This window comes from Catellatospora sichuanensis, from assembly GCF_007483665.1.
GTDB classification, from domain to species: domain Bacteria; phylum Actinomycetota; class Actinomycetes; order Mycobacteriales; family Micromonosporaceae; genus Catellatospora; species Catellatospora sichuanensis.
In genome coordinates this window covers 1-460397 of sequence record NZ_VIQO01000001.1, presented here as the reverse complement: position 1 = coordinate 460397, position 460397 = coordinate 1, and the positions used below count along the sequence as shown (strand labels likewise).

Annotated in this window: 419 protein-coding genes, 2 tRNA genes, 4 pseudogenes and 1 riboswitch (1 of these 426 running past the window's edge); of the genes and pseudogenes, 230 read left to right on the top strand and 195 right to left on the bottom strand. The window is 70.8% G+C overall.

What is annotated here, in order from left to right; all coding sequences use genetic code 11:
* From FLL47_RS16940 to dnaE, 7 genes and pseudogenes are all read left to right on the top strand, one after another.
* Positions 1–101, top strand: the 3' portion of a protein-coding gene (locus FLL47_RS16940; RefSeq protein ID WP_425457715.1) for a potassium/proton antiporter. Its footprint begins 1378 nt before the window's first position; the window shows 101 of its 1479 coding nt (coding positions 1379–1479); its start codon lies beyond the left edge, outside the window; it ends in the stop codon at positions 99–101.
* A gap of 586 nt (positions 102–687) precedes the next feature.
* Positions 688–1122 carry a TraR/DksA family transcriptional regulator gene (locus tag FLL47_RS16935; protein WP_144121618.1) on the top strand — a complete coding sequence of 145 codons (435 nt, stop codon included), beginning with the start codon at positions 688–690 and terminating at the stop codon, positions 1120–1122.
* 81 nt (positions 1123–1203) lie between these two features.
* A complete protein-coding gene (gene lspA, locus FLL47_RS16930) occupies positions 1204–1842 on the top strand; it encodes a signal peptidase II (RefSeq protein ID WP_246158041.1) in 639 nt (212 codons plus the stop codon).
* Positions 1836–2771, top strand: coding sequence for an RluA family pseudouridine synthase (locus FLL47_RS16925; protein ID WP_144121460.1), 936 nt, complete (start codon positions 1836–1838; stop codon positions 2769–2771). The genes lspA and FLL47_RS16925 overlap by 7 nt, the downstream gene beginning before the upstream one ends.
* 46 nt (positions 2772–2817) lie before the next feature.
* A complete protein-coding gene (locus FLL47_RS16920) occupies positions 2818–3882 on the top strand; it encodes a hypothetical protein (RefSeq protein ID WP_144121459.1) in 1065 nt (354 codons plus the stop codon).
* Between the two features lie 337 nt (positions 3883–4219).
* Positions 4220–5158, top strand: a pseudogene (locus tag FLL47_RS16915) (MinD/ParA family ATP-binding protein); the annotation flags it as partial.
* Positions 5159–5248: 90 nt separating this feature from the next.
* Positions 5249–8782 (top strand): DNA polymerase III subunit alpha, encoded by a 3534-nt coding sequence (dnaE, locus tag FLL47_RS16910; RefSeq protein ID WP_144121458.1) that lies wholly within the window; start codon positions 5249–5251, stop codon positions 8780–8782.
* A gap of 100 nt (positions 8783–8882) precedes the next feature.
* Here dnaE and FLL47_RS16905 read toward each other — a convergent pair whose 3' ends face one another.
* Positions 8883–9266, bottom strand: a complete 384-nt coding sequence (locus tag FLL47_RS16905) for a hypothetical protein (protein WP_144121457.1) — start codon at positions 9264–9266, stop codon at positions 8883–8885.
* The gene (locus tag FLL47_RS16900) at positions 9256–9687 is read right to left on the bottom strand and encodes a YbaB/EbfC family nucleoid-associated protein (RefSeq protein ID WP_144121456.1); all 432 of its coding nucleotides are present in this window, start codon (positions 9685–9687) and stop codon (positions 9256–9258) included. The genes FLL47_RS16905 and FLL47_RS16900 overlap by 11 nt, the downstream gene beginning before the upstream one ends.
* 196 nt (positions 9688–9883) lie before the next feature.
* Here FLL47_RS16900 and FLL47_RS16895 point away from each other — a divergent pair, with 196 nt between their 5' ends.
* The 3 genes from FLL47_RS16895 (at position 9884) to FLL47_RS16885 (ending at position 20194) form a co-directional block, all read left to right on the top strand.
* Entirely contained in the window at positions 9884–18232 is an 8349-nt protein-coding gene (locus FLL47_RS16895) for a toxin glutamine deamidase domain-containing protein (protein WP_144121455.1), read from the top strand.
* Positions 18229–18798 carry a hypothetical protein gene (locus FLL47_RS16890; RefSeq protein WP_144121454.1) on the top strand — a complete coding sequence of 190 codons (570 nt, stop codon included), beginning with the start codon at positions 18229–18231 and terminating at the stop codon, positions 18796–18798. The genes FLL47_RS16895 and FLL47_RS16890 overlap by 4 nt, the downstream gene beginning before the upstream one ends.
* Before the next feature lie 142 nt (positions 18799–18940).
* The gene (locus tag FLL47_RS16885) at positions 18941–20194 is read left to right on the top strand and encodes an SUKH-3 domain-containing protein (protein WP_144121453.1); all 1254 of its coding nucleotides are present in this window, start codon (positions 18941–18943) and stop codon (positions 20192–20194) included.
* A 97-nt stretch (positions 20195–20291) separates the two neighbouring features.
* Here FLL47_RS16885 and FLL47_RS16880 read toward each other — a convergent pair whose 3' ends face one another.
* On the bottom strand, positions 20292–21668 hold the full coding sequence (locus tag FLL47_RS16880) for an SUKH-3 domain-containing protein (protein WP_186315771.1): 1377 nt from the start codon (positions 21666–21668) through the stop codon (positions 20292–20294).
* A 122-nt stretch (positions 21669–21790) separates the two neighbouring features.
* On the opposite strand from FLL47_RS16880, the gene FLL47_RS42980 reads away from it, so the two are divergent.
* On the top strand, positions 21791–22456 hold the full coding sequence (locus FLL47_RS42980; RefSeq protein WP_186315770.1) for a DUF2567 domain-containing protein: 666 nt from the start codon (positions 21791–21793) through the stop codon (positions 22454–22456).
* Here the strand turns inward: FLL47_RS42980 and FLL47_RS16870 are convergent.
* Positions 22426–23109, bottom strand: coding sequence for an LON peptidase substrate-binding domain-containing protein (locus FLL47_RS16870; RefSeq protein ID WP_144121450.1), 684 nt, complete (start codon positions 23107–23109; stop codon positions 22426–22428). The two genes, FLL47_RS42980 and FLL47_RS16870, sit on opposite strands and share 31 nt — an antisense overlap.
* A 200-nt stretch (positions 23110–23309) precedes the next feature.
* Here FLL47_RS16870 and hisD point away from each other — a divergent pair, with 200 nt between their 5' ends.
* From hisD to priA, 6 genes are all read left to right on the top strand, one after another.
* Complete coding sequence (gene hisD / locus FLL47_RS16865; RefSeq protein WP_144121449.1) at positions 23310–24650, top strand: histidinol dehydrogenase; 1341 nt, start codon at positions 23310–23312, stop codon at positions 24648–24650.
* Entirely contained in the window at positions 24647–25723 is a 1077-nt protein-coding gene (locus tag FLL47_RS16860) for a histidinol-phosphate transaminase (protein ID WP_144121448.1), read from the top strand. The genes hisD and FLL47_RS16860 overlap by 4 nt, the downstream gene beginning before the upstream one ends.
* A gap of 61 nt (positions 25724–25784) precedes the next feature.
* On the top strand, positions 25785–26411 hold the full coding sequence (gene hisB / locus FLL47_RS16855; protein ID WP_144121447.1) for an imidazoleglycerol-phosphate dehydratase HisB: 627 nt from the start codon (positions 25785–25787) through the stop codon (positions 26409–26411).
* 67 nt (positions 26412–26478) lie between these two features.
* On the top strand, positions 26479–27102 hold the full coding sequence (hisH, locus tag FLL47_RS16850) for an imidazole glycerol phosphate synthase subunit HisH (RefSeq protein WP_144121446.1): 624 nt from the start codon (positions 26479–26481) through the stop codon (positions 27100–27102).
* Between the two features lie 49 nt (positions 27103–27151).
* The gene (locus tag FLL47_RS16845) at positions 27152–27484 is read left to right on the top strand and encodes a hypothetical protein (protein WP_144121445.1); all 333 of its coding nucleotides are present in this window, start codon (positions 27152–27154) and stop codon (positions 27482–27484) included.
* Positions 27484–28206: a bifunctional 1-(5-phosphoribosyl)-5-((5-phosphoribosylamino)methylideneamino)imidazole-4-carboxamide isomerase/phosphoribosylanthranilate isomerase PriA gene (priA, locus tag FLL47_RS16840; protein WP_144121444.1), complete on the top strand. Its 723-nt coding sequence runs from the start codon at positions 27484–27486 to the stop codon at positions 28204–28206. The genes FLL47_RS16845 and priA overlap by 1 nt, the downstream gene beginning before the upstream one ends.
* Before the next feature lie 151 nt (positions 28207–28357).
* On the opposite strand, the gene FLL47_RS16835 is transcribed toward priA, so the two are convergent.
* Positions 28358–29266, bottom strand: a complete 909-nt coding sequence (locus FLL47_RS16835) for a LysR family transcriptional regulator (RefSeq protein ID WP_144121443.1) — start codon at positions 29264–29266, stop codon at positions 28358–28360.
* Positions 29267–29337: 71 nt separating this feature from the next.
* Here FLL47_RS16835 and FLL47_RS16830 point away from each other — a divergent pair, with 71 nt between their 5' ends.
* From FLL47_RS16830 to FLL47_RS16805, 6 genes are all read left to right on the top strand, one after another.
* Complete coding sequence (locus FLL47_RS16830; protein WP_144121442.1) at positions 29338–30294, top strand: EamA family transporter; 957 nt, start codon at positions 29338–29340, stop codon at positions 30292–30294.
* A complete protein-coding gene (hisF, locus tag FLL47_RS16825; protein WP_144121441.1) occupies positions 30291–31049 on the top strand; it encodes an imidazole glycerol phosphate synthase subunit HisF in 759 nt (252 codons plus the stop codon). The genes FLL47_RS16830 and hisF overlap by 4 nt, the downstream gene beginning before the upstream one ends.
* Before the next feature lie 480 nt (positions 31050–31529).
* Positions 31530–35201, top strand: coding sequence for an efflux RND transporter permease subunit (locus tag FLL47_RS16820; protein ID WP_186315769.1), 3672 nt, complete (start codon positions 31530–31532; stop codon positions 35199–35201).
* A 30-nt stretch (positions 35202–35231) separates the two neighbouring features.
* Positions 35232–38384: an efflux RND transporter permease subunit gene (locus tag FLL47_RS16815; protein ID WP_144121440.1), complete on the top strand. Its 3153-nt coding sequence runs from the start codon at positions 35232–35234 to the stop codon at positions 38382–38384.
* Between the two features lie 86 nt (positions 38385–38470).
* Complete coding sequence (locus tag FLL47_RS16810) at positions 38471–39145, top strand: phosphatase PAP2 family protein (RefSeq protein WP_144121439.1); 675 nt, start codon at positions 38471–38473, stop codon at positions 39143–39145.
* Positions 39146–39327: 182 nt separating this feature from the next.
* Complete coding sequence (locus FLL47_RS16805) at positions 39328–40611, top strand: alpha/beta hydrolase family protein (RefSeq protein ID WP_144121438.1); 1284 nt, start codon at positions 39328–39330, stop codon at positions 40609–40611.
* Positions 40612–40701: 90 nt separating this feature from the next.
* On the opposite strand, the gene FLL47_RS16800 is transcribed toward FLL47_RS16805, so the two are convergent.
* From FLL47_RS16800 to FLL47_RS16785, 4 genes are all read right to left on the bottom strand, one after another.
* On the bottom strand, positions 40702–42645 hold the full coding sequence (locus tag FLL47_RS16800) for a multicopper oxidase family protein (RefSeq protein ID WP_222106096.1): 1944 nt from the start codon (positions 42643–42645) through the stop codon (positions 40702–40704).
* Between the two features lie 341 nt (positions 42646–42986).
* Positions 42987–44273 carry a ketosynthase chain-length factor gene (locus FLL47_RS16795; protein ID WP_144121437.1) on the bottom strand — a complete coding sequence of 429 codons (1287 nt, stop codon included), beginning with the start codon at positions 44271–44273 and terminating at the stop codon, positions 42987–42989.
* Entirely contained in the window at positions 44270–45538 is a 1269-nt protein-coding gene (locus FLL47_RS16790; RefSeq protein WP_144121436.1) for a beta-ketoacyl-[acyl-carrier-protein] synthase family protein, read from the bottom strand. The genes FLL47_RS16795 and FLL47_RS16790 overlap by 4 nt, the downstream gene beginning before the upstream one ends.
* A 219-nt stretch (positions 45539–45757) precedes the next feature.
* Positions 45758–46570, bottom strand: a complete 813-nt coding sequence (locus tag FLL47_RS16785) for an AfsR/SARP family transcriptional regulator (protein ID WP_222106095.1) — start codon at positions 46568–46570, stop codon at positions 45758–45760.
* A gap of 351 nt (positions 46571–46921) precedes the next feature.
* Between FLL47_RS16785 and FLL47_RS16780 the strand changes: the two genes are divergently transcribed.
* The 9 genes from FLL47_RS16780 to FLL47_RS16740 all read left to right on the top strand — a co-directional run bounded on the left by FLL47_RS16780 (position 46922) and on the right by FLL47_RS16740 (position 56574).
* Entirely contained in the window at positions 46922–47854 is a 933-nt protein-coding gene (locus FLL47_RS16780) for an SRPBCC family protein (RefSeq protein ID WP_144121434.1), read from the top strand.
* On the top strand, positions 47844–49775 hold the full coding sequence (locus tag FLL47_RS16775; RefSeq protein WP_222106094.1) for an AMP-binding protein: 1932 nt from the start codon (positions 47844–47846) through the stop codon (positions 49773–49775). Before FLL47_RS16780 ends, FLL47_RS16775 begins: the two co-directional genes overlap by 11 nt.
* 36 nt (positions 49776–49811) lie before the next feature.
* Complete coding sequence (locus FLL47_RS16770) at positions 49812–50072, top strand: acyl carrier protein (RefSeq protein ID WP_144121433.1); 261 nt, start codon at positions 49812–49814, stop codon at positions 50070–50072.
* A 67-nt stretch (positions 50073–50139) separates the two neighbouring features.
* Entirely contained in the window at positions 50140–51879 is a 1740-nt protein-coding gene (accA, locus tag FLL47_RS16765) for an acetyl-CoA carboxylase carboxyl transferase subunit alpha (protein WP_425457703.1), read from the top strand.
* Complete coding sequence (locus tag FLL47_RS16760) at positions 51876–52475, top strand: acetyl-CoA carboxylase biotin carboxyl carrier protein (protein ID WP_144121432.1); 600 nt, start codon at positions 51876–51878, stop codon at positions 52473–52475. The genes accA and FLL47_RS16760 overlap by 4 nt, the downstream gene beginning before the upstream one ends.
* Positions 52476–52484: 9 nt before the next feature.
* Positions 52485–53870, top strand: a complete 1386-nt coding sequence (locus FLL47_RS16755) for an acetyl-CoA carboxylase biotin carboxylase subunit (RefSeq protein ID WP_144121431.1) — start codon at positions 52485–52487, stop codon at positions 53868–53870.
* Entirely contained in the window at positions 53863–55131 is a 1269-nt protein-coding gene (locus tag FLL47_RS16750; protein ID WP_144121430.1) for an FAD-dependent oxidoreductase, read from the top strand. The genes FLL47_RS16755 and FLL47_RS16750 overlap by 8 nt, the downstream gene beginning before the upstream one ends.
* Before the next feature lie 121 nt (positions 55132–55252).
* Positions 55253–56020, top strand: coding sequence for a cyclase family protein (locus tag FLL47_RS16745; protein ID WP_144121429.1), 768 nt, complete (start codon positions 55253–55255; stop codon positions 56018–56020).
* 89 nt (positions 56021–56109) lie between these two features.
* Positions 56110–56574 (top strand): nuclear transport factor 2 family protein, encoded by a 465-nt coding sequence (locus FLL47_RS16740; RefSeq protein WP_246158038.1) that lies wholly within the window; start codon positions 56110–56112, stop codon positions 56572–56574.
* Between the two features lie 109 nt (positions 56575–56683).
* Here FLL47_RS16740 and FLL47_RS16735 read toward each other — a convergent pair whose 3' ends face one another.
* Together FLL47_RS16735 and yczE are read right to left on the bottom strand one after the other, a co-directional pair.
* Positions 56684–57832, bottom strand: a complete 1149-nt coding sequence (locus FLL47_RS16735; RefSeq protein ID WP_186315768.1) for a ScyD/ScyE family protein — start codon at positions 57830–57832, stop codon at positions 56684–56686.
* Between the two features lie 241 nt (positions 57833–58073).
* Positions 58074–58721 carry a membrane protein YczE gene (yczE, locus tag FLL47_RS16730; protein ID WP_144121611.1) on the bottom strand — a complete coding sequence of 216 codons (648 nt, stop codon included), beginning with the start codon at positions 58719–58721 and terminating at the stop codon, positions 58074–58076.
* A gap of 176 nt (positions 58722–58897) precedes the next feature.
* Here yczE and yczR point away from each other — a divergent pair, with 176 nt between their 5' ends.
* A complete protein-coding gene (gene yczR, locus FLL47_RS16725; RefSeq protein ID WP_144121427.1) occupies positions 58898–60349 on the top strand; it encodes a MocR-like transcription factor YczR in 1452 nt (483 codons plus the stop codon).
* Between the two features lie 36 nt (positions 60350–60385).
* Positions 60386–60988, top strand: a complete 603-nt coding sequence (locus FLL47_RS16720) for a DUF1349 domain-containing protein (protein WP_144121426.1) — start codon at positions 60386–60388, stop codon at positions 60986–60988.
* 75 nt (positions 60989–61063) lie between these two features.
* Here FLL47_RS16720 and FLL47_RS16715 read toward each other — a convergent pair whose 3' ends face one another.
* Together FLL47_RS16715 and FLL47_RS16710 are read right to left on the bottom strand one after the other, a co-directional pair.
* Positions 61064–62887: an AMP-dependent synthetase/ligase gene (locus tag FLL47_RS16715; protein ID WP_144121425.1), complete on the bottom strand. Its 1824-nt coding sequence runs from the start codon at positions 62885–62887 to the stop codon at positions 61064–61066.
* Between the two features lie 164 nt (positions 62888–63051).
* The gene (locus FLL47_RS16710; RefSeq protein WP_144121424.1) at positions 63052–63684 is read right to left on the bottom strand and encodes a TIGR03085 family metal-binding protein; all 633 of its coding nucleotides are present in this window, start codon (positions 63682–63684) and stop codon (positions 63052–63054) included.
* Positions 63685–63896: 212 nt separating this feature from the next.
* Between FLL47_RS16710 and FLL47_RS16705 the strand changes: the two genes are divergently transcribed.
* Together FLL47_RS16705 and FLL47_RS16700 are read left to right on the top strand one after the other, a co-directional pair.
* Positions 63897–65687 (top strand): ABC transporter ATP-binding protein, encoded by a 1791-nt coding sequence (locus tag FLL47_RS16705; RefSeq protein WP_186315782.1) that lies wholly within the window; start codon positions 63897–63899, stop codon positions 65685–65687.
* 138 nt (positions 65688–65825) lie between these two features.
* A complete protein-coding gene (locus FLL47_RS16700; protein WP_144121423.1) occupies positions 65826–67625 on the top strand; it encodes an ABC transporter ATP-binding protein in 1800 nt (599 codons plus the stop codon).
* A gap of 100 nt (positions 67626–67725) precedes the next feature.
* Here the strand turns inward: FLL47_RS16700 and rpsD are convergent, their stop codons facing one another.
* Positions 67726–68334, bottom strand: coding sequence for a 30S ribosomal protein S4 (rpsD, locus tag FLL47_RS16695; RefSeq protein ID WP_144121422.1), 609 nt, complete (start codon positions 68332–68334; stop codon positions 67726–67728).
* A gap of 79 nt (positions 68335–68413) precedes the next feature.
* Here rpsD and FLL47_RS16690 point away from each other — a divergent pair, with 79 nt between their 5' ends.
* Positions 68414–68875, top strand: coding sequence for a hypothetical protein (locus tag FLL47_RS16690; RefSeq protein WP_144121421.1), 462 nt, complete (start codon positions 68414–68416; stop codon positions 68873–68875).
* Positions 68876–68926: 51 nt separating this feature from the next.
* Here FLL47_RS16690 and FLL47_RS16685 read toward each other — a convergent pair whose 3' ends face one another.
* From FLL47_RS16685 to FLL47_RS16670, 4 genes are all read right to left on the bottom strand, one after another.
* Positions 68927–69580 (bottom strand): TetR/AcrR family transcriptional regulator, encoded by a 654-nt coding sequence (locus FLL47_RS16685; protein ID WP_144121420.1) that lies wholly within the window; start codon positions 69578–69580, stop codon positions 68927–68929.
* A gap of 119 nt (positions 69581–69699) precedes the next feature.
* Complete coding sequence (locus FLL47_RS16680; RefSeq protein ID WP_144121419.1) at positions 69700–70428, bottom strand: ABC transporter permease; 729 nt, start codon at positions 70426–70428, stop codon at positions 69700–69702.
* Complete coding sequence (locus FLL47_RS16675; protein WP_144121418.1) at positions 70425–71186, bottom strand: ABC transporter ATP-binding protein; 762 nt, start codon at positions 71184–71186, stop codon at positions 70425–70427. The genes FLL47_RS16680 and FLL47_RS16675 overlap by 4 nt, the downstream gene beginning before the upstream one ends.
* Positions 71187–71308: 122 nt before the next feature.
* The gene (locus FLL47_RS16670; protein WP_144121417.1) at positions 71309–72850 is read right to left on the bottom strand and encodes a hypothetical protein; all 1542 of its coding nucleotides are present in this window, start codon (positions 72848–72850) and stop codon (positions 71309–71311) included.
* A 291-nt stretch (positions 72851–73141) separates the two neighbouring features.
* Here FLL47_RS16670 and hisI point away from each other — a divergent pair, with 291 nt between their 5' ends.
* From hisI to FLL47_RS16625, 9 genes are all read left to right on the top strand, one after another.
* Entirely contained in the window at positions 73142–73522 is a 381-nt protein-coding gene (gene hisI, locus FLL47_RS16665; RefSeq protein WP_246158036.1) for a phosphoribosyl-AMP cyclohydrolase, read from the top strand.
* 61 nt (positions 73523–73583) lie between these two features.
* Positions 73584–75140, top strand: a complete 1557-nt coding sequence (locus FLL47_RS16660) for an anthranilate synthase component I (RefSeq protein ID WP_144121415.1) — start codon at positions 73584–73586, stop codon at positions 75138–75140.
* Positions 75137–75550 (top strand): hypothetical protein, encoded by a 414-nt coding sequence (locus tag FLL47_RS16655; RefSeq protein ID WP_144121414.1) that lies wholly within the window; start codon positions 75137–75139, stop codon positions 75548–75550. Before FLL47_RS16660 ends, FLL47_RS16655 begins: the two co-directional genes overlap by 4 nt.
* Entirely contained in the window at positions 75534–76331 is a 798-nt protein-coding gene (locus FLL47_RS16650) for a spermidine synthase (RefSeq protein ID WP_144121413.1), read from the top strand. Before FLL47_RS16655 ends, FLL47_RS16650 begins: the two co-directional genes overlap by 17 nt.
* Positions 76332–76748: 417 nt before the next feature.
* On the top strand, positions 76749–77552 hold the full coding sequence (gene trpC, locus FLL47_RS16645) for an indole-3-glycerol phosphate synthase TrpC (RefSeq protein ID WP_144121609.1): 804 nt from the start codon (positions 76749–76751) through the stop codon (positions 77550–77552).
* Between the two features lie 59 nt (positions 77553–77611).
* On the top strand, positions 77612–78829 hold the full coding sequence (gene trpB, locus FLL47_RS16640; RefSeq protein WP_186315767.1) for a tryptophan synthase subunit beta: 1218 nt from the start codon (positions 77612–77614) through the stop codon (positions 78827–78829).
* Positions 78826–79605 (top strand): tryptophan synthase subunit alpha, encoded by a 780-nt coding sequence (trpA, locus tag FLL47_RS16635; RefSeq protein ID WP_144121411.1) that lies wholly within the window; start codon positions 78826–78828, stop codon positions 79603–79605. Before trpB ends, trpA begins: the two co-directional genes overlap by 4 nt.
* Before the next feature lie 372 nt (positions 79606–79977).
* Positions 79978–81039 (top strand): prolipoprotein diacylglyceryl transferase, encoded by a 1062-nt coding sequence (gene lgt / locus FLL47_RS16630; RefSeq protein WP_144121410.1) that lies wholly within the window; start codon positions 79978–79980, stop codon positions 81037–81039.
* Positions 81040–81043: 4 nt separating this feature from the next.
* A complete protein-coding gene (locus tag FLL47_RS16625) occupies positions 81044–82246 on the top strand; it encodes an FAD-dependent oxidoreductase (RefSeq protein ID WP_144121409.1) in 1203 nt (400 codons plus the stop codon).
* A gap of 196 nt (positions 82247–82442) precedes the next feature.
* On the opposite strand, the gene FLL47_RS16620 is transcribed toward FLL47_RS16625, so the two are convergent.
* Positions 82443–83297, bottom strand: a complete 855-nt coding sequence (locus tag FLL47_RS16620; RefSeq protein ID WP_186315766.1) for a mechanosensitive ion channel family protein — start codon at positions 83295–83297, stop codon at positions 82443–82445.
* Positions 83298–84016: 719 nt separating this feature from the next.
* On the opposite strand from FLL47_RS16620, the gene gltB reads away from it, so the two are divergent.
* Positions 84017–88606 carry a glutamate synthase large subunit gene (gene gltB / locus FLL47_RS16615; protein WP_144121608.1) on the top strand — a complete coding sequence of 1530 codons (4590 nt, stop codon included), beginning with the start codon at positions 84017–84019 and terminating at the stop codon, positions 88604–88606.
* Complete coding sequence (locus FLL47_RS16610; RefSeq protein ID WP_144121407.1) at positions 88599–90092, top strand: glutamate synthase subunit beta; 1494 nt, start codon at positions 88599–88601, stop codon at positions 90090–90092. Before gltB ends, FLL47_RS16610 begins: the two co-directional genes overlap by 8 nt.
* A 73-nt stretch (positions 90093–90165) precedes the next feature.
* Here FLL47_RS16610 and FLL47_RS16605 read toward each other — a convergent pair whose 3' ends face one another.
* The 6 genes from FLL47_RS16605 to FLL47_RS44080 all read right to left on the bottom strand — a co-directional run bounded on the left by FLL47_RS16605 (position 90166) and on the right by FLL47_RS44080 (position 92973).
* Complete coding sequence (locus tag FLL47_RS16605) at positions 90166–90705, bottom strand: hypothetical protein (RefSeq protein WP_144121406.1); 540 nt, start codon at positions 90703–90705, stop codon at positions 90166–90168.
* Between the two features lie 394 nt (positions 90706–91099).
* The gene (locus FLL47_RS42975) at positions 91100–91243 is read right to left on the bottom strand and encodes a hypothetical protein (RefSeq protein ID WP_186315765.1); all 144 of its coding nucleotides are present in this window, start codon (positions 91241–91243) and stop codon (positions 91100–91102) included.
* Between the two features lie 12 nt (positions 91244–91255).
* A complete protein-coding gene (locus tag FLL47_RS44750) occupies positions 91256–91594 on the bottom strand; it encodes a helix-turn-helix domain-containing protein (RefSeq protein ID WP_281286722.1) in 339 nt (112 codons plus the stop codon).
* Positions 91587–91892, bottom strand: coding sequence for a hypothetical protein (locus tag FLL47_RS16595; RefSeq protein WP_144121405.1), 306 nt, complete (start codon positions 91890–91892; stop codon positions 91587–91589). The genes FLL47_RS44750 and FLL47_RS16595 overlap by 8 nt, the downstream gene beginning before the upstream one ends.
* The gene (locus tag FLL47_RS16590; protein WP_144121404.1) at positions 91892–92347 is read right to left on the bottom strand and encodes a hypothetical protein; all 456 of its coding nucleotides are present in this window, start codon (positions 92345–92347) and stop codon (positions 91892–91894) included. Before FLL47_RS16590 ends, FLL47_RS16595 begins: the two co-directional genes overlap by 1 nt.
* Positions 92344–92973, bottom strand: coding sequence for a sigma-70 family RNA polymerase sigma factor (locus FLL47_RS44080; RefSeq protein ID WP_425457702.1), 630 nt, complete (start codon positions 92971–92973; stop codon positions 92344–92346). The genes FLL47_RS16590 and FLL47_RS44080 overlap by 4 nt, the downstream gene beginning before the upstream one ends.
* Positions 92974–93442: 469 nt before the next feature.
* On the opposite strand from FLL47_RS44080, the gene FLL47_RS16580 reads away from it, so the two are divergent.
* The 6 genes from FLL47_RS16580 (at position 93443) to FLL47_RS16555 (ending at position 98942) form a co-directional block, all read left to right on the top strand.
* Positions 93443–93865, top strand: a complete 423-nt coding sequence (locus FLL47_RS16580; RefSeq protein WP_144121402.1) for a helix-turn-helix domain-containing protein — start codon at positions 93443–93445, stop codon at positions 93863–93865.
* 26 nt (positions 93866–93891) lie between these two features.
* Complete coding sequence (locus FLL47_RS16575; RefSeq protein ID WP_144121401.1) at positions 93892–94782, top strand: LLM class flavin-dependent oxidoreductase; 891 nt, start codon at positions 93892–93894, stop codon at positions 94780–94782.
* Positions 94783–94912: 130 nt separating this feature from the next.
* A complete protein-coding gene (gene pyk / locus FLL47_RS16570; protein WP_144121400.1) occupies positions 94913–96370 on the top strand; it encodes a pyruvate kinase in 1458 nt (485 codons plus the stop codon).
* A gap of 53 nt (positions 96371–96423) precedes the next feature.
* Positions 96424–97302, top strand: a complete 879-nt coding sequence (locus FLL47_RS16565) for an acyl-CoA thioesterase (RefSeq protein WP_144121399.1) — start codon at positions 96424–96426, stop codon at positions 97300–97302.
* A gap of 185 nt (positions 97303–97487) precedes the next feature.
* Complete coding sequence (locus FLL47_RS16560; protein ID WP_144121398.1) at positions 97488–97925, top strand: RrF2 family transcriptional regulator; 438 nt, start codon at positions 97488–97490, stop codon at positions 97923–97925.
* A 114-nt stretch (positions 97926–98039) separates the two neighbouring features.
* Entirely contained in the window at positions 98040–98942 is a 903-nt protein-coding gene (locus tag FLL47_RS16555) for a sulfite exporter TauE/SafE family protein (protein WP_144121397.1), read from the top strand.
* A gap of 127 nt (positions 98943–99069) precedes the next feature.
* On the opposite strand, the gene FLL47_RS16550 is transcribed toward FLL47_RS16555, so the two are convergent.
* Together FLL47_RS16550 and FLL47_RS16545 are read right to left on the bottom strand one after the other, a co-directional pair.
* Entirely contained in the window at positions 99070–99813 is a 744-nt protein-coding gene (locus tag FLL47_RS16550) for a transcriptional regulator (protein WP_144121396.1), read from the bottom strand.
* Between the two features lie 34 nt (positions 99814–99847).
* A tRNA-Leu gene (locus tag FLL47_RS16545) sits at positions 99848–99931 on the bottom strand.
* A 74-nt stretch (positions 99932–100005) separates the two neighbouring features.
* Between FLL47_RS16545 and FLL47_RS16540 the strand changes: the two genes are divergently transcribed.
* The 12 genes from FLL47_RS16540 (at position 100006) to polA (ending at position 113258) form a co-directional block, all read left to right on the top strand.
* Positions 100006–100617 (top strand): ANTAR domain-containing response regulator, encoded by a 612-nt coding sequence (locus FLL47_RS16540; protein WP_120316038.1) that lies wholly within the window; start codon positions 100006–100008, stop codon positions 100615–100617.
* A gap of 66 nt (positions 100618–100683) precedes the next feature.
* Positions 100684–101853 carry a hypothetical protein gene (locus FLL47_RS16535; RefSeq protein ID WP_144121395.1) on the top strand — a complete coding sequence of 390 codons (1170 nt, stop codon included), beginning with the start codon at positions 100684–100686 and terminating at the stop codon, positions 101851–101853.
* 199 nt (positions 101854–102052) lie between these two features.
* Positions 102053–103219: a branched-chain amino acid ABC transporter substrate-binding protein gene (locus FLL47_RS16530; protein ID WP_144121394.1), complete on the top strand. Its 1167-nt coding sequence runs from the start codon at positions 102053–102055 to the stop codon at positions 103217–103219.
* Between the two features lie 103 nt (positions 103220–103322).
* On the top strand, positions 103323–104273 hold the full coding sequence (locus FLL47_RS16525; protein ID WP_144121607.1) for a branched-chain amino acid ABC transporter permease: 951 nt from the start codon (positions 103323–103325) through the stop codon (positions 104271–104273).
* Positions 104270–105475 (top strand): branched-chain amino acid ABC transporter permease, encoded by a 1206-nt coding sequence (locus tag FLL47_RS16520; protein WP_144121393.1) that lies wholly within the window; start codon positions 104270–104272, stop codon positions 105473–105475. Before FLL47_RS16525 ends, FLL47_RS16520 begins: the two co-directional genes overlap by 4 nt.
* Positions 105468–106247 carry an ABC transporter ATP-binding protein gene (locus tag FLL47_RS16515; RefSeq protein ID WP_222106093.1) on the top strand — a complete coding sequence of 260 codons (780 nt, stop codon included), beginning with the start codon at positions 105468–105470 and terminating at the stop codon, positions 106245–106247. Before FLL47_RS16520 ends, FLL47_RS16515 begins: the two co-directional genes overlap by 8 nt.
* A complete protein-coding gene (locus FLL47_RS16510; protein WP_144121391.1) occupies positions 106237–106947 on the top strand; it encodes an ABC transporter ATP-binding protein in 711 nt (236 codons plus the stop codon). Before FLL47_RS16515 ends, FLL47_RS16510 begins: the two co-directional genes overlap by 11 nt.
* A 173-nt stretch (positions 106948–107120) precedes the next feature.
* Complete coding sequence (locus tag FLL47_RS16505; RefSeq protein ID WP_144121390.1) at positions 107121–108005, top strand: ABC transporter substrate-binding protein; 885 nt, start codon at positions 107121–107123, stop codon at positions 108003–108005.
* Positions 108006–108008: 3 nt separating this feature from the next.
* Positions 108009–108983: an amino acid ABC transporter permease gene (locus FLL47_RS16500; protein ID WP_144121389.1), complete on the top strand. Its 975-nt coding sequence runs from the start codon at positions 108009–108011 to the stop codon at positions 108981–108983.
* A gap of 129 nt (positions 108984–109112) precedes the next feature.
* Positions 109113–109913, top strand: a complete 801-nt coding sequence (locus tag FLL47_RS16495) for an amino acid ABC transporter ATP-binding protein (protein ID WP_281286721.1) — start codon at positions 109113–109115, stop codon at positions 109911–109913.
* 147 nt (positions 109914–110060) lie between these two features.
* A complete protein-coding gene (locus tag FLL47_RS16490) occupies positions 110061–110453 on the top strand; it encodes a PPOX class F420-dependent oxidoreductase (RefSeq protein ID WP_144121388.1) in 393 nt (130 codons plus the stop codon).
* 138 nt (positions 110454–110591) lie between these two features.
* Positions 110592–113258 carry a DNA polymerase I gene (gene polA, locus FLL47_RS16485; RefSeq protein ID WP_144121387.1) on the top strand — a complete coding sequence of 889 codons (2667 nt, stop codon included), beginning with the start codon at positions 110592–110594 and terminating at the stop codon, positions 113256–113258.
* A gap of 42 nt (positions 113259–113300) precedes the next feature.
* Here the strand turns inward: polA and FLL47_RS16480 are convergent, their stop codons facing one another.
* From FLL47_RS16480 to FLL47_RS16465, 4 genes are all read right to left on the bottom strand, one after another.
* Positions 113301–113807, bottom strand: coding sequence for a gluconokinase (locus FLL47_RS16480; RefSeq protein ID WP_246158032.1), 507 nt, complete (start codon positions 113805–113807; stop codon positions 113301–113303).
* Positions 113808–113944: 137 nt separating this feature from the next.
* The gene (locus tag FLL47_RS16475) at positions 113945–115153 is read right to left on the bottom strand and encodes a S8 family peptidase (protein ID WP_144121386.1); all 1209 of its coding nucleotides are present in this window, start codon (positions 115151–115153) and stop codon (positions 113945–113947) included.
* Between the two features lie 204 nt (positions 115154–115357).
* Positions 115358–116818, bottom strand: coding sequence for an amino acid permease (locus FLL47_RS16470; RefSeq protein ID WP_246158031.1), 1461 nt, complete (start codon positions 116816–116818; stop codon positions 115358–115360).
* Between the two features lie 180 nt (positions 116819–116998).
* Complete coding sequence (locus FLL47_RS16465) at positions 116999–117790, bottom strand: class I SAM-dependent methyltransferase (protein WP_246158089.1); 792 nt, start codon at positions 117788–117790, stop codon at positions 116999–117001.
* 379 nt (positions 117791–118169) lie between these two features.
* Between FLL47_RS16465 and rpsA the strand changes: the two genes are divergently transcribed.
* Together rpsA and coaE are read left to right on the top strand one after the other, a co-directional pair.
* The gene (rpsA, locus tag FLL47_RS16460) at positions 118170–119651 is read left to right on the top strand and encodes a 30S ribosomal protein S1 (RefSeq protein WP_144121383.1); all 1482 of its coding nucleotides are present in this window, start codon (positions 118170–118172) and stop codon (positions 119649–119651) included.
* A 308-nt stretch (positions 119652–119959) separates the two neighbouring features.
* A pseudogene (gene coaE / locus FLL47_RS16455) lies at positions 119960–120547 on the top strand (dephospho-CoA kinase); the annotation flags it as partial.
* Positions 120548–120653: 106 nt separating this feature from the next.
* On the opposite strand, the gene FLL47_RS42970 reads toward coaE, so the two are convergent.
* Positions 120654–122372, bottom strand: coding sequence for a hypothetical protein (locus FLL47_RS42970; protein ID WP_186315764.1), 1719 nt, complete (start codon positions 122370–122372; stop codon positions 120654–120656).
* A gap of 390 nt (positions 122373–122762) precedes the next feature.
* Between FLL47_RS42970 and uvrB the strand changes: the two genes are divergently transcribed.
* Positions 122763–124919, top strand: coding sequence for an excinuclease ABC subunit UvrB (gene uvrB / locus FLL47_RS16445; protein ID WP_144121381.1), 2157 nt, complete (start codon positions 122763–122765; stop codon positions 124917–124919).
* 94 nt (positions 124920–125013) lie between these two features.
* Here uvrB and FLL47_RS16440 read toward each other — a convergent pair whose 3' ends face one another.
* A complete protein-coding gene (locus FLL47_RS16440; protein WP_144121380.1) occupies positions 125014–125658 on the bottom strand; it encodes a hemerythrin domain-containing protein in 645 nt (214 codons plus the stop codon).
* Between the two features lie 189 nt (positions 125659–125847).
* Here FLL47_RS16440 and FLL47_RS16435 point away from each other — a divergent pair, with 189 nt between their 5' ends.
* On the top strand, positions 125848–127947 hold the full coding sequence (locus tag FLL47_RS16435; protein ID WP_246158029.1) for an endo-1,4-beta-xylanase: 2100 nt from the start codon (positions 125848–125850) through the stop codon (positions 127945–127947).
* 59 nt (positions 127948–128006) lie between these two features.
* On the opposite strand, the gene FLL47_RS16430 is transcribed toward FLL47_RS16435, so the two are convergent.
* Together FLL47_RS16430 and FLL47_RS16425 are read right to left on the bottom strand one after the other, a co-directional pair.
* A complete protein-coding gene (locus FLL47_RS16430) occupies positions 128007–128783 on the bottom strand; it encodes a methyltransferase domain-containing protein (protein WP_144121379.1) in 777 nt (258 codons plus the stop codon).
* 79 nt (positions 128784–128862) lie between these two features.
* Complete coding sequence (locus FLL47_RS16425; RefSeq protein WP_222106092.1) at positions 128863–129549, bottom strand: DUF2238 domain-containing protein; 687 nt, start codon at positions 129547–129549, stop codon at positions 128863–128865.
* 64 nt (positions 129550–129613) lie between these two features.
* On the opposite strand from FLL47_RS16425, the gene FLL47_RS16420 reads away from it, so the two are divergent.
* Together FLL47_RS16420 and FLL47_RS42965 are read left to right on the top strand one after the other, a co-directional pair.
* Positions 129614–130474 (top strand): GNAT family N-acetyltransferase, encoded by an 861-nt coding sequence (locus FLL47_RS16420; RefSeq protein ID WP_186315763.1) that lies wholly within the window; start codon positions 129614–129616, stop codon positions 130472–130474.
* Between the two features lie 245 nt (positions 130475–130719).
* Complete coding sequence (locus FLL47_RS42965; RefSeq protein WP_186315762.1) at positions 130720–130890, top strand: hypothetical protein; 171 nt, start codon at positions 130720–130722, stop codon at positions 130888–130890.
* Positions 130891–130970: 80 nt separating this feature from the next.
* Here the strand turns inward: FLL47_RS42965 and FLL47_RS16415 are convergent, their stop codons facing one another.
* From FLL47_RS16415 to FLL47_RS16405, 3 genes are read right to left on the bottom strand one after another with little or no spacing between them, the layout of a single operon-like run.
* Positions 130971–131612, bottom strand: a complete 642-nt coding sequence (locus FLL47_RS16415) for a tetratricopeptide repeat protein (RefSeq protein WP_144121377.1) — start codon at positions 131610–131612, stop codon at positions 130971–130973.
* 45 nt (positions 131613–131657) lie between these two features.
* Positions 131658–132395, bottom strand: coding sequence for an alpha/beta hydrolase (locus FLL47_RS16410; RefSeq protein ID WP_144121376.1), 738 nt, complete (start codon positions 132393–132395; stop codon positions 131658–131660).
* A gap of 48 nt (positions 132396–132443) precedes the next feature.
* Positions 132444–132743: an antibiotic biosynthesis monooxygenase family protein gene (locus tag FLL47_RS16405; RefSeq protein WP_144121375.1), complete on the bottom strand. Its 300-nt coding sequence runs from the start codon at positions 132741–132743 to the stop codon at positions 132444–132446.
* Between the two features lie 57 nt (positions 132744–132800).
* Between FLL47_RS16405 and pnuC the strand changes: the two genes are divergently transcribed.
* From pnuC to FLL47_RS16390, 3 genes are all read left to right on the top strand, one after another.
* The gene (gene pnuC, locus FLL47_RS16400) at positions 132801–133427 is read left to right on the top strand and encodes a nicotinamide riboside transporter PnuC (RefSeq protein WP_144121374.1); all 627 of its coding nucleotides are present in this window, start codon (positions 132801–132803) and stop codon (positions 133425–133427) included.
* Entirely contained in the window at positions 133424–134503 is a 1080-nt protein-coding gene (locus FLL47_RS16395) for an AAA family ATPase (RefSeq protein WP_246158028.1), read from the top strand. Before pnuC ends, FLL47_RS16395 begins: the two co-directional genes overlap by 4 nt.
* A 250-nt stretch (positions 134504–134753) precedes the next feature.
* Positions 134754–135764, top strand: a complete 1011-nt coding sequence (locus tag FLL47_RS16390; RefSeq protein ID WP_144121373.1) for a TerC family protein — start codon at positions 134754–134756, stop codon at positions 135762–135764.
* 150 nt (positions 135765–135914) lie between these two features.
* Here the strand turns inward: FLL47_RS16390 and FLL47_RS16385 are convergent, their stop codons facing one another.
* The 5 genes from FLL47_RS16385 to typA form a co-directional block, all read right to left on the bottom strand.
* Positions 135915–136625 (bottom strand): C40 family peptidase, encoded by a 711-nt coding sequence (locus FLL47_RS16385; RefSeq protein ID WP_144121372.1) that lies wholly within the window; start codon positions 136623–136625, stop codon positions 135915–135917.
* 14 nt (positions 136626–136639) lie between these two features.
* Positions 136640–137722, bottom strand: coding sequence for a mandelate racemase/muconate lactonizing enzyme family protein (locus FLL47_RS16380; protein ID WP_144121371.1), 1083 nt, complete (start codon positions 137720–137722; stop codon positions 136640–136642).
* 69 nt (positions 137723–137791) lie between these two features.
* Entirely contained in the window at positions 137792–138625 is an 834-nt protein-coding gene (locus tag FLL47_RS16375; RefSeq protein ID WP_425457714.1) for a serine hydrolase, read from the bottom strand.
* Between the two features lie 246 nt (positions 138626–138871).
* The gene (locus FLL47_RS16370; RefSeq protein WP_186315761.1) at positions 138872–139528 is read right to left on the bottom strand and encodes a lysoplasmalogenase; all 657 of its coding nucleotides are present in this window, start codon (positions 139526–139528) and stop codon (positions 138872–138874) included.
* Positions 139529–139726: 198 nt separating this feature from the next.
* Entirely contained in the window at positions 139727–141589 is a 1863-nt protein-coding gene (gene typA / locus FLL47_RS16365; protein WP_144121368.1) for a translational GTPase TypA, read from the bottom strand.
* A 111-nt stretch (positions 141590–141700) separates the two neighbouring features.
* On the opposite strand from typA, the gene FLL47_RS16360 reads away from it, so the two are divergent.
* The 5 genes from FLL47_RS16360 to FLL47_RS16340 all read left to right on the top strand — a co-directional run bounded on the left by FLL47_RS16360 (position 141701) and on the right by FLL47_RS16340 (position 150268).
* Positions 141701–142972: a glucosaminidase domain-containing protein gene (locus FLL47_RS16360; RefSeq protein ID WP_186315760.1), complete on the top strand. Its 1272-nt coding sequence runs from the start codon at positions 141701–141703 to the stop codon at positions 142970–142972.
* A 126-nt stretch (positions 142973–143098) separates the two neighbouring features.
* Entirely contained in the window at positions 143099–146074 is a 2976-nt protein-coding gene (locus FLL47_RS16355) for a hypothetical protein (protein ID WP_144121366.1), read from the top strand.
* Entirely contained in the window at positions 146071–149004 is a 2934-nt protein-coding gene (locus FLL47_RS16350) for an FtsX-like permease family protein (protein WP_144121365.1), read from the top strand. Before FLL47_RS16355 ends, FLL47_RS16350 begins: the two co-directional genes overlap by 4 nt.
* On the top strand, positions 149001–149825 hold the full coding sequence (locus tag FLL47_RS16345; RefSeq protein WP_144121364.1) for an ABC transporter ATP-binding protein: 825 nt from the start codon (positions 149001–149003) through the stop codon (positions 149823–149825). Before FLL47_RS16350 ends, FLL47_RS16345 begins: the two co-directional genes overlap by 4 nt.
* Positions 149826–149875: 50 nt before the next feature.
* Positions 149876–150268 carry a VOC family protein gene (locus FLL47_RS16340; RefSeq protein WP_144121363.1) on the top strand — a complete coding sequence of 131 codons (393 nt, stop codon included), beginning with the start codon at positions 149876–149878 and terminating at the stop codon, positions 150266–150268.
* Positions 150269–150277: 9 nt separating this feature from the next.
* Here FLL47_RS16340 and FLL47_RS16335 read toward each other — a convergent pair whose 3' ends face one another.
* Together FLL47_RS16335 and FLL47_RS16330 are read right to left on the bottom strand one after the other, a co-directional pair.
* Positions 150278–150487 carry a DUF397 domain-containing protein gene (locus FLL47_RS16335; RefSeq protein WP_425457700.1) on the bottom strand — a complete coding sequence of 70 codons (210 nt, stop codon included), beginning with the start codon at positions 150485–150487 and terminating at the stop codon, positions 150278–150280.
* Positions 150488–150511: 24 nt separating this feature from the next.
* A complete protein-coding gene (locus FLL47_RS16330; RefSeq protein ID WP_144121362.1) occupies positions 150512–151372 on the bottom strand; it encodes a helix-turn-helix domain-containing protein in 861 nt (286 codons plus the stop codon).
* Between the two features lie 187 nt (positions 151373–151559).
* Here FLL47_RS16330 and FLL47_RS16325 point away from each other — a divergent pair, with 187 nt between their 5' ends.
* Both FLL47_RS16325 and rsgA read left to right on the top strand, forming a co-directional pair.
* Positions 151560–151757, top strand: coding sequence for a DUF2083 domain-containing protein (locus tag FLL47_RS16325; RefSeq protein ID WP_144121361.1), 198 nt, complete (start codon positions 151560–151562; stop codon positions 151755–151757).
* A 192-nt stretch (positions 151758–151949) separates the two neighbouring features.
* The gene (rsgA, locus tag FLL47_RS16320) at positions 151950–153008 is read left to right on the top strand and encodes a ribosome small subunit-dependent GTPase A (protein WP_144121360.1); all 1059 of its coding nucleotides are present in this window, start codon (positions 151950–151952) and stop codon (positions 153006–153008) included.
* A 93-nt stretch (positions 153009–153101) separates the two neighbouring features.
* Here rsgA and FLL47_RS16315 read toward each other — a convergent pair whose 3' ends face one another.
* A complete protein-coding gene (locus tag FLL47_RS16315; protein WP_144121359.1) occupies positions 153102–153773 on the bottom strand; it encodes a hypothetical protein in 672 nt (223 codons plus the stop codon).
* Positions 153774–154226: 453 nt separating this feature from the next.
* Between FLL47_RS16315 and uvrA the strand changes: the two genes are divergently transcribed.
* The 11 genes from uvrA to secG all read left to right on the top strand — a co-directional run bounded on the left by uvrA (position 154227) and on the right by secG (position 169107).
* Positions 154227–157133: an excinuclease ABC subunit UvrA gene (uvrA, locus tag FLL47_RS16310; RefSeq protein ID WP_144121358.1), complete on the top strand. Its 2907-nt coding sequence runs from the start codon at positions 154227–154229 to the stop codon at positions 157131–157133.
* Between the two features lie 389 nt (positions 157134–157522).
* Positions 157523–157981 (top strand): Rieske (2Fe-2S) protein, encoded by a 459-nt coding sequence (locus FLL47_RS16305; protein WP_144121357.1) that lies wholly within the window; start codon positions 157523–157525, stop codon positions 157979–157981.
* Positions 157982–158080: 99 nt separating this feature from the next.
* The gene (gene uvrC / locus FLL47_RS16300) at positions 158081–160102 is read left to right on the top strand and encodes an excinuclease ABC subunit UvrC (RefSeq protein WP_144121356.1); all 2022 of its coding nucleotides are present in this window, start codon (positions 158081–158083) and stop codon (positions 160100–160102) included.
* Positions 160103–160298: 196 nt separating this feature from the next.
* Complete coding sequence (gene rapZ, locus FLL47_RS16295) at positions 160299–161183, top strand: RNase adapter RapZ (RefSeq protein WP_144121600.1); 885 nt, start codon at positions 160299–160301, stop codon at positions 161181–161183.
* 105 nt (positions 161184–161288) lie between these two features.
* Positions 161289–162254 carry a gluconeogenesis factor YvcK family protein gene (locus FLL47_RS16290; protein WP_144121355.1) on the top strand — a complete coding sequence of 322 codons (966 nt, stop codon included), beginning with the start codon at positions 161289–161291 and terminating at the stop codon, positions 162252–162254.
* A 69-nt stretch (positions 162255–162323) separates the two neighbouring features.
* Positions 162324–163304 (top strand): DNA-binding protein WhiA, encoded by a 981-nt coding sequence (gene whiA / locus FLL47_RS16285; protein WP_120315989.1) that lies wholly within the window; start codon positions 162324–162326, stop codon positions 163302–163304.
* Between the two features lie 429 nt (positions 163305–163733).
* Positions 163734–164738 (top strand): type I glyceraldehyde-3-phosphate dehydrogenase, encoded by a 1005-nt coding sequence (gap, locus tag FLL47_RS16280; protein ID WP_144121354.1) that lies wholly within the window; start codon positions 163734–163736, stop codon positions 164736–164738.
* Positions 164738–165934 carry a phosphoglycerate kinase gene (locus FLL47_RS16275; protein ID WP_144121353.1) on the top strand — a complete coding sequence of 399 codons (1197 nt, stop codon included), beginning with the start codon at positions 164738–164740 and terminating at the stop codon, positions 165932–165934. Before gap ends, FLL47_RS16275 begins: the two co-directional genes overlap by 1 nt.
* A gap of 2 nt (positions 165935–165936) precedes the next feature.
* Positions 165937–166716, top strand: coding sequence for a triose-phosphate isomerase (tpiA, locus tag FLL47_RS16270; RefSeq protein WP_144121352.1), 780 nt, complete (start codon positions 165937–165939; stop codon positions 166714–166716).
* A gap of 269 nt (positions 166717–166985) precedes the next feature.
* Positions 166986–168764 carry an ABC transporter substrate-binding protein gene (locus tag FLL47_RS16265; RefSeq protein ID WP_144121351.1) on the top strand — a complete coding sequence of 593 codons (1779 nt, stop codon included), beginning with the start codon at positions 166986–166988 and terminating at the stop codon, positions 168762–168764.
* Between the two features lie 76 nt (positions 168765–168840).
* Positions 168841–169107 (top strand): preprotein translocase subunit SecG, encoded by a 267-nt coding sequence (gene secG / locus FLL47_RS16260; protein WP_144121350.1) that lies wholly within the window; start codon positions 168841–168843, stop codon positions 169105–169107.
* Between the two features lie 66 nt (positions 169108–169173).
* Here the strand turns inward: secG and pgl are convergent, their stop codons facing one another.
* From pgl to tkt, 6 genes are all read right to left on the bottom strand, one after another.
* Positions 169174–169938, bottom strand: a complete 765-nt coding sequence (gene pgl, locus FLL47_RS16255) for a 6-phosphogluconolactonase (RefSeq protein ID WP_144121349.1) — start codon at positions 169936–169938, stop codon at positions 169174–169176.
* Between the two features lie 55 nt (positions 169939–169993).
* Positions 169994–170989 carry a glucose-6-phosphate dehydrogenase assembly protein OpcA gene (locus FLL47_RS16250; protein WP_144121348.1) on the bottom strand — a complete coding sequence of 332 codons (996 nt, stop codon included), beginning with the start codon at positions 170987–170989 and terminating at the stop codon, positions 169994–169996.
* Between the two features lie 99 nt (positions 170990–171088).
* Positions 171089–172603 (bottom strand): glucose-6-phosphate dehydrogenase, encoded by a 1515-nt coding sequence (zwf, locus tag FLL47_RS16245; protein ID WP_144121599.1) that lies wholly within the window; start codon positions 172601–172603, stop codon positions 171089–171091.
* Between the two features lie 33 nt (positions 172604–172636).
* On the bottom strand, positions 172637–174283 hold the full coding sequence (locus FLL47_RS16240; RefSeq protein WP_144121347.1) for a glucose-6-phosphate isomerase: 1647 nt from the start codon (positions 174281–174283) through the stop codon (positions 172637–172639).
* A complete protein-coding gene (gene tal, locus FLL47_RS16235) occupies positions 174280–175395 on the bottom strand; it encodes a transaldolase (RefSeq protein ID WP_144121346.1) in 1116 nt (371 codons plus the stop codon). The genes FLL47_RS16240 and tal overlap by 4 nt, the downstream gene beginning before the upstream one ends.
* Positions 175396–175397: 2 nt before the next feature.
* Positions 175398–177476 carry a transketolase gene (gene tkt / locus FLL47_RS16230; RefSeq protein WP_281286719.1) on the bottom strand — a complete coding sequence of 693 codons (2079 nt, stop codon included), beginning with the start codon at positions 177474–177476 and terminating at the stop codon, positions 175398–175400.
* Positions 177477–177793: 317 nt separating this feature from the next.
* Here tkt and FLL47_RS16225 point away from each other — a divergent pair, with 317 nt between their 5' ends.
* From FLL47_RS16225 to FLL47_RS16215, 3 genes are all read left to right on the top strand, one after another.
* Positions 177794–178696: a heme o synthase gene (locus tag FLL47_RS16225; protein WP_281286726.1), complete on the top strand. Its 903-nt coding sequence runs from the start codon at positions 177794–177796 to the stop codon at positions 178694–178696.
* A gap of 217 nt (positions 178697–178913) precedes the next feature.
* The gene (locus FLL47_RS16220) at positions 178914–179234 is read left to right on the top strand and encodes a hypothetical protein (RefSeq protein WP_144121344.1); all 321 of its coding nucleotides are present in this window, start codon (positions 178914–178916) and stop codon (positions 179232–179234) included.
* Positions 179235–179316: 82 nt separating this feature from the next.
* Positions 179317–180225 carry an ATP-grasp domain-containing protein gene (locus tag FLL47_RS16215; protein ID WP_144121597.1) on the top strand — a complete coding sequence of 303 codons (909 nt, stop codon included), beginning with the start codon at positions 179317–179319 and terminating at the stop codon, positions 180223–180225.
* Between the two features lie 324 nt (positions 180226–180549).
* Here FLL47_RS16215 and FLL47_RS16210 read toward each other — a convergent pair whose 3' ends face one another.
* Positions 180550–181272 carry a hypothetical protein gene (locus FLL47_RS16210; RefSeq protein WP_144121343.1) on the bottom strand — a complete coding sequence of 241 codons (723 nt, stop codon included), beginning with the start codon at positions 181270–181272 and terminating at the stop codon, positions 180550–180552.
* 76 nt (positions 181273–181348) lie between these two features.
* Positions 181349–182281, bottom strand: a complete 933-nt coding sequence (locus FLL47_RS16205) for a COX15/CtaA family protein (RefSeq protein WP_144121596.1) — start codon at positions 182279–182281, stop codon at positions 181349–181351.
* 193 nt (positions 182282–182474) lie between these two features.
* On the opposite strand from FLL47_RS16205, the gene FLL47_RS16200 reads away from it, so the two are divergent.
* The 11 genes from FLL47_RS16200 (at position 182475) to FLL47_RS16150 (ending at position 191483) form a co-directional block, all read left to right on the top strand.
* Positions 182475–183251, top strand: a complete 777-nt coding sequence (locus FLL47_RS16200) for a helix-turn-helix transcriptional regulator (protein WP_425457699.1) — start codon at positions 182475–182477, stop codon at positions 183249–183251.
* The gene (gene sufB, locus FLL47_RS16195) at positions 183248–184669 is read left to right on the top strand and encodes a Fe-S cluster assembly protein SufB (RefSeq protein ID WP_144121341.1); all 1422 of its coding nucleotides are present in this window, start codon (positions 183248–183250) and stop codon (positions 184667–184669) included. Before FLL47_RS16200 ends, sufB begins: the two co-directional genes overlap by 4 nt.
* Complete coding sequence (gene sufD / locus FLL47_RS16190) at positions 184669–185811, top strand: Fe-S cluster assembly protein SufD (protein WP_144121340.1); 1143 nt, start codon at positions 184669–184671, stop codon at positions 185809–185811. The genes sufB and sufD overlap by 1 nt, the downstream gene beginning before the upstream one ends.
* The gene (locus FLL47_RS16185) at positions 185808–186143 is read left to right on the top strand and encodes a non-heme iron oxygenase ferredoxin subunit (protein WP_144121339.1); all 336 of its coding nucleotides are present in this window, start codon (positions 185808–185810) and stop codon (positions 186141–186143) included. Before sufD ends, FLL47_RS16185 begins: the two co-directional genes overlap by 4 nt.
* Positions 186140–186919, top strand: coding sequence for a Fe-S cluster assembly ATPase SufC (sufC, locus tag FLL47_RS16180; protein WP_144121338.1), 780 nt, complete (start codon positions 186140–186142; stop codon positions 186917–186919). The genes FLL47_RS16185 and sufC overlap by 4 nt, the downstream gene beginning before the upstream one ends.
* Positions 186920–186935: 16 nt before the next feature.
* Positions 186936–188228, top strand: coding sequence for a cysteine desulfurase (locus tag FLL47_RS16175; RefSeq protein ID WP_144121337.1), 1293 nt, complete (start codon positions 186936–186938; stop codon positions 188226–188228).
* A gap of 2 nt (positions 188229–188230) precedes the next feature.
* Positions 188231–188683, top strand: a complete 453-nt coding sequence (gene sufU, locus FLL47_RS16170; protein WP_144121336.1) for a Fe-S cluster assembly sulfur transfer protein SufU — start codon at positions 188231–188233, stop codon at positions 188681–188683.
* Positions 188683–189081: a metal-sulfur cluster assembly factor gene (locus FLL47_RS16165; protein ID WP_144121335.1), complete on the top strand. Its 399-nt coding sequence runs from the start codon at positions 188683–188685 to the stop codon at positions 189079–189081. The genes sufU and FLL47_RS16165 overlap by 1 nt, the downstream gene beginning before the upstream one ends.
* Before the next feature lie 120 nt (positions 189082–189201).
* The gene (locus FLL47_RS16160; protein ID WP_144121334.1) at positions 189202–189942 is read left to right on the top strand and encodes an N-acetyltransferase; all 741 of its coding nucleotides are present in this window, start codon (positions 189202–189204) and stop codon (positions 189940–189942) included.
* 156 nt (positions 189943–190098) lie between these two features.
* Positions 190099–190728 carry a LysE family transporter gene (locus tag FLL47_RS16155; RefSeq protein WP_144121333.1) on the top strand — a complete coding sequence of 210 codons (630 nt, stop codon included), beginning with the start codon at positions 190099–190101 and terminating at the stop codon, positions 190726–190728.
* Positions 190729–190733: 5 nt separating this feature from the next.
* A complete protein-coding gene (locus tag FLL47_RS16150) occupies positions 190734–191483 on the top strand; it encodes an HAD family hydrolase (RefSeq protein WP_144121332.1) in 750 nt (249 codons plus the stop codon).
* 38 nt (positions 191484–191521) lie between these two features.
* On the opposite strand, the gene FLL47_RS16145 is transcribed toward FLL47_RS16150, so the two are convergent.
* A complete protein-coding gene (locus tag FLL47_RS16145; RefSeq protein WP_186315759.1) occupies positions 191522–192145 on the bottom strand; it encodes a TMEM175 family protein in 624 nt (207 codons plus the stop codon).
* Between the two features lie 26 nt (positions 192146–192171).
* On the bottom strand, positions 192172–192930 hold the full coding sequence (locus tag FLL47_RS16140; protein WP_144121330.1) for a DNA alkylation repair protein: 759 nt from the start codon (positions 192928–192930) through the stop codon (positions 192172–192174).
* Positions 192931–192989: 59 nt separating this feature from the next.
* Here FLL47_RS16140 and FLL47_RS16135 point away from each other — a divergent pair, with 59 nt between their 5' ends.
* Positions 192990–194033: an aminotransferase class V-fold PLP-dependent enzyme gene (locus FLL47_RS16135; RefSeq protein ID WP_144121329.1), complete on the top strand. Its 1044-nt coding sequence runs from the start codon at positions 192990–192992 to the stop codon at positions 194031–194033.
* Complete coding sequence (locus tag FLL47_RS16130; RefSeq protein WP_246158081.1) at positions 194030–194662, top strand: acVLRF1 family peptidyl-tRNA hydrolase; 633 nt, start codon at positions 194030–194032, stop codon at positions 194660–194662. Before FLL47_RS16135 ends, FLL47_RS16130 begins: the two co-directional genes overlap by 4 nt.
* A gap of 97 nt (positions 194663–194759) precedes the next feature.
* On the opposite strand, the gene ypfJ is transcribed toward FLL47_RS16130, so the two are convergent.
* The gene (gene ypfJ / locus FLL47_RS16125) at positions 194760–195800 is read right to left on the bottom strand and encodes a KPN_02809 family neutral zinc metallopeptidase (protein WP_144121327.1); all 1041 of its coding nucleotides are present in this window, start codon (positions 195798–195800) and stop codon (positions 194760–194762) included.
* Between the two features lie 152 nt (positions 195801–195952).
* On the opposite strand from ypfJ, the gene FLL47_RS16120 reads away from it, so the two are divergent.
* Entirely contained in the window at positions 195953–197551 is a 1599-nt protein-coding gene (locus tag FLL47_RS16120; RefSeq protein WP_144121326.1) for an ABC-F family ATP-binding cassette domain-containing protein, read from the top strand.
* 130 nt (positions 197552–197681) lie between these two features.
* Here the strand turns inward: FLL47_RS16120 and FLL47_RS16115 are convergent, their stop codons facing one another.
* Entirely contained in the window at positions 197682–198995 is a 1314-nt protein-coding gene (locus tag FLL47_RS16115; RefSeq protein WP_246158023.1) for a hypothetical protein, read from the bottom strand.
* A 137-nt stretch (positions 198996–199132) separates the two neighbouring features.
* On the opposite strand from FLL47_RS16115, the gene FLL47_RS16110 reads away from it, so the two are divergent.
* From FLL47_RS16110 to FLL47_RS16100, 3 genes are all read left to right on the top strand, one after another.
* The gene (locus tag FLL47_RS16110; RefSeq protein ID WP_120315961.1) at positions 199133–199360 is read left to right on the top strand and encodes a helix-turn-helix domain-containing protein; all 228 of its coding nucleotides are present in this window, start codon (positions 199133–199135) and stop codon (positions 199358–199360) included.
* 45 nt (positions 199361–199405) lie between these two features.
* Complete coding sequence (locus FLL47_RS16105; protein WP_144121594.1) at positions 199406–200158, top strand: enoyl-CoA hydratase/isomerase family protein; 753 nt, start codon at positions 199406–199408, stop codon at positions 200156–200158.
* 272 nt (positions 200159–200430) lie between these two features.
* Positions 200431–202335 carry an ABC transporter ATP-binding protein gene (locus FLL47_RS16100; protein ID WP_186315758.1) on the top strand — a complete coding sequence of 635 codons (1905 nt, stop codon included), beginning with the start codon at positions 200431–200433 and terminating at the stop codon, positions 202333–202335.
* 20 nt (positions 202336–202355) lie between these two features.
* Here the strand turns inward: FLL47_RS16100 and FLL47_RS16095 are convergent, their stop codons facing one another.
* The 5 genes from FLL47_RS16095 to FLL47_RS16075 all read right to left on the bottom strand — a co-directional run bounded on the left by FLL47_RS16095 (position 202356) and on the right by FLL47_RS16075 (position 206403).
* Positions 202356–202823 (bottom strand): SCO6045 C-terminal-like domain-containing protein, encoded by a 468-nt coding sequence (locus FLL47_RS16095; protein WP_144121324.1) that lies wholly within the window; start codon positions 202821–202823, stop codon positions 202356–202358.
* Positions 202820–203659 carry an MbnB/TglH/ChrH family RiPP precursor modification enzyme gene (locus tag FLL47_RS16090; protein WP_144121323.1) on the bottom strand — a complete coding sequence of 280 codons (840 nt, stop codon included), beginning with the start codon at positions 203657–203659 and terminating at the stop codon, positions 202820–202822. The genes FLL47_RS16095 and FLL47_RS16090 overlap by 4 nt, the downstream gene beginning before the upstream one ends.
* Positions 203656–204579, bottom strand: a complete 924-nt coding sequence (locus FLL47_RS16085; protein WP_246158021.1) for a TIGR04222 domain-containing membrane protein — start codon at positions 204577–204579, stop codon at positions 203656–203658. Before FLL47_RS16085 ends, FLL47_RS16090 begins: the two co-directional genes overlap by 4 nt.
* 47 nt (positions 204580–204626) lie before the next feature.
* Positions 204627–205385, bottom strand: a complete 759-nt coding sequence (gene ddaH, locus FLL47_RS16080; protein WP_144121322.1) for a dimethylargininase — start codon at positions 205383–205385, stop codon at positions 204627–204629.
* A 445-nt stretch (positions 205386–205830) separates the two neighbouring features.
* Positions 205831–206403 (bottom strand): TetR/AcrR family transcriptional regulator, encoded by a 573-nt coding sequence (locus FLL47_RS16075; protein WP_144121321.1) that lies wholly within the window; start codon positions 206401–206403, stop codon positions 205831–205833.
* A gap of 208 nt (positions 206404–206611) precedes the next feature.
* Here FLL47_RS16075 and FLL47_RS16070 point away from each other — a divergent pair, with 208 nt between their 5' ends.
* From FLL47_RS16070 to FLL47_RS16060, 3 genes are all read left to right on the top strand, one after another.
* Positions 206612–208000 (top strand): DUF2637 domain-containing protein, encoded by a 1389-nt coding sequence (locus FLL47_RS16070; RefSeq protein ID WP_144121320.1) that lies wholly within the window; start codon positions 206612–206614, stop codon positions 207998–208000.
* A gap of 83 nt (positions 208001–208083) precedes the next feature.
* Positions 208084–208752 (top strand): HAD family hydrolase, encoded by a 669-nt coding sequence (locus FLL47_RS16065; RefSeq protein ID WP_144121319.1) that lies wholly within the window; start codon positions 208084–208086, stop codon positions 208750–208752.
* 278 nt (positions 208753–209030) lie between these two features.
* Entirely contained in the window at positions 209031–209960 is a 930-nt protein-coding gene (locus FLL47_RS16060; protein WP_144121318.1) for a serine protein kinase RIO, read from the top strand.
* A 140-nt stretch (positions 209961–210100) separates the two neighbouring features.
* Here the strand turns inward: FLL47_RS16060 and FLL47_RS16055 are convergent, their stop codons facing one another.
* Positions 210101–211060 carry a pirin family protein gene (locus FLL47_RS16055; RefSeq protein WP_144121317.1) on the bottom strand — a complete coding sequence of 320 codons (960 nt, stop codon included), beginning with the start codon at positions 211058–211060 and terminating at the stop codon, positions 210101–210103.
* A gap of 249 nt (positions 211061–211309) precedes the next feature.
* On the bottom strand, positions 211310–214048 hold the full coding sequence (gene acnA / locus FLL47_RS16050) for an aconitate hydratase AcnA (protein ID WP_144121316.1): 2739 nt from the start codon (positions 214046–214048) through the stop codon (positions 211310–211312).
* Between the two features lie 143 nt (positions 214049–214191).
* On the opposite strand from acnA, the gene FLL47_RS16045 reads away from it, so the two are divergent.
* Positions 214192–214551: a VOC family protein gene (locus FLL47_RS16045; RefSeq protein ID WP_144121315.1), complete on the top strand. Its 360-nt coding sequence runs from the start codon at positions 214192–214194 to the stop codon at positions 214549–214551.
* Between the two features lie 33 nt (positions 214552–214584).
* Here FLL47_RS16045 and FLL47_RS16040 read toward each other — a convergent pair.
* Positions 214585–215334, bottom strand: a pseudogene (locus FLL47_RS16040) (class I SAM-dependent methyltransferase); the annotation flags it as partial.
* A 205-nt stretch (positions 215335–215539) separates the two neighbouring features.
* Between FLL47_RS16040 and FLL47_RS16035 the strand changes: the two are divergent.
* On the top strand, positions 215540–216184 hold the full coding sequence (locus FLL47_RS16035) for a LysE family translocator (protein ID WP_144121313.1): 645 nt from the start codon (positions 215540–215542) through the stop codon (positions 216182–216184).
* Between the two features lie 180 nt (positions 216185–216364).
* Positions 216365–217369: a pirin family protein gene (locus FLL47_RS16030; protein ID WP_144121312.1), complete on the top strand. Its 1005-nt coding sequence runs from the start codon at positions 216365–216367 to the stop codon at positions 217367–217369.
* An 80-nt stretch (positions 217370–217449) separates the two neighbouring features.
* Here the strand turns inward: FLL47_RS16030 and FLL47_RS42960 are convergent, their stop codons facing one another.
* A complete protein-coding gene (locus tag FLL47_RS42960; RefSeq protein WP_186315756.1) occupies positions 217450–217623 on the bottom strand; it encodes a hypothetical protein in 174 nt (57 codons plus the stop codon).
* 257 nt (positions 217624–217880) lie between these two features.
* Here FLL47_RS42960 and pulA point away from each other — a divergent pair, with 257 nt between their 5' ends.
* Positions 217881–223625, top strand: a complete 5745-nt coding sequence (gene pulA, locus FLL47_RS16025) for a pullulanase-type alpha-1,6-glucosidase (RefSeq protein ID WP_186315755.1) — start codon at positions 217881–217883, stop codon at positions 223623–223625.
* Positions 223626–223665: 40 nt separating this feature from the next.
* Here the strand turns inward: pulA and FLL47_RS16020 are convergent, their stop codons facing one another.
* The 3 genes from FLL47_RS16020 to FLL47_RS16010 all read right to left on the bottom strand — a co-directional run bounded on the left by FLL47_RS16020 (position 223666) and on the right by FLL47_RS16010 (position 226630).
* Complete coding sequence (locus FLL47_RS16020) at positions 223666–224055, bottom strand: hypothetical protein (protein WP_144121311.1); 390 nt, start codon at positions 224053–224055, stop codon at positions 223666–223668.
* 222 nt (positions 224056–224277) lie between these two features.
* On the bottom strand, positions 224278–224862 hold the full coding sequence (locus FLL47_RS16015; RefSeq protein ID WP_144121310.1) for a calcium-binding protein: 585 nt from the start codon (positions 224860–224862) through the stop codon (positions 224278–224280).
* Between the two features lie 322 nt (positions 224863–225184).
* The gene (locus FLL47_RS16010; RefSeq protein ID WP_144121309.1) at positions 225185–226630 is read right to left on the bottom strand and encodes an aminopeptidase P family protein; all 1446 of its coding nucleotides are present in this window, start codon (positions 226628–226630) and stop codon (positions 225185–225187) included.
* Between the two features lie 72 nt (positions 226631–226702).
* On the opposite strand from FLL47_RS16010, the gene asnB reads away from it, so the two are divergent.
* From asnB to FLL47_RS15990, 4 genes are all read left to right on the top strand, one after another.
* Positions 226703–228718, top strand: coding sequence for an asparagine synthase (glutamine-hydrolyzing) (asnB, locus tag FLL47_RS16005; RefSeq protein ID WP_144121308.1), 2016 nt, complete (start codon positions 226703–226705; stop codon positions 228716–228718).
* A gap of 118 nt (positions 228719–228836) precedes the next feature.
* Entirely contained in the window at positions 228837–229322 is a 486-nt protein-coding gene (locus FLL47_RS16000) for a hypothetical protein (protein WP_144121307.1), read from the top strand.
* 9 nt (positions 229323–229331) lie between these two features.
* On the top strand, positions 229332–229775 hold the full coding sequence (locus tag FLL47_RS15995) for a hypothetical protein (RefSeq protein ID WP_144121306.1): 444 nt from the start codon (positions 229332–229334) through the stop codon (positions 229773–229775).
* Positions 229762–230349 carry a carboxymuconolactone decarboxylase family protein gene (locus FLL47_RS15990; protein ID WP_186315754.1) on the top strand — a complete coding sequence of 196 codons (588 nt, stop codon included), beginning with the start codon at positions 229762–229764 and terminating at the stop codon, positions 230347–230349. Before FLL47_RS15995 ends, FLL47_RS15990 begins: the two co-directional genes overlap by 14 nt.
* Positions 230350–230353: 4 nt before the next feature.
* Here the strand turns inward: FLL47_RS15990 and FLL47_RS15985 are convergent, their stop codons facing one another.
* Positions 230354–231205 (bottom strand): MBL fold metallo-hydrolase, encoded by an 852-nt coding sequence (locus tag FLL47_RS15985; RefSeq protein WP_144121305.1) that lies wholly within the window; start codon positions 231203–231205, stop codon positions 230354–230356.
* Positions 231202–231588, bottom strand: coding sequence for a thioesterase family protein (locus FLL47_RS15980; protein ID WP_144121304.1), 387 nt, complete (start codon positions 231586–231588; stop codon positions 231202–231204). Before FLL47_RS15980 ends, FLL47_RS15985 begins: the two co-directional genes overlap by 4 nt.
* Before the next feature lie 180 nt (positions 231589–231768).
* Here FLL47_RS15980 and FLL47_RS15975 point away from each other — a divergent pair, with 180 nt between their 5' ends.
* The gene (locus FLL47_RS15975) at positions 231769–232395 is read left to right on the top strand and encodes a hypothetical protein (RefSeq protein ID WP_144121303.1); all 627 of its coding nucleotides are present in this window, start codon (positions 231769–231771) and stop codon (positions 232393–232395) included.
* A 5-nt stretch (positions 232396–232400) separates the two neighbouring features.
* Here FLL47_RS15975 and FLL47_RS42955 read toward each other — a convergent pair whose 3' ends face one another.
* Genes FLL47_RS42955 through FLL47_RS15955 form a run of 5 tightly spaced genes read right to left on the bottom strand, consistent with a single transcriptional unit; the run spans position 232401 to position 236346 of the window.
* The gene (locus FLL47_RS42955; RefSeq protein WP_186315753.1) at positions 232401–232565 is read right to left on the bottom strand and encodes a hypothetical protein; all 165 of its coding nucleotides are present in this window, start codon (positions 232563–232565) and stop codon (positions 232401–232403) included.
* Between the two features lie 28 nt (positions 232566–232593).
* Positions 232594–234066 carry an AAA family ATPase gene (locus FLL47_RS15970; RefSeq protein WP_246158018.1) on the bottom strand — a complete coding sequence of 491 codons (1473 nt, stop codon included), beginning with the start codon at positions 234064–234066 and terminating at the stop codon, positions 232594–232596.
* A gap of 35 nt (positions 234067–234101) precedes the next feature.
* Positions 234102–235601, bottom strand: a complete 1500-nt coding sequence (locus tag FLL47_RS15965; protein WP_246158015.1) for a PH domain-containing protein — start codon at positions 235599–235601, stop codon at positions 234102–234104.
* A complete protein-coding gene (locus FLL47_RS15960) occupies positions 235598–236128 on the bottom strand; it encodes a PH domain-containing protein (RefSeq protein WP_246158004.1) in 531 nt (176 codons plus the stop codon). Before FLL47_RS15960 ends, FLL47_RS15965 begins: the two co-directional genes overlap by 4 nt.
* Positions 236129–236145: 17 nt before the next feature.
* Complete coding sequence (locus tag FLL47_RS15955; protein WP_246158002.1) at positions 236146–236346, bottom strand: acetone carboxylase; 201 nt, start codon at positions 236344–236346, stop codon at positions 236146–236148.
* A gap of 284 nt (positions 236347–236630) precedes the next feature.
* Here FLL47_RS15955 and FLL47_RS15950 point away from each other — a divergent pair, with 284 nt between their 5' ends.
* The 7 genes from FLL47_RS15950 (at position 236631) to FLL47_RS15920 (ending at position 244003) form a co-directional block, all read left to right on the top strand.
* Positions 236631–237695 (top strand): AAA family ATPase, encoded by a 1065-nt coding sequence (locus FLL47_RS15950; RefSeq protein ID WP_425457698.1) that lies wholly within the window; start codon positions 236631–236633, stop codon positions 237693–237695.
* Positions 237696–237741: 46 nt separating this feature from the next.
* Positions 237742–238683: a DUF58 domain-containing protein gene (locus FLL47_RS15945; protein ID WP_144121302.1), complete on the top strand. Its 942-nt coding sequence runs from the start codon at positions 237742–237744 to the stop codon at positions 238681–238683.
* Positions 238680–239639 carry a VWA domain-containing protein gene (locus tag FLL47_RS15940; protein ID WP_144121301.1) on the top strand — a complete coding sequence of 320 codons (960 nt, stop codon included), beginning with the start codon at positions 238680–238682 and terminating at the stop codon, positions 239637–239639. Before FLL47_RS15945 ends, FLL47_RS15940 begins: the two co-directional genes overlap by 4 nt.
* Before the next feature lie 737 nt (positions 239640–240376).
* Complete coding sequence (gene fabG, locus FLL47_RS15935) at positions 240377–241090, top strand: 3-oxoacyl-ACP reductase FabG (protein WP_144121300.1); 714 nt, start codon at positions 240377–240379, stop codon at positions 241088–241090.
* A gap of 158 nt (positions 241091–241248) precedes the next feature.
* Entirely contained in the window at positions 241249–242010 is a 762-nt protein-coding gene (gene fabI / locus FLL47_RS15930; RefSeq protein ID WP_144121299.1) for an enoyl-ACP reductase FabI, read from the top strand.
* Between the two features lie 125 nt (positions 242011–242135).
* Positions 242136–243179, top strand: coding sequence for a ferrochelatase (locus tag FLL47_RS15925; RefSeq protein WP_144121298.1), 1044 nt, complete (start codon positions 242136–242138; stop codon positions 243177–243179).
* The gene (locus FLL47_RS15920; RefSeq protein ID WP_144121297.1) at positions 243176–244003 is read left to right on the top strand and encodes an HAD-IIA family hydrolase; all 828 of its coding nucleotides are present in this window, start codon (positions 243176–243178) and stop codon (positions 244001–244003) included. Before FLL47_RS15925 ends, FLL47_RS15920 begins: the two co-directional genes overlap by 4 nt.
* A 113-nt stretch (positions 244004–244116) precedes the next feature.
* Here FLL47_RS15920 and FLL47_RS15915 read toward each other — a convergent pair whose 3' ends face one another.
* Positions 244117–244899 carry a hypothetical protein gene (locus FLL47_RS15915; protein WP_144121296.1) on the bottom strand — a complete coding sequence of 261 codons (783 nt, stop codon included), beginning with the start codon at positions 244897–244899 and terminating at the stop codon, positions 244117–244119.
* Between the two features lie 90 nt (positions 244900–244989).
* On the opposite strand from FLL47_RS15915, the gene FLL47_RS15910 reads away from it, so the two are divergent.
* The gene (locus FLL47_RS15910; protein ID WP_144121295.1) at positions 244990–245802 is read left to right on the top strand and encodes a DUF3097 domain-containing protein; all 813 of its coding nucleotides are present in this window, start codon (positions 244990–244992) and stop codon (positions 245800–245802) included.
* A 5-nt stretch (positions 245803–245807) separates the two neighbouring features.
* Here the strand turns inward: FLL47_RS15910 and FLL47_RS15905 are convergent, their stop codons facing one another.
* Positions 245808–247124: a serine hydrolase domain-containing protein gene (locus FLL47_RS15905; protein ID WP_144121294.1), complete on the bottom strand. Its 1317-nt coding sequence runs from the start codon at positions 247122–247124 to the stop codon at positions 245808–245810.
* Positions 247125–247355: 231 nt separating this feature from the next.
* Between FLL47_RS15905 and FLL47_RS15900 the strand changes: the two genes are divergently transcribed.
* Together FLL47_RS15900 and FLL47_RS15895 are read left to right on the top strand one after the other, a co-directional pair.
* Entirely contained in the window at positions 247356–247754 is a 399-nt protein-coding gene (locus FLL47_RS15900; protein WP_246158000.1) for an NfeD family protein, read from the top strand.
* On the top strand, positions 247754–248761 hold the full coding sequence (locus FLL47_RS15895) for an SPFH domain-containing protein (RefSeq protein WP_144121293.1): 1008 nt from the start codon (positions 247754–247756) through the stop codon (positions 248759–248761). Before FLL47_RS15900 ends, FLL47_RS15895 begins: the two co-directional genes overlap by 1 nt.
* 59 nt (positions 248762–248820) lie before the next feature.
* Here FLL47_RS15895 and FLL47_RS15890 read toward each other — a convergent pair whose 3' ends face one another.
* A complete protein-coding gene (locus FLL47_RS15890) occupies positions 248821–249558 on the bottom strand; it encodes a polyprenol monophosphomannose synthase (protein ID WP_144121292.1) in 738 nt (245 codons plus the stop codon).
* Positions 249559–249614: 56 nt separating this feature from the next.
* On the opposite strand from FLL47_RS15890, the gene FLL47_RS15885 reads away from it, so the two are divergent.
* From FLL47_RS15885 to FLL47_RS15845, 9 genes are all read left to right on the top strand, one after another.
* The gene (locus FLL47_RS15885; protein WP_144121291.1) at positions 249615–250514 is read left to right on the top strand and encodes a TrmH family RNA methyltransferase; all 900 of its coding nucleotides are present in this window, start codon (positions 249615–249617) and stop codon (positions 250512–250514) included.
* 53 nt (positions 250515–250567) lie between these two features.
* A complete protein-coding gene (locus tag FLL47_RS15880) occupies positions 250568–251059 on the top strand; it encodes a hypothetical protein (RefSeq protein ID WP_144121290.1) in 492 nt (163 codons plus the stop codon).
* 146 nt (positions 251060–251205) lie between these two features.
* Positions 251206–253005, top strand: coding sequence for a PucR family transcriptional regulator ligand-binding domain-containing protein (locus FLL47_RS15875; RefSeq protein WP_144121585.1), 1800 nt, complete (start codon positions 251206–251208; stop codon positions 253003–253005).
* 179 nt (positions 253006–253184) lie between these two features.
* Positions 253185–254486, top strand: a complete 1302-nt coding sequence (locus FLL47_RS15870; RefSeq protein ID WP_144121289.1) for an aspartate aminotransferase family protein — start codon at positions 253185–253187, stop codon at positions 254484–254486.
* 11 nt (positions 254487–254497) lie between these two features.
* Complete coding sequence (locus FLL47_RS15865; protein WP_144121288.1) at positions 254498–256000, top strand: CoA-acylating methylmalonate-semialdehyde dehydrogenase; 1503 nt, start codon at positions 254498–254500, stop codon at positions 255998–256000.
* 348 nt (positions 256001–256348) lie between these two features.
* Positions 256349–257779, top strand: coding sequence for an N-acetylglucosamine/diacetylchitobiose ABC transporter substrate-binding protein (gene ngcE, locus FLL47_RS15860; RefSeq protein ID WP_186315752.1), 1431 nt, complete (start codon positions 256349–256351; stop codon positions 257777–257779).
* 77 nt (positions 257780–257856) lie between these two features.
* Complete coding sequence (locus FLL47_RS15855; protein WP_144121287.1) at positions 257857–258768, top strand: carbohydrate ABC transporter permease; 912 nt, start codon at positions 257857–257859, stop codon at positions 258766–258768.
* Entirely contained in the window at positions 258765–259709 is a 945-nt protein-coding gene (locus FLL47_RS15850; RefSeq protein ID WP_246157998.1) for a carbohydrate ABC transporter permease, read from the top strand. The genes FLL47_RS15855 and FLL47_RS15850 overlap by 4 nt, the downstream gene beginning before the upstream one ends.
* Positions 259710–259788: 79 nt before the next feature.
* Positions 259789–260052 carry a PspC domain-containing protein gene (locus tag FLL47_RS15845; RefSeq protein WP_425457697.1) on the top strand — a complete coding sequence of 88 codons (264 nt, stop codon included), beginning with the start codon at positions 259789–259791 and terminating at the stop codon, positions 260050–260052.
* Between the two features lie 125 nt (positions 260053–260177).
* Here the strand turns inward: FLL47_RS15845 and FLL47_RS15840 are convergent, their stop codons facing one another.
* The 4 genes from FLL47_RS15840 to FLL47_RS15825 form a co-directional block, all read right to left on the bottom strand.
* A complete protein-coding gene (locus FLL47_RS15840) occupies positions 260178–261710 on the bottom strand; it encodes an ATP-dependent DNA ligase (RefSeq protein ID WP_144121286.1) in 1533 nt (510 codons plus the stop codon).
* Between the two features lie 164 nt (positions 261711–261874).
* Positions 261875–263107: a GNAT family N-acetyltransferase gene (locus FLL47_RS15835; RefSeq protein ID WP_144121285.1), complete on the bottom strand. Its 1233-nt coding sequence runs from the start codon at positions 263105–263107 to the stop codon at positions 261875–261877.
* 56 nt (positions 263108–263163) lie between these two features.
* Positions 263164–263484, bottom strand: coding sequence for a DUF6300 family protein (locus FLL47_RS15830; protein WP_120315915.1), 321 nt, complete (start codon positions 263482–263484; stop codon positions 263164–263166).
* Positions 263485–263745: 261 nt separating this feature from the next.
* Entirely contained in the window at positions 263746–264723 is a 978-nt protein-coding gene (locus FLL47_RS15825; RefSeq protein WP_144121284.1) for an N-acetylglucosamine kinase, read from the bottom strand.
* 256 nt (positions 264724–264979) lie between these two features.
* Here FLL47_RS15825 and FLL47_RS15820 point away from each other — a divergent pair, with 256 nt between their 5' ends.
* From FLL47_RS15820 to FLL47_RS15805, 4 genes are all read left to right on the top strand, one after another.
* Positions 264980–265924: a MurR/RpiR family transcriptional regulator gene (locus tag FLL47_RS15820; RefSeq protein WP_186315778.1), complete on the top strand. Its 945-nt coding sequence runs from the start codon at positions 264980–264982 to the stop codon at positions 265922–265924.
* A 222-nt stretch (positions 265925–266146) separates the two neighbouring features.
* A complete protein-coding gene (ngcE, locus tag FLL47_RS15815) occupies positions 266147–267565 on the top strand; it encodes an N-acetylglucosamine/diacetylchitobiose ABC transporter substrate-binding protein (RefSeq protein ID WP_144121283.1) in 1419 nt (472 codons plus the stop codon).
* A gap of 26 nt (positions 267566–267591) precedes the next feature.
* The gene (locus tag FLL47_RS15810) at positions 267592–268497 is read left to right on the top strand and encodes a carbohydrate ABC transporter permease (protein ID WP_144121282.1); all 906 of its coding nucleotides are present in this window, start codon (positions 267592–267594) and stop codon (positions 268495–268497) included.
* Between the two features lie 12 nt (positions 268498–268509).
* Positions 268510–269376: a carbohydrate ABC transporter permease gene (locus tag FLL47_RS15805; RefSeq protein ID WP_144121281.1), complete on the top strand. Its 867-nt coding sequence runs from the start codon at positions 268510–268512 to the stop codon at positions 269374–269376.
* Between the two features lie 113 nt (positions 269377–269489).
* Here the strand turns inward: FLL47_RS15805 and FLL47_RS15800 are convergent, their stop codons facing one another.
* Entirely contained in the window at positions 269490–270137 is a 648-nt protein-coding gene (locus tag FLL47_RS15800) for a class I SAM-dependent DNA methyltransferase (protein ID WP_144121280.1), read from the bottom strand.
* Positions 270138–270203: 66 nt separating this feature from the next.
* Between FLL47_RS15800 and FLL47_RS15795 the strand changes: the two genes are divergently transcribed.
* Positions 270204–271865 carry a bifunctional 3'-5' exonuclease/DNA polymerase gene (locus tag FLL47_RS15795; protein WP_425457713.1) on the top strand — a complete coding sequence of 554 codons (1662 nt, stop codon included), beginning with the start codon at positions 270204–270206 and terminating at the stop codon, positions 271863–271865.
* A gap of 55 nt (positions 271866–271920) precedes the next feature.
* On the opposite strand, the gene FLL47_RS15790 is transcribed toward FLL47_RS15795, so the two are convergent.
* The 4 genes from FLL47_RS15790 to FLL47_RS15775 form a co-directional block, all read right to left on the bottom strand.
* Positions 271921–272733 carry a metal-dependent hydrolase gene (locus FLL47_RS15790; protein WP_144121278.1) on the bottom strand — a complete coding sequence of 271 codons (813 nt, stop codon included), beginning with the start codon at positions 272731–272733 and terminating at the stop codon, positions 271921–271923.
* 122 nt (positions 272734–272855) lie between these two features.
* On the bottom strand, positions 272856–274628 hold the full coding sequence (locus FLL47_RS15785; RefSeq protein WP_144121277.1) for a M91 family zinc metallopeptidase: 1773 nt from the start codon (positions 274626–274628) through the stop codon (positions 272856–272858).
* 145 nt (positions 274629–274773) lie between these two features.
* Positions 274774–275085, bottom strand: a complete 312-nt coding sequence (locus FLL47_RS15780; protein ID WP_144121276.1) for a hypothetical protein — start codon at positions 275083–275085, stop codon at positions 274774–274776.
* Between the two features lie 68 nt (positions 275086–275153).
* Complete coding sequence (locus tag FLL47_RS15775; protein WP_144121275.1) at positions 275154–277064, bottom strand: chorismate-binding protein; 1911 nt, start codon at positions 277062–277064, stop codon at positions 275154–275156.
* Positions 277065–277371: 307 nt separating this feature from the next.
* Between FLL47_RS15775 and FLL47_RS15770 the strand changes: the two genes are divergently transcribed.
* Positions 277372–278751: an ATP-binding protein gene (locus FLL47_RS15770; protein ID WP_186315751.1), complete on the top strand. Its 1380-nt coding sequence runs from the start codon at positions 277372–277374 to the stop codon at positions 278749–278751.
* The gene (locus FLL47_RS15765; RefSeq protein WP_144121274.1) at positions 278748–279176 is read left to right on the top strand and encodes a roadblock/LC7 domain-containing protein; all 429 of its coding nucleotides are present in this window, start codon (positions 278748–278750) and stop codon (positions 279174–279176) included. Before FLL47_RS15770 ends, FLL47_RS15765 begins: the two co-directional genes overlap by 4 nt.
* 44 nt (positions 279177–279220) lie before the next feature.
* Here the strand turns inward: FLL47_RS15765 and FLL47_RS15760 are convergent, their stop codons facing one another.
* Positions 279221–280678, bottom strand: a complete 1458-nt coding sequence (locus tag FLL47_RS15760) for a serine/threonine-protein kinase (RefSeq protein WP_144121273.1) — start codon at positions 280676–280678, stop codon at positions 279221–279223.
* An 87-nt stretch (positions 280679–280765) separates the two neighbouring features.
* Here FLL47_RS15760 and FLL47_RS15755 point away from each other — a divergent pair, with 87 nt between their 5' ends.
* From FLL47_RS15755 to FLL47_RS15745, 3 genes are all read left to right on the top strand, one after another.
* Positions 280766–282133 (top strand): mannosyltransferase family protein, encoded by a 1368-nt coding sequence (locus FLL47_RS15755; RefSeq protein ID WP_144121272.1) that lies wholly within the window; start codon positions 280766–280768, stop codon positions 282131–282133.
* Between the two features lie 74 nt (positions 282134–282207).
* The gene (locus tag FLL47_RS15750) at positions 282208–282855 is read left to right on the top strand and encodes an HAD family hydrolase (RefSeq protein ID WP_144121271.1); all 648 of its coding nucleotides are present in this window, start codon (positions 282208–282210) and stop codon (positions 282853–282855) included.
* 307 nt (positions 282856–283162) lie between these two features.
* A complete protein-coding gene (locus tag FLL47_RS15745; RefSeq protein ID WP_144121270.1) occupies positions 283163–285067 on the top strand; it encodes a multicopper oxidase family protein in 1905 nt (634 codons plus the stop codon).
* Positions 285068–285110: 43 nt separating this feature from the next.
* On the opposite strand, the gene FLL47_RS15740 is transcribed toward FLL47_RS15745, so the two are convergent.
* The 5 genes from FLL47_RS15740 to hrpB form a co-directional block, all read right to left on the bottom strand.
* The gene (locus FLL47_RS15740; RefSeq protein ID WP_144121269.1) at positions 285111–286220 is read right to left on the bottom strand and encodes a magnesium and cobalt transport protein CorA; all 1110 of its coding nucleotides are present in this window, start codon (positions 286218–286220) and stop codon (positions 285111–285113) included.
* A 40-nt stretch (positions 286221–286260) separates the two neighbouring features.
* Positions 286261–286785, bottom strand: coding sequence for a GNAT family N-acetyltransferase (locus FLL47_RS15735; RefSeq protein WP_246157985.1), 525 nt, complete (start codon positions 286783–286785; stop codon positions 286261–286263).
* Positions 286782–287693, bottom strand: coding sequence for an NAD(+)/NADH kinase (locus FLL47_RS15730; protein ID WP_222106091.1), 912 nt, complete (start codon positions 287691–287693; stop codon positions 286782–286784). The genes FLL47_RS15735 and FLL47_RS15730 overlap by 4 nt, the downstream gene beginning before the upstream one ends.
* Before the next feature lie 9 nt (positions 287694–287702).
* Positions 287703–288908 carry a hypothetical protein gene (locus FLL47_RS15725; RefSeq protein WP_144121268.1) on the bottom strand — a complete coding sequence of 402 codons (1206 nt, stop codon included), beginning with the start codon at positions 288906–288908 and terminating at the stop codon, positions 287703–287705.
* A gap of 138 nt (positions 288909–289046) precedes the next feature.
* Entirely contained in the window at positions 289047–291560 is a 2514-nt protein-coding gene (gene hrpB / locus FLL47_RS15720; protein WP_144121267.1) for an ATP-dependent helicase HrpB, read from the bottom strand.
* A gap of 86 nt (positions 291561–291646) precedes the next feature.
* Here hrpB and FLL47_RS15715 point away from each other — a divergent pair, with 86 nt between their 5' ends.
* Positions 291647–292120, top strand: coding sequence for an RNA polymerase sigma factor (locus FLL47_RS15715; protein WP_342780322.1), 474 nt, complete (start codon positions 291647–291649; stop codon positions 292118–292120).
* Positions 292110–293537 carry an outer membrane protein assembly factor BamB family protein gene (locus FLL47_RS15710; protein WP_144121265.1) on the top strand — a complete coding sequence of 476 codons (1428 nt, stop codon included), beginning with the start codon at positions 292110–292112 and terminating at the stop codon, positions 293535–293537. The genes FLL47_RS15715 and FLL47_RS15710 overlap by 11 nt, the downstream gene beginning before the upstream one ends.
* A gap of 49 nt (positions 293538–293586) precedes the next feature.
* Here the strand turns inward: FLL47_RS15710 and FLL47_RS15705 are convergent, their stop codons facing one another.
* Positions 293587–295002, bottom strand: a complete 1416-nt coding sequence (locus FLL47_RS15705; protein WP_144121264.1) for a hypothetical protein — start codon at positions 295000–295002, stop codon at positions 293587–293589.
* Positions 295003–295243: 241 nt separating this feature from the next.
* On the opposite strand from FLL47_RS15705, the gene FLL47_RS15700 reads away from it, so the two are divergent.
* The 5 genes from FLL47_RS15700 to FLL47_RS15680 all read left to right on the top strand — a co-directional run bounded on the left by FLL47_RS15700 (position 295244) and on the right by FLL47_RS15680 (position 300006).
* Positions 295244–295651 carry a GntR family transcriptional regulator gene (locus FLL47_RS15700; protein ID WP_144121263.1) on the top strand — a complete coding sequence of 136 codons (408 nt, stop codon included), beginning with the start codon at positions 295244–295246 and terminating at the stop codon, positions 295649–295651.
* A gap of 53 nt (positions 295652–295704) precedes the next feature.
* The gene (locus FLL47_RS15695; protein WP_281286718.1) at positions 295705–297519 is read left to right on the top strand and encodes a glycoside hydrolase family 15 protein; all 1815 of its coding nucleotides are present in this window, start codon (positions 295705–295707) and stop codon (positions 297517–297519) included.
* A 139-nt stretch (positions 297520–297658) separates the two neighbouring features.
* Positions 297659–297749: riboswitch (ZMP/ZTP riboswitch) on the top strand.
* Between the two features lie 19 nt (positions 297750–297768).
* Positions 297769–299211: a glycine hydroxymethyltransferase gene (locus FLL47_RS15690; RefSeq protein WP_144121262.1), complete on the top strand. Its 1443-nt coding sequence runs from the start codon at positions 297769–297771 to the stop codon at positions 299209–299211.
* A 93-nt stretch (positions 299212–299304) separates the two neighbouring features.
* Entirely contained in the window at positions 299305–299574 is a 270-nt protein-coding gene (locus tag FLL47_RS15685; RefSeq protein ID WP_144121261.1) for a hypothetical protein, read from the top strand.
* Between the two features lie 57 nt (positions 299575–299631).
* Positions 299632–300006 (top strand): hypothetical protein, encoded by a 375-nt coding sequence (locus FLL47_RS15680; RefSeq protein WP_144121260.1) that lies wholly within the window; start codon positions 299632–299634, stop codon positions 300004–300006.
* A gap of 64 nt (positions 300007–300070) precedes the next feature.
* Here FLL47_RS15680 and FLL47_RS15675 read toward each other — a convergent pair whose 3' ends face one another.
* The 3 genes from FLL47_RS15675 to FLL47_RS15665 form a co-directional block, all read right to left on the bottom strand.
* Entirely contained in the window at positions 300071–302842 is a 2772-nt protein-coding gene (locus tag FLL47_RS15675) for a PQQ-dependent sugar dehydrogenase (RefSeq protein WP_144121259.1), read from the bottom strand.
* A gap of 279 nt (positions 302843–303121) precedes the next feature.
* Positions 303122–303811 (bottom strand): hypothetical protein, encoded by a 690-nt coding sequence (locus tag FLL47_RS15670; protein ID WP_144121258.1) that lies wholly within the window; start codon positions 303809–303811, stop codon positions 303122–303124.
* Positions 303808–304422 carry an RNA polymerase sigma factor gene (locus tag FLL47_RS15665; RefSeq protein WP_246157978.1) on the bottom strand — a complete coding sequence of 205 codons (615 nt, stop codon included), beginning with the start codon at positions 304420–304422 and terminating at the stop codon, positions 303808–303810. Before FLL47_RS15665 ends, FLL47_RS15670 begins: the two co-directional genes overlap by 4 nt.
* A gap of 202 nt (positions 304423–304624) precedes the next feature.
* On the opposite strand from FLL47_RS15665, the gene FLL47_RS15660 reads away from it, so the two are divergent.
* Both FLL47_RS15660 and FLL47_RS15655 read left to right on the top strand, forming a co-directional pair.
* Entirely contained in the window at positions 304625–305005 is a 381-nt protein-coding gene (locus FLL47_RS15660) for a hypothetical protein (RefSeq protein ID WP_144121257.1), read from the top strand.
* A 2-nt stretch (positions 305006–305007) separates the two neighbouring features.
* Positions 305008–307140, top strand: coding sequence for a bifunctional polysaccharide deacetylase/glycosyltransferase family 2 protein (locus tag FLL47_RS15655; RefSeq protein ID WP_144121256.1), 2133 nt, complete (start codon positions 305008–305010; stop codon positions 307138–307140).
* Between the two features lie 73 nt (positions 307141–307213).
* On the opposite strand, the gene FLL47_RS15650 is transcribed toward FLL47_RS15655, so the two are convergent.
* On the bottom strand, positions 307214–307531 hold the full coding sequence (locus FLL47_RS15650; RefSeq protein WP_144121255.1) for a helix-turn-helix domain-containing protein: 318 nt from the start codon (positions 307529–307531) through the stop codon (positions 307214–307216).
* A complete protein-coding gene (locus FLL47_RS15645) occupies positions 307528–307884 on the bottom strand; it encodes a type II toxin-antitoxin system RelE/ParE family toxin (RefSeq protein WP_144121254.1) in 357 nt (118 codons plus the stop codon). Before FLL47_RS15645 ends, FLL47_RS15650 begins: the two co-directional genes overlap by 4 nt.
* Before the next feature lie 131 nt (positions 307885–308015).
* Here FLL47_RS15645 and FLL47_RS15640 point away from each other — a divergent pair, with 131 nt between their 5' ends.
* The gene (locus FLL47_RS15640) at positions 308016–309113 is read left to right on the top strand and encodes a glycoside hydrolase family 18 protein (RefSeq protein ID WP_246157968.1); all 1098 of its coding nucleotides are present in this window, start codon (positions 308016–308018) and stop codon (positions 309111–309113) included.
* Between the two features lie 90 nt (positions 309114–309203).
* On the opposite strand, the gene FLL47_RS15635 is transcribed toward FLL47_RS15640, so the two are convergent.
* Together FLL47_RS15635 and FLL47_RS15630 are read right to left on the bottom strand one after the other, a co-directional pair.
* The gene (locus FLL47_RS15635) at positions 309204–310148 is read right to left on the bottom strand and encodes a zinc metalloprotease (RefSeq protein ID WP_144121253.1); all 945 of its coding nucleotides are present in this window, start codon (positions 310146–310148) and stop codon (positions 309204–309206) included.
* A 200-nt stretch (positions 310149–310348) separates the two neighbouring features.
* On the bottom strand, positions 310349–310777 hold the full coding sequence (locus FLL47_RS15630) for a hypothetical protein (protein ID WP_144121252.1): 429 nt from the start codon (positions 310775–310777) through the stop codon (positions 310349–310351).
* 169 nt (positions 310778–310946) lie between these two features.
* Here FLL47_RS15630 and ligD point away from each other — a divergent pair, with 169 nt between their 5' ends.
* Positions 310947–312386, top strand: a complete 1440-nt coding sequence (gene ligD, locus FLL47_RS15625) for a non-homologous end-joining DNA ligase (RefSeq protein ID WP_144121251.1) — start codon at positions 310947–310949, stop codon at positions 312384–312386.
* Positions 312387–312398: 12 nt separating this feature from the next.
* Here ligD and FLL47_RS15620 read toward each other — a convergent pair whose 3' ends face one another.
* Positions 312399–312932, bottom strand: a complete 534-nt coding sequence (locus FLL47_RS15620; RefSeq protein WP_144121250.1) for an EF-hand domain-containing protein — start codon at positions 312930–312932, stop codon at positions 312399–312401.
* Between the two features lie 210 nt (positions 312933–313142).
* Between FLL47_RS15620 and FLL47_RS15615 the strand changes: the two genes are divergently transcribed.
* A complete protein-coding gene (locus FLL47_RS15615; protein WP_144121249.1) occupies positions 313143–314525 on the top strand; it encodes an NAD(P)/FAD-dependent oxidoreductase in 1383 nt (460 codons plus the stop codon).
* 140 nt (positions 314526–314665) lie between these two features.
* Here FLL47_RS15615 and FLL47_RS15610 read toward each other — a convergent pair whose 3' ends face one another.
* The 3 genes from FLL47_RS15610 to FLL47_RS15600 form a co-directional block, all read right to left on the bottom strand.
* The gene (locus tag FLL47_RS15610) at positions 314666–316117 is read right to left on the bottom strand and encodes an MFS transporter (protein ID WP_144121248.1); all 1452 of its coding nucleotides are present in this window, start codon (positions 316115–316117) and stop codon (positions 314666–314668) included.
* Between the two features lie 83 nt (positions 316118–316200).
* The gene (locus FLL47_RS15605) at positions 316201–316680 is read right to left on the bottom strand and encodes a MarR family winged helix-turn-helix transcriptional regulator (RefSeq protein ID WP_144121247.1); all 480 of its coding nucleotides are present in this window, start codon (positions 316678–316680) and stop codon (positions 316201–316203) included.
* 71 nt (positions 316681–316751) lie between these two features.
* Positions 316752–317420 carry an adenylate kinase family protein gene (locus tag FLL47_RS15600; RefSeq protein ID WP_144121246.1) on the bottom strand — a complete coding sequence of 223 codons (669 nt, stop codon included), beginning with the start codon at positions 317418–317420 and terminating at the stop codon, positions 316752–316754.
* An 80-nt stretch (positions 317421–317500) separates the two neighbouring features.
* On the opposite strand from FLL47_RS15600, the gene FLL47_RS15595 reads away from it, so the two are divergent.
* Both FLL47_RS15595 and FLL47_RS15590 read left to right on the top strand, forming a co-directional pair.
* On the top strand, positions 317501–318862 hold the full coding sequence (locus tag FLL47_RS15595) for an FAD-binding oxidoreductase (RefSeq protein ID WP_222106090.1): 1362 nt from the start codon (positions 317501–317503) through the stop codon (positions 318860–318862).
* 7 nt (positions 318863–318869) lie between these two features.
* The gene (locus FLL47_RS15590; RefSeq protein ID WP_144121245.1) at positions 318870–320105 is read left to right on the top strand and encodes an SAM-dependent methyltransferase; all 1236 of its coding nucleotides are present in this window, start codon (positions 318870–318872) and stop codon (positions 320103–320105) included.
* Between the two features lies 1 nt (position 320106).
* Here FLL47_RS15590 and FLL47_RS15585 read toward each other — a convergent pair whose 3' ends face one another.
* The 3 genes from FLL47_RS15585 to FLL47_RS15575 all read right to left on the bottom strand — a co-directional run bounded on the left by FLL47_RS15585 (position 320107) and on the right by FLL47_RS15575 (position 323257).
* Positions 320107–320667 carry an ATP-binding protein gene (locus FLL47_RS15585; RefSeq protein WP_144121244.1) on the bottom strand — a complete coding sequence of 187 codons (561 nt, stop codon included), beginning with the start codon at positions 320665–320667 and terminating at the stop codon, positions 320107–320109.
* Between the two features lie 96 nt (positions 320668–320763).
* Entirely contained in the window at positions 320764–321870 is a 1107-nt protein-coding gene (locus FLL47_RS15580; RefSeq protein ID WP_144121243.1) for an amidohydrolase family protein, read from the bottom strand.
* Between the two features lie 25 nt (positions 321871–321895).
* Positions 321896–323257 carry a type I glutamate--ammonia ligase gene (locus FLL47_RS15575; RefSeq protein ID WP_144121242.1) on the bottom strand — a complete coding sequence of 454 codons (1362 nt, stop codon included), beginning with the start codon at positions 323255–323257 and terminating at the stop codon, positions 321896–321898.
* Between the two features lie 314 nt (positions 323258–323571).
* Here FLL47_RS15575 and FLL47_RS15570 point away from each other — a divergent pair, with 314 nt between their 5' ends.
* The 3 genes from FLL47_RS15570 to FLL47_RS15555 all read left to right on the top strand — a co-directional run bounded on the left by FLL47_RS15570 (position 323572) and on the right by FLL47_RS15555 (position 327301).
* Positions 323572–325650 carry a PQQ-dependent sugar dehydrogenase gene (locus FLL47_RS15570; RefSeq protein ID WP_144121241.1) on the top strand — a complete coding sequence of 693 codons (2079 nt, stop codon included), beginning with the start codon at positions 323572–323574 and terminating at the stop codon, positions 325648–325650.
* Between the two features lie 118 nt (positions 325651–325768).
* Entirely contained in the window at positions 325769–326830 is a 1062-nt protein-coding gene (locus FLL47_RS44075; protein WP_246157965.1) for an N-acetylmuramoyl-L-alanine amidase, read from the top strand.
* A 69-nt stretch (positions 326831–326899) separates the two neighbouring features.
* The gene (locus FLL47_RS15555; RefSeq protein ID WP_144121240.1) at positions 326900–327301 is read left to right on the top strand and encodes a PPOX class F420-dependent oxidoreductase; all 402 of its coding nucleotides are present in this window, start codon (positions 326900–326902) and stop codon (positions 327299–327301) included.
* Between the two features lie 64 nt (positions 327302–327365).
* Here FLL47_RS15555 and FLL47_RS15550 read toward each other — a convergent pair whose 3' ends face one another.
* Positions 327366–327758: an ATP-binding protein gene (locus FLL47_RS15550; RefSeq protein ID WP_144121239.1), complete on the bottom strand. Its 393-nt coding sequence runs from the start codon at positions 327756–327758 to the stop codon at positions 327366–327368.
* Between the two features lie 114 nt (positions 327759–327872).
* On the opposite strand from FLL47_RS15550, the gene FLL47_RS15545 reads away from it, so the two are divergent.
* Both FLL47_RS15545 and FLL47_RS15540 read left to right on the top strand, forming a co-directional pair.
* On the top strand, positions 327873–328880 hold the full coding sequence (locus FLL47_RS15545; protein WP_246157962.1) for an alpha/beta hydrolase family protein: 1008 nt from the start codon (positions 327873–327875) through the stop codon (positions 328878–328880).
* Positions 328877–329593 carry a 4'-phosphopantetheinyl transferase family protein gene (locus tag FLL47_RS15540; RefSeq protein WP_222106089.1) on the top strand — a complete coding sequence of 239 codons (717 nt, stop codon included), beginning with the start codon at positions 328877–328879 and terminating at the stop codon, positions 329591–329593. The genes FLL47_RS15545 and FLL47_RS15540 overlap by 4 nt, the downstream gene beginning before the upstream one ends.
* Here FLL47_RS15540 and FLL47_RS15535 read toward each other — a convergent pair.
* From FLL47_RS15535 to FLL47_RS15525, 3 genes are all read right to left on the bottom strand, one after another.
* Entirely contained in the window at positions 329572–331023 is a 1452-nt protein-coding gene (locus FLL47_RS15535; protein ID WP_144121237.1) for an SDR family oxidoreductase, read from the bottom strand. The two genes, FLL47_RS15540 and FLL47_RS15535, sit on opposite strands and share 22 nt — an antisense overlap.
* Positions 331024–331285: 262 nt before the next feature.
* On the bottom strand, positions 331286–331510 hold the full coding sequence (locus tag FLL47_RS15530) for a ferredoxin (RefSeq protein ID WP_144121236.1): 225 nt from the start codon (positions 331508–331510) through the stop codon (positions 331286–331288).
* Entirely contained in the window at positions 331507–332745 is a 1239-nt protein-coding gene (locus FLL47_RS15525) for a cytochrome P450 (RefSeq protein WP_281286716.1), read from the bottom strand. The genes FLL47_RS15530 and FLL47_RS15525 overlap by 4 nt, the downstream gene beginning before the upstream one ends.
* 101 nt (positions 332746–332846) lie before the next feature.
* Here FLL47_RS15525 and FLL47_RS15520 point away from each other — a divergent pair, with 101 nt between their 5' ends.
* Positions 332847–334484: a serine hydrolase gene (locus FLL47_RS15520; protein WP_222106088.1), complete on the top strand. Its 1638-nt coding sequence runs from the start codon at positions 332847–332849 to the stop codon at positions 334482–334484.
* Here FLL47_RS15520 and FLL47_RS15515 read toward each other — a convergent pair.
* The 4 genes from FLL47_RS15515 to FLL47_RS15500 all read right to left on the bottom strand — a co-directional run bounded on the left by FLL47_RS15515 (position 334481) and on the right by FLL47_RS15500 (position 337297).
* A complete protein-coding gene (locus tag FLL47_RS15515; protein ID WP_144121234.1) occupies positions 334481–335581 on the bottom strand; it encodes a serine hydrolase domain-containing protein in 1101 nt (366 codons plus the stop codon). The genes FLL47_RS15520 and FLL47_RS15515 overlap by 4 nt on opposite strands.
* Entirely contained in the window at positions 335578–336189 is a 612-nt protein-coding gene (locus tag FLL47_RS15510; RefSeq protein ID WP_144121233.1) for a TetR/AcrR family transcriptional regulator, read from the bottom strand. The genes FLL47_RS15515 and FLL47_RS15510 overlap by 4 nt, the downstream gene beginning before the upstream one ends.
* Positions 336190–336236: 47 nt before the next feature.
* Positions 336237–336515, bottom strand: coding sequence for a hypothetical protein (locus FLL47_RS15505; protein ID WP_144121232.1), 279 nt, complete (start codon positions 336513–336515; stop codon positions 336237–336239).
* A 212-nt stretch (positions 336516–336727) separates the two neighbouring features.
* Positions 336728–337297, bottom strand: coding sequence for a helix-turn-helix domain-containing protein (locus tag FLL47_RS15500; RefSeq protein ID WP_144121231.1), 570 nt, complete (start codon positions 337295–337297; stop codon positions 336728–336730).
* Between the two features lie 69 nt (positions 337298–337366).
* Between FLL47_RS15500 and FLL47_RS15495 the strand changes: the two genes are divergently transcribed.
* On the top strand, positions 337367–338608 hold the full coding sequence (locus FLL47_RS15495) for a benzoate/H(+) symporter BenE family transporter (RefSeq protein ID WP_144121230.1): 1242 nt from the start codon (positions 337367–337369) through the stop codon (positions 338606–338608).
* On the opposite strand, the gene FLL47_RS15490 is transcribed toward FLL47_RS15495, so the two are convergent.
* The 3 genes from FLL47_RS15490 to FLL47_RS15480 all read right to left on the bottom strand — a co-directional run bounded on the left by FLL47_RS15490 (position 338490) and on the right by FLL47_RS15480 (position 340837).
* Positions 338490–339245: an alpha/beta fold hydrolase gene (locus tag FLL47_RS15490; RefSeq protein WP_342780329.1), complete on the bottom strand. Its 756-nt coding sequence runs from the start codon at positions 339243–339245 to the stop codon at positions 338490–338492. The two genes, FLL47_RS15495 and FLL47_RS15490, sit on opposite strands and share 119 nt — an antisense overlap.
* 189 nt (positions 339246–339434) lie before the next feature.
* Positions 339435–340103 (bottom strand): hypothetical protein, encoded by a 669-nt coding sequence (locus tag FLL47_RS15485; RefSeq protein WP_144121228.1) that lies wholly within the window; start codon positions 340101–340103, stop codon positions 339435–339437.
* Positions 340100–340837: an ATP-binding cassette domain-containing protein gene (locus FLL47_RS15480; protein WP_144121227.1), complete on the bottom strand. Its 738-nt coding sequence runs from the start codon at positions 340835–340837 to the stop codon at positions 340100–340102. Before FLL47_RS15480 ends, FLL47_RS15485 begins: the two co-directional genes overlap by 4 nt.
* A 155-nt stretch (positions 340838–340992) precedes the next feature.
* On the opposite strand from FLL47_RS15480, the gene FLL47_RS15475 reads away from it, so the two are divergent.
* Entirely contained in the window at positions 340993–341886 is an 894-nt protein-coding gene (locus FLL47_RS15475) for an LLM class F420-dependent oxidoreductase (RefSeq protein WP_144121226.1), read from the top strand.
* Between the two features lie 3 nt (positions 341887–341889).
* Here the strand turns inward: FLL47_RS15475 and FLL47_RS15470 are convergent, their stop codons facing one another.
* Positions 341890–342540: an HAD family hydrolase gene (locus FLL47_RS15470; protein WP_246157960.1), complete on the bottom strand. Its 651-nt coding sequence runs from the start codon at positions 342538–342540 to the stop codon at positions 341890–341892.
* A 138-nt stretch (positions 342541–342678) separates the two neighbouring features.
* On the opposite strand from FLL47_RS15470, the gene FLL47_RS15465 reads away from it, so the two are divergent.
* The 3 genes from FLL47_RS15465 (at position 342679) to FLL47_RS42950 (ending at position 346054) form a co-directional block, all read left to right on the top strand.
* Positions 342679–343833, top strand: coding sequence for an ABC transporter substrate-binding protein (locus FLL47_RS15465; protein WP_144121224.1), 1155 nt, complete (start codon positions 342679–342681; stop codon positions 343831–343833).
* A 61-nt stretch (positions 343834–343894) separates the two neighbouring features.
* Complete coding sequence (locus tag FLL47_RS15460; RefSeq protein WP_144121223.1) at positions 343895–344788, top strand: HIT family protein; 894 nt, start codon at positions 343895–343897, stop codon at positions 344786–344788.
* 153 nt (positions 344789–344941) lie between these two features.
* A complete protein-coding gene (locus FLL47_RS42950; RefSeq protein ID WP_186315750.1) occupies positions 344942–346054 on the top strand; it encodes a hypothetical protein in 1113 nt (370 codons plus the stop codon).
* A gap of 91 nt (positions 346055–346145) precedes the next feature.
* Here FLL47_RS42950 and FLL47_RS15450 read toward each other — a convergent pair whose 3' ends face one another.
* The 6 genes from FLL47_RS15450 to FLL47_RS15430 all read right to left on the bottom strand — a co-directional run bounded on the left by FLL47_RS15450 (position 346146) and on the right by FLL47_RS15430 (position 354691).
* On the bottom strand, positions 346146–346484 hold the full coding sequence (locus tag FLL47_RS15450) for a nuclear transport factor 2 family protein (protein WP_144121222.1): 339 nt from the start codon (positions 346482–346484) through the stop codon (positions 346146–346148).
* Between the two features lie 124 nt (positions 346485–346608).
* Entirely contained in the window at positions 346609–347733 is a 1125-nt protein-coding gene (locus tag FLL47_RS15445; protein ID WP_144121221.1) for a YeiH family protein, read from the bottom strand.
* Positions 347733–347891, bottom strand: coding sequence for a hypothetical protein (locus tag FLL47_RS42945; protein WP_186315783.1), 159 nt, complete (start codon positions 347889–347891; stop codon positions 347733–347735). Before FLL47_RS42945 ends, FLL47_RS15445 begins: the two co-directional genes overlap by 1 nt.
* Positions 347892–348043: 152 nt before the next feature.
* Entirely contained in the window at positions 348044–351418 is a 3375-nt protein-coding gene (locus tag FLL47_RS15440) for a 3-keto-alpha-glucoside-1,2-lyase-like domain-containing protein (RefSeq protein WP_144121220.1), read from the bottom strand.
* A 156-nt stretch (positions 351419–351574) separates the two neighbouring features.
* Positions 351575–352345, bottom strand: a complete 771-nt coding sequence (locus FLL47_RS15435) for an adenosylcobinamide amidohydrolase (protein ID WP_222106087.1) — start codon at positions 352343–352345, stop codon at positions 351575–351577.
* Between the two features lie 123 nt (positions 352346–352468).
* Complete coding sequence (locus tag FLL47_RS15430) at positions 352469–354691, bottom strand: MMPL family transporter (RefSeq protein ID WP_186315749.1); 2223 nt, start codon at positions 354689–354691, stop codon at positions 352469–352471.
* 89 nt (positions 354692–354780) lie between these two features.
* On the opposite strand from FLL47_RS15430, the gene FLL47_RS15425 reads away from it, so the two are divergent.
* Positions 354781–355395: a Pr6Pr family membrane protein gene (locus tag FLL47_RS15425; RefSeq protein WP_144121217.1), complete on the top strand. Its 615-nt coding sequence runs from the start codon at positions 354781–354783 to the stop codon at positions 355393–355395.
* Positions 355396–355410: 15 nt separating this feature from the next.
* Here FLL47_RS15425 and FLL47_RS15420 read toward each other — a convergent pair.
* Both FLL47_RS15420 and FLL47_RS15415 read right to left on the bottom strand, forming a co-directional pair.
* Positions 355411–355635, bottom strand: a pseudogene (locus FLL47_RS15420) (nitrilase-related carbon-nitrogen hydrolase); the annotation flags it as partial.
* Between the two features lie 37 nt (positions 355636–355672).
* The gene (locus FLL47_RS15415; protein WP_246157958.1) at positions 355673–356242 is read right to left on the bottom strand and encodes a DUF4190 domain-containing protein; all 570 of its coding nucleotides are present in this window, start codon (positions 356240–356242) and stop codon (positions 355673–355675) included.
* A gap of 478 nt (positions 356243–356720) precedes the next feature.
* On the opposite strand from FLL47_RS15415, the gene FLL47_RS15410 reads away from it, so the two are divergent.
* From FLL47_RS15410 to FLL47_RS15400, 3 genes are all read left to right on the top strand, one after another.
* Positions 356721–358130: a cytochrome ubiquinol oxidase subunit I gene (locus tag FLL47_RS15410; protein WP_144121216.1), complete on the top strand. Its 1410-nt coding sequence runs from the start codon at positions 356721–356723 to the stop codon at positions 358128–358130.
* A 12-nt stretch (positions 358131–358142) separates the two neighbouring features.
* Positions 358143–359165 carry a cytochrome d ubiquinol oxidase subunit II gene (cydB, locus tag FLL47_RS15405; RefSeq protein WP_144121215.1) on the top strand — a complete coding sequence of 341 codons (1023 nt, stop codon included), beginning with the start codon at positions 358143–358145 and terminating at the stop codon, positions 359163–359165.
* Positions 359166–359360: 195 nt separating this feature from the next.
* On the top strand, positions 359361–361592 hold the full coding sequence (locus tag FLL47_RS15400; RefSeq protein WP_144121214.1) for a M4 family metallopeptidase: 2232 nt from the start codon (positions 359361–359363) through the stop codon (positions 361590–361592).
* 78 nt (positions 361593–361670) lie between these two features.
* Here FLL47_RS15400 and FLL47_RS15395 read toward each other — a convergent pair whose 3' ends face one another.
* Together FLL47_RS15395 and FLL47_RS15390 are read right to left on the bottom strand one after the other, a co-directional pair.
* Positions 361671–363263 carry an SDR family oxidoreductase gene (locus FLL47_RS15395; protein ID WP_144121213.1) on the bottom strand — a complete coding sequence of 531 codons (1593 nt, stop codon included), beginning with the start codon at positions 363261–363263 and terminating at the stop codon, positions 361671–361673.
* Positions 363264–363497: 234 nt separating this feature from the next.
* Complete coding sequence (locus FLL47_RS15390; protein WP_144121212.1) at positions 363498–364187, bottom strand: hypothetical protein; 690 nt, start codon at positions 364185–364187, stop codon at positions 363498–363500.
* Positions 364188–364397: 210 nt separating this feature from the next.
* Between FLL47_RS15390 and FLL47_RS15385 the strand changes: the two genes are divergently transcribed.
* The 7 genes from FLL47_RS15385 (at position 364398) to FLL47_RS15355 (ending at position 373642) form a co-directional block, all read left to right on the top strand.
* Entirely contained in the window at positions 364398–366053 is a 1656-nt protein-coding gene (locus FLL47_RS15385; RefSeq protein ID WP_144121211.1) for a WxL domain-containing protein, read from the top strand.
* 73 nt (positions 366054–366126) lie between these two features.
* The gene (locus FLL47_RS15380; RefSeq protein WP_144121210.1) at positions 366127–367071 is read left to right on the top strand and encodes a WxL protein peptidoglycan domain-containing protein; all 945 of its coding nucleotides are present in this window, start codon (positions 366127–366129) and stop codon (positions 367069–367071) included.
* Positions 367072–367118: 47 nt separating this feature from the next.
* Positions 367119–368198, top strand: coding sequence for a COG1361 family protein (locus FLL47_RS15375; RefSeq protein ID WP_144121209.1), 1080 nt, complete (start codon positions 367119–367121; stop codon positions 368196–368198).
* Between the two features lie 3 nt (positions 368199–368201).
* Entirely contained in the window at positions 368202–369536 is a 1335-nt protein-coding gene (locus tag FLL47_RS15370; protein WP_144121208.1) for a type 1 periplasmic-binding domain-containing protein, read from the top strand.
* A complete protein-coding gene (locus tag FLL47_RS15365) occupies positions 369526–370245 on the top strand; it encodes an ABC transporter ATP-binding protein (RefSeq protein WP_144121207.1) in 720 nt (239 codons plus the stop codon). Before FLL47_RS15370 ends, FLL47_RS15365 begins: the two co-directional genes overlap by 11 nt.
* Complete coding sequence (locus FLL47_RS44745; RefSeq protein WP_144121206.1) at positions 370242–373037, top strand: ABC transporter permease subunit; 2796 nt, start codon at positions 370242–370244, stop codon at positions 373035–373037. Before FLL47_RS15365 ends, FLL47_RS44745 begins: the two co-directional genes overlap by 4 nt.
* Before the next feature lie 11 nt (positions 373038–373048).
* Positions 373049–373642 (top strand): neocarzinostatin apoprotein domain-containing protein, encoded by a 594-nt coding sequence (locus FLL47_RS15355; RefSeq protein ID WP_144121205.1) that lies wholly within the window; start codon positions 373049–373051, stop codon positions 373640–373642.
* A 106-nt stretch (positions 373643–373748) separates the two neighbouring features.
* On the opposite strand, the gene FLL47_RS15350 is transcribed toward FLL47_RS15355, so the two are convergent.
* The 7 genes from FLL47_RS15350 to FLL47_RS15320 form a co-directional block, all read right to left on the bottom strand.
* Entirely contained in the window at positions 373749–375338 is a 1590-nt protein-coding gene (locus FLL47_RS15350; protein WP_144121204.1) for a pectate lyase family protein, read from the bottom strand.
* A 583-nt stretch (positions 375339–375921) separates the two neighbouring features.
* Positions 375922–377040, bottom strand: a complete 1119-nt coding sequence (locus FLL47_RS15345) for a cytochrome P450 (protein WP_144121203.1) — start codon at positions 377038–377040, stop codon at positions 375922–375924.
* The gene (locus FLL47_RS15340) at positions 377037–378107 is read right to left on the bottom strand and encodes a glycosyltransferase family 2 protein (protein ID WP_144121202.1); all 1071 of its coding nucleotides are present in this window, start codon (positions 378105–378107) and stop codon (positions 377037–377039) included. The genes FLL47_RS15345 and FLL47_RS15340 overlap by 4 nt, the downstream gene beginning before the upstream one ends.
* On the bottom strand, positions 378095–378760 hold the full coding sequence (locus FLL47_RS15335; protein ID WP_144121201.1) for a lysophospholipid acyltransferase family protein: 666 nt from the start codon (positions 378758–378760) through the stop codon (positions 378095–378097). The genes FLL47_RS15340 and FLL47_RS15335 overlap by 13 nt, the downstream gene beginning before the upstream one ends.
* Positions 378753–379088, bottom strand: a complete 336-nt coding sequence (locus tag FLL47_RS15330; RefSeq protein ID WP_144121200.1) for a lycopene cyclase domain-containing protein — start codon at positions 379086–379088, stop codon at positions 378753–378755. Before FLL47_RS15330 ends, FLL47_RS15335 begins: the two co-directional genes overlap by 8 nt.
* The gene (locus FLL47_RS15325) at positions 379078–379560 is read right to left on the bottom strand and encodes a lycopene cyclase domain-containing protein (protein ID WP_144121199.1); all 483 of its coding nucleotides are present in this window, start codon (positions 379558–379560) and stop codon (positions 379078–379080) included. Before FLL47_RS15325 ends, FLL47_RS15330 begins: the two co-directional genes overlap by 11 nt.
* Positions 379560–380477, bottom strand: coding sequence for a phytoene/squalene synthase family protein (locus FLL47_RS15320; protein ID WP_144121198.1), 918 nt, complete (start codon positions 380475–380477; stop codon positions 379560–379562). Before FLL47_RS15320 ends, FLL47_RS15325 begins: the two co-directional genes overlap by 1 nt.
* Before the next feature lie 68 nt (positions 380478–380545).
* On the opposite strand from FLL47_RS15320, the gene FLL47_RS15315 reads away from it, so the two are divergent.
* The 3 genes from FLL47_RS15315 (at position 380546) to FLL47_RS15305 (ending at position 384138) form a co-directional block, all read left to right on the top strand.
* Positions 380546–381676 carry a polyprenyl synthetase family protein gene (locus FLL47_RS15315; RefSeq protein WP_144121197.1) on the top strand — a complete coding sequence of 377 codons (1131 nt, stop codon included), beginning with the start codon at positions 380546–380548 and terminating at the stop codon, positions 381674–381676.
* 17 nt (positions 381677–381693) lie between these two features.
* On the top strand, positions 381694–383166 hold the full coding sequence (gene crtI / locus FLL47_RS15310; RefSeq protein ID WP_144121196.1) for a phytoene desaturase family protein: 1473 nt from the start codon (positions 381694–381696) through the stop codon (positions 383164–383166).
* 99 nt (positions 383167–383265) lie between these two features.
* Positions 383266–384138 carry a MerR family transcriptional regulator gene (locus tag FLL47_RS15305; protein ID WP_144121195.1) on the top strand — a complete coding sequence of 291 codons (873 nt, stop codon included), beginning with the start codon at positions 383266–383268 and terminating at the stop codon, positions 384136–384138.
* Between the two features lie 111 nt (positions 384139–384249).
* On the opposite strand, the gene FLL47_RS15300 is transcribed toward FLL47_RS15305, so the two are convergent.
* The 9 genes from FLL47_RS15300 to FLL47_RS15260 form a co-directional block, all read right to left on the bottom strand.
* Positions 384250–384993 carry a maleate cis-trans isomerase family protein gene (locus FLL47_RS15300; RefSeq protein WP_144121194.1) on the bottom strand — a complete coding sequence of 248 codons (744 nt, stop codon included), beginning with the start codon at positions 384991–384993 and terminating at the stop codon, positions 384250–384252.
* Between the two features lie 209 nt (positions 384994–385202).
* Positions 385203–385865, bottom strand: coding sequence for a hypothetical protein (locus FLL47_RS15295; protein WP_144121193.1), 663 nt, complete (start codon positions 385863–385865; stop codon positions 385203–385205).
* The gene (locus FLL47_RS15290; protein WP_144121192.1) at positions 385862–386635 is read right to left on the bottom strand and encodes an SDR family oxidoreductase; all 774 of its coding nucleotides are present in this window, start codon (positions 386633–386635) and stop codon (positions 385862–385864) included. The genes FLL47_RS15295 and FLL47_RS15290 overlap by 4 nt, the downstream gene beginning before the upstream one ends.
* 52 nt (positions 386636–386687) lie before the next feature.
* Positions 386688–387638 carry a hypothetical protein gene (locus tag FLL47_RS15285; RefSeq protein ID WP_144121191.1) on the bottom strand — a complete coding sequence of 317 codons (951 nt, stop codon included), beginning with the start codon at positions 387636–387638 and terminating at the stop codon, positions 386688–386690.
* The gene (locus tag FLL47_RS15280; RefSeq protein ID WP_144121190.1) at positions 387631–388344 is read right to left on the bottom strand and encodes a hypothetical protein; all 714 of its coding nucleotides are present in this window, start codon (positions 388342–388344) and stop codon (positions 387631–387633) included. The genes FLL47_RS15285 and FLL47_RS15280 overlap by 8 nt, the downstream gene beginning before the upstream one ends.
* A gap of 2 nt (positions 388345–388346) precedes the next feature.
* Complete coding sequence (locus FLL47_RS15275; protein ID WP_144121189.1) at positions 388347–389549, bottom strand: aromatic ring-hydroxylating dioxygenase subunit alpha; 1203 nt, start codon at positions 389547–389549, stop codon at positions 388347–388349.
* A gap of 3 nt (positions 389550–389552) precedes the next feature.
* A complete protein-coding gene (locus FLL47_RS15270) occupies positions 389553–390521 on the bottom strand; it encodes an alpha/beta hydrolase family protein (RefSeq protein WP_144121188.1) in 969 nt (322 codons plus the stop codon).
* Complete coding sequence (locus FLL47_RS15265; RefSeq protein WP_144121187.1) at positions 390518–391318, bottom strand: oxidoreductase; 801 nt, start codon at positions 391316–391318, stop codon at positions 390518–390520. Before FLL47_RS15265 ends, FLL47_RS15270 begins: the two co-directional genes overlap by 4 nt.
* Positions 391319–391325: 7 nt before the next feature.
* A complete protein-coding gene (locus FLL47_RS15260) occupies positions 391326–393032 on the bottom strand; it encodes a carbon-nitrogen hydrolase family protein (RefSeq protein ID WP_144121186.1) in 1707 nt (568 codons plus the stop codon).
* Positions 393033–393120: 88 nt separating this feature from the next.
* Here FLL47_RS15260 and FLL47_RS15255 point away from each other — a divergent pair, with 88 nt between their 5' ends.
* Entirely contained in the window at positions 393121–393402 is a 282-nt protein-coding gene (locus FLL47_RS15255; RefSeq protein WP_144121185.1) for a Dabb family protein, read from the top strand.
* Positions 393403–393434: 32 nt separating this feature from the next.
* On the opposite strand, the gene FLL47_RS15250 is transcribed toward FLL47_RS15255, so the two are convergent.
* On the bottom strand, positions 393435–394001 hold the full coding sequence (locus tag FLL47_RS15250) for a dienelactone hydrolase family protein (protein ID WP_144121184.1): 567 nt from the start codon (positions 393999–394001) through the stop codon (positions 393435–393437).
* A gap of 110 nt (positions 394002–394111) precedes the next feature.
* Here FLL47_RS15250 and FLL47_RS15245 point away from each other — a divergent pair, with 110 nt between their 5' ends.
* Positions 394112–394594: a TspO/MBR family protein gene (locus FLL47_RS15245; protein WP_144121183.1), complete on the top strand. Its 483-nt coding sequence runs from the start codon at positions 394112–394114 to the stop codon at positions 394592–394594.
* Positions 394595–394707: 113 nt separating this feature from the next.
* Here the strand turns inward: FLL47_RS15245 and FLL47_RS15240 are convergent, their stop codons facing one another.
* The gene (locus FLL47_RS15240) at positions 394708–395319 is read right to left on the bottom strand and encodes a TIGR03086 family metal-binding protein (protein ID WP_144121182.1); all 612 of its coding nucleotides are present in this window, start codon (positions 395317–395319) and stop codon (positions 394708–394710) included.
* Positions 395320–395416: 97 nt separating this feature from the next.
* Here FLL47_RS15240 and FLL47_RS15235 point away from each other — a divergent pair, with 97 nt between their 5' ends.
* Positions 395417–396058 carry a TetR/AcrR family transcriptional regulator gene (locus FLL47_RS15235; RefSeq protein WP_246157956.1) on the top strand — a complete coding sequence of 214 codons (642 nt, stop codon included), beginning with the start codon at positions 395417–395419 and terminating at the stop codon, positions 396056–396058.
* Between the two features lie 194 nt (positions 396059–396252).
* On the opposite strand, the gene FLL47_RS15230 is transcribed toward FLL47_RS15235, so the two are convergent.
* The 7 genes from FLL47_RS15230 to FLL47_RS15200 all read right to left on the bottom strand — a co-directional run bounded on the left by FLL47_RS15230 (position 396253) and on the right by FLL47_RS15200 (position 404313).
* On the bottom strand, positions 396253–396777 hold the full coding sequence (locus tag FLL47_RS15230; RefSeq protein ID WP_222106086.1) for an RBBP9/YdeN family alpha/beta hydrolase: 525 nt from the start codon (positions 396775–396777) through the stop codon (positions 396253–396255).
* A 92-nt stretch (positions 396778–396869) separates the two neighbouring features.
* A complete protein-coding gene (locus FLL47_RS15225; protein ID WP_144121180.1) occupies positions 396870–398318 on the bottom strand; it encodes an aldehyde dehydrogenase family protein in 1449 nt (482 codons plus the stop codon).
* Positions 398319–398382: 64 nt separating this feature from the next.
* A complete protein-coding gene (locus FLL47_RS15220) occupies positions 398383–399531 on the bottom strand; it encodes an FAD-dependent oxidoreductase (protein ID WP_144121179.1) in 1149 nt (382 codons plus the stop codon).
* Between the two features lie 155 nt (positions 399532–399686).
* Entirely contained in the window at positions 399687–400541 is an 855-nt protein-coding gene (locus FLL47_RS15215; RefSeq protein ID WP_144121178.1) for an isocitrate lyase/PEP mutase family protein, read from the bottom strand.
* Positions 400538–402013: an aldehyde dehydrogenase family protein gene (locus tag FLL47_RS15210; protein ID WP_144121177.1), complete on the bottom strand. Its 1476-nt coding sequence runs from the start codon at positions 402011–402013 to the stop codon at positions 400538–400540. The genes FLL47_RS15215 and FLL47_RS15210 overlap by 4 nt, the downstream gene beginning before the upstream one ends.
* Complete coding sequence (locus FLL47_RS15205) at positions 402010–403296, bottom strand: acyl-CoA dehydrogenase family protein (RefSeq protein WP_144121176.1); 1287 nt, start codon at positions 403294–403296, stop codon at positions 402010–402012. The genes FLL47_RS15210 and FLL47_RS15205 overlap by 4 nt, the downstream gene beginning before the upstream one ends.
* Positions 403297–403332: 36 nt before the next feature.
* On the bottom strand, positions 403333–404313 hold the full coding sequence (locus FLL47_RS15200; RefSeq protein WP_144121175.1) for a flavin reductase: 981 nt from the start codon (positions 404311–404313) through the stop codon (positions 403333–403335).
* A gap of 146 nt (positions 404314–404459) precedes the next feature.
* On the opposite strand from FLL47_RS15200, the gene FLL47_RS15195 reads away from it, so the two are divergent.
* On the top strand, positions 404460–405272 hold the full coding sequence (locus FLL47_RS15195; RefSeq protein WP_246157955.1) for an IclR family transcriptional regulator: 813 nt from the start codon (positions 404460–404462) through the stop codon (positions 405270–405272).
* 4 nt (positions 405273–405276) lie between these two features.
* Here FLL47_RS15195 and FLL47_RS15190 read toward each other — a convergent pair whose 3' ends face one another.
* Positions 405277–406056, bottom strand: a complete 780-nt coding sequence (locus tag FLL47_RS15190) for a hypothetical protein (RefSeq protein ID WP_144121174.1) — start codon at positions 406054–406056, stop codon at positions 405277–405279.
* Positions 406057–406314: 258 nt separating this feature from the next.
* Between FLL47_RS15190 and FLL47_RS44060 the strand changes: the two genes are divergently transcribed.
* Positions 406315–407922: an RICIN domain-containing protein gene (locus tag FLL47_RS44060; RefSeq protein WP_246157953.1), complete on the top strand. Its 1608-nt coding sequence runs from the start codon at positions 406315–406317 to the stop codon at positions 407920–407922.
* Positions 407923–408058: 136 nt separating this feature from the next.
* Here the strand turns inward: FLL47_RS44060 and FLL47_RS15180 are convergent, their stop codons facing one another.
* On the bottom strand, positions 408059–408766 hold the full coding sequence (locus tag FLL47_RS15180; RefSeq protein ID WP_144121173.1) for a hypothetical protein: 708 nt from the start codon (positions 408764–408766) through the stop codon (positions 408059–408061).
* A 77-nt stretch (positions 408767–408843) separates the two neighbouring features.
* Here FLL47_RS15180 and FLL47_RS15175 point away from each other — a divergent pair, with 77 nt between their 5' ends.
* The 11 genes from FLL47_RS15175 to FLL47_RS15120 all read left to right on the top strand — a co-directional run bounded on the left by FLL47_RS15175 (position 408844) and on the right by FLL47_RS15120 (position 418734).
* On the top strand, positions 408844–409344 hold the full coding sequence (locus FLL47_RS15175; protein ID WP_222106085.1) for a MaoC family dehydratase: 501 nt from the start codon (positions 408844–408846) through the stop codon (positions 409342–409344).
* Positions 409341–410435: an LLM class flavin-dependent oxidoreductase gene (locus tag FLL47_RS15170; RefSeq protein WP_144121171.1), complete on the top strand. Its 1095-nt coding sequence runs from the start codon at positions 409341–409343 to the stop codon at positions 410433–410435. The genes FLL47_RS15175 and FLL47_RS15170 overlap by 4 nt, the downstream gene beginning before the upstream one ends.
* A complete protein-coding gene (locus tag FLL47_RS15165) occupies positions 410432–411619 on the top strand; it encodes a CaiB/BaiF CoA transferase family protein (protein WP_144121170.1) in 1188 nt (395 codons plus the stop codon). The genes FLL47_RS15170 and FLL47_RS15165 overlap by 4 nt, the downstream gene beginning before the upstream one ends.
* Positions 411612–413072 (top strand): MmgE/PrpD family protein, encoded by a 1461-nt coding sequence (locus tag FLL47_RS15160; RefSeq protein ID WP_144121169.1) that lies wholly within the window; start codon positions 411612–411614, stop codon positions 413070–413072. The genes FLL47_RS15165 and FLL47_RS15160 overlap by 8 nt, the downstream gene beginning before the upstream one ends.
* The gene (locus FLL47_RS15155) at positions 413060–414061 is read left to right on the top strand and encodes a RidA family protein (RefSeq protein ID WP_246157949.1); all 1002 of its coding nucleotides are present in this window, start codon (positions 413060–413062) and stop codon (positions 414059–414061) included. Before FLL47_RS15160 ends, FLL47_RS15155 begins: the two co-directional genes overlap by 13 nt.
* A gap of 37 nt (positions 414062–414098) precedes the next feature.
* Positions 414099–414563, top strand: coding sequence for an FAS1-like dehydratase domain-containing protein (locus FLL47_RS15150; protein WP_144121565.1), 465 nt, complete (start codon positions 414099–414101; stop codon positions 414561–414563).
* A 64-nt stretch (positions 414564–414627) separates the two neighbouring features.
* On the top strand, positions 414628–415026 hold the full coding sequence (locus tag FLL47_RS15145) for a MaoC/PaaZ C-terminal domain-containing protein (RefSeq protein ID WP_144121168.1): 399 nt from the start codon (positions 414628–414630) through the stop codon (positions 415024–415026).
* A complete protein-coding gene (locus tag FLL47_RS15140) occupies positions 415023–416135 on the top strand; it encodes a thiolase C-terminal domain-containing protein (protein ID WP_144121167.1) in 1113 nt (370 codons plus the stop codon). The genes FLL47_RS15145 and FLL47_RS15140 overlap by 4 nt, the downstream gene beginning before the upstream one ends.
* Positions 416136–416205: 70 nt before the next feature.
* Positions 416206–416589 carry a Zn-ribbon domain-containing OB-fold protein gene (locus FLL47_RS15135; RefSeq protein WP_144121166.1) on the top strand — a complete coding sequence of 128 codons (384 nt, stop codon included), beginning with the start codon at positions 416206–416208 and terminating at the stop codon, positions 416587–416589.
* A 4-nt stretch (positions 416590–416593) separates the two neighbouring features.
* On the top strand, positions 416594–417757 hold the full coding sequence (locus FLL47_RS15130; RefSeq protein WP_144121165.1) for an acyl-CoA dehydrogenase family protein: 1164 nt from the start codon (positions 416594–416596) through the stop codon (positions 417755–417757).
* Positions 417754–418734 carry an HpcH/HpaI aldolase/citrate lyase family protein gene (locus tag FLL47_RS15120; RefSeq protein ID WP_246157945.1) on the top strand — a complete coding sequence of 327 codons (981 nt, stop codon included), beginning with the start codon at positions 417754–417756 and terminating at the stop codon, positions 418732–418734. Before FLL47_RS15130 ends, FLL47_RS15120 begins: the two co-directional genes overlap by 4 nt.
* Positions 418735–418891: 157 nt before the next feature.
* Here FLL47_RS15120 and FLL47_RS15115 read toward each other — a convergent pair whose 3' ends face one another.
* The 3 genes from FLL47_RS15115 to FLL47_RS15105 all read right to left on the bottom strand — a co-directional run bounded on the left by FLL47_RS15115 (position 418892) and on the right by FLL47_RS15105 (position 420658).
* Complete coding sequence (locus FLL47_RS15115) at positions 418892–419530, bottom strand: FAD-dependent oxidoreductase (RefSeq protein WP_144121164.1); 639 nt, start codon at positions 419528–419530, stop codon at positions 418892–418894.
* Positions 419531–419607: 77 nt separating this feature from the next.
* Positions 419608–419943: a hypothetical protein gene (locus FLL47_RS15110; RefSeq protein WP_144121163.1), complete on the bottom strand. Its 336-nt coding sequence runs from the start codon at positions 419941–419943 to the stop codon at positions 419608–419610.
* 67 nt (positions 419944–420010) lie between these two features.
* Positions 420011–420658, bottom strand: a complete 648-nt coding sequence (locus FLL47_RS15105; protein ID WP_144121162.1) for a SprT-like domain-containing protein — start codon at positions 420656–420658, stop codon at positions 420011–420013.
* Positions 420659–420875: 217 nt separating this feature from the next.
* Between FLL47_RS15105 and FLL47_RS15100 the strand changes: the two genes are divergently transcribed.
* The 3 genes from FLL47_RS15100 to FLL47_RS15090 all read left to right on the top strand — a co-directional run bounded on the left by FLL47_RS15100 (position 420876) and on the right by FLL47_RS15090 (position 422089).
* On the top strand, positions 420876–421325 hold the full coding sequence (locus FLL47_RS15100; RefSeq protein WP_144121161.1) for a hypothetical protein: 450 nt from the start codon (positions 420876–420878) through the stop codon (positions 421323–421325).
* 97 nt (positions 421326–421422) lie between these two features.
* Positions 421423–421836 (top strand): hypothetical protein, encoded by a 414-nt coding sequence (locus FLL47_RS15095; protein ID WP_144121160.1) that lies wholly within the window; start codon positions 421423–421425, stop codon positions 421834–421836.
* Between the two features lie 55 nt (positions 421837–421891).
* Entirely contained in the window at positions 421892–422089 is a 198-nt protein-coding gene (locus tag FLL47_RS15090) for a hypothetical protein (RefSeq protein WP_144121159.1), read from the top strand.
* Between the two features lie 117 nt (positions 422090–422206).
* Here the strand turns inward: FLL47_RS15090 and FLL47_RS45200 are convergent, their stop codons facing one another.
* From FLL47_RS45200 to FLL47_RS14960, 28 genes are all read right to left on the bottom strand, one after another.
* Positions 422207–422605 carry a deoxycytidylate deaminase gene (locus FLL47_RS45200; RefSeq protein WP_144121158.1) on the bottom strand — a complete coding sequence of 133 codons (399 nt, stop codon included), beginning with the start codon at positions 422603–422605 and terminating at the stop codon, positions 422207–422209.
* On the bottom strand, positions 422605–422832 hold the full coding sequence (locus FLL47_RS15080) for a hypothetical protein (protein ID WP_144121157.1): 228 nt from the start codon (positions 422830–422832) through the stop codon (positions 422605–422607). The genes FLL47_RS45200 and FLL47_RS15080 overlap by 1 nt, the downstream gene beginning before the upstream one ends.
* 408 nt (positions 422833–423240) lie before the next feature.
* Positions 423241–423549: a hypothetical protein gene (locus FLL47_RS15070; RefSeq protein WP_144121155.1), complete on the bottom strand. Its 309-nt coding sequence runs from the start codon at positions 423547–423549 to the stop codon at positions 423241–423243.
* Positions 423550–423625: 76 nt separating this feature from the next.
* Positions 423626–423871, bottom strand: a complete 246-nt coding sequence (locus tag FLL47_RS15065) for a hypothetical protein (protein WP_144121154.1) — start codon at positions 423869–423871, stop codon at positions 423626–423628.
* Positions 423868–424029 carry a hypothetical protein gene (locus tag FLL47_RS42940; RefSeq protein ID WP_186315748.1) on the bottom strand — a complete coding sequence of 54 codons (162 nt, stop codon included), beginning with the start codon at positions 424027–424029 and terminating at the stop codon, positions 423868–423870. The genes FLL47_RS15065 and FLL47_RS42940 overlap by 4 nt, the downstream gene beginning before the upstream one ends.
* A 263-nt stretch (positions 424030–424292) precedes the next feature.
* Positions 424293–424688 carry a hypothetical protein gene (locus FLL47_RS15055; protein ID WP_144121152.1) on the bottom strand — a complete coding sequence of 132 codons (396 nt, stop codon included), beginning with the start codon at positions 424686–424688 and terminating at the stop codon, positions 424293–424295.
* Between the two features lie 161 nt (positions 424689–424849).
* Positions 424850–425053 (bottom strand): hypothetical protein, encoded by a 204-nt coding sequence (locus FLL47_RS15050; protein ID WP_144121151.1) that lies wholly within the window; start codon positions 425051–425053, stop codon positions 424850–424852.
* A 169-nt stretch (positions 425054–425222) separates the two neighbouring features.
* Positions 425223–425939, bottom strand: coding sequence for an FAD-dependent thymidylate synthase (gene thyX, locus FLL47_RS15045; RefSeq protein ID WP_222106084.1), 717 nt, complete (start codon positions 425937–425939; stop codon positions 425223–425225).
* Between the two features lie 107 nt (positions 425940–426046).
* Complete coding sequence (nrdJ, locus tag FLL47_RS15040; RefSeq protein WP_144121150.1) at positions 426047–428104, bottom strand: ribonucleoside-triphosphate reductase, adenosylcobalamin-dependent; 2058 nt, start codon at positions 428102–428104, stop codon at positions 426047–426049.
* A 72-nt stretch (positions 428105–428176) separates the two neighbouring features.
* Positions 428177–428845 carry a hypothetical protein gene (locus tag FLL47_RS15035; RefSeq protein WP_144121149.1) on the bottom strand — a complete coding sequence of 223 codons (669 nt, stop codon included), beginning with the start codon at positions 428843–428845 and terminating at the stop codon, positions 428177–428179.
* Positions 428842–429630, bottom strand: a complete 789-nt coding sequence (locus FLL47_RS15030; RefSeq protein ID WP_144121148.1) for a hypothetical protein — start codon at positions 429628–429630, stop codon at positions 428842–428844. The genes FLL47_RS15035 and FLL47_RS15030 overlap by 4 nt, the downstream gene beginning before the upstream one ends.
* Positions 429627–430292 carry an RNA ligase family protein gene (locus FLL47_RS15025; protein ID WP_144121147.1) on the bottom strand — a complete coding sequence of 222 codons (666 nt, stop codon included), beginning with the start codon at positions 430290–430292 and terminating at the stop codon, positions 429627–429629. Before FLL47_RS15025 ends, FLL47_RS15030 begins: the two co-directional genes overlap by 4 nt.
* Entirely contained in the window at positions 430285–430662 is a 378-nt protein-coding gene (locus tag FLL47_RS15020; protein WP_144121146.1) for a hypothetical protein, read from the bottom strand. The genes FLL47_RS15025 and FLL47_RS15020 overlap by 8 nt, the downstream gene beginning before the upstream one ends.
* Entirely contained in the window at positions 430649–431092 is a 444-nt protein-coding gene (locus FLL47_RS15015; RefSeq protein ID WP_144121145.1) for a hypothetical protein, read from the bottom strand. The genes FLL47_RS15020 and FLL47_RS15015 overlap by 14 nt, the downstream gene beginning before the upstream one ends.
* Positions 431089–431643 carry a toprim domain-containing protein gene (locus FLL47_RS44055; protein WP_246157934.1) on the bottom strand — a complete coding sequence of 185 codons (555 nt, stop codon included), beginning with the start codon at positions 431641–431643 and terminating at the stop codon, positions 431089–431091. Before FLL47_RS44055 ends, FLL47_RS15015 begins: the two co-directional genes overlap by 4 nt.
* Positions 431555–431947 (bottom strand): CHC2 zinc finger domain-containing protein, encoded by a 393-nt coding sequence (locus FLL47_RS45195; RefSeq protein WP_222106082.1) that lies wholly within the window; start codon positions 431945–431947, stop codon positions 431555–431557. Before FLL47_RS45195 ends, FLL47_RS44055 begins: the two co-directional genes overlap by 89 nt.
* A gap of 54 nt (positions 431948–432001) precedes the next feature.
* Positions 432002–432370, bottom strand: coding sequence for an endonuclease domain-containing protein (locus FLL47_RS45190; protein ID WP_425457712.1), 369 nt, complete (start codon positions 432368–432370; stop codon positions 432002–432004).
* 43 nt (positions 432371–432413) lie between these two features.
* Positions 432414–432596, bottom strand: coding sequence for a hypothetical protein (locus FLL47_RS14995; RefSeq protein WP_144121143.1), 183 nt, complete (start codon positions 432594–432596; stop codon positions 432414–432416).
* Positions 432589–433398, bottom strand: a complete 810-nt coding sequence (locus FLL47_RS14990) for a DnaB-like helicase C-terminal domain-containing protein (RefSeq protein ID WP_186315747.1) — start codon at positions 433396–433398, stop codon at positions 432589–432591. Before FLL47_RS14990 ends, FLL47_RS14995 begins: the two co-directional genes overlap by 8 nt.
* Positions 433399–433488: 90 nt before the next feature.
* Complete coding sequence (locus FLL47_RS45360) at positions 433489–433908, bottom strand: hypothetical protein (protein ID WP_484051821.1); 420 nt, start codon at positions 433906–433908, stop codon at positions 433489–433491.
* A gap of 12 nt (positions 433909–433920) precedes the next feature.
* Entirely contained in the window at positions 433921–434703 is a 783-nt protein-coding gene (locus tag FLL47_RS45185) for a PD-(D/E)XK nuclease family protein (protein WP_425457710.1), read from the bottom strand.
* A gap of 114 nt (positions 434704–434817) precedes the next feature.
* A complete protein-coding gene (locus FLL47_RS14980; protein WP_144121140.1) occupies positions 434818–435177 on the bottom strand; it encodes a hypothetical protein in 360 nt (119 codons plus the stop codon).
* 46 nt (positions 435178–435223) lie between these two features.
* Entirely contained in the window at positions 435224–435607 is a 384-nt protein-coding gene (locus tag FLL47_RS45180) for a WhiB family transcriptional regulator (RefSeq protein ID WP_144121139.1), read from the bottom strand.
* A gap of 198 nt (positions 435608–435805) precedes the next feature.
* Positions 435806–436258 (bottom strand): helix-turn-helix domain-containing protein, encoded by a 453-nt coding sequence (locus FLL47_RS14970; protein ID WP_144121138.1) that lies wholly within the window; start codon positions 436256–436258, stop codon positions 435806–435808.
* 488 nt (positions 436259–436746) lie between these two features.
* The gene (locus tag FLL47_RS45175; RefSeq protein WP_425457709.1) at positions 436747–437013 is read right to left on the bottom strand and encodes an FDXHR family putative zinc-binding protein; all 267 of its coding nucleotides are present in this window, start codon (positions 437011–437013) and stop codon (positions 436747–436749) included.
* A gap of 215 nt (positions 437014–437228) precedes the next feature.
* The gene (locus FLL47_RS14965; RefSeq protein WP_144121137.1) at positions 437229–437867 is read right to left on the bottom strand and encodes a hypothetical protein; all 639 of its coding nucleotides are present in this window, start codon (positions 437865–437867) and stop codon (positions 437229–437231) included.
* 252 nt (positions 437868–438119) lie between these two features.
* Positions 438120–438275 carry a hypothetical protein gene (locus FLL47_RS42935; RefSeq protein WP_186315746.1) on the bottom strand — a complete coding sequence of 52 codons (156 nt, stop codon included), beginning with the start codon at positions 438273–438275 and terminating at the stop codon, positions 438120–438122.
* A 147-nt stretch (positions 438276–438422) separates the two neighbouring features.
* The gene (locus tag FLL47_RS14960; RefSeq protein WP_144121136.1) at positions 438423–438620 is read right to left on the bottom strand and encodes a hypothetical protein; all 198 of its coding nucleotides are present in this window, start codon (positions 438618–438620) and stop codon (positions 438423–438425) included.
* A gap of 585 nt (positions 438621–439205) precedes the next feature.
* Between FLL47_RS14960 and FLL47_RS45170 the strand changes: the two genes are divergently transcribed.
* The 3 genes from FLL47_RS45170 (at position 439206) to FLL47_RS14945 (ending at position 440293) form a co-directional block, all read left to right on the top strand.
* Positions 439206–439469, top strand: coding sequence for an HNH endonuclease (locus FLL47_RS45170; protein ID WP_144121135.1), 264 nt, complete (start codon positions 439206–439208; stop codon positions 439467–439469).
* A 240-nt stretch (positions 439470–439709) separates the two neighbouring features.
* Positions 439710–440138 (top strand): phage terminase small subunit P27 family, encoded by a 429-nt coding sequence (locus FLL47_RS14950; protein WP_186315745.1) that lies wholly within the window; start codon positions 439710–439712, stop codon positions 440136–440138.
* An 82-nt stretch (positions 440139–440220) separates the two neighbouring features.
* Positions 440221–440293, top strand: a tRNA-Phe gene (locus FLL47_RS14945).
* Between the two features lie 143 nt (positions 440294–440436).
* Here the strand turns inward: FLL47_RS14945 and FLL47_RS14940 are convergent.
* Complete coding sequence (locus FLL47_RS14940) at positions 440437–441021, bottom strand: DUF2637 domain-containing protein (protein WP_144121133.1); 585 nt, start codon at positions 441019–441021, stop codon at positions 440437–440439.
* Between the two features lie 97 nt (positions 441022–441118).
* On the opposite strand from FLL47_RS14940, the gene FLL47_RS14935 reads away from it, so the two are divergent.
* From FLL47_RS14935 to FLL47_RS45165, 15 genes are all read left to right on the top strand, one after another.
* Positions 441119–442864 (top strand): terminase large subunit, encoded by a 1746-nt coding sequence (locus tag FLL47_RS14935; protein ID WP_144121132.1) that lies wholly within the window; start codon positions 441119–441121, stop codon positions 442862–442864.
* 153 nt (positions 442865–443017) lie between these two features.
* Positions 443018–444274 carry a phage portal protein gene (locus FLL47_RS14930; protein ID WP_144121131.1) on the top strand — a complete coding sequence of 419 codons (1257 nt, stop codon included), beginning with the start codon at positions 443018–443020 and terminating at the stop codon, positions 444272–444274.
* The gene (locus tag FLL47_RS14925) at positions 444258–444869 is read left to right on the top strand and encodes an HK97 family phage prohead protease (RefSeq protein ID WP_186315744.1); all 612 of its coding nucleotides are present in this window, start codon (positions 444258–444260) and stop codon (positions 444867–444869) included. The genes FLL47_RS14930 and FLL47_RS14925 overlap by 17 nt, the downstream gene beginning before the upstream one ends.
* Before the next feature lie 87 nt (positions 444870–444956).
* On the top strand, positions 444957–446177 hold the full coding sequence (locus FLL47_RS14920; protein ID WP_186315743.1) for a phage major capsid protein: 1221 nt from the start codon (positions 444957–444959) through the stop codon (positions 446175–446177).
* 259 nt (positions 446178–446436) lie between these two features.
* Entirely contained in the window at positions 446437–447258 is an 822-nt protein-coding gene (locus FLL47_RS14915; RefSeq protein ID WP_144121128.1) for a hypothetical protein, read from the top strand.
* Positions 447255–447683, top strand: a complete 429-nt coding sequence (locus FLL47_RS14910; protein ID WP_144121127.1) for a hypothetical protein — start codon at positions 447255–447257, stop codon at positions 447681–447683. The genes FLL47_RS14915 and FLL47_RS14910 overlap by 4 nt, the downstream gene beginning before the upstream one ends.
* 137 nt (positions 447684–447820) lie before the next feature.
* Entirely contained in the window at positions 447821–448789 is a 969-nt protein-coding gene (locus FLL47_RS14905; RefSeq protein ID WP_144121126.1) for a phage tail tube protein, read from the top strand.
* 504 nt (positions 448790–449293) lie between these two features.
* On the top strand, positions 449294–449611 hold the full coding sequence (locus tag FLL47_RS14900) for a hypothetical protein (RefSeq protein WP_144121125.1): 318 nt from the start codon (positions 449294–449296) through the stop codon (positions 449609–449611).
* Between the two features lie 135 nt (positions 449612–449746).
* Entirely contained in the window at positions 449747–451816 is a 2070-nt protein-coding gene (locus FLL47_RS14895) for a tape measure protein (RefSeq protein WP_144121124.1), read from the top strand.
* Positions 451813–455487, top strand: a complete 3675-nt coding sequence (locus FLL47_RS14890) for a hypothetical protein (protein ID WP_186315742.1) — start codon at positions 451813–451815, stop codon at positions 455485–455487. The genes FLL47_RS14895 and FLL47_RS14890 overlap by 4 nt, the downstream gene beginning before the upstream one ends.
* A gap of 62 nt (positions 455488–455549) precedes the next feature.
* The gene (locus FLL47_RS14885) at positions 455550–456065 is read left to right on the top strand and encodes a hypothetical protein (RefSeq protein WP_144121122.1); all 516 of its coding nucleotides are present in this window, start codon (positions 455550–455552) and stop codon (positions 456063–456065) included.
* A complete protein-coding gene (locus tag FLL47_RS14880; protein ID WP_144121121.1) occupies positions 456062–456385 on the top strand; it encodes a hypothetical protein in 324 nt (107 codons plus the stop codon). The genes FLL47_RS14885 and FLL47_RS14880 overlap by 4 nt, the downstream gene beginning before the upstream one ends.
* Positions 456385–457176, top strand: coding sequence for a peptidoglycan-binding domain-containing protein (locus tag FLL47_RS44050; protein WP_144121120.1), 792 nt, complete (start codon positions 456385–456387; stop codon positions 457174–457176). Before FLL47_RS14880 ends, FLL47_RS44050 begins: the two co-directional genes overlap by 1 nt.
* Positions 457177–457186: 10 nt before the next feature.
* Positions 457187–457519 carry a hypothetical protein gene (locus FLL47_RS14870; RefSeq protein ID WP_144121119.1) on the top strand — a complete coding sequence of 111 codons (333 nt, stop codon included), beginning with the start codon at positions 457187–457189 and terminating at the stop codon, positions 457517–457519.
* Positions 457516–457767: a thioredoxin family protein gene (locus tag FLL47_RS45165; protein WP_144121118.1), complete on the top strand. Its 252-nt coding sequence runs from the start codon at positions 457516–457518 to the stop codon at positions 457765–457767. Before FLL47_RS14870 ends, FLL47_RS45165 begins: the two co-directional genes overlap by 4 nt.
* A 54-nt stretch (positions 457768–457821) precedes the next feature.
* Here FLL47_RS45165 and FLL47_RS14860 read toward each other — a convergent pair whose 3' ends face one another.
* The 4 genes from FLL47_RS14860 to FLL47_RS14845 all read right to left on the bottom strand — a co-directional run bounded on the left by FLL47_RS14860 (position 457822) and on the right by FLL47_RS14845 (position 460281).
* Positions 457822–458010 carry a hypothetical protein gene (locus FLL47_RS14860; RefSeq protein ID WP_144121117.1) on the bottom strand — a complete coding sequence of 63 codons (189 nt, stop codon included), beginning with the start codon at positions 458008–458010 and terminating at the stop codon, positions 457822–457824.
* A 102-nt stretch (positions 458011–458112) separates the two neighbouring features.
* A complete protein-coding gene (locus FLL47_RS14855; protein ID WP_144121116.1) occupies positions 458113–458385 on the bottom strand; it encodes a hypothetical protein in 273 nt (90 codons plus the stop codon).
* 175 nt (positions 458386–458560) lie between these two features.
* Positions 458561–458989 (bottom strand): hypothetical protein, encoded by a 429-nt coding sequence (locus FLL47_RS14850; RefSeq protein ID WP_144121115.1) that lies wholly within the window; start codon positions 458987–458989, stop codon positions 458561–458563.
* Positions 458990–459522: 533 nt separating this feature from the next.
* A complete protein-coding gene (locus tag FLL47_RS14845; protein WP_186315741.1) occupies positions 459523–460281 on the bottom strand; it encodes a GntR family transcriptional regulator in 759 nt (252 codons plus the stop codon).
* Positions 460282–460397: the final 116 nt, after the last annotated feature.

Genomic DNA, 460397 nt, shown 5'->3' with positions numbered 1-460397 from the left:
AAGCGGTACGCGACGACGCCGAACGTCGGCTGCGGGCCGTGAGCCGGCGGGGCCGGCTGGCCCACTGGTTCGGGGAGGACGGCCGAGAACACGGGGACTAGGTGATATTGTCCTTTTTGCCAAATTCACCAGAAAGGGACGGTCGACGCGGCAATGCCCGTCACGGCCGCGGTGATCCGTGCCTTTCCTGCGGATACTTCGGGTCGATCCGGGGTACTCACAGGAATTCGGCAGGCAGTGCGTGGCATGTTTGTGGACCGTCCATACGTTCCGTATTCTTGCCAGCCTATTGGAGTGCGCGGCGTGAGCCGCGCGCCCGTTTTGCATCTGGGGGACGCCATGGCCGAGAGGGCAGGCGGGAGCAAGACCGGGGCGGCGGCGAAGAAGGCCGTCGCGAAGACCACCGCGGCGCCGAAGCGCTCCGTGAAGACAGTGGCCGCGGGGGCGGCCACGGCGAAGGGGGAGACGGTGACGGCTACCTCAGACAGCACCACCGCCAAGCGCGCCGCCAAGACGGCCGCGCCCGAGCGGAAGACCGCGGCCAAGCCCGCCGCGACGGCCGCGGACGCCAAGAAGTCGGCGCGCACCACCACCACGGCGACCCGGCGGCACGCCGCCGGGACGGAAGAGAATCCCCCCGCCCAGGCAACGCCGAGCGCCGCCACGACCGCGGCCGAGGGAGCGACCATGGTCAAACCTGCCGAGTCCAAGACCGCCAGCCGTACGGCCGCCAAGGCGACCGCGGCGAAGAAGGGCGATCGCAGCGCCGCGGAGACCGAGAAGATCCGCGTCGCGCTGACCGCCCGCCGTGACGAGCTGCAGGAGGAGTACGACCACACGCTCGTCGAGATCGCGGAACTGCAGCGCGACCGGCTCACCGACTCGGCCGGCGACGACCAGGCCGACACCGGCACCAAGACGTTCGAGCGCGAGCAGGAGATCACCCTCGCGAACAACATCCTGGAGCGGATCACGCAGGTGGAGCGCGCACTGGAGCGCCTCGACGAGGGCAGCTACGGGTGGTGCGAGAAGTGCGGCAACCCCATCCCGGTGGAGCGGCTGGCCGCGTTCCCGTCCGCCACACTGTGCGTGACGTGCAAGCAACTGGAAGAGCGCCGCTAGGGCCGGTTTCCGGCCGGGCGGGCCGACCCGGCATGATCGTACGAAGGGCGCGACCGCGCCCGTGACTTGGGGAGTGTGTCGGTGGAGCAGGACAACCAGAGGGAACCGGAGCACTCCCCACGTCGGATCAGCCGGGGCAAGGCTGTGTCGGTCTTCGCGGGGATGGCCGTGTTCGCCCTGGTGCTGGACCTGGTCACCAAGGAGTGGGCGACGAAGCTGGACCCGCACGAGCCGATCAAGCTGCTCGGCGGCGCGGTCTACATGTCGCTGACCCGCAACAGCGGGGCGGCGTTCAGCCTCTTCGCCGACCACACCTACATCTTCCCGATCATCGCCCTGGGCGTGCTCACCTGGATCGGCTTCATGGCCCGCCAGCTGCGCTCGCTGCCGTGGGCGATCGCGCTGGGCATGGTGCTCGGCGGGGTGGTCGGCAACCTGGCCGACCGCATCTTCCGGGCGCCGGCCCCGTTCCACGGGCACGTGGTCGACTTCATCAGCGTGTTCGACCCGCACGGCCAGGCCTTCCCGATCTTCAACGTCGCGGACATGGCACTGGTCGGCGGCGTGAGCCTGGCCATCCTCCTGGAGCTGCTGGGCCGCCAGCGCGACGGCACCCGCATCACGTCCGAGAAGAAGGCCGACGGCGAGCCGGCACCGGACGACCCCCGTGACACCGCCTCCGCGAGCGTCCCCGCCGACCGTGGCTCCCAGGCATGGTGAAGGGCGAGACCCGTTCGCTGCCGGTCCCGGACGGGCTGGACGGAATGCGGCTGGACCAGGCGGTCTCACGGTTGTTCGGGCTGTCGCGCACCGCGGCGGCCACCCTGGTCGAATCCGGTGACGCCACCGTCGACGGCGTGCCCCGCGGCAAGTCGGACAAGGTCCACGGCGGCAGCTGGCTGGAGGTGACCCTGCCCGCCCCGCCCACGGCCCCCGTCGTGGTCGCCGAGCGGGTCGACGGCCTGCAGATCGTGCACAGCGACGACGACATCGTGGTGGTGGACAAGCCGGTCGGCGTCGCGGCCCACCCCAGCCCCGGCTGGACCGGCCCGACCGTCATCGGCGGCCTGGCCGCGATGGGCCAGACGGTCGCCACCAGCGGCGCCGCCGAGCGCCAGGGCGTCGTGCACCGGCTCGACGTGGGCACCACCGGGCTCATGGTCGTCGCCAAGAGCGAGACCGCGTACAGCGCGCTGAAGTGGGCTTTCAAGCACCGGGAGGTGGACAAGCGCTACCACGCGGTGGTGCAGGGCCACCTCGACCCGCTGCGGGGCACGGTCGACGCGCCCATCGACCGGCACCCCACGCACGATTGGAAGTTCGCGGTGATGTCGGGCGGCAAGCCCAGCATCACGCACTACGACACGCTGGAGGCCTTCCCCTCCGCCAGCCTCGTCGACATCAGACTGGAGACCGGGCGCACCCACCAGATCCGGGTGCACTTCTCCGCTCTGCGGCACCCCTGCGTAGGCGACACCACCTACGGCGCCGACCCGACGCTCTCCGCCCGCCTCGGCCTGCACCGGCAGTGGCTGCACGCGCGTGAGCTCAGCTTCATCCACCCCGGCACCGGACAAGAGGTCCGGTTCGTCAGCGAGTACCCGCCAGATCTCGCGCAGGCCCTCACCCTGCTGCAAGAGGCTGGTTGACACGCGCTCGCGCCCGGCGCGCGAGGCCGGATGAGAGGAACGCGGGATGCGCCCGCAAAAGTTCTTGCGGCATCTGGACCAGGTGATAGTGCCACGGCTCGCGGGCGGCTTCGTCCGCGTCGCACGCGGGCGGCTGCGGTTGCGGCTGCTCACCGGGGCCGCGCTGCTCGGGGTCACCGGAGTGCTGCTGGCCGTGGTGTGGACCGCGCACCGCGGGACCACGGCCACCCCGGAGAGCACCCTCGGCGAGACGGTGCAGGTGGGCGTCGTGCAGGGGCAGTCGGTGCCGCTGTACGCCAAGCAGGCCCGCTCGGAGCTGGCCGGCCTGCTCAAGCGCCCGTCGGCCACCCCGGTGGAGACGTACGCGCTGGTCAGCCTCAAGGCGTACCTGGCACCCGAGCGGCTCACGCCGGTGCTCGGCGGCGTCTCGGTGGTCGAGGTCTACGCCCGCGTGCCGCTGGGCAAGACACCGACCGCGTCGGTGCGCATCCCGGCCTTCAAGATCCCTGAAGACGTGGTGGCCGGTATGAAGCAGGTCGCCCTGCGCAAGGACAACGACGCGGCGGACTTCCGGGGCCTGGCCGGCAAGCTGACCACCGCCGATGCGGAGGAGGACCGCCTGCGCGACACGTACCTGGGCGGCTCCGCGGTCGCCGAGGCCGAGGCCGAGGCCTACCGCACGGGCTGCACCTGCGTCTACGCGGCGGTGGTGCGGGCGACCCCGGCGGCGCTGGACCAGATCGCCTCCCGTCCCGAGGTGCGCGCCGTCGACCCGGCGCCCGAGGTGCGGCGGCTGGACCGGGCCGTCTTCCTGCCCCCGCTGCCGGAGCAGGTCGGCCAGCTCGACCCGTCCGCCTCGGCCGCGCCCAGCGCCGCGCCCGGTGCGCAGCCGAGCAGCACGCCCGGCGGCGAGCCGAGTGCCGGGCCGAGCGACCGGCCGGGCGACGAACCGAGCGGGCCCGCGTCGGCCAGGCCCAGCGCCGACCCGGCGTCGCCGCACGCGTCGCCGGTCGCCCAGACGAGCCCGTCCGGTGAGAGCACGGCGTCCGCTCCGGCGTCCCCGGCGCACGCTCCCTCGGCGGCCGCGGCCGACGCCGGGGAGCGGGGCTGAGCGTGCGGGCGTCCCCCGCGGGTGTCCGCACCCTGCATCGAGTGGCTTCGTTGAGCAGGGGGAGACCCGGTTCGCAAGACCTCTTCACCTCTTCTCGGCGGCAATCGGCCGACAGGGTATGGAGGTGTGGGTGCCAGAACACATAGGGTGGTCAAGCTGGTGTCGAGGTGCGTAGCCTGGCACCACATTGATCATTGATGACTCTGGCAGGGCGGGGAGGGCGCACACCGTGGAGCGCAACGGCCAGCGGGGCGACGGCCCCACGGCTTGGGGCCGACCCGGCGAGCTGACGCCCGCCGAGGCGACCTCACGCTGGCGGGTGCTGCTCGACCGGGCCCGCGCCGCGCCACCGCGCGACCCGGCGCCGGTCGATCCCGCGCCCGCCGGCCCGGCCACGGCCTCACCGGCGGGTCCGGCGTACGGCGCGCCCGCCGGGCGGATCGAGTGGCGTCCCGCGGCCCGGGCCGACGACGTCGATCATGCCGTCTCGGTGTTGCGGCGAGAGCTGGGCGGCCCGAAGGTGCTGGCGTTCGCCAATCCCAAGGGCGGGGTGCACAAGACCACCGCCACCGTGCTGGCCGCGGCGACCATCGGCAGCGTGCGCGGTCGCGGCGTGCTGGCCTGGGACGACAACGAGCTGCGCGGCACGCTCGGGCTGCGGGCCGGCAGCGCTCGGCACGCGCGCACCATCCGGCACCTGCTCAGCGACCTGCTGGAGATCGAGAACGCGCCGCTGAACGAGCTCAAGGACCGGCTCGACGACTACCTGCGGCACGCCTCCGACGGGTCGTACGACGTGCTCGCCGGCGAGGAGAACCCGCGCTTCGCCCAGCGCCTGGACCAGCACACCGTGCGCCGGGTGCTGGACCTGCTGTGCCGCACCCACGATGTCGTCTGCGTGGACACCGGCAACAACGTGGAGAGCGCCAACTGGCAGACGGTCATCCGCGCCGCGGACCAGCTCGTGATCACGACGGTGCCGCGCGAGGACGCCGCGTTCACCGCCGACTGGATGATCGACCTGCTGCACGAGGTGGGTCTGGGCAAGCTGGCGGAGAACGCGGTGACGCTGCTCTCGTGCGCCACCCCGGGCACCTCGCCGCTGCTGGAGGACCTGCGCAAGCACTTCGCCACGCGGACCCGCGCGGTGGTCGTGGTGCCCTTCGACCCGGCCCTGGAGACGGGCTCGTCGATCGAGTACGGCGCGCTCCAGCAGACCACGAAGCGGGCCTGGCTTAACGCGGCATCGGTGATGGTGGAACCCTTCGCCCGGTGACGCCCGGCACCCCAGGAGCGGCGGGTGGAACGCGTCGGAGCGCAGGACTAGGCTGAGCGGTACCGTCGACTAGCTGGGGGTGGGTACGCCGTGGGCGACTCTTTTGTGCATCTTCACGTGCACACGGAGTATTCGATGCTCGACGGCGCGGCCCGGTTGAAGGACCTCTTCAAGGAGGCCAACCGCCTCGAGATGCCCGCCCTGGCGATGACCGACCACGGCAACATGTTCGGCGCGTACGACTTCTACAAGCAGGCCACCGCCGCCGGCATCAAGCCGATCATCGGCGTGGAGAGCTACGTGACGCCGAACACGGCCCGGCAGGAGCGCGTGCGCGTGCGCTGGGCCGACGGCGGCGAGAACGACGTCTCCGGCGGTGGCGCGTACACCCACATGACGATGCTGGCCGCGGACGCCGACGGCCTGCGCAACCTGTTCCGGATGCAGTCGAAGGCCAGCCTGGAGGGGTACTTCTACAAGCCCCGCGCCGACCGTGAGCTGCTCAACCTGTACGGCAAGGGTGTCATCGCGACCACCGGCTGCCCGTCCGGTGAGATCCAGACCTGGCTGCGCATCGGCGACTTCGACAAGGCCGTGGCGTCGGCGGGCGAGTTCCAGGACATCTTCGGCAAGGAGAACTTCTACCTGGAGCTGATGGACCACGGCATCAGCATCGAGAAGGCCGCCCGTGAGGGTCTGGACCGGCTGCGCAAGCACCTGAACCTCAAGGCGATCGTCACCAACGACCTGCACTACACCTACGCCGAGGACGCCGACGCGCACGAGGTGCTGCTGTGCGTGCAGTCCGGCTCGACGATGGCCGACCCGAAGCGCTTCAAGTTCGACGCCCGCGACTTCTACCTGAAGTCGGCCGAGGAGATGCGCCGGCAGTGGGACGACCTGGTGCCGGGGGCGTGTGACAACACCCTGGAGATCGCGGAGCGGATCGGCGACTACAAGAGCGTCTTCGCGCACCGCAACCTGATGCCGTCGTTCCCGGTGCCGGAGGGGTTCACGGAGGAGTCGTTCCTGCGCGCCGAGGTGCACCGGGGGCTGCGCGACCGCTTCCCGGGCGGGGTGCCCGAGGACCGGCTGCGCCAGGCCGACTACGAGCTCGACGTTATCTGCAAGATGGGCTTCCCGGGCTACTTCCTGGTGACCGCCGACCTGTGCGAATACGCGCGGCGGGAGAAGATCCGGGTCGGCCCGGGGCGTGGTTCGGCGGCCGGTTCGCTGGTCGCGTACGCGCTGCGGATCACCGAGCTGGACCCGATGTCGCACGGCCTGCTGTTCGAGCGGTTCCTCAACCCCGACCGCATCTCGATGCCCGACATCGACATGGACTTCGACGAGCGCCGGCGCGGCGACATGATCCGCTACTCCACCGAGCGGTGGGGTGAGGAGCGGGTCGCCCAGATCATCACCTACGGCACGATCAAGGCCAAGGCCGCGGTCAAGGACGCGGCCCGGGTGCTGGGCTACCCGTTCGCCGTCGGTGACAAGATCACCAAGGCCATGCCGCCCGCGGTGATGGGCAAGGACATCCCGCTCACCGGCATCTTCGACCCGAACCACCCCCGCTACCCGGAGGCGGCCGAGTTCCGGTCGCTCTACGACACCGACCCGGACACCAAGAAGGTCGTCGACACCGCCAAGGGCATCGAGGGCCTCAAGCGCCAGTGGGGCGTGCACGCGGCCGGCGTGATCCTGTCCGGCGAGCCGCTGATGGACGTGCTGCCGATCCAGAAGCGCGAGCAGGACGGCGCCATCATCACCCAGTGGGACATGGGCGCCTGCGAGTCCATCGGCCTGCTCAAGATGGACTTCCTCGGCCTGCGCAACCTCACCGTGATGGACGACTGCCTGGAGGGCATCAAGCTCAACCGGGGCGTAGAGGTGGTGCTGGAGACGCTGCCGCTGGCGGACAAGCCCACCTACGAGCTGCTGGCCCGCGGCGACACCCTCGGCGTGTTCCAGCTCGACGGCGGGCCCATGCGCGCGCTGCTGCGCTCCATGGTCCCCGACAACTTCGAGGACATCTCCGCGGTGCTGGCCCTCTACCGGCCCGGTCCGATGGGCGCCAACGCGCACAACGACTACGCCGACCGCAAGAACGGCCGCAAGCCGGTGGTGCCGATCCACCCGGAGCTGGCCGAGCCGCTGTCGGAGATCCTCGGCGACACCTACGGCCTGATCGTGTATCAGGAGCAGGTCATGGCCATCGCGCAGAAGCTGGCCGGCTACTCGCTCGGCGCCGCCGACCTGCTGCGCCGTGCCATGGGCAAGAAGAAGAAGGAGATCCTCGACAAGGAGTACGTGCCGTTCTCGGGCGGCATGAAGGAGAACGGCTACTCCGACGCGGCGATCAAGACGCTGTGGGACATCCTGGTCCCCTTCTCCGACTACGCCTTCAACAAGGCGCACACGGCCGGCTACGGGCTGGTCTCCTTCTGGACCGCGTACCTCAAGGCCAACTACCCGGCCGAGTACATGGCGGCGCTGCTCACCTCCGTCGGCGACGACAAGGACAAGTCCGCGGTCTACCTGGCCGAGTGCCGCCGCATGGGCATCAAGGTGCTGCCGCCCGACGTCAACGCCTCCACCGCCCGGTTCACCCCGGTCGGCGACGAGATCCGGTTCGGCCTGGGCGCGGTGCGCAACGTCGGCGGCAACGTGGTCGAGGCGATCGTACGCGGCCGCAAGGAGCAGGGCGCGTTCACCGACTTCTACGACTTCCTGCGCAAGGTCGACGCGGTGGCCTGCAACAAGCGCACCATCGAGTCCCTGATCAAGGCGGGCGCCTTCGACTCGATGGAGCACCCCCGCAAGGGGCTGCTGTCGGTGCACGCCGACGCCATCGACTCGTTCATGAGCGTCAAGAAGAACGAGGCCATCGGCCAGTTCGACCTGTTCGGATCGGCCTTCGCCGACACCGACTCGAGCGGCGCCGGCATGATCGTCACACCGACCATCCCGCCGGGCGAATGGGACAAGACCGACCTGCTGGTGTTCGAGCGCGAGATGCTCGGCCTGTACGTCTCCGACCACCCGCTGTTCGGCCTGCAGCACGTGCTGAGCAAGGCCGCCGACATGTCGATCGCGGCGCTCAACGAGGAGGGCGGCGTCTCCGACGGGCAGATCGTCACCCTGGCCGGCATCCTCTCCGGCGTGCAGCGGCGCATCACCAAGCAGGGCAAGGCCTGGGCCTCGGCGACCCTGGAGGACCTGGACGGCGCCGTCGAGGTGCTGTTCTTCCCCAACACCTACGACCTGGTCGGGCAGTACATCGCCGAGGACGCCATCGTCGTGATCAAGGGCCGCGCGGACCGCCGCGACGACCAGGCCAAGCTGATGGCGATGGACATGTCCATCCCGGACATCAGCGCGCCTGACGACGCCAAGCCCGTGGTGCTCGCGCTGCAGGCCAACCGGTGTACGCCGCCGCTGGTCGAACGGCTGCGGGAGGTGCTGTCCACCCACCCCGGCCCGGCCGAGGTGCACGTGCGCCTCACCAACGGCCAGAAGTCGTCGACCTACCGGCTCGGCCCGATGCGGGTCTCGCCGGTGCCCGCGCTGATGGCTGACCTGAAGGCCCTGCTCGGCCCGTCCGCCCTGGCCAGCTGAGCCAGGCGCGCTCGGGCGTTGATCGCTGTTTGCGGTCAGAAGGTGAGGTCTGACCACACTTCCTGACCGGAAACGGCGATCATCGCAGTGCGTGCGGTGGTCAGACCGGGATGTCGGGGTGGTGGTTGGCGGCCTTGTCGGTGCGTTTGGCCGCGGCGACGTCGGTGTCCGACGTGACGGTGGCCGCTTGGGTGATGTTGCCGCCCATCGACTCCAGTGCCGTGCCGACCTGCCGCCACAGGTTCAGGATGGTCGGCGCGATCTCCGAGTAGCCCTTGTCCAGGGCGTTGCCGACGTCGTCGGTGCCCCACGGCTTGGCCTGCCCGGCCGAGTCGATGCTCGCGCCGGTGCCGTTGCGCAGCGCCGTCACGTCCTTGCCGGCCGCCGTCATCCGGCTGCCGGCGTCGCGGGCCAGGTCGAGGTCGAGGTGGGTGCCGTCGCCCGCGGGCCAGGTCAGCTGCCGGACCGGGATCTCATCGCTCATCGCGCGGCTCCGGCCGGTAGTCCATGATGTCGTCGTGCCGCTTGAGCAGGTCGTTCATGTCATTGGTACGCAGGAACGACATCGCGCCCGAGTCCGCCGGCATCACCTCGGCCATCAGCTCCGACACGCCCGCACCCGCGGCGTCGGAGGCCCGCGCGACCGTCTTGGTGATCTCCTCGGCGAGCCCCGCGGCGCTGTAGGAGCGCAGCGCGGCCGGCTCCAGTTCCAGCTTGACCAGCCGGCCGCGGGCATCGACGGAGGCCTTGATCAGGCCGTCGCGCGACTTCTCGGTCGCCCGGTAGGCCTTGAGCCTGGTCTGCAGGTCGCCCATGCCGTTGCGCAGCCGCGTGTACTGGTCGTGCACCTGTGCGAAGCGTTCCCGCAGCGCCCAGTTGGCATCGCGATCGGAGCGTTGTGCCACGGCGGTTCCTCCCCTGGTACGGCCGGTGACTGCCGACTCTAACCCGGATCGGCACCCCTCGCCGCAACCGGGTTGGCGCGCACTTGTCCGGATCGAGTAACTTACCCAGAGCGCCTGCGCGCCACCGGATGTCCCGTGCCCCTGGCCCGGACCGGACCGGACCGCGCGGGAGAGCCGAACTCTGGGGAGGGTGCGGATGTCGTGGTTGCCGTCGCCGATTCCGCATCCGCTGTCCTACTTCGACGCACCGGGGTGGATGAAGGAATGCCTCGACTGGGTCATCGGCATGGATTGGCCGGAAGGCGACGAACAGGCCACCTGGGACCTCGCCGACGACTGGTACGCGGTCGCCGGTGACCTCGCCGACCCGCTGACCGAGTCGGAGCGGGCCGCGCTCGACGCGGTCGCCGCGTTCGGCGGCACCGAGGGCAAGGTCGCCGCCGCGATCAAGGAAGCGTGGGGGCAGATCGGCAGCGGCGACGAGAAGTCGGCGCTGCAGGCCGCCGCGCACGTCGCAGGCGCGCTCGGCGAGATGCTCGAAGGCGGCGGCTGCGACATCCAGGGCGCCAAGCTCGAGTACTACATCGAGCTGGGCCTGCTACTGATCGAGCTGATCGCGCTGGCCGTCGCCGCGTTCTTCACCTTCGGCGCGTCCACCGCCGCTGCCGGGCCGGTGTGCATGGCGACCCGCTTCGCCATCAAGGAGATCCTCAAGCGCCTGCTCAAGTCCCTGATCGAGCGCGGCATCAAGCGCGCCGTCAAGGACAAGCTCAAGGACCTCGGCAAGGACTTCGGCAAGAAGCTCGGCAAGTGGGCGATCAAGGCCGGCAAAGAGGGCCTGGACGAGATGAAGGAAGAGGTGCTCACCCAGGGCGCCATCCAGACGTACCAGACCGCGACCGGCCGCCGGGACGGGCTCGACCTCGGCGATCTCGCCATGGCCGGCTGGGCGGGCTTCGCCGGCGGCGCGGCCAGCACGCTCGCGGGCGGCCACAACGGCGGCTTCGCCAGCAAGGTCGCCCACGGGGCGCGCGGCGAGGTGCTCGGCGACATCGGCGGCTCGCTCGCCACCGGCCAGATGCCGGACGCGGGCAACCTCGGCATGGCGGCGACCTCGGGCGCGCGCTCCAGCGTCAACAGCCACCTGACCAGCGAACTCAACAACATGACGAACAACATCGTCAGCAACCTCGCCGGCACCGGGCTCGACGGCGACCCGAGTACGAACATCACCGCCGCCGCGGCGGGCACCGCGGCCGCGGGCGGCGGCGGGTCGGGTGGCGGCGGCCCGCACGGCGGGACCGCAGGCTCCGGTGGTTCGGGTGGCGGCTCCGGCGGTTCAGGTGACGGCTCCGGCGGTTCGGGCGGGTACTCGGGAAGCTCCGGCGGGCTCGCCGGCATCGCTCCGCCCGAGGCGGCCCCGGCCCCGGCGGCCCCCGCCGCGCCGGCTCCGGTCGCGAACGTCTCCGCGCAGGCCAACACAGTGATCGCGCCGGCAGTCGCGGCGGCCCCGCAGGGCATGGCCACGCCGGCCACCGCCGCCCCCGCGGCGATGGGCCCGGCGTCGGGCCTGGCCGGCACGTCTGCAGCCCCGTCGGCCCCGTCCGTCGCGCCCTCGGTATCCGCGTCCGCGTCGGCGTCGGTCTCGACCGGGTCGGGCGGCCTGTCCGGCTCTGCCTCCGGCAGCGGCTCCGCGACGACCGGCGGCGGCTCCGCCAACACCGGCTCGGCCACCGGCGGCACCGGCTCGGGCGGACCGTCCGGGGCCACGTCCACCTCGGGTTCGGGCAGCACCTCGACTTCGAGCACCCCCTCCGGGTCGACCACGTCGACCTCGACCAATGCGAACCCGGCCACCGGCGCGCGGCCGGTCGGCGGCATCGCCGGGACCGTCTCGTCGACGCAGGCCGGCTTGGCCGCGCAGAGCAGCACTCCGCCGCAGACTGGTCCGTCAGTCCAGGCCAACGCCTCGACGACCATTCCGTCGGCGCAGACCAGCGCGTCCCTGACGACGCCGTCGACCCAGCCGAACGCGTCCACGACAGCGCCGTCCCCGCAGGCGACGGCGTCCACGAACACGACCGTCCAGACGCCGTCCCCGCAGACCGGGCCCACGGCGCACGCGAACACCAGCGCGCAGACCGGGCCGACGGCGCAGACGAACACCACCGCGCAGACCGGCCCGGCGAGCCAGGCCACCGCCACCGGTCCGCAGGGCACCACGACGCCGTCGACCAGCACGCAGAACCCGGCCACGCAGAACTCCGCCACCACGCAGAACCCGGCGTCGCAGAACCCGGCGGCCCAGCAGGGTCAGGCCACGTCGCCGCAGAGTCCGTCGACGAACCAGCAGGCGGGGCCTCAGGCGACGGCCCCGGCCCAGCAGACGCCGGGCGACCCGGCCCGCCCCCAGCCGCCCGCGGCCCAGCAGACCGACCCGGCGACGCCCGCGGTCGCGATCGTGCCCGGTGCGGACACCCGCCCCGCAGGCCCGGAGGTCAGCCCTCCGGCCGCCGACGGTCGACGGGACGGCGAGCGCAGCCGATCCGAGGCGCGGCGCTGGAGCGACGCGTACCACGGCGGGCTGCGCGCGCAGCGGCGCGAGATCCTGGCCTCGATGGGCCGGCCCGGTGCGCTGGCCGCGGCCGCCTGGGACGCGCTGAACCGCCACGACGGCGCGGACTTCACCCGCGGCGGTGTCACCACCGACGACGTGTCCGCGCTGACCGGCAGCGACCAGCCGCCGTCGGTGGACGCCACCCGCCGCTACGACCAGCGCGGCGGCTACCGGCCGGTGCTCACCCAGCACCAGCTCGACCTGGAGAACGCGGTGCCGCGCGGCGAGGACGGCCGCCCGCTGCAGTTCCCGCCGCTGCGCTCGGGCTGGCTGCGCTTCGCCAACGACGGCGGCCCGCAGGCCGACCCGACCCGCGCGGTGAACTGCGTCGACGTGCTGCTGTCGGTGGCCGACACCTGGCTGCACGGGCGTCCGCGCTGCGCCGCGGCGCGTACCCTCGACGGTTTCGCCTCCGGCAACCCGGACCAGCCGTCCGGCCCGGAGCCGCGCGGGCCGCACCGCATCGAGGACTTCTTCGGCGGCCGGCTGCAGCAGCTGTGCCCGGACACCCGTGGCCTGGACCGCCAGGCGGCCCGGCAGACGGTGGACGCGTCCTACGCCCGCCTGGCCGACCAGCTGCGCCAGGCCGGTCCGGGCGCGATGGCCGTGGTCATCCACCACTCGTCCGACGGCACCGCGCACACCTGGCCGGTCTTCAACGACGGCGGCGTCATCATGTACGCCGACCCGCAGCAGCCGCCCGGCACACCGACCACCACCCCGCCCTACACCGACGGCATCATCCAGATGGACGCCATGGTGATCGGGCCCGACGGGGAGCAGTCCCTGATCGACGGTGCGCCGACCGGGGCCTGGTCGCAGTACCAGGGCCAGCCGGACCCGGCGGCCGCCCCGGCCGGGGTGCACGCGACGCAGCTCGACGCGGACATGCAGCGCCCGCTCACCGACCAGGAACTCGCGGACCTCGGCGTCGGCGAGGCGACCATGGCGGACCTCGGCTATCCGGACCCGTCGGTGCTCGACGACGCCGAGCGGGCGCGGCTGGAGTCGCTGCTGCCGCAGACGGCGCTGGTCAACCCGCAGGACCTGCGGTTCACCCAGCGTTCGGTCAGTCCGAACAGCGGCAACGTGACCATGGACGAGTTCGCCGCGCAGATGGCCGAGACCGGTTGGCGCGGTGGCCCGGCCCACGTCATCGCGTGGGGCGACGGCTCGATGTCCAGCATGGACAACCGCCGGATGCGCGCCGCGCGGGTGGCGGGGCTCACCTCTGTCCCGGTGTGCGTGCACCGGCCGGACGAGCCGCTGAGCAGCATGCCCGAGGCCGAGGATCCGGACCGCGACAAGTACCGCAGGCCGCTCGCGGTCGACATCCGGATGGTCGACGGCCGTCTGGTGGTCGGCGGCGACCGTGGCACAGTGGCGCACCGGGCAGGCACGGTGCCTACGACCTTTGGCGAGGCGGCGCTGTTCCGCGCCGCCGAGCAGCGCAGCCTGCTGCCGGGCCGCCTCTACGGCTCGGACGTCACTCCGGCGACCATCGGCAAGCCGCCTGGCCCGGACCGTCCCCTGGTCGCGCTCAACCCGCACCAGCAGCAGGTGCTGAACGTGCTGCGTACGGCTGCGGCGAGTCGGGCGGAGACGGCGCTTCCGGTGCTGCGCCGTATCGCCATAGACCTCAACGCGGCGCAGAACGTCACCACCGACCGGGTGCTGGACTCCGAGATCCAAGGCGATCCGAACGACCCGGACTTCACGCCGGAGCCCGAGCCGCCGGTGCGGCTTCGCGGCACCGGGCAGATGGTCAAATCGCAGAGCTCGTTGGAACGCAAGTTCTGGACCGAGGGCCGGCGGCACGGTGTCGACCGGTTCGCCGGCGAGGTCAACGATGCGGCTCGGTTCAGCCTGCAGCTGCCCGGCGGCCCGGAGTACATGGGCAGTCTGCGTCAGACGATCGCCGCACTGGAGGACGCCGGTTACGAGCTGACCGATCTCAAGAACTTCTTCAGGCCCGGCAACCGCTACCAAGGTCTGAACGCCACCTTCAAAGCCCCCGACGGCGGCTTGATGGAGATCCAGTTCCCCACGGCCGAGTCGTTCCGCGCGTGGCAGCTGACGCATGACGCCTACGCGGTCTTCCGTCAGAAGAACGAACTGGAGCCTCGCCGGGTGCATGCGCTGCTGAGCATGCTCGCGGTCAATCGTGAGCTCGGCCTCAACGAGTCCGTACCGCCCGGTGTCGACGAGTTCGTGCAGGAGCGCTTCCCGGAACCCGACCCCTCCGACGAGGAGGCCGAGACGGTGCCGCCGGTGATCGACACCAGCCTCACCACCTGGATCTCCAACAAGCCCGAGATCTGGCAGGCCTACCGAGCGTGGTTGGATCAGCAGGGCGTATCCCACGACGGCTTCGCGTCGATCCTCGCCGAGTTCGGTCTGGACAGCCAGGACACGCCCGTCAACCCGGAACTGGCCGCCCGGCTGGAGGACATCGATGATTCGCTACTACCAGAGCTACGTCAGGCGCAAGGGGGACGGCCTGCCCCGGGGGATCTTCGTGACGGGGACGTACCCGGACGCGATGCTGTGGGACTACGACCAGAAGGCCTGGGTCTACGACCCGTGGTCGATCGACGAGTTCACGGACAAGCCGGAGAACGTGGAGAAGTTCGACCAGATCAGTCGGGCCGAAGCGGAAGCCCTGATGCTGGAGATCACGAAGGGGACCGAGGCGCTCCCCGACGAGGAGACGATCCTCTGGATCTTCCAGTGGAAGGGGGCCCCGCCCCAGGACGACGACTGACGGATCCCGCCGATCCGGAGGCCCCGTCGGACCCGGCCGGGCCGGGCGAGCCGCCGTCTCCGCCGGAGCCGGGCGGCCGCTTCTTCGAGCCGCGTCCGGACGCCGAGCTGTCGGCGTACGAGGTCGCCATGCTCGACGACGTCCACGAGCGCGCGCTGGCGGCCTCCGAGACCGCGCTGACCGACCTGCGCCGGGTGACCGCCTCGGTCGAGCAGGCGCTGGGGCTGCCCGAGGGTTCGCTGCCGTTGCGCGACCCCGAGCACCGGGCGAAGAGCCGCGAATCGCTGCAGCGCAAGTACCTGGCCGAGGGCCGGATCGGGGGTCCGGAGCAGTTCGCCGCGACGGTGAACGACTCGGTGCGCTTCTCGGTCCAACTACCTGATGGCGCGGCATACCGGCCAGCGCTGGACGCGGTCATCGCGCAGCTGGCGGCGGCCGGCTACGAGCTGGAGGGTACGCCGAAGAACTTCTGGCGGGCCGGCAACCGGTTCTACGGCACCAACACGACGTTCCGGGCCCCGGACGGCACCCTGGTCGAGGTGCAGTTCCCGACCCAGCTGTCGTACGAACTGTGGCACGCCACGCACGTCGAGTACGAGGTGATGCGCGACGTCGACGCCGAGCCCGAGCAGCGGATCCGGGCCCTGCTGCGCATGCTGGAGGTCAACCGCGCCGCCGGCATGCTGGACGCGATCCCGCCCGGCATGGTCGGCGACGACGCCAAGGATGCGAGCCTCGCTAAGTGGATCAGCGACAACCCGGAGGTCTGGCGCGCGTTCACCCGGCAGCTGGAGGCGCAGGGGCTCACTCCCGGCGACGTGATCGCCGAATACGATCTGACGCCTGACGACTTCCCGATCACCCCGAAGGTCGCCGCCCGCCTGGAGGAGCTCGATGTTGTACTACAAGGCCATCTACCGCAAGGACATCGAGGACTTCCCGAACCAGGAGGCAGTCGGCCTGATCATCTCGGGGGAGGGCTACCGGGAGCACATGATCTGGGACCATCGGGCCCAGAGCTGGCGGTACGACCCGGAGACGGCGGGGTACATCCTGGGTCGGGAGGACTACGACTTCCGACGCAGGCCGATCGGTCGGCCGGAGGCCGAGCAGATAGCGCTGCTGATCACGAAGGGGGTCGACCCGCTGCCGAGCGAGGAGGAGATCCTCGAGGCGTTCCGGGAGTCGCACCGTCGCCGCGCCGCGGGGACGCTGGACTAGACACCGCGGCCGACCCGGCGGGGCCGGACCTGACCTCGGAGGCCGACCCCGCGGCCGATCCCGAGACACCGCCGATGCCGGGAAGCACGCCGCCCGGCCCGGTCGGCATGGACCCGTCCGACCCGAACCACCCGCAGTGGCCGTACCGGGCCGGGTTGCAGACCCGGCGCATGTCGCTGGAGCTGCAGCGGCGTCAGCAGGAGGCGGACGCGCTGGCGGCGGAGGCGGCCAAGCACCTCGCCGAGATGCACAAGTACCGGTCGTGGGCGCAGTTCTACTCCGAGCAGCAGCCCGACGCCGAGCAGGCGAAACTGTGCCAGGAGTGGGCCGACCGGCACCAGCAGTGGGCCGCCGAGTGGGGCAAGGCCTCCAAGGCCGCGTACAACGGGACGTACACGGCCAACCAGACGACGACCGTGGACGACGACACGGCCTGGGTGGCGGTCAACACGGACGACGGCGACCTGCTGGTCGACGTGCCCGCGGCCGACGGGCGGCCCTATCTCCACCGGGGCGGCCTGCGCCCGCCGTTGCAGCAGCACCAGGACGACCTGGTCGCGGCGCTGCCCCGGACCCCCGGCGGGCAGCTGCAGATGACGCCCGACCCGCGGGTGGGCAGCTGGTTCGGCCTGGCCAACGACGGCGGGCCCGAGCTGGACCCGAGCCGCGGCATCAACTGCGTCGACTGCATGATCTCCGCGTGGCGCACGTGGCGGGGCCGCCCGCAGGTGTCCGCGCCGCGGACCTTCGACGGGTACGCCGGAACGGACGTCAACGCGGTCACGGGCGGCGAGGCGGGTGGTATGGCCCGGGTCGCCGCGGCGGTCGGCGGCACCTGGCAGACCGTGTTCCCGAACATGTCGCAGAGCCCGGCCGCGCAGGCGCAGCAGTGGTCCGACTGGGGCTTCGCGTCCGTCACGCACGAGCTGACCGAGGCCGGTCACGGCGCGGCGATGTTCATCGTCACCGAGTGGCAGGCCGGCACGTCGCACGCCTGGCTCGCGGTCAACCAGAACGGCACCATCCTGTTCCTGGACCCGCAGACGCGCCAGATCAGCGAGAACGTGTCGATGTACGGGCACACCGGCGATCCGTCGAACAACGGCAACGTCGTCGGCATGTACGCGATGATGCTGGACTCGCAGGGCGACCCGCAGCCGATGAGCTCCCTCGCGCAGACCTCGTGGGGCAAGGCGGAACTGGCCCAGCAGCAGCCCGCCCCGGAGCCGGACCCGCAGCCCGCGCCGGACCCGCAGCCCATGCCGGAGCAGGATCAGCAGTCCGGTCCGGCCGCCGCCGGTCCCGCACCACTGCCCGATCCGGGCGGGCCGCCGTCGCGGCCGACGTTGCCGAACCCGCCGCCCGGCAGCGAGGGCCACCACATCGGCGGCGACCAGAACGAGGGCGAAGCGGTCGCGCTGTACGCCGACATCCGCCGCCTGACCGACGACGTACAGCGCATCGCCGCCAACCAGGGCATCCCGGAGGACGTGATCGCGCGTGCCCGGCGCAACCTCTTCCTGCAGGTACACCAGGACGTCGCCACCGGGACCGACCAGCTGGAGACCGGCCTGTTCACGGCGATCCTGAACGTCGGTCTCGACTGGCAGGCCGCCTACGAAGGCCCGCTCACGGGGGCTGATCGGGAGCGGTTCCGGCGCACGCTCGCGCACGAGTACATCGAGTCGGTGCTCATGGAGCGCCACGGCATGGCCTACCGGCCGGCGCACTTCGACTACTGGGAGAACAACGAATGGGAGTACCCGACCGCGACGCCGGAGCATTTCGCGGCGCATGACGTGGCTCCCTCGCAGGGGCGGGTCTGGCCGTTCGGCCACTACCATGACATGGGCCTGGAGGAGCCGGACATCGAGATCGCGCCGGACCTGAGCAACCTGGAAGACGTCGTCGACGAGATCATGCGGAGGTTGAGGCAAGAATGAGTGCGGAGGAACGGACACGCGCGCTCGCGGACCGCCTCGCCCGGGTCGAGTGGCTCGACGACGACCAGCGCGCGCCGTCGCGGTCGAGGCTGATGTCGGAGTACCTGCGCCGGGCGGCACTGTGGGCGCAGCGGCTGGACGCCGCGCGGCTCTGGCCGTTCTTCGACGTCGCGCAGCTGATCGATCCCGGCACGCGCGCCGACCCCGAGCTGGTGCGGGAGGTGTGCGCGCAGGCGGCCGAACGCGGCGCGAACCACCTCGACCGGCGACTGTGCGAGTACGCCCTGCACTTCGCGGCGCTGCCCGATCCGCCTGCCGGGCTGCCGGACCCGTTCGCGCCGCTGATCGAGCTGTACGAACGCGGTGGGCAGTTCCACCAGGAAGCCGGTCTGATCTATTTCGGGCCGATGGGGGTGAAGCTCGGCTCGATGGCCGATCACCTTGCCGCGGAGCCGCTCCCCGGCACCGACCCGGCGGCGCTGGACGCGGTGGATGCGGCATGGCAGGCCCGGCGGGAGGAGATGCGGCGGCGGGTGCGGGCCGGTCGCCCGCAGCAGAACGGTTGACGCCGATGACGAGGCGGGCCAGGGTGCGCCATAGGATCACGGGTCTACATTGGACACGTTTTCGGGGATCGCTCCTGGCCGTGGCAGGGTGATACCCGGTCCGCGTCGGGCGCGGGCCGGATCAGGCAGGAAAGGACTGGCGATGACCGTCACCGCTCAGGACGCGCAGCGAGTAGCCGAGCAGCTGGCCCGCGGGGCGGGCGGCACGCACCGGCCGTACGTCGCCGAGTTCCCGGAGTGCTTCATCGTCTGGACGCTGCCCGACAGTGACGGCCCGCCGGAGCCCGGCGCGGGCGCGCGGCTGGTCATCGACCGGCAGGACGCGCGGGTCAGCACGTACCCGTCGGTGCCGCTGGAGCACGTGCGCCGCCTGCACCGGCAGCACCGCGCCGAGCAGGAGCCGGAGGCACCGGTCACCGCGGATCGGGCGGCGGCGCTGCGGCGGCTGGGTGGCGGCTACGCGCCTGGTGTCGCGGTGCGCATGGTGCCCGGTGACGGCCTGCCGCGCGAGGCGACCGGCGCCAAGGGCGACCAGGTCCTCCATCATCACCCGCTGGTGGTCAAGTGGCTGGCGATGCAGTCCCCGGGCTCGCTGGTGCGCGGCACCCGGCGGCACGCCGAGCTGATCGTGCTGTCGGACTGGCTGCACGAGCTGGAGCACGCGGCGGCGTCACGCGGCGCGCCGGGCCTCGGCATCGCGCAGGTGCGGGCCGCCGCGCAGCAGGTACAGGAGCTGCGGCTCACCCTGGTGCGCGACCCGGGCGATCCGCTGGCGGGTACGCCGGCCGGGCCGTGCGACACCTGCCTGGCCGCCTGGATCCATTTCGGGCTCGCGCCCGCCTCCGCCGCGGTCGGGCCGGTCGAACCGGTCGCGCCGCCGACGGGGATCCCGGGGCCGCTGGCGAACCTGTCCCCGGACGTCGCCGCGACGCTGGCCGCGGGCGGCTGGGACGTGCCGCTGAAGCTGGACGGGCGCATCGTGGCGGCGTCCGAATGGGCCGAGCTGTCCGTGCGGGCCCTGGGGGAGTACGGCCATCCGCCGCTGGAGCCGCTGCGGGCGGCGATCGAGAAGTTCCCGTACCTGGTCTCGGTGCGCCGCGGACCGGGGGTGGCGCACTGGGTGCGCCCGTTCGAACTCGGCGGCGACCTGGTCGGCGCGACGGCCGCCTCGCTGGCCGACTTCGGCCAGGTGATCGGCACCGAACTGGCCCCGATCGGCGCCGAGCAGGCCGGCGACGCGATCATCGCCGTGGACGCGAACGGCCAGGTCTGGGTCCTGGACCAGGCCGGCGAGTGGTACGCCGGCCCCGACCTCGACACCGCCTTCGTCGTCCTCCTTCAGGGCCACCCGATGCCCCGCGTCCGCGACGACGGCACCCTCGAACCCCCCGCCTGACCCCACCCCGCCCAGACCAAGTGTTGATCATGAAGTTGGGGCAGTGACACGCCGTCGAGCCGTGCCATAAGTTCATGATCAACTGAACAGAGCGCGCCTACCAGGTGCCGTTGGTGCGGACGCGGGGGGTGGAGCGGCCGATGAGGAGGGTCTGGACGGCATCGTCGAGGGTGGGGCCCAGGTACCAGGTTCCGGCGTGGTCGACGGCGAAGACGCGGTGGCGTTCGTCGACGGCGAGGACGGAATGCAGGCCGCCGGCCTCGCCGCCGATCGGGAACAACGGCGCGCCGAGGCGTTCGGCGAGGTCGCCGAGGGTGTCGGCGGTCTGCTCGCGGGTCCACACGTCGAGCGTGAAGGACTCCACGCGCTGGGCTGCGCCGCTCTGGCTCTGCAGCACCGGATGGAACGGCGCGTACGGCTCCAGCAGGTCGACCAGGAACGGCAGCGTGGGCAGCCGGTGGCGGACGCCGGGCACGGCGATCGTGGCGGCCACCGCCTCGGCGGTGATCGCCCGCAGCGCGGCCCGACCGGCCGGGCCGCGCTGCGGCGGCTCCGGGCGGACCAGGTCGCGGGGCAGCTCGCCGGGCAGGCCCAGGGATACCAGCACGGTGCCGCAGGTGTGGCAGGCGGCGGCGGGCGCGGGGCTGTCCGGCGCGGCGCCCTCGCGCAGCAGGTGCAGCCGCAGCGTCGCCCCGGCGAGCTGACGGGCGGCCCAGGCGGGGTCGGTGTGCTCCGCGCCGCCGAGCTCGAACAGGGCCTTGGAGACGACGATCAGGTCGGGGTGGCGGTGCGCGCCGCGGGTGCGGCTGCCCGGCGGGATCGCGGCCAGCGCCCGCATGACGGCCGGGTGGTGCACCGGCTCGGTGTCGGCGGTATGCCCGAGTGCCTGGAACGTCCGGCCGACCACCTCCAGCGTGGCCACCACCTGCGGCAGGGCGGGCGCGGTCGCGCCGGGGCTGAGCCGGGCCAGCTGCGCCGCGAGGGCGACCGCGCGCCGGTCGAGCTCGTCGGCGGGCAGCCGGGGCGGTCCGAACGGCGACGACGTCACGGTGGCGTTCGGCGGGGGCGGCCCGGGGGTCAGCGAGAGCGGGTCGACCGCGGAGGTCGTGGGCGGCAGCGGGGGCATCGGCGGGGGCATCGTGCTGACCGGCGAGGTCAGGGTGCCGGGCGGCGGCGTGGGTAGCGGCCCGGCGGGGTACCCGGCCCGGGCCGTCGCGCCGGGGCCGGCGTACCGGCTCATCGCGACCTGAGGCGGCAGGCCGGGCACGACGGTCAGCGCGCCGGTCTCCCGATCGATGATCACGGTCTCGCCGCTGCCGGGCTCGGGCACCGGGCCGCCGGCCGGGCGGGGTGACCAGACCACCCAGCCGCCGGGGAACTCGGTGAGCCGGGGCTCGCACTCGTAGCCGCGGCGCAGGGTCTCGGCGACGGCCCAGTGCCGCGCGATCTCCTCCAGCCGTTCCTGTGAAATCATTGCGGCTCCCGCGTTCGGCGATCGGTCTGGACAACTTATCGCAGCAGGGCACGAAGGGAGGTATCCCGCCCATCCGTGCCCGGGCGCGGACCCGGCCACGCTGAGGGGACTACGGTTCGAACATGTTTTCCGACGACACATCCCAGGACCAGGGCCCGATCGAGCCGGGCCGGCCCGCGTCGTCGCCGCGCGGCGGCCTGGGCGCGGACGTGCTCTGGGCGCTCGGGCTGGCGGCCGTGATCGGCGTGCTGGGGCTGGGGCTGGGCCTGCTGTGGCACGCGGTCGCGCCGACCCTGCCGCTGCGTATCGTCGAGGAGGGTGCGGTCTACACGTCCGCCGAGCCGGAGGAGCTGGCCGCCGCGGAGGGCTGGTTCGTACTGCTCGGCCTCGGGTTCGGGATGCTGTGCGCGATCGCGGCCTGGGTGCTGCTGCCCGCGCGCCGCGGGCCGATCCAGCTGGCCGGGTTGCTGCTGGGCACCCTGATCGCGGGTTGGGCGGCCTGGTGGTTGGGCCACAACATCGGGCTGGCCGCATTTGTGGACCAGAAGGACCACGCGCCGGTGGACACGATCCTCCAGCGGCCGGTGGACCTGCGCGCGGTGAAGAAGCTGACCTTCTTCCCGTACGCGATCGGCGGTGTCCTGCTCATCCCGGCGCTCGGCGCGGTGGTGACGTATGCGCTGGCGGCGGCCTGGTCGCGCTGGCCCTCCCTGCGCCGCCACGAGGACGAGCAGGAGTGGGCCGACCACGACGACGATCAGTTCATCGCGGGAGCCGGTCCGAGCTGAGACAGCTGCGCCGGCACCGCCCGGACCTCGCGGAGCAGCGCAGTCTCCCGGGCCAGCATGGTCAGCTCATGGCGCAGCCGGGTCGCCGGGTCCGGCGCGCTGAGCAGCTGCTGGCGGTCGCCGATGGTCAGCGACGCGCTCGCCGCGACCAGGTTCGACAGCACCGTCGGGTCGTCGGGCAGCTGGTCGTCCGGCCCGCCGCGCAGCACGCCCAGGTATTCCCGGAACGCGGCCAGCACCCGGGGCGCGAGCTGGTCGGCCAGGTCGTCGGGGGCGGGCTCGGGCAGCCACTCCACGCCGACCACCGGGTAGGGATGCGGGCTGGGCACGAAGCCGGTGATGCGGAACCGGCGCGCGCCGACGGTGACGATGTCGAACTTGCCGTCGGGCAGCTCGGTGATCTGGCGCAGCTGCGCCACGCAGCCGACCTCGTGCACCACCACCTCGGAGGTGGCGACGCCGTCGTGGGGCGGGGGCATGACCTCCAGGCCGCGTTCGATCGCGACCACGCCGAACTCGCGCGGGGTGCCGTCGGGCAGCTCCATCAGGTTGCGCATCAGCGTGCGCCAGCGCTCCTCGAAGATGTGCAGCGGCAGCACCAGGCCCGGGAAGAGCACCGTGCCCAGCGGGAACAGCGGCAGCGTCCCGGTCATTGGCTGAGCCTAACGCCGGAGTGTGTCAACGGGCACAGCCCGCCCGCGGTAGCGGCCGCCGGTGGCGTCCGCAGCGCAGCGGTGGAGGACATCAAGCAGGGCCGAGACGGTCGGCGGCCATGACCCAGTGGTCCGGGTCACTGTCCCAGTGCCTGGGCGCGTACGCCGGTGCGCGCACGTGCGCCAGTAGACTTTGGGGGGTGTTGACCCGTATCGACCTGCGTGGACGTGACATCGATCCGCGTAACCTGCTGCCCCGTGCCCAGATCGACGTCAGCCAGGCGGTGGAGCAGATCCGCCCGCTGGTCGACGGGGTGCGCGAGCATGGCGTCGAGGCGGTCAAGGAAGCGACCCATCGGCTCGACGGGGTGGACCTGGCCGCGTTGCGGGTGCCGGCGGAAGCGATCAAGGAAGCCGAGCAGGCGCTGGAACCCGAGGTCCGGGCCGCCCTGCTGGAGGCGATCGCGCGCACCCGCAAGGTGCACGCCGACCAGCGTCGCAGCGACCACACCACCCAGGTGGTGCCCGGCGGCACGGTGACCGAGCGCTGGCTGCCGGTGTCCCGGGTCGGCCTCTACGTGCCCGGCGGCCTGGCCGTCTACCCGTCGACCGTGGTCATGAACGTGGTCCCCGCGCAGGCCGCGGGCGTGCCCAGCCTGGTGATCGTCAGCCCGCCGCAGAAGGCGACCGGGCTGCCCGACGCGCGGGTGCTGGCCGCCTGCGCGCTGCTGGGCGTCGACGAGGTGTACGGGGTCGGCGGCGCGCAGGCGGTGGCGATGCTGGCCTACGGCACCCGCGGCACCGCCGACCCGGAGCGCGAGCTGCCGGCCCACGACGACTGCGCGCCCGTCGACCTGATCACCGGTCCCGGCAACCTGTGGGTCACCGCGGCCAAGCGCCTGGTGCGCGGCGTGGTCGGCATCGACGCCGAGGCCGGGCCGACCGAGATCGCGATCCTGGCCGACGACACCGCCGACCCGGCACACGTCGCGGCCGACCTGATCAGCCAGGCCGAGCACGACCCGATGGCGGCCAGCGTGCTGGTCACCGACTCGCCCGCGCTGGCCGACGCGGTCGACGCGGAGCTCGCGGTGCGGGTGGCCCGCACGAAGCACAGCGAGCGGGTGACGATCGCGCTGAGCGGGCAGCAGTCCGGTGTGGTGCTGGTCGACGACCTGGCGCAAGGGCTGCGGGTGGTCGACGCGTACGCCGCCGAGCACCTGGAGATCCAGACCCGCGACGCGCGCGAGTGGGCGATGCGGGTGCGCAACGCCGGGGCGATCTTCGTGGGGGCGTATGCGCCGGTGTCGCTGGGCGACTACTGCGCCGGCTCCAACCACGTGCTGCCCACCGCGGGCTGCGCCCGGCACAGCTCGGGCCTGTCGGTGCAGTCGTTCCTGCGCGGCATCCACGTCGTGGAGTACACACAGGACGCGCTGCGCGACGTGGCACACCACGTCGTGGCCCTGGCCAACGCCGAGGACCTGCCCGCGCACGGCGAGGCCGTCACGGCCCGCTTCGAGAACGGGAGCGCGGCATGAGCGAGTGGGTGCAGGAGCTGCTGCGGGAGGATCTGCGCGGGCTCAGCGCGTACGGTGCGCCGCAGCTGGACGTGCCGGTGCGGCTGAACACGAACGAGAACTCGTACCCGCTGCCCGACGAGGTGGTGCGGGCGGTGAGCCGGGCGATCACCGGGGAGATCGCGGACCTGAACCGCTACCCCGACCGGGACGCCGTGAAGCTGCGCGCCGACCTGGCCGCCTACTGCGGACACGGGCTGACCGCGGAGCAGCTGTGGGCCGCCAACGGCTCCAACGAGGTGCAGCAGCAGCTGTTCCAGGCGTTCGCCGGGCCGGGACGCATCGTGCTGGGCTTCGGCCCGGCGTACTCGATGCATCCGCTGCTGGCCGTCGGCACCGCCACCACCTGGGCGGACGGCCGTCGCGACGCGGACTTCGGGCTGACCGTCGAGCACGCGGTCGAGCAGGTCCGGGAGCACCGGCCCGCGCTGACGCTGCTGTGCTCGCCGAACAACCCGACCGGCACCGCGCTGGACTTCGCCGTGATCGAGGCGGTGCTGGCCGAGACGAGCGGCCTGGTCGTGGTGGACGAGGCGTATGCCGAGTTCCGCCGCCCCGGCACGCCGAGCGCGCTGGAGCTGCTCGACAAGCACCCGCGGCTGGTGGTCAGCCGCACCATGAGCAAGGCGTTCGCCTTCGCCGGGGCCCGGGTCGGCTACCTCGCCGCGCACCCGGCGGTCGTGGAGGCGGTGCAGCTGGTGCGCCTGCCGTACCACCTCTCCGCGCTCACCCAGGCCGCCGCCCGCGCCGCGCTGGCGCACGCGGACGTGCTGCTGGGCACCGTGGAAGCGATCAAGGCGCAGCGCGACCGCATCGTCGCGGACCTGCGCGGGGGCGGCTGGACGGTGGCCGACTCGGACGCCAACTTCGTCCTGTTCGGACGGTTCGCCGACCAGAAGGCGGCCTGGCAGACTCTGCTCGACCAGGGCGTGCTGGTCCGCGACGTGGGCCTGCCCGGATGGCTGCGCGTCACCGCGGGGACCGAGCAGGAGACGACCGCGTTCCTGAACGCGATGAAGGAGCTGCGGCCATGAGCGCGCGGCCGACCGGCAACCCCCGCGCGCAGGCCGGGGACGAGCGAAGCGAGGCAAGGGCATGACCAGGACCGGACGCGTGGAGCGGGTCACCAAGGAGACCAAGGTCCTCGTCGAGATCGACCTCGACGGCACGGGCCGGGGCGAGATCAGCACCGGGGTCGGCTTCTTCGACCACATGCTCAACCAGATCGCCCGGCACGGCGGCTTCGACCTGACCGTGCGCACCGAGGGCGACCTCGAGATCGACGCGCACCACACCATGGAGGACACCGCGCTCGCCCTGGGCGAGGCGTTCGCCCAGGCGCTCGGCGACAAGGCGGGCATCCGCCGCTACGGCGACGCGGTGGTGCCGATGGACGAGGTGCTCGTGCAGGCCGCGGTCGACCTGTCGGGCCGGCCGTACGTGGTGCACGACGAGCCGACGGACATCGCCGACTACATCAACCCGGGCAGCGGGCCCGTCTACCCGACCTCGATGACACGGCACATCTTCGAGTCCTTCGGGCAGACCGCGCGGATCACGCTGCACGTGTCGGTGCTGCGGGCGTCCCGCCCGGGGCAGAAGCCCGACGCGCACCACGTCATCGAGGGGCAGTTCAAGGCGCTGGCCCGCGCGCTGCGTACCGCCGTGGAGATCGACCCCCGCAGCGCCGGTGCGGTCCCGAGCACGAAGGGCGTGCTATGAGCGAGCGCAGCGAGCTCATCGGACGGGCATGGATTCACGCCGCCGACGAGCGCAGCGAGGAGAAGGCATGAGCCCGAAGGTGACGGTGCTCGACTACGGGTCGGGCAACCTGCGCTCGGCGCAGCGGGCGCTGGAGGCGGCGGGCGCCGAGGTGGTCGTCACTACCGACCTGTCCGCCGCCGAGCGGGCCGACGGACTGGTGGTGCCGGGTGTGGGCGCGTTCGCCGCGTGCATGGCGGGCATCGAGGCGGCGCAGGCCGGGCCGGTGATCGCCGACCGGGTCATGGCCGGCCGGCCGGTGCTGGGCATCTGCGTCGGCGCGCAGATCATGTTCGACTCGGGCGACGAGCACGGCGTGGTCACCAAGGGCCTGGGCCTGCTGCCCGGCGCGGTGACCCGGCTGGCCGCGCGCCGGGTGCCGCACATGGGCTGGAACCTGCTCGACGCGCCCTCCGGCTCGACGCTGTTCACCGGCGTCGAGGCCGATGCGCGCTGCTACTTCGTGCACTCGTACGCCGCGCTGCCCAACGCCGAACTGGACGCGGTCGCACTGGTCACCACGTCGACCCACGAGCACGCGACGTTCGTCGCCGCCGCGGAACGGGGGCCGCTGGCGGTCGCCCAGTTCCACCCGGAGAAGTCCGGCGCGGTCGGCGCGCGCGTGCTGCGGAACTGGATCGCCACGTTGTGAGCCCGCTCGTTAGGCTCGCCCCCGACGTCGAGGGCGATGGAGTGGTCACATGAGCAAGGAACGCAAGCTGCGCCGGGAGGCGCGGGAGGCGGCGGCGCGCAAGGCCGTGGCGGTCGAGGAGCGCCGCGCTGCCCGCCGCCTGGCGCGTCGCGCCTGGTGGCGCCGAATCAGCCTGTATGAACTGCGCATACGTCGTACCGGACGGTTGTCGGCGCGGCGCAGCGCGGCCGAGCGGGCCGGGGTCGCCATCGTGGCGGCGCTGGCGCTGTTCGTGATCTGGACGCTGGTGCCGTCGACGGCGCTGGCCCTGGCGCTGTCACTGCTGCTGGCGCTGACCCTGCCCGTGTTCGTGATCGTCGCATTCGATCGAAGGAGTTCCTGATGGCCCTGGATCTGCTGCCCGCCGTGGACGTCGTCGGAGGCCAGGCGGTGCGCCTGGTGCAGGGCGCCGCCGGCAGCGAGACGTCGTACGGCGACCCGCTGGCCGCGGCGCTGGACTTCCAGTCGGCGGGGGCGCAGTGGATCCACGTCGTCGACCTCGACGCCGCCTTCGGCCGGGGCTCCAACGCGGCGCTGCTGGCCGAGCTGGTCGCCCGGGTGGACGTGAACGTGGAGCTGTCCGGCGGCATCCGGGACGACGCCTCACTGGCCGCGGCGCTGGCCACCGGCGCGGCCCGGGTCAACATCGGCACCGCGGCGCTGGAGGACCCGGAGTGGTGCGACCGGGTCGTCGGCGAGTACGGCGACCGGGTCGCGGTCGGCCTCGACGTGCGCGGGCGGGTGCTGTCCGCGCGCGGCTGGACCCGGGACGGCGGTGACCTGTTCGAGGTGCTGGAGCGCCTCGACAAGGCCGGCTGCTCCCGGTACGTGGTCACCGACATCCTCAAGGACGGCATGCTCCAGGGCCCGAACCTGCAGCTGCTGCGCGACGTCTGCGCCGCCACGTCCGCCCCTGTCATCGCGTCCGGGGGCGTGTCCACCCTCGACGACCTCCGCGCCCTGGCCACTCTCGAGCCGATCGGCGTCGAAGGCGTCATCACCGGCAAAGCGGTCTACTCCGGCGCCTTCACCATCCCCGAAGCCCTCGCCGCCCTCGCCGCCTGACCGACCTCGCCCGGCTTTCCATCGACGTTGGCCTATTACATCGAGTTTGATCGCCAAATCGTCGATGTAATGGGCCGGCGTCTATGAAAATCGGGGCGGGAACCGGCGCGCACCGGGGTGAATGGTCCTGCTCGGGTGAGAATGTCGGGCGTCAGGAGCCGGCGCGGGCGGTGGTGCGGGTGGACCAGGCGTTGGTGATGGCGTCGATGACGGCTTTGACGGCGGGGCGCTGGTAGTGCGGGGTACGCCAGGTGACGCTGACGCGGCGGGTGGGGACCGGGTCGACGGGGACCACCACGGTGCCGGGGGCGGTGGACAGGCGGGCCAGGCGGGGGAGCAGGGCGACGCCCAGACCTGCGGCGACCAGCGCCTGCTGGGTTTCGAACTCGCCCACCAGGTATGCCGGGCGCAGCCCGGGCAGTGCGCGGATCAGCCAGTCGTGGCAGATGGTGCCCTCGGGCGAGGCGATCCAGCGCTCGTTCGCGGCCCGGTCGAGCGGCCCGGGACCGGCCGTCGCGAGCGGGTGGTCGGCGGGCACGACCAGGTCGGCGGTGTCCTCGCCGAGCACGGTCGACGAGACGCCCGCGGGCAGGTGCAGGCGCACCTCGCGCCAGTCGTCGATCACGGCGACGTCGACGCGGCCGCGGTCGAGTTCGTGCAGTGCCTCGTACGGGTTGGTCTCGACGAGCCGGGGCCGCAGCCGCGGATATGACGCGGTCAGTGCGGACAGGGCGGGTGGCAGCAGGCCGCGGCAGGCGGTGGCGAAGCAGGCAACGGTGACCTCACCGGCGACTTCGCCGCGGTAGGCGTCCAGCGCGGCCGAGGCGGTGTCGGCGGCGGCGAGCACCAGCGCGGCGTGTTCGGCCAGCAGGCGTCCGGCGTCGGACAGCCGCAGCCCGCGGCCGTCCTTGTGGCACAGCACGGTGCCGGTCTCCCGTTCCAGCTTCGCCAGCTGCTGTGACACCGCGGACGGGGTGCAGTGCAGGGCGGCCGCGGCGGCGTGCACGGTGCCGTGGCGGGAGAGGGCGTCGATGGCGCGCAGGCGCCCCATGTCGAGCATGTAGCGATTCTAAACGAATGCTGAAGAACTATTCGCTGGTGCTGCACGGTTGTCCGGTCGATGCTCGGAGCATGAAACCCAGGGACATCATGCTGGCCGTGGCCGTCGCCGCCGCGTGGGGCTGCAACTTCGTGGCGATCGAGGTCGGCCTCGACCGGATGCCGCCGCTGCTGTTCGGCGCGTCGCGCTTCGCGCTGGCCGCGTTCCCGGCGGTGCTGCTGATCGGCGGTCCGCGTACGCCCTGGCGGTGGGTCCTCGGGATCGGACTGGTGCTGGGCGTGGTCAAGTTCTCGCTGCTGTTCGCGGGCATGGCCGCCGGACTGCCGGCCGGGCTGTCGTCGCTGCTGTTGCAGAGTCAGGCGATATTCACGACGGTTTTCGCGGTCGCGCTGCTGCGCGAGCGGCCGGGGCTGCGCCAGTGGGCCGGGCTCGCGGTCGCCGTGCTGGGCGTCGGGCTGGTCGCCTCCCGGCTCGGCGCGGACCGCCCGGTCGAGGGCTTCGTGCTGGTGCTGGCCGCGGCGGTGGCATGGAGCGTCTCGAACATCATGATGCGCCGGGCCGCCCCGCCCGACATGCTGCGCTTCATGGTCTGGGTGTCGGCCGTGGCCACGCTGCCGCTGTTCGCGCTGTCACTGCTGGTCGAGGGGCCGACCCGGGTCGGTGCGGCACTGTCCGGACTGGACCTGTCGGGGCTGGGCGCACTGGCCTACATCGCGGGCATCTCGACGCTGGCCGGGTTTGCCGGATGGGGCGTGCTGATCAAGCGGTACGGCGCGGCGACGGTGGCCCCGTTCTCGATGCTCGTCCCGTTCTTCGGGATGAGTTCGGCAGCCCTGTTCCTGGGCGAGCCGTTGCAGGCGGGGGACGTGATCGCCGGGGCCCTGGTGATCGGGGGAGTGCTGCTCGGGGCGAGCGGCGGCGGCCGGGCCGCGGCCCCGGCGGTCGGCGAACCGGCGCGCCACGCCGCGTCCCACGAGCCGGACCAGCGCCTCGTCGTGGCGGGCTGCCGGGTAGCGTCGGGCGCATGAGTGTCGCGGTGCGGGTCATCCCCTGTCTGGACGTGGACGCCGGACGGGTGGTGAAGGGGGTCAACTTCGTCGACCTGCGCGACGCCGGGGACCCGGTGGAGCTGGCGGCGGCGTACGACGCGGCCGGGGCCGACGAGATCACCTTCCTCGACGTGTCCGCCTCCGTCGAGGGGCGCGGCACGATGCTCGAGGTGGTGCGGCGCACCGCCGAGACGGTCTTCATCCCGCTGACCGTGGGCGGTGGGGTGCGTTCGGTCGAGGACGTGGACGTGCTGCTGCGCGCGGGGGCGGACAAGGTCGGCGTCAACACCGCGGCGATCCACCGCCCCGAACTGATCACCGAGATCGCCCGCCGCTTCGGCAACCAGGTGCTGGTGCTGTCGCTCGACGTGCGGCGGCTCAAGGACGGCAGCGGGTTCGAGGTGACCACGCACGGCGGCCGCAAGTCGGCCGGGCTGGATGCGATCGAGTGGGCCCGCCGCGTCGCCGACCTGGGCGCGGGGGAGATCCTGCTGAACTCCATGGACGCCGACGGCACCAAGGAGGGCTTCGACCTCGAACTGATCAAGGAGGTCCGGGCCGTGGTCGACATCCCGGTGATCGCCTCCGGCGGCGCGGGCAAGGCCGCGGACTTCCCGCCGGCCGTCGACGCCGGGGCCGACGCCGTGCTGGCGGCGAGCGTCTTCCACTTCGGCGAGGTCGCCATCAGCGAGGTCAAGACCGCCCTGCGCGTCGCCGGCCACCCCGTCCGCTGACGCCGGCTTTTCGTCGGCCGGCGGCCTCATGCCGGTCGTCCCATTCCGCCACACCGCCTCAGGTCAGCCCGGTGGAGCGTTAACAAGGGCACCTTCTACTACGAAAACCGTTAAGAAGGTGCCCTTCCTTTCTGTGGCCGCGGAGGATATGCCGGTAGAGGAAGATCAGATTGTCCTCTTCCGCTGCGGGTGCCTGCGGTTTCATTCTCAACCGGACGCGCGGGCCGGACGGTGGGAAAGCCGGAGTCCGGTGGGATGGCGCGCATGCGGGTGCCCAAGGTGCCGAGCGGCTGTGAACGGCCTGGGTATTCGCTGAGTTGCCCTTCTTTGCGCTTTTTGGATCCTTCCTACTTCGGACCGTAATAGCCTGAGGAAGTCCTACTAAATGGGACAAGATGCCAAGGGCGAAGACGCCATAGCGAGCCCTCAGCGGAACCGCCTTCAGGCGGATACCCGGGTCAAGGCCTTCAGGGGGTCGTGATGCGCTGGATCATCGAATCGAGCCTGCGGTTCCGGCTCGTCATTCTTCCGCTGGCCGCGGCACTGCTGGTGTTCGGTGCGATGCAGCTGCACAAGATGCCGGTCGACGTGCTGCCGGAGTTCACGCCGACGACGGTGGAGGTGCAGACCGAGGCGCTCGGCCTGTCCGCTGAGGAGGTCGAGCAGCTCATCACCGTCCCGCTGGAGCAGAACCTGCTGGTCGGCGTGCCCTTCCTGGACGAGATCGAATCCGCATCGCTGCCGGGCCTGTCGTCGGTGGTGATGACGTTCGAGCCGGGTACGGACATGCTCGATGCCCGGCAGGTGGTGCAGGAGCGGCTGACGCAGGCGCTGGGGGTGGCCGGCCTGCCGCAGGTGGCGAAGCTGCCGCAGATGATCCAGCCGGTCTCGTCCTACCGGCGGGCCGCGATGATCAAGCTCAGTTCGGACACGCTCACCCCGATCGACGTGTCGGTGCTCGCCCGCTGGGTGATCAGCCCGCGTCTGATGGGCGTGCCCGGCGTGGCCAATGTGACCGTGTGGGGCTTCCGGGACAAGCAGTTGCAGGTGCTGGTGGACCCGGCGCGGCTGCGGGCCAACGGCACGACGCTGGACCAGGTGATCGCGACGGCCGGCAACGCGCTGGAGGTGTCGCCGCTGACCTTCCTGGAGGCGTCGAGTCCGGGCACGGGCGGCTTCATCGACACCGTCAACCAGCGGCTGAACATCTTCCACGAGCAGGCCATCAAGACACCCCAGGACCTCGCGCAGGTGCCGCTGGAGGCTGTCCCGGGGGCGCCGCCGGCCACGGGAACGCCGAAGACTCTCGGCGATGTCGCCACGGTGGTGGAGGACCACCAGCCGCTGATCGGCGACGCGGTCTGCGCCGGCGGCGAGCAGTGCCTCTACCTGGTCGTGGAGAAGTTCCCCGAGGCCAACGCGGTAGAGGTGACCCGTGGCGTCGAGGCCGCGATGAACACGATGCGGCCCGGACTGACCGGCGTCGACGTCGACACCTCGCTGTACCGGCCGGCGTCGTTCATCGAGTCGTCGGTCCGGCACGTGTCCTGGCTGCTGCTCGCCGGCCTGGCGCTGATGCTGCTGGTGGCCGGGCTGCTGCTGTGGAGCTGGCGCAAACTCGTGATCATCGCGGTGGCGGTCCCGCTCGCGGCGTCGGTGGCGATGGTGGTGCTCTACCTGCGGCACACGACGGTCAATCCGATGATCGTGGCCGGGCTGGTCCTCGGGCTCACCGCGGTCATCCACGACGTCGTCACCGACACCCAGCAGACCGCCCGCCGCGTCCGGGAGTACCGGCTGAGGGGCGGCTCCGCGGACTCCGCCTGGCCGGTGATCGTGCAAGCCGCGGCCGAGGCGCGTGCCTCGATCGTCTACGCGATCCTCATCGTGGCCGTGGGCACCCTTCCGATCTTCTTCCTCACCGGTGCGGGCAAGGCGTTCCTGGCCCCCATCGTGCTGTCGTACCTGCTCGCCGTCGTCGCGTCGATGGCGGTCGCGCTGACGGTCACGCCGGCGCTGAGCCTGCTGCTGCTGGGCAAGGCCCCGCTGCCGCAACTGGCCTCGCCGGCGGCCCGCCGTCTGCGCGGCGGCTACGACCGGGTCGCGCCGCGGCTGGTCGGCCGCGCCGCTCCCGCGATCGCGGTGGCCGCCGTGCTGGCGCTGGCCGGCCTCCTGGCGCTGCCGTTCCTGCACACGGCGCTGCGGCCGTCGTTCCTGGAACGCGACGTTCTCGTCCACCTGGCGGCGGCGCCGGGCACCTCGCTGCCACGGATGGCGGAGATCACGCAGAAGGCGGTCGCCGATGTCAGCGCCCTGCCCGGGGTGGCCGGAGCCGGTGGGCACGTCGGACGGGCGGTGATGTCCGACCAGATCGTCAACGTCAACGACGGCAAGGTCTGGGTCAAGGTCGCGCCGGGCGCCGACTATGGCGACACCGTCGCCGCCGTACGCCGGACCGTGCAGGACTACCCGGGCGTCTCAGCCGACGTGTCCACGTATTCGCAGGAGCGGGTCGCCGACATCCTCGGCGGAGACCGTGAGGACGTCGAGGTGCGCATCTACGGCGAGAACCGGGACGTGCGCAATGCCAAAGCCGACGAGATCAAGGCGATGATCTCCGGCGTCGAGGGCGTGACCAGCGTCAACGTCGTACGTCCACTGGACGAGCCCACCGTCGAGGTGAGTATCGACCTCGCCAAGGCACAGGCGGCCGGGGTCAAGCCGGGCGACGTCCGGCGCGCCGCGGCCACGCTCGTCGGCGGCCTCACCGTGGGAAACCTGTTCGAGCAGCAGAAGGTGTTCGACGTCGTCGTCTGGGGCGACCCGAAGATCCGGCAGAACGCGGCGGACGTCGAGAACCTGCTGGTGGACGCCCCGAATGGGAAGCAGGTCCGCATCGGCGACGTCGCCGACGTGCGGGTGGCGCCCCACCCGGTGGTGATTTCGCACGAGTCGGTCTCCCCCTACCTGGACGTCACCGCGAACGTGTCCGACCGCGACGTCGGTGCGGTGGCCGATGACGTCAGCGAGCGGATCAAGCAGGTGCAGTTCCCGCTGGAGCACCATGCCGAGGTGCTCGGCGCGTACGACGAGCGCCAGGCCGCGGACGTCCGGGTGCTCTGGGTCGGCGCCGCCGCCGTGATCACGATCTTCCTGCTGCTGCAGGCCGCGTTCCGCAGCTGGCGGCTGGCGCTGCTGTCGCTGGTGGCGCTGGCGCTGTCCATGGTCGGCGGCGTGCTGGCGGCGCTGGCGACCGGCGGGCTGACCCTGGGCGCGGTCGCCGGGCTCATCGGCGTGCTCGGGCTCGCGGCCCGCGCCGTCGTGCTGCTCATCCGGCGCTTCCAGCAGCTCGAACTCGACGAAGGGCTGGCGTTCGGGCACGACCTGGTGGTACGCGGCACCAGGGAGAATGCCGCAGGCACGGTGGTGTCCACGTTGGCGATCGCGGCCATGCTGCTGCCGTTGGCCCTGTTCGGCGCACTCTCCGGCGTGGAGATCCTGCAACCGATGTCCGTCGTGGTGCTGGGCGGCCTGGTCACCCTGCTGCTGGTCGTGCTGCTCCTGGTGCCGGTGCTCTACCTGCGTCTCGGGCGGGCCGGCGATCGCGACACCGCGGCCGACCACCTGTTCGACGAGGCTCCGGCGGCCGGTCCGGCGCACCCCGAGGAGCAGGCCGGGCTGGCGCGCCGCATCCGGTCGGCACTCGTCACCGTCCCGGTCGTGTGCGCATTGGCGCTGGCCTCGTGCGGTGGCGTGATCGAGGACAAGTACAAGATCGAAGGCGAGCCGGCGACGGTGGAGGAGATCGAGGGCAGCGACCACGTCCGGATCACCCTGACCGAGCAGGCCGCGCAACGGCTGGCGATTCAGACCACACCGGTCGTCGCCACCGCGCAGGGCCTCACCGTGCCGTCCGCCGCCGTGTTCGTCGACGCGGACGACGACGAAGAGGAGGACAAGGACGACGTCGACGAGGGCGAATGGTCGGTCTACACCAACCCGGCGCCGCTCGTGTTCGAGCGCCACCGGGTCGTCGTCAAGCAGGAGTCCGGCACGGTCACGCACCTGTCGCTCGGCCCTGCGCCCGGCACCAGGGTGGTGACCGTCGGTGTGCAGGTGCTGGCCGGCATCGAGGACGAGATCGGCCATTGACGGCCGGGCACGGGAGAGAGGCTGCCGCTCATGCGCTGGATCGTCGGATGGAGCCTGAAGTTCCGCTACCTCGTCGTGGCCCTCATGGCGTTCCTGATGTTCTTCGGCGCGCAGCAGCTGGGCGGCATGAAGGTGGACGTCTTCCCCGAGTTCGCGCCGCCCAAGGTGGAGATCCACACGGTCGCGATCGGCCTCGCGCCGACCGAGGTGGAACAGCTGATCACCGTGCCGCTGGAGCAGTCGTTCAACGGCATCCCGGGGGTGAAGACGATCCGGTCGCGCTCGGTCGAGCAGCTGTCGCAGATCGTGCTGCTGTTCGAGCCGGGCACCGATCTGCTCGAGGCCAGGCAGTTGGTGGGCGAACGCATCGCCCTGGTCACCCCGACGCTGCCGAGCTGGGCGGCGCCGCCGGTCATGCTGCAACCCCTCTCGGCGACCAGCCGCGTCCTCAAGATCGGCCTGACCAGCACGGATCCGAAAATCGACATGATCGACCTGTCGATGACCGCGTACTGGAAGATCCGGACGCGGTTGCTGCGGGTGCCGGGTGTGGCCAACGTGCCGATCTGGGGCGAGCGCAAGGAGATGCTGCAGGTGCGGGCCGACCCCGCGCGGCTGGTCGCACAGAAGGTGACCTTGGAGGAGGTCATGACGGCGACCGCCGACGCGGTCGACGCGGGCCTGCAGCAGTACACCCCCGGCCACTACATCGGGCGGGGCGGCTGGGTGGAGAGCGACGGGCAGCGCGTCGCCGTCCAGTACGTGCCGCCGATCGTCTCGGCCGAGGACCTGGCGAACCTGCCGATCAAGACCCAGGACGGGCGCACCGTCAAGCTCGGCGACGTGGCGGACCTGGTACGCGACCACCAGCCGCTGATCGGCGATGCGGTCGTCAACGAGGGCGAAGGCGTCATGCTCATCGTCGAGAAGCTGCCCTGGGCGAACACCCTCGACGTCACCCAGGGCGTCGAGGAGGCGCTCAAGGAGCTGGGGCCGGGCCTCACCGGCATCGCCGTCGACCCGCAGATCTTCCGCCCGGCCACGTTCATCGAGGACGCGATCAGCAACCTGACCAAGGCGCTGGTCCTCGGCGCCATCCTCATGGTCGTCATGCTGTGCCTGTTCCTGTACTCGTGGCGGACCGCGGTGATCAGCGTGGTGGCGATTCCGCTGTCGCTGCTGACCGCAATTTTGATCCTGCACTGGCGCGGGACGACCATCAATACGATGGTGCTGGCGGGGTTCGTCATCGCCTTGGGCGACATTGTCGATGATGCGATCGTGGACATCGAGAACGTCGTCAGACGGCTGCGCCAGGCCCGCGCGGAAGGCAGCACGAAATCGACGGCGCGCGTCATCCTGGACGCCTCGATGGAGGTCCGCGGCGCGATCGTCTACGCGACGATCATCGAGGTGGTCGCCATCCTGCCGATCTTCATGCTGGCCGGCCTGTCCGGCTCGTTCTTCCGGCCGCTGGCTTTGTCGTACGCGCTGGCGCTGCTCGCGTCCATGGTCGTCGCGCTCACCGTCACCCCGGCGCTGAGTCTGATCATGTTCCGCGGCCCGAAGTCGCTGGAACAGCGCGAGTCGCCGCTGGTCCCGCCGCTCAAGCGGGGCTACGAGTGGCTGCTCAGCCGGATCCTCCGCCGGCCGAAGCCGGTCTACGCCACGGTCGCGCTGGCCACGGTCATCGGCGTGGCGCTGCTGCCCCTGCTCGGCCAGTCGCTGCTGCCCAACTTCAAGGAGCGCGACTTCCTGATGCACTGGCTGACCAAGCCCGACACGTCGCTGCAGGAGGAGGTGCGCACCACCAGGCTGGTCAACGGCGAGCTGCTGACGATCCCGGGCGTACGCAACGCGGGCTCGCACATCGGCAACGCGCTGCAGGGCGACGAGCCCTACGGCGTCTACTTCGGGGAGAACTGGATCAGCATCGACCGCGAGGCCGACTACGACAAGACCCTGGACAGCGTCAAGGACGTGGTCGACGGCTATCCCGGCATCTACCGCGACGTGCTGACCTACCTGCGGGAACGGATCAGGGAGGTGCTCACCGGCACCAGCGAGCCGATCACGATCCGTATCTACGGGCAGGACCTGAACCAGTTGCGCGCCAAGGCCGAGGAGGTCAACAAGATCCTCGACGAGACGCCCGGCGTCGGCGAGCACTATGTGGACTTCCAGGACAACATCCCCCAGCTCAAGGTCGAGGTCGACCTGGCCAGGGCCAAGCAGCACGGGGTCAAGCCGGGCGACGTGCGCCGCGCGGCGGCCTGGCTGATGGGCAGCGAGGAGGCCGGCGACGTTTACTTCAACGGCCGGGTCCAGGACGTACGCCTGTGGAGCCCGGCGGCGAGCCGGCAGACCGTGAGCGACCTGCGCAATCTGCCCATCGACAAGCCCGGCGGCGGCACGGTGCGGCTCGACGAGGTGGCCGACGTGAGCATCGTCGCGGTGCCGAACGTCGTGCACCACGAGGACCTGCTGCGCAACATCGACGTCGGGGCGAGCCTCGACGGCACCCGGGACCTCGGGGCGGTGGCGCGTGACATCGAGTCCCGCCTCGACAAGGTGGAGTGGCCGCTGGAGTTCCGGGCCGAGATGCTCGGCGAGTACACCGAACGCCAGGCCGCCCAGCAGCGGCTGCTGCTGGCCGCGATCCTCGCGGGCATCGGCATCCTGCTGCTGCTGCAGCTCGCGTTCCGCAGCTGGCGGCTGGCCGTGCTGTCCTTCCTCGCCCTGCCGATCGCGCTGGTCGGCGGGGTCATCGCCGCCTTCCTCGGCGGAGGGATCGTCTCGCTGGGCTCGCTGGTCGGCTTCCTCACCGTGCTGGGCATCGTGGCCCGCAACGGCATCATGCTGATCAGCCACTGCCAGTACCTCGAACAGGAGGAGGGCGAGCCGTTCGGGCCGCAGCTGGTGATGCGCGCCGCGAAGGAGCGGCTGGTGCCGATCCTCATGACGGTGCTGACCACCGGACTGGCGCTCATCCCGCTGCTGGTCACAGGATCGATCCCCGGTCAGGAGATCGAGCACCCGATGGCTGTGGTGATCATCGGTGGTCTGATCACCGCCACCCTGCTCAATCTGTTCGTGGTGCCCTCGCTGTACCTGCGTTTCGCCAAGAGCAGGCGGGCGCGCCACGCCATGCCCGCCACGCCGGAGCCGGCACCCGGCGGATGACGCGGGGTGCCGCAGGGCGGCCACGGGACGCAGGGCGGGCGTCGGGGATACAGCTGCCGTGGTGACAGGGCAAGGGGGATCGGGTAGTGCCGGACCGGGTGGTGAGAGGCTGGCTGGCCTTCGGTGCGGTGGTCACGATCGTCGCGGTGTGGGTGTTCGCCGGCATCACCGACGACGTGGTCGCGCACGAGGAGCTGACCAGTGGTGATCCGCCGGTCGCGAGCTGGTTGGCGGAGCACCGCACGCCCTGGCTGACCCGGTTTATGCAGGCGGTCACCTGGCTGGGCAGCGGCTGGGTCACCGTGCCCCTGCTGGTGTCCGCGGCCCTGTGGCTGCCGCTGTGGCGCGACCGCAGGCGCACCCTGGCCCTGGTGCTGGTCGTATCGATGGGCAGCGCGCTGCTGGTCACCGTCGGCAAGCTGCTCACGGTGCGGCCCCGGCCCGTCGTCGGCGAGGTGCTGACCACGGCCACCGGTTATGCGTTCCCGTCCGGCCACAGCGCGCAGGCCGCCGCCGCGTACGGGGTGCTCGCGCTGCTGATCAGCCTGCGGGTCGGGCGCGGGGTCAAGCCGCTGGTCTGGCTGGCGGCCACCGCGATGGCGCTGCTGGTCGGCTTCTCCCGCCTGTACCTCGGCGTGCACTGGCTCACCGACGTGCTCGCCGGGTACGCCCTTGGCGCGTGCTGGCTGGCCGTCGTCGTGGCCACCGCGGTGGTGCACGACCGTCGGCGTGCCGCCTCACGCCCTCGGGTGAACGTCTGACCTGGACTGATTCGGTCTCACGGAGCTCCGCGGTGTGCCAGGGTGCTTACGGGGACGGTGCCGCCTGGGCTCACGGCGGAGACCGTTCAGCAGCCCTACGGCGCCGCTGCGCGCCATCGGGACGGTGTGCCGGCGCGGTGGGCGCCGGCCGGCGACGGTGTCGCGCGACAAAGGAGATCGACATGGACCAGCTCAAGTCTCATGCGGACACCCGGCCGACCGCCGCCGCGCCGCCGGACGTCGATCGCCCCGTCCGGAGCACCCGGCGCTGGGTCGCCGAGCGCGACCGGCTGGAGGCGGCGATCGCCGAGACGGGCGTCGACTTCGACCAGCCCCGCTCCATCTACTGGAACGCCGCCTGCGGCGTGGAGGCGGGTGCCGACTTCGCCACGGTGCGTGCCCGGGTGCGCCGGTACGCCGACTTCGCGCCCACCTTCGAAGCGGTCGCCCGCCGCCGCGAGGCACGCGCCGAGGCGGCCGCCGCGGACGGTCACCAGATCACCGCGCGGGACAACTACTACATGGCGGCCGTGCACTGGGGCGCGGCGCAGTGGCCCATCCACAGCGACGACGAGGTCAACCGCTTCTACCACCGTCGCAAGCGGGCCTGCTTCGCGCACTACGCCGACCTGGCCGACCACCGCATCGAGGCGGTCACCATCCCGTTCGCGGGCGGGTCGCTGCCGGCCTGGTTCCACCTGCCGCCCGGCTACCACGGCGGGCGCGTGCCGACGGTCATCGCGGTGCCCGGCATGGACAGCTTCAAGGAGGCCACCGTCGCGCTGCACGGCGACCGCTTCCTGGCACGTGGCTTCGCGGTGCTCGCGATCGAAGGGCCGGGGCAGTACGAGGCGGCCATGATGGGCATCCACACCACCGTGCCCGCCTGGGCGCGTACCGGCACCGCGTGCGTGGACTGGCTGTCCAAGCGGGAAGAGGTCGACGCGCAGCGGATCGTGCTCAGCGGCATCAGCTTCGGCTCGTTCGCCGGGACCATCGCCGCCGCGCACGAGCCACGGCTCAAGGCCTGCGCGGTGATGAACACCTGCCACCAGCCGGGCTGGTCGGCGGCCTTCGAGCAGGCCTGGCCGACGTACAAGATGCGCTTCATGTACATGTCGGGGCACACCGACGAGGAAGCGTTCGACGACTTCGCCCGGACGCTGACCTGGGAGGGCCACGCCGAGCAGCTGTCCATGCCGTACCTGGTGCTGGCCGGGGACCGCGACGAGCTGAGCCCGCTGGAGTGCACCGAGGCGTTGCTGAACAGCGTCGCCGGGCCGAAGCAGCTGGTGGTGTACCAGGACTCGCGGCACTCCATCGGCGGCGTGCCCGCCGCGAACCTGGGCCCGTTCGCGCCGACACTGGCCGCGGACTGGCTCGCCGACCGCTTGCGCGGGGTGCCGCTGACCAGCGAGCGCTGGTACGTCGACCACGGCGGCAAGGTGACGAAGACCCCGCTCTGACACCGCCGCGCCGCAGCTAAGCGGGTGTGGCGCGTCAAGAAGGGCACCTTCTGCATCGCGGAGCGATGTGAAGGTGCCCTTCCTTTCGGTTCAGGCGACGAGGATGGGACGCATCATCTCGTTGTCCTCGTGTTCCAGCATGTGGCAGTGCCAGACGAAGCGGCCGGGGCGGTCGAAGACCGCCTTGACGCGGGTCACCTCGCCGGAGTGGACGAGCACGGTGTCCTTGCGGCCGGACTCCCACGACTCGGCCGGGCGGGGCTTCGGCGGGATGCCGAAGGGCTGGCGGCTGACCACCTCGAACTGCACCTGGTGCAGGTGCACGGTGTGCGAGTGGTCGGTGAAGTTGAGGATCTCCCAGGTCTCGCTGCGGCCCAGCACCGGCTTCTCGGTCGGCGCGTCGTGCCAGCGCAGCGGGGTCTGGGTGCGGTCCGGTGCGACCGTGCCCAGCGTCGCGACGCGGTGGTTCACCCCGGTCAGCGTCGCCGAGGGCAGGTCGTCGAGCAGCACCCGCCAGCTCGCCGCCGAGTCGGGCAGCTTCGGCGCGGCGGGCAGGGTCAGGTGCTCCGGCGGCACGCTGGTGTCCGTGCCCCGCAACGGGATCACCAGCAGCTTCATCACCTGGCCCGTGGTGGCGATGTTCGCCGGCTGGTAGTCGGTGCCGAGCACGCCCGCGGCGTACGGCACGTCCGGCGCCTCGTTGATCACGAACAGTTCGGTGCCCTCGGCCAGCCCGGTCAGGTCGACGATCACGTCGGCCCGCTCGCCCGGTCCGATCAGCAGCTGCTCCAGCCGCACCGGCTCGCGCAGCCAGCCGCCGTCGGAGCCGATCTGCCAGAACGGCACCACCGCGGCGGCCGGGCGCGGCGCGGTCGCGCTGGACGCGATCTTCAGGATCAGGGACCGGGAGTTGCTGCCGTTGAGCAGCCGCAGCCGGTAGCGGCGGGGTTCGACGGTCAGCTGCGGCCAGGTGCGGCCGTTCACCACGATGGTGTCGCCGAGGTACGCCGGGTTCCAGATCGGGGCGATGTCGCTGGCCGGCACGTACGGCCCGGCGAACGCGTCGTGGAACTCGCTGCGGCTGTCCGGGTAGTACAGCGAGCCGTCGGTGCGGAACGAGCGGTCCTGGATGACCAGCGGGATCTCGTAGTACCGGGTGTTCTCCGGGTCGTCGGGGCCGGGCGCCGGGCCGGGCAGCGTGCCCGCGGGCAGGTCCTGGTCGCCGCCACGGATCAGGTAGAAGCCGACCGGACCGGCGTACACGTTGAGCCGGGTGATGCCCAGCGCGTGGTCGTGATACCACAGCGTGCCCGGGGCCTGGTCGTTGTCGTAGCGGAACACGGCCTGGCCGGGCTTCCAGCGCGGGCCGTAGCTCTCCGCCTTCTCCCGCATCGCGGCGAAGTCCGAGCCGGTGGCGGCGAAGCCGCGCGGCAGCGGGGCGTCGGGCAGGTACCAGGCCGTCGGGTAACCGTCGGCTTCCTCGGCCGCGTGCGCGCCGTGCACGTGCGTCACGATCGGCACCGGACCGGTGTAGCGCGCCGGCGGGCCGGTGAAGTGGGCGGGCATGTCCTGGTGCCCGGCGCCGCCGGCCGGGTTGGCCCAGTGCAGGGTCGGGTCCACCGGCAGCAGGTGCGGCCGGGCCCGGCCCCTGGCGTCGATCAGACCGTTGATCCAGGTGACCTCGACCGGGCGGTCGGCGGTGGCCTCGATGGTGCGCGCGGGGTAGCCGAACGTCTTCGGGTGCGCCGCGGAGCCGTACCCCCAGACCGTGGTCTGCGGCATGCCGGGCGGCAGGACCTGCTGACGGAACTGGCGCACCTCCACGGCGTACCGGTCGGCGGTGCCCTTGGTGGAGAACGCGGGCATGGCGGCCGGGATCGGCAGCCGCGCCTTGTACTTGTGGATCTTCGAGGCGTCGAGCCTGCCGGCGGCCATCGCCGCGGCCGCGGCGCGCGCTGCGCTCGCTGGAGCCGGGATCAGCATGGCCGCGCCGGACAGTACGCCGGTGGTGAGAAGTTGTCGTCGGGAAGGCATCGGTCGCCCTTCGGTCGCGATGTCGGAAGACCTGGCGACCGGCTTAAGGTCCTGGTGAAACCAATTTGTCCGAATTGCCAGGAACTCCGCCACCCTAACCACCGACACCCACCAGGCCAAACAGGCTCACCGCACACCCGCCCCCCGGATCCCGCCCGCCCCGCCCTCCGCCTTCCGCGCCGCGCCTGGCCGGCACGCGAAGATCGCCGATTCGGGTCAGAACCTGGGGTGGGACCGAAGGTTCTGACCCGAAACGGCGATCATGGTGGCGATGGCGATGGCGATGGCTATGGCGGTGGCGGGTGGCGGTGCGGCGAGGCCGCGGGACGGCCCTGCGGCCGCTACGGGGCGGTCACGACCACGGCGGCGTTGAAGCCGCCGATGCCGCGGGCCAGCACCAGGGCGCGGCGCAGCGGTGCGGGGCGGGCGGCGTCGACCACCAGGTCGAGGTCGGCGCAGCCGTCGGCGAGCGTGCCGACGTTGATGGTCGGCGGGATGACCTGGTCACGCAGGGACAGCAGGGCGGTGGCGACGTCGAGCCCACCCGCTCCGGCCGCGAGCCGCCCGGTCATCGTCTTGGGCGCGGTTACCGGCACCCGGCCTGCGCCGAACACCCCGACCAGGGCCTTGGCCTCGGCGAGGTCCAGTTCGGGCACTCCGGCCGCGTCGGCGAAGACGACGTCGATCTCCGTCGCGGGGCAACCCGCGTCGGCCAGGGCCAGTTCGATCGCGCGGCGCAGGCCCGGCGGGCGGTTGCGGTCCGGGGCCGGGTCGAAGGTGGCGGCGTAGCCGCTGATCTCGCCGTACACCCGCGGCGCGGCCCGGCGTCGGGCGGCCTCGCGCTGCTCGACGACGAGGATCGCGCCGCCCTCGCCGGGCACGAACCCGTTCGCGTCCCGGTCGAACGGCAGGTATGCCCGCGCCGGGTCGTCGGACTCGCTGATCCGGCCGGTGGCGAGCTGCCCGATCCAGCCCCACGGGCACAGCGAGCCGTCGACGCCGCCGGTGATCGCCAGCGCGGTGCCCGCGCGCAGATGGCGACGGGCCTGCCCGATCGCGTCGAGTCCGCCTGCCTGGTCGGTGACCAGCACTCCGCTGGGACCGCGCAGGCCGTGCCGGATGGAGATCTGCCCCGTGTTGACCGCGTAGAACCAGGCGAACGACTGGTACGCGCTGACGTGGTCACCGCCCTTGGACCACAGCTTCTCCAGCTCCTTCTGCCCGAACTCGAAACCCCCCGCGGAGCTCGCCGTCACCACGCCCATGTCGTAGTCGCCCAGCGCCGCCGGGTCGACCGCCGCGTCGGCAAGGGCCTGCGCGGCGGCGGTCAGCGAGAACCGGGTGACGTGGTCGGTCTGCGCCAGCAGCCGGTCGGGCAGGTGGGCGGCGGGGTCGAAGTCGCGGATCTCGCCGGCCAGCCGGGACGGGTACTGCGCCGGGTCGAAGCGGGCGATGCGGCCGATGCCGCCGCGCCCGTCCAGGACGGCCTTCCAGTACGTCTCGGCGTCCAGCCCGATCGCGGCGACGACGCCGAGGCCGGTGACGACGGGTGCGTCGGCGGCCTTCTCCTCACCTCGCCCGTCGGCGGCATGTCCGGTGCGCCTGATCCGCTCGCTGCGCTCGCTCATCGGGCGTCTCCTTCCGGGCGGGCCAGCAGCATCGCGCTCTGGAAACCGCCGAACCCGCTGCCCACGGACAGCACCGCATCCAGCCGCCGGTCACGGGCTTCCAGCGGCACGTAGTCCAGGTCGCACTCGGGGTCGGGCTCGTGCAGGTTGGCCGTGGGCGGCACCACGCCGTTGGTGATGGCCAGCGCGCAGGCGGCTACCTCGATCGCACCGATGGCGCCGAGCGAGTGCCCGACCATCGACTTGATCGAGCTCATCGGGGTGGCGTACGCGTGCTCGCGCAGGGCCAGCTTCACCGCGGCCGTCTCGTGGCGGTCGTTCTGCTTGGTGCCCGAGCCGTGCGCGTTGACGTAGCCGATCGCGGTCGGGTCCATCCGGGCCGTGTCCAGGGCGTTGCGGATCGCCTCGGCCATCTCGCGGCCGTCGGGGCGCAGCCCGGTCATGTGGAAGGCGTTGCAGCGCGAGGCGAAGCCGACGATCTCGGCGTACACCGGCGCGCCGCGGCGGCGGGCCCGTTCCAGGTCCTCCAGCACGAACATGGCCGAGCCCTCGCCGAGCACGAAACCGTTGCGGCTGTTGTCGAACGGCCGGGAGGCGTGCGCGGGGTCGTCGTTGCGCGGCGTGGTCGCCTTGATCGCGTCGAAGCAGGCCACCGTGATCGGGGAGATGGGGGCGTCGCTGGCCCCACCGACCACCACGTCGGCGCTGCCCTCGCGGATCAGCTCGGCCGCGTACGCCACCGCGTCCAACCCGGACGTGCAGCCGGTGGAGACCACCGCGGCCGGGCCCTCCGCGCCGATCGACCAGGCGACCTCGGCCGCGAACGAGCCGGGCACGTAGTAGTCGTACAGGTGCGGCGAGGTGTGGGCGTCGTCGACCAGCCAGCGCCGCCCCCGGTCGGAGGCGATGACGTACTCGCGCTCCAGGCTCATGGTCGCGCCGACCGCGCTGCCCACCACCGTGCCGACCCGGTACGGGTCCAGCTCGGCGAGCTCCAGGCCGGCATCCTCGACGGCCTCGGCGGCGGCCACGACGGCGAACTGGGCCGCCCGGTCCATCCGGAGGGTCTGCGCGGGGGTGAGGCCGTGCGCGGCCGGGTCGAAGTCGCACTCGGCGGCGACCTGGGACCGGAACGGCGAGGGGTCGAAGAAGCTGATGGTGCGGGTCGCGGTGCGTCCTGAGGTCAACAGCTCCCAGAACGCCTTGGCGCCGATGCCGCCCGGCGCCACCACGCCCAACCCGGTAATGACGACACGTCGATGCATGGACGCCTCCTGCGGGGTCGGTGGACCTTCGTCGAGCGTGCTCCGCGTCCACTTGAGCCCCGCTTGAGAAATCTCGCGGTGGTCGCCTCGCCGCGGGCACGGCGCAGAGATGGGTATACAGCTGATGCGTGCTCGTTTCGGGACGCTTTCGCGTCCCGAAACGAGCACGCACCGGAGCGAACATGTCCGCCGGCGGGCTGAGGCGCCGGTGAACCGTGGTCAGGACAGGCCGCGGCCCGCGGAGACCAGTTCGGCCCCGGCCGAGGCGGACTCCCAGGTCCAGGCGGTGTCCAGAGCGGATGCCGTATCCAGCACCGGGTCTGCGGTGAGGATGGCGTGCTGCACGCGCTGGATGCGCCGGGAGGGCTCCAGGCCCAGCTCGCCGATGAGCACCTCGCGCAGGCGGCGGAAGGCGTCCAGGGCGTCGGTGCGCCGGCCCGCCCGGTACAGCGCGATCATGAACTGGGCCTGCAGGTCCTCGTGCAACGGGTGGCGGGCGGCCAGGCAGCCCAGCTCGCCCAGGATCTCGCGGTGGCGGCCCAGCTCCAGGTCGGCGTCGATGCGCTGTTTCCAGGTGGCCAGCCGGGCCTCCTCCAGGCGCAGCGCCTCGACCCGCAGCACGGGGCCCAGCCGCACGTCGACCAGCGCCGAGCCGCGCCATACGTTCAGTGCCGCGCCGAGCAGGCGCGAGGCGTGCGCGTGGTCGCCGCAGAGCTGGGCCAGCCGGCCCTGGTCGGCGAGGCGCTCGTACTCGTGCAGATCCAGCGTCGCGTCGTGCAGGTGCAGCTGGTAGCCGTCGGCGTGGGTGACCAGCAGCTCGCGGGCCACCCGGGCCGGGTCCATGGCGCAGGTGCGGGCCAGCATCCGCCGGATCTGCAGGATGTAGGTCTGCAGCGTGGTCAGCGCGCTCGCGGGCGGCTCGTCGTCCCAGAGCTCGGTGGTGAGCAGATCGATCGGCACCACCCGGTCGGCGTGGATCAGCAGCAGCGCCAGCACCTTGCGCGGCTTGGGTGCGGTCAGGTCACCCGACACCCCGCCGCAGCGTAGGTCCAGCGGGCCGAGTACTCGACATTGCATGTCCACCCCCGAATGGCTCGTCGCGCTCGCAATGTGCGAAAGCCGCCTCCACCACTATTAGTGCTCGCGAGGGACGATCTGTCCCATTCGCCGGAACTGGTGACGATCTTTCTGGCCTGGCCGTCGAGGCGCCCGTGACCCGGTGCGACGACCCGCGGTGATCGCGGCGTGGTGGCTTGACCTGGCCATTCAAGCCGACTTCCACCGGTCCTCAAGTGGCCGGCTGCGACGGTTCATGGCAGACCGGTTCGCCGCGGATGACCGCGTGCGGCCGAAATCCCCATCCCGGCCCGTAGAGGAGCGCCGATGTCCAAGAACAAGGTGTACACCGAGACCCAGCGCGCGGAGGTCGCCGCGCCGGCCGCGGTCGCCTTCGAGATCATCAACGACCTGCGCCACTGGCCGCAGTTCTTCCCGGACGGCGTGCACGCCGAGCCGGACGCCGACGGCGCGAACGTGCGCTGGTGGGCGCTGGACGGTGACGCCGTACGCCAGTGGAGCACCACCCGCACGGTCGACCGGGCCGGCCTGCGGGTCGTCACCGAGCAGGCCGCCTGCGCCGCGCCCCTGGTGTCGGTGCGCACCGAGTGGACGTTCGCGCCGCAGGGCGAGCAGGCCTGCGAGGCCGAGCTGACGGTGACGGTGACCGCCGCGCCGGGCGCCGAGGGCGCGGACGCCGCCGCCGCGCAACTCGAAGGCGCGCAGGAGATCGTCGCCCGGGTCAAGGGCCTGGCCGAGCGCTGGGACGAGCTGGCGCAGCTCGTCATCTCCTTCGAGGACCCGCTGTTCATCGCCGGGCAGCCGCAGCAGGTCTACGAGTTCCTGTACGCGGCCGACAAGTGGCCCGAGCGGGTCCCGCACGTCACCGCCCTGTCGATGACCGAGGACCAGCCCGGCGTGCAGTTCTTCGACATGGACACGGTCACCCCGGAGGGCCGCGCGCACACCACCCGCTCGGTGCGCGTCTGCCTGCCCCACAAAATCATCTACAAGCAGATCGGCCTGCCCAAGCTGCTGGACGCGCACACCGGGCACTGGCACTTCGTGGAGACGCCCGAGGGTGTCACCGTGCACGCCCGGCACACGGCCACCATCAAGCCGTCGGCGCTGAACCTGCTCGGCGAGGACACCACGGTCGCCGACGCCCGTCGCTACCTGCGCCGGGTGCTCAGCACCAACTCGCTGCAGACGCTGCGCCACGCGCAGGCGTACGCCGAGGAGCCGGCCCGTGCCCAGTAGCACCGACGCCGACGCCGTCGCCGCCGAGCGGGCACTGGCCGACATGCTGGCCCGCTCCGGCGGCACCCTCGACGGGCTGCTGCGCCGGGCGGCGGTGAGCGCCCCGCACCGGATCGCGGTGCAGACCGGGTCGCGGGCGATGACGTTCGCGGAGCTCGACGCGGCCGCCGACGGCTTCGCCGCCAAGCTCACCGGGCTGCTCCCGCGGGACGCCGCGCCGTCGCGGCCGGGCCTGCCGGGCGGCGTCGTCGGCGTCGCCGCCGCGCTGCACCCGGCCTTCGCGGTCGCCTACTACGGCACGGTGCGGGCGGGCCACGTGTGCGCCGTGATCAACCCGCTGCAGGGCGAGGAGGAGCTGGCGTACGCGCTGGAGTCGGCCGGGGTGCAGGTGCTCGTCGGGGTCGCCGACATGGCCGACAAGCTGCAGCGCATCCGGCTCGACCTGCCGCGCCTGGCGCACGTGTTCTACCTGGACCGTCCGGGGGAGCACTGCGTGCCGGCCGCGGGCGCCCCGGCGGGCCGCTCGGCCCGGTTCGACTCGCCGGTCGCCGACCCGGACGCGGTGGCGGTGCTGCAGTTCACCAGCGGCACCACGGGGCGGCCCAAGGCCGTGCTGCTCTCCCATCGCAACCTGGTCTACAACGCGGCCCAGGTGGCGGGGGTGCACGGACTCGGGCCGGACACGGTCACGCTCAACCACCTGCCGACGTACCACCCGATGCACCTGAACTCGGCGGTCTGCGCCGGGGCCACCCAGGTGCTGTGCCCGGACGCCGACCCGACGCAGGCCGTCGCGACGGCGGCCCGCACCGGCGCGACGCACTTCTACAGCCTGCCGGTGCGGCTGGCCCGGATGGCCGCCGACCCGCGGCTGCCCACCTGGCGCATGCCAGGGGTGCGGGCCATCCTCTCCGGAGGGTCCGCGCTGGCCCCGGCCGCGGCAGCCCGGCTCTGCGCCGGGCTGGGGATCCCGGTCATCCAGGGGTACGGCCTGGCCGAGACCGCGCCGCTGACCCACTGCGACCGGATCGACCGGCCGTCGGCGGGTTCGGTGGGCAGGCCGGTCGCCGGCACCGAGTGCCGGGTCGTCGACCTGGACACCCGGCAGCCGCTGCCCGTCGGCACACCCGGCGAGGTGCAGGTGCGCGGGCCGCAGCTGATGGCGGGCTACCTGACCCCGGACGGGGTGCAGCGCCCGTTCGACGCCGAGGGCTGGTTCGACACCGGAGACGTGGGCCGCCTCGACGACGAGGGCACGCTGTTCCTGGTCGACCGGCTCAAGGACGTCTTCAAATGCGACAACTGGCTGGTCTCACCCGTGGAGCTGGAGCGGGTGATCATGCGCCATCCGGCGGTGACCGACTGCATGGTCGTCGACATGCCGCACGAGTACCGCGGCGCGGTCGCGTACGCCCTGGTCGTCACCGACGACGAGGACGCCGACCCGGCCCAGGTCATCGCGTTCGTCAACGCGGGCCTGCCCGAATACCAGCACCTGCACGGCATCGAGCTGGTGCAGGAGATCCCGCGCTCGCCCAACGGCAAAGCCCGCCGCCGGGACGTGCGCACCCACGTACACGAGCGGCACGGTGCCGCCCAAACCCGAAGGAGCGACCACATGGTCACGTTCATCAACAAGATCACCGTCAACGGCGACGTCGCGCAGTTCGAGCAGGTGCTCGACGAGATCTCGGCGTACATGAGCGCCCAGCCGGGCTTCATCGGCCGCCAGCTCTACCGCTCGCGCCGCCAGCCCGAGGTCTTCATCGAGACCGCGCAGTGGGCCGACGCGGCGGCGCACGCCAAGGCGGTGCAGACCCCGGGCTTCCGGGAGCAGGTCATGAAGCTGGCCGGGCTGGCCGTCCCGGAGCACGACCTGTACGACGCGGTCGGCGAGCACGCCCCACTCGCCGCTCGCTGAGTCGTATGCCGATGCCGAAACGGAAGGGAGCGCGTCATGAACGACTTCACCATCGAGGACGTGCGGCGCATCCTGCGCGATGTCGCAGGGGCGGACGAGAGAGTGGACCTGGACGGGGACATCGCCGACACCAGCTTCGCCGACCTGGGGTATGACTCCCTGGCGCTGCTGGAGACCACCGCGCGGCTGCAGCGTGACCTCAGCATCCGGCTGCCCGACGACGCGGTGCTGGCGGTGAGCACGCCTGGACAGCTGATCGACCTGGTCAGCTCGACCCGGTCAGGGGCATTGTCATGAGCGAGCGTAGCGAGCGAATCATGCGGACAGTGCGCCACGGCGCTCGCTCGCGAAGCGAGTGTGCGTCGTGACCGGGGATGTGGCCGGACCGGGCATTGCGCCCGGCCCGGCCGGCCCGGCCGCGTCCTGGGTGTCCTGCGGCCGCTGCCGAGCCGTCGTCTACGGCAAGCGGCTGGCCCGCAGCAGCGGCATCTGTCCACAGTGCGGGCACTGCCGCCCGCTGGCCGCCTGGGATCGGATCGCCCTGCTGGCCGACCCTGGCTCGGTCGAGCCGCTCGACCTCGCTGCCGACGCCGCGGATCCGCTGCGCTTCGTCGACGACAAGCCGTATCCGCAGCGCATCGCCGACGCCCGGCGTGCGACCGGGCTGGCCGAGGCGGTGGTGTGCTGCCGGCTGCGGATGGCCGGCACGCCCGCGATCGCCGCGGTGATGGACTTCCGCTTCATGGGCGGCAGCCTGTCCGGCGCGGTGGGCGAGCTGATCACCTGCGCCGCGGAGACGGCGCTGGCGCAACGGCTGCCGCTGCTGCTGGTCACCGCGTCCGGCGGGGTGCGGATGCAGGAGGGCGTCATCGGCCTGATGCAGATGGCGAAGACCGCGCAGGCGCTGCACCAGCTCGACGAGGCCGGGCTGCCCACGGTCTGCCTGGTCACCGACCCGACCTACGGCGGTGTGGCCGCCTCCTTCGCGATGCTCGGCGACGTCGTGGTCGCCGAACCCGGCGCGCGGCTCGGCTTCGCCGGGCCCCGGGTCATCGCCCAGACCATCAAACAGGAGCTGCCGCCCGGCTTCCAGACGGCGGAGTTCCTGCTGGACCGCGGCTTCCTCGATCTGATCTGCCCGCGCCCGGCGCTGCGTCACCGCATCGGCCGGCTGCTGGCGATCGGCACCCGCCGCGACGCGGTGCCGCCCGCGCCGGTCGAAGGCGGCGCGCACACCGTGGTCCGCGATCCCTCGCTGCTGGCCGAGCGGCGGGCCTGGGAGGCGGTCCGCCGGGCACGCAACGTGGCCCGGCCCACCACCTCCGACTATCTCAGCATGATCCTCGACGACTTCGAGGAGCTGCACGGCGACCGGGTCGGCGGCGACTGCCCGGCGATCATCGGCGGGGTCGGCCGGCTCGGCGGCACGCCGCTGGTCGTGGTCGGCCACCAGAAGGGACACACGACCCGCGAGCTGGCCCTGCGCAACTACGGCATGCCGGGACCGGCGGGCTACCGCAAGGCCGCCCGGCTGCTGCGGCTGGCCGCCAAGTGGGGGCTGCCCGTGGTCACGCTGGTGGACACGCCCGGGGCGCACCCGGGGGTGGAGGCCGAGGAGCAGGGCCAGGCCACCGCGATCGCCGAGAACCTGCGCCTGATGGGCTCGCTGCCCGTGCCGGTGGTCTCGGTGATCACCGGTGAGGGGTGCAGCGGCGGCGCGCTCGGCATCGCCGTCGCGGACCGCGTACTGATCATGGAGAACGCGTTCTACACCGTCATCAGCCCCGAGGGCTGCGCGGCGATCCTGTGGCGCGACGCCGCTGCCGCCCCCGCCGCCGCCCAGGCGCTGCGGGTGGACGCCCGATCCCTGCTCGAACTCGGCGTGGTGGAAGGGGTCATCCCGGAACCGCCCGGTGGCGCCGAGGCCGACCACGTCGCCGCGGCCGCCGCGCTGCGCGCCGCCGTCCATGCCGAGCTGGCCGATCTCGCGGGGCTCGACCAGACCCGCCTCGTCGCGCAGCGGCGTGCCCGCTTCCGGCGCTTCGGCAGCTCGCGCCGGCCCGATGAGGCCGTACTGATCCCGACCGAAGGAGGTTCGTGGTGACCGGTCTGCTGGATCCTTCCCTGCGCGTGCCACCCGTTCCGGTGGACACCGCCGACGTCTGCTCGATGCACGGCTCGCTGCCCGACACCGCCCGTACCGTCGCCGACGACCTCGACGACGTGCGCCGCAGCGCCCAACAACTGCTGTCCGGGGTGGACCGGCAGCCCAGCGCGCTGCGCATCCGGGCCGGCGACGTGCTCGTCGAACTGGAGTGGGCCGACGAGAACGCCGTACTGCCGGCCGAGCCCGCGCCGGTCGCGGCGGCGGCCGTGCGGGCGGGATCGGCGGTCGCGGTCGCCACCGCGGCTCCCGCGCCGGCCCCCGCGCCCGCTCAGGCAGGGGACGGCCACGTCGACATCTGCGCCGGCACGGTGGGCACGTTCTACCGCGCCGCGGAGCCGGGCACGGCCCCGTTCGTCAGCGAGGGCGACCACGTCCGGCGCGGCCAGCAGGTCGCGATCATCGAGGTGATGAAGCTGATGATCCCGGTCGAGGCCGAACGCGACGGACAGGTCGTCGCCGTGCACGTCACGGACGGCACGTCGGTGGAGTACGGCGACCGGCTGCTCACCATCGCCCCGGCGACCGGGCACTAGGGGGCCGCCGTGTTCACCACCGTGCTCATCGCCAACCGGGGCGAGATCGCCCTGCGCGTCGCCCGCACCTGCCGCGAGCTGGGGTTGCGCGTGGTATCCGTCTACTCCACCGAGGACCGCGACGCCGCCGTGGTGGACCTCGCGGACGAGGCCGTCTGCATCGGCCCCGGCCCGGCGCGCGCCAGCTACCTGAACATGTCCGCGATCCTGGAGGCGGCCCGGCGCACCGGCGCGGACGCGGTCCATCCCGGCTACGGCTTCCTCTCCGAGGTGCCGGACTTCGCGGAGGCCTGCGAGGCCTGCGGCATCACCTTCGTCGGCCCGCCGGCGACGGTGATCGAGCGGTTGGGCGACAAGGCCGCCGCCCGGGCCGCGATGGCCGCTGCCGGGCTGCCCATGCTGCCCGGCAGCGACGGGCCGGTGCAGTGCCCGGACCTCGCGGCCGGGGTCGCGTCCCGGATCGGCTACCCGGTCATCGTCAAGGCGGTGGCCGGGGGCGGCGGGCGCGGCATGCAGGTCGTACGTGAGCCGTCGGACCTGGTCCGGCAGTTCCGGGAGGTGAAGTCGGCGGCGCAGTCGCTGTTCGGCGACGACCGGCTCTACCTGGAGCGCTACCTGCCCGCCGCGCGCCACGTCGAGGTGCAGATCCTCTGCGACCAGTACGGCAACGGCGTCTACCTGGGCCTGCGCGACTGTTCGGCGCAGCGGCGGCGACAAAAGATCATTGAGGAGACCCCCGCGCCGGGCCTGCCCGCCGAGCTGGCCAGGCAGATGGGCGAGGCGGCGCTGCGCGGGGCGCTGGCCACCGGCTACGTCGGCGCGGGCACCTTCGAGTTCCTGGTCGACCACGACGGCGGCTTCCACTTCATGGAGGTCAACTGCCGCATCCAGGTCGAGCATCCGGTCACCGAGTTGACCCACGGCATCGACCTGGTACGCGAGCAGCTGCTGATCGCCGCGGGGGAGCGGCTGACCCTGCGCCAGGAGGATCTGGTGCCCCGCGGCGCGGCGATGGAGTGCCGGATCAACGCCGAGGACCCGTCCCGCGACTTCGTGCCCGCACCAGGGCGGCTGGTCGAGCTGCGGCTGCCCGCGGGCCCGTTCGTCCGCGTCGACACCGACGCCTATCCGGGCGGCCGGGTGTCGCCGGCATACGACCCGCTGCTGGCGAAGGTCGTGGTGTGGGCGCCGGACCGGCCGCAGGCGCTGCTGCGCATGCGGCGGGCGCTGGCCGAGTTCCACGCCGCCGGGCCGGGCCTGGCCACCAACCGCGACTTCCTGCTCGCGGTGCTCGACCATCCGCAGTTCATCGAGGGAACCCACGACACCTCGCTGGTCGCCGGCATCAAGTGCCACGGGGCGCGGGGTCTGACCGAGGAGGCATCCATTGGCTGACAGGGACAGTGACGTCCTCACCGATGTCTGCGTGATCGGCGGCGGGCCGGCCGGGTTGGCGCTCGCGCTGCTGCTGGCCCGATCCGGGGTCGACGTCACGGTGGTGGAGAAGTCGTCCAGCTTCGAGCGGGCGTATCGCGGGGAGATCCTGCAGCCCGGCGGGCTGGCGGTGCTGGCGGAGCTGGGTGTGCTGGCCGCGGCCCGCAACCGCGGCAGCCACGTGCACGATCGCTTCCAGCTGGTCAACAAGGGCAAGGCGGTGCTCGGGGTGGACTACCGGGACCTGCCGGGGCCGTACAACTACATGCTCAGCGTGCCGCAGCAGTACATCCTGGAGGAGTTGCTGGCGGCCTGCCGCCGGGAGCCGACCTTCCGCTACCTCGCCGGGACCCGGATCACCGACCTGGTGCGCGACGGCGGCGCGGTGCGCGGCGCGGTCGTCTCCGGTCCGCGCGGCCAGCGCACGATCCGGTCGCGTTGCGTGGTCGGCGCGGACGGGCGGTACTCCAAGACGCGGCAGCTGTCCGGCATCCCGTACGACCGCCGCGACGTGTTCACCTTCGACCTGCTGTGGTTCAAGCTGCCCGCGGCGGGCGAGTCGGTGCGCGACGTGACCATCCGCGGCGGCGGCGGACGCATGCTGCTGAGCTACCGCAGCTTCCCGGAGGGCATCCAGCTGGGCTGGGCGCTGCCGCACGGCGGCTACCGGCAGTTCGCTGCGCGGCCGTTCACCGAGTTCCGGGACGAGCTGTGCCGGGCGGTGCCGGAGTACGCCGGGCGGGTGTACGAGAAGGTGCGCGGCCTGGCCGACCTCAGCCTGCTGGACGTGTTCGCGGGGACCGCCCGCGAGTGGGCGCGGGACGGGCTGCTGCTGATCGGCGATGCGGCGCACACGCACAGCCCGCTCGGCGCGCAGGGCCTCAACCTGGCCCTGCAGGACGCGGTGCTGGCCCATCCGGCGCTGGTCGCGGCGCTGCGCAAGACCGGCCCGGTGGATGCGGCGGCGCTGTCGGGTTACACCACCGCGCGTAACGCCGACATCAACAAGGTGCTGAAGTTCCAGCACCTGCAGGCCAAGGGGATGCTCGGCAGCCGCAGCCGGGCGCTGGAGGTGGGCCGGCAGGCGGTCGCCTCGATCGTGCACCGCACCCCGATCGGTCACAAGCTCACCCGGATGGTCGCCTTCGGCAACCCGCGCTGCCGGGTGCGCACCGACCTGTACGCCACCGCGACCGGCACCAGCCCCGCGCCGCCGGGCTGACCGCCACCGCGACCGGCATCGCTCGCCTCGGCGGGCTGCCACCTGGTCGGAGGTCACCGAGGTTCCTGCGCGCGTGCTGCCCGGCCGTTCCGATCCGCCCTTTCCAGCAAGGAGACTGATCATGCCCATCATCGACCTGTCCACGGCCGTGGACGCCGCGGCCTGGGAACCCGAGCCGGTCATCCACGACGTCATGACGCCGGCGCAGGGCGCGGTGCACATGGCGGAGGAGATGGCGCTGCATTTCGGCGTCGACTTCGACCCGTCCGTGCTGCCCGACGGCGAGCTGCTGTCGGTCGACACGCTCAAGCTCACCACGCACACCGGCACGCACATCGACGCGCCGTCGCACTACGGCAGCAAGGCCAGCTACGGGGTGCCGCGGCACATCGACGAGATGCCGCTGGACTGGTTCCACCGGCCCGCGTTCTGCCTGGACCTGCGCTCGGCGACGGGGCCGACCGTCGATGCGGACTTCCTCGACAAGGAGCTGGCCCGCATCGGCTACCAGCCGCAACCGCTGGACATCGTGCTGCTGCACACGGGCGCGTCGGCCTGGGCGGGCACGCCCCGCTACTTCACCGAGTTCACCGGCCTGGACGCCGGCGCCACGAACTTCCTGCTGGACAAGGGGATCCGGGTCATCGGCACGGACGCGTTCAGCCTGGACGCCCCGTTCGGCGCGATGCTCAAGCGGTTCAACGAGACCGGCGACCGCGGCGTGCTGTGGCCCGCCCACTTCACCGGCCGCGACCGCGAGTTCTGCCAGATCGAGCGACTGGCCAACCTCGACGCACTACCCGAGCCGTACGGCTTCACCGTGTCCTGCCTGCCAATCAAGATCAAGGGAGCCGGCGCCGGCTGGACCCGCGCCGTCGCCATCCTCTGATCCGCCCGGCCCGCGGCCGCCCGGGTGGCGCCCCCGGCCCGTTCACGCGACTTCCCGACCCTTTCCCAGAGACCTGAAGGAGACCGACCATGGCGATGACCGCCCTGCCCGAGATCACTGACACCTCGGCGATGTACCTGTCCGTCCAGCAGTTCTATGCCCGGCACATGCATCTGCTCGACTCCGGCCGCGCCCGCGAGTGGGCCGACACCTTCGCCCCCGACGGCACCTTCACCGCCCCCGGCCTGGACGCCCCGGTACGCGGCCGTGAAGCCCTCGCCGCCGCCGTCGAGCAGACCCACGCGCGCCTGGCCGCCACCGGCGAAACCCACCGCCACTGGCACGGCATGGTCTGGGTGACCCCCGCCGCCGACGGCCGCGCCCACGTCCGCTGCTACGGCATGGTCATCGCCGTCACCGCCGACGGCACCCCCCGCCTACACCGCCACTGCCTCTGCGAAGACACCCTCATCCCGGCCCCCGCCGAACCCGAAGGCTGGCTGGTCCAATCCCGCCACGTAACCCCCGACGCAGCCCCACCCGCCGCCAACTGAAAAGCGACGATCTTGCGCGGACTGTGGGTGCGACACGCCCTTTCCGGGCGTATCCCCAACAGTTCGCGCAAGATCGTCGCGATCTTGCCCGGTGTCCGGGAGAGGAGCGTCAGGCGGGGAGGCGGAGTTTCATGACGGCTCCCGTGGTGGCGCAGACGGAGCAGGTGGTGATGTAGGCGCTGCGGTTGCGGATGGCGATGCCGCCGGGGTGGTCGACCTTGTCGAGGACCAGCTCGGGGGCCTTGCCTTCGCCGCGGATGCGCATGAGGGCGCCGACGCCGCGGCTCGGGCCGAACATCGAGGTGTGCGTGAACTCCAGCGCGTACAGCGAGCCGTCCGGCCCGAACGCGATGTCGACGACCGTGGTCAGGCCCTCGGCGTACACCGTGGGCTCCTGGCCCGGCACGACCTTGAAGATGCGGGCCGACCCGGTGGTGAACGGGCGCCCGGTCAGCTCGGCGACGTAGTAGGCGCCGTCGCGGTAGACCACGCCCATCGGCACCGACTGCATCGGCAGCATGGTGCCCGCCGGCATGTTGAACTCGGGCGGCGCGGGCATCTGCCGCTCGGGGAACACGGCGAGGGTGCTCACCTGGCCCGCCGGCGTGACGAACAGCAGCGCGTTCGCGCCGGCGTCGACGACCGCGGCCCCGCCCGGCCCGAATGCCACCGACTGCGCGTTGGAGTCCAGCTCACCGCCGTCGGAGTTGTTCGCGGCCTCGTGGCCGGCGATGTCGGCGAGGCGCTGGGTGGCCAGCTTCGGCGAGGACCAGTCGCCGGACCGGTCGCGGCGCACCGACAGCAGCCGGCCCATCTGCGCGCCCGGCTCGGGCAGCCCGTCCCGGGTCGCCGGGGCCTCGCTCAGGCCGACGGTGAGCAGGGCGGGGTGGTAGCGGTCGAACGCGATGTCGTCGGGTCCGATCGCCTCGGTGCCGTCGGGACCGGCCAGCGAGGGCAGGCCCGTCAGCACGCGGGTCAGCGTGCCGTCGCGGTTGAGGCGGGCCAGTGCGCCGGTGGCGCCCAGGCAGCCGATGCCCTGCGGCCTCGGCAGGCAGGTCGGGTTGGCGGCGCCGTCGGCGCCCCGCCCGGCCTCGGTGACGTAGAGGGTGCCGTCGCGATCGAAGGCGAGGCCACGCGGGTTGCTCAGCCCGGTGTAGAGGACGGTCACGTCCGGCGCTGCGGCGGCGGGTGCGCCCTGGGCGACGGCGGACAGGATCACGGCCGACGCGATGGCCAGCCGTTTCATGGATACGAACACGAAGTTGCCTCCGGCGGGCAGGGTCAGGTGTCCGTACCAATAAAACCCATATCGCCCCATTTACCCTGCGTGACGCGCCCGCCACGCTGTGCCAACTCGCGCGGCTCCTGTTCGCCGCCCCCACCAAGATCGTCGAATTTGCCCGGCACCTGCGCGAAAGGGTGCTCAAGATACGCACGGGTGCCGGGCAGGCGGGTGGATCAAGCGTCGTGGTGGCGACGGCCGCTGGCGGGCGCGGGTGTCAGCAGGGGGCCGGTTCGGTGACCGGGGCGGGAGCGGCCTGGGCGGTGGCGGCGGTGCGGCTGCGGATGGTGAGCATCGGCAGGAAGAACTGGGCCAGCGGGCCGATCGCCAGGGCGTACAGGATGGTGCCGAGCCCGGCCTTGCCGCCGAGCAGGAAGCCCACGGCGACCACGCCGATCTCCAGTACGGTGCGCCAGCCGCGCAGCGACCAGGTGCGGGCGGCCAGTCCGGTCATCAGCCCGTCGCGCGGGCCGGGCCCCAGATTGGCTCCGATGTAGAGGCCACTGGCGAAGCCGCACAGCACGATGCCACCGATCATGAAGGCCCAGCGCGCGAGCAGGTGCGAGGGCTCGGGCAGCAGCTGGTTCGCCGCGTCCACGACCAGGCCGATGACCACGATGTTGGCGACCGTGCCGATGCCGGGGCGCTGGCGCAGCGGGATCCAGCAGAGCAGCACGGCCGCGCCGACGATGATCAGCACGGTGCCGACGCTGAGTCCGGTCCGCAGGGCGAGGCCCTGGTGGAGCACGTCCCAGGGCTGGTTGCCGAGGTGCGCACGCAGCATCAGGCTGATGCTCACGCCGTACCCGATCAGGCCGGCGAGCAGCTGGAACAGTCGGCGGGGCAGGCGCTCGCGCAGCGGCATGGGAGCGGGGCGGGGGGTGGTCGGGGCGGCGGTGGACGCCCGGCGCTGGGTCGTCCGGAGTGGCATGGTCAGTGGCTTGCGTGCGCCTGTCATGTCTGCCAGTCTGGAGGCCAATCGATAAGCCAGAAAGGGCCAATCCACGGGGACTGGCTCTTCCGGCCGAGGGAGTGCCTGCGATGACCGTCTCCGTGCGCGGTGTGCAGCTGGCCCGGCTGCTCGGGCGCTGGCACGCGCTGCCCGCCCGGCGGCGCAGCCCGGACTACGCGGCTCTCGCCTCGTCCGTGCGCGGCCTGCTCGCCGACGGGCGGCTCGCGCTCGGCGTGCGCCTGCCCGCCGAGCGCGAACTCGCCGAGGCCCTGGAGATCTCCCGCACCACGGTCAGCGCGGCCTACCGGGAGCTGCGGGACTCGGGCCACCTGACCAGCCGCCGCGGCGCGGGCAGCTGGACCACCCTGCCCAGCGGGCACCGGGTCGCGAGCAGCGGCCTGTGGATGCCCGACGACGAACTCGACCTGATCGACCTGAGCTGCGCCGCGCTGCCCGCCCCCGAGCCGCTGATGGCGGCGGCCCGCGAGGCGGTCGAGGAGCTGCCGCACTACCTGGGCGGCGCGGGCTACCACCCGAGCGGCATCACCGAGCTGCGCGAGGCCGTGGCCGACCGGTACACCGAGCGCGGCCTGCCGACCAGCCCCGAGCAGATCATGATCACGAACGGGGTGCTGCACGCGCTCGACCTGATCCTGCGGCTGCAGGTGCCGGTGGGCGCGTCCGTGCTGGTGGAGTCACCGACCTACCCGAACGCGCTGGCCGCGTTGGCGGGCCGCCGGGCCCGGATCAGCACACACGGCCTCGACGAGGGCGGCTGGGACGCCGAGCTGCTGCTCGGCGCGCTGCGCCAGACCCGGCCGAGCCTGGCGTACCTGATCCCGGAGTTCCACAACCCGACCGGCCACGTCATGTCCGCCGCGCTGCGCGAGCAGCTCGTCGCCACCGCCCAGCGCACCGGCACCGACCTGGTGATCGACGAGTCCTTCGTGGACCTGCCGCTGGACGGCCAGCCGATGCCGCCTGCGGTGGCCTCCTTCGACCGGCACGGCCGGGTGCTCACCATCGGCGGCATGAGCAAGCCGTTCTGGGGCGGCCTGCGCGTCGGCTGGATCCGCGCCTCCGCGCCGATCGTGCAGCGGCTGGCCGCGGTCCGGGTCGGCGTGGACACCGCCGGGCCGGTGCTGGACCAGCTCGTCGCGGTCCGCCTGCTGAGCCGCGCGGCCGAGGTCATCCCGCAGCGCCGGGCGCAGCTGGCCGCGCAGCGCGACGCGCTGGTCGCCGCGGTCCGCGAGCACCTGCCCAGCTGGCGGGTGACCGTGCCGTCGGGCGGGGTCACCCTGTGGGCCGAGCTGGACGGGCCGGTGTCCAGCGCGCTGGCGCGCGCGGTGGAGCCGCTGGGCGTACGCCTCGCGCCCGGCCCCCGGTTCGGCGTCGACGGCACGCTGGAGCGCTTCATCCGGCTGCCCTTCACCCAGCCCGTACCCGAGCTGGTCGACGGCGTGCGCCGGATCGCCGCGGCCCGCTACGACCTCGACCGCACCGGCCGTCCGCGGTGGAGCGAGCCTGCGCTGATCGCGTGAGCCACCCGCATCTCCGCGCCGTGGCAGAATGCGCCGATGGACGTGAACCTCGGCGGGCTGAACCTGCGCTGGCAACCGGAACCCGCCTCCTGGCACCTCGCGGGCGGCGTGCTCTCCGTCGCGGCTGGGCCGCAGACCGACATGTTCGTCGACCCGGGCGACCCGGATGCGACGCCGGTGCTCAACGCGCCGCGCGCGCTCGCCCCCGCGCCCGAGGGCGACCTGCAGTTCACGGTGCGGGCGCGGGTGGACTTCGGCGACAGGTACGACGCCGGGGTCCTGCTCGTCTGGGCCGGTGAGCGGCACTGGGCCAAGCTGTGCTTCGAGCGCTCCCCGGCCGGTGAGAACACCATCGTCACGGTGATCACTCGCGGCGACTCCGACGACGCCAACGCGTGGCCGGTCGCCGGGGACACGGTGTGGTTGCGTGCCTCCCGGGTCGGCCCGGCCTGGGCCTTCCACAGCAGCCCCGACGGCCAGGTATGGCAGCTGGTCCGCTACTTCGGCCTCGGTCCCGACGCGGGCCCGCCGATGATCGGCGTCGAGGCGCAGTCCCCGGTCGGCGCGGGCTGCACCGTCGTCTTCGACCGCGCCCGCCTGACCGCCACCCGCCTGTCCGACCTGCGCGACGGCAGCTGACCTGGGCAAAAACGTAGGGGCGGCTTGTGGCCGCCCCTACGTACCTCACTGCGTGGGAAAGAGCCCCCGCGCCGGTCAGATTTCGACGAGGGAACCCTCGTACATTTTCTCGATATCCGACGCGAAATTGGTCTCCACCGTGCGTCGCTTCAGCTTCATCGAGGGGGTGATCTCTCCGTGCTCGATGGTCAGGTCGCGCGGCAGAATGGTGAACTTCTTGATGGTCTCCCAGCGGTTGAGCTTCGCGTTCAGCTCGTCGATGTGGCCCGCGACCATGGCCTTGGCCTCGTCCGAGGTGACGATCTCCTCGTAGGACCTGCCCTCCAGCGGGGTGCCGGCGGCCCAGCCGGTGATCGCCTCGGGGTCGAGGGTCACCAGCATCGAGCAGTAGTTGCGCGAGTTGCCGATCACGAGCACCTGCGAGGTGTACGTGCACAGCGCCTTGAACAGGCCCTCGATGTGGCTCGGCGCGATGTACTTGCCGCCTGAGGTCTTGACCAGGTCCTTCTTGCGGTCCGTGATCTTCAGGAAGCCGTCGCCGTCCAGCTCGCCGATGTCGCCGGTGCGGAAGAAGCCGTCCTCGGTGAACACGGCGGCGGTCTCCGCGGGCAGGTTGTGGTACCCGCGCATGATCGGCGCGCCGCGCAGCAGGATCTCGCCGTCGGCGTCGATCCGAATCTCGAGGTCGCCGAGCGGCTGGCCGACGGTGCCGATCTTCAGCGCGCCGGGGCGGTTGACGAACGCGCCCGCGCAGTTCTCGGTGAGGCCGTAGCCCTCGCTGATGGGCAGGCCCGCGGCGGCGAAGAACTCCGCGATCGGCACCGACAGCGCGGCCGAGCCGGACACCATGTAGCGGATGTTGCCGCCCAGCCGGGCGTGCAGCTTGCTGAAGACCAGCTTGTGCGCGATGCCGTACTTGCGCATCAGGCCGCCGGGGACCGGCTTGCCTGCCTGCTCCAGCGCGACGCGCTCGCGGCCGACCCGCACCGCCCAGCCGAAGATCTTCGCCTTGAGCCCGCCGGCCTCGGTGGCCTGGCCGACGACCCGGTTGTAGACCTTCTCGAAGATGCGCGGCGCGGCGCACATCAGCGTCGGCTTGATCAGGCCCAGGTTGTCGATGATCTTGTCGACCCGGCCGTCCACGTACGTCGGCACGCCGACGTGGATGATGCCGCAGATCAGCGTCTTGCCGAACGAGTGCGACAGCGGCAGCCAGAGGAACTGCACGTCGGTGGGGAGCAGCACGCCGACGTCCGACTGCGCCACGCCCTCCCAGGTCCAGCCGCGGTGCAGCAGCTCGACGCCCTTGGGGCGGCCGGTGGTGCCGGAGGTGTAGATGAGGGTGGCCAGGTTGTCCGGACCGATGCCGGCGATCAGGTCGTCGACCAGCGACGGGTTGGCGGCCAGGGCCTCGGCGCCGCGGCGCTCCAGGTCGGCGAGCGTGAGCTGGGGGAACGCGGAGGCCGGGTCGGCCGCGCCGTCGATCAGCACGATGTGGGTGAGCGCGGGCACTGCGTCCCGGCTCATCTTGGCGGCCTGCGCCGGGTTCTCCGCGATCAGCACCTTGGACCCGGAGTCGGCGACGATGAAGCAGGCCTCCTCCGGCTCGGTGGTCGGGTAGACCGTGGTCGTCGCGGCGCTGGAGCACATGATGCCGAGGTCGGCGACGATCCAGTCGAGCCGGGTGTTGGCGAGGATCGCGACGCGGTCCTCCTTGCCGATGCCGAGCGTGGTCAGACCGGCGGCGATCGCCTTGGCGCGCTCCGCGATCTGGGCCCAGGTGTACCAGACCGGCGCGTTGTCCGCGTCCGGGCCGCCGAAGGCGCGGGCGTCGGGGGACGCCGCGACTCGCTGCAGGAACATGTCCGGAATAGACCGGTAGGGCACGTCAATGGTCATGAGTCGGGGCCGCCTCTGGTAGGCAAGAGTGACGGGGGACACGTTAACTTGGTGTTACCGAAGGGTAATGCTGCGCACGGGCTTGCGGAACCCCTCGGGAAGATCTTTATCCAGGGGTCACCGGGGCCGCCACCGGCCCATCGGTCAGTCGCAGGCGGCCGCATTCAGACGCCCAGCCGCGCGTGGCGCAACCGGTTCGCCTGCTCGGGCGGGCCGTCCACGCTGGCTCGCGCGCGCCCCTGCCGGCCGGACAGGAAAATCAGCAGCTCACTGGGAGTGCCGGTGAGGTTGAGCGGCTGGGTGCCGGGCCGCCCCGTGGTCACCGTGCCATGGCCCGGAGAGATCACCCGTACCTGCACCGGGTAGCGCCGCAGCGCCAGCGACGCACGCCGCCGGGCCTGCCCCCACAGCGCCTCGGACAGCCCCGGCTTCAGCTTGCGAGGCGTCCAGTCCGCGACCGCCCGACGGATGTCCTCGTGATGGATGAACATCTCGGCCAGGTTGACCAGCTCATCCAGTGGCCCGAGCCCCGCGGGGCTCCATCGCGGCGGGTGCCGCAGTTCGGTGAGCAGGGTGTCGAAGTCGCGGGCGGCGATCTGCTGCTGCACGGTCGCAGCGCGCCCGGCCAGGCGCTTGATCAGGATGCCCGCGGCCGCGTCGGGACGCCGTTCCCGCAGCAGCAGGTGCGCCAGGAGATCGCGCACGGTCCAGTCCCCGCAGAGGGTGGGGGCGTCTGGTCCGACCTCGGCCATCAGGTCGGCCAGAGCTAGCCTTTCAGCGAAGGCGTACCGGGTCATGCCGGCGATCCTACGTACCCTGAGAGCGGTGTGACGCCCGGCACAGGCCATATCCGCTCGCCTGGAGGTGCGGCGTCGGTAAGGATAGGAAGCCAAGCTAAATACTTACCGACCTGACGACGGGGATACGAGTGGCAGGGGAGACAGCCGGCACCGAGCCGACGAAACCGGAGATCACCGGGCGCGATGTGCTCGCGCGCGGAGCGCGGGTGATGTGGCGCGGCATCCGGGACGAGCCACGTCTGTTCGCCGTCGCCGTCGTGGGCAGCTGCCTGTTCGGCGCGCTGGTCATCGGGCAGGCGAAGGTGATCGGCTGGCTGGTCGAGGCTCTCGTGGTGCCCTCCACCACCGGCGGTGACGTCACCGCCGGGGTGATGGTGCTCGGCGCCTCGGTGCTGATCGCGATGGGCCTGGGCCGGGTCCTGGCCATCTTCGGCCGCCGGCTGGGCGCGGGCTTCATGCAGTTCGCCCTGCAGGCGAAGTACCGCCACGAGGTGACCCGCCGCTACCTGCAGCTACCGGTCTCCTGGCACCAGCGCCACGCCACCGGCACGCTGCTGTCCAACGCCAACTCCGACGTCGAGGCCGCCTGGTTCCCCGTCGCGCCGCTGCCGTTCGCGGTCGGCACCGTGTTCATGCTGATCGTGTCGGTGACGGTGCTGTTCGCAGTGGACTGGGCGCTGGCGCTGGTCGGCCTCGTGGTCTTCCCGGTGCTGTTCGTGATGAACGTGGTCTTCTCCCGCCGGATGGCCCCACGCCAGGCCCACGCCCAGCACATGCGGGCCGAGGTCGCCGCGATCGCGCACGAGAGCTTCGACGGCGCGCTCGTGGTCAAGACGATGGGCCGCGAGGACCTGGAGACCCGCCGCTTCGCCCAGCGGGCCGGTGAGCTGCGCGACGCGCTGATCAGCGTCGGCCGGCTGCGCGGCCTGTTCGACCCGCTCATGGAGTCGCTGCCGTTCCTCGGCACGCTGCTGGCGCTGCTGGTGGGCGCGTGGCGAATGAAACAGGGCGCGATCGAATTCGAGCAGCTGGTGCAGGTGACCTTCCTGTTCACGGTGCTGGCGTTCCCGGTGCGCGCCATCGGCTGGGTGCTCGGCGACCTGCCGCGCTCGGTCGCGGGCTGGGACCGGGTCGAGCACGTGCTGCAGGCGACCGGGCAGATGCCCTACGGCACGGCGGCCCTGCCCGGGTCCGGCGCGGCCGAGCTGAGCTTCCGCAACGTGGACTTCGCGTACGAGCCGGCGCAGCCGGTGCTGCACGACGTCACCTTCACCGTGCCCGCCGGGCGCACCGTCGCGCTGGTGGGCCCGACCGGCTCCGGCAAGTCGACCATCGCCACCCTCGCGGCCCGGCTGCTCGACCCCGACCAGGGCCAGGTGGCCCTCGACGGCGCCGACGTGCGCGGGCTGAGCTCGGCCTCGCTGGCCGCGACCGCTGCGCTGGTGCCGCAGATCGCCTTCGTCTTCGACGACACGGTGCGCGGCAACGTCGCGCTGGACCGGCCCGGCGTCGACGACGACCGGGTGCACGACGCGCTGGCCACGGCGCAGGCCGACACGTTCGTCGCGCGGCTGCCGGAGCACCTGGACACCCAGCTCGGCGAGCGCGGCACGTCGCTGTCGGGCGGGCAGCGCCAGCGGCTCACCCTGGCCCGGGCGCTGGCCGGGCAGCCGCGGCTGCTCGTGCTCGACGACGCGACCAGCGCCGTCGACCCCCGCGTGGAGGCCCGCATCCTCGCCTCGCTGCGCGGGTCCGTGCAGACCACGACGATCCTCGTCGTCGCCTACCGCCGGGCCACCATCGCGCTGGCTGACGAGGTCGTCTACATCGAGTCCGGCCGCGTGGTCGCGACCGGCACGCACGAGCGCCTGCTGGCCACCGTCAGCGGGTACGCAGACCTGGTCACCGCGTACGAAAAGGCCGAGGAGGAGCGCGAACGCGAGCGCGTCTACGACGCCGACGCCGCCGTCGCCGCAGAGGAAGAGGAGGTCGCCGCGTGAGCGAGCGGAGCGAGCGGAGCGAGTCGCAGTTTTCTCACGCTGTCGACGAGCGCAGCGAGGAGATGGCGTGAGCGAGCGGAGCGAGCGAACCATGTCGCAGTTTTCGCACGCTGTCGACGAGCGCAGCGAGGAGAAGGCGTGAGCGCGTCGGCTGTCACCGATACCGGCCGGTCCGAGTCGGCTTGGGCGACCTTCCGGCGGGGCGTGTCGCTGTCACCCGAGCTCAAGGCGGGGCTGGCCGGCACGCTGGGGCTGGCGCTCATCGCCATGATCGGCCGCGCGGCGGTGCCGGTCGCGGTGCAGCAGGGCATCGACCGCGGGCTGGGCGGGCAGAACGGCCCGGACATGGGCGTGATCGCGACCATCGTCGGCATCACCGCGCTGATCCTGGTGGTCACCACGGCCTGCGGCTACTTCATGATGCGGCGGCTGTTCACGGTCAGCGAGACCGCGCTGGCCAACATCCGGGTGCGCACCTTCCGGCACATCCACGATCTGTCGATGCTGCACCAGCAGTCCGAGCGCCGCGGCACCATGGTGTCCCGGGTGACCAGCGACGTCGACTCGATCACGCAGTTCATCCAGTGGGGCGGCGTGATCCTCATGGTCAACGGCGGCCAGCTGGTGGTCACCACGATCGTGATGGCGTTCTACTCGTGGCAGCTCACGCTGGTGGTGCTGGCCGCGTTCCTGCCCGCGGTGATCGTCATCCGGGCGTTCCAGAAACGCCTGTCCGGGGCGTACGCCGAGAACCGCCGCCGGATCGGCGTCATGCTCGGCGCCATCTCGGAGTCGGTCGTGGGCGCGTCGGTGATCCGGGCGTACGGCGTCTCGCAGCGCAGCGGCGCGAAGCTGTCCGAGACCATCGACGACTACCAGCAGGCCCAGCGCCGCGCCATGCGCATCAGCGTGACCAGCTTCTCCACCGGCGAGATCGCGGCCGCGCTGGCGCTGGCGTCGGTGGTCCTGGTCGGGGTGCGGCTCGGTATCGCGGGCCAGATCACGCTCGGCGAGATGACCGCGTTCCTGTTCCTGGTCACGCTGTTCATCCAGCCTGTCCAGATCGCCACCGAAGTCCTCAACGAGGCGCAGAACGCGGTCGCGGGCTGGCGCCGGCTGCTCGACGTCGTCGACCTCAAGCCCGACGTGGCCGACCCCGCCGAGAACGGCGTGCACCTGCCGGACGGCCCGCTGGACATCAGCTTCGAGCGGGTCAGCTTCAGCTACCCGGTCGACGGCGAGCCCGGCCCCCGCGTGCTGCACGAGGTGCACCTGGACATCCCCGCGAAGACCCGGGTCGCGGTCGTCGGCGAGACCGGCAGCGGCAAGACCACGTTCGCCAAGCTGCTCACCCGCCTGATGGACCCGAGCGAGGGCCGGGTGCTGCTCTCGGGCACCCCGCTGACCGACGTACGTTTCGCCTCACTGCGCAGCCGGGTGGTGATGGTCCCCCAGGACGGTTTCCTGTTCGACGCCACGGTCGCCGAGAACGTGCGCTTCGCCCGCCCCGACCTCACCGACGTCGAACTGGAACAGGCCTTCACCGACCTGGGCCTGCTCGACTGGGTCCAGGGCCTGGCCCACGGCCTGGACACTCCCGTAGGCGAGCGCGGCGAGGCCCTCAGCGTCGGCGAACGCCAACTCGTCGCCCTGGCCCGAGCCTACGTAGCCGACCCCGACCTACTCGTCCTCGACGAAGCCACCAGCGCCGTGGACCCCGCCACCGAGGTCCGCCTCCAGCGCACCCTCGACGCCGTGACCCGGGGCCGCACCACGGTCGCCATCGCCCACCGCCTCTCCACCGCCCAATCCGCCGACGAAGTCATCGTCGTAGACAAGGGCGTGGTAATCCAACGAGGCCCCCACGACCAACTCCTCACCGCCCCCGACTCCACCTACGCCAAGCTCTACGCCTCCTGGCTCGAACAAACCCGCTAACCGAAGATCGCGACGATCTTGCGTGGACTGTGGGGTGCGACACGCCCATACAGGGCGTATCCCCAACAGCTCGCGCAAGATCGTCGCGATCTTGGTGGGATCAGCGGGAGTAGAACTCGACTACGAGTTGCTCGTCGCAGAGGACGGGGATTTCGGTGCGGAGGGGTTCGCGGGTGAGGGTGGCGCGGAGGTCGGACAGGGTGACCTCCAGGTATGGGGCGGTGGGGCCGTCGAGGTGGGCGCCGGCGGCGGCGATCTGGAACGGGGGCTTGGTGCGGCTGCGTTCGCGGACGGTGATGGTCTGCCAGGGCTGCACGCGGTAGGAGGGGCGGTCTACCTTGTGGCCGTCCACGGCGATGTGGCCGTGGCCAACGGCCTGGCGGGCCTGGTAGATGGTGCGGGCGAAGCCGGCGCGCAGGACCAGGGCGTCCAGGCGGCACTCCAGGGCGACGAGCAGGGTTTCGCCGGTCTTGCCCGAGCTGCGGGCGGCCTTGTCGAACTGGTTGCGCAGCTGGGTCTCGCTGATGAAGTACTGGTGGCGCAGGCGCTGCTTCTCCAGCAGGCGGACCTGGTAGTCGGAGGGCTTCTTGCGGGCCCGCCCGTGCACGCCCGGCGGGAACGGCCGGCGCTCGAAGTACTTGACGCACTTGCGGGTCAGCGGGATGCCGAGAGCCCGGGACAGCTTCGCCTTGGGCCGCGCTTGGTTCACGAGGGTGCCTCCAACTTCCGGATGTCATAGGTTAGGCTCGCCTAACGTAGGTAAGCCTAACCGATGTTGGAGGACCGCCGTGCCGCACCCCGCCGAGATCGCCCGCTCCCTGACCGCCGGCCGCCTTCCCGGCATGGCGCAGGTCCCGTTCCACGCCAGCCCGTACCGGGTGCGCCACGCCACCGACCACGAAGGACGCCCGCTGCTGCTGTGCCGGGAGGGCGGGCAGCTCGACAGCGCGCTGCGCCCGCGGGACGGGGAGGGCGACGACACCGCCGTCGTGCTCGCCGTGGGGGAGTCCCGCGGGGCGCGGGTATGGGTGTCGGGCTGGGCCGCCGCGCTGCAGGGCATCGAGGCCCGCGCCGCCGCCCTCGAGTTCGCCGCCGTGAACCCGGTCAGCGACCTGCTCGACGTGGACCGCGGCTTCCGGCTCTACCGGATGGACGTCGCGGAGGTACGGCTGGAGTGCCCGACCGGGCACCTGACCGAGATCGACGTCGAGGACTACGCGGCGGCCGAGCCCGCGGCGTCGGTGGCCTGACGGCACGACTGCGTGACCGGCGAGCTCGCCGCGCGGCCGGGGGTGACCGACCTATCCCCGGCCGGGGTCGCCCGCGCCGGTCGCCTCCGGCGTGGCGGAGTCGGTGAGGGACCCGAGGTCGCCGGTGAGATAACGCTGCAGGTTCGGTGCGACCGCGGCGACGACCTGGTCGGCGGGTAACGAGGCGAGCGGTTCGAGTTTCATGATGTAGCGGATCATGACCAGGCCGCCGATCTGGCTGGCGACCAGCGACGCGCGCAGCGAGGCCTCCGCCGCGTCCAGTTTCAGCTCGGCCTGGACCCGGCGCAGGATCTGGGTGGCCAGGAACTCGCGGAACAGGCGCATGGTCCACTCGTTGCTCATCGCGGAGCGGAACATGGAGACGCCGATCGTGCCGATCGGCGAGTCCCACACCGTCACGAAGATGCGCGCCAGGCGTACGCCCGCCTCCTCCGGCCCGCCTGCCACCACGTCCTCGATCAGCTCCCGGGGGTCCATCGGGAACTGCATGGCGGCGATGAAGAGCTGCTCCTTGGTGCCGAAGTAGTGGTGCACCAGGGCAGGGTCGACCTCGGCCGCGGCGGCGATGGCGCGCATGGTCGCGGCGTCGAAGCCCTTCTCCGCGAACAGCTCCCGTGCCGCGGCCAGGATGGCCTCGCGGGTGTCGGGATTGCCCGGCCGGCGCCCGGTGCGGCTGCGCTTCATCTGGCCCTTCCTCGGTACGCGCGGCGCGTCCCCGGCGCGCTGCCGCTACGGCGGCGTGCCGGGGACGTCCGTGCTCGTCGGTCCATGACGATTCTCCCGGACGGGGCCGGGCGTTGCGGTCAGGGGGTGCGGCGGCGCAACGTGCCCGCCGCGGCGACCAGCGCCACCACCACCGCGCCGGCGACGATGCCGAAGTCGCGCCACATGGTGCCGGTCGGCTCGGCATGCGCGCCGACCTCCTGCAACGCCTCGACGGCGTAGGTCAGCGGCAGCACGTCGCTGATCGCCTGCAGCCAGCCCGCCATCAGGTCGCGCGGCACGAACAGCCCGCACAGCAGCAGCTGCGGCACCGCCAGCACCGGCATGAACTGCACCGCCTGGAACTCCGTTTTGGCGAACGCGCTGGCCAGCAGGCCGAGCGCCATGCCCAGTACGGCGTTCGCCACGGCGATCATGACGACGTAGCCGGCGGCGCCCTGGGTGTCCAGGTCGAGCAGCAGGTAGGCCAGCGCGCTGGCGAAGCCCGCCTGCACCGCCGCGGCCAGCCCGAAGGCGAGGCCGTACCCGAAGAGCAGATCGGTCTTGCGCAGCGGGGTGGTGAGCAGTCGCTCCAGCGTGCCGGTGGTGCGCTCGCGGAGCATGGCGATGCTGGTGATCAGGAACATGATGATGAAGGGGAAGACGCCCAGCATGATCAGTGCGATGTGGTCGAAGACGCCGGGCTGGCTGTCGTACATGAAGTAGAGCAGCGTAAGCAGCAGCGTCGGCACGGCCACCAGCATCGCCACGGTGCGGCGGTCGTGGCGCAGCTGGCGCAGGATGCGACCGGTGGTGTGCAGCAGGATCATGACGGGACCTCGCTCGTCTCGCCGGTGGCGCGCGGGGCGGGGACGCCGGTCCCCTGGCGCCGGATCAGGGTGAGGAAGGCCTGGTCGAGATCGTCCGTGCCGGCGGACGCCTTGACCGCGGCCGGGGTGTCGTCGGCGATCAGCAGACCCTCGCGGATGAGCAGCAGCCGGTCGCAGCGGTTGGCCTCGTCCATCACGTGGCTGGACACGACCAGGGTCGAGCCGCTCTCGGCGAGCCCCCGGAACTGCGCCCACAGCTCGTCGCGCAGCACCGGGTCCTGCCCGACGGTCGGCTCGTCGAGGATCAGCACCTTCGGCTTGCTGACGACGGCGCAGGCCAGCGAGGCCCGGCTGCGCTGCCCGCCGGACAGGTTGCCGACCAGCTGCGACGCGGCCTCGGCCAGGCCGACGTCACGCACCGCGGCATCGGCCTCGGCCTGGCCGAGCCCGTAGAGCGCGGCGAAGTAGCGGGCGTTCTCGCGCACCGTCAGGTCGGCGTACACGCTGGGGGCCTGCGTGAGGTAACCGATCTCCTTGCGCAGTTTCGCATCGCCCGCCGGGCGGCCCAGCACGGTGACCGTGCCCGAGCGCACCACCTGGACGCCCACGATCGCGCGCATCAGCGTGGTCTTGCCGCTGCCGGACGGGCCGAGCAGGCCGGTCACGCTGCCTTCCGGGATGGTGCAGCTCAGGCCGTGCAGCACAGGCCTGGCTCCCCGGTGTACGACGAGGTCGGCGACCTCGATCGCGGATGTCATGGGGGTCCTCCGTAGGAATTCAACACTCGTTGAACTCAACGGTAGGTGAATTGTGTGCGCCTGGCAATGCGCCTGAATGGATCCTGGTGCCGGGAGGGCGGCCCCCGGCACCAGGAAATGGATCAGAGAGCCAGCACCCGGTCGAGGAAGTTCTTGTAACCGCGCATGGCGATGCGCATGGCCTCGGTGTCCGGCGCGGCGCCCTGGCGCGGATCCAGGTCGCCCTGCTCGGCCAGCAGTTGCGCGGCCAGGGCCGACACCGCTTCGCTGACCAGCGCCTGCGCGTCGTTCAGCGCCGACTCCGGCTCGTCCACGAACCGGGTCTGCACCTCCCGCCACGCGTCGCGGAAGCGCTGCGCCTGCTCCGCCTCCCATACGGCGATCGGCGTCTCGGCCACGTCGCCCGGCCGCAGCGCGGTCGCGGTCGGTGCCACCTGCTCCACGTCCAGCTCCTCGTCGTCCACCTCGTCTGCGTCGGCCGCGGCGTCGATCCCCCCGACCGGCGCCACCTCCTCCGCCTCGTCGGCGACCTCGGCCGCGTCCGCCGCGTCGATGATCTCCGCCTCCGGCGCGTCCGCGGAATCGGCGGCAGGCGCCCCCTCGACGTCTGCCTCCGCCACCTCCCCGGCCTGCTCGCCGACGGCCTCCATCTCGGCGTCGACGACATCCGCCTCCGGCTCGTCCTGCTCGATCTCGGCCACCGCCTCGACCTCGGTCGCGGTTTCGTCGTCGGGGGTCGGATCCGCCTCGGCGTCCGGCCCGGACTCGTCGGCTTCCGCCTCCGGGGCATCCACTGCCCCGTCGGACTCCTCGACCACGGCACCCGCGTCCACCTGCGCGTCGGCCTCCGCTTCAGGCTCCTCGGCCTCGGTGTCCCCAGCCTCGGCCGTCTCGTCGGCCGCCGCCTCGACCGCGTCCTCCGCGTCCTCCGCGTCAATCTCGGCGGTCTCGGCAGCCTCGTCCAGGCTCGTCTCCGCGGACTCCTCGGTGTCGGCCTGCCCGTCGATCGCCGCGTCGTCCACATCGTCGGACTCGTCGTCCTCGGTCTGCACCTCGGGCGTCTCGTCGGCTTCCGCCTCAGGCGTCTGGTCGGCCTCCGCCTCGGGCGTCTCGTCGGCTTCGGCGTCGATGTCGTCGTCCGCCTCGTCGGCCTGGTCCGCGGGCTCACCGTCGGTGTCCGCTTCAGCCGCGGCTTCGGCGGTGTCCGCCTCGGCTTCGGGTGATTCGTCGGCGTCGGCTTCCGCCTCGGGCGTCTCGTCGGCGTCGGCTTCCGCGTCCGGCGTCTCGTCGGCGTCGGCTTCCGCCTCGAGCGTCTCGTCGGCGTCGGCTTCCGCGTCCGGCGTCTCGTCCGCGTCGGCTTCCGCGTCGGGCGTCTCGTCGGCGTCGGCTTCCGCTTCCGGCGACTCGTCCGCGTCGGCCTGCGCGTCCGGAGTGTCGTCAGTGGCTTCGGGGTCGTCCGCGTCGTCTGCGTCCCCGTCGGCCTGCGGGGTGGCGAGGGTGGGCAGCTCGCTGGTGTGTTCCAGCAGTGCGGCCTGCTCGTGCGGACTCAGCTGCAGGGTGGGCTCGAGCTCGTCGGCGGCCTCGGCCTCGGGGGCCGGCTGCTGCGCCGGCGGGATGAAGGTCGGGATGTGCGCCGGGAGCGGCGCGAAGTGGGGGTTGGTCATGCGATTCCTCGGCTCTCGCGGTGGGGGAGAGCGCCCGCGGGCGCTGCGCGCAGATGCCCGTCAAGTTACCGCCGGGCTGCCCGTTCTCGCGTCATACCAGCGTCCATACCTGTGACCGGGGCCACCTCGATCGTCCGACTTGCCAGGCAGTCGCGGGTATGGCGGATCAAGATACGCACGGATGCCTGGCACGTCGGACGATCTTGGGTGAGGGCGGCGGCCGACGGCAGCAGGTGAGACGTGGGCCGCACCGGCGCGGCGGTGTGCTCGGCGGTGAGGGAGAATTTCGGTGTGTCAGGGACCGAGCAGCTGGATCCGGGGATCGCCGCCCGCTTGAAGCGTGACCGCGACGGGCTCGTCGCCGCCGTGGTGCGCCAGCACGACACCGGTGAGGTGCTGATGCTGGCCTGGATGGACGACGAGGCGCTGCGCCGCACGCTGTCCACCGGCCGGGCCACCTACTGGTCGCGCAGCCGCGGGGAGTACTGGGTGAAGGGCGCGACCTCGGGCCACCACCAGTTCGTCAAGTCCGTGGCGCTGGACTGCGACGGCGACGCGCTGCTGATCAGCGTCGACCAGGTCGGCCCGGCGTGCCACACCGGCACCCGCACCTGCTTCACCGACGAGCTGCCGGTGCAGACCGGCGAACTGTTCCAGGAGTCGCACCGGTGAGCGGGCCGGTCATGGACGGCGGCACGATCCACGCCGCCGGCAAGCGCCGCGAGGAGATGGCATGAGCAGCAGCGCTGCGAGCAGCGGGGCGGTCAGCCCCGACCTGGCCGGGTTCCGGGCCCGCGCGGCCGCCCGCCGGGTGGTGCCGGTGACCCGCCGGCTGCTGGCCGACGCGGAGACGCCGGTCGGCGTGTACCGCAAGGTGGCCGGCGGCCCGGGGACCTTCCTGCTGGAGTCGGCCGAGCAGGGCGCGGGCGCGGCGGGCACGGCCTGGTCGCGCTACTCCTTCATCGGGGTGCGCAGCCTGGCGACGCTGACCGAGCGCGGCGGGCAGGCGCACTGGCTGGGCAGCCCGCCCGACGGGGTGCCGGTCAAAGGCGATCCGGTCGCCGTGCTGCGGGCCACGGTCGCCGCGCTGACCGGCCCGGACGACGAGGACGAGGGCCTGCCGCCGCTGACCGGCGGCCTGGTCGGCTTCCTGGCGTACGACCTGGTGCGCCGGTTCGAGCGGCTGCCGCAACTGGCCGACGACGACCTGCACGTGCCTGAGCTGGGCCTGTTCCTAGCCACCGACCTGGTGGTGCTGGACCACTACCTGGGCCAGGCGATCGTGGTCGCCAACGCGGTGCTGCCCGAGCAGGCCGACGACGAGCAGATCGCGGCGGCCTACCACCACGCGATCGGCCGCCTGGACGCGATGACGACGGCGCTGTCCCGGCCCACCCCGCCGATGATCTCGACGGTGACCGCGGTGCGTCCCGCGGAGCTGGTGTCGCGCACGCCGTCCGGGGAGTTCGGCAAGGCGGTGGAGGTGGCCAAGGAGGCGATCCGGGCCGGCGACTGCTTCCAGATCGTGGTGTCGCAGCGCTTCGAGACGCGCACCGAGGCCGACCCGCTCGACATCTACCGGGTGCTGCGGGCCACCAACCCCAGCCCGTACATGTACCTGCTGCGCTTCGACGACTTCGACATCGTCGGATCGTCCCCCGAGGCGCACGTGAAGATCACCAAGGGCGACGACGGCGTACGCCGTGCGCTGCTGCACCCGATCGCGGGCACCCGGCCGCGCGGCGAGTCCCCGGAGGCCGACGCCGCGCTGGCCGCGGAGCTGATCGCGGACCCGAAGGAGCGCTCCGAGCACGTCATGCTCGTCGACCTGGGGCGCAACGACCTGGGCCGGGTGTCGCGCGCGGGCACCGTCGAGGTGCCGGAGTTCGCCATGGTCGAGCGCTACAGCCACGTCATGCATATCGTCTCGACCGTCGTCGGCGAGCTGCGCGAGGGCACCTCGCCGCTGGACGCGCTGGCCGCCACGTTCCCGGCGGGCACGCTGTCCGGGGCGCCGAAGGTACGCGCCATGGAGATCATCGAGGAGCTGGAACCGACCCGGCGCGGCCTGTACGGCGGCACGGTCGGCTACTTCGGCTTCGGCGGCGACCTGGACATGGCGATCGCGATCCGCACCGCGCTGCTGCGCGACGGCGTCGCGTACGTGCAGGCCGGGGCCGGGGTGGTGGCCGACTCGGACCCGGCGCTCGAGGAGCTGGAGACGCAGAACAAGGCGATGGCCGTGCTCGCCGCGATCGCCACCGCGCAGACCCTGCAGGCCGCCCGATGAGCGCGCCCGACGGCACGGCCCGGCAGGCGGAGCCCGGCACGGCCGAAGACGGCACAGTGACCGTGGATCCGCAGGCGGGCTCCACCACGACCGGCGGCCCGACTTCCGAAGCGCCCGCACCCGCCGCCGCCGACGACGTGCGGCGCGCCCGCACGCGGCGTACCCGAATGATCGTGATCGGGGTGCTCGCGGCGCTGGCGGTGCTGTGGTTCGTGCCCGGCGGTGCGGTGTCGTGGGTGCGTCCCGCGCTGCTCGCGCTCGCCGCGGGCGTGGTCGCGGTCTGGTACTGGCGGCGTTCCGGAAGCCACGCCCGGCGTACCGCACCGGCGGCGCCGCGCGCCGAGAACACCCGCGACGTGTGGGACGCACTCGACCGGGGCGAGGACCTCACCGATGAAACGCGTGTCTGACCGGGCGCTGATCGTCCGCGTCGACACCGGCACCGCCGAGCTGATCCCCGACCCGGACCTGCCCGACGCCTGGCTGCTGCGCCTCAACGGCACCGCCCAGTCGCACGTCAACCTCAACGATCCGACACTGATCGCGTTCGACTACATCCGCCGCTTCGCCGACGTCATCGACGCGGTCTGCCCACCCGGCGCACTGGACGTGCTGCACCTCGGCGGGGGAGCGATGACCCTGCCGCGCTGCCTGTCCGTGATGCGCCCCGGCAGCGGCCAGCGGGTCGTCGAACTCGACCGTGCGCTCGCCGAGCTGGTCACCACCCGGCTCCCGCTCGACGACGAGGACATCGAACTGATCGTCGCCGACGCCCGCGCCGCCCTGGAGGACGCCGAGCCCGCCTCCGCCGACGTGATCGTCGCCGATATCTTCACCGGCGCGAAAGTTCCCCCGCACGTCAGCACGGTCGAGTTCGCCCAGGCCGCACACCGCGCACTCCGCCCCGGCGGCTGGTACCTCGCCAACATCATGGACGTGGCCCCGCTGACCGTCGCCCGCCGCCAGGCCGCCACCCTGCGCGAGGCCTTCAGCCAGGTCGCCGTGGTCGCCGACGCGGCCCTGTTGCGCGGCCGCGGCACCGGCAACCTGCTCATGGTGGCCGGCGACGACCCCGAAGGCATCCGCAAACTCACCCGCCGCATCGCCGCCGACCCCACCCGCGCCCGCGTAGAACACGGCCCTCGCCTGGCGGACTTCATCCGCACCGCCCAGCCCAAGCGAGACGAGTAGCGGATCTGCGGTTTCGGGGAAACTGCGCGAATCCCGTACGACATTCCCGCAGTTTCCCCGAAACCGCAGACCCTGAGTCGCACATGATCGCGCAGGCACGGCGCGGCCTCGCGGAAGTGACCCCACCCACCGCCCTGCGATCGGCCGCCGGTCGCACCCGTAAAGGAGCGTGGCATCGCGCAGCGATGTAGCGACGCGCGGGTGCGACCGGCTGAGAGGCCGATCGCCGCGTCCGCCGGAGGCGGACGCCAGAAGCAGAGCATTATGCACTAGCCCATCAGGTGAGGCACGCCATACCCCGTTCACCTTGCGCGGCGGGGCAGTGCCTAGAGTCTGGCCATGGCACCCGACGAGCTGAGCAGCACGGAGCCTGGCGAGCCGGCCCCGAGCGCATCGATGCGAGACAGCGGCGGCAGCGTGCTCGACGAGATCATCGCGGGGGTCCGTGAGGACGTCGAGGCGCGCCAGAACCAGGTCTCCATGGACGAGATCAAGAAGCGCGCGGCGGCGGCTGCGCCACCCCTGGACGCGTATGCGGCGTTGCGCCGCTCCGGCGTCGGTGTGATCGCCGAGGTGAAGCGCTCGTCGCCCTCCAAGGGCGCGCTGGCGGAGATCCCGGACCCGGCCGAGCTGGCCGCGGAGTACGAGGCCGGCGGCGCCCGTGCGGTCAGCGTGCTGACCGAGGGCCGCTGGTTCGGCGGCTCGCTGGACGACCTGGCCGCGGTGCGCGCCCGGATCGGCATTCCGGTGCTGCGCAAGGACTTCGTGTGCTCGGCGTATCAGGTGCACGAGGCGCGCGCGTACGGCGCGGACCTGGTGCTGCTGATCGTCGCGGCGCTGGAGCAGAAGGTGCTGACGGGCCTGCTCGACCGCATCGAGTCGCTGGGCATGACCCCGCTGGTCGAGGTGCACACCGAGGAGGAGGCCGACCGTGCCCTGGAGGCCGGCGCCCGCGTCATCGGCGTGAACGCCCGCAACCTGCGCACACTTGAGGTGGACCGGTCGGTGTTCGAGCGGATCGCGCCCGGCCTGCCGAACAGCGTCCTCAAGATCGCCGAGTCGGGTGTGCGGGGGCCGCTCGACCTGATCAAGTACGCCTCGGCGGGCGCCGACGCGGTGCTCGTCGGTGAGGGTCTGGTGACCCAGAAGAGCCCGCGCGACGCCGTCGCCGAACTCGTCAACGCCGGCAACCACCCCGCAACGCCGCGGCCGACCCGCTGACGCTTCCCCCGCGCTGGACCGCCCTCGCCTGAGGGCGGCTTATGCCGAAGGAGGGGCACATGTTGCCCGACGACAGGGGCCACTTCGGCCCGTACGGCGGCCGCTTCGTCCCGGAGGCGCTGATCGCGGCGCTGGACGAGCTGGACGCGCACTACCGCAAGGCGATGGCGGACCCCGAGTTCACCGGTGAATTCGAGCGGATGCTGCGCGAGTACGCGGGCACCCCGTCCCTGCTGTACGACGCCACGCACCTGTCGGCGCACATCGGCGGCGCGCGCATCCTGCTCAAGCGCGAGGACCTGAACCACACCGGCGCGCACAAGGTGCGCAACGTGCTCGGCCAGGCCCTGCTGACCAAGCGCATGGGCAAGGGCCGGGTCATCGCCGAGACCGGCGCGGGCCAGCACGGCGTGGCCAGCGCGACCGCCGCGGCGTACCTGGACCTCGAGTGCGTGGTCTACATGGGCGAGGTCGACACCAAGCGGCAGGCCCTCAACGTGGCCCGGATGAAGATGCTCGGGGCGACGGTCATCCCGGTGACGACCGGCTCGCGCACCCTCAAGGACGCCATCAACGAGGCGCTGCGCGACTGGGTCACCAACGTCGACGACACGCACTACCTGCTGGGCACCGCGGCCGGGCCGCACCCGTTCCCGGCGATGGTGCGCGACTTCGTGCGCGGCATCGGCGTCGAGGCGCGGGCGCAGTGCCTGGCGCTGACCGGCGCGCTGCCCGACGCGGTCGCGGCCTGCGTGGGCGGCGGCTCCAACGCGATCGGCATGTTCCACGCCTTCGTGCCCGACGCCGACGTGCGCCTCTACGGCTTCGAGGCGGGCGGCGACGGCATCGACACCGGCCGGCACGCCGCCAGCATCACCGGCGGCAGCCACGGCGTGCTGCACGGCTCCCGGTCCTACCTGCTGCAGGATGAGGACGGCCAGACCATCGAGTCGCACTCGATCTCGGCGGGCCTGGACTACCCGTCGGTCGGCCCCGAGCACGCCTGGCTGCACGACCAGGGCCGGGCCCGCTACCAGCCGGTCACCGACGCCGAGGCGATGGACGCGTTCGCGCTGCTGTGCCGCACCGAGGGCATCATCCCGGCGATCGAGAGCGCGCACGCGCTGGCCGGGGCGCTGCGGGTGCTCCCGGCGCTGCGCGAGGAGCTGGGCCACGAGCCGACGGTCATCGTGAACCTGTCCGGCCGCGGCGACAAGGACATGCACACCGCGGGCGAGTACTTCGGCCTGTTCGACAGCGGGGAAGTGATCGGATGACGGTGAGCGTCGCTTTCGAGAAGGCGCGGGCCGAAGGGCGGGCGGCGCTGGTCGGTTACCTGCCTGCCGGGTTCCCGTCGGTGGCCGAGGGCATCGCCGCGGTCAAGGCCATGATCGAGTCCGGGGTCGACCTGGTGGAGATCGGCCTGCCGTACTCCGACCCGGTCATGGACGGCCCGGTCATCCAGCGGGCCACCGAGCAGGCGCTGGCCGGTGGCGTACGCACCCGCGACGTGCTGCACACCGTCGAGGCGGTCGCCGGCGCGGGCGTCCCGGTGCTGATCATGAGCTACTGGAACCCCGTCGAGAAGTACGGCGTGGACGCGTTCGCCCGGGACCTGGCCGCGGCCGGCGGCGCCGGTCTGATCACCCCGGACCTGATCCCGGACGAGGCGGAGGAGTGGCTGGCCGCCTCCGACGCGCACAAGCTGGACCGGGTCTTCCTGGTCTCGCCGTCGTCGACGGACGAGCGCATCGCGATGACCGTGGCGCACTGCCGCGGCTTCGTGTACGCCACCGCGGTCATGGGTGTAACCGGCGCCCGCGACAGCACCTCCAGCGCCGCGCCGACGCTGGTCGCCCGGGTCAAGGCGGCCGCGGGCAACCTGCCCGTCGGCGTCGGCCTCGGCGTACGCAGCGGCGCCCAGGCTGCCGAGGTCGGCGCCTACGCCGACGGCGTCATCGTGGGCAGCGCCCTCGTCTCCGCCCTCGCCGACGGCGGCCTCCCCGCCCTGCGCACCCTCACCCAGGACCTCCGCTCCGGCCTCACCCCCTGACCCTCCTGCCAGCGTCGATCATGAACTTGTGGACGTGTTCACCGGCTTGTCCGCACCCCAGCGCGTGATCATCTTCCGCGGCGAGCGTCGTGCGAAGTGATTACGGCGGCAGGGTGGCGACGCTTCGTCGAGCACGTCCACAAGTTCATGATCGACGTTGGGGGAGGCGGGGTGGTGGCAGCCGTAGGACTCCTGGCTTGACGGGTCGTTCGTCCGGCGTCGCCACGGGTGGTTTCGGCTCGGTTTCAGTGGGTGATCACGTGGTCAGGGTGGGACACCTCGCCCATCGCGTCGAGAAGTTCGTGATCAACAGGAAATCCGAGGCGGGCGGGGGTGTGGTGTTGGGGGGTGGGGGCGGTAGTGTTCTGGCCCGTGAACCTCGCCTCCATCCCGTCCCCGTCCACGGCGGTCTGGCAACTCGGACCCGTGCCGCTGCGGGCGTACGCGCTGTGCATCATCGCGGGCATCGTGCTTGCCTGCATCGTCACCGACCGGCGGATGCGCAGCCGGGGAGCCCCGCCGTGGGCCGTGCTCGACATCGCGGTGTGGGCGGTGCCGTTCGGCATCGTCGGCGCCCGCATCTACCACGTGCTCAGCTCGCCCAGCGCCTACTTCGGCGAGGGCGGTGACCTGGTCAAGGCGCTCTACATCTGGGAGGGCGGCCTCGGCATCTGGGGCGGCGTCGCGGGTGGCGCGGTCGGCGCCTGGCTGGCCTGTCGCCAGCTGGGCATGTCGTTCAGCTTCGTGGCCGACTGCATAGCCGTCGGCCTGCCGCTGGCGCAGGCCGTGGGCCGGCTCGGCAACTGGTTCAACAACGAGCTGTACGGCGGCAAGACCGACCTGCCGTGGGGCTTGCAGGTCCACGTCATGTCCGACACCCAGCCCGGCCAGGCCATGCTCGGCGCGGACGGCGAGCCGGAGCTGCACGAGGGTCTCTACCACCCGACGTTCCTCTACGAGCTGCTGTGGAACCTCGGCGTCGCCGGTGTGGTGTACGCGCTGGACAAGCGCTTCAAGTTCGGTCGCGGCCGCGCCTTCGCCCTCTACGTGATGCTGTACACGCTGGGCCGCGGCTGGATCGAGGCGATGCGCACCGACACCGCCACCATGATCGGCGGCATGCGCCTCAACGTCTGGACCTCGATCATCGTCTTCCTGGGCGCGGCGGCGTTCTTCTTCCTCCGCAAGGGCGCGCAGGAGTTCCTGATCCCCAACGTCGACGGCGACGGCGAGCCCGCCAAGGGCTTCCGCACCGTCACCGAGGCGCAGTACCAGGCCTTCCTGGCCGACGGCACCCGCCCGGACGCCGCCTCCGACGGTGACGGCGACACCGACACCGACGACACGCCCAGCGCGTCGTCGGACGAGTTCGACGACCCCGCCGGCGAGGGTTCGGACCTGTCCGCGCAGAAGACCTCCTCGACGAAGGACTGAGGCGATGCGCAGCGCGGTGGTGGTCGGTGCGGGCGTCGGCGGCCTCGCCACGGCGGGCGCGCTCGCGCGCACCGGCTGGCGGGTCACCCTGCTGGAGCGGGCGGACCGGCTGCGTGCCGACCCCGCCGCGCTGCTGCTGTGGCCCAACGCCGTCGCCGCGCTGCGCTCGCTGGGACTCGGCGCGGGCCTGACCGCCATCGGGACCAAGGTGCCGATGGGCGGCCTGCGCCGCGCCGACGGCCAGTGGCTGGCCCAGCCCTCGCCGACCGCGGCCCTGGCCGCGCCGGTCGTGGTGCACGCCGAGGACCTGCACGACACGTTCATCGCCGGGCTCGGCGACCACATCGAGATCCGCACCGGGATCACGGTGCGCAGCATGCACGCGCGGGCCGGTGACCGGCCCGCGGTCGGCGACGGCCGGCACACCTGGGAAGCCGACGTCATCATCGCCGCCGACGGCGCCGACAGCACGCTGCGGGCCCGGCTCGCGCCGCAGTCGATCGCGGTCAGCTCCGGCTACGCCGCCTGGCGCGCGGTCATCCCCTGGTACCGCGCCCCGAAGCTGCCCGACGACCTGGTGCTGGCAGGTGAGACGCTGGGCGGCGGCTACCGCTTCCTGGCCGCCTCGCTCGGTGACCGGGGCAGCTCCGGTGCGTCCAGCCGGGGCGGCATCTACTGGACCGCCACCGTCGCGGGCGCGGCCCGGCCGGAGTCGAAGGCGACCCAGCTGACGCTGCTCAAGCGCTGGTTCGCGGGCTGGCACGCGCCGATCGCGGACCTGCTGGCGGCGACCGAGCCCGACGATCTGGTGCAGCAGGACGGCCGCCAGTTGCGCCCGCTGCCCAACGAGCTGGCCTTCCCGGTCGGCACGGGCGGGTTCGCGCTGGTCGGCGACGCCGCCCACGCGATGCCGCACCACCTGGCCCAGGGTGCCGGGCTGGCTTTGGAGGACGCGGCCACGCTGCGCTCCCTGCTGCTGCCGGCGATCCCCGGGCCGGCCTGCAACGCCGCGCTCGCCGCGTACTCGGCCGCCCGCCGGGCCCGCGCCGCGCAGGTGGTCCGCCAGACGCAGCGCGTCGGCGCGGTGCTGGCCCCGCGCGGCAACCTGGTCACCCGGGCCCGCGACCGCGCCTTCGGCGCGCTGGCCCCCCGCGTCCTGGACCGCGCCGCCACCGTCGCAGCCGACTGGCAGCCTCCCTCCGCCTGACCAACCCCGCCCCGCCCCGCCCCGCGCCGCGCCGGGTTGATCATGAACTTACGGCACGGCTCACCGGCGTGTCACGCCCACAACTTCATGATCATTCGCTCAGCGGCGGCAGGCCGGAATCGATCAAGAGGTTGAGTCTTCGACATGCCGTCGACCCGTGCCATAGGTTCATGATCAACCCGTAGAGGTTGCCGGGTCAGAGTTCCGGGCCGGGTTTCATGTCGTTGCGGAGGGCGGCGGCCTTCTCGGCGAGTTTGTCGGCGGATTCCTTGGCGGACGGCTTGACGTCCGAGGGCGCCTCGCCGGGGTACTTGGCCTGGACCATGGTGTCGCCGCGGTCCTTGGTCAGGCCGACGGCCTCGGCGGCGCGCTGCTCGGCGGCGCGGGTCTTGAGGTGCTCGGAGACCCGGGAGCTCTCCTCCTCGACCTTGTTCAGCGCCCGCTCCCACCGCTCGCGCATGGGGGCGATCAGGCCGCCGCCGACGCCGACGATGAGGATGCCGGCGATGGTGGCGAGGATCGCGACCAGCACCGGCATGGTGATGGTGGTGGCCACGCCGATCTGGTTGAGGGCGGCGATCACGCCGAACGCGATGATCACGACCTGGGCGATGCGCCCGATGGTGCGGCCGTACGAGAAGTGCGACAGCGCGTTGGTGATGACGTCGAACACGGCGTTGGCGATGGCGACCGCGACCACCAGGATCACGCAGGCCACGATCAGCCGCGGCAGCCAGCTGATCACTGTGTCGATCAGGTTGCTGATCGGATTGGGCCCGAACACGCTGAACGCGAGCTGGAACGTGAACAGCAGCAGCGCGTAGTAGACGAGCTTGCCCACCAGCCCGCTGGGCGTGTAGCGGCCGGTCCACCGGTCCATCCCGGTGCGTTGGGCCAGGTGGTTGAACCTGGCCTTGGCCAGACCCTTGTCGACCAGGCTGCCGATCGCCTTGGCGATGATCCAGCCGATGACCAGGATGGCGGCGCAGGCGAGCACCTTGAGGGCGATGTACGCCAGCGCGCTGAGCAGAACCTGCACGGTCGGGTTCACGGTCGTCCACCTTCCGCCTGTGCGGAGCCGGTCGTGCTCGCCCCGCAACCTTCGATGGACGAGGGCCCGTGCCCCGCGTGAGCGGCCCGCTGAAGCGGACCTTCCAGCCGCAGACTAAGCCCGATAACGGCGCTGATCAGCTGAAATGTCGAACAGCTCCGCCCGGATCGCCCGGTCGAGAGGCGGGCGTCGATGGCGGGTATGGCCGGCGTCGATGGACCGACGCGGCGGGCGGGGCAGCGGGGCCGATCCGGCGGCGCGGCGTTAACGTAGGCGACGCGCCCGACACGCGCGGGAAACATGCTCGCCACGGCCGTGAACGGGGGCCGGGCAGCACGCCTGCCGGATTCCCGCGTACTTACTAACTGGGAAGTAGCTTCTCAACATGTGGACGTGTGATCAATCTGTGTCTGGTGGACACCCAGGGCGTTTAACGTAGACTCAACATTCACAGACTCGTCCCCATACTCGTGCGACCGCGCGAGGGAGTCCGTGCACCGATGAACCTTCGGGTTCACTCAGGGCCGACGTCGTCCCGCTCGGATAGGCACCGCTAACGAACCCGGCATAGCCCCCCGCGCCATCGCTGTCGCGGCATCCAGGCATCCCACCCCGTTCGTGGCCGATACCGATGTTCATTCCCCGTGACGACAGGAGGCCCGGTGGCATCGCCGTACCCGCACCCCCTGCAGCCTGGTAACTCGGCCGTTCCGGCCGCGATGCAGCCTGGCAAGACGGCCGAGCCGGCCGTGACGCGGCCCGGCATCTCGGCCGCGCCGGCCGCGGTCGGCCTCTACGATCCTGCCTTCGAGCACGACTCCTGTGGCGTGGCCTTCGTCGCCGACGTGCACGGCCGCCGCAGCCATGACGTGGTGGCCCGCGGCCTGTCCGCGCTGTGCCGCCTGGACCACCGCGGCGCCCGTGGCGCCGAGACGACCACCGGCGACGGCGCGGGCATCCTGCTGCAGGTCCCGGACGCCTTCCTGCGCGAGGTGGTCGACTTCCCGCTGCCGCCCGCCGGCCAGTACGCGACCGGTCTGGTCTTCCTGCCGGTCAACGGCGCCGACGAGGCCCGCGCGCTCACCGTGCTGGAGAAGTACGCCCTGGTGGAGGGCGCGCAGATCCTCGGCTGGCGGGACGTGCCGGTGGATGCCGAAGGGCTGGGCGCGACGGCCGACGCCGCGCGGCCGCGCATCCGCCAGGTGTTCCTCAGCGCGCACAGCATCACCGCGCACCGCTACGGCGAGCCGCTGGTCGGCCTGGAGCTGGAGCGCGTGGCCTACTGCGTGCGCAAGCAGACCGAGCGGGAGACCCGCGAACGCGGCGTGCCGCTGTACTTCCCGTCGCTGTCCGGGCGGACCATCACCTACAAGGGCATGCTGACGCCCGACCAGCTGGCGAGCTTCTTCCCGGACCTGTCCGACGAGCGCGTGGTCAGCGCGATCGCGCTGGTGCACTCGCGGTTCTCCACGAACACCTTCCCGAGCTGGCCGCTGGCCCACCCGTACCGCTTCATCGCGCACAACGGCGAGATCAACACGATCCGCGGCAACAAGAACTGGATGCAGGCCCGCGAGGCGCTGCTGTCCAGCCCGCTGGTGCCGGGCAACCTGCGCCGGCTGTTCCCGATCTGCACGCCGGAGGCGTCCGACTCGGCGAACTTCGACGAGGTGCTGGAGCTGCTGCACCTGACCGGGCGCAGCCTGCCGCACGCGGTGCTGATGATGATCCCCGAGGCGTGGGAGAACGACCCGGTGATGGACCCCGCGAAGCGGGCGTTCTACCAGTTCCACGCCAGCCTGATGGAGCCGTGGGACGGCCCGGCCAGCGTCGCGTTCACCGACGGCACGGTCGTCGGCGCGGTGCTGGACCGCAACGGCCTGCGCCCGGGGCGCTGGTGGCGCACCGAGGATGGCCTGGTCGTGCTGGGCAGCGAGGCGGGCATGCTCGACCTCGACCCGGCGACCGTGGTGGCCAAGGGCCGGCTGGAGCCGGGCCGCATGTTCCTGGTCGACACCGAGCAGGGCCGGGTCATCTCCGACGAGGAGCTCAAGAGCGACCTCGCCGCGTCGGAGCCGTACACGGAGTGGCTGCACAGCGGGCTGATGCACCTGGAGGGTCTGCCCGAGCGCGAGCACATCGTCTACACCCACGACTCGGTGCAGCGCCGCCAGCAGACCTTCGGCTACTCCGAGGAGGAGCTGAAGATCCTGCTCGCGCCGATGGCGCGGGTCGGCGCGGAACCGCTGGGCTCGATGGGCACCGACACGCCGATCTCGCCGCTGTCGAGCCGGCCGCGCCTGCTCTACGACTACTTCCACCAGATCTTCGCGCAGGTCACCAACCCGCCGCTGGACGCGATCCGGGAGGAGATGGTCACCAGCCTGGCGTCGACCATCGGCCCGGAGGGCAACCTGCTGGACCCGGGTCCGACCAGCTGCCGGCAGATCGTGCTGCCGCACCCGATCATCGACAACGACGAGCTGGCGAAGATCCTCTCCATCGACGAGGACGGCAACCTGCCCGGCTTCAAGGCGGTGCGGGTCTCCGGCCTGTACCCGCTGCGCGACGGCGCGACGGGCCTGCGGGCCCGGCTGACCGAGATCTGCCGGCACGTGTCCGAGGCGATCGAGGACGGCGTGCGCATCCTGGTGCTGTCGGACCGCGACTCCACGGCCGACCTGGCGCCGATCCCGTCGCTGCTGCTCACCGCGGCGGTGCACCAGCACCTGGTGCGGGAGCAGACGCGCACCCAGGTCGCGCTGATCGTCGAGTCCGGCGACTGCCGCGAGGTGCACCACGCCGCCGTGCTCGTCGGCTACGGCGCGGCCGCGATCAACCCGTACCTGGCCTTCGAGAGCGTCGAGGACCTGATCACCACCGGCATCCTGCCGAACATCGCGCCCGAGAAGGCCGTGCGCAACGTCGTCAAGGCGCTGGGCAAGGGCATCCAGAAGATCATGTCCAAGATGGGCATCTCGACGGTGTCGTCGTACTGCGGCGCGCAGGTGTTCGAGGCGGTCGGCCTGTCGTCGGATCTGGTGGAGCGTTACTTCACCGGCACGCCCAGCCGCATCCAGGGCATCGGCCTGGCCGAGATCCACGCCGAGGTCGCCGCGCGGCACGCGGTGGCGTACCCGACCAACCCGGCGGAGCAGTCGCACCGGCGGCTGGAGGTCGGCGGCGAGTACCAGTGGCGCCGCGAGGGCGAGGTGCACCTGTTCAACCCGGAGACGGTCTTCCTGCTCCAGCACGCCACCCGCTCCGGCCAGTACGACGTGTTCCAGCGGTACACCGAGAAGGTCGACGGGCTGGCCGCGCAGGCGGGCTCGCTGCGCGGGCTGTTCCGGTTCGCCGAGACCACGCCGATCCCGCTCGAGGAGGTCGAGCCCGCGACGGAGATCGTCAAGCGGTTCGCCACCGGCGCGATGTCGTACGGCTCGATCTCGGCCGAGGCGCACGAGACCCTCGCCATCGCGATGAACCGCATCGGCGGCAAGTCGAACACCGGCGAGGGCGGCGAGGACGTCGACCGGCTCTACGACCCGGCGCGGCGCTCGGCGGTCAAGCAGGTGGCCTCCGGCCGCTTCGGCGTGACCACCGAATACCTGGTGCACGCCGACGACATCCAGATCAAGATGGCGCAGGGCGCGAAGCCCGGCGAGGGCGGCCAGCTGCCCGGCAACAAGGTGTGGCCGTGGATCGCCAAGACCCGGCACGCCACGCCGGGCGTCGGCCTGATCTCGCCGCCGCCGCACCACGACATCTACTCGATCGAGGACCTGGCGCAGCTGGTGTTCGACGTCAAGTGCGTCAACCCGGGCGCGCGGGTGCACGTCAAGCTGGTCAGCGAGGTCGGCGTCGGCACGGTGGCGGCGGGTGTGGCCAAGCTGAAGGCCGACGTCATCCTGATCTCCGGGCACGACGGCGGCACCGGCGCGTCCCCGCTGAACTCGCTCAAGCACGCGGGCACCCCGTGGGAGCTGGGCCTGGCCGAGACGCAGCAGACACTGCTGCTCAACGGGCTGCGCGACCGGGTCACCGTGCAGGTCGACGGCCAGCTCAAGACCGGCCGCGACGTGATCGTGGCGGCGCTGCTGGGCGCGGAGGAGTTCGGCTTCGCCACCGCCCCGCTGATCGTCGAGGGCTGCATCATGATGCGGGTCTGCCACTTGGACACCTGCCCGGTCGGCATCGCCACCCAGAACCCGGTGCTGCGCGAGCGTTTCACCGGCAAGCCGGAGTTCGTGGAGAACTTCTTCTGGTTCCTCGCCGAGCAGGTGCGCGAGCAGCTGGCGGCGCTGGGCCTGCGCAGCATCGACGAGGCCGTGGGCCGCGCCGACCTGCTCGACCTGGCCCCGGCGACCGAGCACTGGAAGGCGCACGGGCTGGACCTGTCGCCGGTGCTGACCGTGCCGAGCTCGCCCTACGGTGACGCGCCCCGCAAGGTGCGCGACCAGGACCACGGTCTGGAGAATTCGCTGGACAACATGCTGCTGCGGCACGCCGAGCCGGCGCTGCTGACCGGCGCGCCGGTGCGGTTCGACGTGTCGGTGCGCAACGAGCACCGCAGTGTGGGCGCGATGCTGGGCGGTGAGGTCGTGCGGCGCGCGGGAGGGGCGGGCCTGCCCGACGGCACCATCGACGTGACCCTGCACGGCACGGCCGGGCAGTCGTTCGGCGCGTTCGTGCCGCGCGGCGTGACGCTGCGGCTGCTGGGCGACGCCAACGACTATGCGGGCAAGGGCCTGTCCGGTGGGCGGCTGATCGTGCGCCCGGACGCGCGCAGCCAGTTCGCCGCCGAGGACCAGATCATCGCAGGCAACACTCTGCTCTACGGGGCGACCTCGGGTGAGGTGTACCTGCGCGGCCGGGTCGGCCAGCGCTTCGCGGTGCGCAACTCCGGCGCGACCGCGGTGGTCGAGGGCGTGGGCGACCACGGCTGCGAGTACATGACCGGCGGCACCGTGGTGGTGCTCGGCCCGACCGGGCGCAACTTCGCCGCGGGCATGTCCGGTGGCGCGGCGTTCGTGCTCGACCTGGACCCGCTGCTGGTCAACCGGGAGCTGGTGGACCTCGGCCCGGTCGGCGAGGTCGAGGCGGAGGGCCTGCTCGAGGTGGTCGAGCGGCACTTCCAGGAGACGGGGTCGGCGGTGGCGGAGAAGCTGCTGGCCGACTGGGCGGGCAGCGTGGAGCGCTTCACCGCCGTGATCCCGCGCGACTACAAGCGCGTGATCGAAGCCATGCGGGCCGCCGAGGCTGCCGGCCGCGACATCGACGCCGCGGTCATGGAGGTGGCACGTGCCTGACCCCAATGGTTTCCTGCGCTTCGGCCGGCGTCTGCCGGCCCGCCGGCCGGTGCCGGTGCGCATCATGGACTGGCGCGAGGTGTACCCCGCCGCCGACGACGAGCTGATCCGCGAGCAGGCGGGCCGCTGCATGGACTGCGGCATCCCGTTCTGCCACGAGGGCTGCCCGCTGGGCAACCGGATCCCGGACTGGAACGACCTGGTCCGCACCGGCAACTGGAACGCCGCGATCCAGTCGCTGCACAGCACGAACAACTTCCCGGAGTTCACCGGGCGGCTGTGCCCGGCGCCGTGCGAGGCGTCGTGCGTGCTGGCCATCGGCGACACTGCGACATCGGCCGGCTCCGGCGGTGCCGTGACCATCAAGCAGGTCGAGGTCGAGATCATCAATCGGGCGTACGAGAACGGCCGGGTCCGCCCGCAGCCGGCCGTCGCCCCGTCGGGCAAGACGGTGGCCGTGGTCGGGTCCGGCCCGGCCGGTCTGGCCGCGGCGCAGCAGCTGGCCCGGGCCGGTCACGCGGTGACCGTGTACGAGCGCGACGACGCCATCGGCGGCCTGCTCCGCTACGGCATCCCGGACTTCAAGCTGGAGAAGCAGCACATCGACGCCCGCGTCGAGCAGCTGCTGGCCGAGGGCGTGGCCTTCCGCACCGGCGTGAACGTCGGCGTGGACGTGTCCGCGGCGCAGCTGCGTGCCGAGCACGACGCGGTGCTGCTGGCCACCGGCGCGCTGGCGGGCCGCGAGACCGACACCCCGGGCCGCGAGCTGTCCGGCATCCACCAGGCGATGGCACACCTGACCCAGGCCAATGTGGCCGTGGCGGGCGGCCCGCAGCCGCAGATCACCGCCGCCGGCAAACACGTGATCATCATCGGCGGCGGCGACACCGGCGCGGACTGCCTGGGCGTGGCCCACCGGCAGGGCGCGGCGTCGGTGACCCAGCTCGACCGCTACCCGCAGCCCCCGGACGCCCGCGACGAGGGCCGCGACCCCTGGCCGACGTGGCCGTGGATCCTGCGCAACTACGCCGCGCACGAGGAGGGCGGCGACCGGGTCTTCTCCGTCGCCGTGCAGCGTTTCGTGGGCGACGAGCAGGGCCGCGTCCGCGCGATCGTGCTGGTCGACGTGATCGTCGAGCGGGTGAACGGCCGCGGCGTGGTCACCGAGGTGGCCGGCACCGCGCGGGAGATCCCGGCCGACCTGGTGCTGCTGGCGATCGGCTTCGAGGGCACGGATGCGGCCGAGGCCCTGACGCAGCTCGGCCTGGCCCGCAGCCCGCGGGGCACCGTCGAGTGCGGCCCGGACTGGCAGACCCCGGCCGACGGCGTCTTCGTGGCCGGCGACGCGCACAAGGGCGCCTCGCTGATCGTGTGGGCGATCGCCGAAGGCCGCAGCGCCGCCGCGGCGATCCACCGCTACCTCGGCGGCGAGGGCAGCCTCCCCGCTCCCGTCGAACCCTCCTCCCGCCCCCTCATCCCCGCCTGACGAAAGGAAGGGCACCTTCACAGCGCCATGCGCTGCAGAAGGTGCCCTTCTTGTCGCTTCAGGACGGCCGGCCTCAGCGGCTGGCGGGTCCGCGGCTTTTCGGGTCGCCGCGGCGGACCGGCAGGACGGTGACGTTGTCGGCCTGCATGCGGGTCACCACTTCGAACAGCTCCTCCTGGTCCTCGCGCAGCAGCTCCACCATCGCGCTGAGCTTGCCGAGGTCCTCGCGCACGTGCAGCTGCGGAGTCTCCACCCCCACGGCCCGTCCGGCCGCCTCCTCCAGCGTCTTGCTGTACTGGGCGAGCTGCTGGACGATGTCGCTCAGCGCGGTGATCACGATGCGCATGTGCTCGCCGCGCTGGTGGTCGCGGGCCAGCTGCCGGGTCTCCGCCTCGTGCAGGCGGTTGACGAGGTGCTCGTTGGACAGCGCCACCGCACCGGCGAGCATGAGCACCACGCCGATCGCCGTCGCGGCTATCACCCTGGCCAGCACGCTCGTCTCTCCACTGACCCCCTGGATCGGCCAGACGACGAGATATGCCGCCAGTACCAAAACCAGGGCGAGGCCGATAATGGAGAGCCAGAACGCCCCGCTCTTGACTTTGACAATCACCTGTCTTCCCTTCCGGGACCGCTGGGCGTCCGGGCGCATACGCCGAATGAACGAACACTCAGCGTGCCTCCAGTGACGCCGATGCGCTAGTAACACAGAGCGAATTCACTTACGACGCCGAATTGTGGACTGCAGGTCAGCACGCCATCATCCGGACGTACTGACTCCGGGCGCTGAGGACATCACCGATTCAAAGAAGACGCATGTTGCAATTCGCACGTGCACGGTACGTCTAAAAATGCCGATATCGCAACGTATGAACGGATGATTCGCGCGTCACCGTGAGTGACTGCGTGAGCGGACATCGATGCACATTAACGAGGTGTTACATCGAATCGGGCAGTTGCCTTCAAAGACAGGCTACACAGAGTAGTACTCGATCACTCTGTGCTGATCAATGAACCAGGGCGAGCATGGTGGTGAACACTCCGAAGGAGACGAACACCCCCAGCCCGAAGATCACACCCTCGGCGAACAGCAGCAGCATCGCCAGCAGCCTGGTGCTGCCGTGCCTGCGGCGGTAGAGCTCCGACGCCATCGACCCACTCCTTCAGCGTGGCACCCAGCCGTGCTTGACCAGCAGAGCGGCGACGTCCTCGCGCAGATACCGGCGGTGCCCGCCGGCGGTGCGGGTGACGCGCAGCAGGCCGCGGTCGGCCCAGCGCTTGACGGTCTTGCGGTCCACCGGCAGCAGTGCCAGCACCTCGGCCGGGGTCATCATGTCGCGGCGGCCGACGCGTACGCCGGCCCCGTCGCGCAGCCCCGCGGCGTAGACGGCGGCCAGCGCCGTCACCAGCCGCGGGGTCAGCTCGTCGCCGTCGCAGGCGCGGACCGCCACCTCGCGCACGTGCGCGGGCAGCCGGGGAACGGGCGTGGGGGACTCAGACACCGGCGTGCTCCCTCGGGTCCGGGGTGGGCAGTCCCCGCTGGTCGGCCGTCCAGAATGGCCACCCGGACGAGTCGCCGGCGATGAGGTCGCGCACCGCGGCCAGCTCGGCGTGCAGCGCCGCCGCCTCGCCGCGGTAGCGGTCGCGTTCCCGGCAGGCCCGGCGGGCCAGTTCCTCGGCCCGCCGGGCGAGCGTGCTCTCGGCCACCAGCGCCGAGCGCAGCGCGCTGACCTCCACCCCGGCCCGCATGGCCTCCCGGTCGCACAACCGGGCCAGCCACCGCCGCCACGCCCGTTTCATCACAGGTACGCCTGCCGGGTCGACGGGACCTGCGGGTAGGCCCCGGTCGCGGTGTGCCTGCCGTGGTAGTCCACGGCCGGGTACGGCGGCACCGCGTCGATGTACGCGGTGACCTCCGGGTCGGCCTCCGGCCGGCGCACCGGCGAGGCCTGCCCGACCGCGGTCGGCAGGTGCGCGGGGTCGCCGGCCGGTCCGGTGGGTCGCCACCGGGATCCATCCGGCCGGCGCCGGTCCAGTGCGCGCCGCCAGAAGGCCACCACCGTGCGCCGACGCGCGGTCTGCGGGCCGTCGTCGGCGCCCCACCACTGCTCGTCGGCCTCGTCGACCCGGTCCAGGATCAGCTTCGCCTCCTCGACCAGCGACAACCGGTCCCGCATCAGGAACAGCGTCGCGGAGAAGCTCACCGCGGCCACCGCCGCCGTGTAGAGGGAGAGGAAGGTGGTGGACAGGGTCATGACCTGCCCTCCTCGAATCCGTCGGGCAGCAGGCGGCCGAGCATCCGTACGGCGCGGCACTGCAGTGCCTTGACCGCGCCCTCGCTCTTGCCCATGGACTGCGCCGTCTCCGCGGTGGACAGTCCCACCAGGAAACGCAGCGCGATGCAGCGCTGCTGCGACGGATTGAGCTTCTTGACCGCGGCGAGCAGCGCGAGGTTGTTCACGTGGTCCATGGCGACCCGGTCCGGAGCGCCGTCGAGGCTGAACTCCTCCTGGTCGAAGTCGAGGACCTCGCCGCTGATCTCGAAGCGGTAGCGGCCCGACTTGTAGTAGTCGGCCACGATGTGGCGCGCGATGGTGATCAGCCAGGCCGCGAAGTCGCGGCCCTGCCAGCGCACGCTGCCGATGCGCTTGAGGGCGCGCAGGAAGGTGTCGGACGTCAGGTCCTCGGCGGTGGGGCTGTGCCGGACCCGGAAGTAGATGAATCGGAAGACCGCGGGGGCGTACTGCGCGTAGATCTTCCCGAACGCCTCGGTGTCGCCCTGCTGCGCTCGTTCGACCAGGTTCCATACGTACGACTGCTCCTCGGGCACCGACCCGGCGTAGGTGGTGCGGGCGTCCGGCGTGACTGCGGTCGGGCTCATCCGCGCGACACCCGGCCCTTGCGTGTCATGAGCACGTAGGTGGCTCCTCTTCTGGCGGGGGGATTCCTCGATTCGAGGGCCCGCCGGACCGGGGTTCACGATCCGGCGGGCCCGGGGTGTGGCCGCCCAGTGCCTTGGGCGGCCACACCGCGAGGGGGGAGCAGCGGAGTACCGCTGCGGCGCCTGCCGGCCGACCCCGAGACGATGACGCGGTCCGGGCGCGGACCACGTTGTTTGCGGGCGACGCACCGTCATCTGGATCTGTCGGTCTGGCGCTGGACGTCACGATAACCGTCGCCCATACACGTCGCAAGTAACGACGTATGGAAACGACGATTACCCCCGAACGGGTGACCGTCAACCGGCCCATCACGCTTCCGACCCCGAGGCCATAACCCGAAGGTGCGTCGCTTGTTAACGACGTGTGGGTGATGGAAACGCATCGGACGTCCCCGGTAACCTGTTAGGTATGGGCGACGTATCAGCGGCAGCGGGCGACAGAGCGCAGCCCGACACCGAGTGGGGCCGGTATCTGCGCCGCATGACACGCCGGCCCGGCTGGTCGGTGGCGAAGCTGGCGCGCGACTCGGGCATCGCCCGGCAGACGATCTTCGACTGGATCCGGGACGGCGGCGAGTCGGTGACCGTCGGCTCGGTGCGCCGCGTCGCTGAAGCGCTCGGCGACGACGTGGTCAACGCCCTGACGGCGGCGGCCAACGTGGCACACCGCGACACCGACGAGGAGATGACGCCGATCCTGCAGTCAGACCTCGATCCGCAAGCCAAGGCCGACCTCGTCGAGTACGTCAACGGCCTGCGGGAGGCCCAGCGCCACGCCCGGCGCACCGAGATCACCGCGATGCTCAACCGCCCGCGCCGAGCGGCTGCGTGACCGGCCCCGCTGCTAGCCTCGGAGCAATGCGAGTCTCCGCGTTGATCCTGCCTGTGTACCCCTGGCGCGAGGGCCGCCACATCTGGCGGGAGGCCGAGGACCTCGGTTTCCATGCCGCCTACACGTACGACCACCTCTCCTGGCGCACGTTCCGCGACGGCCCCTGGTTCGGCGCGGTGCCCACGCTCACCGCCGCGGCCGGGGTCACCACACGGCTACGGCTGGGCACCATGGTCGTCTCGCCGAACTTCCGGCACCCGGTCACCCTGGCCAAGGACGTGATGACCCTCGACGACGTGTCGGACGGGCGGATCACCATCGGCATCGGCGCGGGCGGGATCGGGTTCGACGCCTCCGTGCTGGGCCAGGCACCGTGGCCCACCGCCGAGCGCACCGAGCGTTTCGAGGAGTTCGTGCCGCTGCTCGACCGGCTGCTCACCGACGGCGACACCACCCACCACGGCAAGCACTACTCGGCGTACGAGGCCCGGATGCTGCCCGGCTGCGTCCAGCGGCCCCGGGTGCCGCTCGCCGTGGCCGCCACCGGCCCGCGCGGGCTGGCGCTGGCGGCCCGGCACGGGCAGGCCTGGATCACCACCGGCCCGGCGCGAAAGGGCGACGAGACGGACCCCGAGCTGCTGCCGGGCATCATCGCCGGCCAGCTCGACGGGCTCGCGCGAGCCTGCGCGGCGGAAAACCGTGATGCTGCGGAACTGTCGCATATCCTGCTGACCGGGTTCACCCGGGAGCAGCCGCTGGCGTCCGTGCAGGCGTTCGTCGACTTCGCGGGCCGCTACGCCGCGCTCGGCATCGACGAGATCGTCGTGCACCGGCCCGTTCCGGACACCTGTTTCGACCCTGGCCAGGGCGTTTACGAGAAACTGCCGGCCGCGGTGGCGGCGGCGTTCGGCATCTGAGACAACGCGTCGAACGTCCCGTTTCCGCCCACTGAACGATCGGTCAGTCTCCCCCGTGTATCGGGGATTTGTCGAGACGGTGACGCCCCGTTGCAACCTAGGTCACATCAGAGGACTAGGCTTGCCCGTCGTGACACGCCGCGCAAAGATCGTCTGTACTCTCGGCCCAGCCACCTGGTCCCCCGAGCGCCTCCGCGGGCTCGTCGAGGCCGGGATGGACGTCGCCCGCATGAACTTCAGCCACGGCTCCCACGCCGACCACGAGCAGGCCTACCTGCGGGTCCGTGAGGTGTCGGCCGCCACCGGCAAGGCTGTCGCGACGCTGGCCGACCTACAGGGTCCGAAGATCAGACTTGGCAAGTTCGCGGACGGCCCCCACGAGTGGCGTACCGGTGACAGTGTTGTCATCACCAGCGACGACATCCTTGGCACGGCCGACCGGGTCTCCTGCACCTATCGGAAGCTGCCGGCCGAGGTCAAGGCCGGCGACCGCCTGCTCATCGACGACGGCAAGGTCGCCGTCGAGGTGACCGGCGTCAACGGACCGGACATCCGCTGCCTCGTCATCGAGGGCGGGCCGGTCTCCAACAACAAGGGCGTCTCGCTGCCGAACGTGGCCGTGTCGGTGCCCGCCATGTCCGACAAGGACGCTGAGGACCTGCGCTTCGCGCTCGCGCTCGGGGTCGACCTCATCGCGCTGTCGTTCGTGCGTTCCCCCGAGGACATCAAGCTGGTCCACGCGATCATGCACGAGGTGGGCATCGTCCGCCCCGTCATCGCGAAGATCGAGAAGCCCGAGGCGGTCGACAACCTCGAGGCCATCGTGGACGCCTTCGACGGCCTCATGGTCGCCCGCGGCGACCTCGGCGTCGAGCTCCCCCTCGACCAGGTCCCGCTGGTGCAGAAGCGCGCCGTCCAGCTCGGTCGCGAGTACGCCAAGCCGGTCATCGTGGCCACGCAGATGCTCGACTCCATGATCGAGAACTCGCGGCCCACCCGCGCCGAGGCCTCCGACGTCGCCAACGCCGTGCTCGACGGCGCGGACGCGGTGATGCTCTCGGGCGAGACCAGCGTCGGCAAGTACCCGGTGCTGACCGTGAGCACCATGGCGAAGATCATCACGACGACCGAGGCCGGGCAGATCTCCGTGCCGCGGCTGCAGCACGACCCGCGGACCCGCGGCGGCGCGCTCACCGTGGCCGCCTCCCAGATCGCCCGCGCCGTCGGCGCGAAGGCCCTGGTCGCGTTCACCGTCACCGGTGACACCGTGCACCGGCTCGCCCGGCTGCACTGCGACCTGCCCCTGCTGGCCTTCACCCCCGAGCCCGCGGTCCGCGACCAGCTCGCGCTCGCCTGGGGCGTGGAGACCTTCCTGATGCCGTTCGTGCACCACACCGACGACATGTTCCGCCAGGTCGACGAGCGACTGCTCAGCCTCGGCCGGGCCAGCGTCGGCGACTACGTGGTGGTCGTCGCGGGCAGCCCGCCCGGCACCCCCGGCTCCACCAACACCCTGCGCGTGCACCAGCTCGGCTCGCTGGCCATGCCGCAGACCCTGGCCCAGGCCGCCCCGGCGGCCCAGAGCTAGGGTGAGCGCGACCGGAGCGCGCACCGCGTTCCGCCCGCGCGAACGGAAATGACATGAGCGAGCCCATCACCGGTCAGGCCGCTGTGGACAGCCTGGTCGAGCTGCTGGACCTGGCCCCGGTCGACGATCTCGTCTTCCGGGGCCAGAACCCGCCGATCGGGCCGCCGCGCGTCTACGGCGGCCAGGTCGCCGCGCAGGCCCTGGTGGCCGGCGGTCGCACCGTCGACCCCTCGCGGACCGTGCACTCGCTGCACGGCTACTTCGTGCGCGCCGGCAACATGGCCGAGCCGATCGACTACCACGTGGAGAAGATCCGCGACGGGCGTTCGTTCTCGGTACGCCGCTCGGTGGCCATGCAGCGGGGCAAGCCGATCTTCCTGATGTCGGCCTCGTTCCAGGTGCGCGAGGAAGGCCTGGACCACCACGACCCGGCCCCGGTGGACGTGCCCGGCCCCGACGAGCTGCCGACGATGACCGACCGGCTCACGCCGTACCCGGAGCGGCTGGGCATCTGGAAGATCCTGCCGCGCCCCATGGACGTGCGTTACGTCAACGAGCCCGGTTGGGTACGCCCCGGCAAGCGGGTCGCCAACGACCTGCAGCGGGTGTGGATGCGCCTGGACGGCAAGCTGCCCGACGACCCCCTGCTGCACGCCTGCGCCCTCACCTACCTGTCCGACCTGACCCTGCTCGACGCGGTCCTGTCGGTGCACGGCGAGGTCTGGGGCCCCGGCGGCGTCATCGGCGCCAGCCTCGACCACGCGCTCTGGTTCCACCGCCCGTTCCGCGCCGACGAGTGGTTCCTCTACGACTGCTCCAGCCCCTCCGCCTCCGGCAGCCGCGGCCTGGCCACCGGCCGCATGTTCACCCGCGACGGCCGCCACATAGCCACCGCCTCCCAAGAAGGCCTCCTCCGCCCCGTCGGCGCCTGACCCCCGCCCCGCCCCGCCCCGCCCCGCCCCGCCCCGCGACGATCTTGCGTGAACTGTGGGTGCGACACGCCCAAAAAGGGCAAAAGGCCAACAGTTCGCGCAAGATCATCCTGATCATGGGTGGGGTGGGTCACGGGGTGGGTCTGTTCGGGTGGGGGAGTGATCTGTGCGGGCGATAATGGGTCATGCGACTGTCCGCCCGCGTCGACTACGCGTTGCGCGCCGTGATCGAACTCGCCTCCGGGGGCGACGGCCCGGTCACCTCCGAGCGCATCGCCCGTGCGCAGGAGATCCCGCCGAAGTTCTGCGAGAGCATCCTGCTGCAGCTGCGCCGAGGCGGCATCGTGTTCGCCCAGCGCGGGCCGGAGGGCGGCTACTGGCTGGCCCGGCCGGCCGAACAGATCTCCCTGGTCGAGGTCATCGAGGTCATCGACGGTCCGCTCGGCTCGCCACGGGCCGCACAGGCCGACGCCCCGCTGGGCGCGGCGCAGTCGCTGCAGCAGGTGTGGACCGCGGTGGAGGAGTCGGAGCGGGCAATTCTGACCCAGGTCACCATCGCGCACGTCGTCGCCGGAGCGCTCCCCGAGTCGGTCGCCGCCCGCCTGCCACTCACTGCCTCCTGACGGATTCCTGACAGCCGCTTCGCCAAATTTCAACAACCCGTCTTGCCTTCCCTACCTTTCCTATTAAACTGATCGGAAATACCAAGAAGCTGGGATCGGTAGGAGGCGACGGCCGTGCGAAAACTGCTGGTCATGGCATTGGTGGGACTCGTCGCCCAGCTCGTCGACGGCTCCCTGGGCATGGCATACGGCGTCACCTCCAGCACCCTGCTGCTCATCGCCGGCATCTCCCCGGCCGCCGCCTCCGCCTCCGTGCACCTCGCCGAAGTCGGCACCACCCTCGCCTCGGGCATCTCCCACTGGCGCTTCGGCAACGTCGACTGGCGCGTGGTACGCAACATCGCGCTGCCCGGCGCCGTCGGCGCCTTCGCCGGAGCCACCGTCCTGAGCAGCATCTCCACCGAGTCCGCCATCCCGTGGACCGCCGGCATCCTGCTCGCGCTCGGCGCGTACCTGCTGTTCCGCTTCGCCCGCCCGCTGCGGCCCACCCGGCCCCGCGCGCTGCCCCGCCGTTTCCTCGCCCCGCTCGGCCTGTTCGCCGGCTTCATCGACGCCACCGGCGGGGGAGGGTGGGGCCCTGTCGCCACGCCTACCCTGCTCGCCTCCGGCAGCATGGAGCCGCGCAGGGTCATCGGCTCCGTCGGCACGTCCGAATTCCTCGTCGCCGGCGCCGCCAGCATCGGCTTCCTGCTCGGACTCGGCTCCGAAGGCTTCGTGCTGCCGACCGTCGCCGCGCTGCTCGTCGGCGGCGTCATCGCCGCGCCGATCGCCGCCTGGCTGGTCCGCCACGTGCCCGCGCAGCTGCTCGGCGCGTTCGTGGGCGGGCTCATCATGCTCGTCAATACGCGCAGCCTGCTTCGGGTTTTCAAGGTCGAAGCCCAGCTCGGCCCCTATGCCTACCCGCTCGTGGTGGCGCTCTGGGTGCTCGCCATCGGCTTCTCGGTGAGCGCATGGCGCCGTGCCCGCACCGCACAGCCCGCCGTCACCACCGAGCCGGAGCTCGTGCCCGCCGCCTGACCAGCGCATTCCAGCCCGCAACCGTCCGCTCCGGCGGTTCGGTTACGGGCTGGAATCCTAGGATGGTGTACGCGGAGCGCCGCCCGCCACGTGCGACAGGGGCAGCGCCCGGCCGGATCAGGTGCGGTCAGGACTTCGGGCCGACGTGCTCGTCGAGCAAGGCGACAGCGTCGCGGCGGGCCACGGACAGCGAGTTGCGGCGGTTCAACCGCCAGGCCACGCCGAGCAGATCCAGCGCCCAGCCGCACACGGCCAGGATGTCGGCGGACTCGTTGGCGAAGAGGTAGCGGGGATACTCGTAGGTCTTGCCGTTCTTGGTGATCCGGTTGATGGCCCGGCAGCCGTCCGAGTGGAACAGCCCTCGAAGAAACGCGCCGGGATGATCGAGGACGATCGCTTGCTGCCAGGACTCGAGTTCGATCCTCCGCTCGTGTTTCTTGCCGGCCCCAGCTTGCGGAAAGAGGCAGGGCCAGTGCTTCGAGTAGCTCTGCAGGTTCACAGATCCCTTTTGTCGGATGCGCTGAACCCGATTGGCCAGTGTGGCGAGCATCGCCTTCTCTGCCTGGTCCAGTAGGTCGGTGTACGCGGCTGTGCAGGAGATCCGCAGCACCGGCACCTTCGCGGAGGTCACCAGATGGCCGTCGCCGAGGTAGATGCCCAGGAGGTAGGCATACGGCTCGCGGTCGGCCGACGTGGTCTCACGGCATCGAAAACACCGGGCCTCGGTGAAGCGGCTGTCCGGTGCGCCTTCGTTGCGACACCATGTGCGCACCGTCTGATAGGGGAGGCCGAGGCGGGCTGCGACGGAGCCGATCGATGATCCGTTGCGGTGCTCGAGCCGGGCCTGCCGGCGGATGGCAAGGGGGTGCACAGTAGTCGATTATCGAACTGCTGTACGACAGTTGTGCCGGGAACGGGATTCGAACCCGCATGCCCTTTCGGGCAATCGCTTTTGAGACGATCGCGTCAGCCAGTTGCGCCATCCCGGCGAGCTTGCGTCACTGTACCCGACTAGGCTGCCGGGTAGGCAAACGGCATTCGTGGTGTGGGGGTTGTGGTTCCAGTGACCGAGAAGCAGGCTGGTGTCGTGCGCAAGCGCGTGCTGATCGCGGAGGACGAGGCGCTGATCAGGCTGGACCTGGCCGAGATGCTCGGCGAGGAAGGCTACGACGTGGTCGGCGAGGCCGGTGACGGCGAGACCGCGGTGAAGCTGGCCGAGGAGCTGCACCCCGACCTGTGCATCCTGGACATCAAGATGCCGATCATGGATGGTCTGGCCGCCGCGGAGCGGATCGCCGGCGCGCGCATCGCCCCGGTGATCATCCTGACCGCGTTCAGCCAGCGGGACCTGGTCGAGCGGGCCCGTGCCGCGGGCGCGATGGCATACCTGGTCAAGCCGTTCCAGCAGAGTGACCTGGTGCCGGCGATCGAGATCGCGCTGTCCCGGTTCGCCGAGGTCGCGGCGCTGGAGGCCGAGGTCGCCGGGCTGAACGACCGGCTGGAGACCCGCAAGGCCGTCGAGCGGGCCAAGGGCGCGCTGATGACGCAGTACGGCATGAACGAGCCGCAGGCGTTCAAGTGGATCCAGCGCACCGCGATGGACCACCGCCTGACGATGCGCGAGGTGGCCGAGCGGATCATCGTCGAGGCCGCGGCCGCGGAGTCCGCGGAGTAGGCAGCTCAAGGGCGCACGCCGCCGTCGGGGTCAACGCGATCGCGGCGGCGCGCCTACGATCGGGCGATGCTGTCCGGTCGTGGCACGGTCGCGCTGATGCTCCTGGTCGCTCTGGTCGGCGGATGTACCTCCGCCGCGCCGCTCCCGACGCCCGAACCCGAGCTGCGCCCGTCGTGGCGTGAGCTGACGCTACCCGGGCCGCCCGGTCCGGCGGGTCGCCTCGTGCTGCGCGAGGCGACGGTCTGCGACGGCCGGTGGTATCTGACCGGGGCGCTCGCCGATCCGGCCGGGATGACCCGGCCGGTGGCGTGGACCAGCCCGGACGGGCTGACCTGGCGCTCGCTGGAGTTCCTGGGCACCACCTATTACGGCAAGCGGGCCGTGATCTACGCCGTTGGCTGCCGGGGCGACCGGATCGCGATGCTGGGGGCGCGCAGCGGGGGCGCGCACGGCAATCCGCGGGTGACCCAGTGGTATGGCGGCCCGGACGGCCCGCTGCACGAGGTGATCGCCGGGTTCCAGCTCTACGGCGGCCCGGATGCGGTGAACACGGTCCGGCTCGCGGGCGGCCCCCGGGGCTGGGCGATCGCCGGGAACCGGCTGGCGGGGGCGGCGGTGTGGTTGTCGCCGGACGCGACCGGGTTCGCCATCCGGGAGGGCCTGCCGGAGCTGGCGGGCGACGCCCGGGGGCGGACCACCGCGTACGACGTGGCGCCGGTGGCCGACGGCTGGTTGATGGTGGGCGCGCTGACCCGCGCGGACCGCATCGACCGCGACGCGCTGGCCTGGACCTCGCCGGACGGCGAGCGCTGGACCCGACTGCCCGCGCCGGAGTCGCCGGACTACGAGGAGTTCGACCGGGTGGCCGTGGTGGCCGGGACGCCGTACGCGGTGGGGCTGCGGGGGGACCGGTTCGGGGCGTGGCGGCTGGCGGACGGGCGGTGGGCGGACGCCGGGGCCTTCGGATCGACGCGGCCGGGGCCGGTGGCGTGGGTGGCCGGTGTGGCGGTCACGGACGCGGGTCTGCTGGCCGCTGTCTCAGATGGCGAGATGTACCGGTTGTGGCTCATGTCACCCGATCAGGGCTGGGTGGCGGTGGCTTCGCCGGCCCCGCTGCCGGTGGCCGGGGTGACCGCCGCAGGTGTCGCCGGGTCGGGCTCGCGGGTTCTGGCGCTCGGCGACGCCGGTTCCGGGGCACACGCGTGGATCATGGACTTGCCGCCGAAGCACAGATGATACTCGCAGGTCACCGGGGGGTACGCCCGAATGGTGCTGCTCACGTAACGGTTGGGTCAACCCTTAGGCGAGGTCTTACCGATCCGGGTGTGAGTCGTATAACGTCCCTGGCCAGATCGTGGTTCACGATCTGTTCCGGTCTTGCTGCCCGCACAGTCGCGGCGGCGGTCCGGATCTCGGATGGAGGAGGGTTCAAGCCTTGAGGCAACGACTCGCGCGAGTGCTCGGAGGCGTCGCCATTCTGGCGCTCGTCGCCGGTGGCGCCGCCGCATGCAAGAAGGATGAGGCCCCGAGCACCGGTGGTGGCACCACGGTTTCGGGTCTGAAGATCGGTTTCTTCGGCGCCCTCACCGGTGACAACGCCGGTCTCGTGACGCCGGGCAAGAACGGCGCCGAGCTGGCGATCGCGGAGTACAACGCGGCCAACCCCGGTGCCGACGTCTCCCTGGTGCCCTTCGACTCGCAGGGCTCGCCGGACAAGGCCGCCGCTCTGGCGACCAGCGCGGTTGCCGACGCCAAGATCATCGGCATCGTCGGCCCGGCGTTCTCGGGTGAGTCCGAGGTCGCCAACCCGATCTTCGACCAGGCCGGGATGCCGACCATCACTCAGTCGGCCACCCGCCCGAGCCTGAGCTCCAAGAACTGGAAGATCTTCCACCGTGGCGTCGGCAACGACCTGTCGCAGGGCCCGGCCATCGGCCGCTACCTGAAGGACGTTGCGAAGGCCACCAAGGTCTTCATCGTCGACGACCAGTCCGCGTACGGCACCGGCCTGCGTGACGAGGTCAAGAAGATCCTCGGCCCGGTCGTCATCGGCCAGGACAAGGTCACCGAGAAGCAGCAGGAGTTCGGCCCGGTCGTGACCGCGGTCAAGAGCAGCGGCGCGGACGCGGTGTTCTACGGCGGTTACACCCCGGAGGCGGCCCCGTTCCTGAAGCAGCTGCGTGCCGGCGGCTTCAAGGGCACCTTCATCGGTGGCGACGGCCTGTACGACGCCAACATGCTGAGCGTGACCGGCAAGGCTGACGTCGAGGGCGCGATCGTGACGTGCCCCTGTGGCCCGGCGACCGCGGCCAAGGGCAACTTCGTGGCCGACTTCAAGGCCAAGTTCGGCACCGACCCGGGCGTGTACGCCGACGTGGCGTACGACCTGACCAAGGTGTTCCTGGAGGGCTTCAAGGCCGGGAAGACCACGCGCGCCGACATGCAGGCGTTCCTGGGCACCTACAACGGTGTCGGTTCCGCCACCGGCGTGACCTACAAGTGGGAGGCCAACGGCGAGCTGGACCCGGCGCAGGTCGCGGTCTGGGCGTTCACTGCCAAGGACGGCGCGTGGGCCAACCCCACGCAGATCCCGAAGAGCTGATCATCTCCTGATCGGCAGTTGATTCGCAGTTGATCCGGGTGCGGCCGGAGGTACCCCCTTCCGGCCGCACCCGTTTTTGAAAGAGAACCCTTCGGGAGCCCCCGTGAATTTCGATGACCTGATCCAGGGTTTCCCGGATCTGACCACCACCGGATTGGCCCAAGGGTCGATCTACGCGTTGGTCGCTCTGGGTTACACCCTGGTCTACGGCGTTCTGCGCCTGATCAACTTTGCCCACTCCGAGGTCTTCATGTTCGGCAGCTTCGCCGCGCTGTGGACCTGGGGGATCATGGGCTACGACAGCAACTCCGGCCGGCCCGACCTGGGCATGGCGCTGCTGCTGATTCTGGTGGCCCTCGTGGTCGCCGCCCTGTTCTCCGGCGGCGTCGCGGTTGTGCTCGAGACTGTGGCCTACCGGCCGCTGCGCAAACGCAACGCGCCACCGCTGGCCTTCCTGATCAGCGCCATCGGCGCCTCGTTCGTGCTCGCTGAGGCGATGGGCGCGGTGACCGAGCGCCGCCAGAAGGGCATTCCGAGCATCCTGCCGAACGAGCCGCTGTTCTCCGCCGGTGGCTGGACAATCACGCCGCTGCAGCTGACGACCTTCGTGGTTGCGCTCGGCGTCATGTTCGCACTGGACTGGTTCGTCGCCAAGACCCGCTTCGGCCGGGGCATCCGGGCGGTGGCCCAGGACGCCGACACCGCCGCTCTGATGGGTGTGAACAAGGGCCGCGTGATCGCGCTCGTGTTCCTCCTCGGCGGTCTGCTGGCCGGCGTCGCCGGTGTCTTCTTCAACCTGAAGCAGGGCAACACCCGGTTCAACGTGGGCTTCCTGATCGGTATCAAGGCGTTCTCGGCCGCGGTCCTCGGCGGCATCGGCAACCTGCGCGGCGCGCTGGTCGGCGGCCTGCTGCTGGGCCTCGTCGAGGCGTACGGCGCGGCGCTGTTCGGGTCCAACTGGACCAACGTCATCGCCTTCGTGGTTCTGCTGGTCCTGTTGATGTTCCGCCCCACCGGTCTGCTGGGAGAATCGCTGGGGAGGGCCCGCGCATGACGACCGACACGATCAAGAAGCAGCGTCGAGGGCTGCACCTCGGGAACCGGTTCCGGGCACTGCCCAAGTCGGCCCGGATCGCCGCACTGATCGCTTTCGTGGTGCTGCTGTACGTGCTGCCGGTCAAGGGGTTCTATGAGAACCTGGGCTTGCCGATCCCGGCGGGCGATGGCTACCTGCCCCTGTACACGACCCGCTCCGACATGGCGAACGTGCTGTTCCAGTGCGGGTATTACATCCTGCTCGCGCTGGGCCTGAACGTCGTGCTGGGTTACGCGGGTCTGCTGGACCTCGGCTTCTTCGGCTTCTTCGCGGTGGGCGCCTACACGGTGGCGCTGCTGACCTCGCCGGACAGCAAGCTGATCACTGAGTACAACTGGCTGGAAAGCCCGTGGCCGTGGCTGGTGACGGTGCCGATCGCGGTCGCGCTGGCGATGCTGTCGGGTGTGCTGCTGGGCTGGCCGACGCTGCGGCTACGTGGTGACTACCTGGCGATCGTGACGCTGGGCTTCGCCGAGATCATCCGCATCGTGGCCAAGAACCAGGACTGGATCCTCAACGGCGACCGGGGTATCCCGAGCGTGGCGCACCCCCCGGGCACCTGGTCCGACGGATCGCCGATCTTCGGGATCATCGACTGGTCGCCTTACTACTGGCTCGTGCTGACCGTGATCATCCTGGTCATCTTCCTGATCCGTAACCTGGCCAACAGCCGGGTCGGCCGGGCGTGGGTCGCCATCCGCGAGGACGAGGACGCGGCCGAGCTGATGGGTGTGTCCACGTTCAAGTTCAAGCTGTGGGCGTTCGCGATCGGCGCGGCGATCGGCGGCCTGTCCGGTTCGCTGTGGGCCGGTCAGGCGAACTTCGTCAACTCGGCGACGTTCAGCCTGGAGAACTCGATCCTGGTGCTGGCGGCGGTCGTGCTGGGCGGCGCCGGCAGCATCGGCGGCGCGATCCTGGGCGGCTTCCTGGTCATCTACGTGCCGGAGTGGCTGCGCTCGGTCGGTGACGTGTTCGGCTGGCCGGACTCGGTCGAGGTTTTCGGGGTGCACATCGACGTCAGCCCGACGTCGCTGCGGTTCGTCATCTTCGGAGCCCTGCTCATCGTCGTGATGATCTACCGCCCCCAGGGCCTGTGGCCCAACCGTCGCCGTGCGGCGGAGCTCAAGGACAGGCAGAAGGAGGTGGCCCCCGTTGAGTGAGCGCAAACCTCTGCTGGAGGTCGACAACGTCACGCTGCGTTTCGGCGGCGTGGTCGCCCTGAACCAGGTGAACTTCACCCTCTACGAGGGCGAGATCCTCGGTCTGATCGGTCCGAACGGGGCCGGCAAGACCACCTGCTTCAACGCGATGACGGGCGTGTACCTGCCGACCGAGGGCCAGATCCGGTTCAAGGGCGAGCAGGTCAGCGGCAAGAAGCGCAACAAGATCACGAAGATGGGCATGGCCCGTACGTTCCAGAACATCCGTCTCTTCCCGGAGATGACGGCGCTGGAGAACGTGCTGGTCGGCGCGGACGCGCACAACACCACCAGCGTGCCGACGGCGCTGCTGCGGCTGCCGAAGCACTGGCGCGAGGAGCGTCAGAGCCGGGCGCGAGGGCTGGAGCTGCTGGACTTCGTGGGCATCACCGGTCGCAGCGACGACCAGGCCCGCAACCTGTCCTACGGCGACCAGCGCCGACTGGAGATCGCTCGCGCGCTGGCGACCAACCCCGCCCTGCTCTGCCTGGACGAGCCGGCTGCCGGCTTCAACCCGGCCGAGAAGGTGGCGCTGCTCGAGCTGATCAAGAAGATCCGCGACTCGGGCGTGACCGTGCTGCTCATCGAGCACGACATGCGGCTGGTCATGGGTGTGACGGACCGGATCGTCGTGCTCGAGTTCGGCAAGAAGATCGCCGAGGGCACTCCCGAGGAAGTACGGGACAACCCGAAGGTGGTCGCTGCGTACCTGGGGGTTCCCGATGCTGCTTGAGATCGAAGACATCACGCTGCACTACGGGCGGATCCAGGCTCTGCACGGCATCAGCCTGCACGTCAACGAGGGTGAGATCGTCGCGCTGATCGGCGCCAACGGCGCCGGCAAGTCGACCATCATGCGGGCCATCTCCGGTCTGCGGGCGGTCTCGCGGGGCGCGATCCGCTTCAACGGCGAGGACATCAGCAAGGTCCGGGCGGACCTGCGGGTGGCCCGCGGCATCTGCCAGGCGCCGGAGGGCCGGGGCGTGTTCCCGGGCATGACGGTGCAGGAGAACCTGGAGATGGGCGCGTACATCCGGCGCGACTCCGCGGCGATCGCGCAGGACATGGAGCGGGTGTTCGGCCTGTTCCCGCGCCTGCTCGAGCGGCGCAAGCAGGCCGGCGGCACGCTGTCCGGCGGTGAGCAGCAGATGCTCGCGGTGGGCCGGGCGCTGATGGCGCGGCCGAAGCTGCTGCTGCTCGACGAGCCGTCGATGGGTCTCGCTCCGATGATCATCCAGCAGATCTTCACGATCATCACGGAGATCAACCAGCAGGGCACCACGGTGCTGCTGGTGGAGCAGAACGCCCAGCAGGCCCTGTCCCGGGCGCACCGGGCGTACGTGCTGGAGACCGGCAACATCGTCAAGGAGGGCACCGGCGCGGAGCTGCTGCACGACCCTGCGGTGAAGGCGGCCTACCTCGGCGTGGCCTGATCGCTGAACGGCTGACGGAGCGGCCCGTCGCACGCGTCCCTGTGGGGCGTGGGCGGCGGGCCGCCCGCTTTCGTGCGGGTCCGGCCTCCCGGGTTGTGGCGATATGCCTGGGTTAAGACCAGGACGCGGCTCACCTTGCGTTACCGTGAATCATCACACGGTACGCAAAGGGGATGGATGTGCTCAAGAGACTGATTCCGGTCGGGGCGTTCGCGCTCGCGCTGACCGCGGGCGGTTGCGGCGGCGGCGAGCCTGCCGCGTCCCCGAGCGCCGCGCCCAGCGTGTCGGTCAACCCCACCCTGGCGGCGATGGTTCCCGACGCCATCAAGTCCGACGGCAAGATCCTGGTGGGCGTCGACGCGACCTATGCCCCGAACGAGTTCCTCGCCCCGGACGGCTCCACCGTGGTCGGCTTCGACGTCGACCTGTTCAAGGCCGTCGCGCAGACCCTCGGGCTGACCGCCGAATTCCAGCCGGCCACCTTCGGCGACATCATTCCTGGTGTGGGCTCCGGCAAGTACGAGGTCGGCGTCTCCTCGTTCACCGTCAACGACGAGCGCAAGAAGCAGGCGCAGATGGTGACCTACTACAGCGCCGGCACGCAGTGGGCGGCCAAGACGGGCAACCCGGCCGGGGTCAACCCGGACGACCCGTGCGGCAAGCGCATCGCGGTGCAGAAGGACACGGTGCAGTTCGAGGACATCACCAAGCGCTCGGAGGCGTGCGTCGCCGCGGGCAAGCCGGCCGTGACCATCCAGCCCTACGCGGGCCAGGACCAGGTTGCCAGCTCCGTGGTGTCCGGCAAGGACGACGCCATGCTCGCCGACTCGCCCGTCGCGGCGTACGCGGTCAAGCAGTCCAACGGCCAGCTGGAGCTGCTCGGCGGCATCTACGACTCGGCTCCCTACGGCTACGTGGTCGCCAAGGACCAGGTCGAGATGGCCAAGGCGCTGCAGGCCGCGGTCGACGAGATGATCAAAAATGGCAGCTACGAGCAGATCCTCTCCAACTGGGGCGTGCAGGCGGGCGCCGTGCCCAGCGCGCAGATCAACCCGTAGGCCATGACCATCCCGGATACGTCGGCCACCCCGGTGCCGCGGGACGCCGAACCGATCAAGGCCATCCCGGTCCGGCACCCGGGGCGGTGGGTCGCGATCGCCGTGATCGCGGTGCTGGCGGCGATGTTCGCGCACCTGCTGCTCACGAACAGCGCCTTCCAGTGGAAGTTCATGTTGCAGAACATGTTCAGGCCACCGGTGCTCTGGGGCCTGTTCGGCACCGTCTCGATCACGATCCTGGCGATGATCATCGGCGTGGTGCTGGGCGTCGTGGTCGCGATCGCGCGGCTGTCCAACAACCCGATCCTGCGCGGCACCTCGTGGGCCTACACCTGGTTCTTCCGGGCCGTGCCCCGGTACGTCCTGCTGATCGTCATGGGCAACCTGGGCATCCTGTGGCCGCGCCTGGAGATCGGCGTCCCGTTCGACACCTACCTCGGCGAGCTGTTCGGCGTGCAGGCGCACTGGCGGCTGTTCGGCATCGAGACCCGCGACCTGCTCGTCGGTTTCTGGGTCGGTGTGCTGGGTCTGGCGCTGTCCGAGGCGGCCTACATGGCCGAGATCGTGCGGGCCGGCATGCTGTCGGTCGACCCGGGCCAGGACGAGGCCGCCACCGCGCTGGGCATGAGCCGCGGCCAGGCGCTGCGGCGCGTGGTGCTGCCACAGGCCATGCGCGTGATCATCCCGCCTACCGGCAACGAGACCATCGCGATGCTCAAGGACACCTCGCTGCTCATCGCGGTGCCGGTCACCCGCGAGCTGTTCTTCCAGCTGTCCGCCATCGGCAACCGCACCTTCCAGGTGTTCCCGATGCTGATCGCGGCGATCCTGTGGTACCTGTTCCTGGTCAGCATCCTGCTGGTCGGCCAGTACTTCCTGGAGAAGCGTTTCTCCCGCGGCTACGGGCGCGCCGCCCAGGCGAAGATGAAGCTCGAAGGCCTCGCCGCCGAGCACGGCGCGAACCCGGAGGTGCCATGAGCAAGGGCATCGTCGGACCTTGCTCCCATGGCGGAGCCGGGGGCAGCGGGGTGGTGGCATGAGCGAGCGCAGCAAGCGCTTTACGGGAAACGGCTCTCACGACGGAGCCTGGCGCAGCGGGGTGGCGGCATGAGCGACCAGGCACGGCACCGCGCGCCGGAGGACGCGGCCGGGCCCATGGTCCGGGCCGAGAACGTGCACAAGGCGTTCGGCCACGTCAAGGTGCTGCGCGGCATCGACGTCACGGTGCCGCGCGGCAACGTGTGCGTGGTGCTGGGCCCGTCCGGGTCGGGCAAGTCGACGTTCCTGCGCTGCATCAACCACCTGGAGAAGATCGACGCCGGGCGGATCTGGGTGGACGGCAAGCTCGTCGGCTACCAGCAGAAGGGCGACAAGCTCTACGAACTGCACGACAAGGCGGTCGCCGCGCAGCGCCGCGAGATCGGCATGGTGTTCCAGCGGTTCAACCTGTTCCCGCACATGTGCGCGCTGGAGAACGTGATGGAGGCGCCGACCCAGGTCAAGGGCCAGAGCAAGGCGGAGGCCCGGCGGCGCGGCATCGAGCTGCTCGACCGGGTCGGCCTGGCCGAGAAGGCGCGCAACTACCCGTCGCAGCTGTCCGGCGGTCAGCAGCAGCGCGTGGCCATCGCCCGCGCCCTGGCCATGGATCCCAAGCTGATGCTGTTCGACGAGCCGACCAGCGCGCTGGACCCCGAGCTGGTCGGCGACGTCCTCGACGCGATGAAGGACCTGGCCCGCTCCGGCATGACCATGGTCGTGGTGACCCACGAGATCGGCTTCGCCCGCGAGGTAGGCGACCAGCTCATCTTCATGGACGACGGCGTCGTCGTCGAATCCGGCACCCCCCGCGACGTCCTGGCCAACCCCCAACACCCCCGCACCCGCGACTTCCTCAGCAAAGTCCTCTGACCCACCCCGCTTTCGTGTGTCGATCATGAACTTGTGGCACGGCTCGACGGCGTGTCGTGTCCACAACTTCATGATCGACTCGGTGGGGCGCGGCAGGTGTGCGGGCTGCTGATCGACTGGCGGGGGAGCGGCAATTAGGGTGGGCGCATGCCTACCGTCGCGGATCTCGAGTTCGGGAACTACCTGCTGGTCACCACGTTCCGCAAGGACGGTCGGGCGGTGCCGACGCCGGTCTGGGCGGTGCGCGACGGCGCCGACATCTACGTGTGGACTGTCGCGGACAGCGGCAAGGTGAAGCGGCTGCGCCGCAGCAGCAAGGTCACCATCAGCGACTGCGACCTGCGCGGCAAGGTCACTGGCCCGACCATCCCGGCCCGCGCCAAGCTGCTCGGCGCGGAGGAGACCGCCGCGGTGCGGCACCTGCTGGCCGGGAAGTACGGCATCCTCGGCCGCCTCACCCTCTGGGGCAGCCGCATCCGCCGCGGCGTGCACGGCACCGTCGGCGTGCGCATCACCGAGCCGGCCGCCCCGAAGGCCTGACCACTTCGGTGATGATCATGAAGTTGTGGCCACGGCACGCCGTCGAGCCGTGCCATAAGTTCATGATCAACCTGGTGGGCGGCGGTGGGCGTGGCGGCGCTGGAGAGGGGCGTCGGGGGGAGGGCATAAGCTCTTCGGGTGACTGAGACGCTGTTGCTGCTTGATGGGCATTCGCTGGCTTACCGGGCGTTCTTCGCGCTGCCGGTGGAGAACTTCTCGACGTCGACGGGGCAGCCCACCAACGCCGTGTACGGCTTCACCTCGATGCTGATCAACGTGTTGCGCGACGAGAAGCCCACCCACATCGCCGTCGCCTTCGACGTGTCGCGCCAGTCCTTCCGCACCGAGCAGTACGCCGAGTACAAGGCCGGCCGCTCGGAGACGCCGACGGACTTCAAGGGCCAGGTCAGCCTGGTCCAGGAGGTGCTGGACGCGCTGCAGGTCAAGCACGTGCAGCTGGCCGGCTACGAGGCTGACGACATCATCGCCACGCTCGCCCGGCAGGGCCGCGAGGCCGGCATGCGGGTGCTGATCTGCACCGGCGACCGGGATGCTTACCAGCTGGTCAACTCCGACGTCACGGTGCTGTACCCGCGCAAGGGCGTGTCCGACCTGGCGCGCATGGACCCGGCCGCGGTGCTGGAGAAGTACGGCGTCGGCCCGGAGCGCTACCGCGACCTGGCCGCGCTGGTCGGCGAGTCGAGCGACAACCTGCCCGGCGTGCCGGGCGTGGGACCGAAGACCGCCGCCAAGTGGATCAACCAGTACGACGGACTGGAAGGCGTCATCGCCCGGGTCGACGAGATCAAGGGCAAGGCGGGGGAGAGTCTGCGCGAGCACCTGGCGGGGGTGATGCGCAACCAGCAGATCAACCTGCTGCGCGACGACCTCGACCTGCCGCTGGACATTCCGTCCACGCACTGGACGACCTGGGACCGCGAGGCGGTGCACCAGGTCTTCGACACGCTGCAGTTCCGCGTGCTGCGTGACCGGCTGTACCAGTACCTCGACACCGCCGAGCCGGAGGCCGAGGCCGGCTTCGACATCGACGGCACGGTGCTCACCGAGCCCGGCGCGCTGGCGTCGTGGCTGAGCGAGCAGGCGAGCGGCCCGGTCGGCATCGCCGTGGCCGGCACGTTCGGCCGAGGCACGGGCACGCTGAGCGGGCTGGCGCTGGCCGCCGACCACAACGCCGTGTGGGTCGACCCGACGGAGCTGGACGCCGTCGACGACGCGGCGCTCGCGGCCTGGCTGGCCGACCCGGCGCGGCCCAAGGTGCTGCACGACGCCAAGCCCGCGCTGCTGGCCCTGCAGGCCCGCGGCTGGGAGCTGAACGGACTGACCCACGACACCGCGCTCGCGGCCTACCTGGCCCGCCCCGACCAGCGCTCCTACGACCTGGCCGACCTGGCCGTGCGCTACCTGCACCGGGAGCTGCGGGCGGAGGCCAACGACACCGGCCAGCTCGCGCTGGACTTCGGTGACGGCACCGCCGACCACGCCGCCGAGGAGGCGCTGATGCTGCGCGCCCGCGCGACGCTCGACCTGGTCGGCGCGCTGGGCGGGGAACTGGACCGCGGCGACGGCGAGCGCCTGCTGGCCGACGTGGAGCTGCCGCTGGTGCCGGTGCTGGCCGCGATGGAGCGGGTCGGCATCGCCGCCGACACCGACTACCTGACCGAGCTGGAGGCCCAGTTCGCGGGTGAGGTGAAGGCCGCGGCGCAGGCCGCGTACGGCGACGTGGGCCGCGAGTTCAACCTCGGTTCGCCCAAGCAGCTGCAGGAGATCCTGTTCGGTGAGCTGAACCTGCCCAAGACCAAGAAGATCAAGACGGGGTACACCACCGACGCCGACGCGCTGCAGTGGCTGTTCGCGCAGACCGGGCACCCGGTGCTGGAGCACCTGCTGCGCCACCGCGACGTGGCCAAGCTGAAGTCCACGGTGGACGGCCTGCTCAAGTCGGTCAGCGACGACGGGCGCATCCACACCACGTTCTTCCAGACCGTGGCGGCGACCGGCCGGCTGTCCAGCACCGACCCGAACCTGCAGAACGTGCCGATCCGCACCGAGGAGGGCCGGCGCATCCGCCGCGCCTTCGTGGTCGGGCCGGGCTTCGAGTCGCTGCTGACGGCCGACTACAGCCAAATCGAGATGCGCATCATGGCGCACCTGTCGCAGGACGCGGGCCTGATCGAGGCGTTCGCCACCGGCGAGGACCTGCACACCACGGTCGCGTCGAAGGTCTTCGCCACCGACCAGGTGACCGCCGAGCAGCGGCGCAGGATCAAGGCCATGTCGTACGGCCTGGCGTACGGCCTGTCCGCGTACGGTCTGTCGCAGCAGCTGGGCATCTCCACCGCCGAGGCGACCGGGCTGATGGAGGACTACTTCGCCCGCTTCGGCGGCGTGCGCGACTACCTGCACGCGGTCGTCGACCAGGCACGCAAGGACGGTTACACGGCCACCATCCTGGGCCGCCGCCGTTTCCTGCCCGACCTGGTCAGCGACAACCGGCAGCGGCGCGAGATGGCCGAGCGCATGGCGCTCAACGCCCCGATCCAGGGCTCGGCCGCCGACGTCATCAAGCTGGCCATGCTCCGGGTCGACAACGCCCTGCGCGCCGAGGGCCTGACCTCGCGGATGCTGCTGCAGGTCCACGACGAGCTCGTGTTCGAGGTCGCCGCGGGGGAGCGGGAGACGCTGGAGGCGCTGGTCCGCCGCGAGATGGGCGGCGCGGTCGACCTGTCCGTGCCGCTGGAGGTCTCCGTCGGCGCCGGCCACGACTGGAACGAAGCCGACCACTGACCGCTCGGGCGGGGCCGGACCGACCGGCCCCGCCCGAGGGCGTCAGGCTCGGGCCAGCGCGGCCGCGGCCTGATCGATGATCTCGGACGGGGTCAGCGTGATCGGGATGACGATCGCGGACTCGTCGCCGCCGGGCTTCTCCAGGTCGGCGAGCTGGGAGTCGAGCAGGCGCGGGTTGAAGAAGTGCCCGGGGCGGTTCGACAGGCGTGAGGCCAGCAGCTCGCGGGAGCCGTCCAGGTACACCACGGCCAGGCCGGGCGCGGCCTCGCGCAGCAGGTCGCGATAGGAGCGTTTGAGCGCGGAGCAGGCCAGCACGGCGGGCACGCCCTCGTCCTGCTGCTCGGCCAGCCACTGGGCGCACAGCCGCAGCCAGGGTTCGCGGTCCTCGTCGGTCAGCGGGATGCCTGCCGACATCTTCATGACGTTGGCCTGCGGGTGCAGGTCGTCGCCGTCGGCGAAGATCGCGCCGAGGCGTTTGGCCAGCTGCGTGCCGATGGTGCTCTTGCCGCTGCCGGAGACTCCCATGACGAGTACGGTCGAGGCGCTCACGATCGTGACCTTAGCTCAGCGCGCCGCCGCCGGTCGCGGACACGGGCGAGAGCGCCGCTCCGGCCGCGCGGCGGGACCCACGGCCGGAGCGGCGCGCACCGGGCGCGGTGGAGGCACACCCGGTGCGCGCGGAACCTTTACAGGGTCCGCTTGTTCAGCAGGCGGTTCGGTGTGCCGGAGAGGCTGCCGGTGACGACGCCCGTGGTCGCGTTGTTGACGAGCCAGGCGTGGATGGTCGCCTGGCTCGCGTCGCCGTACGTCGCCTTGTAGAGCACGGCGATGCCGGCGGCGTGCGGGGTGGACATCGAGGTGCCGTTCTTGCTGCCGGTGCCGCCGCCGGGCAGCGTGGACACGATGGCCGAGCCGGGTCCGTACAGGTCGACGCAGGTGCCGATGGATGAGTAGCTGGCCCGGGCGTCGGTCGACGTGGTGGCCGCGACGACGAGCGCCGCGGTCAGGTTGCGCGGCAGCCGGTCGCACGAGTTGCCACCCGTGTTGCCCGCCGAGGTCGCCAGGAATACGCCCGCGTTCATCATGTTCGTCAGCGCCGTGGCCAGCGTCGAGCTGTACGTCATGTTCCACGAGGTGTTGGCCACGGCCGGCTTGACGTGGTTGGTGCGCACCCAGTTGACCGCGGCGACGGCCGCCGAGGTGGTGCCGCTGCCGGCGCAGTTGAGCCATTTCACGCCGTGCAGCGTCGCGGACTTGGCAACACCGTAGGAGGTGGCGCCGATGGTGCCGGCGACGTGCGTGCCGTGGCTGTTGCAGTCGGTGTTGTTGCTGTCGATCGCGTTGTAGTTGAACTGCGCCCGGCCGCCGAAGTTCGGGTGGGACGCGTCGATACCCGAGTCGATGATGTACGCGTGCACGCCCGCGCCGGTCGCGGTGTACGTGTAGCTCGCCGACAGCGGCAGCGCGTTCTGGTCGATGCGGTCGATGCCCCACGCGGGCGGGCTGGTCTGCGTGGTGTCGAGTACGTGGTGGTGCCAGGCGTCGCGCTCGATGGCGAGCACGTCGGCGCTGTGCGACAGCTCGCGCACCTGGGCGGCGGTCAGGTCGGCGGCGAAGCCGTTGACGGTGGCCCCGAAGTCGATGCGGGCCGTGGTCTGCAGCGCCCGCAACGCGACCCCGCGGTCCGCGCCGGTCCGGAAGGTGACGAGGTAGGCGCCGGGGATGACGGTGGTGTCCGCGGAGGCGGCGGGAGCGGTGATCGGGACCGGGATCGCCCGGTAGGGCGCCCCGGCGGCGAGTGCGGGTGACGGCAGGGCCACGACAGTGGTCAGGGTGGTGGCGGTGATCGTGGCGAGTGCCAGTAGGCGGGCACGCCAAAGCCGGTTGGTTGGCACGTCTTCCTCCCCAGAAGCAGGTGCCGCCCTGTTTGGACGGCAACTGGCTCGGAGGATACATAGACGTTGTTACAAGAATCAATGCATGATGCCAGATGTGTTTTCGGTTGCGACGGGGCGGGCGCGGGCAGGTCGGGCGCAAAAGTCAGGTGCCGCCCCGTTCGGGGCGGCACCTGAGGTCCGGGCGCGTGGCGCGGTCCGTATTTATTCGATCTTGGGTGCTTCGTACGTGGTCGCGTGATCCCGGTCGTAGCGGATGCCGGGCCGTTCGCGGCTGTGGTGGTAGCTGTACAGGAAGTAGATCGCGAAGCCGAGCAGCATCCAGATCGCGAAGCGGATCCAGGTGTCGACGGGCAGGTTGAGCATCAGCCACAGGCTCGCCAGGGCGGCGAGGATCGGCAGCAGCGGCACCCACGGCACGCGGAACGGGCGGTGCAGGTCGGGCCGGGTCTTGCGCAGCACGATCACGCCGAGCGCCACCACGAAGAAGGCGAACAGGGTGCCGATGCTGACCAGCTCGGACAGCTTCTCCAGCGGGATGAACGCGGCCATCAGGGCGATGACGACACCGACCCCGATGGTGATCAGGTACGGCGTGCCGTGGCGCGGGTGCACCTTGGCCATGCCGATCGGCAGCAGGCCGTCGCGGGACATCGCGAACAGCACGCGGACCTGGCCGAGCAGCAGCACCAGCACCACGGTGGTGATGCCGCAGATCGCACCGAGCGAGATCAGCTTGGCGACCCAGGGCTGGCCGACCACGTCGAAGGCGTGCGCCAGGGGCGCGTCGACGGCCAGCTCTGTGTAGTGCACCATGCCGGTGATCACCAGGGAGACCGCCACGTAGAGCAGGGTGCAGATGACCAGCGAGCCGATGATGCCGCGGGGCATGTCCCGCTGCGGGTTGCGCACCTCCTCGGCGGTGGTCGCCACGATGTCGAACCCGATGTAGGCGAAGAACACGATCGCGGCGGCGGCCAGGATGCCGGGGATGCCGAAGTGCACCGGTTCGATGCCGAGAATCAGCTGGGAGAGCGGGGTGTGCCACACGCCTTCCCCGGTCTGCGTGGACGGCTCGGTCGGCGGAATGAACGGCTTGTAGTTGGCCGCCTTGATGAAGAAGGCGCCCACGACGATCACCAGCAGCACCACGGCCACCTTGACGGCGACCAGCACGCCGGAGACCCGGCTGGACAGCTTCGTGCCGAGTACGCCCAGGATGGTGCAGACCGCCACGATGAAGATCGCCCCGAAGTCGGGGATCGCCTTCTCTCCGGCCACCCAGGCGGGCAGGCTGAGCAGGTTGGCCAGGTATGCCGACCAGCCGCGCGCCACCACCGCGGCGCCCAGGCCGAGCTCGAGCACGAGGTCCCACCCGATGATCCAGGCGACGATCTCGCCGAGGGTCGCGTAGGAGTAGGTGTACGCCGAGCCGGCGACCGGCACGGTCGAGGCGAACTCGGCATAGCAGAGCGCCGCCAGGGCGCAGACGATGCCGGCCACCACGAACGAGATCACGATCGCGGGACCGGCGTTGACCGCGGCCTGACGGCCGGTCAGCACGAAGATGCCGGTGCCGATGATCACGGCGACGCCGAAGATGATCAGGTCGAGGGTGGTCAGGTTCTTCTTGAGTCTGTGTTCAGGCTCAACCGTCTCGGCCATCTCGGCTTCGATGCGCTTTGTCCTGAATATCCCTATCGCCACGCCCTGATCATCCGCCCGCCGGAACCCGTTGCGCGCGGTTTCGAGAAAAGTGCAATTGCACGCCGCACGGTGCCCCGCGTGGGTGGTCGGCGCGCGAAAACGGAGGTCAGTCGGCGGGTTCGTCGGGCACGCTGAGCTTCAGCTTCGTTCCGGCTTCGCCGCCACGAAGACGGCGGTGCCGGGAAAGAGGCGCCCGCGCAGCGGGGACCACTGGCCCCAGATCTGCTCGTGGCCCTCGGGCCACTCCGGCTCGATCAGGTCGACCAGGGTGAAGCCCGCGCCGAGCAGCTCGCGCAGCCGGTCGCCCATGGTGCGGTGGTGTTCGACGTAGGTCGCCGCGCCGTGCTCGTCGTACTCGACGTAGGGCCTGCGGTCGAAGTAGGAGTGCACCGCCCGCAGCCCGCCCTCGGTGGGGTCGTCGAGGAAGATCCAGCGCATCGGGTGGGTGACCGAGAAGACCCAGCGCCCGCCCGGCTTGAGCACCCGGAACACCTCGCGCATGACCAGCGCCGAGTCGTCGACGAAGGGCACCGCGCCGAACGCGGTGCAGGCTACGTCGAAGGCGCCGTCGGCGAAGGGCAGCGCGCAGGCGTCGGCCTGCACCAGCGGCACCGCGATGCCGGTGCGCGCGGCCGCCTCGGCGGCGTGGCGCAGCATGCCCGCGGACAGGTCCATCGCCACCACGTCGGCGCCCTGCGCGGCCAGCCACCGGGCCGCGGCGGCCGCACCGCAACCCAGCTCCAGCACCCGGCGGCCGGAGACGTCGCCGAGCAGCTTCGCGTCGGCCTCGCGCAGCCCTTCCGGGCACCACACGAAGTCGGCCTCGCCGAGGAACTCGCCGTGCTCGGACTGGTAGTTGTCGGCGTCGGCATCCCACCAGCCACGCGAGGCGCGCAGGTTCTCCGCGGCGGTGACCGGGCGGCGGGTCACGCCGGGCCCGGACTCGACGACCTCGAGGTCGTCGTGCGCGAGGTCGAGGTCGTCGTCACCGGCAGAATGGATCTCCACTCGGACAGCGTACGAGCCGGTCACCCGAGGGCGACTCACCGGGTGTGACGCAGGGAACAATTCGCCCGCAATCGCCGTGGAGTCCCGCGAATCAGGAAGAGGGGAGCGTCACGGGAGGGGTGGGGTTGCGTCGTGTGGTAATGGGCACGGTAAGCTGTTCGATGCACTCGCACGTCCGCGGTTCTCGGCATGGAGCAGACCCGTAGCGCGCCGGAACTCACCGGAGCGTAGGCGAGCGGGAGCGGCAGTGGAACACCCACTGGGTCACACTGAACATCCATCCGACGGAGCAACAGTCCACATGACGAGCAGCATCGAGGCCACCTCGAGCGCCAACAGGGTCACCATCGACGATCTCGGCTCTGAGGAGGCATTCCTCGCCGCGATTGACGAGACCATCAAGTACTTCAACGACGGCGACATTGTCGAAGGCACCGTCGTCAAGGTCGACCGGGACGAGGTCCTGCTCGACATCGGCTACAAGACCGAGGGCGTCATCCCCTCGCGTGAGTTGTCGATCAAGCACGATGTGGACCCTGCTGACGTCGTCACCGTCGGTGATCACATCGAGGCCCTGGTTCTCCAGAAGGAGGACAAGGAGGGGCGTCTGATCCTCTCCAAGAAGCGCGCGCAGTACGAGCGGGCGTGGGGCACCATCGAGAAGATCAAGGAAGACGACGGCGTCGTCCGTGGCTCCGTCATCGAGGTGGTCAAGGGTGGCCTCATCCTCGACATCGGCCTGCGGGGCTTCCTGCCGGCCTCGCTCGTCGAGATGCGCCGCGTCCGCGACCTGCAGCCGTACGTCGGCCGCGAGCTCGAGGCGAAGATCATCGAACTGGACAAGAACCGCAACAACGTGGTCCTGTCCCGCCGGGCCTACCTCGAGCAGACCCAGTCCGAGGTGCGCACCGAGTTCCTGAACAAGCTCCAGAAGGGCCAGGTCCGCAAGGGCGTCGTGTCCTCGATCGTCAACTTCGGCGCCTTCGTGGACCTGGGCGGCGTGGACGGTCTGGTGCACGTGTCCGAGCTGTCCTGGAAGCACATCGACCACCCGTCCGAGGTCGTCGAGGTCGGCACCGAGGTCGAGGTCGAGGTTCTCGACGTGGACCTGGACCGCGAGCGCGTCTCCCTGTCGCTCAAGGCGACCCAGGAGGACCCGTGGCGTCAGTTCGCCCGCACCCACGCGATCACGCAGATCGTGCCGGGTAAGGTCACGAAGCTGGTGCCGTTCGGTGCGTTCGTCCGGGTCGAGGACGGCATCGAGGGCCTGGTGCACATCTCCGAGCTGGCCGAGCGCCACGTGGAGATCCCGGAGCAGGTCGTTCAGGTCGGTTCCGACGTCATGGTCAAGGTCATCGACATCGACCTCGAGCGTCGCCGCATCTCGCTGTCGCTCAAGCAGGCCAACGAGGGCTTCGTCGAGGGCGAGGAGCACTTCGACCCGACCCTCTACGGCATGGCCGCGACGTACGACAACGAGGGCAACTACATCTACCCCGAGGGCTTCGACCCGGAGACGGGCGAGTGGCTCGAGGGCTACGAGAAGCAGCGCGAGGTGTGGGAGGCTCAGTACGCTGACGCCCGCGCGCGCTGGGAGGCGCACACCAAGCAGGTCGTGACCTCGCGGGCGGCCGACGCCGCTGCCGCGTCGGAGGTTCCGTCCGGCAACGTGTCGACCTCGACCCCGGCCCCGGCCAAGGCGGCGGAGGAGCCCAGCGGCACCCTCGCCACCGACGAGGCCCTGGCCGCGCTTCGCGAGAAGCTGGCGGGCGGCAAGGCCTGAGGTCCGCCTCGCGCCTGAGTAAGCCGAAGGGCGGCCCCCGACTCCACGGAGTCGGGGGCCGCCCTCTTTTGCGTACCCCACGCCGGGCCGGGTCCACGCACGGCCCCGCGGCGGCAAGATCGCCCGACTTGCCGGGCATCCGTGCGTATCTTGACCGCGCATTCGCCCATGTGCCTGGCAAGTCCAGCGATCTTGGCCCGCCCGGCGGCGGACGGCTCGCGTGATCTCGGCCCGCCCGCGGCGGCGGCACGCGCGATGTCGGTCCGCCCCGCGGCGGGTCGTGCGGCGGTGGGTGCGAGCATGGGGCGGTGCGATGGGTGGGGCTGACCGGCGGGATCGGATCCGGTAAGAGTGCGGTGGCGGCGCGGCTGACCGAACTGGGCGCAGTGGTGATCGACTCCGATCGGCTGGCCCGAGAGGTCGTGGCGCCTGGCACGGACGGGCTGGCCGAGGTGGTCGCGCGATTCGGGCCGCGGGTGCTCGGGCCGGACGGCGCGCTCGACCGGCCGACGCTGGGCAAGGTCGTCTTCGGTGACGAGGCGGCCCGCCGGGACCTGGAGGCGATCATCCACCCGCGGGTCCGGGCCCGTACCGTGGAGCTGGCCGCTGCCGCGCCGCCCGACGCGGTGGTCGTCAACGACGTGCCGCTGCTGATCGAGGCGGGCCTGGCCGGGCAGTACGAGCTGGTCGTCGTGGTCTTCGCGGACGAGGCGACCCGGCTGGCCAGGCTGCTGCGCGACCGCAACATGACCGAGTCCGAGGCACGCGCCCGCATCGCCGCGCAGGCCACCGACGAGCAGCGCCGTGCCGCCGCCGACGTGGCGATCGTGAACGAGGGCACCCTGGCCGATCTGCGCGCCGCCGTCGACGAGGTCTGGCAGACCCGCCTGCGCCCCTGACCCGGGACGGCGTGCGGGCGGCCGGCGAAGTCCGCCGCGGCTGCGGGAACAGGCGAGGCCCGCGCCGCCGGAGCGGCACGGGCCTCGACGAGCCCGGGGCCGGTTACTTGACCTTCATCGGGAGGGTCGGCGGCCGCTCGCTCAGGTCCAGGTCGAGCTGGGCGAAACCACCCGTGGCGGTACGCAGTTCGAGCCGCTTCAGCACACCCGAGTTGTCCACCCAGTAGCGCATCCGGGCCTGCCCCGCGGGCACGTTGGCCTCGACCGCGTTGGGCAGCTCGAACACGCCCACCGGCACCTTGCCCAGCACGTCGACACGCAGCCGGCGGCCGTGCTTGCGGATGTGCTCGGCGTCGTCCGGCACGTTGGCGGCCAGCGACAGCGCCTCGTAGATCAGGTAGTCCAGGTCGGTGATCTCGCCGGAGCTGCCCAGCACCACCCACTCGGCCCGCTCCCACTTGCCCGTCGGCGCGGGCAGCGGCGGCTGCTCGGGCACGCGCTTGCCCGGCTTGCGGATGGCGATGCCGGCGCGGTCGGCGTGCAGCAGCACGTCGTAGCTCTCGTCGTCGATGTCGCGCACCGCCAGGTACGCCAGCCGCTTCTGCCAGTCCAGCCAGCCCTTGCCGATCCGCAGCGCGCCCGGGTTGACCGGCATGGTCACGGTGACCGCGCCGCCCCGGGCCTTCAGGTTGCGCTGGCGCAGCTGGGACAGCACCTTGGCTTCGGCCTTGGTGATCTCGGTGGGCTTGTTGTCCTGCCCACCGAGCGCCATCGTGCGTACGAACTCCTGCTGCTGGCCGCGCTCCAGGTCGAGCACGGACGGCAGGCCGTCGCCGAGCACCGTCTCCAGGCGCAGCAGCGAGCCCTTGGCGTCGAGCCAGTACCCGACGGCGCCGCCGTTGGCCTCCAGCGACTTCGGGTCGGGGGCGGGCGATGGGCTGCTGCTCACCGTGGCGGACGGAGCGGCCCCGGCGGAGGCGTCGGCCGCGGGGGCGGCGGAGGACGGCACCGTGGTCGCCTCCGTTCGCGGCGCGGTCGCCGCAGACGCGGACACCCCGGCCGAGGCGGCTGCGGAGGCCGACGGCGCGGTGCTGGCGGACGGTGCGGGGCTGGGCGCGGCCTGCGGCGGCAGCGCCGGGCCGAGCAGCACGTCCACCGGGGTGCCCGCCAACGTGTCGCGGCGGACCCACTCGTTGCGCAGCTCGCCGAGTGGCCCGGTCGGGTCGGCCTCCTGCTTGGCCAGCAGGAACAGGAACGCGACCAGGTTGTCGATCGGCCGCTCCTCGTCGGAGGCGAGCTGCAGCGGGCGCACCCGCCAGCCGTCCTCCGGCGGGGCAAGCGGCGGTTTGCCCGCGGGGACCGCGGCCGCGGCGGCGCTCGCTTCGGATGATGGCGAGGCGGCAGGCGAGGCGGATTCACGGGCCGACTCCGGCGCGGGACCCGACGCCGCGGGCAGCGGGCCGGGGCGCATCGCCACCACCCCGGGTGTGGCCTGGATCAGCACCGTCTTGGCGCCGGTCCCGGACACGGACAGGTAGACCAGCTGGCGTTTCCAGTCGACCCAGCCGTCGACCTTGGTCTGGCGGCTGCCCGGCCCGATGGTGCCGTGCAGGCCGACCCGGCCGTCGGCGAAGTTGCGCGCCCGCATGCCTGCCAGGCGATCGAGTTCGGCCTTGTTCAGCGGTCGGCTCTTCTCCACGGCGGGTTTGTCCGCCGAGCAGGAGGCCAGGCCGCCGGTCAGGGTCGCGGTGAGGCCCAGCAGGAGCCCGCCCGCGGCGAGGAGATGGAGGGTCCGGCGTCGTCCGTTGGTCGAGGTTCCCACGGCAAATGCAACGGGTCGGCGGGGGTGAGGTGACGTGCCAAACCGGTCAGGGTCGCCGTCGGGGGTCCGGGCCAGGGCGGATACGTCAAGACCGCCCGCGGCGGCCGGTCGGCGCACACAGTGTGCGCGACCGCAGCGGTGCGCTCATCGATCCTGCGGTGGGGCGGATCGAGGCTGCTACCGGTGCGCCAGAGGTGACGACCGGCCGGTGTGGAGGTCCGGTCTCTCTGGGACGGCCGCCGCGAACGGCCTACCACACGACGGTATCGCGGTGATTGATGACACACAATCGCAATATTGGAGCCGGTCACTCACCTACCGTCACAGTAGCCTCGCTTACCTGCACAGCGGCTCGCGCGAGTGTCACACGCCCGGCGTAGGTTGGGTCACATGAGTGAGACCGTTGCCGCCACGATCCCCCGCCTGGACGGGACGTTCCAGGTCATCAGCGACTATGTGCCGGCCGGTGACCAGCCCGCGGCCATCGAGGAGCTCGCCAAGCGGGTGCGCCGCGGCGACAAGCACTCGGTGCTGCTGGGCGCGACCGGCACGGGCAAGTCGGCGACCACGGCCTGGCTCATCGAGAAGCTGCAGCGCCCGGCGCTGGTGATGGCCCCGAACAAGACCCTGGCCGCGCAGTTGGCCAAGGAGTTCCGCGAGCTGATGCCCAACAACGCGGTGGAGTACTTCGTCAGTTACTACGACTACTACCAGCCCGAGGCGTACATCCCGCAGACGGACACCTACATCGAGAAGGACTCCTCGATCAACGAGGAGGTGGAGCGGCTGCGCCACTCGGCGACGATGTCGCTGCTGACCCGCCGCGACGTGATCGTGGTCGCCACGGTCTCCGCGATCTACGGCCTGGGCACCCCGCAGGAATACCTGGAGCGCGCGGTCAAGGTCAAGGTCGGCGAGGAGATCGACCGGGACAAGCTGCTGCGCCGCCTGGTCGAGATCCAGTACGCGCGCAACGACATGGCGTTCAACCGGGGCACCTTCCGGGTCCGCGGCGACACCCTGGAGATCATCCCGGCGTACGAGGAGCTGGCGCTGCGCATCGAGTTCTTCGGCGACGAGATCGAGCGGCTGTCCTACCTGCACCCGCTCACCGGTGACGTGATCAAGGACGTCGACCAGATGATGATCTTCCCGGCCACGCACTACGCGGCCGGGCCGGAGCGCATGGAGCGCGCGATCGCCGGCATCGAGGCCGAGCTGGAGGAGCGCCTGGCCGAGCTCGACCAGCAGGGCAAGCTGCTGGAGGCGCAGCGGCTGCGCATGCGCACCACCTACGACCTGGAGATGATGCGCCAGGTGGGCTTCTGCAACGGCATCGAGAACTATTCGCGCCACATCGACGGCCGCGAGCAGGGCAGCCCGCCGCACGCGCTGCTGGACTACTTCCCCGACGACTTCGTCACCGTCATCGACGAGTCGCACGTGACCATCCCGCAGATCGGCGGCATGTACGAGGGCGACGCCTCCCGCAAGCGGGTGCTTGTCGAGCACGGCTTCCGGCTGCCCAGCGCGCAGGACAACCGGCCGCTGCGCTTCGACGAGTTCCTGGAGCGGGTGGGCCAGATGGTCTTCCTGTCCGCGACCCCGGGGCCGTGGGAGCTCAAGCAGGCGCAGGGCGAGTTCGTCGAGCAGGTGATCCGCCCGACCGGCCTGGTCGACCCGCAGGTGGTGGTGAAGCCGACCAAGGGCCAGATCGACGACCTGATGCACGAGATCAGGGTGCGCACCGAGCGCGACGAGCGGGTCCTGGTCACCACACTGACCAAGAAGATGTCCGAGGACCTCACCGACTACCTGCTGGAGAACGGCATCCGGGTGCGTTACCTGCACTCCGAGGTCGACACGCTGCGCCGGGTGGAGCTGCTCAAGGAGCTGCGCATCGGCGAGTTCGACGTGCTGGTCGGCATCAACCTGCTGCGCGAGGGCCTGGACCTGCCCGAGGTGTCGCTGGTGGCGATCCTCGACGCGGACAAGGAGGGCTTCCTGCGCAGCGGAACCTCGCTGATCCAGACCATCGGCCGCGCCGCGCGCAACGTGTCCGGCGAGGTCCACATGTACGCCGACAAGATCACTCCGTCGATGGCGTCGGCGATCGACGAGACCAACCGTCGGCGCGCCAAGCAGGTGGCATACAACGAGGCCCACGGAGTGGACCCGCAGCCGCTGCGCAAGCGCATCCACGACATCCTGGACGACATCTACCGCGAGGCCGAGGACACCGAGAACGCGCTGGCCGGGCACGGGCCGGGCGGGCACATCATCGGCGGTTCGGGCCGGCAGATGTCGCGCGGCAAGGCACCGACGCCGGGGACCCGCTCGAAGGCGCGTACCACCTCGGAGAAGCGCGGCGCGGTGGTCGCCGCGACCGAGGGCATGGCCCGCGTCGAGCTGGCCAAGCTGATCACCGAGCTGACCGACCAGATGCTGGCCGCCGCCGCCGAGCTGCAGTTCGAGCTGGCCGCCCGCATCCGCGACGAGATCACCGAGCTGAAGAAGGAACTCCGCCAGATGGACGCCGGCGCCTGACCCGGCCCCAGGCCGCAACTTTGAAGACCCGCGCCTTCCGGGGGGCCGGGAGTGCGCGGGTCTTCAAAAGTTGCGGCAGGAGGTGGGGCGGGGGTCATTTGGGGTCGAGCTGGTCGGGGTAGGTGGGGCGGCCGGTGACGGCGTCGCGGAGCTTGTCGGCGACGCCGAGCATCGGGTCGACGACCTTGTTCCAGGGCGGGGTGCTGGGCGACTTGGGGTGCGGGCGGGTGCCCGCCGCCTCCTCGGCGATCGCGGCCCGGTTGCCCAGGCGGATCAGCTCGTCGTCGTCGGCGAGTTCCTTCAGCCGGCCGTGGATGCGGCGGTCGGCCGTGTGCTTGTGGCGGCGCAGGTGGGCGTCGACCTCCAGCACGAGATCCTGGAAGCCGTCGTCCTCGGCGGGCATGACCGACAGCGTCTGCAGCACCTGGCGGATCGCGCCGTCCTCGGCGAGCTCCCGGGAGACCAGGTCGTCGCCGTCGGGGAACAGGTGCTTCACGGTGGGCAGCAGATACTGCTCCTCGGCCGCCAGGTGCCGGCTGACGACCGCGGTCACCACCTCGGCGACCTGGCGCCGCCGGGCCGGTGAGGCCGTCGCGGCCTCCGTGGCCAGCTCCGCCGACAGGCGGGTGATCTGCCGGTGCTCGTCGGCCAGCATGTCGACGATGCTCTGCCCGGCGGGGGTGTATTGGGCCTCGGCTTCGGGGGACAAGGGCGGTAGTGGTGGCAGCTCAGCGCTCATGCCGCCGTGCTACCCGCAGGCAGGGTGAGGCAAACCTGGCCCGTTTGACGGGGCCTGCCGGACCTCATAGCATCGACGCCGATCGCCTCCGGGCTCGGCGGTCGTCTTCTCGGCGTGGTCGGTCCGACCGCCAAGGGCAGTGGTGTGCGTCCGTTCGCGCATGAATCCTCCCGGAACAGGATCCCCACAGTGCCCACACTCTCCTCCAGAGCCGGACGAGCCACGCTCGGCCTCCTCATGCTGACCCTGTCCGCGCTCGCGGTCGTGGTCGCGAGCACCTCCACCCCCGTCCGCGCCGCCGACCCGGTGACCGTGCTGACCAGCAGCTTCGAGGACGGCACGGTCCAGGGCTGGGCGCGGCGCGGCACCGCCGAGCTCGTCGAGAACAGCACCGCCGTCGCGCACGCGGGCACCCGCAGCCTGCTCACCTCGGGCCGTACGGCGTCCTGGAACGGTCCCAGCCGGGACCTGCTGACCACCGTCACCCGCGGCACCCGCTACACGTACTCGGTCTGGGCGCGCGCCGCCGCGGGCGCGGGCACCGTGCAACTGCGGATGAGCGTGGAACGCCGCTGGCAGGGCACGGCCAACTACGAGCAGGTCGTCAACAGCACCACCGTCACCGACGGCGGCTGGACCCAGCTGACCGGCGGCTACACGCTCGCCAACGACGCGGACTTCTTCGCCGTGTACGTCGAGACGGTCAGCGGCACGGCGTCGTTCCACATCGACGACTTCAGCCTGTCGTACCTGCCCGCCAGTCCGATCCAGACCGACATCCCGTCGCTGAAGTCGGTGTTCGCGAACGACTTCCCGATCGGCGCCGCGGTCGGCCGCCCGCAGCTGCTCGCCGAGCGGGGCCAGCTGCTGGCCAAGCACTTCAACTCGGTGACCGCGGGCAACGCGATGAAGTGGGACGCCACCGAGCCCACCGAGGGCGTGTTCACCTACACCGACGCCGACGCGATCGTCGCGTTCGCGCGGGCCAACGCGATGTTGGTGCGCGGGCACACGTTCGTCTGGCACAACCAGACCCCGGCCTGGGTGTTCAACGACGCCAACGGGCAGCCGATGACCGCGACCGCGGCCAACAAGACGCTGCTGCTGGCGCGGCTGGAGGCGCACATCCGCGCGGTCGGCGGCCGCTATGCGGCCGACGTCTCGGCCTGGGACGTGGTCAACGAGGTCATCGACGAGAACCAGAGCGACGGCCTGCGCCGCAGCACCTGGTACACCATCACCGGGCTGGACTACATCCGCACCGCGTTCCGGGTGGCCCGCCAGGTCGCGCCGAACGCGAAGCTGTTCATCAACGACTACAACACCAACGTGGCTGCCAAGCGCGACAAGCTCTACAACCTGGTCGCGCAGCTCAAGGCCGAGGGTGTGCCGATCGACGGGGTGGGGCACCAGCAGCACGGCAACATCTCCTGGCCGACCGGCGCGGAGACCGACTCGATGATCGCCACGTTCATCCCGCTCGGCGTCGAGCAGCAGATCACCGAGATGGACACCAGCATCTACACCAGCAGCTCGGAGAGCTTCACCACGCCGCCCGCGGACCGGCTCACCAGCCAGGCCGCGCGGTACAAGGCCTGGTTCGACGTGTACCGCAAGTACAAGGCGAACATCACCTCGGTGACGTTCTGGGGCCTGGCCGACGACGAGACCTGGCTGGACAGCTATCCGGTGAGCCGCAAGGACTTCCCGCTGCTGTTCGACGTGCAGCTGCAGGCCAAGCCCGCGTACTGGGCCGTGATCGGCGCGGCCTCGCCGACGGCCTCCGGACCGGCCTCGCCGAGCGCGTCCGCGTCGGCGCCGCCCAGCCCCAGCGCGTCGCCCAGCCGGTCGGCGTCGCCGAGTCCCAGCGTGTCGCCGAGCCCGAGCGCCTCGCCGAGTGCCAGCGTCTCGCCGAGCCCGTCGGCCAGCGCGTCGCCGCCGCCCAGCGGTTCCGGGGTGCCGCCGGTGCCGTGCCGGGTGAAGTACACCGTCACCAACCAGTGGAACACCGGGTTCCAGGGTGACGTGGTGATCACCAATTCCGGCCCGGCGGCGGTCAACGGCTGGGCACTGCGCTGGACCTTCGCCAACGGCCAGGTCGTCAACCAGTCCTGGAGCAGCACGTACGCGCAGAGCGGCGCGAACGTGACGATCACCAACGCGGCCTGGAACGGCGCCATCGTCGCGAACGGGGGCACCGTCTCCTTCGGCTTCCTCAGCAGCTGGAACGGGACCAATGCCAAACCGACGGCGTTCACCCTGAACGGCAACACCTGCGCGCTCGGCTGAGACCGAGCCGGCGCACCCGCCACGGTCACGTCGTGGCGGGTGCGCCGCCGTACGGGCGCTCAGACTTCCGCGGTGACCAGGTAGAACGTGAAACCGGCCAGGAACGGCTCGGTCTCCAGGCGGGCCAGCCACTGCCGCGCCACCTCGTCGGCCATGACCCCGGCCCGGACCGCGCGGGCGGTGTTGCGCCGCAGGCCGAGCACCTGGTCGGCGGCCGGGAAGTCGCGGTAGAGCGCCACCGTCGCCTCCACCGAAACGATGCCGAACCCGGCCCGCGCCGCCAGGCTCACCAGGCGGCGGCCGACGGTTGCGTTGCGGACCCGGCCCGCCGTGAACCGGGCGAAGCAGCGGCTGGTCTCCACGTCCTCGTCGGCGACGGTGAGGGTGTCCCAGTCCGGCTCGGCCATCGCGAACACGCCGCCGCGGCGCAGCACCCGGCGCGCCTCGGCCACCGCCCGGCCCGGGTCGGCCAGATGCTGCAGCACCCGGTCCACTTTGGCCCGGTCGACGCTCGCGTCGGCCAGTGGGAGTTCGTGGGCGTCACCGAGGCGGACCTCGACACCCGGCCGGTGCGCGAGCCGCCGCCGGGCCTCGGCCAGCATGTCCGGGTCATCGTCGACCCCGATGACTGCGCCGGTGCCGGCGACCGCGTCGGCGAGCCGGGGCAGGTCGGTTCCCGGCCCGCAGCCGATGTCGAGCACCGTGTGCCCGGCCTGTGGTCGCAGCAGGTCGAGGAGCCGCTGTTTGTAGTCGAGACCGACGGGGGTGCGCGCCACGGCGTCCAGGTACTGGATCCGGTCCGGTGCCGCTGCCGCGGCGGGCGAGAACGAGTTCATCCACCGAGCCCAGCACAGCGCCGCGGGCGGGATGTGCAGAGTTCGTGCAGGTCTGGTGTGGATCCCCGTGGCCGGGCGGTCAGCGGCGGGTCGCAGACCCGCGGCAGGCGGCGACCGTCGCGCCGACGGCCGCGCCGAGCAGCGCGAGAGCCATGTCCTTGTGGGCGTCCCATGGGTCGCCCTGCTGGCCGTTGTAGGCCTCGGCCGCGTCCGGCGCCAGGGTCAGCGCGATGCCCCACTCGAACAGTTCGTACAGCGCGCCGGTGGACACGATCACCTGCACCGCCTGCAGCCAGGCCCGGCCGCGCCCGGCGCCGCGCTCGCACCACACCCGGACCAGCACCGGAGCCAGCAGCAGTCCGTATCCGAAGTGGACCAGCCGGTCGAAGTGGTTGCGCCCGCCCGACGGGGCGGCCCCGGTCAGCGCGTGCCACCACTGCTCGTACGGCACGTACGAGTAGATCCAGCGGGCCGCCACCGTGTGCAGTGTCAGGAAGACCAGCACCAGCACGAACGAGCTCAGCGGCAGCCGCAGCCGCCACCGCGCCCACAGCAGACCGGCCACGGCCAGCACGGTCAGGCTGTGGTGCAGCGCCTGCTCGGCGGGCCAGAGGGGGCGCCACCACGACCCGGCGACGATGGCGGCGAAGACCAGCAGCGCGACCAGGTGGCCACGGGGCAGGCGGCGGGCCGTGACAGCACCCGGGAGGGCCTGGTCGGCGGTGGCGCCTGCGGATGGGACGTGCTCCAGCGAGGGGGTGCTCACGGCGCCCATGCTGCCAGTGCAAATCCAGTGCCGTCGGCCCCGAACTCGTCTAGGCTCGCGTCCCGTGACCGACGCTGACGCTCTCTTCGCCCCGCTGGCCGCCGACGCCGTGCCGGCCGTGTCCCGCCTGGCCGCCCGGTGCCTGTCCGTCGACGGCGGGCTGCCGCTGGCTGCGGGCGAGGGCTTCACCGCGCGGCGTTACGCCGCCGAGGGCGGGCTCGCCATCGGCGCGTACGACCCCGACGGCACGCTCGTCGCCGCCGCCGCGATCCGGCCCACCGGCAGCACGGTCACCGGCACCGCGCTGGTGGACCCGGCCGCCCGCGGGCGCGGCCTGGGCGCCGCCGCGCTGGACTGGTGCCTGGCCGGGGCCGAGGTCGTCGAGACCGAGTCGCTGACCGACGCCGCTGCGGCCCTGTTCGCCAGCCGCGGCCTGACGTTGTCCTTCGCGGAGGACGTGATGCGCCACGACCTGAAGGAGATCCCCGACGTCGCGCCGCCCGACGGCGTGCGCCTCGTCGGCTGGGCCCCGGAGACGGTGAGCCGTTTCCACGCGGCGTACCGGGCAGCCTTCGCCGAGCGTCCGGGCTTCCCGGACTGGGACCTGGACCAGTGGACCGGCTGGCTGGTCGACGACGACTTCCGCCCGCCGTGGTCGCTGCTCGCGGTCGGCCCGGACGGCACCGACCTCGGCTTCGTGGTCTGCGGCGACGGCTGGCTGGTGCAGGTCGGCACCACCCCCGCGGCGCGCGGCCAGGGTGTCGGCGCGGCCCTCACGGTCGCCGCCCTGCGTGCGGCCGCCGCCGACGGCTCGTCCGAGATGCTGCTCGACGTCAACGTCAACAACCCGGGTGCGGCCGCCCTCTACCACCGGCTCGGCTTCACCGCCCTCGGCCGCCGGGCCCGCTTCGCCCGCCCCTCCTGAGCGCCGCGGCCCGCTCCGCCCGCGTCCGAATCAGGTACGCGGGAAAGGTTTCGGCACCGGCGGTGCGGTCATAGGACAGGCAAGGGGCGGGCCTGTTCCGTGACAGGCGGTCCGGGTGGACCGCCGCTTCCCCAAACGGAACAGGCACGGCGCCCACATGCAGTGGGGCGGTTCGTGAACCGCGTACTCCGGGCTGCTTCGCTGCCGGTGTGTCGACGCCCTCGGCAGGCACCGAGGAGGTCTCGATGATCGAAGCCAGGCACAGGCGCACGCAGTCGCCGGACGAGGCGGCCGCCGCGCCATCGCTGATGGCCGCCGAGCGGCGCATCACCGCCGCGACGGGCTGGAATTCCTCCAACCCGGCTCTGCAGGCCATCCGCAACCATCTGCTCGCCGTCATGGCGGCGACCAGATGACCGGTCCGCGGCGGGCCGCTGTGCCCGCACGCAGCCGTGACCGTCGGCGTGGGAGCTGATCAGGCTTCCGCGCCGACGTGTCAGATCCGGACGCGGGCCGCGTCGATCCAGGCGAGCACGCCGTGGGCGCGGCTGCGGGCGGCCGCCTCGCGGGCCTCCGCCAACAGCGCTGCCGCCTCGTCGTCGCGCCCCTGCTCGAAGGCCAGCTGTGCCAGCGCCAGTTGGGCCGCCGCGAGGCCGGGCAGGAAACCCAGCTCCCGGCGCAGCCGAGCGGACTCCTCGAGCTTCTCGCGGCCCGCTTCGGCATCACCCGCCTCCAGGTCGGCGAAACCGAGGTGCCGGACCGCGTACGACAGCGTCAACGCGTCGCCGGTCTGCCGCGCGATGTCGTACGAGCGTTGCAGCAGTGGCCGGGCGGTGTCCGCGTCGTCGCGGACCACCTGGTGGAAGCAGCCGAGCCAGAACAGTGCCTGGCTCTGCCCGTGCGCGTCGCCGAGGCGCGCGTAGAGCTCGGCGGCGCGCTCGAACGCCGGCAGCTCGGCCGGGTCCTCCTCGCGCCGGTGCAGGAAGTCGGCGTGCAGCAGCCGGCCGCGGGCCAGGGCCAGGTCGGCTTCGAGGCTGTCGAGGTCGTGGTGGCCGGTCTCGGTCGCAGTGGTGTCGCCGCCGAAGACGGCGTTCTCGTACGACTCGCTTGCGCTGATCAGTCGTTCGTCCCCGTTCATCCCACCAACCTAGTTGGACGGATGGCGCCTGCGCAGCCCCGCGGACTAGTGCCCGGCGCGCGCGGTGGCCCAGGCGCCGATGCGTTCCAGCAGCGCGTCGGGGGCGGCGTTCTCGGCGTGGCCGAAGCCCGGCTCCAGCCACAGCTCCTTGGGCTCGGCGGCGTTGCCGTAGAGCTGCTCGGCGTGTTCGACCGGGAAGTACGCGTCCGCGTCGCCGTGCACCACCAGCAGCGGGATGGGGGCGATGAGCCCGGCGACGGCGTACGGCGGATCGGGCACCGGGTCCCAGCCGCCGGACGCGATCCGGGTGCGCAGCGCGACCCGGCCGACCAGCCGTCCCAGCCGCCGCTCCAGCACCCAGTGCACCCGCCGCATGGGCGGGGTGCCCCGGTAGTACCAGCGTGCCGGTCCGCTGACGGCCACCACGGCGTCGACGCCGCGTTGCAGTGCGGCGTGGCGCACCACCACGGATGCGCCCATGGAGAAGCCGACGGTGACGATGCGGCGGTAACCCAGCTCGCGGGCCCAGGCGACGGCCGCCTCGACGTCGTGGATCTCCAGGTCGCCGACCGTGGACAGGCCGCCGGAGCGGCCATGGCCGCGGAAGTCGAAGCTGATCACGCCGCCGGTCCGGCCGAAGATCCCGGCGGCCCGGCGTACGGCGTCGCGCCGCCAGGAGCCGGTGAAGCCGTGCGCGACGACGAACGCCAGCGCGGGGTCGCCCGGGTCGTGGTGGGCGTCGACGGGCACGCCGTCGGACGTGGTGAGGGTGCGGTCGGTCATGTCGGTGCTGCGCTCGCTGCGGGAATCAGGCCGGGCCGGTGTGCGGGCTCAGCCTTCGACGGTCAGGTCGGCGAAGTGCTCCACGAACGGAGGCTTGGCGAAATACGGGCTGAGGATGGTGCGCCACTGGACGAAGCGGTCGGTGGCCCGGAAGTTCTCCTCGTGGGCCTGCACCGACTCCCACTCGACCAGCAGCACGAACCGCGACGGCGATTCGATGCCGCGGGTCATCCGGGTGGTGAGGCAGCCGTCCGTGTCGGCGAGCCAGGGACGGGCCTGCGCGTATGCGGCGGCGAAGCCGTCTTCCTGGCCGGGCAGGACTTCGATCTGGGCGATCTCGAGCACCATGCCGATGATCCTTGCACGGCCGTTCGGCCGTGGTGTGTGTGCCCTAGGGTGTCGCCCATGCTCGACTGGCTGCTCAGCACCGCTTTCACGGTGCGCGACACCCCGATGACCTGGGCCGAGGTGCTCGGCTTCCTGACCGGCGTGCTCAACGTGTGGCTGCTGGTGCGCCAGAACGTCGCCAACTGGGCGGTCGGCATCCTCAACGTGCTCCTGCTGATGGTGGTGTTCGCCACGTCCGGCCTCTACGCCGATGCGAGCCTGCAGGTGCTGTACGTGGTGCTGGGCCTGCTCGGCTGGTGGCAGTGGCTACGCGGCGGGGACCGGGGCCGGCTCGAGGTCTCCCGGACGACCCGTGCCGAGTGGACCGTGCTGGCGGTGGCCGGGGTGGCGGCGACCGCCGGGCTCTGGCTGCTGCTGGACCGGGTCACCAACTCGACGGTGCCGCTGCCGGACGCGTTGACCACGGTGCTCTCGCTCGTCGCGACGTACCTGCAGACCCGCAAGAGGCTGGAGAGCTGGTGGATCTGGATCATCGCGGACCTGATCTACATCCCGCTCTACCTCCACAAGGACCTGCGGCTGACCGCCGCGCTCTACGTCGTGTTCCTGGGCCTGTGCGTGGCAGGGCTGCTGGCCTGGCAGAACGCGCTGCGGGCCCGGGTGCCGGAACCGGTCGCGGCATGAGCCGCGGGCACGCCCACGGCATGGTGGTGGGCAAGTTCTACCCGCCGCACGCCGGGCACCACCATCTGATCCGCGCGGCGGCCGCGGCCTGCGCAGAGGTCACCGTGGTGGTGGCGCCGTCGCGCCGGGAGTCGATCCCGCTGGAGACGCGGCTGGACTGGCTGCGCGAGGAGCACGCGGACACCCCGTGGGTGCGCTTCGTGGGCCGCTACGACGACATGCGGGTGGACTACGACGATCCGGCGGTATGGGACGCGCACTGCACCGTGTTCCGGGAAGCGGTCGGCGGCCGGGCGGTGGACGCCGTGTTCAGCTCGGAGAAGTACGGCGACGAACTCGCCCGCCGGTTCGGGGCGGTGCACGTGGAGGTGGACACGCCCCGCATGGCGTTCCCGGTGTCGGGCACCGCGGTGCGCGCCGATCCGGTGGCGCACTGGGCCATGCTGTCCGCGCCGGTGCGGGCCTGGTTCACCCGCCGGGTGGTGGTGCTCGGGGCGGAGTCGACCGGCACCACCACGCTGGCTGAGGCGCTGTCGGCGCACTTCGCGGCGCGGGGCGGCGTCTGGGCGGCCACGCGCTGGGTGCCCGAGTACGGCCGGGAGCTGACCGGGCGCAAGCTCGCCGCGCTCCGGGCGGCCGACCCGGCGGCGGCGGTGTCCGACGTCGCCTGGGACCGGGGCGACTTCGTCGCGGTGGCGCGGGCCCAGTCCGCGGCCGAGGACGCCGCGGCCCGGGTGGGCTCCCCGCTGCTGGTCTGCGACACGGATGCGCTCGCCACCCAGGTTTGGGAGGAGCGTTACCTGGGCAGTCCGTCACCGGAGGTGCGCGCACTGGCCCGGCGTCCCGATCTGTACCTGTTGACCTCGCATGTCGGGGTCGCCTTCGACGACGACGGGCTGCGCGACGGCGAGCACCTGCGGGGCTGGATGACCGGGCGGTTCCGTGAGGTGCTCGCGGGGTCGCCGGTCCCGGGCGTGGAGTTGTCGGGATCACATGAGGTGCGGCTGCGGACGGCGGTGACGGCGTGCGAACAGGTGCTGAGCACGGGTTGGGAGCTGTCGTCACCACTTGGCTGACCTGGCCGGACGTCCCGAATGACCCGATCGGGCGTCCGTGCGGGCGACCCCGTCTGGGTTTACAGGTTCGCGTGGTAAACAATAGAGAGACGCGGGAGGGGAGTATCCCTCACGACGGTGTCGTCAGCACGGCTCCCCCCGGCCAGAAGAGGCCTGGTGTGATCCCGGCATCGTCGGTCACCGGTGGTTTCACACCGGTGGCAGGAGAGACCTCCGGGGCAAAAATGATGCCGACCGGAGGTCTGTTCATATGAACGTGTCCACTTGGGAATGGGCCGCCACCCTCATCGGGTTGCTGGCGCTGCTGACCTTCGACTTGCTGATCATCGGTCGGCGGCCGCATGAGCCGTCGATGAAGGAGGCGACCGGTTGGGTCGTCTTCTACGTCGCACTGGCCTGCGCGTTCGGCGCCTGGATCTTCTACAACCACGGCACTCAGTACGGCCAGGAGTTCTTCGCCGGCTGGGTCACCGAGTACAGCCTCTCCGTGGACAACCTGTTCGTCTTTGTGATCATCATGAGCCGGTTCGCCGTGCCCCGGATCTACCAGCAGAAGGTGCTGCTCATCGGCATCGTGCTGGCGCTGATCATGCGTGGTGCGTTCATCGCCGCGGGCGCCGCGCTGGTGTCGCGGTTCGTCTGGGTGTTCTACATCTTCGGCGTCTTCCTGATCTACACCGCCTACACGCTCACCAAGCACGGGGAGAGCGACGAGTCGGACTTCAAGGAGAACGTGCTGATCCGGTGGAGCCGCCGCGTGCTGCCGATCAGCAAGGAGTACAACGAAGCGAAGATGACCGTGGTGCAGAACGGCAAGCGGTTCTTCACCCCGATGCTGATCGTGATGATCGCGATCGGCACCACCGACCTGATCTTCGCGCTCGACTCCATCCCGGCCATCTTCGGCCTGACCAAGGAACCGTTCCTGGTCTTCACCGCGAACGTGTTCGCCCTGATGGGCCTGCGCCAGCTTTACTTCCTGCTCGGCGGCCTGCTGGACCGCCTGGTCTACCTCTCGCTGGGCCTGGCCGCGGTCCTCGGCTTCATCGGCGTAAAACTGATCATGGAAGCCCTGGCCGGCAACAACGTCCCGTTCATCAACAACGGCGAGCCCATCACCGCGGTCCCGCACATCAGCATCGGCGTCTCGCTCAGCGTCATCATCGGCATCCTGGCCGTCGCCACGATCGCCAGCCTGATCAAGTCCTCCCGCGAGCAGAAGAACGACCGCGAGGAGAAGTCACCCACTCCCGTCGGCTGACCCACCCCGCCTCGACCTGAAGAGCCCCGCCCTCCCGGGCGGGGCTCTCTCGTATCCCCGCCCACCCATGATCGCGACGATCTTGCGCGAACTATTGCCTATATGACCGCTTTGAGCGTGTCATACCCACAGCCCGCGCAAGATCGTCGGCTACGGGGTGAGGCGGCCTGCGCCGACGAGGGTGGCGAGGCGGGTGGGGCGTAGGGGTTCCTCGACGACGATGAAGGCGTCGCCGCAGGCGTGGAGCATGTGGCGGCGGGTGTCGGGGGTCGGGGGTGTGGTCACGAAGCCGACGTGGTGGATCCTGCCGTTGAGGGCGAAGAAGTACAGGTCGCCTGGGCGCTCGGTGCCGAGCGGCACGTTCGTGGTGGCGGCGTGCTGGTCGTCGGCGTCGCGGGGCATGGTCACGCCGAGCTGGCGGAACGCCAGGTGCACCAGGCCCGAGCAGTCGATGCCGTACGGCGTCAGGCCGCCCCACACGTAGGGCACGCCACGCCAGGCCCGGGCCGCTTCGAGCGCGGCGACGGCGACTTCGGCCGGGCCGGCGTCGCCGGACTCGCGCATGCTGAGCTGGTCCAGCGGCAGCCAGCCGGGGTATCCGCGAGGGTCGAGCTTGGCGGCGGGCTGCTCGATGGCGACCACGCGCGCCCAGCCGTCCCGGACCTCCTCGATCAGCACCTGCTCGCCGTGCAGCAGCTGGGTGAGCACCCCGGTGTACATCCGCCCGGTGTCGTCGAGGCCGGCCACCCAGGACCGGGCGTCGCTGCGCGGGCCGAGCGCCGCGGCGTCGATACCCGGGCGGGGCGCGTCGGGGCGGGACCAGAGCGTCGCCACCGTGGCGGTGACCGTGGCGATCCTCATGTCGGCACCTCGCTTCACCCGGCGGAACCCGGAACCGACATGCCCAGGCCGGGGGCATCGGGTAGGACCACCGTGGCGCCGTCGTAGCGGATGCCGCCGGTGACCGGCGACTCGGACAGCCACCAGGCCGCGTCGAGATCGCTGACGACCGTGGTCGGGTGGGCCGCGACCAGGCTCGCGGCCGCGCCGATGCCGACCGGGCCCTCCATCATGGAGCCGACGCAGGTGCCCAGGCCGTGCGCGGCGGCCAGCTCCAGCAGCGTGCGGGCGGTGGTGAGGCCGCCGCACTTGGCGAGCTTCACGTTGACGAGATCGGCCGCGCGACGCCGGATCACCTCGACCAGGTCGCGCACGCCGAAGACGGACTCGTCCGCCATGATCGGCAGGTCGGCGCGGGCGCTGACCCAGGCCAGGCCGTCCAGGTCGTGCCGGGCGACGGGCTGCTCGACGAGCTCGACCGGCAGCTCCAGGGCGGCGATGCGGTTGATGATGTTCAGCGCGTCCCGCGGGGTCCAGCCCTGGTTGGCGTCCAGGCGCAGTTTCAGGCCGGGCTCCAGGGCGTCGCACACGGCGCGGATCCGGGCCAGGTCGCCCGCGGCGTCCGTGCCGACCTTCAGTTTCAGCACCGTGAAGCCCTCGGCCAGGCGCTGCTTGGCGGTGACGGCCAGCGCGCCCGGCTCGCCCGCGGACAGGGTCACGTCGGTGGGCACCGTCAGGTTCGTGCCGCCGAGCAGGCGTACCAGCGGGATGTCGAGACGGCGCGCGGCCAGGTCGTGCAGTGCGATGTCGACGGCCATCTTGGCGGCCTCGTTGCCGACCACGGCGCGCGCGATGTCGCGGCAGCGCGCGGCCAGATCGTCGGGATCGCGGCCCACCAGCAGCGGCGCCATCATCTCCTCGACGCAGGCCTGCGAACCGGCCAGGCTCGCGCCGGTCACCGCCCAGACCTGAGGGGCCTCGCCGAAGCCGGACCGCCCGTCGGCGTCGATCACCTCCACCAGCAACGTCTCCACGGCGGTGGCCCGGCGCAGCGCGGTCACGAACGGGGTGTGCAGCGGCGCGGAGATGCGGCGCGTGCGAACTGCGGTGATCGACACGCTTTCGACCCTACGTGTGCAGCGGATGCTGCAGAAGCACCGATCGGTAACGACTGACCAGCGCGATGGTCAGTTCATGCCGAGTTGCGCCCAGCTCGCCGCCGCGATCCGGCCCAGCAGCGCACAGGCGTCGGTGTCGGACGCGTCGCCGGTGGTGCAGGCCGCCAGCAGGTACGGCGCGGCGTCCGCCGGGAAGATCAGCGCGCTGCTGTGCCGCTCGCCGGTGACCCAGCCGTTCTTCAGCGCCACCCGGGTGCCCGCGGGCAGGCCCAGGTGCAGGTCGTCGCGGCACTGCTGCGCGGTCAGCACGTCGATCATCGCGGCCGACCCGGCGGGGGAGGCCAGCCGGTTTCCGGCCAGCGCGCCGAACAGCGCGGCCAGGTCGGCGGCGGTGACCTCGTTGCTGATCCCGCTCTCTCGTGCCGGGTAGTCCTCGATGCCCCGGTCGGTGTGCGCCCGGGTCGCGCCGGCCAGCTTCCACACCTCGTTGACCTCTGCGAACGCCTGCTCGTTCGGGCCCAGCGCGCCCAGCACCAGGTTGGTGGCGAGATTGGACGAGCGCACGATCATCCGGTCGATCAGCCAGCGCAGCGGCGCGCTGCCGCCCAGCCGGTCCCAGACCTGCTGATCGCTGTCGTACGCCGGGTCGTTGGTGTAGGCCGGGCCACCGGGGGCGGCGGAGACGTGCTCGTTGTGCACGGGGATCTCGGCGTCCAGGTCGAGCCGGCCGGCCTCGGCGGCCCGCCACGCGGCCGCCATCACCCCGACCTTCATGGTGCTGGCCGCGTAGTGCAGCTCGTGCTCGGCGCGGGCGAACACCGCGCTCCCGTCCAGCAGCCCGCACCAGACCGAGGCGGTGCCGGGGAATGCGTCGAGTTCGGGCGTGAGGCTCTGCAGCGTGATCACGGTTTGGCAGCGTACCGACTCGCGGGCCGGTGGCATGCCCCGGGCTCCACCAGAGTCCCGCGCCGTGCCCGAACCGATCCCCGCTGATGGGGCAGGGCGTCATTCCTCATCACGCCGTTCATCCTGCTCCGCAGTTTCGGGGAAAGTGCACGTTCGACCAGCCCGATTCCTGCAGTTTCCCCGAAACTGCAGGACGTTTCCCTGACAGGGCGGGACACGGCCGGTGCGCTGGGGCCGGTGTGATCAGGGTGTGCGGCGCCCGGCCCAGCCGGAGGCGAGCAGGAACTGGGCGGCGATGTAGGTGACCATCACCCAGACCGGGGGGCCGGGGATGGTGAACGCATCGGCGACGTCCACCGCGATCAGCAGGTCGGAGATCAGGAACAGGCCGCCGCCGAGCGCGGTGCGCCAGCCGAAGGCCGACGCCAGCGCCGCGGTCGACGACAGCAGCGTGCCGTAGACGGCCATCGGCACCGCCAGCCCTGCCTCGGACAGCGCGGGCCACAGCCAGGTCAGCGCGGCGACCAGGAAGATCGCGTATCCGATCGGGACCAGCAGCATCGGCAGCCGGCGCACCCGGTCCAGTGCGCCGTTGCGGATGAAGGTCGTCACGTAGAAGACGTGCGCGGTGCCGAACAGCGCCATGCCGATGATGAACGCGGTGCTGCCGTCGAACTGCAGCGCCACGTCACCGGCCCAGGAGAAGAGCAGCGCGGCCAGGATCCCCGTGGTCGGCCGCACGCCCCGCGCCCGCTGGTTCAGGTAGAACCACAGCGCCAGCAGCGGCAGCAGCAGCGGCTTGCTCGCCCAGTCCAGCGGCCTGCTCCCGATGGCGGCGCCGAGGATGTTGACGACCGAGGCGACACCGAAAAGGCCCAGCACAAGCCGGTCTGCGCGCATAGTGGATCTCCCGAGGGGTAAGGGGTCCGCGCAGCATACCCACCGGTAGCCCCACCGCAACAGCCCGCGCTCACCCCTCGGGTGATCATGAAGTTGTGGCGATGACACGCCGTCGAGCCGTGCCATAGGCTCATGATCAACGCGAGAAGGCCCCCGGCCGCGGGTGCGGGCGGGGGCCTTGGGGTCGTGCGGGTGGTGTCAGGCGTGCTTGCGGCGGGCGGCGAGGCGGCCGCGCTGGGTCTGGTCGAGGATGACCTTGCGGATGCGTACCGCGGCCGGGGTGACCTCGACGCACTCGTCCTCGCGGCAGAACTCCAGCGCCTGCTCGAGCGACAGCTTGCGCGGCGGGATCAGCTTCTCGGTCTCGTCGGAGGTCGACGCCCGCATGTTGGTGAGCTTCTTCTCCTTGGTGATGTTGACGTCCATGTCGTCGGAGCGCGAGTTCTCGCCGACGATCATGCCCTCGTACACCTCGGTGGTCGGCTCGACGAACAGCGTGCCGCGCTCCTGCAGGTTGGTCATCGCGAACGCGGTCACCACACCGGTGCGGTCGGCGACCAGCGAGCCGTTGTTGCGGGTGCGCAGCTCGCCGAACCACGGCTCGTACTTCTCGAAGACGTGGTGCAGGATGCCGGTGCCGCGGGTGTCGGTGAGGAACTCGGTCCGGAAGCCGATCAGGCCACGGGCCGGGACCAGCCACTCCATCCGGATCCAGCCGGTGCCGTGGTTGACCATCTGCTCCATGCGGCCCTTGCGGGTGGCCAGCAGCTGGGTGATCACGCCGAGGTGCTCCTCGGGCGAGTCGATGGTGAGGCGCTCGACCGGCTCGTGCAGCTTGCCGTCGACGGTCTTGGTGACCACCTGCGGCTTGCCGACGGTCAGCTCGTACGACTCGCGGCGCATCTGCTCGACCAGGATGGCCAGCGCCAGCTCGCCGCGGCCCTGCACCTCCCAGGCGTCGGGGCGCTCGGTCGGCAGGATGCGCAGCGACACGTTGCCGACCAGCTCCTTGTCGAGCCGGTCCTTGACCATGCGCGCGGTGACCTTGGCGCCCTTGACCCGGCCGACCAGCGGCGAGGTGTTGGTGCCGATGGTCATCGAGATGGCAGGCTCGTCGACGGTGATCAGCGGCAGCGGGATCGGGTTCTCCGCGTCGGCCAGCGTCTCGCCGATCATGATCTCGGCGATGCCGGCGACGGCGATGATGTCGCCGGGGCCCGCCTCCTCGGCGGGCTTGCGCTCCAGCGCCTCGGTCATCAGCAGCTCGGAGATGCGCACGTTCTGCTGGGTGCCGTCGGTCTTGCACCAGACGACGGACTGGCCCTTGCGGATGCGGCCCTCGCGGACCCGGCACAGCGCGAGGCGGCCCAGGAACGGCGAGGCGTCGAGGTTGGTGACGTGCGCCTGCAGCGGCGCGCCCTCGGTGTAGGTCGGCGCCGGGATGGTGTCGAGCAGCGTCTGGAACAGCGGCTGCAGCGAGTCGCTGTCGGACGGGATCTTGCCGTCCTCCGGCTGGGTCAGCGAGGCGATGCCGTCCCGGGCGCAGGCGTACACGATCGGGAAGTCGATCTGGGCCTCGTCCGCGTCGAGGTCGAGGAAGAGCTCGTAGGTGTCGTCCACGACCTCCTTGATCCGCGCGTCGGGCCGGTCCACCTTGTTGATGACCAGGATGATCGGCATGCGGGCCTTGAGCGCCTTGCGCAGCACGAAGCGGGTCTGCGGCAGCGGGCCCTCGGAGGCGTCCACCAGCAGGATGACGCCGTCGACCATGGTCAGGCCGCGCTCGACCTCACCGCCGAAGTCGGCGTGGCCGGGCGTGTCGATGATGTTGATCGTCACCTGCTCGCCGCTCTCACCGACGTACTTGACGGCGGTGTTCTTGGCGAGGATCGTGATGCCCTTCTCCCGCTCCAGGTCGCCGGAGTCCATGACCCGATCGGCGGCCGCTGCGCGCGCGTGAAAGGCGCCGGCCTGCGTGAGCATGGCATCGACGAGCGTGGTCTTGCCGTGGTCGACGTGCGCGACGATCGCGACGTTACGGAGATCGGGGCGGGTAAGCATGGTTCCATTCTCCGGCAGGCGTGATCGAAAATAGCGGTCGGGGTCGTCCGCGTGGCGGGTATCACCCGGATGAATGGGTGTCTTTCGCGCTTAAATTCCGTTATTGGTGGTATGTCGGCCACGCCGCGTACGGTGCTGCGCACCGCTTTGATCGCGCCATTCCTGCTGTTCACCGCGTTTCCGGCCCCACTCGCGGCGGCCGCGCCGCCCCCGGTCGTGCCCGCCGGGGCGGTGTCCGCGGTGCCCGGCGCGCTCCTGGCGGTAGCGGACCCGACGGCGCCGAGCGCGCGGATCAACACCGACGGCGGTGTGGTGAGCGTGCGGTCCGGCCCCGCCACCGACAAGCGGGCGATGGCCTCGCTCGGCGACGACACCCGGGTCGCGGTGCACTGCAAGGTGTGGGGCGAGCAGGTCGCGGGCACCGAGCGGCGCTCGGCGCACTGGATGCGGGTGGGCGCGGACCGATACCTGCCCGATGCGTTCCTGGCCTGGCCGACGCCTCGGCCCGAGGTGCCGTGGTGCGGCTCGGGTGGCACCGGCCCGGTGACCGCCCGGGTCGCCACCGGCGGTTCCGTGCTCAACCTGCGCCGTGACCCGGGCACCCGGTCCGCACGGCTCGGCACCGTGGACGACGGGCAGCTCCTGGCCGTGCTGTGCCAGGCCACCGGCCAGCAGGCCGCCGGGTCGGCCGGCTGGCTGCGGCTGCCCGGCGGCCGGTACGTCGCCGAGGCGTTCGTGCGCTGGTCGCCGCAGCGCCCCTGGCTGCCCTGGTGCGGGCAGGAGCCGGTGCGGGTGCCGCCCGTGTCGTCACGCGACTTCGTCGAGCAGGCGACCGTCGCGGCGCGCGCTGCGGCCCAGACGTCGGGCGTGCCCGCCTCGGTGCTGGTCGCCCAGGCGGTGCAGGCCTCGGACTGGGGCCGGGCCACGGCGGCCCGCCGCGACCACAACTACTTCGACACGGCCTGCACGCAGCCTGCCGTGGACCCGCCGCCCGCCGCGAGCCCCGACTCGCCGCCTGCCGCGAGCCCCGAAGCCACCCCGGCCGCCCCGCCGGCCGCCGCGAGTCCGCAGAGCTCCGGCGGGCCGCAGGGTGCGGTGAATCCGCGGGCCGACGCTGAGGTGAAACCCATCGCGCTGGGCTGCCGCGGTTACGGCGGCACCTCGCTGCGGGCCTATCGAGACCAGGCGGGGTCGTTCGCCGATCAGGCGGCGCTGCTGGCCAGGGCGCCGCAGCACGCCAGGGCGCTGGCCCACGCGGGCGACCCGGAGCGCTTCGTGCGGGAGTTGCAGGCGGCCGGGTATCCGGGCGGGGCCCGCTACGCCGACCGGATCGTCGAGCTGATGCGCCGCTACGACCTCTACCGGCTCGACGCCGTGCGCTGACCCTTCCCCCGTCCGGCTGACCTGCCGCCCTCCGATCGGCTACAAACGGCGGGCGGGGTCAACCGGCGACCGGGCCTTGATCGCTTATGGCATGGCGGTCACTACGGGTTCGGGCAGAGGTTGGCGATGGTTCGGCTGGTACTGAGCGCGATCCGGGAACGGCTGGGCGAGACGGCGCTGCTGGGCGTGCTGGCTGCGCTCGTGGTGGCGGTGGGGGTGGCCGGTCCGCTGTACGCCGACGCCGCCGCCCGCAACGTCGCCGAGGCCTCTGCCGCTGCGGCCACCCCCGCCGAGCAGAGCCTCACCGTCACCGTCGAGATGACCTCCCGCAACGGGATCGCCGCCGCGTTCGCCGAGCTGCGCGGGTCGATCGCGGTCGTGCCGGCGGGTCCGGGCGTACGCGAGATCCGGGGCGGCTACCGCCGCGGCGCGGTCACCCCCCGCGAACCCGGTGCGCCGCTCGACATCCTGCTCGCCGCCCGCGACGACGCCTGCGCGCACCTTGCGCTGGCCGGTGCCTGCCCGGCGCAGCCCGGTGAGGTGGCGCTGGCCGCCACCACCGCGCGCCGGCTCGGGCTCGCCGCGGGCGACACCTTCGCGTTCCAGGTCCAGCCCACGGCCCCACCGGCGATGTTGCGGGTCACCGGGGTCTACGACGTGGACGGCGCGGGCAGCGCGCTGACCGACCCGTACTGGGCGGGCCGGCGGGAGCTGACCCCGGTGCCGCTGCGGGCTGAGAACCCGGTGTTCACGGTGCCGGACACGCTCCAGATGCTCGGAGCCGACACCTTCCAGGCCACCCTCGACTACGTCGCCGACCTCTCCGCGATGAGTCCCGCCGACGTGGACGCGCTGGCCCGGACGCTGCGTTCGGCCGACGTGCCGGGGCGCGGCATCGCCGTCACGGGCGGGTTGTCGCGGCTGCTCCCGCAGATCATCGCGGACCGGGACACGGTCGCCGTGCCGGTGGTGACCGGAGCCGTGCTGCTGCTCGCCGTCGCCTGGTGGGTGCTGCTGCTCGGGGTCGGTCACGCGGCCGCTGAACGGCGCACCCAGGCCGTGCTCGGCGCGCTGCGCGGCGCGCCGGCCCGGCACCGGGCCGCGCTGACGGCCGGCCCGGGGGTGCTGACCGTGCTGGTCGCCCTGCCGGTCGGCCTGGTCCTGGGCCGGTTGCTCGCGCGACTGCTGGCGTGGGCCACCATGGACGCGGCCGGGCCGGTGCCCCTGTCGGTGACCGCGCTGGCGGTGGCGGGCGGCCTGACCCTGGCGGTGCTCGTCAGCGTGGTGCTCGCGCAGCTCCGGGTACATCGGGGCGGCGTGCTCGACGCGCTGCGGCAGGTGCCCGCGCGGCGCGGCGCGGCAGGCGGCATCGTGGTGGTCGTCGTGGTGGTCCTCGCCGTCGCGGCGGCGTGGCAGCTGCGCAACGGCGATGCCGAGGTGCTGGGCCTCGCCGGGACGGTGCTGCCCGCGGCCGCGCCGGTGCTGATGCTGGTCGCGGCGGGGCTGGTCGCCGCGCGGGCGGTGCGCCCGCTGGCGGGGCTGCTCGGTCGCGCCGCGCTGCGGTGGGGGCGGGCGGGCACGGCGCTCGGCGCCCTGTACGCCTCCCGGCGGCCCGGCATGGACCGGCTGGTCGCCCTGGTGATCATCGTGATGGCGCTGCTCGGCCAGGCCGCGTACGGCTGGCAGGGGCTGCAGGCCGCGGAGCAGGAGCAGGCCCGGCTCGCGCTCGGCGCGGCCGAGGTGGTCCGGGTCCGCGCCCCCTCGCGCGCCGCGCTGCTGCACCTGGTGCGCCAGGCCGATCCGGCCGGTGACTGGGCCATGGCGGCGGCCCGCCAGGAGTCGTCGTCCGGCACGACCGTCGCCGTCGACACCGCCCGCCTGTCCCGCGTCGCGTACTGGCCGGCCGGTGCCGGTGTCACGGCTGAACAGGTGGCCTCCCAGCTGCGCCCGACCGCCAACCCGTCGGTCCGGATCACCGGGGCGACGCTGCTGCTCGACCTCACCCTGCCGGACACGGTGCCGGTCGACCTGCCGCTGACCGCGGTGCTCGACGGTCCCGGCGGCGAGCCGGTGACCGCCACCGCGCCCCTGGTCCCGGGCCGGGGACGGCACACGCTGCGGCTGGAGGTGCCACCGTGTGCCGGCGGCGACGGCTGCCGGCTGGCCTGGCTGAGCTTCCGTTTCGACCCCCGCGGCCTGGTGTTGCACAGCGTGGGCCAGGCGGCCCCGGACGCGGTGGTCGCCGACGCGGCCGCGATGACCGACCCGGCCCGCTGGCGGACCACGGTCGGCGCGGAGGGTCAGGTCAGCCTGACGCCGCTGCCTGCGGGGCTGGCCGTCGACTACGAGCCGGTCGACCCGCGCTTCCCCGACCCGGAGGTGCGGGTGCAGGTCGCCGACGTGCCGCTGCCGATGCCCGCCGCGCTGGCCGGGCAGGCGCGGCTGGCGCATGACCGCACCGTCGTGCGCGGGGAGATGCTCAGCCCGCTGCGCCGCCCGGTCGACGTGGTCGCGGCGGTGCCCGCCCTGCCGGGCGTCGGCACGCAGGGGCTGCTGGTCGACCTGGAGTATGCCGACCGGGCCGGCGACAGCACGGACAACATCGCCGACCTGCAGGTATGGCTCTCGGCGGGCGCGCCCGCCGACGCAGTGGACCGGCTGCGCGCCACCGGCCTGGTGCCCGTGTCGACGGAGACCGCCGCGCAGCGCACCGAGCACCGGCTCGCCGTCGGGCAGGGACCCGGCTCGCGGTTCCGGTTCGGCGCGGCGGTGCTGGCAGTGCTCCTGGTGATGGTGGCGGTGGCCCTGGTGGTGGCCGTCGACGCGCCCCGCCGGGGGGCCGAGCTCGCCGCGCTGCGTACGCAGGGCCTGCCCCAGCACGCGGTGCGCCGGGCCACCCGCAGCGGCTACCTGCTGATCGTCGCCGTGGCGGCCGCCGGGGGCGGGCTGCTCGGCGCGGCGGCCGCGGACGGGTCGGCCGCGGCACCGGAGCTGCCGGTCGCGGTGCTGGTGGCGGCCGGGCTGCTGCTGGCGGCCACGGCGTACGCGGTGGGCACCCGGCTGTCCCGGGTCACCGGACTGGACCTGGCGGAGGGCCGATGACCACGCTGCTATGGGAGATGATCCGCGAGCGCCGTGCCGCCGCACTGATCACGTTCCTGCTCACTCTCGTCGCGGCCGCGGCCGCCGCCGGTGGCCCGGTGTACCACGCCGCGGCGGCGCAGTCGCTGCGGCTCGACCAGGTCGCGCAGGCCCCCGTGACCGAGCGCGTCCTGACGGCGTCGCAGCTGACCAGCGCCGACGAGACGGCCGAGAACCGTCCTACCGCCCTGCCCTACATCGCGCACATGCGCACCGTTTACGGCCTCCAGCTACAGGGCGTGGCCGGCCCCGACCCGGGGACCGACGCCCTGCTCGCGGCGCGCACCGGCGCGTGCCGGGTGCTGGTCGTGACCGCGGGGCGGTGCGCGGTCGCCGACCGGGAGGCGGTGCTGCCCGACGGCGCGCTGGAACTGCTGGACACCCGCCTCGGCGGGGTGCTCGTGTTCAGCACGCCCAACGGGCCGCCCCCGGTGCGGTTCACCGTCGTCGGCACCTACCGGCGGCCGGACGCCGACGACCCGTACTGGGCCGACCGGGTTGCGCTACTGGGTGTCGAGCAGCCGGTGCTGTTCGTCACCGACCGCTCGCTGGAATTCTTCCGCGGCCGGGCGAGCAGGACCGTCGACCTGGTGGCCGAGCCAGCGGCGTTCGCCGACACGGCCGGGCTGGCCGGGCAGATCGAGCAGGCGCAGAAGCAGCTCACCGCAGGCGGGTACGCCGGCAGCACGCTGATGCTCGACCTCGGCAAACGCATCGACGAGGGCGATCGCATGCTGGCCGACACGGTCACCGTCGCCGCCGTGCCGCTCATCCTGATCTGCTGGTTCGTGCTGTTCCTCGCGGTCGCCGCGGGCGTCGACCAGCGGCGCGAGGAACTTGGCCTGGCCGCGCTGCGCGGCACGCCCGCCCGGCTGCGCTGGGCCCTGCCGTTCGCCGAGGTGGCCGTCCCGGTGCTGGCCGCCGCGGTGCCAGGCCTGCTGGCCGGGTACGCGGCCACCGCCGCACTGGTCCGCGTCGTGCTCCCGGGCAGCACCGTGCAGTGGGGCGGCGACTCGCTGCGCTACGCCGCGTTCGCGGTGCTCGGTGCCCTGCTCGCGGGCGCGTTCGCCCAGGTCGGCGCGCTGCGTACATCGGTGCTCGGGCTGCTGCGGCGCAGTGGCTCCCCGCACCGGGGCCGGTACGCGACGGCGCTGGAGGTGGCGGTGGCCAGCCTCGCCGCGGTGGCCGGCTACCAGGCCGCCGCCGCGGGCGACGCGGGTGGCATCGGGCTGCTCGCACCGGTCTGTCTCGGGCTGGCCTGCGGTCTGCTGGGGGCGCGGCTGCTGCCGACGGTGGCCGCGCGGGTGGCAAGGTCCGCGCTGCGGCGGGGACGCTGGCGCACCGCGCTGGCCGGGTTCGCACTGGCCCGGGTGCCGGGCACGGGGCGGCTGGTGGTGCTGGTGGCGGTCGTGTTCGGGCTGCTCGGGTTCGCGGTGACGGCGTACGACACGGCCGGGCGGGCCTGGGACGAGCGGGCGCAGGTGCAGACCGGCGCGGCCCGGGTCGCGGTGGTGCAGAGCGCCTCCGCCGTGCAGCTGCGCGCGGCCGTGCAGGCGGTCGACCCGGACGGGCACTTCGCGATGGCGGTCTCCCGTTACAAGAGCAACCAGATGCAGAACATCCTCGCCGTGGACACCGCCCGGCTGGCCCGGGTGGCGAACTGGCCCGCCGCGGCCGGCCTGGACCCCGCGGCGGCGGCCGGGCTGCTGCGGCCGGCCGAGCCGCAGGCGATCATCGTGCGGGCGCGGAAGCTGATCGTCGAGGTGACCGTCGACAGCCCGGATCCCGAGCTCTCCCTGCAGCTGCGGCTGCTGGTGATCTCGGACCGCGGGCTGCGGCACGACCTGCGCATGCCCGGCCTGCGGCGCGGCTTTCAGCGGGTGGAGGCCGACGCGGTGCTCTGCGCCCTGGAGCCGTGCCGCCTCGACGAGATCCAGCTCCAGCACATGCGAACCGATCAGGGCCGCTTCGACTTGACCATCCACACGATCCGTGACGAGACCGGCAAGGTGGTGCTGGACGCGGCTGCGCTGGGCGACGTGCGGCGCTGGGCACAGCCGCCGGCCAGCGCGGCCCGGCCGGTCCCCGCGCTGCGCGGCACGCCCGAGGGCCTGCAGATCTCGGTCGACTCCGGGGTCGTGCCGGACATGCGATTGTCCGCCGCCGCGCTGCCCGGGCCGCTGCCGATCGCCGTCACCGGGCCGCTGCGCTCGCCCCTGCTCACCGCCACCGGCGGGATGGAGCTGCCGGTGACCGCGGTCGCCACGCTCGGCGCGGTGCCCCGCTTCGGACCGCAGGGCACGCTGCTCGACTTCGACGTCGCTGAATACGTGCTGGGGCGCGGAACCGCGCTGTCGGAGCCGGAGGTGTGGCTGAACGCGGCCGCGCCCGCGGACGCCGTGGACCGGCTGCGCCGGGCCGGGCTCACCGTGTCCGGCGAGTACACCGTGGCGCAGCGGCGAGCCCAGGTCAGCGCCGCGCCCCGGCTCGGGCTGTGGTTCGCGCTGGCCGTCGCCGCGTTCGCGGTGCTGCTGGCCACGGTCGCACTGCCCGCGCTGGCGATGTTCGAGCGGCCGGGCGGCGACAGCGGGCTGTCGGTGCTCGGCGAGCAGGGCGTACGCGTGCGTACCCTGCTGCTGGTCTCGGTCGGCAGCCGGTGCGCGCTGATACTGGCGGCGGCCGTGGCGGGACTCGGTTCGGCGGCGCTGGCCTGGGCGCTGGCGCGTACGGTGCTGCCGGTCTTCGCCGACGGCGACACCACGTTCACCCCGCCCGTGCTGCCGGAGCCCGGCGCGGTCGCGGTACCGGTGGCCGCCGCGGTCGCGGTGCTGCTGGCAGGCTGCTGGTCGGCGGCGCACGTGGTGCGCCGCCGCAGGGAGGAGGAGCAGTGACGGGACTGGCCGTGCGGTGCCGCCGGGTGCTGCACATCTATCGGGCCGACGGCGGCGACGTGGTCGCGCTGTCCGGCGTGGACCTCGACATCGCGGCGGGGGAGAAGCTCGCCCTGGTCGGGCCGTCGGGCTCGGGCAAGTCGACGCTGATCGCGCTGCTGTCGGGCCTGATGCGCCCCAGCGCCGGGCAGGTGCGGATCGGGCCGGTCGACATCGGCCGGGTCAGCGACGCCGAACTGGCCCGGATGCGGGGCACCGACCTGGGCGTGGTGCTGCAGGGGGCGCGGCGCAACCTGCTGCCGTACGCCTCGGTGCTGTCCAACATCTGGCTGGCCCAGCGCCGGGCGGCGCAGGTGCGCCCGGCCGACGTGGAGCGCCCGGAGCGCATCCTGTCCCTGCTCGGGCTGGTCGGCATGGGCCACCGCCGGGTGCGCGACCTGCCGCCGGGCGCCGCCCAGCGGGTCGCCATCGCGGTCGGCGTCGCCGCCTCGCCCGGCCTGCTGCTCATCGACGAGCCCACCAGCCGGCTGGACCGCGAGGCCCGCGACGAGGTGCTCGACGCGCTGGACACCATCAACCGGGAACGGGGGACCACCATCGTGGCGGTCACCCACGACCCGGACGTGGGCGCCCGTCTGGGCCGGGCGGTGACCATCCGCGACGGCCGGGTCGGCGCCGAGGGCCGGGAGGGCCGCGAGTTCGCCGTGGTCGCCTCGGACGGCACCGTGCAACTGCCGCCGGAGGTGCTGGAGAACGTGCCCCCCGGCACCCTCCTGGTCGTCGAACAGAGCGACGGCCGCCTGAGCCTGGTCATCGAATGACCGCCCGCCGATCGCCTGCGGGGAGGTAGCGTCGCAGCTGGGAGGTCGTGATGTCGGGTGCAACGGTGATTCCCACGCTGCGCTACCGCGACGCGGTGGCCGCGATCCGGTTCCTGCGGGACGCCTTCGGGTTCCGGGAACTGCTGGTGGTGCCGGGCGCGGAGGGCACGGTCGCGCACGCCGAGCTGACGCACGGCAACGGCATGGTCATGGTCAGCTCCATCACCGACGGCGAGGACGGCCGGATGCCGTTCGAAGCCGGCCCCGCCTGGCTGTACGTGATCGTCGACGACGTCCAGGCGCACCACGACCGGGCCGTGGCCAACGGCGCGGAGATCGTCTCGCCGCCGAAGAAGGAGGAGTACGGCGGCAGCAGCTACACCGCCGCCGACTCCGACGGCAACCAGTGGACGTTCGGGTCCTACCGGCCCGAGGGCTGGTGACCGGTCCGGTCAGCGGTCGAACTCACCCGCCTTGGTGCCGGCCAGGAAGGTCCCCCAGTCGGCGATGCTGAACAGCAGCACCGGGCCGGTCGGGTCCTTGGAGTCGCGCACCGCGACCGCCCCGGTCAAGGTGGTCGTCTCGACGCAGTCCCCGTTCCCGCCGCTGCGTGTGCTCTTGCGCCATACCGCGTCCGACAGATCGACTTGGTGCAATGACAACTGACTACTCCTCGTGGACTCGGCTCACCCCGTGAGACCCTGCGCGATCTCCAGCATTCTGAGGCTGGACAGCCGCGGGCTCAGCGCCGCCGCGCTGAGATGGTCGAAAACCAGGCTGCAGCGGGTCAGCTCGGAAGCGTCGTCGAGATACAGGTCACCGGCGAAGCCTTCCAGGTAGACGGTGTCCGGGTCTCTGCGGTCGGGGAAGCGCAGGATCCGGAACGCCCCCGCCATCGCCTCGTGGCCCCCGTGGGCGAAGGGGATGATCTGAACGGTGATGTGCGGCAGCTCGTTGGCCGCGGCCAGGGCTCGCAGCTGCTCGGCCATCACCCGGGGACTGCCGACCGTGCGGTGCAGCACGGCCTCGTCGAGCACCGTCCAGAACTCCGGTGGCTTCTCCTGTTTGAGCAGCTCCTGCCGGGTCAGCCGGATCTGCGTCCGGCGTTCGACCTCCTCCGGGCCGTCCTGCGGCCGGGTGGCCCGGATGACGGCGCGGGCGTAGTCCTCGGTCTGCAGCAGCCCCGGCACGAACATCAGCTCCGCGCCCCGGATCGAGTCCGCCTCCGACTCCAGCTGGATGAGCTTCAGGTACGGGCTCGACACCTCGCCGTACTTGAGCCACCAGCCGCCGCGGCGCTTGGACTCGCGGGCCAGCTCGATCAGCTCCTCGCGCTGGCCGGCGTCGTCGAGGCCGTACAGGTCCAGCAGCACCAGCAGGTCGCCGCGGCGCACGCCGACCTCGCCGTTCTCGATCCGGCTCAGTTTCGAGGGCGAGCAGTCGAGGGCGGGGCCGACCTGCTGGTGCGTCATGCCGGCGCGCTCCCGCAGCTCACGCAGCGCCACACCGAGGCGGCGCCGACGTAGCGAGGTGCCCGAGGTGGCCATGACCCTCCTTCGCCCGACCCTCCTTTGCCGACAGTGCGATGACAGTCTGCTGCGGGCTCCACCGGCTCGGCAAGGTGGCGCGGGCGGGTCGCGTCGGGAACTTTGCTCGCGTGCCGAGTTGCAAGTTGCATTTCGCGCGTGCACTGTGGAGGTCGAGCCCTGGTGAACGGTCGTGCCGGGAGGCGACGTGCACACTGGACGCATCACCGACGAGCAGGCGGTGGGATACCGGCGGATGCTGCGTGACCACCTGCCCGACCCCGCGGCGCCCGGCGCCGGCTGCCGGCTGTGCCACCGCCCCGGCTGCGCCGACTACCACTATGCGTACCGCACCCTGCTCGTCGCCGGGCGGTCGACCGCGGTCGACGCCCCGCCCGGCGAGTGACCCCCGGCCGGGTGAGGCCCGAAATCACGTGGCCCGGCCCCGGCGGCCCGCGTACCGTGGTGGCGAAGGCGAGGACGACTCGCCATGATGACTTCGAGGGAGGTGGCGCCATGTCTGTCGAGGTATCCAGCACGCCACCCTCCCGGATGGCGTGACCCCCGTTTCACTCGCGCATCCATGACAAGGAATCCGATGACAGTCTCGCTGTCGTCCCTGGGCTGGGACGACCACTTCGCTTCCGCGTACCCCCTGTTCGACCGGCCGGATCACGTGCCGGGCCGGGTGGTGCGCGCCGACCGCGGCATCTGCACGGTGCTGACCGGCACCGGAACGGCCAGGGCCGGTCTCGGCGGGCCCGCCATGATCGCGGCCGCGGCCGATCCGGTCGCGCTGCCGTGCGCCGGTGACTGGGTGGCGCTGCGCCACTGGCCGGACAACCGCACCACCATCGAAGCGGTACTGCCGCGGCGCAGCGCGATCGTGCGCCGCACCGCCGACAAGGACGCCACCGGCCAGGTGCTGGCCGCCAACATCGACACCGCCGCGGTGATCGCCTCACCGGACCCGCTGCCCGAGCCCTCCACCATCGAGCGCCTGCTCGCGCTCGTCTGGGACTCGGGCGCGCAGCCGCTGCTCGTCATCACCAAAGCCGACCTGGTCGCCGACCCGCAGGCGCTGGCCGACCAGCTGGCTGAGCTGGCCCCGGGCGTGCCCGCGATCGCGGTCAGCGCAGAACACGGCACCGGGATGGAGGCGCTGCGGCCCCTGGTCGCCCACGGCCGCACCCTCGGCCTGGTCGGCGCGTCCGGCGCGGGCAAGTCGACCCTGGTCAACGCGCTGATCGGGGCGACCGTGATGCAGACCCAGGCCATCCGCCGGGTCGACGGCAAGGGCCGGCACACCACCACGTACCGCGCGCTGGTGCCGGTGCCCGGCGGCGGGGCGGTGCTGGACACCCCCGGCATCCGCGCGGTCGGCCTGCTCGACGGCGAGCAGGGCCTCGACCGCACTTTCGCCGACATCGTCGCGCTGATCGAGCGATGCCGCTTCCACGACTGCGCGCACGAGAGTGAGCCCGGCTGTGCGGTGCGGGCCGAGCTGGCCGACGGCCGGCTGACCGCGCGCCGCTGGGACAGCTGGTGCAAGCTGCAACGCGAGCTCGCCTTCGAATCCCGCCGGGCCAGGGCCCGCCGCACCGGCCGGGGCGGCCCCGCCACCCGCCCCGCCCACTGGAACTACCGCTCCCGCTGACCCGGGCCACGTCCGCGCCCCGCGCTCGCGGGGCGCGGGGCTCTGCCGCGGGCGAGCCTTCCGATCGTGCGGTGTGGCTGAAATCGCAGGAGGTCAGCGGGCGTTGGGGAGTGGGGCTGCGCCGTCGACGGCGTCGAGGCAGTAGTAGCGGTAGAGCTGCTCGACGTAGGCGCCGGCGCAGGACTCGTAGCTCGTCTCGATGCTGGTGATCACCGCATCGTGCGGCTCGTCGCAGCGGACGAAGTCGGCGGTGTCGGCCCGCAGGAACGTGTCGATCTCGACGCAGCCGCCCACCACGTTGAGCCTCTCCGCCGACGGGTCGTTCACCAGCGCCGCGACCGCGACCAGGGCCACCAGGAAAGCGGGCGCGAGCCACGACTTGACCCGGCGGAACACCGGCCGCGTCGGCGGCAGCGGGGCGAGGTTGGACGCGGCCTGCCCGGCGCGCGGGACGGGCTTGGCCAAGGCGAGCACGGTGCGCCGACCCCGCAGGTTGCGAATGAACGCCAGTGGCGCGAGCACGACCGACACCGGGCTCCACAGGCCGCTCGTGATCGTCTCGGCGGTGGCGTCGCGCATCCGCGCCAGCCCGCAGTCCCGGCAGAACGGCCCCTGGACCCTGGTGAAGCGTACGTAGACCACCAGGCCGACGTGCCGGTAGAAGCTCACCCCGGCGGCTGGAACGTGACCGCAGACCGCGCAGTCGAGCCGGTCGGGCCCCGTCTCGGGTCGGCCGGTGCGCTGGGAGTCGATCAGATCCGTCACGATCGCGAATGGTATGCGCTGCGGGCACCCACTGCACACTCTCTCGCCGCCCCGCTTCCGAGCCCGGCCCCAGGTCAGCGCGGGTCATCGCTGTTTCGGGTCACGTTGTGCGGCCGGGCCGCAGATCTTGACACGAAACAGCGACCATCGAGCCGCCTCCGCCGGCACCGGTCACCCTGGCGGGTGACCGGTGTAACAGCCGTGGCGGGTGTGGCCGGAGCGGACGAGCGGGTTGTTCCGGGTGGTGTGGGTCGCCGCGAATCGCCGCGTTAGCACGTGTGTTCGTGGCGCGAAACGAGAATGTCGGAGGCCGGGGCTAGAGTTGCCCACGGCACGCGACTGCACTGCGTGCCGAGCGCGTCGTGCTGCTTGACCCATGCCGCTGAGCTGGGGCTTCGCCGTGGCGGACCGCCCTGAAGACATCGCCGAAAGACCGTGTGGGGAGAGCCTGCTGTGAGCGACCGACTGATCATCCGTGGGGCGCGTGAGCACAACCTGCGCGACGTCAGCCTGGACCTGCCGCGCGAGAAGATGATCGTGTTCACCGGGCTGAGCGGCTCGGGCAAGTCGAGCCTCGCCTTCGACACGATCTTCGCGGAGGGGCAGCGGCGTTACGTCGAGTCGCTGTCCTCGTACGCCCGGCAGTTCCTGGGACAGATGGACAAGCCCGACGTCGACTTCATCGAGGGCCTGAGCCCCGCGGTCTCCATCGACCAGAAGTCGACCTCGCGCAACCCGCGCTCGACCGTGGGCACCATCACCGAGGTGTACGACTACCTGCGCCTGCTGTTCGCCCGGGTGGGCCAGCCGCACTGCCCCGTCTGCGGTCACCTGATCAGCCGGCAGAGCCCGCAGCAGATCGTGGACCGGGTCCTCGCCATGGCCGAGGGCACCCGCTTCCAGGTGCTCGCGCCGGTGATCCGCGGCCGCAAGGGCGAATACCTCGACCTCTTCTCCGACCTGCAGAGCAAGGGCTTCGCCCGGGTCCGGGTCGACGGCGTGGTGTATCCGCTCAACGAGGTGCCGAAGCTGGCCAAGCAGAAGAAGCACGACATCGAGGTGGTCGTCGACCGCCTCGCCGTCAAGGAGAGTTCGAAGCAGCGGCTCACCGACTCGGTGGAGACCGCGCTCGGCCTGGCCGGCGGCATTCTGATCATGGACTTCGTCGACCTGCCCGAGGACGACGAGCACCGCGAGCGCAAGTTCTCCGAGAACCTGGCCTGTCCCAACGAGCACCAGCTCGGCATCGAGGACCTGGAGCCGCGGGTCTTCTCCTTCAACTCGCCCTACGGCGCGTGCCCGGAGTGCACCGGCCTGGGCACCAAGAAGGAGGTCGACGCGGAGCTGATCATCCCCGACCCGGAGAAGAGCCTCGGCGAGGGCGCGATCTCGCCCTGGGCGGGCGGCCAGACCATGGAGTACTTCTCCCGCCTGCTGGAGGCGCTCGGCGAGGAGAACGGCTTCGACATGGACACCCCGTGGCGGGCCATCTCGTCGGGGGCGCAGAAGCTGATCCTGCACGGCGCCGAGAACCAGGTGCACGTGCGCTACCGCAACAAGTACGGCCGCGAGCGCTCGTACTACTCCGGCTTCGAGGGTGTCATCCCGTGGCTGGAGCGCCGCCACTCGGACACCGAGAGCGAGTGGTCGCGGGAGAAGTACGAGGGTTACATGCGGGAGGTGCCGTGCTCGGTCTGCGCGGGCACCCGGCTCAAGCCCGAGGTGCTGGCCGTGACCCTGGACGGGCGCAACATCGCCGAGCTGTGCGCGCTGTCGGTGGGCGAGGCCGCGGTCGTGCTGGCCGGCCTGGAGCTCGACGACCGGCAGCGCTTCATCGCCGAGCGGGTGCTCAAGGAGATCAACGCCCGGCTGCGCTTCCTGGTCGACGTGGGCCTGGACTACCTGTCGCTGAACCGCCCCTCGGGCTCGCTGTCCGGCGGTGAGGCCCAGCGCATCCGGCTCGCCACGCAGATCGGCTCCGGCCTGGTCGGCGTGCTGTACGTGCTGGACGAGCCGTCGATCGGCCTGCACCAGCGGGACAACCACCGGCTGATCGAGACCCTGGTGCGGCTGCGCGACCTCGGCAACACCCTGATCGTGGTCGAGCACGACGAGGACACCATCCGCACCGCCGACTGGGTCGTGGACATCGGTCCGGGCGCGGGCGAGCACGGCGGCCGCATCGTGCACAGCGGCACGTACGACAAGCTGCTGGTCAACGAGGAGTCGGTGACGGGGGCGTACCTGTCGGGCCGCAAGCAGATCGCGACGCCGCAGCACCGCCGCCCGGCGACCCCGGGCCGCGAGCTGACCGTGGTCGGCGCGCGCGAGCACAACCTGCGCAACGTGTCCGTGGCGTTCCCGCTGGGGCAGTTCATCGCGGTCACCGGCGTGTCCGGGTCGGGCAAGTCGACCCTGGTCAACGACATCCTGTACACGGTGCTGGCGAACCAGATCAACGGGGCGCGCATGGTGCCCGGCCGGCACACCCGGGTCACCGGCCTGGAGCACGTGGACAAGGTCGTCGGCGTCGACCAGTCGCCGATCGGGCGCACCCCGCGGTCGAACCCCGCCACCTACACCGGCGTGTTCGACAACATCCGCAAGCTGTTCGCGGAGACGACCGAGGCGAAGGTGCGCGGCTACGGGCCGGGGCGCTTCTCGTTCAACGTCAAGGGCGGGCGCTGCGAGAACTGCGCGGGCGACGGCACTATCAAGATCGAGATGAACTTCCTGCCCGACGTGTACGTGCCGTGTGAGGTGTGCAAGGGCGCCCGGTACAACCGGGAGACCCTGGAGGTGCACTACAAGGGCAAGACCATCGCCGAGGTGCTGGAGATGCCGATCGAGGAGGGGGCCGAGTTCTTCGAGGCCATCCCCGCGATCCACCGCCACCTCAAGACGCTGGTCGACGTCGGCCTGGGCTACGTGCGGCTGGGGCAGAGCGCGCCGACCCTGTCCGGCGGTGAGGCGCAGCGCGTGAAGCTCGCCTCCGAGCTGCAGAAGCGCTCCACCGGCCGCACCGTGTACGTGCTCGACGAGCCCACCACGGGCCTGCACTTCGAGGACATCCGCAAGCTGCTGCTGGTGCTGCAGGGCCTGGTCGACAAGGGCAACACCGTGATCGTCATCGAGCACAACCTCGACGTGATCAAGTCCGCGGACCACCTGATCGACATGGGTCCCGAAGGCGGCCACCGCGGCGGCAGCGTGCTCGCGACCGGCACTCCGGAGCAGCTCGCGGTCGTCGCCGAGAGCTACACCGGCCAGTTCCTCAAGCCCATGCTCGCCAAGGCCGCCCCGGCCCCGGTGACCCCGCCGCGCGCCCGCAAGGCCCGCAGCAAGGCCGCGGTGGCCTGACCCCGCCGCCCCGCACGATCCGTCCCGGCGACCACCTCCGCGGTCGCCGGGACTTCTCGTGTCCGCCCCGCCTGTCCGCCACCGACCCGCCCGCCCGCCCGCCCGCCCGCCCGCCCGCCTGTCCGCCCCCGGCCCGCTGTCCGCCCCGCCTGTCCGCCCCGGCCCGCCGCCCCCGGCCCGCCGTCCTCGGCGCGGGTCGCGCCGAGGGGTCCATGATCGCTCGACTTGCCAGGCAGGTGGGCGAATGCGAGTTCAAGGTTCGCCCAGGTGCCGGGCAAGTCGGAAGATCTTGAATGGCGGTGGGTGAAGAAAATGGTTGATCTCGCAGCTAAATTTCAGATCGGGCCGATAGGTTGATCCAGAGAAACCCTCACCTAGGAAGGCCCCCCATGAGTGACGTGACCACGTCCGGCGCGACCTCGCGCCGGGTCCTGCTGACCTCCGCGGGCGCCGTCGGCGCGGGCGCCCTGCTCGCCGCCTGCGGCTCGGAGGCGCCCGCGACCACCGAGCCGACCGGCGCGGCGGCGAGCCAGCCGGCGACCGGCGAGACGGTCGGCGCGGGCATCGTGCTGGGCAAGGCGGCGGACATCCCGGTCGGCGGTGGGGTGATCTTCAAGGAGCAGGGTGTCGTGGTGACCCAGCCGACCGCGGGTCAGTACGTGGGGTTCAGTTCCATCTGTACCCACCAGGCGTGCCCGGTGAGCCAGGTCGAGGCCGGCAAGATCAAGTGTCAGTGCCACTTCAGCGAGTTCTCCATCACCGACGGCTCGGTGCTGAGCCCGCCCGCCCCCCGCGCGCTGGACAAGAAAGAGATCAAGGTCGAGAACGGCGAGATCAAGCTCGCCTGAGCTTCGAGCGGGCCGGGGCCCTGGATCCCATGTGGACCCGGGGCCGGCCGCCGATCGCGGCCCGGAGGACTGTCGGACAGATCGTCTAGGCTTGGCGTCGTGGCTGATCCGTCCCAGTACCGGCCCGCGCCGGGCACGATTCCCGACGCGCCCGGTGTGTACCGGTTCCGCGACGATCAGGGCCGGATCATCTACGTGGGCAAGGCCAAGAGCCTGCGCAGCCGCCTGAACTCCTACTTCGCCGACGTGTGGACGCTGCACCAGCGCACCCAGCAGATGGTCACCACCGCGGCCGGCGTGGACTGGGTCGTCGTCGGGACCGAGGTCGAGGCGCTGCAGCTGGAGTACTCCTGGATCAAGGAGTACGACCCCCGCTTCAACGTGAAGTACCGCGACGACAAGTCGTACCCGTACCTCGCGGTCACCCTGGACGAGGAGTACCCGCGGCTGCTGGTGATGCGCGGGGCCAAGCGCAAGGGCGTGCGCTACTTCGGGCCCTACTCGCACGCCTGGGCCATCCGGGAGACCCTCGACCTGCTGTTGCGCATCTTCCCCGCGCGCACCTGCTCGGCGGGCGTGTTCAAGCGGGCGGGCCAGATCGGCCGGCCGTGCCTGCTCGGCGACATCGGCAAGTGCTCCGCGCCGTGCGTCGGGCGGGTCAGCGCGGCCGAACACCGCGGCATCGTGGAGGACTTCTGCGACTTCATGGCCGGGCGCACCGAGAACATGCAGCGCCGCCTGGAGAAGGAGATGCAGGAGGCGTCGGCCGCGATGGAGTACGAGCGCGCCGCGCGGCTGCGTGACGACCTGGTGGCGCTGCGCCGGGCCATGGAGAAGCAGTCGATCGTGCTGTCCGACGGCACCGACGCCGACGTGGTCGCCTTCGCCGACGACCCCCTGGAAGCCGCGGTGCAGGTCTTCCACGTGCGGGACGGGCGGGTGCGCGGCCAGCGCGGCTGGATCGTGGACAAGACCGAGGAGCTGAGCATCGGCGACCTCGTGCACCACTTCTGCACCCAGATCTACGGCGACGAGACCGGCGAGGCCGACGTGCCCCGTGAGCTGCTCGTGCCGGAGCTGCCCGCCGACGCCGACGCGCTGACCGACTGGCTGTCGCAGCACCGGGGCTCGCGGGTGAGCATGCGGGTGCCGCAGCGCGGCGACAAGAAGACCCTGATGGAGACCGTCGCGCGCAACGCCCTGCAGGCGCTCGCCCAGCACAAGCTGCGCCGGGCCGGCGACCTCACCGCCCGCAGCAAGGCACTGGAGGAGATCGAGGACGCGCTCGGGCTGGCCGCGGCCCCGCTGCGGATCGAGTGCTTCGACATCTCGCAGATCCAGGGCACCGACGTGGTGTCCAGCATGGTGGTCTTCGAGGACGGCGTGCCGAAGAAGGCCGACTACCGGCGGTTCATCATCAAGGGCGCGACCGACGACGTGTCGGCGATCAGCGAGGTGATGCGGCGGCGGTTCGCCCGCCATCTCGCCGAGGGTCCGGTGGACCCGGCCGAGGAGGCTGTCGCGGGGCGGCCCCGGCGCTTCGCGTACCCCCCGCAGCTGGTCGTGGTCGACGGCGGCGCGCCGCAGGTCAATGCGGCGGCCTCGGTGCTCACCGAGCTGGGCGTCACCGACGTGGCGGTGTGCGGGCTGGCCAAGCGGCTGGAGGAGGTCTGGCTGCCCGACGATTCGATGCCGATCATCCTGCCCCGCACCGCCGAGGGCCTCTACCTGCTCCAGCGGGTCCGCGACGAGGCGCACCGCTTCGCCATCCGCTTCCACCGCGAGCGGCGTTCCGCCCGGATGACCGCCTCGGATCTCGACAGCGTGCCCGGCCTGGGCGATATCCGCCGCAAGGCGCTGCTGCGCCACTTCGGCTCGCTGAAACGGCTCTCGGCGGCCAGCGTCGACGAGATCGCCGAGGTGCCCGGCATCGGCCCGCGCACCGCTGTGGCGGTGCTCACCGCCCTTGGCGTGCCCCCGCAGGCGGCACCGGCCGCACCCGTGCCGCAGCCGACGTCCGCCGATCCTGGCGCGCCGCAACCGGCGGACACCCACCCGCAGGCGACGCCCGCGCCGGGTGGGACGCTGGCCACAGCGGAGGAACCCGGCACGCCTGGCTAGGATGTTTTCTCGTTGCCGGCATCCGGCGGCAACGTGCTCGCCTGCCACCCGAGGTTCGCTGAACCCGGTGGCCGTCCGCGGGCGGCCGCCCCGGCAGGCGGCGACGACAGCAGTGGGGGCGCACGTGAGCGTGGATACACCGGCCAGGCGCAGCACGCCGGGCGAACGTGACGAACAGCAGGGCGAGCCCAGGACGATCGCGGAGGAGTCCGGCGAGGGTCCGGCCACCAACCTGGTGGTGGTCACCGGCGTGTCCGGCGGTGGCCGCAGCACCGTGGCCCGGGCTTTGGAGAACGTCGGCTACTACGTGGTCGACAACCTGCCCCAGGCGCTGCTGGTGCAGCTGGCCGAGCTGGCCGCCAAGGCAGGCGGGGCGGCCCGGCACACCGCGATGGTGCTCGACGTGCGCAGCCGGGTCTTCTCCACCGACCTCGCCGGTGCCATCCGCGACCTGCGCGAGAAGGGCTTCTCGCCGCGGGTGGTCTTCGTCGACGCCGACGACGAGGTGTTGATCCGGCGGTTCGAGAGCGTACGCCGCTCGCACCCGCTGCAGGGTGACGGCCGCCTGTCCGACGGCATCGCCGCCGAGCGCTCGCTGCTGGCCGAGGCCCGCGAGCAGGCCGACGTGCTGATCGACACCTCGCATCTGAACGTGAACCAGCTCCGGGCCCGGGTCGAGGAGCTGTTCGCCAGTCCGGAGGCGCTGCGGCTGCGGGTCACCGTGCTGTCCTTCGGCTTCAAGTACGGGCTGCCCCCGGACGCCGACTTCGTGCTCGACGCGCGCTTCCTGCCGAACCCGTACTGGGTGCCCGAGCTGCGCGAGAACACCGGCCGCGACGAGGGCGTGAGCCGGTACGTGCTGGGCCAGCGCGGGGCGAACACGTTCGTGGAGACGTACGCCCGCCTGGTGACCGCGACCGCACCCGGCTTCGAGCGCGAGGGCAAGCGCTACCTGACCGTGGCCGTCGGCTGCACCGGCGGCAAGCACCGCAGTGTCGCCATCGCCGAGGAGCTGGCCCGACGACTGCGCGAGCTGCGCGTGGTCGCCCACGCCCAGCACCGCGACCTGGGGCGCGAATGAGGCCGCCGACGACGCGTGCGCGCCGTGAGGAGCGGGCATGAGCGAGCTCGGCGAGCGGATCATCGGCTCCGCACGTGCCTGTGACGAGCGCAGCGAGGAGCAGGCATGAACATCGGGTTCGCGCCGCAGGCAGGCGGCGACCGGATCCGGGTGGTGGCGTTCGGCGGCGGGCACGGGCTCAGCGCGAGCCTGCGCGCGCTGCGCGCGACCGGGCTGCCCCTGGAGATCACCGCGGTGGTCACCGTGGCCGACGACGGGGGCTCCAGCGGCCGCATCCGCGCCGGCCGGAACGTACTCCCTCCGGGTGACCTGCGTCAGGCGCTGGCCGCCCTGGCGGGTGACGACGACCTCAGCGGCCGTACCGCCCGGCTGCTGCAGTACCGCTTCGGCGGCGCCGACGAGCTGGCCGGGCACCCGGTCGGCAACGTGGTGCTGTGCGGCCTGATGGAGCAGCTCGGCGATCCGGTGGCGGCGCTGGACCAGGTCGGCGCGATGCTGCGCGCGGTGGGCCGGGTGCTGCCCATGTCCAACCACCCGCTGGGCATCGAGGCCGACCTGGTCGTCGACGGCAGGCAGATCACCGTGCGCGGCCAGCACCAGGTCGCGGTCGCCCAGGGGCGGGTGCTCCAGGTGCGGCTGGAGCCGCCGGAGCCGGACGCGTGCCCGCAGGCCCTGGCGGCGATCGCCGACGCGGACTGGCTGGTGTTCGGGCCCGGCAGCTGGTACACCAGCGTCATCCCGCACCTGCTGGTGCCGCAGTTGGCGGCCGCCGTCACGCGGAGCGCGGCGCGGCGGTTGGTCACCCTGAACCTTGCCGCGGACCGGGAGACGGTCGGCCTGTCGCTGCCCGACCACCTGGACGCGCTGGGTCGGTACCTCCCGGACCTCAAGGTCGATATTGTTCTGGTCGACAGGAATGCCGTGGGAGACCCCGAACCGGTCGCGAATGCGGCAGAATCACTCGGTGCTCGCATCGCGATCGCTCCGGTGGCCGTCCAGGACGGCACCGCGCGACACGATCCGGTCCGATTGGGCCGCGCACTGGTGCCACTCTTGGGCACCGCTCGTTAAGCACGTACGACAAAGCGCACGACACAAATAGGCAATCACAGCCGCGACCGGCCCCGAGGTGACGACACGATGGCGATGACCGCTGCGGTCAAAGACGAGCTCAGCCGGGTCGACGTGCCCAAGCCGTGCTGCCGGCGCGCGGAGATGGCGGCCCTGCTGCGCTTCGCGGGCGGGCTGCACATCGTCTCGGGCCGCGTGGTGGTGGAAGCGGAGCTGGACACCGGCGCGGTGGCCCGGCGACTGCGCACCACCATCGCCGACCTGTTCGGATACCCGAGCGAGGTACACATCCTCGCGTCGGGCGGGCTGCGCAAGGGCAGCCACTACATCGTGCGCATCGTCAAGGACGGCGAGGCGCTCGCGCGCCAGACCGGCCTGCTGGACGTGCGCGGGCGGCCGGTGCGGGGCCTGCCGCCGAACGTGGTCTCGGCGAGCGTCTGCTGCGCCGTGGCGGCCTGGCGCGGGGCCTTCCTGGCGCACGGCTCGCTGACCGAGCCGGGCCGCTCCTGCGCCCTGGAGATCACCTGCCCGGGACCGGAGTCGGCGCTGGCACTGGTCGGCGCGGCCCGCCGGCTCGGCATCACCGCCAAGGCGCGGGAGGTGCGCGGCGTCGACCGGGTCGTGGTCAAGGACGGCGACGCGATCGCCGCCCTGCTCACCCGCATAGGCGCACACTCCAGCGTGCTGGCCTGGGAGGAGCGGCGGGTACGCCGCGAGGTCCGCGCCACCGCGAACCGGCTGGCCAACTTCGACGACGCCAACCTGCGCCGCTCGGCGCGGGCGGCGGTCGCCGCCGCGGCCCGGGTCACCCGCGCCCTGGAGATCCTGGCCGACGACGCGCCCGGCCACCTGACCAGCGCGGGCCGCCTGCGCCTGGAGCACCGCCAGGCCTCCCTGGAGGAGCTGGGCGCCCTGGCCGACCCACCGCTGACCAAGGACGCCATCGCCGGCCGCATAAGGCGTCTGCTCGCCCTGGCCGACAAGCGCGCCCGCGACCTCGGCATCCCCGACACGGAAGCCGCCGTCACCGCCGAGATGCTCACCGTCTGACCCGCTCCTCCCGAGATCGCCGCGCCCCGACCCGGGCCGCGGCGATCTCGCTTTCCACCCCACCCGCCCCACCCCCCACCCGCCCGCCGACGCCGCGGCGATCTTGCGCGGGCTGTGGGTACGACACGCCCGAAACGGGCAAAGGGGCAACAGTTCGCGCAAGATCGTGGCGATCATGGGCGGCGCTGGTGATCTGGGTGGGGTTGTTGTCGTTTCGTGTGATGGGGGACACGGGGGTGAAACAAAGACCCCGGCGGGGATGTCCGTCACAGCTCAGCTAGGGTCGGAACCGTACGGCGACGCTGCCGGCAGCTCGGCCGCGACGCCGTCCGCCAGGTGTGCTGGCGGCGTGACCGGGCGAGTGACCTATCGGCCGCCGCACTGGACGTTAAGCCGCCAGTCGGCGCACATGGCGAGGAGATGGGACCTGTGACCATCCGGGTTGGCATCAACGGCTTCGGCCGTATCGGGCGCAACTTCTACCGGGCGCTGCTCGCGTCCGGCGCGGACATCGAGCTGGTGGCCGTGAACGACCTGACCAGCAACGCGACCCTGGCGCACCTGCTCAAGTACGACACCATCCTGGGCCGCCTGCCCTACGAGGTGAAGGCGACCGACACCGACCTCACGGTCAACGGAAAGTCGTTCAAGGCGTTCGCCGAGCGCGACCCGGGCAAGCTCCCCTGGGGCGACCTGGGTGCCGACATCGTGATCGAGTCGACGGGCCTGTTCACCGACGCCGCCAAGGCGAAGGTGCACGCCGACAACGGCGCGAAGAAGGTCATCATCTCGGCTCCGGCCAAGGGTGAGGACATCACGATCGTGCTGGGCGTGAACGGCGACCAGTACGACGCCGCCAAGCACACGATCATCTCGAACGCCTCCTGCACCACGAACTGCCTCGCCCCCATGGCGAAGGTCCTGAACGACACGATCGGGATCGAAAAGGGTCTGATGACCACGATCCACGCGTACACCCAGGACCAGAACCTGCAGGACGGCCCGCACAACGACCTGCGTCGCGCCCGCGCCGCGGCCCTGAACATCGTGCCGACCTCGACCGGCGCCGCCAAGGCGATCGGCCTGGTGCTGCCGGAGCTCAAGGGCAAGCTGGACGGCTTCGCGCTGCGCGTGCCGATCCCGACCGGCTCGGCCACCGACCTGACCTTCACCGCCGCTCGCGAGACGTCGGTCGAGGAGGTCAACGCCGCGATCAAGGCCGCGGCCGAGGGCCCGCTCAAGGGCATCCTGGTGTACACCGAGGACGAGATCGTGTCCTCGGACATCGTGACCGACCCCGCCTCCTGCATCTTCGACGCCGGCCTGACCAAGGTCATCGGCAACCAGGTGAAGGTCGTCGGCTGGTACGACAACGAGTGGGGCTACTCCAACCGCCTGGTGGACCTCACCAAGCTCGTGGGCGCCTCGCTGTAATGCGCGGCCTCGACGATTTGCTCGCCGAGGGCGTCTCGGGTCGGCGCGTGCTCGTACGCGCCGACCTGAACGTGCCCTTCGTCAAGGACAGCCCCGGGACGATCGCCGACGACGGCCGGATCCGGGCGGTGCTGCCGACCATCACGGCCCTGCGCGACGCGGGCGCCTCGGTGATCGTCATGTCGCACCTGGGCCGCCCCAAGGGCGAGCCCGACCCGAAGTACACGCTGGCTCCCGTCGCCACGCGCTTCGCCGAACTCCTCGGCTCGCCGGTCACCTTCGCGGGTGACACCGTCGGCCCGTCGGCGCAGGAGGCCGTGGCGGCGCTGGCTCCCGGCGACGTGGTGCTGCTGGAGAACCTGCGTTTCAACGCGGGGGAGACCAGCAAGGACGACGCCGTGCGCGGCGCGTTCGCCGACCAGCTGGCGGCGTTCGGCGACGTGTACGTCGACGACGCCTTCGGCGCGGTCCACCGCAAGCACGCCAGCGTCCACGACGTCGCGTCCCGGCTCCCGCACTACGCGGGCGGTCTGGTGCTGCGCGAGGTCGAGGTGCTCAAGCGGCTCACCGAGGACCCGGCCACGCCGTACGTGGTGATCCTCGGCGGTTCGAAGGTCTCCGACAAGCTCGCCGTGATCGAGGCGCTGCTGGGCAAGGCCGACAAGCTGCTCATCGGCGGCGGCATGTGCTTCACCTTCCTCAAGGCCCAGGGCCACGAGGTCGGCGCCTCGCTGCTGCAGGAGGAGATGCTCGACACCTGCCGCGACCTGCTGGCCCGCGCGGGCGACCGGATCGTGCTGCCGACCGACGTGGTGGTCGCCGACCGCTTCGCCGCCGACGCGCAGACCGACACCGTCGCCGCGACCGCGATCCCGGCCGGCTGGCTCGGCCTGGACATCGGCCCGCAGTCGGTCGCGCTGTTCACCGAGGCGCTGTCCGGCGCGAAGACGGTTTTCTGGAACGGCCCGATGGGCGTGTTCGAGCTGGCCCCGTTCGCGAACGGCACCCGCGGGGTGGCCGAGGCCATCACCAAGGTCGACGGGTTCACCGTGGTCGGCGGCGGCGACTCGGCCGCGGCCGTGCGCGCGCTCGGCCTGGACGAGGCCGCGTTCGGTCACATCTCCACGGGCGGCGGCGCGTCGCTGGAGTACCTGGAGGGCAAGTCCTTGCCCGGTCTCGAAGCCCTGGAGGCGTGAGCATGGCTGACGTGAAGCGCCGGCCGTTGATGGCCGGCAACTGGAAGATGAACCTCAACCACCTCGAGGCCATCGCGCTCGTGCAGAAGCTGGCCTTCAGCCTGAACGAGAAGCAGCTCGAGGCGGTCGAGGTCGCGGTGCTGCCGCCGTTCACCGACATCCGCAGCGTGCAGACGCTGGTGGACGGCGACCGGCTGCTCATCGAGTACGGCGCGCAGGACGTCTCGGCGCACACCTCCGGCGCGTACACCGGGGAGATCTCGGGCGCGATGCTGGCCAAGCTGGGCTGCTCGTTCGTGACGGTCGGCCACTCGGAGCGCCGGCAGTACCACGCCGAGTCCGACGCGCTGGTCAACGCGAAGGTGAAGGCGGCGCTGGCCAACGGCATCACGCCGATCCTGTGCGTGGGTGAGGGCCTCGACGTCCGCGAGAAGGGCGAGCACGTCGAGTACACGCTCGCGCAGCTCGACGGCGGCCTGGCCGGGCTCACCCCGGCCGAGGTGGAGAAGGTCGTGGTGGCGTACGAGCCGGTCTGGGCGATCGGCACCGGCAAGACCGCCACGCCCGAGGACGCCCAGGAGGTCATCGGGGCGATCCGCGGGCAGCTGGCCAAGACGCAGGGCGAGTCCACCGCGCAGGCGGTGCGGGTGCTCTACGGCGGCTCGGTGAAGGCGGGCAACGTCGCGGCCATCATGGCGCAGCCCGACATCGACGGTGCGCTGGTCGGCGGGGCGAGTCTCGACGCCGACGAGTTCGCCAGGCTCTGCCGCCTCGGCGTCTGACCACCGGTGCCCGCCGTGCGGGTGCGAACACGAAACGGGACCCCGGGCCGACCGCCCGGGGTCCCGTTCGTACCGGTGCTTTCGGGTGCGCAGGGTGATCATGCGAACGCGCTGCGTCCGACCTGCTGGCGCCGCATAACGAATCTCCCCGCCCCACTTCTGGTCGCGCGGTCGGTCCGCCTAGAGTGTGGCGAGCTACCACCCCCGGATCACTCACCCCTGGATTCTTGGCGGACGCGCGAGGGCGCGGGATCGCCGGGAGGACGACCATGCCTGACCTCTCGATGTCGCCGGTCCGCGCGTCTACTCGGGCGACCCGTGTGCGCCGCCGCCTCGTCGCGGCCGCTGCCGCGGTGACCCTGCTCGGCGTCGCCTCCGCCTGCGACTCGGCCGCCGACGCGAATGACACGATCACGCAAGGCGGCACCCTGCGTGTCGTGCTGCCGGCCCTGCCGGACCACCTCGACCCGCAGAAGATCGCGGCGGCGATGGACGCGAACATCAGCCGCCTGATCTCCCGCACGCTGACCACGTACAAGGCAGAACCGGGCACGGCCAGCAGTGAGCTGGTGCCCGACCTCGCCACCGACCTGGGCCGTCCGAGCGAGAACAACACGGTCTGGGAGTTCAAGCTGCGCGAGGGGGTGAAGTGGGAGGACGGCTCCCCCGTCGTCTGCTCGCAGCTGAAGCACGGCGTGGAGCGCAACTTCGCCAAGGTGTTCGACTCGGGCCTGCCCTATGCCGAGCTGATGCTGGCCGACAACGCGACCCCCTACGAGGGCCCGTACGGCGGCAAGGAACTGGACTCGGTCACCTGCGAGGACACCAAGACCATCAAGTTCCGGCTGAAGCAGCCGGCGGGCGACTTCAACTACACGGTCGCGCTGTCGATCTTCTCTCCGGCCAAGCCGGGTGCCGATGGTGAGAAGGACGCGTACGACCTGCGCCCGCAGTCCAACGGCCCGTACCGGGTCGAGCCGCGGGAGAAGGACGCGACCGGCTTCACGCTGGTCCGCAACGAGCACTGGTCGTCGAGCCTGGACTCGGTCCGCAAGGCGCACCCCGACAAGATCGTGTTCGTGGTCGACGCCAACGACCCGGCCGTGACCAATGCGCTGATCCAGGACCAGGGCGCGGACCGCAACACGGTCATGCTGCAGAACAACGTGGCACCGAACTTCCTGCAGCAGGTGATCAACGACCCGAAGCTGTCGCAGCGGGTGGCCCAGGGCCCCTCCGGCTCGGTCCGGTACTTCGCGATCAACACTGAGATGATCAAGAACGTGGACTGCCGCAAGGCTCTGGCGTTCGCGTTCAACAAGCGCAAGTACCGCCAGGCGATGGGCGGCTCGGTGATCGGCGAGCTGGCCACCTCGATGATCCCGCCGAACCTGGCGGCGCATGCCAAGTTCGACCACTACCGGACCCTGACCGACAGCGACGGTGACGAGGAAGAGGCCCTCAAGCTGATCGACAAGGCGAAGAAGGACGGCTCGCCCTGCCCGGACAAGCTCCGGGTGGCGCTGCCGGACAACGACACCATCGCCCGGTACGTCAAGACGATGGTCGACGCCTACGTCCGCATCGGTATCAAGGTCGAGCTGAACCGCCTGCCGGCCAAGCCGTACTGGGGTCTGATCGCCGACATCTCGCACGGCAACCACCTGGTCTACGCCGGCTGGATCCCGGACTGGGCGAACGGCTCCGCGGTCATCCCGCCGCTGTTCGACGGCGCCCTGGTGAAGCCCAGCGGTGAGCAGAGCGGCTCGAACTACTCGTTCCTGAACGACCCGGAGATCAACAAGGCGCTCGCCGACGCGATGGCCGAGGACGACCTGAACCGGCAGTACAAGCTGTGGGGCGAGATCGACAGTCGGCTGTCGGAGATGGCCGCGACCATCCCGGTGCTCTACCCGAACTCGATCCGGATGTACGGTTCCAACGTCGCCGGAGCGTTCATCCACTCGCAGTTCGGCGCGCCGGACCTGGCTTCGCTGGGTCTGAAAGACCCCTCGATCCCGGTGGATGTGACCTCCTCGGCCTCCTAGCCGGTACGATGGACCGCTATTGTTGACCGACACCCAAGGCCGCGCGAGCGGCCACCGAGCCTAAGGACACCTGCTCATGCCGATCGGCTTCGCCTACACGTTGATCGTGTTGCTGATCATCACCAGCGCCCTGCTGACGATGCTGGTCCTGCTGCACCGGGGCAAGGGCGGCGGTCTGTCCAGCATGTTCGGCGGCGGTGTGTCGTCGAGTCTGGCCGGGTCGTCGGTGGCGGAGAAGAACCTCGACCGCTACACCGTCCTGGTGGGTATCGTCTGGTTTGCCTGCATTGTCGGTCTCGGCCTCTGGCTGAAGCTGGAGATGGCCGCCGGCACCGTCGCCTGACCGCAAGCACGCGAAAGGGCGGCTGACCATCGGTCAGCCGCCCTTTCGGCGTCTTCGCCGGGGGGCTCAGCGCGGAGAGCTCTGCGGCACCTGGGCCGCCGCGGCCCGGTCCAGCAGCCAGACGGTACGCGAGGTGCCGTGCACCGCGGCCGCGGGCAGCGGTGCCGCCCCGGACAGGGCCGCGCCGACCGCGTCGGCCTTGTCCGGCCCGGCCGCGATCAGCCAGACCTCCGCCGCGGTGTTGATGGCGGGAAGGGTGAGCGTGGTGCGCACCGGCGGCGGCTTCGGGCTGTCCCGGACCGCGCTGACCGGCCGGGTCTCGGCCGCCACCGGGTGCCCCGGGAACACCGAGGCCACGTGGCCGTCCTCGCCGACGCCGAGCATGAGCACGTCGAAGCGCGGCAGCCCGGTCGAGCCCGGCGCGGTGCGCGCCAGTTCCGCCGCGTAGCGGGCGGCCGCCAGTTCGGGATCAGAGCCGTCCGGGCCGTCCGAGGGTGGCATCGGGTGCACCCGGGCCGGGTCGAGCGGCAGCGCGTCCAGCAGGGCCGCGCGCGCCTGTGTCTCATTGCGGTCCGGGTCCCCGGCGGGCAGGAAGCGCTCGTCGCCCCACCACAGATCCACCCGTGACCAGTCGACCGCGTCCCGCGCCGGGTTGGCCAGCACCGCACGGTACACGGCGGCCGCGACGCGTCCGCCGGTCAGCACGACGTCGGCGCAACCCCGCTCGGCCTGGGCGTCCACCAGCCGCTGGAGCAGCCGCGCCGCCACCGCCTCGGCGAGCAGCGCCGCGTCGGCGTGCACGATCACCGACCGCTCGCTGCGCTCGCTCATGCCTTCTCCTCGCTGCGCTCGTCGGCGGCATGGGGGCAGGACATGATTCGCTCGCTCATGCGGCCACCGGTTCCCATGCCGGGTCCTGCCAGATGTGGGTACGGGTCGACGTGCGGTCGCCGAGGTTCGCGATGCCCGTCGCCGCCGCGAGCGCCGCAGCGTAGGGCTGATCGGCGTCAAGACGCTGCAGCTCCTCCGCCAGCACCTCGCCGAGCCGGCGTTCCACCAGCGGCATCACCTGGTCGAGCGAGCCGCTCTTGCGCAGCAGGGCCATCCCGTCGCCGGTGGCGTGCAGGCTCAGCGAGCCGCCGTCGGCCAGCGCGAAGTCGACCCCGTGCAATGGCCCGGTGACCTCGGCCAGCTGCACCGGGACGCCCATCCGCGCCATGATCCAGCCGCGCAGCAGGGCGCCCAGCGGGTCGCCGGCCGCGGCGTGCACCGTCGCGGACAGCGCACCCGCCGACGCCGTGTCGAAGGCGCCCGCGATGAGCGAGCGCCAGCCGGTCAACCGGGTCCAGGACAGGTCGGTGTCGCCGGGGGCGTAGTCCACCGCCCGCTGGTGCAGCGCCGCGGCGGGGTCGGGGCACTGGGCGATGTCGGTGACCCGGCGCTCCGCGACGACGCCCAGCGGGTCGTACGCGATGTGCTCGGGCGGGCAGCCGTGCCACCAGGTGACCACCGGCACGTCCGGAGCCAGCAGCGGCATGACCACCGACTCGCTGTGCAGGGCGAGCCGGCCGTGCATCCGCATGATCACGGCCTCGCACGGCCCGAGCCGCCCGCCCACGACGATCTCGGCGTCGAGCCGGTTCTTGGCGTTCGCGGTCGCCGCGTCGACGCCCGCGACCGGGCCGCGGCTGACCACGAGCAGGCGGCAGGGGTGCGACGCGGCCGCGATGGTGGCCGCGTCCTCGACCTGGCGCACCCGGCCCTCGTCCACGATGACGACCAGGTTGAGGGCGAGGCCGCTGGCGACGCCGCCCGCGTTGCGCCGCTCCGAGCCGAGCTTGCGCACCACCTCGTTACCGGTGGTGTCCCACAGGGCTAGCATTCCGTCCCTCTTCCGAAGAGCTCTGAGTTCATGCCCGCTCCTCGCTTCGCTCGTCGCAGGCATGCCCTGGGGCCAACATGATTCGCTCGCTGCGCTCGCTCATGCCCGCCGCCAGGTGCGGCCCTCGCGGGCCAGCATCTCGTCGGCCTCACGCGGACCCCACTCGCCCGCCCGGTAGGTCGCGGGCTTGGTGCCCGCCCAGGCGTCCTCCAGCGGGTCGATGATGCGCCAGCCCTCCTCGACCTCGGCCGCGTCCGGGAACAGCGTCCGGTCGCCCAGCAGCACGTCGAGGATGAGCCGCTCGTACGCCTCGGGGCTGGACTCGGTGAACGCCTCGCCGTACGCGAAGTCCATGGTGATGTCGCGCAACTCCATCTGGGTGCCGGGCACCTTGGAGCCGAACTTCAGCATCACGCCCTCGTCCGGCTGGACCCGGATGACCAGCTGGTTGTTGCCCAGCAGCTCCACGTCCTCGGGGTAGAACGGCAGGTGCGGCGCCTTCTTGAACAGCACGGCGACCTCGGTGACCCGGCGCGGCAAGCGCTTGCCCGCGCGGATGTAGAACGGCACGCCCGCCCAGCGCCGGTTCTGGATGGTCAGCCGCACCGCCGCGTACGTCTCGGTGTTCGAGTCCGGCGGGACGTCCGACTCCTCCAGGTAACCGGGCACCCGGGCACCGGCGACCCAGCCGGTCAGGTACTGCCCGCGTACGGTCTCGGTGGTCACGTCCTTGGGCGGCACGGTGGCCCGCAGCACCTTGAGCTTCTCGGCGCGGATCTCGGAGGCGTCGAACGTCGTCGGCTCCTCCATGGCGACCAGCGCCAGCAGCTGCATCAGGTGGTTCTGCATGACGTCGCGGGCCGCGCCGGTGGCGTCGTAGAAGCCGGCCCGGGTGCCGATGCCGACGTCCTCGGCCATGGTGATCTGCACCGAGTCGACGTACTTGGAGTTCCACATGGGCTCGAACAGCGAGTTCGCGAAGCGCAGCGCCAGGATGTTCTGGACCGTCTCCTTGCCCAGGTAGTGGTCGATGCGGAAGACGTCCTCCGCGCTGACCACGTCGTCGACCAGGTCGTTCAGCGCCTTGGCCGACTCCAGGTCCTCGCCGAAGGGCTTCTCCACGACGACCCGCCGCCAGCCGCCGGACTTGGCGTTGTCGGCCAGCCCGGTGCGCTCCAGCTGCTTGAGCACGGTGGGGAAGGCGGCCGGGGGGATGGACAGGTAGAACGCCGCGTTGCCCTGGATGCCGTGCGAGTCGCGCAGCTCGTTCAGGCAGTCGTGCAGCCGGTCGAAGGCGGCGTCGTCGTCGAACGCGCCGCCCACGAAACGGAAGTTGCCCGCGAGCCGGGCCCAGACCTCCTCACGCCACGGGGTGCGCGCGTGCTCCATGGCCGCGGTGCGGGCCACGTTCTCGAAGTCGCCGTCGCCCCAGTCACGCCGGGCGAACCCGGCGATCACGAAGCCGGGCGGCAGCAGGCCCCGGTTGGCCAGGTCGTACACGGCGGGGATGAGCTTCTTGCGGGCGAGGTCGCCGGTGACCCCGAAGATGACTAGCGCGCACGGCTGCGGGATCCGCGGCAGCCGGCGGTCCTGGGGGTCCCGCAGCGGGTTGATCCGCTGCGGGTCGGACGACACGGTCACGTGACGTCACCTCTCCTTGTACGGCTGGAGTCGGGCCGCCGCGTCCAGCAGCTGGGCGATGCCCTTGGCCCGGTCGGTCAGGTGCAGGTGCAGCAGCGGGCGCGTACGCCCGGCCAGCGCCTGCCGGTCGCCCGCGGCCTGTGCCGCCTGCAGCTGACCGAAGGTGTACGGCTTGCCCGGCACGGCCAGGTCCTCGGCGACCTCGCCGGTGATCTGCAGGAACGCCCCGTGCTGCGGGCCGCCCTTGTGGTACTGGCCGGTCGAGTGCAGGAAACGCGGGCCCCAGCCGAACGTCACCGGGCGGCCGCTCGCGGTGGCCAGCAGCTCGCGCAGCTTCGCGGTGTCGGCGTCGGCGAACCGGTCCAGGTAGGCCATGACGGCGACATAACCGTGCTCGCCCGCGCCCCCGAGCAGGGCGCGCAGCGCGTCCTCCACGGAGCTCGCGTCGCCGTACCCGGTGATGGCGCCCTCGGTGAACGACGGCGCCGCCACCGGCAGGCCCGCCTCGAGGATCTTGTTCGTGTTCTGCTTGGACTCGGTGACGTTGGGCTGGTCGAACGGGTCGATGCCGAGCACCCGCCCGGCCACCGCGGTCGCCGCCTCCCAGCACAGGAACTGCGCGCCGAGCGCCCCGTTGACCGACACGTGCGGGACCACGCCGCTGCCGGGCACCGCGCCGACGCCCAGCGCGCCGCCGATGGTGGCGGTGAGCACGTCGGAACCGGTGGCACCGGCGCTGATCGGGGTCTCCACCACGACCGGCAGGATGCCCTTGCCCTCCTTGCCGGTGGACTCGGCGATCAGCTGCTCGGCCCAGTCACCCAGGCCCGTGATGCCGCTGCCGTCGTCCACCAGCGCGAGCTTGTCGCGGCCGGTGCGGGCCGCCGCGCCCAGCACCGCGCCCAGCAGGAACGCCGGGTTGTCGACGTCGCCGGTCAGCGTGGTGGCGAACTCTTCCGCCTGGTCCAGCAGCTCGGCCACGTCCACGCCCGCCAGCGCCGTCGGAACCAGCCCGAACGCGGTGAGCGCGGAGTAGCGGCCGCCCACGTCCGAATCGGCCAGCAGCACGAACGCGCCCATCTCGCGGGCCGTCGCCTCCAGCGGCGAGCCGGGGTCGGTGACGATGACGAAGTGCCGACCGGCCTCGGCCGGGCTGAGCCCCGCATCGAGGAACGCCTGCAGGTAGGCCCGGCGGTGGCTGTCGGTCTCCACGGTGCCGCCGGACTTGCTCGACACCACCACCACGGTGCGGTCGAGCCGGTCGCGCAGCGCGGTGGCGACCTGGCCCGGGTCGGTGGTGTCCAGCACGGTGAGCCGCTTGCCCAGGGTGAGGGAGATCACCTCGGGGGCCAGCGAGGAGCCGCCCATGCCGGCCAGCACCACGTGGTCCAGGTCGCCCAGCTCCGCACTCAGCTCGGCGAGCTGCGGCAGCAGCGCCCGGCTGCGCTGGAAGGTGTCCACCCAGCCCAGCCGCACGGCCGCCTCGGATTCGGCGGCCGGACCCCACAGCGTGGGGTCCTTGGCCGCCAGCTTCGCGGGCACCCCGTCGGCCAGCAGCCGGGCCAGCACCGGCTCGGCCGCGACGGCGACCTCGCGGGACACCCGCACGGTCAGCCCGCCGCCGAACACGACCTCCTGGAAGTCCTCGCTCATGCTTTCGCCAGCTTCGCCTGGACGCCCTCGAGCAGTTCGGTCCAGCTGGCGTCGAACTTGGCGACGCCGTCGCGCTCCAGGAACTCCACCACGTCGTCGTAGTCGACGCCGACCTCACGCAGCGCGTCGAGGGCCATCTCGGCCGACTGCAGGTTGCCGGTGATCGTGTCGCCGGGCACCTTGCCGTGGTCGGCGAAGGCCTGCATGGTCTTCTCCGGCATGGTGTTGACCGTGTTCGGCGCGATCAGCTGCTCGACGTAGAGCGTGTCCGGGTAGGCGGCGTTCTTGGTGCCGGTGGAGGCCCACAGCGGCCGCTGCGGCTTGGCCCCGGCGGCCTTGAGCGCCGCCCAGCGCTGGCCGTTCACGACCTCCAGGTGCGCGCCGTACGCCAGCCGCGCGTTGGCGACCGCGGCCTGCCCGCGCAGGGCGAGCGCGTCCGGGGTGCCGATCTTCTCCAGGCGCTTGTCGATCTCGGTGTCGAAGCGCGACACGAAGAAGGACGCCACGGACTCGATCTTCGAGATGTCGTGCCCGTTGGCCTTGGCCTGCTCCAGGCCGGTCAGCCAGGCGTCCATCACCGCGCGGTAGCGCTCCAGCGAGAAGATCAGCGTCACGTTGACGCTGATGCCCTCGGCCAGCGCCGCGGTGATCGCGGGCAGGCCGGCCAGGGTCGCCGGGATCTTGATGAACAGGTTCGGCCGGTCGACCAGCCACCACAGCTGCTTCGCCTCGGCGATGGTCGGCTCGGTCTTGTCCGCCAGCCGGGGGTCGACCTCGATCGAGACCCGCCCGTCGACGCCGTCGGAGGCGTCGAAAGCCGGGCGCATCACGTCGCAGGCCCAACGGATGTCGTACGTGGTGAGCATGCGCACGGCCTCGTCGACCGAGACGCCGCGCACCTTCAGGTCGTGCAGCTGCGCGTCGTAGTCGTCACTGCCCGCCATCGCGCCCGCGAAGATGGTCGGGTTGCTGGTCACGCCGACGACGTGGAACTCGTCACGCAGCTTCTCCAGCGCGGTGTGCGAGCCGCCCTCGGTGAGCCGCTCGCGGGAGATGTCGTCGAGCCATACCGCCACGCCCGCGGCGGAGAGTTCGCCCAGTGGATCAGTCATAGTCACTCGCCTACCTTGGAGAGGGAGCGGCGGGCCGCCTCCGCGACCGCCTCCGGGGTGAAACCGAACTTCTCGAACAGGGTCGCGGCCGGGGCCGACGCGCCGTAGTGCTCCAGGCTCACCGACTCGCCCGCGTCGCCGACCAGGTCACGCCAGGACATGGCGATACCGGCCTCGACGCTGACCCGGGCCTTCACGTTCGCGGGGAGCACGGACTCCCGGTACCCCGCATCCTGGGCGCGGAACCATTCCTGGCACGGCATCGAAACGACCCGCGTGGGCACGTCCTCGTCCTCCAGCAGCTCCTGGGCCTTCAGGCAGATCGAGACCTCGGAGCCGGTGCCGATGAGGATCACCTGCGGGGTGCCGGTGGAGGCCTCCTCCAGGATGTAGCCGCCGCGCTCGAAGCCGGTGATCTTCTCCGGGTCGAGCGTGGGCACGTTCTGGCGGGTCAGCGCCAGCGCGGTGGGCCGGTCGGTGTGCTTGAGCGCCATCCGCCAGGCGTGCGCGGTCTCGTTGGCGTCGGCGGGCCGCACCACGTCCAGGCCGGGGATGGCCCGCAGCGCGGTGATCTGCTCCACCGGCTGGTGGGTCGGACCGTCCTCGCCCAGGCCGATCGAGTCGTGCGTCCAGACGTACGTCACCGGCAGCTTCATCAGCGCGGCCAGGCGCACCGGCGGCCGCATGTAGTCGGAGAAGACCAGGAACGTGCCGCCGTAGACGCGGGTGCCGCCGTGCAGCGCGATGCCGTTCATGATCGAGCCCATGCCGTGCTCGCGGATGCCGAAGTGCAGCGTGCGGCCGTACTCGTCGCCGGGGAACTCCTTGGTGGCGAACTCGGCCGGGACGAACGACGGCTCGCCCTTCATGGTGGTGTTGTTGCTCTCGGCCAGGTCGGCCGAACCGCCCCACAGCTCCGGCAGCACCGGCGCCAGCGCGTTGAGCACCTGGCCGGACGCGGCGCGGGTGGCCAGGCCCTTCGGGTCGTGCGGGAACGACGGCAGCGCCTGCTCCCAGCCGTCGGGCAGGGTGCGGGTGCTCATCCGGTCGAACAGCGCCAGCCGCTCCGGATTGGTCTTCGCCCAGTCGTGGAACGCCTCCTCCCACTGCTCGTGCAGCAGGCGGCCGCGCTCGGCCACGGCGCGGGTGTGCGCGATGACCTCGTCCTCGACCGGGAACGCGACGGCGGGGTCGAAGCCGAGCAGTTCCTTGACCGCGGCGGCCTCGTTGGGGCCGACCGCCGAGCCGTGGATCTTGCCGGTGTTCTGCTTGGTCGGCGCGGGCCAGCCGATGATGGTGCGCAGCGCGATGAAGCTGGGCCGGTCGGTGACCGCCTTGGCGCGCTGGATCGCCGCCCACAGCGCCGGCACGTCCTCGTGGTAGCCGGTGTTGCCGCCGGTCCAGTCGACCTTCTCGACGTGCCAGCCGTACGCCTCGTAGCGCTTGCAGACGTCCTCGGACTTCGCGATGAGGGTGTTGTCCTCGATCGAGATCTCGTTGTCGTCGTAGAAGACGATCAGGTTGTCCAGCTTCTGGTGCCCGGCGATCGAGGAGACCTCGTGGGTCACGCCCTCCTCGATGTCGCCGTCCGAGCAGATCACAAAGATGTGGTGGTCGAACGGGCTGGTGCCGGGGGCGGCGTCCGGGTCGAACAGGCCGCGCTCGCGGCGCGCCGCCATCGCCATGCCGACGGCGTTGCCCAGGCCCTGGCCCAGCGGCCCGGTGGTGGTCTCCACCCCGCGGGTGTGGCCGTGCTCGGGGTGGCCGGGGGTCAGCGAACCCCACTGGCGCAGTGCCTGCAGGTCCGACAGCTCCAGGCCGTAGCCGGCGAGGAAGAGCTGGACGTACTGGGTGAGGGAGGAGTGGCCGGCGGAGAGCACGAAGCGGTCGCGGCCGGTCCAGTCGGGGTCGTTGGGGTCGAGGCGCATCGCCCGCTGGAACAGCAGATAAGCCAGTGGCGCCAGGCTCATCGCGGTGCCCGGATGGCCGTTGCCGGCCTTCTCGACGGCGTCCATGGCCAGGACGCGGGCGGTGTCCACCGCGCGGCGGTCGATGTCAGACCAGATCAACTGCTCGGTCACAGCTGTGCTACTCCTAGCGACTCGTTTCCGTCGCGCCAGGCCGTGGGAGGTTCGCCACGCCCAGAGGCTCCGGCAGGTATAAAGCATCGTCGTCCGGGCGGCCACGGTGTCGCCGGCGTCGGTGTTGACCCTACTCATACCGCGCACGACGCATGTGTGAACCCGTCCATTCCGAGCGTGGTGGCGCGCCCGCAGGGGTTGACCAGCGTTGCCGTACCCTGTTGCGGGTGAGCACGCTCGCCGCAGAGTCGCCTGAGGCGGCCACCGTAGATCTCCCGTCCCCCCGCACCGCCGTGATCCCGGTCCAGCCGGGCGCGGTGGCCCGTGCCGCGCAGCTGCAGCAGCGCAAGGCCCGATGGGCGATGGTGGGGGCATACGTGTCGCTCACCAAGCCGCGCATCGTCGAGCTGCTGCTCATCACGACGATCCCGGCGATGATGCTGGCCGCCGAGGGGCTGCCCTCGATCTGGCTGATGCTGGTGGTGCTGGTCGGCGGCTCGTTCGCGGCCGGTGCGGCCAACGCCATCAACTGCTACATCGACCGCGACATCGACCCGCTGATGGGCCGCACCTCGCGGCGTCCGCTGGTGACCCACAAGATCTCGCCGAAGTCCGCGCTCGTGTTCGGCCTCACGCTGGCGGTCGCCTCGACCCTGCTGATGGCGGCGTTCACCAACTGGCTGGCCACCGCGCTGACCGTGGCGGCGATCGTCTACTACGACGTGATCTACACCGCCTGGCTGAAGCGCACCACGCCGCACAACACCTTCTGGGGCGGCGTGTGCGGGGCGATGCCGGTGCTCATCGGCTGGGCTGCGGTCACCGGCTCGCTGGCCCCGGCCGCCTGGCTGCTGTTCGGCGTCGTCTTCTTCTGGCAGATGCCGCACTTCTACGCGCTGGCCATCCGCTTCAAGGACGACTACGCCAAGGCCGGCATCCCGATGCTGACGGTGGTGGCGACCCCGCGTCGCGTCGCGATCGAATCCGTGGTCTACTCCTGGCTCACGGTGGCCGTGTCGCTGGCGGTGTGGCCACTGGGCATGTCGTCGGTGTACGGCCTGCCCGCGCTGATCTGCGGTGGCTTCTTCATCCTGGAGGCCCATGGCCTCTACAGCCGCACGGTGAAGGGTGAGGACGTCAAGCCCATGCGGCTGTTCCACTGGTCCACGGCGTACCTCACGATCGTGTTCGTGGCCGCCGCGGTCGACGTGTTCATCTGAGCGGTTTTTACCTGTTTCGGCCGGACACGCCCTTTTTGGGTACGGGGTGTCGGCCAGCTGACTGAAAACTGTCCGTTCTGTGACGCATTGACGATGCTATTTCCGGGCGAACTCGGACACCTGATCTCTGTACACCGGGTTGCGATCACGTAACAGGAATCACAAAAGCTCATCACCATCCCTCCATGGGACACCCGTTCTGCTTATCGTGCTTGGCATGGCAGAAGGTTCAGATACGACGACGACCATCGTCCACCCCGCCGCCAACCTTGTGGCGGTCCTGCGCGCTTTCGCGAGCGAGCACGGGGGAGCGAAGGGAGTCGTCGAGTACGTCGGACGGCGCGGTGCGCGCATCGTGCTGGTGGGCAGTGACGGAACGTGGGGCGACCAGATGGCCGCCAGCACCGACATCGCCCGGGCCGCCTGCGAGAAGGCCGGCATCACCGTGGAGAACGAGTGGGAGCGCGAGCTGATCGAGCTCATGCGCCCCACGAACGACCTCTGGCGTTCCATGTCCAAGCGAGTCCTGGCACGCTGAGGTTCTTTCAGATCCCGCGTTATATTCGGATCTTGTGAGCACATCCCTTGACCACGCGACCCGGGCCCAGGCCCGGGTCGCCCTGGTTTCCGAAGCAGGTTCCGCCCCGTCGCCGCGCGGGGTCCGCCCCCGGGTCGCGATCGTGACCTGCGCCGAGATCCCGCTGCTGGAGGACGACGACCGGCTGGTGCTGCCAGCGCTGGCGGCCCTGGGCGTCGACGCCGAGCCCGTGGTGTGGGACGACCCCTCCGCCGACTGGTCCGCGTACGACCTGGTCGTGCTGCGCTCCCCGTGGGACTACGCGCAGCGCCACGACGAGTTCCTGGCCTGGGCCGGTGGCGTGCCCCGCCTGGTCAACCCGGTCGAGACGGTGGCCTGGAACACGGACAAGCGCTACCTCGCCGAGCTGGCCGCGGCCGGCCTGCCGGTCACCCCGACGACATTCCTCGCTCCCGGCGACGCGTGGACGCCCCCGGCGGGTGACGGCGACTACGTCATCAAGCCCTCCGTGAGCGCCGGCAGCCGCGACACCGGCCGGTACGGCCCCGCCGACGCCGCGCAGGCCGTCGCCCACGTACGCCGCCTCCAAGCCGCCGGCCGGATCACCATGGTCCAGCCGTACCTGCCCGCGGTGGACTCCTACGGCGAGACCGCCCTGCTCTTCTTCGCGGACCCCGCCACCGGCCGCCTGGCCTACAGCCACGCCATCCGCAAGGGTCCGATGCTCACCGGCCCCGACGAGGGCCTGGAGACGCTGTACAAGCCCGAGGAGATCACCCCCCGGGTGCCCACGGCCGCCGAACGTGCGGTGGGCCAGGCCGTCGTGGCGACCCTGCCCGACGGCCTGGTCTACGCCCGCGTCGACCTGATCCCCGATGAGCGCGGCAACCCGCTGCTGGTCGAACTCGAACTCACCGAGCCGTCCGTGTTCATGCTCCACGACGAAAACGCCGCCACCCGCCTCGCCACCGCCATCACCTGGGCCCTCTGACGCCTCCGCCGCTCCGCCCCACCCGCTCCGCTGCCGGGGCGAAGATCGCTGTTGGGTGCCAGAACCTCGGGTCTGACCCCGTGTCCTGACACCAAACAGCGATCTTCGCCGCGCCGCCCCGCGGCAGCCCGCCAAGATCGCGACGATCTTGCGCGAACTGTTGCCGATTCGCCCGAAACACCCGTGTCGTACCCGCAGTTCGTCGCGTCGCGTCGCGTCGCGTCGCGTCGTGCGTCGCGGTGGGGCGCCGTGCGGCGGGGTGCGGTGCGGCGCGCGGTGCGGTGGGGCGCGGTGGGGCGCGGTGGGGCGCGCGGGGCGGGGTGGTTATGGGGTGCGGGAGAGGAAGTCGCGGAGGCCGGCGCCGGGGGGGTCGTCGGGGTGGGCGGTGAGGCCGCGTTCGGCCCAGGAGCGGGCGGCGGCGGGGTCGCCTATGTCGGCCAGGGCTCGGGCCAGGCGGCCGTACTGGGCGGCGTGTTTGAGGTCGCCGCCGATGACCTCGATCAGGGTGGCGGTGTCGCGTTCCCAGCGGGCGAGGCGTTCGACGGCGTCGCGGGCGCTGAGGTCGCCGGGGTCGGCGGCCCAGCGGCGGCGCACGACGGCGCGGTAGTGGTCCAGGCCGCCGGGGCCCAGGGCGGGGCCGTAGGCCCAGATGTCGACGGGGCACCAGCGGCCGGTGTCGAACTGCACGGTGACCAGCCAGTCGGCCAGCTCCACGGGGTCGGGGTCGGGGGCGGCCTGGCGGCAGGCCTCGGCGTGCGTGGCCAGCAGGCGGTTGAGCAGGTTGTCCAGCGCACCGGAGGCGTCGTCGGCGTGGTCGAGGGTGCTCAGCAGCAGCTCGACGGCGTGCGCGAGGGGTTCCCGGGCGACGGCGGCCCGGCCGGTGCGCACCAGGGTGGCCAGCTCCTCGGCGACCTGCGCGGCGCTTTCGGCGTGCCGGACGCTGGCCCAGTAGTCGAGGTCGCCGGTGGTGGTGAAGGTCCGGGTCACCACGCCGGGGAGGGAGTCCTCGGGGTGGGCCTGCGGCGCGCGGCGCAGAGAGGTGGGCACCCCGTCATCATCGCTCTGTCGGGCACTCCGTGAGGGGCTTGCGCGACCGGTTGACGACCGGATCGGAATCTGGCGGTTACCGGACGGTGACCAATGTCCGGTTCGTTTCGTCGCTGGTCAGGCTGGACGCGCTCCCATCGGCTTCGGGAGCGTCGAACCCGGTGGACCAGACCACGGCCAGGGTGGCCACCCATACCGCGCACGCGCCGGCCATGTGCGCACCGACCAGCAGCGCGGGCAGGTGGGTGAAGTACTGCACGAAGCCGATCGCGCCCTGGGCCAGCAGCACCGCCAGCAGGATCGCGCAGGTGCGGGCCATCGGGGCGGCGTTAACGGCGCGGGCGGCGAACCAGCACGCGACGGCCAGGCCCAGCATGAGGAAGACGGCGTCCACGTGCAGCTGGGAGATCATCTCGGGGTTCAGGCCGGTGCGGTGGGCCTTGTCGTCGCCGGCGTGCGGGCCGCTGCCGGTGACCACCACGCCGATCACCACCACGGCGGCCGAGGCGGCGGTCAGCGCCCAGGTGAGCGGGCGGAGCCGAGCCGCCGCGGGTTCCGTGACCGGGCGGGGCATGGTGCGCTGCCAGAGCAGGTACGAGCCGCCGATCATCGCGGCGGACAGCAGGAAGTGCAGGCCCACCACGTACGGATTGAGGTCGGTGAGGACCGTGATGCCGCCCACCACGCCCTGTCCGGGGATGCCCAGCGCGAGGATGACCGCGGGGCGGCGCAGCCGGGCGTGCCGCCAGACGGCCACCACGAGCGCGATCGCGATGGCGGAGAGCACGAAGGTGAGCAGCCGGTTGCCGAACTCGATGGCCCCGTTGATGCCCATCGCCTTCGTGGCGGTGTACGAGTCCTCGGTGCACTTGGGCCAGGTGGGGCAGCCCAGGCCGGAGCCGGTCAGCCGGACCGCGCCACCGGTGATCACGATGCCGATGTTGCCGGCGAGGCCGGCCAGGGCCAGTCGGCGGCGGGTCGCCGCGTCCGAGTTCAGCAGCTGGGGCAGTGGCCACACCGGCACGCGCTCCAGGAGCCGGGTGATCCGGGGGACGAACCCGGCTGCCTTGGCGGTATCGACATCAAGCACGAACCGATGGTAGGCGCGCGTTCCGGGCACGCCGAGTTAGGGCAGGCTGGGTGTCACGAGTCACGCCGCGGGCGGTTTGCGCACGTCGAACTAAATAAGTAACACTGGTGTAGTGAAAAAGGGTGGGGTGATCACAGAGGCATCCGATCGCCGCGTGGGTCATCCTGCCACGCGCGGCCGGGTGATCGAGCTGCTCGCCCAGGGCCCCGCGACCGCGGCGGCGCTGGGGGTGGAGCTGGGACTCAGTCCGGCAGGCGTGCGCCGCCACCTCGACGCGATGTTCGCCGAGGGCCTGGTCAGCGCACGCGAGCAGGTGATCCGCGGCCCGCGCGGCCGGGGACGCCCCGCCAAGGTCTTCTCGCTCACCGACACCGCCCGCGACGGGCTCGGCCGGCACGCCTACGACGGCCTGGCCACGGCCGCGCTGCGTTGGATCGCCGAGCGGGGCGGCGAGCGCGAGGTGGCCGCCTTCGCCGCGGCCCAGATCTCGGTGCTCGAGCAGCGCTGCGAGGCCGCGGTACGCGACTCGGGTGACGATCCTCTCGCCCGCGCGGAGGCGCTCGCGGAGGCGCTGACCGCTCAGGGATACGCTGCGAGCGCGTCCACGATCGCCACCGGCGGGCAGCTGTGCCAGCACCACTGCCCCGTCGCGCACGTCGCCGCCGAGTTTCCGCAGCTGTGCGAGGCCGAGACCGAGGTGATCGGTCGTCTGGTCGGCACGCACGTGCAGCGGCTCGCGACGATCGCGCACGGCGACGGGGTGTGCACCACACACATACCTCCGAAAGTGTTCCGTCCCGGAGCGCCGCCTGGTGGCGCGCCGGCTCCGGCGGGACGAACCGAGCTTGTTCAGATCCACGATGGCGTCACGATGAGGACGGACTCATGACCGAGCAGATCACCACGACCGAGGACCAGCTCGCTGGCCTGGGCAAGTACGAGTACGGCTGGGCCGACCCGGACCTGGCCGGCGTCAACGCGCGGCGCGGTCTGAACGAAGCCGTGGTGCGCGACATCTCGGGCAAGAAGAGCGAAGCCGACTGGATGCTCGAGCTGCGGCTCAAGGGCCTGCGCCTGTTCGGCCGCAAGCCCATGCCGAACTGGGGCGCGGACCTGTCGGGCATCGACTTCGACAACATCAAGTACTTCGTGCGCTCGACCGAGAAGCAGGCGGCGAGCTGGGAAGACCTCCCCGAGGACATCAAGAACACGTACGACAAGCTCGGCATCCCCGAGGCGGAGAAGCAGCGCCTCGTGGCCGGTGTCGCCGCGCAGTACGAGTCCGAGGTCGTCTACCACGCGATCCGTGAGGACCTGGAGCAGCAGGGTGTGCTGTTCCTGGACACCGACACGGCGCTGAAGGAGCACCCGGAGCTGTTCAAGGAGTACTTCGGCACGGTCATCCCGGTGGGCGACAACAAGTTCGCCGCACTGAACACCGCGGTGTGGTCGGGCGGCTCCTTCATCTACGTGCCGCCGGGCGTCAACGTGGAGATCCCGCTGCAGGCCTACTTCCGGATCAACACCGAGAACATGGGCCAGTTCGAGCGGACCCTGATCATCGTCGACGAGGGCGCGTACGTGCACTACGTCGAGGGCTGCACCGCGCCGATCTACTCGTCGGACTCGCTGCACAGCGCGGTCGTCGAGATCATCGTGAAGAAGAACGCGCGCTGCCGGTACACCACGATCCAGAACTGGTCGAACAACGTCTACAACCTGGTCACCAAGCGCGCCGTGTGCCACGAGGGCGCGACCATGGAGTGGGTCGACGGCAACATCGGTTCCAAGGTCACCATGAAGTACCCGGCCGTGTTCATGGTCGGCGAGCACGCCAAGGGCGAGGTGCTCTCGGTGGCCATGGCCGGCGAGGGCCAGCACCAGGACGCGGGCGCCAAGATGGTGCACGCGGCCCCGCACACCTCGAGCACGATCATCAGCAAGTCGATCGCCCGGGGCGGCGGCCGCACCTCGTACCGCGGCCTGGTCCAGGTGCTGGAGGGCTCGCACCACAGCAAGAGCACGGTCAAGTGCGACGCGCTGCTGGTGGACACCATCTCCCGCTCGGACACCTACCCCTACGTGGACATCCGCGAGGACGACGTGTCCATGGGGCACGAGGCGACCGTCTCCAAGGTGAGCGACGACCAGCTCTTCTACCTGATGAGCCGGGGCATGTCCGAGGACGAGGCCATGGCGATGATCGTGCGCGGCTTCATCGAGCCCATCGCCAAGGAGCTCCCCATGGAGTACGCCCTGGAACTGAACCGACTGATCGAACTGCAGATGGAAGGCGCCGTCGGCTGATGAGCACCGAAGTTATCGCACCGCCCAAGACCAAGTCGCAGGCGCTGCGCTCGTTCCACGTCGCCGACTTCCCGGCGCTCACCGGTCGCGAGGAGGAGTGGCGTTTCACGCCGCTCAAGCGGCTGCGGGGCCTGGCGGCCGGCGACCTCGCGGCGTCGGCCGCGCCCAAGCACGAGTACGGCACGCTGCCCGAGGGCGTCACCGTCGCCACGGTGTCGACCTCGGACGCCCGGATCGGCGGGGTGCTGACCCCGTTCGACCGGATCAGCGCCTGGGCCTTCGAGAACGCGGCCGATGCGCTGCTGGTCGAGGTCGCCAAGGAGGCCGTGCTCGCCGAGGCGGTCGTGCTGCGGCTCAACGGCCACGGCGCGGACGGCGCGGCGGCGGCGCACACCTACCTGTCGGTCGGCGCGTTCGCCGAGGCGACCGTGGTGCTGGAGCAGACCGGCAGTGTCACGCTCGCCGACAACGTCGAGATCGCGGTCGCCGACGGCGCGAAGCTGACCCTGGTCACGGTCGCCGACTGGGCCGCCGACGCGGTGCAGGCGCAGCACATCAAGATCCAGCTGGGCCGCGACGCGAAGATCCTGCACGTGCAGGTGTCGCTCGGCGGTGACCTGGTGCGCCAGTTCACCAGCGTCGACTACACCGGCCGCGGCGGCGAGGCCGAGCTCTACGGGCTCTACTTCGCCGACGGCGCGCAGCACATCGAGCACCGCCTGCTGGTGGACCACTCGGTGCCGGACTGCCGCTCGTACGTGGGCTACCGCGGCGCGCTGCAGGGCGAGGGCGCGCACACGGTGTGGGTAGGCGACGTGCTGATCCAGGACGAGGCCACCGGCACCAGCACCTACGAGGTCAACCGCAACCTGCTGCTGTCCGACGGGGCGCGGGCCGACTCGGTGCCGAACCTGGAGATCGAGACCGGCGAGATCGTCGGCGCGGGCCACGCCTCGGCGACCGGCCGCTTCGACGACGAGCAGCTGTTCTACCTGATGGCCCGGGGCATCCCGGAGGCCGAGGCGCGCAAGCTCGTGGTCCGCGGTTTCTTCGCCGAGCTGCTGGGCAAGATCCCGGCCGAGGACCTGCGCGAGCGCCTCGGCGCGGCCATTGAGGAGCGGCTGGAGAAGGCGGGATCGTGACCGACTTCGTTAGGGCTTGTGCCGCCGACGACGTCGCCAAGGGCGCGGCGCTCGCGGTGGACCTCGGCGGCACGCCGGTGGTGGTGGTGCACGCGGAGGACGACGGCTTCTACGCCGCGTACGACGAGTGCTCGCACGCCGCGGTGGCGCTGTCCGAGGGCGAGGTCGACGGCTGCACGCTGGAATGCTGGCTGCACGGCTCGCGTTTCGATCTTCGTACCGGTGCGCCGACCGGCCTGCCCGCCACCGAACCTGTTCCTGTCTTCCCCGTCGACGTCCGTGACGGTGACGTCTACGTCAGCCTGACGCCAAGCAATGGAGTGACCCGATGAGCAAGTTGGAGATCCGCGACCTTCAGGTGTCGGTGAAGCTGCCCGAGGGCGAGCTGAAGCCGATCCTGCACGGGGTCACGCTGACCGTGGAGTCGGGTCAGACGCACGCCATCATGGGCCCGAACGGGTCCGGCAAGTCGACCCTGGCCTACTCGATCGCGGGCCACCCGAAGTACGAGATCACCGGTGGCACGGTGACCCTGGACGGCCAGGACGTGCTCGCGATGACCGTGGACGAGCGCGCCCGCGCGGGCCTGTTCCTGGCCATGCAGTACCCGGTCGAGGTTCCCGGCGTGTCGGTGGCGAACTTCCTGCGCACCGCGAAGACCGCGATCGACGGCGAGGCGCCCAAGCTGCGCACCTGGGCCGGCGAGCTGAAGGGCTCGATGGAGAAGATGGGCATGGACCCCGCCTTCGCCCAGCGCAACGTGAACGAGGGCTTCTCCGGCGGTGAGAAGAAGCGGCACGAGATCGTGCAGCTGGAGCTGCTCAAGCCGAAGATCGCGATCCTCGACGAGACCGACTCCGGCCTCGACGTGGACGCGCTGCGCGTGGTCAGCGAGGGCGTGAACCGGGTCAAGGAGAACAGCGACACCGGCATGCTGCTGATCACCCACTACACCCGGATCCTGCGCTACATCAAGCCCGACTTCGTGCACGTGTTCGTGGCCGGCCGGATCGTCGAAGAGGGCGGCCCGGAGCTGGCGGACAAGCTCGAGGCCGAGGGCTACGAGCGCTACGCGGCCGGCGCCGGCGCGGCCGCCGTGGGCGCCTGAGGGAGCTGAGCAGACGATGACCGCATTGACCATCCCGGCCGGGATGCCGCAGTACGACGACAAGCCGCGCTTCGACGTGGAGCGCGTGCGCGCCGACTTCCCGATCCTGGGCCGGGAGGTCAACGGTCATCCGCTCGTCTACCTGGACAGCGGCAACACCTCGCAGAAGCCGCGCCAGGTCATCGACGCGGTCGCCCGCTACTACGCCGAGCACAACGCCAACGTGGCGCGCTCGGTGCACACGCTGGGCACCGAGTCGACCGAGGCGTACGAGGGCGCGCGGGCCAAGGTCGCCGCGTTCATCGGCGCGCCCAGCGTGGACGAGGTGGTGTTCACCAAGAACGCCACCGAGGCGCTGAACCTGGTCGCGCACGCGTTCGGCCCGCACGCGCAGGACCCGCGCTTCCGGCTGGGCCCCGGCGACGAGATTGTGATCTCGGAGATGGAGCACCACTCCAACATCGTGCCGTGGCAGCTGCTGTGCCAGCGCACCGGCGCGACGCTGCGGTGGTTCGGCCTCACCGAGTCCGGCCGCCTGGACGAGTCGAACCTCGACGAGCTGGTCAACGAGCGGACGAAGATCGTCTCGATCGTGCACATGTCGAACGTGCTCGGCACCGTCAACGCCACCGCGCGCATCACCGCGCGGGTGCGCGAGGTCGGCGCGCTGCTGATGCTCGACTGCTCGCAGTCGGTGCCGCACCTGCCGATGGACGTCGTCGACTACGACGTGGACTTCATCGCGTTCACCGGGCACAAGATGCTGGCGCCGACCGGCATCGGCGTGCTGTGGGGGCGCGGCGAGCTGCTCAACGTCATGCCGCCGTTCCTGGGCGGCGGGTCGATGATCGAGACGGTCAAGATGACCGGCTCGACGTTCGCCCCGGCCCCGGCCCGGTTCGAGGCGGGCACCCCGCCGATCGCGCAGGCGGTCGGGCTGGGCGCCGCGATCGACTACCTGAACGCGGTCGGCATGGACGCGGTCGCCTGGCACGACAAGGAGCTGACGGCGTACGCGCTGGACGCCCTGGACACCGTGCCGGGCCTGCGCATCTACGGCCCGAGGGTGCCGGTCGGGCGCGGTGCGACCATCTCGTTCACACTGGACAAGATCCACCCGCACGACGTGGGTCAGGTGCTCGACTCGCTCGGTGTGCAGGTTCGGGTCGGCCACCACTGCGCCAAGCCGATCTGCGACCGTTTCTCGGTGCCCGCGCTCACCCGGGCCTCGTTCTACCTCTACACGACGACCGACGAGGTCGACGCGCTCGTGCGCGGCCTGGATCAGGTGCGGAAGGTCTTCGCTTAGCCATGCAGCTCGACCAGCTCTACCAGGAGATAATCCTGGACCACTACAAGCGCCCGCAGGGGCGCGGGTTGCGCGAGCCCTTCGCGGCCGGCGTGCACCATGTGAATCCCACCTGCGGCGACGAGATCACCCTCCGGGTCGCCCTGGACGGGGAGACCATCAGCGACATCTCGTACGACGGGCAGGGCTGCTCGATCAGCCAGGCGTCCGCGAGCGTGCTGCACGAGCTGCTGTCCGGCCGCAAGGTCGACGACGCGCTCGCCGTGCACGCCGCGTTCGTCGAGCTGATGGGCGGCAAGGGCCAGGTCGTGCCCGACGAGGAGGTGCTGGGGGACGCGGTCGCGTTCGCCGGCGTCGCCAAGTACCCCGCGCGGGTCAAATGCGCGCTGCTGTCCTGGATGGCGTTGAAGGACGCGGTCGCTCAGGCCGTCGCCCTCGAGAAGGAGGAAGTGTGATGAGCGAGACCGACATCGTCGACAGCACCGTCGAGGCCGCGCCGGTCGAGGCCGCCGCGCCGAAGGCCGCCAAGAAGGCCGAGGTCGACGAGGTACGCGAGGCCATGAAGGACGTCGTGGACCCCGAGCTGGGCATCAACGTGGTCGACCTGGGCCTGGTGTACGGCGTCCACATCGACGACGAGAACGTGGCCACCCTCGACATGACGCTGACCTCGGCGGCCTGCCCGCTGACCGACGTCATCGAGGACCAGACCCGCGCCGCGCTGACCACCGGCCCCGGTGGCGGGCTGGTGAACGACATGCGCATCAACTGGGTGTGGCTGCCGCCGTGGGGTCCCGACAAGATCACCGACGACGGCCGCGACCAGCTGCGCTCCCTCGGCTTCAACGTCTGACCGACGTACGTCCACGAAGGGCGTCCACCCACCGGGTGGACGCCCTTCGTGCGTCCCGCGCCCGGACTCGCGGGATAATCCAGTTGATCAGGTCCAGGTAGCCGTAGGAGGCTCGCGGCCATGCGTATCGCCACCCTCGCGGAGCGTCCCGACCTCGTCGACGCCCTGTGGGACATGCCCACCGCCTGGCCGGAGTTCATGCTCCACGACCCCATCTCGAACCTCTACTACGGCCTGGCCGTCCAGGAGTGGCCGGAATACATCCTGGTCGCCGAGGACCCGGCTGAGCCGGGACGGCTCGTCGCCAAAGGGCACAGCGTGCCGTTCCTGCTGCCCGAGGGCGACGAGCTGCCGACTGACGGCTGGGACGGCGCGCTGCGCCGCGCGCTGCGGGCCCGGGTGGCGGGGGAGCAGCCGAACATCGTCTCCGCGATCGAGATCTCGGTGCGCCCCGACCGGCAGGGCACCGGACTGTCCGCGCTGATGCTGGCCGCGATGCGGGACAACGCGGCCCGGCTGGGCTTCGCCGACCTGGTCGCGCCGGTGCGGCCGAACGGGGCCAAGGACCCGGCCGAGCCGATGACGTCGTACGCGTACCGGACCCGCGCCGACGGCCTGCCCGTGGACCCGTGGCTGCGGGTGCACGTGCGCGCGGGCGGCGTCATCGAGAAGATCGCCCCGCGCTCGATGGTCATCCCGGGCACCTGCGCGGAGTGGCGGACGTGGACCGGGCTGCCGTTCGACACCACCGGCCCCGTGCACGTGCCCAGGGCGCTCACCCCGGTGCACAACGACGCCGAGCACGACTGGGCCGTGTACGTCGAGCCCAACGTGTGGATACGGCACCGCACCGGCGCCTGAGACATCGATCGGAAAATAGGTCGCGGGCGGGTCGGCGGCAACCCAGAATGGCCGCATGACCGCTACCTGCCTGCGCCTCGCGCCCCTGTCCGCCTCGGCGGAAGGACGGCGTCGACAGCAGCGTGGGCCCGTGGCCGGAACGAGCCGCCCGCAGTCGTGATCGCCGCCGGAGTGGCGGGTCTGCTGGCGGGGTACGGCGTAGCCGTGCCCGTCGGCGCGATCGCGCTGTTGCTGATGAGCCTCACCGCCCGCACCTCGCTGCGGATCGGCGCCGCCGCCGCGCTGGGCGTGGCGGCCGCCGACGGGATCTACGCCCTGATCGCCGTGCTGGGCGGGGCCGCCCTGGCCCGCTGGATCGAACCGATCGCCACGCCGCTGCGCTGGGTCGCCGTGGCCGTGCTGCTCTACATCGCGGGACACACCGCGGTGAGCGCGGTGCGCCACTACCGCGACCCGGCGCGGGCCCGCGAGACGAAGCTGCTGGACACCCCGGGCCGGGCCTTCCTGGCGCTGCTGGGCCTGACCCTGCTCAACCCGATGACCGTCGTGTACTTCGGCGCGCTGGTCCTCGGCGGGCGGCAGGCGATGGACGGGCTGACCGGCCCGGAGGGCGCGGTGTTCGTGACCGCCGCCTTCCTCGCCTCGGCCAGCTGGCAGCTGACCGTCGCGGCGGGCGGAGCGCTGGTCGGCCGGGTGCTCGCCACGCCGCGCGGACGCCTGGTCACCGCCCTGGTGTCCAGCCTGGTGATCTCAGTCCTCGCGGTGGCGCTCGTCGTGGCAGAGTAGGCGCCATGCTGCCTACCCCCTCCGCTCTGCTGCTCGACTTCGGCGGGGTGATCGTCGAGTCCGGACGGTCACCCCGGCCGGATGACTCCACCCCTCGGCACGCCGAACTCGTCCAGCGCGTCCACCGGCTCACCGGCGGCGTGGTCGGCGAGGACGAGATCCGCCACGCGCTGGACAGCGCGAAGAAGGCCCGCTCGCGGATGCGCGAGAACACCGAGGAATGCCTGGAGATCAGCCACGAGCAGCTCTGGGGGGAGCTCATCGCCGTCGAGTGGCCGGCGGTGGCGCGGGCCACGGTGCTGGTGCACGCCAGCGACCTGACCCGGCAGTGGGCGCTGCGGCCCGACTGGCGGCTGCGGCCCGGCATCGCCGACCTGCTGGACTTCACGGTGGGCCGGGGCATGCCGGTCGCCGTGGTCAGCAACACCCCCTGCGGCCAGGCCCACCGCGAGGCGCTCGACGGGTTCGGGCTGACCGGAGCGATCGCCGCCCAGATCTACAGCGACGAGCTGGGCGTGTACAAGCCGCATCCGAGCATGATCTGGGCCGCGGCGCGGGACATCGGCGTGGCCGCGGCCGACTGCTGGTACGTCGGCGACCAGCCGCATCGCGACGTCCTCTGCGCCCGGCGGGCCGGGGTGGGCGCCGCCATCCTCATGCCGGAGGGCGAGCCCCGCGAGGTCGGCGAGAACACGCCCGACGCGGTCGTCGCCGACGGCACGGAGCTGCTCGCGCTGCTCCGGCAGGCGCTGTAGGGACGGTCACCGGGCCATCGCGTCCACCGGAGGCCGCGCTAGCGGTGGGCGGCCGGGTGGCCGTGGCGCCGGGCGCGCCGCTCCGCCACCGCCTGCATCACGGGCATCAGCGCCAGGAGCGGCAACGCCAGGTTGGCCAGGAACAAGGCGGCGACAAGGGTGGCCACCATGGCGCTGGTCGCGATCACGCCACGGCGCACCGCCCGCTGCACCGCTTCGGCCCGGCCGGGGCGCTGCAGGGGCACGCGATCGCGGATGCGCAGCGACAGCAGCAGGCCGCTGAACGCGATGAAGACCAGGTTGGCCAGGTACAGCAGGGTCGCGCCGCGCCCCTGGTCGACCTCGTACGTCAGCACCGCCGTCGGCACCGGCAGGAACACCACGCCCAGCAGCCACAGGCTGTTGAGCAGCATGATGCCCTCGCCGACGTCGAGGAGGTTGTCGAAGACCCGGCGGTGCACCATCCAGAACAGCGACACCACCACGAACGACATCACGAACGCGGCGAAGTCACCGGCATGGTCGCGCACGATGTCGCGGACGGTCTCGGTCTGCGCGTCCCGGGCGGTGTCGACCAGCGGCAGGATCAGCAGGGTCAGCGCGATCGCGACGACCCCGTCGGTGTACGCCGTCAGGCGGACCAGCGAGCGGGACTCCTGCACACCTCTGGGTACCACAACCGCCCTGGTCAGCTCAGGTGCTTGAGGGCTTCCCGCCGGGACAGCCCGGACAGTTCGTCGTGGTGCGCGGCGACGAAGGCGCGTACCGCCGCCGGGTCGGTCCTGGCGTATTCGCGCAGCGCCCAGCCGATCGCCTTGCGGATGAAGAAGTCCGGGTGCCCGGCCTGCGCCGCGCAGTAGCGCAGCAGCCGGGGCGCGTCGGTGGCCGCCTTGTACGTCAGCTGGTGCAGGATCGCCGTCCGGACGAGCCACAGGTCGCCGCCGGCGGCCCAGCCGTCCATCGTGGCGGCCAGTTCCGGATGCCGGGCCACCAGCGCGCCGACCACGTGCGCGGCGAGCGCGTCCACCGTGTCCCACCAAGGCTTCGTGGTGATCAGATGCCGGGCGGTGTCGAGGAAGCCGGCGTCCAGCACCCGGGCGTGTCGGCGCAGCAGCACGCAGGCGAGGTACTGGTACTCCCGCTCGGGCCGTTCCCAGCAGGTCAGGGCGACCTCGCGCAGCGTCGCCGCGCCGGGGCGGGGCAGCTCGGCCAGCGCCGCGCGGAGCACCTGCTGCACAGCCGGGCTGGGCACGCCGAGGAACGGGAACTGGTCGCGCATGTACGCCCGCATCGCCGTGGCCCGCACGGGGTCGGCGAGCGCGGCCAGCCGCTCGTCGAGCTGCGCCATGAGCAGGGCGGCGGCGCGGGCCTGCTCCTCGGCCGGGGACGGCATGCCGTGCGCGCCCGACCCCGGCTGCGCGGGGCGGCCCGGAACTGCCGGCGCCATGCCACCTCCTGCGTATTGGCCTGCGGTGATCGCCCACGGCCGGTGGAATACTGCGATCCATGGACAGTATTGCGCCCGACCTCGCCGCGCTGTGGTCCGCGGAGCCCGGCTATCTGAACACGGCCAGCTTCGGGCTGCCCCCGAACCGGGCGTGGGACGCCATGCAGGCGGCGCTGGGGGACTGGCGGGCGGGCCGCACCTCGTGGGAGGGGTGGGGCACCTCGACCGAGCGGGCCCGCCAGGCGTACGCCCGGATCATCGGGGTCGACGCGGCGGACGTCGCGGTCGGCGCGCAGGTGTCGCAGCTGCTGGCCCCGGTCGCCGCGGCCGTGCCCGACGGTGCGACCGTGCTGGTACCCGAGCTGGAGTTCACCTCGGCGGTCTTCCCGTGGGCGGTGCACGCCGACCGTGGCGTGACCGTACGCACCGCGCCCGCCGACCGGCTCGCCGAGCGCATCGACGCGAGCGTGGACGTGGTCTCGTTCGGGCTGGTGCAGTCGTCGGACGGGGCGGTCGTCGACTACGCCGCCGTCGTCGTCGCGGCCCGTGCGGCCGGTGCGCTGATCGTGGTCGACGCCACGCAGGCCTGCGGCTGGCTGCCGTTCGACGGCTCGCTGGCCGACGTGGTGGTGACCGTCGCCTACAAGTGGCTGATGTCGCCGCGCGGCACCGGTTTCGTCTACCTGAACCCGGCGGTGCGCGAGCGTTTCCGGCCGCTGGCGGCCAACTGGTACGCCGGTGAGGACGTGCACAGCTCGTACTACGGCCTGCCGCTGCGACTGGCCAAGGATGCCCGCGCCTTCGACATCTCGCCCGCCTGGCACGCCTGGGTCGGCACCGCGCCCGCGCTGGAGCTCGTCGAGGAGATCGGCGTGCCGGCCATCCACGCGCACGACGTCGGCCTGGCCAACAGCTTCCTGGCGGGCCTGGGGCTGCCGCCGGGCGACAGCGCCATCGTGACCGTGGACGTGCCCGGCGCGGACGCCAAGCTGGCCGCCGCGGGCATCCGAACCGCGGTGCGCAACGGCCGGATCCGGGCGTCGTTCCACGCGTACACCACGCAGGCCGATGTGGACGCCGCGCTCAACGCGCTGGTGGCCTGATGCCTGCCAAGCCCGCCGCGGGCGGGGGCCGCTGGGCCGACGTCGAGCCGCGGCGGCTGCGCCGCTGGCTGGACGGCTTCTACTCGCGCCACGACGGTGCCGAGGAGGAGGGCCTGAAGCTGGTGGCCGCCAACGGTGACACCGCCGAACTGCTGCCGCCGCCGGGGCTGGGCCCGGTCGCCGACGTCGATGCGCTGCTGGCCGCGCTGGCCGTGCCGCGCCGGCTGGGGCTGCTGCTGGCCCGGCGCAACGCGGTCGCGGTCGGGGTCGCCGACGGCGACGAGCTGATCAGCTCCAAGGTGGACACGTTCTACGTGCAGGGGCGCACCGCCGCGGGCGGCTGGTCGCAGCAGCGGTACGCCCGCCGCCGGGAGAACCAGGCGTCCGGCGCGGCCCGCGACGCCGCCGACATCGCCGCGCGCATCCTGCTTCCGTACGCGGACAGCATGGCGGCCCTGGTCTGCGGCGGCGACCGGGGCACGGTCGACGAGATCCTCACCGACCGCCGCCTGGCCCCCCTGCTCCCGCTGCGCCACGACCGCCTGCTCGACGTCCCCGAACCCCGCCACGCCATCCTCGTCGACGCCATCACCGCCGCCCACACCATCCGCATCCACCTCGTCCCCTGACCCGCAAAAGATCATCCGACTTGCCTGGCACCTGTGCGTATCTTGAGCCGTGATACGCCCGATTGCCTGGCAAATCGGATGATCTCTGATGGTGCGGTCAGCTGCCGAAGGTGTTGCACTGGCGGGGGTCGCCGGTGGTGTAGCCCCGGTTGAACCACTGTTGGCGTTGGGCGGAGGAGCCGTGGGTGAAGGCTTCCTGGTTGATGCGGCCGGTGGCCTTCTGCTGGATGGCGTCGTCGCCGACGGCCGCGGCGGCTTCGATGGCCTGGTCGATGTCCTGCTGGGTGATGGACTTGAACAGGGGCTGGCCGGTCGCGTCGGTGGTCTTGGCGGCAGCGTTGGCCCACACCCCGGCGTAGCAGTCGGCCTGCAGTTCCATGGCGACCGAGTACTTGTTGGCGTTGGCCGGATCGCGCTGCTGGGCGCGGCGCACCTGCGCCTCGGTGCCGAGCAGGGTCTGGATGTGGTGGCCGTACTCGTGGGCCAGCACGTACGCCTGGGCGAACTGGCCCTTGGCACCGAAGCGGTTGGCCAGCTCGTCGTAGAAGCTCAGGTCGATGTAGACGTGGTTGTCGCCGGGGCAGTAGAACGGGCCGACACCGGCGGTGGCCGGGCCGCAGGCGGTGTTGACCGAGCCGGTGAAGAACCGGGTGGTCGCCGGCTGGTACGGCTGGCCGAGGTACTGCGGCATGGCGGAGCGCCAGTATGCCTGGATCGAGTTGATGTAGAGCAGGTTGCGGCAGGCCGGGTTGTCGAACCGCTTCGGGTTCGACTTGTCGCACTGCTGCGCCAGCGCGCTGCTGTTGACGTCGTTCGGACCCGGCTGCTGGCCCTGTTGCTGCTCGGGGGTCAGCCCGCCTACGCCGCTGAACAGGCTGGAGCCGCCGCCGGTGCAGATCAGGAAGCCGACGCAGAGCGCGCCGACCAGCAGCACCGCCATACCGATCTTGCTGCGCATGAGCATGGGCAGCAGCCCGGCGAGGCAGCCCGCACCCGCGCCGCCCATCCCGCCGCCGCCTCCGCCACCCCCGCCGCCCATGGGCGGGAAGTTGAAGCCGCCGCCGCCGCGCCCGCCCCCGGCGCCACGCATGTCCTCGACCTGTGACGGGTCGAGTTCGGCGTTCTCGTTGATGCTCACGTTCGCCAGCGTAGGCAGTTTTGTGGCGAATCACACCCAAATCAGGCCGTCTCCGGGGTAAATGCCATGGCAGGGCGGGTCGGGGTGCTCGGTAGACTGGGGGCTCCTTCCCGAAGCCACCCGGTGGCCCACCCCTGACCTGGGAGCAATTCATGATCACGGCCACCGGTCTGGAACTGCGCGCAGGCGCGCGCATCCTGCTGGGTGACACCACCCTGCGCGTGCAGCCCGGCGACCGTATCGGTCTCGTCGGGCGCAACGGGGCTGGCAAGACCACCACGCTCAAGGTCCTCGCCGGCGAGGGCACCCCCTACGCCGGCAAGATCGACGCTCGCGGGCCGGTGGGTTACCTGCCGCAGGACCCGCGCACCGGCGACCTCGGCATCACCGCCAGCGACCGGGTGCTCTCCGCGCGCGGCCTGGACGTGCTGCGCAACGAGATGAAGGAGCTGGAGGGCAAGCTCGCCGACGACGAGCGCTTCATGCGCCGCTACGGCCAGCTCGAGGACCAGTTCTCCGCGCTCGGCGGCTACGGCGCCGAGGCCGAGGCGGCCCGGATCTGCTCGAACCTCGGCCTGCCCGACCGGGTGCTCCAGCAGACCGTGGGCACGCTGTCCGGCGGCCAGCGCCGCCGCGTCGAGCTGGCCCGGATCCTGTTCCGCGACGCCTCGGAGACCGGCGGCGGCATCCTGCTGCTTGACGAGCCGACCAACCACCTCGACGCCGACTCCATCACCTGGCTGCGCGGCTTCCTCGGCGGCCACAAGGGCGGCCTCATCGTCATCTCCCACGACGCCTCCCTGCTGGAGGCCGTCGTCAACAAGGTGTGGTATCTCGACGCCAACCGCTCGGTCGTCGACGCGTACAACATGGGCTGGAAGACGTACCTGGAGGCGCGCGAGACCGACGAGCGCCGCCGCAAGCGGGAGCGGGCCAACGCGGAGAAGAAGGCCGGCGCGCTGATGGCGCAGGCCGACAAGCTGCGGGCCAAGGCCACCAAGACGATCGCGGCGCAGAACATGGCCAAGCGCGCCGAGAAGATGATCGCCGGGCTGGACGAGGTGCGGGCCACCGACCGGGTGGCCAAGGTGCGCTTCCCCACCCCGGTCTCCTGCGGCAAGACCCCGCTGACGGCGGAGGGACTGTCCAAGTCGTACGGTTCGCTGGAGATCTTCACCGACGTCAGCGTCGCCGTGGACCGTGGTTCCCGCGTGGTCATCCTGGGCCTCAACGGCGCGGGCAAGACCACCCTGCTGCGCATGCTCGCGGGCATCCTGGAGCCGGACACCGGCGAGGTCAAGGCGGGCCACGGCCTGCGCCTGGGCTACTACGCCCAGGAGCACGAGACCCTCGACGTCGAGCGCACCATCCTCGACCACATGCGTTCGGCCGCCCCCGACCAGACCGACACCGAGCTGCGCCGCATTCTCGGCGCGTTCCTGTTCAGCGGGGACGATGTGGACAAACCCGCGGGCGTGCTCTCCGGCGGCGAGAAGACCCGCCTGGCCCTGTCCACCCTGGTCTGCTCCGGCGCCAATGTGCTCCTGCTCGACGAGCCCACCAACAACCTCGACCCGGTCAGCCGCGAGCAGGTCCTCGACGCCATTGCCCGCTACCCCGGCGCCATCGTCCTGGTGACCCACGACCCCGGCGCCGTCGCAGCCCTCAAGCCCGACCGGGCCATCCTCCTCCCCGACGGCGACGAGGACGCCTGGTCCGACGACCTCCTCGACCTCGTCGAACTCGCCTGACCGTCCGCTTTCCCCCTTTCGCAACTCTTGAAAAGTCGCGGCCATCGGCACCCGCCGAGGCCGCGACTTTTCAAGAGTTGCCGTGCTTGAGGGGCGCGGGGGAGGGCGGCGCTCGGGTGCGCGGGGTGGGCTACCAGGGGGTTGACAGCACGGCTTCGAGGACCATCGCCGAAAGCGCGCCGATGCCGACGAGCAGCAGCGGTGCGGGGACCGGGTCGCCGCCGGGGCGTTCGGGGGCGACGGCGGCGATGGTGAGCCACGGGAAGTACGGCAGCCACGCGTGCTCGACCCCGCCCCGTGCCAGCCCCGCCCCGACCGAGAACAGCACCGCCCCGGACGCGCCCACCAGGAACGGCCAGCCGGGGGTGTTGCGCACCTTGCGCAGGCTCGCGTAGATGGGCGGACCGACGGCCAGCAGCAGCGCGCACGCGCTGATCAGGCCCCACCACAGGGCGGAGCGGTGCGGCTCGATGCGCTGGGCGAAGTCGGCGTACGCGGTGCCCAGCCCGTCGGTCCAGGTGAAGCCCAGCCGGGCCGCGCCGAGCACCGGCAGCAGCACCCCGAGCCCGGCGAACATGTTCAGGGCGGCCCGGCGGCGGGCGAAGTTGAGGAACACCACGGACAACCCGAGCCACGCCACGGCGTACGAGAACAGCGCCGCCGTGCCGAGCAGCAGCCCGGCCAGCACCGCCCAGGCCGCGGCGCGCCAGCCGTGGCGGCGGGTGGCGCGCACCCCGGCCAGCGTCATGGCCGCGCCGATGGTGGCCACCACGGCGTCCATCGACACCGCGGTCCACACCGCGTACGGCGCGAGCGCCAGCACGGGCGCGTACGGGCGGGCGGCGGCCTCGCCGCCCATGTCGCGCACCGCGGCCAGCACCATCGGCACCGACAGCGCGCCGACGGCGGTCACCAGCAGCGCCAGGGCCAGATGGTCGGTGACACCGAGGCGCTGCACGGCCCAGAGCAGCAGCACCGGCGCGGGCGGGTGCCCCCGCGTTGCGGCGGTGTGCTCGGCCGAGCGGCCGGTGAAGCTGCGCAGGTACGCCAAGGGGTCGTCGCCGACCTCCTGCACGTCGCCGAGGTAGCTGTCCGGGGTCAGCGAGCGGGTCAGCCCGTCGGTGCCGTCGACGAGGGCGAGCGAGACGGCCCAGGCGAAGAACGCCACCGTCGCCCCGCCGCTGACCGCCCACCACGGCAGTCGATGGATCCAGCCGCGCCAGGCGGCGCCGAGCACTGCCGTCGCGACGATCGGCGCCAGCAACGACATCGGTGTCAGTTCGAAGCGGTAGCGGCCCAGGAACGGCGCGCTCGCGGTGCCCAGCCGGGCCCCGGCGCGCACCGCCAGCCAGGTCGCCAGCAGGCCGATGCTCACCAGCACGAACCAGCCGAACAGGTCTCGCCGTTCGCGGTTGCGGGCGCTCAGGGGGTCGACGGTGGTCACGGCGAGACACGCTATCGGGTACCCGACAGCACCGTGCGTGTCGGTTGGCATGGAATTGATATCTAGCGCATGATCGTCGGAGGCGGTCTAATAGGTTGGACCGCAAACCGCATCGTCCGGGACGTGAGGATTTCAACATGGCAGCCACCGGCACAGCTACCACCACCGAGAAGGGTCGCCGGATCGTCGGGACCGAACGCCAGACGCTAGCCAAGGACCTCGTGAAGCGCTACACGTCGGGTGAGTCCATCCGCGCGCTGGCCGCGTCGACTGGCCGTTCGTACGGATTCATCCACCGGGTGCTCACCGAGTCCGGAGTCGCGCTGCGTCAGCGCGGCGGAGCCCGTCGGCGCAAGAAGGCATGATTCGCCCGCGCCACGCCGAGCAAGGGGAGCCGGTTGATGTCTGAGATGGCAGCGGCCGGCTTTCGCATCAGCCAGGACGGTCCGGTCGCGACGGTGACATTGGACCGCCCGGAGGTGCGCAACGCGCAGACCCCCGAGCTCTGGGCAGGTCTGGCCGATGCCGCACGGGGGCTCGCCGGCGATGTGCGCGTCGTGGTCGTACGCGGGGAAGGGCGGTCCTTCTCCGCGGGCCTCGACCTGAAAGTGGTGCAGGGCGGCGAGTTCCAGCAGCTCGCCACCGTCAGCCCGGAGGAGTGCGCGGACCGGATCGCCGGTTTCCAGCAGGCCTTCTCCTGGCTCCGCCGACCCGACCTGGTGACCATCGCCGCCGTGCAGGGCCACGCCATCGGCGCGGGCTTCCAGCTCGCGCTCGCCTGCGATCTCCGGATCGCCGCAGACGACGCCCTTTTCGCAATGGCGGAGGTGACGCTGGGGCTCGTGCCGGACCTCACCGGCACCAAGCGCCTGGTCGAGCTCGTCGGTTATGCCCGCGCGCTGGAGCTGTGCGTGACCGGGCGCCGCGTCGGCGCCGCCGAGGCGGACCGGATCGGCCTGGTCAACCTCGTGGTGGGCCGCGACGAACTGGACTCCGCCGCAGCCGATCTGGCCAACGCGGTGCTGGCAGCCCCGCGCGACGCGGTCGTCGAGATCAAAGCCCTGCTGGCCGCCGCGAGCGGCCGTGGCTTCCCCGAGCAGGAACGCGCGGAGCGCGAGGCGCAGACGCGCCGCATCCGCGACCTGGCCGGCCTGGGCGAGTGACTTTCCGGCGGTATCGGTTCCGCCATCCCTTTCCGGCACCCTGAGCCACTCTTTCGGGCGTCATACCAGTGGCTGATTCGTCATGGTGGAAAGACGGCCGCTCTCTCCTTTCCGGTGAGGGGGTGGTGGCCGGTCGCGTGCCATTGTCTGCCCAGCGGAATAGTTAATAAGCCCGGCTAAGGAATTTTCGTTCGGCAGGGCACGTTGAGCGGCACGTCAGGTCTTTCACAGCGGGAGGTTCACCGGTGAGTTATCCGGGTGCGGGTGGGGGCATGGAGTCGTTGATGCGGTCCATGCGCCGGGGGCAGAGTGTCGAGAACCGCAAGATCGGCAAGCCCACCGCGAAGCGGATCCTCTCCTTCGCCCGGCCGTACCGCCGGGAGATCATCTTCTTCCTGGTGACCATCGTGATCGGCGCGGTCATCGGCGTGGCCACGCCGCTGCTGGCGGGCAAGGTCGTCACCGCGATCACCCCGGAGGACGGGGTCATGGCGCCCGGCGCGGGCCGGACCGTAGTCACGATCGCGGTGGTGATCGCGGCCCTCGCCGTGGTCAGCGCCCTGCTGTCGCTGGCGGAGCGGTTCTACTCGGCGCGCATCGGCGAGGGTCTCATCTTCGACCTGCGCACCCAGGTGTACGACCACGTGCAGCGGATGCCGGTGCAGTTCTTCACCCGGGCGCAGACCGGTGCGCTGGTCAGCCGGCTCAACAACGACGTGCTGGGCGCCCAGCGGGCGTTCACCTCGACGCTGTCCGGCGTCGTCGGCAACATCATCCAGCTGGTGCTGACCGTGCTGGTCATGCTGACCCTGTCGTGGCAGATCACCGTGCTGTCGCTGATCCTGCTGCCGGTGTTCATCCTGCCCGCGCGGCGGGTGGGCCACCGCCTGGCCGAGATCACCAAGGAGTCGTACGACCTCGGCGCGAAGATGAACGCCACCATGACCGAGCGGTTCGGGGTGGCCGGGGCGCTGCTGGTGAAGCTGTTCGGCCGCCCCGACACCGAGTCTGGCCGCTTCGCCGAGCGGGCCGGGCGGGTGCGCGACATCGGCGTGCAGAGCGCCATGTACTCGCGCACCTTCTTCGCCGCCATGATGCTGGTCGCCTCGCTCGCCCAAGCCCTGGTCTACGGACTCGGCGGCTGGTACGCGGTGAAGGGCACGCTCTCACCCGGCGACGTCGTCGCGCTGGCGCTGCTGCTGGTGCGCCTCTACGGCCCGATCACCGCGCTGTCCAACGTGCGCATCGACGTGATGGGCGCGCTGGTCTCCTTCGACCGGGTCTTCGAGGTGCTCGACCTGCCTCCCGCGATCGCGGAGAAGCCGGGCGCGGTCGACGTGCCGCGCGGCTCCTCGAAGATCGAGTTCAGGGACGTGGCCTTCCGGTACCCGACCGCCGCCGAGATCTCCCTCGCGTCCCTGGAGGACGTGGCGACGCTGGAACGCACCGCCACCGCGCCGGTGCTGCGCGGCGTCTCCTTCACCGTGGAACCCGGCCAGATGGTGGCGCTCGTCGGCAGTTCCGGTGCCGGCAAGTCGACCACCTCCATGCTGGTGAGCCGGATGTACGACGTCACCAGCGGCACGGTGTTCGTCGGCGACGTCGACGTACGCGACGCCACGCTGCAGTCGCTGCGCGACACCATCGGCGTGGTCACCCAGGACGCCCACCTGTTCCACGAGACCATCGCGGAGAACCTGCGCTACGCCAAGCCCGACGCCACCGACGACGAGCTGTGGGCCGCGCTGCGGGCCGCGCAGATCGACGCCCTGGTCCGGGCCACCCCCGACGGCCTGGACACCGTGGTGGGCGAGCGGGGCTACCGCTTCTCCGGCGGCGAGAAGCAGCGCATCGCCATCGCCCGGCTGCTGCTGAAGGCGCCGTCGATCGTCATCCTCGACGAGGCCACCGCGCACCTGGACTCCGAGAGCGAGGCGGCCGTGCAGCAGGCGCTGTCCACCGCGCTCGCCGGACGCACCGCACTGGTCATCGCCCACCGCCTGTCCACCGTCCGCGAGGCCGACCAGATCCTCGTCCTCGACGACGGCCGCATCGTCCAGCGCGGCACCCACGAACAACTGCTCGCCTCCGGCGGCCTCTACGCCGACCTCTACCGCACCCAGTTCGCCGCCACAGACTCCCCCCGAACCCGAGGCCTCGCCGACACCTCCGCCTAACCCCCGGAGCGGGGTGGTGGTCAGCGGGTGCGGAAGGTGAGAGCGCGGCCGCGCCAGCGGATCAGCAGCTCGCCACTGTGGAGGCGGGCGGCCGGGCCGCGGCGGGGGCGGGGGGAGTTCTCGCCGTCGTACGTCCAGAGCAGTTCACGGAGGGCGAGTTCGCGGGTCGCCGCCGCGTCGCCCGGCGGGTTGGCCCGGGCGTAGTCCCAGCCGTCGCGCAGGGAACCCAACGGCGCGTGACCGGCGGCCCAGGCGGAGAACACCCGCGGCCACTGTCCGGCGCCCGCTGACGCGGCCAGGCGGGGCCAGGTGCGCGCGACGTCCTCGGCCCGCTTGCGCAGCAGCGCGGTCTGCGTCGCGGCCACCGCCCCGGCGTCGAAGCCCGCCGGCATGGCGGCTCCGGCCACCAGGGCGCGCACGAGTTCCTCCTGCCGCCGGGCGAGCCCACCACCGGTCAGGTCACTGCCGGTCAGGGTGCCGCCGCTCATGTGACCGGCGCTGCCGTGATCACGGGGTAGCCGGTGGCGGCGGACAGGGCGTCCAGCTCGGCGCGCAGCGACGCGGCCGGCGGGTAGTGCCCGTCGCGCTCCAGCAGGATCGCGGGCGGGCGCTGCCGCGCGCACAGCTCGCCCAGCAGCTCCAGGACCTCGCCGGGCACCGGGTCGGTGTGCGTGTCGTGATAGCGGCCCCCGTGGATCCGGCCGCCGGCGACGTGGACGTACGCCATGCGCTCCAGCGGGAGCCGGTTGAGCAGGTCCATCGGGTCCTCGCCGCGGTTGAGCGCGTTGGCGTACACGTTGGCGATGTCGAGCAGCAGCAGCGCGTCGGTGCGTTCCAGGATCTCGGTGAGGAACTCGGCCTCGGTCAGCTCGTCGTCGGGCCACTCGAACAGCGCCGCGATGGGCTCCAGCGCCAGCGGCACGTCAAGCTCGGCGGTGGTCCGTGCCACGTTGGCGACCACCGCGTCGACGGCCTCCCGGCTGCGTGGCAGCGGCAGCAGGTGACCGGCCTCGACGCCACCGGCCCGCACGTACGCGATGTGCTCGCTGACCAGCGGTGCGTTGACGGCCCGCGCGGCCTGGGCCAGGTGCTCCACCCGGTGCGGGTCGACCGGCTCGGCTCCGCCGAGGGACAGTTTGACGCCGTGCGGCACCACCGCCACCCCTGCGGCGAGCAGCCGGGCCAGCGCCTCGGGCGGTTCGCCGGAGTGCGGCAGCGATTCGGCGACGACCTCGACGAAACGCAGGCCGGGCAGCTCGGCGACGAAGCCGGAGATCTCGGGGCGCCAGCCGATGCCGACGCCCCGTCCGGCCAGCGGGGTCATCCGCCGCACCCGCCTCCGCCGCCGCAGCCACCCCCGCCGCCGCACGAGGAGCCGCTGCTGCACGACGAGCCGCCGCCGCTGTCGCCGCCGCTCGATCCGCCGCCGACGTCGTCGACGAAGGGACCGTAGGCGCCGCCGGCGTCGCGTTCCGGGACGCCGGTCTCACCGGCGAAGGCCGGGTCGGCGGCCCACAGCACGGCGGTGCCGAACAGGCCGACGGCCAGCGCGGTCTGTGCCGGTCCGTACGTGTCCCAGGCCGGCCGGGATGCCGGTCGCAAATGGTTGAAGTGGCGCTTGGCCTGCAGCAGCGCGCGTTCGGCGGCCTTGGTGCGCCGCGGTTTGCGCAGGAACAACACCAGGCCGACGATGCCGACCGGGATGGCCGCCAGCACCAGGAACATGACCGGGCGGTCGTTGCCCACCCCGGCGATGATCCGGACCACGGCCAGCACGAACAGGGCCAGCAGCAGCAGCGGGCCGCGCCGGGCGCGGGCCAGCAGGTCGGGGCCGACGGTGAGGCCGCCGCGGCGCAGCTCCTCGCCGATCGCGGACAGCGCCTCGGCCACCGAGCGGTCCGTGTGCAGCTGGTTGGCGCGCAGGCCGTTGCCCACGGCGTGCAGCACCGCGGCGTCCAGCGGGGTCGCGCCCGGGGGCAGCCCACCGGTGCGGGTGAGCCGGCCGGCGTCGTCGGCCGCGGCGACGTGGTGCTGGCGCAGGAAGGCCAGCGACGAGTACACCGCCAGCGCCGCGCCGCCGTTGAGGTACGCGGTGTGCTGGGGCGACAGCTGGTCCACGCGGACCTGGGCGGGGCCGGCGAACAGGCGGGACCGGTGGATGAGCGTGCCCACCAGCACGACGACCGCGGCGACCGCGAACAGCATCAGGAAGGTGGGGCCAGGGATGCCCCAGGTGTCCGCCACGGGAGCTCCTTCGACGAGGGAGCCCTCATGATGGACCATCACCGCCACTAGCGGGAGACCAGGACGCTCAGGCAGGTCACGCAGCCCTCGAGTTTCTCGAACTCGCCGATGTCGACCACGACCGGCGTGTAGCCCAGGTCCGCCAGCAGCTCCGCGGTGCGCGGCGCGGACGCGGCCAGCAGCACCCGGTCGCCGCCCAGCGGCACCACGTGGCAGCCGCCCTCCTCCTCGACCGGCCGCACCGCGGGGAACAGCCCGGTCGGCACCAGGTGCGGCAGGGCCAGGAAGGTGCCGTCGGGCAGCGCGGTCACCGCGGACTTCAGGTGCAGCACCTCGCCCAGCGGCACCGGCACGACGGTGCGCCCCAGCGGCGCGAGCAGCGCCCGCAACTGCCGGATGCCCTCGGCGTTGGTGCGGCCGCCGCGTCCGACGTAGACGGTCGTGCCGACCTGGAGCACGTCGCCGCCCTCCAGGGTGCCCGGCTCCGCGATGCGCGCGGTACGCAGGCCCAGTTCCAGCACGGCCTGCTCGACCCCGGTGATCTCGCCACGACGGGCCGCGGCGCCGGGGTGGGTCAGCACGGCGAGGTCGTCGCAGACCACCACCGCGTCCTCGACGAACACCGAGTCCGGGCAGTCGTCGGCGGCCGGCGCCGGGTAGACCTCCCAGCCGGCCGAGGCCAGCGCGTCGGCGTACGCGACGTGCTGGGCGCGGGCCAGGGACAGGTCGATGTCGCTGCGGCCGATGTGGGTGACGATGCCGTCGGCGAGCCGGGAACTCGGCTCGCGGACCAGGGCGGTTCTCATTTCTTACGTAGTACCAGGAACAGCACCAGTGCGACCACCACCACGGTGGCGCAGCAGACGGTGCCGCCGAGGAGCAGATGCCAAGGTTTGAGGGCGCCCATGGGGCGGCACTGTAGCGCCCGGATGCCCGTTTGAAAATATCTTGTCGATGCGTGGATCTCGTGACTAATGTCGGCGGTACACGGGAAAGGAGGTGGTCCAGCTTTGAGTAGCTACAGGACACGTGAGGTGGCTGCCCGCTAGGCGGCTGTCATCGACTGCACTTCTGTCGATACCTGAAGGTTCGACTGGAGCGTCGAGGCCGTGTGTCAGCGGCCCTGGCGAATCCAAGGGAGCCACCCGATTCCCGGGGGAATGTCCGGTTTGTCCAGCCGGCCCGCGCGCCCGCGCGGTACCCCCGGGTTTCGTCATGTTCAGGCCCGGAAATCCGATTCAACCGGCCCGGTCAGCGGCGGCGCACGGTCTCCTCGATCAGGTCCAGCACCGGGCCGAAGTCGTCGGCCGAGCCGCCCATCGCCAGCCGCTTGACCAGCCCGTCGTACGCCAGCTCCAGAAAGTGCGTCAGCACGTCGAGCGGCACGTCCTCGCGCAGCACGCCCGCGCCCGCCTGGCGTTGCAGGCGCTCGCGGGTCGCGGTGTCGATCGCCTCGCTGTGCTGCGCCCACCGCTTGGCGAACGCCGGGTCGGTGCGCAGCCGACGGGCCACCTCCAGCTGCGTGCCGAGCCAGCCGGCCGCGTCGGGGTCCTGGGCGTGGGCCAGCAGATCCCGCATCACCTGCACCAGGCCGTTCGCGGCGACGGTGGCGGCCATCTCGACCGCGTCGTCCTCGGCGACGGCCAGGAACAGCGAGTCCTTGTCGCGGAAGTGGTGGAAGATCGCGCCCCGCGACAGCCCGGTCGCCTGCTCCAGGCGGCGCACCGTGGCACCCTCGTAGCCATACCGGGCGAAGCAGGCGCGGGCCGCGGCGAGGATCTCGTGGCGGCGCGCATCGAGCTGATCCTGACTCACCCTGGGCACATGCCGATCTTCGCAGGTCGGCGACACACATGCAATCCGTACGTACGGCTTGACGCTGGGTGACAGATCTGCGACGCAATGCGCGCGTGACCGGCGCATGGAAGAATCCTCCGCGGCCGGCGTGCGTTGAGCGTCGGGGACAGTAGGGCGACACCGCGCGAAACGCCTGCAGGCCAACGGTCTGCGGCCGCCGGGGAGGAAACGAGCTGTGGACCTGGAGCTGTTGACCACGACCTACGTGGATACGTGGGTGATGGTGCTGGTGGTGTCGATCCTGACGATCTCCCTGCTGATCGGTGTGCCGCTGGCGCGCTCGGCCGGGCGGCGGCGGGGCATCCGGCTGGCCAACCCGGGGGCGTACGCCACCCGCGCGGAGAAGACCAAGGACACCGGCCTGTTCCTGGCCGCGCTGATCCCGACGCTGCTGGTCTGGCTCGCCGTGATGGGCGTGTCGTTCATCGGCCTCACCGGTTTCGCCAACGACGTCATGGGCTGGAATCACTGGACCAACATCCTGGTCCCGCTGAGCCTCGACGGCATCAGCATCTCCTTCGGCGCGTGGGCGTTCGTGGCGGTCAAGCGCGGGCGGCACCCCGGCCGGGCGTACAAGATCGTGCTCGCCGCCGCGACCGTCTCGGCGACCCTGAACTTCGTGCACGGCCGCGACAAGTGGTCCATCTGGGCGGGCCTCTACCTGGCGTTCCTGTCGTTCGCGGGCATGGCGATGTTCCACGAGCTGCTCGACCAGTTCATGGCCGGCTACGACGACGACGTGGCGCTCAAGACCCGCTACCCGCGCTTCGGCCAGCGCTGGCTCTACGCGCCGATCTCCACGTTCTCGGCCCGGCGGGCCTGGATCGTGCACCCGCCCGCGGAGGGACTGCGGCCCAGCGTGCGCAACGCGCTGACGCACCTGGAGGACACCCGCGAGGCCAAACGCCAGCGCCGCCTGTACGGCGCGCAGCTGGTCCGCGAGGAGCAGCAGGCCAAGCTGGTCGAGGTGCACGCCCGCGCGGAGGTGCGCCGGGCCCGCACGGCTAGCTGGCGTCCAGGAGCGGCGCCGGGCGCCGTGCCGCAGGTGTCCCACCAGCCCATGCCGCACCAGTCCATGCCGCACCACCAGAACGGGCACCAGTCGAACGGGCACCAGCCATACCCGCCGCAGTCGGTGTACCAGCCGACGCCGCAGCCGGAAGCCGTCCCCGAGCCTCCGCCGGCCCCCCTCCAGCCGGAGCCCGCCGCGGTGTCCCAGGACCTCGTTCCCGAGCGTGACGAGCGGGGCACGATCCTGGGCCGGGATCTGCGGGCCACCCTGGAGTCGGTGCTGAGCGCCCCGACCGGGCGGGAGCCGATGGGCCACCGGCCGCTGTCGGACACCAGTGAGATCACCTCGCGCGGCATGCTCAACCACCTCCAGGAGCCGGTCCAGCGGATGATCGGCGAGGCGCTGGCACGCGGCGAGCAGGTCAGCACGGCTTTCGTCCGCGAGTGGACGGCCCGGGAGTACGGGCGCACGCCGAGCGAGAACTGGGCCAAGAACCAGATCAAGGCAGTTCGGCAGCGGGACACCTTCGGCGTGGACGCGGATCTGGTGTGAGCAGGCATCGATTTCGTTTCCGCGAGGTTTCCCGCACAAAGGGGGGCTTCACCAGCGTGTCCTGAGTCACGTAAGGTGCCCGCGTGCCTCTGTTGCTGTTGGACCTCGACAACACACTGGTCGACCGCGAGGGCGCCTTCCGGATGTGGGGTACTCGGTTCCTGTCCGAGATCAGCGCCCCGCCGTACGACATCGACTGGCTGGTGGACGCCGACGCGGACGGCCTGACCTCGCGCTGGGATCTGGCCGACGCGATCCGTGACCGGTATCGACTGCGCAATTCCGTCATCGACCTGGTGGAGGAGTTGCACGAGGGGCAGATCGAGGCCACCCGGCTGGATCCCATGGTGGGCGCCGCGCTGCGTATCGCCGCGGAGGCCGGCTGGGTCCCGGTGATAGTCACCAACGGCGAGACCCGCCAGCAGGAAGCCAAGATCCGGCGTACCGGCCTGGACCGGTTCGTGGCCGACTGGGTGGTCTCGCAGGAGGTCGACTGCCGCAAGCCCAACCCGCGCATCTTCGAGATCGCCGCGGAACGGGCCCGGATGCGGCTGCGCGGCGCCTGGCTGATCGGCGACAGCCCTGAAGCCGACATCGGCGGGGCGACCACGATCGGCATCCCCAGCGTCTGGATCCACCGCGGCCGCCAGTGGACCGAGCGCCGCTTCGGCCCCACCCGCGTCGCCGAGGGCGCCATCCAAGCCGTGGCCGCCGTCCTCGCCGCCGACCCACCCCACCGCATGGCCCGCTGACCCGCCTTTTTGGGCTGATCATGAACTTATGGCACGGTTCGACGGTGTGTCGGGGCCATAACTTCATGATCGTTTCGTGTGGGCGGGTGTGACGCGGGTCGCCGGGGAAAACCGGTTGACAGGGGTCGGGGGTCGAGGGAAGACTCGTCGGCGTTGTGCGAGATCCCGGAAACTGATCCGGGTCGGGAGAGAAGGGGGTTGAGCCGAATGGTTGCCGTCGCTGTGCGCTGCGCGCATTTCGCCTCTTACTTCTTCTCTCCGACCGAGGAGCTTTTCCAGTGCGAGAGCACGACTTTCCGCGCGCCGGCCGCGTCAACCGCCGGAACCGTTTCGACGACGACGAACTGACCTTCGAGAAGTCGTACGCCGGGGAAGTCGAGTGGGACGAAACCCCCGACAAGCCCGAATTCGGTGACCGCTGGTCCACCTGGGACCTGTCGACCCCCACCGAGCGCGGGCCGTTGCCCCACCCCGACTGGCTCGTCACCGAGCTGGCCGCGGTCGACGTGGAACGCGGAGTGCTGAAGACCGGCAAGGAGGCCGACGTCTTCCTGCTCCACCGCCACGTGCCCGGCACCGAACGCGGCTGCCTGCTGGCGGCCAAGCGCTACCGCAGCCACGACCACCGCATGTTCCACCGCGACGCGGGCTACCTCGAGGGTCGCCGGGACAAGGAGTCCCGGGTCAACCGGGCCATGGCCAACCGCAGCGCGTTCGGCAAGGAGGCCATCGCCGGGCAGTGGGCGGCGGCCGAATTCGGCGCGCTGGCGCGGCTCTGGGAGATCGCCCGGCAGCTGGACGTCGCGCCGTTCACGCCGTACCCGGTGCAGATCCTGGGCACCGAGGTGCTGCAGGAGTTCATCGGCGCGCCCGACGGCACCGCCGCGCCGCGGCTGGCACAGGTGCGCACCGACGAGGCGGGGCTGGCCGACCTGTGGGCGCAGCTGATGCTGGGCCTGACGGTGCTGGCCCGGGCCGGGTACGCGCACGGCGACCTGTCGCCGTACAACATCCTCGTGCACGAGGGGCGGCTGGTCATCATCGACCTGCCGCAGATCGTGGACGTGGTGGCCAACCCGCAGGGCAAACGCTTCCTGGCCCGCGACGTGCACAACGTGGCGACCTGGTTCACCGCCCGCGGCCTGTCCGGGTTGGACGAAGCGGCCCTCACGGCCGAACTGATGGCCGAAGCCGGCATGCGCACCTGACGCGCCGGCCATGATCGTTGCACTTGCCTGGCAACCGGGCGGAAGAGCGGGCAGGATACGCCCGTTTGCCAGGCAGGTCGGCGGATCTGGTATGCGACTGCGGTCCGCCGCCTGGGCGGCGGCCCGGCCGGGTCGGGCCGTCAGCGGCGGCGGCCTCGGGGCTTGAGCTGGGCGTTCGGCAGCATGGGGGCGGGCAGCGGAGCGCCGTCGTAGCCGGTGACCTCGCCGAAGCGCGGGTCGGCCGCCATCCACTGCTCGCGCGCGGCGGCGACGTCGTCGTGGCCGCGCCCGACGAAGTTCCACCACATCACGATCTCCTCCGCGAACGGCTCGCCGCCGAGCAGCAGCACCCGCGCCGGTACGGCCGTGGTCAGCTCGAGCGCCGTCCGCTCGCGGCCGAGGTAGAGCAGGGTCCCGGGCTCCAGCGGTACGCCGTCGACGTGCGCCGCGCCGTCGAGCACCAGCGCGGCGTACTCGAAATCGCTGCGCAGCGGCAGCGTGACCTGCACGTCCGCGGCCAGTGCGGCTTCCGCGCCGACCAGCGGGGTGTACGCGGTCGCGGGCGACACCGCACCCGCCAGCTCGCCCATGATCACCGTCACGGTGACGCCGGGCCGCTCGACGACGGGCAGGTCGGCGTGGTGCTCGAAGGCCGGGGCGACCGACCGGGCCGCGTCGGGCAGCGCGACCCACAGCTGCACGCCGTGCAGCGGTTCGGTGCGCGGGACGGGCGACTCCTCGGAGTGCGAGATGCCGTGCCCCGCGGTCATCAGGTTGAGTTGACCAGGGCGGACGAGAGCCTTGCTGCCAACGCTGTCACGGTGCAGCACCTCGCCCTCGACGAGCCAGGTGACGGTCTGCAGCCCGGTGTGCGGGTGGGGCGCGACGCGCATGTCGTGGTCGGCGGGGCCGTACTGGTCGACGAAGCACCACGCGCCGACCATGCGGCGGTCCTTGTGCGGCAGCGTACGGCTGACCGTCATGCCGCGCGGGCCGCCGAGCACGACCTCGCGCCCGGGGAGCAGCTCGTGGGTCGGCCCGTCCGGCACCGGCTCGTGCCCGCAGGCGGTCTCGACGGGCGCCGTCTCAACGTTGCTCATGCAACGACATTAGCTCTGCGCCCTCGCCGCTCCCAAGATCGCCGCTTCGTGTCACTTCCTCGGGCCAGACCGAAGATTTCGACACGAAGCAGCGATCATCCCCGGCGCCCCGGCGCCCCCCGTGCCGCGTTGGGCTTGCCGCAGCCGGGGTGCTCCGGTCCAGGTCCGCGTGGGTGGAGCGTGAAGAAGGGCACCTTCTACATCGCAAAGCGATAAGAAGGTGCCCTTCCTTGCCCTCACGCGGACTGGTCAGCTCGCGAGCATCCGGCGGAGGACGTAGTGGAGGATGCCGCCGTGGCGGTAGTAGTCCGCCTCACCGGGGGTGTCGATGCGGACGACCGCGTCGAAGGTGACACCCGTGTCGGTGGTGACCTTGACCGTCTTCGGGGTGGTGCCCTCGTTGAGGGCCTCGACGCCGGTGAAGGTGAAGGTCTCGGTGCCGGTCAGGCCGAGCGTCTCGGCGGTGTGGCCGGCCGGGTACTGCAACGGCAGCACGCCCATGCCGATGAGGTTCGAGCGGTGGATGCGCTCGTACGACTCGGCGATGACGGCCTTGACGCCCAGCAGCGCCGTGCCCTTGGCGGCCCAGTCCCGCGACGAGCCGGAGCCGTACTCCTTGCCCGCCAGGATGACCAGCGGGATGCCGGCGGCCTGGTAGTTCTGGCTGGCGTCGTAGATCGTGCTGACCGGGGCGTCCGCGACGGTGAAGTCGCGGGTGAAGCCGCCCTCGGTGCCGGGCGCGATCTGGTTGCGCAGGCGGATGTTGGCGAAGGTGCCCCGGATCATCACCTCGTGGTTGCCGCGGCGGGAACCGTACGAGTTGAAGTCCTTGCGGTCCACCCCGTGCTCGGCCAGGTACTTGCCGGCCGGGGAGTCCGCCTTGATGGAGCCGGCCGGGGAGATGTGGTCGGTGGTGACCGAGTCGCCCAGCTTCGCCAGCACCTTGGCGCCCGCGATGTCGCCGACCGGACCCGGCTGCGCCGCCATGCCCTCGAAGTACGGAGGCTTGCGCACGTAGGTCGAGTCACCGGCCCAGGCGAACGTGTCACCGGTCGGCGTCGCCAGGCCCTGCCAGCGCTCGTCGCCCGCGAACACGTCGGCGTAGTCCTTGGTGAACATCTCCGCCGAGATGGACCTGTTGATGGTGTCCTGCACCTCGGCCGGGGTCGGCCAGATGTCGCCCAGGTAGACCGGCTTGCCGTCCGGGTCCACGCCCAGCGGGTCGCGGGCCAGGTCGATGTCCATCGTGCCGGCGATGGCGTACGCCACCACCAGCGGCGGGGACGCCAGGTAGTTCATCTTGACGTCGGGGTTGATCCGGCCCTCGAAGTTGCGGTTGCCGGACAGCACCGACACCACCGCGAGGTCGGCCTCGTTGACCGCGGCGCTGATCTCCTCCGGCAGCGGGCCGGAGTTGCCGATGCAGGTCACGCAGCCGTAGCCGACCAGGTGGAAGCCGAGCTTCTCCAGGTACGGCACGAGCTCGGCCTTGTGGTAGTAGTCCATGACGACCTTGGAACCGGGCGCCAGCGTGGTCTTCACCCACGGCTTGGCACGCAGGCCCCGCTCGACGGCCTTCTTCGCCAGCAGCGCCGCGCCCAGCATGACCTGCGGGTTCGACGTGTTGGTGCAGGAGGTGATCGAGGCGATCACGACCGCACCGTGGTCGAGCTGGTAGGTCGTGCCGTCGGCCGCGGTCACCGGCGTCGGGTTGCTGGCCCGGAACGTGGAGTGCGACGGGGAGTCCGAGGCCGGGAAGCTCTCCTGGCCCGCCTCGTCGGTGTCGTCGTCCTTGACGTAGTCGGGCAGCGCGGCCCGGAACGCGGTCTTGGCGTTGGTCAGCTCGACACGGTCCTGCGGGCGCTTCGGGCCGGCGATGCTCGGCACCACGCTCGACAGGTCCAGCTCGAGGTACTCCGAGTAGGCCGGCTCGACCGACGGGTCGTGCCACAGGCCCTGCGCCTTGGCGTACGCCTCGACCAGCGCGATCTGCTCGGCCGGGCGGCCGGTCAGCTCGAGGTAGGCGATGGTCTCCGCGTCGATCGGGAAGATCGCGCAGGTGGAGCCGAACTCGGGGCTCATGTTGCCGATGGTGGCCCGGTTGGCCAGCGGCACCGTGGTCACGCCGGGGCCGTAGAACTCGACGAACTTGCCGACCACCCCGTGCTTGCGCAGCTGCTGGGTGATGGTGAGCACCAGGTCGGTGGCGGTGGCGCCCGAGGGCAGCTCGCCGAACAGCTTGAAGCCGACGACCTTGGGGATCAGCATGCTGACCGGCTGGCCCAGCATCGCGGCCTCGGCCTCGATGCCGCCGACGCCCCAGCCCAGCACGCCCAGGCCGTTGACCATGGTGGTGTGCGAGTCGGTGCCGACCACGGTGTCCGGGTAGGCCTGGCCGTTGCGCGGCATGATCACGCGGGCCAGGTGCTCGATGTTCACCTGGTGCACGATGCCGGTGCCCGGCGGCACGACCTTGAACTCGTTGAACGCGGTCTGGCCCCAGCGCAGGAACTGGTAGCGCTCCTGGTTGCGGCCGTACTCGATCTCGACGTTGCGCTCGAAGGCGTCCTGGCGGCCGAACACGTCGGCGATGACCGAGTGGTCGATGACCAGCTCGGCCGGGGCCAGCGGGTTGACCTTGGAGGCGTCGCCGCCCAGGTCGCGGACGGCCTCGCGCATGGTGGCCAGGTCGACGACGCAGGGCACGCCGGTGAAGTCCTGCATGAGGACGCGGGCGGGCGTGAACTGGATCTCCACGCTGGGCTCGGCGGTCGGGTCCCAACCACCCAGCGCGCGGATGTGATCGGCGGTGATGTTGGCGCCGTCTTCGGTGCGGAGCAGGTTCTCCAGCAGGATCTTCAAGCTGAAGGGCAGCCGCTCGTGGCCCTCCACCTTGTTGATCTGGAAGATCTCATAGCCCGCGTCACCGACGCGCAGCTCACTCTTCGCACCGAACGTGTCGAGGCTCGCCACGTCGTACTCCTTCACAGCGGGTCTGTTACAACCTGAAGTCTTTCGCAGGGGCTGGCACGTCGGCAGGTAAGGCAAGGCTTACTGGTGACCGGCGGTGCCGTTACTCAAACCGTACGTCCGTCTTGTTAAACGCGCAAGTCCGTGCCAGACTCCGGGATGTGATTCACCACGTACAGGTCGCCTGCCCGCGGGGCAGCGAGGATGTGCTGCGCGGCTTCTATGTCGGCGTCCTCGGCATGACCGAGAAACCCAAACCCCCGGTGCTCGCGGTCCGCGGCGGCTGCTGGTTCATCGACGCGTACGGCAGCGAGCTGCACCTCGGCGTCGAGGACGATTTCCGCCCCGCCCGCAAGGCCCACCCCGCCCTGCTCCGTCCCGACCTCGACGAACTCGCCGCCCGCCTGGTAGCCGCCGGCTACCCGGTGACCTGGGGCGACGACGAGGTCCCCGGCATCCGCCGCTTCCACACCGAGGACCCCCACGCCAACCGCCTCGAATTCGTCCTCGTCGAGGCCTAGCCCGGCGCGAGGTCGGACCCGGAGGCGGCGGGTTCAGGCGATGAGCAGGCGAAGGCCCAGCTCTGCCGCATCGAGGTCGAGGAGGTCGCGGTTGCGTTCCGCCCAGCGGCCCGAGGCGAGGTCGGCGCGGAGGCTGTGCACTGCCCGCTGCTCGGCTTTCGGCCCGACCCTGGTCCAGACCGACAGCCCGCGCCGGACGTTCTCGTCCAGGTAGGCCTCGGGCCGGCGCCAGAAGGCTTCGAAGAAGCCGTCGGCGCAGTCCCACGGGATGGGCACCGGCTCCACGCGGGCTCCGAGCGCGGCGGCCAGCTCGGTCAGCGAAGGCCGGCCGACGACCATGTCCCCGACTTCGGGAAGGTAGTCGCGGGTGAGCCAGAACCGGTGAAGCCATCCGGCGTCAGTGGTGTCGTGCGTCAACACCACCACGCGGCGAGCGACGCGTTGCATCTCGCGCAGGCCCGCGATCGGGTCCTGCCAGTGATGGACGGTGGCGACGGCCATCGCCGCGTCGAAGGACCGGTCCTCGAACGGAAGACTCTCCGCGGCGGCGGCCACGCACGGCGCTGCGCCGGCGGGGCGCTGCGCACGCATGAGCGCCGACGGTTCCACCGCAGTGACATCGCGGTCGGCGGGCTCGTAGGAGCCGGTGCCGGCCCCGACGTTCAACACGGTCCGCGCGTCGCCGAGCGCCGCCCAGATCTGTGCGGAGATCCGCGGCTCGGTGCGCCGCGTCACGGTGTACGTGGCTCCGATGGTGTCGTACAACTGCGCGCCGGACAAACGCCGCCCCCTGGCTGTCGGAGCCCCATGCTGCGCACGGGGCCTGGTGTCACTTCCCGGGACAGTAGGTCACGTGCGCACTGTCTCGCCACATTGGCCGGTCATGGGTTCAGCAGCGGCTGCGTGATGTGGCCGGGCTGTCCGGCGGGGGCCACCGGATGTGGATTGGTGCTCCACTGCCGGCACGGCACGGTGGGACGATCCGGTCATGATCTCTTCGGGCGCGGTTCTCGGGGTGTTCGCGGTGGCGCTGGCCATGGTGCTCACCCCGGGGCCGAACATGATGTACCTGGTGTCGCGCAGCATCACCCAGGGGCGGCGGGCCGGGCTGATCTCGCTGGCCGGTGTCGCGGCAGGATTCCTCGTCTACCTGACGGCCACGAACCTGGGGCTCTCGGCGCTCTTCGTGGCGGTGCCGTCGCTCTACCTCGCGGTCAAGCTCGCCGGTGCGGCGTACCTCGGCTGGCTTGCTTTCAAAGCCCTGCGACCCGGCGGCGTATCGGTGTTCGAGCCGGTGGTGCTGCCGCCGGACTCGAACCGGCGGCTGTTCGCGATGGGGCTGGTCACCAGTCTGCTCAACCCGAAGATCGCCATCATGTACCTGTCGCTGATACCCCAGTTCATCCAGCCGGAGGCCGGGCACGTGCTGGCGCAGGGTTTCCTGCTCGGCGCGGTGCAGATCGTCGTCGCGGTCACCGTCAACGGGCTGATCGCGCTGGCCGCGGGCACGATAGCGGGCTTGCTCTCGGGCCGACCGGTATGGCTGCGCGTCCAGCGCTACCTGATGGGCACGGTGCTCGGCGTGCTCGCCGTCCGGATGGCCACCGACCACACCCGCCCCGCCGCCGCCTGACCCGCACCCCTGCGGCGGCGCCCACCCGCGGCGATCATGAAGTTATGGCAGCGACACGCCGTCGAACCTGCCCATAAGTTCATGATCAACGCGGAACGGCGGGTGGGTGGGGTGGGAATGTTGGAGGATCGTTGACTGTTCAACTATTGTGTCAGGGGAACTAGCACAGAGGAGGGCGTCATGCCTGCCGTTACCGTTGATGACCTGTTGGTGCTGCCTCGGGTGCCGGTGCCGGGTGAGGCCGCGGTGGAGCGGAAGGTCGCGTCGGTGACCGCCGCGCCGTCGGGGTTCGAGGGGGAGGGCTTCCCGGTGCGCCGCGCGTTCGCCGGCGTCGAACTGAAGACCCTGGACCCGTTCATTCACATGGACCAGATGGGCGAGGTCGAGTACGCCCCGGGCGAACCCAAGGGCACCCCGTGGCACCCGCACCGGGGCTTCGAGACCGTCACCTACCTGCTCGACGGCACGTTCCGCCACCAGGACTCGCATGGCGGCGGCGGCCTGATCTCGGACGGCGACACCCAGTGGATGACGGCGGGCAGCGGCCTGCTGCACATCGAGGCCCCGCCGGAGGAGCTGGTCATGTCCGGCGGCCTGTTCCACGGCTTCCAGCTGTGGGTCAACCTGCCCGCGAAGATGAAGATGTCGGCGCCGCGTTACCAGGACATCCGGGCCGGTCAGGTGTCGCTGCTCAGCTCGCCCGACGGCGGGGTGCTGCTGCGCGTCATCGCCGGCGACGTGGCCGGGCACCCGGGACCGGGTGTCACGCACACCCCGATCGCGCTGGTGCACGCCACGCTCGCGCCGGGGGCGCAGCTGCGGCTGCCGTGGCGGCCGGACTTCAATGCGCTGGTGTACACGCTGGCCGGAGCCGGTTCGGTCGGCGCGGAGAGGCGCCCGGTGAAGCTGGGCGACCTGGCCGTGTTCGGGGCCGGTGACGTGATCACCATCGAGGCGGACGCGTCGCAGGAGAGCCGCAACGCGGCCGGGATGGATGTGCTGATCCTCGGCGGGCAGCCGATCCGCGAGCCGGTGATGGCGTACGGACCGTTCGTGATGAACACCAAGGCCGAGCTGATCCAGGCGTTCGAGGACTACCAGGCCGGAAAGCTGGGTGTCATTCCGAGCGAACCGCGCCGGGTCGACGTCGGCAACGCGGACCACCCCGGCCACGACGTCCTCTGAGCAGGGCCTTCGGGCTCAAGAAGTTAAGAAGGGCACCTTCTTTAACGCGGAGCGTTAAGAAGGTGCCCTTCCTTCTGCCCTCAGGGGACGGGGGGCAGGGGCGGGAGGCCGGGGACGGGGAGTTCGGGGAGGCCGGGGATCGGGGGGAGGCTCGGGTCGACGGGCAGGCCGGGTGCGGCGCCGCCGAGCACGATGGAGATCAGGCTGGCCAGCAGGTCGTTGATGCTGGTCAGCAGTTCGGTGATGGCATCCATGGGACCCACCTTCCGTGTGCGGTCGCGGAGGTGTACGACCGATTAGGACCATTTGATAGCTAATACCCGACATGTGGCAAGGGCGGACCCGCTTCCGGAGGACCACGGTCGAGGGAGGGCGTCCGCGGCGATCTTTCAGGTGTCTGCTGCCAACACGTCAAAGATTGCAAGGCCTTGCGGAAACATTTCAGTTACCCGTATGTTGCGGCTGTTGCTCGTGTGACGCCCCCGACACTTCACCCTCCCGGAGAAGGCCCATGGCAGCCCTACGCGCCCTCGTGCGCACGGCACTTCGCAAAGAGTTGAGAAACACCCGGACCCTCCTGATCGGACTGTTGGCCGTGGTGCTGGCCGCGGCCCCGTTCGTGGTGGTCCGTGCGCTGACCGGTGACGGGCCCGCGCAGTGGGTGCAGGCCGGTGACACCTACTGGGCCGACGAGCCCGCGGAGGCGGCGCTCGCCGCGGCCGGTGCGCCGCGACGCAAGGCTGAGCAGTTCTACTTCGTGCTGCCGGACCGCTTCGCCAACGGCGACACCCGCAACGACAAGGGCGGGCTGTCCGGCGACCGGCTCAAGACCGGCCTGGACAAGACCGACAAGGGCTTCTACCACGGCGGCGATCTGGCCGGCCTGATCGACAAGCTGGACTACGTCGAGGGCCTGGGCACCACCGCGATCTGGCTCGCGCCGGTGTTCCAGAACCGCCCGGTGCAGGGCACGGGCGCGGACGCCTCGGCCGGCTACCACGGGTACTGGATCACCGACTTCACCCAGGTCGACCCGCACTTCGGCACCAACGCGGACCTGAAGAAGCTGGTCAAGCTCGCGCACCAGCGCGGCATCAAGATCTACCTCGACGTCATCGTGAACCACACCGCCGACGTCATCGCGTACGAGGAGAACCAGTACTCGTACGTGGACAAGAAGACCAGCCCGTACACCGACGCGGCGGGACGGGCGTTCGAGGACGTCAACTACGCCGACGGGCGCAACGGGTTCCCGAAGACGGATCGCACGTCGATGCCGTACACCCCGGTGTTCAAGACCGCGGCGGACGCGAAGGCCAAGACGCCCGCGTGGCTGAACGACCCGACGATGTACCACAACCGCGGCGACTCCACCTTCTCCGGTGAGAACAGCACCTACGGCGACTTCTTCGGCCTGGACGACCTGTGGACCGAGCGGCCCGAGGTGGTCCGCGGCATGACCCAGGTGTACTCGGACTGGATCGAGTCCACCGGCGTGGACGGGTTCCGCCTGGACACGGCCAAGCACGTGAACATGGAGTTCTGGCCGCAGTTCAGCCAGGGCATCGCGGTGAACGCCCGCAAGGCCGGCAAGCCGGACTTCTTCATGTTCGGTGAGGTCTACTCGGCCGACCCGAACATCATGTCGAGCTACGTGCGGCAGGGCCGCCTGCAGGCGACGCTGGACTTCGGCTTCCAGGCCGCCGCGCAGGGCTTCGTCACCGGCGGCTCCGGCCAGGGCCTGGCCGACCTGTACGCCGCCGACGGCATGTACACCTCGCCCGGCACCGACGCGTCCACCCTGCCGACCTTCCTCGGCAACCACGACATGGGCCGCATCGGCACGTTCATCAGCAACAGCGGCGTCGATGCCGCGACCGCGCTGCAGCGCGACAGGCTCGCGCACGAGCTGATGTTCCTGACCCGCGGCCAGCCGGTCGTCTACTCCGGTGACGAGCAGGGCTTCACCGGCAACGGCGGGGACAAGGACGCCCGGCAGGACATGTTCGCCAGCCAGGTCGCCGACTACCTCGACGACGACCTGCTCGGCACCGACCGCACGCACGCGTCCGACCAGTTCGATACCGCGCACCCGCTCTACCGCGCGATCGCCGGGCTGGGCGCGCTGCGCCAGGAGCACCCGGCGCTGCGCGACGGCGTGCAGGTGACCCGGCACGCGGGCGACGGCGTGTTCGCGTTCTCGCGCATCGACCCGGCGCAGCGTTTCGAGTACCTGGTGGCGTCGAACAGCGGCACCGCACCGAAGTCCGTCACCGTGGACACCGCGACGGCGAACGCCGCGTTCGGACAGCTCTACCCGGCCGCGGGCGATGGCGCGACGGCGGGCGCGGACGGCAAGGTCACGATCACCGTGCCGGCGCTGTCCAGCATCGTGCTGCGCGCCGACCGGGCGCTGCCCGCCGCGGGCAGCCCGCAGATCACGATCACCGCTCCGGCCGCGGGCGCGAAGGTGACCACCCGGGCCGCCGTGACCGCACGCGTCACCGGCGACCCCCTCGCGACGGTCACCTTCGCGGCGCAGGTCGGCGACGGCCCGTGGAAGCTGCTCGGCACGTCGAACGCGGTGGGCGAGCACACCGTGCACCACGACCTGACCGGCCTGGCCGGTGGCACGACCGTCACCTACAAGGCCGTCGCCCGCGACAGCGCGGGCCGCACCGCGTCGACGACCAGCGCCATCACCGTGGCCTCGCCCGCGCAGGCGGCGCAGCGCGAATACGTGCTGGTGCACTACCAGCGCGCCGACGGCGACTACGACCCGTGGGGGCTCTACACCTGGGGCGACGTCGACGGTTCGATGCAGCACCCGTGGCCGCAGGGCCAGCCGTTCGCCGGGGAGGACTCCTACGGGCGCTTCGCCTGGGTGAAGGTCAAACCTGGTGCGGCCAACGTCGGATTTCTCGTCGTCAACGGCTCCGGGGGCAAGGACGTCGAGGCCGACCGCAGTGTCGATCCGAGCCGGGTCGGCGAGATCTGGCTGAAGTCCGGCGACGCGGCCGTGTACCCCTCCCGCGCGGCGGCCACCGGCAAGGTGGACATGCACTACCGCCGCACCGACGCAAATTACGCAGGCTGGGGCCTGCACCTGTGGGGTGACGGCCTGGCCGCCGGGGCGGGCACGGACTGGTCCGCCCCGCGCCAGCCGGACGGCACCGACGCTTTCGGCGCACACTGGAGTGTGCCCGTCGGCGACGCGAGCAAGCCCGTGAACTTCATCGTGCACTCTGGCGATGAGAAGGACCCGAACGCCGACCTCGCCATGGACATGGGCCTGGGCGAGGCGTGGATCGCGTCCGGCGACGGAACCGTGCACCCGAGCCGCGCCGCCGCCGAGCACACCGCGGTGCTGCACTACCGCCGGGCCGACGGCAACTACGACGGCTGGGGCCTGCACCTCTGGGACGGCAACGCCAACCCGGTCGAGTGGGGCAGTCCGATGCTGCCGACCGGCACCGACGCCTTCGGCGCGTACTGGCGGATCCCGCTGGTCGACGGCGCGACCGGGGTGAACTACATCATCCACAAGGGCGACGAGAAGGACCTGCCCACCGACCAGCGGCTCAACTTCGCCACGTTCGGCAACGAGGCCTGGATCCTGTCCGGGCAGCAGGCCTACCTGCGGCCGTCGGTCAAGGGTGCGGCGCTGGACATCGACCTGACCAGGTCGTACGCCCACTGGCTGGACCGCGGCACCATCGCGTGGCACAAGAAGGACCCCGACGGCAAGGTGTACGACCTGGTCGTCGCCCCGAACGGCGGACTGTCCGTGGTGGACGGGGCGCTGGCCGGCGACTTCACGAAGATCCGGCTGTCCGCGTCGGGCGGCCTGTCCGAGGCACAGCGCCAGAAGTTCCCGCACCTGTGGGCGTACGGCGCGTTCGACGTGGACGCCACGCTCGCGAGCATCAAGAACGCGCTGCGCGGGCAGCTCGTGGTCACCGAGAGCGACCACGCGGGCAAGCTGGTGTCGGCGACCGGGGTGCAGATCCCGGGCGCGCTCGACGACGTCTACTCCACCGCGGCCAAGGCGGTGCTCGGTCCGGTGTTCGCGAAGGGGCGGCCGAGCCTGGCGCTGTGGGCCCCGACGGCCAAGGATGTGAAGCTGCAGCTGTTCGACAGCCCGTCGGCGACACCGCAGACCGTGTCCATGAACCGGGACGACGCCTCCGGCGTGTGGAGGGTGACCGGGTCGAGCGACTGGACCGGCAAGTACTACCGCTTCCAGGTCAGCGTGTGGCAGCCCGCCAAGGGCCAGGTCGTCACCGCGTCGGTGACCGACCCGTACGCGGTGGCGCTGTCGGCGAACTCGACGCACAGCCAGCTGATCGACCTGGCGAAGCTGCCCGGCGCGGCGGTCAAGGTCCCGTCCTACACGGGCCGGGCGCAGATCCAGGAACTGTCGGTGCGCGACTTCTCCGTCGCGGACACGACGGTGCCGCAGGACAAGCGCGGTACGTACGCCGCCTTCACCGACCCGCAGACCGCGGGTATGAAGCACCTGAATTCGCTCGCCGACGCCGGGGTCTCCCACCTGCACCTGCTGCCGGTGTTCGACTTCGCGACGATCCCCGAGCAGCGAACCGACCAGCAGCAACCCGCCTGCGACCTGCCCTCGCTGCCCCGGGACTCGGACCGGCAGCAGGCCTGCGTCGCCGGGGTCGCCGCGACCGACGGCTACAACTGGGGCTACGACCCGCTGCACTACACGGTGCCGGAGGGCGGCTACGCCACCGACCCTGAGGGCAAGGCCCGCAACGTCGAGTTCCAGTCCATGGTGGACGGCATCCACCGCGCCGGGCTGCGGGTGGTGCTGGACGTCGTCTACAACCACACCTCGGCCGCGGGCGACGACCCGAAGTCGGTGCTGGACCGGATCGTGCCCGGCTACTACCACCGCCTCCTGGAGGACGGGGCCGTGGCCACCTCCACCTGCTGCGCCAACACCGCGCCGGAAAACGCGATGATGGGCAAACTGGTGGTGGACTCGCTGGTCACCTGGGCGAAGACGTACCGGGTGGACGGGTTCCGGTTCGACCTGATGGGCCACCACCCGAAGCAGAACCTGCTCGACGTGCGGGCGGCGCTGGACCGGCTCACCCTGGCCGAGGACGGGGTCGACGGCAAGGCGATCCTGCTCTACGGCGAGGGCTGGAACTTCGGCGAAGTCGCGAACGACGCCCGGTTCGAGCAGGCCACGCAGGCCAACATGGCCGGGACCGGCATCGCGACGTTCAACGACCGGTTGCGTGACGCCGTACGCGGCGGCGGGCCGTTCGACGACAACCCGCGGGTCCAGGGCTTCGCGTCCGGGCTGTTCACCGACCCCAACGGGGACGCGGTCAACGGCACGGCCGCTACGCAGAAGGCCCGGCTGCTGCACCAGCAGGACCAGATCAAGGTCGGCCTGACCGGCAACCTGGCCGGGTTCACCTTCACGGACTCGGCGGGCAACAAGGTCAGCGGCGCGGAGGTGGACTACAACGGCTCGCCGGCCGGGTACACCAAGGCCCCGGCGGAGGCGGTCACATACGTCGACGCGCACGACAACGAGATCCTGTTCGACGCACTCGCCTACAAGTTGCCCGCGGACACACCGGCGCTGGACCGGGCCAGGGCTCAGGTGCTGGCGCTGTCGACGGTGGTGCTCAGCCAGGGCACCGGGTTCGTCACCGCGGGCTCGGACCTGCTGCGCAGCAAGTCGCTGGACCGCAACTCGTACAACTCCGGCGACTGGTTCAACGCCATCCGCTGGGACTGCGCGAGCGGCAACGGGTTCGGCCTCGGCCTGCCTCCGGCGGCTGACAACGAGAGCAAGTGGGCGTACGCCAAGCCGCTGCTCGCCGACCCGGCGCTGGTGCCGACGTGCGAGGCGATCAACCTCGCCGGGGCGCGGTTCGCGGAACTGCTGCGGGTCCGTGCGTCCAGCCCGCTGTTCTCCCTGCGTACGCAGGCCGAGGTGCAGCAGGCGGTGTCGTTCCCGCTGTCCGGGGCGGCCGAGGCCCCGGGCGTGATCACCATGGTGATCAAGAAGGACGGCAAGACGGTCGTGGTGGTCTTCAACGCCACGACGTCGAGCACCACGCAGACGGTCGCGTCGCTGAAGAACGCGCGGCTGGGCCTGCACCCGGTGCTGGCGGCCTCGGTCGACCCGCTGGTGCGCCAGTCCGCGTACGCCCCGGCCACGGGCGCGTTCACGGTGCCGGGCCGTACCGTGGCGGTGTTCGTCACGAAGTGACACAGGTGGGGGGCGGGCCGCCGTGCGCGGTCCGCCCCGCTCACCGCCCCGGGACGTGGGTCGGGCGGTTGGGCCCCGGGGCCGCGGGCGGGTCCAGGGTGCCGTCCATGAGTACGCGGTCACCGAGCGGCTCGTCGAGTTCCAGCCGGTAGGGCGTCTCCGGGTTCTCCTGGCAGGTGTTCGCCCCGCCGCGCGGGACGGTGCGCATGGTGACGACGATCCGGTCGTCCTCGTAGCTGATCTCCGGGTCCGCGATGCGCCCGTCGGCGGACCGGCCGCCGTTGCAGGCCATCTCCGTGACCAGGATGTCGACGCTCGTCGCGGAGGGGGCCGGCGGTGTGCCCGCCAGGCGCCACGGGGCGAGGCTTCCTTCAGTGCCGCAGCCGCCGGTGGCCAGCGCCGCCGCCAGTGCCAGAACAACCGCTGTCACACGCATCCGACCACGTCCCCAGGCAAGCGGGCGGGCGGCCCCGCAGGGACGCCCGCCCGAATCGTCGATCCCTTGCCGTACAGACGCTCTCCGCAGCGCACGGGATGCATCCACCGGCTGCCGATTTCGGCCACGTCCACCGGTGCGGTGGGCGCCCGCCGCGGCTGAGCCGGGACCGGACCGGGATCCTCGCCGAGGACGCCTCAGCGCGTCAGTCCGGGATCAGGGGCAGCCGGGCCCGGTGGACGGGCGGACGCACGTGTCGGTGCCGGTGCCGCCGTCGTTGGTGTTCGTGCCGTCGCCGCCGTTGAGCAGGTCGTTGTTGGGTCCGCCGAACTGGTTGTCGTTGCCGGTCCCGCCCAGCAGGTAGTCCTCGCCGTTCCCGCCGATCAGGAGGTCGGCGCCGCCATCGCCGCGCAGGTAGTCGTTGCCGTCGGCCCCTTCGAGGGTGTCCGCGCCGTCGCCTCCGACGAGGTAGTCCGCGCCCGCATTGCCGCACAGCAGGTCGCCGCCGCCGCGGCCGTCGATGTAGTCGTTGCCGCCCAGGCCGAAGATCACATCGACGCCCGAGGTGCCGACGATGTAGTCGGCGCCGTTGGTGCCGACCCTGGTCGGCGTGGCCGTCGCGCAGGTCACCAGGGCCGTCGCGGCCTGCTGCCCGGCGTTGGACCCGTCATCGGGGACCAGCGCGCCGGCCGTGGTCGGCCCGGCCAGGCCGCCCGCCAGCATGCCGGTCGCGACGATCAATCCGGCCGCCGCCGCGCGCGCCCATCCACGGCGACTTTGGAACACACTCTTCGCGAGCATCGCTCACCCCCGGGCGGACCGTTCACGCCGGGCGATGACCTGCCCCGTGCAGGTCGGCGTGTGTCTTGGCCGTCCGATGTGCTCCAACGCGAAGCAACTGACCAGGTTACGGCCATGATCCGGAGACCCGTGCAGACCGGTGCCGGTGGCGCAACCGTACGAGGCGGGCGGACGTCCCATGTTGGGACGCCCGCCCTTTGCATCGATCCCTGACCCCTCAGACGCGGCGGAGCGCCCGGACGGATCCCGTCGATCATGAACTTTTGTTCATGACACGCCGTCGAGCCGTGCCACAAGTTCATGATCGGCGGGTGGGGGTGGGTCAGGCGGGGAGGCGGGGGCCCTGCTCGCGCTGGGTGGCGAACCAGGACTCCACGTCGTCGGCGGTGCGGGGCAGGCCGGCGGAGAGGTTGACCGCGCCGTCCTTGGTGACCAGCACGTCGTCCTCGATGCGGATGCCGACGCCGCGCAGCTCGGCGGGGACCAGCTCGTCCTCGGGCTGGAAGTACAGGCCGGGCTCGACGGTGAGCACGTAGCCCTCGTCCAGCTCGCCGTCCTTGTACTTCTCGTGGCGGGCGTGCGCGCAGTCGTGCACGTCGATGCCGAGCATGTGCCCGAAGCCGTGCAGCGTCCACCGGCGGTAGATCGTCGACTCCTTGGACATCGCCTCTTCCACGCTCACCGGCAGGATGCCCAGCTCGTGCAGACCCTCGGCGAGCACCCGCATGCAGGTGGTGTGCACGTCGGCGAACTTCACGCCCGGCTTGATGAAGTCCATGCCGGCCTGCTGCGAGCGGTGCACGATGTCGTACACCTGGCGCTGCAGCGGAGTGAACGTGCCGCTGACCGGCAGGGTCCGGGTGATGTCGGCGGTGTAGAGGTTGCGGTTCTCCACGCCCATGTCCAGCAGCAGCAGCTCGCCGGGGGTGGTGCGGCCGTCGTTGCGGATCCAGTGCAGCACGGTGGCGTGGCTGCCGGCGCCGACGATGGAGCTGTAGCCCACCGTGTTGCCGTCGTGGCGGGCGCGCAGGCCGAACACGCCGTCGATGAGCCGCTCGGAGACCGGCCGGTCGGCCGGGATGATCCGGGCCACGTCCTCGAAGCCGCGGACGGTGGCGTCGATCGCGTCCTGCAGCTGCGCGATCTCCCACTCGTCCTTGACCAGCTTCATCTCGGAGATGGTGTGCGCCAGCTCGCGGTCGCGCTCCGGGGCGGTCGCCCGGACCAGGCCGTCGACGTGCGGGTCGAGGCCGCGCAGCAGCCGGGTGCGGCCGGGCGCGAGGTCGTCGAGCAGCTCGGCCAGCTTGTCCAGGTGCGCGGTCTCGATGCCGAGCTCGGCGGACTTCTCGCGCAGCGTGTGGCGGCGGCCGATCCACAGCTCGCCGTAGCGGCGGTCCTTGAAGAACTCGTCGGTGTCGCGCGGGGAGCGCGGGCGCACGTACAGCACCGCGTCGTGGCCCGAGCCGTTGGGCCGCATGACCAGGACGCTCTCCGGGTCGTGCTCGCCGGTCAGGTAGACGAAATCGCTGCCTGGGCGGTACATGAAGTCGGTGTCGTTGGCCCGCACCATCTCGTGCCCGGACGGGATCACCAGCGTCTCGCCGGGGAACGCGGCCGACAGCGCCGCGCGCCGCTTGGCGTGGTTCGGGGCCTCCGCCCGCAGGGTCACCGGGAGCTCGGTGTCGCTCCATCCGGTGCGCATGAACTGCAGGAACTTCTCCGGGTACGCAGGGTCGTGCGACTCGGTGCCCTTCTTCTCTTCAGTCATATTGCCGCCTCCGAGCATGGTCTTCGTGTGTTCCGAGCCTATCGCCCGCCGTTGGCTGGCATGATTGCCCACGTGTGTGGACTTTTGGCCTTTTTCAGTAGTCAGGGCACGGTTGATGCCTACTCCGGGCCGCTTCGCGAGGCCCTGGAACGGCTGCACCACCGGGGTCCCGACGACACGGGCCTGGACGTCGTGGACACCGACGCGATCTTCGCGCACAAGCGCCTGGCGATCATCGACGTCGAGTTCTCGAAGGAGCCGCTGCCCTGGTCGCCGCCCGGCCCGGACAGCGCCGACTCGGCCGAGGCCCGCTACCTGCTCACCTTCAACGGGGAGATCTACAACTACCTCGAGCTGCGCCAGGAGCTGATCGACGAGCACGGCGCGAAGTTCGCCACGCAGGGTGACGGTGAGGTCATCGTGGCGGGATACCACTACTGGGGTGAGGCGGTGCTGGACCGGCTGCGGGGCATGTTCGCCTTCGTGATCTGGGACCGGCAGGAGCGGCTGGCGTTCGGCGCTCGCGACGGGTTCGGCATCAAGCCGCTGCACTACCTGCAGACCGTGGACGGGCTGTTCCTGGCCAGCGAGAAGAAGGCGCTGCTGCCGTTCGCGCCCAGCGCCGCGGCGGGCAACGCGGGCATCGACCCGGTGCAGTTGTCGCACCTGCTGACGTTCCAGTACGTGCCGGAGCCGCACACGCTGCACTACGGCATCGAGCGCATCGGCTCGGGCGAGTGCCTGACCTGGCGGCCGGGCCAGGCGGGCGAGCGCACCGGCGGGGAGTTGACCAAACGCCGCTGGTTCCGGCCGGTGCTGCGACCGCAGCTGTCGGTCGACGACCCGCGGCGGCTGTTCGCGCAGATACACGAGACGCTGCGCGAGAGCGTACGGCTGCACATGCGCTCGGACGTGCCGGTCGGCGCGTTCCTGTCCAGCGGCATCGACTCCACCGCGGTCGTGGCGCTGGCCCGGGAGTGGAACCCGAACATCCTGACCTTCACCGTCGGCTTCGACGTGCCCGGCTACTCCGAGATCGACGTGGCCCAGGAGTCGGCCCGGCACCTGGACGTCACCACCATCCCCACCAAGATCGGCGCCAAGGAGATGATGGAGGCGCTGCCCCGCATCGTCTGGCACCTCGACGACCCGGTCGCCGACCCGTCGCTGGTCCCGCTCTACCACGTGGCGCAGACCGCCGCGAAGCACGTCACCGTGGTGCTCTCGGGCGAGGGCGCGGACGAGTTCTTCGGCGGCTACGGCATCTACCGCGAGCCGCTGTCACTGGCCCCGCTGACCAGGCTGCCGCACTCGTTCCAGCGCGGCCTGCGGGCGCTCTCCAAGGCGATCCCGCGGGGCATGCGCGGCAAGAGCTACCTGGAGCGGGGCACCACCCCGCTGACCGAGCGGTTCAGCGGCAACTCGCGGATCTTCACCGAGGACGCCGAGATCCGCCGCCTGCTGCGCCGCCGGGAGTCGGTCGAGGCGGCGGCCCGGTTCACCGACGTGACCGCGCCGCTGTACGCCGAAGCGGCCGGTGACGGCCTCGACGACGTGGCCACCATGCAGTACGTCGACATCCACACCTGGCTGCGCGGGGACGTGCTGGTCAAGGCCGACCGGATGTCCATGGCGCACTCGCTGGAGCTGAGGGTGCCGTTCCTGGACCGCGAGGTGTTCGCGGTGGCCTCGAAGATCCCGCTGGAGCTCAAGGTGCCGCCGCGCTCCAACGCGACGAAGTACGCCATGCGCAAGGCCCTCGAACAGGTCGTGCCGCCGGCCATCGTGAACCGGCCGAAGCTGGGCTTCCCGACTCCGACCCGGGTCTGGCTGGCCGGCGAGATGTACGACTGGGCCCGGGAGATCCTGCACACCTCCGGCGCCGACGACCTGCTCGATCTGTCCTATGTCGACGGTCTGCTCAAGGAGCACCGCGCCGGGGGCGCCGACAACTCCCGCAAGATCTGGACGGTGCTGGTCTTCTGTGTCTGGCACTCCATCTTCGTGGCCCGCACCCTGGACCCCGGCGTGGGGCGCAACGAATCCGCGCTGCTGACGAAACCCGTCGTCGGCTCGATGGTTTCCTGACCGTTGACGCCGTGCCATGCTTGCTCTGACAACCGACGCCGCGCTCGCGCCCACGGTGTCACACCGTCCAGGTGGGACACCGGAATCCGCGACCGGCGGAGCCGTCAGGGGAGGCGGGATGGCGCAGCCGGTCCTGGTGGAAGTCTCATCCCTGTTGAGACCCGACGCGCTCGTCTCCGCCCGGGGGCTCTGGCGTGTGCCGGGGCCCCCGCGGCTGCTGCACGCCGACGTCACCGGCATGCCGGACACCGCACTGCCCTGGCTGCGGGAACTCGTGGAGGAGCTGAGCCGGGACGCCGATCTGACCGTGCTGGGCGGCGCCGATGCGACCCGGCTGTTCGGGCCCGTTCCGCCGCTGCGGGCGGCGCGGCGGCTGCGGGCCCTGGGCCGTGGCGCGGTGCTGCTGGCGTGCGGTCCGGCCGTGTCGATCCTCATCTGCGACGATCCGGACGGCAGGCCCCGCGCGGACGGTCCCACCGACATCCTGATCGGACTGTCGGTAACACCGACGTTACCGAACCTGCAGGCCGCGATGGGTTCCAGCGGTGTGCCGTGGGACGCACCGGGCTGGTTGGATCTAGCGGAGAAGGCCGCCGCGGCCTAAGGTGCCTTCGTGCCCCTCGTACCTGACACGGACAACGACGACACCGCGCCCGAAAGCCTCTTCGCCGTGCTGCGCCATGCGGTGCTGGACGGTCCCGGATCGACGCCGTCGCGGGTGCGCCACGTCGTCGCCCACGCCAAACTCGACGAGGTCTCCCACGAGTTGCGCGGTTACGTCGACACCATGCGCGAGCACGCCTGGCGCAGCACCGACGAGCAGGTGCGCGACCTGCTGAGCGTGGGCTGGTCGGAAGACCAGGTCTTCGAACTGACCGTGGCCGTGGCGCTGGGCGCCGGGCAGCGGCGGCTGGACGCCGGGCTGGCCGCGATCGCGCGGGCCGAGGCCCGGCTGGCCGACGGCGACGCCACACCGGTCCGGGTCGTGCCCGCGCAGCCGGCGGCGACCCTGCCGCCCGGCGTTCAGGCGGAGGTCACGCGGCATGCGGCTGCCTAGCCTGAGCCGGTCCTGGCGCTTCAGCGACCGGGTCAAACTGAAGATGATCCGGATCGCCAGCGGACGCCCGCCGGCCGACATCCTGAAGATCCTGCACTACCGGCGGGAGTTCTTCGGCGAGCCGTTCACCACCTGGGTGCACCAGGTGCTGCGCGGCCCGTCCGAATGGAGCATCGGCGAGCGTGAGCTGATGGCCACCTTCGTGTCGAACCTCAACCAGTGCCGCTTCTGCGCGGGCAGCCACGGCGCGATCGTCGACGCGACGCTCGGGCCGGAAGTGACCACCGCGGTGCTGGCAGATTGGCGCACCGCCCCGCTGCGGGCCCCGCTGCGAGCGGCGTTCGCGCTGTTGGAGACGCTGACGCTGCAGCCGGGCGAGGTCGGCCCGGAGCTGGTCGAGGCGGCCTACGCGCATGGCGTCACCGAGCAGGGCGTGCGCGACGTGGTGCACGTCTGCGCGATCTTCTGCACCATCAACCGGATCGCGGACGCGGTCGACTTCGCGATCCCGGACGACAAGGGCTTTCAGGGCGACGCGTATCAGCTGCTCAAGCGCGGCTACGCGATCGGCTAGAACCTCAGCCGATCGTGTTCGGCGTGGCCGCGTCCAGTTGGGCGTAGCCGCGCCGGACCGCGTGCTCGGCCTCACGCAGCCCGGCTCCGCCCCAGCGGGCCAGCGCGCTGGCCGCGGCCACCTTGGCCACGTCGCCGCTGTCGCCGTGCGCCTCGCGGATCAGCCAGTCCAGCGCGGCCAGCTCGTCGTGGGCGATGGTGAGGAACTCGGCGTCGACCAGCTCGCCGTGACCGGGCACCACCACCGTGTCCGGCCCGACCGTCCGGGACAGCGCCAGCAGCGTCTCCGGCCAGTCCAGCGGGTACGAGTCGGCGAACCCCGGCGGGGCGCCCTCCTCGACCAGGTCCCCGGCGACGAGCACATCGTCCACGCGTACCACCAGGTCCCCGGCGGTGTGGCCGCGGCCGTGCCAGGCCAGGCGCACCTGCCGCCCGCCGATGTCGATCAGGTCTTCGCGGTCCACGTCGGCGGTCGGCGGCCGCAGCGTCACCCGACCCACCGCCCGGGCCGTGCGCTCGTCGTCGGGCAGCAGCTCCTGCTCCCAGGCCCGCTGCCACTCCCGGCCGTGCTCGCGCAGCTCGCGGCGGCACTCGCGGTGCCCCCAGATCGGGGTTTCCGGCCCGGCCAGCGTCGCGTTGCCGAAGCAGTGGTCGAAGTGGAAGTGCGTGTTCACGATGCCCAGCGGCTTGGCGGTGACCGCCAGCACGGCCTCCTGCAGCTCACGGGCCTGGGACTCGGTGGACAGCGTATCCACCAGCAGCGCACCGGTCTCGCCGGTGATCAGCGTGCAGTTCACCCGCAGGTACGGGTACACCAGCACGAACACCCCGTCGGCGATCTCGGTGAACTCGGTCATGACGTCGTCGCCTTCTCCACGAAGCGGTGCCGGTCCACCAGGACCCGCTCCACCCGACCCTCCGCCGCGACGGTCTCGCCGTCGCGCAGGATCACCTCGAAGGTGAGCTTGCGGCCGTCGACCTTCGTCAGCAGCGCCTCCGCCACCACGGTACGGCCTACCGGCGTCGCCGACCGGTGATCCAGCTCGACACGCACCCCGACCGTGGTCTGCCCGGACTCCAGGACTCGCGCGGTGGTCGCCACGGTGGCCGCCTCCGCCAGCGCGACCACCCGCGGAGTGCCCAGCACCGGGACGTCGCCCGAGCCCAGCGCCTGCGCCGTGTCCGCGTCACTCACCGTCAACTGCACCTTCGCCGTCAGGCCTGCCGTGAGCTGCTGCATGCGCCACAGCCTAGGCGCTCACCCGGCCGGCCGCATGCAACCGTGACCGCCTGCGCTGCCCGGACGACGTGTGCCGCAGGCGGTGAGCAGGTCACACTCGACCGGTCCCGGACTCCGATGTCATCCGCTCGGGACGGCGGATCCGGCGGTCACCCGGCACAGTGGTGGTACACATTGGAGGTGGCGGTGCTGGTCGACTTCGACGGGGAGCGGCTGGACGTGGTCGCGGCCGAGGGGCTCACCGCGGCGCACGCCGCGCAGATCCGGCAGGCCGTCTACGACGGTCGGCTGCTGCGCTTCCCCGACCCGGCGTGGCGGTGCGCCTACCTGGGCGCGGGCGAGGAGAAGGCCTGCTTCGCCGTACGCGATGCCGACGGCCGGATGTTCGTGCTGGAGGTCATCGACGAACGCACGTACCTCAACGGGCGCTTCGTCGGCGGGGTCTACTTCGGCGACCACCGGGTCCCGGGACTGGCCGGTGTGCCGAAGTCCGCCCGCGCGGCCGTCGGGCTGCGCTTCACCGGCCTGGTCAAGGCCAGGCAGTGGGTGCACGGCCACGAATGGGCGCGCTTCCTGTGGCGGCCGGACCGGCGCAGCCGCCTGGACGCGCTGCTCACCGCGTACCTGCGGCTGGTCCTCGGCGCTCGCTACGACCGCTACCGGCGGCGATACTCCGACGTGCACGAACGCAACGTGATGTTCGAGGTGCGCCCGGCCCGCGCCAGGGGAGTGCCGGTGCTCGCCCGGGACCTGTCCGGCCGGGTCCGCCTCGTGCGGGTCGGCCTGCAGCCGATCGACCTGCGCTGAGCGGGTCAGGCCGCGGCGACCCAGTAGAGCTGCTTGTGGCCGCGGGCCTCCATCTCGGCGGCCAGCGCCTCGGCCTCCTCGCGGGTGCCGCACCGGCGCACCTCGTACCGGTTGCCGTTGTCGTCCTGCCGCCACACGACCCAACGTGGCGGGCTGCTTTCGGCGTTCATCTGTCTCCTCGGCGCAGCTCGTGAACGGTCATTCTCCGTGGTAAAGCCGTTCGAGGTCGACCAGCTCCAAGCCGGGGTCCTCGGCGGCCAGGCGCTGGAGCGCGGGAGTGAACCCGGCGCGGCTGAACAACAGCAGGCGGACCGGATCGGGCGTGGCATTGCTCGGAAGCAGGTCACGCACATGGCGCAAGCGGTGCAGTTCGGTCTCGCCGACCGGTTTGGCGGTGGCCTTCACCTCGCCGATCGCCAGCACCCGGCGCGGCTCGAACGGTTCCTCCCGCATCGCGACGACGTCGATCTCGTGGCCCTGGCCGTGCTCGCGGCAGGCGATGACGGCGGAGCGGACCTGGTTGGGCCAGCCGCCGAGGGTCTGCTCGGCCGCGTGGGCCTGGGTCCACTCCCGCGCGAGCTGCTCCAGGTGCGGGCCGTAGATCTTGGAACTGATCGTGTCCGCCTTGCTCTGCCAGACCCGCTTGCCCTGCCGGAGGGCGAACGCCGCATCGTTGCCGACGATGACCAGTTGGTGGAAGCGGATCAGCGGTTCCCAGATGCGGTAGGAGGGCCGCTGTCGGCGGAACGCGTCGTCGGCCCGTTCGATCAGCCGGACGCTTTCCAGCACCCCCAGCGGGTGGCCGAGTGCGGTGTCGGGCCGGCCGAGGGCATTGGCGATCTCGGAGCGGCGGTGCGCGCCTCGGCTGATCGCGGCGAGTACGGAGAAATACAGGGCGGGGTCGGCGATCTCGGTCTGCTGGCGCAGCAGCACGTCACCCTCGTGGAACATGACCGACGCCGGGTTGAGCAGGCGATCGACCACCCATTCGTCGAACTCGGCGAGCGTGTGCGGTGCCGTTTCCGACATGGCCGGGTAGGCCGGGGTGCCGCCGACCAGCGCGTTTATCCGGAAGGCCAGTTCGGGGTCGCGTGCACCCCAGAACGCGGCGGCGTCGCGGTAGCCGAGCGGGTGTACCAGCAGCTCCAGCGAAGCCCGGCCGCGCAGCGGCGCGGTGCCGCCGAGAACGTTGCGCATGGTGGTCATGGCGCTGCCGCAGAGGATGAGGCGGGCCTGGCTGCTGCCCCCGCGGTGATGCGGCTCCAACGCGATCTGCAGGTGTGACGCGATGCCGTCGACGCTGTCCAGCAGGTAGGAGAACTCGTCGAGTACCACCGTGACGGGTGCGTGCTCGCCGAGGCGCAGCAGGGCGTCGATCGCATCGGGCCAGCCGGCGAACTGTGCCGGCGTCTGCCCGGTGAACTGGTGATAGGTGGCGCTCAGCGCGGCGAGGTTCTGGTCGGCTGCCTGCTGTGCGGCGGTGAACATGAAGCCGCCGGTGGCGCGGGCCAGTTGCGACAGCAGGAACGTCTTGCCCTGCCGGCGGCGGCCGTAGACCAGGCCCAGGGACGCCGCCTGGCGTTCCTGGCTGACGAACCCGCTCAGCGCGTCCCACTCGTGGACACGGTCGAAGAGTTCCTTGGGTTTGGCCACGGCGGGCTTCGCTGCCATGGGGCGAAGTATAACTGGGTTTATAGTAAGTCGAGTTATACCGTTGCGGCGCGGGCCGCGCGGGCGCGGGTGGTCAGCTCGTCGGCCCAGGCGAAGGCCTCGGCCAGCGGGCGGTGCACGGCCGCGGCTGGCGTCGAGCCGGCGACGTCGACGTACACCGTGGCCAGGCCGAGGCGGCGCTGCCAGGGGCCTTCGGTGACCCGCACGCTCTGGATCCGGGCGTACGGCACCACGGTCAGCTGCCGGGTCAGCAGGCCGTCCACGGTGGCGAACGCGTGCTCGGTCAGTCCCGCGGCCAGCACCCGGCGGCGCAGCGGGGCCAGCCAGCGGGCCCGGTCCGGCACCGGTGACAGGGGCAGCGCGGTGATGTCGAGGCCGGGCAGGGCCAGCGGCACCATCGCCCGGGCGGTCTCCACGGTCGCCACCGGCAGCAGCCGGTCGGTCTCGGCCCGGCTCTGCTGGCCGTCGGCGCCGACCGAGTTCTGCCCGGCGACCGCGAGGGTGACCCGCAGCCAGCCCTTGCCGCGCCAGAGCAGCGGCCAGGTCACCGTCAGCGACTGGACGCGCCGCGAGGCGACCACCTGGCTGCGGGTCTCCAGCTTGCCGTGGCGGATGCGCAGGCGCTCGTCGGCCGTCCGCCCGATCCGGAAGTTCCAGAAGTTGAGGATGCGCATCACGGGCGCGCCGATGGTGCCCGCGACGGCGGTGACCATGCTGGCGACGGCGAAGACGCCGAACTCACTGTTGAAGACCAGCTGGCCGACGATGTAGAGCACGGCCAGCGGGGTGAACATGACCGGCGGGGTCAGGAACTGGCTGACCACGACGTCGTTGTTGTCCACCCGGTAGACGTCGGGCTCCTCGGACCGTGCCGCCTCCGGCAGCCCCGTCTCGGCCGGGGCCGTCTCGGCGGCCGGCGCCGGGGTGCGGCTGGCCAGGGCCAGCAGCCGCGCGCGCAGCGCGTCCGCCTCGGCCAGGGGCAGGAACGCCAGCGGGGCCTCGGCCTTGCCCGCCCCGGCCACGTCCAGCCTCAGCTCGGACAGCCCGGCCAGGCGGGCCAGCACCGGCTGCACCACCTCGATCGACTGGAGCCGCTCCAGCGGCACCGCGCGGGTGCGCCGGAACAGCACCCCCTCGTGGATGCGCAGCTCCCGGCCGACCACCTCGTAGCCGGTGAAGCGCCAGGCGACGGCGGAGTAGAGCAGCACCAGCACCAGCAGACCGAGCAGGACCAGGGCGTATCTGTCGGGGCCGAGGTTCTGCAGGCCGCGCCAGGACACGGCGGCGACGATCAGGAACAGCGTGCGCACGCTCTTGAGCACCGGGCTCAGCGGGTGCAGCCGCTGCCGGGCGATCACGGTGTGCGGCTGCGGGCCGGGCTCGGCTGCGGGCGGCGGCACGCGGCCCGGGAGTTGCCCGTCGCGAGCTTGCTGGTCGCGCTGAGCACCAGGCGGCTCGTGGCCGGCGGGCTGTTCCGGCGGCGACGGCGGCGCCGTGGGCACCGGGTGCTCAGGAGGGGTGGCGGATGCGGTCACAGGCCCTCACCGGCGTCCTCGCCGAGCGCCGCGAGCCGGTCGCGCAGGCGGGCGGCCTCGGCGGGCTCCAGGCCCGGAATGGTCGCGTCGGAAGCCGCGGCGGCGGTGTGCAGCTGCACGGTGGCCAGGCCGAAAGCGCGCTCCAGCGGGCCGGCGACGACGTCGACGTACTGCATGCGGGCGTACGGGACGATGGACAGGTGCCGGACCATGCGGCCGTGCCGGACCAGCAGGTCGCGCTCGCGCTCGGCGTAGCCGTAGGAGCGGGCGGCGCGCACCGCCACCACGCCCCGCACGACGGTGAAGACCAGCACCGCGGCGGCCGCGAACAGGGCCCAGGCGGAGCTGGTGAAGAACCAGATCACGGCACAGACGGCGAGCATCACGGCGGTGCTGATCGCGACGCGGGTGAGTTCCAGCGCGACCAGCCGTGGCGACACGGGACGCCACGCCACCTCGCCCGGCCACGGGTCGAGGGCGCTGCGCGTCGCGGTGTGCAGTGGTGAATCCAGGCGCGGGTCGGTCACGTTTCGACGATAGACGATCAGGTCATGGGCAGCGTCTCGCGCAGGAAGCCCCGTGCGGACAGGAAGTCGGCCAGGGTCTGGCGGTGCTCGTCGCAGGCGAGCCAGGTCTTGCGCCGCTGCGGGTCGTGCAGCTTGGGGTTGTTCCAGCGCAGCTCCCAGACGGCCGCGGCGCGGCAGCCCTTGCGCGAGCAGATCAGGGGAGCCTCGGCCTCGATCACGTCGTGGAGCCTACCCGTGCAACAAAAAAGCCCGAGCTGGGCTCGGACTGGTGTTTGGCGTGCCGGGCGGCCACGGGGGAAGCCGCCCGGCAACGCACGAATATTAACCACGCGCCGGGCGCGGAGGGAAGAGTGCCGGGGCATCCGTTCGGATGAAATCAAACGCCGCGTCGAACAGGTTCGCACACCCGAGGGTTTCGCCGGAATAACGGCACTATGCCGCATAAGTCGGCTGTTCATGCGAGGCTGGGGCAGGTCAGGAACCCGTCGGTAACCGAGGAGCCGTGGTGCAGCCCATCACCTACGACAACGCCGCCGGCCCCGCGCTGACCGGCGGCGCCGACGCCGGCCCCGCGACGGTCGCCACCCCCGCGCAGGACGCCACGCTGCTGGAACGCGCCCTGTTCGAGGTCAAGAAGGTGATCGTCGGCCAGGACCGGCTGATCGAGCGCATGTTCGTGGCCCTGCTCGCGCGCGGGCACTGCCTGCTGGAAGGCGTGCCCGGGGTGGCCAAGACGCTGGCCGTGGAGACGCTGGCCACCGTGGTGGGCGGTTCCTTCGCCCGGGTCCAGTTCACGCCGGACCTGGTGCCCGCGGACATCGTCGGCACCCGTATCTACCGCACCGGCAGCGAGACCTTCGACGTCGAGCTGGGTCCGGTGTTCGTCAACTTCCTGCTCACCGACGAGATCAACCGCGCCCCGGCCAAGGTGCAGTCGGCGCTGCTGGAGGTCATGGCCGAGCGGCACGTGTCGCTGGGCGGCATCACCCATGCCGTGCCGGATCCGTTCCTGGTCATGGCGACCCAGAACCCGATCGAGCAGGAGGGTGTGTATCCGCTGCCCGAGGCGCAGCGGGACCGCTTCCTGCTGAAGGTGCTGGTGGGGTATCCGACCGACACCGAGGAACGGGAGATCGTCTACCGGATGGGCGTCGCGCCGCCGCGAGCGGTGCCGATACTCACCACCGAGGCGCTGATCGGCCTGCAGGAACGCGCCGACCAGGTGTTCGTCCACAATGCTCTGATCGACTACTCGGTACGGCTGGTGCTGGCCACCCGCGCCCCGGCCGACCACGGGCTGCCCGACATCGCCCGGCTCATCCAGTACGGCGCCAGCCCGCGCGCCTCGCTGGGTCTGGTGCGGGCCACCCGGGCGCTGGCGCTGCTGCGCGGGCGTGACTACGCGCTGCCGCAGGACGTGCTCGACATCGCCCCGGACATCCTGCGCCACCGGCTCGTGCTCAGCTACGACGCGCTGGCCGACGAGATCCCCGCCGACTATGTCGTCGGCCGGGTGCTGGCCGCGGTGCCGCTGCCCTCCGTCGCGCCGCGGCAGCAGGCGACATGAGCGGGCGGGGCCCCGGTCCCGGTCGCGCCGCGGGCGGGGAGCGGGCATGACCGCGGCCGCGCCGGAGCGGGCCGGCGGCGAGGCGGCGCTGCGGCGGCTGCAGCTGCTGGTCAACCGCCGCCTGGACGGCCTGCTGCAGGGTGACTATCTGGGACTGCTGCCCGGGCCGGGCAGCGAAGCAGGGGAGTCGCGGGAGTATCGGGCGGGCGACGACGTACGGCGGATGGACTGGCCGGTCACCGCCCGCACCACGGTGCCGCACGTGCGGCTGACGGTGGCCGACCGGGAGCTGGAGACCTGGCTGGCCGTGGACCTGTCGCCCAGCCTCGACTTCGGCAGCGCCCGGATGCTCAAGCGCGACCTGGTGCTGGCGGCGACGGCGGCGATGACCCACCTGACCGTGCGCGGCGGCAACCGCGTCGGCGCGGTGGTCAACGCCGGAGGTCCCGACCTGGTCCGCCGACCTGCCCGGCCGGGCCGCCGGGAGGCCCAGGGGCTGCTGCGTACGGTGGCGCGCCTGATCGACGAGGGCGGCGCCGCCCGTGCCCGGCAGCGGCCCGCCGACAGCCTGGCGCCGCTGATCGAGGCGCTGAACAGCCCCCCGCGGCGGCGCGGGCTGGCCGTGGTGATCTCGGACTTCCTCGACCCGCCCGAGCGCTGGGCCTGGCAGCTGCGCAAGCTCGCCACCCGGCACGAGGTGCTCGCCGTCGAGGTGCTGGACCCGTGCGAGCTGGAGCTGCCCGCGGCCGGTGTGCTCGAACTGCGCGACCCGGAGACCGGTGCGCGGCACGAGGTGCAGACCGGCGACCGGGACCTGCGCCGCCGCTACGCGCAGGCCGCCCAGCGGCAGCGCGAGCTGATCGCCGACGCGGTGCGCACCGCCGGGGCGCGCCAGGTGCGCCTGCGCACCGACTCCGACTGGCTGCTCGACCTGGTGCGGTTCGTGGCCGCGCAGCGTCACCGCCGTTCCCGCGGGGGGAGCCGATGATCCGTTTCCTGGATCCGATGTGGCTGCTGGCGCTGATCCCGGTGCTGGCGCTGGCCGGCGCGTACGCCGCCCGGCACCTGCTGCGGCGCTTCCGCCGCGACACGGCGCTGCCGTTCAGCAATCTGGAACTGCTGCGCTCGCTGGTGCCCCGCGGGCTGGGCTGGCGGCGTCACGTGGCCGCCGGGCTCTTCCTGGCCGGGCTGTTCTCGCTGGTGACGGCGCTGGCAAGGCCGTCGGTGGAGGTCGACGAGCCGCTGGAGCGGGCGACCATCATCCTGGCCATCGACGTGTCGCTGTCGATGCAGGCCGACGATGTGGAGCCGACCCGGATGGAGGCGGCGCAGGAGGCCGCCAAGCAGTTCGTGCAGGAGCTGCCCGCCTCGTACAACCTGGGGTTGGTGTCCTTCGCGAAATCGGCGAACGTGCTGGTCTCGCCAGGCAAGGACCGTGCGGCGGTGCACGACGCGATCGACGCGCTGCAGCTGGCCGAGGCCACCGCGACCGGGGAGGCGGTGTTCACCTCGCTGGACGCGATCAAGGCCGTGCCCGACGCCGGGGCCGAGGGGCCGCCGCCGGCCCGGATCGTGCTGCTGTCCGACGGCTACCGCACCTACGGCCGGGCGATCGAGGACGCGGCTGCCGCGGCGGTCGAGGCGAACGTGCCGGTGACCACGATCGCCTTCGGCACCGACGCCGGCATGGTGGACATCGCCGGGCAGCTGCAACGGGTGCCGGTGGACCGGCAGGCCCTCGCCGAGCTGGCCGAGACGACCGGCGGCTTCTTCTACGAGGCGGCGTCGGCGGCCGAGCTGACCCAGGTGTACCAGGACATGGGCTCGTCGATCGGGCACAAGCGGGTGCCCAAGGAGGTCTCGCAGTGGTTCGCCGGGGCGGCGCTGCTGCTGGGCCTCGGCGCGGGCGCGCTCAGCCTGCTGTGGACCTCACGCCTGCCCTGACGGGCGGCGGGACAGGCCGGCGGTTTCGGCGGCGGGGGTGCGGGCCGCGCCTTCGGCCAGGCGGCGGTGTGCTCCCGTCGGCTTTGCTCTGCACCCATTCGCTTGCTCTGCACCCGTCCACGCAACCATCGAGGTGTTGCGTGGGCGGGTGCAGAGCAAAGCCGTGGTACGGGCACGTCGGCGGCGCTGCGGACGTGCGCTGCCGGTGGCGCTCAGCGGGCGCCGACCAGCAGGAAGACGGCTCCGACCCAGGTCGCGGCGAGGGTGAAGCCCAGCGGGGCGAGGTAACGGCTCATGACCTACTCCGGTGACTGTGTTGTACAGGCAACTACAGGGACACTCGGGTGAGTCATGACCAGGTCAGCGCGCAGGCCTCCCAGCCGGCGGAAGACACACCGGCTCGGTTTCGACGGGAGGACGCGCGGGGATGCGAGATTCAGGCGCGGGATCGGCGCGTTGCGGCTCGCAGGACCCGGCCATGACTCGGAGGATCGCTATCTCGCATAGCGATCACCTCCTTAGGCCGAAATCCAGGCTCGCAAACGTGGTGATCATACCGTATGGGCGATCGTGAGCCGCATCAGCCGTACCGGCAGGGTTTCCGTGTCCACCCGGACGGAGTGGTTTGGCGGAACTCCACAAAGATTATAGTCGGATTTAGTCACGGCCCCGTACCCGCCGCCTTCACTGCAGCGCCCTAGGCTCAGGCGGAACAACCTGATCGCGAAGGAGTTACCGTGTCTCGCACCGTCCTGGTCACCGGCGGCAACAGGGGTATCGGCCTGGCGATCGCGCAGGCGTTCGCCAAGCAGGGCGACCGCGTGGCGATCACCCACCGGGGCACCTTCGACCAGGCGCTGGCGCCGGAGATCCTGGGTGTCACCTGCGACGTCACCGACCCGGCAGCGGTCGACGCGGCGTTCACCACCGTCGAGAACGAGCTGGGCCCGGTCGAGGTACTGATCGCCAACGCCGGCATCACCGACGACACACTGCTGATGCGCATGTCGGAGGAGCAGTTCGGCCGGGTGCTCGACACCAACCTGAGCGGCGCCTGGCGCTGTGCCCGACGTGCCTCCACCAAGATGGTCCGCGGACGCTGGGGCCGCATGATCTTCATCTCCTCGGTGGTCGGTCTGTACGGCGGCGCGGGACAGGTCAACTACGCGGCGAGCAAGGCCGGCCTGGTGGGCATGGCCCGCTCCATCACCCGCGAGCTGGGCACCCGCAACATCACCGCGAACGTGGTGGCCCCCGGTTTCATCGAGACCGACATGACCGACAAGCTCACCGACGAGCGCAAGGCCGAGATCCGCAAGGCCATCCCGGCCGGCCGGATCGCCGCGGTGGACGAGATCGCGGGCGTGGTCACCTTTCTCGCGGGCGACGCCGCCGGCTACATCTCCGGCGCGGTCATCCCCGTGGACGGCGGCCTCGGCATGGGCCACTGACGGCTTCCGGGCCGTCGATCATGAACTTGTGGCCGCTGGTGGGGAGTCCACGGCGGTCCGCCGTCCAGGCGGTCGCCGGGACGAGCCACCAGCGGAGTGTCGGGCGGCGTGTCGCCACCCGGGCACCGTGCTCAACAAGAATCGAATGAGGAGTAGACGTGCTGCTCGAAGGTAAGCGGATCCTGGTCACGGGTGTGATCACGGAGCAGTCGATCGCTTTCAACGTCGCGAAGATCGCTCAGGAGCAGGGCGCGACCGTGGTGCTGACCGGATACGGCCGCCTGTCGCTGGTCGAGCGGATCGCCAAGCGGCTGCCCGTCACCGCGCCCGTGATCGAGCTGGACGCGACCAACCCGGAGCAGCTGGCGGCGCTCGCCGACAACGTGCGCGGGTACGTCGACGGCCTCGACGGCGTGGTCCACTCGATCGGCTTCGCGCCGTCCACCGCGCTGGGCGGGACGTTCCTGCAGACGCCGTGGGAGGACGTGGCCACGGCGGTACACGTGTCCACGTACTCGTACAAGGCGCTGGCCATGGCCGCCCTGCCGCTGATGCCGAACGGCGGCTCGATCGTCGGGCTGACCTTCGACGCGACCGTCGCCTGGCCGGTGTACGACTGGATGGGCGTGGCCAAGGCCGGCCTGGAGTCCGCCTCGCGCTACCTCGCCAACTACCTGGGTGACCAGGGCATCCGCAGCAACCTCGTGTCGGCCGGCCCGCTGCGCACGATGGCCGCCAAGTCGATCCCCGGCTTCGAGAAGTTCGAGGAGTCCTGGACCGAGCGGGCGCCGCTGGGCTGGAACCTCACCGACACCGCGCCCACCGCCAAGGCCGTGTGCGCGCTGCTGTCCGACTGGTTCCCGGCCACCACCGGCGAGATCATCCACGTCGACGGCGGCTATCACGCCCTCGGCGCCTGACGAACCGCTGCCCAGGCCGCTTCCCGCGACGGGAGGCGGCCTGAGCCGTCCACGGGCTGTGACGTGTCTGGGACGCCGGGTGGGCGATGTGTGGGCGGTCCGGGCGGGGTTCTAGCCTTTTACGCATGTACGACGCCTTCCTGCTCTTGTCGTTCGGCGGCCCGGAGCACCCGGACGAGGTGCTGCCGTTCCTGCACAACGTGACGCGGGGCCGCGGCGTGCCTCCCGAGCGGCTGGCCGAGGTGGCCGAGCACTACCTGCGCTTCGGCGGGGTGTCGCCGATCAACGAGCAGTGCCGCGAGCTGGTCGCCGCGATCCGGGCCGACTTCGCCGCCAACGCGGTCGACCTGCCGGTGTACTGGGGCAACCGGAACTGGCGGCCGATGCTGGCCGATACGCTGGCGCAGATGCGCGACCACGGCATCGAGCACGCGGTGGCGCTGGCGACCAGCGCCTACGGGTCGTACTCGTCGTGCCGGCAGTATCTGCAGGACATCGCCTCGGCGCGGGCCGCGGTCGGGCCGCGCGCCCCGGCGGTGGACAAGCTGCGCCACTTCCACGACCACCCGGGTTTCGTCGAGCCGTTCGGCGACGCGGTGACCGCGGCGCTGTCGACGCTGGACGTGACGCAGCACGAGAACACCCGGCTGGTGTTCACCGCGCACTCGATCCCGGTGTCCATGGCGGAGTCCAGCGGCCCCTGCGGCGGGCGCTACGAGGCGCAGCTGCGGGAGACCGCGCGGCTGGTCGCCGAGCGGGGCGCGCCTGGCCTGGCCTGGGACCTGGTGTGGCAGAGCCGCTCCGGTGCGCCGCACATCCCGTGGCTGGAGCCCGACGTCAACGACCACCTCGAGGTGCTGGCCAAGGAGGGTGTGACCCAGGTGGTGGTGAGCCCGATCGGGTTCGTCTCCGACCACCTGGAGGTGCTGTGGGACCTCGACGAGGAGGCCGCGGCGACGGCGCGACGGCTGGGCCTGGGGTTCGCGCGGGCGGGCACGCCGGGCGCCGATCCGCGGTTCGTGGCGATGGTGCGCGACCTCGTGCTGGAGCGGATGGCGCCGCCGGGCGACCATGCGCGTGCCGCGCTCGGTAGGCTCGAGCACTGGGATGTCTGTGCGAGCAACTGCTGCCCGCCGCCGGTGCGCAGCAACAGAGAGGGAACCCGATGACCGACCGCAAGCCGATCGCCGCCTGGTTGACCGACATGGACGGCGTACTGGTCCACGAGGGTGAGCCGGTGCCGGGCGCGCCGGAGTTCATCGGCCGGCTGCGGGCCTCGGGCGTGCCGTTCCTGGTGCTCACGAACAACTCCATCTACACCCCGCGCGACCTGCACGCGCGCCTGACCCGGCTGGGCTTCGACCTGCCGGAGTCGGCGATCTGGACGTCGGCGCTGGCCACCGCGCAGTTCCTGGCCGATCAGCGGCCGGGTGGGACGGCGTACGTCATCGGCGAGGCTGGCCTGACCACGGCGCTGCACGCGGCGGGCTACATCATGACCGACTACGAGCCGGACTACGTGGTGCTGGGCGAGACCCGCAACTACAGCTTCGAGGCGATCACCACGGCCATCCGCCTGATCAACAAGGGTGCCCGGTTCATCTGCACCAACCCCGACGCGACCGGACCGTCCAACGAGGGTGCGCTCCCGGCCGCGGGCTCGGTCGCCGCGCTGATCACGAAGGCCACCGGGATCGAGCCGTACTTCGTGGGCAAGCCGAACCCGATGATGATGCGCTCGGCGCTGAACAAGATCGGCGCGCACTCGGTCCAGGCCGCCATGATCGGCGACCGGATGGACACCGACGTGCTGTGCGGCCTGGAGGCCGGCCTGCACACCATCCTCGTGCTCACCGGAATCGCCACCAAGGCCGATGTGGAGCGCTACCCTTACCGGCCCTCGCGTGTGCTCAACTCCGTCGCCGACCTGCTCGACGAGGTCGAGCCGCTGACCCCGGTGCCCGCCGACGCCCCCGAGACTCCCGCCGCCTGACCGTCCCGCCCCCCGCCCTGCATAGACGCTGGCCTATGACGTCGAAGACGATCGCGGATTTTTCGATGTGATAGGCCAACGTCTATGAAAAAGCGGTGGCTCGCGCGCCGGTTTCAGCCCTCGAACGGAGCGTTGCAGGCGGCCATCAGGGCGGCCCGGCAAGCGCCGGCGAGCGGGCGCAGGGCGTCGTCGCGCTGCTGGGCCTCGAAGCTGTTCAGCGCCCCGCCCGGGGCGGCCTGCCCGGCCAGGGTCAGCACCCGGTCCAGCACGCAGGCGCGGGCGTAGAGCCGCCGGGCGCGCGGGTCGTAGCCCGGGGGCAGGTCGGTCTCGGCGTCGGGCTTGCGCAGCGCCTGGAGCGCCCCGGCCAGCTCCGGGCGCCACTGCGCCACGTCCAGGCGGACCAGCCTGGTGGTGGTCTCGGTCAGCGCGAGGCTGAGCGCGCCGTCGGCCTCGCGCACCCCCGGCAGCTGCGCGCTCGGGGCCTCGGGCAGCTCGAACGCCCGCCACAGCACCGTGGTGAAGGTGACCCCCGACCCGGACGTGTGCCGGCGTTCCTCGGGCACCAGGCCGAGCCGGCTGGCGATGACGCCCTCCCCGCTGACCAGAGCGTGGCTCGTGAACGGGCCGGGACCGGGCAGCCCGCGCGGGTCGCCGGGGGCGGGCAGCACCAGCCGGATCTCGTCGGGGTGCAGCTTGGCCAGCGCGGGCAGCGCCTCCCGCAGCTCGACCTCCTCGCGCCACTGGCCGGGCAGGTCGCGCACGTGCTGCTCCTCCTCGGCGGTCAGGTCGTCGAGGATCTCGTCGAAGGACACCAGTCCGGCGCGCCAGGCCCGGGTCCACGCGACGAAGCGGGCGGACCGGCGCGTGGTCAGGGTCACCTGCGCTGCGGGGGACATGCCGACCAGGGTACGTGCTGTTCCTGGGGTTTGTCCCGGACCGGCGCGTCATTGAGCGCGGAACGCGCGCGCGGACTAGGGTGCCGTCGCATGCGCTACAGCGACGATGTGCTCGATTCCTTCGACCGCCGCAAGCCCCGTCGGGTGACCCCCGAACATGACGCTGAGCTGGGCATGGTCGTCGAGGACGCGGGCAGCGGCTTCTGCGGTGAGATCGTGGGCTTCGAGTACGGCGCGGTGACCCTGGAGGACCGCCACGGCCGACGCCGGCACTTCCCACTGGAACCCGCCGCCTTCCTACTGGATGGGACGGTGGTCACGCTGCGCCGTCCGCAGGCCGCCGCGCCCGCGCAACCGCGCCGCACCGCGTCCGGTTCGGTCGCCGCCGCGCCGACCCGCGCGCAGGTCGCGCGGGCGGGCCGGATCTGGGTCGAGGGCCTGCACGACGCCGAGCTGCTGGAGCGGATCTGGGGCGACGACCTGCGCGCCGAGGCGGTCGTGGTGGAGCCGCTGCACGGCGTCGACGACCTGCCCGCCGCGGTGCGCGAGTTCGCGCCGGGACCGGGGCGGCGGCTGGGCGTGCTGGTCGACCACCTGGTCAGCGGCACCAAGGAGGCCCGGCTGGCGAAGGCCGTGGACAGCCCGTACGCCCTGATCGCGGGGCATCCGTACGTCGACGTGTGGCAGGCCGTGAAGCCGTCGCGGCTGGGCATGGAGGAGTGGCCGGTGGTGCCGTACGGGCATCCGTGGAAGGAGGGCATCTGCGCGGCGCTCGGCGTTACGGAGCCCGCGCTGTTCTGGCGGCGGCTGCTGTCGCGGGTGGACAGCTACCACGACCTGGAGACGCCGCTGGTGAACTCCGTGGAGCGCCTCATCGACTTCGTGACCACCCCGTCGGAGTAGCCGCGTCAGGGCTGCCTGGTGTGCACGAACGTGGCGATGTCCAGCTCCACCGGGGTGCGCTCGGTGTCGCGGCGCACCCGCATCACCTCGCCGTCGTTGCTGCCGCTGTGGCAGCGCCACACGTCCGCGCCCTCGGTGGTGAACCGCCACGGGGTGGCGGGCACGGTGACCGGGGTGAAGACCAGCTCGCCCGCGGCGGCGTCGAAGCTGGCGGCGAACTCCCGGCCCATCCACCACCAGGCGCCCTCCAGCTCGTGGGGCTGCCCGGCGGGCTGGGGCTGCCACGGCGCGGGGCGGTCCGGCTCGGCGTCGAGGACCTCGGCCAGCAGCTGCCGGCTGAGGTCGGCCATGCGCCGCCCGTGCAGGGTGTAGGCGTTGGCGAAGGTGACCACGCCGGTCCGGCTGGGCCGGTGCGCCCACAGGTGGGCCAGGTAGCCGGGCATCGAGCCGCCGTGCCCGGCGAAGATGCGCTCGCCGCTGCGGACCAGTTCCAGCCCGAGTCCGTGGCCGGTGGTCCAGGCGTCCAGGTCGGTCATCACGACCGGGGCGCACATCTCGGCCAGCGTCGCCGGGGCGAGCACCGCCGGGTCGGGCTCGGCCAGGAACGCGGCCCACTTGATCAGGTCGTCGGCGGTGGACCAGAGCTGCCCGGCGGGCGCCATCGCGCCGGCGTCGGTACGCGGCTCCTCGTGCAGCGTGCCGTGCCAGGGGTGCACCACGTAACCGCGGGCGAACGGCTCGACCTCGGCATAGCTGGTGCGGGTCATGCCCAGCGGCTCCAGCAGCCGCTTGGTGATCAGATCCGTCCAGTGCAGACCGGTGAGCTTGTGGGCGACCGCGCCGAGCAGCCCGTACGCCAGGTTGGAGTAGTGGTAGGCGCGGTGCGGCGGGTAGGCGAGCTTGTCCGGCGTCAGCGCGGCGAGGAACGTGTCCAGGTCCGGGCCGTCGTGCCGCTCCCACCACAGGCCGTCGGGTTCGCGCTGCAGGCCGGAGATGTGGCCCAGGAGCTGGCGGAGGGTGATCGCGCTGCCGACCGGGGTGCCGGGCAGGTGCCGGTAGAGCAGGTCGTCCAGGGACAGTGCGCCCTCGTCGCGCAGCTGCATCACCAGCACGGCGGTCAGCGTCTTGCTGATCGAGCCGATCCGGAACTGGGTGTCGCCGGTGGGCGCGGTCCCGGTGGCCGGGTCCGTGCCGGCCACGGCCAGGTGGGCCGGTCGCCCGTCGCGCACCACGGCCGCGACCAGGCATGGGGTACGCCCCTGCGCCTGGGCGCCGGCCACCAGCTCGTCGACCCGTGCCGCGGTCTGCGTGTTCAGCGTCATCGTCACTCCACCCTGTACGCACTCGCCGGTGCCGTTCCGCCTCGTGCGCTGCCAACTGCGCTGGACAACCTATGCGGACAACGGCGTCCAGGCCAGGGCGTTACCGCGGCTGGCTCCGCGTACCTCCGGATCTGGCCGAACGGACGAGGAGATCCACACCCCCCACCACTGGCGCGGGCGTGACACGATCAGCTCGTGGAAGATTGGATGTGGTGGCTACTCCTCGCAGCGGTGGCGGTGATCGCGGAGCTCTTCACCGGCACGTTCGTGCTGCTGATGCTGGCTGCCGGCGCGCTGGTCGCCTCGCTGGTGGGTCTGGCGGATGCGCCAGGCTGGATCCAGGGCATCGCGTTCGTCGTGGTGTCGGTCCTCTCGCTGGCGGTGGTGCGCCCCTGGATGAAGCACCGCTGGTTCCGGCAGGATGCCGATGCCGCCTCGATGGGCCTGTCGGTCACCGAGGGCTCGGACGCGCTGGTAGTGGAGCGGGTCGACGCCGACAACGGCCTGGTCAAAATCGGCGGCGAGCTCTGGCGGGCCCGGCCGTACGACGCCACGAAGACATATGTCCCGGGTGACCGGGTCCGGGTAGTGAAAGTGGACGGCGCGACGGCGCTGGTCTGGAGGGATTGATGGAGACTTTTATCACCGCGCTGGTGGCCATCATCGCGCTGATCGTCCTGATCACGCTGATCAAGATGGTGAAGATCGTGCCGCAGCAGCGCAACGACGTGGTCGAGCGCCTCGGCAAGTACAACCGCACGCTGACCCCCGGTCTGAACATCCTGGTGCCGTTCATCGACGCCGTGCGGACCAAGGTCGATCTCCGCGAGCAGGTGGTCAGCTTCCCGCCGCAGCCCGTGATCACGTCGGACAACCTGGTGGTCTCCATCGACACCGTGCTGTACTTCAAGGTCATCGACCCGGTGCGGGCCACCTACGAGATCGCGAACTTCCTGCAGGCGATCGAGCAGCTGACCGTCACCACCCTGCGTAACGTCATCGGCTCGATGGACCTGGAGCGGTCGCTGACCAGCCGCGAAGAGGTCAACCGGCAGCTGTCGGTGGTGCTCGACGAGAACACCGGCCGCTGGGGCGTCAAGGTGACCCGCGTCGAGATCAAGGCGATCGAGCCGCCGCCGAGCATCCGCGACTCCATGGAGAAGCAGATGCGCGCCGAGCGTGACCGCCGTGCCGCGATCCTCAACGCCGAAGGTGTCAAGCAGTCCCAGATCCTCACGGCGGAGGGTGACAAGCAGGCGGCGGTGCTGCGTGCCGACGGTGACCGCCAGGCCCGCATCCTGCAGGCCGAGGGCCAGGCCAAGGCGATCAAGCTGGTCGTCGACGCCATCCACGTGTCCTCGCCTGACAACAAGGTGATGGCCTGGCAGTACCTGCAGGCCCTCCCGCAGATCGCGGCCGGTGCGTCGAACAAGCTGTGGATCGTTCCGGTCGAGCTGACCAAGGCGCTGGACGGCATCGCGTCCACCTTCGGCGGCCTGCGCGGCGACCCGGCGGCGGCGGAGGCCGCCCGCGAGTCGGGTGCCGAGGCCGAGGCCGAGGCGCACCGCGTCGCGGCGGAGGCGGCCGCGGCCGTCAAGGAGATCGAGATCGAGGCCAGCCGCCTCCCCAAGGAGTGACGGACGGGAACGTGAAGGGCCGGCAGCACACGCTGCCGGCCCTTTCTCCGTGAACCCGATCAGCGCGGGTCGCGCCCCACGAGCAGCTTCCAGGGCACGAGAGCCGACTCGATCTGCACCCCGAGGCTCATCTTGGAGACGCCTTCCTCGCGCTCCTCGAACCGGATCGGCACCTCGGCGATGCGCAGGCCCCGGCGTACGACGCGGTGGTTCATCTCCACCTGGAAGGCGTAGCCGTTGCTCTGCACCGACTCGACGTCGATGGCGCGCAGGGTCTCCGCCCGCCAGGCCTTGAAGCCCGCGGTGGCGTCCTTGACCCCCAGCCGCAGGATGGTGTTGACGTAGAAGTTGGCCCAGGCCGACAGGGCCTTGCGGTGCCAGGGCCAGTCGCTGGCGACCGCGCCGCCCGGGACGTAGCGCGAGCCCAGTACGACGGCCGCGTCGGTCTCCGCCAGCGTCTGCAGCATCGCGGGGATCGCGGTGGTCGGGTGGGACAGGTCGGCGTCCATCTGGATCACGATGTCCGCGCCCTCGTCCAGCGCCCGGGTCATGCCCGCGACATAGGCGCGGCCCAGCCCGTCCTTGGCCGTGCGGTGCAGCACGCCGACCGGGATGGGTCCGTCGACGGCCAGCTTGTCGGCCACCTCGCCGGTGCCGTCCGGCGAGTTGTCGTCGACGACCAGCACGTGGACGTTCGGGACCGGCAGTGCCGCCAGCAGGTCGACGATCTTCGGCAGGTTGTCGCGCTCGTTGTACGTGGGCACGACCACGGTGATCTTCGGATCGGTGCTGTTCATCGATACCTCGGGATTGGGGACGTCCGACCGGCTGAGCGGGTCAGGGCAGACGGCCGATGGACAGGCGGCGGTCGCCGATCCTACCCGCCGACGGGGCCGAACGCCCCAAGCGCGGTGTCGCCGCCGTGCCGTGCCGCCCAGGACGGCAGAATCGGGACGTGGAACTGATCACTGATCCGGGTGACGAGCGGATCGCGGACTACCGGGCGCTCACCGACGTCGAGCTGCGTACGCGGTGGGAGCCGCCGCACGGGCTGTTCATCGCCGAGGGTGAGCTGGTGCTGCGGCGCGCGCTGCGAGCCGGTTACCGGCCGCGCTCGTTCCTGGTCGAGGCCAAACGCGCGGGGCAGGTCGCCGACCTCGACGGCGCGCCGGTGTACGGGGCCGACCCGGAGGTGCTGGAGCAGGTGACCGGCTTCCACGTGCACCGGGGCGTGCTGGCCAGCTTCCACCGCCAGCCGGTGCCGCCGGCCTCGGAGGTGCTGGCCGCGGCGCGCCGGGTGGTGATCCTGGAGGACATCAACAACCACACGAACATCGGGGCGATCTTCCGGGGCGTGGCGGCGCTCGGCGTGGACGCCGTGCTGCTGTCGCCGACCTGCGCGGATCCGCTCTACCGGCGCAGCGTGCGGGTGAGCATGGGTGAGGTGTTCGCGATCCCGTACGCCAAGCTCGACCCGTGGCCGCAGGCGCTGTCGGAGGTGCGCGACGCGGGCTACACGATCCTCGCGATGACCCCGGCCGCCGACGCGGTGCCGATGCAGCAGCTCACCGACACCCAGCGGCTGCGCCCGGCGCTGCTGCTGGGCGCCGAGGGGCCGGGCCTGTCCCGGCACGCCCTGGACGCCAGCGACGTACGGGTGCGCCTGCCCATGCGCCGCGGCGTCGACTCCCTCAACGTCGCCGCCGCCACCGCCGTCGCCTGCTGGGAACTGGGCCGCGACGACCTCGCGTGACCCGGCGGCGATCGGGCCCGCGGCGGTGGCGGCCGTCTCGTAGGCTGCCGCGCGTGACAGAACCGGCCACGCCCGAGGGGCGTTTCGGAATCGTGCGGCTGAGACGGCGGCTGGGCTGGTGGAGTGTTCCGGTGGGGGCGCTTGCCACCGCCGGGCTGATGCTGGTGCTCGTGATGGCCCCGCGATGGCTGTTCGGCGCGCCGGGGCCGCGGCCGTTCAGCTGGCGTGGCTTCGCGCTGATGTGGCTCCTGATGGCCCTGTTCGCGGCGCTGCTGGGGTGGTGGGAGCGGCGACGCACGACCGGCGGAGAGACGGGGCAGCAGCCCGGCGTGCCGAGGGTGCTCCGGGTCGCCGGTGCGGTCGCCGACGTCGTCTGGTTGGCGACCGCGGTCGCGGCGTCCGGCATGGCCTTCGAAAGCGAGATGCCCCTGCGTTGGGCAGCCCTGTCGACCGCCCTCGCCTTCGCTCCCATGGGGGTCGTGTGGCATCTCACCGATCGGTATGAGACCGAGCCGGCGGCGGTCGACCCGGAACCGTCGCGCTGACCCCTGGTGACGCCGGTCCCCCGACCGGAGCGTTCGCCGCCCGGGTGCGCGCCTCAGTAGGGTGGTGCTCACAGCTGAGCTGCGAGGGATGGGACCTGCGCCATGTGTACCGCTGACGTGCTCACCGCGGAGCCGTGGTGACGGCGGTGTTCCCGACGGTGCGTGAGGTGATCGCGCTGGATTCGGTGCGGATCGGCGCGCCGCGGCTGGTGGCGGGGGAGTCGGGGCTGGACCGGCCGGTGCGCTGGGTGCACTCGGCGGAGGTGCCCGACATCGCGACCCTGCTGCGCGGCGGCGAGCTGGTGCTGACCACCGGCATCGGGCTGCCCGCCGACGACGCGGGCGTACGCGCGTTCGTCAACGACCTGGCCGAGGTGGGCGTGGCCGGGCTGATCGTGGAGCTGGGACGGCGGTACACGGCGAGCGTGCCGCGGGTGATGGCCGCCGCCGCGCAGAAGGTGGGCATGCCGCTCGTCGAGCTGCGCCGGCCCACCCCGTTCGTGCAGATCACCGAGGCGGTGCACGCGCTGATCGTGGACGCGCAGCTGGCCGAGCTGCGCGCCACCGAGCAGATCCACCAGCGGTTCACCGAGCTGAGCGTGGAGGGGGCCGAGCCCGCCGAGGTGGTGCACCAGGCGGCGCAGCTCGCGGGCTGCCCCGTGGTGCTGGAGAACCTGGCCCGGCAGGTGCTGGCCTACGACGCGGCCGGGGACCGCGCGGAGATGCTGCTGGACGGCTGGGAGCAGCATTCCCGGCGGGTGAAGGCGCAGCCGTCCGGCAGCGGCCGCACCGGCTACGACCCGGACACCGGCTGGCTGGTGACCCCGGTCGGGGCGCGCGGCCAGGACTGGGGCCGCCTGCTGCTGCGCTGGCCCGCGTCGGGTGCCGTGCAGGACCTCACCGGCGGTGGACGCACGGCGGACCCCGGGCTGGGCGCACCGGAACGGCCGGTTCCCGGCAGCGGGGCGGCACCGGCTGCGGCCGGCGGGCCGGACGGCAACGGCGGGCCGGACGGGACCGGGCCGGACGCGGGCGAGCCGGGCAACCTGGGCGGCCATCCGGCGACGCCGCCGACCAGGCTCACCATCCTGCTGGAGCGGGCCGCGTCGACGCTGGCGCTGGGGCGGCTGATCCGGCGTGATGCCGAAGGGCTGGAGCGGCAGCTGCACGGCACGCTGCTGTCGGCGCTGCTGGACCACAGCCTGCCGGTGTCGGAGGTGGCCCTGCGGGCCGCCGCGCTGGGCATCCAGCTGGAGCGGCGCCGCCTGGTCGGGGTGGTCGTGCGGCACCGCGACGAGTCGCTGACCGCGGGCACCGAGGCCGCCCAGGCCGCGCTGCGCGACCTGGCCGATGCGGTGTCACAGGCGGTCCGCGAGGCCAAGCAGGCCGGGCTGACCAGCGCCGTCGACGACCGCGCGGTGGGGGCGCTGCTGGCGGTGCGCGGGGACGAGGAGCCCGCACTGGAGTCGTTCGCCGCCGCGCTGCGCCGAGGACGGCCCGACACGCTGCTGATCGCGGCAGGTTCGGGCGTGGACAGCCTGCGCGAGGCCCGCCGCTCGCTGGTGGAGGCCCGCCAGGTGGCGCAGGCGGCCCGGCACGATCCGAGTGGACCGGCGGTGCACCGGCTGCCCAACGTGGGCCTGCCGGGGCTGCTGCACCTGCTGCGCGACGAACCGCGGCTGCAGACGTTCGTGGAGCGGCAGCTCGGGGCCCTGCTGACCTACGACGCGGAGCATCCGAAGGACGCGCTGCTGCCGACGCTGCGGATGTTCCTGGAGCACGGGCGCAACAAGTCGATCGCCGCGGGCGCGGCGCATCTGTCCCGGCCCGCCTTCTACGAGCGGTTGGCCCGGATCGAGCGCATTCTGGGAGTAGACCTGGACTCGGTGCAGGCATGCCTGTCACTGCACGTGGCTCTGCTGGCGCGGGACGCGTTGCGGGGCTGACCTCAAACCTTCGATTCTTAGGCACGGCGCCCGGCGCGTAGCCCCTCGGCTTGACGACCTGTCAGGCGGACGCGGCGGCGGCTGGCAGGATGTAGCTTGCCCGGGCCTCCCGGAGCTGGGAGCGTCCAGGGTGATCTGACACACAGCCGTATACCGCCCGCCGAAGGACGTGTTAGCCCATGAGCACCGACGAACTGCTCAACCGCCACCGCGCTGTCATGCCCAACTGGATCAACCCGCTGTACGCCGAGCCCATCGAGCTGGTGTCCGGCTCGGGCTGCCGGGTCACCGACGCGGCGGGGCACACGTACCTTGATTTCTTCGGCGGCGTGCTCACCACGATGATCGGGTACGACATCCCGGAGATCTCCGACGCGGTGCGCCGCCAGATCGACAAGGGCATCGCGCACTCCTCGACCCTGTACCTGATCCGCAAGCAGGTCGAGCTCGCCGAGAAGATCGCGGCCGTGTCGGGCATCCCGGACGCGAAGGTGTTCCTGGCCAACTCGGGCACCGAGGCCAACGACACCGCGCTGCTGCTGGCCACGCAGTTCCGGCGCAGCAACCAGATCCTCGCGGTGCGCAACAGCTACCACGGGCGCAGCTTCGCCGCGCTCGCCGTCACCGGCCAGCGCAGCTGGTCGGCGACCTCGCTGTCCCCGGTGAACGTCAGCTACCTGCACTCCGGCGACCGGCTGCGCGGCGTGTTCGCGGGGCTGTCCGACGCCGAGTACATCGCGCGCTCGGTGACCGACCTGCGCGAGGTGCTGGCGACCACCACCGCGGGCGACGTGGCGTGCCTGATCGCCGAGCCGATCCAGGGCGTGGGTGGCTTCGTCGCACCGCCCGACGGCTACTTCAAGGCGATCAAGGAGGTGCTCGACGAGCACGGCATCCTCTGGGTCTCCGACGAGGTGCAGACCGGCTGGGGCCGGACCGGCGAGCACTTCTGGGGTTACCAGGCCCACGACGCGGTGCCGGACATGCTGACCTTCGCCAAGGGCATCGGCAACGGCTTCACCCTCGGCGGCGTGGTGGCGCGGGCCGAGGTGATGGACTGCCTGAGCGCGGTCTCGTTCAACACCTTCGGCGGCAACCCGATCAGCGCCTCGGCCGGCCAGGCGGTGCTCGACTACGTGCTCGACCACGACCTGCAGAGCAACGCGGCCCGGGTGGGCGAGGTGCTGCACGCGGGCGTACGCGGGCTGGACTCGCCGATCGTGGCCGAGGTGCGCGGCAAGGGCCTGATGCTGGCGTTCGAGCTGGTCCGGCCGGGCACCCTGGACCCGGCTCCCGAGCTGGCGCTGCGGGTGCTGGAGGAGACCAAGGCCAACGGGCTGCTGGTGGGCAAGGGCGGCCTCTACGGCAACGTGATCCGGATGGGCCCGCCGCTGACGCTCACCGAGGCCGAGGCCAAGGAAGGCCTGGACATCCTGGCCGCCGCGCTGTCAGCGGCATATCAGCAGGCCGTGCAGGCGTGAGAGGAGAAGGCATGAGCGGCGACATCGGATACATCACCCACTTCGTCGACGGCAAGCCGTGGGAGCACGGGGCGACCCGCCAGGGCGAGGTGTACGACCCGGCCACCGGCGCGGTGGCGGCGCTGGTGGACTTCGCGTCCGCGGCCGACGTCGGCGCGGTGGTGGGCGCCGCCGACCGCGCGGCGCGGGCCTGGCGGGACGCGTCGCTGGCCAAGCGCACCGCGGTGCTGTTCGCCTTCCGCCAGCTCATCCACGAGCGGCGCGAGGAACTTGCCGCGGCGATCACCGCCGAGCACGGCAAGGTGCTCTCGGACGCGGCGGGGGAGGTGCAGCGGGGCCTGGAGGTGGTCGAGTTCGCCTGCGGCATCCCGTCCGCCCAGCGCGGTTTCTTCAGCGAGAACGTCTCCACCGAGGTGGACTCGTACTCGATCCGTCAGCCGCTGGGCGTGGTCGCGGTGATCTCGCCGTTCAACTTCCCGGCGATGGTGCCGCTGTGGTTCGTGCCGATCGCCATCGCCTGCGGCAACGCGGTGGTGCTCAAGCCGAGTGAGAAGGACCCGAGCGCGTCGGTGCTGCTGGCGTCGTGGTTCGCCGAGGCGGGGCTGCCCGACGGCGTGTTCAACGTGGTGCACGGCGACAAGGAGGCCGTGGACGCGCTGCTGACGCACCCGCAGGTGAAGGCGGTGTCGTTCGTCGGCTCGACGCCGATCGCGCGTTACGTGTACGAGACGGGTACCGCGCACGGCAAGCGGGTGCAGGCGCTGGGCGGGGCGAAGAACCACATGGTGGTGCTGCCCGACGCGGACCTGGATCTGGCGGCGGACGCGGCGGTCAACGCGGGCTTCGGCTCGGCGGGCGAGCGGTGCATGGCGATCTCGGTGGTGGTCGCGGTCGACCCGGTCGGCGACGAGCTCGTCGGCAAGATCTCCGAGCGGGTGGCGGGCATCCGCACCGGCGACGGCCGCCGCGGCTGCGACATGGGCCCGCTGGTCACCCGGGTGCACCGGGACAAGGTGATCTCGTACGTCGACGCGGGCGAGCGGGCCGGCGCGAAGCTGGTCGTGGACGGCCGCGGCGTGCGGGCCGACGCCGACGGGAACGGGTTCTTCCTCGGGCCGACGCTGTTCGACGACGTCACGCCGCAGATGTCGATCTACACGGACGAGATCTTCGGGCCGGTGCTGAGCGTGGTCCGGGTCGGCTCGTACGACGAGGCGCTGGCGCTGGTCAACGGCAACCCGTACGGCAACGGCACGGCGATCTTCACCAACGACGGCGGGGCCGCCCGGCGCTTCCAGCATGAGGTGGAGGTCGGCATGATCGGAGTGAACGTGCCGATCCCGGTGCCGATGGCGTACTACTCCTTCGGCGGCTGGAAGGCGTCGCTGTTCGGCGACACCCACGCGCACGGTGCGGAGGGTGTGCACTTTTTCACTCGGGGCAAGGTGGTCACCAGCCGCTGGCTGGACCCGCGCCACGGCGGGATCAACCTGGGCTTCCCGACCCAGCACTGAGTACTCACGCAAGCCCCGTCCATGTGCCCTGAGCTGCATGGACGGGGTTTCGTGTTTGTGAGAGGATCGGCCCCCGCGGCTCCGATCGTGCCGCTCCGGCAACACGGTCGGAGCTTCTGTCATGTCCGCGCGGAGGAGTGGTGAAAACTTTCACCGCGCGGGGGGTGTGTGCGCGGTTGATCACCGGGTCATGAACGCCTGGGGGCGAATTATGGGGGTTCTGTAGAAAGTCTGCGTAACGTTTCTGCGGCGACATCTTGCCTAGTGACGACGGCGGCCGTAAGAATCCTTCAGAACACGGCCGAAACTTGTAGGGAAATAACAGACCGTCTCTGGCAAGGAGTGGTGATGGCACAGTCCGACCTGACCCGGCGTACGGTGCTGCGGCGTGCCGCCGCGGCGGGCGTGCTCGCCGGTCCGGCCGCGGGGCTGCTCAGCAGCTGCGCGCTCGGCGACGACACGTCCGGCGACACGTCCGGCAAATACGAGGGCACCAAGAGCGACAAGAACCCCCTGGGTGTGAAGGAAGACGCCCCGCTCGACATCGTCATCTTCAATGGCGGCTTCGGCGAGGACTACGCCAAGGCGCACCAGGCGATGTACAAGGAGACCTACCCCAAGGCCGAGGTCAAGCACTCGGCCGTGGTGGAGATCAACAAGGAGCTGCAGCCGCGCTTCGTCGACGGCACCCCGCCGGACTTCGTGAACAACTCCGGCGCCGGTCAGATCGACCTGGGCGGCCTGGTCGCCCAGGGCGCGCTGGCCGACCTCACCCCGCTGCTGGACGCGCCGAGCCTGGACGTGCCCGGCAAGAAGGTGCGGGAGACCCTGCTGCCCGGCACCGTGGAGAGCGGCAGCTTCGACGGCAAGACGTACGTGCTGAACTACGCGTACACCGTCTACGGCATCTGGTACTCCAACAAGCTCTTCACCGACAAGGGCTGGGAGTACGCGAAGACCTGGGACGAGCACATCGCGCTGTGCAAGAAGATCAAGGCCGCCGGCATCGCGCCGTGGACCTACCAGGGCAAGCACCCGCGGTACATGTCCTGGCCGGTCATCTCCACGGCGGTCAAGTTCGGCGGGCCGCAGGTCGCGATGGCGATCGACAACCTGGAGCCGGGCGCGTGGACCTCCGACGCGATGAAGGCCGCCGCCGAGGCGTGGTACCAGATCGTCAAGGACAAGTACATCCTCGAGGGCTCCCCGGGTCTGGACCACAAGCAGTCGCAGACCGAATGGTGCAAGGGCAACGCCGCGTTCATCTCCTGCGGCTCCTGGCTGGAGAGCGAGCAGAAGGCGGTCACCCCCGAGGGCTTCAACATGGCCGTCGCCCCGACGCCGAGCCTCGGCTCGGGTGACAAGCTGCCCTTCGCCGCCATCCGCGGCACCGCGGGCGAGCCGTTCGTGGTGCCCGCCAAGGCGAAGAACGAGCGCGGCGGCATGGAGCTCATGCGGCACATGCTGTCCATGAAGGGCGGCAAGGACTTCACGGGTAAGGTCTCCAGCCTGTCCGTGGTGTCCGGGGCGGCCGACGGGGTCACCCTGCCGTTCGGTCTGACCAGCGCGGTCAAGGCGCTGGCCGACTCGGGCAGCAACGGCTTCAACTGGGTCTACAACGTGTACTACCGCAAGCTGGAGCGCGAGCTGGTGGACGCGGCGTGCGGCGAGTTCTTCTCCGGGCGCACCACGCCCGCGGAGTTCCTCGCGGCCTGCCAGAAGGGCGCGGACCTGATCGCGGCCGACACCACGTTCAAGAAGTACAAGCGCAGCGCCTGACGCGCTGACCTCGGCGTCCGCCACGTGCACCACGGGCGTGGCGGACGCCGAACCGCACTCGATGGGGAGGGCAAGACGTGAGACACGGGAAGTATCCGCTGCTGTTGGCGTTCCTACTGCCGCCGTTGGCGCTGTACGGCTACTTCGTGGTGTCCCCGTACGCCCAGTCGTTCCTGATCGCGATGACGAACTGGCAGGGGCTGTCGCCGGCGTACGAGTTCGTCGGGTTCGACAACTTCAAGCGCATGATGGGCGACGAGTACGTCTGGAACGCCCTGCTCAACAACCTGTGGCTGCTGGTGCTGCTGCCGCTGCTGACCATCGCGCTCGGCCTGTTCCTGGCCACCATGCTCAACGTCGGCGGACGGGGCGGGCGCAGCACGGTCACCGGGGTACGCGGCTCAGGGCTTTACAAGGTCATCTACTTCGCGCCGCAGATGCTGTCGGTGTCCATCGTCGGCGTGCTCTGGGCCGAGGTCTACAACCCGCGCAGCGGCCTGCTCAACTCGGCGCTGCGCGCGCTCGGTCTGGACGGGCTGGCCAAGATCTGGCTCGGCGACCCGGCGTACGCCTTCTGGGCCGTGCTCGCCGTGATGGTCTGGGCCAACGTCGGCTTCTACGTGGTGCTGTTCGGCGCGGCCATGCAGTCGGTGCCGCGCGACATCTACGAGGCCGCCGCCCTGGACGGGGCGAGCCGCCTCACCACGCTGGTGCGCATCACCGTGCCGCTGCTCTGGGACACCATCCAGGTCGCCTGGGTCTACCTGGCCATCCTGGCGCTGGACGGCTTCGCGCTGATCCACGTGATGACCCGGGGCGGCCCGAACTTCTCCACCGACGTCGTCGGCCTGCGGCTCTACACGGAGGCGTTCGGCGACTACAAGTGGGGCTACGCGTCGGCCATCGGCGTCGTGATGTTCTTCGTGACCCTCAGCGTCACCGTGCTGTCCCTGCGCCTGACCCGCCGAGAGAGGATCGAGCTTTCATGAGCGAGCAGATCATGGACGCCGCGCCTTCAGCGGTGGACGAGCGCGGCTCTCAGACGACGCAGGCGGGCCGCCCGGCCAAGCCGGCCGCCGGGGAGGCCGGGCGGGGCCGAAAGGCCTTCGACGGCACGCTCAACGTCTTCTCGCACGCCTTCCTGGTGGTGTGGGGCCTGCTCACCGCGCTGCCGCTGCTGTGGGTGGTGCTGAGCTCGTTCAAGGACGACGCGGAGATCCTGGGCGACCCGTGGGGTCTACCCAGCGCACTGCGCTTCGACAACTTCGCCCGCGCCTGGACCCACGGCAACATCGGGCAGTACTTCGTGAACACCGGCATCGTGCTGGCCGGGTCGCTGACGCTGACCATGCTGCTCGGCGCGACCGCCGCGTACGCGCTGGCCCGCTACAAGTTCGTGGGCAGCCGGCTGGTGTACTTCGTCTTCGTCGGCGGCATGATGTTCCCGGTCGTGCTGGCCTTCGTGCCGCTGTTCAAGATCGTCGGCGGGGTCGGCCTGCGGGACACCCTGCCCGGCCTGATGCTGATCTACACGGCGTACTCGCTGCCGTTCACGGTCTTCTTCCTCACCGCGTTCTTCCGCACCCTGCCCGACTCCATCGCCGAGGCCGCCTACATCGACGGCTGCGGGCCGTTCCGGACCTTCTTCAGGGTCATGCTGCCGATGGCCAAACCCGGCCTGATCAGCGTCGGCATCTTCAACTTCCTCGGCCACTGGAACCAGTACCTGCTGCCCGTCGTCCTGATCACCTCGGACGAGAAGCAGGTGCTCGCCCAGGGCCTGGCCAACCTCGCCATCAGCGAGGGCTACCGCGGCGACTACTCGCGGCTGTTCGCCGGCCTCACCCTGGCCATGCTGCCCGTGCTGGTGGTGTACGCGGTCTTCCAGCGCCAGGTGCAGTCCGGCCTGACCGCCGGCCAGATGAAGTGAGTCGTAGCACAGCCACGCCATAGGGGACGCCCGTACGGGCAACGACCAGCGTGTATCCATCTGCGGACCGAGGGCGGGCGTGACTGCGCCCTCTACCGTCGAAGACAGCCGCGGCGAACACGCCGCACCGCTCTTCGGGGAGTTGACCAAGATGGCCTCATCAGGTCGGCGGCTGTACCGGCCGCGTCACGGACGCTGGATCGCGGGCGTCTGCGCCGGTCTGGCGCAGCGCTTCAACATGCCGGCGTGGCTGGTCCGACTGCTGTTCCTGCTGTCGTGCCTGCTGCCAGGACCGCAGTTCATCGTCTACATCGCGATGTGGGTGATCGTCCCCGAGGAGTGAGCGCGGGGCGCCCGCGTGCGATGTTCAACGAGGGCTGTGCCGGGGGCCTCCGGCGCGGCCCTCGTGCCGTGCGGTCCGTCGTGACCCGGTCGGCTCCGGGCGACGGGCGCAGGCAGCCCCGCGGGCTAGGAGTCCTCCCCGGACGGGGCCGCGCCGAGCGCGCGGACCGCGTCCAGCGTGTCGGCTTCGGCGGCGCTCTTGTCCTCGCGGTAACCGAGCACCCGCGCGAAACGCAGGGTCACCCCGCCCGGATAGCGCGTGCTGCGCTGCACCCCGTCGAACGCGATCTCCACGACCAGCTCCGGCCGCACCGTCACCTGGAAGTCGTCGCGCGCCACCGCCAGCTCCAGCAGCCGCTCGGTCTGCCAGGCCAGCATCGCGTCGGTCAGGCCCTTGAACGTCTTGCCCAGCATCACGAAGCCGCCCTGCGGATCCCGGGCTCCCAGGTGCAGGTTGGACAGCCATCCGTGCCGCCGCCCGTGCCCCCACTCGGCGGCCAGGATCACCAGGTCGAGCGTGTGCCGCGGCTTCACCTTCACCCAGCCCCCGCCGCGCCGGCCCACCTCGTACGCCGCCTGCGCCGCCTTCACCACCACGCCCTCGTGTCCGGCCGCCAGCGCCGCGGCGAACGCCTGCCGGGCCTGCTCGGGTGTCTCGGCGATGGTCCGCTCCACACGCATCGCGGCGGGCAGCATCGCGTCCAGCGCGGCCCACCGCGCGGTGCCCGGCTCGTCGATCCAGTCCGTACCGTCCAGATGCAACAGATCGAAGAAGTACGAGGTCAGGGAACCGGAAGCCCGTTGCGCCGCCCGGCCCGACGTCTCCTGGAACGGCCGCGGCCGCCCGCGCTCGTCGACCGCGATCGCCTCCCCGTCGAGCACGGCCGAGCGCACCGGCAGCGCGCGCACCGCGGTCACGATCTCGGGCACCCGGGAGGTGATGTCGTCCAGACTGCGGCTGAACACGGCGATCTCGGCACCGTCCCGGTGCGCCTGGATGCGGATGCCGTCCAGCTTCGCGTCCACCGCGGCCGGCGCGCCGGTCGCGGCGATGGCCTGCTCGGGATCGGGCGCAGACTGGGCCAGCATCGGCGCGAGCGCGGTGCCCACCGACAGGCGCAGCGCGGAAAGCCCCGCCTTGCCGGAGGTCAGCGCGGTGGCGGCCACCGCCTTCAGGTCCCCGGACAGCAGCAGCGCCCTCCGCACCCCCGCCGCGGGCACCCCCGCGGCCAGCGCGACCGCGTCCGCCAGCAGCCCCGCCTGCGCGCCCTGCCGCAGCTCGCCGCCGATCAGCCCGGTGAGCAGCTGCTGCTCGGCCCCGGTGGCCGCGCCGAACAGCGCCGCGACCGCCGCGCGCCGCCGGGCCTGCGAGCCCTGACCGCTGATCAGGCCCATCGACTCCAGCGCCGCGTCGACCGCCCGCACGTCGAGCGTGGCCGCCACGGCGGGCGGGGGCAGCTCGCGCAGCGCCGCCCAGCCCACCCCGATCTGCCGCTGGCGCAGCTCCCCGCTCAGGTAGGCCGCGCCCGCCGCGATCCCGATCGGGTCACCGTCGGCTGCCAGCTCGCGTAACGCCGCGGCCAGCAGCTCCACCTTCGCCTTGCGGCCCGAGGTGGCGGTCACGGCGGCCGACGTCGCGGCGATCCCGGCGAACAGCATGTCCCCATCCTGGCAGCCCACCCCGACACCCCGCCCCGCGAAACGCACCCTGCTCCACGCACCCCGCCTGTCATCGACGTCGGCCTATCACATCGACTATTTTGAGATCGAACTCGATGAGATAGGCCGACGTCTACGTAAAGCGCGAGCGTGGCGGGGGCGGGTCAGAAGATCTCGAGGCCGTGGGGAGCGCGGGTCCAGGTGAAGGCGGGTGCGGTGGCGGCGACGGCGCCGGGGCGCAGCTCGTCGACGCGGCCCGCCGCGGCCAGCGAGCCGAGGCTGTTGCCGCCCAGGAAGACGGCGGCCAGGGTCGCCGTGTCCAGGCGCAGGTCGGGCTCGTCGGTGCTGGCTGCGCAGGTGGCGTGGTCGGGGCCGCCGCGCAGCCGGAACACGCCGCCGCTGCCGGGCAGCAGCTCGTCGACGACCTCCAGCACCACGTCGACCTCGGCGGCGTACCGACGGCCGGACAGTGCGGCGGGCACGTCCAGCAGGCGGCCCCACAGGCCGTCGCCCATCCGCATGCCGAGCCGGCGCGAGTCGTTCACGAGGTACTGCAGGGGCTCGTCGAGTGCGCCGAGCCAGAGCCCGACCTTGCGGGTGAGGTCGACGTTGAGCAGGTAGTCCCACAGCAGGGTGTACGCCGCCGGGGTGGTCGCCACCGACTCCATGACGCCGACCTCGCCGTTCGGCCCGCTGTCGTCCCAGCTGGAGCGGTACCGGTAGAGGGCGTAGCCGACCGGGGTGTCGCCGTCGTGGCATACGACGGCCTGCAACGGGCCGGCCCCGCCGCGATGCCAGGCCTGGTCGGCCAGGCGGTAGTCCCACCAGCGGGAGTCGCGGCTCGCGAAGCCGGGGCGGGACGGGCGTTCCCGTTCGTAGAGCTCGGCGACCTGGGCGCGGTGCGCAGCGGCGGGCCCGGCCTGCAGGCGCAGCCCGTCCAGGCGGGACTTGTCGAAGCGGGAGCCGTCGATGCGCACCTCGCGCCGGTCGATCTCGAAGCTGACGCGGCGGCTGGCCAGGCCGTAGCCGTACCGGCCGTAGATGCCCGCCTCGCTGGCCCACAGCACGGCCAGGGCTTCACCGCGGTCGCGGATCTCGCCGAGCTGGCGGGTGAGCATCGCCGAGGCCAGGCCGCGGCGGCGGTGCGTGCCGGCCACGGCGACGACCGTGACGAACCCGGCCGGCAGCACGCCGCCGGGCACGGTCAGCTCGCGGGTGTACGTGCCGACGTGGCCGACGACCTGGTCGCCGTCCACGGCCAGGACGGACCGGCCGGGCTCGAACAGGGCCCGCTCCTCGTCCCACTCCCGTCCGGCGGTGTCGTTGAGGAAGGCGCGCGCGACCAGTTGGTTGACCCCGTCGTAATCACCCTCGACGCCGGTCCGGAAAGTCACCATAGGTGGTTCTTAGCCCTTGGGCGCGATCACGGCAACCGTATTGCCGGTGTGGCGGCTCAACCCGCCCGGCCGGCCCACCAGGCCTCGACGTCGGCGGCCAGCGAGCTGTCCCGGTCGGCGCGCTCGGTGAGCGCCTCCAGCCAGCGTCCGACCAGCTCGGACACCCGGTGCAGATCCTCAGGACGCACCTGCGGGTGCTCGGCGAAGTAGGCCAGCAGGCCCTGGGTCTCGGGGCGGCCGGCGTCGCACTGCGGGCAGAGCCCGACGGTGCGGGTGCGGCTGGACCGGGGCAGCGGCACCTGGGCGGTCAGGCACAGCGCCTCGGCGCAGCTGCCGCAGCGGGTGCCGCCGGCGGCGCGGACCTTCACGTCCGTCATCGCGGGGCCTCTGAGGCGAACTGGCAGACCTGCACCGGAGCAGGTTACCGGGCGCACCCGTCCGCGTCCCGCCAGCCCCGCACCATCCCATGTCCGCGCCGCCCGCGTCACCCGCGCGGGCGGCCCTTGACCGCCGGACTTGCCAGGCACCTGTGCGTATCTTGACCCGCCTTTCGCCCATGTGCCTGGCAAGTCGAACGATCAAGGCGCGGCGCGGCGCGGCGCGGCGCGCCGCGCGGGGGCGGGTCAGGCGGGGGCGGGTCAGGCGGGGGTGACCAGGCGGGTGTGCAGGGTGCGGGGGTCGGGGGCGGTGGGCAGGGCGGCGAGCCAGGCGGCCGCCGCGGCGGCGTCGCCCGCGGGGCGCAGGGTGGTGGCGGGCCAGCTCACCGCGATCGCGGCGGCCAGTTCGGCGGCCAGCGGGGTGTCGTTGGTGAGCAGGCCGCCGCCGCGGACCAGGACGGTGGTCTCGCCGGGCGCGCGCACCATGGCGACGGTGTCGGCCAGGTGCGCCGCGCCGCGCTGCACGACGTCCACGGCGGCGGGATCGTCGGCGTCGTAGTGGCGCAGCACCATCGGCGCGAGCCGGGCCAGCGCGATCGGGGATTCCGCGACGACGGCCTGCACCAGCGCGGCGGCGGTGTCGCGGCGGCGGGGTGCGACGGCGGCGGAGCCGAGCAGCTCGGTCAGCACGTCCGCGGCGAGCGCGCCGGGCGGGCGCTCCTTGTCCAGGTCGCGCAGGGCGCTGCGGACCGCCTCGCGGCCCAGCCAGTAGCCGGAGCCGAGGTCGCCGAGCAGCCAGCCGTGGCCGTCGGCGACGTGGTCGAGCCGGTGGTCGCGGACCCGCGCGGCGATCGCGCCGGTGCCGGCCACGATCACGGTGCCGTCGGGGTCGGGGGTGCCCGCGGCGTACGCGGCCAGCACGTCGCTGACCAGCTGGGGCTCGCAGCGCAGGCCGAGCCCGGTCCAGGCCTGGTCGAACGCGGCGCGCAGGACGGGGTCGGCGCCGAGCTTGGTGAACCCGGCCATGCCGAGCACCGCCCCGGCGACGGATTCGGGTGCGGTGTCGCCGAGCGCGGCGCGGATCGCCCCGGTCAGCTCGGTCAGCGCGGCGGCCCCGTGGGTGGTGGGGTTGCCGCCGCCGGCCCGCCCGCCCCCGAGCCGCTGCCCGTCCGGCGTGGCGAGCACAGCCCGGGTGCTCGTGCCACCGACGTCCAGCCCCAGTACCAGCTTGTCCGACATGTCAGCGTTTACCTCCCCCGAACGGCCAGCGCAGGTGTGGCCTATGCGGCATTCATGCTCCCCGTAGTGGCCGTCGGGAGCAAGGGCCGGGCAGCATCGCCAGGTAACAGCTTTAAAAAGTTTGCCCGTGGACTTGACAAGAGGGGGTCTTCAGTAAGAACTTTTACCACTAACAGTTAACTTCCTTTCGGTTAACTGTACGGGACCCGGTCAGTAGGAGAAGTCAGTGGTGGAGCGCGTGGAACCGGTCGCGGCGGTGCAGTCCGCCCCGCTGGAGATCCCGCACGCCCGGCTCAGCGGCCTGGACCGGCCGGACAGCGTGCTGGTGCGGGTGCGCGCCCAGCTGCCCGAGTTCACCGGGGCCCTGCAGCGCGTCGCCGAGCAGGTGCTGACCGACCCCGCGGGCGCGGCCCGCGCCACCATCGTCGAGCTGGCCGAGCGCTCCGGCACCTCGCCCGCTTCGATCACCCGCTTCTGCCGCGCCCTGGGCTTCGAGGGCTACGCCGATCTGCGCCTGGCCATCGCCGGCGAGACCGGCCGCGCGGCCCGCTCCGCGGGCTGGGCCGAGGACATCGGCCGGGCCATCGAGCCGGGCGACCCGCTGGAGCGCGTACTCGCACAGATCATGGCGGCCGACACCCAGGCGATGCGCGACACCGCCGCGATGCTCGACCTCGCCGAGGTCGAGCGGGCCGCGGCCGCGATCTCCTCGGCCAACCGCGTCGACATCTACGGGGCGTCCGGTTCCGCGCTGGTCGGCGCCGAGATGCAGTTCTCGCTGCACCGCATCGGCATCGCCGCGTGGACCTGGCCGGACGTGCACAACGGCCTGGCCAGCGCCGCGCTGCTGCGCGAGGGCGACGTCGCGCTGGGCATCTCGCACACCGGGCAGACCCGCGAGACCGTGGAGATGCTGGCCGAGGCCGGTTCGCACGGGGCGGTCACCATCGCGCTGACCGGCTTCCCGCGCTCGCCGCTGGCCGGGCTCGCCGACATCGTGCTGCTCACCGCGAGCCAGGCCACCTCGTTCCGCCCCGACGCGCTGTCGGCGCGCCACCCGCAGCTGGTGGTGCTGGACCTGCTCTACATCGCGGTCGCCCAGCGCACCCACGACCGTTCGCACACCGCGTTCCAGCGCACCGCCCGCGCGGTGGACGCGCACCGTTTCAGCAACGGCCAGAGCAAGGAGGGCGAGCTGTGACCGCCCCCGCCTGCGCCGTGCTGCCACCGACCGTGCTCGACCCGATCGAGCACTGGGCCGACACCACATCGGGCAACGCCGCCCGGTGTGGTGCCGCACTGAAACCCGGTGCGGCCGGGTCCGCCGCGGCTGCGGGTTCGCCCGTGACCGCGACCGCTTCAGGCACCGCCTCACCACACCCTCGAGTAGCTGTCTCAGCAACCCGAATCTGAGGAGACAATGATGTCCAACCACACCGACAGCCCGTCGGCCCTGAGCCGTCGCAGCGTGCTGCGCCGGACCGCGGCAGTCGGCCTGCTGGCCACCCCCGCCGCCGGCCTGCTCTCCGCCTGTGTCGGCGGCGGCACCGACGAGCCCAACACCTCGGCGACCGGCCAGGTCTCCGCCGAGAACCCGCTGGGTGTCTCTGTCGACACTCCGGTCGAGGTTGTGATCTTCGATGGCGGTCTGGGCACCAAGTACGCCACCGACGTGCACGTGCCGTCGTACCAGAAGAAGTTCCCGAACTCGAAGGTGACCTTCTCCTCGACGCAGGAGGTCTCGACCGCCCTGCAGCCGCGGTTCGCCAGCAACACCCCGCCGGACATGGTCAACAACGCCGGCTCGAAGCTGATGGACCAGGGCAAGCTCGTCGAGGCCGGCCAGGTCGCCGACCTGAGCGACCTGTTCGCCGCGCCGTCGCTGGACATCGCGGGCAAGACCGTCGCGGACACCCTGATCCCGGGCACCATCGAGCAGGGCACCTTCAACGGCAAGCCGTACGTGCTGAACTACGCCTACACCGTGTTCGGCCTGTGGTACTCCGGCAAGCTGTTCAAGGACAACGGCTGGACCGCGCCGACCACCTGGGCGGACTTCACCGCGCTGCTCGAGAAGATGAAGGCCAAGGGCATCACCCCGTACTCGTACGCGGGCGCCAACGCGGCCTACTACCAGTACCTGGTCATCCTGACCACCGCCGCGAAGATCGGTGGCCCGGACGTGCTCAAGGCGATCGACAACCTGGAGAAGGGGGCCTGGACGAACGACGCCGTCAAGCAGGCCGCCACCCTCTGGGGCGAGATCGGCGCCAAGTACGGCAACAAGGCGCACCTGGGCCTCAAGCACACCGAGGTGCAGCTGCAGCAGAACCAGTACAAGGTGGGCTTCTACCCGTCGGGTTCCTGGCTGGAGAACGAGCAGTCCAAGGACACCCCGGCCGGCTTCGACTACCAGGTCGCCGCGATCCCCGGCGCGACCGCGTCGGACAAGCTGCCGGCCACGGGCCTCTACGCCGCCGCGGGCGAGATGTACTTCGTCGCCAGCAAGGGCAAGAACGTCCAGGGTGGCAAGGAGTACCTGCGCCACATGCTGTCCAAGGCCGGCGCCAAGGGCTTCACCGAGCTCACCAAGTCGCTGACCGTCGTCACCGGCGCGGCCGAGGGTCTGACCCTCTCGCCCGGTCTGACCTCGGCCAACGCGGCGCTGACCGCGGCCGGTGCGGCCAACTTCAGCTTCCGCTGGGACGCCTGGTACAAGAACCTGGACGACGAGTGCCGCTCCGCCACCAACAAGCTGATGTTCCAGGGTGGCACCGCCGACGAGTTCTGCACCCGTATGCAGGCTGCGGCTGACAAGACCGAGAAGAAGTTCTCCCGCTAATCCCCCCGAAGCCGGAGTAAATGATCATGCGGCAAGGTAAATACCCGTTCGTCATCGGGTTCCTGATCGCCCCACTTGCCCTATACGGCATGTTCGTCCTGCGCCCGATCGCCGCGGCGGTCCAGGTGTCCATGACGAACTGGAGCGGCCTGTCCCCGGATTTCGATTTCGTCGGGCTGGAGAACTTCCAGAAGCTCCTGGACGACGACAAGGTATGGCTGGCGGCGAAGCACCACGTCTTCCTGCTGGTCACCTTGCCGGTGATCACGATCGCCCTCGCCCTGTTCTTCGCGTTCCTGTTGAACATGGGCGGGGGCACCCGCGGCGGCACGATGACCGGGGTCTGGGGGTCGAAGTTCTACCGAGTGGTGTTCTTCCTCCCCCAGGTCCTGGCCGTGGTCATCGTCGGCGTCATCTTCGGCCGGGTGTACGCGCCCGACGACAGCGGCATCCTGAACCGCTTGCTCGCGCTGTTCGGCGTGGACGCGGTGCAGTTCCTGCCCGAGTTCGGGCTGTGGTCCATCCTCGGCGTGCTGGTCTGGCAGGCGGTCGGCTTCTACGTGGTGCTGTTCGCCGCGGGCATGTCGAGCATCCCGGCTGAGATCTATGAGGCGGCCGTCATGGACGGCGCCAGCCGGGTCACCATCTTCTTCCGGGTCACCATCCCGCTGCTGATGGAGACCATCAAGGTCGCCTGGGTGTACCTGGGCATCCTGGCCATGGACGCGTTCGCGCTGGTGATGGTGCTCTCCATCGACGAGGGCGGCCCGGACAGCGCCACCACCGTGCTGCCGGTGCAGATCTACAAGTCCGGCATCCGGGAGTCGGACTACGGCTACGCGTCGGCGCTCGGCGTGGCGCTGGCCGTCTTCACCATCATCTTCGCGGTGCTGTCCCTGCGTGGCGGCAAGCGCAACGCGGTCGAGCACTGAGCGGGGTCTGTCGTGGCAAACAAGTCTGAGAAGCGCAGCAGCGCCGGCGTCCTGAACAAGCTGTCCCACGTCGCGCTGGCCGTCTGGGCCATCCTGATCATCTACCCGCTGATCTTCACGTTCCTGGCCGCGTTCAAGAACAACACCGAGATCTTCATCGGCAACCCGTTCGCGCTGCCGAGCAACTGGGACTTCGGATCGTTCGGCCGGGCCTGGACCGAGGCGAACGTCGGCACGTACTTCCTGAACAGCCTGTTCGTGGTGTCGATCTCGACGTTCGGCACCATGCTGCTGGGCGCGATGGCCGCCTACGTGCTGGCCCGCTACGAGTTCATCGGCAACCGGTTCATCTACTTCCTCTTCATCGCGGGCCTGGCCTTCCCTGTCTACCTGGCCCTCACTCCGCTCTACATCGTGGTGCAGGAACTGGGCCTGCTCGGCACGCACACCGGCCTGATCCTGGTGTACATCGCCTACTCGCTGCCGTTCACCGTCTTCTTCCTGGCCGCCTTCTTCAAAACGCTGCCCAACGCGGTGGCCGAGGCCGCGATGATCGACGGCGCCTCCCACACCAAGCTGTTCTTCCGCGTCATGATGCCGATGGCCAAACCCGGCCTGATCAGCATCACCATCTTCAACATCATCGGCCAGTGGAACCAGTACGTCCTCCCGGTCTCCCTGCTCCCCGGCGGCGCCGAGGGCCAGGAGAAGTGGCTGCTCACCCAGGGCATCGCCAACATCTCCACCGCCGCCGGCTACCAGGCCGACTGGCCTGCCCTCTTCGCCGCCCTGAGCATCGCGATCATCCCGATGATCATCGTCTACACCATCTTCCAGCGCCAGATCCAATCCGGCCTCACCGCCGGCGCCGTGAAGTAACCCCGCACCACCCTCGCTCGTCAAGATCGCGACGATCTTGCGCGGACCGTGGGGATGACACGCCCTTTCCGGGCGTATCCCCAACAGTTCCCGCAAGATCGTCGCGATCTTTTTCAGTACGGGCGGGCGACGGAGCAGTAGGCGTAGAGGTGGGTCTGGGGTTGGGTGTCGACGGTGGGGAGGGCGGGTTCCCAGAGGTCGGTGACGAGGTCCTCGACGGTGAAGCCGTGGCTGTTGAGGAGGTGCTTGAGGTCCTCGCGGGGGTAGGCGGTGAGGGGGACGCGGGTGCCCAGGAAGTCGCGCATGAGGTGGTCGGAGTCGCCTTCGACCATGCCGAGGACGAAGAAGCCGGTGTGGTCGAGGACGTGGTGGATGTCGTCGAGGGCCTTGTCGACGTCGGCGCGGGAGAGCATGAGCAGGGAGAAGAAGGCCACTACAGCGTCGAAGCGCTGCTGGGTGGGGTGCAGGCCGTCGAGGTCGAACAGGTCGCGCTCGACGAAGATGGCCTCCGGGACGGTGTTGCGGGCGAGTTCGAGCATCACCGGTGAGGTGTCGATGCCGACGACGTGGCAGCCGCCGTCGATGAGCTGCCGGGCGGTCGGGGTGCCCGAGCCGCAGCCCACGTCGAGCACCAGCGGGTGCCCGTGGTCCGCCAGCCGGTCCAGCAGCCAGCGCCCGGCCGCGAGCTGGCCCGGCCGATCCGCGAACGCCTCGCTGTAGGTCGCGCCGATCCGGTCGAACACGGGCCTGGATTCGGTCATGACTTCTATATAGCCGCATCCCGCCGGGCCCGGAGCCGATTCGGGATGTCCGCCCCGACCAGCACAATGGGCGGCGTGACGGTGATCGCGGTGGTGGCGGACGGCAGCGGCGGCGGCCGGCTGCGCCCGCTGGACGCCGCGGGCGAGCCCAGCGGGCCCGCCGAGGCGGTGGCCGACCTCGCCGCGGCCGTCGCCTCCGGTGAGCAGGAGGGCGGGCCGCGCTGGCTGTGGGGGGCGACGGAGCAGGTCTACGGGCCGCTGCTGGCCGCCGATGTGCGGGTGCGCCGCTGCCACGACGTCGAACTGGCCGAGGCGCTGCTGCTCGGCCACGCGGGGCGCTACGGCGAACCGCGCTCGGCCGCGGCGGCCTACGCCCGGCTCGTCGGCGCACCGGTGCCCGCCGACCACGCCGCCCGTCCCGCCCAGCCGCCCGGAGACCTGCAGGGCACCCTGTTCGGTGACGCGCCCGCCCCGGTCGCCGTGCCGGACGGCGCGGACCCGCTGGACGCCCTGGCGGCGGTGTACCGCGACCAGCTCGCCCGCACCGCGGCCGCGGAGCACCCGGCGCGGATGCGGCTGCTGATCGCGGCCGAGTCGGCCAGCGCGCTGATCGCGGCCGAGATGGGGCACACCGGTCTGCCCTGGCAGGAGCGCGCCCACGACGAGATCCTGGTCGGGCTGCTGGGCGAGCCGTCCCCGGTGGGCGGTCCGCCGCGGCGGCTGGCCGAGCTGTCGGGCCGGGTCGCCGAGCTGCTGAACGCGCCCGGCCTGCACCCCGACTCGCCCGCCGAGCTGCGCAAGGCGCTGCGCCGGGTCGGGATCGAGGTGCCCAACACCCGGTCCTGGGTGCTGCGCGCGGTCGACCACCCGGTCATCGCGGTGCTGCTGGAGTACAAGGAGCTCTACCGGATCTGGACCGCGCACGGCTGGAGCTGGCGGGAGCAGTGGGTGCAGCAGGGGCGCTTCCGGCCCGCGTACGTGCCGGGCGGGGTGGTTACCGGGCGCTGGGCCACCCGGGGCGGGGGAGCGCTGCAGATCCCCAAGGCGGTGCGCGGCGCGGCCCGCGCCGATCCCGGCTGGCGGCTCGTCGTCGCCGACGCGGGGCAGCTCGAACCGCGCATCCTCGCCGCGGTGTCCGGCGACGCGGGGCTGGCCCGCGCCGCGGCCGCCGGGGACCTCTACGCCGTGCTGGCCGCCGAGGCGTTCAAGGGCGACCGGGCGGCCGCGAAACTGGCCCTGCTCGGCGCGATGTACGGCCAGACCGGCGGCGCGGCCGCACCCGCGATCGCGGCGCTGCGCGGCAGCTACCCGAAAGCCTGGGCGTACGTCGAGGCGGCCGCGCGCACCGGGGAGACCGGCGGCCTGGTGCGCTCCTGGCTGGGCCGCACCTGCCCGCCGTCGGCGCTGGAGTCGTCGTGGGCCGACGAGGGCGCGTCCGGTCGCTCACGGGGCCGGTTCACCCGCAACTTCGTCATCCAGGCCACCGCCGCCGAGTGGGCCGCCTCGCTGCTGGCCACGCTGCGCGCCCGGCTCTGGAACAACCGTGCCGAGCTGGTCTTCTTCCAGCACGACGAGGTCATCGTGCACTGCCCGGCCGACGAGGCCGACCTCGTCGTGGCCGCCCTGGAGGCCGGTGCGAAAGCGACGGGCGAGCTGCTGTTCGGCAGCTCGCCCGTGCGGTTCCCGCTCACCGTCGCCGTGGTCGACTCCTACGGCGACGCGAAGTAGGCCGTGTACCCGGTCGCCATGCCCCGGCCGGGCACGGCGACCACGCATTGCCGGGTCAGACCTCGATGTCGAAGCGCTTGAGCAGCGCCGGGGCCAGCAGGCCGGCACCCGCGACCAGGGAGATGACCGTGAACACGGTGCGCAGCACGGTGGTCTCCACCTTGCTGCCGGCCTCGATGGCGAAGGTGTCCGGCAGGCCGATCATGCGCCACATGCGCCGCCCGGTCGGGATCGGCCACAGGATCGGCACTCCGGCCCGGGTCACGATGTCTCCCATCAGGTGCACGATGCAGCCGACCCCCACCGCCAGGCCGATCATCGGATACCCGCGGTTCTCGCTGGGCAGGAAGTTGAACGCGAAATACGCCGCGCCCGCCGAGGTCAGCGTCACGATGACCCAGCCGGCCCGGTCCGCCCACTTGTCGAACAGGCCGCGCAGCGCGAAGCCGAACATGAAGAACAGGATGCCGATCACCGCCCACCGGCCGTACCTGGTGCACAGCCAGGTCGCGCCGAAGCCCATCAGCGCCGCGAACGGCAGCGTGTGGGTCAGCGTGCGGTGGCCGTTGTGCCGGTCGGGGTCCTTGCTCAACTTGGTGGCCGTGTAGACGCCGACCGATATCTTCTCCACGACCTCGGCGACGAACAGGGAGGCCACGCCGAAGCTGCGGGAAACGGTCGAGCCGCCCTGGCCCTTGGTCACCTTGCCGGACATGTCCAGATCGGGCAGCAGTGCCCCGCCCGCGCACACCGCGGCGCCGACGGCGATGGTCGTGGCCGACTGGGGGTAGTCGAAGAACTGCGCGGCCACCCAGGACCCTGCCAGCCACGTGGCCGCGCCGGACAGCGCGTGCTGTGGACCCATCATGATGTTTGATTCCTCCCCTGACCACCACAACGTCGCGTTGCGATCAACGCGCGCACACTGTGTCAAACTATGGCGTCCGGATGCAATCGGCCGGATCTCCATAGCAGACGGTGGTGGCCGGGTCACGCAGGGCGGCGCGGCGTGCCGTATGTTTGCCGGCCGGATACGCCCAGCTCATCGCGCAGCGCGTTCTCCGTCAGCGGATACGGGTGGTGCGGGTCGAGACGCTCGGGCGTTGTCGGATCCCCGTCATCGTCGATCGGCAGGCCGACCGCCACCCGCTCCCGGTCGGGCACCGGCACCCAGCCGTCGCCGTCCCACATCACGTCGTCGCGGCTGTGCGCACCCGGGTGGTCGTGACCGGCCAGGTCGTCCCACACGTGCGCCAGCTCGTGGTAGAGCACGACGACCGGCGGCGCCTCGCCCGGCAGGCCCTGGTAACCCGGCTCGTACGAGATGACGTGCCGGTCGGCGTCCCCGTCGACGCCCGCGAAGCCGTTGGCCGCGCCGAACGGCAGTTCCCGGACCTCCAGGGTGTCCGGCCCGTCACCGGGCAGCCAGCCGTCACTGCCGGCCAGCGCCGTGTCCAGCTCGGCGAGCATGCGCCGCCCCGCCGGGGAGGCACGCAGCAGGTCCAGATCGGACTCGACGCGCTCGGCGAATTCCGGCGTGCCGGTGACCTCGACCCCGCCACCGGCCGCCACCTGCGGTGCCACGTGCGACGACTCGACCTCGGCGGCGGGATCGGCCAGGTCGCGGTAGGCGCGGTCGAGGCCGACCGCGCCGTCGAGCACGTCCGCGCCCGCGCCGCCGGTCAGCACGTCGTCGCCGTCCCCGCCGGTCACCAGGTCGCCGCCCCGGCCGCCGGACAGGTGGTCGCGGCCCGCACCGCCGCGCAGCGTGTCGTCGCCGCTCAGGCCGTACACGGTGTCGTCGCCGGGCCCGCCGTCGGCCGTGTCGGCACCGGCCCCGGCGTCGAGGTAGTCCCGGCCGTCGCCGCCCAGCAGCAGGTCGTCGCCGTTCCGGCCGAGCAGCGTGTCCCCGCCGCCCGCGCCGTGCAGCAGGCTCCCGCCGTCCACCCGGTCGTCACCCCCGCCGGCCAGCACGCTCACCGCCGCCGCCACGGCCGGGTCGACCCGCACCCGGTCGTCCCCGGCGCCGGTGCGCACCACCAGCCGCCCGTCCGGCACCGCGGCCACCGTCACGCCGCCGACCAGCACCAGTGGCCGCCCGGCGGCGTCCAGGGTGACCAGCACGTCGTCGTCGTTCGCACCGGTGCTCACCAACGTCACGCCGTCGCCGCGCACCACGACGGTCTCCGACGGCTCGGGCGTGGGCGGCTCGACGGCGGGCGGGAACGCCCCGGCCAGCTCGTGCCAGCCCGCGGTGACGGCGGCGAGGTCGGCCTCGGCCTGCCGGGTCGCGGTCGTGAGATCGCCGCGCAGGTCGGCGGCTTCGGCCGCGGCCGCGTGGACCCGGGCGGCATGCGCGGGCCCGAGTGGGAAGAACAGCACGCGGTCCGAGCCGCCCCGGCACGGCACCACGGCGGTGACCCGGGCCAGCGACTCGTCCAGGTGCCGCTGCACGGACGCCAGCCGCCCGGCCAGCGTCTCCAGCGCGAGGGCGGCCCGCCGGGCCAGTTCCGCCGCGAGCGCGACCCCGGTGGCCAGCTGCCTGCGGCGATCCTCGTAAGCCGTCGCGTCGGCGCCAGTCCACGCCGCGCTCGGCGCGGTGGCGGCGGCGAGCCCGTCGGCCGTGTCGACGACCACGGCCGCGCAGGACCGCCAGCGCTGCGCGGCGGCCAGCAACGGCGCCTCCCGCACCGGCAGCGACCACAGCGGCGGCAGTGCCATGACGAGCACCGGCGCGGCATCCGGCAGCGCCTCGGGCTTCACCGGGCACTCCACTGTGCGCCTGGCGTGCCCGACCTCGCCGCGCACCCGCTGGGCGCTCGGCGGTGGACCGTGAGCCGCCGCGCAGCCCGGTGGGCGTGCCTGGGGTGGAGGCCGTGGCGCACGGCACTCGGCGGCGCGACCCGCGTCACCACATGCCCCTCGGGTGGGCCGGCTCGCGGAGGCGGTCGAGGTACGTGGCGGACTGCTCCTCGGCCCGGCGGTGTGCGGCGGCGACGAGGTAGAGCCGGTCGGCGTCGGTGAGCAGGCCGTCGGCGAGGGCGGCGAGCGCGCTCGCCGCCGCCCGCACCGTCGACAGGTGCGCCGAGGCGACCGCGTGGTCCACTCCGGACGGCCGGTCCGGCAGCGGCAGCGGGGCCCGGTGCAGGGCCGCGGCCAGGGATTCCAGATGGGCCGCCAGCCGCAGGGTCTGCGGGGGCTCGCTGGTCAGCTGCGTCACGCCATCGAGAGTGGCATCGCGTGAGGGGCGGCACAACGCCCCTCACGCGATCTGTGGATAACTCTGCCTCAGGCGACCGCCGCCGGGGTGAACACGCCGGTGACCAGCTCCGTGAGCAGCTCCGGCCCGTGCTCGGTGAGCACCGACTCGGGGTGGAACTGCACTCCGGCGAAGCCGGGCCCGCGCAGCGCGTGCACGAATCCCGTGCCGTCCTCACGGGACAGCTGCAGTTCGCCGTATGCGGTGGACAGGGTGTCGGCGGGGGCGACCGCGGTGAAGGTGGAGTAGAAGCCCACCCGGCGGGTCACCCCGAACAGGTCGATGTCGCACGGCAGACCCTGGTAGGGCACGTCGCGGCGGTGCATCGGCAGGCCGAGACGGCGACTGAGCACCTGATGGCCCAGGCACACGCCGAGCAGCGGCGCGCGGCGGGACAGCCGCTCCTCCACCACGCGGCCCAGCGCCGCCACGCGCGGATCGGTGTCGTCGTCCGGGTCGCCGGGCCCCGGTCCGGTGACCACCAGGTCGTACGAGCTGAGCCCGCCCAGCGCCGTGGTGGGCTGGATGGTGACCCGCATGCCCAGCGAGCGCAGCAGGTGCCCGAGCATGCCGGTGAAGGTGTCCTCCGCGTCGACGATCAGCGCGGTGCGGCCCACCAGCGGTCCGGTGACCGGTTCGGGGGCACGCTCGGCCAGCCAGAACCTGGACAGCCGCTCGTTGCGCGACAGCAGCGTGGCGCGCACCGCCGGGTCGGCGGCAAGGTCCTTGATGTCGGCGTCGGGTTGCACGGCCGGCGCGGTGCGCAGGCCGAGCGCGGTGAGCACACCGCCCGCCTTGGCGTGGGTCTCGGCGACCTCGCCGTCCGGGGTGGAGTCGCGTACCAGCGTCGCACCCGCCTTGACCGCGATGGTGCCGTCGGCGGCGATGTCGGCGCAGCGGAACAGGATCGGCGCGTCCAGGCTCTGCCGGCCGGCGGCGTCGCGGCCCAGCAGCGCCAGCACCCCGGCGTAGTAGGCGCGGCCGGAGGTCTCGTAGCGCGCGATGACACGGGCGGCGTTCTCGATCGGGCTGCCGGTCAGCGTCGGGGCGAACATGGTCTCCCGCAGCACGTCGCGGACGTCCAGCTCGGTGCGTCCGGCCAGCAGGTACTCGGTGTGGGTGAGGTGGGTCATGTGCTTGAGGTAGGGGCCCAGCACCTGGCCGCCCTGATGGGCGACCACCGCCATCATCTTGAGCTCCTCGTCGAGCACCATGGACAGCTCGTTGATCTCCTTGCGGTCGCTGAGGAAGCTCAGCAGCGTCTCGCGCCCGTCCGGGCCCGGCGCGAGGTCGCGGTGGCGCAGCGTGCCGGAGATCGGGTTCATCATCACCAGGCCGTCGTCGACGCTGACGTGCCGTTCCGGTGACGCGCCGACCAGCGTGCGGCCCTGCTCGCCGGGGATGTGCACCAGGAACGACCAGTACACGCCGCGCTCACCCGAGATCAGGCGGCGCAGCGCGGCCCCGGCGAGCAGGCGCGGGTCGGCCTCGGTGTGTGCGCGGGCGGTGCGGTGGATGACGAAGTTGGACCCGGCGCCGTGGCCGATCTCGTCGCGCAGCACCGCGGCGACCAGTTCCCGGTAGGCCGCGTCGTCGATGTCGAAGCCGAGGTCGGTCACGTCGGGCACCGTGTCCGGGAGCGCGGCGAGGGCTTCGTCGAGCGGGATGCGGTCGTACGACTCGACGGTCAGGCAGGCCAGCGGGGTGCCGTCGTCGATGCGGTCGAAGCCCCGCTCGGCGAGCTGGCGGTAGGGCACCAGGGCGAGCGTGCGCGGGCCGGCCTCGTCGCCGTCCGCGTGCTCGGGCAGGGGGATGTCGGCCAGCCGTGCCACGGTGGACAGCGGACCTCGCAGCACCTCGAGGTGCTCGGAACCTTCGCGTCGCAACAGCGCGAACGGGCCCGGGTCGGGCGCGCCGAGCAGATCGTGGAGCAGGTTCATCGATGGTCTCCCGGTTCGGGTGGCCGTGCGCCGGGCGACCGAAAAAGCAAAGGCCGCCTCGTCGAGGCGGCCGCGGTGTGGGTATGCCTACCCGCGCGTGTCGATGGCCGCCGGTCGGGCGCGCCACCACAGGTTGCGGGTGGAAGTCATGGCGGTAACCGTACCGGCGACTTGCGCGACTGTCCAGAAACCTCACCGCGTCCGCTGTCACATTCGCGCTCACCTATCCACTTTTCGCTGTGTGACGGGTAACATACCGCGAGTCACCAGTGGTGGCGGTGGTTCAGCCGAGGCAGGGGAGGGGCCGGTGGCGGGCGACGTACGCGAGCAGTGGGGGGCATCCCGGCTCGCAGCCGCGTTCACCCTCCCGCTGGTCGCCTTCGCGCTGGTGGCGTGCGCGCTGCTGGGCTGGGCCGTGGCAGAGGCCCTCCAGATGCGGGAGGCGGCCGCACTCGGGGTCGACGGCGCCGCGTATGCCGCGGACGTGGCCTGGCGATGGGTGGCCGTGATCGCGGTCGGCCCGGTGCTGGCCTTCGGCTTGCTGGTCCGCCTCGTCGCCGCCGTGCGACGGGAGCTGCTGGCCGCCGCCGAGGGTTTGCGTCGCGACGCGCAGGCCCTGGCCGACGAGATTCCGGCGACCTTCGAGCGGCTGCGGGCGGGCAACGGCGAGCCGCCCGCCGAGGAGCCGTCCGTGCTACCGGGCGAGACGACGTCCGCGGCCGACGGGTTCGCCGCGGCCGGTGCGGCGCTGTCAGCGGTCCGCGGCAGCGTGGTCGCGCTCGCGCTGCGCCAGGCGCGCTCCCGGCGTACCGTCAACGGGATCTTCACGAATCTGGCCCGCCGCTCGCAGATCCTGGTGGAGCGGCAGTTGCGCCTGCTGGACGAGATGGAGCGCGACGAGCGCGACCCCGACCGGCTGGCGGCACTGTTCAAACTGGACCATCTGGCCGCCCGGCTGCGCCGCAACGACGAGAACCTGCTGGTGCTCGCCGGGGCCGAGCCGCGCCGGCGGTGGCGCGAGGGCGTGCCGCTCGCGGCGCTGGCGCTGGCCGCGCTCTCCGAGATCGAGCAGTACGAGCGGGTGCGCGCCGACGTCGACGACTCGCTGTACATCGCCGGGCACGCCGCTGCCGACATCGGTCACCTGCTGGCCGAACTGCTGGACAACGCCGCCGCCTTCTCCGCCCCGGACACGGCGGTGCGGGTGAGCGCGCACGCCGGGCCCGACGGCGCGCTGGTCGAGATCGTGGACGAGGGCATCGGCCTGACCGAGCGCGCGCTCGCCGAGGCCAACGCGCTGCTGGCGGTGCCCGCCGAGGTCGACGTGGCGGTCAGCGAGCGGATGGGCCTGGTGGTGGTGAGCCATCTCGCGGCTCGCCACGGCGTGCGGGTGAGCCTGTCGCTGTGCCCGGACCGCGGCGTGCGCGCGGCCGTCGAGCTGCCCGCAGCGCTGCTGGCCGAGCCCGCGGACCCGCCGGAGCGGCCCGCGCCGCCCGTCGCCGTGCCGGCCCGCCCGGCACCGGCCACCGCCGCACCGCCGAGCGTTCCGCAGCGCCGGCGCGAGCCCGACCCGGCGGCTACGGCCGCCACGCTGACCCGGCTGTACGAGGGCGTACGGCGGGGCCAGGCCGGAGACGGCGCGGCGACGCCGCCGGCGGCACCGGACGACATCAAGGGGGAGCCATGACCACTGCGACGCTCAGCAAATCGGCCCAGGATCTGAACTGGCTGGTCGCCGGATTCGCCGACCGGGTGCCGGGCGCGCGCCACGCGATCGTGGCGTCCTCGGACGGCCTGGTGGTCGCGGTCTCCGCGAATCTGGACCGGGCCACCGCCGACCAGCTGGCCGCGGTCACCTCCGGCCTGCTCGGCATCGCGGGCTGTGTGGCGCGGCTGTCCGACGGCGACGAGGTGCGCCAGACCGTGGTGGAGATGGGGCGGGGCTACTTCCTCACCATGGCGATCCGGGACGGCTCGGTGCTGGCGGTGGTCGCCGACGCCGACGCCGACCTGGGCGTGGTGGGCTTCGAGATGGCCCGGCTGGCCAAGCAGACCGGAGAGATCCTCACCCCGGCGCTGCGGGCCGAGCTGCAGCGCGCGCTGCCGCGCTGAGCGCCGCAGGGGTGACGTTCCCGCGTGGCGGCACCCGCGCGGTTTCAGCCGTTGCGCTTGGCCAGCTCGGCCAGTTCGTCGAGCAGCCGCTGCACCGGCTCGTAGGCCTCCTTGGCGTCACCTTCGGCGTCCTCTGCCCAGCCCGTGACCTTCTTCTCCAGGCTCTCGGCCCGGCGGCGCGCCGCCTCCCAGTCGCCCTGGAGCAGCTTGCCGGAGATGTTCTTGAGGCCGTCCTCGAGCTCGGCCCGCTGCTTCGGTGTGATCACCTCGGTCTCGCGCAGTTTCGCCACGGCGTCCTTGAGGTCGGCGAGCAGCTTCACCGCTTCGAACGGGCCGACCTTCTCGGGGGTGGGGCTGGGCTTCGGGGCGGCCTGGCTGGTCCGCGCGGGCCGCTGCGGGGAGCGGGTCGGGGTCGCGTTGGCGGTGTCCAGCGGCTCCCGCAGCGCGGACATGATCATGAGGACGCCGCTGACCAGGATGATCGCCATCACCAGCATGACGGCCAGCAGCGGCCGGCGGCTGCGCTTCACCCGCACCGGGGGCGCGGACCTGGCCTTCGGTGCGGCCTGCACCCGGGTGGCCGGGGCGGGCACCCGGGCCGCTCCGGCGATCGCGCCGCCGGTCGGTGCGAGCAGTGTCGGACTCGGCCCGGCGAGCGCGGGAGCGGGACCGGACACGGCCGGCACCGACAGGCCACCCAAAGCATGAGCCAGGTCCTCGGCGCGCGGGCGGCGCGCGGGGGAGGGGTCGACCGCGGCGGCGAGCAGGGCCACGACGGCCGGTGGCACCCCGGGCAGGGCGGGCAGCGGGCGCGGGCGGGCGTGCTCGGCCTCGAACTGCTCCCAGCTGTCGATGCCGTTGCGCCGCCGGCCGGTCACCATCTCGACGATCAGCACGCCCAGGGCGTACACGTCGGCGGCCGGGTCGGCGGCCTTCTGGCGCAGCCGCTCGGGGGCGGCGTACGCCGGGGTGCCGATGATCAGCGTGCCGGTCCGGTCGGGCAGGCCGGTCATCGCCGCGATGCCGAAGTCGAGCACCTTCGCGCCGGTCGCGGTGATCATGATGTTGCCCGGCTTGATGTCGCGGTGCACCACGTCCCGGGAGTGCGCGGCGGCCAGCGCCCCGGCGACCTGGGCGCCGATCGAGGCGGCGCGCGCCCAGGGCAGCGGTCCACGGGCCATCAGCTCGGCCAGCGACTCGCCGGTGAGCAGCTCCATGACCAGATACGGCTCGACATGGCCGTCGGGGAAGGTGACCTCGCCGAAATCGTGTACCGCGGTGATGTGCGGGTGGGTGAGCTGCGCGGCGGAACGGGCCTCGCGCAGCGCGCCGGCGCGCAGTGCCGGGTCGGCGGCGGTCGGCCCGGCGAGCACCTTCACCGCCACGGGGCGGCCCAGCACGAGGTCGTGGGCCTGCCAGACCTCCGCCATGCCGCCGGAGCCGACGCGGCGGTCCAGCAGGTAGCGGTCGTGCAGCTTGAGACCAGGGGTGAAGGCGGACATGGTGGACAACCGTACCGTGTCCCAGCTGCCGGTGACACCAAGCGCAGGGCAGCGTGAGTTCGGTCGCCCGTGGTTATATTCCTGCCTATGTCTGACTCCCCCGGACCAGGGCTCGTCCCGGTGCGCCGCCGCCCGGCGGACGCACCCGGCGATACGGCCCTCCCTGCCGACGATCTGACCGATTCTTCTGTTTCGTCAACGTACGACGAGGCGGGCGCAGCGGAGCCGGAGAGCGGTGGCCGGGCGGCCTGGCGGCGGTGGCGTCCGTCGGTGGTCACCGGGTTCGCGGCCTGGACCAGCGGCCTGCTGGCGTACTTCCTGGTCACCGCCGTCGCCTGGATGCCCACCGAGGGGCTGGAGAGCAAGGCGGGTCCCGTCCCGTCGACGTTCGGGCAGCTGATCCAGTCGTGGAACCACTGGGACACGGTCTGGTATGTGATCATCGCGGACTCCGGCTACGAGTACGACTCCCGCAGCACCGCGTTCTTCCCGCTCTTCCCGATGGCCATGCGGGCGGCCAACCCGCTGCTGCCCGGGGGCACCTTCGAGGCCGGTCTCATCGTCAGCGCGCTGGCCTGCCTGGCCGCGCTGATCCTGGTGCACCGGCTGGCCACCGAGATGATCGGGGCCGAGGACGCCCGGCGCACCACGATCTACCTGCTCGCCTTCCCTACCGCGTTCTACCTGGTCGCCGCGTACAACGAGTCGCTGTTCGTGGCGCTGGCGCTGGCTTCGCTCTACAACATGCGCCGCGGGCGCTGGTGGTGGGCGGCGATGTTCGCCGCGTACGCAGGCGCCACCCGGATGGCGGGCGTGATGCTCGCCGCCGCCTTCGTCTTCGAGTACCTGCGGCAGCGCGGCTTCTCGCTGCGGACGCAGCGGCGCCTCGGCGGGATACTGCCGTGGCCGGCCGGCTTCAGGCTCGACCGCAACGCCCTCGCGGTGTTCCTGATACCCGCGGGCCTCGGCGCCTACATGCTCTACTGCTACCTGACCTTCGGCAACGCGCTGCAGTTCCTCGATGCGCAGAAGGCCTGGTTCCGGGACGGGTTCACGCCGCCGTGGACCGTCATCGGCAACGTCGTCGACCTGATCACCGGCAGTGACTCGATCTACCACCCCGACGCGATCCGCAACATCGTCAACCTCACCACCGCGCTGGCCGTGCTGGTGCTGCTGGTGCTGGCCCTGGTGGGCCCGTGGAAGCTGGGGGCCGACCACGCGTACCTGGTGGTCTTCGGGGCGATCATCATCCTGATGCCGCTGTCCAACCCGATCCACAGCCACTACCCGCTGAGCTCGACCTGGCGTTACGCGCTGGAATGCACGGTGGCGTTCATGGTGCTGGCCCGCATGGGACGCAACGTGCATTTCGACCGCGTCTACACGACCGTGATGCTGGCACTGCAGGGTGCGATGGTGATCGTCTTCGTGCAGAACAACTTCGTCGCCTGACGTCCGGCGGTCCGGCCGTGGGACCGCGATGTGCTGCCGCGGATCACGGCCGGACCGGGATGTATGGTCCAGCCGTGATCGATTCCGTGGACCTCGTCATCTTCGACTGCGACGGCGTGCTGGTGGACTCCGAGACCATCGCGATCCGGGTCGCGTCGCAGATGCTGGCCGAGCTGGGCTGGCCGCTGACTGACGACGAGATCCTGGAGAACTTCGTGGGCCGCTCGGCGACCTCGATGGTGCCGGTGATCGAACAGAAGCTGGGCCGCCCGCTGCCGCAGTGGCCGGAGATGTTCGTCGCGCGCCAGCTGGCCGCGCACGAGGCCGGCCTGGTGCCGGTGCCCGGCATCGTCGAGGCGCTCAACGCGATCACGCTGCCGACCTGCGTGGCCTCCAGCGGGCGGCACGACAAGATGCGCAACACCCTCGGCATCACCGGGCTCTACGAGCGCTTCGCAGGCCGCATCTTCTCCGCCACCGAGGTGGCCCACGGCAAGCCCGCGCCGGACCTGTTCCTGCACGCCGCCACGCGGATGGGCGCGGACCCGGCGCGCTGCGTGGTGGTCGAGGACAGCCGGCCCGGGGTGCAGGCCGCGCGGGCGGCGGGCATGCGGGTCCTGGCGTACGCCGGGGGAGTGACGCCGGCCGACTGGCTCGAAGGCCCGGACACCGTGGTCTTCCACGACATGCGCAAGCTTCCCGGCCTGCTCGGGATGCGATAGGGCACGGAAATCGCGGCACCGTCGTCCTTTCACGGCGGTGTCGTGCCCGCCGGCGCGACCTCGATGACGGTGAAGTTCCGCTACCACAACGCGAGCAACAACTGGTACTGGGCCATCGACGACCTGCGGGTCAGCTGACGGTGCGGCTGCGCCGCCCGGCCTTGCGGGGTCGGGCGGCCTGCGCGTTTCCCAAGGTCGATTGAGTCGTTCCTCCTGGCAGGCGTCGCGCGGGGGCGGCGTCGCGCGGGGCGCCCGACGCCCCGCGGCATTTCGTCACGCCGCGCGGGGGCGGCGGAAGGTGTGCGACATGGTCGACCGCAGGCGGATTCTTCAGGCGACGGCGGCCGCGGGCGCCGCCACGGTGATCTCCCAACGTGCCGGGTGGGCATGGGCGATGGGACAGGGCCGGGCGGGCACGCTCGACCCGGCGAAGATCCGCAAGTACGTGACGCCGCTGGCGGTGCCGTCGGTGATGCCGCCCGCGTCTCGGGGCGAGGGCGGCCTGGCCCGGTACCTGATCGGGGTGCGCCAGTTCCGCCAGCAGATCCTGCCGTCGAACCTGCCGCAGACCACGGTCTGGGGCTACGGCGACGTGTCGCAGCCGCGCAGCTTCCGCACCCCGTCGGACACCATCGAGGCCCGGGTGGACCGGCCGGTGCGGGTCACCTGGGTCAACGACCTGGTCGACTCGTACGGCGACTTCCGCCCGCACCTGCTGCCCGTGGATCCGACGCTGCACTGGGCGAACCCGCCGGGCGGCGACGCCGGGCGCGACACGCGGCCCACGTTCACCTCGACCCCCGGCCCGTACCGGGGCCCGGTGCCGATCGTCACGCACCTGCACGGCGGCCACACGCACGAGGAGAGCGACGGCTACCCGGAGGCGTGGTACCTGCCGAAGGCGCGCAACATCCCGGGCGGCTACGCGACCGAGGGCACCTTCTACGACGAGTTCGGCGCGGAGTTCGCCGAGCGCAACGGTGTCGCCTGGAAGCCGGGCACGGCGACCTTCCAGTACACCAACGACCAGCGTGCCTCGACCCTGTGGTACCACGACCACACGCTCGGCGTGACCCGCGTCAACGTGTACGCCGGGCTCGCGGGCTTCTACCTGCTGCGCGGCGGCAAGGGCGACCTGCCGCCGGGGGTGCTGCCGGGCCCGGCCCCGCAGTTGGGCGACAAGCCGGGCACGCGCTACTACGAGATCCCGGTGGTGGTGCAGGACCGCTCGTTCAACGCCGACGGCTCCCTGTTCTACCCGGACAGCCGCGCGTTCGCCGACGATGCGGGGCCGTACATCCCCGAGGGCCCGTTCCCGCCGATCTGGAACCCGGAGTTCTTCGCCAACACCATCATGGTCAACGGCAACACCTGGCCGGAGCTGGAGGTCGAGCCGCGCCGCTACCGGCTGCGCTTCCTCAACGGCTGCAACGGCCGGGTGCTGATCATGAAGGTCACCGGCGATCCGCTGGCTCCCCGCCCGGCGCCGGTGGCGCTGCCCATCTGGCAGATCGGCAACGACGGCGGCTTCCTGCCCAAGCCCGCGCAGCTCCAGCAGCTGCTGATGGGCCCGGCGGAGCGGGCCGACGTGATCCTCGACTTCACCGGCCAGCGCGAGGGCACCGAGCTGTACCTCGTCAACGAGGGGCCGGACGAGCCCTACAACGGCACCTTCAACCCGGCCGACCCCGCGACCACCGGCCAGGTGATGCGCTTCGTCGTCGGGCGGCTGACCGGCAAGGACCGCAGCACCCCGCCGGAGGACCTGGACCTGCCCTGGATCAAGCCGATCGGTCCGGCGAGCAACACCCGCAGGCTCAGCCTCGACGAGGAGCTGGGCCACGAGCAGTCCATCGAGCTGCTGCTGGGCACGGTCGACGAGCACGGCCACGCGATGCCGATGCACTGGGACCACCCGATCACGGAGAACCCGGAGCTGAACGCCACCGAGATCTGGGAGCTGCACAACTTCAGCGTCGACGCCCATCCGATCCACCTGCACCTGGTGCAGTTCGAGATCCTCGGCCGGGGCGTGGACGGCAAGCAGCCGCCGGAGCCGGGTGAGCGCGGCACCAAGGACACCGTGATCGCGCTCCCGGGCGAGATCACCCGGGTGAAGGCCACGTTCGACCTGGCCGGCCGTTACGTGTGGCACTGCCACCTGCTGGAGCACGAGGACAACGAGATGATGCGGCCCTACCGGGTCGGCTGATCCGGAACTCGGGGCGGCGCGTTTCGCGTCGCCCCGAGGCCGGTCACAGCCAGCCGGAGCGGCGGAAGGCGCGGTACAGCCCGGCGGCCACGACGAACATCAGCGCCAGCACGCCCGCGTAGCCGTACTTCCAGTGCAGCTCGGGCATGTAGTCGAAGTTCATGCCGTAGACACCGGCGATCGCGGTCTGCGCGGCGGCGATGGCGGCCCAGGCGGCGATCTTGCGCATGTCGTTGTTCTGGTCGACGGACAGCTGCGCCAGCCGCGCCTGCAGGATCGAGTTGAGCAGGTCGTCGTACGTGACGATGCGCTCCACCGTGCGCAGCAGATGGTCGTTGACGTCGCGGAAGTAGCGCCGGATCTCCTTCGGCAGCCCTTCCTTGTCGTCGATCAGCGCCGCGAGCGGGTGCTGCAGCGGGGCGACCGCCCGCTTGAACTCCATCAGCTCGCGCTTGAGCTGGTAGATCTGGGCGGCCCGGTTCTGCGACTGGGGGGCGAAGACGTGGTCCTCCAGCTCGTCGATGTCGTTCTCGAACGCCACCGCGACCTCGAGATACGAGTCGACCAGGCGGTCGGCCACGCCGTGCGCCACCGCCCAGGGGCCCTGCGCCAGCCGGTCGGGCCGCTTCTCCAGGTCGGCGCGCACCGGCCCGAGCTCTCCGGCGGGGCCGTGGCGCACGCTGATCACGTAGGCGTCGCCGATGAACAGGACGACGGAGCCGGTCTCCACCACGTCGCAGGTTTCGGTCAGCGTCGAATGCTCGACGTAGCGCGTGGTGCGCAGCACGAACAGGGCCACGTCCGCGAAGTGCTCGATCTTGGGGCGCTGGCGGCGCGTGGTGGCCGCCTCCACGGCCAGCTCGTCGAGGCCGAAGCGTTTGGCGATGGGGGCGAAGTCCGCCTCGGACGGCTCGTGCAGGCCCAGCCAGAGGAAGGAGCCGGGGGTCTGCCGTACGGTCGCCAGGCCGGAGTCGTAGTCGTACGTGCCCGGCCGGCGTCGCCCGTCGACGTACACCGCGCAGTCGACGATGGACTGGACCGGTTCGTCGTCCTCCGCGGTGGCGGGCCCGGTCGGACGGATCCGGGAGGCGGCCTTGCGCAGCGGTGCGGTCCACGTCCAGGCGAGGCCCGGTTGCTGCTGTTCGTCGCTCACGGTCACCTCCCGGCAGAGCCCTCGTGGCGATCTTAGTCGGCTACAGGCGGCCGAACGGCTCCGCGTAGGTGAACACTCCCCGCACCGCCGGGTCGTACCCGGTCAGCGGCCGCACCTGGAAATGGATCCCCCACTCGGCCGCCGGCGCGAGCACGCCCAGCTCCTGGGCGGGCCCGAAGCCGAACCGGCGGTAGTAGCCGGGGTCGCCCAGCAGGACCACCAGCGGTTCGCCGAGCGCGTCGGCCGCCCCCAGCACCGCGTGCACCAGTGCGCTGCCGACCCCGGCGCGCTGGTGGTCGGGCCGCACGCTGAGCGGGCCGAGGCCCAGCGCCGGGGTGTCGCCGACGCGGCCACGGGTGCACACCACGTGCCCGACGATCTCGCCGTCGACCTCGGCGACCAGCGACAGCGCGGGCAGCCAGCCGGTGTCGGCGCGCAGTTGGTCGACCAGTCCCGGTTCGGGTGCCGGGTCGGGCGCGTACCGCGGCCCGAACGCGGCCTCGGTGACAGTGCGGATGGCGTCGATGTCGGCGGGTGTCTCGCGGCGGATCAGCACGGTGTTCATCGTGCCGTATGCGACACGTGCGCGGCAGCACCGAGGTCGCCGGGGCCGTCCACCTCGGCGCTGCCGCGCACCTGGAGCTTGCGCCGGGCCCGCTCGTAGAAGGTGGTGAGACCGAGCCGCACCACCCGGCCGGCATCGGGGAGCGCGGTGATCGGGAGCCGGTCGCCCGGCCCCACGTAGCCGTCGACGCGCCCGTCGACCTCCACCGCGAGCCGGCCGCTGGTGGGCAGCACCTGCAGCGCCAACTGCTCGTCGGCGGAGAGCACCAGCGCGCGGTTGAAGCTGGAGTGCGCGGCGGCGGCCGTCACCAGCACGGCCCGCACGGTGGGGGAGACGATCGGGCCGCCGCTGGAGAAGGCGTACGCCGTGGATCCGGTGGGCGTGGCCACGATGACGGCGTCGGCGGCGTAGCGCACGAACGCGTGGTCCTCGACGGTGATGGCGACCCCGGCCAGGCCGTCGCCGGGGATACGGCACAGTGCGATGTCGTTGAACGCGGTGACCTCGTGGTCGCCGGGCAGCGTGGTGCGCACCGCCAGCCGCGACTCGATCGAGTAGTGCTGGTTGTCGATCGCGGACAGCGCCGCCGGCAGCCCGTCCACGTCGATCTCGGGTAGGAAGCCGAGCCGGCCGAGGTTGACTCCGAGCACCGGCGTGGTCCGGCCCGCGCCCAGCCGCATGGTGCGCAGCATCGTCCCGTCGCCGCCCAGGCTCACCAGCAGGCTGGACCGCGCGGCGAGTTCCTCCGGGCCGACCGCGATCGCGCCGCAGAAGATGCGGTCGACCTCGTCGGGCAGGCCGAGCACGGTGACGTCGCGGCGGCGCGCCCATTCCATGATGGTGTCGATCGCGGGCACGGAGTCGCGCTGCGGATGCAGCACCAGACCCACCGTGTGTACCAGGCCCACGCTGCCACTCTACGGTCCGGTGCGCGGCCTGGCGGGCGGTATCGACAGCGCGGCGCGCACCAGCGGCACGGCGACCAGGACCGGCAGCACCGGCCCCCACGCGGGCAGATCCGGCAGCGTCAGCCAGGCCAGCCAGCCCGCGCAAAGCACCCCGGCGGCCACCACCGTGACCTGCCGTGCCGAGCGGTATGCCGTGTGGGCCGCGAACGCCAGTGGCAGCACGGCCAGCATCGCGGCGAGCCCGGTGGTGCGGGCCGGCTCGGTCCAGCCGCCGACGGTCCAGCCGTTGCTGTAGACCCCCACCGCGTACGCCGCGACCAGCGTCCCGACCGCCACCAGCCCACCAAGCCCGAACACCCCCCGCCGCAACCCGAGCAGCGCCCCCGCGCCCCCGCACACCCCCGCGGTCGCCAGGACATGCCCCGTCACCGCACCGACCGCCCACCCGAACCCCAGCAACCCCACCCCATACCCCGCCAGCACCCCCGCCGCCACACCCCGCGATGCCGTCCACGATCGCGACGATCTTGCGCGAACTGTTGCCGACATACCGGAAAAGTGCGTGTCGTACCCGCCGCTCGCGCAAGATCGCCGGGAGGTGGTGGTGCGGAGGCGGGACATGGTGAGGAGGACCAGGGTGGTGCCCAGGAGGACCTGGGTGAGGCGGCCGAAGCGGGGGAGGTCGGCGGCGGTGCGCCAGGTGTCGGTGTCGAGGGGGCCGAGCCAGGCGCCGGGCAGGGCGATCAGGAGGGTGGCCCAGAGCCGGGGCCGGGGCGGGTCGCCGTGGCGCACGGCGGTGAGGGTGAGGAGGGCGAGCGCGGCGACGGCGGCTGCCACGACCAGGCCGAGTTGCGCGAACGCGGGTTGGTAGTAGCCGGTGAGCGGGTCGGGCCAGGCGCGGGAGACCAGCTCCGCGCCGCAGGCGACGGCCACCGCGCCGAGCGCCGGCGTTGCCCGCCCCTCCAAGTCGCGCTGCCATGGGCCGGTGCCGGCGAGCGCGATCAGCCCGAACACGGTGAGCGTCATCAGCACCCATACCGGCGGCCGCGACCAGGCCGTGAGCGGCGCGACGGCGGGCAGCGCAAGCGTCAGGGCCAGCGCCGAGGCCAGCGCGGGCCGGGTCCACCGGGAGGGGGCCAGCAGCGCCACGGCGCAGGCCGACAGCCAGGCGGCGTACGCGACCGGGCCGAGCGTGGGCGGTCCCAGCGGTTCCACGCGCCACCACAGGAACGCGGCGGCCCCGCCGAGCAGTGCCAAGGCGACCGGGGCGGCGCGTCGCAGTCCTTCGTCGAGCCCGTCGACGCCGGACCGCCGCGGACGATCAGTCCGAGGTCACCGACGGGCTGCAGCGGCTCAGCGGTTGCGGGGCTGCAACCGGCGCGTCGGCTCGGCCGTCGTCGGGTCCTCCGGCCACGGGTGTCGCGGGTAGCGCCCCCGCAGCTCCGCACGGACCTGCGGATAGCCGTTGCGCCAGAAGGAGACCAGGTCACCGGTGACCGCGGCGGGCCGTCCGGCGGGGGAGAGCAGGTGCAGCACCACGGGCACCCGCCCGCCGGCCAGCCGGGGCGTCTGCGTCCAGCCGAACGCCTCCTGCACCTTCACCGCCAGCACCGGCGCAGCCGGATCGGCGTAGTCGATCCGGACCCGCGACCCGCTGGGCACCTCCAGCCGCTCCGGGGCGAGCTGGTCCAGCTGCGCCGCCTGCGCCCAGGGCAGCAGCCTGCGCAGCGCCCCGGCGACGTCGACCCGCTGCAGGTCGTCGCGGCGGCGCGCGGTGTGCAGCGCCCCGCCCAGCCACTGCCCGGCGTTCGCCAGCAGGGACTCGTCGTCGACCGCGGGCCACGGCTCGCCGAGGGCGAGGGCCAGGAACGCCAGGCGCTCGCGCAGCGCGGTCGCCTCGGGGGTCCAGCGCAGCAGCCGTAGCCCTTCCCGGCGCAGCCCTTCGGCGAGCGCCTGCGCCACGAGTTCCCGGTCGGGCCGGTCCAGCGGGCGCTCCGCCAGCACGATCGCACCCAGCCGGGTCACCTGCCGGGCCACCACGTCCCCGTCGGCCCAGGCGATCTCCGCACCGGTCACCAGCAGCGGTGCCGCGGCCTGCCGCGCGGTCGCCTCGTCGGTGGCCGCGGCCAGCCGGATCCGGGCGGTGCTGCTGCCCGGCTGCCGGTCCGCGGCGGCCACGGCCAGCCAGGGCACGCCGGTCAGCGGCGAGCCCGGCGGCAGCTCGGCGGCGGTGCCCCCGGCCATCAGATACGTCCGGCTGCCCGCACCCCGGATCCGCGCCACCCGCTCCGGGTAGGCCAGCCCGACGACCAGCGCACCGGCCAGGTCGTCGGTCATCCGGCCCTGGGCTCCGGTCTCGGGGTAGCCGCCGGTGCGCAGGCTGCCGGTCAGGCGGCGCACCTCGGTGCGCCAGGCCGCGCTCGCGGCCCCGTCGACGCCGTCGCGCAGCCGCCGCCAGCCCGCGGCCAGGTCGTCGGTCCCGATGGGAGCGTCCGCGCCGAGCAGCGCGACGACCTCGGCGGCCCGGTGTGGGCCGAGTTCACCGGCGGCGTCCAGCAGGGCCCGGGCCAGGCGCGGGTGCGCGCCGACACCCGCGATGGCCCGGCCGCGCCCGGTGACCCGCCCGTCGCCGTCGAGCGCGCCCAGCGCGGTCAGCGTCTCCCGGGCCACCGCCGCGGCGGCCGCCGGTGGCTGGTCGAGCAGGGCCAGCCCCGCGCCGTCCGCACTGGACCAGCAGGCCAGTTGCAGTACGAACGCGGTCAGGTCGGCAGAGGCGATCTCAGGGTCGGGATGCTCGGGCAGGCGGTCGTGCTCGGCCTGCGACCAGCACCGGTACACCACACCTGGCCCCTCGCGCCCGGCGCGTCCGGCCCGCTGGTGCGCCGAGGCCCGCGAGGCCCGCACCGTGACCAGCGAGCCCAGCCCGCGGCCGAGGTCGGTACGCGGCACCCGGGCCAGCCCCGCGTCGACGACGACGCGTACGCCCGGGACGGTCAGGCTGCTCTCGGCGACCGCGGTGGCCAGCACGACGCGGCGGCGCGGTCCCGGCCGCAGCGCGGCGTCCTGGGTGCCCGCGGCCTGACGGCCGTGCAGGGTGAGCAGGTCCACCTGGGCGCGTTGCCCCGACAGCCGCCCGGCGACACCGTCGATCTCGCCCGCACCCGGCAGGAACACCAGCAGGTCCCCGTCGGCCTCGGCCAGCGCCTGCCGGATCACGGCGGCGACGTGGTCGAGCAGGCGCGGGTCGACGCGCAAGCCGTACGGCGCGTTCACCGGGCCGGTGGGCGGCCGCCAGCGGACGTCGATCGGGAACGGCGTGCCGGCCGCGGTGACCACGGGGGTGCCCGCACCGAGCGCGTCGGCGAGGCGTTCGGCCTGCGCGGTCGCGGACGCGGCAACCAGCCGCAGGTCGGGGCGCAGCGCGGCGCGTACGTCGGTGGTGAAGGCCAGGGCCAGGTCGGAGTCCAGCTGGCGCTCGTGCACCTCGTCGAGCAGGATCGCGTCGACCCCGGCCAGCTCGGGGTCGTGCTGCAGGCGCTGCACCAGCAGGCCGGTGGTGACCACCTCGATCCGGGTGGCGGCGCTGGTGCGGCTGTCGCCGCGCACGCTGTAGCCGACGGGGCCGCCCAGCGGCGTGCCGGTGAGCTCGGCCATCCGGCGGGCCGCGGCGCGGGCGGCCACCCGGCGCGGCTCGGCGACGATCACCCGCCCGGTGACCTCGCCCGCCAGCGCCAGCGGCGCGAGCGTGGTCTTGCCCGATCCCGGCGGCGCGACCAGCACCGCCGCACCGTGCCCGGACAGCGCCGCGAGCAGCGCGGGCAGCGCCTCCCGCACCGGGAGGTCGGTTCCAGCCGCGTCACGAAGCACCCGCCCAGTCTGCCGGACGGCCCTGGACGGAAAGCTCGGCGGTGCTGCAACCTGACGGCGGCCCGGCCCGTGTCCTGAGGGTGACAGTGTCAGATTTCGAGGCGTTCTACCGCGGCACCGCCCCGCGGTTGATGCGCTTCGCGTACGGCCTCACGGGTGGCCTGGCCGAGGCGCAGGACTTCACCCAGGAGGCGTACGCCCGTGCCTGGCAGCGCTGGCCCGCCCTGCAGCGCTACGACAACCCCGAGGCGTGGCTGCGGCTGGTGGTGACCCGGCTGGCCACCGACTGGTGGCGGCGGCTGACCGTGCGCCGGGCCGCGGGCCTGGCCGAACCTCCGAACGTGCCGCCACCCGACGAGGAGCTGATGACCGTCGTCGCGGCGCTGAAGAAGCTGCCCATCGACCAGCGTCGCGTGCTGGCGATGCATTACCTGCTCGACCAGTCCGTGGCGGAGATCGCCGTGGAGCTGTCGGTGCCGGTCAACACCGTCAAGTCCTGGCTCGCCCGTGGCCGGGCCGGCCTCGCCGTCGCACTGGGGGAGCGCAGCCATGTCAACTGAGCTGGACCGCCTCTACGCGAGGCTGGCCGATCGCGTGGACGCGGTGCCGCCCCCGGAACTGTCCGCGGTGCGGGTCCGGGCTGCCCAGCGCCGCCGCCGGTCGTTCGGCGGCCTGCTCGCCGCCGGGGCGGCCGTCGTCGCCGCGCTGTTCGGCGCGCAGGCGGTGCTGGCACCCGCGGTCACCCCGGTGCGGCCGGTGCTGCCGGTGCTGCCCGCCACGACGGACTTCATCCCCTTCGACGGCTCCGCCGAGCCGGTCATCCGCTTTGCGGGACCGGTGCGCTTCGGCATGGCCTCGACGTCCGGCGACCGGTCTTTCGCCATGTGGATGGCCGAGGACGGCACCGAGTGGGTCGGCGGGATCGACCTGGCCACGGGCCGGGCGCTGTGGCCGCCGCGGTCGCTGGGCAAGTTCGGCGACACCAACGGCATGGAGGTGTCGGCGGGGGCGATCCTGCTGCTCACCGAGCAGGGCTTCGACAACCCGCTGATCAAGGACGGCAGCGACACGATCATCGCGGTCGATCCGGTCACCGGGAAGATCATGTGGACGCTGCCGTACTCCTTCAACGACACCGACCGGGTCCTCTACGACGACACCCTCGTGATCACCTGGGTGCAGCGCGGTGTGACCGAGGCGCTCGACCTGCGTACCGGCAAGGCGCGGTGGACGGTCACCGAGCGGGTGGCGCAGTCGGGCACCAACGCGATGCGCACCATGGCCGAGCTGTACGCGGTGGGCGGCTTCGCCGACCGGGTGCCCGCGGACCGGCGCGTCGTGCTGCACCTGGCCGACGGTCGGGTGCAGCTGCGGGACGTGGCCAGCGGCCGGGTGGAGCGGGAACTCGCCGCGCCGGTGCTGTCACCTGGCGGGGACCGGCTGCGCCGGGAGTCGGTGGTCGACGGGACGCTGTACCAGTTCGCCGGGGACAAGGCCGGCACGCTGCCGCTCGACGGGTCGGCCGCGGCGAGCGAGGTGCCGTTCCCGGACAGCGTCGGCGGGGCCACGCCATGCGTCACCGGCGGCCTGTTCTGCGCCGTCACCGACGACACCGGCGAGAGCGCCAAGCTGACCGTCGTGGACCCGCGCACCGGCGCGACGGTCTGGCAGCGCGAGCTGAAGGCCATGGTGCGGGGGGTGCTGCCCGCGGCGGCGGGACTTCTCGCCATGGGCGAGCCGTCCTCGGTCTTCGCCGTCGACGGCACGCCGCTGGCCGGCCTGGAAGGTCAGGCCATGTGGATCGAGTCCGGCAACCTGCTGGTCATCGGCCAGGCCGGCATCTCGGGCCACCAGCTGGCCACCGGCGAGAACGTCGCCCTCGGGCAGTTGGCGGTCACCGGGTACTGCTCCGCGAACGCGACGATGCTGACCTGCCCGACCAAGGACGGGATCGGCGTCTACCGGTTTGCCCGCTGAACAGCGCGGCGCCCCGCCCGGACCGGGTGGGGCGCCGCACTCGACCAGCTCAGGGGCGGATGAAGCCGATCATCGGCGTGGTCGTCGCGATCTGCAGCATCAGCGCCGCGGTGACCACGGCGAACGGCCACACCCGGGGCGAGCGGGCGCACACCCAGGCCACCGGGATCATCAGGAACACCGCGAGGAAGATCCAGAGCCGGGTGGTCTCGCCGCGGTTGATCCCGAGCAGGTCGAGGAAGGCCAGCACGGCCAGCCCGGACAGGGTCAGCGCGGCGATCGGGCGCAGCACACCGCGGCGCACCGCGTCCCACGCGGCGTACCCGACCAGCACGGTGGCCGCGAACCCGGCGCAGAGCGCGAAGTCGCCGAGGTTGCGCACCACCCACACGTCGTACGGCCGGTGCGCGCGCTCGTTGAAGTCGGTCGCGTCGGCCAGCACCTCGGCCAGGTTCACGAACAGGTCGTAGCCGAACAGCAGCTTCGTGCCGAGGTACGCCCCGGCGAAAGCGGCAAGCGTCAACGACACCAGCTTGAGCAGCCCCACCCAGTCCAGCTGCCGCCGGTACAGCGCCAGCGCGGCCAGCGCCGCGAACGTCAGCCCCATCACCAGCGGCAGCGGCTCGAAGAAGAACACCAGGTAGAGCGACGCGCCCAGGCCCACCGCCCAGCCCCAGTGCGCGGCGCGCAGGTAACGCGTGAACAGCCACAGCGACAGCAGGATCGGCACCGGCGAGACGGCGTTGAGGATGGGCAGGAAGTACAGCCGACCCGGCACCAGCAGGCAGAGGATCAGGGCGTACAGCGCCACCCGGCGGTCGCCGAGCACCTCGCGCACCACCAGGTAGACCAGCAGCGCGCACAGGCTGGACACCGCGACGACTCCGATGCCGAGCGCGGCCGGGTTCGTGGTGACGGTGGTGAGCAGGTGGTAGAGCAGCGTCTTGCCGGGCATGTTCGAGCGGGCGTGCTGCGGCAGCGCGTGCACGATCTCCTCGAAGCGCGTCAGGTACTCGTACGCGGTGAAGCGCAGCGCCGGTGAATAGAACGAGTTCGCCCGGTCGCTGCCGACGATCGAGCCCAGCGACACCTCGTCGGCGGCGCGCACCACCAGCTGCAGCGGGACGGCGGCGGCCAGCCACATGGCGACCGCCAGCCGCTCCCGGCGCTCGCCGAGGCGGTGGGTCAGCCACAGCAGGGCCAGCACCGCGGCCACGCCGCCCGCGAACGGCAGCAGCATCTCCCAGGAGAACGTGTGGACGTAGCGGTAGCGCCACGCGCCCGCCCGCGAACCCGCGGGCAGCAGTTGCAGCGCGGCGAGCACCGCGGCGACCACGGTGAGGCCCGCACCCGCCAGCACGGCGATCGCGACCGGGCGCGGGGTCCGGCCCGCGGCGGGCACGGGTACCGGCACCGGGGCGGCGGGGCGGGTCCGTTCAGCGGTGAGCAGCGAGCCGTCGTGCACTTTCGATCCCTTCGGTGGCGGGTCGACTTCAAGCCCGCGCACACGTGGGGCGCGGGTCCGGGTTACTGATAAAGAACGGTCCTTTCGTGAGGGGGATACGCGGGCGTACGCCCGGCGGTCAGTCCGTGCGGCCCGGCGGCCCGCAGCGCCGGTGCGCGACGACCGGCGCGGGTTAGGGTGTTCGCCGGAGTGGGCGAGTGACCGGGGAGGCGCCGATGAGCACGGTGCGTGAGGCGTACTGATGAGGCTCGACATCGACACCGCCAGCGCCGTGCCGCCGTACGAGCAGGTGCGGGCGGGTGTCGCCGCGATGATCGCCGACGGGACGCTGGCCCCCGGCGCGCACCTGCCCACGATCCGGCAGCTCGCCGCGGACCTCGGCCTGGCCGTGAACACCGTGGCCCGCTCGTACCGCGAGCTGGAGGCCGCGGGCCTGGTGGTGAGCCGGGTGCGGCACGGCACCACGGTCGCCGAGCGCCGCCCCGATCTGCCGCCCGCCGAGGCGATGGCCAGGCTCGACGAGGCCGCGCGGGCATACCGCACCGCCGCTCGCGCGCTGGGGGTCAGCCTTGACGGCGCGGTCCAGGCGCTGCGCCGGGTCGACGCGGAGCAGGCGGCTCCCGACCGGACCGGTCCCGCCCGCGGCTGACCACCCGGGGGCAAGCCGGGCTGGTTGCCGCATTTCGGTCATATGCTGGGCGGGTGGCGGACGGGGAGGCGGGACGCTACCTGGCGATCGCCGATCATGGGCTGATCGGCGACATGCGCAGCGTGGCACTGGTCGGTGTGAACGGCACCATCGACTGGTACTGCTGCCCGCGGTTCGACTCGCCCAGCGTCTTCGCCTCGCTGCTGGACGCCGACCGCGGTGGGCGGTTCGAGCTCGCTGCGGCCGTCCCGGCGCAGACCAAGCAGTTCTACTTCCCCGACACCAACGTCCTGATCACGCGCTTCTACGCCTACGACGGGGTGGGGGAGATCCAGGACTTCATGCCCATCGTCGGCGACCCCACTGAGGCGGGGCGGCACCGGCTGATCCGCCGGGTGATCTGCGTACGCGGCAAGCTGCCCTTCGCCGCGCTGGTCGCGCCCCGCTTCGACTACGGGCGCCAGGCGCACATGCTGCGCCGCGACGGCGACCGGGTCCTGTTCGAGTGCCCGGTGCTGTCCCTGGCGCTGACCAGCAGCGTCGAGGTCACCGCGGAGGGCGGCGACGTGTGCGCGGCCTTCACCCTCGGCGAGGGCGAGACGGCGGTGTTCGCGCTGGACCGGGTCTCCGACCAGGTACAGCCCCGGTCGTGCCCGCTGGCGGAGGCGGAGGAGCAGTTCAACGACACGGTGCGCTACTGGCGGAGCTGGCTGTCCACGTCGCGGTACCGGGGCCGGTGGCGCGAGATGGTGCACCGCTCGGCGCTCACCCTGAAGCTGATGACGTACGCGCCGACGGGTGCGATCGTCGCGGCCGCCACGACCAGCCTGCCGGAGCAGATCGGCGGCGAGCGCAACTGGGACTACCGCTACGTGTGGATCCGCGACGCCGCGTTCTGCGTGTACGCGCTGCTGCGCCTGGGCTTCACCGGGGAGGCGTCGGCGTTCATGGACTTCCTGGAACGCCACGTGGCGATGCGGGGCGACGGCCCGGACGGCCCGCTGCAGATCATGTACGGCATCGACGGCCGCACCGACCTGCCGGAGCAGGAGTTGACGCATCTGGAGGGCTACCGCGGCTCGGCCCCGGTGCGCGTCGGCAACAACGCGGTGGGCCAGTTGCAGCTGGACATCTACGGCGCGCTCATCGATTCGATCTACCTGTACGACAAGTGGGCCCAGCCGATCTCCAGCGACCGCTGGGAAGAGGTGTCGGAGCTGGTCGAGTGGGTGTGCGGGCACTGGGACCAGCCGGACGAGGGCATCTGGGAGACCCGCGGCGGCCGCAAGAACTTCCTGTACTCGCGGCTCATGTGCTGGGTGGCGATCGAGCGCGCGATCCGCATGGCCAACCGCCGTGGCCTGCCCGCCGACCTGCGTCGCTGGCGGGAGACGCGGGACGCGGTCTACCACCAGATCATGCGCAAGGGCTGGTCGCCGGAGCGCGCGGCGTTCACCCAGCACGAGGACGACGACGTGCTCGACGCCGCGGTGCTGATGATGCCGCTGTCGAAGTTCGTCTCGCCGACCGATCCGAAATGGCTGTCCACGCTGGACGCGCTCGGCCACGACCTGGTCTCGGACTCCCTGGTCTACCGCTACGACCCGAAGGTCAGCCCCGACGGCCTGCGCGGCGCCGAGGGCACCTTCTCCATCTGCTCGTTCTGGTACGTCGAGGCGCTGTCGCGCGCGGGCCGCCTCGACGAGGCCCGGCTCGCGTTCGAGAAGATGCTCACCTACGCCAACCACGTGGGCCTGTTCGCCGAGCAGATCGGCCACACCGGAGAGCAGCTCGGCAACTTCCCCCAGGCCTTCACCCACCTGGCCCTGATCAGCGCCGCCTTCAACCTGGACCGCGCCCTCGGCTGACCCCCTCCCGAGCATTGATCATGAACTTGTGGCACGGTTCGACGGCGTGTCGCCGCCATAACTTCATGATCAACTGCCCGGGATGTGGGCGCGGGGCGGTGCGGCGGCGGGCGGGAGCGGGCGGAGATTGTTAGGCTGGGCGGTGGGCCGTGACTGGCGCGCTGGGATGGGTCACCATCGGGGAGCGGCTCCGTCGTCGTGACGCTGTGCCGAGCGCCTGGGCCTCTTCCGTGTCGTCTTGGAGGTCCGATGTCTGACGCGTCTCTGTCCAGCGAATCCCAGGCCTACCGCCACGCGCTGGACGCCATCCGTGCCGTCGAGCCGGCGGTCGCCGCCGCGATCGGCGCCGAACTCACCGACCAGCGCGAGTCGCTGAAGCTGATCGCCAGTGAGAACTACGCGTCGCCCGCGACGCTGCTGGCCATGGGCAACTGGTTCAGCGACAAGTACGCCGAGGGCACGGTCGGCCGCCGCTTCTATGCCGGCTGCAAGAACGTCGACACCGTCGAGGCGCTGGCCGCGCAGCACGCCCGCGAGCTGTTCGGGGCGCAGCACGCCTACGTGCAGCCGCACTCCGGCATCGACGCGAACCTGGTCGCCTTCTGGGCGGTGCTCGCCCAGCGGGTGGAGAGCCCGGCGCTGGCCAAGGCGCAGGCCCGCCACGTCAACGACCTGAACGAGGCCGACTGGGCGGCGCTGCGCCGCGAGCTCGGCGACCAGCGCATGCTCGGCATGTCGCTGGACGCGGGCGGCCACCTCACGCACGGCTTCCGCCCCAACATCTCCGGCAAGATGTTCGAGCAGCGCAGCTACGGCACCGACCCGGCGACGGGCCTGGTCGACTACGACGCGCTGGCCAAGTCGGCGCGCGAGTTCCGGCCGCTGATCATCGTGGCGGGCTACTCGGCGTACCCGCGGCTGGTGAACTTCCGGATCATGCGCGAGATCGCCGACGAGGTCGGCGCGACCCTGCTGGTCGACATGGCGCACTTCGCGGGCCTCGTCGCGGGCAAGGTGCTGACCGGCGACTTCGACCCGATCCCGAATGCGCAGATCGTCACCACCACCACGCACAAGTCGCTGCGCGGCCCGCGCGGCGGCATGGTGCTGTGCCAGACCGAGCTGGCCGACCAGGTCGACCGCGGCTGCCCGATGGTGCTCGGCGGCCCGCTGCCGCACGTCATGGCAGCCAAGGCGGTCGCGCTGGCCGAGGCCCGGCGGCCGGAGTTCCGCGACTACGCCCAGCGCATCGTCGACAACGCGCACGCACTGGCCCAGGGCCTGCTGCGGCGCGGCGCCAAGCTGGTCACCGGCGGCACCGACAACCACCTGGTGCTGCTCGACGTGTCGTCGTACGGCATCACCGGCCGCCAGGCCGAGTCGGCGCTGCTGGACTCGAACATCGTCACCAACCGCAACGCGGTGCCGCAGGACCGCAACGGCGCCTGGTACACCTCCGGCATCCGGCTGGGCACCCCGGCGCTGACCACGCGCGGTCTGGGCACGGCCGAGATGGACGAGATCGCCGACCTGATCCACACCGTGCTGGCGGGCACCACGCCCGGCACCACCGACGGCAAGCCGTCCAAGGCGGCGTACGTGCTGGCCGACGGCGTCGCCGACCGGGTCGCCGGGCAGACCACCGACCTGCTCAAGGGCTTCCCGCTGTACCCGACGATCGACCTGGGCTGAGCAGGATCCACCGGATCCCGACGAGCCGTGGTCGCCGGAACGACCACGGCTCGTCGGGATCGGTACCTTGTCCCGGCCCTCTACCGTCGGCGTATGGAGACTTGGGTTGTCCTGATCCTGGGCGGGCTGCTGGTGCTGGTGGTCGTGGGGTTCGCCGCCGACCACCGAAGGATCGAGCGGGCGGGCAGGCGCCGGCAGCCGGACCACACCGTCCACTCCGTCAGCGACGGCATGGGCTATTACGGCTCCGGTTCCGACGAGGACCGGCCCGCCCGGGACGGGGACTCCGGCGGGGGCTGGGGTGGCGGCTCAGGTGATTCCGGCGGTGGCGGCGGGGATTCCGGCGGCGGTGGGGGTTCCTGACGGCGGTGGGGTTCCTGACGGCGTGTGCCGATGGCGCGGGACGTCTACATTGGCCCGATGGATTCGATGCTCCTTCTCCTCGCCGGATTGGCGTGCCTGTTCCTCGTCGTCATCGTGGTCGTGGTGGTGAGCGTCGCCGCGTCCCGCGGCACCGCGCGCCAGGGCCCGGGGCCCAAGCGACGCCCCGGTGGGTACGTCGGGCCCGTGCACAGCGGTTCCACCTCCGGTGACCAGGTCTGGACCGAGGAACAGACCTGGGTCCACAACGCGGGCGGCAGTGGCTGGTCGGGCAGCTCGGACTCCGGCGGCTCGTCGGGCGGGAGCGACTCCGGTGGCGGCTGGTCCGGTGGCGGCAGCAGCGACTCCGGCGGCAGCTCGTCCGGTGGCGGCGGCAGCGATTCCGGCAGCAGCAGTTCCAGCAGCAGTTCCTAGGGAGTATGCGAAAGGCCCCGTCCTCGCCGTGCGGCGGGAACGGGGCCTTCGTCGTGCGGATGCGTCAGCGCTTGGCCGGCGTCCCGCCGACCTCGTCGACCGCGATCAGCGAGATCAGGTCGTTGATGTCCTTGCCGACGTACGCGACGTCACCCGCCGCGTAGTAGCGGCAGATGCCCGAGTCGAGCACGACCGGCTTGGTGCCGTGCTCGCAGGCGACCGCGCGGTGTCCCGCGGCGACCTGCAGCGAGCTGATGTCATCGTTGCCCGCCTCGCCGAGCTCGTTGCGTGACGCCTCGAAGATGCCCAGACCCAGCGAAGACTCGCCGCCCTCGAAGTCCTGGTCGGAGTACGCGGTGAGGTTTGCTCCCTTGACCGGGTCACCCGAGACCAGCAGCAGCGAGATGGCGTCGTCGAGGTCGGTGCCGGTCAGCGTGTGCTCCCCGGCCGGGAAGGACCGGCAGCGGCCGAGCGTGGCCACGCCGGCCCCGCTGCTGCCGTCACCGGCACAGGCGACCAGCCGGTAGCCCGGTTCCAGGCGCAGCGAGGTGATCGCGTTGTCGCCGACGCCCGCCAGCTCGCCCCGGGTGCCCTCGTGGACCCCGGCCTCGAAGCTCTGGCTCTTGCCCTTGCCCTTGGCCTCGGAGAACACGGTCACCGGCGGCCCGACGACGCCGATCAGCGAGATCTTGTCGTTGAGCGCGCCGATGGCAGCGTGCTCGCCGCTGCCGAGGATGCGGCAGACGCCGAGGTCGCCACTGGCGGAGCGGTCCTTGTCGCACGCGATCAGCCGGTATCCCGCGCCGATCTTCAGCGAGCTGATCGAGGTGCTCTCGCCGCCGCCGAGCTCGCCCGCGACCGACTCGTGCATGCCCGCGCCCAGCGGCTGCGCGGTGCCCTTGAGGCCGGTCTCGCCGTAGCCCACGACGCCCTTGCCCTCGACCGGTCCGCCGAAGACCGCCAGCGACGAGATCTTGTCGTTGAAGTCGCCGAGCGCGCCGTGCTCGCCGGGCCCGAAGTAGCGGCAGGTGCCGAGATCGGGCGCGGTCGCCGAGCTGTCGCAGGCGACGGCCCGGTAGCCGCCGGCCACCCGCAGGGAGCTGGCGGTGTTGTCCTTGACCTTGCCGAACGCGGCGGTGTCGAAGATCCCGGTGCCCAGGCCCTTCGACTCGCCCTTGAAACCGCTGTCGGAGTACAGCGTCACCGGCGAGCCGGTCTCCTTGCGCACGTACCGCACGCGCAGCACCTTGGCACCGGAGTCGGTGGCGTCACCGCTCTTGGTGTACAGCGTGGTGAAGTAGAGCCCGTCGGGTCCCGGGGCGAGGCCGGCGACGCTGGTCTTGCCGCTGCCGGTGTACTCGATCAGGGTCTTCGGGTCGTCGACCGAGCCGTCGTCGTTGAACGAGAACTCGACGATCTTCTTGCCGCGCCGCTGCGGTCCGCTGGCGTAGGTCGGTCCGCTCAGGGTGACGAAGCCGTTGCCGTACTTCTCCTGCGGGAAGCCGCCCGCGTGGTAGACGTCGGGTTCGGTGAACGCGATGTTGACCGGTCCCTCAGTCTCCTTCCAGTTGTAGAGGGCGTTCTTGGTCAGGCCGCTGGCGCCGCCGGTCCAGTGGTAGCGGCCGCCCTTGGTGATCCGGGCCAGCCGGTCGTTGACCGACGGGCCGTTCTCCACCGAGTAGTGCTGGCCGTCCGTGGCCCGCCACGCGCCCCCGAAGGGGTTGCGCAGCCCGTACGCCCAGATGTAGTCCTTGGCCTGGAACTTGCCGGTGCCCTTGTAGAACGGGTTGTCGCTCGGTGCGGTGCCGTCCAGGTTCATCCGCAGCACCTTGCCGCGGAACGAGTCCATGTCCTCGGCGGTGTCGGCGATGAAACCGTCCCCCATGTGCACGTAGAGCTTGCCGTCCGGGCCGAGGCTCAGGTTCGAGATCTGGTGCGAGGTCGACTGCTCCTCGTCCGGCATCTTGATGATCGTGGTCTTGGTCGCGGCGGTCAGGCCGCCGTCCTCGCTGTGGAAGCGCACGATCTTCGGCAGCAGGTCGCCGTCGTCCTTGTACAGCATGGACACGAACAGGTCGCCGGTCTTGGGCTCGACCACGATGCCGGTCACGCCCATCTCGCCGGTGCCCGGGAACTGCGCGCTCGGGTCGAAGTCGAGCAGGTCGTCGGCGTAGGTGTGCTTCTTGAAGTCGCCGGTCACGACGCGGATGCGGCCGTACAGCTCGGTGACGTAGAACAGCGGCTTGCTCGGGTCACCCGAGTAGCTCGGCACCATCGCGATGTTCACCGGCAGCGCGAGATCGCCGGTGACCTCCTCGACCACGAAACCGGGCTGGTGGATCTTCCAGTCGCCCGCACCGGGCAGCGGCTTGCGCTCGACGTCGGTCTTGAACGGCCGGGTGGAGTACGCGCTCCACGCGCCGCTCGCGTCGCGGTGACGCACCCGCAGCGTGTAGGCCTTGTCTGCGATCAGGTCCTTGCGGCCGACGAAACCGTTCTCGAACACCCCGTCACCCAGGTGCACGTGCACCCGGCCGGTGCCGCTGGCGCAGGAGTCGAACCAGACCCGTTCGCCGGAGCCGGCGTTGCCGGCCCAGATCTCCCAGTCGGTGCACAGGTGGGCGTCGCCGGCGTCGTTGTTCTGCATCGCCCGCGTCTCCATGTGCACGTCGGCGGCGCTGAGCAGTCTGTTGTCCTTCTCCGGCTCGGTGATGACCGGGGCCGCGGGGCCCGCGGCGCGGGCGGCTACCGGGGCCGGGGCGGCCGCGGTGCCGAACATCAGGACAGCGGACAGCAGTGAAGTGCCGAGCGCGCCTGCTCTCAATCCGTTATTCATGCTGGATATGCCTCCTGAAATGTCATCAAATGCGACAAACCAGGTCAGGCTACCTATAGCGCAGAGTGGTAGAAAGCGCACGCGCCGTGCAGACGTGTCTCGGCACGGTCGGCGGTCAACCGGTGCGCGGCACGGGTGCGGGGAGGAGCGCCCACGCGCCGCGCCCGGCCGCCATGGGGAGCAGGCACGCCATGGACGGACGATGGGACCAGCAGGGGTGCGTCCTGCTGGTCCCACTGGGATAGCGCCGGGCGTCGCCCGGGTGTCACACACGTGCCGTCAGCTGGTCCGCGTCTTCCTCGCCGAGGGTGCGGGGTTGGCCTTGCTCGGCTTCGGCGAGGGCCCGTTGCCGGGATTCGTGCTGGGCCGGCCGCCGTTCGGCTCGATCAGCTCGGTGCAGTAGCCGGTCAGATCCTGCCCGGCCGCCGCGGCGACCAGCGCAGCGAACTTCGGGCTGTCCGTCGCCTTCGGCTTGTCCTTGTCCGCGGTGGCCAGGAACGAGCGGCACAGGCCGTGCAGGCTCGGCGCAGCCGAGGCCGAGGTCGAGGGCAGCGCCGTCGGCGAACCGCTCGGCGACGGCGAGGCGTGGTGGCCCGGTGTGGTGCCCGGCCGGGACTTCGACGGCGACACCGGCGACTGCGGGCCGATCGGGAACGGGTTGGGCAGCACGCCCGAGTGGGCCGCGAAGGCGACGCCCCCGACCGCCAGCCCGGCGACGATCGCCCCGACCTTCAGCGCGAGGGCCCGTCGCAGCGTGTGGCGCTTGCGCGCCACCGGCTGCGGGTACGCGGCGCGGAAGGCGGCCAGCACCGTGGCCGCCCCGGCGAGTTCCTCGGGCCGCCCCGGTGCGGCGGCACGGGCCAGCAGGTCGCCGACCGGTCCCTGGTCGGCGGCCTGTGTCCGGGCGCCATCGAGCAGCCGCTCGCTCGTACCGGGTTCGAACCCACCGGTCGTGGAAAAATCGCTCATGTCACCTCGTTGAGCGTCGGGTCCGCGCCGGGTGTCACTGCATCGCCATCGTGACGTGCGCCACCCAGCACCTCGGCCAGCCGCCGCAGCCCCCGGTGCGCGGCCATGCGCACCGCGCCGGGCCGCTTGCCGAGCACATCGGCGGCCGACCGGGCGTCGAGGCCCATCACCGCCCGCAGCAGCACCGCCTCGGCCTGGTCGGCGGGCAGCGAGGCGATGAGCGACAGCGCGCCGTCGGTCGTCATCAGCTGCTCGGCGGAGGCCGCGGTGTCGTCGGCTGCGGGCAGGTCCGCCATCGCCTCGACCGGGAACGGCACCGACGGGCGGCGCTGATGGTGGCGCAGGTGGTCCATGGCCCGGTGCCGGCCCACGGTCGCCGCCCAGCGCCGGAAACCGCCCTCGTCGCCACGGAACGTGTGCAGGTCGCGCACGATCTGCAGCCAGGTCTCGGAGGCGACGTCCTCGGCGTCGGAGCCGACGAGCATCCGCAGATAGCGCAGCAGTCCGGGCTGAACCGCCAGGTAGAGGCTGTTGAACGCCGCCTCGTCGCCGTGCCGGGCCGCATCGATCGCCGCCGTCAGGTCGGCAGCATGGGGCCGCAGCTCGGTCACCGGCAGCTCCCCTCCCCACACGTCCCTGAGCGCATGATTGTGCACACATCCCACCCGCCTGTGCGAACCGGCCGTCCCCCGTCCAGGGATACGCGTCACTCGGTGTGACGTTCGGCGGGCGTGCGGCGCTCTACCGGTGGCGCATCTCGTGCGCGGTGACAGGCCTCCTCAGGAGGCGAGGGCTAGGTCAGGGCAGCAGGGGATGAGCAGAAGAAAAGGCGCGAACCGGCCGGTGTTCGTGGATCGTACGGGCCGCAGGCGGCGCCTGTTCACCGTGCTCGCCGCCGGCGGCGGGGCGGCACTCACCCTGATGCTGGGGATCATGGTGGCCGGTTTCCTCGGGGTGGAGGGAGCGGGCCTGCCCGGCCTGCCCCAGTTGCTGCCCGACCGTCCCGCGGCCGAGGAGTCGCCCGACCCCGCGCCGGCCGCCTCGACGGAGCCGCGGCCACAGCCGGTCCCGGCGCCTTCCGCATCGCCGACGAAGACCACCGGTAAGCCGAGTGCCGCGCCCACGTCCTCGTCGTCCGTACGCGGCAACCGGCCCACTGACCGGCCGCATCCGACCCAGTCGAAAAAGAAGTAGCGATGCCGCGACACGCGAGACGGCGCGAGTCCCCACGCCGGGCGCCCAAGGCGCACTGGCTGCTGCTGGCGCTGTCCCTGGCGCTCGCCCTGGCCGGGCTGTCCCTCAACGGCTACGTCGAGCACATCGGCGCGGAGGGCAGCGGCCCGCACCCGGTCACCGACGAGCGCCCCGCCCCTGACGAGGTGGTCGACGGCGGCCCGGTGCAGCGCCTCGCCGCCGACGGCACGGTGACCACGCGCGCGATGCCGGCCAAGACGATCGCCCTGACCTTCGACGACGGCCCCGACCCGCGCTGGACGCCGGCGATCCTCGACGTGCTGCGCCGCCATGCCGCGGCCGGCACCTTCTTCGCCGTCGGCGCGCAGGTCAACCAGCACCCCGACGTCGCGCGGCAGATCGTCGACAGCGGCAGCGAGGTCGCCGCGCACACGTTCACCCACCTCGACCTGAGCGCCGCGCCGGCCTGGCAGCGCTCGGCGGAGACGACGCTGACCGGCAACGCGATCGCCGCCGCGACCGGCCTGCGCCCGACGCTGATGCGCCCGCCCTACTCGGCGACCCCGGACGCGGTGACCGTGCCCGCGTACGGGGCGATGCGGCAGGCCGCCGACGAGGGTTACCTCACCGTGCTGGCCGACCTCGACACGAAAGACTGGAGCCGGCCCGGCGTCGACGCCATCGTCGCCGCGGCCACGCCCGCCCGCGGCGCGGGCGCGATCGTGATGATGCACGACGCCGGCGGCGACCGCTCGCAGACCGTGGCCGCACTGGAGATCCTCATCCCGAGGCTCCAGCAGCAGGGCTACCGCTTCACCACGGTGTCGCAGGCCATGGAGCTGCCGGCCACGCCCGCCGCGCCCACCGGGCAGCGGGTGCGCGGGCACGCCCTGCGTTACGCGCAACTCGGCGCCGGCTGGCTGGCCGGCGCGATGACCTGGCTCATGCTCGCCGCCGTGGTGCTCGCCGTGCTGCGGCTGATCGTCCAGGTGTGGTGCGCCCGCGTGCACGTGCGCCGGGTGCGCAAGCTGTCCCGCAAGCGCAAGCGGTACGTCGGCGCGGTGTCGGTGATCGTGCCCGCCTACAACGAGTCGGCCAACATCGAGGCGACGGTGCGCTCGCTGATCGCCAGCGACTACCCGAACGTCGAGGTCATCGTCGTCGACGACGGCTCCACCGACGGCACCGCCGAGCTGGTGCGCCGACTGCGGCTGCCGAACGTGTACGTGGTGGAGCAGGAGAACGCGGGCAAGCCGACCGCGCTGAACACCGGCGTCATGTTCGCCCGCGGCGACATCCTGGTGATGGTCGACGGCGACACGGTCTTCGAACCCGATGCGGTCGGCGAGCTGGTGCAGCCGCTGGCCGACCCCGGGGTGGGCGCGGTGTCCGGCAACACCAAGGTGGCCAACCGCGGCGGGCTGCTGGGCCGCTGGCAGCACCTCGAGTACGTGATCGGATTCAACCTGGACCGCCGCATGTTCGACATCCTGCAGTGCATGCCGACCGTGCCCGGCGCGATCGGCGCGTTCCGCCGCGAGGCGGTCGTCGAGGTCGGCGGCGTGTCCACGCAGACCCTCGCGGAGGACACCGACTTCACCATGGCGATCATCCGGGCCGGGTGGCGTGTGGTCTACGCGCCCGAGGCCGTCGCCTGGACCGAGGTGCCGGCCTCGCTGCGGCAGCTGTGGCGGCAGCGCTACCGGTGGTGCTACGGCACGATGCAGGCGATGTGGAAGCACCGCCGGGCGCTCACCGAGGGCGGGGCGTCGGGGCGGCTGGGCCGCCGCGGCCTGTCCTACCTGACGCTGTTCCAGGTGCTGCTGCCGCTGTCCGCGCCGATGGTCGACGTCTACGGCGTGTACGGCGCGATCTTCCTGCCGCCGACGCAGGTGGCGGCGGTGTGGCTGGGCTTCACCATGGTCCAGGCGCTGACCGCGGCGTACGCCCTCAAGCTCGACGGGGAGCGCTACGGCCCGCTGTGGAGCCTGCCCCTGCAGCAGATCGTGTACCGGCAGCTGATGTACCTCGTGGTGATCCAGTCCACGGTCATGGCGCTGGTCGGTGACCGCCTGCGCTGGCACCGGATGGCCCGCACCGGCGCCGCCACCGCCCACGCCCGCACCAGCGCCTGAGTCTGAGCTATCAAGAACCGGAGCTCCGGCCCTGGCCCTTCGCGGTCAGGGCCGGAGCTCCGACAGTCGTCGGTCAGGCGGGCGAGGGGCGTGGCGGCCGGGCAGGGTTGGGCACGAACCGGACGGTGAGCTCGGTGTCGAGGGCCCGTGCGATCCGCTCCAGCACGTTCAGCGTCGGTACGGTTCCGCCGGCTTCGAAACGGGCCACGGCCGACTGCGTCATACCGGCGGCCTTGGCCAGTTCCGACTGGCTCCATCCACGCTGCTCGCGGCGTTCGCGAACCGCCTTTCCCAGTTCATAGGCCAGCTTCGCCGCCGCGTACTCGTCAGCCGCGCCCGGCTCGGCCATGCGCCGGTCACGCAGCGACCGCCAGCTGCCGCTCTCGGTCATCGGGCCACCTCCTCGTCTTCGGCGGTATGGGCTTCGGTAACACAGGCGGTCAGCGCGCGCCGTGCTCGCGATATCTCACGGCTCTCCCGCCATCGGGTCTTGCGGAACACCGTCAACAGGATGATGCGGCGGTCCGAGGCGATCCAATAGGTCACCCGGATCTGGCGGCCATTCAGATGGAACCGCAGTTCCCGCAGCTTGCCATCCAGTTGTCTGGTGTAGGGCTCGTCGAGCAGGGGTCCCTGGTCGCCGAGTAGATCGATGTAGAACGCCGTTCTTGCGAACAGCGCCGTTGGCAGTTCCTCAAGCCAGGTCCGGACTTCCGGCTCCAGCTCCACCGTACCCCAGGTCATAGCATCGATGCTATAAGCGACAAAGATTGATCGCCACTCACGACACGGGAGTGACGTATCGGCATCTTTTGACGCCTTAACGGTGAACCTTGTTTCCGGTTTCTGTCCGGGCATCATCAACGGAGGTCCTCATGAGACGCCTCGCGCTGCTCCTCGCCGTACTGATTGGGCTGGCCGGCCCGCTGCCCGCGGCGGCCGCGCCCCCGCCCGCACCGCAGGCGGCGGCGGTCACGCCGATCCAGATCTACGGCGCCTGGCACTGCAGCAACGACGCCTGCCTGTGGGCGACGCCGCGGTCCGTGGCCGAGTTCGACAGCCAGAACCACTGGCTGGTCGACCGCGGTGACGGCCGGCCGTCGGTCAACCTGGTCGTGCTCAGCTTCGTCAACCCGCTGAAGCTGCTGAACCAGACGACCGACGCGGCCACGCTCGACGGCGTGCCGCGCGGCATGACGCAGGAGATCGTCAATCACTTCACCTCGCGCGGCATCCGGGTGATGCTCTCCATCGGCGGCATCACCTACACCGACGACTGGGACGCCGCGCTCGCGGCGAACGGCACCCTGCTCGGCCAGCGCGCGGCCGCGGTGGCGACCCGGCTCGGGGTCGGCATCGAGATCGACTACGAGCAGAACAGCAGCCCGAACGTCGCAGCCCTGCAGAACTTCATCACCGCGTACCGGGCGATCCACCCCTATGACGCGAGCGGCGCGAACCCGCGGGCCCGGCTGACCATCGACGTGGCCGCGGGCGACCGCTGGCTGATCGCCCTCAACCAGAAGGCGACCGCCGACTGGCTGCGCACCGACAACCCGGTGCTGGACTGGGCCAACGCGATGGTGCCGGCACGGCAGCCGTCGGCGTCGACGGCGCAGGCCAACTGGCAGGAGCACATCGACGGCAAGCCGCAGTACAACCCGCCGGTGCCGCCGCTGGCCCCGGCGAAGTTCACCGGCGGGCTCTACATCGCCGAGGGCAGCAAGGTCCGCCCGGAGTGCACCAACTACGCGAACTCGGTGCAGAAGGCCACGGCCCCGTACGTGCAGTCGGTCGTGCCGAACGGCGCGGGCACCACGGCGGGCATGCTGGGCTTCATGTTCTGGGCCGCGGAGAAGCCGTCGACCCGCGGGATCGGCACCGCCCCGCCGAACACCTGCGAGGGCGGCATGGGCGTCGGCGCGACCAGCCTGAACATCCCCGTGCCGATGCCCCCGCTCCGGCAGAGCTGACCGGCACCGGGCCCCGGCATCCCGCAGCGCGTTGCCGGTACCCGGAGAACAGAGGTGGGCCCGGCTTCTATTCGCCGGGCCCACCTGCCGTCATGCGCGGTACGCGTTCCAGGCGTCGAGCATGCGGGTCGCCTGGCCCGCGGTGAACTCGTCCATGCAGGCGTCGTCGGTGTAGTCCATGAAGTTGCGGATCGGGTCCAGGCCCGGCTTGCTCTTGCAGGTGTCCCGGTTGGCCGGGCAGCCGAAGGCGGCGCTCTTCTCCGCCGGGGTGTCGGCGACCTGGTCGCCCTGGCCGTTACAGCCGCCCTGGAAGGTGTGGTACAGGTTCAGCCAGTGGCCGATCTCGTGCGTGGCGGTGTCGCCCAGGTTGTACGGGCTGGCGTTGCCGCCTGGCAGCGACTCGGCGAGGATCACCGCGCCGTCGTACGAGGAGAGGTTCGACTGGGGGAAGGTGGCCCAGCCGAGCAGGTCCTGGCTGAGCAGGCCGGTGTAGATGTTCAGCGTGCCGGCGTCGCCGACGCGCAGCGCCGCCTTCATCGCCTTCTCCGGGTTGGAGTTGTAGACGATCGGGTACCAGGCGGCGTTGGTCACCCGGTTGATCGACTGCAGCTGGAACGCGAACGCGGTCGCAGCGCCGCCGGTGCCGCCGGAGTACGCCTGGTTGAGCACGCTGATCTGGTTGTTGATCATCGAGTCGGGGATGTTGCCGTTGGCGCGGGTGCCGTCCTCGGAGATCACGTGTACGACCACCGGGATGGTGACCGTGGCCGCCAGTGCGGCCGCACCGGCGCGGGCCTTGCCCTTGGCCTTGAGCGCGGCGTCGAGGGCCTTCTCGTTGGCGGCCACCTGCTCCGTGGTGAGCTCGTTGGGGTCGTGCTTGGCGGAGCCGCCCGGCTTGGCCTTGGCGTTCGCCGCCGGTTCGACGCAGACCGGCGCGGGCGCCGCGGCCACACCGACCGACGCCCCTCCGGTGAGCGTGGCCGCCGCGACGAGCGCGGTCAGTCCGAGTGTGCTGAGGGAGCGCCTCAGGTTCATCGAATCACCTCTCCTGCCCCTGGCGCGGTGGGGTTGTCCGCGCCGTTCCCATGCATGTGGGAGGGACGCTAGAGATGATCGATGGAGATCGAAATCAACTGTATGGATGGCGTGTTTGTCGCGGCCGTGTCACGGAATCGCCGTGATGGTCCGATGAGGTCGGACGACGCCACGTCACGGGGTACCCGGGACGGTTCGGTTCAGCCTCCGGCGCAGGTGTTGGTGCCGCCGCTGCGGGAGTAGCAACCGGTGGGCGTGACGTCGGGAGCCGGGGTGCCGCCGGGGGTGCGCAACCCGATCGTGACCAGCGAGAGCAACACCGTCGCGGCGGCCAGTGCGACACCGGTTCCGCGCTTGCCGCGCTGCGCCAGGAAGAGCAGCGCGCCCGCGCCCTGAATCGCGAGCAGCGCGTTCAGGCAGCCGATGGTCAGCCGCAGTTCCGCCGCGTTCTCCTTTGGCGTGTCCCAGCCGTCGAACAGTTCGAACTTCGACAACACCAGCGCGGCCAATGCGCCGATCCACGCGATGAGAAGGAGGTATCCGACCATCTCCAGCGGTTCTGCGCCGCGACGCGAAGGTCTGCCGACCGGGTCGCCGTCCGGCCGGGGCTGCGATGTCGTCGGCGTCATGCGGGAGAGTGTGCCCGCTGCATGCCGGCTCCGCTGCCCCGCCAACTGCCGGCAGCTGATGGGTCTGACGGTGACTTCGAAGGGGGCGCGGCGTCTTCGTGCCGGAGAAAGACCGACCGCATCGCCAAACCCGGCCCACGCGGCTACGGGGCCGGGGTAGAACTGCACTGTGGCCGACAAGCTCGCGCCGTACCGGGGGAAGCGGTCGGCGGCGCGTACGCCCGAGCCGGTGCCCGCGGCCGGGCCGCTGCCGCGCGGGCACGACGACACCTTCGTCATCCAGGAGCACCACGCCCGCGCGCTGCACTGGGACTTCCGCCTCGAACACGGCGGCGTGCTCGTCTCCTGGGCCGTGCCCAAGGGCCTGCCACTGGACCCGAAGGACAACCGCCTCGCCGTTCACACCGAAGACCACCCACTCGAGTACGCCGACTTCGCCGGTCACATCCCGGCGGGCGAGTACGGCGCGGGCGAGGTGAGCATCTGGGACCGGGGCGCGTACGAGCTGGAGAAGTGGACCGACGACGAGGTAAAGGTCGTCTTGCACGGGCACCGGGTGCAGGGCCGTTACGTGCTCATCCACACCAGGGGCACGCAGTGGCTGATGCACCGCATGGACCCGGCCCCGGCCGACCGGGTGCCGCTGCCCGACCTGATCCGGCCCATGACGGCGACGCTGGGGGAGCTGCCCACCCCGGCACAGGACGGCCGCTACGGCTACGAGCTGAAATGGGACGGCGTGCGGGCGGTCGTCTACGCCGAGGGCGGCCGCGTGCGGGCGATGAGCCGCAACGACCTCGACGTGACCGCGGCGTACCCGGAGCTGCGCGCGTTCGGGGAGGCGCTCGGGGCGACCGCGGCGGTGTTCGACGGGGAACTGGTGGCGTTCGACCGCTCGGGCCGGATCTCGTTCGGCGCGCTGCAGCCTCGTATGCACGTGCAGGACGCGGCGCGGGTGCGCCGGCTGGCCGCGCAGACGCCGGTCACGTACGTCATCTTCGACCTGCTGCACCTGGACGGGCGGGACCTCACGAAGCTGCCCTACCGGCAGCGGCGCGAGCTGCTGGAGGGGCTGGGGCTGTCGGGAGCGCACTGGGACACCCCGCCGTACACCGAGGGCGGCGGGCCGCGGCTGCTGGAGACCTCACGCGAGCAGGGCTTGGAGGGAGTCGTCGCGAAGCTGCTGGACTCGGCGTACGAGGCGGGGCGGCGGTCACGGGCGTGGGTCAAGGTGAAGAACCTGCGTACGCAGGAGGTGGTCGTCGCGGGGTGGCGGCCGGGCCAGGGCAGCCGCGCCGACACGATCGGGGCGCTGCTGCTCGGGATGCCCGGTCCGGACGGGTTGCGCTACGCCGGCTCGGTCGGCACCGGCTTCACCCGGCAGATGCTCGACGACCTGCGCCAGCGACTGTCCAAGATGGAGCGGAGCACGTCGCCGTTCGCGGACACGCTGCCGACCCGCGACGCCAAGGACGCGCACTGGGTCACGCCGAAGCTGGTCGGGGAGGTGCGTTTCACCGAATGGACCCGTGACGGCAGGCTGCGCCATCCGGCCTGGCGGGGCCTGCGCCCGGACAAGTCCCCGTCCGATGTGGTCCCCGAGTCGTGAAGGTGCCCTTCCCTACCTGCCCAGGAGGGGGATGTCGAGGAGGCCGGCGTGGTAGTCGCGGACGGCCTGGGCGAGTTCGTCGATACTGAGCTGGCCGTCGTGGTTCTCGTCGATCTGGTCGAACGCCTCCTCGGCGTGCGGCTTGGTGACGCCGATGGCCTCGATCCAGCGGCGGAACTCGGCCGGGTTGACCTGGCCGTCGCCGTCGGTGTCGCACAGGTCGAGGGTGGCGCTGATGGTCGGGCGCAGCACGGTGCTGAAACCGGTGTTGCCCATCAGGATGATCTCGGTCTGCGCGATGCGGTCGAACTGCTTCGCCGACAGGGTGCCCCCGGGTTCGAGACCCGCCTTGGCGGCCAGGTACTCCCACATCGCCAGGTACGAGTCGAGCACGGCCCGGCCGCGCGGGGACTGCTCGTCCTCGCCGAACGCCGCCACGATGCGCTTTCCCTCGGCCTCGAAGTCCGACCGGTCGACATGGCCGTTGCCGTCGGTGTCCCACAGCCGGAACCGCCGTGCGAGCCGCTCGCTCCGAACGTCCAACATGTGTCGCACCCCCTGGTCTACCGGCGCGAGCGCCGAGCCGAAACCGAAGGCCGGATGGGAACCGGGTGAGCCGCGCGGAACCCGAGGCCTGACAGGACACTACCAAGCGCGACGAACCAGCGGCGGAGCGTTGCGATTCTGTGACAGAGTGTGCGCGAGAGCCGGTGACGGCGCGTTTGCGAAAAGCCGTTCCGGGGAATGGAGACGGCTATGGCCCGGCCTCGCATCGTCATCGTCGGAGCGGGATTCGCGGGCTTCCACGCTGCCCGCAGCCTGTCGCGCTCGTCGCGCGGCCACGCCGACGTCACGCTGGTCAACCCGGCGGACTACCTGCTCTACGTGCCGCTGCTGCCCGAGGTGATGGCCGGCCTGCTGGAGCCGCGCCGGATCGCGGTGTCGCTGGCCGGCACGCTGCGGCACGTGCGTCAGGTGCCCGGCATGGTCACGAACGTCGACCTGGCGAACCGGCGGCTCGCCTACACCGGCCCCGAGGGCGCGGAGAACACGCTCGACTACGACCGGCTCGTGCTCACCCCGGGCAGCGTCAACAGGCTGCTGCCCATCCCGGGCGTCGGCATGTACGCGCACGGCCTGCGCGGCCTGGCCGAGGCGATGTTCCTGCGCGACCACATCACGCTGCAGGTGGAGCTGGCCGCACAGGCCACCGATGCGGATGAGCGCCGCGCGCGTTGCACCTTCGTCGTGGTCGGCGCCGGGTACACCGGCACCGAGGTCGCCGCGCACGGGCAGCTGTTCACCGACGCGCTGGCCAAGTCACTGCCGCGGTTGCGGGAACGGCCCCGCTGGCTGCTGCTGGACACCGCCGAGCGGGTGCTGCCCGAGCTGGACCCGCGGCTGTCCCGCACGGCGGCGCGGGTGCTGGCCCGGCGCGGGGTCGACGTGCGGATGCGCACCTCGGTGCGCCAGGCCGAGGCCGAGGGCGTGCAGCTCACCGACGACTCGTACGTGCCGACGCGCTCGCTGATCTGGTGCGTCGGCGTGCGCCCCGACCCGCTGGTGGACGGGCTCGGCCTGCCGTCCGTGGACGGCCGCCTGATCGTCGACGAATACCTCACCGTGCCCGGCCACCCCGAGGTGTTCGCCTGCGGCGACGCCGCCGCCGTGCCCGACCTGACCCGTCCGGGCCACCACACCCCGATGACCGCCCAGCACGCCGTACGGCAGGGCCGGGTCGCCGCGCACAACGTCGCCGCCTCCTGCGGGGTCGGCAAGCGCAAGGCATACCGGCACCACGACCTGGGTTTCCTCGTCGACCTCGGCGGGCTGGACGCGGCCGCGAACCCGTTCGGCGTGCCCCTGTCCGGCCTGCCCGCGTCGGTGGTGACCCGCGGCTACCACCTGCTCTCGCTACCCGGCAACCGGGCCCGGGTGGCCGCCGACTGGCTGCTCGACGCCGTCCTGCCTACCCCGTCGGTACGTCTCGGCCTGGTCCCGCCCCAGGCCGCCGACCTGCAGATGTCGACCGAACCGGTGGCCGAATCGGGCCGCCACGCCCTGTCCGTGTCCCCCCAGGTCCCCGCCGGCTTCGTCCCCGCCGCCGACGACGGTCGCGCACCACCCCACGAGCGCTGAACAACCGCCTGCCCCCGGCCTGACGTAGACGTTGGCCTATCTCATCGAATTTTCGTGACTCGTAGTCGATGAGATAGGCCAACGTCTGTCAAAAGCGGGGCGGTCGGGTGGCCGGGCGGGTGGGCTCCGGCGGTGGCGGGTCAGGCGATGGCGGGCACGGCCTGGTGCTCCGGCTGCGGCCGGGTGGTCTGCCGCGGTTCGCGCAGGAGGGTGTACGCGACCGCGAAGGCCGCGACCATCAGCCCTGCGCCGACGGTGTACGCGAGCCGGTAGCCGCCGGTCAGCGCCGCGGCCTGGCTCGTCCCCTCGGCCAGCGCGTGCCCGGTGTGCCCCGCGGCCAGGGTGGACAGCACTGCGACGCCGACCGCCATGCCGATCTGCTGCGTGGTGTTGAACAGGCCGGAGGCGAGCCCGGCGTCGTCCGGGCCCGCGCCGGACATGCCGAGTGTGGTCAGCGCGGGCAGGGCGAGCCCGAAACCGGCCGCCAGCAGCATCGCCGGGAGCAGGTCGGTGACGTAGGACGCGTGCACCGGGATGCGGGCCAGCAGTCCGAGCAGCACGATCAGCAGCGCGAGTCCGGTCAGCAGCACCCGGCGCTCGCCGAAGCGGGTGTTGAGGCGGGCCGAGACCCCCAGCGACACCGCGCCGATGATCACGGCCGCCGGCAGCATCGCCAGGCCGGTCTCGCCTGCGCTGTAGCCGAGCACCTGCTGCAGGTAGAGGGCGGTGATGATCTGGAAGGAGAAGAGGGCCGCGACCATGAGCATCTGCACCAGGTTCGCTCCGGTGACGCTGCGCGAGCGCAGGATGCGCGGGGGCATGAGCGGCCGCCGCGCGGTGGCCTGCCGGATCGCGAAAGCGGCCAGCAGGACCGCGGCCACCGCGCCGCCGCCGAGGGTCTGCGCCGACGTCCACCCGTGCTCCTCGACCTTGACCACGGTGTAGATGCCCAGCATCAGCCCGGCCGTGACCAGCAGTGCGCCGATCACGTCGGCTCCGGCGGCCAGCCCCAGGCCGCGGTCGGCGGGCAGCACCGCGACGGCGACCACCAGGGTGGCCACGCCGATGGGCAGGTTGATGAAGAAGATCCAGTGCCAGTCGAGCGCGTCGGTGAGCACGCCGCCGAGCACCTGGCCGAGCGAGGCGCCCGCCGCGCCGGTGAAGCTGAACACCGCGATCGCCTTGGCCCGCTCCGCGGGGGCCGGGAACAGGTTGACCAGGATGCCGAGGCCGACGGCGGCGGCCATGGCGCTGCCGACGCCCTGCAGGAAGCGGGCGGTGATGAGCAGCGCCGGGGTGTCGGCGAGACCGGCCAGCAGTGAGGCGGCGGTGAACACCGCGGTCCCGGCCAGGAACAGGCGGCGGCGGCCGATGAGGTCGCCGAGCCGGCCGGCCAGCAGCAGCAGGCTGCCGAAGGCGATCAGGTAGGCGTTGACCACCCAGCTCAGGCCGGCGGGGGAGAAGCCCAGGTCCTGCTGGATGGCGGGCATCGCGACGGTGACGATGCTGCCGTCGAGGACGGTCATCAGCAGGCCGGTCGCGATCACCCCCAGCGCGATCCAGCGGGAGCGGGACGGAGTTTGCGTGGACATGCGGTCCTCCTATGGACGGTGCCGATAGGAGAGACCGTAGCGGATAGTTCCGTTGCAGACAATATTTTACGGAACCAGATTGCCTACTGGCGCGCCCGCCGCACCTGCTGCGGGGACTCTGCGGGGGCGGCCAGATGCCCGGCGACCAGGCCTTCCAGGGCGCGCAGCAGAGCCTCGCGCTGCGCCGCCGGCAGCGCGGACAGCGCTTCCTCGTGTACCCGGTCGACGATCTCCTGGCTGCGTGCGGCCGCCTTCGCGCCCGCCGGGGTCACCGCGATGATCCGGGCCCGCCGGTCGGTGCTCGACGCACGGCGCTCGGCCAGGCCCGCCTTCTCCAGCGCGTCGACGGTGACCACCATCGTGGTCTTGTCCATGTCCCCGAGCGCGGCGAGCTGGATCTGGGTCCGCTCCTCCTCCAGCGCGTGCACCAGCACGCAGTGCATGCGCGCGGTGAGGCCGATCTCGGCCAGCGCCGCGGCCATCCGGGTGCGCAGCACGTGGCTGGTGTGGTCCAGCAGGAACGACAGGTCGGGGCTGGTGCGGGTGGGCGCCATCGCGGTCATGCCACCAGTGTACGCAAATTCGATCCGTAGCAGATTATCTGCGCTGGTAGCGGTCCGGCCGGACGAAACCGTCAGCCGGCGCTGCGCGCGGGCTTGCGCGCGGGCACGGGCAGGCCGAGCTGCTCGCGGATGGCGCGCTGGACGGCTCCCTTGGCGGGCCGGGCGTCCACGCTGATCACGAGTTCCTTGCCGCGGAACAGGTCCAGCGCCGGATCGGTCTTGGCGTGGTAGTCGGCCAGCCGGGCGGCGAGCGCCTCCTCGGTGTCGTCGGCGCGGCTGGTCAGCTCGCCGCCGCAGGCGTCGCAGCGGCCTTCGCGGGCCGGGCGGTGCTCAATGAGGTTGTAGTCCATGCCGCAGTTCGAGCACAGCCGGCGGGCCAGCACGCGGCGGCGCACCTCGCTGTCTGGCAGGTCGAGGTGGATCACCGCGTCGACGTCGTAGCTCTCCAGGAAGAACTGGGCCTGGCGGCGGTTGCGGGGGAAGCCGTCGAGGATGAAGCCGTAGTTCCAGTCGTGCAGCGCCAGCCGGTCGCGCACCACGGACTCGGTGGTGCTGTCGTCCACCAGGTCACCGGCGTTCATCGCCCGGCGCACCTGCGCGCCGAGTTTGGTGTGGTACTGCACGTGCCAGCGGTAGATGTCGCCCACGCTGATGTGCACCAGGTCGAAGTCGGCGGCCAGCTGCTTGGCCTGGGTGCCCTTGCCGCTGCCCTGGACGCCCATGATCACGTACTTGCGCACACCTGAATCCAACCATGCGCGGGCATCGGTGATGAGTGATTTATGACGCCGAGCACACCTCGCGGCGGTACGTTTCGAGCGTGGGGCCATCCGTTGAGGACCATGCCGGTGCGGTACGCGCGCTGCGGGCGCAGTACCAGGCCCTGCCCCGCACGGAACCGGTGCGGCTGGCCAAGCGCACGTCCAACCTGTTCCGCTTCGGCCGCCCGGAATCCGGGCCCGGCCTGGACGTGAGCGCCTTCGACTCGGTGATCTACGTGGACGAGACCGAGCGCACCGCCCAGGTGCAGGGCATGGTCACCTACGAGCGGCTGGTCGACGAGACCCTGCGCTTCGGGCTGATGCCCCTGGTCGTGCCGCAGCTCAAGACCATCACCATCGGCGGGGCCGTGGCCGGGCTGGGCATCGAGTCGTCGTCGTTCCGCAACGGGCTGCCGCACGAGTCCGTGCTGGAGATGGAGATCCTCACCGGCGACGGGCGGGTGGTCACCGCCCGGCCCGACAACGAGCACGCCGAGCTGTTCCGGTCGTTTCCCAACTCGTACGGCACGCTCGGCTACGCGCTGCGGCTGACCATCGAGCTGGAGCCGGTGCAGCCGTACGTGCGGCTGCGGCACCGCCGGTTCGACAACGCGGCCGCCTGCTTCGCCGCGCTCGACGAGCTGTGCACCAGCGGCCGCGACGGCGACGCGCGGGTCGACTTCCTCGACGGCACCGTCTTCCACGGCCGCCAGATGTACCTGACCATCGGCACGTTCACCGACACCGCGCCGTGGACCAGCGACTACACCGGCCAGGAGATCTACTACCGGTCGCCGGCCCGGCGGCCCATCGACTACCTGACGGTGCGTGACTACCTGTGGCGCTGGGACACCGACTGGTTCTGGTGCTCGCGGGCCTTCGGCGCACAGCATCCCCTGGTACGCAGGCTGTGGCCGAGCCGGTACCGGCGCTCCGACGTCTACCACCGCATCGTCGGGTTCGACCGAAGGCACCGGCTCAGCGCCCGGCTGGACAAGGTGCGCGGCCGCCCGCCGCAGGAGGCGGTCGTGCAGGACGTCGAGGTGCCGGTGCGCCAGGGCCCGGAGTTCCTCGACTTCTTCCTCGGCGACGTCGGCATCACCCCGGTGTGGTTGTGCCCGCTGCGGCTGCGCGATCCCGTGCCGTGGCCGCTCTACCCGCTCAAACCCGACGACCTGTACGTCAACTTCGGGTTCTGGTCCAGCGTCGCGCGGCGGCCGGGCCAGTCCGCGGACTTCCACAACCGGCTCATCGAGGCGCGGGTCGACGCGCTCGGCGGGCACAAGTCCCTCTACTCCACGGTGCACTACCCGCGCGAGGAGTTCTGGGAGCTCTACAACGGCCCCGCGTACGCGGCGGTGAAGGGCGAGTACGACCCGGACGGTCGGCTGCCCGACCTTTACGACAAGTGTGTTCGGTGAGGTCGAAATGAGCATTGCGAAGGTGGTCCAGGGGCTGGTCACGGGCCCGGTTCCGGTGCGGTTCGCCGCCTACGACGGCAGTGTCGCGGGCCCGTCCGACGCCGCCGTCGGTTTCGAGGTGCGCAGCGAGCGCGCGCTGTCCTATCTGGCCACCGGCCGCAACGAGCTGGGCCTGGCCCGCGCCTACGTCTCCGGCGACCTGGAGGTGCACGGCGACATGTACGAGGCGCTCGTCGCCGTCAACGGGCTGAGGCTGGACCAGTCCTGGTTCGGCCGCTATCACGCGCTGCGCGATCTGGGCGGGCTGCGGCTGCTGAACCCGCCGCCCCGGCCGCCCATGGAGGCCCGGCTGCGCGGTCGCCGCCACTCCAAGGAGCGCGACCAGGCCGCGATCGCCCACCACTACGACGTGTCGAACCGGTTCTACGAGTGGCTGCTCGGCCCGTCCATGGCGTACACCTGCGCGGTCTTCCCCGACGAGACGGCGACCCTGGAGCAGGCCCAGTTCGCCAAGCACGACCTGGTCGCCCGCAAGCTCGACCTGGCGCCGGGCAAACGGCTGCTGGACGTCGGCTGCGGCTGGGGCGGCATGGTCATGCACGCCGCCCGCGAATACGGCGTGAAGGCGCTGGGGGTGACCCTGTCCCGGCGGCAGGCCGAGTGGGCGGCCAAGGCGATCGCCGACGCGGGCCTGTCCGACCTGGCCGAGGTGCGGCACATGGACTACCGCGACGTGCCGGTCAACCACTACGACGCGATCAGCTCGATCGGCCTGACCGAACACATCGGCCGCGCCCAGCTGCCCGGCTACTTCCGGTTCCTGCAGCAGCGGCTGCGCTACGGCGGGCGGCTGCTCAACCACTGCATCACCCGGCCCGACAACCGCGACCCGGGCCGCTACCGGCGCACGTTCATCAACCAGTACGTGTTTCCCGACGGCGAGCTGGAAGGCATCGGCCACCTCATCGGCGTCATGAACTCCAACGGCTTCGAGATCCGCCACGAGGAGAACTTCCGCGAGCACTACGCGCTGACGCTGGCCCAGTGGGCGGCGAACCTGGAGCGGCACTGGGACTCCTCGATCGCCGAGATCGGCCCCGGCCGGTCCCGGGTGTGGCGGCTCTACCTGGCCGGCTGCCGCCTGGGCTTCGAACGCGACCAGGTCCAGTTGCACCAGGTGCTCGGCGTACGCCTCGACGCGCGCGGCGGCAGCGGCATGCCGCTGCGCCCGAGCTGGCCCTGAGCTACCGGGGCCCGGACGGCGCCCAGATCTTCGCGGTGATCGTGGTGCCGAGCGCGCTGGAGTCGATGGTCAGCCGTTCGGAGAAGCATCGGGCGATCCACAGGCCCCGACCTGAGGTCTGCGTGCCCGAAGGCGGCTGCCAGCCCGCCGTGTAGGGCCGGCTCACCCCCGGACCGACGTCGCTGACCTGGCAGAACACCCATCCCGGGTATCGCGACAAACGCAGTCGGCCGTGTCCCTCGGCGTGCATGACGACGTTGACGACCAGCTCCGTCGTCACCAGCTCCAGCGCCCAGCCGACCGGCTCCGGCAGCCGCCAGGCTTCGCCCAGCTCGTGGATGCGCTGCCGGATCCCACGCAGGTCCACGCGGGTGAACGGGCCCTCCACCAGGATCTGGTCGTGCGGCGTCATCGGCGTCGGCCCGGTCGGAACGTCGTGCCCGGCCGACTCCTCGTGCTCCGGCACCGGCGGGGCAGGGGGTGGCAGCAGGTTCCGCCGGGTCCTGCGGTACGGGGCGGTACCAGCGGGCGCGCCGTACCGCGTTCTGGCAGCGGGGTTCATGCGTCACCTCGATCCGGTGGGTGCGGCTGACCTCTGGCCCATACCCATTCCCTCACGTTTTGATCGTCTACCCGGCGACGGGTGTGCCGGGCCCGATCAGCCCAGCCGGTAGACGCGGGCCGCGTTGCCCGCGCCGATCTGCTCGGCGAAACGCCGCGCGTCGGCCGGGGCCGCCGCACCGTCGGCGACCATCTCGGCCAGCACCAGCCCCAGGCTGTGCCGCAGCTGCGCGGCGGCGATCAGGTACAGCTCCGGCAGACCGTACGCGTCGGAAGAGTAGAGCAGCTTGCCGAACGGGGCCAGCTCCAGGAACTCGCCGAGCACCGCCGTGGCCCGCGCGCCCAGGTGCGGGACGGTCAACCCCAGATCGGCGTGGACGTGCGGATACACCTGGGCCAGCCAGCCGGCCTGGCGGTGGTACGGGTAGCAGTGCAGCAGCACCAGGGGCACCCCGAACGGCAGCGTGGCCGCGCAGAACGGCTGCAACAGCGCCGGGTCGGCGCGGGCCAGCGCGGCGTCGCGGTCGCCGAAGCCGGTGTGCAACTGGATCGGCAGCCCGGCGTCGACCGCGCTCCACAGCAGGTGGCGCAGCAGCACCGGATCGGTGAGCCGCCCGCCGTCGCGTAACCAGCGCGCCGCCGCCGCGCTCACCTCGTGCGGCTCCGGCCGCGCCGGATCCAGGTCCAGGCCGTGCCGGTACGCCGCGATCGACTTCGTCGCCACCGCCCCGGCCACGGCCTCGTCGAGCGCCTCGGCGAACGCGGCCGCGAACCCGCCCGCGTCGCTTCCCGGCGCGACCTGCTCAGCCAGCAGCTCCAGGCGTACCACCTGATGGGCCGGCGCTTCCGCCAGCGTGCCCAGCACGCTGCGGTCCACCAGGCCGCCCGCGACCGGGCCGGTGTCCACGAGCAGCGCGGACAGGCCCGCCGCCCGCAGCAGTCGCCCCGCGGCCTCCTCCGGGCCAAGCCTGCGCCGCCGCCGCAGGTAATCCTCGACCGGGGCGTGCGCGGGCAGCTCCAGCACCGGCGCGCACCAGCGGCGCAGCGCCAGTCCGACCTGGCTGTCCAGGTAGGAGGTGCCCGGTGGCGCGGGCTCGTCGGCCTCGGTGCACCACATCTCGAAGGCCGCGTCGTCCAGCGGAGCCATCGTGATCGCATGGCAGTGCCCGTCGATCAACGACAGGTCCTCGGTCAGCCCGGCCATCGGATCGCCTTCGGGCGGGTCGAGGTCAGTAGCGCCACCGGACCGCCTCCACCAACTCGACGGTGGTCAGGCGGCCGAGGGTGTCGGCCTCGGCACGGTGCACCGCGCCGAACGCGTCCAGCAGCGGCTCGCCGAGCATGGCGACCAGGCCCGCGTCGGCCCGCAGCCGCTCGGCGGCCAGCGCGGGGGAGTCCGGCAGCCGGGGCGGGCGGCGCGCCTCGGCCAGCGTGAACGGGTCGACCCGCACCTCGTCGGGCAGCCGCATCCCCGCCCCGGCGGCGTCCGTGGCCAGCGCGCAGACCGCCCCCGCCACCAGGTACGGGTTCGCCGAACCGTCCACACACTTGATCTCGGCGTTGGCGGCGGTGTCCCGGTGGCCGGTGGCGCCCGTGACGAAGCGCAGCGCCGCCTCCCGGTTCTCGTGCCCCCAGCACTGGTAGGCCCCGGCCCAGCGCTGCGGAGCCTGGCGCAGCGCGCTGGCCGGGCTCGGCGCGCCCAGCCCGGCCAGCGCGGGCAGCCGCTGCAGCACCCCGGCCAGCACCGACTCTCCGCGGCGCGTCATGCCGTACGGGCCTTCGCCGCCGGAGAACAGGTTCACCCCGCCTGCCCAGGCCGAGAAGTGCAGGTGCATACCGTTGCCGACCTGGTCCGCGACGGACACCGGGGCGAACGAGGCGCGAAACCCGTGACGGAACGCCAGCGCCCGGACCGTCTCCCGGACCAGCACCACCCGGTCCGCAGCGGTGACCGGGTCCGCGTGCGCGACCGACACCTCCAGCTGCCCCGGGCCGTACTCGGGATGGAACTGCTCCACCGCCACCCCCTGCGCGGCCAGCGCCGCCAGCAGGTCCCGGCCGAAGTCCGACAGCTCCGCCAGCCGCGCCATGCCGTACGCCGGCCCCTCGGACGCGGGGCTCCCGTCGGGCTTCGCCAGATACCACTCGATCTCGAAGGCCATACGCAGGTGCAGGCCTGCGGCACGGGCCCGCTCGACCATGCGCTTGGCGAACAGCCGCTGGTCCACCGGGTACGGCTCGCCGTCCTGGGTCCAGCGGTCCACCGGCGCCCAGGCCCAGCCGGGCATCGCCGAGAGCACCGTCAGCGCGTCCAGGTCCGGATGCAGGCGCAGGTCGCCGACCGGGCCGCCGACCAGGTCACCGGCGGTGATGCTGTCATCGACGCAGAACACGTCGTGCACCGGGGACATGCCCACGCCCCAGGCGGCGGCGTGGTCCAGGCGCTCGGTGGGGACGCTCTTGACCCTGGTCACTCCGGCGTTGTCGACCCAGGTCAGGGCGACGGCGTGCACGCCCGCGGATGCCAGTCGGGCGGCGGCGGCCCGTGCTGCGGTACCGCGCGCGTCGCGGTCCAGCACCGGCTCCCACATGCCTGAATTCTCGCTGCCCAGGCCGGACACCGCGCCATTTGATCTGTTTTCGTGGACGATAACTGTCCCTATAGGGGCGTTCCGCGTCCACAGAAACGGATCATCGAGCGCACCGCAGACCTCGTCAGGCGTGGTCGTCCCTAGGCCGCCGTCCGGGTGCAGCCGGTCTGGCCGCGAACCTGGCCGCCCGCTAAACGGACAAATGGGTCATTATTTGTAATAATGGGCGTGTAATACACAACAGGCCCCAAAAGTCTCTGTACCCTCGCCCGAGTTGCGTGAGGTGACGACGACGACCCCGGGGGACTGCCCGCATGAACGCTCGCAAGATCGCGCTCGCCGGCGAGTCCATCCTGGTCGCGATCCTGCTCACCATCATGGGTGTGGTCGCCGCGTGCCAGCACACCGGCGGCCCGGTCCTGCCCGCCACGTCGGCCCCGCTGGGCCCGGTCATCTCCGAGCCTGAGCTCGACGGCCAGCTGCTCAGCGGCGCGGACGTGCACATGGAGACCAGCCCCATGCAGGACGTCGACGCGGGCAGCGAGCACGTCTGCACCGACTGGGAGATCTGGACGGCGCAGCCGCGCGAGCGGGTCTGGTTCGCCGGCTGCATCGGCGGCGTGCAGAAGACGCACACCCACTTCGGCGACGGCGTCTTCGAGAACGCCTTCGCGCAGCGCCGCGACCTGCCCGGCGACCGCGACTACGAGCTGCGGGTGCGGCACAAGGACAGCAGCGGCAACCCGGCGACGGAGTGGAGCCCGTACACGACGCGGCCGTTCCGGACCGACAAGGAGCGCAAGCCGCTGCCCGGTGCGCCGCAGTGGGTGGTGGCCCAGGCGGGGTACAAGGTCGAGGAGGTGGCGTCCGGGTTCGAGCTGCCGGTGAACATCGCCATGGTGCCCTCGCACGCCATCGCGCCCGACAAGCCGATGTTCTACGTCACCGAGCTGTACGGCACGATCAAAGTGGTGCGCGGCGACCTGAAGGTCGGCGTGTACGCCAAGAACCTGCTGAACTGGAACCCGTACGCGGACTTCCCCGGCACCGGCGAGATCGGCCTGACCGGGATCGTGGTCGAGCCGACCACCGGCGACGTGTTCGCCAGCATGCTGTACCAGGCGGGGGCGGAGTTCTTCCCGAAGGTCGTGCGCATCCACAGCGAGGACGGCGGCCTGACCGGCAAGACCGTCACCACCGTCGTGGACCTGAAGGATGATCCGCTGGTCGCCTCGCACCAGATCTCGAACCTGACCATCGGGCCGGACGGCAAGCTGTACATCCACATCGGCGACGGGTTCGTCCCGCAAAGCGCCCGTGATCTCACCGATGCCCGGGGCAAGGTGCTGCGGGTCAACCTGGACGGCACCGCGCCCGAGGACAACCCGTTCTACGATCCGGCGGACAAGAGCAAGACCAAGGACCTGGTCTTTGCCTCCGGGTTCCGCAACCCGTTCGGCGGGGCGTGGCGGGCCGCGGACGGCCAGCACTACTCGGTGGAGAACGGCTCGACCAACAACGACCGGCTGGCCCGGATCGTCAAGGGCGGCGACTACGGCTGGAACTCCCACACCTCCAGCCTGAAGAAGAAGTCGCTCTACAACTGGGCGCCGACGCACGCGCCGGTGGGCATCACCTTCGTGCAGAAGGAGGGCAACCAGACGGCCGGGTTCCCGGAGAGCAAGCTCGGCAACGCTTTCGTATCGGAGAGCGGCCCGACCTACGGCACCGGCCCTCAGCTGCGGGGCAAGCGCATCGTCGAGTTCACCTTCGGTAAGGACGGCTCGGTCTCCAAGCCCAAGACCCTGGTCGAATACAACGGGTACGGCAAGACGACCGTCGCCGGGATCGCGGCCGGCCCGGACGGGCTCTACTTCTCGGGGCTCTACCCCGACCAGGGCTACAACCCGATCCTGCCGACCGCGAAGATCTACCGCGTGCGGTACGCGCCGCAGGCCGCCACGGGCAAGCCCAAACCGGTCGCGGCCAAGGAGTCGTGCACCGACGGCGACCTGCAGGTGATCGCACGGGCGTCGAAGACCGACGTGAAGCCCGGTGCGCCGATCACCTTCACCCTGGTGCTCAAGAATCTGTCGAAGCACACCTGCAATCGCGACATCGGCGCCGACGCGCAGGAGCTGTTCCTGATGCACGGCACCGAGAAGGTCTGGTCCTCGGACCACTGCGGCGCGCCGAAGGGCAAGCAGGTCACCGCACTCGCGGCCGGCCGGGAGATGGTGTTCACCGTGCCCTGGAACGGCAAGTCCAGCAGCACGTGCGCCAAGGGCCAGGTGCGGGTGGCGACCGGCCCGGTGCCGGCGGACGGCTCCTACCAGCTGTTCGCCCGGGTCGGCTCCGACCGGAGCGCACCGGTCTCGATCAAAATCCATTGAGCTCCGTCAGAAGGAAACCTTCAATCTTCCATAAAGTTTCGTAGGCATCTTTCATTGACCTATAGATAATCGTTATAGTGCGCCGACGCATCCCCTCCACCCCTTCTGCGAGGTGCTCATGCTCGGTAACCCCACCGTGCGCCGCCGTACCCTGCTGGCCGCCGCGGCCGGTATCGCGGCCGCCCCGTTCGCCGCTGGTCCCGCCTTCGCCGCCAATCCGAAGGTCTACCTCGACCCCGGCCACGGCGGCACCGACCCCGGCGCGGTCGCCAACGGCCTGCAGGAGAAGGCACTCACCCTGAACATCGCCCTGCAGATCCGCAACATCCTGCAGGCCAACTACGCCGTCGACATTCGCATGTCGCGCACCACCGACGCGACCGTCAGCCTCGCCCAGCGCACCAACGACGCCAACGCCTGGGGCGCGGGCATCTTCGTCAGCGTCCACATCAACTCCGGCGGTGGCACCGGCTTCGAGAGCTACCGCTACCCGACCTCCGACGCGGCCACCGTCAACCTGCACAACGCGCTGCACCCGCGGGTGCTGTCCGGGATGCGCTCGGTCGGCTCGGTCACCGACCGCGGCCTGAAGACGGCCAACTTCCACGTGCTGCGCGAGTCGAACATGCCCGCGGTGCTCACCGAGAACCTGTTCATCGACACGCTCGCCGACGCCAACCTGCTCAAGAACGCGGCCTTCCTCGCCGCCACGGCGCAGGGCCACGCCAACGGCATCGCGGCGTACCTGGGCCTGTCCGCACCGCCGCCCACGTTCAGCACCATCGTGGACAACACCACCGCGGGGCGGTTCACGGCCAGCGCCAACTGGGGCACCTCGACCTTCTCCGGCCAGAAGCACGGCGCCGACTACCGCTTCGCCAACCCGGTGCTGGCCAGCGATTCGGCCTGGTTCAAGGTCAACATTCCGGCCACGGCCAACTACCGGGTGGACGTCTGGCACGCCGCCGACCCGGGTTACAGCAGCTCGGCCCCGCACGTGGTGGTGACCTCGGGCGGCAACCAGACGGTGCACATCGACCAGCGCACCGGCGGCGGCGCCTGGCGCTCGCTGGGCACGTTCAACCTCGCCGCGGGTGACCGCAACCTGGTCGGCGTGAGCCGCTGGACCAGCGCGGCCGGCTACGTCATCGCCGACGCGGTGCGGGTCACCCGCGTGTAGGCGTGCGCGAAGCTCCGTCCATGCTGTTGGATCGGCGTGGACGGAGCTTCGGCACGGCATGGGAGTGCGATGGTCGGCGGCGGACGGAACCTCACCGGGCAGGGGCTGACGTTCCTCGCCGAACGCGGGCTCGCCACCTTCACCACGATCCGGCCCGACGGCACCCCGCACGTGACCCCGGTCGGTTTCACCTACGACCCGGCGACCGGCCTGGCCCGGGTCATCTGCGACGGGGCCAGCCGCAAGGCCGCCAACGCGCGCCGCAACCCGGCCGTGGCGCTGTGCCAGTTCGAGGGCCGGTACTGGCTGACCCTGCAGGGCGAGGCGACCGTGACCGGCGACCCGGACGTGGTCGCCGACGCGGTGGCCCGCTACACCGCCCGCTACCGCGAGCCTCGCGCCAACCCGAACCGGGTCGCGCTCGTGATCACGGTGACCCGCCTGCTGGGGGACTCTTCGCTACTGGCCTGAGCGGTGCGCCGACCGGCCGGCGGCCGGGCGCGTTCTCTCCCGGCAGCGGCCGAACGCGCCCCGGTCAGCTCAGGCGGCACTCCAGCCAGACGACCTTGCCCGTGCGGCCGGGCACCACGCCCCAGCGTGCCGACAGGCCGTCGACGAGGCACAGGCCCAGGCCGCCGTCGACCCCGGCCGGACGTGGTGCCGGCGGCTGCGGGCTGCGGTCGGTGACCTCGATACGCAGCCCTTCGCCGATGCGCGCCAGCCGGATCGCCACCGCCCCGCCGCCGTGCAGCACCGCGTTGCTGACCAGCTCGCAGGCGAGGATGAGCGCATCCCCCGACGGGTCGCGCAGGTTCCACGCGCCGAGCTGCGTGCTGACGAACTGCCGGGCGAGGACGTTGCTGGCCCGGCCGCCCGGCAGCCGGATCGATGCGGCCGTCATGCCCCGGCCCCGCTTGCCTGATTCCATGACCCACCTCCACGTCTCGGCAGGGATTCGGGACCGGGCCGCATCCGGATGGGTGGATTCCCGGTGCAGACGGCGACCCCTCGGCGGCGGCGGTCCGCCGGTAGAGTCGGCGGCGTGCCGGACCGTCGCGCCTGTCTTCTGCTCACCCTCACCCTGGTGCTGAGCGGTGCTGCGTGCTCGTCGCCGCCCGCCGAGCCGCCCGTGTTCACCCAGCCCAGCGGTGCTGCCGCGGCCTCGGGCGCACCGTCGGCGGCCTCTTCGGCGGTCCCGTCGGCGAGCGCGAGCGTGCGCCCGTCCGCGTCGCCGGTGGTGCGGGCCGCGCCGAAGAGCGCACTGGCGGTGGGGGTGCGCACGCTGAAGTTCACCCGCGGCGACCGGGCCCTGCCGACCACCGTCTGGTATCCGGCCGCCGGCAAGGCGGGCGGATCGCCGCGCAAGGACGCCGCGGCCGCCGCCGGCCGGTTCCCGGTGGTGCTGTTCAGCCATGGCCTGCACGGGCTGCCCACGAACTACCAGCAGATCACCACCCGGCTGGCCGCCGCGGGCTTCGTCGTAGCCGCCCCGGCCTACCCGTTCACCAACCGCGACGCCAACCCGTTCAAGCCCGCCGACATGGAGAACCAGCCCGCCGACGGGTCCGCGGTGCTGACGGCGCTGCTGAAGCTGGACGGCAAGTCCGGCGACCTGTTCGCCGGGCACCTCGACGGGGGCCGCCTCGGCGTGGCGGGCCACTCCGCCGGCGGGTTCACCTCGGCGGGCATGCTGGCCAACACCCGCGACACCCGCGTCGACGCGGCGATCGTGATCTCGGGTGGCTCGATGGGGACGTTCCGCGGCACGCGCACCCCCGTGCTGTTCGTGCACGGTGACGCCGATGCCGTGGTGAGCTACCAGACCGGGCGGAACGCGTACAGCGCGACGTCCTGGCCGCGGGCCTTCCTGACGCTGCTCGGCGGCGACCACGGTGCGTTCCTCGGGCCCGGCGCGAAGGGTTTCGACCAGACCATCAAGACGATGACCGACTTCCTGCGCTGGACGCTCTGGGGCGACGCCGCGGCCAAGGCGCGGCTGTCGGCCGACGGCACCCGCGCGGGCGTGGCGAAGTTCGAGGCGAAGCTGTGAACGTCCTGCGACCGGGGGAGTGCCACGTCTACTGGGCGGATCCGGCCGACGAGCAGCCCTGGCACCAGCGGCTGCTGAGCGAGGGCGAGCGGGCTCGCCGCGAGTCGTTGCGCCGCGACGAGGACCGCGCGCGGCAGACCGTGGCCGCGGCGCTGCTGCGGCTGCTCGCCGGTCGGCACCTGGGCGAGAAACCCGCGGCGGTACGCGTGGAGCGCGCCTGCACCACCTGCGCGGTCCCGCACGGCCGCCCGACCGTGCCCGGCGGGCTCGACGTGTCGGTGTCGCACTCCGGTGACCGGATCGCGATCGTGCTCAGCCTGGCCGGCCCGGTCGGCGTCGACGTGGAGCAGGCCCAGCCGCAGCGCGACATCCTCGGCGTGGCCAGGCTGGCGCTGTCCGAGGCGGAGCTGGCCGCCTCCGTGCCGCTGGACCAGGACGGCTTCTACACGTACTGGACGCGCAAGGAGTCGGTGCTCAAGGCCACCGGCGACGGGCTGCGGGTGGCCATGACCAGGATCGAGGTGTCGGCCCCGGTACAGGCGCCGCGCCTGCACCGCTTCGAGGGGCGGCCCGACGTGGTCGAGGCGGCTCGCATGTTCACCCTCGCGCCGGGCGCGGGCTACCAGGCGGCGCTGACGGTGCTCGGCACGCCGACGGCGATCACCGAGCACGACGCGTCAGAGCTGCTGCGTCACCAGGGCGAGGGCTTGTAGTCCTTCAGGAAGCAGCCGAACAGGTCCTCGCCCAGCTCGCCGCGCACGATCGGGTCGTACACCCGGGCGGCGCCGTCGACCAGGTCCAGCGGGGCGTGGAAACCCGCGTCCGCGAGGCGGACCTTGGTCGGGTGCGGGCGCTCGTCGGTGATCCAGCCGGTGTCCACCGCGGTCATCAGGATGCCGTCGTCGAGCATCTCCCCGGCGCTGGTGCGGGTCAGCATGTTCAGGGCGGCCTTGGCCATGTTCGTGTGCGGGTGGCCCGGCCCCTTGTACTTGCGGCTGAACTGCCCCTCCATCGCCGACACGTTCACCACGTACTTGCGCCGCGCCGGGGACGCGGCCATCGCCGCGCGCAGCCGCGCGACCAGCACGAACGGGGCGGTGACGTTGCACAGCTGCACCTCGAGCAGCTCGATCGGGTCGACCTCCTGCACCACCTGCACCCAGCTGTTGCTGGGGTCGAGGTCGGGCACCAGGCCGCCCGCGTCGATCGCGGAACCGTCGGCGATGCGCGCCAGGCTCGCCCCGCCCGTGGTCAGCGCCAGCGAGGTGACCAGCTCCGGGCTCAGCTGCTGGTGCGGCATGGCCTGGATGGCCGCGGCCGCCGGGCTCGACCCGGTGTAGTGGCCAAAGCTGATCAGCTCGGGCAGCGGCCCGTCCGGCAGCGGGGCCGACTCGGCCGCCAGCAGCTGCGCGTACGCCTGCGGCGAGCGGCGCACCGTCTGCGCCGCGTTGTTGATCAGGATGTCGAGCGGGCCCTGCGCCGCGACGGAGTCGGCGAGCGCCACCACCTGGGCCGGGTCGCGCAGGTCGATGCCGACGATGCGCAGCCGGTGCAGCCACTCGGCGCTGTCCGGCATCGCCTGGAAGCGGCGCACCGCGTCGGACGGGAACCGGGTGGTGATCGTGGTGTGCGCGCCGTCGCGCAGCAGCCGCAGCGCGATGTACATGCCGATCTTGGCGCGGCCGCCGGTGAGCAGCGCGCGGCGGCCGGTCAGGTCGGTGCGGGCGTCGCGGCGGGCGTGGTTCAGCTCCGCGCACGGCGGGCACAGCTGGTGGTAGAACGCGTCCACCTGGGTGTAGCGGTCCTTGCAGGTGTAACAGGCCCGCGGCTGGCGCAGGTGCCCGGCGATGTCGCCCTTGGTGGGGGAGGTCAGCCCGAACACGCCCGCGGTCTCGTCGTCGATGCGGCCCGGCGCGCCCGTGGCGGTCGCCGCGGTCACCGCCTCGTCCGCGGCGAGGATCTCCTCGCGCTTGTCCCGGCGGCGCTGCTGCTTGACGGTCTTGAAGAGCCGCCCGACGGCGCGGCGCACCGCGACCGCGTCGGGGTGCTCGACCGGCAGGTTCTCGACCTGGGCCAGCACGCCGAGGCACACCTCAAGGTGCGCAGCGTCGATCCCGGTGCGCTCCTGCTCGCTGATCGTCATCCCAGTGCCCGTTCCCGTGCTCGCCTGCTACCTCGCCCGGAAACTGTACGCAGGCGACCGCGCGATGGCCGAACCAGCCGCCGGGCGCGCCCCCGGACTGTCGTCCATCTCACCCGTCCTGCCTCGCCGCACCCCCTTTGAGTAGACGCCGGCCTATCTCATCGACTTTGATCTCGAAATAGTCGATGTAATAGGCCAGCGTCTATGGAAAACGGGTCGCTGGAGCGGGGCCGTGGCGCGGGGCGGGGCGGGCTTGGGCGGGTCACACCGGGGCGACGGTGTCGCCGGTGGTGGCGTCGGTGACGAGGATGGCTTCGACGGGGCAGCAGTCGGCGGCGTCGCTGACCGCTTCGGCCGGGTCGACCAGTTCCCGCAGTGGCGTGGACTTCTTGTCGACGAGCTCGAAGTGGTCCGGTGCGGTGCCCGCGCACAGGCCCGACCCGATGCATCGGTCCCGGTCGACCGCCACCTTCCACTGCCCGCTCACCAGCGCACCGGCAGTTCCTGGAGACCCCGCACCAGCATGCCCTTCTTCCAGGGAAGTTCCTCTTCGGCGACGGCGAGTTCGAGGTTCGGGAAACGGGTGATCAAGGTCTGTAGCGCGACCTGCAGCTCCATCCGGGCCAGCTGGGCGCCGACGCAGTGGTGCGGGCCGTGCCCGAAACCGAGGTGCGGGTTGCTCTCGCGGTGGAAGTCGAGCTCGTCGGGGTGTTCGAACACCTTGTCGTCGCGGTTGGCGGAGGCGAGCGCGCCGAGCACCGGCTCGCCGGCGCGGACCAGCACATCGCCGACCATGACGTCCTCGGTGGCGTAGCGGGCGAACGCGGCGGCGGTGCCGAGCGGCACGTATCGCATCAGCTCGTCGACGGCGGCGGGGATCAGGGTCGGGTCCGCCCGCAGCTCGGCGAGCTGGTCGGGGTTGGTGAGCAGCACGTACACGAAGTTGGGCAGCTGGGTGACCGTGGTCTCGTGCCCGGCGGCGAGCAGGCCGGCCGACAGCTGCACCAGCTCGGCCTCGGTGAGCCGGTCCTCGTCCTCGTCGCGGGCCTTGACCATGGCGCCGAGCAGGTCGTCGGTCTCCTGGGCGCGGCGCTGGGCGATCAGCCCGGCGATGTAGGCGTGCAGGTTGCCGAGGTACTCCATGATCTGCTGCGGGGTGAGCGAGGTGGTCGAGATGATCGCCTCGGACCACAGCTGGAACCGGTCGCGGTCGGTGAAGGGCACGCCCAGCAGCTCGCAGATGACCGTGACCGGCAGCGGGGTGGCGAAGTGCTCGACCAGGTCGGCGGGGGAGCCGTGCGCCTGCATGCCGTCGAGCAGCTGGTCGGCGATCTCCTGGGTGCGCGGGCGCAGGGTCTCGACGCGGCGGGCGGTGAACGCCTTGGCGATGAGCTTGCGCAGCCGGGTGTGCTCCGGCGGGTCCATCGCGAGCATGCCGGATTCACCCTGGTGCGGGTGGGTGCGCGGCTCGTCGCGCCCGACGCTGGCGGCGCGGCTGAAGCGGGCGTCGCCGAGGATCAGGCGTACGTCGTCGTAGCGGGTGGCGAGCCAGGCCTCCTCGCCGTACGGCAGGCGGACCCGGGTCAGCGGTTCGCTGCGGCGTAACTGCTCGTAGAGCGGGTTCAGGTTGAGCCGGTCGGGGTCACCGAACGGATAGGTGCGGGCCGCCATGATTTCACTGCCGGTCGACATCGTCGCCCCCTCGTGTGCGTACGAATTCAACTCTATGGATGGTAGTGTGGGTCAGTCCCGAAGTCGATGCCCATTCTATGAAAAAGCCGGATATTCAAGACAGTTCCGGCACAGTTGGCTTGACTGGGAACGTGACCGCCAACCGCCGCCGCCGGAGCTCGGCGGTGGCCGTGCTCGCTGCGCTGCTGGCCCTGGCCGCGTCCTCGGCCCGGCCGGAGACGGCCCGGTCCGCGGCAGCCCAGCCCACACCGGCTCCCAGCCCGGCGCCCAGCCCGTCGCTGGCGGCCGGGCCGGTCCCGCAGCAGCCGCGGCTGCTCGACCAGGCCAAGGTGGATCACGCGGTGGCCCAGCTGGACGGCCTGGTGCAGGCGGCGATGAAGCAGACAGGCGTGCCCGGAGTGGCCGTCGGCGTCGTCTACCGGGACAAGGTCGTCTTCGCCGAGGGGTACGGCGTCCGCAAGGTCGGCGCGCCCGGCGCGGTCGCCCCCGACACGGTGTTCCAGCTCGCCTCGCTGTCCAAGCCGCTGGCGTCCACCGTCGTCGCGGGTGTGGTCGGCGGTGGCAAGGTGGCCTGGAACGATGCGGTGATCAAGCACGATCCCGGGTTCGCGCTGAAGGATCCCTGGGTGACCCGCAACGCGACCGTGGCGGACCTGTTCTCGCACCGCAGCGGCCTGCCCGACCATGCCGGGGACCTGCTGGAGGACCTCGGGTTCGACCGGGCCTACATCCTGTCCCGCCTGCGGCTGGAGCCGCTAGCGCCGTTCCGGGCGAGCTACTTCTACACGAACTTCGGGCTGACCGCGGCCGCGCTGGCCGTGGCGAAGGCGGCCGGGCGCAGTTGGGAGGAGCTGTCCGCGCAGACGCTCTACCAGCCGCTGGGCATGACGGACACCAGCTCCGAGTTCGCCGACTACGAGCAGGACCCGGACCGGGCCGTCGGGCACGTCAAGGTCGGCGACGCCTGGCAGGCGAAGTACGTGCGCGACCCGCAGGCGCAGAGTCCGGCCGGCGGGGTCAGTTCGACCGTGAACGACATGGCGAAGTGGATGCGGCTGCAACTCGGCGCGGGCAGGTTCGACGGAAAGCAGCTGATCGACGCGATGGCGCTGCAGGAGACGCACCTGCCGCACAACATCGCCGCGCCGCCACGCGCCCCCGACGGCCCGGTCGGCTTCTACGGGCTGGGCTTCAACGTCGGCTATGACGAGTTCGGGCGGCTGCGGCTGGGCCACTCCGGGGCGTTCGACCTGGGCGCGGCCACCAACGTGACGATGCTGCCCGGCGAGGGGCTCGGCATCGTGGTGCTGACCAACGCGCAGCCGATCGGCGTGGCCGAAGCCATCGCGTACAACTTCATGGACATCGCCTCCTACGGCCGGCAGAAGACCGACTGGTTGCCGTTCATGCTCGGCGTGCTGCAGAAGATGGAGAGCGCGGACACCTCGCGAACCGACTACGCGAAGCCGCCCGCGAACCCGGCGGCCGCCAGGCCGGTGACCGCGTACACGGGCACGTACGCCAACGAGTACTACGGCCCGCTGACCGTCACCGCGCAGGGCGACAGGCTGACCATGACGCTCGGGCCGAAGAAGCAGGCGTTCCCGCTCACGCACTACGACGCGGACACCTTCAGCTACCGGACCACCGGCGAGAACGCGGTCGGCCTGGACGGGGTCACCTTCACCGCGGACGGCTCCGGCCCGGCGAAGCAGCTGCGCGTCGCGCACCTGGACGCCGACGGCTGGGGCACCTTCACCCGCCGCTAGACGCGCCCGTCCCGGACCGCCGCGATGATCATCTCACGTAGCTGCTCCATCGGATCGCCGTCGCCGACGGCCAGCGCGTTCTTCGTCGCCGCCACGGTCAGCCCGAGCTCGGGCAGCGCCCCGGCCAGGCTGCCGCCGATCCCGCCCACGCCGATCATCGGCCCGTCGACCGCGTAGCCGAGCGTCCAGCGCACCGGCATGCCGAACGTCCACTCCGGACCCCGGGTCACCGGCGTGCTCACCTCGCGCAGCCGTTCCGGGGAGATCAGGCGGACCCCGTCCACCTCGCCGAGCAGCGCGGCGAACATGCGGGCCGCCGCGCGGGCCGTGATGGTGCCCACGGCCGGCACGTCCGCGCGCAGGAAGGCCCGGTCGTTGCCCAGGTCGGCGTCGGGTCGCGCGCCGTGCGGCACCGCCCGGTCGAAGTTCGGCAGCTGCGAGCTGAGCTGCTTGAGCGCGTCCGACCAGCTCCGGTCGGCCAGTACGGCGAGGGAGTCCAGGTCCTTTTCGGGTACGCCGAGCAGCAGTTCGCCGGGCATGCCCAGCGGCGCGGCGACGTCGGCGGCCAGCACCTGCGCCACGGTCCGGCCCGTGGCCCGGCGGACCGTCTCGCCGACCAGCCAGCCGTACGTCCACACGTGGTAGCCGTGCGCCGTGCCCGGCTCCCACAGCGGTGTCGCGTCGGCCATGATCGCGCACATGCGGTCCCAGTCGGCGAGGTCCGCGGCGGTCACGTCGGGCGGCAGCGCGGGCAGCCCCGCGGTGTGTGTGAGCGCGTGGCGCAACGTGATGCCGGACTTGCCGTGCCGGGCGAACTCCGGCCACACCTCGGCGATGTGCAGGTCGTAGTCGAGCCTGCCCTGCTCGGCCAGCACGTGCACCACGGTCGAGGTGAGTGCCTTGCCGGTGGAGTAGCTGAAGAACGGGGTGCCCGGGGTGACCGGCCGCCCCGTCGCGGGGTCGGCCAGCCCGGCGACGGCGTCGACGATCGGCACGCCGTGCAGGTACGCGGCGACCTGTACGCCGGTCTCCTGCCCCGAGCCGACGAGGTCGTCGACGCGCTGCTGTACACGCTGCTGAAGGTGGTGCCAGGTCATGGTGCGGGGGTGTCCTCTCGGGCGGATGCCGCCGGGGGTGCGGCGGGCCAGTGTTCGAGCAGCACGTGCAGGGCTTCGACGGCCCGCCGCCACGACTGCTCGACGTCGCGCGGGTGGCCGAAGCCGCCGGTGGCCTCCAGGCTCACGAACCCGTGGAACGCGCCGCGCAGCAGGCGCACCGCGTCGGTGAGGTCGGGTTCGGACAGACCGTAGCCGCGCAGCATGCCGTAGGTCAGCTCGTAGGTGCGCCGGAACGCGACCGGGTCGGCGGTGACGAGCTCGGGCGGCAGCGGGAGCTGGGTGGCCGCGTACCGGCCGGGGTGGGCCAGGGCGTAGGCCCGGTACGCGTCCGCGAAAGCGATCAGCGCGTCCCGGCCCGACCGGCCCGCCACGGCCGCGGCGATGGCGTCGACCAGCTCGCCGCCCGCGAGCAGCGCGATGCGGTGCCGCAGGTCCTGCAGGTTGCGGACGTGGGAGTAGAGGCTCGCGTCCTTCACGCCGAACCCGCGCGCCAGCGCGGAGATCGTGACGTGGTCGAGCCCGGCGGTGTCCGCCAGGTCGGCCGCCGCCAGCGTCACCCGCTGCGCCGTGAGCCCTGCCCGTGCCATAACCTAAGGTTACTAGGCAACAGCCTAGGATGACTAGGGAGTATGGCTCAGTCCACGTACGGCCGGACCAGCCCCGGTGCGGGCAGGTAGGGCTCCCAGTAGACGATCTGCCACGCCGCCTGCAGCGCGTCCTCGCACGGATAGGTGTGCCCGCACCGGTCACAGATGCCCTGCACCTGCATGTGGTGCTCGCTCCAGCGCTGCCGCCCCTCGGCGACCATGGCCAGGGCGCGGCTCTGGATCGCCGTGCGGCCGACGTAGGTCGTGCCGTGGGAGTTGCGCCGGACGTCGTTCGAGGATCTGGGTCGTGGCTGCGGCCTTGACATAAGCCTTCTCCTGCCGTCATCCGGCATAACGCGGTACGGCCCGTTAAGGTGCCGAGCTGTCGTAAACCCGTTGCCCGGGCGCGAGCCCTGCGATGGACCGGCCAGGTGAGATCGTTCGCAGAGTTGCCGGCAGAGGGCACGGACGCGCGCCGACGGCCCCCTTCGTCGCCCACTGCCGGCGCTTCCTGCGCACCGCCTGCAAACCTTGACCGTCAGGGACGCGGGTAGCGGATGAGCAGGCTGGCCCGGACGGGGTGGTCGCCGACGGCCTCGTAGAGGTGGGGCACGTCGGACCGCCAGGAGACGTGCTCGCCGGGGTGGGCGGTGAGCGGGGCGTCGATCGGCCCGGCGCGCAGCACGCCGTCGAAGACGGTGATGTGCTCGGTCACCCCGGCGTGGTGCGCCGGTGAGACCTGGGCGGCGCCGGGCGGGACGACCATCCGGTACAGCTCGTAGGTGACCGCGTCGTCGTCGAACACCTGCAGGAGCGTGGCTTCGACGGCGGTGCCGCGTACCGTGCCGGCCTGCTGGCCGGCCAGCAGCGCGGTGATCGGCACGCCGAGCGCGGCGGTCACCGACCACAGCGTGTCCAGGGTCGGGTTGCGGGTGCCGTTCTCCAGCCCCGACAGCGTCGCCTTGCCCACGTTCGCCCGGCGGGCCAGCTCCGACAGCGAGATCCCCGCCTGCTCGCGCAACCGGCGCAGCCGTGCGCCGACACCTTCGGCCCCGGGCTCCAGGGCCGGGGGCCGGCCGCTGCGGGCGGTTGCCGGACGCGCGCTCATGGGGCTATCGTGCACCACGAGCGACCGTTCCGTTTGCGGAACGCTCGCGCTGGAGCGAGGAGCCGGGGCGTGGGCAGGGGAGTGTTGCAGCCGGTGCTGGCCGGGGTGGTCACGGCGGTGGTCGGGTTCGCGAGCACGTTCGCCGTGGTGCTGGCGGGGTTGCGGGCGGTGGGCGCGGACTCGCGTCAGGCCGCTTCGGGCCTGCTGGCGGTATGCGTGGCCGCCGGCGCGACAGCGATCGTGCTCGGCCTGCGGCACCGCATCCCGATCAGCATCGCCTGGTCGACGCCGGGCGCGGCGCTGCTGGCCGCCACCGGCTCGGTCGACGGCGGGTTCGCCGCGGCGGTGGGCGCGTTCGCGGTCACCGGCGCGCTGATCGTCGCGGCGGGGCTGTTCCCGGCGCTGGGCCGGGCGATCGCGGCGATTCCGCGGCCGATCGCGGCGGCCATGCTCGCGGGTGTGCTGCTCGACCTGTGCATCGCCCCGGTGCGGGCGCTGGTCGACGTGCCGCTGCTCGCTGCGCCGATCGTGTTGGTGTGGCTGGTGTTGAACCGCTTCGCGCGAGCCTGGGCCGTGCCCGCTGCGCTGGCCGCGGCCGTGCTCGTGATCGTGCTGGACTCCCCGGCCGCGTTGCGCGGAGCCGCCGCCGCGCCGGAGGTCGTGCTCACCGCGCCGGTGTTCACCTGGCAGGCGCTGGTGAGCCTGGCGGTGCCGCTGTTCCTGGTCACCATGGCCTCGCAGAACGTGCCGGGCATGGCCGTGCTGCAGGGGTACGGCTACACCCCGCCGCTGCGCGGCGTGCTGCTCGGCACCGGGGCGGCCACGGCGGTCGCCGCGCCGTTCGGCTCGCACGCGGTGAACCTGGCCGCCATCACCGCCGCGCTGGCCGCGGGGCCCGACGCGCACCCTGATCCGCGGCGGCGCTGGATCGCCTCGGTGACCGCGGGCCTCGGCATGATCACTCTCGGGCTCGGCGCGAGCGCGGCGACGGCGTTCGTGCTCAGCTCGCCGCCGCTGCTGATCGAGGCGGTGGCGGGCCTGGCCCTGCTCGGGGCGCTCGGCGCGGCGATCGCCTCGGCGACGGCCGAAGCCGAGGGGCGGGAGGCGGCGGTGGTCACCTTCGTGGTGACCGCGTCGGGCGTGGCGCTGCTCGGGGTCGGCGCGGCCTTCTGGGGGCTGCTGGCCGGCGGCCTCATGCTGCTGCTGCGACCTCGCTCAGGAACGACTCCACCGTCGCCGCGAACGCCTGCGGATCGTCCACCCACGGAAAGTGACCCGACGCCGGCTGCACCGTCAGCCGTGCCGAGCTGAGCCGCTCGGCCAGCGCGCGTACGGCGTGCCGGGTGGGCCAGATGTCGTGCTCGCCGACCACGAACAGGGTCGGCACGGCGAGCCGGGCCAGCCGCTCCGGCAGGGCCGGGTCGGGCTCGTAACCGGCGTAGAAGCCGTCGGTGGCGGGCTTGGCGAACTCGGCCGGCTCGGCGTCGGCCTGCGCCTTGGCGGCGTCGTTCCACTGCCCGTAGAGCAGGGGAGCGGACAGCCGGCGCAGCCGCTCCAGCTCCTCGGCGTCGGCGGCCTCGGCGGTGAGCGCGGCGGCGGCCTCGTCGATCCACGGCTCGTGCGAGCGCTCGGCCAGCACGTGTGCCACGTCCAGATCGGACGGCAGGCCCAGCACGCGCAGGGACGGGTCGACGACGACCAGGCGGCGCAGCCGCTCCGGGTGCTTGTCGGCGTACAGGAAGCACACGCCGCCGCTGGCGGAGTGGCCGAGCAGGTCCATGGTGGGCAGGCCGAGGTGGGCGCGCAGCGCCTCGACGTCGTCGGCGATGCGGTCGACCCGGTAGGTCGCCGGGTCGGCGGGCACGGCGGAGTCGCCGGTACCGCGGTTGTCCAGCAGGATCAGCGTCCGGGTGGCCGACAGCCCACCCAGCTCGCCGAGGTATCGCACGGCCTGGCCCGGCCCGCCCGGCACGCACACCAGCGGTGGCCCGTCGCCGGTGACCCGGTAGGCGAGCTCGGTCCCATCCCATGATCGAAAGCTAGGCACCCAGCCAATTCTGCCAGCCCCTCGCAGGGAACGCCCTCGCTGGCGCGACGTCGCCCGGTGGGGCGCCGGGGCGGCGGGTGGGTGGGGTGATCAGGCGCGGTCGCGGCGGAGGCGGGCATATGCCCACGCCGCGGCGGCGGTCCACAGGGTGGCGTGGGCAGCGAGGGTCAAGGCGGTGAGGGCGGTGCCGCCTGAGGTGGTGAAGCGGGTGGCGGCCATCAGGGGTGGCACCAGCCAGGGGGCGGGGGAGCCCTGCAGGCCGAGCACGATCGCGAGCACGGAGCCGGTGACCAGGACCGCCGCGCCCATGCCCGCGGTGCGGGTGACGGCGCGGCAGGACAGTGCGCCGAGGGCCACGGCCGGTCCCAGGGCCAGCAGGTGCACGCCGAGTCCGATCAGGAGGCTGCTCGGCTCGCCCTTGACGCCGCCGAAGATCCACGGCATGACCAGTGCGACGGCGATGGTGCCGAGCCCGGCGGCCGCGGCGGCCAGCAGCCCGGCGGCGATCTCGCGCCCGGCCGAGCCGAGGGCTACCCGGGCCAGCCGGCGCTGCACGTCCGGCTCGACGTCCAGCAGGATCTTCGTCTGCCAGGCCAGCACGGGGAAGGCGACCAGGGCGGAGACGCCGTACGCCTCACCGGCCTCGGCCTGACCGCCGCCGTAGAGGATCGACAGCACCGCGAGCGCGGCGATCAGGGGCGCGACGGCCCGCCCGGTGCGGACGAAGCCGTGCAGCCGCATCCTGGTCAACGCGATCACGAGCCGACCTCCTCGCGTACCCGCAGCACATGGTGGCCCTGTTCGCGCAGGCGCGCGACGGCGTCGGCCAGGTCGGCGGCGTCGACCGCCACCTCGACGACGCAGCGCGGCCCGGTGTCGGCGGCGGCCGTGGTCACCGTGCCGTCGGCGACGGTCCACGACGCCGCGCCGGGCAGCCGTACGGTCTCCCCGCGGTGGTCGCTGACCAGCACGGATCCGCCTCGCGCGGCGACCTCCAGGACGATCCCGGGGACGAGGTCGCGGGTCGCCGCGTCCAGACCCTCCCACGGCTCGTCCAGGATCAGCAGATCCGGCGGCGCGAGCATGGCCTGCGCCAGGCCGACCTTCTGTGCGGTGCCCTTGGACAGCTCGGGCAGCTTGACGTCGCGGAAGGCGCCGAGCCCGAGCCGCTGCACCCACTCGTCGACGGCCCTTGTGGCGGCGGCGTGGCCGAGCCCGCGTACGGCGGCCATGGCGCGCAGGTAGCCGGTGACGGTGCCGGCCTGGTCGGCGGGGAAGCGCTCCGGGACCCAGCCGACGACAGCGGGGCGGTCGGTCACCCGGCCCCGGGTCGGCCGCAGCACACCGGCGACGAGCTGGAGCAATGTCGACTTGCCGGCGCCGTTGCGGCCCAGCACCACCACGATGCCGCCGGGTTCCACCCGGGCCGTGACGTTGCTCAGGACCCACGGTCCGCCGCGGCGGTAGCGTTGCCACACGTCGTCGAGATGCACGGGGCGATTGTGCCACCGGGCACGGCGTACCGCCTATGGGTGATCTTGGAAGCGGTCCGTGACCGCGCCGCGCGGCGACATAGGATGGTGCTTTCGTGCTTGATCGTCTGATTCCGCGGTGTGGCGGGCCGGGCGGCGACGGCAGGGGGCTTCGTATGGATCTCGGCGTGCACCTCATCAGCTTCACGTTCCCTGGCGGGACGGCGGCGATCGGCCCGACCCTGGCGGCGGCCGGGCGGGCGGCCGAGGACGCCGGGGTGGCCAACCTGTCGGTGATGGACCACTACCTGCAGATGGACGGCATGGACCTGGGCGGCCCGCTCATGCCCATGCTGGAGGGCTACACCACGCTGGGCTTCCTGGCCGCGAACACCAGCACCGTCACGCTGCAGCTGCTGGTCACCGGCGTGACCTACCGGCACCCGGGCCTGCTCGCGAAGATCGTGACCACGCTGGACGTGCTGTCCGGCGGCCGGGCCGTGCTCGGCATCGGCGCGGCCTGGTACGACCGCGAGCACGCCGCCTACGGGGTGCCCTTCCCGCCGGTGGCCGAGCGGTTCGAGCGGCTGGAGGAGACGCTGCGGATCGTCCGCCAGATGTGGAGCGACGACGACGGGCCTTATGAGGGGCGGCACTACCGGCTGGCGGAGACGGTCAACTCGCCGCAGGCGCTGTCCGCCCCGCACCCGCCCATCATGATCGGCGGCGGGGGCGAGAAGAAGACGCTGCGCCTGGTCGCCAAGTATGCCGACGCCTGCAACCTGTTCGCCGGGCCGGACAGCGCGCCGGAGGAGATCGCGGCGAAGCTCGACGTGCTCAAGCGGCACTGCGCGCGCGAGGGCACCGACTACGACCGCATCCGCAAGACGATCGCCTGGTCGGCCCCGGTGACCCCGGACGCGGCCGGCGGGGCGGACTTCGTCGCGTCACTGGAGCCGTACGCGAAACTGGGCGTCACGCAGGTGCACCTGATGCCGTACACGGCCGAGCCGGTGGCGTTCCTGAACGGCCTCGGCGAGCATGTGGTGGGGCGGCTGAAGCAGCTGTGAGCCTCAGCCGAGGCCGAGCAGCGGCGGGACCTGCGCCATCGCGGTGACCACGTGCTCGGCCCCGGCGGCCGCCAGCGTGCCCGCCGAGGCCAGTGCGGCGTAGCCGAGCACGGTCATGCCCGCGGCCCGGCCGCCGCGCACCCCGAACGGGCTGTCCTCGATCAGCGCGCAGTCCGCCGGGTCCACCCCGATGCGGTCGGCGGCCAGCAGGAACAGGTCGGGTGCGGGCTTGCCCCGGGCGACCATCGACGCGCTGTAGCAGTGCGCGCCGAAGTAGCCGCCCAGCCCGGTCACCCGCAACCGGAACGCGATCTCCTGCGGCGTGCCGCTGGACGCCACGCACACCGGCACCGACGCGGCGCGCAGCAGGTCCAGCAGTTCGCGTACGCCGTCGACGGCGACCAGCTCGTCCTGCTGGCGAGCCATGACCTCGCGTTCGTACGCCGCGGGCAGGTCGAAGCCGACGGGGCGGCCCAGCTCGCGCTCGACGTCGGCGACGCATTCGGCGGTGGCGCGGCCCATGTAGCGCTCGATGCTCTGTTCCAGGGTCGTGGGCAGGCCCGCCCGCGTGACCATCTCCGCGAAGACCGCGTTGTTGATGATCTCCGAGTCCACCAGTACGCCGTCGCAGTCGAACACCACCGCTTTGATCACCCGTACAGGCTGCCACGGATGGGTGCGCGGCTGCTCCGTGGGTGTGACCGCGGTGTCGCTAAGTGGACAAATCGGATGTAGCGCTTCCGGTGTCGAGCGGATCATTCGCGGCAACGATCGAGCACGCGGAGGTACGCCATGTCCCGTCAGCTGACCCGCAGATCCGTGATCGCCGCCGGGCTGGGACTGGCCGCGGTGCCGCTGCTGCCCGCCGGCCGGTCGGCCGCCGCCGATCCGCCGCTGCGCGTGGGCGTACTCGTCGCGCGGACCGGCGGCCTCGTCGACTACGGCCGCCAGCAGCTGCTCGGGTTGCAGCGGCGTGCCGACGGGCTCAACGGCTCGGCCGGGCACGGCGGCGCACACCCCGCCGCACAGCTGGAGCTGCTGCTGCAGGACGTCGGCGACACTCCCACGACCGCCCGCGAAGCCGTCTCCCGGCTGCTCGACCGCGGCGTGCACGCCCTCGTCGGGCCGCCCGCAGGCTGGCTCGACGACGCGGTCGTCGGCACCGCCCAGGCCGCCTGCACCCCGCTCGTGCTCCCGGCCACCGGCCCGACCCCGGGCTCGCCGTACGCGTTCCGCAGCGCGCCCACCGACGCGCAGGTCCACCGGGCGCTGCTGGCCGCGATGACGGCGGCCGGGCAGCGCGCCGCCGGGGTGCTGCGACTCGACGTGCGCGACGACCCGGCCCTGCGCGAGTCGCTCGCCGCCGAAGCGGCCGGGCAGGGCGCGCGCATCGTGTCCACCGAAACGGTGCCGCTCGACGGCACGGGCCTCGCGGACAAGGTGAAGGCCCTGATCGCAGCCGCGCCTGAGGCGCTGCTGCTGGACCTGCCCGCGCCCCTGGCGGCCGCGGCGGCCGTCGCCGCGAAGACCGCCGGCTGGACCGGCCCGGTGCTGTCCACACCGGACGCCGCGCAGGCGTCGTTCCACCAGCTCGCGGGCGTGGCCGCGGCGGGCGTACGGGCCGTGAGCCCGTGGCTGCCCGTGGCCGCCGAAGCACCCGAGGCGCTGCCGAACTGGTCGAGCGTGCGCCGCTTCGCCGCCGAGCTGGGCACGGCCCCCGCCCCGTCCGCCGGGTACGCCGCCGACGCGATAACCCTGCTGCACCAGGCATTCCTCGGCCACCGCGACAAGATGGCCGCCCGCGACCAGCTCGAACGCGCCTGCTGCGTCGGCGTCACCGGCGTGTTCAACATGACCGCCGACAACCACGCGGGCCTCGCCCCCGACGCACTCACCGTGCTCACCTCCCGTGCCGGCGCCTGGACGACCCTGCCCCCGGCCCCGTGACCCGTCCGCCGCGAAACCGACGGGGTGATCGGATTGGCGGCGCCGCCGCATACTGTGCCGCGTGACCCGTGACCACAGCACTCGGACCCCGGCGGCCAGCCTGCGGCTGCGTTTCGCGGCTTGGCAGAACAGGCTGCCGGTCACCTGGCAGGTGATCTCGCTACTGGCGCTCCCGGTGGCCATCGGCACCGCGGTGTATCGGCATCACGGTTGGGCGCTCGGCCTGGCAGCGGTGCTGTTCTACGGTTTCCTGTTCACCGTCGGCACGATCCGCGTCCCGGAATACGAGTCCTGGCAGAACGGCAAGGGCACGTGGGACGCGATCATGTCCGTCCCGATGGTGTTCTTCTCACTGGCGATCCTGTTCGACGAGCTGGCGCTGTGGCAGACCGGTGCGATCGCCGTCGGGGTGGGCGCGGTGCTCGCCCCTTTCCTCATTCGACGCCGCCGCGTGCTGCGGGCCCGGGAAGGCGCTCAGGCGGCCCGGTCGGTGCTGCTGGCCCCACTCGACCGGCCGGTGCTGTCCGACGGCGAGTGCCTGCTGTGCCGGCCCGCCGACGCGGACAGGTTCTTCGAACGGCGGCGGGTGTGGGAGGACGAGCACTGGCGGCTGTCGGTGGTGCTGCGTGGCGCGGTGGCGGGATTCGCGCACCTGGAATCACGCAGGCACATCCCGTACCTCGCCGATCTCGACGGGCCGGAGGCGGCGACCCTCGGCCCGGTGCTGGCCAGGGCCACCGCGGCGGTGCGCGAGGCGACCGGGGCGGACAAGGTCTACGTGTACGTATTCGGCGACCGCGTGCCGCACCTGCACTTCAACCTGGCCCCGTACCATCCGGGCGGGCCGCTCGTCGGCGGGGCCGGTCAGGTGCGGCCGGACGCGCCCGCGGCCAGCGCGGCCGCGCATGACGCCGCCGCGAAGGCGGTGCGCCACCTCCTCGGCGGCCTGGCGTGAGCTGGGGAGCCGTTCGGCTGTCAGCTAATGGGGCATTTCGGCAATTTTGCGAATTCCTGTCCGGTTTACCCCGATTCTCGGTAGCGTCAGGGCAACCCGATCATCCCCGAGCAGTGGAGAGAAGCCATGCGCCGCCCAGTGCGACGTGGTCTCTTGTTGCTGACCACGGCTACCGTCCTCGTCCTCGGCTGGCCCGGCGCCAGTGCGCAGGCCGCCGCCTACCTGAGCCACCGCACCACCGTCGACATCTTCCGCGACGCGGGGATCTCGATCTGGTCGAGCGGCAACTGCTCCAACCGGAACAACCCGAACTGCACCTCGTTCGAGCGCATTCGGCGGTCCACCGTCGACGGCCTGCTCACACTGCGCAAGGCCAGCAAGTGCGACCTGCGGGTCACCGGCGGCACCGAGACCGGCCACGGCTCCGGCACGTACACGCACTGGAACGGCTGGAAGATCGACATCAGCAAGTACGACTGCATCGGCCGCTACATCAAGCGGTATTTCCGCTACGTCGGCCACATCAAGGGCTGGGGATACCAGTACAAGGCGCCTTCCGGGAACATCTACACCGACGAGGGCAACCACTGGGACATCCTGTATTACAGCTGCGGAGGCTGCTCCGGCGACGACGATGAGCCGACGCTGAGCCCGTCACCCTCCCCGTCGGCGAAGCCGTCGCCGAGCGCGTCACCGTCGGCCACGCCTTCCGCGAGCACCTACCCGTCGGCCAAGCCGTCGTCGAGCGCGTCAGCGTCGGCCACGCCTTCGGCCGCCCGCCCGTCGGTGTCCTCGTCTCCGTCCATCGACCCGTCTCCGTCCATCGACCCGTCACCGTCGGCGAGCGTGTCGCCGTTCGTGAGTCCGTCGTGGTCGGGGAGCCCGTCACCGTCGGCTGCGCCGGTCGGCTCGTCGGCCTCGCCCGGTCCGTCCGGCTCGGCGCAGATTCCGGCGTCGGCCTCACCTTCGGCCGGGCCGACAGCCGGATCGGCTTCGACCGGACCGTCCAACGCGGCCCCCTCAGGCACGCCGTCGCCGTCCGTCAGCCCGTCGGCGTCGATGACGGTCCAGCCGTTCGGCGCGGCGACGACACCGGACGCGGCTGCCGGGAACCAGGCCCTGGTCGAGCCGCCGACGGCGCTGCCGCCGCCGCCGGTCCGCGAGCCGGTTCCGCAGCCGACGAAGCTGCTGCGATCGGTGGACCCGGAGCCGCGGACGCCACCGGCCACCATGGACCCGGCACAGGTCGACGCGCCACTCGGCTGACCACCGCCCGAGGCCGCCGTGGGTGCCGCGCACCCGCGGCGGCCTCGTGTCATGCCCGCGCGTTCGCGGCTGCGGGGGATGACGGCCCCGCTCAGCCCTTGACGTAGGACAGCTTCTCGGCGATCCGGCCGTCGCGGACCCTGATGACGTCGACGCCGCGGACGTGCCCGGTGCCCCAGTCGTAGCGCCACCGCTGCACGACCAGGTCACCGGCGACGGTCCGCTCTTCGGTGTCGAACCGGCCGGCGAGCTGCTCGAACACCGGCCGCCAGGCCTCGCGCACCTCGTCGCGTCCCTCGTGCCGGCGGCCGTCCGGGGCGGGATTCGTGCTCTCGAACACCACGTCGGCCGTACACAGGTCGAGTGCGGCTGCGAGGTCGTGGTCGTTCCAGGCGTTGTTGAACGCGTCGACCAGTGCGGGTGTGTCCATGCGTCGACGATAGGTCCGGGTGCGGGACGAAGGTGCAAGGGCGAGCCGCGCGCCGGTGCCGGGTTCCGGACATGGGCCGCGCGCCGGTCCGTCGGCCCGGAACCGGCGCGCGGAGTCGGGATCATCAGGCGGTGAAGCCCGCGAACAGGATCGAGGCCAGGCCGAGGCCGATGGCGAGGTTGGCCAGGGTCGCGCCGCCGAACACGGCGACCGGCCGCCAGCCCGCCTCGCGCAGGGCGCTGACCCGCAACTGCAGGCCGATGCTGACGAAGGCGAGGATCAGGAACCAGGTGCGCAGGTCGTTGATGACGCCGATGTGGGCCTTGGCCTCGGCGGCGCTGACGGTCCCGGCGTACCAGGTGCCGATGGCGGAGGCGGCGATGAAGCCGAGCACGAACTTGGGGAAGCGGTCCCACAGCTGACGCAGGCCGGGGCGCTGCGCGTCGGCGTCCTTCTCCACCTTGAACGCGAAGTAGGCGGTGAGCGCGACCGCGACGATGCCGATCAGCGCGTTCTGGGTCGCCTTGACGATGGTGGCGATCTGCAGCGTCTGCTCGCCCGCGATGGCGCCGGCGGCGGTGACCGCAGCGGTGGTGTCGATGTTGCCGCCGATCCAGGCGCCGGCCACGGCGGGGCTGAGCCCGAGTACGTCGGCGAGCCATGGCAGCAGGAAGATCGAGGGCAGCGCGAAGATGATGACCAGGCTGGCCGCGTACGCGAGCTGCTCGCGTTTGGCCCGTACGGCTCCGGCGGCGGCGATGGCGGCGCTGACGCCGCAGATCGAGACCGCGGCCGACAGCAGGGCGCGCAGCTTCTCGTCGAGACCGAGCAGGCCGCCGAGATACCAGGTGATCAGGAAGACGCTGCTGATCAGCAGCACGGCCTGCAGGATCGCGGGTCCGGCGGCCTTGACGATCAGGCTGAGGTTGATCGACGCGCCGAGCAGCACCAGGCCGGTCTTGATGAAGAACTCGGTGCGCACGGCGTCGGCGATGCGCTCGCGCAGGCCCGCGTAGTAGACGATCACGTTGCCGATCAGGCCGAGCGCGATCGCGTAGATCGGGTATTCGACGGCGGCGGCGAACTTCTCCAGGCTGGTGCCCTCGGCCGCGGCCGGGATGGTGTCCTCGAGGAACCGGGCCACCGAACCGAGGACGAGCACGATGAACACGCCGAGGACGAGCCAGGGCCAGGTGCGGACGGGGCGCTCGGCAGTCGCGGGCGCGAGGTCCTCTTCGGTGGCGACCATCAGGGCACCAGGCCCGTCGGGATGACGCCGGTCAGCACGAGCGCGACCAGGAGCAGGCCGACGGCGGTGGCCAGCCAGTCCTCGTTGAGGGCGGCGCGCTGCGCGCGGGTGACGGTGGGGGATTCGGCGGCGGTCGGTGGTGGGGTCAGGTCACTCATGGCGTACGCCTTTCGGGCGGGAGGTGGCGACGCCGTCTATTCTATACAAGACCGGTAGGAGTAGTCGAGATTAGATTTCCTGCCTTGACAGGGCTGCACCCCTGCTGTTGTAGCAGCAGGGGCGCAGCTTTCATCCGATTTGCGCGTAGTGGCTACAGCGGTTCGAGCCATATGTTGCGGAACCGCGGGTTGGCTCCCGCGTCACCGTGGTCCTGCAACCGGATCGGTCCGCCCGCCGCGCCTTCCGGCGCCCCGGCCCCGGTCGACCCGTTGATCGTGATGTCGTTGTGCACCACGAAGCCGTTCCACACGATGGTGACCCGGGCGTCGGCCGTCTTGTTGCCCGAGCCGTCGAAGCGGGCCGCCTTGAACACCACGTCGTAGGACTGCCAGGTCTCCGGCGCACCCGCCGCGTTCACACTGGCGGCCGCCTTGGTGTAGATCGAGCCCGCCTCGGTGTTGTCCAGCGCCGTGTCGCCGTAGGAGTCCAGCACCTGGAGTTCGTAGCGGTCCTGCAGGTAGATCCCGCTGTTGCCGCGCTGCTGCCCGGTGACGTTGGCCGGGTAGAGCGGCTCGTACCACTCCACGTGCAGCTTGAAGTCGCCGAACGCCTGCCTGGTGCGGATGTCGCCGCCCAGCGACTCCAGCGAACCGCCGGAGAACGGCCAGGTCGCAGCGCCGCCGCCCGTGGTCTGCCAGGAGGCCACGTCGTCGCCGTCGAACAGCTGGATGCGCTGCCCGCTGCCGGCCACCGCCCAGCGCTGGCTCAGCACCCCGGCGGCTTGCCAGATGTGCAGCTGGGTGCCGTTGGCGGAGCTGCCGGACAGGGCGTCGAGCACCTTGCCCGACTGCGGGTTGAGCAGCGTGCCGTCGGGCTGCGGCTGCCATACCTGCGAGCCGGAGCCGTTGCAGGTCCACAGCTGCACCTTGGTGCCGTTGGCGGTGCCCGCGTTGTCGACGTCCAGGCACTTGCCCAGCGCCCGGTAGGTGCTGCCGACCCGGCTCCAGCGCTGTGCGTTCGAGCCGTTGCAGGTGTACAGCTGGATCTTCGTGCCGTCGGCGGTGCCCGCGTTGTCGACGTCGACGCACTTGCCGCCGGTGCCGACGATGGCCCCGGCCCCGCCGGACACGGTCAGCGCGTCGAGGTTGACGTGGCCGACGTCGCCGCTGTCGTACTTGATCGCGATGGTGTTCGCCCCGGCGTTGAGCGCCACGCTCTCGGTGAGCGTGGACCAGGTGTCCCAGTTGCCGGTGCTGGCCAGCGTGATCTGCCGCAGCTTGACGCCGTTGACGTACAGGCTGACCGTCTTCGGGCCGGCGGACGGGTTGGGCCCGTTGGAGTAGCGCAGCCCCGCCTGGTAGGTCCCGGCCGAGCCCGCCGTCACGGTGAACGTGGTGCTCGCGCCGAGGGTGCCGTACCCGGCGACGAAGCCGGTGCCGGTGTAACCGGTGTGGTCGGTGGCGACCGTCGCGCCGCCGCTGCGGGCCGCCGACTCGGCCTGGTAGATCCCGTCCGACGGGGGCGGGGTCTGGCCGGGGATGGCGTTGAGGGTGTACCAGGCCTCGGTGCTCCACAGCGACGCGCCGCTGCTGGAGGTGAACGGGCGCGGCGAGCGGATGTGCACGACCCGCCCCGCCTGCCTGCCGCTGACCGCCAGGGTCACCTTCTTGCCGTCTGCGGACAGGGTGGCCGAGGTGACGGTCAGGTTCTGCTCGTCGAGCTTCGGGCCGCCGTAGGCGGCCGTGGCCTCGTAGCGCCACTGCTTGAGCTTGTACGCCGAGGCCAGGCTCGCCGCCGTCGCCGCCGACAGGGGCTGGGTGTACTCGATCTCGAACCCGGCGCCGGTGGCCCGCACGGCGAGGATGTCGAACACCGACGTGCCGTTCGGGGTCAGCTTCTGCAGGCCGTAGGTGAGCTTGCCGGACTGGCCCCAGTTGCCGCCCGCGCCGAGCCCGCCGAGGTAGATCGCCCCGTCCGGGCCGATGTTGACCTCGGAGACGCCCGCCTCCAGGCCCTGCGTCATCCGGAACAGTGCGCCCTGGTACTCCCCGTTGACCTTCTCCACGAACGCCCGCTGCAGACCGCCGTAGGTCACGTCACCGATCACGAACTGCCCGGCGTACGTGCCGCTGGGCAGCAGGATCGGGGTGCTGGGCGAGTTGGCGATCTCGTTCTGCGGCATCCACAGCACCGGCGGGGTCACCGGCGCGGTGTCGAACGGGCCCGCCGGGGTGGTGTAGTGGTTGAAGAAGCGACCCTGCTTGATGTGCAGCAGCTTCGAGGACGGCAGCCAGCCGCCCTGGTTGTCGGTGACGAAGATGCCGTTCTCCGGACCCCAGCCGATGCCGTGCGGCGTGCGCAGGCCGCCCGCCACGTAGGAGATCGCGCCGGTGGTCCGGTTCACCTTGACGGTGGTGCCGCGGTTGGTCGCGGGCTGCGGCACGGTGGTCGCGCCGCCGCTGTTGATCGACACCGACAGGTTCAGGTAGAAGAACCCGTCCTGATACAGCAGCCCGAACGCGAACTCGTGGAAGTTGCCGCCCCACGGCCAGGTCGCGATCGTGTTGTACTGGTCGGCCACCTCGTCGCCGTTGGTGTCCACCAGCTGCGTCAGCCGCTGCTTCTCGGAGACGTAGACCTGTCCGTCGACGACCTTGAGACCCATCGGCTCCTTCAGGTTGCCGCCGATCTTTCTGGTGGTGACGCTGCCGGGCCCGGTGGCCCCGCCGGTGTTGCCGAGGATGTACACCTCACCGGCCTGCGATGTGCCGGACTGGTCCGTGCCGCCCCAGGTGCAGATCACCAGGCGGCCGTCGGGCAGCCAGTCCATGCCGGTGACCTTCGGCTGGAAGGTGCCCGGCCGCAGGTTGGTCAGCGTGTATCCGGGGTGGACGCCGGTCAGCGGCAGGCCGTCGCCGGGAGAGTCGGCCACGCCCTCGCACTCCTTGCGGCCCGGTGCGGTCACCCGCACCACACCCGCGTCGGTGCTCAGCGCCGAGTTCGGCACCAGCACGAACGCCGACGAGCCCGGGGTGCGCCACTCCAGGGTGAGCTGCTGGCCGCCGGTGCGCTCGAAGTAGTCGATGCGCAGCGCGTGGTAGCCCGTGGTGAGGCTGACCGTGCCCTCCATGGCGGTCGCGCCGTGCAGCCCGTCGTGGTTGACCACCATCGCGCCGTCGATCCGCAGTTCGGAGCCGTCGTCGCTGGTGAGCCGGAAGGTGTACGAGCCTGCCTGGGTGATGTTGATGTTGCCGAGCGCCTGCGCGACGAACAGGTCCTCGAACCCGAAGTCGGCGGCGGTGCTCCAGTTGACCGTCGGCATCAGTTTGTCGATGTTGGGCGTCTGCGCGGGCTTGAGCGCGCAGATCTCGTTGAGCGGCACCTGGACGTCGAAGACGCGCAGGGTGACGCCCGGTTCCTGGGCGGGCACCGCGGCGGCGGGCGCGGCCCACACGCCGCCCGCGAGGGCGAGCGCCAGCGAGACCAGCACGGGACCGCGAATTCGGCGTAGCAGTCGTCTGCCCATCGTCACTCCTGGGGAGGGGAGAGGTGGCCGTGCCCGGTGGTCATCGACGCCGACGATTAACACACCAGAAACATCGGAGGGTGGATCGAGACATTAGACGCTTTCGATCGTGCTGTCTATATCTTTCGATCAACACAGCAAAAGTTGTTGCCGTCTCTACGAAAGTCGGCGCGCACGGTAGCTGAGCGACGCTTCCAACGTGGCTGCATGCACCGCTCGGGCCAGGCGTGCGCCCCATGCCGAGCGCGGCCCGGCGAACGGGATCTCCTCGCCCGCCTCCCGCGCGGCCACGCACACCGCGTCGGTGGGTGTGCCCGAGGCGTCGAAACCCGCGTCACGCAGCGCCTGCACCTTCGCCTCGGTGGCGGTGGCCACCGCGTTGACCATCGCGGCGGGCGACAGCGCCACCGGCAACGCCACGATGATGTTGATGGTGCCGGGCACCAGCGCGGCCCGTGCGGTGTCGGCAGCCGGCGTGGCCTGCGCGGCAGCGTCCGTGGCCCGGGCGGCCCCGGGGTCCGAGGCGGCTTCCGCGGCCCGTGCAGCGTGTGCGGCCGCGGCTTCCGCGGCCCAGCCGCACACCCCGATGCCGGCCGTGACCAGGGCCTCGACATCGCCGTCGCGGGCGAAGGCGCCCTCCTCCACGCGGGCGGCGGTCATCAGGCCGACGCCGCGACCGGTCATACCGTGCCGCTGCGCGATCTCGGTCAGGTGCCGATCCGGATCGAGCCGGGTGTACCCGTGCCCGACCTGGGCGTTGAGCACCCACGCGCGCGGCCCGACGCCGCCGCCCAGCACCGCGCTGGAGATCATCTGCCAGCCGGGACCCGCCTGCCACAGCAGCGCCGGACACCTGCCCGACGCGTCCTCATGGTGGACCAGCACGGGGCGGAGCAGGACGGCGTCAGGGTGGGGCGTCGGCAGCACACGGGACTCTAACGCGTCCTGCCACGCGGGGCGCGATCCCTGTCGAACGGCTGTGGCGGGCATGTCATGCCTACTCGCGCTCGTTTCGGGACGCTCAAGCGTCCCGAAACGGGCTGGGCCGGACTAGGACACTTCGGCGGGCCGGGTGCTGCCGCTGCGGCGAGGGCCGGGAACCGCGGCGGTCGGGACGGCCGTGCCGGTGGCGTCAGGAGGGCGTATCCCGGTGCCGGGCCACCAGTTCACGCGGCCGAGCAGGGACATCGCGGCGGGCAGGAGCAGGCCGCGGACCACCGTGACGTCGAGCAGGACCGCGACGGCCATGCCGACGCCGATCTCCTTGACCGCGACCAGCTCGCCTAGCGCGAAGCCGAGGAAGACGATGCCGATCGACACCGCCGCGGCGGTGACCACCGGGCCGGTGGCGGTGATCCCGGCCAGCACGGCGCGGTCGTTGGCGGCGCGGTCGTCGCCGGTGCGGCGGGCCCACTCCTCCCGGATCCGGGCCAGCAGGAACACCTCGTAGTCCATGGACAGGCCGAAGACGAACACGAACAGCAGCAGCGGCGTGGTCAGGTCCAGCGCGCCCCACGGCGTGAAGCCGAGCAGGCCCGAACCCCAGCCCCACTGGAACACCGCGACCAGCACGCCGAGCGTGGCCAGCATGGTCAGCAGGTTCATCAGCAGCGCCTTGACCGGCACCACCAGCGAGCCGGTGAGCAGGAACAGCAGCAGCGCCGTCGCGACCACGACGACGGCGAGCGCGACCGGCAGCCGGTCGGCGGTGGCGTCCTTCGCGTCGACGAGCTGCGCGGCGGGCCCTGCCACCAGCATCGGCACCGAGGTCTCCAGCGCGCGCAGGTCTCGTACGAACTGCTGGGCCGGCTCGTCCGAGGCCGGACCCGGTCGCTCCACCTCGGCGATGACGACCTGCGGCGGCACGTTCTCGCGCAGATCCACATCGGTCACCCCGGGCAGGGCGCGCATCCGCACCAGCAGCGCCTGCACGGCAGGATCGGCGGCGGCGGCCTCGATGATGACGGGAACCGGCTGCGGGTACTTCGCGGCGAAGTGGTGCTCGTACGCCTCGTGCGCCTGCCGCGCCTCGCTGCTCGCGGGCAGCGAGCGGGCGTCGGAGTCGGCGAGGTTCACGTGCAGCAGCGGCACGCTCAAGGTGAGCAGGACCGCGGTCACCGCGAGCGCCACCGCGGCGGGCCGGCGCTGCGCGAACGCCGCCGAGCGGGCCAGCAGGCCCGGGCCGCGCCGCGCGGGACGCCGCCAGACCCAGGTCCGCGTCCCGGGCGCGGGGATGCGCCGGTGCGCGATCGCGATCAGCGCGGGCACCAGGGTCAGGCCGGTCGCCGTGGCCAGCAGGACCACCAGCGCGCCGCCCAGCGCCATCGCTGCCAGCAGCGGGTCGGCGAAGACGAACAGGCCGGACAGCGCGGCGCCCACGGCCAGCCCGGATACGAGCACGGCCCGCCCGGCGGTGGCCACCGTCCGGGCCAGCAGGTCCGGTATCGGCGCGCGGGGGTCGGCGGCGCGTTCCTCGCGGAAGCGGGCCAGGATCAGCAGGCTGTAGTCGACGGCCAGGCCCAGGCCGAGCAGGGTGACCACGTTGACCGTGTAGTCGCTGACGCCGATCGCGCCGGCCAGCCCGGTCAGCGCCAGCAGGGTGCCGGCGACCGTGGCCAGCGCCGCGCCGATCGGCAGGCTGCCCGCGGCCAGCCCGCCCAGCATCACCACCAGCGCGCCGCACAGCACGATCAGCGCGACCGACTCCCCGAGGGCGGCGTCCGCGATCGCCTGGTCGCCGAAGTCGCGCTCGGCCAGCAGTTTCCCGCCGACCAGCACCTGCGGCACGGCCACCCGGTGCAGTGCGGCCCGCACCTGGTCGGCGACGGCGAGGGCTTCGTCGTCGCTCAGCTGCGGCGACAGCTCGACGACGACCAGCGAGTTCTGATTGTCGGCCGTGATCTGCACCGTCCCCGCCGTGTAGGGGTCGGTGACCTTGACGACGCCCGGGATGGCCCGGATCTCGAACATGATCCGGCTGGCCTGGTCGACGAGGTCGGTGGCGAAGAAGTTCCGCCCGGACAGCACCGCGACCAGCTGCTCGCCGGTCGGCGTCAACTCGTCGAGGCGGGCCTGCGCGGCGGTCGACGGCGCGTCCGGGCGCAGGTCGTCCAGCGGCTCCGTCCGGTCGTAGACCGTGCCACCGAAGACCGCCCCGAACAGGGCGATCCCGGCCCAGCCGACGATGACGGCGTACCGTCCCCGGGCGGCGATCCGACCGAGCCGTGCGAGCATCGCGTCCTCCCGGAGCGGCGGCGCCGATCTGGCGATCACCGACGCCATGAAATACCGCCGACCGTCCGAACGCAACAGCCGCAGCCGATCCCTGTTCACCGCTGCCACCCGTTGGTAGGTTCTCGCGCATGCCGATCGCCCGCGCGCTGCGCGCCCTCACCGCCGCCTGCGCCCTCGCGGGCGTGGTGCTGCTGCTGGTGGACACCGGGGGCGGGCCGGGGATCGCCGTCTACTTCACGGTGCAGAGCAACCTGATCGTCGCGGCCGTGTTCGGGCTCGCCGCGTTCGGCCGGGGAGGCGTGCGGCTGCGTGGGGCCGCAACCCTCTACATCGCGATCACCGGGACCGTGTACCACCTCGTGCTGACCAACCCGGCGAGCCCGTTCTTCACCGCCGACCCGGGTGCGGACACGATGCACAACCTGCTCCTGCACACGGCGACCCCGCTGCTGGCGGCGATCGACTGGCTGCTGGTCAACCGGGAGCGGGTGCGCTGGTGGCACGCCGGAGCGTGGCTGGCCTACCCGCTGGCCTACCTGGCGTTCGCGCTGGTGCGCGGGGCGCTCACGGGCAGCTACCCGTACCCCTTCATCGATGTGGCCGCGCTCGGCTACGGCGCGGTCGCGGTGAACGCGGTGGTCTTCTCGGTGCTGTTCTTCCTGCTGGGACTGCTGCTGATCGGGCTGGGCGAGCTGGCCCGGCGGGTCCGGCGCGCTCCGGCCGCAGCACCCGGCGCAGGCTGACCTACCCCGGACCGATCATCGGATCGTGGCCGTGACCATGCCCGTCACACGCGCCCGCTCGGCCCTGATCTGGTGGTGGCGGTCGCGCCATGTGTCGGCGGCGGGTCGTCGCATCATGTTCTGCGCGGGCACCAGCAGCACCCGTGCGCCCTGCCCGGCGACCGCTGCGGCAGCCTCGGGGAATCGGGTGTCGTAGCAGATGTTGATGCCGAACCGGACGCCGTTGCAGCTGCGCGCATCTCCAGGAGCGTAGTGGCGGCGCTGCGGGCCGGTGTGCCTAGGAGAAGGCCGCGGCGAGCGCGCCGGCCTTGATGATGATGATCGCCAGGGGCAGCACCAGGCCGCAGGTGTAGAGGCCGGTCACCGACCAGCCGATGATGACCGCGGCCAGCGCGAAACCGTTGCCGGTCTGGCCGCGCTCGCGGATCTGCCTGCGTGCGACGTGGCCGAGGATCGCGCCGACGGGCGCGCACACGTAGGTGACCACGCCGAGGCAGGCCAGCAGCAGGGCAGGCACGGCCAGCACGTTGTTGCGGCTGACGAACTGCTTGGCATGGCCCACGGCCGCCGCCGTCGCCTTGGACACCGCCACCGCATGTGCGTCGTCGATCCGCATCGGTGCCGGCCCGGCCTGGCGCGGCGACGGTTGCACCGGCAGGGTCGGATGCGGCACGGGTTCCGGCGGCATGGGCGGGTGCGGCGCCGGTGGCATCGGCACCGGCGCGGCCGGAAACGGCGTCGGCTGCATCGGGGCGGGCTCGCGGAGCACGGGCTGTGGTGGTGCGGGCTCGCCCGCCGTCGGCTGCTCGCTCACTGCTGCCCCGTCCCCGTCGTCGTAGGGATCCATCGACCTGGCTGTTAGGTCGAACGGGATGTTACCGAAGCCTCAGTGGACGTGTCACCCGTTCATGCGCCATTGTGGACGGTCGGTCTCCGGGTCTCGGAGGCCCGGGGCCGGGACAGCCGTTACACGGGCCGGTTCAGCCCGCTCAGCGACGCCTCGAACCGGGCCATCGCAGCGGGGTCGGCGGGTGTGCCGCCGAAGCCCGGCTCCGGCGGGTGCGCGGGACTCTGCTGACAGGTGGGCCGGGTGGTGGTGATCGGCCGCCACCCGGCTCTGCTCCGGCCGCAGTTCAGGATTCACCTGTCGCGGGCTTTGGCATAGACGTTTCGAAATGCCATTCGATGGGGCGGGACGACCGCGACAGAGCCGACAGTGACCTACGAGCGTGACACAGCTCCCATTCGGGGGAGACCCCGTCATTCAGCTCATATTCAGGGAGCACGCTGCTGCCAGTAGCCTCGCACAGGCAGGAGTCCCCGGTATGGACGTGACGGAACTGGCCCGCTGGCAGTTCGGCATCACCACCGTGTATCACTTCCTATTCGTGCCGCTCACCATCGGCCTGGTGTTCATGGTGGCCGCCTTCGAGACGGCCTGGGTGCGCACCGGCAACGAGAAGTGGCTGAAGCTCACCAGGTTCTACGGCAAGCTCTTCCTGATCAATTTCGCGATGGGCCTCGTCACAGGCATCGTGCAGGAATTCCAGTTCGGCATGAACTGGAGCGAGTATTCGCGCTTCGTCGGCGACGTGTTCGGCGCGCCGCTGGCCATGGAGGCGCTGGTCGCGTTCTTCCTGGAGTCGACGTTCCTCGGCCTGTGGATCTTCGGCTGGGACCGGCTGCCGAAGAGGATCCATGCGGCCTGCATCTGGGTCGTCGCGGTCGGCACGGTGCTCAGCGCGTACTTCATCCTGGCCGCGAACTCCTGGATGCAGAACCCGGTCGGCTACCGCGTCAACCCGGACACCGGCCGGGCCGAGCTGACCGACATCGTCGCCGTGCTGACCAACAAGGTGGCGCTGATCACGGTGCCGCACACGGTCGCCGGATGTTTCCTGGTCGCGGGCGGCCTGGTCACCGCGGTCGCGGTGTGGCACCTGGTGCGCCGCCCCGGGCAGGACACCGGTGCGTACCGCAGCGCAGTGAAGATCGGCGCGTGGACCACCCTGGTCGCGATGGGCGCGATGCTGCTCACCGGCGACATCCAGGGCAAGATCATGACCGAGGTGCAGCCGATGAAGATGGCCGCCGCCGAGGCGCTGTACGAGTCCGAGCAGCCCGCGCCGTTCTCCGCGTTCACCATCGGCACGCTCGACGGCAGCCGGCCGGTCTGGTCGGTGGAGATTCCCGGCCTGCTGTCGTTCCTCGGCACCGGCAGCTTCGACGGCAAGGTCGAGGGCATCAACGACCTGCAGGCCGAGTACGAGCAGAAGTACGGCCCCGGCAGCTACAAGCCGAACATCCCACTCACCTACTGGACGTTCCGTCTCATGATCGGCCTGGGTGCGGCGGCGGCGCTGCTGGCGCTGTGGGCGCTGTGGGCCATCCGGCGCGGGCGCAGCCCCAGTTCGAAGTGGCTGGTGCGGGCGCTGCCCCTGCTGCCGCTGCTGCCGCTGGTGGCGAACTCGACCGGCTGGATCTTCACCGAGATGGGCCGCCAGCCGTGGGTGGTGTTCGGCGAGATGAAGACGGCCGCGGCCAACTCGCCCAACGTCACCGCGGCCGAGCTGATCACCTCGCTCGCGGTGTTCACGCTGCTCTACGGGGCGCTGGCCTTCATCGAGGTGCGGCTGCTGCTGAAGTACGCCCGCGCCGGGCTGCCCGACGTGACCCCGCCGCCCGTGGACGAATCCGAGTCCGAAGAGGACCGTCCGCTGGCTTTCGCGTACTAGGAGAGGTGCGCCATGGAACTGACCACCCTGTGGTTCCTGCTGATCGCGGGACTGTTCGTCGGGTACTTCGTGCTGGAGGGCTTCGACTTCGGCGTGGGCATGCTGGTGCCCGTGCTCGGCCGCGACGACCGCGAGCGCCGCGTCGTCATCAACACCATCGGCCCGCTGTGGGACGGCAACGAGGTGTGGCTGATCACCGCGGGCGGGGCGATGTTCGCCGCGTTCCCCGAGTGGTACGCGACGCTGTTCTCCGGTTTCTACCTGCCGCTGCTGCTGATCCTGCTGGCCCTGATCCTGCGCGGGGTCGCCTTCGACTTCCGCGGCAAGCGCCCGGAGGCGGCGTGGCGGCGGCGCTGGGACTGGTGCATCGTGTTCGGCTCGGCGGTGCCCGCGTTCGTGTGGGGACTCGTGTTCGCCAACGTGGTGCGCGGGGTGCCGCTGGACGCCGGGCACAACCACGTCGGGAGCGTGCTCGGCCTGCTGAACCCGTACGCGCTGCTGGGCGGGGCGACCATGGTGGCGCTGTTCCTCACCCACGGGGCGATCTTCATCGCGCTGAAGACCAGTGGCGACATCCGGCGGCGGGCGAACCTGCTGGCTGGGCGGGCCGGGTTCGGCGCGGCCGCGCTGGCGGTGCTGTTCCTGGGGCTGACACTGGCTCACCGGGGCGGCTCGGCGGCCGTGGTGCTGTCCGTGCTCGCGGCGCTGTGCCTGGTCGGCGGGCTGGCGGCGAACCGGGTGCGGTCGCGCACGGATCCGGACGGCCGTCGCGAGGGCTGGGCGTTCGCGGGCACCGCGGCGGCGATCGCGCTGGCCGTGGCGTCGTTGTTCGCGGGACTTCACCCGTTTGTGCTGCCGTCGACCGCCGAGCCCGCTGTCAACAGCCTGACCGTGCTCAACGCGGCGTCGTCGGCGTACACCCTGAAGATCATGTCTTGGGTGGCCCTGGTGTTCGCGCCCATCGTGCTGCTCTACCAGGGCTGGACCTACTGGGTGTTCCGCAGGCGCATCGGCACGCAGCACATCCCGGAGTGAAACGGAGGGATGCGATCGGCTCCGACCGGACTGACCGGACGGGTCGAATATGTGACGGCTGTGGCGGGATCGCGCGTGAGTATGTCACACATGAATCTCTATACTCAAGTCTTTCTATGTAAGGGGGTAACGGGGTATCCATAGGGAACTCGTGGCTACCGCCACGAGAACTTTGTGGAGAGTCGGGGAGGACTCGTGAGGAAGATCCTCGCCACTGCCGGCGTGGCCGTCACCGCGGTCGCGTTCGTGGCAGTGTCAGCAACCTCGGGCGCGGCAGCGCCCGACACGGCCGCGGCATCGCGCGCCGCGTCCGTCGGCGCCAATGCCGCGGACATCCGCTCGTCGGCGTCGGACGGTTACGCCGTCGACCGCGTCCGCAAGGACGCCAACGGCGCGACCCACACCAAGTACACCCGCACCTACCAGGGTCTGCGGGTCTACGGCGGCGACTTCGTCGTGCACACCAAGGCCGGCGGCGCCTACGCCGGCGTGTCCAACGGCCTGCTCGCGCCCATCTCCGTGGCGACCACCCCGAAGGTCACCGCGGCGAAGGCGCTGGAGACGGCCAAGGCCAACTTCTCCGGCACGATCACCGCGAGTGCGGGCTCGGAGCTGTTCGTCGACGCCAGCACCGGCCAGGGCCGACTGGCCTGGGAGACCACGCTGCACGGCTGGCTGGCCGACGGCCAGACGCCGTCCAAGCTGCACGTCATCACCGACGCGCAGACCGGCGCACTGATCGGCTCGTTCGACGAGATCGAGACGGTCACCGGCACGGGCAACGGCATCTACACCGGCAACGTGAGCATCGACACGACGTTGTCGGGCTCGACGTACCAGATGATCGACCCGGTCCGCGGCAACGGCCGCACCTGTGACATGAACAACGGCACGTCGACCTGTACGACGTTCACCGACGCGGACAACGCGTGGGGCACCGGGGCCAACTCCAACCGGCAGTCCGCCGGTGTGGACGCGCACTTCGGTGCGGCCAAGACGTTCGACTACTTCAAGAACGTGCACGGCCGCAACGGCATCTTCGGCAACGGCGCGGGCGTGCCCAGCCGGGTCCACTACGGCAACGCGTACGTCAACGCGTTCTGGGACGGCGCGCAGATGACCTACGGCGACGGCTCGGGCAACAGCCGCCCGCTCGTCTCCATCGACGTCGCGGGCCACGAGATGAGCCACGGCGTCACCGAGGCCCTGGCGGGCCTGGTCTACTCCGGTGAGTCCGGCGGTCTGAACGAGGCCACCTCGGACATCTTCGGCAACATGGTCGAGTTCTACGCGGCCGCGCCGTCGGACCCGGGTGACTACCAGGTCGGCGAGAAGATCAATATCAACGGCAACGGGACCCCGCTGCGGTACATGTACAACCCGACCCTGGACGGCAGGTCGCACGGCTGCTGGTCGACCAGCACCAACAGCGTCGACGTGCACTACAGCTCGGGGCCCGGCAACCACTTCTTCTTCAACCTGGCCGAGGGCACCGGCGCCACGTCCTACGGCACCAGCCCGGTCTGCGGCTCGGCTCCGGCCGTGGTCGGCATCGGCCGCGCCAAGGCCGAGAAGATCTGGTACCGCGCGCTGGACGTGTACTTCACCTCCAGCACCCGCTACGTGCTGACCAGCAACCCGGCCAACACCGCCCGCGCCTACACCCTGCGGGCGGCCACGGACCTCTACGGCACCTGCTCGGTCGAGTACAAGACCGTCCAGGCCGCCTGGACCGCGGTCAACGTGGCCGGCAGCGACGCCGCCTGCCCGACGGGCAACGACTTCTCCCTCGCCGCGTCGCCGGCGTCGGGTGCGGTCAACCCGGGCAGCTCCGCGACCACCACCATCGGCGCGACGCTGACCAACGGCAGCGCGCAGACCGTCAGCCTGTCGGCCAGCGGCCTGCCGAGCGGCGCGACCGCGTCGTTCAGCCCGGCATCGATCTCCTCGGCCGGTGGCAGCTCCACGCTGACCATCGCCACCAGCGCGTCGACCCCGGCGGGCACGTACGCGGTGACCGTCACGGGCACGGGCGCCAGCTCGACCCGGACCACCACCTACAGCCTGACCGTGAACGGCGCGCCGGGCTGCACCGGCACCAACCCGACCGACGTGGCCATCCCGGACAACACCACGGTGAACAGCACCATCACCATCTCCGGCTGTGCCCGCAACGCGTCGGCCACCAGCTCGGTCTCGGTGACGATCTACCACACCTACAAGGGTGACCTGGTCGTCGACCTGGTGGCGCCGGACGGCAGCGTCTACAACCTGTCCAACCGGGCCGGCGGCAGCGCCGACAACATCATCCAGACCTTCAGCCGGAACCTCTCGACTGAGGCCGCCAACGGCACCTGGACCCTGCGGGTCCGCGACGCCGCGTCGGCGGACACCGGGCGTATCGACACATGGTCGCTGACCCTCTGACCTGATCCTCCCCGGAAAGGAATGACGGAGGCGCCACCCGCACCCCTGGGTGGCGCCTCCGCACGCTCTCGCGGCCCGCTACGGGCCGGAGCCGGACGGGGCGGGGTCGGCGCGGACCCGGGTGGGCGACAGCGCCCGGACCGGCGGAGGCGTCGGCTCCGCGGGCGAGGCGGCCCGCTCCGCGGCGCGGGCGATGTTGCGGGCCATGCCGCCGAAGATGAAGTGGTGGAACGGTGAGATGCACTGCCAGTACAGGTGCCCGGCCAGCCCTTGCGGGATGAACACGGCCCGCTGGTCGTATCGGCAGACGTGCGCCGGGCTCAGCAGGTCGTGGTCCACCCGCAGCTCCAGCCAGGCGCGGCCGGGCAGCAGCATCTCCGCCCGCAGCCGCAGCAGGCGCCCGTGCTCGATCTCCTCGACCCGCCAGAAGTCCAGCGCCTCCCCGACGTAGATCTCCACCGGGTCGCGCCGTCCCCGGCGCAGCCCGACCCCGCCGATCACCCGGTCGAGCCAGCCGCGCAGCACCCAGGCCAGGGGCGAGGAGTACCAGCCGGTCTCGCCGCCGATGCGGATGATGACGTTCCACAGCGCGTCCGGCGGCGCGTGCACCCGGCGGGTCTTGTGGTCGATGTACACGCTGCCGCCCGACCAGTCCGGGTCGGTGGGCAGCGGTTCGGCCGGCGCGCCCGTCCAGGTGGCGGTCGACCAGCGGGTCTCCACCTCGGCGTCGCGGATCTTCGCCAGCGCCAGCTCCACCGCCTCGTCGAAGCCCTTGAGCCCTTCCGGCGGGTCGGGCACGAACCGCACGATGTCGTGCTCCCGGCAGACCGCCTCGTGGATGAGGCTGGCCACCAGCGGTTTGGCGATCGCGCCGGGCACCGGCGTGACCAGGTTGACCCACTGCGAGCTCAGCCAGGGCGTGAGCACGCCGACCGGCACGATGACACGCGGGCGCAGCCCGGCGATGCGGGCGTACCGGTCCATCATCTGGCGGTAGGTGAGCACGTCGGGGCCGCCGATGTCGAAGGAGCGGCTCACCTCGCCCGGCACGCTCGCCCAGGCGACCAGGTAGTGCAGCACGTCGCGGACGGCGATGGGCTGGATGCGGGTGCCGACCCAGCGCGGGGTGACCATGACCGGCAGCCGCTCGGTGAGGTAGCGCAGCATCTCGAACGAGGCGGAGCCGGAGCCGATGATCACCGCCGCCCGCAGCGTCACGGTGGGCACCCCGGACGCGGCCAGCAGGCTCGCCACCTCGTCACGGGAGCGCAGGTGGGCGGAGGCGGGCTCACCACCGGGGGTGGCATGCGGCTCCGGGCCGCCGAGGTAGACGATGCGCTTCACTCCGGCCTGGCGTGCGGCCTCGGCGAAGGTGTGCGCGGCCCGGCGGTCGACGTCCTCGAACCGCGGCGAGCCGAGCGAGTGGACCAGGTAGTAGGCCGTGTCGATGCCGTCCAGCGCGTCGCGGGTGGCGTCCAGGTCGAGCACGTCCGCCTCGACGATCTCCGCCCCGCGCGCCCACGGCACGTCCCGCAGCCGACCTGCCGACCTGGTCAGACAGCGGACGTGGTGCCCGGCCTCGATCAGCCGCGGCGCGAGCCGCCCGCCGATGTACCCGGTCGCCCCGGTCACCAGAACCCGTGCCCGCCGCCCTGACGCTCGCCGTGACATGCCTGAATTCTACGGACTTCGACCTTTTTGCGGATCCGCGCGGCGAATGCTGCGTCGATTCGTCGCGCTTCGCCCGCGAGAAGAACAGTGCGCCGGAGCGGTGCCCGTTTCGGGACGCAAGAGCGTCCCGAAACGCGACAGCGCGCAGCGGCACATGTCTCGCCGCGACAGCCGCCCCCGGGTGAGACACGCGGGAGCGCGCAGTGCTGCCGCGCGGGCCGGGCGCGGCCGGGATCAGGCGGGTTGCAGTGGCGGCTGCGACGGTTGGGGCAGGGCGGGGTCGGCACCGGCGCGGGCCGCTCGCGCCACCGTGGCGACTACCGCCAGCTGCAGCAGCAGCTCGCCGACGTTGCCGAGCCAGAAGTGGGCGGCCCCGGCCGCCGCGGCGGCGAACATGGCGAGCGCGCCCAGGCACAGCCAGGGGAAGCGGGCGACCCGCCAGACCAGGACGCCGATCACCACGAGCACGACCATGGTGACGATCGCCGGAATGGGCGGGCCGGCCGTGGCGGCGTTGCCGTAGCGCAGGGTGTCGGCATACCCGCGTGGTTCCAGGCGCAGTGCGATGATGTCGTCGGCGACGCCGAGCGCGATCAGCGCGGTGACCAGGACGCCACCGGCTATTCGCACGGCCCGCCGGGCCAGCGCGGTGACGCCGAGCCGGGCGGCCAGGGCCGCGGCGGCCACGATGAGCAGCGGCGTGAACACCGCGTGGATCCAGAAGCGCGGCGCGTTGACGGCCTCCAGGGCCGAGCCGAAGCCGAGCAGCCGTCCGATCGCGACGGCCCCGCTGTCGTAGGCGAGGCCCACGCAGATCACCGCGACGAGCGCCGCAGCGGGTCCCGCCGCGGACCGGCGACGCGCCGCCAGCCCGGCCAGGATCAGCATGCATACCGCGATGGACGCCATCAACGTTGAGATCATCTGGGCCGCCCTGGTGTTTCGTAGGTGGGAACACCGTTTCGTCAGAGGGAAAGTTATTCCTCGCGCCCCTGATGGCGCAAGGGTTTCCCATGACGCTCGTAAACATCTCCGGACGGACGGTTGACAAGCCGGTTCCCCGCTGACTTCATTGACGTATCGCTGGCGAGAACGTTGTTTCGTCTAGCGAAACAGAGGGAGAAGGGAGGTTCCATGCGAAGTAAGTGGGCGGTCGTCACCAGCAGCATCGCTGTCGTCGCCGCGCTGGGTCTGATCGAGGCCCCGGCACAGGCGTACGGACCGACAGCGAATTCGCTGGGCTGCCGGCTCTACTTCGGCGACACGGGCACCGGCTCGTCACCGACCACCTGGAGCGACACGTTCGGACTGACCCTGGCACCGGCCACGCCGGCACCCGGGCAGACCGTGACCGTCACGCTCACGGCCGCCGCCGGACCGCTCAACGGGCCCGCCCCGTTGGCCGCCGGCGACGTACCGGTGGTCGCCACGGTGGCACTCGGCGGCTCGCAGTCGGGCACGGTGACGCTGAACCTGGCGCCGTACCCGACGTCGGCCAAGGATCCGTACACGCCGCTCGGCGCGATCACGGCGAGGGGCACCTTCGTCGCCGGACCGGCCGGCGCGGCCACCGCCACGGTGACGCAGGTCAAGTTCGCCAACACCACCGCGGCGACGTACTGCTCCGCCGCAGGGGATCGCGACCACAGGGCCGCACCCCAGGCCAGCACGATCGTCGAGGCGTTCAGCGTGTTCGACGGTTCGGCCACCGTGACCGCGGTGTCCGGGCAGACCGTCACCACGCACGCCCGCGCCGGTGACACCGCGACCTTCGCGGTGACCGGCCTCGCGCCGAACGCCACGCTCACCGCGTCCCTCCGGGACGGCGTGGGCGCGGGCACGGGCGAGGGCTCCGGCACGGGCAGCACCAACGGGTCGGGCGCCGGGACGGGCACCATCGCCGTGCCGGCCGGCGCCACCACCGGGGTCCGCAGCATCGCGGTCTCCGACGGCGTCAACACCGTCCTCGCGCCGATCACCATCCTGGGCACCCCGACCATCTCCATCAACCCTGGTGGCGGCGGCGCGGGCACCTCGGTCGCGGTGACCGGCACGAACTGGAACCCGGGCAGCACGGTGGCCATCCGCGGCTACCAGGCGCTGGCCGGACCCCCGCCGCCGAATCCGACCGGGGACGCACCCGTGAGCATCACGGCCTCGGCCGCCGGCGGCATCAGCACCACCTACACCGTCGACGACCCCGCGACCGCGTACCTCGGCGCGTCGTCGGGCGTGGGCCGCGGCACTCTCTTCGCCATCGCGAACTGGGCGGTCTCGGCCGACGCCTGCAACGCGAAGACCGGCGCGGCGACCACCGGGTCCTGTTCGCTGACGTACCACCTGTCGCAGACCGTCACCGCGGGCAACCTCGCGATGGCCCGCGCGGCGGGCAGCGGAAACATCACGCTGTCGGGCGTCACGCTCGACGGCACGGTCCACACCAGCACCGGATCGCTGCCGGTCATCACGGTGACGGACTACCGCGGCAGCACCTTCGGCTGGAGCCTGGTCGGCACGCTCACCGACTTCACCGGCACCCCCGGCGGCACCATCCCGAAGGCGAACCTGTCCTGGACCCCCGCCTGCGCCGGCACCGCCGGCGCGACCAACGCCGCCACCGCGGCAGCGGGCTCGGCGGGTCCGGTGGACGGCGCCACGCTGTGCTCGGCTCCGGCCGACGCGGCGGGCACCGGCGGCAGCTTCGACGCCTCCGCGGCGCTCGCCCTGACCGTGCCGGCACACCAGCCGGCCGGCTCGTACACCGCGACGCTCACGATCACGCTGAGCTGAGGCGGGAACCGGTGGGGGCGGGCGCTATCCGTCCCCACCGGCCCCCTGTATCCCACCACCCGGGGAGAGGCTGATGGCCATCTGGTCGCGTACGGCCGCGGTGGCGCTCGCCGCCGCACTGCTCGCCGTCACGGCGCCGGTCCCCGCCCACGCCGCGGGCAACGGGCGCTGGGCGGTCGTGCCCACCCCGCCGGACAAGCCCGGACCCGCCCCACGGCAGTACTTCTTCCTGGAGTCGCCGCCCGGCCGCACCGTCGTCGACTCGGTGCGCGTGGCGAACCTGACCGACCGCCCGATGGCCCTGCGCCTGTACGGCGCGGACGCCTTCAACACCAGCGCCGACGGCGGGTTCGGGCTGCGCCCGCAGGCCGAGCGGCAGCAGGGGATCGGCGCCTGGACGCAACTGGGCCTGGCCGAGGTCGTCGTGCCCGCCAAGCGCCAGGCCGACATCCCGTTCACCATCACCGTCCCGGCCAACGCCCCGCCCGGCGACCACGTCGGCGGCGTCGTCGCGGCCGAGTCCACGCCCAGCGGGCAGCTCGCCGAGGGCGGCATGACCGTCGGCGTCACCCACGCCGTGGCCGCACGGGTCTACCTCCGCGTCAGCGGCCCGACCGTGCCGGGCCTGGCCGTCGAGGACCTGGCAGCCGACTCCGGCGAGCTGACCTACACGCTGGCCAACACCGGCAACATCCACCTGCTGCCCGCCATCACCGTGACGTCGTCCGGCCTGTTCGGACACGCCGTCACCGCGGCCGGGCCCGGCTCGCAGCTCGACCTCGTGCCCGGCGCGCGCACCCGGCTGCGGGCGGCGCTGCGCGGCACGTGGCCGGTCGACGTCGTCACCACCACGGTCACCGTCACCGCCGAGGGTGGCGTGAGCGCCACCGAGTCGACGACCACGGTCACCGGCGTACTGCCCGCGATCGGCGTGCTCAGCCTGCTCATCGCTGCAGCGCTCCTGCCGGCCGCGCGTCGTCGCCGGGCCCGCCGCCTGCGCCCGCGAGGCCTGGCATGAGCCGCCCAGGCGCGACGGCTGCGCCCGCATGGCGGACCGGCTTGCCGGTGATCGCGAGTTCGGGAGCGGGCCGTCGCCTGACTGCCGCCCTGCTCGCGATGCTGGCCCTGCTCGCGATGCCGGTTCCCGCGCACGCCGACGGGTGGAGTGTGACGCTGTCCGCGCCGAAGGCCCGGCCCGGCGATACCCTGCGGGTCACCGGCGCGAACTGGCCCGCTGGCCGGCTGGTGCAACTGGTCACCTGCGGTGAGCTGGCGCTGGCCGGGTCGGCGTCCTGTGACATGCGCGGCGCGCTGGCGACCGCTGTGAAACCGGACGGCACCTTTTCCGTCGTGCTCACCGTCGGCGAGCCGCCCCGGCCCTGCCCGTGCGTGGTGCACGCGGCGGCGGTCGGCACCGGCGAGAGCGGGCACGTGGACACGCCGCTGGAGGTCTCCGGCCACCCGACCGGTCCCGTGCCGGTGCCCGCGCGCACCCAGGCCCGGGTCGACGTGGTCGAGGCCCGGCTCACCGGCGGCGGGTCGGTGTCGGCCTGGTTCGGCGGACCGCAGCACCGCACCCTGGTCTACACGGTGCGCAACGCGGGTGCGCAGACGCTGACCGGCGCGCGGCTGACCGTGCGCGTCGGCAACGGGGCAGACGCCGTGCCCACCCCGGCCGCCGGCGAGCTGCGCCCCGGCCAGACCCGCACGTACGAGGTCGCGGTCACCATCCCGTTCGCGGCGTTCGGGGCCTACCCGGTCACCGCCGAGCTGGGCGGGCTGGGCCGGGCGAAGGCGGTGCACCAGGCGTACCCGTGGGGGTTGGTGCTGCTCAACGTCGTCGGCGTCGCGCTGATCGGGTTCGGGGTGCTGCGGCTGGTGCGCCGTCGCCGGGCCCGTGCCGCCGGTGCGGCGCTCGCCGTGGACGGGCCGATGCTGCTGCCCGCCGTGGTGCGGGTGCCCGACCTCGGGGCGTACCTCGTCTTCGACGACGCGCCCGGCGCGGGCCGGATGCGCCGCTTCGCGGGCGGGCAGCTCGCCCCCGACGAAGTGCGCCGCCTGCTGGAACGCGGGCCGCAGCAGCCGGCCGCGGTCGTCGATCTCGAGGCGCTGGACGCATACCTTGCCACTCGCGAAAGAGGGTGACCCGTGGACAGATCGACGGCGCTGCGCGCCGCGGCCGCGGCGGTGGTGGCGGCGGTGGCGTTCACCGGCTGCTCGGCCGTCATGCCCGGTGCGTTCGACCAGGGGCCGCCGGTGACGCTGACCGGCACCGGACCCGGTGTCACCGACAGCACCGTGAAGGTGGTCTTCGTCGGCGTCGACCTGGGCACCACCGGCAGCACGCTGGGCTTCCGCACGGCCGACGCCGGTGACCTCGCCGCACAGGTCAAGGCCCTGGAGGAGCACGTCAACGCGAACGGCGGCATCGCCGGGCGGCGGCTGCAGGCGGTGTTCCGCTCGTACGAGGCAAGCAACGACTCCCCGGCCGCCGAGGAGAAGCTGTGCAACCAGGTCACCCAGGACGACAAGGCGTTCGCGGTGGTGCTGACCGGGCAGTTCCAGTCCAACGCCCGGCCCTGCTACGCCTCGCGCGGCACGCTGATGCTCGACGCGACCCTGGTCCCCAACGACGAGGCCACGTACGCGCGGCTGTCGCCCTACCTGTGGTCAGCGAGCTATCCGGGCTACGACGAGTTCGTCGAGGCGCTGCTGTCCTCGCTGAACGGTGCGGGCTTCTTCACCGGCACCGACACGGTGGGCGTGGTCGCCGCGGACACCCCGGTCAACCGCGCTGTCTACGAGCGGCTCGCCGAGCCGGAGCTGCGAAAGCTCGGCGTCGCGCCCACCGTCGCCTGGGTCGACACCACCGACCTGGGCACCTTGAACGCCGGGCTCAACCAGGCCGTCGTCGACTTCCGCAGCCGCGGCGTCGCCCGGGTGCTGTTCCTCGGCGGAGCGCGGCTGGCGTCGTTCTTCTTGACCACGGCCGCCGCGCAGAGCTACACCGCGCGCTACGCGGTGTCCAGTTTCGACAACCCGGCGTTCCTGGTGAACAACCCCGGCACGATCCCGGTCGCGGCCCTGGACGGCATGGTCGGCATCGGCTTCAACCCGAGCCAGGACGTGCCCGACAGCAAACTGTCGTTTCCGGGCGGCGACGCCGAGCGGGCCTGCCTGGACATCTTCGCCAAGGGCGGGCAGAGCTTCAAGACCAGGGAGAACGCCCGGGTCGCGTTCACCTACTGCGACGCCGCGCTGCTGCTGCACGCCGCGGCGAAGGACCTGGGCGCGAACCTCAACGCGGCCGCGTTCGCGCAGGCGGCGTCCGCGCTCGGGGACCGGTTCACCCCGGCCGCGGGCACCCGAGGGCTGCTCGGCGGGGACCGGCGCGCGGCGGGCAACGGCTACCGGGTGCTGGCGTACGACACGGGTTGTGCCTGCTTCGGCTATCGCGGCGAGGAGGTGCGCTTTGCCGGCTGACGCGCTCTCGGCCACCGGGATCGACTGCTCCTACGGCCCGGTGCAGGTGCTGTTCGGGGTGGATCTGCGGGTCGCGCCCGGCGAGATGGTGGGCCTGTGCGGCCCCAACGGGGTCGGCAAGTCCACGCTGCTGCGGGTCCTGTCCGGCCTGCACCGGCCGACGGCGGGCCGGGTGGAGCTGTTCGGCGCGGACGTCACCGCTGTCTCGGCCGTGCGGCGGGTGCGGCTGGGTCTGGCGACCGTCGTGGGCCAGGCCGCGTTCGGTTCGCTGTCCGTGCTCGACAACCTGCGCCTGCACGGGTACGCCATGCCGGCTGCCCAGGCCCGCGACGCCGTGGACGCCGCGCTCGCGGTGTTCCCGCGACTGGCACAGCGGGTGCACCAGCCCGCCTCGACGCTGTCCGGCGGCGAACGGCAGATGCTGGTGCTCGCCAAGGCGCTGATCCAGCGCCCGCGCCTGCTGCTCGTCGACGAGCTGTCACTCGGCCTGGCCCCGATCGTGGTCGGCGGCCTGCTGGAGATGCTGCGGCGGCTGAACGGGACCGGCGTGTCCGTACTGGTCGTCGAGCAGTCGGTGAACGTGGCGCTGTCGCTGGTCGACCGGATCTGCTTCATGGAGCGGGGCGCCATCGCCGCCGAGCACCGCCCGCAGGACCTGGCCGCCCGGCCGGAACTGGTGCGCTCGCTGATGCTGGGCGGGCACGCATGATCGACCCGATCGTCCTCGGCCTGTTCACCGGCCTCACCTACGGGCTGCTGGCGGTGGGCCTGGTGCTGGTCTACCGGTCCAGCCGGTTCCTCAACTTCGCCCACGGCTCCGTCGGCGTGTTCGGCGCTGCCGTGCTCAGCCAGCTGGTCACCGGTGCCGGGGTGCCCTACTGGGTGGCGTTCCCGCTGGCCATGGTGGTCGCCGGGGGCGTCTCCGCGCTGATCGAGGTCGGCGTCGTACGCCGCCTGCGCGGCCGCCCCGGGGTCACCGGGATGATCGCCACGCTGGGGCTGTCGCAGTTCGTGCTGATCCTTGCGCTGCTGGTGAGCAGCCAGGGGCTGAACGGCCTGACCTTCCCGAAGCCGCCCGGCCTGCCGTCGTTCACGCTCGGCCGCACCCCGATCGGGCCCGCGTTCACCGCGATGGCGCTGCTGGCCCCGCTGCTGCTGGGCGGGCTGGCGCTGTTCCTGCGGCGCAGCCGGTTCGGCCTGGCGGTGCGCGCCGGGGCGGACGCGCCGGACACCGCACAGCTCAACGGCATCCCCGCGGCGCGGATGACCACGGTCGCCTGGGCGCTCGCCGGTGCCGTCGCGGCGTTCTCCGCGATCCTGGTGACCCCGGCCCAGGGCGCGCAGTCGATCGACACCCTCGGGCCCGAACTGCTGCTGCGCGGCCTCGCCGGGGCGGTGGCGGCACGTATGGCCTCGCTGCCGATCGCGTTCGCGGCCTGCCTCGGGGTCGGCGTCGGCGAGCAGGTGCTGCTGTCGATGGGCGCGGGCCGCGGCGGGGTGTCCCTGGCGCTGGCGCTGTTCATCCTGGTGGCGCTGCTGGTCCAGCCGCAGCTCGGCCGCCGCGACGGCGAGCAGGCACGCTGGCCGCGCTCGGTGCCCGCACCGGCGTCCCTGGCCGGGCGGGTCACCGCGGGAGCGGCCCTGCTGCTGGCCGCCGGAGCGGCGTACGTGGTCACCAACGAGACCGCCTCGGCGCTGACCACCGTGGCCGGGTTCGCCGTCGTGGGCCTGTCGGTGCTGCTGGTGACCGGGCTGGCCGGGGAGCTGTCGCTGGGCCAGTTCGCCTTCGCGGGCATCGGCGCGGCGGTGTCGCTGCACGTGGCCGCGGCGACCGGGAACTTCTTCACCGGGGCGGTGGCCGGGTGCGCGGCGGCAGCCGGGTCGGCCGTGCTGGTGGGTCTGCCCGCGTTGCGCCTGCGCGGCATCGCGCTGGCTGCGACGACGCTGGCGTTCGCGCTGGCCGCCGAGGCGTGGCTGCTGCGGTTGCCGTGGCTGCTCGGCGACGGGGTGAGCGCCCCGAAACCAGTCTGGACCGGATACGCCCTGGTACTGGCCAAGGACTACTACCTGTTCGCGCTGCTGATGCTGATGCTCGCGCTGTGGCTGGCGCACCGGCTGCGGGCGGGCGGCTTCGGCCGGGTGGTGCTGGCGCTGCGCGACAACGAGGACGCGGCCCGCGCGCTGGGCGTGCCCGCGCCACGGCGCAAACTCCAGGTGTACGCCGCCGCGGGCGCGCTGGCCGGGCTCGGCGGCGTCGTGATCGGACACGGCCAGACGCAGGTCACCGTGAACAGCTTCCCGGCGGTCGCCGGGATCGACGTGGTCGCGCTGACCGTGGTCGGCGGCCTCGGTCTGCTCGGCGGCTCGATCCTCGGCGCGCTGCTGCTGGTGGGCCTGCCCGGCCTGGTGGAGTTGGGCATCTTCGGCCAGGCCGCGCTGACCCTGGGCTGGCTGCTCGTGGTCGTCGTGATGCCGGGCGGCCTGGGCGAGCCGCTGGCCCGCCTGGTCGGGCGGCTGCCCGGTGGGCGCGGGCGCCGGGCCGGTCGGCCGCGGGTGTCGCGGGCGGACGTCGATCGCCGTTTGGTGTCGAAAGCTGCGGTCCCACCCGAGGTTCCGACACGAAACAGCGATCATGAGGGCAGGGCGTCAGCGGCCGCAGGGGCGTCGCGTGCCGTGACGCTGCCACGGCGGACGTTGCCGCTGGCGGCGGGGCCGGGGACGCTGCTGGAGGCGCGGGGCGTCACGCGGTCGTTCGGTGGGGTGCAGGCGGTCGCCGGGGTGGATCTCACGGTCGGCTCGGGGGAGGTCGTCGGCATCATCGGGCCCAACGGGGCGGGCAAGACCACGCTGTTCGAGATCCTCGCCGGGTTCACCCGGCCCGACCAGGGGCAGGTCGCCTTCGCCGGGCGCGACGTGACCGCGCTGAGCCCGCAGCGGCGGGCCGGGCTGGGTCTGGTGCGCTCGTTCCAGGACGCCCGGCTGTTCCCGACGCTGACCGTACGCGAGTCGCTGCTCGTCGCGGGGGAGCGGATCGCGCCGACCGGCCTGCTGACCGCCGCGCTCGGCGGCCGCGGCCCGCAGCGGCGGCAGGAGGCGCTGGCCGGAAACCTGCTCGACCTGTTCGGGCTCGCCGCGTACGCCGACCGGCCGGTGGGCGAGCTGTCCACCGGCACCCGCCGCACCGTCGAGCTGGCCTGCCTGCTCGCGCTGGAGCCGTCCCTGTTGCTGCTCGACGAGCCGTCGTCGGGGGTGTCGCAGGCCGACGGGGTGGCGCTGGCGGAGCTGCTGCAGCGCGTCAACCGCGAACTCGGGGTGGCGCTGCTGGTCATCGAGCACGACCTGCCGCTGCTGTCGCGACTCGCGTCGCGGATGGTCGCCATGGACGGGGGCCGGGTCATCGCCGACGGCACACCCGACCAGGTCCGGACCCATCCCGCCGTCGTCGCCGCGTACCTCGGCACCGATGCCGCCGCGGTGCACCGTTCCGGTGCCCCCGTCTGAAGGAGGTTCCCATGTGGAGAGCACGTGCGGTCGCGGTCCTCGCCGTCCTGGCGGTGTCCGTGCCGATGTTCGCGTCACCGGCCGTCGCGAAGCCGGTGCTGACGCTGAGCAAGTCCAGCGGGCTGAGCGACGGCGCCTCGATCACGGTCAACGGCTCGGGGTTCACCGCGAACCTCAAGCAGATCGCGATCGGGCAGTGCATCGCCGAGGTGAAGGGACCGACCGACTGCAATCTCGCGGGCGGGGCGCAGTTCGTCAACGCCGACGCCAGCGGGAAGATCCCGTCGGTGACGCTGCGGGTGGCGAAGAAGTTCGGCTCGTTCGACTGCACCAAGCGCTCGTGCGTGATCGCGGCGCAGATCCTGCCGTCGTCGGCCTCGGACGCGATCGTGAAGGCCAACGCCACCAGTACGAAGATCTCGTTCGGCGGCTCGGGCGGCAGCTCGCCCGCGCCGCAGACGACCTCACCGGGGACCGGCACGCTGGCCAAGACCGGGCCGGGTGACGAGCACTGGGTGATCGTGCTGGCCGGCACCGCGCTGCTCCTGCCCGGCATCGGCTTCCTGCTGCTGATGCCGCGCCGTCGGCGGGCCGTCACGGGCTGAGGCCTGCGGCCTGCTGCGCCGGTGGTTCACCAAAGGCAGAGGGACCTGATGGTCGGACAGGGAAGGGGCGGGAGCCGACGGCTCCCGCCCCTTCTGCAGTGGTGCGTCAGCTGGCGTAGGTCTCGAACTCGGCGACCTTCGGCGTGGCGGTGGAGCTGGTGATCCGGAGGGTGAACTTCGTGGTCGAGGTGGCGGTGAAGGTGATGGTGCCCGCGCCGCTGCCCGACTTCAGCACGGCGCCGGTCGCGCCGTTGAGCAGCTGCCAGGATCCGATGCCGGAGCCCGACGCCTCACGGATGATGATCCGGGACACCGACTTGGCGGAACTCCACTTGACCGAGATGTCACCGGTAGCGCCGGCAGGCGACCAGAACGTGCTCAGGTTGCCGTCCTTCACGTTGCCGTAGCTGGTGCCGCTGGCCTTGCTGGAGCCGTCGGCACCGGCGTCGGAGGCGAGGCTCAGGTTGGTTCCGCTGGGCGGCGGCGGGCTGCTGGTCGGCGAGGCCGACGGCTGCGGCGACGGGCCGGTGCTCGCCGACGCGGACGGGCGCGGCGAGGGGCTGCTGCTCGGGCCCGCCGACGGCGACACCGGCGTACAGCTGCCGTTCGACACCTGCAGGCCCTTGTTGGCGCCCGCCGTCGCGGCGACGACGCTCGGCACGCAGCTCGCCGCGTCCAGGGTGTAGGAGTACGGGATGCTGACGGTGGTGTTGGACTGCACGTTCGGGCCCGCGGGGTTCGTGTCGGTGCCCGGGCTCGACCAGGTCACGTTGTCGAAGATGTTGCCGCTGACCTGCCAGTAGCCGGCCTCGCTGGTGTAGAACGTGCCGAGCACGTCCTTGGAGTTCTTGAAGTAGTTGTTGTCGACCTTGGCACGCGCCCCGGCCCGGGAGTTGATGCCGGACTCGACGAGGCCCACGTAGTTGTTGTTGTAGATGTGGGCGATGCCGCCGCGCAGCAGGGGCGTACGCGAGTCGATGTTGCTGTACAGGTTGTGGTGGAACGAGATGAAGCTGTTGCCGGTGTCGCTCTCGCTGGACCCGATGAGGCCGCCGCGGCCGGAGTTGCGCAGGATGCTGTAGGACAGCGTCACGTACTCGACGTCGTTCTTCATGTCGAAGAGGCCGTCGAAGCCCTCCGACTCGCCGCCCGAGGCCTCCAGGGTGACGTGGTCGACCCAGACGTTGCGGACGGTGCTCTCCATGCCGATGGCGTCGCCGCCGTTGGACAGGGGCGAGCCCGACTTCTTGACGTTCCGGACCGTCACGTTCTGGATGATGATGTTGCTGGAGTCCCGGATGTGGATGCCCAGCTGGTCGAAGGTCGCGCCGCCGCCGACCCCGATGATCGTGACGTTGCTGATCTCCTTGAGCTCGATCACGTCAGCGGCGGTGTTGCAGCTGGAGCCCGACACCTTGGTGGTGTTGCCGTGGTTGATGGTCCCCGAGACCTGGATGATGATCGGGGTGCTGCTGCTCGCCCGGTTGCACAGGGCGGTGTGGATCGCGGTCCCCGTCGAGGCCTGCACCGTCGCGCCGCCCGCGCCGCCGGTGGTCCCGCCGTTCTGGGTGGCGAAGCCGGTGACGCCGCCGGTTGCCGCCGACGCCTGGGGCGCCTGCAGCGCCACGCCGATCGCGGCCACCGCGGCCGTGGTGGCCAGCGCCGCCAGAAGTCGCCGTGTGACTGGTCGTTTCATCTTCGTCTCTCTTTCGTCTTCGTTCGCGAGGACTCGCTGCTCGTACGGAGGGTCGACGCGGCGGACCGGCGAGGCTGCGGGCCTTTCGCCTGTCACCGGGCAGGTCGCGGATCGACCGGGAGGGGGTGCTCTCATCGATGTGGATCTGGTCGGCGGTGCCGCCGTGACCTGGACCGGACCTTCGAGGTCGTCAGCGGCTGCGCCCGCGCCGAATCGTCGGGGCGGTGGGTGCCCGTCTCGAGCCGGAGCCGCCCGATCAGGGACGGTCGGGCGTCAGTACCCACGCACCCCGGTCACGTCCGGCGGGAGGCCCGTTCCGCCGGTGTTTCGGGAAAGCGCATTCCCTAACAAGGTGCAGTCCGAACGAGACGAAGTCAATGGATCACCGTGTGCAGGATTGTTGCAGCGCCTGATACTTGTGGTCGCCGGTGAGCCATTGACAGGCGTTGGCGGGCGGTAATACCTTGTCCTACCTGGAATGCGCTTTCCAGGTGCGGTCGCGAGGCCGCCCGGCATCGGGAGGAGTCGCTGGAGGGGTTGCCGGAATCGGCCGGCCGTCAGGCAATGTGGAGGTGGCAGCGGGTCACCAGCGCCGGTCGAGCCACAGCGTTCCCCGGGGCCGCAGCGCGATGGCGGCGCTCGGCGTCGGGTCGCCCTCCACCTGGACGAGTTTCGCCTCGCACCACGGCACCAGGGCGGTGCGCAGCATGGCCCGGGCCAGGTGCGCGCCGAGGCAGGTGCGCCGTCCGGCGCTGAACGGCAGGAAGCCCCAGGCGGGCCGCCCGCCCTCGAACCGCTGCGGAGCGAAGGTGTGCGGGTCGGGCCACAGCCGCGGGTCGCGGTGGGTGAGCAGCGGGGAGTACAGCACGAGCGTGCCCGCGGGCAGGTCGACGCCGGTGGCGGTGGTGTCGTGGGCGGTGACGCGGCTGCCCAGCCACCCGGCGGGATAGAGGCGCAGGATCTCGTCGAGCACCTGCCCGAGCGTGTCGGCCTGCCGCCATTCGGGCGCACCGGCCAGGTGCCACAGTGCCCAGGCCAGCGTGTGCGCGGTGGTGTCGTAGCCGGCGGCCAGCCCGACCCGGATCTCCGCGACCGCGCCGTCCATCCCGGACATCGCCTCGGCCAGGCTGCCCGGTGGAGGGTCGGCGAGGATCGCGGCGATGGCCGCGTCGAGGCGGCGGAACAGCAGCGGCCGCGGGATCATCGGACCCGGCGCGGGGCGCTGCAGCGGGTGCAGGAAGTCGGCGAGCAGCCGGTCGGACATGGTGTTGGCGAAGAACGCGGCGTTGAGCATCCGGCGCACCACGTCGCTAGCCCAGGCCAGTGCCTCGAACCTGCCGGTGGGCAGGTTCGCGCGCGCCACCAGGTCCAGCCGTTCGAGCAGGTGGTCCAGGGCGCGGGCGTGGAAGTGCGGGTTGAGCTCCCGGCGGCGCGGGTCGTGCTGGGGATTGTCCTGGTAGACCACCCCGGCGGACAGGTACGGGGTGAGGCCGCTGAGGCTGCCGACGCTGCGGAACGTGTCCAGGTCGCCGAGCACGACGCGGTTCCAGTCGGGGGTGTAGCCGACCACGGCGGTGCGCCACAGGCGCAGCCGGAACACGTCGCCGGTGCGCGCCCCGTCGCGCAGCAGCCGCACCGGGTCGGTGGTCCACCGCCACAGGTGGCCCAGCAGCGGCGTGCCCGCGGGGGAGGGGAGGCTCACCGGTACTCCCGTCCCTTCCAGACGGCGGTGCGGCGCAGGGCGGTCAGGTAGACGGGCAGCGCCGCGGGTGCGGTGAACGGCGCCAGCGCGGCTTCGGCGTACGCCCCGCGCCCGGTCTTGGCGTTGGACAGCACGCGCTCGGCGAGCCCGAGCACGGCGGCGACCCGCCAGCCGCCGCCACGCCGCCACAGCAGCCAGGGCACCGTGTACGCGGTCAGATTCCAGGCGAAACTGGCCGCCAGCACCACATCGCTGCCGCCGTGCGCGGCCCGCATGCTCTTGCCGACCCCGCGTACGGCACTGCGGTAGCCGTCGTACATGCGGGTGCTCACCAGGTCGCCGCCGAGCGCCAGGCCCAGCTTGAGGCCCTGGCGGCGGCTGCGCCGGGCCAGTTCCAGGTCCTCGACGATCTCACCGGCCACCGCCGCATGCCCGCCCACCCGCTCGTAGGCGGCGCGCCGAAAGGCCAGCAGCTGGCCGTTGGCCACCGCGGCCGCGGGGATCGGCAGGTCGAGCAGCTGGTGCGGCAGGAAGCCGAGCAGGTTCTCGTCGATCAGCGGGACGAGGAGGCGCTCGCCGAGAGTGCCGGTCTGCTGGCGTGGGAACACCGAGAACACGTCGGCGCGCTGCCGGCGCTGCTGCGCCCACACCGCGTCCAGCGCGCCAGGGCGCAGGGTCACGTCCGCGTCGAGGTACACCAGCAGGTCGCCGCGCGCGGCCAGGGCCAGCTGATGGCAGGCCCAGTTCTTGCCGATCCAGCCCTCGGGCCGGGGCGCGCCCGTGATCAGCTTCAGGCGCGGATCGGCGAAGCCCGCCACGATCTCGGCGGTGCCGTCGGTGGAGCCGTCGTCGAGGACCAGGATCTCCTCGGCGGGCTGGGCGAGCAGGCCGGGCAGGGTGTACGGCAGCCGGTCGGCCTCGTCGCGGGCGGGCACCAGCAGCGAGGTGCGCGGACGGCCCGGCGCCGACCGCCCGCGTGCCAGCACCGGGAAGGAGCGGGCGTTGCTCACCAGCCCGGCGGTCTTGACCAGGTGGAAGCCGACGACGGCCGCGCTCAGGAAGCCCACGGCACGGCCCCCTGTGCGCTGTCGATGCGTTCGTCGACGCTGCGCCGCCCGGCGAGCACCCGGCGGAAGCCGGCCGGCGGCCGCCGTGGGTCGGCGGCGGCGAGCTGGCTGTCCAGGATGGACAGATCGGCGGCGAGGGTGTCGGTGAGCCGCTCGGTGACCTGGTCGTCGCGGCCCCGGCGGGTCACCTCGGTACAGGAGACGTACGCCTCGGGCTTGGTCTGCCCGCGCAGCACCACGCGGACCGCCACCGCGTACAGCGGAACCCGCGCCTGGCGGGCGTACCAGGCCGCGCCGGGGGACAGCGGGCCGGGCGGTCCGGCGGGGCGCAGCTCGCCCTCGGGGTAGATGACCAGGGTGCGGCCGTCGGCCAGATGCCGCAGCCCGGTGCGGGGCTCGGCGGTGCCGAACACGCCCACCCGGCGCACGAACCGGTAGCGGGCCAGATTGTCCTGCTGCATGATCAGGCAGGCCGGATGCCGTGCGCGGTCCAGCACCACGGACGCCACGAACGGGTCCCACCAGCTGTGATGATTCGCGGCCCAGACGAACGGGCCGCGGGGCAGCCCGCCGCGCAGCCACACTCCGCGCAGGTCCCGGCGCACCAGGTAGGCGAAGCCGTGGCGCAGGAACGCCGCCACCGGGTCACGCATCGCGGCCCTCGCCCTCGGCGTCCGTACGGGGTCGCAGCCGCTGCCACAGCAGCAGCGTCAGCGTGATCAGGGCGAGGCCGAATCCGTAGTCCTCGACCGGGATGTGCCACGGCGCGCGTATCCCGCTGATCTGCTGCTCGGCGTAGTGCACCACGGTGGCGTCGGGCCGGGTGAGCCAGCCGTCGACGGGCACCATGAACGCCAGCGAGATCGCCACGGTGACCCAGTACCGGGCGGTCCGCAGCAGCCCGGTGCGCAGCACGGCCAGCTCCAGGGCCACCACGGCGACCGGGGCGGCGACGGCGGCGGCCGTGTACTCAGCGGCCACGTCGTGCCCCGGCGGAGGTGGGCGCCACGGGACGCTGCGGTGCGGTCGGCTCCGTCGGAGCAGCAGAATGCGCGGGTTCCGCGACAGGCCGGTCCCCGCGGAAGCGGCGCAACAGGCCGGGTCCGGCCACTCCGCGTCGGGGCCCCGCGGTCTCGGCGCGGCGCAGCAGCCGCGTGGCGTGGCCCAGCACCTCGAAGGTGAGCAGCGCGCACAGTGGCACGACGAGGAAGAACAGCCACTCTTCCCACGGTAGGCCCGCGACGGTCAGGCCCGTGGTGTACCGCGCGGAGAACCACCAGTGGCCGCGCTCCACGGCGATCAGGTCCCAGAGCACGAACACCGCCACCACCGGGGCGAGGGTGGCCAGCAGCCGTCGCGGCTGCCGGTAGACGCGTGCGCCGAGCGCCAGTTCCAGCGGCAGCGTCACGGCGACGCACGCGGCCAGGATCAGCAGGTAGCGCAGCGCGTCCATCAGCTGGCCCGTTCCGGCGCGCGGGGCATGGCGACGGGGGTGCCGGCGGGGGTGAGCAGGCAGCGTGCCGCGACCTGCAACCGGCGGTGGGTGGGCACGACCGCGCGGCGGGCGAAGACGTCGAGATCAGCTCGTTCGATCTCGTCGAGGATGCCGCCGTACAGGTGGAACGCGGTGCGGATGCAGGCCTGCGAGGTCGGCGCGAGCATGGTGACCCCCGGGGCCGCCGCGGCGTAGTGCTCCCGGGCCCGGACGATCTCGTAGCGGACCAGTTCCCGGATGGCCGTGGTGGCGGTGCCGCGCGCGGCGGACCGGTACAGGTCGGCCGGGCTGACGCCGAAGGTGCGCAGGTCGCGCTGGGGCAGGTAGATCCGTCCCCGCTGCAGGTCCTCGCCGACGTCGCGCAGGAAGTTCGTGAGCTGGAACGCCAGCCCGAGCTGGCGGGCGGGCTCGCGGGCGGCGTCGGCGTCGGCCGGTTCGAGAATGGGCAGCATCATCGTGCCGATGACGGCGGCGGAGCCCTCCATGTAGTCGAGCAGGTCGTCGTAGTCGGCGTATTCGGTGACCTCGAGGTCCATGGCCATGCTGCGCAGGAACGACGCGAAGTCGGCGCGGTCCATGTCGAAGCGCTCGATGGTGTGCAGCACGGCGGGCAGCAGCGGGTCGTCGACCCGGGTCCCGTGCAGGCCCGCCACGAAACGGTCGGACCACTCGCGCAGCCGGGCGGCCCGCACGGCGGGAGGCAGGTCGTCGGTGCTGTCGACGATCTCGTCGGCGTAGCGGGTGAAGCCGTAGAGCGCGTGCACGTGCGGGCGCTTCCAGGCCGGGAGCAGGCGGGTGGCCAGGTAGTACGTGCGGCCGTGGCGGCGGTGCAGCTGCCGGCAGCGCTCGTACGCCGCGGCGAGTTCAGGCTCCACGGGGCTCTCCTGTCAGAAATATCGACTCAACAATCGACGCAACTTCGAGTCTACGTTAATCTGGGCCCGTGGCAAACGACACCTACTCCGTGACCGCTCCTTCCTTTACCCCGGCTGCGGGTCCCGGGCCGGTAGACCACGCCGCCGACCTGCACCATCGCGTCGAGGTAGCGCTCAGCGACTTCGTGCTCACCGAGACGGCCGCGCTGCTGGACGTCGACCACGCGCTCGAACCGCTGCTGGCCGCGGCCCGCGACGCCGTGCTCGGCGGGGGCAAGCGCGTCCGTCCGCTGTTCGCCTACTGGGGCTGGCGCAGCGTGGCCGGGCCGGACGCGCCCGTGCAGCCGGTGCTGCCCGCGCTCGCGGCGCTGGAGCTGCTGCACGCGTTCGCGCTGGTCCACGACGACGTGATGGATCGCTCCGTTACCCGCCGGGGCCGCCCCACCGCGCACCGGGCACTCGCCGCGGCGCACGCCGGGCAGCGGCTGCGCGGCGACGCCGACCGCTTCGGCGACGCGGGTGCGATCCTCGTCGGCGATCTGTGCCTGGTCTGGGCGGACCGGCTGATGGGGCGGGCGAAGGTGCACTCGTCGGCGCTGGCCGGTGCGCGGGCCGCGTACGACCGGATGCGGGTCGAAGCCATCGCCGGGCAGTTCCTGGACGTGCTCGGCGACCACGCGCGGACGTGGTCCCCGGAGCGGGCGCTGCGCACCGCGCGGCTCAAGACGGCCGGTTACACCGCCACCTGGCCCCTGCACTACGGAGCGGCGCTGGCCGGTGCCACGGGCACGACCTTCGCGCGCGGGCCGCTGGGACGCGCCTACACCCGCTACGGGCTGGCCGTCGGCGAGGCCTTCCAGCTGCGCGACGACCTGCTCGGCCTGTACGGCGAACCCGCCGTGACCGGCAAACCGGTCGGCGACGACCTCGGCAAGCCGACCATGCTCCTGCTGCTGGCCCGCGCCCAGGCGAGCGCCAGGCAGCACGCCGAGCTGGATAAACTGCTGGCCGCCGAGCATCCCGACGTGACCCGGCTGGGCGAGGTGGTCCGCGCGACCGGGGCCGCACAGCGGCTCAGCGACATGATCACCGAGCGGGTGGCCGACGCGTCGGCCGCGCTCGCGGACGCGCCCGTCGACCAGCCCGTCCGTGCCGCGCTCGGCGAGCTCGCCGCCGCGGTCGCCTGGCGCGCGGCATGACCGGAAGGAGCGCACGCATGCGGACGGTTCCCGGACGCACCGACCACGTGGTCGTGGTGGGGGCAGGGCTGGGCGGGCTGGCGTGCGCGCTGCACCTGGCCGGCGCGGGGCGGCAGGTGACCGTGCTGGAGCGCGAGGACGTGCCCGGCGGACGCGCCGGGCGGCTGGACCGGGACGGGTACACGTTCGACACCGGCCCGACCGTGCTGACCATGCCGGACCTGATCGCCGAGGGCTTCGCCGCGGTGGGTGAGGAGATGGCCGACTGGCTCACCCTCACCCCGCTGGACCCGGCCTACCGGGCCTGGTTCCCCGACGGTTCGAAGCTCGACGTCATCGCCGACCCGGACCGGATGGCCGAGGAGATCGCGCAGGTGTGCGGGCCGCGGGAGGCCGACGGCTACCGGCGCTTCGTCGCGTACGCCCGCAGGCTCTGGGAGCTGGAGCGCCACGACTTCATCGAGCGCAACTTCGACAGCCCGCGCGACCTGCTCACCGCCAACCTGCTGCGGCTCGTCGCGGCGGGCGCGTTCGGGCGGCTGCAGAACCGCATCGACTCCTTCCTGTCCGACGAGCGCACCCGGCGGGTCTTCTCGTTCCAGGCGATGTACGCGGGCCTGTCCCCGCACAAGGCGCTGGCCGTGTACACCGTCATCGCGTACCTCGACGCGGTCGCCGGGGTCTACTTCCCGCGCGGCGGCATGCACGCGGTGCCCCGGGCGATGGCGGCCGCAGCCGAGAAGCACGGGGTGCGCTTCCGCTACGGCACCGAGGTGCTGCGGGTGGAGACCAGCGGCGGCCGGGCGACCGCAGTGGTGACCACCGACGGCGAGCGCATCCCCGCCGACGCGGTCGTGCTCAACCCGGACACCGCCGCCGCACACGCGTTGCTGCCCGGCTCGCGGCCCCGGCGGCTGCGCTACTCGCCGTCATGCGTGGTGCTGCACGTCGGCTCCGACGCGCGGTATGCGAAGGCGGGGCATCACAACATCCACTTCGGGCGGCAGTGGCGGCGCACCTTCGACGAGGTGATCACCAAGGGGGAGCTGATGAGCGACCCGTCGCTGCTGGTCACCAACCCCAGCCGCACCGATCCGTCGGTCGCCCCGGCCGGGCGGCACACCTACTACGTGCTCGCGCCGGTGCCGAACCTGGTCGCCGGTGACCAGGACTGGCGCGGCGGGCTCGCCGACCGGTACGCCGACGAGCTGATCGACGTACTGGAGGCGCGCGGCTACACCGGTTTCAAGGCGGGCGTGCAGACCCGGACCGTGATCACTCCGGCCGACTGGGCCGAACTCGGCATGGACGCGGGCACGCCGTTCGCAGCCGCGCACACGCTGACCCAGTCGGGCCCGTTCCGGCCGCGCAACCTGCACCCGGCGCTGTCCAACGTGGTCTTCACCGGCTCCGGCACCACTCCGGGCGTCGGCGTGCCGATGGTGCTGATCTCGGGAAAGCTCGCCGCCCAACGCATCACCGGCGGCTGACATGACCCGCCACGGGGGAGCGCCGGGCATGAGAGAGCGCAGCGAGCGAACCATGAGGACCGTGACTCATGCCGGAGCCGAGCGAACTGCGGTGAAGGCATGAGCGAGCAGGGTCGCAGCGCCGGGGACGTCGCGCGGTGGCTCGGCGTCGCGGTGACCACATTGCGCACCTGGCACCAGCGGTACGGGCTCGGGCCCAGCGAGCACGTCGCGCACCGGCACCGCCGGTACACGCCCGACGACGTGGCCCGGCTGGAGGTGATGTGCCGGCTCACCACCGAAGGCGTGCCGGCCCATGAGGCGGCCCGGATCGCGCTGGCCGGGCTGCCCGGCGAACCGGCCGCGAGCCGCCTCTCCCCGGTAGCCGACCCGTCGGCGCGCGGGCTCACCGTCGCCGCGGTGCGCCTGGACATGCCGGCAATGCTGGCGACCATCGCCTCGGCGGTACGCGGCCGCGGGGTCGTCCACGCCTGGGACCACCTGCTGTGCCCGGTGCTGGTCGAGGTGGCCCGGCGGCAGCAGCCGGACGGGCACATGATCGAGGTGGAGCACCTGCTGTCCCGCTGCATCCTGGAGGTGCTGTGGACGGTGCCCCGGCCGTTCGGCACGGCCGCCGCCCGTACCCTGCTGGCCTGCGCCGCCGAGGAGCAGCACACGCTCCCGCTGGAGGCACTGGCCGCCGCCCTGGCCGAGCAGGGCTGCGGCAGCCGCATGCTCGGCGCCCGGGTCCCGCCCCTGGCCCTGGCCGACGCGATCCGCCGCACCGGCCCCGCGGCCGTCTTCATCTGGTCCCAGTTCGCCCCGACCGGCGACCCGGTCCAACTCATCCCCGTGCTCGCCGCCCGCCCCCGGCCCGCCCTCATCGCCGCGGCCGGCCCCGGCTGGACCGATCCGCTGCCTCCCGGGCTGACCCGCCCGAAGGACCTCTCCGACGCGGTCCGCCTAGCCCTCCCCATCACCACCCGCCGCTGACCCACCCCACCCCACCACGCAAGATCGCGACGATCTTGCGGGAACTGTTGATGATTTGCCCGGAAAGGGCGTGTCATCCACACAGTCCGCGCAAGATCGTCGCGATCTTGGTTAGTGGTCCCGGAGGAGGGAGCCTGCGCCGTGGAGTTTGTCGGCGATGCCGTTGTCGCGTAGGGCCATCCACCAGGTGGCGGCGTTGATGGCGATGACGGGTTTGGCGAGCCAGCGTTCGGCCTCGTCGGCGAGGCGGACCATGGAGAGGTTGGTGCCGCACTGGACGATGGCGTCGACGTCGGGGCCGTCGACCTTGCGGATCGCGTCGCGGAGTTCGTCCTCGGTGACGTGGGCGATGGCCACAGCGGTGGGGCACTTCAGGCCCTCGATGGCGGTGACCTCGAAGCCGATCTCGCTGAAGAACTTGACCACGTTCTGGTCGCCGACGGGCTGGTAGGGGGTGACGACGCCGATGCGGCGGGCACCGTAGATCTTCAGTGCGCGTTCGCAGGCCTCGGCGCCGGTGGCGACCTCCAGGCCGGTGATGGCCTTGATCTGGCGGACGAACTCGCGGTTGCCCTCGACCCCGCCCCAGAACGTCTCCGCGGACATGCCCATGACCATGTAGTCGGGTTCGCAGGTCAGCACCCGTTCGCAGGCCGAGCCGATCTCGTCGCGGATCTGCGTGAGCAGGTGCTCGAAGTTCGCGTCGTCGGACAGGTCCTGGTCGCGGATGTGGATGCGGGAGAAGTGCGCGGTCACCCCCGGCACCGTCATCGAGTAGAAGTCCGGCTCGACTATGGTGTTGGTCGATGGCGCGATGACGCCGAACTTGCGCCGCCAGCCCAGTGCGTCGGTCATGCCTCCTCCTCGCTGCGCTCGTCGTCTGCATGACCGCTGGACGACATGATTCCCTCGCGCTGCTCGGTCATGCCTCCTCCTCGCTGCGCTCGTCGTCTGCATGACTGCCGGACGACATGATTCCCTCGCGCTGCTCGGTCATGCCTCCTCCTCGCTGCGCTCGTCGTCTGCATGACCGCCGGACGACATGATTCCCTCGCGCTGCTCGGTCATGCGGTCACCTCCGCCGGGCGGGTCGCGGTCGCTGCGGCCGCGCGGACGGTGAGCACCGCGGCGGTCAGGAAGATGGCCTGGGCGAGGGTGTTGGTGCCCTGCTCCAGCCACTGGAAGCCGAGCGTCTCGTGTTGCGGGTGGCTGCGTAGCGGCACCAGCGAGGTCACCGCGATCACGCCGAGTGCGTACAGCACGACCGCGCCCCAGGCCCGGCGGCGACCGGCGAGCACCGCGCCGAGCACACTGATCGCGGTGACGCCGGTGGTGGCCGCGATGAACGCCGGCTGCACGCTGTTCAGTGCGAGCGCGGCCGCCGCGACACCCGTACCCGCCAGGGCGTACGGCCACCACGGCGCGCGCCGCCCGCGCAGCGTCGTGTGCAGCGACCACAGCACCAGCAGTGCACCGGTCGCCATCAGCGGGAACAGCGACTGCTCCAGCCAGCGCACGTCGGAGCCGAACGCGGACAGGATGAGCTTCCAGGTGGACTTCGCCACCCCGCCCAGGCCGATGAGCACCGCCCCGAAGCGGCCGGCGAAGGCGGCCCGCCGGTCGATCGCGGCGGACGCCCCGCCGAGCAGCCAGAACCCGGCCAGCGCCAGCAGCGTGGGGACGTAGTCCTCCAGCGCCATGATCACCGGGTAGTCGTTGGTGTTCACGCGTCCTCCCCGAACACGTCACGCTTGCGGAACGCGGTCAGGAACCGCCAGAACGCCTTGCCGCGGGTCAGCCACGCCACCCGGCCCCCGTTCGGGGCTCCGGTCAGCACCTTCTCGGCCAGCCACGGCGTTACGGTCTCCACCCGGTCCGCCAGGATGTTGAAGATCTTCTTGGCTTGTGCCAGTTCTTCCGGGGTGTAGTCGTGCGTGAGCAGGTCGGTGACGACCATGCCGGGAGACAGGTGGTGCACGGTCACCCCGGTGCCGTCCACCTCCTTGGCCAGGCTGTCCGTGGTGTAGGTGACGGCTCGCTTGGTCGCGCCGTAGACGGTCAGCCCGGGACGGAGCATGCCGTTGGACCCGAAGCCCTCCATGTTCCACAGCGCGCCCGCGCCCTGGGCCTGCATGCCGGCCAGCACGACGGCACTGGCGTGCAGCAGGCCGCGCAGGTTCAGGTCCACCGTGGCGTCCAGCGCCGACGGGTCGAGTTCCCACAGCTTGCGGCGGGCCGGTGACATGCCCGCGTTGTTGATCCAGATGTCGACGCGCCCGTGCCGCTCGACAGCCGCGTCCCACAGCCGCTGCACGGCCTCCCGGTCGGTGACGTCGGCGACCACGCCGTATGCCTGCGGCACCTGCTCCTCGGCCCGCTTCACCGAATCGACCGACCGACCGCAGTAGACGACCGACGCACCCCTTGCGGCCAGCTCCCGCACCAGACCTAGGCCGATGCCCCGGGTCCCGCCGGTGACCACGACGACCTTGGTCATGCTGTCGCCTCCGGTGTGGTCATGACTGCCGCCGGGCCGACGTGCCGTGCGCTCATGACGCGTCCTCCCACTCCAGCAGGCCGTGCAGGACGGTGTCGAGCACGTTGCCGTTGAATATCTCGTAGACGACGGCCAACCGCTTGCCTGCGGACATGCCCGGCTCGGCGTCGATCATGAACTCGCGGTACTTCACCTTGGTGACGTCGGTGAAGTGCAGCGAGCCGAATGCGGCGCGGCCGAAGGCGACCGCGTTGCCCCAGGCGTCCGGGCCCTCGTGGAACAGCCGGTTGCCGTCGCGCCGGGCGGTGGCCGTGGCGCTGCGGTCCAAGGCCCCGGACCAGGTCAGCGTGCGGCGGGTGTGCAGCAGGTCGAGCGGTTCGAGGCTGATGCGCACGTCGACCGTGCCACGCGGCTTCTGGTCGGCGCCCCACAGCTCGCAGCTGCCCGCGTACGCCCCGGACTGCTTGGTGGGCATGATGTGCGGGACCGGGCCGCGGCGCGTCTCGCCGGCCAGGAACTCGGTGACCCGGGCCTGGGTGGCCGGGTTGTCGTCGTGGTCGGTGCTGCGGGTGTAGACGCCGTTGAAGCAGCCGACGACCGACCAGCCCTGGTAGAGGACGGACGAGTACACCTGGGTCTGCCCATCGGGCAGGATCTGGTTCCAGGTGTTGAGATCGACCTGCCAGCCGGGGCCGTAGTAGTGCGAGTCCACGAACGAGCCGTAGGGCTGCCCGGTGCCGTAGAAGTCCGGGCCGGTGTACACCCGGTCGTCGTCGGCGTCCTGCACCCCGAACGCGAACGGCGCGCCGAGCCGGAACTGCCCGGCCAGCGGCCCGCCCCCGGTCAGCCCGCCGTCCATGTAGTACGTGGTCACCCCGTTCTCGAACACCGACGAGCGCCGGATGTCCTCGTAGCCGCACCAGGTGCCGGTGGCGTCGAACAGCGACGGCCGCCCGTGCCACTCGCCGGTGATGCGCTGCTGCCACTCGCTGGGCTCAGCCATTGGCCACCAGCTCGGCCCGGATCGCGTCGGTGGTCTCGTCGCCGAGCAGCCGGGACACCTGCGCCCAGACCGGGTCGACGTCGCGGCTGAAGATGTTGGCCCGCACCGCCGCGTCCCGGGCGGCCAGGTCGGCCCCGGTCAGGCCGTCGACGGCCACACCCTTCTCGACCAGCGTGGACCAGTGGTCGGCGTACGCGTTCACGTGCTCGTCGATGCCCGCGAACGCCTCCTCGGTGGCCCGGTTGACCAGCATCCACGGCGACATGATGGCGCGCTGGCGCGGGCCGACCGCGGCCGGGGACAGGCCCTCGGCGGCGGAGGCGGCCTCGAACACCGGGGTCAGTGGGTGGAAGGCCGCGTCGAGGTAGGGCAGGTGTGCGGCCAGATCGGCGCGGGGGATCAGGTCGAGGTGGAAGGCGTGGTACGAGCCGCCGTACACCGAGTCGAGGGTGAAGTGGGGGACGGCCGAGTCCTCGGGCGTGAACGCGAAGATCATGTGGCTGTCCAGGTGGATCATCGGGACCACCAGGCCGACGTACACGACCTTGGCCACGGCCTCGCCACGGAAGATGCGCACCGAGCCGACCGGGGCCGGTGACATCGGGCTGGTCAGCTCGGCCAGCGGCGTCTCCTGCGCGACCAGGTCGGGGTGGCGGGCGAGTAGACGTTGCAGGGTGCGCTCGCACAGGTCGGCGGGCAGGCTCACGGTCACTCCTCAGGGGTGGAATCGGACTCGGCCGCGGCGGCCGCGTCCCAGGCGGCCTGGACGGTCGGGTGCTCGCCCCGGGCCTTGTGCACCCAGGCGCGGGCCAGCTCGGGGTTCTCCCGCCGGGCCGGGGAGGCGATCACGGTCGCGGTGCGGCGCGGCACGTCGCCGGTGATGCTGTCCTCCTCGGACAGCAGCCAGCCCTTCTCGGCCAGCTCCTGGCGGCGTCGGCGGTAGTGCACCGCGATCAGGTCGCTCTTGATGTGCAGCTCCGCGCCCAGGTCGAAGGGCAGCAGCTCGGGCCGCACCTTGTTCACGACCTCCGCGTCCTCGTAGAAGATCTTCAAGGTGCGGTTGATCGCGTTCTTGTCGGCCCACTTGCCGGTGAAGAAGGTGCGCAGCGCCACCCACTTGACCAGCGTGGTCGTCTCGTCGATCGGGATGTTGGTGTCGTAGATGATCAGCTCGCCGATCGGCAGCCGCACGTGCAGCTTGATCATGTTGGGCAGCATCCAGCCGGCTGAGGTGCGCACCGGCGGGCGGTTGCTCAGGTCGCCCTTGTTGCGGTTGAGCGCCGCCCAGATGCCCTTCGGCCGCGGCGGGTAGAGGTCCACCGTGGCGAACGCCGACCACTCGTCGGGGGTCTCCAGCTCGTAGTCGGCGACCTCGGGGCGCTCCGGGTTGCCGAACGCGCCCGCGTGCACGAACGGCGCGTGCGCGATGTCGCAGCCGTTCTCCAGGATGCGCTCGTAGTTGGCCTTCCAGAGGAACTCGCCGGTGACCGCCCGGAAGCGGCCGCCGTTCTCCTTGAGGTCGTCGAACTCCGGCCACACCGGGATCGGCGGGCGCTCGGACTCCGGCAGGTCGCCCATGAAAACCCAGACGAAGCCGTACTTCTCCTGCACCGGGTACGAGTCGACGCGGGCCTTCTTCGGGATGCCGCGGCCGGGCAGGTTCGCCGGGATCTTCGTGACCTGGCCTTCGGCGTCGTACTCCCAGCCGTGGTACGGGCAGACGAGGCAGCCGTCCTTGGTCCAGCCGCCGGACAGCGCCGCGCCGCGGTGCACGCACAGGTCGCTCAGCGCGACCGGGCGGCCCTTCGGGGTGCGGTAGAGGGCCAGGTGCTGGCCGAGCACGGTGATCCGGGCCGGCTTGACGGTGACCCGGTCGGAGAACTCGACCGCGTACCAGAAGTTCTTCAACATGGCTTACCTCCGCTGGATCGACGCGACGCCGCCGTGGTCGGCGAGTTTGTCCCATTCGGTATACGACGCCTGATCGCCGGTGAGGTGCATCCGGCAGAACGTGCCGAGCAGGTCGGCCAGCAGGTCGCGGTGCGCGGCCGGGTCGCCGTCCGGGTTCTGGTCGAGGAAGGCGCGGGCGGCGGTGTGGTCGACCGGGTGCACGATCGCGAAGTGGTTCGCCCCGGCGAGCCGCACCAGCGCGTTGTCGCCGCCGCGGTCGGGCAGCGCCTCGTCGAAGGTGCGGGTGATCGGGTCGCGGCGGGTGGCCGCGTCCTCGCCGTAGCGGTCCGCCGAGCCGTTGATGACGCCGTCGTTGGTGCCCGCGACCAGCAGCACCGGGCAGTCGGCCTGGGCCGGCAGCACGGTGCCCGCGGGCCAGCCCAGCATGGTGGCGACCATGGTGTGCGCGCCGTAGGTCGCGACGGCCTTCACCTCGGGCACGAACCGCGCCGACTGCAGGGCCACGGTGCCGCCCGCCGAGTGTCCGATCAGGGCGACCCGTTGCAGGTCGAGCAGCCCGGCGACCGGCCCGGTCATCGCCGCGAGGGCGTCGAGCACCGGTCGCAGCGACGGCGTGGTGGGGCGCTTGCCGTAGCCGTCGGGCCGGGCCGCGTCGAGGTCCACGCCCGGCGTGATGCCGTGCAGGCCGCCGAACAGCGTGCCGACCCAGTCGTAGGTCACCGCGACGATGCCCTGCTCGGCCAGCCGCACGGCCAGCCAGCGGTACGCCTCCTGGCCCACATTCACCCCGGACACGATCACCGCCACCGGGTACGGCGCCCCGGCCGGGTCGGCGGACATCACGCCGGACAGCCGCTCGCGGTCCGAGCCGTCGGGTATGGCCGGGTAGTAGACGCGCAGGTGCGCGGTGTCGAACGGCGTTTCGTGGCCCGGGATCGTCGCGGCCCACCACACGGAGCGGATCACGGTCACGGCCGGGCCAGCTTCCGGTCGCCGCCCCACAGGCCGCGGACCAGCTTGTCCGTGGTCTCCTGCCCGAAGAAGCGCACGCCCATCACATTGGCCGGATCGCGCTCGGCGATGTTGCGCCGCATCCGCAGATCGGTCTCGGCCAGCGCGGCCCGCTCGTGCTCCGGCACCGGCGGGGCCTCGTCGACCCAGCGCAGCCAGCGGTCCACGTGCTCGTGGGTGAGCTTGCGGACGATGTCGATGTTGCGGGTGCTGCGGCCGAAGGAGTAGCAGTACGCCGTCGGGCTGAGGCTGGCGCGGATGAAGCCCGCCCGGCTCACGAAGTACTCGAACTCGGGGTCGGCGCGGTGGGCCAGCCAGTCGGCGTCGAGCGGGGCGTAGTAGCTGTCGTAGTACTCCCCGTCCTCGATCAGGTTCACCCGGGGCACGGAGTCGAGGTAGAACCAGCCCTCCGGCCATACCAGCAGGGCCAGGCCCAGGTGCGGCACCTTGACCTGCGGGCCCAGCCACACGGTCAGGTGCAGGTTGGCGAAGCTCGCGGACGGGTTGCCCAGCCAGGAGTGCACCATCCAGTCGACCTCGGGCCCGCTGTACGCGGCCAGCGAGCCGCCGGGGCCGTCCGGGTACTGCCCGTACGACTCCAGCTCCAGCGTCGACGGATCACGCTGCAGTTCGAACCGGGCGTCGATCTTCGCCTTCAGTTCGGCCAGCAGCTCCTGGTACAGGTGGAACGTCTCGTGCACGTCGACGACGGGGGAGTTGTCCACCATGTCCTCGACGTGCCGCAGGGTCTCGGCCACTGGCGGTCTACCTTTCTGTGAGGGCTTGTACGAGCCGCCAGGGGCGGCCGTCGACGAGATCCGTCTGCCGGGACACCTGCCGGTTGGCGGCCTGTGCCGGCGCGACGTCGGCCCGCCCGGACGCCTGCCCGGCGGGCACGGTGGTGACCACCGGGTGGCTGATCCGCCCGGTGAACGGACCCTGCCACGCGGTCCACAACGTGAAGTCCGGCGACAGCGCGAACACCGCGCTGTCCTGCTCCAGCGGTGCGACCGCAACCACATTGAGCCGATTCTCCGCAGCCCGCTCCGGCAGCCCGAGACTCAGCTCCCACGACTCCGCAGCCGAGAACGGCACCGCCACCACGTCGGCGTCGGCCAGCGCCGCCAGCCGGAACACTTCGGGGAAGATCGAGTCCGTCCCGGCCACCATGGCCAGCCGTCCCCACGCCATCTCGACGACCCGCACCCCGTCGGCTTCTCCGCGATCGTGCTCGGACGACCCCGACGCTCCTGCGGCGGGAGAGGAGGACACAGCTGTCCTCGGCGTCTCGCCCGCGTGCTCCGCCTCGCCGTCGAGCGTGGCGTGACCGGAGCCGGGCTGACCGACAGTGGCTGCCGGATGCAGCACTGACTGGCGAGCGACCTCGCCGTTGGCGTCGATGAGGACCGGGCCGGTGGGGGTTGCTGTCACGGCGTGGGCGTTGGTGCCGTCGAGGGCGGCGGCGAGCAGGGTGGGGTCGGTTTCGGTGGTGACGATGAGGCGGGCGCCGGCGGCGGCGGCGCGGGCCGTCTCGCGGACGACGGTCGCGGTGTCGCCGCGGACCACCGCGACGGGCAGTGTGGCCGCGCCGGGGGAGTGGCGGCGGCCGTGCGGCGGGGCGGCGATGGGCGCGTACAGCTCGGGCCGTCGGGCGGCGAAGATGTCGGTGCCGTCGGGGCGGCGCTTGTCGTCGGCCAGGGACGGGTCGATGTCGGCGACCACGACGGCCTCGCCGGTGCGCGGCCCCTTGGCCACCACCGTGCCGTCGGGCGCGACGATCTGGCTCTCCCCGGCCCCGTGCAGCCACTCGCCCGGCACGCCCAGCGCGGCGCTCAGCCGCGGCAGGTGCTCCTCGGGCAGCAGTGGGCCGACCTTGTTCGCGGCGACGACCCACACCTTGTTCTCGGCCGCGCGGACCGGGATGTGCAGGCCGGCCTCGTCGGTGGCGAACGAGTTGAGGCTGTTGAGCAGCACCTGCGCGCCGCGCAGGGCGAGACCGCGGGCCACCTCGTTGATGACGCCCTCCATGCAGGCGTACATGCCGAGCCGTCCGAGCGGGGTGTCGAGCACCGGCCCGACCTCGTCGGCCGGGTCGAGGTGGTCGTTCTCCGCGCCCATCAGCGTCTGCTTGTCGCACTGGCCGAGCACCGCGCCGTCCGGCCCGAACATGAAGTTGGTGCCGCCGGTGCGTCCGTCCGGGTGCGCGTGCGTGACGTTGATCTTCACGTACGCCCGGTGCTTGCGGGCGCGGTCGGCGACCGCGGTCAGGAACGGGTCACCGGGCCGGGTGGCGATGCGGTGCGCTTGCGCCCGGTCGGCGTAGTAGGACAGGTGGTTGCAGAACTCGGGCAGGACGATCAGCTGCGCGCCCTGGGCCGCGGCCTCGTCGATCAGGCGCAGGCAGGCGGCGAGATTGGCCTCGACGTCCTGCGACGCCGCGAGCTGCACCGCGGCAACCCGTACTGGAGCCATGTGGTGTCTCCGGTTCCCCTAGCGAAACGCTGTTTCCCGAAACTACACTCGCGGGGGCGTTTACAACAGGGGTCGACCGGAGGTCGCGATGCTTTCTCACGTAGTGCTGATGACGTTCACCGACGCAGACGATGCTGCCAAGGCGAAGGATCTTTTGGAAGGGCTGGTCGGGGCTGTTCCGCAGGTCCGAACGCTCCGGGTGTACCTGGACGAGTTGCACACCCCGGTCTCGGCGCACCTGTGCCTGATCACGACCCACGAGGACGAGGCCGACCTGCGCGGATACCAGGAGCACCCGGTGCACCTGGAACTCGCGCAGTGGCTGCGCCCGCGCCTGGCCGCCCGGGTGGTCGTCGACTTCAGCGAGTGAACCGGACGCCGCCCGGCCCCAAGCCTGGCGGCTCAGCTCAGTGCCGCCAGGAAGCGCAGGCAGCGTTCCCAGGTCAGCTCGCTGGAGGTAGCGTCGTAGTCGGGCGAGGCGTCGTCGGTGAACAGGTGCCCGCCCGCGTAGGTGAACACCTCCGGGCGCGCCCCCAGCCGGGCCATCGCCATCTCCCACAACATGATCTCGTCGGCCGACTCGTACTCGTCGCGCGCGGCGACGTGCAGCTGGGCGTCCAGGCCGGACGGCATGCGCCGGGGCGTGCCCGCGGTGCCGTGCAGCAGGAGCAGGCCGCCCACCCGCGGCTCGCGCTCGGCGATGGCCTGCGCGAAGCTCGCGCCCATGGACAGCCCGGCCAGCACGCCGCCCCCGGGCAGGTGCGCCGCCGCCTGCCGGGCGCGCTGCTGCACCACCTCCGGGCCGATCTCGTTGAGCAGCTCGAACCCCTCGTCCACGGTGTCGACGACCACCCCGTCGAACAGGTCGGGTGTCAGCACCGTGTGCCCTGCCGTCCGCAGTCGCTCGGCGGCGGTCAGCAGGGCCGGGCGCAGCCCGATGACGGAGTGGAACAGCAGGACGTGGGCCATCCGCCCATCCTGACAGGCCGGGCTGACGCCGTGCCCGGCACCGATCCGCGAATCGACGCAACTACGCGAAACGGCGTTTCTCTCGCGGCCGGTTCGGCTATAGCGGAGGCATGACGGTTCACCTGGCACGGCGTCCCGCGGCACAGTGGTGGGCGCTGGCCGGCTTCTTCGCGGCGGTGGTCGTGGTGGCGCTGGTCGGCTCGCTGGCCGTGGCGCATCCCGCCGACGACTACGCGGCCCTGGCCCGCCCCGGCTGGGCGCCGCCGTCCTGGCTGTTCGGACCGGTCTGGACGGTGCTCTACGCGATGATCGCGGTCGCGGGCTGGCTGGTCTGGCGGCGGGCCGGCTGGGGACTGGCGATGGCGGCGTACGCCGTGCAGCTGGTCCTCAACGCGATCTGGACGCCGCTGTTCTTCGGCGCGGGCCTGCGCGGCCTGGCGTTCGCCGACATCGTCGCGCTGTGGCTGTCCATCGGCCTCACCGTGCTGCTGTTCCGCCGGATCTCGGCGGTGGCGGCGTGGCTGCTCGTCCCGTACTGGCTCTGGGTCACCTTCGCCTCCGCCCTCAACCTCACCATCTGGCAGCTCAACTAGACGACCACACCAGCCGGAACCACCGGCGGGACCCTTGGCCGCAACTCCTAGAGAGTTGCGGCCATCGGCACGGGCGGAGGCCGCGTGTCTTTGGGAGCTGCGGCAGGTGTGGGTCAGGACTGCGGCGTCCATTCGGGGCGGCGGCCGAGGTAGGCCAGCAGGACGGTGGTCGCGTCGGCGTCGGCGTCGGCGGCCACGGTCAGTTCGGCGGCGTACGCCCCGTAGGCGCGCAGCGGCTCGACGATCTGCTTCGCCACCGCGAGCAGCTGCTCGGCGTCCGGTGCGGTGAGCGGCGAGGGCCGACCGGTGGCGACGGCGATGTCCCACGCGTGCACCGCGGCGTCGAGCGCGCACGCCCCCGCGGCGACCCACAGCGGCAGCGGGCCCTGCGGCAGCGGCACGGGCACCTGCTCGGCGTCGGCGTGCACGGTCGCGAAGGCTGCCGCCGACAAGGCGAGGGCCTGCTCCAGCAGGGCGGCGGCGTCCCCGTCGATCCTGCCGGAGGGCTGGAACGGGTCCTCGCTCGGCCACGGGCCGCCGGTGATGGCCGCCGCGTAGCCGACCTGGTCGCCGGTGGCGTGTTGCAGGACCTGGGTGACCGTCCAGTGCTCGCAGGGTGTCGGCAGATCCCAGCCGTCGGCCGGGATCCCCGCCACGGCCGTCCGCAGTGCGGTGTGCGCCGCGCCGAGCAGGCTGATCGAGTTCGTGCCCGTGATGCTGGTCATGGCTCCGCCCTTCGTCTCGGCATTTCCGGAACGGAATGCCTCGTTCCGTTTTAGATTAGCAGATCGGAACGATCCGTTCCACTGCTAATCTGCAGTGGTGACGAAGACGAGCGCGGCCCCGATGTCGGGCCGCAAGCAGCAGGCGGCCCGCAATGACACGGTGATCCTCGACGCGGCCCGGGAGGTGTTCCTGGGTGACCCGAAGGCGCCCATCGCCGCCGTGGCCGAACGGGCGGGCGTCGGCATCAGCGCGCTCTACCGCCGGTACAGCGGCAAGGAGGAACTGCTGCGCCGGCTGTGCCACGACGGGCTGCTGCTGTTCATGGCGCAGGCGCAGGCGGCGCTGGCCGAACCGGACCCGTGGCGCGGCCTCACCGGTTTCCTGCGGGAGATCGTCGATGCCGACGTGCACTCGCTCACCGTGCACCTGGCCGGGACGTTCACGCCCACGCCCGAGATGGGTGCGACCGCCCGCCGGGCCGGAGAGCTGGTGGCGCGCCTCGTGCAGCGCACCCTCGACGACGGCAGCCTGCGGCCCGACGTCGTACTCGGTGACGTGACGCTACTGCTGGAGAGCTGCGCCGCGGTCCGGGTGCCCGACCCGGCGCGCACCCGGCAGCTGCGGGCCCGCCACCTCGCTCTGCTGCTCGACGGCCTGACTGCCGACCGTGATCGCGCTGACCTCCCCGGCCCCGCACCGACGGCCGCCGAACTCAACTGGCGCTGGCGCACCCCCTGACGCGGTCCGCCCGCACACCAAGGTCGTTCGACTTGCCTGGCACATGTGGGTATCCGCCTTCAAGATACGCACGACTGCCAGGCAAGTCGGCCGATCATCGGCGCCGCGCGCCGCTACGCGGTCCGTGGACCTGCGCCGCACCTCGGTCCGTCCTGCGCCGCACCGCGGTGCCTGGGTTCGGGGCACCGGGTGGGTCAGTGGAGTTCGGCGAGCAGGGACCGGCCCTGAGGCCAGGAGCCGAGGGCGGAGTCGGCGTTGAGGTGGCCGCCGCCGGGGACCACTACCAGGCGGGAGCCCCATGCCCGCGCGAAGGCCTCGCTGCGCGGCAGGGCCGCCCACGGGTCGTCGTCGCCGGCGACGAGGATGCTCGGGAACGGTAGCGGCACGAGCGGCACCGGGCGGAAGTTCACCAGCTCGGGCACCTCCGCGGTGTCCACATCGGCGGGTGCGACCAGCAGTGCGCCGCGCACCCGGGCGGTATCGCCGCCGCGGGCCACCCAGTGCGCCACGGTCACACAGCCCAGGCTGTGCGCCACCAGCGTCACCGGTTCGGGTGCGGCCGCCACCGCGGCGGCCAGCGTGTCGACCCAGTCGCCGACCAGCGGATGGAACCAGTCGGCCTGCTCGACGCGCTGGAACCCCAGCTCCTGCTCCCACCGGGTCTGCCAGTGCGCCGGGCCGGAGTTCTCGAAGCCGGGCAGGATCAGCACGCTCGTCACCACGGCAGCGTAGGCGGCGGGGAGACCGTCCTGCCTGCGCGGGTCACGACGCCCGGTACGCGATCACGGCCGGGCCGTCGGGACGCGACCGGTCACGACGCCGGGTACGCGTTCGCCGCCGCGCCCGCCCCGCCCGCCCGGAACGCGGCCGGTGCGTGTACGACGCAGGTCTGCGCGTACTCGGCGATGCCCTCGTCGCCGTACTCGCGGCCGTAGCCGGACCGTTTCACTCCGCCGAACGGCGCCCGCAGCGACATGCCGGTGCGGTTGTGCGTGTTGACGAAGACGAACCCGGCCTCCAGCCGCCGCGCCACGGCGAACGCCCGCTCCTCGTCGGCCGACCACACCGACGCGCCCAGCCCCAGCTCACCCGCGTTCGCGCGGGTGACGAGATCGTCCTCGTCGCGGTAGGTCAGCACCGGCACGGTGGGCCCGAACTGCTCCTCGGCGACCACGGGGGCGTCCTCGGGCACACCGGTCACCAGCGTCGGCGCGACGAAATGCCCGGCCCGCAGGTCGGTGCCCGGATCGACCCGGCCCACCGGCAGCGCCCGGCCGCCGCGCGACACGGCATCCTCGACCAGCCCGGCGATCCGGGCCGCCGCCTCGGCGGTCACCACCGGGCCCATGCTGACCCCGATGGCGAGCGGATCACCCAGGCACAGCACTTCCGCGGCAGCCTCCTGGTACGCGGCGACGAACTCGTCGTGGCGGGCCGCGGGCACGTAGAGCCGCTTGGCCGCCATGCACACCTGCCCGCTGGTCGCGAACGAGGCCATGACCAGCCGCCGCATCGGCTCCGGTGACAGGTCGGCGTCGTCGAGCAGCAGCACCGGATCGTTGCCGCCCAGCTCCAGCACGGTCGGCGTGGTCTGCGCCGCGGCCGTCGCCGCGACGGCCCGCGCCGTCGCGGCCCCGCCGGTGAACGCGACCTTGCCGACCAGCGGGTGCCCGACCAGCGCGGCACCCGCCTCAGCGTCACCGTGCAGCACCTGCAGCAGCGCGGCGGGCAGCCCCGACGCCAGCAGCCGCACCGTGCGGTCGATTGTCAGCGGGGCGAGTGGGGACGGCTTGACCACGACCGCATTGCCCGCGGCCAGCGCCGGGGCGATCTTCAGGAAGGACAGGATGATCGGGGCGTTCCACGGGGTGATCGCCGCGACCACGCCGTAGGGGCGGCGGCGCAGCAGCAGCCGTCCCGCCGCGTCGTCGATGGCCGTGTCCGCGAGTACCCGGGGGGCCTGCTCGGCCACCCAGCGCAGGAACGTCAGCGCGAAACCGAGCTCGCCGCGGCAGTCGGCCAGCACCTTGCCCGACTCGCGGGCCAGCAGTTCGGCCAGCACCGGCAGGTCCGGCTCGACCGCGTCCGCGGCGGCGCGCAGTGCGGCCACCCGGTCCGTGACGTCGATGCGCGCCCAGCCCCGCTGCGCCGCGCCGGCGGCCCGCACCACGGCGTCGACCCGTGCCGGGTCCGCCGCGGGCACGGTGCCGACCAGCTCGTACACCCGCGCCGGGTTGTAGCGCGCGATCCGCTCGCTCACGACCGCTCCTCGGCGCGTTCGCCGCCGTGCTTCGCCCGGCTCTCGGCATGTTCGCTGCGCGCGCTCACGCGGGCACCGGGCGCAGGGAGGAGATCATGCAGGCGCGCAGCAGGTGGGCGCGGGCGCGGGTCGGGTCGGCCGCGGTGGCGCGGATCTCGTCGAGGTACGCCGCGCGGGCCGCGGGGTCGGTGGCGGTGAGGCGCTGGTAGTTCTGGTGCGAGACGGTCTGCACGTACTCCAGCGCGATGCGCCGCCGCTGCGCCGTGGCGAGCCGGACCGCACCGTCGCCGGTGACCAGCGCGCGGGCGTACGCGACCGCGTCGTGGATGCCCGAGTTCATGCCCAGCCCGCCCAGCGGGTTGTTGACGTGCGCCGCGTCCCCCGCCAGCAGCACCCGTCCCACCTGGAACGTCTCGGCCACCCGCTGGTGCACCCGGTAGATGCTGGCGTGCGCGACCTGCCACGGCCGCCCCGGATCGGCGACCTGCCGCAGCCGCCCGTCGAGCCGGTCCAGCTCGTCGCGGTCCGGCGTGCCGTCGGGCGTCGGCAGCAGCACCCGCCAGTGATCCGGCGTACGCAGCAGCACCGACCAGTCCACCGGGTCGAACACGTAGTTGACCGCGGCCAGGTCGGCGAGCAGGCCGGGCAGGTCCTCATCGGTGGACGCGACCAGGAAACGCTCCGGGTAGGTGATGCCCGCGAAATCCACGCCGAGCGAGCGGCGCACCGCCGAGTGCGCCCCGTCGGCGGCGATCAGCCAGTCGCCGCGCTCGGTCCGGCCGTCGGCGGCGCGGACCACCACGCCGTCGGCGACCTGGTCGACGCCGAGAACCGGCCAGCCGAAACGGATCTCGCCCCCGGCGGCCTCGACCTCGGCCCGCAGGATCGGAGTGAGTTTCGACTGCTCGCACTGCACCCGGTACGGGTACGGCGTGTCCCGGGCCAGCACGGCCAGGTCGAGGGTGGCGATGTGGCCCTGTGCGCGGTCGCGGTAGGCGAACGTCGGCGCGATCAGGCCCCGCGCCAGCAGCGCGTCGACCACGCCCAGCTCGGCGAGCATCTCCAGGGTCGGCGGGTGGAACGTCGACGCCCGCGACTCGGCCGCGAGCTCCTCACCCGCCTCCAGCACGGTCACCGCGACACCCTGCCGCGCCAGCGCCAGCGCGGCGGTCAACCCGACCGGCCCCGCCCCGGCCACGAAGATCCTGGTCATGCCCTCTCCTCCCGCCATCCGGTCAGGCATCGTTGCTCGCGTTCAGCGACGAGCGCAGGTTGACGCCGCCCACCCTTTTATCGACGTTGGCCTATCACGTCGAAAATGTGCAGATCGAATTCGACGTAATAGGCCAACGTCGATGGAGAAAGCGGTCATCGGTCGTGCTTCGCGTCCAGGGCCAGGGCCTCGTCCTGACCGACGAGCCCGGTGAACTCGGTCCAGGCCAGCCGTTCCACGGTCGCCCTGCCCACGGTGGCGATCTCCCGATAGGCGCGGTCGGCGGCGTGCAGTGCGGCCAGCAGCGCGGCGACCGGGTGCAGCACCAGGCGCACCCCGACCGCGGCCAGGTCGGCATCGCTCGCGCGGTCGGCGTGCGCTCCCGCCTCGGAGCGGTTGAGCACCAGCGCGACGCCGGGCAGCGCCGCATGGGCGCGGGCCAGCTCGTCGAGATCGGACACGCCTTCCAGGAAGACGGCGTCCGCCCCGGCCTCGGCGTAGCGCCGGCCCCGGGTGGTCGCGTCGTCCAGCCCGGTCACGGTGTACGCGTCGGTGCGTGCCACCACCACGATCCCGGTGCCGTCGGACACCACCGCCCGGATCTTGCGAGCGGCCGCCTCGGCGTCGATCAGCTCCTTGCCCGCGAGGTGACCGCAGCGCTTCGGCATCACCTGGTCCTCCAGGTGCAGGCCGGACACGCCCGCTGCCGCGTAGCGCCGGGCGGTCCACACCGCCTGGAGCGCGTCGCCGTAGCCGGTGTCGGCGTCGGCCAGCAGCGGCGCGCCGCCCAGCGCGGGCGTGATCCGGGCGGCGCGTTCGGCGATGTGTGTGCCGTGCACGTAGCCCAGGTCGGGCAGGCCCAGGTCGAGCGCGGCGCAGGCGGCTCCGGACAGGTGCGCCGCCCGGTGCCCGGCGCGCACGGCGAGGGCCGCGGTGGGCGGGTCGTACACGCCGGGCAGGTGGGTCACGCCACCGGAGGCGAGCAGGGCCCGCAGCGCCGCGGCGGTCACGGGCGGCCGTGCAGCGCGAAGCCGCCCTCGACGCCGACGACCCGCGGGTTGGTGAAGAAGCGCAACGTCTCGGCCGTGCCCTCCTCCGAGTATCCGGACAGCCCCCAGGCCGGTCGCGGGGTGAACAGGTGCAGGCTCATCACGCTGGACCCGTTCACCTTCACCTCTCCCGCGCGCAGCCGCCGGGCGACCGCGAGCGCGGCGTCCTCGTCGGTCCCGGACACATACGCCTCCAGCCCGTACGGCGTGCCGTTGGCCAGCGCCACGGCTTCGTCGACGGTGCCGTAGGCGTGCACGGCGGCGACCGGCCCGAAGACCTCGTGCGTGGTGTGCACCGGATCGACCCCGGTGACCAGGGTGGGGCTGAGGTAGTTGCCGAGCTCGGGCACGGTCAGCGAGTAGTGTGCGGTGCCGCCGTGCCCGACGAGCGCGTCACGGGCCGCGGCGACCCGGTCGCGGTGTCCGGAGTGGACCAGCGGCCCGAAGTCGGTGTCGGGGTCCAGCGGCGCGCCGACGCGAAGTGCGGCGAGGCGCGCCAGGGTCGCGTCCAGGATCTCCGTGGCCCGGTCGGCGGGCACGATCAGACGGCCCAGCGCCCGGCACCACTGCCCGTTGAGAGTGGTCAGCAGGTCCGCGGCGGCACGGGCGGCCGCGGCGGTGTCCGCGTCGGGCAGCACGAGCAGCGGATTGTTGCCGCCGAGCTCCAGTTGCACGGGCTTGATGTCGTACGCGCAGGCAGCCGCAACGGCCCGGCCGCCGGTCAGCCCGCCGGTGAACGACACGGCCCGCACGCGCGGGTCGCGCACCAGCCGCGCGCCGGTGCCCGCGTCGCCGTGCAGGAGCTGGAACAGCCCGCCGGGGAGTCCCGCCTCGGCCAGCGCCGCGTGCACCGCCCGCGCCAGCAGTTGCGTGCCGTAGGGGGCGTATTCGCTGGGCTTGACGATGGTGGGGCAGCCCGCGGCGAGTGCGTTGGCGGCCTTGTGCGCGGCCATCGGCGCGGGCGCGTTCCACGGCACCAGGCAGGCCGCGGGTCCCCAGGGCAGCCGGTCGACGTGGGCGAGCCGGCCGTCTTCGCGCGGCATCGCGCTGCTCAGCCAACCGTCGCGCAACTGCATCGCGGCCAGCCGGAACGCGCCGCCGAGGATGACCGACAGCGGCATGGTCTGAGAGATCGGCACGCCGGTGGCGAAGGACTCCACGGCGGCGATGTCGGCGCCTGCGGCCTCCACCCGGGCCGCCACCGCGTCGAGCACGTCGGCGCGTTCGGCGGCGGGCAGGCTGGACCAGGCGCCGGAGTCGTGCACCCGGGTCGCCGCGGCGACAGCCGCCTCGACCCGCGCGGGGTCACTGCCCACGGCCGCGCCGACGGGCTCGCCGGTGGCCGGGTTCTGCAGCGTGAAGCCGAGCGGGGCGGCGCAGTCCTGCCAGTTCCCGTCCACCAGGTCGGCGACGGCCTCGGGTCGGGCGCTCACTTGGGCACGCTCGCGAACAGGTCGTTGGCCCGGTCGGCGGTGATCATGGCGGCCGCCTCGAGCCGCCCGCGCTCCGGCGGGAACGTCATGACCAGGCCCATCGACAGGTCGCGCAGCGCGCGGCCCATGGTGCCGTGCAGCGTCGCGCCGGAGGTGCCGGACGCCTTGAACGCGCCGACCGCGACCGCGAACGCGTTCTCGCAGATGGAGCCCTTGGCCAGCCGCCACTGCCGGTAGACGTCGCCCTTCGGCGCGATCGGCGGTTCGGACGTCTCCAGCAGCAGCTGGCGGCGCAGCCACAGGTACGCCGTCTCCAGGTTCTCGGTCATGTCACCGATGATCACCTGGTGCATGGGGGACTCCGCAATCGGCCGCCCGGTGTCGGCGAACGTCTTGCTGGTCAGCCGCTGCAGTGTCTCGTCGTAGACGCCCTGGGCGCAGCCGACGTAGACGGCGGTGATGGCGAGCTGGTTGCCGACGAAGCTGCCCCGGCTGCACTGCAGCATCTTCACGAACGCGCCGGGCACGGTCAGCGCCTCGGTCGCGGGCACCCATACGTCGCGCAGCGTGATGCCGTGGTTGGCCGAGCCCCGCATGCCCAGCCCGTCCCAGGCCGGGCGGGAGGCGACGCCGTCAGCCTCCCGCGGCACCAGGAACAGGGCCAGCCCGGCGGCGGTGTCGGTGCCGTCGAGGCGGGCGGTGACCAGGTACGTGTCGGCGACGCCGGTGGCGCAGCCGAACGACTTCTCTCCGGTGATCAGCCAGCCCTCGACGCCGTCGCGCGTCGCGGGGCGGGCCGTGGTGGAGATGGCGATGTTGGCGCTCGCGCTCTTGACCGACTCGCTGGCGAAGTTGGCCAGCCAGGTGCCGCCGGCCATGCGGCGCAGCACCTGCTCGGCGAAGGCCCGCACCACCGGCACGTCGGCCTCGTCGAACAGCCCGGCGTCGATCGCCTCCAGCGGCAGCAGCCCGCGCGAGGCGCTGGTGTTGTGGAAGAAGAAGGCCAGCGCGGTCGACGGGCAGGCGCTGCCCATGGCGAACGTCGCGGCGGCCAGGTCGCGCAGTCCGCCGCCGAGGCCGCCGTACTCCTCCGGGACGACCAAGCCGAGCAGCCCGGCCTCGCGCAGCAGCGCGACGTGTCCGGCCGGGAACTCCCCGGCGGCGTCGGCCTGTTCGGCCGCGGCGCGCAACGCGGGCAGCACCGCTTCCACGCGTGCCGCGCGGTCGAGTTCGGCGTCGGTCATGTCGTCGACGAGGCGCTGGCCGATGAGCCGGTCTGCCATTTCGTGCACTCCCTTGTGGATGGTCAGGCGAGTTCTTCAGGGACTGAGGCCGGGTAGCGGCGCGCAGGCCACGCCGAGCTGGCGAGCCAGCAGCAGCAGGTCGTGCGCGGGCAGGCCGCCGGAGCCGGGGTCGAGCACGGTGTCGAAGCGGTGCACCCCGCTCTTCATCGCGACCAGCGCGTTGACCAGGCCGAGGCCGTGGTGGGCGAGCAGCCGCACCCGCACCGGCGCGGGGCGGGTGCGCACCACGGCGTCCTGGAGCACCCGGCGCACCTGCAGCGGGGACGCGGGGCTGGTCTCGGCGCAGCCCAGCGTCACGCCGGGCATCCCGGCGAGCGCGTCGATCGCGGCGAGCACGTCGGCCTCGCGTGCGGGGGAGAAGGCGTCGGTGACGTAGGCCAGCACGGGCGCGTGCACCGCGGCGGCGGCCACCTGCGCGACGTCGCCGGGGTCGCGGACCAGCAGCGTGTGCAGTGCGGTGGCGGCGGGGTCGTCGAGCACCGTCATGGTGATCTCCTCGGGCAGCGGGTCGGCCAGTTGGCCCCACGCGCGCGAGTGGAACAGCAGCGGCGCGGTGATCCGCGGCACCGCCGCGTCGACCACCCGGCCGACGAAGATGGTGTGGTCGCCGCCGGGGTACGCGTGTTCGACGGTGCAGTCCAGCCGGCCGGTCGCGTCGGCGAGCATGGGGCACCCGGTCTCGCCGGTCAGCCAGGCCAGCCCGGCGAAGCGGTCCTCGCCCGGGCGTGCGCCCGCGAAGCGGCGGCCGATCTCGGCCTGGTCCTTGCCGAGGAAGCTCAGCGCGAACACCCCCGCCTGCTCGATCATCAGCCGGGTGGGCAGATGATTGCCCAGGCAGACGGAGACCAGTGGCGGATCGAGGCTGACGGAGGAGAATGAGCTGGCGGTCATACCGTGCGGGCGGCGGGTGCCGTCCGGCTCGGTCACCATGGTGGTGACCACGGCGACGCCGCTGGGCCACTGGCTCAGCACCGAACGCAGCAACGTGCCGTCCACCGCCACCGCCCTCCGTTTCGCATTAGGAAACGCTGTTGCCGTGAAGGTAACGACTCGGTCGCGCACCTGTCAACGCCCGTGCGGCCTCTGCGCGCGGAGCACGCCTGGATCTACACTGGCGACCGTCCGCGCTCTCAGGAGGACCCGTGCCCACTGCCGCTGCGAAGTCGACCGTCACCACTGACGACGACAGCCAGTCCCGCTCCATCGCCGCCGTCGAGCGGGCCATGGACGTGCTGCTCTACTTCGGGCGCAGCGGACATCCCGACCTGGGCGTCACCGAGATCGCGACCGCGCTGGGGCTGACCAAGGCCGCGGTGCACCGCATCCTCACCGCGCTGCGCAGCCGGGACCTGATCACGGTCGACCCGGTGACCCGGCGGTATGCCCTCGGCCACGCCGCGGTCTCACTGGGCCGCGCCTACCTGGCCCGCACCGACCTGCGCGCGATGGCCGCGCCCGAGCTGCGCCAGCTCGCGGAGGCGACCGGCGAGACGGCGACCCTGTCGCTGCGCCGCGGCGACACCCGCCTCTACGTGGACCAGGTCGTGCCCGACCAGGAGCTGCGCATGGAGGTGACGCTCGGTATCCCGTACCCGCTGCACGCGGGCGGGTCGTCGAAGGCGTTCCTGGCCTTCCTGCCCGACAGCGAGGTCGACGCCTACCTGGACCGCCACCCGCTGCAGCCGTTGACCGACAAGACAGTCACCGATCCGGCGAAGCTGCGCAAGGAGCTGGCCGCGATCCGCAAGCGCGGCTACGCGACCTCGCTCGGCGAACGGCAGGCCGGCGCCGCGTCGATCGCCGCACCGGTGTTCGACCACGACGGGCACGTGGTGGCCGTGCTGAGCGTCGCCGGTCCGGCCGCGCGCTTCAAGCCGGAGCAGTCCGGCAACGCCCAGGAGCTGGTGGCGGCGGCGGCCCGGATCTCCGAGCAGCTGGGCTACGTGGCACCCTGACCGGTCAGAGCCGCCTGCGGCGGCCGCCCTGTGATTCGTAGCGGTCGCCGCCGCGCTGTGGGTCGTAGCGGCGGGCACCGTCGTATTCGGGCGCGGGCGCCCACTGCCGGGAGACGGTGTCGGCGTCGGAGAAGTCCTTGCCCTTGCCCTTCACCGCGCGGTAGGTGAGCAGCGCGGCGACGAAGAAGATGCCCTGCGCCATGGTGTTCATGCCCTGCTGCACCCACTGGAAGGCCAGCGCGTCGCTGGCCGCGTGGCCGCGCAGCGGCACCAGCACGATCACGGCCAGCACACTGACCGGGAAGAGGCCCGCCGCCAGCGCGTTGCCGTGCTTCCAGGCGCGCACCGTGCCCAGCACGCTGATCCAGATGACGATCACGGTGGCGAGGATGAACGCGGGCTGCACCGAGCGGGACTGCACGGCCAGGGTCGCGACCCCCGCGCCGATCACCAGCAGCGGCCAGCGCCACCACTTCAGCGACTGGTGCAGCGACAGCGCCAGCAGCAGCCCGCCGGCGGCCAGCAGCGGGAAGAGCAGGTCGTCCAGCCAGTTGACGTCGATCGACCAGGCGGCGTGCAGCAGCTTCCAGGTGGACTTCGTCGCACCGCCCGCGCCCATCAGCACGGCGCCGATCCTGCCCAGGGCGGACGGCGCCAGCAGCAGGAACCCGACGAACGCCAGCAGCGTGGGCGCGAAGTCCTCCACCGCCAGCGCCACGCTGAGCGCGGGTGGAGTCTCCCCGGCCGCAGCCAGCACCAGGCCTGGCAACACATCCATGAGCATGCGCGCGAGCCTATGTGTATCCAGGAAGATCGTTCCAGCCTGCGAAGCAGACAAGATCTGACAGTCTACTTTGGATGTTTGGACCTTGCGTGAACGGCGTCCGTGCGCAGTCGGATGACCACCACATGTGATCGACTCGGCTGCACGGGTGAGCAGGCTCTTCGAAGTATCGAAAACCGGCGGTGTTCGGCCGCGCCGTTCGTAGCCTGGCGGCACATCCCGCTCCCCGGGACATTCCCGCACGGAAGGTTTCCCACCGTGAGACGTCCAGTCACCGGCCTGGTCTGCGCCCTGCTCGCCGCAGCCGCCCTGACCGCCGGCGCCGCCCCGGCGACCGCCGCCACCTTCGCGCCCGCGAACGGGCGGCTGCTGTTCATCGGCCAGTCCACGCAGGCCTCCTGGAACGACTACACCTCGTTCGCCGCGCCGCCCGCCGGCGGCTCGGTCTACTACGAGGTCAAGTCGGGCACCTGGGTCGACAACGGCCACCGCGACCATGCCACCTGGCTCGCCCAGCAGGGCAAGATGATCCAGGTCGGCGTGAGCTGGAAGGACAACCCGCCCGGCTTCACCGGCGGCGACGAGAACGCCAAGGCGGCCCGCTCCCGCGCGGTCACCCAGGAGATCGCGAACGGACAGCACGCGAGCCAGTTCACCAACCTGATCAACTTCATGAACGCGTACCCGCAGGCGAAGTTCTTCCTGCGCCTGGACTACGAGGTGTCCAGCTTCTACCACTGCACCGACGCGAGCTGCGCCTCCTACCGCAACGCCTTCGCCCGGCTGCGCACCCTGCTCGACGCGGGCACCGCGCCCGACAACGTCACCTACGTGTTCCACCCGGTGCGGGGCGAGTACGAGAAGCTCTACCCGGGCGACGCCGTCACCGACTGGATCGGCGTCTCCGTGTTCGCGCACGAGCTGTGCATGCCGATCTACGACGGCGGATACCTCTACAACGGCACCCCGCCGCAGAACTACGACACCGCTGCCCTGCAGTGCCGCAACGCCTACATCGGCAAGGACGGCAACGGCAACGACACCGCGATCTGGCGCAACTGGGACCACGACGGCAACGTGCTGAAGATGATGAAGTTCGCCGAGGACCACGGCAAACCGATGATCGTGTCGGAGTCCGGGATGATGAACTTCACCGACAACGGGGGCGACACCGCGGGGCTGGAGGCGGCGCGCGGCGAGACCTGGGTGCGGCGGCTGTTCAGTCTGATGAACTACGTCGGACCGCTGCCCAACACCGCGGGCACGTACGACCTCAGCAACGTGATCAAGGCGGCGGTCTACATCGACCTGGACTTCCGCTACGGCTGGGACGGCGTCGCCGACGGCAGTTTCGACTTCCCGGTCAACTCGACCTGGTTCGTCGACGGCCGCCTGTCGCGATACGGCGGTGCGAAGAACGCCTTCTGCGCCGGGCTGGTCGACCGGGCCTTCACCACGACCTGCGGCGGTGGCGCGGCCGAGCGCACGTTCGTCAACGTCGGGTCCAGCCGCTGCCTGGACGTGTCCGGCGGGCGTACCGCCGACGGCACCAAGGTGCAGCTGTGGGACTGCCTGAACAACCCGGCGCAGAAGTGGCGGGTGGAGTCCAACGGCTCGCTGGTCAATCCGAACTCCGGCAAGTGCCTGGACGTCGCGGACGGCAGCACCGCCGACGGGGCGATCGTGCGGCTGTGGACGTGCCTGGGCAACGGTGCGCAGCGCTGGACGGTCAGCGCCAACGGCACCATCGTGAACCCGCAGTCGGGCAAGTGCCTGGACGCCGACGGGTGGGGCACCGGGAACGGCACCCAGATGATCATCTGGACCTGCGGCAACCCCGTTCAGTCCAACCAGAACTGGCGCTGATCCGAGGCGACCCACCCCGCCCCGCGCTCCGGGCGGGTCACCCGTGAAGATCGCCGTTTCAGGTCGAGAACTGCGGCTGGACCACACATCTCGACCCGAAACGGCGATCATGCGCCGCCGCGGGCCGCGCGGGACGTCAGAGGTCGGCGAAGGGCTTGAGGACGCCGAGCGCGGCGGCGGCCAGCACGCTGCCCCAGATGCCCCACACGTACGGCAGGCAGCCGTCGATCGACCGCTTCAGGGCGCTCTCGACCTCGGGCGTGGAGCCGGTCGTCATCAGCGCGCCGAACGCCGGGCCGAAAGTCCGCAGGGTCAGCCGGATGCCCAGCCCGCAGCCGATGGCCACGGTGTAGAGCAGCAGTTTCGCGCCCAGCCAGCGCGGGTTGGTGTCGACCCCGAACGGCCGGTCCGCGACCAGCGTGTAGACGGCGGTGAGGCCGAGCGCCGCGATCAGGGTCAGCCGGATCGTCCAGTCGGCGCGGCGCACCCAGGGCCGGCGGCCGGGGTGGTGGTGGTCGGTGATGGTCGCGGCCAGCCACGCGGCGGCGAACAGCCACACCGCCACGACCACCGGCCAGCCGAACGGGTTGACGCCGAACACCGTCGCGCCGTGCGGCTCCAGCGCCATCAGCGTGACGCCGCTGGGCAGGAACAGCACGAGACAGATCTTCGGGCCGAGGTCGAGGCCACCCATGATCTTCAGGGCGGTGGCGCGCGCGGCGGGGGTGAGGTCGGGGCGGAGGACGAAGCGGCTCGACCAGAACACGCCCAGGTCGCCGCCGAGCCAGAAGACGAAGAGGATGATGTGGAGCAGAATCCACCAGCCGTGCGTATGCGATCCCACCGCGTAATGGAAACACTGATTCGCTGTGAGAAACAAGCCCTTGACGGGCTGGTCAACGCGTGGCTAGCGTCGGCGCCATGGTCGGCCGTTATTTCGAGGACTTCACCGTGGGTGACGTCTACCAGCACCCGCTCGGCCGCACGATCAGCGAGGCCGACAACACCTGGTTCACCCTGCTCACGATGAACACCAACCAGAACCACTTCAACGAGCACTTCGCCAGCCGCGCCCCGTACGGGCGGCTCATCGTCAACTCCGGGCTGTCGGTGGCGATCGTACTGGGCCTGTCCGTCTCGGACATGAGCCAGAACGCCCTGATGAACCTCGGCTGGGACGGCATCCGGCTCACCCATCCGGTGTTCGTCGGCGACACCCTCTACGCCGAGTCCCTGGTCACGGCGCTGCGCGAGTCGGGCAGCCGCCCGTACGCGGGCATCGTCACCTGCCGCACCCGCGGCCTGAATCAGGACGGCGACGAGGTCATGTCGTGGACCCGCACCGTCATGGTCTACAAGCGCGACGCCCCGCACGACAAGGACCACTTCCCGGTCGCCAAGACCGGTCCGATGACCGCATGATCCGCCTGGACTTCCAGCCCTGGGGCGAGAGCCTGGCCGAGCTGACCGACGCGGCCCGCCGCGCCGAGGACGCCGGAGCCGGCGTGCTGTGGGCCCCGGAGCTGCACCGCAGCGCCCCGGTGACCGCTGCCGCGCTGTCCGCCGCGACCACCCGGGCGGGCGTCGGCACCGGCATCGCGCTGGCGTTCGCCCGCAGCCCGATGCTCACCGCGCTGTCCGCGCTCGACCTCGACGAGCTGTCCGGCGGCCGGTTCCGGCTCGGGCTGGGCACGGGGGTGCGCCGCCTGATCGGCGACTGGCACGGCATGCCGTTCGACCCGCCCGTGGCCCGGCTGCGCGACACCGTCGCGATCATCCGCGCCGTGGTCGCGGGCGCGTACACCGGCGAGCCGATCGAGCACACCGGCGAGGCCTCGATCAACGTGCGCGGCTGGCGGCGGCCCTACCGCCCGGTCCGTGAGCGCATCCCGGTGTACCTGGCCGCGATGGGCCCGGCGATGACGGCGCTGGCCGGGGAGATCGGCGACGGCTGGCTGTCGCACGAGCTGTGCCCGCCCGCGCACCTGGCCGAGGCGATCCTGCCCATGCTGCGCAAAGGCTCCACTCGCAGAGACAAAACTGCGGGTGCGGGCACGGCACAGCCTCCGGCTGACACCGCAGCGGCAACGCAGGCGACGGGCGGCAGCGCGGCGACGCCCCTGGGCGACCTTCCCGAGGTCGTGGTGTCGGCCTGCTGCTCGGTCGACGCCGACGCGGCCGTGGCCCGGGACCGGGCGCGCGGTGTGGTCGGCTTCTACGCCAGCGTGCAGACCTATGCCGACCTGTTCGCCGAGTACGCCGACGAGCACACGGCCATCGTCGCCGCGCGCCGCGAGGGCCGGGCCGCCGAGGCCCTCGCCGAGTTCGTGCCCGCGCCGATGGCGGCCGCGTACACCCTCAGCGGCACCCGCGACGACGTCGCCGCCGGATTGGCCCGCTACGAAGGGCTCGCCGACGCGGTGAAGCTGTCGCCGCCCACCCACGGGCTCGCCCCGGCGCAGATCCGTGGCGCGCAGAACGCGATCATCGACCTCATCCGGGAGCTGGCGTGAGACCACTGGCCGACATCCGCGTGATCGCCGTCGAGCAGTACGGCGCGGGCCCGTTCGGCAGCCTGCACCTGGCCGACCTCGGCGCGGAGATCATCAAGATCGAGGACCCGTCGTCGGGCGGCGACGTCGGCCGTTACGTGCCGCCGTACACCGACGGCGAGGACTCGCTGTTCTTCGAGACCTTCAACCGGGGCAAACGCTCGCTGTCGCTCGACCTGTCCACGGCCGCGGGCCGTGAGGTGTTCGAGGACCTGGTCGCCGAGTCCGACGCCGTCTACTCCAACCTGCGCGGCGACGTGCCCGCCCGGATGCGGCTGACCTACGCCGACCTCAAGCACGTCAACCCGCGCATCGTGTGCTGCTCGCTGACCGGGTTCGGGATGACCGGCCCGCGCGCCGCCCAGCCCGGCTACGACTACATCCTGCAGGGCCTGGCCGGCTGGATGTCGCTGACCGGCGAGCCCGACGGGCCGCCCGCCAAGTCCGGGCTGTCCATGGTGGACTACTCCGGCGGCTTCGTCGCCGCGATGGCGCTGCTCGCGGGCGTACACGCGGCCCGGCGCGACGACCAGGGCATGGACTGCGACCTGAGCCTGTTCGATACCGCCATCGGCCTGCTCACCTACCCGGCGACCTGGCACCTGAGCGCCGGGTTCGCGCCCGCGCGCACCCGCCACTCGGCGCACCCGTCGCTGGTGCCGTTCCAGGTGTTCGCGGCCGCCGACGGGTGGCTGGTGGTCGGCTGCGCCAAGGAGAAGTTCTGGCGGCGGCTGGCCGGGGTGCTGGAGCTGCCCGACGATCCGCGCTTCGCCACGTTCGCGTTGCGGCAGCAGCACCGCGACGAGCTGCTGGAGATCCTGGAGCGCGCGTTCGCGACCCGGACCGTGGCCGACTGGCTCGGCGTGCTGGAGCCTGCCGGGGTGCCCTGCGGGCCGGTCAACGACGTCGCCGCCGCGCTGGCCGAGCCGCACACCCGGGCGCGCAACATGGTCGTGCAGACCGAGCACCCGGCCTTCGGCACGGTCACCCAGGTCGCCTCGCCGGTGCGGGTCGGCGATGAGCCCCCCGCCTACCGCCGCGCCCCGCGCCGCAACGAGGACTTCGGCTACGTCACCGACGACCTGCTCGGCTACAGCCCGGAGCAGGTCGAACGGCTGCGCACGGCAGGGGCCTTCGGTGCCTGACCTGGTCACCTGGGCGGCGGGCCTGACCTGGGCGGAGATCCCCGAGCCGGTGCGCGCCGCGGCGCGCCACCGGCTCCTCGACGGGCTGGGCTGCCTGATCGCGGGGGTACGCAGAGCCGAAGCGCCCGCCGCCGCGAAGGTCGCCCGGAGTCTCGGCGGCCCACCGGAGGCCACGCTGTTCGGCCACGTCGGCACCGGCCCAACCGAGGCCACCCTGTCCGGCCAGGCGGGTGCCCGGTCCGCACGGGGTGACCGCGTGGCGGCCATCGGTTCGGCGACGGCCGCCGACCGGCATGAGCCCGGCACCGCCGACGCGCTCCGCGATCCGATCAGGATCGGCGCCGCCGCAGCCGCGTTCGGGAACGCGGTCGCGATGCATGCGCTGGACTTCGACGACACCCATGCCACCGGTCTGGTGCACGCGACCGCGGTCACCGCGCCGGTCGCGCTGGCACTGGCCGAGCAGACCGGGGCGAGCGGCGAGCAGCTGCTGGCCGCGTACACCGCCGGGTTGGAGGTTGTGTGCCGTTTGGGCGCGGCGGCTCCGCATGCGTTTCACGCCCGTGGGGTGCACGCCACCTCGGCCTGCGGGACGATCGCCGGGGCCGTGGTCGCCGCGCGGCTGCTCGGGCTGGACGCCGCGACCACCGTGCACGCCGCGGGCATCGCCGCCAGCGGCTCGTCCGGGCTGCTGGAGTTCCTGCACACGGGCGGCTCCACCAAGCAGCTGCACCCCGGCTTCGCAGCACATTCGGGCATCGTCGCGGCCCGGCTCGCCGCCGCGGGTGCGACCGGCCCGGCGGGCTTCCTCGACGGCACGAACGGGCTGTTCGCCGCGCTGGCCGGGCGCACCCCCGACGCCGAGACCCTGCACGGCGGGCTCGGAGACCGCTGGGAGGCGGAGCGGATCACCGTGAAGCCCTACCCGGCCTGCCGGCTCAGCCACGCCGCCATCGACGCGGCCGCACTGCTGCGCCGCGACGTGGACGTCGCCCGGATCACCGCGCTGGTGGTGCGGCTGCACCCCGACGCGCTGCCGATCGTCGGCGGGGACACGCTGCCGTCCACGCCGTACGCGGCGAAGTTCTCCGCGGCCTGGTGCGTGGCCGCGATGCTGCTCGACGGCGCGCTGCCGGTCGAGGTGTTCGACGACCCGTTCCGGCCCGACATCGTCGCGCTGGCCCGACGGGTGGCGATCGAGCCGTTGCGCCAGGACGTGCCGACCGCGGCCGCGGACGCGCCCGGCCGCCTGCGCGCGCAGCTGGCCCACGGTGGCGTACGCGAGGTCGGCGTGCCCCGGTGCGGCGGCGGGGCCGACGACCCCGGACTGGACGACCTGCTGGTGGCCAAGGCCCGCGCCAACCTGGGCGAGCGGGCCGACGCGGTGCTCGCGGCGCTGGCCGCGCTGCCCACCGCACCCGACGTGAAGGAGCTGGTGACGTGCCTGGCCTGACGATTCACCTGCCCGCGGTCGGCGGCTACGCCCACGCGGCCGCCGCGCTGGCGGCGCACGAGCTGGAGCCCTCCGACGTGGTGCACCTCGTCGAGTACGTCACCGCCGCGATCGACCCGGCCGAGGTCGCCGCGGGGCGGGACGTGCTGCTCGACGGCACCGTGGCACCGGTGTCGACGATCCCGGTGCGCGGCTTCCCCGGCAGCGCCGACCGGTACCGGGTGGCCGTGACGGCGTACCCGGGCGGCGGTGTGCTGCGCGGCACGGACCGCGACGTGCTGCGCGTCGCCGACGGCGTGGTCTACCTGCCCAGCGTGTTCACCACCGAGGGCGAGTTCGCCGACCAGTACCGGGCCTGCCTGCTGCGGGTCCGCGAGATCCTGGCCCCGCTGCGGCTCGGCCTGGACAACCTGGTGCTCACCACCGACTACACCGCCACCGCCACCCGCGCGTCGTACCCGCGCTGCGGGCGGCCGCGCCGCGAGCTGCTCGGCGACGGCCCCGTGCACCCGGGCGCGGCCGGCATCCTGGTGGACGTGCCGCTCGCGCCCGGCGCGATGGTCGCGCTCGACGCGGTCGCCGCGACCGGCCCGCTGCAAGCGGTCAATCCCGGCTGGGCCAGGTACGACACGCTCACCTACAAGCCCGCGGTGGTCGCCGGGCGGCACGTGTTCGGCGCCGGGTTCGGCGCGCTCGACCCGGTCACCCAGACCGCCGTGCACGAGCACGACCTGCTCGCCCAGGCCGCCTTCGTGTACGGCAACATCGCCGCCGTGTTCGGCGTGGCCGGTGGCGCGGAAACGGTCTCGCTGCTGGAATACGTCACCCCGGACGCGGTGGCGGCCTACCCGCGCCTGGCGGAACTGCGCGCCGAGTACTTCCCCGGCGCGGTGGTGACCTCGGTGGTCTGCGACGCGCTGCTGCGCCCGGAGTTCCTCATCGAGGTCGTGCCGCGAGGACTGCTGCCCGAGCGGGTGGAGGCGGCATGAGCACGCGTTCCACGAGCCGTGAGGTGAGGTCGTGACCATGCTGACCGGGCAGCTGCGGGCGCAGCTCGGGCGCGAGGTGGTCTACCTCGCGCCGGAGGAGATCGGTCGCGCCGCGATCCGCTACTTCGCGCAGGCGATCGGGGCCGACGACCCGGCGTACACCAGCGGCGACGACCCGGAAGCGCCGCCGACGATGATCTGCGAGACCAACCAGTACGCGAACCTGCCCGCCGACGCCGACGGCTACCCCGGCCACGGCTGGCACCTGGACGTGCCCGGTGCGCGGCTGGTCCGCGGCGGCAACGCCTACGAGTTCCACCAGCCCGCCCGTGCGTCCGACGTGCTCACCGTGACCTGGCGGCTGGAGTCGATGACCGAGCGCGTCACCGGCGGCGGCACGCCGATGCTGGTGGTGCTGTCCACCGCGACCTACCGCAACCAGCGCGCGGAGCTGCTGGCCGTGAACACCGAGACGCTGATCTACCTGGGTGGTGGCGCATGAGCGAGCATCGCGAGCGAGTCAGCGGGCCCGGTGGTGCCGCCGACGAGCGCAGCGAGGAGACGGCATGACCGCGGTGGGCGAGCGGCTGCCGGAACTGCGGCGCACGATCACACTTCCCGACATGATCGCGTACGCGGGCGCGACCTGGGACTGGCACCGCCTGCACTACGACCCCGACTACCTCGCCGGGCGCGGCCTGACCCGGCCCGTCGTCGACGGGCAGCTGTTCGGCGCGCTGCTGGCCGAACTCGTGCGCGGCTGGGCGGGCCCCGGCGCCACGCTGACCCGGCTGCACCTGCGCTTCGCCGCCCTCGTCTTCGCCGGGGAGACGATCGTCGCCACCGGCGAGGTCGTCGAGGTCGACGGCGCCACCGCGATCCTCACCCTGAAGGTCACCGTGGCCGACGACGGCCGCGTCGCCGTGCACCCGGCCGGCGCGACCGTGGTGCTGGTGGCACCGTGAGCGTTGCGATCGTCGGGGCGGCCGAGTGCGACCTCGGGCATACCGGGCTGTCCACGCAGCATCTGCTGGCGCAGGCGGTGGCGCGGGCGCTCGACGACGCCGGGCTGCGGGTGTGCGACGTGGACGGCATCGCCACCACCGGGCACGGCCGCTTTCCGGCCACGCAGCTCGCCGACCAGCTCGGCCTGTGCCCGTCGTGGACCGACTCCACAGCCGCCGGGGGAGCCGTATTCGAGATGTACGTGGCCCGCGCCGCCCAGGCCATCGAGGCCGGGCAGTGCAGCGTCGCGGTGATCGCGTTCGCCTCCAACCAGCGCTCGGCCCGCTCCCGCAACATCGGCGGCGGCTACGACGCGGCCACCCCCGAGGCGCAGTTCGAGCAGCCCTACCAGCCGCTGTGGCCGCTGTCGTACTACGCCATGACCGCGCAGCGCTACCTGCACACGTACCGGCTGGACCGCTCCGACCTGGCCCGGGTCGCGGTCGCCGCGCGCGAGCACGCGCTGCGCAATCCCACCGCGTTCCGGCACGCGGCCGGGCCGCTGACCGTCGACGAGGTGCTGGCCGCGCCGATGATCTCCAGCCCGCTCGGCGCGCTGGACTGCTGCCTGGTCACCGACGGCGGCGGCGCGATCGTGCTGACCTCCCTGGACCGCGCCCGCCACCTCGCGAAAGCGCCGGTGCGGGTGCTCGGCTACGGCGAGTCGGTCACCCACGCGGCGATGGCCACACCGGACGATCTGCTCAGCACGGGCGCGGCCGCGTCCGGGGCGCGCGCGTTCGCCCGCGCGGCGGTGCGACCGGAGGAGATCGACGTCATCCAGCTCTACGACTCGTTCACCGTCAGCGTGCCGCTGGGCTTGGAGCAGCTCGGCTTCTGCCCGCCCGGCGCGGGGGTGCACTGGGCGGGTGTGCCGGTGAACACCACCGGTGGCGGCCTGTCCTACTGCCACCCCGGCCAGCTCGGCGTCCTGCTGCTCGTCGAGGCGGTGCGCCAGCTGCGCGGCGAGTGCGGGGCGCGCCAGGTCGAGGGCGCCGCGACCGCACTGGTCCATGGCACCGGCGGCATCGCCTCCAGCCACGCCACGGTTGTCCTGGGAGTCCGATGACGACGACACGCGGTCCGGCCGAGCGCGACCCGTCTCCGGCCGGCGGCACCGACTCCGGGCGGGAGCCCTGATGGCGGAGATCCCCGAGGACGAGGTCACCGCGCCCTGGTGGGACGCCACGCGATCCCGGCAGCTCATGGTGCAGCGTTGCGCCCGGTGCGGGCTGGCCCAGCTGCCGCCGCGTGTGCTGTGCACCGGTTGCGGCAGCGCCGCGCCACGGCTGGAGCCGGTGACCGGGCGGGGCGTCGTGGACTCGTACACCGTGATCCACCGTGCCCCCGACCCGGCGGTGGCAGTTCCCTACACCGTGGCCAGGGTGCGCCTGGCCGAAGGCCCGATCCTGCTCACCGCGCTGATCGACGTCACCGAACCGCGGTGCGACCTGCCCGTGACCCTGGCCTGGCGGCCGCTGCCCGACGGGCGGGCACTGCCCGTCTTCACCACCGAGGAGTGAACCCGTGGACTTCGAGCTCAACGACGAGCAGCGGCTGCTGCGCGAGACCATCCGCGCCTTCGCCGACCGCGAGATCCGGCCGGTCGCCCGGGAGTGGGAGGCGTCCGGGCGGTATCCGGCGGAGATCGTGGCGACCATGCGCGAGCTGGGCCTGTTCGGCCTGACCGTGCCCGAGCAGTACGGCGGCCTGGCCGCCGACATGGTCTCGTTCTCCATCGTCTTCGAGGAGATCGCCAAGGCCTGGATGGGCATCGCCGGCATCCTGGGCAGCCACTCGCTGTCCTGCTGGCTCATCGCCCGGCACGGCACCGACGAGCAGAAGAACCGCTACCTGCCCGAACTCGCCACCGGGGCGCGGCGCACCGGCATCGCGCTGACCGAACCCGACGCGGGCACCGACCTGCAGGGCATCCGCACCACGGCCCGCCGCGACGGTGACCACTACGTGCTCAACGGCCGCAAGACGTGGATCACCAACGCCCGGCACGCCGACCCGCTGCCGGTGCTGTGCAAGACCGACCCGAGCGCCGAGCCCGCGCACCGGGGCATGTCGGTGCTGCTCGTCGAGGCCGGTACGCCCGGCTTCGAGGTGCTGCGCGACCTGCCGAAGCTCGGCTACAAGGGCCCCGAGTCGTGCGAGATCGTCTTCGACGGGGTGCGGGTGCCCGCGACGCAGCTGCTCGGCGGGATCGAGGGGCGCGGGATGCAGCAGGTGCTGTCGGGGCTGGAGATCGGGCGGATCAACGTCGCCGCGCGGGCGCTGGGCATCGCGCAGGAGGCCTACGACACCGCGCTGGCGTACGCGAACCAGCGGGAGGCGTTCGGGCAGAAGATCGGCGAGTTCCAGGCCATCCAGCTCAAGCTCGCCGACATGGCGATGAAGGTGCAGTCGTCACGGCTTCTCGTGCACTGGGCCGCCTCGCGCGCCGACGCCGGGCACCGCGTCGACCTGGAGGCGGGTATGGCCAAGGCGCACGCCTCCGAGGCCGCCGTCGACTGCGCCCTACTGTCCATGCAGGTCCACGGCGGGTACGGGTACTCGCCCGAGTTCGGCGTCGAGCGCCTCTACCGAGACGCGCCGCTGATGATGATCGGCGAGGGCACCAACGACATCCAGCGCATCGTCATCGCCCGTGCGCTGCTGGCCGGCAAGGGCGCGATCGGATGAGGTCCTACCTGTACGTGCCCGGCGACAACCCGGCGAAGCTGGCCAAGGCGCTGACCGTCGGCGCGGACGCCCTCATCGTCGACCTCGAGGACGCCGTACCCCCCGGCGGAAAGGACGCCGCCCGCGCCGCGGTGGCCGCCTTCCTGGCGGGCGTCGCGCGCGGCGCGGCGGGCATGATCGCCGTCCCCGGTCAGGATCTGCGGTCTGGCCCCATTCCCAGGCACGAAACAGCGATCTCCGTGCAGGCGGCCGGTGGGCGGGGCACCGGGCCGGATGGGGCGGCTTCCGGGAACGGCCTGGTGGGGCGGCGGGTGTGGGTACGGGTGAATCCAGGGGAGCTGGGGCACCTTGACGCTGCCGCGGTGGTCGGGTCGGGGCTGGCCGGGTTGTGCGTCGCGAAGACGGAGTCGGTGGAGCAACTGTCCGCGCTGGATACGGTGCTGGGCGGGTTGGAACGGGCGGCGGGGCTGGCGGTGGGCTCGGTGCAGGTGGTGCCGCTGCTGGAGTCGGCGGCGGCGGTGCTGGCCGCGCCGGCGATCGCGCGCGGGCCGCGGGTCGCCCGGTTGCAGCTCGGTGAGGCGGATCTGGCCGCCGACCTGGGCGTCACCCTCGGGCCGGACGAGCGCGAGCTGCTCTGGGCCCGCTCGCAGGCCGTGCTGGCCAGCGCCGCGGCGGGTATCGCCCCGCCTGTCGCCCCGGTGTCGGTGAACTTCCGCGACCTCGACGCCCTGCGCGCCTCCACGCAGGCGATGAAGCGGCTGGGCTTCCGCGGCCGGGCCTGCATCCACCCCGCGCAGCTGCCGGTGGTGCACGAGGTCTTCACCCCGACGGAGCCGGAGCTGGCCGCGGCCCGGGACCTGGTCGACCGCCACGAGCAGGCCCTGCGGGATGGCTCCGGCGTCTGCCTGGACGCCCATGGCCGCCTGGTCGACGAGGCCGTCGTCCGCTCCGCCCGCCGCCTGCTCGCCGCCGACTGATCCGTGCCACGCGGTCCGCGTCGGCCGACCGGTCATGATCGCTCGACTTGCCTGGCACCTGTGCGAATCACTGCTCAAGATACGCACAGGTGCCAGGCAAGTCCGATGATCGAGGCGCGGCGCGCCGACGGCAGGATGCGGCGGCGCGGGCGGGCGGTCAGGGGGTGACGGCGGCGGGGTCGTGGTCGTGCAGGCCCTTGAAGGTGTCGGTCTGGATCGCGTTGTCGGGGACGCCGGCGTTGTGCAGGTGCTCGACCGCGCCGGAGATGAACGCATCCGAACCTGCCACCAGGTATTCGGCGGGCGGCTCGACGTCGGCCACGGCCGCGAGCGTGTCGGCCAGCTCGACCCGGCCGACCCGGTGGTACGCGATCGGCATGGCCGCGAACTCCTCGCCGAACAGGTAGTCGCCGCGGGCGGCATGCACCAGCGCGACCGGGGTCTGCGGCTGGTGTACGCGCAGGTGGCGCAGGATCGAGCGGAACGGCGTCACGCCGATGCCGCCGCCGACCAGCACCAGCGGCCGGGCCGGGTCGTCGGGCAGCTTGAGGTGCCCGCCGATGCCGAACACCTGCATCGCCGCGCCCTCGGTCAGCGAACGGAAGTGCTCCTGGAACGGCGACCCGGAGCTGTGGTCGAGGGTGAACCACACCTCGTCGTCGCCGGGCGCGGAGGCGAAGGAGATCTCCCGCACCGGCTTGGTGAACCGGCGCAGCAGCTGCGGGAAGAACAGGTGCCCGTACTCGCCGGGGGCGAAACTCAGCGTGCCCTGCGGGCGGAAGCGGTACGTGAACACGTTATTGTACTTTGATAAACGCACAGCCGTTGACCAGCAAAAAGGGCCCCGGAGGGCCCTTGACCTGCTTAGACCTGCTACCTCTGCCGCGCGGCCAACTGCTGAGCAAGCTTCGCCCGGTTGCCGGGCTCAGCGATCGCAAGCCTGATCAGGTCAGCATCGGTGACGGACAACTCTCCCCGGTTCGCCATGTCGGCAACTCCCCGGTCAGCATCACGGAGCATCCCGTCAACCTGCTGTGCACGAGCGTACGCCGCACGGTCGGTGATCCGCTGCCCGTGACCATCGCTCAGGGCCGCGCGAATCTGGAGCATGAGCGCTCCCTCAGGGTCGGACACTCGCAACGCCTCAACGGCCTCACGGATGGCCTCCGGCGTCCGGGGGAGCTTGGCCGGCGGATTCTGCTCAGTCATGTGAACTTCCTTCCTCAGGGGTCAACTATATGAAGAGGGGCCCCCGTAGGGGCCCCTCAGGGGGCCGTCAGGCCGCGATCATCTCCGTCCCGGAGGGGCAGGAGGGGAAGCCAACCGCAAGCCACTTGGCGGTGGTACGGACCGTGTAGCCACAGCACGGGCACTCAAGCTTGAGCATCCGCGTTCCCTGAGTACCGGGCCCGGAGGAAATCCGGCCCCCGGCCTCACCATCACCAGGCGTGGCGGGAACGGGCACCTTGGGGGCCCGAGTGCGAACCGCACCCGACAGAACACCGTGCGGGTACTCCCCAAGCGTCTCCGCAAGGAGAAGCATCTCCGCAGCAAGCGGCAGGCTCGCAACCGTTGCGGTCATCTTGCCCTCAAGGCCAAGGCGGGTGGCAGCCTCGGCAAACGCGCCCTTGTGGCCGTTCTGGCAGTCATCCGCAGCGTGGATCAACTCGTGAATGAGGATGTCAAGAACGCGGGCAGTGTCGCCAACGGTCGGAGCGATGAAGATGTGGTTAACGCCATCGTCGGAGGCGCGCTTGGCCCAACACTGACCGAGGATCACCGAGGACTCAGCCTTAGCGCCAAACCCGAAACCCACGCTGACGTGAAGCTTCTCCGGGATCGGCATCCCAACCTCAGCGAACCGGGGGCGAAGGGCCTCAACAGCGTTCAGCAACCAGGACTCGCGGGTGTGGATGGCGGTCATGTCAGGCCCCTTTCGTGTGGTCAGGGCCCCGGTTGGGCCCTGCTCCCTTGCTGACAACACGAACATTACCCGGTCGTTTAAACCGTGTCAAGCTTACAAACCTTAGCTTCAGTCATTGAATGTTGACCGAAAGTATGAGCCTCAGGGCTTGCCGTTTAAACGTTACAGATATAAGCTTGGGGTGTCAGCAAGGGAAGCCCAAGCAAAGGGGAACGAAATGCAGAACGCCACCGCTCAGCTCACCAAGGCTCGCGAGAACATGCAGCTCATGCTTGCTAACGGGGCCCCGGTTGAGGCTCGGGAAATGCAGGAGCGTCTTATCAACCGCCTCAAGGGCAAGGTTGCCGCCGAGCTTTCCCCGTTCTACCGCACCGGTAAGGGCAGCCACGCTCACCGCTCGGACTTCTGCGCGAACTACCGCCGGTCGGTGTTCACCGGGGATGTCTTCCGCATCCCGGCTGCCGAGATTGCCGAGTGGGCCCCGTGCCTCGCTTGCTGCACCGCTGAGGACATTGCGGGTTGGGCCAAGCCCACGGAGACGGCTAAGGCGGAGTGCAAGAACTCGGGTGTCAAGAACCCCAAGCGGATTTACTCCACCTGCATTGACTGCGGCAAGGAGGGCAAGGTTAAGGCCGGTCGGATTCGGAAGCACGCTCCCGCGAACTGAGTAAGGAGGGGGCCCGAAAGGGCCCCCATTCCGCTTGACTTCTGATACTCATATTGGTAACGTTTAAACGTCAGCAAGTACGAGGAAGGGAACGGCAATGGTCACGTACGGCGGAATGAAGGTTGCGGACCTCAAGCGTTGGGCTGAGCGCGGAGAGGCCGGTTACGACGTGGCGCGCGGCGCATGGGTCGTTTACGGGGAGGACGGTTACCGGGATCAGGTCTTCTACCCGGACGCTCCGGCGGACCTGGTGGAGGAGGCCCCCGAGGGCCTTCTCATGGAGGTTCACCACTGCTCCAACCGTCACACCTACCGGGTCCGGTTCTCCACTGAGGCTCAGGCCCTTGCGTTCCTCGGGGCCCGGATGAGCACTCACGCTCATCACGAGCTTGAAGAGTCCCCGATCCCGGACGCTTGGGAGAAGCTTTACGCGCTGCTCTACCCGCTTTGCCCTCACGGCCTGTCGCTTGACCTTTGTGCCGGCCCCGGCCATTACCCGATGGACATGTGACAGACTGGCAGCTCAGGGCCCCTCCGGGGGCCCTCTTTTCGTTTACTGTGAGGGCATGGCGAGCGTGCGGGTAGGGCAGGTGTACGCCAGGGCGTACGACACAAGTAAGCCTGACCTCCGGGTGACGGAGGTGACCGATACGAACGTGTTCACGGACAACGGGCCCTTTGGCCCCGGTCAGTCCACCCTTGAAGGGTTTAAACAGTTCGTGGATAACGGGGACTACGTCTTGAAGTACGATCCCCCGGAATAGCGAAGAGGCCCCCCGGAGGGGGCCTCTTCTTTGGTTGGCGGTCCTTCTGGTGTCAGCAAGAGAGAACTTCAGGGGAACAGCGGTAACCCGCTACCTCTTCGCCAACCGTGCGCAAGCCTACAGGGTCAGTGCACCCGAGGGCCACACCACCCGAGCTAGCCCGGAGGCGGCTAGGAGCTTCCGGCACCCTCCGCACGGTTCCTCCGTGACGTACAGGGTTCCGCCTAGACATTTGTCCCGGCCAGCATCTACAACCGCGTTCATTTCGGCGTGAAGGGCGATGCACTCACCGGGCCCGGTGTCGTAGGAGCTGCCGGGGGCAACCCCGGAGGTTGCCCGTGGGCATCCGCCGGCCAAACACGACAGGGGCGAACCGGGAGGACTCCCGTTGTACCCGCCACCCTTCAACCGGCCACCCTGGACCACCACAGCGCCAACGCGCCTCCGGCTACAGTCCGCACGAGCTGAGGCAGCTTGAGCCATCCCGAGCCAATACTCATCCCAACCGGGCCGCATCAGGTGTCGCGCTCAACGCGGATGATGTTGGCCTGAGTCAGGGTCAGATACTGCCTGATCCAATTCCACTCGGTAATCGTCTTGTGCGCCGACCAGTCCCACGCCATGAACACCACCGGGTGTTTGGTGCCTCGTAGCTCGCTGCCATCCGCAATGAACTTCCATGACGGTTTGAGCTGCCGCTTGCGCGCGATTCGCTCCGCATCCTGGTAGTTGGATGCCAGCACAAACGCTCTAGTCATTGAACCTCTCAATCACAGTGGTGATGCCTGCCTTCTCGGCTAGGTCAGCGCACATGGTTGCGCCACGGGAGTTGTTGTGGATGAAGGCAAAACAAAGGTCAGCACCGAGGCTGACCATTTGATCGTTACGAACAAAACCGGCCCGCTTGCGATGGGCCTCCCAATTGGCGGGGTGCCTCTCGACAGTCCACAGGAACTCTCGGGCCACCTGCTCACAGAGATAGTCGGCACCGGGAACCCATTTCCGGGTTCCGTCTGGTTGTTCAATCCATCGGGGCGGACACGCCCCGGACACTAGGGTTACGTCCGGGCCTAGCTCAACGAAGAAAGGGGAAAGGGCCGCACGGATGCGGCCCTTGTCCTCCCAAGTCCTAGAACCCGTTATCAGGATTCTCACTTGGTGGACTTCTCCCAAGCGGCGTACATCAGGTCACCGACGTACCGCTTAGCCGTCTCCTCAGTGATGTCCGGGTGATGCGCCACCTTGACGAATCGTGACCCGATGGGAATGCGGATGATGGGATACGTGACCACATCAAAAGACGGCCCTGTCGGGCGGTGGTAGATGTCGCCAACCCTTCCGCCAAAGTCATACGCGTTGAGCTTCCGCATCTCCGCCATGTTGAGCGCGTACGTCTGCTCATACGAACTCATGCGCTGACCGTGCTTAGGTCCACCGACGATAAAGACTGTGTCACTCAAGGGAATCTCCTCCAAGGGCATAGAAAGGCCCCGAGGCGGTTGAACCTCGGGGCCAGTGAACGGGGAAGGGGAGCGGCTAGAAGATGCCACCGGTGAGGAAGTGCAGCGTCAGCCAAGCCATGAAGGCAAGGAGGATGAACCGCCGGCCACGGGTCCAGCCGGAAGGCTGCCGGGGGTTCTCACCGCGCTTGAAGTTCGTACCGAACCACATCCATACATGCTCGGAGAGGGTGTCTCCGGGCTTGCTGTTGAAGAGGGCCACACCCTCAACAATGGCGAAGTAGGCCAGCCATCCAAGCCACAGGACCGTGAAGACGCTCAACGCTTGGCCTCAATGATCATCGCGATAACCTGACCCCGGAAGCCCATCCGGTAAGACACCTTCATGTCCGGGGTGACCAGCACGAGAAGCTTTGCCACGTCGAGAGCGGACAGGCCCTCTTTCTTCTCCTTGCCCGTTGCTTCAATCGTCATCCGCATATCTGGCCTCCTAGTCACAGTCGTAATCGTCGTCACCGACGATGATCGGAATTACTACGGGAACACCGTTCCGGTACTCAGTTCGGTAGCTGGTGGGCTTCTGTACCGGTCGCGGGGCTACCGGCTGCTGCCTCACCGTGGGGGCCCTCGGGGCAGGGGCCGGAGGCCGGGGGGCCGGTTTGCTGGCACAGGCCGGAGTGTCGTCACAGGCCACTAGAAGGGCGGCGGTAGCGATCACGGCAACCGCGCCAACGGCGATCGTCTTACGCAAGCCAAACCGCCTTAGTCGGCTCAGGCTTCCGCTCAAGCGAAGCCTCAGCAAGCGCCAGAGCATCGCCCCAACTGGTCCCCCGGTCCTGCGCATACTGAGCCTTGCCGAGATACCAGACGGCCTCATCCTCCATCCGAACCAGGCCCTCACGGGCCAGGCCCGAGACGCTGCCCGCAAAGCCGTGATGGGCGGTAATCCCGGCAATGTCAAGGGCGACACCGACAAGGCAACCGGTCTTCGATCGGGGGTCCTCCGGGCGCATCCCCTCATCATCCGGGATCGGCTCATACCGGCAGAGGTAAGCGCCATCCGGGTTGTAGACGAAGTCAGGGCCCTGAGTGTCAACGGCCTTCTTGAGCAGGTCCCGAGCGTCAGTCAGAGTAATCATTACCGTGTACCTCCCGATATCCGCAATGCAAGCAATCGTGTATCTCGGTGAACCCGAGGTCTTCCATGACCATCCGCTTACCGTCGAAAGGACAGCGGTTAGGTGAGTCGGTGATGTTTAAACGGCGGACCGTGGGGGCCCCCGTAGGGGCCCCGTGTCCGTCAGAGGACCGGTGCAGCCTGAACGTCATACGTGTACTCAAGAGGCACGCCGTTCTCATCGGTCACGCCCATGTTGGCGTAACCCTGAGAGTTCAGCATCGTGTAAGGCTGAGTGCCAAAGAACGCGACGCAAGCGGCAGTCGCCGCAGCCTCAAGCTCAACGAGCGTGGAACCTCGGACCTGAGTGTTAAGGATGATGATCACTGTTGCCTCCTAAGGGTTGATGGTTACCGTGAGCTTGGAATGCCACCAGGTGGCATGAGTTTTTGCCCGGTCGTGAATGCCCTCTAGCCGAAAACCCGTCTCGGTGGTGTCGCATCTGCGGCAGTAGAGGGCCCATTGGCTACCGGGGATGTAGAAGGCCCGGAAGGGCCTACTTGGCGAAAGGCTCATTGGGGAAGTCCTGGAAAGAGTGCGGGGCAATCTCCCGGAGGTGACCAAGAATCGCCGTGGCGAACTCGCGAATCTCGGCATCCGCTGCCATGTGATAGCGCTTGCCTAGCACGTCACGCCAACACCGCAGGTTGCCGGTTACCACCAGGTCCACGGGGGTCGCGTTCGGCAGGAACGCCCGAGCCGCTTCACGCGCCTCCTTGATGGGCTTGCCCTGGTCAGTGAGACGGTTGACCACGTTGCGGTAAACCGCAATGTCACTGGCGTACGTCAGTTGAAGCGCGAGCCTGGCCGGCACGTCGTCACGGATGGCCGGCGGGATCACCGGGTGTGGGTGGCTCTCCGCCTGGTCCACGTAGCGCTGAGACTCCACGGAGAAGCTGAGGAAGCGGTGACGCTCAAGCTCCACCAGCAGGGCCCGGCTAACACCCTCCACATAGAACGTCACGGAGGAGTGCTCAAGCACGCTGTAGTGACCCTGGGAGAGGATGTTCTTGAGATATCCCTCAGTCTCCGCAGTGGCCGGGTTCTTCCGGTCCCAAGCCTTATAACAGGCCCTACCGGCAAGCTCCCCGAGCGCGTCCATGTCCTCAACCCAAAACTCAGTTGGGGCCTCCTTGGTAAACACACTCTCGGGGAGGGCATCCACTACCGCATCCCAGTCAATGAGGGTCTGAGCAATCGGGGTCACGCGCACGCTAAAGGCTCCTAAAGGGTGAGGGGAGGGGAGAGGACCGGCCCGGTTCGTCCGGCCCTCTCTGACATTACAAATCTTAGCTTGAAGTGTTGGAAAATCCGGAGTTGCTACCTGACCGGGCAACTCCCGTTGGTGCAGTCCTCATCAACACTGTCCTCAACCGTCTTCACGGTTGCTGACTCCCACTGCTCCGCAGTGATGCGCTCATACGGGGCCTGAGGCCGGGAAGACTCCGGCATCATCGTGGTTCCCTTCAAGGAGGGCAGATACTCGGCAAGGGTGTCCATGACACTCTCGACCGTGTAAACGCCCTGAGGCACGTTCACGGTGAAGCTCACCGCGTTATCGGCGTAGTGCTTCTGATACATCGCTTGAAAGGCAAGCATCCGGTCAAGGGGGATCTCATCCGCAGTCTCAACGATGGAGGCCGGATATCCCAGCTTCTCCACCTCTTCAACTAGAAGCTCCTTAGTCGGGAACTCCACCACGTAAGTGTTGGCCGCACTCAAGTCCGGTTCAACGTGGTAACCCTGCTCAGCGAACTCCAACACCTTTGACCACTGGTCAGGGTCAACGGTGGAGAACCGCACACGTCGGATGAAGTGACGGAATAGAACGGGGTGGATGCCCTCGGTTTTTCCAGGAAGCTTAGCGATGCTCCCCGTGGGTGCCACGGTCGTAACCTTCACGGGCTCCGGGATTCTGAGGGTGAAGGCGTAGGCCCTAGCCTCCTCACGGACAGCCTCCCGGCACTCCTCTAGGAGGTCCCGGAAGTATCGGTCTGCACTAGCCTCACTGAACTTGATGCCCATCTTCGCTAGGAAGCCCTGAACCCCAAAATGCCCCACGCCGATACGCCGCTGCCGCGCCAACACTGCCGCTTGCTTCGGGTCGGTGACATCCCCGTACGTTGCACGGATGAGGAAGCGGGCCATCAGCCGGTGCGCTTCAATCAGTCCGGCATAATCCGGCTGACCACCCTTGACCGTTGGGGCGAACGCATCCATAGAGATATGACCAAGATTGCAGTTCTCCCACTCGGTCAAAGCAATCTCACCGCAAGGATTGGTGCAGATGACCTCGGTAGGCTCGCCCTGATTGCTCAGGGAGGAATTCCAGTAACCGGGCTCCCCGTTCTCCAACATGCCGGTAACCACAGCCTTGTGAACCTCGTAGGCGCGCTTACGCTCACCGATGATCGGAGCACCGTCCCGAACCTGCCGGAGGTGACGGATGAACCGGTTATCGATCTCTACGGAAATGTTGGTAGTCCAGTGGAGCGCGGTATCCGACTTGCACCCGATGAACTCCATTACGTGCGGGTCATCCCAACGAACCATCGACATCCGGGCACTCCGCCGGTTTCCGCCGGCCACCACACAGGCCCCAATTTCATGATCAATCTCCATGGCACGGAGCGGCGTAAACCCGTCAGCCTTGGCGTAGTTCATGACAACGGAGGTACGGATCAGTAGCCGCGCCAACGGGCCCGGTCCGCTAGCGGTCCCCCCGAACGTACGGAGCGGCTGTCCCTCCCCACGGACACGCGACACGTCATAGACCCGATGGGAGTGCTTGACCTCCTCCGGGGTCATGAAGGTATCCACCAGGTCCACCAGGGCAGCAGCCCAACCCTCACGCGAGTCCTCCACCGGGAAGGCTCCCGCCCACTCGTGGGAATACTCGGAGGAGATCAGGCCTTCAGCCTTCATCTTCTGATAATCCGGGTGGGCAGGGTCGCAAACGATGTGGACGTGAAGTACACGTCGCGGGTTGCCGTACTTCTCGATATAGCGAGTGGAGTAGTTGCTACCCACCCCGCCACCCTCCATGAGCCGCATAAAGCTGAACTCGAAATGATCGCTGAGCTTGGCTCCCCATCCGCTGACATGACAGTTAAAGAGGTACTGGCGTCCGGGAATGCCCGATGCCCACAAGTGCCGGCCAGCCGGAATGATGGCCATGTCATCCATGTAGCCGTAAAGCTGGGCTGCCTCCTCAAACGCCTCCTCCGGCCACTCATTCTGAGTGCCGTAGACAAGCGACAGGTTGCCGTCAACAACCCGCTTAACCGTCTCCTCCCAAGTCTCCCGGTCCCCGTTGGGCTTGGGGCGTGAGTACGTTCGTTCAAACACGATGCTGCCGGTAGGGCCAAAGTTAGCCACACAGGCTCCCTTCAAAGTAGGAGGGGATGCGCCCAAAGGCGCATCCCCCTTTCGACATTACAAATCTTAGTATCAGGTGTTGGAAATGACCGCGTTGGCTTGCGCGTTGCTCAACGCCTGCCGGGCCCCTGGCCCCTCGTGACCCTTGGTGCGATCAGTCCGGGCTGTGTTCATCTCCATGGACAGCTCCCGCGTGGCCCTGGCGTAGCCGGTACGTGCCGACTGTGCGCCAGTCCTACCGGTGACCTCCGAGATAGCGTCCCAGTCAGGGCCCCCGTCCTCAGACGGCTTGCCAAGGTGCCTCTCCTCGATGATCCGAGCCTGCCACTCCTTGAGTCGGCCCCAAGCGCGCTTGATGTCCAGCGCGGTATCCCGAGCCTCCCCGGTGGTCCACTTGGTGGACGCATCCTCCGGGGCCGGTCCGTTGTCCCAGTCTTCACGGTCAAAGAAGAACGGGAGGAACAGCCGGACATACTCCGGATCGTAGAAGTATTGGTCTGACTCGTTTACACGCTTCACTCTGTCCGCGCGAGCGTGCACAGCGGCAACGTTCTTCAACCGCGTCTCGATGAGCCCGGACTGACCTTCACGCCAAAGGATCAGGTAGTCACGCGAACGCTCCACCACCTCAAGGGCGAGAAGGCCGTAAGCCTCCTCCTCCTCAATGCCGTAGGCATAGTGAACGTCACGCGACACGTGCGCGATGAGGGGGAGAAGGTCCACAATCTCATCCATGTTCATCGGTAACGGACCCCCTCAACCATGAAGCTGTAATCATCGGCGATCATCACAAGCTCCGGGTAGACGCGCGGCTTCTTTTTGTTGCCTCGCTCGACACGGAGGATTCCGAACGCGTTATGCCAACTGTTCTTTCCACCCTTGAGGTATGTCGCCATGGTTCGATCCATGGCGTGGCCTACCTCCATGCCCATAACCTCAATGCTCTGGTGGTCCGAGGCTAGGGGCCCGGCCACCAAACCGGCACGGTGCGTGTGACCACACACCACCGACTTACCAAGGGCCTTGGCCTGAATCAACGCAGTGTTGCCGGGGATCTGAGAGATAGAACCCCAATCGCCGTGAGTCAGCAGCCATCCGGGCGCAAGCTCGTGATAGGTCTGGTGATACGTCACGCCGAACCCGTCAAAGTCCAAGGCGTTCTCAATCGAGATGACCTGTCCCTTGATGGTCAGTCCGGCAATCTCGGGGAGATGCCGCTCAATCGCTGCCTCCAACCGGTCATCATGGTTGGCGCGGCTGAGGTGAAACGGACCGTCGTAACCCTTGCGGATGTAGCCCAACCAATCTCGGGTCTGCTGAAAGCCACCCTCAAGGCCCCCGGTGAACTGACCCCGGAGGCCACGAACCCACCGGCCAAGCTCGGTGGAGTCAGTCAGGTCACCAACGTGCGCCACCTGGTCAGGGGCGTACTCCCAAATGAACTCCGCCAACTTCTTTGTCAGCACCGGATCGTGTAGCGGAAACTGCGTGTCGGGCAGGATGACAATGCGCTCAGTAGTGCTCACCAAGCCTCCTCAGCAAGACTCTTCGGGATGTCATCCCCGTCAAGGAGAACCTTGAAATACTGGCCGGCGGCTGTGTGGAAAGCGATCAGGCCCTCAGGGTTTCGGAACCCTGGCACCATCCATGAGCCTGTGTCCCGGAGGGTGTAGAGACTGCCTAGAACCGCGTTGTTGAGGTTCTTACCGCTGTCCATCCACAGCACCGGCACAACGTCACAGCACGCGGGGGCAGGCTTGGCATCCTCAAACCGCTCCACAACATCGGGGTCAATGGTGGGGTTGTACCACCGGGCCACGTTGAAGAGGGCGAACCGCTTCTCAGTGAGGCCGTAGCCTCGCTGGATGCCCTGACCGAACCACTCGCCGTAATGGTGACCGGGCCCGAGTGCAACCAGGGCCTCAGCGTTCGCCCGAACCCACTTGGCGAACTGGTGGTTATCGTCGGACATCGTGAGCCACCGGTTCCGGCTGCCAGGCCGGAGGACGTACACCAGGCCCTCAGCCTCATTCGGAACCCGAATCTCACCGGGCAGGATGTCAGCCTGAGAATCGAAACGCTCAGTCCGGATGGAGATCAGGCCGTTAGTCCCGTCAATCTTCTCCGTGATGATGATGTCTTTGTGAAGACGGGGGATCTTGCGGAAAGAGGGGTAAGTCTCAGACAAGGTCAAGCTCCTGACTACGAGGGGAGGCCGTACCAACGTGCAAGTAGATGTCGATGTCATCCGGGTAGTCCTGATCCCGGAAGAACAGCATTCGACCAAGGCCGGAGTATTGAGCCTCTGAGGCGTGAAGGTCCGCCACGTTTACGGCGATGAACTCCAGAAGTCCCGCCGGAAGCGGGACACCCATGCCCTTGCCCTCAAAGTGAAGGTGCCAATTCTGCTCAACGTAGATGGCGGAGAGCTTCCGAATGGCAACCGCCATCTTGAGATCCCACTCAAGGGCAACGGGGTCCTCCGGCGGGTCCTCCTCCTCATAGATGAAGTCAGAGGTAACCACGGGCTCAACCGCAGGCTTCTTAAACGGCCACATTCTTAGCCTCCAAAGCGTCAATCAGTCGGGCGATACGGATGTCAGTCATGGCGGCGTAAACGGCCAAGTCCTGAGCCTCTTCACGGGCCATCTCAAGGATCTGAACGGGGGACATCCGCTCAAACCGCTGACCCTCGGGAGTCTCGTACTGCTCACTCCCGACCCCGTTTACACGGGCCATAGCCGCACGGATAAAGCCATCCGTGTACTCCGCAAGCTGGGCGGAGGTCATGCCGACCGGCGGTGCAGCCAAGGTCACGCTTACGCGCTCAACCTCATTGGCTCGCATCCACAGGATGCACGTGCTACTCCACTGAACCTGGTAAGGAAAGGAGGTATGGTCCGTATCAATCACCGTGCCGATGTCGCCCATACGTGGAACACCGCCGTTGAAGTCCCGCAACATGCGGACCTTGTCACCCTTGTTCATCGCTTGACCTCCAGTTTGTCTAGGAGGGCATCCGGGCCCTCAGTCGCTACGAATGAGTTCACGTCGTGGCCCTCGGGGAGGATCACGATTCGAGAGTTAGTGACCTGAGCCGCTACCTTCTCCCCGAACGCCTTGCCCTGGCCTTTGTCATCGTTGTCGCAAAGGATGTAGACAGCCGCGTAGCCTTTGAAGGCCCGAGCGAAATACGGCTTCCACCCGTTGACCCCCGCTATGCCCACGGCCGGCAAACCCGCTTGGTGGGCGGTCATGGCGTCAAACTCGCCCTCTGTGATGCACACGAACGGTTCACGCCTACACAGGTCATTGGTGTTGAACATTCTTGGTTCATCACCGGGGACACTGCGGTATTTCGGTCCCTCGTGCGGAGGGATGGCCCGGAAGCGCATAGTCACTACGCCCGATCGGGTCAGGTAGGGAATGGCCAGCATTCCCCGGTAAAGCTCATGACCCGCTAAGGGGTTTTCTACGTACCCGAGACGTAGCGATTGAGCGTTGACCCCGGACAGGGCCCGACTCTTCAAATACTCCACGGCGGGACTGTCGCGAAGACTGTTGCTGTACGCTTCCGTAGCTTCCGCCAAGAAGGTCCTCAAGGAACTGTTTGGCACCGACAAAATCTCTTGCATCTCCCTTCCAAATAACCAGGCCGAACGCATCCTCATTCACGTCACATGAGAAGCACTTGAAGCGGCCAAGCTCCGTGTTGACGGACGCGCTAGGGTTCCTGTCCCCCGACTCTTGGAAGGGGCATTTCATCCGCCTCCACCGGGCCCCGGTGGGGACGAACTGTGCGCCGTAGTGCTCAAGCACTCGGTCAATCGGCGGTTTCTCCACCAGGGCCCTCCGTTCTGTCTTACGTTACAAATCTTAGCTTCAAGTGTTGGAGAATCAGCCGCGTCTGCGGCGGGTCCGCCTCTTCTTGGGGGGCCGTCCGGGGGCCACTACGTAACCGCCAAGGGCCCCAACCGCCGGAGGGTTAGTCAGGTAGTCAGCTAGCCGCTGTGCAAGCGCAGCGTCTTTGAGGCGGCCGATTAAGCGGGTGTTGCAGTAGGCGTGAACTACGCCCCTGACGTGCCCTCCGTGCTCGTGATCGATGTGCGGTGTCTGACCCTGTTTAAACGGCTTCCCACAGCATCCGCAGACACCACCCTGATACGCGATGATCTGCTCATACTGCGCAAGGGTGATGCCGTACGTCCGGAGGACCCACGCCGCACGAGCGTTGACCTTCTGGCAGGCCGGGCCGCAGTAGGACAACCGCCGGCCAGTGAGGGCCGCGCCACAGACAACGCACTTCCGGTCAGTCAACTACCGTCCCAAGAAGCTCCTCCACGCTCTCAGCGAGAGCGCAATACTCGTCAACCTCGTGAGTTGGCGCGAATCGCTCCATGTGCTCAAAGTCCGTGTTGATAGAGAAGTACAGGGCCTTAGCCTCCTCCGGCGTCAGCCGGAGCACGATCTCATTCTTCTTAACCTTAGGCATGAACGCGGTCCTCCAATGTCATTGTGGGCGGGGCGTACTTGAGGGGGAGTGACCAACTCCCGGAGGGGTCAGCCTTCCCGGTTCGGTTCTTGACCGGAGTTACGTACATGGTTCCCATCTCATCGGTGCCCACGGACGCATCCCGGTGGAGCGTCAACACCATCTCGGGAACCTTCGAGACTTTGCCCCGGAGGCCACTGAGTGGCACGGCCGTGATTCCGTCATCAAAGGTTCCGGTCACGTGGTGGAGGGCGATAACAGCCGCGCCCGTTTCACGGGCCAACTCGTGCAAGTAGTCACACGCTGCCTCAAGTGCTTGGTATCCCTCGGGGGCATCGTCAAGCCTCATGTTGGAGAGGTTGTCGATAACGATCACGTGGGGCCACTCACCATAGGTGGCGGCGTAAGCCTTCAACTCCTCCTCTAGCATGTCGATTTCAATCGACCCCGAGAAGTCAAAGCGACAGTGAGACTTCTTCTCTAGCAGAGCGTCAATCTGCTGAGTGTTCTTGTGCTCCACCGCGTGCTCAATGTCAACCGTCCGGTAACCGGTGAACATGGCTCCGGCACGGAGGTACATCGTGAAAGCGTCAGTGTCCGCCGAGAAGTAGAACGATGGCACCTCAGCCTTCAAAACGAGGCTGAGAGCAAACACCGACTTACCCACACCGGGGGCAGCGGCAATCAGTGTGAACTGACCCCGCCGGACATGAACGCTCTCAGCCGCTAGCGTCTGGAAAACCGTAGGAATCGGTTCCCCTGCCGCGCCTTTCGTGTGCTTGGCCCTGGTGAGGGTAAGCAAGTCTTGTCTCCTCCCCATAGCTCCCCCGGTCATCGGTGCCGGGGGAGGTTACAAATAAGAGCTTCCGGCCCTGCTAAAGAGCCGAGGGTGTTACTTGATCCACGCCGGAGGGCACTGGGACTCATCACCCTTGGGAGCAGGACACATCCACGCCTTCCACTTGGAACCGTCCCGCTTGTCACCGGTCTTGTAGACCTTCGTGCCGTGAGGGCAGATGGGGGCCGTGGAACCCGGAGGGGTGTTGGCCGGCGGCGTGGCCGGAGGGGAGGCAGCTCCGCCGTTGTCCGGGTGACCCGCTGGGCGGATACCGGGGAACGACTGAGACAGGGTGTCGATGGCCCGGATGGTCTGAGTGACACTCCCGACAATGGCCGGGAGGCCCGTAGCCTCAACGGCCTGAACCATGTCACAGGCGGAAGCGGCATCCTTCGCGTGGATCACGAACCAGGGCGCATCGTGGCCTCCGTGGGCCTTGATGGTGACGGTGATGCCCTCTTGATAGTCAGACAAGTTCTGACCTCCTTAGTTAGGTGGGTATTCGTTCGCTCGCGCGCCGAGTGCCTGACAAAAGTCCGAGACGCCACATGTACGGCAAGCGTCGCCAGGATTCGGGTTGAACAGGCCAAGGCGGATAGCAGTGTCAGCGTTCTTAAACCACCGGGTGACCCTGTCGCGTGTAAACACGCTGAGGTCCACGGGCTTATCCGGGCGGCCATCCTTGGCCATCCAAAAATCGCCCCAACGTGGCCGGTAGCCGGTCAGTTCTTCCACAGCCAAGGCGTACACGCCTAGCTGAAACTCCCACTCGGGACGCTTACTCCCGGTCTTCCAATCTCGGACGGTTACCCGTCCATCGGGCCAAACGGGAAGGTTGTCGATAAACCCGATTACCTTGATGCCGTCTAGGTCAAGCTCAAACTCCACCTCAACGGCAGGGTCACCCTGAAACGTCCAACACTTCTCCGGGGCCCCGAGTGCGTAAGTCATGTACGTACGCACCTGGTCTGCTCCGCGCTCCCGTCTCCGGGAGATATCGTCATCGGCTCGTGTCCGGCCCCCGGTGAGCCATCGGGCTAGGTCAGGCTCTTTTGCCTTCCCCTCATCAATGAGGCGGTCATACTCGGCCGTGTAGTAGTCCACTACGTCATCCGGGCTTGACTCCCTCTCTGATAGCTCCCAAAGCTCAGCCGCACTGTGGAACGCGATTCCTTGCGCAAACCAGGCAGCGGGCCTCTGAGGGGCCCTAGCGACCTTCTCTAATCGGAACTGCTCACCGCACTTGGTGAACGTGCTCCACTGGGACACGCTCCGGTGAAGCGGTGGCCCGTGTGTCGTCTCCAACTGGCCCCCTTCTGTATGTTACAAATCTTAGCTTGAAGTGTTGGAAAAGGGGCCCGTAGGCCCCTGTCCATCAACCCGTCAGAAATCGAAACCGATCACGTCGGGGAGCTGCATCCCGTTCCACTCGGGTAAGGGAGCGTCTTCAATCCAAATGGTTCGATACTGCATCACGCCACCGGGCGAGAGGTTCCACAGCTCCATGTGAATCTGCCGGGAACCCCCGAGGATCATCATGGTGGTGGCGTAGTCCTCAACGTCAGCGTTCATCGTGAAGAACGCCTCATACCCGACCCGCCCATCCTTGAAGATGTAACGGGCCACGGAGCAAATCTCCGGAAGGTCATACATCACTTGCAAGTCCTCCAACCCCTCAAGGGTGTCAAAGGTCTTGACAATCTCGGCCGGGCCCCCGACGACTACCCACGGCGCACTAGTCATTGTGCTTATCGTTCCTTCTGTACGCGGCTGAGTGGACGGGGGGTTGTCAGTTGACGGCCTGGTGGCGCATCAGCCACCAACGGACCGTTGCAGGCGGTACGCCAACTGTCGCCGCTACCTCAGTCGAGTTCAAACCCTTGCTGAGCAGGTCAAGGGCACGCGTGACCTTAGCACTCTTAAGTGTCTTATCAACAGTTGAAGCTTCAGCCACATTACGCCTGACCAGGGAGTTCGTCCGCTTGGGGTTCAGCTTCCGTCGATCGGCGGAAGAGAGTCCACCGAACACCCCATGCTCCTCCTCCCATCCGCGCTCACGGCAAGCCGTGTAAACGGACAGAGGGCAGTCAAGGCACCCATCTTTAGCCAATTCAATCTCCTCCTGAACCTCGGAGAACCAGAGGTCAGGATTTTTAGCACAGATGTACGACACGCGCTCTCCCTAAGGTTACAAATACGAGCTTGGCCCGTAAATGTAAGGCCCCCCTTCCGGGTGGCCCCTCACTTGCTGACGTTACAAACCATAGCATCAAGTGTTGGTGTCCGCAAGAACACTTGTGCTAACCGTGCAGGTAGGACGGTTGGGGGCATGAAAAAAGGGCCTCCCACCAGGGGAAACCCTTTTCGCTGGTCAGCGCTTCCTACTGTCCACCGATGGAGGCCTGACGATCGATTTCCCGTCTGAGTCGGCCCTCGGGGCGTAGTAGAAGCCACCAGAGATGGGGGAGGCCGGGTTGGGTGGACACTCGGGGTCGTACGCAACCACCACGTTGGCTCCCTCAATTTCACGTAGCCACTTGGTCAGCATCCGCTCACGGACCGGGCTCAGAGTCTCGCCCTTCTCCTTGCGGGCCAGTAGCCGGAGCATCTGAACCGGGAAGGCGTACGTGTGGGCACGCTTCACGGTCCACGGGATCATGGCTTTGTACGACGGACGCTCAGCCGTGGCGTTCGCGTTCCGGAGCCTCAGGTACACAGCTGAGGTAGATACGCCGTACTGAGCCGCAATGTCCGCGTAGGTCCAGCCTTGCCGGCGCAAGTTCACAAGTACATCGTTGTCGGGGAGAAGCCTGGGAGCAGGCATAACGCAACCTTAAATTGATGGCAGTTGACGGAAGCTTATGTTTGCGATGCTCCTATTTAACCAGACGTCTGAAGCTTCAGCAACTTAAGTATGACTCAGGGTGTCACGGAACCGCCACAGGTCATATCCGCGCTGGTCAGCGTACCTGCCGGTAAGGTCTTACGGAGTGGTGACGGATGTCCGGGTGACCTGTACCCTGGTGTCCACGTTTGACCGGCCTCCGGGCCCGTAGGAGGCAATCTGTGAAGTGTGTCGTGTGCGGCAAGAAGGCTCTTGAGACGCCTGTCACGATCGCCATCGGTGGTGACACTCGGGTCTTCCACCTGTGCCGAGACGACAGGGGGCCGATTGACGAGCTGTTCAACCTCGGAACCCCTGAGCCGAACGGGGCGACCCCTACAGCGGTAGTGAACACCGCTCACCGGGTGGAGGCGTTCGACTGGAAACCCGGACAGTAAGAGAGGGCCCCCACCGGGGGCCCTCTTCGTTCACACGTCTTCATCCTTCTTGCCCCTACCGGCACGAGCCTTAGCCATCCGCTCAGCGGAAGCCCTCCGCTGCTCATGACCCTCCGGGGAAGCCCACAGGTCATCCTGACGGATCAGGCCCCGTGTGACCGGGCTGAGGCAGTAACCCTCCTGTCGGTGATCGTCAAAGTAGGTCACGCCGCTAAACGAGTTGTGGCAGACAGTGCAGTGCGCCTCCTGACCCCGAGGGGTCCGGCAACCTCCACCAGGAGGACACCGGGTGCCCATCGGGCGGCCATCGGGGTACTTGGGGGCAGAAACGAGATTCAAGCGCACGGGGCAGCTCCTAGCCTGAAGGGGTGAGTGCGTATCGGGTGACCACCTCGGAACCGCAAAAACGGGTGGTTGTCGTACGGGCCCGGTCCGCAAGACGGGCCCTGGACCACGTAGCGGTGGCGGAAGCTCGGCAAAACCTCCTAGCCGCCGGCCTCAGGCCGTTGCCGCTACCACAGGCCCTCAGGCCCCACGTTGGAACGGTGAATATCCCGGTTGATTGGCATGAGGAGGCCCTTGAAGGTGGGGCCGATTTTGATTAGCCAAGGGCCCTTGTCGCCCTCGGTCTGGTAGATGTCCGCCATGCGCTCTGTCTTGTCCGTCTTCACCTTGGCGAACGGTGAGAACTTGGCCGGATCGATGCACGAGACACCGGGGATCGCCGCAGGCCGTTTAAACTCCGTCTCGATGACAATCTGAGCGATGGAGTCATACAGAGCTAGGGCACGCTCATTGACTGCCAGGGAAGCCGTAACAGGCTCGCCCTCTCCCGTCTCAAGGGTCAAAACCTCCCCATCCACGGTGAGTGTTACAACGCCCTTCTTAGCCGCCCGAGCGGCCTTCTCAAGGGCATCAAGGTCCTTCTTGGTGACAAGGACAGTCTTGAAGTCCTCAGGCTCAAGCCCGGAAGAGTTGGCAGTCTTCACCTGGTCAGTACCGGCAACGTAGCTGTCCGTTCCGGCAGTCATGACGTAGGTAGCCGCAAACTCAATCAGGGCAACCTGAATCTTGGAAGCGGCAGGGATGAAGTACAGGGCGTTCGCCAGGGCCTTAGCGAGGCCCGGAGCTTCAAGAGTTACGGAGTACATTCGTCCACCTCCTGAACTCCTGTAGGTAGAGCAGGGCCCCGAGGGGCCCTAACTCTGTGATTACAAATGTGAGGATCAGTGCAGCATTAAGCAAGAGCGGACCTCAGAACAACCTCCTCAAACTCAACGGCGATGCGCTGAGCGTGAGCTAGAGCGGCAGACTCGCCAGACTTGGCGTTGGTGGCGGTAACAGCCTTCACAGCGGCAGGGTGCATCTCGTGGCCGGCAAACGGGGCCAGCAGCGACAGGGCCTCAAACACTGGTGTTCTCCTTAAGCATCTCGGCGAACTGACGGAAAGCCTCAGCAATCCGGAAGTTAACTCGCCAGTCGGGGTCATCGGTCGGTGTGATGGAGCATTCAAGGAACAGGCTGTCAGAAATGGCCTTGGCAGCCTCAGCGGGGGTCACTCAGCTTCTCCAACCTCTTAGCGAACTCATCGAACGCCACCGAAACCACGTAAGCGGCTTCACGCCGCTCTCTCGATGTGGAGTTCATGAAGTCCCGAACAACCTGGTCTTGCACCTGCCGGGCAAGCCTGGCAATCAGTTCATAGCTCACTTGGCCTCAAGCTCGTTTCTCAGAACGGTCACCAGACGCTTAGCCCCGGCAACCATGTTGATCCAACCCCTACGGCGCATCTCCTTGATGTGAGCCTCAGCAAGTGCCAGCACCAAACGGAGCATGTCCCTCCGGCCATCCTGGTATCCGGCGGAGTAGGCATCATCTTCAGGAAAGTCATCCACGACAGTCATCCTCCATAGCCTCAAACTCGTCAGGGTCAAAATCGACGTAGGCAGCCTTGGCGCACTCCCTAGCCACCTTGGCTAGCTTCTCCGGGGACAAGCTCAACACTCCTCCAACGTTACAGATCTAAGCTTCCGGGGGAAGAAAAGGCCCCCTCCGAGGGGGGCCGTTGCTGCCCTGCTGAGAAAACCTTACCCCAAGGTGTTGGAAAACCCGGAAGGCTGCCTGAGCAGCCAAAACGGCCTCTGCTCAAGATTTTTTAAAAAAGTTCGTGAAAGTTGGGTTTAGCCGTCCGGGTTTAAACCCGGTATATAAGGGAGGGAGGGGAGGGCAAGGTTAACCCTTGACCGACCCGACCGACCGACCGAGCTTAGGGGCCTTCCAACAGAAGGCCCTACACTGTAGTTAACTACTACTACAGGGAACCCCTCAAGGGTTCCCCTAGTTAACTACTACTTAGAGGCCCCTGAAGGGGCCTCATAGAAGGGCCCTCCTGAAGAGGGCCCTATATAGGGGTAGTTACAGAAGGCCCCCTAGAGGGGGGCCCTGTAGTGAGCTTCAATACTTGTTCAGTCTGTAGAACCCTAATCCCTATGGGCCAAGGCAACAGGTGTCCTCGACACAGGCCCAAGAGAGATCACGCTCTGAGTGCTACTCAGAGAGGGTATGACTATGAGTATCAGCAGAATAGGATTCTGCTACTAAGAACTAACACACTGTGTTGGTTATGTAATAGATATGGATCTGATACAGCAGACCATATAATCCCCCTATCAAGAGGGGGATCTAACAAGCTGTCCAACCTAAGGCCAGCACATAAGAGTTGTAACAGTAGACGTGGCAACCGGCCACGCTAGGTGAACACACAGGAAATAATTACCTTTATTTATTTTGCCTGCTCAGACACACCTAGTATGCCTGGCCCCACGGGGGAGGGGAGGGTAAAAACCTTCCCCGACAACTTTACTGGACCCACGCCTTTAGCTGCGCATGAGTGGCCGGGATTCACTAAGAGTTGTGGGCATTCGACTTAAAGTCATGCAAGGTTTAAACGGATTGGAGGGGATTAGATGCCAAGGGATAGAAAGCCTGTCGAATTGAAGTTGATTCAGGGCAACCCCTCCAAGGATTCGAGTCTTGGCGAGACTCGGAAGTCTGCTACGGGTGTCCCTGCCCCTCCGGCTGACCTCCGGGGCGAGGCTTACGCCGAGTGGTGTCGTATCACAGCGTTCCTGGCATCCGCCGGCCACGTGGAGAAGGTTGACCACGCGGCCCTAGTCGTCTACTGCTCAGCGTGGGGGATGTTCGATCAGGCCCGGAGGGCCATGGACGAGCACGGGCCCCTAGTGCTGGGACGTGACGGAGGCTACGTAAGGAACCCTGCCGCTCAGGTCATGAACGACGCGTCAAAGATCATGATGACGTACGGGTCAAAGTTCGGCTTCACGCCTCGGGACAGAATCAACCTCGGGATGACGAAGGCCGATGACGGAGACGACATTGAGCGGCATCTAGCCGCTCTGTAGCTTGTGGCGGGGTGGCACCTTGCCGGTATGAGATCCCCGTCAAGCGGGATGGATCTCCCACGGCCACCCTGCCCTAAGGCTTTGGTCCCTAGCTCAGGTGGTAGAGCGTCCCCGTGAAGTGGGGAGGGTCGGGGGTTCGATCCCCTCGGGGCCAGCAATCAGGGGCCGTACGTGACGTTGGCACAGCGGACTGAGCGCGTAGCTTGGTCGGAGTTCACTCTCCCGAGGGTTCGATTCCCTCCCGCCCCTTAGACAAGAAGAGGGGCCCCCGGTTGGGGGCCCCTTGGGTTTAAACGGTTCAGAGGTCAGCGGGCTTGAGGCCCTGGCGCGCAAGCTCGCGCTTCTCCGTGGGGGAGGCCTTGAGGTAGCGGTTGCGCATCCGAGTCTCCGCAGCCTTGGCCTTCATCTCCGGGGTCCACTCCTTGCCCTTGAGCGGAGACTTGCTCTCCTCCTCCTCAGTCTCCTCAACCTCAGGCTCCGGGTCCGGGATGACCACAACCGGGGCAAGCTTGAGCTTGGACGCGAACCACTCGGCACCGACGAACAACAGCACGGTGAGGGCCCCGAACATCTGCTGACCGCGCGTCTCGCCGGACAGCACGTTGCAGATGAACGACACGATGCCCACCAAAACCATGATCCACGTTCCGGCCTTCTTGCCTGCCGCATCGAACGCGGCGGAGGTCCGACCGATGAAGCCAAGTACGGCCAGGCCGTCAAGCATCAACGGGAACGCGGCGGAGAACTGCTCATCTGCCCCGGTCGCCATGACCACCTCACGGATGTGACCGTAAGAGAAGTAAAAGCAACCGATGGCTTCTGCCAGGACAAGGCCCTTGATCGTGTAGAAGGTGGTCTTGCTCGGAGCGATGACCTGAGCCACTGTGAACCCCTCGTTTAAACGCTGTGCTCTCTTGCTGACTCTGACACTCTAACCTCTCATTTGTAAGCTTGTCAAACCCAAAGAAGGGGGAACCCCTATGGGGGATCTCCCCATCTCGCCGTTTATCGATTTCGAGCCTGAGTCTCGCCTGTTCAGGTACGACGAAAGCAAAGCTGAGCGGGTCATCCGCTTTATCGAAACTTTCTGCGTACACACCAAGGGCAGGTTTGCGGGTAAGCCGTTCCTCCTGACGGACTGGCAGAAGAACGAAATCATCCGGCCCCTGTATGGCCATATGCAGTGGGACACACAGCTAGGCGCGTACCGGCGGCAATACTCCATCGCGTGGCTTGAGATGGCCCGTAAGCAAGGCAAGTCTCAGCTTCTCTCGGCACTCGGGCTTTACCACCTGGTGGCCGATGGCGAGGAATCTGCTGAGGTTTACGGCGTAGCGGCTGACCGCGATCAGGCCTCGCTGGTGTTCAACGTCGCGAAGCGGATCGTTGAGCTGTCGCCCCGCCTCCGGGGTTGGGTCGAAATCATCGACTCAAAGAAACGCCTGGTGTACGCCAAGACGAACTCTTTCTATCAGGTGTTGCCCGGTGACGCGGCCGGCGCACTCGGCGTGAACGCCAGTGCCGTTCTCTTTGATGAGGTTCTGACTCAGCGAGACAGGCACCTGTGGGATGCGATGCGCCAGAGTTTCGGTACGCGTGTCCAGCCGCTCATGATTGCGGCGACTACTGCCGCGTACACGTCTGCCGCGTTCGCGCTTGCGGAGCACGAGCATTCGGTTCAGGTCCAAGACAAGCCGTGGATTGACCCTAACCGGTTTGTGTTCGCTCGGAACCTCCCCACTGATTGGGACTTCCGGGATGAAGGCGTTCCGCCTTGCCCCGAGTTCCCTAAGGGGACCGGCTGGTATTACGTGGCCCCCGGCCTTGGCGACTTCTTCTCCATCGAGACGATGCGCGCGGAGCTGCGGGAGGCAGAGTCCCGGCCACAGACGCTCCAGAGCTTCCGAGTCTTCCGCCTCAACCAGTGGACATCCCAAGCGGAGCGCTGGTTGGACATGGAGGTTTGGGATGCCAACGGGACGCTTGCGTTTACACGCGATGCGCTCAAGGGCCGTCTAGCTTTCGGGGCCCTGGACCTTGCATCAACTCAGGACTTCACAGCATGGCTGCTGTTGTTCCCCGGATCACCCCATGATCCGGAGGCAGGCGGTTTCACGGTGTTGCCGCATTTCTTCGTGCCACGTCCGGCGGTTGAGATGCGATCGAACATGGCTGACCGCATGGCCCATTGGGAGCGGGAAGGCTTCATCACTGTCACGGAAGGTGTGGTCACGGATTATTCCGTGATCCTTGAGCACATCGGGACGGACGCCGAGACATTCCGTATCCGGATGATCGGCTATGACCCTTGGAACGCGACGCACCTAATCAGTCTTATCGAGGACAGAGGGCAACCAACCGTAAAGGTGCCTCAGACTGCCCCGAGACTGAACGACCCATGCAAGGCCCTTGAGTCCGGGCTTGCTGAGCGGCAGATGTTCCACGGCGGTCATCCGGTCCTCCGGTGGATGGCGGACAACGTTGAGTTGGAAGTCACCGGAGACGGCTTGATGAAGCCGAGCAAGAAAAAGAGCGGCGAGAAAATCGACGGCATAGCCGCGTTGGTTACCGCGCTCTTTGTGGCCTCCATCCCAATGGAGGAGGACCCTGAAGTCAACTTCATTGACTTCAACCAAATTCGCACCCTCGGGGAGGAGGGCATCACCGATGAAGAACAGCAAGCACTTGCGGAGTTCCTTGAAGCGTGGAACGCAGACGATGACTAAGGCCTTGTCGCGCACTGTGAAGTCTCACCGGGCTAATGCCCTCCAAGTTTCGGGCCTGGCGGTGTTCGCGTCTGGCGCTTTCGTACTTGCCCCGTGGCTTGGCCTGTTCGTGGCCGGCGGTTTCCTGGCGGCTATCGGATGGGCGATTGACGAATGAGTCTGTTTAAACGATTTGAGACGCGAGCGGCTTTGTCCGGCACGGCCGGAGATTGGGCCCGTGACGTTGAGTGGAACGGTGGCAGCAAGAGCGCTGCCGGAGTGACCGTGAACCCGAACCGGGCCCGGACGCTGGTTGCCGTGTGGGCGAGCCAAAGCCTGATTGCCGATGGTGTGGCAAGCCTCCCGGTGGATGCGTTCCGGAAGATGAAGGCCAAGGGCCGGAGGCTGCCGGTAGATGGCCCGGCCTGGTTGGCCGCGCCGAACCCGTTTGAGACGCCGTATGCGTTCTGGCACAAGGTGATGATCAGTCTCCTTGGTGAGGACGGTAATGCGTTCATCGCCCTCGGACGCAACGATGCGGGAACGATCGTCTCCGTGTGGGCGGTTGACCCCAAGTTGGTTGAGGTGGACGAAGACTCCGCTACGCCGATTTACCGCATGGGCGGTAAGGACTTCACGCCTAAGGAAATGCTCCACATTCCGGCCTTCACCGTTCCGGGGAAGCGTCGGGGTATCTCCGTGATTGATCACGCTAAGGAAGCGATTGGGCTTGCCCTGGCAGCGGAGGAGTTCGGCGCAAGGTTCTTCTCACAGGGAACCACCATGGCGGGTGTCGTTGAGCATCCGGGCAATCCCAAGCCCGGTGAAGTTGCCATCCTGGCGAAGATGCTCAAGAAGTCTCACGCGGGCATCATCAACAGTCACGCTGTGGGCATCCTGACCGGTGGCGCTTCTTGGAAGTCCATCAGCATCACCCCGGAGCAGGCACAGTTTCTTGAGACTCGACGCTTTCAGAAGCTAGAGATTGCGAATCTCTACCGCGTCCCCCCTCACATGATTGACCCCACGGTCCAATCCTCTTGGGGAACGGGTGTCGAGGAACAAAATACTTTCTTCATTCAGCACACTTTGGTGCCGTGGCTTGTCCGGCTAGAGCAGGCGTTCTCCGCTCTGCTGCCTAACGGCCAGTACATCAAGTTCAACGTTAACGCCCTACTGCGGGCCAAGACGTATGAGCGCTTCCAAAGCTACGTGATCGCTGTCAATAACGGCATCATGTCGCTCGATGAGGTCCGGGCCCTTGAGGACATGGAACCGATTCCGGGTGGCAAGGGTAAGGCGCACGTTCGCCCGATGAACGTGTCTGAGATTGGAAAGGAGCCACAGGCGGCTAAGCCTGTTGAGGCTCCACCTGAGTCGGAGGAGGAACCTCCGGCGGATGAGGAGAAGGAGAATGACGCTGACGAGTGAGATTGAGCGTCGCACTCTTCCTACCGAGTTTGAGGTTAGGTCCGCCGGAGACGGCAAGGTGGTTATTGAGGGTTACGCGTACCGGTTCCGGGCGCGCTCTCAAAACCTCGGTGGCTTCAAGGAGACAATCCTTGAGGGTGCCGGCAAGGAAGCCATTGAGCGTGACGACGTTCGCGCGCTGGTCAACCATGACGCAAACCTGATCCTCGGTCGGAATCGTGCGGGCACCCTCCGCCTGTCGGAGGACTCGGAAGGGCTTGCGTACGAGATTGACGCCGATGAGCGTCAGTCGTATGTGCGTGACCTGATTATCTCGATGGAACGCGGGGACGTGTCTCAGTCTTCGTTTGGTTTCCGGGCCCTTGATGAGGACTGGAGCCTTGACGAGGATGACTTTCCGCTGAGGGCCGTTCGGTCCCTCGCACTGTTTGACGTATCCCCGGTGACTTACCCGGCATACCTCACCAGCGAGTCCAAGGTGAGTACGCGCGCCCTGGCGCACGCGGCAACTCTCGTGCCTGAGAAGCGCGCCCTTTGGATTCCTGACCCTCCGCCACTGCCTAACGCTGTGGCGCTTCACCTTCTACGCGGCTAAGCCCGGTAGAGCAGGGCCCTCCCCGATCGGGGCAAGGGCCCTTTTTTCATGCCCATTTCCGGGCTTAACACAAGGAGGAATTCCCTAGTGGATTTCAAGGCTGCGGCAACTGTCGCGCTGGAGAAGCGCGCACGTGCTTTCGAGGAGCGCAAGCGCGTTCTTGAGGATAAGGTCTTCACCGATGAGGAGAAGCGTTCGCGCATCTCGGCTATCGATGCGGATATCGATGCTCTGGCCAAGGAGGCGGACGGCCACGTTCGCGCGGCTGAGTCTGAGGTTGAGACTCGGGCCATCAATGAGCGGATGGCGAAGCTGGCCGGCGGTTCCGGTGAGCAGCGCGGTTCGGCTCGTGATGAGGCTGCGGAGCTGCGGGCCCTGGCGCGCGGTGAGGTCAAGGAGGTTGACTTTGACCTTCGTACCGCTCAGTCGGTGGGTGGCACTGGCGCGGCGAGCAACACTAAGCAGACCACGTTTGTTGCTCAGGTTCTTGAGGCTATGCGTGAGCGTTCGGCATTCTTCAGCTACGCGCGTCTTCTGACCACCTCCGGTGGTGAGACGATGGAGTGGCCGGTTAAGAACGCGCTCAACCCGGCTACTGCTCCGGTTCAGCTTGAGTCGGGTTCGTTTGGCCCGGTGACTGAGAACACCGCGTACAGCAAGGCCAACACCGCTTGGTCGAAGACGAACATCGGCGCGTACAAGTACGGTGTTATCACCGAGGCTACGCAGGAAATCGTCGATGACTCGGAGCTTCCGATCCTGTCGATTCTCGCTGAGGATGCGGGTGAGGCCCTGGCGGATGCCATCGTGGCTGACCTGCTGGTTGGTGCGGGTACCACTAAGCCGTGGGGTTGGATCACTCGCGCTACCGCTCAGAACAACTACGCCAACTTTGCGGGTGCGCTGACCTTTGACAACCTGCTGGATCTCCAGTTTGGCCTGAAGGCCCCGTACCGCCGTAACGGCGTCTACATGTTCAACGATTCGGCTAACCCGATTCTGCGGAAGCTCAAGGGCACCGATGGCCAGTACGTGTGGAACCCGAGCGTTCAGGCCGGTATGCCGGACACCCTGTGGGGCAAGCCCGTTCTGACTGACCCGAACATCCTTACCGTGGGTGCGGGTGCGAAGGTTGCCGCGTTCGGCGACCCGTCTAAGTACCTGATCCGTCAGGTTAAGAGCCTGAAGGTTACCCGTAGCGATGAGTACGGCTTTGACCGTGACGTTATTGCGTTCAAGGTGAACTGGCGCGGTAGCGGTGATCTGTTCGACACCAACTCTGTTAAGTGCCTGACTGTCACTGCCTAATTGATCGGGGCCCCTCCGGGGGCCCCTTTCTTTTTGCCTGACGCACAACTTAATGGAGGTTTGAAGTGAAGATCAGAATTACCCGTACCGTCCCCGGTTACACGGCTTACCGGGTTCTTCTGCGCGGTGACGTAGTGGAGCTAGACAAGGGCCTCGCTTTCAGTCTGATTCAGGATGGCTACGCGGAGGCTGTTGCTGAGGCTCCGGCTGAGCGTCGCGAGACGCGCGGACCGGGCCGCCCGCGTAAGGAGGCGTAACCGTGCGCTTCCTGACTGGCCGGGCCCTAGCGCTGACCCACACCTTCCTAGATGACGAGTCAGAGCTAACGCCTGACACCGTGACCGTGTCGGTTATGCGGCAGGGTGCCACAACCCCCGCGTTTGAGGGGCCCGCTTCCAAGGCAGGCAGCGTTTACACGGTTTCCGTTCCGGCCCTCCCTCAGGGCGTTTACACGGCCCTGTGGACGGGTGACGGAGTAATTGACGCCACCGTGCTTGAGGTTGTGGGCGGCTACCTGTTCACCATCCCCGAACTCCGCAAGTCAGATGAGGATCTGACCCCCGACAGACACTCCACCGCTGACGTTCGACGTGCACGGGAGATCACTGAGCGGGAGTTTGAGTCCATCACCGGCCGTAGCTTCACGCCCCGCACGCGGAGGATGCCGGTAGGCAGCTCCGGGGAGTCGTGGATCTGGCCGGGCCTGTGGGACGCGTACGCCGTGGCGAACGTTGTGGATGTGGCCGGCGCAGACGTAACCGCGTCCGTGTCGGTGGACGAGCTGGGCGGACTGGTCGGCTTCGACACCCTGCCGTGTGGCGTCTACTGGCTTGACGTGTCGTACGGATTCAAGGCCGTTCCTGACGACATCCACAGGGCCGCTCTGCTGCGGGCCCGTAGCCACCTGGTGGCTTCGAGGTCCGGAATCCCGGACAGGGCAACCAGTTTCCAGCCTTCCGAGGGTGGCACGTACACGCTGAGCACTCCCGGTGTTCGGGGTTCTCAGACAGGCATCCCGGACGTTGACAAGGCCCTGAGCGATTACACGTTCAGCCTCGCTGAGTCGGTGAGCCTCGGATGACCACCAGGGCCCCCGCTGTCAAAAGCTTCCTCCGGGATCTCCTGACGGATATGCCGATGACATCGGCAGACAAGTTGCAGGTGTCCTACGGCTATCCGGTCCGCTCGGTGGAGCGGAAGTGGACTTTCGTCGGTGAGATCACGTGGGACGAAATCCGTTGGGTCACGAACCGTTCCCGTGAGGAGACGTTCTCCATCACGGTGGGTTTCTCGGCTCAGATTACGGGCGGTACCCCGGAAGAGGTTGAGAACTACGTGACGGCTATGGCTTCCGACTTTGAGGCGGAGCTAGCCGCCAACCCTGGCATGTCCGGGTTGGCTATCACATCCATCTTTACCCCTAAGCGCATGAACTCTTGGCCGGTTGATCCGGCCCTGTATGAGGCGCAATTTGAAACGGTGGTGACCGCAACGTGTCGGCCGTAGTCGTTTACACGGGTCATGCCCCTGCCGTTACCGGTGGGGGTTTTCTTTTTCCCCGAAATGAACCGGTGGAAGTACCGGCGGAACTTGCGGTGACCCTCGGTCCCGCTTTTGAGATCACTATCAAGGAAGAGGAGTAAATGCCTTCCATTCATGACTCCTACCTTGGGCTTGCGCCCGAGGCTACGTATGGCACGGCTGTTGCCCCGACTCGCTTCCTTGAGATGCTGAGTGAGGGCCTGGCAGGCAAGTATGAGCGCATCGAGTCTGAGGCTCACAGGGCCGGTCAGCGTGTGCTCCACATGGACCGATTCCAGCCGAACCCAAAGGGTGCGGAAGGTGACATCAAACTTGAAGTGATGGACAGCGGCTTTGGCCTGTTGTTCGCTCACGCGCTTGGTGCCACTGCCGCTGGTGCTCCCTCGGGTGGCTTTACCACTCACACGTCTACCGTTGGTGACCTCAAGGGCAAGGCCCTGACGGTTCAGGTAGGCCGGGTTGCTGTCGGTGGTGTCCTCCACCCCTTCACGTACGAGGGTGGCAAGGTCAAGGGTTGGGAGCTTTCTAACCAGGTGGACGGCATCCTACAGATGTCGCTTGACCTTGACTTTGAGAAAGAGACGATCGGCGCAGGCGCCGGGGCGTACGCGGCTGCAACTCCCACGTATGGCACCGATGGCCAACTGTTCACGTTCGTTGGCGGTTCGGTTCAGGTGGCCGGCGCACCGTTCGGTGTCTCGGATATCTCCTTCAAGGGTGAGAACAACTTGAAGGCTGACCGGTGGCTTTCGACCGGTAAGCAGGAACCCCTTGAAGAGGGTATGCGTGAGTACACCTTTGAGCTTAAGGGCGAGTTTGAGGACCTGGTGCACGCTCAGCGTGTAGCGGCAAGCCTTGCGTCTAACAACGTTGCGGCTATCTCGGCTTCTTGGGCTTCCCCTCAGGGTGGACTCCTCACCGTGACCATTCCTGTCGGCCGGTTTGATGAGGACCCTCTCAACTTCGATGGTGCCAAGCTCATTGAGCAGAGCATCAAGGGCAAGGTTCTTTGGGACGGCACTACGTCCCCGATTTCGGTTGCCTACAAGTCTAAGGATGTGGCTCCGTAAGTGGGAACCACGGTCAGCTATAGCAAGTCTGGCCGGTCCACCTCCACCACAACGCTAACCGGTAACCGGATTCGGATTGAGGGTCTGAAGGACTTTCACCGGGCGTTGAAGACTGTTGAGGGCGATTTCCCTAAACAGTTGCGCCAAGCCAACTTTGACCTAGCCAACGAAGTTGTGTCGCGCTCTAAGATGCGCGCTTCTTTAGAACGTGGTGTAGCCCGGAGGGCCGCTAACTCCCTCCGGGCCTACCGGTCCGCCAATCAGTCAATCGTCATGGGCGGTGGACCTCGGGCCCCCTACTTCTTTGGTGCCGAGTTTGGCGCGAAGCAATACGGCCAGTTCCAAACATGGCGAGGCAATCAGTGGGGAGGTTGGGACGGAGGTCCCGGCTACTTCCTTCATCCGACTTTGCGCCAAGACGGGCGCGCTCTTATTGACGCTTACATGGAGACGCTTATGGAGCTGTCCCGGCAAGCGTTCCCTGACTAACTAAGGAGGCCTCCCGTGGAGACCCTTGATATCAACCTTGATCCCGATGACCTGACCCTTGGAGACCTTGAGGACTTTGAGGAGTTCGTTGGTAAGCCGATTGATGATGTCGTGAGGCCGGTTCCGGTACTTGACGACGAAGGTAACCGAGTCTTTGACGCCAAGGGCCGACCCGAGATGACCACCAAGATTCCCGCTAAGGGAATCATCTGCCTCGTGTGGCTGGTGAAGCGGAAGTCTGATCCTTCCTTCACTCTCGCTGACGCTCGGAAGGTTCGCGTCACTGCTCTAGTTCTGGGCAAGTCCCCTGAGGCTGACTCGGGAAAAAGCTAGAGCGGCTTAAGGATCGGGCCGCCTTTTGCCGCTTCTACTCCCTGAGTCCTGACCAGGTTAGAAGCTTCACGATCCTCGAATATCGCGCCTTCTCCGCCTACATGAGGGAGTACATGGAAGCTAGGAGCAAGTCCGGTGTCTGATGTCCGCAAGTTGAAGGTTGTTGTTGCGGGTGACTCCCGAGATGCGCAAGCGGCCTTCCGAGATGTTCGGAAGGGACTCGACGAAACTCGAAAGTCTGCGGAGAGTTCTTCGGGAGCTTGGGAAGGTTTCGCAGACACTCTCGTAGGTTTCGGGGCCATGGCCGCAGGTGGGCTGGCACTTGCCGGAGCGGGCATCGCGACGCTTGGCATCACCACCGCTGCCAACTTTGAGCAGATGGAGGTGTCGTTCACGACCCTCCTCAAGTCCAACGCGCGGGCTAAAGAGGAGATGGCGTGGCTCAAGGAGAAGGCAGCCGCCACCCCGTTTGAGCTAGCCGACTTGGCTCAGGCTGACCGAACCCTCCTGGGGTTCGGCTTCAAGGTTGACCAGACTCGCAAGAACTTCCTCATGAGCATGGGCGAGATTGCTGCGGCTGTCGGTGTCCCTTCTGCGCGGCTTCCTGATCTGGCCCGCATCTTCGGTCAGGTCCATGCGGCCGGCGCAGTGGGCATGGACGACATCAACCAGTTGATTGACGCTGGTGTGCCGATTTGGGACATGCTCACGGCTGCCACCGGTAAGAGTGTGAAGGTTCTCCGTAAGGAGATTGAGGCTCGCAAGCTTTCTTCGGACACCTTCGAGAAGGCTACGCAGACTTACACGAAGAACAACTTTGCCGGTGCGATGGATAAGCAGTCCCAAACCCTGACCGGTCTTTGGTCAGCGTTGAAGGACAACGTCTCGATGGCTGCGGCTGAGATGGTCAAGCCGTTGATTCCGCTTATCAAGAAGTGGATGCCCAAGTTTGCGGAGTGGGCGAAGACTGCGGGGCAGTGGGTCAACGCTGACCTAGTTCCGGCAGTCAAGAGCTTTGTTGATTGGGTAAAGAAGGTTGTCGGCTTTATCCGTGAGTGGTCGGCTGTCTTTGAGCCGCTAGGCGTTTACTTCGGTGTCATCGTTGGTGCGATCATCGCGCTAGTTCTAGCGATGAAGGCATGGGCGGTCATTCAGGGCATCATTAACGTGTTGCTCTCCCTGAACCCCATTGGCCTAATCATTATCGCCATCGTGGCTCTGATTGCCGCAATCGTCTACCTGTGGAAGAACAACGAAGGTTTCCGCAACTTCATCACGGCATGTTGGGAAGCGATCAAAAACGCTTTCATGTTTGTGGTCGATTTCGTCGTGGCCTATTTCAAATTCATGTGGTCAATGATGGTCACTATTTGGACCGGAATCTTTGACGCGATCATTTGGGTTTGGAATCTGATCGTTTCCGCAGTGACGTTTTACATCAACATGGTGTGGACCGTTATCACAACTGTGGTAGGCGCGATCAAAACAGCCTGGAATTTTGTTTGGAATGCGGTCGTCACGTCCTTTAAATTCTACTGGAATTTGATCAAGACGACAGTTTCAACCGTCATTAACTGGATTAAGAACTTCATCTCCACGACAATGACGAACATCAAAAACGGCTGGTCAATCGCCTGGAATTTCGTGAAGACGAAGGTTTCCGAGGTTTGGAATGGCATCCGTACGGCGGTCACTAACGGCGTGAATACCGTGATGGGCTTTGTCAACGGAATCAAGGGGAAAATCCTCGGGGTCTTCTCGGGTGCCAAGGATTGGCTCTACAACGCTGGTAAGGCCATCATTGACGGTTTGCTCCGGGCGATTCAGAACGGCTTTAACAAGGTCAAGGAAAAGCTCAAGAGCCTAACCAACATGCTGCCCTCATGGAAGGGCCCGCTTGATAAGGACAAGGTTCTTCTCAAGCCTGCCGGTGAGGCAATCATGGGCTCCCTCGTGACGGGTTTCGACTCCGGTACGCCGCTGGTCAAGAAGTCCCTCAACGGGCTCACCGATGACATCGGTTTGGCCGGCGGAAGCCTCGCCGCTGTACGCGGTGGCTCTGGTGGCGGAGGCGGTTTAAACGTCACGGTCCACGTTGCCGGTTCCGTGATCACGGAGAAGGAACTAGGCCGTTCGGTGGCAACAGTAGTGCGAGACGAAATCTCGCGTATCGGTAGGCGTAATGGGGGGAGGACCGGCCTGTGAGTATCACTCGGGATGTCCGGGTGGAGCTGGGTACGGAGAACAACGCGACGGATGAGCTTGTGGTGTGGGACGACATCACCTCATCCGTTCTTTCTGTGTCGGCTAAGCGGGGACGCTCGTACGAGCTTGACCGGGTTGAATCCGGTACCGCCTCCATTACCCTTGACAACGCGGATGGCGCATGGACGCCAGGCCGTGAGTACGTGCGTTGGCTTGACGAGAGGTTCACCGGGGTTGGGGCCCCGGTCTCTAATCCTGCGGGTGGCAGCGTTACCCAAAGCACGGGTAGCGGGCAGTGGGTAGCTCAGAACCGGTCTAACACTGGTGTGACCGCTACGGCAATCGACGGAGGGGGCCTCAGCGTTGGGGCCACCTCCACCCCGTTGTCTCCCGCGTTCTATGACACGTTTGATCGGACAACGTCGGGTGGCTGGGGCAGCCCAACTATCGGCACAGGTTCATGGAACGTCGTTACTGCCAACGCGGCTAACTTCTCCACTCTGAGCGCTGACGGTGCGGGCCGTGTAAACCTCACCGGGCTGAATGCTCCACACCTGGTGCGCTCTACCCGCACGTTTGAAGATCCCTCCATCCGTACGACGATCCGTCTCCCGGTTGTGCCTACCGGCACGAACGCAAACGTCTCTTACGGCGTACTCAACAGCATTGTTGACGGTAACAACTACTACGCAGCACTTGTGTACTTCTTCAGTGACGGAACTGTCCGTCTCATGATCGTGAAGTGCATAGCCGGTTCGTTTCAGACTGTCGCAACTCTGCGCACCGTGATTACCGGCTATTCCCCCGGCCTCTTCCATGTTGCCTTCAATAAGTCAGGCTTTGAGCTGAGCGCGAAGGTTTGGGCTGACGGAACCTCTGAGCCTGAGTGGCAGGCGGTAGCGGATGACACCGAGTACACCGACCCCGGCTATATCGGGTACCGGTTCCGGCTGTCGCCGGAGGTGACTAACACCCTGCCAGTCATGGTGGCAGTTGATGAGTTGAACGTCAGGGATTGGGACGACTCGGGCATGGTCACGCTCGGGTATGACAAGCCGCTACCGCAATGGGAAGGCACTCACGTTGTCGCCAAGGTCCGGGCCACCGGTGCGGGGGCCACGTGGGTTGATTGCTTCTCGGAGGATCTGAGCGCGGCCGGCGCATCCCTTGGTGAGATGTATACAGATGGCAAGGTGGTCCAGTCCAATGGAGAATGGGTAATCGTCCGTGGAGACGTTTACATGCTTGCCGATGATCCGAGCTACGCCCGTACTCGGTTGGGTGTTCGCGCCTTCCAGGATGGCGCAAACCGCAACAGCCCCATAACCCTTGACGTTGCATGGATCGGGTTTGAGGACACGAACTATTGGGCTCGTGGCACCAAGCCACGTAAGCCTATCCGCGTGTACTCCGTTCTCGATGACAACTGGGTGCATCCCGATTGCGTCAACCCTGAAACAGCGGACATCGTTAGTCCCCGGTTCCACAACCGGCCTGTTGACTTTGATGATGACCAGTATGAACCGGTTGTCACTGTTGTTGACCATCCTGGTTACGGCAAGGCGTTCAAAATCAAAGACAACTCACAGGGCGACAACGCGGAAACGCTTTTTGTCGCTGGCCTCCGGGGCAACGCTGACGTTGTCCAGGTGTGGCCGGGAGATGTCGTCACCGTTGATGCTGACGTTTGCCCGATCGATGTCACGGATTACGTGGAGACGTGTCTCCTGTATGAGCCTGACTTTGGCACTGAAGAGGTTCTGTTCGGGAACACCATCACAACCAATGGTGTGATGGGGCATTCTCAGGTGGAGTTTGAGGTTCCCGAGGCTGGCAAGGTCCGTGCGGCAATCTTCGTCACGGGCATTGGCGGGTATCCGGATGAGTCAACGGCCCTGCTGTCCAAGCTCAAGATGCGGATTAACGGTGTGGGTACGCCAACCCCCAACCCTGACGGTTCGGGCATGTATCCGCTCTTTAGGGGGTTCGTTGAGCGGTGGACCGCGCGAACCGCCGGCCACCTGTCAATCACGGAGGCTACGTGCGTTGACCCTATGGCTATCGCCAGTACGCCTATCGAGTCGTATTACCGCAACAGTATGCGGAACTACAACCCCGATCCGTTCTTCACTCAGAACTCCCTGAGCTACTGGCCGTGTTCTGAGTCGGAGGATGCGAGCGAGACTCAGCCGCTCTTGAGGGACATCACGGATTGGCCTCTGGTCATCCGGAATGCTCCTGCCGGAGAGGCCAAGTTCAGCAGCGACAAGACGATGGTCCACGCTGACGGTTCCACTAACGGTGGCTTCACCGTGTCGGGTGCGGATCACACTGAGGGTGGCGTTCTGAGCCTCAGCCATTACGGCTTCCCGGCTATCACCACCCTGAGGGACAAGACATCCACGGGCTTTTGGTGGAAGGGCGAATGGCCCGCGACCGGTACGACTACCCCGTTGTTTGGTGCGTACAACTCCAACGGTGACCCACTGCTGACCATCTCAATGAATGACCTCGGTCGGCTTGTGGTGTTCGCCAAGGGTGGCGGTTCGGGTGTCCCTGACATGAACTACACGGGGAGTACGGCCGTAAACCCCGGTCAGCCTAACTTCATTGGCGTCAACTACGGGATTGAGCTATCCCCAATCGGGACGCATCTTACCGTTCACCTAAACGGTATGGCGTTCGTTGGCGGGACCTCAACGGGTTTCGTCAACCGCCTTCCGTCCCCGGCCTTCATTCAGTGGGGCGGGCGATTGCTGCCCACGGGAACGAACACGTTCACGCATGGTGTCTACAACCACATTCACTGGCAGCACGTTGACAACGTCATCCCGGAAATCAACTTCCGGGCGGAGAACTTTGGTGACGAGCACCATGTCTATGAGGCTCAACCGCTGCCGCGTTTTGAGTATCTGGAAAACCTTGGGCACATTGACTTGGTTCTGAGTCAAATCGGTTGGTCGGGGTCCAGGAGGATTGACCCCGGCATGTCGGAGCTGTTGTCGCCCCGGTGGGACAATGACGCTCAGGCATACGACGTGTTGACTGAGGCTGCGGAATCCGCCGGTGGCATGTTCTTTGCCGGGCCCTCCGGTGAAGCGGTCTATCACAACCGGGCGCGGCGTGTAAACGCCCCGGTGAGGTGGACACTCAATGAGTGGATGTCGGGACTCACCTTCGAGTCCGATGATGCGCGAATCTTCAACAACATTACCGCCGAGCGGTCTACTGGCATGAAGCGAACGGCCAGAGATCAAGCGTCTGTTGATGAGCATGGGTCTAAGGGCCTCACGGTGAAGCGCAACGTTGCTTCGCCCTCTGAGTTGGCGGATGCGGCTAGTTGGTTGCTCCACCGGTATAAGGAGACTAGTCCCCGGTGTGAGGAACTGAGCGTTGACGCTACGTCGCTTGCTGACGCGCGTACGGTCGCCCTGGCGCACGGTGCTGACGTATCCCAAAGGCTGAGGTTCACTGACCTCTCGCCCACGGCCCCGAGTGATGAACTTGATTTCTTCATTGAGGGAATCAGCACATCGGTTAAGCGGGACGGTTCCGTGTGGACGTGGGAGACGACGCTCCAAGTGTCGGACGCTTCCGACTCTGAGGCGTGGGTCCTAGAGGACTCCCTTACGGGTGTTCTCGATGATGAGTCCTGCGCTCTCGCTTACTAATCTTTCCGACTTGAAGGGGCCCCTACGGGGGTCCCTTTTCTATGCCCAATGGGGGTCTATCGATGGCAATTCCTGACCTTGCCGGGTTCTCCGCTGGTGAGATTGTCACCGGAGCCAAGCTCACTGAACACACCAAGACAGCCTTTGAAGAGTCTGTTTTCTATAAGCCGATTTGCCGTATCAAGCAATCAAGCAACCAGACGCTAGGCACTAGCGGCCAGACGTTTACCGCTGTGCTGAACGTTGTCATGGAAGACACAGACGGCATGGCTGATACGGCCAATAACCGGATCGTGATCAAGACGGATGGCGTCTACCGGATCACTCAGAATGCGGCGTGGGCTCAGCACGCGACCGGTTACCGGCACGCGGAAACCCGTAAGAACGGTACCGCCATTCTCGCTACAACCTTGCCGTCAGCAGGGGCCGTTTCGACGCGCGCTAGCGCTTCCGAATTCGTTCGGCTTGCGGCGGGTGACCTGCTCACTCTGATCATTCAGCACACCGCCGGTGTCTCCATCACTACGGATGTCGCCGCTTCAGGTGTCGCCCTGTCTGCCGAGTGGATCAGTAAGTGACGGGGATGGAAATTGCTGCCCTCATTTGGGGCAGTGTCGCGACTATCGGCGCAGTAAGCGCAGCATTCGTCAAGTGGCGTGCCACCTCCGATGAGACAACTTCCGCGCTATGGCGCGATGAGGCAGCGGCTTGGAAGGCCAAGGCGGAACGCCTTGAGGCTGCCCTAAACACCCTGGAAAAGCGCGTTGATGCGCTTGAGTCTGAAAACAAGATCCTCCGGAGTATGCACGACACCCGAGAGGAATTGGCCGCTATGCGGACAGCTATGGCGGATGGGTTCTCTTCCCTCCGCGAAATCATGTCGATTGAAGGGAAGTAATGGCTACCCCTACCCCTAACCCAAGTCCGGCCTACATCACCAATGAGATGTGGGCGGCGTGGCTCGCCTTCAAGGCTATGGAGCCTAAGGCCACCCTTTCTGGCATCTACGCAAACAAAAAGGGATACCACAATACGCGCAAGGCTAACCGGGCGAACTGGCCCGGCAACTACTCGTACGCTCAGTTTGCGGCTGACCAGTCGGGCCCGGATGACAAGGCTGCGGCTTTCGACTTCAGCTTGCCTCCGGCGGAAATGGTCAAGTATTCCGGCCGTCTGCTGCGTGCCGGCCAGGACCCGAACGATGAGCGCACTAACTACTTCCGCGAGTTCTACGGCCAGGCCGATGCGGACAGTGCCGTTGAGGGTTGGGACTTTGCGCGGAATGCTGCGGCTACCTCGGACAGCTCCCACCTGTGGCACATCCATATCAGTGTTCACCGGATGTACGTCAACAGCGCTAAGGCCATGCGTGCCCTGCTGTCCATCCTGCGGGGGGAGAGTGTCGTTGTGTGGCGCGCGGCTGAGGCTGCGCTTGCGGGTCCTGTCCCGCCCAAGCCGAGTAAGCCTGCCCCTCCGTGGAAGCCTCCGGCAACCGTCAAGAAGGGCGCGAAGGGCGCGCTTGTCCGGACGCTTCAGACCCGCCTGAACGTCTTTGGTCACAAGCTCCGGGTAGATGGCGACTTCGGGAACCTGACTCAGATTGCAGTCAAGCGATTCCAGAAGGCTAAGAAGCTGACCGTTGACGGAATCGTAGGCCCCAAGACTTGGGCCAAGCTTTACAACCGATAAGGAGCATGTGTTGAAGTTCGTTACATTCCTGAAGGACAACCCCGTTGTCCTCATGGACCTGGTTAAGGCTGTGCTTGCCCTGGTGGTGGTGTTCGGTCTTCCGATCCCTCCGGGCCTTGATGTCGCCGTGGCCGGCGCAATCGTCGCGGCCCTGACCGTGGTTACCCGGTCGCTGGTCATGCCGGTAGGCAAGGCTGAGGGTGCCATCCGTGAAGCCCTCAACACCCCGGTCCCGGCTGAGGGTGAGTCGTTCGATGAGATCCTGTCGGAGCTTGACGCTCCGGAGGATGCCCCGGAGGAGGACGCTACGGCGGAGCTGCCCCCGGTGGTGCCGACCGCGTGAGGGTCTTGAGGTTCAGTGCCGAGTGGTGCCAGCCGTGTAAACGGCTTGGCCCCCTCATGGACGCTGTGGCAGACAGGGCCGGTGTCCCCGTGGACCTGGTGGACGTTGACGCGTCCCCGGAGGTGGCCCGGCACTACATGGTGAAGGCTGTACCTACCGTGATCCTGGTGAGGGATGGCGAGACGGTATGGCGTGGGAGCGGCGCGTCAGCGCTGCCGGGTTTGCAGACGGCCCTAGACAGTCTGTGAGCAACAAAAGAGGCCCGGCCTACCGTGAGGTAGGACCGGGCCCTTTCTTTGTTTCTAGCGAACCCTCAGGGCCTCCGCTCGGGCCTCCTTGAAGGACTCAACGTAAGCCTTCTCCTCCGGGCTGCCCTTGACGTACCCGCCAAGCCAAAGCACGGTGTCAAGCTGAGTGTAGAGGTTCGCCATGCTGGCACCCCGGATGCGGGCAGTCTCGGGGTTGACGGGAGCGAACGGGAAAGTGTTCACGGTGGGGTCCTTTTTTTAGGAGGGTCTTTTCTTACATTACAAACATTAGCTTCGTCGGGAAGCTTTGTCAAGTGGGGAGGGGCCCCGGAGGGCCCCTCATTTTCAAGCGATTGCGGTCCGCCCGGCCTCGGTGATCTGAACCCGGTAGTAGCAGGCGTTGCCACCCTTGCCCTTAATCGGGGCCTCGCACTTCTCAGCCCAGTAGCCGTGAGCGTCGCACCCGGCACAGTTGTCAACCTTCTGGAGAAGGCCCATCCGAACCAGGGCCGGAGTGCTGTTGCAGTAGAAGCCCTTCTGACCGGCGTAGCCGTTCATGACTCCACCGTTGGCGGCAACGGCGGTCAGGGTCTTGATCTGAGCGGTGGAGAGCTTCACTGTTTTCCCCTTTGTTTCGTTCCTTGCTGACATTACAAATCATAGCATGGCGTTTAAACGTTCGCAACCCCAATCCGGGAAGGGCGCCCATGTGTATGCATCTATTCCGGATAGCGCTTTCCCAACTTGTTTCCCCTGGCAAAAGAAAGAGGGCCCCCGGAGGGGCCCTCTAGTCTCACCAGCCGTGCGGGCGCGGCGGCTCCGGGTTGGCTGCAATCCACGCCGCGTTAGCGGCCTTAAACTCCGGGGTGGAGTAGTACTCACAAACCACCATCGGCCGTGGCAGCACGGGCCCAAAGTGAGCGTCCCGAACCTTGCAGGTCCACTCGGAGTGAGCGGAACGCCAAGCGCTGTGAGCCTCCCGTACCGCGTTCTCGCGCGCCTTGTCGGCACGCTTGGCCTCAGTCCGAATCTCGGTGGCCTTCCGGCCGGCGCGCTTGGCAGCGCACGACACACCCGCGAAAACCTCACCCTCGGAGTTGCCGTCCGAGTCCACCAGCATGAGCCGCACCGTGCCCTTAAGCTCGGGCTTCCCGCAAATCTCGCAGGTAGTTACGTCATCGGTCATGCCCATTGCGACATAGGTAACCGTGTAGGTGTCCACTGTTGCTCCCCTGTTTAGTTCTCAATCCTTGCTGACAAGAGAACAGTAGCACGTTACAAACATAAGCTTCAAGTGGGTAGGGCGTTTAAACGAAAAAGAAGAGGGGCCCCGTAGGGCCCCCCTCTTTTAGTTCAACCAGACATCCGAGATGCCACAAGCGGTGCAGATGAACCACGTTACGTGATCCTCGGGCCATGCACCCCGCACGATGAGGTGAATGGGCATCCACTCCGGGCAACCCTCCGCCCCGCAAACTACCTTCTCTCGCTTGATGTCAAAGTACCCGGCTACTACCGCATACTTCGCGTGTCCAAGCTCAAGCCCGGTGTTTGTTGCTACCTCGGAGAGGTAGCGGGGGACATCGGCTACATGCCTGTCGGACATTCGGGGTTCCTTCCCCTTACGCCCTGCTATTGAGTTTTCAATTCGTTAGCAGGGCTTCCCTTGCTGACGTTACAAATATTAGCATGAAGGTTTAAACGGCGTCAACTCGGGGGGCAGGGTAAAAGAAGAGGGGCCCCGGAGGGCCCCTGCTAGTCGTACGACTTACCGAACCATTCTCGCCACTCAGGCTGTTCTAGTGGCACGTCAAACACTAGGACGTGTCCGGCACGTTCGGGGTAGGTGTGCCTAGCCACCTCAACGGCGTGACCGTTGACCACCTGAGCGCGCCACGTGTCCAGGAGGGGCGAACCCTCCTCTACGTCCATCAACACGGCCTCATGTGGCCGGGCCCGCTTGAGACTGGCCTCAATGTGCACCGATGACACGTCATAGCCAAGGTGCCGGAGCATCGCGATAGTGCCACCAGGCCACGGCGGTTCGTTCTCATCGGTGAGGACTGTCCCGCCGAACTGCTCCATACTCACGTATGACCAGGCCACCCGCATGACCACTCCGTCAATGCTGTGTATCCACCGACGTTCGCACACGTCGGCACCCTCGGGCACCCGGAGGGCAACGGCAATCCGTGGGGTTGCGGGCTTGATCGTGTAAACGCGTTGGAGCTGTGGACTGAACACCGCCCACGGAACCCCGTGCTCAGCCTCAAACCGGCTGTCAACGTCTGGTTGATAGTTCCGCTTGCCGGAGGCGTACCGGGTGTTCTGAGACACCCTGACGGGGCGGACCCACCAGGGGCGGCCACGCTCGCTCAGTAGTAGGCCCTCAGCCTTGAGGAAGTTGAGGGCAGTCTTGACCGTGTGCTTGCTTACCCCGTAGCGCGCAACGAAGTCAGCCTCGCTCGGGAGGCTCTGTCCGCCGGCCAACTCACCTGAGGTGTGAGCTTCCACCCCAGGACCGGACACCGGGGTTCTCACGCTGCGAGGGCGTGGTCGTGACGATACCCGAGGCGGACCTCGGTGGGTGTGCGGTATCCGAGGGTGGAATGTAGACGGTTGGCGTTGTA

Bases quoted from the DNA above. Each gene is read 5' to 3' on its own strand.
- FLL47_RS16935 (WP_144121618.1), top strand. From the start codon at position 688: ATGGTCAAACCTGCCGAGTCCAAGACCGCCAGCCGTACGGCCGCCAAG.
- FLL47_RS16925 (WP_144121460.1), top strand. From the start codon at position 1,836: ATGGTGAAGGGCGAGACCCGTTCGCTGCCGGTCCCGGACGGGCTGGAC.
- FLL47_RS16920 (WP_144121459.1), top strand. From the start codon at position 2,818: ATGCGCCCGCAAAAGTTCTTGCGGCATCTGGACCAGGTGATAGTGCCA.
- FLL47_RS16905 (WP_144121457.1), bottom strand. From the start codon at position 9,266: ATGAGCGATGAGATCCCGGTCCGGCAGCTGACCTGGCCCGCGGGCGAC.
- FLL47_RS16895 (WP_144121455.1), top strand. From the start codon at position 9,884: ATGTCGTGGTTGCCGTCGCCGATTCCGCATCCGCTGTCCTACTTCGAC.
- FLL47_RS16890 (WP_144121454.1), top strand. From the start codon at position 18,229: ATGAGTGCGGAGGAACGGACACGCGCGCTCGCGGACCGCCTCGCCCGG.
- FLL47_RS16885 (WP_144121453.1), top strand. From the start codon at position 18,941: ATGACCGTCACCGCTCAGGACGCGCAGCGAGTAGCCGAGCAGCTGGCC.
- FLL47_RS16880 (WP_186315771.1), bottom strand. From the start codon at position 21,668: ATGATTTCACAGGAACGGCTGGAGGAGATCGCGCGGCACTGGGCCGTC.
- FLL47_RS42980 (WP_186315770.1), top strand. From the start codon at position 21,791: ATGTTTTCCGACGACACATCCCAGGACCAGGGCCCGATCGAGCCGGGC.
- FLL47_RS16870 (WP_144121450.1), bottom strand. From the start codon at position 23,109: ATGACCGGGACGCTGCCGCTGTTCCCGCTGGGCACGGTGCTCTTCCCG.
- FLL47_RS16860 (WP_144121448.1), top strand. From the start codon at position 24,647: ATGAGCGAGTGGGTGCAGGAGCTGCTGCGGGAGGATCTGCGCGGGCTC.
- hisB (WP_144121447.1), top strand. From the start codon at position 25,785: ATGACCAGGACCGGACGCGTGGAGCGGGTCACCAAGGAGACCAAGGTC.
- hisH (WP_144121446.1), top strand. From the start codon at position 26,479: ATGAGCCCGAAGGTGACGGTGCTCGACTACGGGTCGGGCAACCTGCGC.
- FLL47_RS16845 (WP_144121445.1), top strand. From the start codon at position 27,152: ATGAGCAAGGAACGCAAGCTGCGCCGGGAGGCGCGGGAGGCGGCGGCG.
- priA (WP_144121444.1), top strand. From the start codon at position 27,484: ATGGCCCTGGATCTGCTGCCCGCCGTGGACGTCGTCGGAGGCCAGGCG.
- FLL47_RS16835 (WP_144121443.1), bottom strand. From the start codon at position 29,266: ATGCTCGACATGGGGCGCCTGCGCGCCATCGACGCCCTCTCCCGCCAC.
- FLL47_RS16830 (WP_144121442.1), top strand. From the start codon at position 29,338: ATGAAACCCAGGGACATCATGCTGGCCGTGGCCGTCGCCGCCGCGTGG.
- hisF (WP_144121441.1), top strand. From the start codon at position 30,291: ATGAGTGTCGCGGTGCGGGTCATCCCCTGTCTGGACGTGGACGCCGGA.
- FLL47_RS16820 (WP_186315769.1), top strand. From the start codon at position 31,530: ATGCGCTGGATCATCGAATCGAGCCTGCGGTTCCGGCTCGTCATTCTT.
- FLL47_RS16815 (WP_144121440.1), top strand. From the start codon at position 35,232: ATGCGCTGGATCGTCGGATGGAGCCTGAAGTTCCGCTACCTCGTCGTG.
- FLL47_RS16805 (WP_144121438.1), top strand. From the start codon at position 39,328: ATGGACCAGCTCAAGTCTCATGCGGACACCCGGCCGACCGCCGCCGCG.
- FLL47_RS16800 (WP_222106096.1), bottom strand. From the start codon at position 42,645: ATGCCTTCCCGACGACAACTTCTCACCACCGGCGTACTGTCCGGCGCG.
- FLL47_RS16795 (WP_144121437.1), bottom strand. From the start codon at position 44,273: ATGAGCGAGCGCAGCGAGCGGATCAGGCGCACCGGACATGCCGCCGAC.
- FLL47_RS16790 (WP_144121436.1), bottom strand. From the start codon at position 45,538: ATGCATCGACGTGTCGTCATTACCGGGTTGGGCGTGGTGGCGCCGGGC.
- FLL47_RS16780 (WP_144121434.1), top strand. From the start codon at position 46,922: ATGTCCAAGAACAAGGTGTACACCGAGACCCAGCGCGCGGAGGTCGCC.
- FLL47_RS16770 (WP_144121433.1), top strand. From the start codon at position 49,812: ATGAACGACTTCACCATCGAGGACGTGCGGCGCATCCTGCGCGATGTC.
- FLL47_RS16745 (WP_144121429.1), top strand. From the start codon at position 55,253: ATGCCCATCATCGACCTGTCCACGGCCGTGGACGCCGCGGCCTGGGAA.
- FLL47_RS16740 (WP_246158038.1), top strand. From the start codon at position 56,110: ATGGCGATGACCGCCCTGCCCGAGATCACTGACACCTCGGCGATGTAC.
- yczE (WP_144121611.1), bottom strand. From the start codon at position 58,721: ATGCCGCTGCGCGAGCGCCTGCCCCGCCGACTGTTCCAGCTGCTCGCC.
- yczR (WP_144121427.1), top strand. From the start codon at position 58,898: ATGACCGTCTCCGTGCGCGGTGTGCAGCTGGCCCGGCTGCTCGGGCGC.
- FLL47_RS16720 (WP_144121426.1), top strand. From the start codon at position 60,386: ATGGACGTGAACCTCGGCGGGCTGAACCTGCGCTGGCAACCGGAACCC.
- FLL47_RS16715 (WP_144121425.1), bottom strand. From the start codon at position 62,887: ATGACCATTGACGTGCCCTACCGGTCTATTCCGGACATGTTCCTGCAG.
- FLL47_RS16710 (WP_144121424.1), bottom strand. From the start codon at position 63,684: ATGACCCGGTACGCCTTCGCTGAAAGGCTAGCTCTGGCCGACCTGATG.
- FLL47_RS16705 (WP_186315782.1), top strand. From the start codon at position 63,897: ATGTGGCGCGGCATCCGGGACGAGCCACGTCTGTTCGCCGTCGCCGTC.
- FLL47_RS16685 (WP_144121420.1), bottom strand. From the start codon at position 69,580: ATGAAGCGCAGCCGCACCGGGCGCCGGCCGGGCAATCCCGACACCCGC.
- FLL47_RS16680 (WP_144121419.1), bottom strand. From the start codon at position 70,428: ATGATCCTGCTGCACACCACCGGTCGCATCCTGCGCCAGCTGCGCCAC.
- FLL47_RS16675 (WP_144121418.1), bottom strand. From the start codon at position 71,186: ATGACATCCGCGATCGAGGTCGCCGACCTCGTCGTACACCGGGGAGCC.
- FLL47_RS16670 (WP_144121417.1), bottom strand. From the start codon at position 72,850: ATGACCAACCCCCACTTCGCGCCGCTCCCGGCGCACATCCCGACCTTC.
- FLL47_RS16660 (WP_144121415.1), top strand. From the start codon at position 73,584: ATGAGCAGCAGCGCTGCGAGCAGCGGGGCGGTCAGCCCCGACCTGGCC.
- FLL47_RS16655 (WP_144121414.1), top strand. From the start codon at position 75,137: ATGAGCGCGCCCGACGGCACGGCCCGGCAGGCGGAGCCCGGCACGGCC.
- FLL47_RS16650 (WP_144121413.1), top strand. From the start codon at position 75,534: ATGAAACGCGTGTCTGACCGGGCGCTGATCGTCCGCGTCGACACCGGC.
- trpB (WP_186315767.1), top strand. From the start codon at position 77,612: ATGTTGCCCGACGACAGGGGCCACTTCGGCCCGTACGGCGGCCGCTTC.
- trpA (WP_144121411.1), top strand. From the start codon at position 78,826: ATGACGGTGAGCGTCGCTTTCGAGAAGGCGCGGGCCGAAGGGCGGGCG.
- FLL47_RS16625 (WP_144121409.1), top strand. From the start codon at position 81,044: ATGCGCAGCGCGGTGGTGGTCGGTGCGGGCGTCGGCGGCCTCGCCACG.
- gltB (WP_144121608.1), top strand. From the start codon at position 84,017: ATGCAGCCTGGCAAGACGGCCGAGCCGGCCGTGACGCGGCCCGGCATC.
- FLL47_RS42975 (WP_186315765.1), bottom strand. From the start codon at position 91,243: ATGGCGTCGGAGCTCTACCGCCGCAGGCACGGCAGCACCAGGCTGCTG.
- FLL47_RS16595 (WP_144121405.1), bottom strand. From the start codon at position 91,892: ATGAAACGGGCGTGGCGGCGGTGGCTGGCCCGGTTGTGCGACCGGGAG.
- FLL47_RS16590 (WP_144121404.1), bottom strand. From the start codon at position 92,347: ATGACCCTGTCCACCACCTTCCTCTCCCTCTACACGGCGGCGGTGGCC.
- FLL47_RS44080 (WP_425457702.1), bottom strand. From the start codon at position 92,973: ATGAGCCCGACCGCAGTCACGCCGGACGCCCGCACCACCTACGCCGGG.
- FLL47_RS16580 (WP_144121402.1), top strand. From the start codon at position 93,443: ATGGGCGACGTATCAGCGGCAGCGGGCGACAGAGCGCAGCCCGACACC.
- FLL47_RS16575 (WP_144121401.1), top strand. From the start codon at position 93,892: ATGCGAGTCTCCGCGTTGATCCTGCCTGTGTACCCCTGGCGCGAGGGC.
- FLL47_RS16565 (WP_144121399.1), top strand. From the start codon at position 96,424: ATGAGCGAGCCCATCACCGGTCAGGCCGCTGTGGACAGCCTGGTCGAG.
- FLL47_RS16560 (WP_144121398.1), top strand. From the start codon at position 97,488: ATGCGACTGTCCGCCCGCGTCGACTACGCGTTGCGCGCCGTGATCGAA.
- FLL47_RS16535 (WP_144121395.1), top strand. From the start codon at position 100,684: ATGCTGTCCGGTCGTGGCACGGTCGCGCTGATGCTCCTGGTCGCTCTG.
- FLL47_RS16520 (WP_144121393.1), top strand. From the start codon at position 104,270: ATGACGACCGACACGATCAAGAAGCAGCGTCGAGGGCTGCACCTCGGG.
- FLL47_RS16510 (WP_144121391.1), top strand. From the start codon at position 106,237: ATGCTGCTTGAGATCGAAGACATCACGCTGCACTACGGGCGGATCCAG.
- FLL47_RS16505 (WP_144121390.1), top strand. From the start codon at position 107,121: ATGGATGTGCTCAAGAGACTGATTCCGGTCGGGGCGTTCGCGCTCGCG.
- FLL47_RS16500 (WP_144121389.1), top strand. From the start codon at position 108,009: ATGACCATCCCGGATACGTCGGCCACCCCGGTGCCGCGGGACGCCGAA.
- FLL47_RS16495 (WP_281286721.1), top strand. From the start codon at position 109,113: ATGAGCGACCAGGCACGGCACCGCGCGCCGGAGGACGCGGCCGGGCCC.
- FLL47_RS16490 (WP_144121388.1), top strand. From the start codon at position 110,061: ATGCCTACCGTCGCGGATCTCGAGTTCGGGAACTACCTGCTGGTCACC.
- FLL47_RS16470 (WP_246158031.1), bottom strand. From the start codon at position 116,818: ATGGCCGAGACGGTTGAGCCTGAACACAGACTCAAGAAGAACCTGACC.
- rpsA (WP_144121383.1), top strand. From the start codon at position 118,170: ATGACGAGCAGCATCGAGGCCACCTCGAGCGCCAACAGGGTCACCATC.
- uvrB (WP_144121381.1), top strand. From the start codon at position 122,763: ATGAGTGAGACCGTTGCCGCCACGATCCCCCGCCTGGACGGGACGTTC.
- FLL47_RS16440 (WP_144121380.1), bottom strand. From the start codon at position 125,658: ATGAGCGCTGAGCTGCCACCACTACCGCCCTTGTCCCCCGAAGCCGAG.
- FLL47_RS16430 (WP_144121379.1), bottom strand. From the start codon at position 128,783: ATGAACTCGTTCTCGCCCGCCGCGGCAGCGGCACCGGACCGGATCCAG.
- FLL47_RS42965 (WP_186315762.1), top strand. From the start codon at position 130,720: ATGATCGAAGCCAGGCACAGGCGCACGCAGTCGCCGGACGAGGCGGCC.
- FLL47_RS16415 (WP_144121377.1), bottom strand. From the start codon at position 131,612: ATGAACGGGGACGAACGACTGATCAGCGCAAGCGAGTCGTACGAGAAC.
- FLL47_RS16410 (WP_144121376.1), bottom strand. From the start codon at position 132,395: ATGACCGACCGCACCCTCACCACGTCCGACGGCGTGCCCGTCGACGCC.
- FLL47_RS16405 (WP_144121375.1), bottom strand. From the start codon at position 132,743: ATGGTGCTCGAGATCGCCCAGATCGAAGTCCTGCCCGGCCAGGAAGAC.
- pnuC (WP_144121374.1), top strand. From the start codon at position 132,801: ATGCTCGACTGGCTGCTCAGCACCGCTTTCACGGTGCGCGACACCCCG.
- FLL47_RS16395 (WP_246158028.1), top strand. From the start codon at position 133,424: ATGAGCCGCGGGCACGCCCACGGCATGGTGGTGGGCAAGTTCTACCCG.
- FLL47_RS16390 (WP_144121373.1), top strand. From the start codon at position 134,754: ATGAACGTGTCCACTTGGGAATGGGCCGCCACCCTCATCGGGTTGCTG.
- FLL47_RS16385 (WP_144121372.1), bottom strand. From the start codon at position 136,625: ATGAGGATCGCCACGGTCACCGCCACGGTGGCGACGCTCTGGTCCCGC.
- FLL47_RS16370 (WP_186315761.1), bottom strand. From the start codon at position 139,528: ATGCGCGCAGACCGGCTTGTGCTGGGCCTTTTCGGTGTCGCCTCGGTC.
- typA (WP_144121368.1), bottom strand. From the start codon at position 141,589: ATGCTTACCCGCCCCGATCTCCGTAACGTCGCGATCGTCGCGCACGTC.
- FLL47_RS16360 (WP_186315760.1), top strand. From the start codon at position 141,701: ATGTCGGCCACGCCGCGTACGGTGCTGCGCACCGCTTTGATCGCGCCA.
- FLL47_RS16355 (WP_144121366.1), top strand. From the start codon at position 143,099: ATGGTTCGGCTGGTACTGAGCGCGATCCGGGAACGGCTGGGCGAGACG.
- FLL47_RS16350 (WP_144121365.1), top strand. From the start codon at position 146,071: ATGACCACGCTGCTATGGGAGATGATCCGCGAGCGCCGTGCCGCCGCA.
- FLL47_RS16340 (WP_144121363.1), top strand. From the start codon at position 149,876: ATGTCGGGTGCAACGGTGATTCCCACGCTGCGCTACCGCGACGCGGTG.
- FLL47_RS16330 (WP_144121362.1), bottom strand. From the start codon at position 151,372: ATGGCCACCTCGGGCACCTCGCTACGTCGGCGCCGCCTCGGTGTGGCG.
- rsgA (WP_144121360.1), top strand. From the start codon at position 151,950: ATGACAGTCTCGCTGTCGTCCCTGGGCTGGGACGACCACTTCGCTTCC.
- FLL47_RS16305 (WP_144121357.1), top strand. From the start codon at position 157,523: ATGAGTGACGTGACCACGTCCGGCGCGACCTCGCGCCGGGTCCTGCTG.
- FLL47_RS16290 (WP_144121355.1), top strand. From the start codon at position 161,289: ATGAACATCGGGTTCGCGCCGCAGGCAGGCGGCGACCGGATCCGGGTG.
- whiA (WP_120315989.1), top strand. From the start codon at position 162,324: ATGGCGATGACCGCTGCGGTCAAAGACGAGCTCAGCCGGGTCGACGTG.
- FLL47_RS16275 (WP_144121353.1), top strand. From the start codon at position 164,738: ATGCGCGGCCTCGACGATTTGCTCGCCGAGGGCGTCTCGGGTCGGCGC.
- tpiA (WP_144121352.1), top strand. From the start codon at position 165,937: ATGGCTGACGTGAAGCGCCGGCCGTTGATGGCCGGCAACTGGAAGATG.
- FLL47_RS16265 (WP_144121351.1), top strand. From the start codon at position 166,986: ATGCCTGACCTCTCGATGTCGCCGGTCCGCGCGTCTACTCGGGCGACC.
- secG (WP_144121350.1), top strand. From the start codon at position 168,841: ATGCCGATCGGCTTCGCCTACACGTTGATCGTGTTGCTGATCATCACC.
- pgl (WP_144121349.1), bottom strand. From the start codon at position 169,938: ATGAGCGAGCGCAGCGAGCGGTCGGTGATCGTGCACGCCGACGCGGCG.
- FLL47_RS16250 (WP_144121348.1), bottom strand. From the start codon at position 170,989: ATGCTAGCCCTGTGGGACACCACCGGTAACGAGGTGGTGCGCAAGCTC.
- FLL47_RS16240 (WP_144121347.1), bottom strand. From the start codon at position 174,283: ATGAGCGAGGACTTCCAGGAGGTCGTGTTCGGCGGCGGGCTGACCGTG.
- tal (WP_144121346.1), bottom strand. From the start codon at position 175,395: ATGACTGATCCACTGGGCGAACTCTCCGCCGCGGGCGTGGCGGTATGG.
- FLL47_RS16220 (WP_144121344.1), top strand. From the start codon at position 178,914: ATGGCAGAAGGTTCAGATACGACGACGACCATCGTCCACCCCGCCGCC.
- sufB (WP_144121341.1), top strand. From the start codon at position 183,248: ATGACCGAGCAGATCACCACGACCGAGGACCAGCTCGCTGGCCTGGGC.
- sufD (WP_144121340.1), top strand. From the start codon at position 184,669: ATGAGCACCGAAGTTATCGCACCGCCCAAGACCAAGTCGCAGGCGCTG.
- sufC (WP_144121338.1), top strand. From the start codon at position 186,140: ATGAGCAAGTTGGAGATCCGCGACCTTCAGGTGTCGGTGAAGCTGCCC.
- FLL47_RS16175 (WP_144121337.1), top strand. From the start codon at position 186,936: ATGACCGCATTGACCATCCCGGCCGGGATGCCGCAGTACGACGACAAG.
- sufU (WP_144121336.1), top strand. From the start codon at position 188,231: ATGCAGCTCGACCAGCTCTACCAGGAGATAATCCTGGACCACTACAAG.
- FLL47_RS16165 (WP_144121335.1), top strand. From the start codon at position 188,683: ATGAGCGAGACCGACATCGTCGACAGCACCGTCGAGGCCGCGCCGGTC.
- FLL47_RS16160 (WP_144121334.1), top strand. From the start codon at position 189,202: ATGCGTATCGCCACCCTCGCGGAGCGTCCCGACCTCGTCGACGCCCTG.
- FLL47_RS16150 (WP_144121332.1), top strand. From the start codon at position 190,734: ATGCTGCCTACCCCCTCCGCTCTGCTGCTCGACTTCGGCGGGGTGATC.
- FLL47_RS16140 (WP_144121330.1), bottom strand. From the start codon at position 192,930: ATGGCGCCGGCAGTTCCGGGCCGCCCCGCGCAGCCGGGGTCGGGCGCG.
- FLL47_RS16135 (WP_144121329.1), top strand. From the start codon at position 192,990: ATGGACAGTATTGCGCCCGACCTCGCCGCGCTGTGGTCCGCGGAGCCC.
- FLL47_RS16120 (WP_144121326.1), top strand. From the start codon at position 195,953: ATGATCACGGCCACCGGTCTGGAACTGCGCGCAGGCGCGCGCATCCTG.
- FLL47_RS16110 (WP_120315961.1), top strand. From the start codon at position 199,133: ATGGCAGCCACCGGCACAGCTACCACCACCGAGAAGGGTCGCCGGATC.
- FLL47_RS16105 (WP_144121594.1), top strand. From the start codon at position 199,406: ATGGCAGCGGCCGGCTTTCGCATCAGCCAGGACGGTCCGGTCGCGACG.
- FLL47_RS16100 (WP_186315758.1), top strand. From the start codon at position 200,431: ATGGAGTCGTTGATGCGGTCCATGCGCCGGGGGCAGAGTGTCGAGAAC.
- FLL47_RS16095 (WP_144121324.1), bottom strand. From the start codon at position 202,823: ATGAGCGGCGGCACCCTGACCGGCAGTGACCTGACCGGTGGTGGGCTC.
- FLL47_RS16090 (WP_144121323.1), bottom strand. From the start codon at position 203,659: ATGACCCCGCTGGCCGGACGGGGCGTCGGCATCGGCTGGCGCCCCGAG.
- ddaH (WP_144121322.1), bottom strand. From the start codon at position 205,385: ATGAGAACCGCCCTGGTCCGCGAGCCGAGTTCCCGGCTCGCCGACGGC.
- FLL47_RS16055 (WP_144121317.1), bottom strand. From the start codon at position 211,060: ATGAGCAACGTTGAGACGGCGCCCGTCGAGACCGCCTGCGGGCACGAG.
- FLL47_RS16035 (WP_144121313.1), top strand. From the start codon at position 215,540: ATGATCTCTTCGGGCGCGGTTCTCGGGGTGTTCGCGGTGGCGCTGGCC.
- FLL47_RS16030 (WP_144121312.1), top strand. From the start codon at position 216,365: ATGCCTGCCGTTACCGTTGATGACCTGTTGGTGCTGCCTCGGGTGCCG.
- FLL47_RS42960 (WP_186315756.1), bottom strand. From the start codon at position 217,623: ATGGATGCCATCACCGAACTGCTGACCAGCATCAACGACCTGCTGGCC.
- pulA (WP_186315755.1), top strand. From the start codon at position 217,881: ATGGCAGCCCTACGCGCCCTCGTGCGCACGGCACTTCGCAAAGAGTTG.
- FLL47_RS16015 (WP_144121310.1), bottom strand. From the start codon at position 224,862: ATGCTCGCGAAGAGTGTGTTCCAAAGTCGCCGTGGATGGGCGCGCGCG.
- FLL47_RS16010 (WP_144121309.1), bottom strand. From the start codon at position 226,630: ATGACTGAAGAGAAGAAGGGCACCGAGTCGCACGACCCTGCGTACCCG.
- FLL47_RS16000 (WP_144121307.1), top strand. From the start codon at position 228,837: ATGGCGCAGCCGGTCCTGGTGGAAGTCTCATCCCTGTTGAGACCCGAC.
- FLL47_RS15990 (WP_186315754.1), top strand. From the start codon at position 229,762: ATGCGGCTGCCTAGCCTGAGCCGGTCCTGGCGCTTCAGCGACCGGGTC.
- FLL47_RS15985 (WP_144121305.1), bottom strand. From the start codon at position 231,205: ATGACCGAGTTCACCGAGATCGCCGACGGGGTGTTCGTGCTGGTGTAC.
- FLL47_RS15980 (WP_144121304.1), bottom strand. From the start codon at position 231,588: ATGCAGCAGCTCACGGCAGGCCTGACGGCGAAGGTGCAGTTGACGGTG.
- FLL47_RS42955 (WP_186315753.1), bottom strand. From the start codon at position 232,565: ATGAACGCCGAAAGCAGCCCGCCACGTTGGGTCGTGTGGCGGCAGGAC.
- FLL47_RS15970 (WP_246158018.1), bottom strand. From the start codon at position 234,066: ATGGCAGCGAAGCCCGCCGTGGCCAAACCCAAGGAACTCTTCGACCGT.
- FLL47_RS15945 (WP_144121302.1), top strand. From the start codon at position 237,742: ATGACCGCGGCCGCGCCGGAGCGGGCCGGCGGCGAGGCGGCGCTGCGG.
- FLL47_RS15940 (WP_144121301.1), top strand. From the start codon at position 238,680: ATGATCCGTTTCCTGGATCCGATGTGGCTGCTGGCGCTGATCCCGGTG.
- FLL47_RS15925 (WP_144121298.1), top strand. From the start codon at position 242,136: ATGTACGACGCCTTCCTGCTCTTGTCGTTCGGCGGCCCGGAGCACCCG.
- FLL47_RS15920 (WP_144121297.1), top strand. From the start codon at position 243,176: ATGACCGACCGCAAGCCGATCGCCGCCTGGTTGACCGACATGGACGGC.
- FLL47_RS15915 (WP_144121296.1), bottom strand. From the start codon at position 244,899: ATGTCCCCCGCAGCGCAGGTGACCCTGACCACGCGCCGGTCCGCCCGC.
- FLL47_RS15910 (WP_144121295.1), top strand. From the start codon at position 244,990: ATGCGCTACAGCGACGATGTGCTCGATTCCTTCGACCGCCGCAAGCCC.
- FLL47_RS15905 (WP_144121294.1), bottom strand. From the start codon at position 247,124: ATGACGCTGAACACGCAGACCGCGGCACGGGTCGACGAGCTGGTGGCC.
- FLL47_RS15895 (WP_144121293.1), top strand. From the start codon at position 247,754: ATGGAGACTTTTATCACCGCGCTGGTGGCCATCATCGCGCTGATCGTC.
- FLL47_RS15890 (WP_144121292.1), bottom strand. From the start codon at position 249,558: ATGAACAGCACCGATCCGAAGATCACCGTGGTCGTGCCCACGTACAAC.
- FLL47_RS15885 (WP_144121291.1), top strand. From the start codon at position 249,615: ATGGACAGGCGGCGGTCGCCGATCCTACCCGCCGACGGGGCCGAACGC.
- FLL47_RS15870 (WP_144121289.1), top strand. From the start codon at position 253,185: ATGAGCACCGACGAACTGCTCAACCGCCACCGCGCTGTCATGCCCAAC.
- FLL47_RS15865 (WP_144121288.1), top strand. From the start codon at position 254,498: ATGAGCGGCGACATCGGATACATCACCCACTTCGTCGACGGCAAGCCG.
- ngcE (WP_186315752.1), top strand. From the start codon at position 256,349: ATGGCACAGTCCGACCTGACCCGGCGTACGGTGCTGCGGCGTGCCGCC.
- FLL47_RS15850 (WP_246157998.1), top strand. From the start codon at position 258,765: ATGAGCGAGCAGATCATGGACGCCGCGCCTTCAGCGGTGGACGAGCGC.
- FLL47_RS15840 (WP_144121286.1), bottom strand. From the start codon at position 261,710: ATGCTGTTCGCCGGGATCGCCGCGACGTCGGCCGCCGTGACCGCCACC.
- FLL47_RS15835 (WP_144121285.1), bottom strand. From the start codon at position 263,107: ATGGTGACTTTCCGGACCGGCGTCGAGGGTGATTACGACGGGGTCAAC.
- FLL47_RS15830 (WP_120315915.1), bottom strand. From the start codon at position 263,484: ATGACGGACGTGAAGGTCCGCGCCGCCGGCGGCACCCGCTGCGGCAGC.
- FLL47_RS15825 (WP_144121284.1), bottom strand. From the start codon at position 264,723: ATGTCGGACAAGCTGGTACTGGGGCTGGACGTCGGTGGCACGAGCACC.
- ngcE (WP_144121283.1), top strand. From the start codon at position 266,147: ATGTCCAACCACACCGACAGCCCGTCGGCCCTGAGCCGTCGCAGCGTG.
- FLL47_RS15810 (WP_144121282.1), top strand. From the start codon at position 267,592: ATGCGGCAAGGTAAATACCCGTTCGTCATCGGGTTCCTGATCGCCCCA.
- FLL47_RS15800 (WP_144121280.1), bottom strand. From the start codon at position 270,137: ATGACCGAATCCAGGCCCGTGTTCGACCGGATCGGCGCGACCTACAGC.
- FLL47_RS15795 (WP_425457713.1), top strand. From the start codon at position 270,204: ATGGGCGGCGTGACGGTGATCGCGGTGGTGGCGGACGGCAGCGGCGGC.
- FLL47_RS15790 (WP_144121278.1), bottom strand. From the start codon at position 272,733: ATGATGGGTCCACAGCACGCGCTGTCCGGCGCGGCCACGTGGCTGGCA.
- FLL47_RS15775 (WP_144121275.1), bottom strand. From the start codon at position 277,064: ATGAACCTGCTCCACGATCTGCTCGGCGCGCCCGACCCGGGCCCGTTC.
- FLL47_RS15765 (WP_144121274.1), top strand. From the start codon at position 278,748: ATGACCACTGCGACGCTCAGCAAATCGGCCCAGGATCTGAACTGGCTG.
- FLL47_RS15760 (WP_144121273.1), bottom strand. From the start codon at position 280,678: ATGTCCGCCTTCACCCCTGGTCTCAAGCTGCACGACCGCTACCTGCTG.
- FLL47_RS15755 (WP_144121272.1), top strand. From the start codon at position 280,766: ATGTCTGACTCCCCCGGACCAGGGCTCGTCCCGGTGCGCCGCCGCCCG.
- FLL47_RS15745 (WP_144121270.1), top strand. From the start codon at position 283,163: ATGGTCGACCGCAGGCGGATTCTTCAGGCGACGGCGGCCGCGGGCGCC.
- FLL47_RS15735 (WP_246157985.1), bottom strand. From the start codon at position 286,785: ATGAACACCGTGCTGATCCGCCGCGAGACACCCGCCGACATCGACGCC.
- FLL47_RS15710 (WP_144121265.1), top strand. From the start codon at position 292,110: ATGTCAACTGAGCTGGACCGCCTCTACGCGAGGCTGGCCGATCGCGTG.
- FLL47_RS15700 (WP_144121263.1), top strand. From the start codon at position 295,244: ATGAGGCTCGACATCGACACCGCCAGCGCCGTGCCGCCGTACGAGCAG.
- FLL47_RS15690 (WP_144121262.1), top strand. From the start codon at position 297,769: ATGTCTGACGCGTCTCTGTCCAGCGAATCCCAGGCCTACCGCCACGCG.
- FLL47_RS15685 (WP_144121261.1), top strand. From the start codon at position 299,305: ATGGAGACTTGGGTTGTCCTGATCCTGGGCGGGCTGCTGGTGCTGGTG.
- FLL47_RS15680 (WP_144121260.1), top strand. From the start codon at position 299,632: ATGGATTCGATGCTCCTTCTCCTCGCCGGATTGGCGTGCCTGTTCCTC.
- FLL47_RS15675 (WP_144121259.1), bottom strand. From the start codon at position 302,842: ATGAATAACGGATTGAGAGCAGGCGCGCTCGGCACTTCACTGCTGTCC.
- FLL47_RS15670 (WP_144121258.1), bottom strand. From the start codon at position 303,811: ATGAGCGATTTTTCCACGACCGGTGGGTTCGAACCCGGTACGAGCGAG.
- FLL47_RS15660 (WP_144121257.1), top strand. From the start codon at position 304,625: ATGAGCAGAAGAAAAGGCGCGAACCGGCCGGTGTTCGTGGATCGTACG.
- FLL47_RS15655 (WP_144121256.1), top strand. From the start codon at position 305,008: ATGCCGCGACACGCGAGACGGCGCGAGTCCCCACGCCGGGCGCCCAAG.
- FLL47_RS15650 (WP_144121255.1), bottom strand. From the start codon at position 307,531: ATGACCGAGAGCGGCAGCTGGCGGTCGCTGCGTGACCGGCGCATGGCC.
- FLL47_RS15645 (WP_144121254.1), bottom strand. From the start codon at position 307,884: ATGACCTGGGGTACGGTGGAGCTGGAGCCGGAAGTCCGGACCTGGCTT.
- FLL47_RS15640 (WP_246157968.1), top strand. From the start codon at position 308,016: ATGAGACGCCTCGCGCTGCTCCTCGCCGTACTGATTGGGCTGGCCGGC.
- FLL47_RS15635 (WP_144121253.1), bottom strand. From the start codon at position 310,148: ATGAACCTGAGGCGCTCCCTCAGCACACTCGGACTGACCGCGCTCGTC.
- FLL47_RS15630 (WP_144121252.1), bottom strand. From the start codon at position 310,777: ATGACGCCGACGACATCGCAGCCCCGGCCGGACGGCGACCCGGTCGGC.
- FLL47_RS15620 (WP_144121250.1), bottom strand. From the start codon at position 312,932: ATGTTGGACGTTCGGAGCGAGCGGCTCGCACGGCGGTTCCGGCTGTGG.
- FLL47_RS15615 (WP_144121249.1), top strand. From the start codon at position 313,143: ATGGCCCGGCCTCGCATCGTCATCGTCGGAGCGGGATTCGCGGGCTTC.
- FLL47_RS15610 (WP_144121248.1), bottom strand. From the start codon at position 316,117: ATGTCCACGCAAACTCCGTCCCGCTCCCGCTGGATCGCGCTGGGGGTG.
- FLL47_RS15605 (WP_144121247.1), bottom strand. From the start codon at position 316,680: ATGACCGCGATGGCGCCCACCCGCACCAGCCCCGACCTGTCGTTCCTG.
- FLL47_RS15590 (WP_144121245.1), top strand. From the start codon at position 318,870: ATGAGCATTGCGAAGGTGGTCCAGGGGCTGGTCACGGGCCCGGTTCCG.
- FLL47_RS15585 (WP_144121244.1), bottom strand. From the start codon at position 320,667: ATGAACCCCGCTGCCAGAACGCGGTACGGCGCGCCCGCTGGTACCGCC.
- FLL47_RS15580 (WP_144121243.1), bottom strand. From the start codon at position 321,870: ATGGCCGGGCTGACCGAGGACCTGTCGTTGATCGACGGGCACTGCCAT.
- FLL47_RS15575 (WP_144121242.1), bottom strand. From the start codon at position 323,257: ATGTGGGAGCCGGTGCTGGACCGCGACGCGCGCGGTACCGCAGCACGG.
- FLL47_RS15570 (WP_144121241.1), top strand. From the start codon at position 323,572: ATGAACGCTCGCAAGATCGCGCTCGCCGGCGAGTCCATCCTGGTCGCG.
- FLL47_RS44075 (WP_246157965.1), top strand. From the start codon at position 325,769: ATGCTCGGTAACCCCACCGTGCGCCGCCGTACCCTGCTGGCCGCCGCG.
- FLL47_RS15555 (WP_144121240.1), top strand. From the start codon at position 326,900: ATGGTCGGCGGCGGACGGAACCTCACCGGGCAGGGGCTGACGTTCCTC.
- FLL47_RS15550 (WP_144121239.1), bottom strand. From the start codon at position 327,758: ATGGAATCAGGCAAGCGGGGCCGGGGCATGACGGCCGCATCGATCCGG.
- FLL47_RS15535 (WP_144121237.1), bottom strand. From the start codon at position 331,023: ATGACGATCAGCGAGCAGGAGCGCACCGGGATCGACGCTGCGCACCTT.
- FLL47_RS15515 (WP_144121234.1), bottom strand. From the start codon at position 335,581: ATGACCTGGCACCACCTTCAGCAGCGTGTACAGCAGCGCGTCGACGAC.
- FLL47_RS15510 (WP_144121233.1), bottom strand. From the start codon at position 336,189: ATGGCACGGGCAGGGCTCACGGCGCAGCGGGTGACGCTGGCGGCGGCC.
- FLL47_RS15505 (WP_144121232.1), bottom strand. From the start codon at position 336,515: ATGTCAAGGCCGCAGCCACGACCCAGATCCTCGAACGACGTCCGGCGC.
- FLL47_RS15500 (WP_144121231.1), bottom strand. From the start codon at position 337,297: ATGAGCGCGCGTCCGGCAACCGCCCGCAGCGGCCGGCCCCCGGCCCTG.
- FLL47_RS15475 (WP_144121226.1), top strand. From the start codon at position 340,993: ATGGATCTCGGCGTGCACCTCATCAGCTTCACGTTCCCTGGCGGGACG.
- FLL47_RS15465 (WP_144121224.1), top strand. From the start codon at position 342,679: ATGTCCCGTCAGCTGACCCGCAGATCCGTGATCGCCGCCGGGCTGGGA.
- FLL47_RS15450 (WP_144121222.1), bottom strand. From the start codon at position 346,484: ATGGACACACCCGCACTGGTCGACGCGTTCAACAACGCCTGGAACGAC.
- FLL47_RS15445 (WP_144121221.1), bottom strand. From the start codon at position 347,733: ATGGTCGCCACCGAAGAGGACCTCGCGCCCGCGACTGCCGAGCGCCCC.
- FLL47_RS42945 (WP_186315783.1), bottom strand. From the start codon at position 347,891: ATGAGTGACCTGACCCCACCACCGACCGCCGCCGAATCCCCCACCGTC.
- FLL47_RS15440 (WP_144121220.1), bottom strand. From the start codon at position 351,418: ATGGGCAGACGACTGCTACGCCGAATTCGCGGTCCCGTGCTGGTCTCG.
- FLL47_RS15425 (WP_144121217.1), top strand. From the start codon at position 354,781: ATGCCGATCGCCCGCGCGCTGCGCGCCCTCACCGCCGCCTGCGCCCTC.
- FLL47_RS15415 (WP_246157958.1), bottom strand. From the start codon at position 356,242: ATGGATCCCTACGACGACGGGGACGGGGCAGCAGTGAGCGAGCAGCCG.
- FLL47_RS15410 (WP_144121216.1), top strand. From the start codon at position 356,721: ATGGACGTGACGGAACTGGCCCGCTGGCAGTTCGGCATCACCACCGTG.
- cydB (WP_144121215.1), top strand. From the start codon at position 358,143: ATGGAACTGACCACCCTGTGGTTCCTGCTGATCGCGGGACTGTTCGTC.
- FLL47_RS15395 (WP_144121213.1), bottom strand. From the start codon at position 363,263: ATGTCACGGCGAGCGTCAGGGCGGCGGGCACGGGTTCTGGTGACCGGG.
- FLL47_RS15390 (WP_144121212.1), bottom strand. From the start codon at position 364,187: ATGATCTCAACGTTGATGGCGTCCATCGCGGTATGCATGCTGATCCTG.
- FLL47_RS15385 (WP_144121211.1), top strand. From the start codon at position 364,398: ATGCGAAGTAAGTGGGCGGTCGTCACCAGCAGCATCGCTGTCGTCGCC.
- FLL47_RS15380 (WP_144121210.1), top strand. From the start codon at position 366,127: ATGGCCATCTGGTCGCGTACGGCCGCGGTGGCGCTCGCCGCCGCACTG.
- FLL47_RS44745 (WP_144121206.1), top strand. From the start codon at position 370,242: ATGATCGACCCGATCGTCCTCGGCCTGTTCACCGGCCTCACCTACGGG.
- FLL47_RS15355 (WP_144121205.1), top strand. From the start codon at position 373,049: ATGTGGAGAGCACGTGCGGTCGCGGTCCTCGCCGTCCTGGCGGTGTCC.
- FLL47_RS15350 (WP_144121204.1), bottom strand. From the start codon at position 375,338: ATGAAACGACCAGTCACACGGCGACTTCTGGCGGCGCTGGCCACCACG.
- FLL47_RS15335 (WP_144121201.1), bottom strand. From the start codon at position 378,760: ATGCGTGACCCGGTGGCGGCGTTCCTGCGCCACGGCTTCGCCTACCTG.
- FLL47_RS15325 (WP_144121199.1), bottom strand. From the start codon at position 379,560: ATGGACGCGCTGCGCTACCTGCTGATCCTGGCCGCGTGCGTCGCCGTG.
- crtI (WP_144121196.1), top strand. From the start codon at position 381,694: ATGCGGACGGTTCCCGGACGCACCGACCACGTGGTCGTGGTGGGGGCA.
- FLL47_RS15305 (WP_144121195.1), top strand. From the start codon at position 383,266: ATGAGCGAGCAGGGTCGCAGCGCCGGGGACGTCGCGCGGTGGCTCGGC.
- FLL47_RS15300 (WP_144121194.1), bottom strand. From the start codon at position 384,993: ATGACCGACGCACTGGGCTGGCGGCGCAAGTTCGGCGTCATCGCGCCA.
- FLL47_RS15290 (WP_144121192.1), bottom strand. From the start codon at position 386,635: ATGACCAAGGTCGTCGTGGTCACCGGCGGGACCCGGGGCATCGGCCTA.
- FLL47_RS15285 (WP_144121191.1), bottom strand. From the start codon at position 387,638: ATGGCTGAGCCCAGCGAGTGGCAGCAGCGCATCACCGGCGAGTGGCAC.
- FLL47_RS15275 (WP_144121189.1), bottom strand. From the start codon at position 389,549: ATGTTGAAGAACTTCTGGTACGCGGTCGAGTTCTCCGACCGGGTCACC.
- FLL47_RS15260 (WP_144121186.1), bottom strand. From the start codon at position 393,032: ATGGCTCCAGTACGGGTTGCCGCGGTGCAGCTCGCGGCGTCGCAGGAC.
- FLL47_RS15255 (WP_144121185.1), top strand. From the start codon at position 393,121: ATGCTTTCTCACGTAGTGCTGATGACGTTCACCGACGCAGACGATGCT.
- FLL47_RS15250 (WP_144121184.1), bottom strand. From the start codon at position 394,001: ATGGCCCACGTCCTGCTGTTCCACTCCGTCATCGGGCTGCGCCCGGCC.
- FLL47_RS15245 (WP_144121183.1), top strand. From the start codon at position 394,112: ATGACGGTTCACCTGGCACGGCGTCCCGCGGCACAGTGGTGGGCGCTG.
- FLL47_RS15240 (WP_144121182.1), bottom strand. From the start codon at position 395,319: ATGACCAGCATCACGGGCACGAACTCGATCAGCCTGCTCGGCGCGGCG.
- FLL47_RS15220 (WP_144121179.1), bottom strand. From the start codon at position 399,531: ATGACCAGGATCTTCGTGGCCGGGGCGGGGCCGGTCGGGTTGACCGCC.
- FLL47_RS15205 (WP_144121176.1), bottom strand. From the start codon at position 403,296: ATGGCAGACCGGCTCATCGGCCAGCGCCTCGTCGACGACATGACCGAC.
- FLL47_RS15190 (WP_144121174.1), bottom strand. From the start codon at position 406,056: ATGCTCATGGATGTGTTGCCAGGCCTGGTGCTGGCTGCGGCCGGGGAG.
- FLL47_RS15175 (WP_222106085.1), top strand. From the start codon at position 408,844: ATGGTCGGCCGTTATTTCGAGGACTTCACCGTGGGTGACGTCTACCAG.
- FLL47_RS15170 (WP_144121171.1), top strand. From the start codon at position 409,341: ATGATCCGCCTGGACTTCCAGCCCTGGGGCGAGAGCCTGGCCGAGCTG.
- FLL47_RS15150 (WP_144121565.1), top strand. From the start codon at position 414,099: ATGCTGACCGGGCAGCTGCGGGCGCAGCTCGGGCGCGAGGTGGTCTAC.
- FLL47_RS15145 (WP_144121168.1), top strand. From the start codon at position 414,628: ATGACCGCGGTGGGCGAGCGGCTGCCGGAACTGCGGCGCACGATCACA.
- FLL47_RS15135 (WP_144121166.1), top strand. From the start codon at position 416,206: ATGGCGGAGATCCCCGAGGACGAGGTCACCGCGCCCTGGTGGGACGCC.
- FLL47_RS15120 (WP_246157945.1), top strand. From the start codon at position 417,754: ATGAGGTCCTACCTGTACGTGCCCGGCGACAACCCGGCGAAGCTGGCC.
- FLL47_RS15110 (WP_144121163.1), bottom strand. From the start codon at position 419,943: ATGACTGAGCAGAATCCGCCGGCCAAGCTCCCCCGGACGCCGGAGGCC.
- FLL47_RS15105 (WP_144121162.1), bottom strand. From the start codon at position 420,658: ATGACCGCCATCCACACCCGCGAGTCCTGGTTGCTGAACGCTGTTGAG.
- FLL47_RS15100 (WP_144121161.1), top strand. From the start codon at position 420,876: ATGCAGAACGCCACCGCTCAGCTCACCAAGGCTCGCGAGAACATGCAG.
- FLL47_RS15095 (WP_144121160.1), top strand. From the start codon at position 421,423: ATGGTCACGTACGGCGGAATGAAGGTTGCGGACCTCAAGCGTTGGGCT.
- FLL47_RS15090 (WP_144121159.1), top strand. From the start codon at position 421,892: ATGGCGAGCGTGCGGGTAGGGCAGGTGTACGCCAGGGCGTACGACACA.
- FLL47_RS45200 (WP_144121158.1), bottom strand. From the start codon at position 422,605: ATGCGGCCCGGTTGGGATGAGTATTGGCTCGGGATGGCTCAAGCTGCC.
- FLL47_RS42940 (WP_186315748.1), bottom strand. From the start codon at position 424,029: ATGCGGATGACGATTGAAGCAACGGGCAAGGAGAAGAAAGAGGGCCTG.
- FLL47_RS15055 (WP_144121152.1), bottom strand. From the start codon at position 424,688: ATGATTACTCTGACTGACGCTCGGGACCTGCTCAAGAAGGCCGTTGAC.
- FLL47_RS15035 (WP_144121149.1), bottom strand. From the start codon at position 428,845: ATGAACATGGATGAGATTGTGGACCTTCTCCCCCTCATCGCGCACGTG.
- FLL47_RS15020 (WP_144121146.1), bottom strand. From the start codon at position 430,662: ATGTGGCCGTTTAAGAAGCCTGCGGTTGAGCCCGTGGTTACCTCTGAC.
- FLL47_RS15015 (WP_144121145.1), bottom strand. From the start codon at position 431,092: ATGAACAAGGGTGACAAGGTCCGCATGTTGCGGGACTTCAACGGCGGT.
- FLL47_RS14995 (WP_144121143.1), bottom strand. From the start codon at position 432,596: ATGCCTAAGGTTAAGAAGAATGAGATCGTGCTCCGGCTGACGCCGGAG.
- FLL47_RS14980 (WP_144121140.1), bottom strand. From the start codon at position 435,177: ATGACTAGTGCGCCGTGGGTAGTCGTCGGGGGCCCGGCCGAGATTGTC.
- FLL47_RS14970 (WP_144121138.1), bottom strand. From the start codon at position 436,258: ATGCCTGCTCCCAGGCTTCTCCCCGACAACGATGTACTTGTGAACTTG.
- FLL47_RS45175 (WP_425457709.1), bottom strand. From the start codon at position 437,013: ATGGGCACCCGGTGTCCTCCTGGTGGAGGTTGCCGGACCCCTCGGGGT.
- FLL47_RS14965 (WP_144121137.1), bottom strand. From the start codon at position 437,867: ATGTACTCCGTAACTCTTGAAGCTCCGGGCCTCGCTAAGGCCCTGGCG.
- FLL47_RS14960 (WP_144121136.1), bottom strand. From the start codon at position 438,620: ATGACTGTCGTGGATGACTTTCCTGAAGATGATGCCTACTCCGCCGGA.
- FLL47_RS45170 (WP_144121135.1), top strand. From the start codon at position 439,206: ATGGGCCAAGGCAACAGGTGTCCTCGACACAGGCCCAAGAGAGATCAC.
- FLL47_RS14935 (WP_144121132.1), top strand. From the start codon at position 441,119: ATGGGGGATCTCCCCATCTCGCCGTTTATCGATTTCGAGCCTGAGTCT.
- FLL47_RS14930 (WP_144121131.1), top strand. From the start codon at position 443,018: ATGAGTCTGTTTAAACGATTTGAGACGCGAGCGGCTTTGTCCGGCACG.
- FLL47_RS14925 (WP_186315744.1), top strand. From the start codon at position 444,258: ATGACGCTGACGAGTGAGATTGAGCGTCGCACTCTTCCTACCGAGTTT.
- FLL47_RS14910 (WP_144121127.1), top strand. From the start codon at position 447,255: ATGACCACCAGGGCCCCCGCTGTCAAAAGCTTCCTCCGGGATCTCCTG.
- FLL47_RS14905 (WP_144121126.1), top strand. From the start codon at position 447,821: ATGCCTTCCATTCATGACTCCTACCTTGGGCTTGCGCCCGAGGCTACG.
- FLL47_RS14885 (WP_144121122.1), top strand. From the start codon at position 455,550: ATGGCAATTCCTGACCTTGCCGGGTTCTCCGCTGGTGAGATTGTCACC.
- FLL47_RS44050 (WP_144121120.1), top strand. From the start codon at position 456,385: ATGGCTACCCCTACCCCTAACCCAAGTCCGGCCTACATCACCAATGAG.